Annotated in this window: 436 protein-coding genes, 4 tRNA genes, 1 other RNA gene, 4 pseudogenes and 3 riboswitches (1 of these 448 only partly in view); of the genes and pseudogenes, 325 read left to right on the plus strand and 120 right to left on the minus strand. The window is 32.5% G+C overall.

Going from position 1 to position 448758, the window contains the following annotated elements:
• From CM54_RS00865 to CM54_RS00885, 5 genes are all read left to right on the plus strand, one after another.
• A protein-coding gene (locus CM54_RS00865) for a CobW family GTP-binding protein (RefSeq protein WP_030059123.1) crosses the window boundary here: on the plus strand, positions 1-223 show its 3' portion. The gene continues 704 nt to the left of window position 1, outside the view; 223 of the gene's 927 nt are visible here — the last part of the coding sequence; the start codon falls outside the window, past its left edge; its stop codon occupies positions 221-223.
• A 17-nt stretch (positions 224-240) separates the two neighbouring features.
• Positions 241-525 (plus strand): hypothetical protein, encoded by a 285-nt coding sequence (locus tag CM54_RS00870; RefSeq protein ID WP_002433193.1) that lies wholly within the window; start codon positions 241-243, stop codon positions 523-525.
• A 142-nt stretch (positions 526-667) separates the two neighbouring features.
• Positions 668-1609 (plus strand): malate dehydrogenase, encoded by a 942-nt coding sequence (gene mdh / locus CM54_RS00875; protein ID WP_037548320.1) that lies wholly within the window; start codon positions 668-670, stop codon positions 1607-1609.
• Between the two features lie 202 nt (positions 1610-1811).
• Positions 1812-3368, plus strand: a complete 1557-nt coding sequence (locus CM54_RS00880; RefSeq protein WP_037548323.1) for an SLC13 family permease — start codon at positions 1812-1814, stop codon at positions 3366-3368.
• Between the two features lie 140 nt (positions 3369-3508).
• Entirely contained in the window at positions 3509-4882 is a 1374-nt protein-coding gene (locus CM54_RS00885; RefSeq protein ID WP_037548325.1) for a cryptochrome/photolyase family protein, read from the plus strand.
• A 90-nt stretch (positions 4883-4972) separates the two neighbouring features.
• Here CM54_RS00885 and CM54_RS00890 read toward each other — a convergent pair whose 3' ends face one another.
• On the minus strand, positions 4973-5251 hold the full coding sequence (locus tag CM54_RS00890; RefSeq protein ID WP_037548328.1) for a hypothetical protein: 279 nt from the start codon (positions 5249-5251) through the stop codon (positions 4973-4975).
• On the minus strand, positions 5248-5865 hold the full coding sequence (locus tag CM54_RS00895) for a DUF1361 domain-containing protein (protein ID WP_037548332.1): 618 nt from the start codon (positions 5863-5865) through the stop codon (positions 5248-5250). The genes CM54_RS00890 and CM54_RS00895 overlap by 4 nt, the downstream gene beginning before the upstream one ends.
• An 804-nt stretch (positions 5866-6669) precedes the next feature.
• On the opposite strand from CM54_RS00895, the gene norA reads away from it, so the two are divergent.
• The 10 genes from norA to CM54_RS00945 all read left to right on the plus strand — a co-directional run bounded on the left by norA (position 6670) and on the right by CM54_RS00945 (position 18418).
• Positions 6670-7839 carry a multidrug efflux MFS transporter NorA gene (gene norA / locus CM54_RS00900; RefSeq protein ID WP_002433129.1) on the plus strand — a complete coding sequence of 390 codons (1170 nt, stop codon included), beginning with the start codon at positions 6670-6672 and terminating at the stop codon, positions 7837-7839.
• A gap of 259 nt (positions 7840-8098) precedes the next feature.
• On the plus strand, positions 8099-8578 hold the full coding sequence (locus CM54_RS00905; RefSeq protein ID WP_002433156.1) for a hypothetical protein: 480 nt from the start codon (positions 8099-8101) through the stop codon (positions 8576-8578).
• A gap of 139 nt (positions 8579-8717) precedes the next feature.
• Entirely contained in the window at positions 8718-9200 is a 483-nt protein-coding gene (ybaK, locus tag CM54_RS00910; protein ID WP_030059113.1) for a Cys-tRNA(Pro) deacylase, read from the plus strand.
• A 219-nt stretch (positions 9201-9419) separates the two neighbouring features.
• The gene (locus CM54_RS00915) at positions 9420-10178 is read left to right on the plus strand and encodes a DeoR/GlpR family DNA-binding transcription regulator (RefSeq protein WP_002433491.1); all 759 of its coding nucleotides are present in this window, start codon (positions 9420-9422) and stop codon (positions 10176-10178) included.
• Positions 10175-11095 (plus strand): 1-phosphofructokinase, encoded by a 921-nt coding sequence (gene pfkB / locus CM54_RS00920; protein WP_030059112.1) that lies wholly within the window; start codon positions 10175-10177, stop codon positions 11093-11095. The genes CM54_RS00915 and pfkB overlap by 4 nt, the downstream gene beginning before the upstream one ends.
• A 5-nt stretch (positions 11096-11100) precedes the next feature.
• Positions 11101-13083, plus strand: coding sequence for a PTS fructose transporter subunit IIABC (locus tag CM54_RS00925; RefSeq protein WP_037548336.1), 1983 nt, complete (start codon positions 11101-11103; stop codon positions 13081-13083).
• 200 nt (positions 13084-13283) lie between these two features.
• Positions 13284-14465 carry an N-acetylglucosamine-6-phosphate deacetylase gene (gene nagA, locus CM54_RS00930; protein ID WP_037548339.1) on the plus strand — a complete coding sequence of 394 codons (1182 nt, stop codon included), beginning with the start codon at positions 13284-13286 and terminating at the stop codon, positions 14463-14465.
• A 236-nt stretch (positions 14466-14701) separates the two neighbouring features.
• A complete protein-coding gene (locus tag CM54_RS00935; protein WP_002432987.1) occupies positions 14702-16054 on the plus strand; it encodes a hemolysin family protein in 1353 nt (450 codons plus the stop codon).
• Positions 16055-16253: 199 nt separating this feature from the next.
• Positions 16254-17093, plus strand: a complete 840-nt coding sequence (locus CM54_RS00940) for an aldo/keto reductase (protein ID WP_037548342.1) — start codon at positions 16254-16256, stop codon at positions 17091-17093.
• Positions 17094-17308: 215 nt separating this feature from the next.
• Positions 17309-18418 (plus strand): glycosyltransferase family 2 protein, encoded by a 1110-nt coding sequence (locus tag CM54_RS00945; protein WP_023350684.1) that lies wholly within the window; start codon positions 17309-17311, stop codon positions 18416-18418.
• Between the two features lie 52 nt (positions 18419-18470).
• Here CM54_RS00945 and CM54_RS00950 read toward each other — a convergent pair whose 3' ends face one another.
• The 8 genes from CM54_RS00950 to queC all read right to left on the minus strand — a co-directional run bounded on the left by CM54_RS00950 (position 18471) and on the right by queC (position 23940).
• Complete coding sequence (locus CM54_RS00950; RefSeq protein WP_002433394.1) at positions 18471-19520, minus strand: sensor histidine kinase; 1050 nt, start codon at positions 19518-19520, stop codon at positions 18471-18473.
• 2 nt (positions 19521-19522) lie between these two features.
• Complete coding sequence (saeR, locus tag CM54_RS00955; RefSeq protein ID WP_037548346.1) at positions 19523-20212, minus strand: response regulator transcription factor SaeR; 690 nt, start codon at positions 20210-20212, stop codon at positions 19523-19525.
• On the minus strand, positions 20187-20660 hold the full coding sequence (locus CM54_RS00960) for a DoxX family membrane protein (protein WP_002433139.1): 474 nt from the start codon (positions 20658-20660) through the stop codon (positions 20187-20189). Before CM54_RS00960 ends, saeR begins: the two co-directional genes overlap by 26 nt.
• A gap of 53 nt (positions 20661-20713) precedes the next feature.
• Positions 20714-21151 carry a DM13 domain-containing protein gene (locus CM54_RS00965; RefSeq protein ID WP_037548348.1) on the minus strand — a complete coding sequence of 146 codons (438 nt, stop codon included), beginning with the start codon at positions 21149-21151 and terminating at the stop codon, positions 20714-20716.
• A 280-nt stretch (positions 21152-21431) separates the two neighbouring features.
• Positions 21432-22031 (minus strand): hypothetical protein, encoded by a 600-nt coding sequence (locus CM54_RS00970; RefSeq protein ID WP_002433459.1) that lies wholly within the window; start codon positions 22029-22031, stop codon positions 21432-21434.
• A gap of 99 nt (positions 22032-22130) precedes the next feature.
• Complete coding sequence (gene queE, locus CM54_RS00975) at positions 22131-22844, minus strand: 7-carboxy-7-deazaguanine synthase QueE (protein WP_030063457.1); 714 nt, start codon at positions 22842-22844, stop codon at positions 22131-22133.
• A 3-nt stretch (positions 22845-22847) separates the two neighbouring features.
• Complete coding sequence (gene queD / locus CM54_RS00980) at positions 22848-23267, minus strand: 6-carboxytetrahydropterin synthase QueD (RefSeq protein ID WP_002433142.1); 420 nt, start codon at positions 23265-23267, stop codon at positions 22848-22850.
• A 1-nt stretch (position 23268) separates the two neighbouring features.
• A complete protein-coding gene (queC, locus tag CM54_RS00985; protein WP_002433505.1) occupies positions 23269-23940 on the minus strand; it encodes a 7-cyano-7-deazaguanine synthase QueC in 672 nt (223 codons plus the stop codon).
• Positions 23941-24081: 141 nt separating this feature from the next.
• Positions 24082-24128, minus strand: a riboswitch (PreQ1 riboswitch).
• Between the two features lie 118 nt (positions 24129-24246).
• Here queC and CM54_RS00990 point away from each other — a divergent pair.
• The 7 genes from CM54_RS00990 (at position 24247) to ltaS (ending at position 31086) form a co-directional block, all read left to right on the plus strand.
• Positions 24247-24834, plus strand: a complete 588-nt coding sequence (locus tag CM54_RS00990) for an anthranilate synthase component II (protein ID WP_037548352.1) — start codon at positions 24247-24249, stop codon at positions 24832-24834.
• A complete protein-coding gene (gene pabB / locus CM54_RS00995; protein ID WP_037549783.1) occupies positions 24824-25978 on the plus strand; it encodes an aminodeoxychorismate synthase component I in 1155 nt (384 codons plus the stop codon). The genes CM54_RS00990 and pabB overlap by 11 nt, the downstream gene beginning before the upstream one ends.
• Before the next feature lies 1 nt (position 25979).
• Complete coding sequence (locus CM54_RS01000) at positions 25980-26588, plus strand: aminotransferase class IV (RefSeq protein WP_037548355.1); 609 nt, start codon at positions 25980-25982, stop codon at positions 26586-26588.
• 45 nt (positions 26589-26633) lie between these two features.
• Entirely contained in the window at positions 26634-26840 is a 207-nt protein-coding gene (locus CM54_RS12250; protein WP_049307326.1) for a hypothetical protein, read from the plus strand.
• 18 nt (positions 26841-26858) lie between these two features.
• Positions 26859-27569: an allophanate hydrolase subunit 1 gene (locus tag CM54_RS01005; protein ID WP_002433099.1), complete on the plus strand. Its 711-nt coding sequence runs from the start codon at positions 26859-26861 to the stop codon at positions 27567-27569.
• Complete coding sequence (locus CM54_RS01010; protein WP_002433206.1) at positions 27553-28557, plus strand: biotin-dependent carboxyltransferase family protein; 1005 nt, start codon at positions 27553-27555, stop codon at positions 28555-28557. The genes CM54_RS01005 and CM54_RS01010 overlap by 17 nt, the downstream gene beginning before the upstream one ends.
• 588 nt (positions 28558-29145) lie before the next feature.
• Complete coding sequence (gene ltaS / locus CM54_RS01015; protein ID WP_037548357.1) at positions 29146-31086, plus strand: polyglycerol-phosphate lipoteichoic acid synthase LtaS; 1941 nt, start codon at positions 29146-29148, stop codon at positions 31084-31086.
• Between the two features lie 178 nt (positions 31087-31264).
• Here the strand turns inward: ltaS and CM54_RS01020 are convergent, their stop codons facing one another.
• Positions 31265-32080 carry a ZIP family metal transporter gene (locus CM54_RS01020; protein ID WP_002433109.1) on the minus strand — a complete coding sequence of 272 codons (816 nt, stop codon included), beginning with the start codon at positions 32078-32080 and terminating at the stop codon, positions 31265-31267.
• A gap of 121 nt (positions 32081-32201) precedes the next feature.
• Between CM54_RS01020 and CM54_RS01025 the strand changes: the two genes are divergently transcribed.
• The 6 genes from CM54_RS01025 (at position 32202) to CM54_RS01050 (ending at position 40540) form a co-directional block, all read left to right on the plus strand.
• Complete coding sequence (locus tag CM54_RS01025; RefSeq protein WP_197018897.1) at positions 32202-34091, plus strand: ABC-F family ATP-binding cassette domain-containing protein; 1890 nt, start codon at positions 32202-32204, stop codon at positions 34089-34091.
• 10 nt (positions 34092-34101) lie between these two features.
• Positions 34102-35883 carry a DNA helicase RecQ gene (gene recQ, locus CM54_RS01030; RefSeq protein WP_171817100.1) on the plus strand — a complete coding sequence of 594 codons (1782 nt, stop codon included), beginning with the start codon at positions 34102-34104 and terminating at the stop codon, positions 35881-35883.
• Positions 35884-36175: 292 nt separating this feature from the next.
• Positions 36176-37153, plus strand: coding sequence for an ABC transporter ATP-binding protein (locus CM54_RS01035; RefSeq protein ID WP_037548362.1), 978 nt, complete (start codon positions 36176-36178; stop codon positions 37151-37153).
• Positions 37146-38660, plus strand: coding sequence for an ABC transporter permease/substrate-binding protein (locus CM54_RS01040; RefSeq protein ID WP_002433273.1), 1515 nt, complete (start codon positions 37146-37148; stop codon positions 38658-38660). The genes CM54_RS01035 and CM54_RS01040 overlap by 8 nt, the downstream gene beginning before the upstream one ends.
• A gap of 146 nt (positions 38661-38806) precedes the next feature.
• Positions 38807-39862, plus strand: a complete 1056-nt coding sequence (hisC, locus tag CM54_RS01045; RefSeq protein WP_002433127.1) for a histidinol-phosphate transaminase — start codon at positions 38807-38809, stop codon at positions 39860-39862.
• Between the two features lie 144 nt (positions 39863-40006).
• Positions 40007-40540 (plus strand): 5' nucleotidase, NT5C type, encoded by a 534-nt coding sequence (locus CM54_RS01050; protein WP_037548364.1) that lies wholly within the window; start codon positions 40007-40009, stop codon positions 40538-40540.
• 174 nt (positions 40541-40714) lie between these two features.
• Here the strand turns inward: CM54_RS01050 and CM54_RS01055 are convergent, their stop codons facing one another.
• The 4 genes from CM54_RS01055 to CM54_RS01070 all read right to left on the minus strand — a co-directional run bounded on the left by CM54_RS01055 (position 40715) and on the right by CM54_RS01070 (position 44991).
• Entirely contained in the window at positions 40715-41641 is a 927-nt protein-coding gene (locus CM54_RS01055; RefSeq protein ID WP_002433375.1) for a diacylglycerol/lipid kinase family protein, read from the minus strand.
• Between the two features lie 143 nt (positions 41642-41784).
• Positions 41785-43290, minus strand: a complete 1506-nt coding sequence (locus CM54_RS01060) for a peptide MFS transporter (RefSeq protein WP_002433276.1) — start codon at positions 43288-43290, stop codon at positions 41785-41787.
• A gap of 319 nt (positions 43291-43609) precedes the next feature.
• Positions 43610-44110 carry a preQ(1) synthase gene (queF, locus tag CM54_RS01065; RefSeq protein WP_002433157.1) on the minus strand — a complete coding sequence of 167 codons (501 nt, stop codon included), beginning with the start codon at positions 44108-44110 and terminating at the stop codon, positions 43610-43612.
• Between the two features lie 14 nt (positions 44111-44124).
• Positions 44125-44991, minus strand: coding sequence for a DMT family transporter (locus CM54_RS01070; protein WP_002433090.1), 867 nt, complete (start codon positions 44989-44991; stop codon positions 44125-44127).
• Between the two features lie 787 nt (positions 44992-45778).
• Between CM54_RS01070 and nrdI the strand changes: the two genes are divergently transcribed.
• The 3 genes from nrdI to nrdF all read left to right on the plus strand — a co-directional run bounded on the left by nrdI (position 45779) and on the right by nrdF (position 49326).
• Positions 45779-46177 carry a class Ib ribonucleoside-diphosphate reductase assembly flavoprotein NrdI gene (gene nrdI / locus CM54_RS01075; RefSeq protein ID WP_023350668.1) on the plus strand — a complete coding sequence of 133 codons (399 nt, stop codon included), beginning with the start codon at positions 45779-45781 and terminating at the stop codon, positions 46175-46177.
• Positions 46140-48245, plus strand: coding sequence for a class 1b ribonucleoside-diphosphate reductase subunit alpha (nrdE, locus tag CM54_RS01080; protein WP_037548367.1), 2106 nt, complete (start codon positions 46140-46142; stop codon positions 48243-48245). Before nrdI ends, nrdE begins: the two co-directional genes overlap by 38 nt.
• 112 nt (positions 48246-48357) lie before the next feature.
• Entirely contained in the window at positions 48358-49326 is a 969-nt protein-coding gene (gene nrdF / locus CM54_RS01085; protein ID WP_002433452.1) for a class 1b ribonucleoside-diphosphate reductase subunit beta, read from the plus strand.
• A 156-nt stretch (positions 49327-49482) separates the two neighbouring features.
• Here nrdF and CM54_RS01090 read toward each other — a convergent pair whose 3' ends face one another.
• The 3 genes from CM54_RS01090 to CM54_RS01100 all read right to left on the minus strand — a co-directional run bounded on the left by CM54_RS01090 (position 49483) and on the right by CM54_RS01100 (position 51404).
• Positions 49483-49797, minus strand: coding sequence for a CHY zinc finger protein (locus tag CM54_RS01090; protein ID WP_002433075.1), 315 nt, complete (start codon positions 49795-49797; stop codon positions 49483-49485).
• A 24-nt stretch (positions 49798-49821) separates the two neighbouring features.
• Positions 49822-50754: a UDP-N-acetylmuramate dehydrogenase gene (murB, locus tag CM54_RS01095; protein ID WP_037548369.1), complete on the minus strand. Its 933-nt coding sequence runs from the start codon at positions 50752-50754 to the stop codon at positions 49822-49824.
• 131 nt (positions 50755-50885) lie between these two features.
• On the minus strand, positions 50886-51404 hold the full coding sequence (locus tag CM54_RS01100) for a GrpB family protein (RefSeq protein ID WP_037548371.1): 519 nt from the start codon (positions 51402-51404) through the stop codon (positions 50886-50888).
• Between the two features lie 120 nt (positions 51405-51524).
• On the opposite strand from CM54_RS01100, the gene CM54_RS01105 reads away from it, so the two are divergent.
• The 3 genes from CM54_RS01105 to CM54_RS01115 all read left to right on the plus strand — a co-directional run bounded on the left by CM54_RS01105 (position 51525) and on the right by CM54_RS01115 (position 54294).
• Positions 51525-52415: an EMYY motif lipoprotein gene (locus CM54_RS01105; RefSeq protein ID WP_037548373.1), complete on the plus strand. Its 891-nt coding sequence runs from the start codon at positions 51525-51527 to the stop codon at positions 52413-52415.
• A 147-nt stretch (positions 52416-52562) separates the two neighbouring features.
• Positions 52563-52883 (plus strand): bacillithiol system redox-active protein YtxJ, encoded by a 321-nt coding sequence (gene ytxJ / locus CM54_RS01110; protein WP_002433080.1) that lies wholly within the window; start codon positions 52563-52565, stop codon positions 52881-52883.
• A gap of 292 nt (positions 52884-53175) precedes the next feature.
• Complete coding sequence (locus CM54_RS01115; RefSeq protein WP_002433418.1) at positions 53176-54294, plus strand: glycerate kinase; 1119 nt, start codon at positions 53176-53178, stop codon at positions 54292-54294.
• 101 nt (positions 54295-54395) lie between these two features.
• Here CM54_RS01115 and pepT read toward each other — a convergent pair whose 3' ends face one another.
• The 4 genes from pepT to gdpS all read right to left on the minus strand — a co-directional run bounded on the left by pepT (position 54396) and on the right by gdpS (position 58234).
• On the minus strand, positions 54396-55622 hold the full coding sequence (pepT, locus tag CM54_RS01120; RefSeq protein WP_030064719.1) for a peptidase T: 1227 nt from the start codon (positions 55620-55622) through the stop codon (positions 54396-54398).
• 19 nt (positions 55623-55641) lie between these two features.
• Positions 55642-56136 carry a threonine/serine exporter family protein gene (locus CM54_RS01125; RefSeq protein WP_002469625.1) on the minus strand — a complete coding sequence of 165 codons (495 nt, stop codon included), beginning with the start codon at positions 56134-56136 and terminating at the stop codon, positions 55642-55644.
• Between the two features lie 15 nt (positions 56137-56151).
• Positions 56152-56913: a threonine/serine exporter family protein gene (locus CM54_RS01130; protein ID WP_023350663.1), complete on the minus strand. Its 762-nt coding sequence runs from the start codon at positions 56911-56913 to the stop codon at positions 56152-56154.
• A 250-nt stretch (positions 56914-57163) separates the two neighbouring features.
• Positions 57164-58234, minus strand: a complete 1071-nt coding sequence (gdpS, locus tag CM54_RS01135; RefSeq protein WP_037548384.1) for a GGDEF domain-containing protein GdpS — start codon at positions 58232-58234, stop codon at positions 57164-57166.
• 409 nt (positions 58235-58643) lie between these two features.
• Between gdpS and CM54_RS01140 the strand changes: the two genes are divergently transcribed.
• Positions 58644-59729, plus strand: a complete 1086-nt coding sequence (locus CM54_RS01140; protein ID WP_023350662.1) for a glycosyltransferase family 4 protein — start codon at positions 58644-58646, stop codon at positions 59727-59729.
• Between the two features lie 70 nt (positions 59730-59799).
• Here the strand turns inward: CM54_RS01140 and CM54_RS01145 are convergent, their stop codons facing one another.
• Positions 59800-60441, minus strand: coding sequence for a YigZ family protein (locus CM54_RS01145; protein WP_002433300.1), 642 nt, complete (start codon positions 60439-60441; stop codon positions 59800-59802).
• A gap of 144 nt (positions 60442-60585) precedes the next feature.
• Between CM54_RS01145 and fakB1 the strand changes: the two genes are divergently transcribed.
• The 20 genes from fakB1 to whiA all read left to right on the plus strand — a co-directional run bounded on the left by fakB1 (position 60586) and on the right by whiA (position 85390).
• Positions 60586-61452: a fatty acid kinase binding subunit FakB1 gene (fakB1, locus tag CM54_RS01150; RefSeq protein ID WP_037548387.1), complete on the plus strand. Its 867-nt coding sequence runs from the start codon at positions 60586-60588 to the stop codon at positions 61450-61452.
• A 127-nt stretch (positions 61453-61579) separates the two neighbouring features.
• The gene (locus tag CM54_RS01155) at positions 61580-62872 is read left to right on the plus strand and encodes a DNA/RNA helicase (RefSeq protein ID WP_037548389.1); all 1293 of its coding nucleotides are present in this window, start codon (positions 61580-61582) and stop codon (positions 62870-62872) included.
• Positions 62865-63542, plus strand: coding sequence for a ComF family protein (locus tag CM54_RS01160; RefSeq protein WP_037548392.1), 678 nt, complete (start codon positions 62865-62867; stop codon positions 63540-63542). The genes CM54_RS01155 and CM54_RS01160 overlap by 8 nt, the downstream gene beginning before the upstream one ends.
• A gap of 61 nt (positions 63543-63603) precedes the next feature.
• Complete coding sequence (hpf, locus tag CM54_RS01165) at positions 63604-64179, plus strand: ribosome hibernation-promoting factor, HPF/YfiA family (RefSeq protein ID WP_023350658.1); 576 nt, start codon at positions 63604-63606, stop codon at positions 64177-64179.
• Between the two features lie 313 nt (positions 64180-64492).
• Positions 64493-65269, plus strand: a complete 777-nt coding sequence (locus CM54_RS01170; RefSeq protein ID WP_037548394.1) for a peptidoglycan recognition protein family protein — start codon at positions 64493-64495, stop codon at positions 65267-65269.
• 521 nt (positions 65270-65790) lie between these two features.
• Complete coding sequence (secA, locus tag CM54_RS01175; protein WP_023350656.1) at positions 65791-68325, plus strand: preprotein translocase subunit SecA; 2535 nt, start codon at positions 65791-65793, stop codon at positions 68323-68325.
• A gap of 206 nt (positions 68326-68531) precedes the next feature.
• Positions 68532-69648, plus strand: a protein-coding gene (gene prfB / locus CM54_RS01180) for a peptide chain release factor 2 (protein ID WP_098905506.1) whose coding sequence is annotated in 2 segments (ribosomal slippage) — positions 68532-68603 and positions 68605-69648 — 1116 coding nt in all. Because the reading frame shifts where the segments join, the coding sequence is not laid out codon by codon here.
• A 332-nt stretch (positions 69649-69980) separates the two neighbouring features.
• On the plus strand, positions 69981-70760 hold the full coding sequence (locus CM54_RS01185) for a COG3942 and LysM peptidoglycan-binding domain-containing protein (RefSeq protein ID WP_023350653.1): 780 nt from the start codon (positions 69981-69983) through the stop codon (positions 70758-70760).
• A 312-nt stretch (positions 70761-71072) separates the two neighbouring features.
• A complete protein-coding gene (locus CM54_RS01190) occupies positions 71073-71714 on the plus strand; it encodes a YfbR-like 5'-deoxynucleotidase (RefSeq protein ID WP_002433218.1) in 642 nt (213 codons plus the stop codon).
• Between the two features lie 5 nt (positions 71715-71719).
• Positions 71720-71956: a CsbA family protein gene (locus CM54_RS01195; protein WP_002433094.1), complete on the plus strand. Its 237-nt coding sequence runs from the start codon at positions 71720-71722 to the stop codon at positions 71954-71956.
• Positions 71957-72233: 277 nt separating this feature from the next.
• Entirely contained in the window at positions 72234-74219 is a 1986-nt protein-coding gene (gene uvrB, locus CM54_RS01200) for an excinuclease ABC subunit UvrB (protein WP_037548400.1), read from the plus strand.
• A 7-nt stretch (positions 74220-74226) separates the two neighbouring features.
• On the plus strand, positions 74227-77061 hold the full coding sequence (gene uvrA / locus CM54_RS01205) for an excinuclease ABC subunit UvrA (protein ID WP_030061168.1): 2835 nt from the start codon (positions 74227-74229) through the stop codon (positions 77059-77061).
• Positions 77062-77523: 462 nt separating this feature from the next.
• Positions 77524-78456: an HPr(Ser) kinase/phosphatase gene (hprK, locus tag CM54_RS01210; protein WP_037548404.1), complete on the plus strand. Its 933-nt coding sequence runs from the start codon at positions 77524-77526 to the stop codon at positions 78454-78456.
• A 6-nt stretch (positions 78457-78462) separates the two neighbouring features.
• Positions 78463-79299 (plus strand): prolipoprotein diacylglyceryl transferase, encoded by an 837-nt coding sequence (lgt, locus tag CM54_RS01215; protein WP_037548406.1) that lies wholly within the window; start codon positions 78463-78465, stop codon positions 79297-79299.
• A gap of 8 nt (positions 79300-79307) precedes the next feature.
• Positions 79308-79802, plus strand: coding sequence for an acyltransferase (locus CM54_RS01220; protein ID WP_030061174.1), 495 nt, complete (start codon positions 79308-79310; stop codon positions 79800-79802).
• Entirely contained in the window at positions 79802-81241 is a 1440-nt protein-coding gene (locus CM54_RS01225; RefSeq protein ID WP_037548408.1) for a tetratricopeptide repeat protein, read from the plus strand. The genes CM54_RS01220 and CM54_RS01225 overlap by 1 nt, the downstream gene beginning before the upstream one ends.
• Positions 81242-81305: 64 nt before the next feature.
• On the plus strand, positions 81306-82247 hold the full coding sequence (gene trxB, locus CM54_RS01230; protein WP_023350649.1) for a thioredoxin-disulfide reductase: 942 nt from the start codon (positions 81306-81308) through the stop codon (positions 82245-82247).
• Between the two features lie 169 nt (positions 82248-82416).
• On the plus strand, positions 82417-83328 hold the full coding sequence (gene rapZ / locus CM54_RS01235) for an RNase adapter RapZ (protein ID WP_002432991.1): 912 nt from the start codon (positions 82417-82419) through the stop codon (positions 83326-83328).
• Positions 83325-84320 carry a gluconeogenesis factor YvcK family protein gene (locus tag CM54_RS01240; protein ID WP_037548411.1) on the plus strand — a complete coding sequence of 332 codons (996 nt, stop codon included), beginning with the start codon at positions 83325-83327 and terminating at the stop codon, positions 84318-84320. Before rapZ ends, CM54_RS01240 begins: the two co-directional genes overlap by 4 nt.
• 125 nt (positions 84321-84445) lie before the next feature.
• The gene (gene whiA / locus CM54_RS01245) at positions 84446-85390 is read left to right on the plus strand and encodes a DNA-binding protein WhiA (RefSeq protein ID WP_002433095.1); all 945 of its coding nucleotides are present in this window, start codon (positions 84446-84448) and stop codon (positions 85388-85390) included.
• A gap of 178 nt (positions 85391-85568) precedes the next feature.
• Here the strand turns inward: whiA and CM54_RS01250 are convergent.
• Positions 85569-85640: transfer RNA gene (locus CM54_RS01250), tRNA-Arg, on the minus strand.
• 190 nt (positions 85641-85830) lie between these two features.
• Here CM54_RS01250 and clpP point away from each other — a divergent pair.
• The gene (clpP, locus tag CM54_RS01255; protein ID WP_002433484.1) at positions 85831-86418 is read left to right on the plus strand and encodes an ATP-dependent Clp endopeptidase proteolytic subunit ClpP; all 588 of its coding nucleotides are present in this window, start codon (positions 85831-85833) and stop codon (positions 86416-86418) included.
• Positions 86419-86697: 279 nt separating this feature from the next.
• Here clpP and CM54_RS01260 read toward each other — a convergent pair whose 3' ends face one another.
• Together CM54_RS01260 and CM54_RS01265 are read right to left on the minus strand one after the other, a co-directional pair.
• Positions 86698-86880: a hypothetical protein gene (locus tag CM54_RS01260; protein ID WP_037548413.1), complete on the minus strand. Its 183-nt coding sequence runs from the start codon at positions 86878-86880 to the stop codon at positions 86698-86700.
• Positions 86881-86911: 31 nt separating this feature from the next.
• Entirely contained in the window at positions 86912-87811 is a 900-nt protein-coding gene (locus CM54_RS01265) for a TIGR01777 family oxidoreductase (protein WP_002433368.1), read from the minus strand.
• An 895-nt stretch (positions 87812-88706) separates the two neighbouring features.
• Between CM54_RS01265 and CM54_RS01270 the strand changes: the two genes are divergently transcribed.
• The gene (locus CM54_RS01270) at positions 88707-89435 is read left to right on the plus strand and encodes a DUF4887 domain-containing protein (RefSeq protein WP_051600343.1); all 729 of its coding nucleotides are present in this window, start codon (positions 88707-88709) and stop codon (positions 89433-89435) included.
• Positions 89436-89536: 101 nt separating this feature from the next.
• Here CM54_RS01270 and CM54_RS01275 read toward each other — a convergent pair whose 3' ends face one another.
• Complete coding sequence (locus tag CM54_RS01275) at positions 89537-89791, minus strand: hypothetical protein (protein WP_030061184.1); 255 nt, start codon at positions 89789-89791, stop codon at positions 89537-89539.
• 368 nt (positions 89792-90159) lie between these two features.
• Between CM54_RS01275 and CM54_RS01280 the strand changes: the two genes are divergently transcribed.
• From CM54_RS01280 to ssrA, 12 genes are all read left to right on the plus strand, one after another.
• Positions 90160-91173, plus strand: a complete 1014-nt coding sequence (locus CM54_RS01280; RefSeq protein WP_002433152.1) for a sugar-binding transcriptional regulator — start codon at positions 90160-90162, stop codon at positions 91171-91173.
• 52 nt (positions 91174-91225) lie between these two features.
• Positions 91226-92236: a type I glyceraldehyde-3-phosphate dehydrogenase gene (gene gap / locus CM54_RS01285; protein ID WP_002432992.1), complete on the plus strand. Its 1011-nt coding sequence runs from the start codon at positions 91226-91228 to the stop codon at positions 92234-92236.
• A 200-nt stretch (positions 92237-92436) separates the two neighbouring features.
• The gene (locus CM54_RS01290; protein WP_002433372.1) at positions 92437-93627 is read left to right on the plus strand and encodes a phosphoglycerate kinase; all 1191 of its coding nucleotides are present in this window, start codon (positions 92437-92439) and stop codon (positions 93625-93627) included.
• Positions 93628-93796: 169 nt separating this feature from the next.
• Positions 93797-94558 carry a triose-phosphate isomerase gene (gene tpiA, locus CM54_RS01295; protein ID WP_023350645.1) on the plus strand — a complete coding sequence of 254 codons (762 nt, stop codon included), beginning with the start codon at positions 93797-93799 and terminating at the stop codon, positions 94556-94558.
• 2 nt (positions 94559-94560) lie between these two features.
• The gene (gene gpmI, locus CM54_RS01300) at positions 94561-96078 is read left to right on the plus strand and encodes a 2,3-bisphosphoglycerate-independent phosphoglycerate mutase (RefSeq protein ID WP_037548417.1); all 1518 of its coding nucleotides are present in this window, start codon (positions 94561-94563) and stop codon (positions 96076-96078) included.
• Positions 96079-96213: 135 nt separating this feature from the next.
• Complete coding sequence (gene eno / locus CM54_RS01305; RefSeq protein WP_002432982.1) at positions 96214-97518, plus strand: surface-displayed alpha-enolase; 1305 nt, start codon at positions 96214-96216, stop codon at positions 97516-97518.
• A 198-nt stretch (positions 97519-97716) separates the two neighbouring features.
• Positions 97717-98175 (plus strand): hypothetical protein, encoded by a 459-nt coding sequence (locus tag CM54_RS01310; RefSeq protein WP_030061190.1) that lies wholly within the window; start codon positions 97717-97719, stop codon positions 98173-98175.
• Positions 98176-98243: 68 nt separating this feature from the next.
• A complete protein-coding gene (gene secG, locus CM54_RS01315; protein ID WP_002433475.1) occupies positions 98244-98477 on the plus strand; it encodes a preprotein translocase subunit SecG in 234 nt (77 codons plus the stop codon).
• Positions 98478-98793: 316 nt separating this feature from the next.
• Complete coding sequence (locus tag CM54_RS01320; protein WP_002433145.1) at positions 98794-99534, plus strand: alpha/beta hydrolase; 741 nt, start codon at positions 98794-98796, stop codon at positions 99532-99534.
• 30 nt (positions 99535-99564) lie between these two features.
• Positions 99565-101943: a ribonuclease R gene (gene rnr / locus CM54_RS01325; protein ID WP_037548423.1), complete on the plus strand. Its 2379-nt coding sequence runs from the start codon at positions 99565-99567 to the stop codon at positions 101941-101943.
• Between the two features lie 24 nt (positions 101944-101967).
• On the plus strand, positions 101968-102438 hold the full coding sequence (smpB, locus tag CM54_RS01330) for an SsrA-binding protein SmpB (protein ID WP_002433363.1): 471 nt from the start codon (positions 101968-101970) through the stop codon (positions 102436-102438).
• Between the two features lie 119 nt (positions 102439-102557).
• Positions 102558-102919, plus strand: a transfer-messenger RNA (tmRNA) gene (gene ssrA, locus CM54_RS12255).
• Between the two features lie 119 nt (positions 102920-103038).
• Here the strand turns inward: ssrA and CM54_RS01335 are convergent.
• The 4 genes and pseudogenes from CM54_RS01335 to CM54_RS13070 form a co-directional block, all read right to left on the minus strand.
• Positions 103039-103797 (minus strand): hypothetical protein, encoded by a 759-nt coding sequence (locus CM54_RS01335; protein WP_037548426.1) that lies wholly within the window; start codon positions 103795-103797, stop codon positions 103039-103041.
• Positions 103798-103814: 17 nt separating this feature from the next.
• Positions 103815-104912, minus strand: coding sequence for a site-specific integrase (locus tag CM54_RS01340; RefSeq protein WP_231469338.1), 1098 nt, complete (start codon positions 104910-104912; stop codon positions 103815-103817).
• A 5-nt stretch (positions 104913-104917) separates the two neighbouring features.
• Positions 104918-105484, minus strand: coding sequence for an XRE family transcriptional regulator (locus tag CM54_RS01345; protein ID WP_231469341.1), 567 nt, complete (start codon positions 105482-105484; stop codon positions 104918-104920).
• 42 nt (positions 105485-105526) lie between these two features.
• Positions 105527-105646, minus strand: a pseudogene (locus CM54_RS13070) (helix-turn-helix domain-containing protein); the annotation flags it as partial.
• Positions 105647-105807: 161 nt separating this feature from the next.
• On the opposite strand from CM54_RS13070, the gene CM54_RS01350 reads away from it, so the two are divergent.
• The 15 genes from CM54_RS01350 to CM54_RS01420 all read left to right on the plus strand — a co-directional run bounded on the left by CM54_RS01350 (position 105808) and on the right by CM54_RS01420 (position 114840).
• Positions 105808-106026, plus strand: a complete 219-nt coding sequence (locus CM54_RS01350) for a helix-turn-helix transcriptional regulator (RefSeq protein WP_037548428.1) — start codon at positions 105808-105810, stop codon at positions 106024-106026.
• A gap of 12 nt (positions 106027-106038) precedes the next feature.
• Complete coding sequence (locus tag CM54_RS01355) at positions 106039-106245, plus strand: hypothetical protein (protein WP_037548431.1); 207 nt, start codon at positions 106039-106041, stop codon at positions 106243-106245.
• Positions 106246-106248: 3 nt separating this feature from the next.
• Positions 106249-106662, plus strand: coding sequence for a hypothetical protein (locus CM54_RS01360; RefSeq protein WP_037548433.1), 414 nt, complete (start codon positions 106249-106251; stop codon positions 106660-106662).
• A gap of 3 nt (positions 106663-106665) precedes the next feature.
• The gene (locus CM54_RS01365) at positions 106666-107001 is read left to right on the plus strand and encodes a hypothetical protein (protein WP_037548436.1); all 336 of its coding nucleotides are present in this window, start codon (positions 106666-106668) and stop codon (positions 106999-107001) included.
• 93 nt (positions 107002-107094) lie between these two features.
• The gene (locus CM54_RS01370) at positions 107095-107967 is read left to right on the plus strand and encodes a primase alpha helix C-terminal domain-containing protein (protein WP_037548439.1); all 873 of its coding nucleotides are present in this window, start codon (positions 107095-107097) and stop codon (positions 107965-107967) included.
• A gap of 36 nt (positions 107968-108003) precedes the next feature.
• Positions 108004-109686, plus strand: a complete 1683-nt coding sequence (locus CM54_RS01375; protein WP_155980147.1) for a DUF927 domain-containing protein — start codon at positions 108004-108006, stop codon at positions 109684-109686.
• A gap of 309 nt (positions 109687-109995) precedes the next feature.
• Entirely contained in the window at positions 109996-110517 is a 522-nt protein-coding gene (locus CM54_RS01380; RefSeq protein WP_037548445.1) for a hypothetical protein, read from the plus strand.
• A gap of 1 nt (position 110518) precedes the next feature.
• Positions 110519-111163: a pathogenicity island protein gene (locus CM54_RS01385; RefSeq protein ID WP_037548448.1), complete on the plus strand. Its 645-nt coding sequence runs from the start codon at positions 110519-110521 to the stop codon at positions 111161-111163.
• Positions 111164-111530: 367 nt separating this feature from the next.
• The gene (locus CM54_RS01390) at positions 111531-111863 is read left to right on the plus strand and encodes a hypothetical protein (protein WP_037548450.1); all 333 of its coding nucleotides are present in this window, start codon (positions 111531-111533) and stop codon (positions 111861-111863) included.
• A gap of 9 nt (positions 111864-111872) precedes the next feature.
• A complete protein-coding gene (locus CM54_RS01395; protein ID WP_037548453.1) occupies positions 111873-112625 on the plus strand; it encodes a hypothetical protein in 753 nt (250 codons plus the stop codon).
• Between the two features lie 14 nt (positions 112626-112639).
• Complete coding sequence (locus tag CM54_RS01400; protein WP_037548457.1) at positions 112640-113227, plus strand: pathogenicity island protein; 588 nt, start codon at positions 112640-112642, stop codon at positions 113225-113227.
• Positions 113227-113436: a hypothetical protein gene (locus CM54_RS01405; RefSeq protein ID WP_037548461.1), complete on the plus strand. Its 210-nt coding sequence runs from the start codon at positions 113227-113229 to the stop codon at positions 113434-113436. Before CM54_RS01400 ends, CM54_RS01405 begins: the two co-directional genes overlap by 1 nt.
• Before the next feature lie 54 nt (positions 113437-113490).
• Complete coding sequence (locus CM54_RS01410; RefSeq protein WP_037548463.1) at positions 113491-113928, plus strand: pathogenicity island protein; 438 nt, start codon at positions 113491-113493, stop codon at positions 113926-113928.
• Positions 113925-114266: a helix-turn-helix domain-containing protein gene (locus CM54_RS01415; protein ID WP_037548466.1), complete on the plus strand. Its 342-nt coding sequence runs from the start codon at positions 113925-113927 to the stop codon at positions 114264-114266. The genes CM54_RS01410 and CM54_RS01415 overlap by 4 nt, the downstream gene beginning before the upstream one ends.
• A 1-nt stretch (position 114267) precedes the next feature.
• Entirely contained in the window at positions 114268-114840 is a 573-nt protein-coding gene (locus CM54_RS01420; protein WP_037548469.1) for a terminase small subunit, read from the plus strand.
• 151 nt (positions 114841-114991) lie between these two features.
• Here the strand turns inward: CM54_RS01420 and CM54_RS12715 are convergent, their stop codons facing one another.
• A complete protein-coding gene (locus CM54_RS12715; RefSeq protein ID WP_197018891.1) occupies positions 114992-115183 on the minus strand; it encodes a hypothetical protein in 192 nt (63 codons plus the stop codon).
• A gap of 210 nt (positions 115184-115393) precedes the next feature.
• Here CM54_RS12715 and CM54_RS01430 point away from each other — a divergent pair, with 210 nt between their 5' ends.
• From CM54_RS01430 to CM54_RS01450, 5 genes are all read left to right on the plus strand, one after another.
• A complete protein-coding gene (locus CM54_RS01430; protein ID WP_002458614.1) occupies positions 115394-115954 on the plus strand; it encodes an ImmA/IrrE family metallo-endopeptidase in 561 nt (186 codons plus the stop codon).
• Positions 115951-116394 carry a hypothetical protein gene (locus tag CM54_RS01435; RefSeq protein WP_032604565.1) on the plus strand — a complete coding sequence of 148 codons (444 nt, stop codon included), beginning with the start codon at positions 115951-115953 and terminating at the stop codon, positions 116392-116394. Before CM54_RS01430 ends, CM54_RS01435 begins: the two co-directional genes overlap by 4 nt.
• A 1041-nt stretch (positions 116395-117435) precedes the next feature.
• On the plus strand, positions 117436-117780 hold the full coding sequence (locus CM54_RS01440) for a DUF4260 domain-containing protein (RefSeq protein ID WP_037548475.1): 345 nt from the start codon (positions 117436-117438) through the stop codon (positions 117778-117780).
• Between the two features lie 5 nt (positions 117781-117785).
• Positions 117786-117878, plus strand: a complete 93-nt coding sequence (locus CM54_RS13110; protein ID WP_443027714.1) for a hypothetical protein — start codon at positions 117786-117788, stop codon at positions 117876-117878.
• 1509 nt (positions 117879-119387) lie between these two features.
• Positions 119388-119819 (plus strand): GNAT family N-acetyltransferase, encoded by a 432-nt coding sequence (locus tag CM54_RS01450; protein WP_037548477.1) that lies wholly within the window; start codon positions 119388-119390, stop codon positions 119817-119819.
• A gap of 123 nt (positions 119820-119942) precedes the next feature.
• Here CM54_RS01450 and CM54_RS01455 read toward each other — a convergent pair whose 3' ends face one another.
• Together CM54_RS01455 and CM54_RS13115 are read right to left on the minus strand one after the other, a co-directional pair.
• On the minus strand, positions 119943-120515 hold the full coding sequence (locus CM54_RS01455; RefSeq protein ID WP_037548479.1) for a hypothetical protein: 573 nt from the start codon (positions 120513-120515) through the stop codon (positions 119943-119945).
• Positions 120516-120667: 152 nt separating this feature from the next.
• Positions 120668-120736, minus strand: a complete 69-nt coding sequence (locus tag CM54_RS13115; protein ID WP_095658921.1) for an epsilon family phenol-soluble modulin — start codon at positions 120734-120736, stop codon at positions 120668-120670.
• A 785-nt stretch (positions 120737-121521) separates the two neighbouring features.
• Here CM54_RS13115 and CM54_RS01460 point away from each other — a divergent pair.
• Positions 121522-121722, plus strand: a complete 201-nt coding sequence (locus CM54_RS01460) for a cold-shock protein (protein WP_002433447.1) — start codon at positions 121522-121524, stop codon at positions 121720-121722.
• Between the two features lie 122 nt (positions 121723-121844).
• The gene (locus tag CM54_RS01465) at positions 121845-122579 is read left to right on the plus strand and encodes an SGNH/GDSL hydrolase family protein (RefSeq protein WP_037548480.1); all 735 of its coding nucleotides are present in this window, start codon (positions 121845-121847) and stop codon (positions 122577-122579) included.
• Between the two features lie 308 nt (positions 122580-122887).
• On the opposite strand, the gene CM54_RS01470 is transcribed toward CM54_RS01465, so the two are convergent.
• The 3 genes from CM54_RS01470 to CM54_RS01480 form a co-directional block, all read right to left on the minus strand.
• Positions 122888-123112, minus strand: coding sequence for a hypothetical protein (locus CM54_RS01470; protein ID WP_002433282.1), 225 nt, complete (start codon positions 123110-123112; stop codon positions 122888-122890).
• Positions 123113-123135: 23 nt separating this feature from the next.
• Positions 123136-123420: a hypothetical protein gene (locus tag CM54_RS01475; protein WP_023350638.1), complete on the minus strand. Its 285-nt coding sequence runs from the start codon at positions 123418-123420 to the stop codon at positions 123136-123138.
• A gap of 119 nt (positions 123421-123539) precedes the next feature.
• Entirely contained in the window at positions 123540-124286 is a 747-nt protein-coding gene (locus tag CM54_RS01480; RefSeq protein WP_037548481.1) for a poly-gamma-glutamate hydrolase family protein, read from the minus strand.
• A 180-nt stretch (positions 124287-124466) separates the two neighbouring features.
• On the opposite strand from CM54_RS01480, the gene CM54_RS01485 reads away from it, so the two are divergent.
• Positions 124467-125072 (plus strand): GNAT family N-acetyltransferase, encoded by a 606-nt coding sequence (locus tag CM54_RS01485; RefSeq protein WP_037548487.1) that lies wholly within the window; start codon positions 124467-124469, stop codon positions 125070-125072.
• Positions 125073-125205: 133 nt separating this feature from the next.
• Positions 125206-125439 carry a hypothetical protein gene (locus CM54_RS01490; protein ID WP_002433190.1) on the plus strand — a complete coding sequence of 78 codons (234 nt, stop codon included), beginning with the start codon at positions 125206-125208 and terminating at the stop codon, positions 125437-125439.
• A gap of 61 nt (positions 125440-125500) precedes the next feature.
• Here CM54_RS01490 and lnsA read toward each other — a convergent pair whose 3' ends face one another.
• The 3 genes from lnsA to tsaA all read right to left on the minus strand — a co-directional run bounded on the left by lnsA (position 125501) and on the right by tsaA (position 126753).
• Entirely contained in the window at positions 125501-126085 is a 585-nt protein-coding gene (gene lnsA, locus CM54_RS01495; protein ID WP_037548492.1) for a lipoprotein N-acylation protein LnsA, read from the minus strand.
• A gap of 192 nt (positions 126086-126277) precedes the next feature.
• Positions 126278-126463, minus strand: a complete 186-nt coding sequence (gene tsaT, locus CM54_RS01500; protein WP_002433387.1) for a type II toxin-antitoxin system toxin TsaT — start codon at positions 126461-126463, stop codon at positions 126278-126280.
• Between the two features lie 32 nt (positions 126464-126495).
• Positions 126496-126753, minus strand: coding sequence for a type II toxin-antitoxin system antitoxin TsaA (gene tsaA, locus CM54_RS12820; RefSeq protein ID WP_023350634.1), 258 nt, complete (start codon positions 126751-126753; stop codon positions 126496-126498).
• Between the two features lie 438 nt (positions 126754-127191).
• Here tsaA and CM54_RS01510 point away from each other — a divergent pair, with 438 nt between their 5' ends.
• A complete protein-coding gene (locus tag CM54_RS01510; RefSeq protein ID WP_002432976.1) occupies positions 127192-127395 on the plus strand; it encodes a sterile alpha motif-like domain-containing protein in 204 nt (67 codons plus the stop codon).
• Here the strand turns inward: CM54_RS01510 and CM54_RS01515 are convergent.
• A complete protein-coding gene (locus CM54_RS01515; RefSeq protein ID WP_002433110.1) occupies positions 127387-127623 on the minus strand; it encodes a hypothetical protein in 237 nt (78 codons plus the stop codon). The two genes, CM54_RS01510 and CM54_RS01515, sit on opposite strands and share 9 nt — an antisense overlap.
• A gap of 211 nt (positions 127624-127834) precedes the next feature.
• On the opposite strand from CM54_RS01515, the pseudogene CM54_RS01520 reads away from it, so the two are divergent.
• Positions 127835-128419: pseudogene (locus CM54_RS01520) on the plus strand (histidine phosphatase family protein).
• A gap of 55 nt (positions 128420-128474) precedes the next feature.
• Here the strand turns inward: CM54_RS01520 and CM54_RS01525 are convergent.
• The 3 genes from CM54_RS01525 to CM54_RS01535 form a co-directional block, all read right to left on the minus strand.
• Positions 128475-129092 (minus strand): LysE/ArgO family amino acid transporter, encoded by a 618-nt coding sequence (locus tag CM54_RS01525; protein ID WP_037548498.1) that lies wholly within the window; start codon positions 129090-129092, stop codon positions 128475-128477.
• A gap of 180 nt (positions 129093-129272) precedes the next feature.
• Positions 129273-129779, minus strand: coding sequence for a GNAT family N-acetyltransferase (locus tag CM54_RS01530; protein WP_002433370.1), 507 nt, complete (start codon positions 129777-129779; stop codon positions 129273-129275).
• A gap of 408 nt (positions 129780-130187) precedes the next feature.
• Positions 130188-130610: an organic hydroperoxide resistance protein gene (locus CM54_RS01535; RefSeq protein ID WP_023350631.1), complete on the minus strand. Its 423-nt coding sequence runs from the start codon at positions 130608-130610 to the stop codon at positions 130188-130190.
• 169 nt (positions 130611-130779) lie between these two features.
• On the opposite strand from CM54_RS01535, the gene aroD reads away from it, so the two are divergent.
• Together aroD and CM54_RS01545 are read left to right on the plus strand one after the other, a co-directional pair.
• On the plus strand, positions 130780-131499 hold the full coding sequence (gene aroD / locus CM54_RS01540) for a type I 3-dehydroquinate dehydratase (RefSeq protein ID WP_037548501.1): 720 nt from the start codon (positions 130780-130782) through the stop codon (positions 131497-131499).
• Positions 131500-131580: 81 nt separating this feature from the next.
• The gene (locus CM54_RS01545; protein ID WP_002433309.1) at positions 131581-132123 is read left to right on the plus strand and encodes a nitroreductase family protein; all 543 of its coding nucleotides are present in this window, start codon (positions 131581-131583) and stop codon (positions 132121-132123) included.
• A gap of 75 nt (positions 132124-132198) precedes the next feature.
• Here CM54_RS01545 and CM54_RS01550 read toward each other — a convergent pair whose 3' ends face one another.
• Positions 132199-132522: a thioredoxin family protein gene (locus tag CM54_RS01550; RefSeq protein WP_002433224.1), complete on the minus strand. Its 324-nt coding sequence runs from the start codon at positions 132520-132522 to the stop codon at positions 132199-132201.
• Between the two features lie 142 nt (positions 132523-132664).
• Between CM54_RS01550 and CM54_RS01555 the strand changes: the two genes are divergently transcribed.
• From CM54_RS01555 to CM54_RS01585, 7 genes are all read left to right on the plus strand, one after another.
• Positions 132665-133018, plus strand: coding sequence for an arsenate reductase family protein (locus CM54_RS01555; protein WP_037548504.1), 354 nt, complete (start codon positions 132665-132667; stop codon positions 133016-133018).
• A 171-nt stretch (positions 133019-133189) separates the two neighbouring features.
• Entirely contained in the window at positions 133190-133570 is a 381-nt protein-coding gene (gene gcvH, locus CM54_RS01560) for a glycine cleavage system protein GcvH (RefSeq protein ID WP_002433083.1), read from the plus strand.
• A 228-nt stretch (positions 133571-133798) separates the two neighbouring features.
• Complete coding sequence (locus CM54_RS01565; protein ID WP_002452796.1) at positions 133799-134185, plus strand: toprim domain-containing protein; 387 nt, start codon at positions 133799-133801, stop codon at positions 134183-134185.
• Positions 134178-134474 (plus strand): thioredoxin family protein, encoded by a 297-nt coding sequence (locus CM54_RS01570; RefSeq protein ID WP_002433313.1) that lies wholly within the window; start codon positions 134178-134180, stop codon positions 134472-134474. The genes CM54_RS01565 and CM54_RS01570 overlap by 8 nt, the downstream gene beginning before the upstream one ends.
• A gap of 57 nt (positions 134475-134531) precedes the next feature.
• Positions 134532-134634, plus strand: a riboswitch (SAM riboswitch).
• Between the two features lie 89 nt (positions 134635-134723).
• Positions 134724-135749: a methionine ABC transporter ATP-binding protein gene (locus CM54_RS01575; RefSeq protein WP_002433504.1), complete on the plus strand. Its 1026-nt coding sequence runs from the start codon at positions 134724-134726 to the stop codon at positions 135747-135749.
• Positions 135742-136437 carry a methionine ABC transporter permease gene (locus CM54_RS01580; RefSeq protein WP_002433122.1) on the plus strand — a complete coding sequence of 232 codons (696 nt, stop codon included), beginning with the start codon at positions 135742-135744 and terminating at the stop codon, positions 136435-136437. The genes CM54_RS01575 and CM54_RS01580 overlap by 8 nt, the downstream gene beginning before the upstream one ends.
• A gap of 21 nt (positions 136438-136458) precedes the next feature.
• The gene (locus tag CM54_RS01585; protein ID WP_037548507.1) at positions 136459-137271 is read left to right on the plus strand and encodes a MetQ/NlpA family ABC transporter substrate-binding protein; all 813 of its coding nucleotides are present in this window, start codon (positions 136459-136461) and stop codon (positions 137269-137271) included.
• A gap of 57 nt (positions 137272-137328) precedes the next feature.
• Here CM54_RS01585 and CM54_RS12720 read toward each other — a convergent pair whose 3' ends face one another.
• Positions 137329-137484, minus strand: a complete 156-nt coding sequence (locus CM54_RS12720; protein WP_002433227.1) for a hypothetical protein — start codon at positions 137482-137484, stop codon at positions 137329-137331.
• 163 nt (positions 137485-137647) lie between these two features.
• On the opposite strand from CM54_RS12720, the gene CM54_RS01590 reads away from it, so the two are divergent.
• Positions 137648-137836, plus strand: coding sequence for a CsbD family protein (locus tag CM54_RS01590; RefSeq protein WP_002433364.1), 189 nt, complete (start codon positions 137648-137650; stop codon positions 137834-137836).
• Positions 137837-137914: 78 nt separating this feature from the next.
• Here CM54_RS01590 and CM54_RS01595 read toward each other — a convergent pair whose 3' ends face one another.
• Entirely contained in the window at positions 137915-138772 is an 858-nt protein-coding gene (locus CM54_RS01595) for a DUF368 domain-containing protein (protein ID WP_037548509.1), read from the minus strand.
• 323 nt (positions 138773-139095) lie between these two features.
• On the opposite strand from CM54_RS01595, the gene sufC reads away from it, so the two are divergent.
• The 12 genes from sufC (at position 139096) to CM54_RS01655 (ending at position 151690) form a co-directional block, all read left to right on the plus strand.
• On the plus strand, positions 139096-139857 hold the full coding sequence (gene sufC, locus CM54_RS01600) for a Fe-S cluster assembly ATPase SufC (protein WP_002433436.1): 762 nt from the start codon (positions 139096-139098) through the stop codon (positions 139855-139857).
• 99 nt (positions 139858-139956) lie between these two features.
• Positions 139957-141264, plus strand: a complete 1308-nt coding sequence (gene sufD / locus CM54_RS01605) for a Fe-S cluster assembly protein SufD (RefSeq protein ID WP_037548511.1) — start codon at positions 139957-139959, stop codon at positions 141262-141264.
• A 66-nt stretch (positions 141265-141330) separates the two neighbouring features.
• Positions 141331-142581, plus strand: coding sequence for a cysteine desulfurase (locus CM54_RS01610; RefSeq protein ID WP_176605627.1), 1251 nt, complete (start codon positions 141331-141333; stop codon positions 142579-142581).
• A complete protein-coding gene (sufU, locus tag CM54_RS01615; protein WP_023350625.1) occupies positions 142571-143035 on the plus strand; it encodes a Fe-S cluster assembly sulfur transfer protein SufU in 465 nt (154 codons plus the stop codon). Before CM54_RS01610 ends, sufU begins: the two co-directional genes overlap by 11 nt.
• A gap of 215 nt (positions 143036-143250) precedes the next feature.
• The gene (gene sufB / locus CM54_RS01620; protein WP_002433495.1) at positions 143251-144648 is read left to right on the plus strand and encodes a Fe-S cluster assembly protein SufB; all 1398 of its coding nucleotides are present in this window, start codon (positions 143251-143253) and stop codon (positions 144646-144648) included.
• A gap of 187 nt (positions 144649-144835) precedes the next feature.
• On the plus strand, positions 144836-145870 hold the full coding sequence (locus tag CM54_RS01625; protein ID WP_037548513.1) for a hemolysin family protein: 1035 nt from the start codon (positions 144836-144838) through the stop codon (positions 145868-145870).
• 15 nt (positions 145871-145885) lie between these two features.
• Entirely contained in the window at positions 145886-146953 is a 1068-nt protein-coding gene (locus CM54_RS01630) for an NAD(P)H-dependent flavin oxidoreductase (protein ID WP_037549790.1), read from the plus strand.
• A gap of 167 nt (positions 146954-147120) precedes the next feature.
• Positions 147121-147969 carry a DUF72 domain-containing protein gene (locus CM54_RS01635; RefSeq protein WP_030065006.1) on the plus strand — a complete coding sequence of 283 codons (849 nt, stop codon included), beginning with the start codon at positions 147121-147123 and terminating at the stop codon, positions 147967-147969.
• A 12-nt stretch (positions 147970-147981) separates the two neighbouring features.
• Complete coding sequence (locus CM54_RS01640) at positions 147982-148809, plus strand: sulfite exporter TauE/SafE family protein (protein WP_002433256.1); 828 nt, start codon at positions 147982-147984, stop codon at positions 148807-148809.
• Positions 148810-148902: 93 nt separating this feature from the next.
• Positions 148903-150222 (plus strand): bifunctional metallophosphatase/5'-nucleotidase, encoded by a 1320-nt coding sequence (locus tag CM54_RS01645; protein ID WP_037548516.1) that lies wholly within the window; start codon positions 148903-148905, stop codon positions 150220-150222.
• 83 nt (positions 150223-150305) lie between these two features.
• Positions 150306-151223 (plus strand): lipoyl synthase, encoded by a 918-nt coding sequence (lipA, locus tag CM54_RS01650; RefSeq protein WP_002433269.1) that lies wholly within the window; start codon positions 150306-150308, stop codon positions 151221-151223.
• Between the two features lie 77 nt (positions 151224-151300).
• A complete protein-coding gene (locus CM54_RS01655) occupies positions 151301-151690 on the plus strand; it encodes a YutD family protein (RefSeq protein WP_030065008.1) in 390 nt (129 codons plus the stop codon).
• A 120-nt stretch (positions 151691-151810) separates the two neighbouring features.
• Here the strand turns inward: CM54_RS01655 and CM54_RS01660 are convergent, their stop codons facing one another.
• Positions 151811-152077: a DUF3055 domain-containing protein gene (locus CM54_RS01660; protein ID WP_037548520.1), complete on the minus strand. Its 267-nt coding sequence runs from the start codon at positions 152075-152077 to the stop codon at positions 151811-151813.
• A gap of 118 nt (positions 152078-152195) precedes the next feature.
• Between CM54_RS01660 and CM54_RS01665 the strand changes: the two genes are divergently transcribed.
• The 8 genes from CM54_RS01665 to dltD all read left to right on the plus strand — a co-directional run bounded on the left by CM54_RS01665 (position 152196) and on the right by dltD (position 159189).
• Positions 152196-152630, plus strand: coding sequence for a DUF86 domain-containing protein (locus CM54_RS01665; RefSeq protein ID WP_002433111.1), 435 nt, complete (start codon positions 152196-152198; stop codon positions 152628-152630).
• The gene (locus CM54_RS01670; RefSeq protein WP_037548527.1) at positions 152630-153409 is read left to right on the plus strand and encodes a TIGR01457 family HAD-type hydrolase; all 780 of its coding nucleotides are present in this window, start codon (positions 152630-152632) and stop codon (positions 153407-153409) included. Before CM54_RS01665 ends, CM54_RS01670 begins: the two co-directional genes overlap by 1 nt.
• Before the next feature lie 73 nt (positions 153410-153482).
• A complete protein-coding gene (locus CM54_RS01675; protein ID WP_037548530.1) occupies positions 153483-154451 on the plus strand; it encodes a 2-hydroxyacid dehydrogenase in 969 nt (322 codons plus the stop codon).
• A gap of 412 nt (positions 154452-154863) precedes the next feature.
• Positions 154864-155013, plus strand: a complete 150-nt coding sequence (locus CM54_RS01680) for a teichoic acid D-Ala incorporation-associated protein DltX (protein WP_002433492.1) — start codon at positions 154864-154866, stop codon at positions 155011-155013.
• 15 nt (positions 155014-155028) lie between these two features.
• Positions 155029-156486 carry a D-alanine--poly(phosphoribitol) ligase subunit DltA gene (dltA, locus tag CM54_RS01685; RefSeq protein WP_037548533.1) on the plus strand — a complete coding sequence of 486 codons (1458 nt, stop codon included), beginning with the start codon at positions 155029-155031 and terminating at the stop codon, positions 156484-156486.
• Complete coding sequence (dltB, locus tag CM54_RS01690; protein ID WP_030065014.1) at positions 156483-157697, plus strand: D-alanyl-lipoteichoic acid biosynthesis protein DltB; 1215 nt, start codon at positions 156483-156485, stop codon at positions 157695-157697. Before dltA ends, dltB begins: the two co-directional genes overlap by 4 nt.
• Positions 157698-157714: 17 nt before the next feature.
• Entirely contained in the window at positions 157715-157951 is a 237-nt protein-coding gene (gene dltC / locus CM54_RS01695) for a D-alanine--poly(phosphoribitol) ligase subunit 2 (RefSeq protein ID WP_002433359.1), read from the plus strand.
• Positions 157948-159189: a D-alanyl-lipoteichoic acid biosynthesis protein DltD gene (gene dltD, locus CM54_RS01700; protein WP_030065018.1), complete on the plus strand. Its 1242-nt coding sequence runs from the start codon at positions 157948-157950 to the stop codon at positions 159187-159189. The genes dltC and dltD overlap by 4 nt, the downstream gene beginning before the upstream one ends.
• Before the next feature lie 210 nt (positions 159190-159399).
• Here dltD and CM54_RS01705 read toward each other — a convergent pair whose 3' ends face one another.
• Positions 159400-159642, minus strand: coding sequence for a NifU family protein (locus CM54_RS01705; RefSeq protein WP_002433501.1), 243 nt, complete (start codon positions 159640-159642; stop codon positions 159400-159402).
• Positions 159643-159742: 100 nt separating this feature from the next.
• On the opposite strand from CM54_RS01705, the gene CM54_RS01710 reads away from it, so the two are divergent.
• A complete protein-coding gene (locus CM54_RS01710; RefSeq protein ID WP_002433267.1) occupies positions 159743-160063 on the plus strand; it encodes a YuzD family protein in 321 nt (106 codons plus the stop codon).
• A gap of 59 nt (positions 160064-160122) precedes the next feature.
• On the opposite strand, the gene CM54_RS01715 is transcribed toward CM54_RS01710, so the two are convergent.
• Positions 160123-161187, minus strand: coding sequence for an NAD(P)/FAD-dependent oxidoreductase (locus tag CM54_RS01715; protein ID WP_030065026.1), 1065 nt, complete (start codon positions 161185-161187; stop codon positions 160123-160125).
• Between the two features lie 317 nt (positions 161188-161504).
• Between CM54_RS01715 and CM54_RS01720 the strand changes: the two genes are divergently transcribed.
• The 6 genes from CM54_RS01720 (at position 161505) to CM54_RS01745 (ending at position 167405) form a co-directional block, all read left to right on the plus strand.
• A complete protein-coding gene (locus CM54_RS01720; RefSeq protein ID WP_030065028.1) occupies positions 161505-161750 on the plus strand; it encodes a YuzB family protein in 246 nt (81 codons plus the stop codon).
• 73 nt (positions 161751-161823) lie between these two features.
• Entirely contained in the window at positions 161824-162183 is a 360-nt protein-coding gene (locus tag CM54_RS01725) for a HesB/IscA family protein (RefSeq protein WP_002433168.1), read from the plus strand.
• Between the two features lie 378 nt (positions 162184-162561).
• On the plus strand, positions 162562-163770 hold the full coding sequence (locus CM54_RS01730; protein WP_002469921.1) for an NAD(P)/FAD-dependent oxidoreductase: 1209 nt from the start codon (positions 162562-162564) through the stop codon (positions 163768-163770).
• Between the two features lie 104 nt (positions 163771-163874).
• Positions 163875-165356: a M17 family metallopeptidase gene (locus tag CM54_RS01735; protein WP_037548536.1), complete on the plus strand. Its 1482-nt coding sequence runs from the start codon at positions 163875-163877 to the stop codon at positions 165354-165356.
• 333 nt (positions 165357-165689) lie between these two features.
• Positions 165690-167006 (plus strand): Na+/H+ antiporter family protein, encoded by a 1317-nt coding sequence (locus CM54_RS01740; protein ID WP_037548539.1) that lies wholly within the window; start codon positions 165690-165692, stop codon positions 167004-167006.
• A 24-nt stretch (positions 167007-167030) separates the two neighbouring features.
• Complete coding sequence (locus CM54_RS01745) at positions 167031-167405, plus strand: PaaI family thioesterase (protein WP_002433169.1); 375 nt, start codon at positions 167031-167033, stop codon at positions 167403-167405.
• A gap of 64 nt (positions 167406-167469) precedes the next feature.
• Here CM54_RS01745 and CM54_RS01750 read toward each other — a convergent pair whose 3' ends face one another.
• The 9 genes from CM54_RS01750 to kapB form a co-directional block, all read right to left on the minus strand.
• A complete protein-coding gene (locus CM54_RS01750; protein WP_030065035.1) occupies positions 167470-168630 on the minus strand; it encodes an FAD/NAD(P)-binding protein in 1161 nt (386 codons plus the stop codon).
• A gap of 157 nt (positions 168631-168787) precedes the next feature.
• Positions 168788-169144, minus strand: a complete 357-nt coding sequence (gene mnhG1, locus CM54_RS01755) for a Na+/H+ antiporter Mnh1 subunit G (RefSeq protein WP_030065040.1) — start codon at positions 169142-169144, stop codon at positions 168788-168790.
• Positions 169122-169415 (minus strand): Na+/H+ antiporter Mnh1 subunit F, encoded by a 294-nt coding sequence (gene mnhF1, locus CM54_RS01760; protein WP_002433123.1) that lies wholly within the window; start codon positions 169413-169415, stop codon positions 169122-169124. The genes mnhG1 and mnhF1 overlap by 23 nt, the downstream gene beginning before the upstream one ends.
• Positions 169412-169894 carry a Na+/H+ antiporter Mnh1 subunit E gene (gene mnhE1 / locus CM54_RS01765; RefSeq protein ID WP_037548542.1) on the minus strand — a complete coding sequence of 161 codons (483 nt, stop codon included), beginning with the start codon at positions 169892-169894 and terminating at the stop codon, positions 169412-169414. Before mnhE1 ends, mnhF1 begins: the two co-directional genes overlap by 4 nt.
• Position 169895: 1 nt before the next feature.
• Positions 169896-171392: a Na+/H+ antiporter Mnh1 subunit D gene (gene mnhD1, locus CM54_RS01770; RefSeq protein ID WP_037548544.1), complete on the minus strand. Its 1497-nt coding sequence runs from the start codon at positions 171390-171392 to the stop codon at positions 169896-169898.
• Positions 171379-171726: a Na+/H+ antiporter Mnh1 subunit C gene (gene mnhC1 / locus CM54_RS01775; protein WP_037548547.1), complete on the minus strand. Its 348-nt coding sequence runs from the start codon at positions 171724-171726 to the stop codon at positions 171379-171381. The genes mnhD1 and mnhC1 overlap by 14 nt, the downstream gene beginning before the upstream one ends.
• The gene (gene mnhB1, locus CM54_RS01780; RefSeq protein WP_037548550.1) at positions 171726-172154 is read right to left on the minus strand and encodes a Na+/H+ antiporter Mnh1 subunit B; all 429 of its coding nucleotides are present in this window, start codon (positions 172152-172154) and stop codon (positions 171726-171728) included. The genes mnhC1 and mnhB1 overlap by 1 nt, the downstream gene beginning before the upstream one ends.
• Positions 172147-174552, minus strand: a complete 2406-nt coding sequence (locus CM54_RS01785) for a Na+/H+ antiporter subunit A (protein WP_037548552.1) — start codon at positions 174550-174552, stop codon at positions 172147-172149. Before CM54_RS01785 ends, mnhB1 begins: the two co-directional genes overlap by 8 nt.
• Before the next feature lie 183 nt (positions 174553-174735).
• Complete coding sequence (gene kapB, locus CM54_RS01790; protein ID WP_002433108.1) at positions 174736-175116, minus strand: sporulation phosphorelay system protein KapB; 381 nt, start codon at positions 175114-175116, stop codon at positions 174736-174738.
• Positions 175117-175181: 65 nt separating this feature from the next.
• On the opposite strand from kapB, the gene CM54_RS01795 reads away from it, so the two are divergent.
• The 5 genes from CM54_RS01795 to CM54_RS01815 all read left to right on the plus strand — a co-directional run bounded on the left by CM54_RS01795 (position 175182) and on the right by CM54_RS01815 (position 180716).
• Entirely contained in the window at positions 175182-175775 is a 594-nt protein-coding gene (locus tag CM54_RS01795; RefSeq protein ID WP_002433133.1) for a peptidylprolyl isomerase, read from the plus strand.
• A 228-nt stretch (positions 175776-176003) separates the two neighbouring features.
• Complete coding sequence (gene ygs, locus CM54_RS01800) at positions 176004-176384, plus strand: S1 domain-containing post-transcriptional regulator Ygs (protein ID WP_002433374.1); 381 nt, start codon at positions 176004-176006, stop codon at positions 176382-176384.
• Between the two features lie 332 nt (positions 176385-176716).
• Positions 176717-177844: an NADH-dependent flavin oxidoreductase gene (locus CM54_RS01805; protein WP_030065046.1), complete on the plus strand. Its 1128-nt coding sequence runs from the start codon at positions 176717-176719 to the stop codon at positions 177842-177844.
• Between the two features lie 328 nt (positions 177845-178172).
• A complete protein-coding gene (locus CM54_RS01810; protein WP_037548555.1) occupies positions 178173-179363 on the plus strand; it encodes an ornithine--oxo-acid transaminase in 1191 nt (396 codons plus the stop codon).
• Positions 179364-179471: 108 nt separating this feature from the next.
• Positions 179472-180716 (plus strand): Glu/Leu/Phe/Val family dehydrogenase, encoded by a 1245-nt coding sequence (locus CM54_RS01815; protein WP_023350604.1) that lies wholly within the window; start codon positions 179472-179474, stop codon positions 180714-180716.
• Between the two features lie 241 nt (positions 180717-180957).
• Here the strand turns inward: CM54_RS01815 and CM54_RS01820 are convergent, their stop codons facing one another.
• The 3 genes from CM54_RS01820 to CM54_RS01830 form a co-directional block, all read right to left on the minus strand.
• Positions 180958-181935 carry a glycerophosphodiester phosphodiesterase gene (locus CM54_RS01820; RefSeq protein ID WP_443027715.1) on the minus strand — a complete coding sequence of 326 codons (978 nt, stop codon included), beginning with the start codon at positions 181933-181935 and terminating at the stop codon, positions 180958-180960.
• Positions 181936-182153: 218 nt separating this feature from the next.
• The gene (gene argH, locus CM54_RS01825) at positions 182154-183530 is read right to left on the minus strand and encodes an argininosuccinate lyase (RefSeq protein ID WP_037548559.1); all 1377 of its coding nucleotides are present in this window, start codon (positions 183528-183530) and stop codon (positions 182154-182156) included.
• A complete protein-coding gene (locus CM54_RS01830; RefSeq protein ID WP_037548561.1) occupies positions 183520-184725 on the minus strand; it encodes an argininosuccinate synthase in 1206 nt (401 codons plus the stop codon). Before CM54_RS01830 ends, argH begins: the two co-directional genes overlap by 11 nt.
• A 350-nt stretch (positions 184726-185075) precedes the next feature.
• Here CM54_RS01830 and CM54_RS01835 point away from each other — a divergent pair, with 350 nt between their 5' ends.
• The 8 genes from CM54_RS01835 (at position 185076) to CM54_RS01870 (ending at position 197324) form a co-directional block, all read left to right on the plus strand.
• Positions 185076-186407 carry a glucose-6-phosphate isomerase gene (locus CM54_RS01835; protein ID WP_002433131.1) on the plus strand — a complete coding sequence of 444 codons (1332 nt, stop codon included), beginning with the start codon at positions 185076-185078 and terminating at the stop codon, positions 186405-186407.
• Between the two features lie 246 nt (positions 186408-186653).
• Positions 186654-187229: a TVP38/TMEM64 family protein gene (locus CM54_RS01840; protein ID WP_002433402.1), complete on the plus strand. Its 576-nt coding sequence runs from the start codon at positions 186654-186656 to the stop codon at positions 187227-187229.
• A 4-nt stretch (positions 187230-187233) separates the two neighbouring features.
• Entirely contained in the window at positions 187234-187752 is a 519-nt protein-coding gene (lepB, locus tag CM54_RS01845; RefSeq protein WP_037548563.1) for a signal peptidase I, read from the plus strand.
• Positions 187753-187773: 21 nt separating this feature from the next.
• Entirely contained in the window at positions 187774-188349 is a 576-nt protein-coding gene (gene lepB / locus CM54_RS01850; RefSeq protein ID WP_037548566.1) for a signal peptidase I, read from the plus strand.
• Positions 188350-188478: 129 nt separating this feature from the next.
• Positions 188479-191946, plus strand: coding sequence for a helicase-exonuclease AddAB subunit AddB (gene addB / locus CM54_RS01855; protein WP_037548568.1), 3468 nt, complete (start codon positions 188479-188481; stop codon positions 191944-191946).
• A complete protein-coding gene (addA, locus tag CM54_RS01860; RefSeq protein WP_037548570.1) occupies positions 191946-195602 on the plus strand; it encodes a helicase-exonuclease AddAB subunit AddA in 3657 nt (1218 codons plus the stop codon). Before addB ends, addA begins: the two co-directional genes overlap by 1 nt.
• A gap of 198 nt (positions 195603-195800) precedes the next feature.
• Positions 195801-196706 (plus strand): fumarylacetoacetate hydrolase family protein, encoded by a 906-nt coding sequence (locus CM54_RS01865; protein WP_037548580.1) that lies wholly within the window; start codon positions 195801-195803, stop codon positions 196704-196706.
• Positions 196707-196922: 216 nt separating this feature from the next.
• Complete coding sequence (locus CM54_RS01870) at positions 196923-197324, plus strand: YisL family protein (RefSeq protein WP_002433419.1); 402 nt, start codon at positions 196923-196925, stop codon at positions 197322-197324.
• Positions 197325-197458: 134 nt separating this feature from the next.
• Here CM54_RS01870 and CM54_RS01875 read toward each other — a convergent pair whose 3' ends face one another.
• The gene (locus CM54_RS01875) at positions 197459-198775 is read right to left on the minus strand and encodes a CoA-disulfide reductase (RefSeq protein WP_030065058.1); all 1317 of its coding nucleotides are present in this window, start codon (positions 198773-198775) and stop codon (positions 197459-197461) included.
• Between the two features lie 80 nt (positions 198776-198855).
• Positions 198856-199677, minus strand: a complete 822-nt coding sequence (locus CM54_RS01880; protein ID WP_023350596.1) for a Cof-type HAD-IIB family hydrolase — start codon at positions 199675-199677, stop codon at positions 198856-198858.
• A 112-nt stretch (positions 199678-199789) separates the two neighbouring features.
• Here CM54_RS01880 and CM54_RS01885 point away from each other — a divergent pair, with 112 nt between their 5' ends.
• The 4 genes from CM54_RS01885 to CM54_RS01900 all read left to right on the plus strand — a co-directional run bounded on the left by CM54_RS01885 (position 199790) and on the right by CM54_RS01900 (position 206344).
• The gene (locus tag CM54_RS01885) at positions 199790-200098 is read left to right on the plus strand and encodes a metal-sulfur cluster assembly factor (protein ID WP_002433201.1); all 309 of its coding nucleotides are present in this window, start codon (positions 199790-199792) and stop codon (positions 200096-200098) included.
• Positions 200099-200560: 462 nt separating this feature from the next.
• On the plus strand, positions 200561-202381 hold the full coding sequence (locus CM54_RS01890) for an acyltransferase family protein (protein ID WP_037548583.1): 1821 nt from the start codon (positions 200561-200563) through the stop codon (positions 202379-202381).
• Positions 202382-202613: 232 nt separating this feature from the next.
• Entirely contained in the window at positions 202614-205226 is a 2613-nt protein-coding gene (gene clpB / locus CM54_RS01895) for an ATP-dependent chaperone ClpB (protein WP_037548585.1), read from the plus strand.
• 602 nt (positions 205227-205828) lie between these two features.
• Positions 205829-206344 carry a YbhB/YbcL family Raf kinase inhibitor-like protein gene (locus CM54_RS01900; protein WP_037548586.1) on the plus strand — a complete coding sequence of 172 codons (516 nt, stop codon included), beginning with the start codon at positions 205829-205831 and terminating at the stop codon, positions 206342-206344.
• Positions 206345-206455: 111 nt separating this feature from the next.
• On the opposite strand, the gene CM54_RS01905 is transcribed toward CM54_RS01900, so the two are convergent.
• Positions 206456-206650, minus strand: coding sequence for a YjzD family protein (locus CM54_RS01905; protein ID WP_002433216.1), 195 nt, complete (start codon positions 206648-206650; stop codon positions 206456-206458).
• Positions 206651-206955: 305 nt separating this feature from the next.
• On the opposite strand from CM54_RS01905, the gene CM54_RS01910 reads away from it, so the two are divergent.
• The 7 genes from CM54_RS01910 (at position 206956) to opp4C (ending at position 215142) form a co-directional block, all read left to right on the plus strand.
• Complete coding sequence (locus tag CM54_RS01910; RefSeq protein WP_002433345.1) at positions 206956-207897, plus strand: beta-ketoacyl-ACP synthase III; 942 nt, start codon at positions 206956-206958, stop codon at positions 207895-207897.
• 11 nt (positions 207898-207908) lie between these two features.
• Positions 207909-209153, plus strand: a complete 1245-nt coding sequence (gene fabF / locus CM54_RS01915) for a beta-ketoacyl-ACP synthase II (protein WP_037548589.1) — start codon at positions 207909-207911, stop codon at positions 209151-209153.
• Between the two features lie 402 nt (positions 209154-209555).
• The gene (opp4A, locus tag CM54_RS01920) at positions 209556-211268 is read left to right on the plus strand and encodes an oligopeptide ABC transporter substrate-binding protein (protein WP_037548591.1); all 1713 of its coding nucleotides are present in this window, start codon (positions 209556-209558) and stop codon (positions 211266-211268) included.
• Between the two features lie 52 nt (positions 211269-211320).
• On the plus strand, positions 211321-212313 hold the full coding sequence (locus tag CM54_RS01925; protein ID WP_030065070.1) for an ABC transporter ATP-binding protein: 993 nt from the start codon (positions 211321-211323) through the stop codon (positions 212311-212313).
• On the plus strand, positions 212306-213289 hold the full coding sequence (locus CM54_RS01930) for an ABC transporter ATP-binding protein (protein WP_023350588.1): 984 nt from the start codon (positions 212306-212308) through the stop codon (positions 213287-213289). Before CM54_RS01925 ends, CM54_RS01930 begins: the two co-directional genes overlap by 8 nt.
• Positions 213282-214244, plus strand: coding sequence for an oligopeptide ABC transporter permease (gene opp4B / locus CM54_RS01935; protein ID WP_023350587.1), 963 nt, complete (start codon positions 213282-213284; stop codon positions 214242-214244). The genes CM54_RS01930 and opp4B overlap by 8 nt, the downstream gene beginning before the upstream one ends.
• Positions 214245-214251: 7 nt before the next feature.
• Complete coding sequence (gene opp4C / locus CM54_RS01940) at positions 214252-215142, plus strand: oligopeptide ABC transporter permease (protein WP_023350586.1); 891 nt, start codon at positions 214252-214254, stop codon at positions 215140-215142.
• Positions 215143-215198: 56 nt separating this feature from the next.
• On the opposite strand, the gene trpS is transcribed toward opp4C, so the two are convergent.
• Positions 215199-216188, minus strand: a complete 990-nt coding sequence (trpS, locus tag CM54_RS01945; protein WP_002433373.1) for a tryptophan--tRNA ligase — start codon at positions 216186-216188, stop codon at positions 215199-215201.
• Between the two features lie 291 nt (positions 216189-216479).
• Here trpS and spxA point away from each other — a divergent pair, with 291 nt between their 5' ends.
• From spxA to pepF, 4 genes are all read left to right on the plus strand, one after another.
• Complete coding sequence (gene spxA / locus CM54_RS01950; RefSeq protein ID WP_001829294.1) at positions 216480-216875, plus strand: transcriptional regulator SpxA; 396 nt, start codon at positions 216480-216482, stop codon at positions 216873-216875.
• 253 nt (positions 216876-217128) lie between these two features.
• On the plus strand, positions 217129-217851 hold the full coding sequence (gene mecA, locus CM54_RS01955; RefSeq protein WP_002433124.1) for an adaptor protein MecA: 723 nt from the start codon (positions 217129-217131) through the stop codon (positions 217849-217851).
• A 102-nt stretch (positions 217852-217953) separates the two neighbouring features.
• Positions 217954-218943: a competence protein CoiA gene (locus CM54_RS01960; RefSeq protein WP_037548595.1), complete on the plus strand. Its 990-nt coding sequence runs from the start codon at positions 217954-217956 to the stop codon at positions 218941-218943.
• Positions 218944-218987: 44 nt separating this feature from the next.
• Entirely contained in the window at positions 218988-220796 is a 1809-nt protein-coding gene (gene pepF / locus CM54_RS01965; RefSeq protein ID WP_037548597.1) for an oligoendopeptidase F, read from the plus strand.
• A 337-nt stretch (positions 220797-221133) separates the two neighbouring features.
• Here the strand turns inward: pepF and yjbH are convergent, their stop codons facing one another.
• The 3 genes from yjbH to CM54_RS01980 all read right to left on the minus strand — a co-directional run bounded on the left by yjbH (position 221134) and on the right by CM54_RS01980 (position 222985).
• A complete protein-coding gene (gene yjbH / locus CM54_RS01970; RefSeq protein ID WP_002433191.1) occupies positions 221134-221925 on the minus strand; it encodes a protease adaptor protein YjbH in 792 nt (263 codons plus the stop codon).
• A gap of 16 nt (positions 221926-221941) precedes the next feature.
• A complete protein-coding gene (locus CM54_RS01975) occupies positions 221942-222313 on the minus strand; it encodes a truncated hemoglobin YjbI (protein ID WP_155980149.1) in 372 nt (123 codons plus the stop codon).
• Between the two features lie 84 nt (positions 222314-222397).
• Positions 222398-222985, minus strand: coding sequence for a CYTH domain-containing protein (locus CM54_RS01980; RefSeq protein WP_002433319.1), 588 nt, complete (start codon positions 222983-222985; stop codon positions 222398-222400).
• Positions 222986-223275: 290 nt separating this feature from the next.
• Between CM54_RS01980 and CM54_RS01985 the strand changes: the two genes are divergently transcribed.
• The 7 genes from CM54_RS01985 to fabI all read left to right on the plus strand — a co-directional run bounded on the left by CM54_RS01985 (position 223276) and on the right by fabI (position 230339).
• A complete protein-coding gene (locus CM54_RS01985; RefSeq protein WP_002433336.1) occupies positions 223276-223623 on the plus strand; it encodes a hypothetical protein in 348 nt (115 codons plus the stop codon).
• Positions 223624-223639: 16 nt separating this feature from the next.
• A complete protein-coding gene (locus CM54_RS01990) occupies positions 223640-224275 on the plus strand; it encodes a GTP pyrophosphokinase (RefSeq protein WP_002433078.1) in 636 nt (211 codons plus the stop codon).
• A 13-nt stretch (positions 224276-224288) separates the two neighbouring features.
• On the plus strand, positions 224289-225098 hold the full coding sequence (locus CM54_RS01995) for an NAD kinase (RefSeq protein ID WP_030065108.1): 810 nt from the start codon (positions 224289-224291) through the stop codon (positions 225096-225098).
• Positions 225095-225949, plus strand: a complete 855-nt coding sequence (locus CM54_RS02000; protein WP_037548601.1) for an RluA family pseudouridine synthase — start codon at positions 225095-225097, stop codon at positions 225947-225949. The genes CM54_RS01995 and CM54_RS02000 overlap by 4 nt, the downstream gene beginning before the upstream one ends.
• 25 nt (positions 225950-225974) lie before the next feature.
• The gene (gene mgtE, locus CM54_RS02005; RefSeq protein WP_037548603.1) at positions 225975-227360 is read left to right on the plus strand and encodes a magnesium transporter; all 1386 of its coding nucleotides are present in this window, start codon (positions 225975-225977) and stop codon (positions 227358-227360) included.
• A gap of 8 nt (positions 227361-227368) precedes the next feature.
• Positions 227369-229213: a monovalent cation:proton antiporter family protein gene (locus CM54_RS02010; RefSeq protein ID WP_037548605.1), complete on the plus strand. Its 1845-nt coding sequence runs from the start codon at positions 227369-227371 to the stop codon at positions 229211-229213.
• A gap of 355 nt (positions 229214-229568) precedes the next feature.
• On the plus strand, positions 229569-230339 hold the full coding sequence (gene fabI, locus CM54_RS02015) for an enoyl-ACP reductase FabI (protein ID WP_037548607.1): 771 nt from the start codon (positions 229569-229571) through the stop codon (positions 230337-230339).
• 181 nt (positions 230340-230520) lie between these two features.
• On the opposite strand, the gene cozEa is transcribed toward fabI, so the two are convergent.
• The gene (cozEa, locus tag CM54_RS02020) at positions 230521-231612 is read right to left on the minus strand and encodes a lipoteichoic acid biosynthesis protein CozEa (RefSeq protein WP_002433349.1); all 1092 of its coding nucleotides are present in this window, start codon (positions 231610-231612) and stop codon (positions 230521-230523) included.
• A gap of 264 nt (positions 231613-231876) precedes the next feature.
• Here cozEa and CM54_RS02025 point away from each other — a divergent pair, with 264 nt between their 5' ends.
• Positions 231877-232623 (plus strand): esterase family protein, encoded by a 747-nt coding sequence (locus CM54_RS02025; protein WP_023350577.1) that lies wholly within the window; start codon positions 231877-231879, stop codon positions 232621-232623.
• 159 nt (positions 232624-232782) lie between these two features.
• The gene (locus CM54_RS02030) at positions 232783-233292 is read left to right on the plus strand and encodes a YjcG family protein (protein WP_023350576.1); all 510 of its coding nucleotides are present in this window, start codon (positions 232783-232785) and stop codon (positions 233290-233292) included.
• 151 nt (positions 233293-233443) lie between these two features.
• On the opposite strand, the gene ltaA is transcribed toward CM54_RS02030, so the two are convergent.
• Together ltaA and CM54_RS02040 are read right to left on the minus strand one after the other, a co-directional pair.
• Complete coding sequence (gene ltaA, locus CM54_RS02035) at positions 233444-234634, minus strand: lipoteichoic acid biosynthesis MFS flippase LtaA (RefSeq protein WP_023350575.1); 1191 nt, start codon at positions 234632-234634, stop codon at positions 233444-233446.
• On the minus strand, positions 234612-235787 hold the full coding sequence (locus CM54_RS02040) for a diglucosyl diacylglycerol synthase (protein WP_037548611.1): 1176 nt from the start codon (positions 235785-235787) through the stop codon (positions 234612-234614). The genes ltaA and CM54_RS02040 overlap by 23 nt, the downstream gene beginning before the upstream one ends.
• Before the next feature lie 538 nt (positions 235788-236325).
• Between CM54_RS02040 and CM54_RS02045 the strand changes: the two genes are divergently transcribed.
• The 7 genes from CM54_RS02045 to CM54_RS02075 all read left to right on the plus strand — a co-directional run bounded on the left by CM54_RS02045 (position 236326) and on the right by CM54_RS02075 (position 245947).
• A complete protein-coding gene (locus CM54_RS02045) occupies positions 236326-237810 on the plus strand; it encodes a UDP-N-acetylmuramoyl-L-alanyl-D-glutamate--L-lysine ligase (RefSeq protein ID WP_037548613.1) in 1485 nt (494 codons plus the stop codon).
• Positions 237800-238039, plus strand: a complete 240-nt coding sequence (locus tag CM54_RS02050) for a YueH family protein (RefSeq protein WP_030065122.1) — start codon at positions 237800-237802, stop codon at positions 238037-238039. Before CM54_RS02045 ends, CM54_RS02050 begins: the two co-directional genes overlap by 11 nt.
• Before the next feature lie 14 nt (positions 238040-238053).
• Positions 238054-239616, plus strand: coding sequence for a peptide chain release factor 3 (locus CM54_RS02055; RefSeq protein ID WP_037548614.1), 1563 nt, complete (start codon positions 238054-238056; stop codon positions 239614-239616).
• 317 nt (positions 239617-239933) lie between these two features.
• Positions 239934-240734, plus strand: a complete 801-nt coding sequence (locus CM54_RS02060) for a TerC family protein (protein WP_037548616.1) — start codon at positions 239934-239936, stop codon at positions 240732-240734.
• A gap of 215 nt (positions 240735-240949) precedes the next feature.
• Positions 240950-242884: a S1C family serine protease gene (locus CM54_RS02065; protein WP_037548618.1), complete on the plus strand. Its 1935-nt coding sequence runs from the start codon at positions 240950-240952 to the stop codon at positions 242882-242884.
• A 17-nt stretch (positions 242885-242901) separates the two neighbouring features.
• Positions 242902-244260: a TrkH family potassium uptake protein gene (locus tag CM54_RS02070; protein ID WP_037548620.1), complete on the plus strand. Its 1359-nt coding sequence runs from the start codon at positions 242902-242904 to the stop codon at positions 244258-244260.
• A 178-nt stretch (positions 244261-244438) separates the two neighbouring features.
• The gene (locus CM54_RS02075; protein ID WP_002433217.1) at positions 244439-245947 is read left to right on the plus strand and encodes a bifunctional metallophosphatase/5'-nucleotidase; all 1509 of its coding nucleotides are present in this window, start codon (positions 244439-244441) and stop codon (positions 245945-245947) included.
• Between the two features lie 96 nt (positions 245948-246043).
• On the opposite strand, the gene CM54_RS02080 is transcribed toward CM54_RS02075, so the two are convergent.
• The gene (locus CM54_RS02080; RefSeq protein ID WP_002433304.1) at positions 246044-246646 is read right to left on the minus strand and encodes a CPBP family glutamic-type intramembrane protease; all 603 of its coding nucleotides are present in this window, start codon (positions 246644-246646) and stop codon (positions 246044-246046) included.
• A 5-nt stretch (positions 246647-246651) separates the two neighbouring features.
• Positions 246652-246837 (minus strand): YkvS family protein, encoded by a 186-nt coding sequence (locus tag CM54_RS02085; protein ID WP_002433441.1) that lies wholly within the window; start codon positions 246835-246837, stop codon positions 246652-246654.
• Positions 246838-247041: 204 nt separating this feature from the next.
• Between CM54_RS02085 and CM54_RS02090 the strand changes: the two genes are divergently transcribed.
• Positions 247042-248028 (plus strand): lipoate--protein ligase, encoded by a 987-nt coding sequence (locus CM54_RS02090; RefSeq protein ID WP_037548622.1) that lies wholly within the window; start codon positions 247042-247044, stop codon positions 248026-248028.
• A gap of 80 nt (positions 248029-248108) precedes the next feature.
• On the opposite strand, the gene CM54_RS02095 is transcribed toward CM54_RS02090, so the two are convergent.
• Complete coding sequence (locus CM54_RS02095; protein WP_030065132.1) at positions 248109-248327, minus strand: IDEAL domain-containing protein; 219 nt, start codon at positions 248325-248327, stop codon at positions 248109-248111.
• A gap of 219 nt (positions 248328-248546) precedes the next feature.
• On the opposite strand from CM54_RS02095, the gene CM54_RS02100 reads away from it, so the two are divergent.
• From CM54_RS02100 to CM54_RS12835, 6 genes are all read left to right on the plus strand, one after another.
• On the plus strand, positions 248547-249122 hold the full coding sequence (locus tag CM54_RS02100) for a competence protein ComK (RefSeq protein ID WP_023350568.1): 576 nt from the start codon (positions 248547-248549) through the stop codon (positions 249120-249122).
• 184 nt (positions 249123-249306) lie between these two features.
• Positions 249307-249381 (plus strand) — tRNA-Asn (locus CM54_RS02105).
• Between the two features lie 3 nt (positions 249382-249384).
• Positions 249385-249473: transfer RNA gene (locus CM54_RS02110), tRNA-Ser, on the plus strand.
• A gap of 632 nt (positions 249474-250105) precedes the next feature.
• A complete protein-coding gene (locus tag CM54_RS02120) occupies positions 250106-250294 on the plus strand; it encodes a hypothetical protein (RefSeq protein ID WP_231469344.1) in 189 nt (62 codons plus the stop codon).
• A gap of 196 nt (positions 250295-250490) precedes the next feature.
• Positions 250491-250802, plus strand: coding sequence for a hypothetical protein (locus CM54_RS12830; RefSeq protein WP_231469347.1), 312 nt, complete (start codon positions 250491-250493; stop codon positions 250800-250802).
• Between the two features lie 132 nt (positions 250803-250934).
• Positions 250935-251126 (plus strand): hypothetical protein, encoded by a 192-nt coding sequence (locus CM54_RS12835; RefSeq protein WP_231469349.1) that lies wholly within the window; start codon positions 250935-250937, stop codon positions 251124-251126.
• Positions 251127-251283: 157 nt separating this feature from the next.
• Here the strand turns inward: CM54_RS12835 and CM54_RS02130 are convergent, their stop codons facing one another.
• Both CM54_RS02130 and CM54_RS02135 read right to left on the minus strand, forming a co-directional pair.
• Positions 251284-251955, minus strand: coding sequence for an Ltp family lipoprotein (locus tag CM54_RS02130; protein WP_002435314.1), 672 nt, complete (start codon positions 251953-251955; stop codon positions 251284-251286).
• Positions 251956-251967: 12 nt separating this feature from the next.
• A complete protein-coding gene (locus tag CM54_RS02135) occupies positions 251968-252324 on the minus strand; it encodes a hypothetical protein (protein WP_002435300.1) in 357 nt (118 codons plus the stop codon).
• Between the two features lie 1040 nt (positions 252325-253364).
• On the opposite strand from CM54_RS02135, the gene CM54_RS13120 reads away from it, so the two are divergent.
• The 3 genes from CM54_RS13120 (at position 253365) to CM54_RS02145 (ending at position 257844) form a co-directional block, all read left to right on the plus strand.
• A complete protein-coding gene (locus CM54_RS13120) occupies positions 253365-253529 on the plus strand; it encodes a gallidermin family lantibiotic (RefSeq protein ID WP_082243223.1) in 165 nt (54 codons plus the stop codon).
• Positions 253530-253625: 96 nt separating this feature from the next.
• The gene (locus CM54_RS02140) at positions 253626-256607 is read left to right on the plus strand and encodes a lantibiotic dehydratase (protein ID WP_037548629.1); all 2982 of its coding nucleotides are present in this window, start codon (positions 253626-253628) and stop codon (positions 256605-256607) included.
• Positions 256600-257844: a lanthionine synthetase C family protein gene (locus tag CM54_RS02145; RefSeq protein ID WP_037548632.1), complete on the plus strand. Its 1245-nt coding sequence runs from the start codon at positions 256600-256602 to the stop codon at positions 257842-257844. The genes CM54_RS02140 and CM54_RS02145 overlap by 8 nt, the downstream gene beginning before the upstream one ends.
• 136 nt (positions 257845-257980) lie before the next feature.
• On the opposite strand, the gene CM54_RS02150 is transcribed toward CM54_RS02145, so the two are convergent.
• Together CM54_RS02150 and CM54_RS13040 are read right to left on the minus strand one after the other, a co-directional pair.
• The gene (locus CM54_RS02150; RefSeq protein WP_037548634.1) at positions 257981-258595 is read right to left on the minus strand and encodes a winged helix-turn-helix domain-containing protein; all 615 of its coding nucleotides are present in this window, start codon (positions 258593-258595) and stop codon (positions 257981-257983) included.
• Between the two features lie 470 nt (positions 258596-259065).
• Positions 259066-259194, minus strand: a complete 129-nt coding sequence (locus CM54_RS13040) for an SAR1012 family small protein (RefSeq protein ID WP_002435341.1) — start codon at positions 259192-259194, stop codon at positions 259066-259068.
• Between the two features lie 197 nt (positions 259195-259391).
• Between CM54_RS13040 and CM54_RS02155 the strand changes: the two genes are divergently transcribed.
• On the plus strand, positions 259392-259943 hold the full coding sequence (locus tag CM54_RS02155) for a GNAT family N-acetyltransferase (protein WP_023350492.1): 552 nt from the start codon (positions 259392-259394) through the stop codon (positions 259941-259943).
• A 55-nt stretch (positions 259944-259998) separates the two neighbouring features.
• Here CM54_RS02155 and CM54_RS02160 read toward each other — a convergent pair whose 3' ends face one another.
• On the minus strand, positions 259999-260937 hold the full coding sequence (locus CM54_RS02160; protein WP_037548636.1) for a 1,4-dihydroxy-2-naphthoate polyprenyltransferase: 939 nt from the start codon (positions 260935-260937) through the stop codon (positions 259999-260001).
• 178 nt (positions 260938-261115) lie between these two features.
• On the opposite strand from CM54_RS02160, the gene CM54_RS02165 reads away from it, so the two are divergent.
• Genes CM54_RS02165 through menB form a run of 4 tightly spaced genes read left to right on the plus strand, consistent with a single transcriptional unit; the run spans position 261116 to position 265738 of the window.
• Positions 261116-262477, plus strand: a complete 1362-nt coding sequence (locus CM54_RS02165; protein ID WP_037549793.1) for an isochorismate synthase — start codon at positions 261116-261118, stop codon at positions 262475-262477.
• Positions 262464-264137 carry a 2-succinyl-5-enolpyruvyl-6-hydroxy-3-cyclohexene-1-carboxylic-acid synthase gene (gene menD, locus CM54_RS02170; RefSeq protein WP_037548638.1) on the plus strand — a complete coding sequence of 558 codons (1674 nt, stop codon included), beginning with the start codon at positions 262464-262466 and terminating at the stop codon, positions 264135-264137. The genes CM54_RS02165 and menD overlap by 14 nt, the downstream gene beginning before the upstream one ends.
• A complete protein-coding gene (gene menH, locus CM54_RS02175) occupies positions 264124-264927 on the plus strand; it encodes a 2-succinyl-6-hydroxy-2,4-cyclohexadiene-1-carboxylate synthase (protein WP_037548640.1) in 804 nt (267 codons plus the stop codon). Before menD ends, menH begins: the two co-directional genes overlap by 14 nt.
• On the plus strand, positions 264920-265738 hold the full coding sequence (gene menB, locus CM54_RS02180; RefSeq protein WP_002435362.1) for a 1,4-dihydroxy-2-naphthoyl-CoA synthase: 819 nt from the start codon (positions 264920-264922) through the stop codon (positions 265736-265738). Before menH ends, menB begins: the two co-directional genes overlap by 8 nt.
• 107 nt (positions 265739-265845) lie before the next feature.
• Here the strand turns inward: menB and CM54_RS02185 are convergent, their stop codons facing one another.
• Positions 265846-267018, minus strand: coding sequence for an aminotransferase class I/II-fold pyridoxal phosphate-dependent enzyme (locus CM54_RS02185; RefSeq protein WP_023350487.1), 1173 nt, complete (start codon positions 267016-267018; stop codon positions 265846-265848).
• 149 nt (positions 267019-267167) lie between these two features.
• Positions 267168-268175 carry an acyltransferase family protein gene (locus tag CM54_RS02190; RefSeq protein WP_037548642.1) on the minus strand — a complete coding sequence of 336 codons (1008 nt, stop codon included), beginning with the start codon at positions 268173-268175 and terminating at the stop codon, positions 267168-267170.
• A 155-nt stretch (positions 268176-268330) separates the two neighbouring features.
• Here CM54_RS02190 and CM54_RS02195 point away from each other — a divergent pair, with 155 nt between their 5' ends.
• Complete coding sequence (locus CM54_RS02195) at positions 268331-268750, plus strand: MarR family transcriptional regulator (RefSeq protein ID WP_002435477.1); 420 nt, start codon at positions 268331-268333, stop codon at positions 268748-268750.
• Between the two features lie 216 nt (positions 268751-268966).
• Here CM54_RS02195 and CM54_RS02200 read toward each other — a convergent pair whose 3' ends face one another.
• From CM54_RS02200 to CM54_RS02215, 4 genes are all read right to left on the minus strand, one after another.
• Positions 268967-272617, minus strand: coding sequence for a GW dipeptide domain-containing protein (locus CM54_RS02200; protein WP_443027716.1), 3651 nt, complete (start codon positions 272615-272617; stop codon positions 268967-268969).
• 989 nt (positions 272618-273606) lie between these two features.
• A complete protein-coding gene (locus tag CM54_RS02205; RefSeq protein WP_037548647.1) occupies positions 273607-274032 on the minus strand; it encodes a GNAT family N-acetyltransferase in 426 nt (141 codons plus the stop codon).
• A gap of 200 nt (positions 274033-274232) precedes the next feature.
• Complete coding sequence (locus tag CM54_RS02210; protein ID WP_002435360.1) at positions 274233-274703, minus strand: DUF2538 family protein; 471 nt, start codon at positions 274701-274703, stop codon at positions 274233-274235.
• A 56-nt stretch (positions 274704-274759) separates the two neighbouring features.
• A complete protein-coding gene (locus CM54_RS02215; RefSeq protein ID WP_037548649.1) occupies positions 274760-276025 on the minus strand; it encodes an LCP family protein in 1266 nt (421 codons plus the stop codon).
• 441 nt (positions 276026-276466) lie between these two features.
• Here CM54_RS02215 and CM54_RS02220 point away from each other — a divergent pair, with 441 nt between their 5' ends.
• Both CM54_RS02220 and CM54_RS02225 read left to right on the plus strand, forming a co-directional pair.
• Complete coding sequence (locus CM54_RS02220) at positions 276467-278119, plus strand: phospho-sugar mutase (protein ID WP_037548651.1); 1653 nt, start codon at positions 276467-276469, stop codon at positions 278117-278119.
• Positions 278120-278149: 30 nt separating this feature from the next.
• On the plus strand, positions 278150-279373 hold the full coding sequence (locus CM54_RS02225; protein ID WP_037548653.1) for a serine hydrolase domain-containing protein: 1224 nt from the start codon (positions 278150-278152) through the stop codon (positions 279371-279373).
• Positions 279374-279515: 142 nt separating this feature from the next.
• On the opposite strand, the gene rihC is transcribed toward CM54_RS02225, so the two are convergent.
• The 6 genes from rihC to CM54_RS02255 all read right to left on the minus strand — a co-directional run bounded on the left by rihC (position 279516) and on the right by CM54_RS02255 (position 285190).
• Complete coding sequence (rihC, locus tag CM54_RS02230) at positions 279516-280424, minus strand: ribonucleoside hydrolase RihC (protein WP_037548655.1); 909 nt, start codon at positions 280422-280424, stop codon at positions 279516-279518.
• A 149-nt stretch (positions 280425-280573) separates the two neighbouring features.
• A complete protein-coding gene (gene qoxD / locus CM54_RS02235; protein WP_002435478.1) occupies positions 280574-280864 on the minus strand; it encodes a cytochrome aa3 quinol oxidase subunit IV in 291 nt (96 codons plus the stop codon).
• Complete coding sequence (gene qoxC, locus CM54_RS02240) at positions 280861-281466, minus strand: cytochrome aa3 quinol oxidase subunit III (protein WP_002435471.1); 606 nt, start codon at positions 281464-281466, stop codon at positions 280861-280863. Before qoxC ends, qoxD begins: the two co-directional genes overlap by 4 nt.
• Positions 281456-283444, minus strand: coding sequence for a cytochrome aa3 quinol oxidase subunit I (gene qoxB, locus CM54_RS02245; RefSeq protein WP_002435303.1), 1989 nt, complete (start codon positions 283442-283444; stop codon positions 281456-281458). Before qoxB ends, qoxC begins: the two co-directional genes overlap by 11 nt.
• Positions 283444-284568 carry a cytochrome aa3 quinol oxidase subunit II gene (gene qoxA / locus CM54_RS02250; RefSeq protein WP_037548657.1) on the minus strand — a complete coding sequence of 375 codons (1125 nt, stop codon included), beginning with the start codon at positions 284566-284568 and terminating at the stop codon, positions 283444-283446. Before qoxA ends, qoxB begins: the two co-directional genes overlap by 1 nt.
• A 304-nt stretch (positions 284569-284872) precedes the next feature.
• Positions 284873-285190 carry a DUF5011 domain-containing protein gene (locus CM54_RS02255; RefSeq protein WP_002435347.1) on the minus strand — a complete coding sequence of 106 codons (318 nt, stop codon included), beginning with the start codon at positions 285188-285190 and terminating at the stop codon, positions 284873-284875.
• Between the two features lie 261 nt (positions 285191-285451).
• On the opposite strand from CM54_RS02255, the gene CM54_RS02260 reads away from it, so the two are divergent.
• Positions 285452-286597, plus strand: coding sequence for a globin domain-containing protein (locus tag CM54_RS02260; protein ID WP_023350481.1), 1146 nt, complete (start codon positions 285452-285454; stop codon positions 286595-286597).
• A 91-nt stretch (positions 286598-286688) separates the two neighbouring features.
• On the opposite strand, the gene folD is transcribed toward CM54_RS02260, so the two are convergent.
• The gene (gene folD / locus CM54_RS02265) at positions 286689-287546 is read right to left on the minus strand and encodes a bifunctional methylenetetrahydrofolate dehydrogenase/methenyltetrahydrofolate cyclohydrolase FolD (protein WP_002435335.1); all 858 of its coding nucleotides are present in this window, start codon (positions 287544-287546) and stop codon (positions 286689-286691) included.
• 203 nt (positions 287547-287749) lie between these two features.
• Here folD and purE point away from each other — a divergent pair, with 203 nt between their 5' ends.
• From purE to purD, 11 genes are read left to right on the plus strand one after another with little or no spacing between them, the layout of a single operon-like run.
• A complete protein-coding gene (gene purE, locus CM54_RS02270; protein WP_037548660.1) occupies positions 287750-288232 on the plus strand; it encodes a 5-(carboxyamino)imidazole ribonucleotide mutase in 483 nt (160 codons plus the stop codon).
• The gene (purK, locus tag CM54_RS02275) at positions 288219-289346 is read left to right on the plus strand and encodes a 5-(carboxyamino)imidazole ribonucleotide synthase (protein WP_037548663.1); all 1128 of its coding nucleotides are present in this window, start codon (positions 288219-288221) and stop codon (positions 289344-289346) included. The genes purE and purK overlap by 14 nt, the downstream gene beginning before the upstream one ends.
• Positions 289347-290054: a phosphoribosylaminoimidazolesuccinocarboxamide synthase gene (purC, locus tag CM54_RS02280; RefSeq protein WP_037548665.1), complete on the plus strand. Its 708-nt coding sequence runs from the start codon at positions 289347-289349 to the stop codon at positions 290052-290054.
• Positions 290051-290311: a phosphoribosylformylglycinamidine synthase subunit PurS gene (purS, locus tag CM54_RS02285; protein ID WP_030065170.1), complete on the plus strand. Its 261-nt coding sequence runs from the start codon at positions 290051-290053 to the stop codon at positions 290309-290311. The genes purC and purS overlap by 4 nt, the downstream gene beginning before the upstream one ends.
• Position 290312: 1 nt before the next feature.
• Positions 290313-290984 carry a phosphoribosylformylglycinamidine synthase subunit PurQ gene (gene purQ, locus CM54_RS02290; protein WP_037548667.1) on the plus strand — a complete coding sequence of 224 codons (672 nt, stop codon included), beginning with the start codon at positions 290313-290315 and terminating at the stop codon, positions 290982-290984.
• Entirely contained in the window at positions 290977-293166 is a 2190-nt protein-coding gene (purL, locus tag CM54_RS02295) for a phosphoribosylformylglycinamidine synthase subunit PurL (RefSeq protein ID WP_002435462.1), read from the plus strand. Before purQ ends, purL begins: the two co-directional genes overlap by 8 nt.
• On the plus strand, positions 293145-294629 hold the full coding sequence (purF, locus tag CM54_RS02300) for an amidophosphoribosyltransferase (RefSeq protein WP_002435420.1): 1485 nt from the start codon (positions 293145-293147) through the stop codon (positions 294627-294629). Before purL ends, purF begins: the two co-directional genes overlap by 22 nt.
• Positions 294622-295656: a phosphoribosylformylglycinamidine cyclo-ligase gene (gene purM, locus CM54_RS02305; RefSeq protein WP_037548668.1), complete on the plus strand. Its 1035-nt coding sequence runs from the start codon at positions 294622-294624 to the stop codon at positions 295654-295656. Before purF ends, purM begins: the two co-directional genes overlap by 8 nt.
• On the plus strand, positions 295653-296219 hold the full coding sequence (gene purN, locus CM54_RS02310) for a phosphoribosylglycinamide formyltransferase (protein WP_030065175.1): 567 nt from the start codon (positions 295653-295655) through the stop codon (positions 296217-296219). Before purM ends, purN begins: the two co-directional genes overlap by 4 nt.
• 15 nt (positions 296220-296234) lie before the next feature.
• Positions 296235-297713 carry a bifunctional phosphoribosylaminoimidazolecarboxamide formyltransferase/IMP cyclohydrolase gene (gene purH, locus CM54_RS02315; RefSeq protein WP_002435431.1) on the plus strand — a complete coding sequence of 493 codons (1479 nt, stop codon included), beginning with the start codon at positions 296235-296237 and terminating at the stop codon, positions 297711-297713.
• 27 nt (positions 297714-297740) lie between these two features.
• Entirely contained in the window at positions 297741-298979 is a 1239-nt protein-coding gene (gene purD, locus CM54_RS02320) for a phosphoribosylamine--glycine ligase (protein WP_037548671.1), read from the plus strand.
• A gap of 88 nt (positions 298980-299067) precedes the next feature.
• Here purD and CM54_RS02325 read toward each other — a convergent pair whose 3' ends face one another.
• From CM54_RS02325 to graF, 4 genes are all read right to left on the minus strand, one after another.
• Complete coding sequence (locus CM54_RS02325; RefSeq protein WP_037548673.1) at positions 299068-299874, minus strand: energy-coupling factor transporter transmembrane component T family protein; 807 nt, start codon at positions 299872-299874, stop codon at positions 299068-299070.
• Entirely contained in the window at positions 299867-301270 is a 1404-nt protein-coding gene (locus tag CM54_RS02330; RefSeq protein ID WP_030065184.1) for an ABC transporter ATP-binding protein, read from the minus strand. Before CM54_RS02330 ends, CM54_RS02325 begins: the two co-directional genes overlap by 8 nt.
• Positions 301271-301283: 13 nt before the next feature.
• On the minus strand, positions 301284-301859 hold the full coding sequence (locus CM54_RS02335; RefSeq protein WP_037548683.1) for an ECF transporter S component: 576 nt from the start codon (positions 301857-301859) through the stop codon (positions 301284-301286).
• An 87-nt stretch (positions 301860-301946) separates the two neighbouring features.
• Positions 301947-302048, minus strand: a riboswitch (TPP riboswitch).
• Between the two features lie 156 nt (positions 302049-302204).
• Positions 302205-302339 carry a glycopeptide resistance-associated protein GraF gene (graF, locus tag CM54_RS12505; protein ID WP_002435469.1) on the minus strand — a complete coding sequence of 45 codons (135 nt, stop codon included), beginning with the start codon at positions 302337-302339 and terminating at the stop codon, positions 302205-302207.
• A gap of 155 nt (positions 302340-302494) precedes the next feature.
• On the opposite strand from graF, the gene auxA reads away from it, so the two are divergent.
• The 5 genes from auxA to ptsP all read left to right on the plus strand — a co-directional run bounded on the left by auxA (position 302495) and on the right by ptsP (position 307858).
• On the plus strand, positions 302495-303790 hold the full coding sequence (gene auxA, locus CM54_RS02340; RefSeq protein WP_002435336.1) for a lipoteichoic acid stability factor AuxA: 1296 nt from the start codon (positions 302495-302497) through the stop codon (positions 303788-303790).
• A gap of 151 nt (positions 303791-303941) precedes the next feature.
• Positions 303942-305114: a class I SAM-dependent rRNA methyltransferase gene (locus CM54_RS02345; RefSeq protein WP_023350473.1), complete on the plus strand. Its 1173-nt coding sequence runs from the start codon at positions 303942-303944 to the stop codon at positions 305112-305114.
• A 59-nt stretch (positions 305115-305173) separates the two neighbouring features.
• A complete protein-coding gene (locus CM54_RS02350; protein WP_002435405.1) occupies positions 305174-305713 on the plus strand; it encodes a hypothetical protein in 540 nt (179 codons plus the stop codon).
• Positions 305714-305870: 157 nt separating this feature from the next.
• Positions 305871-306137 carry a phosphocarrier protein HPr gene (locus CM54_RS02355; RefSeq protein WP_002435387.1) on the plus strand — a complete coding sequence of 89 codons (267 nt, stop codon included), beginning with the start codon at positions 305871-305873 and terminating at the stop codon, positions 306135-306137.
• Positions 306138-306139: 2 nt separating this feature from the next.
• Positions 306140-307858 (plus strand): phosphoenolpyruvate--protein phosphotransferase, encoded by a 1719-nt coding sequence (gene ptsP / locus CM54_RS02360; protein WP_002469960.1) that lies wholly within the window; start codon positions 306140-306142, stop codon positions 307856-307858.
• Between the two features lie 142 nt (positions 307859-308000).
• Here the strand turns inward: ptsP and CM54_RS02365 are convergent, their stop codons facing one another.
• Positions 308001-308243, minus strand: a complete 243-nt coding sequence (locus CM54_RS02365) for a glutaredoxin family protein (protein WP_037548686.1) — start codon at positions 308241-308243, stop codon at positions 308001-308003.
• Between the two features lie 206 nt (positions 308244-308449).
• Here CM54_RS02365 and CM54_RS02370 point away from each other — a divergent pair, with 206 nt between their 5' ends.
• The 4 genes from CM54_RS02370 to CM54_RS02385 all read left to right on the plus strand — a co-directional run bounded on the left by CM54_RS02370 (position 308450) and on the right by CM54_RS02385 (position 312511).
• Positions 308450-309805, plus strand: coding sequence for a cytochrome ubiquinol oxidase subunit I (locus tag CM54_RS02370; RefSeq protein ID WP_037548688.1), 1356 nt, complete (start codon positions 308450-308452; stop codon positions 309803-309805).
• Positions 309802-310818 carry a cytochrome d ubiquinol oxidase subunit II gene (locus CM54_RS02375; RefSeq protein WP_002435403.1) on the plus strand — a complete coding sequence of 339 codons (1017 nt, stop codon included), beginning with the start codon at positions 309802-309804 and terminating at the stop codon, positions 310816-310818. Before CM54_RS02370 ends, CM54_RS02375 begins: the two co-directional genes overlap by 4 nt.
• Before the next feature lie 85 nt (positions 310819-310903).
• Complete coding sequence (locus CM54_RS02380; RefSeq protein WP_002435479.1) at positions 310904-311563, plus strand: potassium channel family protein; 660 nt, start codon at positions 310904-310906, stop codon at positions 311561-311563.
• Between the two features lie 336 nt (positions 311564-311899).
• Entirely contained in the window at positions 311900-312511 is a 612-nt protein-coding gene (locus tag CM54_RS02385) for a DsbA family protein (RefSeq protein WP_037548690.1), read from the plus strand.
• Positions 312512-312806: 295 nt separating this feature from the next.
• On the opposite strand, the gene rnjA is transcribed toward CM54_RS02385, so the two are convergent.
• The 3 genes from rnjA to def form a co-directional block, all read right to left on the minus strand.
• Positions 312807-314546, minus strand: a complete 1740-nt coding sequence (rnjA, locus tag CM54_RS02395) for a ribonuclease J1 (RefSeq protein ID WP_002435458.1) — start codon at positions 314544-314546, stop codon at positions 312807-312809.
• On the minus strand, positions 314546-314764 hold the full coding sequence (locus tag CM54_RS02400; protein WP_002435438.1) for a DNA-dependent RNA polymerase subunit epsilon: 219 nt from the start codon (positions 314762-314764) through the stop codon (positions 314546-314548). The genes rnjA and CM54_RS02400 overlap by 1 nt, the downstream gene beginning before the upstream one ends.
• Before the next feature lie 432 nt (positions 314765-315196).
• On the minus strand, positions 315197-315748 hold the full coding sequence (def, locus tag CM54_RS02405) for a peptide deformylase (RefSeq protein ID WP_023350468.1): 552 nt from the start codon (positions 315746-315748) through the stop codon (positions 315197-315199).
• Positions 315749-315964: 216 nt separating this feature from the next.
• Between def and CM54_RS02410 the strand changes: the two genes are divergently transcribed.
• The 13 genes from CM54_RS02410 to CM54_RS02470 all read left to right on the plus strand — a co-directional run bounded on the left by CM54_RS02410 (position 315965) and on the right by CM54_RS02470 (position 328635).
• Positions 315965-316591, plus strand: a complete 627-nt coding sequence (locus tag CM54_RS02410; protein ID WP_023350467.1) for a YkyA family protein — start codon at positions 315965-315967, stop codon at positions 316589-316591.
• A 171-nt stretch (positions 316592-316762) separates the two neighbouring features.
• Positions 316763-317875: a pyruvate dehydrogenase (acetyl-transferring) E1 component subunit alpha gene (gene pdhA, locus CM54_RS02415; RefSeq protein WP_002435429.1), complete on the plus strand. Its 1113-nt coding sequence runs from the start codon at positions 316763-316765 to the stop codon at positions 317873-317875.
• Between the two features lie 3 nt (positions 317876-317878).
• Complete coding sequence (locus tag CM54_RS02420) at positions 317879-318856, plus strand: alpha-ketoacid dehydrogenase subunit beta (RefSeq protein WP_002435445.1); 978 nt, start codon at positions 317879-317881, stop codon at positions 318854-318856.
• Between the two features lie 149 nt (positions 318857-319005).
• Entirely contained in the window at positions 319006-320331 is a 1326-nt protein-coding gene (locus CM54_RS02425) for a dihydrolipoamide acetyltransferase family protein (RefSeq protein WP_002435418.1), read from the plus strand.
• 4 nt (positions 320332-320335) lie between these two features.
• Positions 320336-321742 (plus strand): dihydrolipoyl dehydrogenase, encoded by a 1407-nt coding sequence (lpdA, locus tag CM54_RS02430; RefSeq protein WP_002435425.1) that lies wholly within the window; start codon positions 320336-320338, stop codon positions 321740-321742.
• Between the two features lie 164 nt (positions 321743-321906).
• Positions 321907-322182 (plus strand): UPF0223 family protein, encoded by a 276-nt coding sequence (locus CM54_RS02435; RefSeq protein WP_002435331.1) that lies wholly within the window; start codon positions 321907-321909, stop codon positions 322180-322182.
• Positions 322183-322348: 166 nt separating this feature from the next.
• A complete protein-coding gene (locus CM54_RS02440; RefSeq protein WP_002435290.1) occupies positions 322349-322888 on the plus strand; it encodes a helix-turn-helix domain-containing protein in 540 nt (179 codons plus the stop codon).
• A gap of 12 nt (positions 322889-322900) precedes the next feature.
• The gene (locus CM54_RS02445) at positions 322901-323995 is read left to right on the plus strand and encodes an ABC transporter ATP-binding protein (protein WP_037548702.1); all 1095 of its coding nucleotides are present in this window, start codon (positions 322901-322903) and stop codon (positions 323993-323995) included.
• A complete protein-coding gene (locus CM54_RS02450; protein WP_037548704.1) occupies positions 323988-324791 on the plus strand; it encodes an ABC transporter permease in 804 nt (267 codons plus the stop codon). Before CM54_RS02445 ends, CM54_RS02450 begins: the two co-directional genes overlap by 8 nt.
• Positions 324792-324796: 5 nt before the next feature.
• Positions 324797-325609 (plus strand): ABC transporter permease, encoded by an 813-nt coding sequence (locus tag CM54_RS02455; RefSeq protein WP_030065202.1) that lies wholly within the window; start codon positions 324797-324799, stop codon positions 325607-325609.
• A complete protein-coding gene (locus CM54_RS02460; RefSeq protein WP_037548707.1) occupies positions 325606-326679 on the plus strand; it encodes an ABC transporter substrate-binding protein in 1074 nt (357 codons plus the stop codon). The genes CM54_RS02455 and CM54_RS02460 overlap by 4 nt, the downstream gene beginning before the upstream one ends.
• A gap of 75 nt (positions 326680-326754) precedes the next feature.
• Complete coding sequence (gene auxB / locus CM54_RS02465; protein WP_037548709.1) at positions 326755-327987, plus strand: lipoteichoic acid stability factor AuxB; 1233 nt, start codon at positions 326755-326757, stop codon at positions 327985-327987.
• Positions 327988-328107: 120 nt separating this feature from the next.
• Positions 328108-328635 (plus strand): DUF4064 domain-containing protein, encoded by a 528-nt coding sequence (locus tag CM54_RS02470; protein ID WP_030065209.1) that lies wholly within the window; start codon positions 328108-328110, stop codon positions 328633-328635.
• A gap of 143 nt (positions 328636-328778) precedes the next feature.
• Here the strand turns inward: CM54_RS02470 and CM54_RS02475 are convergent, their stop codons facing one another.
• A complete protein-coding gene (locus tag CM54_RS02475; protein WP_030065211.1) occupies positions 328779-330125 on the minus strand; it encodes an Nramp family divalent metal transporter in 1347 nt (448 codons plus the stop codon).
• A gap of 136 nt (positions 330126-330261) precedes the next feature.
• Positions 330262-330873 carry a YktB family protein gene (locus CM54_RS02480; RefSeq protein WP_002435449.1) on the minus strand — a complete coding sequence of 204 codons (612 nt, stop codon included), beginning with the start codon at positions 330871-330873 and terminating at the stop codon, positions 330262-330264.
• A 175-nt stretch (positions 330874-331048) separates the two neighbouring features.
• Between CM54_RS02480 and CM54_RS02485 the strand changes: the two genes are divergently transcribed.
• Positions 331049-331879, plus strand: coding sequence for an inositol monophosphatase family protein (locus tag CM54_RS02485; RefSeq protein ID WP_037548711.1), 831 nt, complete (start codon positions 331049-331051; stop codon positions 331877-331879).
• A gap of 70 nt (positions 331880-331949) precedes the next feature.
• On the opposite strand, the gene CM54_RS02490 is transcribed toward CM54_RS02485, so the two are convergent.
• Complete coding sequence (locus tag CM54_RS02490) at positions 331950-332141, minus strand: DUF5325 family protein (protein WP_002435391.1); 192 nt, start codon at positions 332139-332141, stop codon at positions 331950-331952.
• Between the two features lie 99 nt (positions 332142-332240).
• On the opposite strand from CM54_RS02490, the gene typA reads away from it, so the two are divergent.
• Positions 332241-334088: a translational GTPase TypA gene (gene typA / locus CM54_RS02495; RefSeq protein ID WP_030065215.1), complete on the plus strand. Its 1848-nt coding sequence runs from the start codon at positions 332241-332243 to the stop codon at positions 334086-334088.
• Positions 334089-334144: 56 nt separating this feature from the next.
• On the opposite strand, the gene CM54_RS02500 is transcribed toward typA, so the two are convergent.
• Positions 334145-334351, minus strand: a complete 207-nt coding sequence (locus CM54_RS02500) for a DUF2197 domain-containing protein (RefSeq protein ID WP_037548713.1) — start codon at positions 334349-334351, stop codon at positions 334145-334147.
• 1 nt (position 334352) lies between these two features.
• Positions 334353-334835 carry a hypothetical protein gene (locus CM54_RS02505; protein ID WP_023350458.1) on the minus strand — a complete coding sequence of 161 codons (483 nt, stop codon included), beginning with the start codon at positions 334833-334835 and terminating at the stop codon, positions 334353-334355.
• Between the two features lie 144 nt (positions 334836-334979).
• Here CM54_RS02505 and CM54_RS02510 point away from each other — a divergent pair, with 144 nt between their 5' ends.
• The 3 genes from CM54_RS02510 to CM54_RS02520 all read left to right on the plus strand — a co-directional run bounded on the left by CM54_RS02510 (position 334980) and on the right by CM54_RS02520 (position 340622).
• Positions 334980-335255 carry a YlaN family protein gene (locus CM54_RS02510; RefSeq protein ID WP_002435383.1) on the plus strand — a complete coding sequence of 92 codons (276 nt, stop codon included), beginning with the start codon at positions 334980-334982 and terminating at the stop codon, positions 335253-335255.
• A 335-nt stretch (positions 335256-335590) separates the two neighbouring features.
• A complete protein-coding gene (gene ftsW, locus CM54_RS02515) occupies positions 335591-336814 on the plus strand; it encodes a cell division peptidoglycan polymerase FtsW (protein ID WP_002435326.1) in 1224 nt (407 codons plus the stop codon).
• Positions 336815-337172: 358 nt separating this feature from the next.
• Positions 337173-340622: a pyruvate carboxylase gene (locus CM54_RS02520; protein ID WP_037548716.1), complete on the plus strand. Its 3450-nt coding sequence runs from the start codon at positions 337173-337175 to the stop codon at positions 340620-340622.
• A 213-nt stretch (positions 340623-340835) separates the two neighbouring features.
• Here the strand turns inward: CM54_RS02520 and CM54_RS02525 are convergent, their stop codons facing one another.
• Positions 340836-341744, minus strand: a complete 909-nt coding sequence (locus tag CM54_RS02525; protein ID WP_037548718.1) for a COX15/CtaA family protein — start codon at positions 341742-341744, stop codon at positions 340836-340838.
• Positions 341745-342071: 327 nt separating this feature from the next.
• Here CM54_RS02525 and cyoE point away from each other — a divergent pair, with 327 nt between their 5' ends.
• The 4 genes from cyoE to CM54_RS02545 all read left to right on the plus strand — a co-directional run bounded on the left by cyoE (position 342072) and on the right by CM54_RS02545 (position 345161).
• The gene (gene cyoE, locus CM54_RS02530; protein ID WP_002435363.1) at positions 342072-342983 is read left to right on the plus strand and encodes a heme o synthase; all 912 of its coding nucleotides are present in this window, start codon (positions 342072-342074) and stop codon (positions 342981-342983) included.
• Between the two features lie 25 nt (positions 342984-343008).
• Positions 343009-343470: a DUF420 domain-containing protein gene (locus tag CM54_RS02535; RefSeq protein ID WP_002435338.1), complete on the plus strand. Its 462-nt coding sequence runs from the start codon at positions 343009-343011 to the stop codon at positions 343468-343470.
• Between the two features lie 190 nt (positions 343471-343660).
• The gene (locus CM54_RS02540) at positions 343661-344707 is read left to right on the plus strand and encodes a CAP-associated domain-containing protein (protein ID WP_023350455.1); all 1047 of its coding nucleotides are present in this window, start codon (positions 343661-343663) and stop codon (positions 344705-344707) included.
• Positions 344708-344726: 19 nt separating this feature from the next.
• A complete protein-coding gene (locus tag CM54_RS02545; protein ID WP_037548720.1) occupies positions 344727-345161 on the plus strand; it encodes a YlbF family regulator in 435 nt (144 codons plus the stop codon).
• A 228-nt stretch (positions 345162-345389) separates the two neighbouring features.
• Here the strand turns inward: CM54_RS02545 and CM54_RS02550 are convergent, their stop codons facing one another.
• A complete protein-coding gene (locus tag CM54_RS02550) occupies positions 345390-346316 on the minus strand; it encodes a glycerophosphodiester phosphodiesterase (protein WP_037548722.1) in 927 nt (308 codons plus the stop codon).
• A 231-nt stretch (positions 346317-346547) separates the two neighbouring features.
• On the opposite strand from CM54_RS02550, the gene CM54_RS02555 reads away from it, so the two are divergent.
• The gene (locus CM54_RS02555; protein ID WP_037548724.1) at positions 346548-346799 is read left to right on the plus strand and encodes a DUF2129 domain-containing protein; all 252 of its coding nucleotides are present in this window, start codon (positions 346548-346550) and stop codon (positions 346797-346799) included.
• Between the two features lie 11 nt (positions 346800-346810).
• On the opposite strand, the gene CM54_RS02560 is transcribed toward CM54_RS02555, so the two are convergent.
• Positions 346811-347200, minus strand: coding sequence for a DUF7147 family protein (locus tag CM54_RS02560; RefSeq protein ID WP_002435389.1), 390 nt, complete (start codon positions 347198-347200; stop codon positions 346811-346813).
• 67 nt (positions 347201-347267) lie between these two features.
• On the opposite strand from CM54_RS02560, the gene rsmD reads away from it, so the two are divergent.
• Positions 347268-347810 carry a 16S rRNA (guanine(966)-N(2))-methyltransferase RsmD gene (rsmD, locus tag CM54_RS02565; RefSeq protein ID WP_030065228.1) on the plus strand — a complete coding sequence of 181 codons (543 nt, stop codon included), beginning with the start codon at positions 347268-347270 and terminating at the stop codon, positions 347808-347810.
• Between the two features lies 1 nt (position 347811).
• Positions 347812-348297, plus strand: a complete 486-nt coding sequence (coaD, locus tag CM54_RS02570) for a pantetheine-phosphate adenylyltransferase (RefSeq protein ID WP_002435417.1) — start codon at positions 347812-347814, stop codon at positions 348295-348297.
• A gap of 68 nt (positions 348298-348365) precedes the next feature.
• On the opposite strand, the gene CM54_RS02575 is transcribed toward coaD, so the two are convergent.
• On the minus strand, positions 348366-349499 hold the full coding sequence (locus CM54_RS02575; RefSeq protein WP_037548726.1) for a nucleotidyltransferase: 1134 nt from the start codon (positions 349497-349499) through the stop codon (positions 348366-348368).
• Between the two features lie 126 nt (positions 349500-349625).
• Between CM54_RS02575 and CM54_RS02580 the strand changes: the two genes are divergently transcribed.
• On the plus strand, positions 349626-350180 hold the full coding sequence (locus tag CM54_RS02580; protein ID WP_002435440.1) for a YceD family protein: 555 nt from the start codon (positions 349626-349628) through the stop codon (positions 350178-350180).
• A gap of 76 nt (positions 350181-350256) precedes the next feature.
• Complete coding sequence (gene rpmF / locus CM54_RS02585) at positions 350257-350430, plus strand: 50S ribosomal protein L32 (RefSeq protein ID WP_002435373.1); 174 nt, start codon at positions 350257-350259, stop codon at positions 350428-350430.
• 144 nt (positions 350431-350574) lie between these two features.
• On the opposite strand, the gene CM54_RS02590 is transcribed toward rpmF, so the two are convergent.
• From CM54_RS02590 to CM54_RS12845, 3 genes are all read right to left on the minus strand, one after another.
• Positions 350575-353898 carry an NEAT domain-containing protein gene (locus tag CM54_RS02590; RefSeq protein ID WP_037548728.1) on the minus strand — a complete coding sequence of 1108 codons (3324 nt, stop codon included), beginning with the start codon at positions 353896-353898 and terminating at the stop codon, positions 350575-350577.
• Positions 353899-354070: 172 nt separating this feature from the next.
• The gene (locus tag CM54_RS02595; protein ID WP_037548729.1) at positions 354071-355474 is read right to left on the minus strand and encodes a YSIRK signal domain/LPXTG anchor domain surface protein; all 1404 of its coding nucleotides are present in this window, start codon (positions 355472-355474) and stop codon (positions 354071-354073) included.
• A 172-nt stretch (positions 355475-355646) separates the two neighbouring features.
• Positions 355647-358469, minus strand: coding sequence for a YSIRK-type signal peptide-containing protein (locus CM54_RS12845; protein ID WP_082243224.1), 2823 nt, complete (start codon positions 358467-358469; stop codon positions 355647-355649).
• A 250-nt stretch (positions 358470-358719) separates the two neighbouring features.
• Here CM54_RS12845 and isdC point away from each other — a divergent pair, with 250 nt between their 5' ends.
• The 11 genes from isdC to pheT all read left to right on the plus strand — a co-directional run bounded on the left by isdC (position 358720) and on the right by pheT (position 368968).
• Complete coding sequence (isdC, locus tag CM54_RS02605; RefSeq protein ID WP_037548732.1) at positions 358720-359325, plus strand: heme uptake protein IsdC; 606 nt, start codon at positions 358720-358722, stop codon at positions 359323-359325.
• 23 nt (positions 359326-359348) lie between these two features.
• Positions 359349-359864, plus strand: a complete 516-nt coding sequence (locus CM54_RS12850; RefSeq protein WP_231469356.1) for an NEAT domain-containing protein — start codon at positions 359349-359351, stop codon at positions 359862-359864.
• Positions 359861-360433: a hypothetical protein gene (locus CM54_RS12855; RefSeq protein ID WP_231469358.1), complete on the plus strand. Its 573-nt coding sequence runs from the start codon at positions 359861-359863 to the stop codon at positions 360431-360433. The genes CM54_RS12850 and CM54_RS12855 overlap by 4 nt, the downstream gene beginning before the upstream one ends.
• The gene (gene isdE, locus CM54_RS02615) at positions 360430-361311 is read left to right on the plus strand and encodes a heme ABC transporter substrate-binding protein IsdE (RefSeq protein ID WP_037548734.1); all 882 of its coding nucleotides are present in this window, start codon (positions 360430-360432) and stop codon (positions 361309-361311) included. Before CM54_RS12855 ends, isdE begins: the two co-directional genes overlap by 4 nt.
• Positions 361312-361322: 11 nt before the next feature.
• Complete coding sequence (locus CM54_RS02620) at positions 361323-362291, plus strand: FecCD family ABC transporter permease (RefSeq protein ID WP_037548736.1); 969 nt, start codon at positions 361323-361325, stop codon at positions 362289-362291.
• The gene (locus CM54_RS02625) at positions 362281-363063 is read left to right on the plus strand and encodes an ABC transporter ATP-binding protein (RefSeq protein ID WP_037548738.1); all 783 of its coding nucleotides are present in this window, start codon (positions 362281-362283) and stop codon (positions 363061-363063) included. The genes CM54_RS02620 and CM54_RS02625 overlap by 11 nt, the downstream gene beginning before the upstream one ends.
• The gene (gene srtB, locus CM54_RS02630; protein ID WP_037548741.1) at positions 363056-363784 is read left to right on the plus strand and encodes a class B sortase; all 729 of its coding nucleotides are present in this window, start codon (positions 363056-363058) and stop codon (positions 363782-363784) included. The genes CM54_RS02625 and srtB overlap by 8 nt, the downstream gene beginning before the upstream one ends.
• Before the next feature lie 19 nt (positions 363785-363803).
• Positions 363804-364127, plus strand: a complete 324-nt coding sequence (locus CM54_RS02635; protein ID WP_037548743.1) for an antibiotic biosynthesis monooxygenase — start codon at positions 363804-363806, stop codon at positions 364125-364127.
• A 246-nt stretch (positions 364128-364373) separates the two neighbouring features.
• Positions 364374-365114 (plus strand): TrmH family RNA methyltransferase, encoded by a 741-nt coding sequence (locus CM54_RS02640; protein WP_037548745.1) that lies wholly within the window; start codon positions 364374-364376, stop codon positions 365112-365114.
• 393 nt (positions 365115-365507) lie between these two features.
• Positions 365508-366566, plus strand: coding sequence for a phenylalanine--tRNA ligase subunit alpha (gene pheS, locus CM54_RS02645; RefSeq protein ID WP_037548747.1), 1059 nt, complete (start codon positions 365508-365510; stop codon positions 366564-366566).
• The gene (pheT, locus tag CM54_RS02650) at positions 366566-368968 is read left to right on the plus strand and encodes a phenylalanine--tRNA ligase subunit beta (RefSeq protein ID WP_037548749.1); all 2403 of its coding nucleotides are present in this window, start codon (positions 366566-366568) and stop codon (positions 368966-368968) included. Before pheS ends, pheT begins: the two co-directional genes overlap by 1 nt.
• 61 nt (positions 368969-369029) lie before the next feature.
• Here the strand turns inward: pheT and rnhC are convergent, their stop codons facing one another.
• Positions 369030-369962: a ribonuclease HIII gene (rnhC, locus tag CM54_RS02655; protein WP_037548751.1), complete on the minus strand. Its 933-nt coding sequence runs from the start codon at positions 369960-369962 to the stop codon at positions 369030-369032.
• 295 nt (positions 369963-370257) lie between these two features.
• Between rnhC and zapA the strand changes: the two genes are divergently transcribed.
• The 12 genes from zapA to CM54_RS02715 all read left to right on the plus strand — a co-directional run bounded on the left by zapA (position 370258) and on the right by CM54_RS02715 (position 383367).
• The gene (gene zapA / locus CM54_RS02660) at positions 370258-370524 is read left to right on the plus strand and encodes a cell division protein ZapA (protein WP_002435154.1); all 267 of its coding nucleotides are present in this window, start codon (positions 370258-370260) and stop codon (positions 370522-370524) included.
• Positions 370525-371046 (plus strand): CvpA family protein, encoded by a 522-nt coding sequence (locus tag CM54_RS02665; protein WP_037548753.1) that lies wholly within the window; start codon positions 370525-370527, stop codon positions 371044-371046.
• Between the two features lie 74 nt (positions 371047-371120).
• On the plus strand, positions 371121-372833 hold the full coding sequence (gene polX / locus CM54_RS02670; protein ID WP_037548755.1) for a DNA polymerase/3'-5' exonuclease PolX: 1713 nt from the start codon (positions 371121-371123) through the stop codon (positions 372831-372833).
• Positions 372834-372842: 9 nt separating this feature from the next.
• Positions 372843-375191: an endonuclease MutS2 gene (locus tag CM54_RS02675; RefSeq protein ID WP_037548757.1), complete on the plus strand. Its 2349-nt coding sequence runs from the start codon at positions 372843-372845 to the stop codon at positions 375189-375191.
• A gap of 198 nt (positions 375192-375389) precedes the next feature.
• Positions 375390-375704: a thioredoxin gene (trxA, locus tag CM54_RS02680; RefSeq protein ID WP_002435174.1), complete on the plus strand. Its 315-nt coding sequence runs from the start codon at positions 375390-375392 to the stop codon at positions 375702-375704.
• A 102-nt stretch (positions 375705-375806) separates the two neighbouring features.
• Positions 375807-377591 (plus strand): excinuclease ABC subunit UvrC, encoded by a 1785-nt coding sequence (uvrC, locus tag CM54_RS02685; protein WP_037548758.1) that lies wholly within the window; start codon positions 375807-375809, stop codon positions 377589-377591.
• 383 nt (positions 377592-377974) lie between these two features.
• The gene (locus tag CM54_RS02690; RefSeq protein ID WP_002435177.1) at positions 377975-378589 is read left to right on the plus strand and encodes a succinate dehydrogenase cytochrome b558 subunit; all 615 of its coding nucleotides are present in this window, start codon (positions 377975-377977) and stop codon (positions 378587-378589) included.
• Positions 378590-378645: 56 nt separating this feature from the next.
• The gene (gene sdhA, locus CM54_RS02695) at positions 378646-380412 is read left to right on the plus strand and encodes a succinate dehydrogenase flavoprotein subunit (RefSeq protein ID WP_002435075.1); all 1767 of its coding nucleotides are present in this window, start codon (positions 378646-378648) and stop codon (positions 380410-380412) included.
• Positions 380412-381248: a succinate dehydrogenase iron-sulfur subunit gene (sdhB, locus tag CM54_RS02700; protein ID WP_002435188.1), complete on the plus strand. Its 837-nt coding sequence runs from the start codon at positions 380412-380414 to the stop codon at positions 381246-381248. The genes sdhA and sdhB overlap by 1 nt, the downstream gene beginning before the upstream one ends.
• A gap of 207 nt (positions 381249-381455) precedes the next feature.
• Positions 381456-382256: a glutamate racemase gene (racE, locus tag CM54_RS02705; RefSeq protein ID WP_002435221.1), complete on the plus strand. Its 801-nt coding sequence runs from the start codon at positions 381456-381458 to the stop codon at positions 382254-382256.
• Positions 382257-382277: 21 nt separating this feature from the next.
• Entirely contained in the window at positions 382278-382865 is a 588-nt protein-coding gene (locus CM54_RS02710; protein ID WP_030065269.1) for an XTP/dITP diphosphatase, read from the plus strand.
• On the plus strand, positions 382858-383367 hold the full coding sequence (locus CM54_RS02715) for a YfcE family phosphodiesterase (protein ID WP_023350439.1): 510 nt from the start codon (positions 382858-382860) through the stop codon (positions 383365-383367). The genes CM54_RS02710 and CM54_RS02715 overlap by 8 nt, the downstream gene beginning before the upstream one ends.
• Before the next feature lie 309 nt (positions 383368-383676).
• On the opposite strand, the gene CM54_RS02720 is transcribed toward CM54_RS02715, so the two are convergent.
• Positions 383677-383750 (minus strand) — tRNA-Arg (locus tag CM54_RS02720).
• Positions 383751-384121: 371 nt separating this feature from the next.
• On the opposite strand from CM54_RS02720, the gene CM54_RS02725 reads away from it, so the two are divergent.
• The 7 genes from CM54_RS02725 to CM54_RS02755 all read left to right on the plus strand — a co-directional run bounded on the left by CM54_RS02725 (position 384122) and on the right by CM54_RS02755 (position 385991).
• A complete protein-coding gene (locus CM54_RS02725) occupies positions 384122-384256 on the plus strand; it encodes a beta-class phenol-soluble modulin (protein WP_002435197.1) in 135 nt (44 codons plus the stop codon).
• A gap of 43 nt (positions 384257-384299) precedes the next feature.
• Positions 384300-384434, plus strand: a complete 135-nt coding sequence (locus CM54_RS12280) for a beta-class phenol-soluble modulin (RefSeq protein ID WP_002435168.1) — start codon at positions 384300-384302, stop codon at positions 384432-384434.
• Positions 384435-384489: 55 nt separating this feature from the next.
• Positions 384490-384624: a beta-class phenol-soluble modulin gene (locus tag CM54_RS12285; RefSeq protein WP_002435169.1), complete on the plus strand. Its 135-nt coding sequence runs from the start codon at positions 384490-384492 to the stop codon at positions 384622-384624.
• A 50-nt stretch (positions 384625-384674) separates the two neighbouring features.
• A complete protein-coding gene (locus CM54_RS12290) occupies positions 384675-384809 on the plus strand; it encodes a beta-class phenol-soluble modulin (protein WP_002435067.1) in 135 nt (44 codons plus the stop codon).
• Between the two features lie 54 nt (positions 384810-384863).
• The gene (locus CM54_RS12295) at positions 384864-384998 is read left to right on the plus strand and encodes a beta-class phenol-soluble modulin (RefSeq protein WP_037548763.1); all 135 of its coding nucleotides are present in this window, start codon (positions 384864-384866) and stop codon (positions 384996-384998) included.
• A 56-nt stretch (positions 384999-385054) separates the two neighbouring features.
• The gene (locus tag CM54_RS12300) at positions 385055-385189 is read left to right on the plus strand and encodes a beta-class phenol-soluble modulin (RefSeq protein ID WP_002435157.1); all 135 of its coding nucleotides are present in this window, start codon (positions 385055-385057) and stop codon (positions 385187-385189) included.
• Positions 385190-385304: 115 nt separating this feature from the next.
• A complete protein-coding gene (locus CM54_RS02755) occupies positions 385305-385991 on the plus strand; it encodes a YjjG family noncanonical pyrimidine nucleotidase (protein ID WP_037548766.1) in 687 nt (228 codons plus the stop codon).
• A gap of 52 nt (positions 385992-386043) precedes the next feature.
• On the opposite strand, the gene CM54_RS02760 is transcribed toward CM54_RS02755, so the two are convergent.
• Positions 386044-386484, minus strand: a complete 441-nt coding sequence (locus tag CM54_RS02760) for an N-acetyltransferase (RefSeq protein ID WP_002435175.1) — start codon at positions 386482-386484, stop codon at positions 386044-386046.
• A gap of 187 nt (positions 386485-386671) precedes the next feature.
• Between CM54_RS02760 and bshC the strand changes: the two genes are divergently transcribed.
• From bshC to CM54_RS02910, 30 genes and pseudogenes are all read left to right on the plus strand, one after another.
• Entirely contained in the window at positions 386672-388285 is a 1614-nt protein-coding gene (bshC, locus tag CM54_RS02765; protein ID WP_037548768.1) for a bacillithiol biosynthesis cysteine-adding enzyme BshC, read from the plus strand.
• Between the two features lie 143 nt (positions 388286-388428).
• The gene (gene mraZ / locus CM54_RS02770; RefSeq protein ID WP_002435248.1) at positions 388429-388860 is read left to right on the plus strand and encodes a division/cell wall cluster transcriptional repressor MraZ; all 432 of its coding nucleotides are present in this window, start codon (positions 388429-388431) and stop codon (positions 388858-388860) included.
• A 14-nt stretch (positions 388861-388874) separates the two neighbouring features.
• A complete protein-coding gene (gene rsmH / locus CM54_RS02775; protein WP_002435203.1) occupies positions 388875-389810 on the plus strand; it encodes a 16S rRNA (cytosine(1402)-N(4))-methyltransferase RsmH in 936 nt (311 codons plus the stop codon).
• Between the two features lie 12 nt (positions 389811-389822).
• Entirely contained in the window at positions 389823-390224 is a 402-nt protein-coding gene (gene ftsL, locus CM54_RS02780) for a cell division protein FtsL (protein ID WP_023350435.1), read from the plus strand.
• The gene (locus tag CM54_RS02785) at positions 390205-392550 is read left to right on the plus strand and encodes a penicillin-binding protein (protein ID WP_023350434.1); all 2346 of its coding nucleotides are present in this window, start codon (positions 390205-390207) and stop codon (positions 392548-392550) included. Before ftsL ends, CM54_RS02785 begins: the two co-directional genes overlap by 20 nt.
• A 178-nt stretch (positions 392551-392728) precedes the next feature.
• A complete protein-coding gene (gene mraY / locus CM54_RS02790; RefSeq protein ID WP_023350433.1) occupies positions 392729-393694 on the plus strand; it encodes a phospho-N-acetylmuramoyl-pentapeptide-transferase in 966 nt (321 codons plus the stop codon).
• Between the two features lies 1 nt (position 393695).
• On the plus strand, positions 393696-395045 hold the full coding sequence (gene murD, locus CM54_RS02795; protein WP_002435137.1) for a UDP-N-acetylmuramoyl-L-alanine--D-glutamate ligase: 1350 nt from the start codon (positions 393696-393698) through the stop codon (positions 395043-395045).
• Between the two features lie 15 nt (positions 395046-395060).
• Positions 395061-396476, plus strand: coding sequence for a cell division protein FtsQ/DivIB (locus tag CM54_RS02800; RefSeq protein WP_037548770.1), 1416 nt, complete (start codon positions 395061-395063; stop codon positions 396474-396476).
• Between the two features lie 103 nt (positions 396477-396579).
• On the plus strand, positions 396580-397980 hold the full coding sequence (gene ftsA, locus CM54_RS02805; protein WP_037548772.1) for a cell division protein FtsA: 1401 nt from the start codon (positions 396580-396582) through the stop codon (positions 397978-397980).
• Positions 397981-398012: 32 nt separating this feature from the next.
• Positions 398013-399200 (plus strand): cell division protein FtsZ, encoded by a 1188-nt coding sequence (gene ftsZ / locus CM54_RS02810; protein ID WP_002435258.1) that lies wholly within the window; start codon positions 398013-398015, stop codon positions 399198-399200.
• A 253-nt stretch (positions 399201-399453) separates the two neighbouring features.
• A complete protein-coding gene (gene pgeF, locus CM54_RS02815; RefSeq protein ID WP_037548774.1) occupies positions 399454-400245 on the plus strand; it encodes a peptidoglycan editing factor PgeF in 792 nt (263 codons plus the stop codon).
• Between the two features lie 17 nt (positions 400246-400262).
• Entirely contained in the window at positions 400263-400937 is a 675-nt protein-coding gene (locus CM54_RS02820) for a YggS family pyridoxal phosphate-dependent enzyme (RefSeq protein WP_002435178.1), read from the plus strand.
• Positions 400934-401545, plus strand: a complete 612-nt coding sequence (locus CM54_RS02825) for a cell division protein SepF (protein ID WP_030065288.1) — start codon at positions 400934-400936, stop codon at positions 401543-401545. Before CM54_RS02820 ends, CM54_RS02825 begins: the two co-directional genes overlap by 4 nt.
• Before the next feature lie 11 nt (positions 401546-401556).
• The gene (locus tag CM54_RS02830; RefSeq protein ID WP_023350429.1) at positions 401557-401847 is read left to right on the plus strand and encodes a YggT family protein; all 291 of its coding nucleotides are present in this window, start codon (positions 401557-401559) and stop codon (positions 401845-401847) included.
• 120 nt (positions 401848-401967) lie between these two features.
• Positions 401968-402756, plus strand: a complete 789-nt coding sequence (locus CM54_RS02835; RefSeq protein ID WP_037548776.1) for a YlmH family RNA-binding protein — start codon at positions 401968-401970, stop codon at positions 402754-402756.
• Positions 402757-402779: 23 nt separating this feature from the next.
• Positions 402780-403433: a DivIVA domain-containing protein gene (locus CM54_RS02840; RefSeq protein ID WP_037548778.1), complete on the plus strand. Its 654-nt coding sequence runs from the start codon at positions 402780-402782 to the stop codon at positions 403431-403433.
• 325 nt (positions 403434-403758) lie between these two features.
• On the plus strand, positions 403759-406509 hold the full coding sequence (gene ileS, locus CM54_RS02845) for an isoleucine--tRNA ligase (protein WP_037548780.1): 2751 nt from the start codon (positions 403759-403761) through the stop codon (positions 406507-406509).
• Between the two features lie 292 nt (positions 406510-406801).
• A pseudogene (locus tag CM54_RS02850) lies at positions 406802-407599 on the plus strand (VOC family protein).
• A gap of 186 nt (positions 407600-407785) precedes the next feature.
• On the plus strand, positions 407786-408262 hold the full coding sequence (lspA, locus tag CM54_RS02855) for a signal peptidase II (RefSeq protein WP_023350426.1): 477 nt from the start codon (positions 407786-407788) through the stop codon (positions 408260-408262).
• Between the two features lie 12 nt (positions 408263-408274).
• Positions 408275-409192, plus strand: a complete 918-nt coding sequence (locus CM54_RS02860) for an RluA family pseudouridine synthase (protein WP_037548783.1) — start codon at positions 408275-408277, stop codon at positions 409190-409192.
• Between the two features lie 344 nt (positions 409193-409536).
• The gene (gene pyrR / locus CM54_RS02865) at positions 409537-410064 is read left to right on the plus strand and encodes a bifunctional pyr operon transcriptional regulator/uracil phosphoribosyltransferase PyrR (RefSeq protein ID WP_002435073.1); all 528 of its coding nucleotides are present in this window, start codon (positions 409537-409539) and stop codon (positions 410062-410064) included.
• A 239-nt stretch (positions 410065-410303) separates the two neighbouring features.
• Positions 410304-411611, plus strand: coding sequence for a uracil-xanthine permease family protein (locus CM54_RS02870; RefSeq protein WP_002435254.1), 1308 nt, complete (start codon positions 410304-410306; stop codon positions 411609-411611).
• Between the two features lie 26 nt (positions 411612-411637).
• Positions 411638-412519: an aspartate carbamoyltransferase catalytic subunit gene (locus tag CM54_RS02875; RefSeq protein WP_037548785.1), complete on the plus strand. Its 882-nt coding sequence runs from the start codon at positions 411638-411640 to the stop codon at positions 412517-412519.
• Positions 412520-412536: 17 nt separating this feature from the next.
• Positions 412537-413814: a dihydroorotase gene (locus tag CM54_RS02880; protein ID WP_002435237.1), complete on the plus strand. Its 1278-nt coding sequence runs from the start codon at positions 412537-412539 to the stop codon at positions 413812-413814.
• A complete protein-coding gene (locus CM54_RS02885) occupies positions 413815-414915 on the plus strand; it encodes a carbamoyl phosphate synthase small subunit (RefSeq protein WP_002435087.1) in 1101 nt (366 codons plus the stop codon). It begins immediately after the preceding gene.
• A complete protein-coding gene (gene carB / locus CM54_RS02890) occupies positions 414908-418075 on the plus strand; it encodes a carbamoyl-phosphate synthase large subunit (protein WP_037548788.1) in 3168 nt (1055 codons plus the stop codon). The genes CM54_RS02885 and carB overlap by 8 nt, the downstream gene beginning before the upstream one ends.
• Positions 418076-418107: 32 nt before the next feature.
• Positions 418108-418800, plus strand: coding sequence for an orotidine-5'-phosphate decarboxylase (gene pyrF, locus CM54_RS02895; RefSeq protein ID WP_037548790.1), 693 nt, complete (start codon positions 418108-418110; stop codon positions 418798-418800).
• Positions 418800-419411 (plus strand): orotate phosphoribosyltransferase, encoded by a 612-nt coding sequence (gene pyrE, locus CM54_RS02900; protein ID WP_030065303.1) that lies wholly within the window; start codon positions 418800-418802, stop codon positions 419409-419411. The genes pyrF and pyrE overlap by 1 nt, the downstream gene beginning before the upstream one ends.
• Before the next feature lie 26 nt (positions 419412-419437).
• Entirely contained in the window at positions 419438-419656 is a 219-nt protein-coding gene (locus CM54_RS02905) for a hypothetical protein (RefSeq protein WP_030065305.1), read from the plus strand.
• Between the two features lie 374 nt (positions 419657-420030).
• Positions 420031-420432, plus strand: coding sequence for a VOC family protein (locus CM54_RS02910; protein WP_002435165.1), 402 nt, complete (start codon positions 420031-420033; stop codon positions 420430-420432).
• 62 nt (positions 420433-420494) lie between these two features.
• On the opposite strand, the gene CM54_RS02915 is transcribed toward CM54_RS02910, so the two are convergent.
• Positions 420495-422192: an Rqc2 family fibronectin-binding protein gene (locus CM54_RS02915; protein WP_037548792.1), complete on the minus strand. Its 1698-nt coding sequence runs from the start codon at positions 422190-422192 to the stop codon at positions 420495-420497.
• A 301-nt stretch (positions 422193-422493) separates the two neighbouring features.
• Here CM54_RS02915 and gmk point away from each other — a divergent pair, with 301 nt between their 5' ends.
• The 4 genes from gmk (at position 422494) to priA (ending at position 427160) form a co-directional block, all read left to right on the plus strand.
• A complete protein-coding gene (gene gmk / locus CM54_RS02920) occupies positions 422494-423117 on the plus strand; it encodes a guanylate kinase (protein ID WP_002435146.1) in 624 nt (207 codons plus the stop codon).
• Positions 423117-423329, plus strand: a complete 213-nt coding sequence (rpoZ, locus tag CM54_RS02925) for a DNA-directed RNA polymerase subunit omega (protein ID WP_037548794.1) — start codon at positions 423117-423119, stop codon at positions 423327-423329. Before gmk ends, rpoZ begins: the two co-directional genes overlap by 1 nt.
• A 223-nt stretch (positions 423330-423552) precedes the next feature.
• Positions 423553-424752 carry a bifunctional phosphopantothenoylcysteine decarboxylase/phosphopantothenate--cysteine ligase CoaBC gene (coaBC, locus tag CM54_RS02930; RefSeq protein WP_037548796.1) on the plus strand — a complete coding sequence of 400 codons (1200 nt, stop codon included), beginning with the start codon at positions 423553-423555 and terminating at the stop codon, positions 424750-424752.
• Positions 424752-427160, plus strand: a complete 2409-nt coding sequence (gene priA, locus CM54_RS02935) for a primosomal protein N' (protein WP_037548798.1) — start codon at positions 424752-424754, stop codon at positions 427158-427160. Before coaBC ends, priA begins: the two co-directional genes overlap by 1 nt.
• Before the next feature lie 111 nt (positions 427161-427271).
• Here the strand turns inward: priA and CM54_RS02940 are convergent, their stop codons facing one another.
• Positions 427272-427475, minus strand: a complete 204-nt coding sequence (locus CM54_RS02940) for a TM2 domain-containing protein (protein WP_002435184.1) — start codon at positions 427473-427475, stop codon at positions 427272-427274.
• A gap of 221 nt (positions 427476-427696) precedes the next feature.
• Here CM54_RS02940 and CM54_RS02945 point away from each other — a divergent pair, with 221 nt between their 5' ends.
• The 6 genes from CM54_RS02945 to pknB are packed head-to-tail and all read left to right on the plus strand — an operon-like array spanning position 427697 to position 434261.
• Positions 427697-428185, plus strand: a complete 489-nt coding sequence (locus CM54_RS02945) for a peptide deformylase (RefSeq protein ID WP_002435193.1) — start codon at positions 427697-427699, stop codon at positions 428183-428185.
• Positions 428178-429110: a methionyl-tRNA formyltransferase gene (fmt, locus tag CM54_RS02950; protein WP_002435167.1), complete on the plus strand. Its 933-nt coding sequence runs from the start codon at positions 428178-428180 to the stop codon at positions 429108-429110. Before CM54_RS02945 ends, fmt begins: the two co-directional genes overlap by 8 nt.
• The gene (gene rsmB / locus CM54_RS02955) at positions 429107-430414 is read left to right on the plus strand and encodes a 16S rRNA (cytosine(967)-C(5))-methyltransferase RsmB (RefSeq protein WP_037548800.1); all 1308 of its coding nucleotides are present in this window, start codon (positions 429107-429109) and stop codon (positions 430412-430414) included. Before fmt ends, rsmB begins: the two co-directional genes overlap by 4 nt.
• Positions 430415-430416: 2 nt before the next feature.
• Positions 430417-431511 (plus strand): 23S rRNA (adenine(2503)-C(2))-methyltransferase RlmN, encoded by a 1095-nt coding sequence (gene rlmN, locus CM54_RS02960; RefSeq protein ID WP_002435140.1) that lies wholly within the window; start codon positions 430417-430419, stop codon positions 431509-431511.
• Positions 431512-431517: 6 nt separating this feature from the next.
• Complete coding sequence (locus tag CM54_RS02965) at positions 431518-432261, plus strand: Stp1/IreP family PP2C-type Ser/Thr phosphatase (protein WP_002435155.1); 744 nt, start codon at positions 431518-431520, stop codon at positions 432259-432261.
• Positions 432258-434261 carry a Stk1 family PASTA domain-containing Ser/Thr kinase gene (pknB, locus tag CM54_RS02970; RefSeq protein ID WP_037548803.1) on the plus strand — a complete coding sequence of 668 codons (2004 nt, stop codon included), beginning with the start codon at positions 432258-432260 and terminating at the stop codon, positions 434259-434261. The genes CM54_RS02965 and pknB overlap by 4 nt, the downstream gene beginning before the upstream one ends.
• Positions 434262-434325: 64 nt before the next feature.
• Here the strand turns inward: pknB and CM54_RS02975 are convergent, their stop codons facing one another.
• Complete coding sequence (locus tag CM54_RS02975; protein WP_030065324.1) at positions 434326-435513, minus strand: CynX/NimT family MFS transporter; 1188 nt, start codon at positions 435511-435513, stop codon at positions 434326-434328.
• A 176-nt stretch (positions 435514-435689) separates the two neighbouring features.
• Here CM54_RS02975 and rsgA point away from each other — a divergent pair, with 176 nt between their 5' ends.
• Genes rsgA through CM54_RS02990 form a run of 3 tightly spaced genes read left to right on the plus strand, consistent with a single transcriptional unit; the run spans position 435690 to position 437851 of the window.
• Positions 435690-436565, plus strand: a complete 876-nt coding sequence (gene rsgA, locus CM54_RS02980; RefSeq protein ID WP_030065326.1) for a ribosome small subunit-dependent GTPase A — start codon at positions 435690-435692, stop codon at positions 436563-436565.
• The gene (gene rpe / locus CM54_RS02985; RefSeq protein WP_030065328.1) at positions 436565-437209 is read left to right on the plus strand and encodes a ribulose-phosphate 3-epimerase; all 645 of its coding nucleotides are present in this window, start codon (positions 436565-436567) and stop codon (positions 437207-437209) included. Before rsgA ends, rpe begins: the two co-directional genes overlap by 1 nt.
• A 6-nt stretch (positions 437210-437215) precedes the next feature.
• On the plus strand, positions 437216-437851 hold the full coding sequence (locus tag CM54_RS02990) for a thiamine diphosphokinase (protein ID WP_030065330.1): 636 nt from the start codon (positions 437216-437218) through the stop codon (positions 437849-437851).
• Between the two features lie 98 nt (positions 437852-437949).
• On the opposite strand, the gene rpmB is transcribed toward CM54_RS02990, so the two are convergent.
• A complete protein-coding gene (gene rpmB / locus CM54_RS02995) occupies positions 437950-438138 on the minus strand; it encodes a 50S ribosomal protein L28 (RefSeq protein WP_002435210.1) in 189 nt (62 codons plus the stop codon).
• 366 nt (positions 438139-438504) lie between these two features.
• Between rpmB and CM54_RS03000 the strand changes: the two genes are divergently transcribed.
• From CM54_RS03000 to fabG, 10 genes and pseudogenes are all read left to right on the plus strand, one after another.
• Positions 438505-438879: an Asp23/Gls24 family envelope stress response protein gene (locus tag CM54_RS03000; protein WP_002435187.1), complete on the plus strand. Its 375-nt coding sequence runs from the start codon at positions 438505-438507 to the stop codon at positions 438877-438879.
• A gap of 14 nt (positions 438880-438893) precedes the next feature.
• A complete protein-coding gene (fakA, locus tag CM54_RS03005; RefSeq protein ID WP_037548805.1) occupies positions 438894-440555 on the plus strand; it encodes a fatty acid kinase catalytic subunit FakA in 1662 nt (553 codons plus the stop codon).
• A gap of 226 nt (positions 440556-440781) precedes the next feature.
• Positions 440782-441849, plus strand: coding sequence for a Leu/Phe/Val dehydrogenase (locus CM54_RS03010; RefSeq protein ID WP_030065336.1), 1068 nt, complete (start codon positions 440782-440784; stop codon positions 441847-441849).
• Positions 441850-442141: 292 nt separating this feature from the next.
• A pseudogene (locus tag CM54_RS12860) lies at positions 442142-442744 on the plus strand (thermonuclease family protein); the annotation flags it as partial.
• 3 nt (positions 442745-442747) lie between these two features.
• Entirely contained in the window at positions 442748-443002 is a 255-nt protein-coding gene (locus tag CM54_RS12865) for an excalibur calcium-binding domain-containing protein (RefSeq protein WP_231469383.1), read from the plus strand.
• A gap of 191 nt (positions 443003-443193) precedes the next feature.
• A complete protein-coding gene (gene recG / locus CM54_RS03020) occupies positions 443194-445242 on the plus strand; it encodes an ATP-dependent DNA helicase RecG (protein WP_037548809.1) in 2049 nt (682 codons plus the stop codon).
• A gap of 315 nt (positions 445243-445557) precedes the next feature.
• Entirely contained in the window at positions 445558-446127 is a 570-nt protein-coding gene (gene fapR / locus CM54_RS03025; protein ID WP_002435186.1) for a transcription factor FapR, read from the plus strand.
• Positions 446120-447106 carry a phosphate acyltransferase PlsX gene (gene plsX, locus CM54_RS03030; protein WP_002435190.1) on the plus strand — a complete coding sequence of 329 codons (987 nt, stop codon included), beginning with the start codon at positions 446120-446122 and terminating at the stop codon, positions 447104-447106. Before fapR ends, plsX begins: the two co-directional genes overlap by 8 nt.
• Positions 447099-448025, plus strand: coding sequence for an ACP S-malonyltransferase (gene fabD, locus CM54_RS03035; protein WP_037548812.1), 927 nt, complete (start codon positions 447099-447101; stop codon positions 448023-448025). The genes plsX and fabD overlap by 8 nt, the downstream gene beginning before the upstream one ends.
• A complete protein-coding gene (gene fabG, locus CM54_RS03040) occupies positions 448018-448752 on the plus strand; it encodes a 3-oxoacyl-[acyl-carrier-protein] reductase (protein ID WP_002435264.1) in 735 nt (244 codons plus the stop codon). Before fabD ends, fabG begins: the two co-directional genes overlap by 8 nt.
• Positions 448753-448758: the final 6 nt, after the last annotated feature.

Raw genomic sequence — 448758 nt, forward strand, 5'->3', positions numbered from 1 at the left:
TTTTTATCAATTTATTTTACGCTTACCTGATAACGTTTTACGTTTGAAAGGATACGTTCAATTCCGTGATACACCAAATGAAACTTATGAATTCCAGTATGCATATGGTATGCCAGATTATGGAGTTATTGATAAAGATTTGCCTCTAACCATTGTAATTATTGGAGAGCAATTAGACGTTAATAGGCTAAAAAATAAGCTCGATATGATACAATTTTCATAATTAAGGAGAGTATGGTTATGAATAATGAAGATAAACGTGAACAACAAATTAAATTTGAGAAAAACTTAATCACATTTCCTTATTTAGGATTTGCTATAGTTGTGTTGTTATTTAATATTTTTTATCCAGATATTAAAGTATCTATGGCTCTATTTGGATTATTCTTTGCATATAATTTAGGACTACTATTTATTGCTTTCATCAGACATTTCAAACGCACGTTAATTTTAACTTTAGTATTAACTGTTCTAAGTGGTGCAGCTTTCTTCACATTATTATATGTGTTTGGTTTAAGACATTAATTGTTGTTTAATCAAAAGTTTATTTAGTAAAAATGAATAATGATATTTGAGAAGTTTTGTTATTTCAATGTTATACTTTAATTGAAATAACAAAGCTTTTTATTTTTTAGATAGATAAATATAAATTAGGAGGCTATTGTTCATGAATACTAGAAGAAAAGTTTCAATCATTGGAGCAGGAAACACTGGATCAACTTTAGCTTTTGTATTGGCTCAAAAGGAATTAGCAGATATTGTAATGATTGATCGTCCGCAATCAGAGGGATTTGTTAAAGGAAAAGCATTAGATATTTTAGAAAGTGGACCTATTTTTGGATTTGATACAAACGTTCAAGGTTCTGTTGAAATTGAAGATATTCAAGATTCAGATATCGTCGTGATGACTGCAGGAATACCACGAAAACCTGGAATGACAAGAGATGATTTAGTCCAAACAAATGAAGAAATAGTTTATCAAACATCTCTTAATATAGCGAAGTACGCACCTAATGCTACGATTATTGTATTAACCAACCCAGTAGATGCTATGACTTATACTGCATTAAAAGCCTCAGGTTTTCCAAAAGAACGTGTAATTGGACAATCTGGTGTTCTTGATACAGCTCGCTATCAAAGTTTTATTGCTGACGAATTAAATGTTTCAGTAAAGGATATTAATGGTCTTGTGCTTGGAGGACATGGAGATACAATGGTGCCACTTGTAGAATCAACTCAAGTTAATGGCGTACCAGTCAAAGATTTAATTGCGGAAGATGTTTTAGATCGTATAGTAAAGCGAACAAGAAAAGGCGGAGCTGAAATTGTAGAATTATTAGGTAAAGGTTCAGCATATTATGCACCAGCTACGGCTATATATGAAATGATAGAAGCTATTTTAAAGGATCAAAAACGCTTGTTGCCAAGCATTGCATATTTAGAGGGTGAATATGGATTCTCTGATATTTGTTTAGGTGTTCCAACTATTCTTAGCAAGAAGGGTATAGAAAAAATTGTAGAAGTCAATTTAAATGTCAAAGAACTAGAACAATTAAAATATTCAGCTGAGTCAGTCGAAAATGTAAAAAATGCATTAAAAAATAAATAAGAAGTTGAATAAGCCTCTTTTGCATGGTTTTTAATCTTGCAAAAGAGGCTTATTTATCATTTTAATTTTAAAATTTGTACTAGTTATTTATCACAATTTACAAATATTTTGATGATTATGTGTATTTTATCACATCAGCAACTTATTAAAGCGCTTTCTTGATATAATCTAAGTGAAATCATAGTTTAAGGAGTCGATAGGGATGACTAAAGCGAAACCACAAACACATTCACAAAATCAGAATCAAAACACTCAAAGTAACAAGGGTTATAAACCTATATGGATTATTATAAGTTTTACTTTACTGATTGGAATCTTACTATTACCAACGCCTTCTGGTTTACCTATTATGGCGAAAGCAGCGTTAGCAATATTAGCATTTGCTGTGATTATGTGGGTGACAGAAGCGGTTTCGTATCCAGTATCTGCCACACTCATATTGGGTTTAATTATTTTATTACTGGGATTTAGCCCTGTTCAGAACTTATCTGAAAAGTTGGGGAATCCTAAAAGTGGAGATGCTATTTTAAAAGGAAGCGAATTATTAGGTACAAACAACGCGCTTACTCATGCTTTTAGTGGATTTTCAACATCTGCAGTTGCACTGGTAGCTGCTGCATTATTCCTTGCCACAGCTATGCAAGAAACCAATTTACATAAACGTTTAGCATTAATAGTTCTTTCAATAGTTGGAAATAAAACCCGGAATATTGTTATCGGTGCTATAGTAGTATCTATTGTTTTAGCTTTCTTCGTACCTTCAGCTACCGCTCGTGCTGGCGCTGTAGTACCTATTTTGTTAGGAATGATTGCAGCTTTTAAAATGAGCAAGGAGAGTAAGCTTGCTTCTCTACTAGTTATTACTGCAGTACAAGCAGTATCCATATGGAATATTGGTATAAAAACTGCCGCTGCTCAGAACATTGTAGCTATTAATTTTATCAATCAAAATTTAGGGCATGATGTTTCTTGGGGAGAGTGGTTTTTATATGCAGCACCATGGTCTATTTTAATGTCTGTAGCGTTATATTTCATTATGATTAAAGTAATGCCTCCAGAAAGAGATTCAATAGAAGGTGGAAAGGAATTAATCAAGAAAGAATTAAATGAACTAGGTCCTGTGAGTGCTAGAGAGTGGCGTTTAATCGCTATTTCAATTTTATTACTCTTCTTTTGGTCTACTGAAAAGTTATTACATCCGATTGATTCAGCATCAATTACGTTAATTGCATTAGGGATTATGTTAATGCCTAAAATCGGGGTTATTACTTGGAAAGGTGTTGAAAAGAAAATTCCTTGGGGTACCATTATAGTCTTTGGTGTAGGAATTTCTCTTGGTAATGTTTTATTAAAAACTGGTGCGGCACAATGGTTAAGTGACCAAACATTTGGGTTAATGGGGCTTAAAGGATTACCAATTATTGCAACAATTGCTTTAATCACATTATTTAACATATTAATTCACTTAGGATTTGCCAGTGCGACAAGTCTATCATCTGCTTTAATACCAGTATTCATTTCATTAACATCAACACTTCATTTAGGCGATCATGCAATTGGCTTTGTGTTAATTCAACAATTTGTAATTAGTTTTGGTTTCTTGTTACCTGTAAGTGCTCCGCAAAATATGCTTGCATACGGTACCGGAACATTTACAGTCAAAGATTTCTTGAAAACGGGGGTACCTTTAACGATTATTGGTTACATTCTAGTAATAGTGTTTAGCTTAACCTACTGGAAATGGTTGGGCTTAGTTTAAAAGATAAATTATAAAAAATAAGTAACATTTTATAGGCTGAGGCAAATGATTGTCTCAGTCAATTTTAATGAAATTCTCGTTGTGTTCAAGTCCTCTTTTCAGGGTAAATTAATAAAAAATTATGTTAGGTGGTAACAATCATGGCATTAGGAGTCATCTTAAATAGAGTCTTTAGAACGGATAACAATCCTTTATTTGAATATGTCTATCAAAATATGGAAGATATAGATCAATGCTATTACATTATTCCTAAAGAAGATTTTGGTAATGAAGCAAAAATGAAGCGTAATTATTATTATGGAACATTACAAAAATTTGTTCATGCGCTCTATGAAAACGATATTCAACCATTTTTAATGGATTATGATGAATTGGTTGATTTCTTTAAAGAAAAAGGAATCAATGAGGTGGTTATTGCTGGCGATATAATGAGTTATCACAAGGAAGAGTATGACATTTTACATCAGAGAGAAAATTTTAAAAAAGAAGATATATCGGTAACAACAATAAGAGCAAATCATTATTTTAAACCAAGTAAAACACGAAATAATAAAGGTGAACCTTATAAAGTATTTACGAGTTTTTATAAAAAATGGCGCCCTTATTTAATGAAAAGAACAGTTTATAATTATGATATTAAAGATTTAGCTAAAGTAGGGGTTAAATCAAAACAAAAATTAAAAGGGGACTATAGTCAAAGTGGTATAAGTGAGGAAACTGCCCAGTACAAATGGTCTGATTTTCTAGATAAAGACATAGAAGATTACGATTCAAATCGTGAATACTTGACTGAAGTCCTTACGAGTCAATTAAGTATATATTTAGCATATGGAGTGCTCGATATTATTCAGATATTTAATGACTTACTAGATGATTATGATAAAGATGAACAAAATTATGAAGCATTTATTCGTGAATTAATTTTTAGAGAGTTTTATTATGTCTTGATGACTCAATATCCTCAGACAGCACATATTGCATTTAAAGAAAAATATCAAAATTTGAATTGGTCTTATAATGAAGATAATTTTGATTTATGGAGAAAAGGTATGACAGGATTTCCGATTATTGATGCTGCAATGGGAGAACTTAACACTACAGGATATATGCATAACCGAATGAGAATGGTCGTGTCACAATTTCTTACAAAAGATTTATTTATTGATTGGACGTGGGGCGAAGAGTATTTTAGACTAAATCTAATCGATTATGATGCTGCTTCAAATGTGCATGGTTGGCAATGGTCTGCTTCAACAGGAACAGATGCTGTGCCATATTTTAGAATGTTCAATCCAGTGCGACAAAGCGAACGTTTTGATAAAAAGGCTTTATATATTAAAAAATTTATACCGACACTTAATGATGTTGATGCTAAATATTTACACGATACTTATAAACACGAGCGCCAAATTAAAGAACAAGGTATTGAGTTAGGAAAAGATTACCCAAAACAAATGGTAAATCACAGTGAGAGCCGAGATCATGTAATGTCGGAATTTAAAGCAATGGAATAAAAAAGTGTAAACAATTGAAAAATCACTCCATAAATGAACTTTATGGAGTGATTTTATGTAATTTCTGAGTTTTTTACACGTGCCTTTGTGTTAGCTTAATCTAAAAAGACAAATATAAACTGCTACATATTCAAAGAAAGTAATAATATACATATATTTGAGTCTAAGCTTAACTTTGAAAGGAACATCCCAATTTGGATAATGTCTTTCATAGTAAGCAATCTGCATGATAAATAGTCCTATACCTAATGGTAAAAACATGAGTTGAATACTTTTACTATAATTAAATCCAATGTCGTGCCAGAAATGACCAATAATGAGCTGTAAAATGATGAGAATGACGATTAATAATATAATACTGAATATCATTTTTGTAGTCTCACCCCTTTTACAAATAGAACAATCGTACTTTGCATAATTACCATTAAAAGTACAAACATTAACGTTTTAATATTAAACACAGAGAGTACTTGGGTAAAAATCTTTAAAGGTTCATCAATTAAATAAACCGTATGAAGTCTTAAAAATCGGCCGATATATATGCCTAATCCATTTAAGAACATAAGTACAATGATAAGTGTACGATTTAACCATAAGTGAGAAGTTAAATGTCCTATTTCCATAAAGATTAAAATCATAACATATATCGCTAAGAAAACGCCTAACATGAGGTAAGTAAAGTATACCCATTCAGTGAGATTTAACCCTACAAGAAAATTAAATTGAAATTGGTTCAAATGTATTAAATCTGTAATCATATAAAACGTATTAGGTACTAAAAGTAAAAATATCAATCCAAAGACAATAAATAATGGCCATTCGAATGCTTTCTTTGGTTTAAATAATTTTAAAAGTAAGCAAAGTTCAAAGGGCACATAGGCTAAAAATAAATTTAATGTCATGAAATTAAAAACTCTTGTTTCAGCAAGAGAAATAATAAATAAAATTATAAAGTATATCCTTGCAATGTAACGTGGTTGCATTATCATGCACTACTTTCTTAAAGATTTTAATAATTAATTGAATTGTCGAGTTTTAATGGTAACTGTAAATGCTTGTCATATCAAATAATATGAGGTTCACATAAAAATGTAGCCACAAATTCTTTCTAGGACTTGTAGTATACGAGTATTATAGATTTAATAAATTAAGTCCTATGACTAAATGATGTTTTAGATTAATAGCTATAGATGTCATTGTCATCATTCTTTATGCAGTAGTTGATATTTTAGCTATATAGAGATATACACGATGTGATTCATAGGTTTAAGGTATGAAAGTAGCTTATAAATGAGCAAATAGTTTATCATCAATAAATGAGTTATTATGTGATAAAGTAATTCATTCTAAATTTCATTGATATCTTTAGATTCTTATTTTTGAGCCTTAAAATTAAAAGTTTAAAGTCACCTTATCGTACTTGCTTCTAAATGACTCACTGCTCATAATCTTTCATTTTATTGTGCAATATCAGTGATTGAACCTACACTATTTTCATCTCTCTAATCAAAGTACATGGTACTGCTATTCATTTGATGTTCCATCATTATAGACTTTTATTTATATTTATAGCAACTTAATTATACTAAACACAATTGCAAGGCGCTTAAAACATTAGGAATATTTATTGTAAAATGTTAATGAAATATTATACAATGTAGAAACTTTAAGTTAATTAAACAAGACGCATTAATAAGTACATTTTTAATTTGATAGATAACAGATATTTTCAAACGTCGTGAATTAAAATGAGTTTTCAGTCTTACATGTAGAGAGGAGGGCATCTTATGAGAAAGCAATTATTTACATTGTACTTTAATATATTTCTAATTTTCTTAGGAATTGGCCTTGTTATCCCAGTATTACCAGTTTATTTAAAAGATTTAGGTTTAAAAGGGAGCGATTTAGGAGTATTAGTTGCCGCATTTGCACTGTCACAAATGGTTATTTCTCCATTTGGAGGTACTTTGGCGGATAAATTAGGCAAGAAACTTATCATTTGCATAGGCCTTGTTTTATTTTCAATTTCAGAATTTATGTTTGCTGCTGGACAGACTTTTACTATTCTTATGATTTCACGTGTGTTAGGTGGATTTAGTGCAGGAATGGTAATGCCAGGCGTCACAGGCATGATTGCTGATATTTCTAAAGGCGCAGATAAAGCTAAGAATTTCGGGTATATGTCAGCCATTATTAATTCTGGCTTTATATTAGGACCTGGGTTTGGTGGATTTCTAGCTGAAATCTCACATAGATTGCCGTTCTATTTTGCAGGATCTTTAGGAGCTATCGCGTTTACAATGTCTCTCGTTTTAATTCATAATCCTAAAAAAGAAACGACAGATGGCTTTCATCAATATCAACCTGAATTATTTACTAAAATCAATTGGAAAGTGTTCATTACACCCGTTATATTAACGTTAGTTTTGGCATTTGGTTTGTCAGCTTTTGAAACATTATTCTCATTATACACTTCTGAGAAAGCCAATTATTCACCTAAAGATATCTCAATTGCGATTACGGGTGGGGGCATCTTTGGTGCTGTATTCCAAGTTTTCTTCTTTGATAAATTTATGAAGTATATGACTGAACTTAATTTTATAGCAAGCTCCTTACTCTATTCAGCAATAGTTCTTGTGATGTTGATACTAGCCAATGGTTACTGGACAATTATGGTAATTAGTTTCATTGTATTTATAGGTTTTGATATGATTCGTCCAGCTTTAACGAATTATTTCTCAAATATTGCAGGTGATCGCCAAGGATTTGCTGGAGGTCTTAATTCCACTTTTACCAGTATGGGTAATTTTATTGGACCTTTAGTAGCAGGAGCCTTATTCGATGTAAACTTAGAGTTTCCATTATATATGGCTATAGCAGTTTCTTTAAGTGGTATTGTAATTATCTTTATTGAAAAGTGGCTAAGAACTAGGCGTAAGCAATCACAATCTTCATAAAAAATATAAATCATTAAACACTCTAAGATTACGAAAAACGTACAACTTAGAGTGTTTTGTTAATTTATAGACATTGAGAACCGTAAATTTTAAGTACCTAAATAAGTTTATATGCGTCTTTTATGTAACAAAAGTAACAACTTCATTAATATAAATGTTACAAACATTACAATCTATTTAAATTGTAACCTACATATCTTTTTTCAAAAATTAATATGTTAAGATAGATGAAAATCTTAAGAGAAATGTGGGTAAGGGGATGAATTTGAAAAATATATTATTGAGTGTTGTAGCCGTAATACTATCAATTTGTTTAGTAGGATTAATTTTCCTAGCTACAAACCAAAATGCTTTAGCAAAAGTACATCAAACGATATGTACATTTTCAAAAGTAAATAAAGTCTCTTATATCGAAGATACATTTAATTTACATTCAAACTATACGGCTAAAGCATCTGAAAAAGATAAGAACGATAAAGATAATGAGATAACGTATAATAAATTCAATAATAAAACTACAAACAATCAAACATCTTATAAATTCACACCACAAGAATGCAACGTGATAGCTTTAAACTACGCAGATCATCATTTGAAAACTAATTATAAAATTGACCATATGCAGAGTGAATCACCTAAAGCTAAATATTCATTCTCAGATGCTAATGGTAAACAACACACAAATATTTCAGTAGATGAAGATGGCCATGTAAATAATGAACAATCTCATTCGAGATAATAATTCACTCTTTCAATAATTCTAGAAAGAGTGAATTTTTATATATGCAGAAAATATAGCAATTCGTTTAAAGAATACGAATTGTTGTTGGACATGTTAAAATATATTGAATCAAAGCTACAATATTGAGGGTGGAAAGATGGCTAAAACTAAAAAAACAAATGCGATGCGTATGCTTGATCGCGCAAAAATTAATTATGAGATGAATACGTACGAAGTCTCGGATAAACATCAACATGGTGAACAAATTGCTAAATTGGTTGGTGCAAATGTTGAAGAAGTCTATAAAACACTTGTGCTTGAAAACGCGAATCATGACCACTACGTCTTTGTAATTCCAGTCAATGCGTCATTAGATATGAAGGAAGCGGCTCATGTAGTAAACGAGAAAAAACTTCACTTAATGCCATTAGAGCAACTAAAACAAGTTACTGGCTATGTAAGAGGTGGTTGCTCACCTATAGGTATGAAACATTTATTTCCAACTACTATTGATGTTTCTGCCAAAAATTTAGACAAACTATATGTTAGTGGTGGTCAACGTGGTATGCAAATCATCATCCAAGTAGACGATCTTATAGAGATAACTCAAGCGCAAGTGGCACATATTACACATAAATAAGAGGGGATATGTGTAATATTATGATTGGTTTTGAAAGAATAGATTATTGATACTAAACTCCCGTATTTACGCGTTCATATTGATTATTTATAAAACATCTATTAATTTAGATGTTTTTTATTTTGTCACAAAATGAATGTTTTTGATTGTTTATGATAATTTATGATTGAAAAATGTAAGCGCACTCATTATAATGATAATTGAGATGGGGTGATAAAAGTGATTTCAGAAAAACGTCACGATTTGATATTGCAAGAATTAGCTAAAAAAGACTTCTTAACACTCCAAGAATTAATAGATAGAACAGGGTGTAGTGCTTCAACGATCAGAAGAGATCTATCCAAACTACAAAAGATAGGTAAATTGCAACGTGTTCATGGCGGGGCAACCCTTAATCAAAATCGTGTAGTAGAACCTGGATTGACTGAGAAATTGACACAGAACCTACGAGAAAAGCAAGAAATTGGTAAACGTGCCGCTCAAGAAATCCAAGACAACGAATGCATTTTCTTAGATGCAGGTTCATCTACTTTGGAAATGATTCAATATATCGATGCGAGAGATATCATTGTTGTCACGAATGGGATGACACATGTGGAACAGTTATTAAAGAATGGGATAAACACTTTAATGATTGGTGGACAAGTGAAAGAAACAACAATGGCAACTGTAGGTGCAAATGCATTGGAAACGTTAAGAAGATATTGCTTTGATCGTGCATTCATCGGAATGAACGGTATGGATTCGAAGTATGGTTTTACAACACCAGATGAACAAGAAGCTTTAATTAAAGAGACGGCAATGAAATTATCTAGTGAGAAATATGTACTTGTCGATCAAACGAAATTTAACCAAGTTTATTTTGCAAGAGTACCATTACTAGATGGAACTAAAATCATTACTTCACAGAAGGCGCTAAAAAATAAAGTCACTGAAGCGTACACCAATCAATATCATTTTTTAGGAGGACAATCATGATATATACAGTTACATTTAATCCCTCAATTGATTACATCATGTTTACAGATGGTTTCGAATTAAAAGGATTAAATAGAGCAAAAGAAACGTATAAATTTGCAGGTGGTAAAGGGATAAATGTTTCAAGAGTACTAAAAACTCTAGATGTTGATTCAACTGCACTTGGTTTTGCTGGTGGTTTTCCAGGAAAATTTATATCAAAAACTTTAGAAGAAAGTAAAATTCATACAGATTTTATTGAAGTAGATGAGGATACTCGTATTAATGTAAAACTCAAATCTGGTCAAGAGACTGAAATAAATGCTCCAGGTCCTAAGGTGACACAAGAGCAATTTCAAGCTCTGATAACTCAAATCAAAAATACAACTAGTGAAGATACAGTTATTGTAGCTGGTAGTGTTCCTAATAGTATTCCAAGTGATGCTTATGCTCAAATTGCTGAGATAACTAAAAACACAGGCGCTAAGCTTGTAGTAGATGCTGAAAAAGATTTAGTTGATACTGTATTACCGTACCGACCACTATTTATTAAACCAAATAAAGATGAGCTTGAAGTAATGTTTAATACGACTGTATCAAGTGATCATGATGTTGTTAAATACGGTAAAGAAATTCTTAAAAAAGGTGCACAATCCGTGATCATTTCTCTAGGTGGCGACGGTGCGATTTATGTGGACGAACACCAAAGTATTAAAGCTGAGAATCCACAAGGTAAAGTCATTAATACTGTAGGCTCTGGAGATAGTACTGTTGCTGGAATGGTAGCAGGCTTAGAATCAGGATTGTCTATCCAAGATGCTTTTAAACAAGCAGTGGCTTCAGGAACAGCAACTGCGTTTGAAGAAGATTTAGCAACTAGGGATGCTATAGAAAAAATTAAATCTCAAGTTACGGTTTCTGTACTTGATGGGGAGTGAATTTAATGAGAATCACAGAATTATTAACTAAAGATACAATTGCAATGGATTTATCTGCATCAGATAAAAATGGGGTTATAGATGAATTAGTCAATCAATTAGATAAAGCAGGAAAACTTAGTGATGTTGCTTCATTTAAAGAGGCTATTCATAACCGTGAATCACAAAGTACAACGGGAATTGGTGAAGGTATTGCGATTCCTCACGCAAAAGTTGCAGCTGTAAAATCTCCTGCAATCGCATTTGGTAAATCTAAAGAAGGTGTAGATTATCAAAGTTTAGATATGCAACCTGCACATTTATTCTTTATGATTGCTGCTCCAGAAGGTGGCGCACAAACTCATTTAGATGCACTTGCTAAACTTTCAGGCATTTTAATGGATGAAAATGTACGTGAGAAGTTAATTAATGCTGAATCTCCTGAAAAGGTATTACAAATTATAGATGAAGCTGATGATGAAGCTACTAAAGAGGAAGAAGCAGAAGCGCAAGAAAATGAAGCAAATGCTTCAGGTGCTGTGGCAAGTACCTCAGCAAGTGAGCATGCTAATGATAGTAATGAGCCATATGTTCTAGCTGTAACTGCTTGTCCAACGGGTATTGCACATACGTATATGGCTAGAGATGCTTTGAAAAAACAAGCTGAAAAAATGAATGTTAAAATTAAAGTAGAAACTAATGGTTCAAGTGGTGTGAAAAACCATTTAACTGAACAAGATATTGAACGTGCAACTGGTATTATAGTTGCGGCAGATGTTCATGTAGAGACTGATCGCTTTAATGGTAAGAATGTTGTTGAAGTGCCAGTGGCAGATGGAATAAAACGTCCTGAGGAATTAATTAACACTGCATTAGACACTAGTCGCAAACCATTTGTTGCTCGTGGCGATAGTGCAAAAGAGAATGACGATAAAAACGAAGAGAAACTTAGCCCTGGTAAAGCATTCTATAAACACTTAATGAATGGTGTTTCTAATATGTTACCACTTGTAATTGCTGGTGGTATTTTAATGGCGATAGTATTCTTATTCGGGCCAAATTCATTTAATCCTAAAAGTTCTGAGCACAATGCGTTTGCAGAACAATTATGGAACATTGGTAAAAATAGTGCCTTCGCATTAATTATTCCAGTTTTAGCAGGTTTCATCTCTCGTAGTATTTCAGATAAACCAGGTTTTGCTGCCGGTTTAGTTGGTGGTATGCTAGCAATTTCAGGTGGTTCAGGATTTATCGGTGGTATTATTGCAGGTTTCTTAGCGGGTTACTTAACTCAAGGAATAAAATATATTACACGTAAATTACCGCAAGCAGTAGAAGGGTTAAAACCAACTTTAATCTATCCAGTGCTTTCAGTAACAATTACTGGTCTTTTAATGGTTTATGTCTTTAATCCTCCAGCTTCATGGCTTAATCATTTATTATTAAATGGTTTAAATAGTTTATCAGGTTCAAACATCATGTTATTAGGACTAGTTGTAGGTGCGATGATGGCAATTGATATGGGTGGACCATTCAATAAAGCTGCATACGTATTCGCTACTGCAGCATTAACTGAAGGAAATGCTGCGCCAATTACAGCAGCTATGATTGGTGGTATGATTCCGCCACTAGCTATTGCTACAACAATGTTAGTCTTTAGAAAGAAATTTACGAAAGAACAAAGAGGTTCAATCGTTCCGAACTATGTAATGGGATTATCATTTATAACTGAAGGTGCAATTCCGTTTGCTGCAGCTGATCCGTTACGTGTGATTCCATCAATGATGGTCGGTTCAGGAGTTGCAGGTGCAATTGCACTAGGTCTAGGCTCTCGAATTAACGCACCACATGGTGGTATTATCGTAATTCTTGCAACTGACTTCAGTCATGTCTTACAAACTATACTTGCATTAGTTGTAGGTACGTTAGTTTCAGCACTATTATACGGTTTCTTAAAACCAAAAGTTACTAAAAATGAAATCCAAGCATCTAAAGCTATGGATGAATAATATAAATTATGAAGAGCTCTTGCTAGAACATTGTTGTTTGGCAAGGGCTTTTTTAATGCATTTTTCTAAGTAGAGAAAATGCATTTAATATGAGATAGGTATCAGGTATAAATAGAAATGAATGATAAGAGGCGCTAATAAAGATATAATAAAATAGCTGAAGAACAATATGACAATATAAAGAAAAGAAGGTTTAAAGAATGTCAGAATATGTAATAACGAATGGGAAAATATACACAGAGGAACAAACGATTGACAAAGGTTTCGTTCACATTAAAGAAGGCAAAATCTTAAGCGTCGGGTCCGGGCATTTTCAAGAGGAAGAAACAGATACTAATGAATCAATTCAATATATCGATGCTAAGGGACAACATATTTTACCAGGATTTATAGATATACATATACATGGTGGATATGGCGAAGATGCAATGGATGCCTCATATGACGGACTTAAACATTTAGCAGAATCACTACTATCTGAAGGTACCACTTCCTTCTTAGCGACAACAATGACTCAATCTACAGAGAATATTAACCGAGCTTTGAAAAATATTGTGACTTATAAAGCACATCAAGACATTGCTAACGCAGCAGAAATAGCTGGAGTTCATTTAGAAGGACCATTTATTTCAGAACATAAAGTAGGAGCGCAACATCCTAAATATGTTCAGCGTCCTTCCGCCGATCAAATTTACGCTTTCCAAAAAGTGGCAGATGGTTTAATTAAAATCATTACATTTGCCCCAGAGGTTGAAGGAGCACAAGAAACGTTAAAGGCCTTAAAGGATAATATTATATTTTCTATTGGTCATACTGTAGCGACGTTCGATGAGGCTAATGAAGCTGTTATAAGTGGCGCTAAACACGTGACCCACTTATATAATGCTGCTACTGGATTTGCTCATCGTGATCCAGGTGTTTTTGGTGCTGCGTGGTTAAATAAAAATTTGAAAACTGAAATGATTGTTGATGGTGTACATTCACATCCTGCTTCTATCGCTCTTGCTTACCAACTTAAAGGTAATAAGAATTGCTATCTAATTACTGATGCGATGCGAGCAAAAGGTATGCCGGAGGGTGAATATGATTTAGGAGGTCAAAACGTTATTGTAAAAGATAAAGAAGCACGTTTAGAAAGTGGCGCACTTGCTGGCAGTATCTTAAGAATGAGTGACGGCCTACGAAATTTGATTAATTTTACTGGAGACAGTTTAGAACGTTTATGGCGCGTAACTAGTTTGAATCAAGCTATTGCTTTAGGCATAGATGATGTTAAAGGAAGCATTGAGATGGGTAAAGATGCAGATATTGTTATATTAGACGATGAGTGCAATGTAAAAACAACAATTAAAAACGGTGTGCCACATCATTTTGGAAAGTAATGTGTAACATTGATTAGGACAATTGTTTTGATTATAATATAGCATTGAGTTTATATTTAACATTCTAGAAACGATGTATGATAAAATAGAAGAAATTACATTTTTTTCGGGGGGTGTCACGATGGGAAGGTCTTAACATGTAGTCGTCACTTATTTAATAACGATGATTTTAAAAACGTGTTACCTATGCGTGACACATATAATATGGAGGTGAATCCCTAGAAATAGGGAATTAATTGGAAACTTCGACCATAATTAGTTTAATCACATTTTTTCTTTTGATTGCATTAACTACGGTATTCGTTGGATCTGAATTCGCACTTGTTAAAGTGAGATCGACGCGAATTGAACAATTAGTTGAAGAAGGAAATAGAAGCGCAAAAATAGTCAAAAAAATGATAGCTAACTTAGATTATTACCTATCTGCATGTCAGTTAGGTATCACAGTTACATCATTAGGTTTAGGTTGGTTAGGGGAACCCACTTTTGAAAAGTTATTACATCCTCTATTCGACTTATTGCATTTACCTGATGCATTAACTACGACAATTTCATTTGTTATATCATTTATTGCTGTGACTTATTTACACGTGGTATTAGGTGAATTAGCACCTAAATCATTTGCGATTCAACATACTGAACAACTCGCATTACTTTATTCAAGACCGCTTTATTACTTCGGTAATATCATGAAACCATTAATTTGGTTAATGAATGGTTCGGCACGTGTGATTGTAAGAATGTTTGGTTTCGATCCAGACGCTCAATCGGATGCGATGTCAGAGGAAGAAATTAAAATTATTATAAATAACAGTTATAACGGCGGAGAAATCAATCAAACAGAGCTTGCATATATGCAGAATATCTTTTCATTTGACGAACGCCATGCAAAAGATATCATGGTACCACGTACGCAAATGGTTACACTCAATGAACCATTTAACGTGGATGAGTTACTTGAAACGATAAAAGAACATCAATTTACCCGTTATCCTATCACTGAAGATGGGGATAAAGACCATGTAAAAGGATTTATAAACGTTAAAGAATTTTTAACAGAATATGCTTCAGGTAAACCGATTAAAATTGCAAACTACATTCATGAGTTGCCAATGATTTCAGAAACTACTCGCATAAGTGATGCACTTATAAGAATGCAAAGAGAACATGTGCATATTAGTTTAATCATTGACGAATATGGTGGCACAGCTGGTATCTTGACTATGGAAGATATTCTAGAAGAAATCGTTGGTGAAATTCGTGATGAGTTTGATGATGATGAAGTGAATGACATCGTTAAATTGGACGATTCAACATATCAGATTAATGGTCGTGTACTATTAGATGACCTTAATGAACAATATGGTATCGAATTTGAAGATTCTGAAGACATAGATACAATTGGTGGTTGGCTTCAATCACGCAATACGAATTTACAAAAAGATGATTATGTTGATACTGAGTATGATCGTTGGGTTATTACTGAAATCGACAATCATCAAATTATTTGGATCAATTTAAAATATGAATTTAATAATCATCGACCATCTGTAGATGAAGAAGATGAAAGTGAAAATTCTGATTCATAATGCTTTTAAGACGCTTAAACTTAATGTTTAAGCGTCTTTATTTGTATCTCATATAGGCGATAAGTTATGCTTAATGACACAATTTAAAAGAAATATTTCAAATCATTCATGATGGAAGAGAACTACAAAATTAATTTTAATAAATTATATTTTTGTTCCAAACCTATGAAAAGTTTGGATAAAAAGGAGAGAAATATAAATGGTAAATGATACACAAGTTTTAAATAATGGATATCCAATGCCTTCAATTGGTTTAGGTGTTTATAAAATTACTGATGAAGATATGGAAAATGTAGTGAATACTGCTATAGAAACAGGTTATCGTGCTTTTGATACTGCATATTTTTATGGAAATGAAGTAGCATTAGGTAAAGCTTTACAGAATTCAGGAGTAGATAGAGAAGATTTATTTATTACATCTAAATTATGGAACGATTATCAAGGATATGACAATACGATTGAATATTTTAATCAGTCCTTAGAAAACTTAGGTTTAGACTATATTGATCTATTTCTAATTCACTGGCCATGCGAAAAAGATGGTTTGTACATAGAATCTTATAAAGCCTTAGAAAAACTATATGAAGAAGGTAAAATTAAAGCTATTGGAGTTTGCAACTTTAAAAAGCATCATTTGGAAAAGTTAATGAAGGAAACGGAAGTAGTTCCTCAAGTTAACCAAATAGAATTACATCCTTATTTCAACCAGGAAGACGTTCAAGCATTTTGTGATGACCATGACATTAAGGTAACTGCATGGATGCCTCTAATGAGAAATAGAGGTTTATTAGATGATCCGACAATAGTAGATATAACGAAACGTTATGATAAAACGCCTGCTCAAATTGTTTTACGCTGGCATTTAGCACATAATCGAATGATTATACCTAAATCTAAGACACCAGAACGAATTGAAGAAAACTTTGATATATTGGATTTTAACTTAGAACTCACAGATGTTGCGGAAATTGATAGTTTAAATAAAGGTGCACGTCAAGGTAAAGACCCCGATGAGGTGAGTATAGGAGATTTGAAATAGTATCAAGCATAGTGATGATTGACTGCGTAAACTTTAAAAAGTTCTATTTTTTACATTATTTTTGAAGAAAATATATTTATTAATTTATAATAAAGGGTAGAAATAAGTATTGAGCTAAAGTTAAGATTATGTAAATAAATAGCTTTGGCTAGAATATACTATTAAGAAATTGATAAAATATTATTAAATCAATTTATAGAAAAGGATGTAATCAGATGAAAGTCAGAGTCATCGTTCCTTGTTATAACGAAGGCGAAGTCGTATTAAAAACTTATGACAAATTGACTGAAATTATGTCGAAGGATAGTTCAGTTAAAAACTATGAATACGATTTATTATTTATTGATGATGGTAGCAAGGACACTACGATTGACCATTTACAAAATCTTGCTGCTTACGATAGCCATGTTAAGTTTCTATCATTTAGTAGAAATTTCGGAAAAGAAGCTGCAATGATTGCTGGTTATCAAAATAGCACTGATCATGATGCTGTAGTGATGATTGATGGCGATTTACAACATCCTCCTGAATATATACCTCAAATGGTTGAAGGATATTTAGAGGGATATGATCAAGTTATTGCTAAAAGAGACCGTAAAGGTGAAAACTTCGCTCGCAAATCTATGTCTCGTTTTTATTATAAAATGATCAATACTTTTGTAGAGGATATTCAATTTGAGGATGGTGTGGGTGACTTTAGATTACTAAGCCAACGTGCGGTGCAAGCCTTAACATCACTTGATGAGTATAATCGTTTTTCGAAAGGATTATTTGAGTGGATAGGTTATAATACTAAGATATTCACTTATGAAAATGTGACACGTGAAGCAGGCGAATCGAAGTGGACATTCAGAAAACTATTAAATTATGGTATTGATGGTTTGATTTCATTTAATAATAAGCCATTGCGTATGATGATTTATTTAGGAATGTTTACTTTCTCAATTAGTATTTTATATATCGTCTATTTATTTATTAATATTTTAATTTCAGGTATTAACATACCTGGTTATTTCACAACTATTGCTGCGATCCTCCTATTAGGGGGGATACAACTTATATCTATTGGCGTGATAGGTGAATATATCGGTCGTATATACTATGAAGTTAAACATAGACCGAAATATATTGTACAAGCGACTAATCTTAAACCTATTGATAATGAATCTAGTCAGAAACAAACACATAATAAAGTTGAAACACCACAATATAAAAATAGAGATGACTATTATAAATTGAGTACTTATCGTAGGGAAAGTGCGCAAGTTAAGTCTAAAACCCAAGCTAGTCAGCAACAAGATCGTTATAAAGAACATGTTTATTAAAGGAAAGAGAGTATCAAAACAAAATTAGTTTTGATACTCTCTTTTGTAATTTTTACGAAAAGTTAAACTTTTTTAATGTAAGCATCATAGTTGTTCCCACATTAAGTTCACTTTCTACTGATATTGAGGCATCGATTTGTTGTGCAAGTTCACTGGCAATGTATAATCCTAGTCCCGAACCACCTGTTTTCGTATTTCTTGAATCTTCTACTCTAAATGTTCTTTCAAAGATGCGAGATTGAAGTTCATGCATAATACCAATGCCTTCATCTTTAATAGCTATATTAATGCTATCTTTATTAGCATTTTCAGAAATAATAATATCAATTCGACTTCCATAATTAGAAAACTTTAATGCGTTATCTAATAAATTTGTCAAAATACGCTCTAAAGGAGGACGATATTGATAAAAAGCGTCAATACGACTACAGAAATTAACTTCCAATGATCGATGTTCAAGTTTAATACGTTGTTCGTAGGTTTGTAATATATTTACAAGTAACTGATCCAATTGAATTAATTCTAATGGATAGGAACGACCTGTGTTAAGTGATATCACATGTGTCATATCATCAAATAAGGTGGATAGACGGTTGGCCTGTTTAATTAACGTCTCATAGGCTGCATGTACTTCTTGCTGTTCTTGGATGACTCCATCACGTAAACCTTCAGTATATGAAATAATTCCTGCAAGTGGTGTCTTTAAATCATGGGCAAGATTTTGAATAATTTCAGTTTTTTCCTGTTGTTCATTTTTAATCATGTCCATTTGTTTAGTGATTTCATCTGCCATTTTATTGAATGAGTCATTTAATTCTCTAATTTCTCTGGGTGATTGGAAAGTATCATCATCTATTAAATGCTCACCGTTGACGAACTGTTTCGTCTTAATGTTGAATTGTTTAATTTTCTGGATTAAAGGATTAATAAAGATACTGCATATTAATAGTGTTAAACAACTTGTAATCATTGTCGTAATGCTTAAGCTTAAGGTCATGTGACCATTGAACCACATAAGTTTATACGCAATGACCAGTATAATGGTTGTTAAGAGTACACTGGAAATAACGCCGATAGCGATTTGGCTACGAATAGAGAACATGCTTATCGGCTCCTTTCAAATTTATATCCTAACCCCCATACCGTTGTTATTGTATATGAGATGAAATGATGTTTCTCTAATTTTTCTCGTATGCGATGAATATGAACATTAACAGTATTTGCATCCTCGTAGTAATCATATCCCCAAACATTTTCTAAAAGTTCTGACTTGGAAATGACTTCATTTTCACGAGAGGCAAGGTACCATAATAATTCAAACTCTTTAATACGCATAGGAATTTCTTCACTATTTATGGTTAATGTTTTACTTTGATTTTTCAAAATGAGACCGTTAAATTCAAGTTGCTCGGTCTGATGATTAGATTGATATTTACTAATACGTGCAAGTAAATTATTTATCCGTAATACTAGTTCTCTAGGGCTGAATGGTTTCTTAACATAATCATCAGCGCCTAATGTTAAAGCGTAAATTGTGTCGTGTTCTTGTGTCTTAGCTGTTAAGTAAATAAAAGGAATATCAAGTTGCTGCGCCTTCATTTCTTTTACAATATCGTAACCTGAAACTTCAGGCATCATAATATCTAAAATCATGACATCGATTTCTGATGACAGCAATTTGATGGCTTCTTTACCATTTGTTGTCGTTGTTACGTGATAACCTTCATATTCAAAATAAGTCTGACAAATATCTACAATATCTTGCTCATCATCTACGATTAGTAAGTGGGTCATGCTTGTCTTCACCTCGGTTGTTACGTACTCTTAATTGAGTGATAACTTCTTTAAGTGAAATCTTGTTAATTAGTGAGTGACTCATTAATAAGATTATAAAGAATGCTAATTGTAAAGGGTACGTAAAAATCATATCTGCTAAGATATAATTTATCATAACAAAGGCACCAAAGAAACTTGCAGTATAAGCCAAAACGCCTAAGATTAAACCTAGACCGATTGCCATTTCTCCTAACGGGATAATGAAGTTAAATAAACCTGTGGAATGGGAGACAATATTTTCGAAAAACCATTTATACCATTGCGGAGAATCTGTATTATCGCGAATGACAGGTACTAGACCATTAAGTGTGAAATCGCCTGTAAACTTCTCCAAACCTTGCCGGAAAATGACAATTCCAGAACCTACGCGAATGATAAAAATTATTAATAAACTTAACTTGTTCATAGTTTTTCCTCTCTCTCTTTCTCTCAATACAAACATATGAATATGTGATTAAGTTATTTTAATTTTGCTCCACCGAAAATGACATGAGCCTTTTCACAATAAATTGTTACTTCGTTGTATTTATTTAAATCAATGTTCTTTAAATCAAATGTTTGTTGAGATTTGTTGTAATCCACTGTTGAAATTTTCTTTCCTGATTTAATATTGCCATCTTTCGTTAAGTATACATATAGGTCTGGTCCTTTAGATGACTTATAGTCTTTAAGCATCAATTTGCCATTTTCAATTTTTGCTGTACCTTCGACCTTTTCGCCATTTTTTGATTTAAATGTACCAGATAATTTTTTTGATTTATCAGTTTTAACTTTGCTTTCTTCTTGTTGTTTATCTTTGTCGTGAGCATGTTCATTATTTGTATTAGAATTTCCACAAGCTCCTAAAGTAAGGGATGTCACAATTGCGCTTACTGCTAATAAATATTTGGTATTCATGATGTATTCCTCTTTTCTATTTGTATTTAAGATAAGTTTAATCGGAGTAACAAATATAAACCATTAACTTTTTATTAACTACATTTAAAAAAGAATTAAATCAAAATAATTTTTATTTATAGATTTAAGTATTAATGTGATTTTAAAGATTAAAATAAAAAGCGGAGAATTAGAAGGTAAAAAAAGACTGAGATAACAATGATTATCTCAGTCCAAATATAGATGTTGGAAATAGGTGAGGAAATTAAGAGTTCTTATTACGATTAACAAAGTATAAGTATTATAAGTTTCCTTTCACAAAAAAGATACCTTGCCACAAAATATATGCTATGAATAGGAAGTAAATAATCACAAATACATACCAAAATGGTGTCAAAATCATCATTAAAGTCAATGATAAAATTATAATAATTGTACCAGTGGTGATAGGTCTTTTAACTTTTCGTAATAAAGACAGGTGTTCGATTTCAGATAACTTAAAGGTTCCTACAAATAGCAATACAGCGCCAATAATAAATATCGCTGGTGCTAAATAAGGTAAAGACATGTATACAGATTGTTCACTAGAAATATCAGTGATAAATTGAGCTAAACTGATGACTATGGCAAATATAGTAGCGATAAATTTTTGTTCTTTTATCAAAAATGGATATAATTTGTGATTTAAATATATCTGTAAAAATGTCCATACTAAAAATAAAATTGTAGTGAATAAAGTTATGAAATTAAACTTATCAATCACAAATATATCAATCACACAGTTGATTGATATTGATAATAATATGGAGCTAAACTTAAGTTGTTTGTATTGATGCCGATATAAGTCTAAACCGGTAACGAGTATGACAACGGCAATATTAATTAATATAAATATAATCATGTTGAACTCCTATCCATAATTCTTCATCTCAACATTATATCAATTAACATAAACTTAATCATTACATAACACTCAAGAAACTTTAACTTATTAATTATTTTAAACTCCTTTTTTATTACTCCACAATAATGTATGTAATTGTGGAAGTACATAAACATGGTTCATCTCATCACTTTCCATCACTCTGTCTACTAGTTCTTCATATCTTTCTAATAATTTATCAGTATGGTTTTCGACTTCATCTTCTAAATAGGGATTACCCACTTGAAGGTAAAATGGAATTGAAGGGTAACGATGGTGAATCATTGTTGCAAATTCATAATCTTCTTCATTAAATATAACAACTTTTAAATTAAGTGTGTCATGTACACATTGATCAATAACTGAATCTAATGTATTTAAATTTGGTTTCATCATTGAACTAGGTGGTTTAGGACTAATGGTTAAATCATTAATTTGAGTCATCCAGGGTTGGAATTTACTTCCTTGTGTTTCTAATGCTGTATAAATATTTTTCTCTTCAAACAAATCTACTAAATCTTGAATTCCTTTAATTAGGGCTGGATTACCTCCTGAGATAGTGACATGATTAAAATGGTTGCCACCTACTTCGAGTAATTCTTCATAGATTTCTTCAGCCGTAAGTAGACGGATATCTTCCTTAGCACTACCATCCCAGGTAAATGCTGAGTCGCACCAACTACAACGATAATCACAACCAGCTGTACGCACAAACATCGTTTTACGGCCAATTACACGACCTTCGCCTTGAATCGTAGGTCCAAATACTTCTAAAACAGGAATCTTAGCCATAAATTACTGAGCATCCTTTGGTCTATAAACTACATAGCTTGTTGGTGTTTCACGTAAGAATACTTGAACACATTTAGGCTGATTATCACGTTTACTCAAGTAGTCTTTTACCATAGTATAAATTGTTTGTGCGACAATTTCTGTAGATGGATTTTTGCCTTTAAATGGTTCTAAATCATTTAATAAATGATGATCGAATTGATTGTGGATTAACTTTTTCAAATCGGCAAAGTTTACAAGGAAACCATTATGATCTAATTCATCCCCAGCTATAGTTATGTTTACGAAATACGTATGACCATGTGTCCTCATACATTTTCCAGCATCTTCACAAGGGATATAATGTGCAGCAGAAAAATTAAAGTCTTTATTTAATTCGAATTGGTAGGGGTGTTCTACACTTGGATAGATTTGTTGTAACATATTACTCGACTCCTTTGCTTTCTAAATAATGATGTAAACCACGTGCTCTTAACTTGCAAGCAGGACACTCTCCACATCCATCTCCGATAACACCGTTATAACACGTTAGTGTATTATGGCGTACATAATCTAATACACCTAATTCATCACTTAATTCCCATGTTTGAGCTTTATCTAGCCACATTAATGGAGTATGAATGACAAAATCTTTATCCATTGAAAGGCTCAATGTCACATTCATTGATTTAATGAAACTGTCTCTGCAATCTGGGTATCCTGAAAAGTCAGTTTCGCATACGCCAGTGATGATGTGTTTAGCATTAAGTTGGTAAGCTAAGGCTCCGGCAAATGATAAAAACAATAAATTACGTGCAGGAACAAATGTATTAGGTATACCATCATCATTTTCTTCAATCTCTAAATCATGTTGTGTTAATGCATTAGGTGTGAGTTGAGATAAAAGAGACATATCTAAGATATGATGTTTTAAATTTTGTTCATTTGCAATTTTTTTAGCGACTTCAATTTCAGTATCGTGTCTTTGACCATAGTTAAATGTGACAAGTTCTACTTCTTTAAAATGTTTTTTTGCATAAAATAAACAAGTCGTACTGTCTTGACCACCACTAAATACTACGATAGCTTTGTCTTTGTCTAAGGTACTTTTAGTCATAGCAATTACTCCTCATCATTAAAATTTGACATAAAAAAAGTCTATCTCTATAAAAAAGATAGACACGAGGATGTAAGAACACATATAGTTTTAATCAAATAACCAAAAGTATATGTATACTCACATTCATTGGAGTTGAATACTCGTCTAGTTTTTTATAGAGGGTTTCGGCTAGGAACCTCTTTTTTATTAATTTTGTACGCAAAATAGAATAAACGATATACTGTATAAAATCAAGTCACGTTCTGTGATAATAGAGTGACAAATATAATAAAATAATAAAATTTAATTTTTCGGAGCAAACTTATGATTGTAATGATAGATAACCATGATTCTTTTACTTATAATTTAATAGATTATCTTAAAGTTCAAACGACTGATGAGGTTAAAGTTATATCAGTTAATGAAGTATCAATTACAAAGCTTAAAAAGTTGAGTCCTAAAGCTATTATTATTTCACCTGGGCCCGGTAAACCAAGTGATTATCCGGTACTTTCAACCATTATTTCTCATTATGACCAACTTATTCCAATTCTTGGCGTTTGTTTAGGCTTCCAACTCATTGTTGAATATTATGGTGGTCGTATTATTCATAGCCCTAAACCTATACATGGTCATACCACTACTCTACGCCATACCAATGAAGGTATTTTCAAAGGACTTCCTCAAGAGTTTAACGTGATGAGATATCACTCATTAATGGTAGATCCAGAATACATACCAAACACTTTAAAGGTCACTGCGACTAATGACGAGAATGTTATTATGGCAGTTCAACATCAATATTTATCCATTTATGGTGTGCAATACCACCCAGAATCTATTTTAAGTGAATATGGTCATGACCAACTTAAATTATTTTTAAATGAGGCAGGCGTTGAATATGCATGTTGAATTCAATTACCGATATTTTGAAGATGAAGAAAGTTGTACGGATTATCATATTCTGATGGAAGAATATCTAGATTCTAAGATTGCATACAGTGTTGAGGAAGTGGGGAATGTTATTCATTTTGCTGAAAATGAACAGCAAAAAGGTTACTATGTCGCAGTCTATATAGCGTATGAAGCGGCTCCCTATTTTAATAAGCATATGTGTGTAAATACAACAGGGGAAGCAAAGATTTTAGCAGCTGCATATTCTTTCAAGTGTGGTCGAGATGTAGAGAGAAATCGTCGTCATGATGGTGCTCATACAAATAATGCTTTATCGCATCATTTTAAATTCATAGAAAGTGATGAAGCAATGATTGACAAAATAAAGCACATTCAAAAAGCCATAGTAGATGGCCATACATATCAAGTTAACTACACTACGCGATTAATTTCAGATATTCAGTTACCTATTAAAGCACTATATGACAAACTGAATAATCAACAAAATGGTAGTTATACAGCTCTAATCGATACACCTGATATAAAAGTAGCGTCTATTTCTCCAGAGTTGTTCTTTCAAAAAGGAAAATTTGGAGGTAAGAGCAACATCATTGTTAGTAAACCTATGAAAGGAACTATGCCCAGAGGTCAAACTATAGAGGAAGACGAAACATTATATAATAAATTAAAACATTCTGATAAAGATAGAGCCGAAAATGTCATGATAGTAGATTTGTTAAGAAATGATATTTCTCGAATTTCACAAAGTGGCACAGTTAATGTATACAAACCATTTATGATTGAGCGTTATAACACAGTATTTCAAATGACGAGCATGGTTACTGGACAGCTAGAGTCAGAAATGAAGCTCATAAATATTTTAACTGCTTTATTTCCTTGTGGATCAATTACAGGCGCACCTAAATTAAGTACCATGAAATATATTGAACAATTAGAATCATCCCCTCGCTCAATATATTGTGGAACGATAGGTATGTTACTACCAGAAGGACGTATGATTTTTAATATTCCAATACGTACGATTGAATATAGAAATCAAAGTGCAATCTATGGCGTTGGCGCTGGTATTACTATTGATTCTATCCCTGAAAATGAAGTTCAAGAATTCCACGACAAAACTAAAATCTTGGAGGATTTGTAAGATGCAATTATTTGAAACAATGAAACTTGAAGATGGTTGTATATATAGAGAAGTTTATCATTTAAAAAGAATTACAGAATCAAGCAAAGAGTTAAAATTTAATTTTGATCAACAGCAATGGTATGAGTTAACTCAAATGATAAAGACGACATATCCAAATGGCAAATATCGTTTGAAGTTAACTTTAGAACAAAATGGGCAATTAAATTATGTACTCGCACCTTTAGCAAATAAGACATTTTTTACAGCAAAAATGGTTCAAAGATCTCATCTAGTAAAAGAATCGATTATCGTTAATAAAACTTCTGAACGTCATTATCTAGAACATAGTCATGAAACAGATTTAATACTTTTATATGATGAAAATGGAAAAATTTTGGAATTTGACATTGGCAACATTATGATCGAGGAAGGAAATGAATGGTACACACCATGTTATAACGATGACTTTCTACGAGGTTGTATGCGTCAATCACTTATTGATCAAGGTAAATTAAAAACGAAGAATATAGATATAGATGATTTTAGAAAGAAATTACAAAGAAAACAAATTAATGTCTATTTAATCAATAGTCTACGAGAGGTTGCCGATGTCAAAATTTATCTATAAAATTAATATGAAAGAAATTTGAATATTTAAAAGAAGAGGTAGCCTATGACAATCTTATGGTTAGTTATCTTAGTTGTGCTCGCAATTTTAAATAAATATATTGTTCAAAAATTGTTATCGCAAAATAAAATGCTTTACGCACGAATTTGTGCAACGATAACTAGCCTATGTGCATGTCTATTGGTTTATCTTTTAATAAAATCGTTGATGCCGCATGTCATTGATTTAATGAATGTGTTTTATCATTACTAATTTGTATGAGGTGGAAATATGAAAATATACAGTCAAGGCGACCAAGCTATTGTTGTATCTATAGAAAAAGATGTATCTCAAAACCTTACAGAGGATTTATTAGCATTAAGATCATATTTAATTGATAAAGCATATCCATTTATTACTGAAATTGTACCTACAGAATCTGATTTAATGATTTGCTATGATGCTAGAGACATGATTAAACATCACAATATTCAATCACCATTTTTATATATGAAAGCTTTAATTGATTCAATACAAATGGAAATTAACCACCATGAGGGTGAACAACAACTTATTGAGGTACCCATCGTATATGGTGATGAATTTGGTCCAGACCTCCCTGAATTATTAAAGCATCTTAAACTTAAATTATCGGACTTTATACAATTACATACCGGTGCGAACTACTTTGTTTCAATGATGGGATATTCTCCTGGATTTCCATATTTAACGGGTATGCATAAAAAGTTACATGTTAATCATACGAGTAAACACAAAAAATTTATCCCAGCTGGTTCAGTTATTCTTGAGGGGAAAAAATGTGGAATTGTAACTACTGATACGTATAACGATTGGTTGGTCATAGGATATACACCACTTAAATTATTCTTTCCTAATCAAGAAGATTTTACGTTATTTAAATTAGGGGACAATGTAACTTTCAAAGCGAAAGAGAAAAACGATATAGAGCTAGGAGATTTTAAACATGTCAATCATAATTGAAAATAGTGGGCTATTTAGTAGTTTTCAAGATTTTGGGCGAGATGGTTATGAACATGACGGCGTAATACCTGGTGGGGCTTTAGATGATTTAGCTCATGAAATTGCAAACCGACTTGTAGCCAATGACAAAAATGAAGCTACGCTTGAAATGACACATAAAATGGCAACGATTCGTTTTACTGAACCTGCGTTGATTGCTTTAACTGGTGGTAATTTCAAAGCCGAAACTCAAAATATAAAAGTATACCCTAATAAATTATATCTTATAGAAAAAGGGGAAGTACTTAAATTTAAAGAAACAAGTCGCACCTCACGTGTATATTTAGCAATTGGTGGAGGATTTAAGTTAGATAGATGGCTTGATTCTACGTCTACAGATTTCAATGTTAAAATAGGTGGTTTTAGAGGGAGGAAATTGGAAAACGGGGATGAAGTAGAATTAAAACGCGACTATTCTAAACGTCATATTAAATTATTTGAAAACTTAGCTAAAACACGGACAACGGATTGGGGAATAGATGGATATGCACTATCCTTTAACTACATTTCAGACGTATTTCATGTAGTTAAGAACAAAGGTACCGAGGATTTTAAGAAGGATGCTATTCAACGTTTTACGTTAACTGATTATAAAGTATCTAGTAAAACGAATAGAGTAGGAATGTTATTAGATGGTCAGAAAATCAAAGCCTATTATGATGATATGCCGGCACATCAATCAGTTAAAAAAGGAACAATACAAGTTAAAAGAGATGGTACACCTATCGTTTTATTAAATGATCACTATACATTAGGAAGTTATCCTCAAATTGGAACAATAGCAAGTTATCATTTAACAAAGTTAGCTCAAAAACCTCAAGGGTCTAAATTAAAATTCCAATTTATAGATATTGAAACAGCGGAGAAGAATTTGATTAAGTATAGTAACTGGTTAAACCAGCTGTTTCATGGTATTGAGTATCGTATGCAACTTGAAATGATGAAATAGCTAGTTGAAGAGGATAAATTAAAGTTTTTTATTAGCTAGTACTAAAGTATGATGAAATGATTGGGATAAATAATTATAATTAGATATTGTTTTATAAAATCTTTGAGTCGCACAACTATTTGATTTATTTGTATTAGTGACAACAACATACATTTATATCGTGTTTTTACTTGATATTTGTAACACATTACTATATATTTATAAATTGAACTATGTATTATTGTTACAATATGATTACAAACATCATAATTTCTTAATAAAAAGTTAACATCTTTAAAGTATGAGTTAGTACTAAACTTTATTACGAACTAGCTTACATTGAATTATTAATAATGAATTTTATAAAATGAATAAATAGTTATCAAACACTGAGCCAATGGAACATTAAAGGAAATAAAAATAACCAGTAAATATTGAATTGTCGGAAAGCGACAATATATCATTTTGATAATTAAGTATTAAATCCAAAGTACGTATTAAGTTTTATAATTAATTTCTGATTATCAACTTTGAAATTTTTTATTTGATTATTAAACATTGTGATAAATGTATAAAAATGATTTATTACTATTAACGGAGGAAACAAACATGAGTTTACCCAAAAAGAAAATTAGTCTTTTTGCGTTCTTCTTATTAACGGTATTCACGATTACCTTGAAGACGTATTTTTCATATTATGTTGATTTTTCTTTAGGTGTTAAGGGATTAGTTCAAAACTTAATATTACTTATGAATCCTTATAGTTTAATTGCACTAACTTTGAGTGTGTTCTTATTCTTTAAAGGTAAGAAAGCTTTCTGGTTCATGTTTATTGGGGGATTCCTATTAACGTTTCTACTTTATGCAAACGTTGTATACTTCCGATTCTTCTCAGACTTTTTAACATTTAGCACATTGAACCAAGCAGGTAACGTTGAATCAATGGGTGGCGCTGTCGGAGCATCATTTAAATGGTACGACTTCGTTTATTTCATTGATACGATTATTTACCTTATTATTTTAATTTTTAAACGTAATTGGTTGGATACAAGAGCATTTAGTAAGAAATTTGTTCCAGTTGTAATGGCAGCTTCAGTGGCTTTATTCTTTTTAAACTTAGCATTTGCAGAAACAGATAGACCTGAATTATTAACTAGAACATTTGACCATAAATATCTTGTTAAATACTTAGGTCCTTATAACTTTACTGTTTATGATGGCGTAAAAACAATTCAAAACAATCAACAAAAGGCACTTGCTTCTGAAGATGATTTAACTAAAGTTTTAAATTATACAAAGCAAAAGCGCACTGAACCAAATCAAGAGTATTATGGTGTAGCGAAAAAGAAAAATATTATTAAAATACACTTGGAAAGTTTCCAAACTTTCTTAATTAACAAAAAGGTAAACGGTAAAGAAGTTACCCCATTCTTGAATAAATTATCAAGTGGTAAACAAGACTTTACTTATTTCCCAAACTTCTTCCATCAAACTGGACAAGGTAAAACATCCGATGCCGAGTTTACTATGGATAATAGTTTATATGGATTACCACAAGGTTCTGCATATTCACTTAAAGGCGATAACACTTATCAATCATTACCAGCTATTTTAGACCAAAAAGAAGGTTACACTTCAAACGTTATGCACGGTGACTATAAAACATTCTGGAACCGTGACCAAGTGTACAAACATTTTGGTATTGATAAGTTCTATGATGCAACATATTTTGATATGTCTGATGATAATATTGTTAACCTTGGTCTTAAAGATAAACCGTTCTTTAAAGCATCAGCTGACTATCAATCTAAAATGAAAAAACCGTTCTACTCTCATATGATTACATTAACGAACCACTATCCATTCACATTGGATGAAAAAGATGCATCAATTGATAAACCTAACACAGGTGACACAACAGTAGACGGTTATATTCAAACAGCACATTATCTTGACCAAGCTTTAGAAGAGTACATTACTGATCTTAAGAAAAAAGGTCTTTACGATAATTCAGTTATTATGATTTACGGTGACCACTATGGTATCTCTGAAAATCATAACAACGCTATGGAAAAACTATTAGGTGAGAAAATCACTCCAGCTAAATTTACTGATTTAAACCGTACTGGTTTCTGGTTGAAAATACCTGGTAAATCAGGTGGCGTAAATAAAGAGTATGCTGGCCAAATGGACGTTATGCCAACAATTCTGCACCTAGTAGGTATCGACAGTAAGAACTACTTAATGTTTGGTACAGACATGTTCTCTAAACAACATAATGATGTTGTACCATTTAGAAACGGTGACTTTATTACTAAAGATTATAAATACGTAAATGGTAAACTTTACTCCAATAAAGATAATGAATTACTAACGAAGAAACCTAAGAACTTCGACAAGAATAAGAAACAAGTTGAGAAAGATCTTGAAATGAGTGATAGCGTTCTTAACGGTGACTTATTCAGATTTTACAAAAATCCTGACTTCAAGAAAATTAACCCATCTAAGTATGAATACAAAACAGGTCCTAAAGGTAACGAGAAAAAATAATACTACACATCAATCTGGATTGAGTAGCTTAACCAAGTTTACTCAATCCAGATTTTTCCATTTCACAAAAAAAGAGGGCTATCAGATTCTTCGCGTATCGCGAAACAATTTATCTGATAATCCTCTTTTTTATATAAGCAAAAATTAATCTAAATTAATTAATGTAACTTAAATATAACTAACCCAGAGCAACATCAAGTATCATCATAATCGTAAACCCAATCATTAAGCTCATTGTAGCTAAATCAGTATTATTACTTGATTGAGAATCTGGGATAAGTTCTTCAACGACGACAAAGATCATCGCACCAGCGGCAAAGGCTAATGCATAAGGTAAAACGGGATTTACAACTAAGATAGCAGCTGCACCAATTGTTGCAAAAATAGGCTCAACAATAGCTGAAGCTTGCCCATAATTGAAAGATTTCAATCGAGAAGCACCTGCAGCTCTGATTGGCATGGATAATGCAGCACCTTCAGGAATATTTTGAATACCAATACCTATAGCAAGACCTATTGCACCTAAGAAAGTGGCTTGTCCATTACCTGAGACAACTCCTCCAAACGCTACACCAATTGATAATCCCTCGGGAATATTGTGTAGCGTAATTGCTAATACAAGTAATGTATTTTTACCGAGTGATGTTTTCACACCTTCACGCTGTTGATTTTTATCTTGAGCATTTTGATGAATATGAGGAATAACATAATCTAATGCTCGAATAAAGAAGCCACCAAGAATAAAACCTATTGCAGCAGGAAGCCATGGAACCGAACTTCCTTTACTCGACTCAATAGCAGGTTCTAATAACGACCAAAAACTTGCCGCTATCATAATACCTGCTGCAAAACCTTGCATTGAGTTTAAAACTTTATCATTTACCTTCTTAAACACAAAAACAGCTGCCGCACCAAGCGCGGTTAATAACCACGTGATGATACCAGCTGTGAGTGCTTGAATATATGGTGGCAGATTTTCAAAGAATTGTGCCATAAGTATGTCTCCTTGTATCATTTAAGTCTAAAAAGGTGTATAATATATAGAACTGAATTAAGCTTAACAAAATTATTTTAAAAATTCGATAGTTGACAATATTCTTTATTTGAAAAGGAAGATAAGCATGGAAGCATATAAAATTGAACATTTAAATAAATCCTATGCAGATAAAGTCATATTCGACAATTTAAATTTATCTATCTCAGAACATGAAAGAATTGGTCTTGTAGGAATTAATGGTACAGGAAAGAGTACATTACTCAAGGTTATCGGTGGCATAGATGAAGATTTTACTGCAGATATTACTCACCCTAATCAATATCGAATACGTTATTCATCTCAGAAGCAAGATTTAGATGGAGATATGACAGTATTTGAAGCAGTATTAAGTTCGGACACACCTACATTAAGTATTATTAAAGCATACGAAAGTGCTGTAAATGCTTATGCAGCTGATCAAAGTGAAACAAAATTAAATACTATGATGCGTGCGCAAGAAGCAATGGATAGGAATGAAGCGTGGGACTATAATGCTGAAATTAAAACGATATTATCAAAATTAGGTATTAATGATACTAATAAATATGTTCGAGAGCTTTCAGGTGGTCAACAAAAACGTGTTGTTCTAGCTAAGACGCTTATTGAACAACCAGATTTATTGCTACTTGATGAGCCCACAAACCATTTAGATTTTGAGTCCATTAACTGGTTAATTAATTATGTAAAACAATACCCGCATACTGTTTTATTTGTAACCCACGATCGTTATTTCCTAAATGAAGTATCTACTCGTATCATTGAATTAGATAGAGGGAAGTTAAATGCATACCCAGGTAATTACGAAGATTACATAGCAATGCGTGCTGAAAATGAGATAATTGAACAAAAGCAACAGCAAAAGCAAAAAGCACTATATAAACAAGAATTAGCTTGGATGCGAGCGGGAGCTAAGGCGAGAACAACTAAACAACAAGCACGTATTAACCGATTTAATGATCTTGAATCAGAAGTAAAGAGTCACCATTCTCAAGATAAAGGAGAATTGAACCTTGCATATTCTAGGCTTGGTAAACAAGTTTATGAATTAGATCATGTAACGAAGTCGATTAAAGACAGAGTATTATTTAAAGATATTACTGAAATTATTCAAAGTGGGCAACGCATAGGCGTTGTAGGGCCTAATGGCGCAGGTAAAACAACATTACTAAATATACTAAGTAATGAGGACCATGACTTTGATGGAGAGTTAAAGATTGGGCAGACTGTTAAGGTAGCCTATTTTAAACAAACAGAGGAAACGTTAAATCGCGACATTAGAATGATTGATTATTTACGTGAAGAAAGTGAAGTGGCTAAAGAGAAAGATGGAACTTCGATTTCTGTCACTCAATTATTAGAGCGATTCCTATTTCCAAGTTCTACTCATGGCAAGAAAATTTATAAACTATCCGGTGGAGAACAAAAAAGACTTTATTTATTACGTCTATTAGTACATAAACCTAATGTACTTTTACTAGATGAGCCAACAAACGATTTAGATACTGAAACGCTCACTATTTTAGAGGATTATATCGATGATTTCGGTGGTTCTGTAATAACTGTTAGTCACGATCGATATTTTCTTAACAAAGTTGCACAAGAGTATTGGTATATTCATGATGGTTACATGGAAAAAATCAAAGGTACATTTGAAGATTATGAGGCTTATAAGAAAGAACAAGATAGGCAAACATCATTAGCTAAACAATCTGCACAACAATCTAAACAACAGGCGCAAACAAGAAAGAAATCAGGGTTATCTTATAAAGAAAAATTAGAATACGAAACAATTATGACACGTATTGAAGAGACGGAAGAAAGATTGGAAGTCATTGATGAAGAAATGGTAGCCGCCAGTGCGGATTATGGCAAAATCAAAGAACTAAATGAAGAAAAAGAACAACTTGAACAAACATATGAAGCAGACATCACAAGATGGAGTGAACTTGAGGAAATAAAAGAACAATAAGGGGAATGAAATCATGCAAGAAACTTTATCGCATTATTTTGGTTACGAAACATTTCGACCTGGACAAAAGGAGATTATAACCAAAATATTAGACCATCGCAATACGCTTGGAGTTCTTCCAACCGGTGGCGGTAAATCAATATGCTATCAAGTACCAGGACTAATGCTTGGGGGCACGACGATTGTTATAAGTCCACTTATTTCATTAATGAAAGACCAAGTTGATCAGCTCAAAGCGATGGGCATCAAAGCTGCTTATTTAAACAGTAGTCTGACTCAGAAGCAACAAAAAGAGGTTGAACAAGAACTTAAGCAGGGTGACATTCAATTCTTATATGTAGCACCTGAGAGATTTGAGAACTCTTATTTCTTAAATTTACTTCGAAAAGTTAATATTCATTTAGTTGCATTTGATGAAGCACATTGTATTTCTAAATGGGGTCATGATTTTAGACCAAGTTATCAAAGTGTTATTCACAGAGTATTTTCTTTACCTCAAGATTTCACGATTGTAGCGTTAACAGCTACCGCTACGGCTGAAGTTCAACAGGACATTATGGAAAAGTTAAACATCGGCAAAAATGACGAAATTAAGACGAGCACGAAACGTCGCAATTTAATTTTCAGAGTGAACCCAACGTACCAACGTCAAAAATTTGTAGTGGACTACGTGACTAGTCATGAAGGACAAGCAGGTATTATTTATTGTTCAACTCGTAAACAGGTTGAAGAGTTAAATGAAGCTTTAGAAAATGAAAACGTTAAAAGTACAATTTATCATGCTGGTCTCACAAATAAAGAACGTGAAGAAGCGCAAAACGATTTTCTATACGATCGTGTAGAAGTGGTTGTCGCTACAAATGCCTTTGGAATGGGAATAGACAAATCAAATGTGCGCTATGTGGTTCATTATAATATGCCTGGAGATATAGAATCTTATTATCAAGAAGCTGGACGTGCTGGTCGTGATGGTTTAAAAAGTGAATGTATCCTATTATTTAGTGAACGAGATAAGGGCTTACATGAGTATTTTATTACTGTTTCACAAGCAGATGATGATTATAAGGATAAAATGGGTGAAAAACTCACTAAAATGCTTCAATATACGAAGACTAAGAAATGTCTCGAGGCAACGATTGTGCATTACTTTGAACCAAATGAAAATTTAGAAGAATGCGATCAATGCAGTAATTGTGTACAAGAAAATAAAACATATGATATGACACGTGAAGCTAAAATGATAATAAGTTGTATAGCTAGAATGAAACAACAAGAGAGCTATAGCGTTATTATCCAAGTATTAAGAGGCGAAATTACAGACTATATAAAATACAATGATTACGATCAACTTACAACTCATGGGTTGATGAAAAACTACACTACATCTGAATTAGCGCATTTAATTGACGAGTTACGTTTTAAAGGTTATCTCAATGAAAATGATGAAATCCTCATATGTGATAATTCAGTTAAAGATTTACTTAATGATAGTACGAAAGTTTATACTACGCCGTTTAAACAAAAAAGCAAAGAAAAGGTTTATATCAATACGGTCGAAGGTGTCGATCGCGCACTTTATAGTGAACTTGTTGAAGTACGTAAACAACTTAGTGATAAATTAGATATCCCTCCAGTGAATATTTTTTCTGATTATACACTTGAAGAATTTGCGAAACGTAAACCAGAAACTAAACAAGAAATGATTTCAATAGATGGAGTAGGAAGCTATAAATTGAAGCATTACTGTCCAAAGTTTTTAGAAAAAATACAGACCTATAAAACAAGTATATAATACATTATCCTAACAACGACAAAGTCTATCTTATCTAGATTTTGTCGTTGTTTTTAAATTAACGCGTAATTTTTGAACTATTGATGATATCACTTTTGCAAAAATAAAATACTCTCTTCTAAAACGCCCATAAATATATTTGATTCATATACTATTTTTAATAAGTGTAGAAAATTTGAAAAATTCAATAATATAAAGCTTAATAAAATGTTATTTTCTCATTAAAAGTGATTTAATAGGGAATATAGATTAAAAATTGTCTACTTTTAGTAGAATGAACGAAGGTGAAATTGTGATTAAATTTAAGAATGTTACGAAACGATATGGGAATAATACAGCAGTAGATAATGTAAGTTTTAATATCAAAGAAGGGGAATTTTTCGTGTTAATTGGACCTTCAGGGTGTGGAAAAACGACAACACTTAAAATGATTAATCGCTTAATTCCATTAAGTGAAGGATATATTTATTTTAAAGATAAACCTATTAGTGATTACCCAGTATATGAAATGCGTTGGGACATTGGATACGTCTTACAACAAATTGCTTTATTTCCACATATGACTATAAAAGAGAATGTTGCACAAGTACCTCAAATGAAGAAATGGAAAGATAAAGATATCGATCAACGTGTAGACGAATTATTAAATATGGTTGGTTTAGAACCTGAAAAATTTAAAAACCGAAAACCTGATGAATTGTCAGGTGGACAGCGCCAACGAGTAGGAGTGGTAAGAGCTTTAGCAGCAGATCCTCCTGTTATTATTATGGATGAACCATTTAGTGCATTAGATCCTATAAGTAGAGAAAAATTACAAGATGATTTAATTGAGCTACAAACTAAAATTAAAAAGACTATTGTCTTTGTTACACATGATATTCAAGAAGCAATGAAATTGGGAGATAGAATTTGCCTATTAAATGAGGGTCATGTTGAACAAATTGATACACCACAAGGTTTCAAAGATCATCCTCAAACTGACTTTGTAAAACAATTTATGGGAAGTCACCTTGAACAACAATCTCAAAACAGACTGACTAATATAAAAATTAAAGAATTAAATATACATCGTCCTTTAGAAGGAATGTCAGATACATCAAGTTATCCTGAAGTGAATGAGAATCAGAAAGTAGAGGACATTTATCATCTTCTAGCACAAACAGATGCTGTTATTGTTAATGATAGTAACAATCAAAATCAGTATTTACTAAAACGTGAAGACATCTTCAACTATTTAGCTGAAAGAAAGGAGAACGTCACACATGCATGAGTTTCTAAACACGTTAAGTGATAGAAAAGGACAACTTCTTTCTACGATTATTGAACACATCCAAATTTCATTTATCGCATTATTAATTGCAACTATTATTGCAGTACCTTTAGGAATACTATTAACGAAAACTAAAAAAATATCAGAGATTGTAATGAATATCGCTGCGGTATTACAAACTATCCCTTCTCTAGCATTATTAGGTCTGATGATACCAATATTTGGGATTGGACGAGTGCCTGCAATCATTGCTTTAGTTGTATATGCATTACTGCCTATATTGCGTAATACATACACTGGTATAGAAGAAGTAGATCCATCTTTAGTTGAAGCGGCTAAAGGTATTGGCATGAAACCAATTAGAAGACTTACGAAGGTAGAGCTACCTATTGCGATGCCTGTTATTATGGCAGGTATACGTACTGCAATGGTATTAATTATCGGAACTGCTACTTTAGCAGCACTTATTGGTGCTGGTGGTTTAGGGGATCTTATTTTACTAGGTATAGATCGTAATGATAGTTCACTTATTTTAATTGGTGCGATTCCAGCAGCGTTATTAGCTATTATTTTCGATTTAATATTAAGATATATGGAGAAGCTTTCATATAAGAAAATAATAATTACTCTTGGTGCAATTGTACTAGTTATTTTATTAGCAATTGTAATTCCACTGTTTGCACAAAAGGGTGATAAGATTACACTTGCGGGTAAATTAGGTTCAGAACCTTCAGTTATTACTAACATGTATAAAATCTTAATTGAAGATGAAACAGATGACACTGTTGATGTTAAAGATGGGATGGGTAAAACATCGTTCTTATTTAATGCCTTGAAATCTGATGATATAGATGGTTATTTAGAGTTTACGGGTACTGTGTTAGGTGAGCTTACTAAAGAAGACTTAAAATCTAAAAAAGAACCAGCAGTATATCAACAGGCAAAGACAAGCTTAGAGAAGAAAGATCACATGACGATGCTTAAACCAATGAAATATAATAATACGTATGCGTTAGCAGTTAAACGAGACTTTGCAAAGAAAAATAATATTAAGACAATCGGCGATTTACAAAAGGTTGAAGATAAACTTAAACCAGGATTTACATTAGAATTTAACGATCGTCCTGATGGTTTTAAAGCCGTTAAAAAGGCTTATAATCTTAATATTTCTAATGTGAAAACAATGGAACCAAAGCTACGTTATACAGCTGTTGAAAAAGGAGACATTAATTTAATCGATGCGTATTCAACAGATGCTGAATTAAAACAATATAATATGGTTGTGTTGAAAGACGATAAACACGTATTCCCACCTTACCAAGGTGCACCAATGTTTAAAGAAAAATTCCTTAAAGAACATCCTGAAGTTAAGAAACCACTGAATAAATTAGCTGGAAAAATTACAGATGAACAAATGCAAGAAATGAACTACAAAGTTACAGTTAAAAAGCAAGATCCTTATAAAGTAGCCAAAGATTATTTGAAAAAAGAAGGGTTAATTAAATAATATTTATTGAATTCCTGACACGATGAAATGTCAGGAATTTTTATTTATCAGCCATTAAAGGTTCATTGATTTTAAAATGCATTATTGTTTATAATTAATATTAAGTTTTTGAAAATTTCAGTCAATTTAGAGGGGAATGCTCAACTATGAAAAGTCAGTTAAATCAATTATGTGCATATGAACCTGGTCTTTCTCCAGAAGCATTAAAAAAAGAGTATGGGATTGAGGGTGAATTATTCAAATTAGCATCAAATGAAAATTTATATGGGCCTACGCCAAAAGCCAAAGAAGCAATCAAGCAACATTTAGATGAGCTATATTATTATCCCGAAAGTGGCTCACCAAGTCTAAGAAAAGCTATTAGTAAACATTTAAATGTCGACGAATCACGTATTTTATTTGGGGCCGGCCTTGATGAAGTAATATTAATGATTTCAAGAGCGGTGTTAACACCTGGAGATAAAATTGTGACGAGTGAAGCTACTTTTGGACAGTACTATCATAATGCTATCGTCGAGTCAGCCGAGGTTGTTCAAGTTCCACTTAAAGAGGGTGGGTTTGATTTAGAAGGTATCCTACAAAGTATTGATGATCATACAGCTCTAGTTTGGTTATGTAATCCTAATAACCCAACTGGTACATATTTTGATCATGAAACGCTAAATGATTTCTTAGAACGTGTGCCGAGTCATATTCCGGTATTAATTGATGAAGCGTATGTTGAATTTGTAACTGCACCAGATTTTCCTAACACTTTAGAGTTACAAGAAACATTTGAGAATGCTTTTTTATTACGCACATTTTCTAAAGCTTATGGCTTAGCTGGATTAAGAGTAGGTTACGTAGTTGCTTCTTCTGATGCTATTGAAAAGTGGAACATCATTAGACCACCATTCAACGTTACTAGAATCTCAGAATATGCAGCAATTGCTGCACTAGAAGACCAAGCGTATTTGAAAGAAATTACTCATAAAAATGCTATAGAACGTGAGAAATTTTATCAAATTCCTCAAAGTAAGCACTTTTTACCAAGTCAAACTAATTTCATCTTTGTAAAAACCAACAATAGTAAAGCGTTATATGATGAGTTACTAAAGGTAGGATGTATTACTAGACCTTTTCCGGATGGTGTAAGAATTACGATTGGATTTCCTGAACAAAATAAGAAGATGTTAGAAGTATTAAAAGACTTCAATTATTAAGATGTTCTAATATTTATATATTTAAAAGTTAAAAGGGTGTAGTGCAGAATGAAGATTTTTGAATGAATACTGTGCTACACTTTAATATTTGCTATACTAAATCATGTATTTAAGTTTCAAAATCATTAGGGAGTGTACTTTAGAATGTCTCGAAAGAAAATAGCTATAGATATGGATGAAGTCTTAGCTGATACGCTAGGTGAAATTATTGATGCAGTAAATGAGAGAGCAAATCTTGGGATTTCCATCGAATCTTTAAATGGTAAAAAATTAAAACATATGATGCCTGAACATGAAGGATTAGTGACTGAAATATTAAGAGAGCCAGGTTTCTTTAGACGTTTGAAAGTGATGTCACACGCTCAAGACGTAGTTGAAAAATTAAATCATCATTATGACGTATATATAGCTACAGCAGCAATGGATGTGCCAACATCATTTCATGATAAATATGAATGGTTATTAGAATTCTTCCCATTCTTAAACCCACAACACTTTGTATTTTGTGGGAGAAAAAATATTGTGAATGCTGATTATTTAATAGATGATAATCCAAAGCAACTTGAGATTTTTGAAGGTAAATCAATTATGTTTACAGCATCTCATAATATAAATGATGATAGATTTGACCGTGTAAGTGGTTGGAAAGACGTTGAAGATTATTTCTTAGGTAACTAGAATTTCTTTATAAAACATATAAACGGCAACTTCTAATTGTTATTTCAATAGAGGTTGCCGTTCACTATTATTCAAAACTTTATGTTTTCTTATTTAAAATTGATTTATATTCATGAAGTTGCGAGTAAATAATTAACTTTATTTAAATCAAATACTTAGCCTAAATAAATCAACTTATGATTTACCAAATTCTGGAAAAGTAAGAAGTTGTATTGCTTTAGGTAAAACTTCAATTTCAATAGGTGTTTCTAAACTAATCTCACCATCTATATCGACTTTCATATTAGGTTCAGTGGATAGAGAAATATGTTGACCTGGAATATGGTCTATGCCCTCAGTAATTTCATTCCAATTCATACTATCTCTTTTCTTAAAAATATCATTTAAAATACTAAAACTTTGATCATCGAATATAAACGTATCAACTTTTCCATCTTGAGGAGAGAGGTCAGTTAAAGGAACGCGTCCGCCACCGATATTTGGGCCATTAGCTATAAGAAGCATAGAGGTATTACCAGTTTCTTCTCTTCCATCAACGTTGAGTTTAAAGTTGAATTTACTAGGATTCATTAGTGTTTTTACTGTTGATCCAATATAACTTAGCTTGCCAAAAACATCCTTAGAACCTTCTTGGACATTCTCAGCATTTTGAACTATTAGCCCTAAACCAACAAAGTTAAGGACAAATGTATCATTAACTTTCATTACATCATATGAACCAACTTGTGCTGAAAGTAATTGGGAACTTGCATTTTTAAAGTTAGAGTCTAAGTTTAATGTTTTAGTGAAGTCATTAAATGTTCCACCTGGGATAATACCCACTGGTAATTGTAAATCGTGTTGCATGACACCGTTTACCAGTTCATTAACAGTACCATCTCCACCTAAAATAAATAATATATCTATTTCTGAACCATATTTATCATTCTTAATAGATTCACAGTATTTGATAATGTCGCCTTCGTTTTCACTTAACTGAATTGATAAGTGCTTACACATTGAACTAAGTGATTTGGTTACCTCACCAAGTCCTTCATATATATCTTTTAAGCCACTATGCTCATGATAAAACAAGACACCATGGTTATATTTATTTTCCATTTTGAATGCCTACTTTCGTAAAATTCTCTTAGTTTAAGGGTTACCCTTTTTCGAGTAACAAAAGCAAATAATTAGAAATTATAACTATTATAAAATAAAAAAACCACAAGTCGAAAATAATCGACTTGTAGCTAGAGATACGATTAACGAATGCCTTTCATCGCTTTTATAATTTTAGGACTGAAAGCAAGAATAATAAATGTAATTACAGCTGTAGTAACACCTAAGAAAATGAAGTAATTCGTTTGACCCAATGGATCTATTAATTTAACTAATGTACCATTAAATGCTTGAGCAGATGCGTTTGTTAATAACCATAAACTCATCATTTGAGCATTGAATGCTTTCGGTGCTAATTTTACTGCTGCACTATTACCAGTAGGAGAAAGACACAACTCACCAACGACACATATGATGTATGAGAGAATTACCCAGTTTACTGAGAAATGCGCGTTTCCGTAAATATTACCAATAATACCCATCATAATATATGATGCGCCAGCCATTAAAGCGCCTATAACAAATTTCATTGGTAGGCTAGGTTGACGTTTACCTAATTTTTGCCAAACTGCAGATACGACTGGTGCAAATAATAAGATAAACAAAGGATTTATTGATTGGAAGATGGCTTCACCGAAGTTTGTTTTCCAACCAAATAAATTTAATTTCATATCTGAATGCTCTATACCATAAATATTTAATACGTTAGAGCCTTGTTCTTGTATTGCCCAGAAAAGCATACCTAAAATAAATAAAGGAATAAAAGCTTTTACACGTGAACGTTCAATATCAGTTACTTCTTTACTACGAATCATAGTAGTGAAATAGATTATTGGTAATGCAATACCTAAAACGAGTACTGAATTACTAACTAGATCGAATGATAGTGTATGAGTTATGTAAGAAATGATAACTACTATCGCTATAACTGCTGTAATGGTCGCTATAATTATACTGTATTTTTTCTTTTCAGTTGGTGATAGTGGATTTGTTGGTTTCATGCCTACACTACCTAAATTTTTGCGATTAAATAATACGTACCAAACTAAACCTAATGCCATACCAATAGCAGCAATTAAGAATCCGCCATGGAAGTTTCTAACATTAATGAAGTGTTGCAAAATAATAGGTGAAACAAGTGCGCCAAAGTTAACAGACATATAGAAGATAACAAATCCTGCGTCCATTCTCACGTCATTTTGTGGATACAAACGACCAACAATATTTGAAATATTTGGCTTCATTAAACCTGAACCAACAATAATAAAGAACATAGAAGCGAATAGGCCAAACATTGCAAATGGTAAACTTAAACAGATATGTCCGATAATTATTAAAACTGCACCTATTAAAGTTGCACCACGTGTCCCTGTAATTCTGTCTGCAATCCAACCTCCTGGAATAGAAGACATGTATATTAAAGCCCCGTATACAGACATGATAGACATTGCCGTAGTTTTATCGATTCCAAGTCCATGATCTTGTATCGCAAAATACATATAAAAAATAAGCATCGCTCTCATACCGTAGTAGCTAAAACGCTCCCAAAACTCTACGAAAAAGAGTACGCCTAAACCTCGAGGATGCCCAAAGAATCCATGTTGAGGTATTTCTTGAACTGCTTGCTCATGGGAATTATTCGTTGTCATAATATCATCCCATCCTTTCTTCCCCTAATACCATATTTAATTGTTTAAAAACGATTGTACTATTGTAAATAATAAGTTTCAACAATTTTCAAAAAATAAAAATAATATGAATATTCAGTCAATTTATAGATTTTACTACATTTATAAGATAATATGTGTCTTTATTTGATTAATTATAAGCATGTGTAGAAATAAATCAATATAAATAAAATACGCTTTAACGCGTCAAAGTGCAATACTTTTTTATCAAATTTGAAAATAATTTTTTATAACAAAAATCCTCCATTAAACATTTAATTTTAATGGAGGATAGTGGTATTTATCGATTATCAATCTTTTCAGGATACATATCGTGATTCATCAAACGATGTTCAGCCATCTTTTCATATTTAGAATTAGGACGGCCATAGTTTGTATATGGGTCAATTGAGATGCCACCTCTAGGTGTGAATTTACCCCAAACTTCAATATAATGAGGGTCCATAAGTTCAATCAAATCATTCATAATTATATTCATACAATCTTCGTGGAAGTCACCATGGTTTCTAAAGCTAAATAAATATAGTTTCAATGATTTAGATTCAACCATTTTGACATTAGGGATATATGAAATATAAATTGTTGCAAAATCTGGTTGGCCTGTAATAGGGCATAACGATGTAAACTCTGGACAATTAAATTTGACGAAGTAGTCTCGACCTTGATGCTTGTTATCAAAGGTTTCTAGAACATCTGGTCTGTAATTAAAATCATACGTATTGTTTTGATTTCCTAGTAAAGTAATATCTTGAAGTTCATTTTTTTGACGCCCTTGTGCCATTTAATTTAGCTCCTTTAACTTTCTTTTATATTTGATTCTCGTCGTGCCTTTTCAAACATATAGTAACTTGCGCTAATAATAACAACATAACCTAAAGTAGCTAACATATCTGGTGTTTCTCCGAATAAGATGAAACCAAATAATGCTGTGAATATTATAGAAGCATATGTGAAAATTGAAATGTCTTTAGCAGGCGCAAAGCTATATGCAAGTGTGATACCTATTTGTCCAACAGCTGCAGATAAACCTGCACCAAGCAAGTATAAAACTTGGACAGTTGTCATAGGTTCAAATGTGAAAATTGAGAATGGTATTAAGACAACAACTGAGAATAATGAGAAATAAAATACAATTGTATAAGGTTTTTCACGTGTACTAAGTGCACGAACACATGTGTAAGCTGACGCAGCAAATATACCTGAAAATAAGCCGGCTATTGATGGAATCACTGATGATGAAAATTCAGGTTTAACAATGAGTAACATACCTAATATAGCGATAATCATCGCTGATATTTGATATTTACGAACCTTCTCATGTAAAAAGATTAAACTTAGGAGAATTGTCCAGAAAGGATTCAATTTCATAAGTGTATCGGCATCACTAAGTACCATATGGTCAATAGCGTATATATTCAGTAATACTCCTATGAGACCTAGTGTAGAACGTGAAATCAATAAAGGTTGGCTACTCAGTTTACCAAATATAGGTTGCTTATATTTTATGATAAAAAATAGAGGTATAAACATAGCTACTAAATTTCTAGCTAAAGATTTTTGGAAGACAGGTAAGTCTCCAGCAAGTCTGAAGAATACAGACATAAAACTAAATCCAATAGCAGAAATTAAGATAGCAATAATACCTTTTACTTTTGGATTCAATATTATCGCCTCAATACAATAAGTTTAACGTAACTATATTAGCATAAATAAAGGAGCTATGCATGAGTACTTGCAAATTAAAAAGAGACGTTTTATAATAATTATACGAACACACGTTCTGTTAGTAAGTGCTAGACTATTAAGCAACTCAATTGTGGGTAATGAAAGTGATTAATATTCAAATTGGTATATATAGGTTGCATACTATCATATTGAGATTTTACCAGGTCACACAATGAACAGGTACGTCTAAATTTTAGTAAAATGCAAGCAAAGAAACTTGAAAAAATTTTTTTATTCAGAATATTAGTCTTTAAACACGTAGTGGTGCACTTTCTAAAAATTTTAGTTTTTTCGTCATTAAACTTTAACTTTCATTAAACATTCTACTTATGTATAATGAAACACAGAATATAGTATTAACTTTTAAAACCAAACACTATATATAGTGTTTAGAGTTTAAAAGTTAATACTGGGAAATTAATTAATTTTAATGCAAAATCACACTAATTCAAATGATAAATCATTGCAAAATTAGTAATCAGTTACAAATTAAGCAATTTATCATTTAGTATTATTTAAGTTTTAAGTACTATATGTAGTGGTTATATACTTAAAGACATACTAAAGGCATTAAAATAAATTTTCTTTTACAAGAAATAAGAATATTTAGAAATTAAAAATCATAACGGTTTACACCTCTATACTAGTGGTGCTTTTATTTTTTGAGTTTGTGAATGCTCAATATAGACACGACAACTAAAGATTGAAGAAAGAAGGTGATCCAATGAAAGTAGTATATTTCTCATTTTCTGGAAATGTTAGACGTTTTATAAAGCGAGCAGAAATTGATGACACGTTAGAAATTACTCAAGACAATTGTACGGAACCAGTAAATGAACCATATATCTTAGTTACTGGCACTATTGGATTTGGAGAAGTGCCACAACCTGTTCAATCTTTTTTAGAAGTTAATCACGCTCAATTACAAGCGGTAGCTGCAAGCGGAAATCGTAATTGGGGGCAAAATTTTGCTAAAGCAGGCCGTACAATCTCAGAGGACTATGATGTTCCTCTACTTATGAAATTTGAAGTACAAGGTACGAACAATGATGTAATTGAATTTAAGGATAAGGTGGGTAATTTCAATGAAAACCATGAACGAGAAGAAATACAATCATATTGAACTAAATAATGAAGTAACAAAGCGGAAAGATAATGGTTTCTTTGATTTAGAGAAGGATCAGGAAGCATTAAAAGTTTATCTTGAAGAAATCCACGATAAAACAATTTATTTCGATGATGAAATTGAACGTTTACATTACCTTGTGGATAATGACTTTTATTTCAATGTATTTGAGAAATACTCTGAAGAAGAATTACGAGAAATTACTGAATATGCTAAGTCAATCCATTTTCAATTCGCTAGCTACATGTCTGCAAGTAAGTTCTATAAGGACTATGCTTTAAAAACAAACGATAAAAGTCAATTTTTAGAAGACTATAATCAACATGTTGCAATTGTTGCCCTTTATTTAGCTAATGGTGATACTAAACAAGCAAAACAATTTATTTCTTCTATGGTTGAACAACGTTATCAACCAGCAACGCCTACTTTCTTAAACGCAGGTCGTGCACGTCGCGGTGAGCTCGTTTCATGTTTCTTATTAGAAGTTGATGATAGTTTAAATTCTATTAACTTTATTGATTCAACAGCGAAGCAACTAAGTAAAATTGGTGGCGGTGTCGCTATTAATTTATCAAAATTACGTGCCCGTGGAGAGGCAATCAAAGGTATTAAAGGTGTTGCTAAAGGTGTATTACCAGTAGCTAAAGCACTTGAAGGTGGATTTAGTTATGCCGATCAATTAGGTCAAAGGCCTGGTGCAGGTGCTGTATATTTAAATATTTTCCATTATGATGTGGAAGAATTTTTAGATACTAAAAAGGTCAATGCTGATGAAGATTTACGTTTATCTACAATTTCAACAGGTCTTATTGTTCCTTCTAAGTTCTTTGATTTAGCTAAAGAAGGTAAAGACTTCTATATGTTCGCCCCACATACTGTAAAACAAGAATATGGTGTGACATTAGATGATATTGATTTAGAGAAATATTATGATGATATGGTTGCTAATCCTAACATTGATAAGAAGAAAAAAGATGCACGTGAAATGTTAAATACAATTGCACAAACTCAACTACAATCTGGTTATCCGTATTTAATGTTTAAAGATAATGCAAATAAAGTACATGCCAACTCCGATATTGGTCAAATTAAAATGAGTAATTTATGTACAGAAATTTTCCAATTACAAGAGACATCTATTATCAATGACTATGGTACACAAGATGAGATTAAACGTGATATTTCTTGTAATCTTGGCTCTCTAAACATTGTTAATGTTATGGAATCAGGTAAATTCAGAGATTCTGTTCACACTGGTATGGATGCACTTACTGTAGTGAGTGATGAAGCTAATATACACAATGCTCCAGGTGTTAAAAAAGCTAATAGTGAGTTGCACTCAGTAGGTCTAGGTGTAATGAACCTTCATGGATATTTAGCAAAAAATAAAATCGGTTATGAGTCTGAAGAGGCGAAAGACTTTGCTAATATATTCTTCATGATGATGAACTATTATTCTATAGAACGTTCAATGGAAATAGCTAAAGAACGCGGAGAAAGCTATCAAGATTTTGACCAATCAGATTATGCTAATGGCAAATATTTTGAATTCTATACTTCACAAGAATTTGAGCCACAATTTGAAAAAGTTCGCCAGCTATTCGATGGTTTAGATATTCCAACTTCAGAAGATTGGAAAGCTCTACAAAAAGAAGTAGAACAATATGGTCTTTATCATGCTTACCGTTTAGCTATTGCACCTACTCAAAGTATTTCATATGTGCAAAATGCAACAAGCTCTGTAATGCCTATTGTAGATCAAATTGAGCGTCGTACTTATGGAAATGCTGAAACATTTTATCCAATGCCTTTCCTATCACCTGAAACAATGTGGTATTACAAATCAGCATTTAATACTGATCAAATGAAATTAATCGATTTAGTTTCAACAATACAAACACATGTAGACCAAGGTATTTCAACAATTCTATATGTAAATTCAGAAATTTCTACACGTGAACTTTCAAGATTATATGTTTACGCACATTATAAAGGACTAAAATCACTTTATTATACACGTAACAAATTACTTAGTGTAGAAGAATGTACAAGCTGTGCAATCTAATATTTTAAATTAAATAAAATGCTAGAAATTTCAATCACTGCTAATTATGTTTATCATATTTAGTGTGGTTGAAATTCTCTATGCAATACATAATAATGACAGGAGGATTTACATGAAAGCGGTCAACTGGAACACCCAAGAAGATATGACGAATATGTTTTGGCGTCAAAACATCTCACAAATGTGGGTCGAAACAGAGTTTAAAGTTTCAAAAGATATAGCAAGTTGGAAAACATTGACAGATTCTGAAAAAGAAACATTTAAAAAGGCTTTAGCAGGATTAACAGGGCTAGATACGCATCAAGCAGACGATGGAATGCCTTTGATTATGTTACATACGACTGATTTAAGAAAAAAAGCTGTATACTCATTTATGGCTATGATGGAACAAATTCACGCTAAAAGTTATTCTCATATCTTCACAACATTACTTCCGTCTAGTGAAACGAACTATTTGTTAGACACATGGGTAATTGAAGAACCTCATTTAAAATATAAATCAGATAAAATTATCGACAACTATCATAAGCTTTGGGGAAAAGAAGCATCAATTTTTGACCAATATATCGCAAGAGTATCAAGTGTATTCTTAGAAACGTTCTTATTTTACTCTGGTTTCTACTATCCGCTATACCTTGCTGGTCAAGGTAAAATGACGACTTCTGGTGAAATTATTCGTAAAATCTTATTAGATGAATCAATTCACGGTGTTTTCACTGGTTTAGATGCTCAAAGCTTACGCAATGAGCTGTCAGAGAGTGAAAAGCAAAAAGCAGATCAAGAAATGTATAAGTTATTAAACGAACTTTATGATAATGAAGTATCTTATACACACTTATTATATGATGATATTGGTTTAACTGAAGATGTACTTAACTATGTTCGTTATAATGGTAATAAGGCTTTATCTAACTTAGGTTTTGAACCTTATTTTGAAGAACGTGAATTTAATCCAATTATCGAGAATGCTTTAGATACATCTACTAAGAACCATGACTTCTTCTCAGTAAAAGGTGACGGCTATACGTTAGCATTAAATGTTGAAGCACTACGAGATGAAGACTTTGTATTCGATGAATAATAAATATTAACCTAATAAGAAGAAAAACCTTTAGTTTACAATACTTACCGTGTTGTATAACTAAAGGTTTTTTGATTTTTATATAATAAAAAGGTTAAACAAACTCAATTGCTTAACCTTAGTTACAAAATGACTATTAAAAACTTTTAAAGTAAGTTATATTTCAAAATACAAATGATAGTGAAATTTACATCTACTATTAAAATGTGCTTTGCATTTAGGACACACTTCAACCATCATGTAGTCGTGAATACTCATTTCATGGTTGCACACACCACACATAATAACTTTTTTATCAAATTCTTTCTCAGTCCATCTTTGTATAGAATGTGATTCATGTTCATCATGACATTTATAACAAGGATAATATTTGTCACAACATTTAAATTTAATTGCAATAACATCTAAAAAAGAGTGATAGTGAGTACATCTTGTCTCTTTATCAATGACTGAACCGTGAATATTAGGCATAGATTAGATGTACCTCCTTATAAATTAACTTTTAGGGTGTTCTCCAATAATACGTACTTCTGTATTTAATTCTACATCAAATTTATCTTTAACAGTTCTTTGTACGTGGTGAATTAAATCTTCGTAATCTGTTGCCGTACCTTTATCTACATTAACCATAAAGCCAGCATGTTTTTTAGATACTTCTACGCCACCGATGCGATGACCTTGTAAATCAGAGTCTTGAATTAATTTACCAGCGAAATGGCCAGGAGGTCTTTGGAATACACTTCCACAAGAAGGGTATTCTAATGGTTGTTTTGATTCTCTTCTTTCAGTTAAATCATCCATTTTAGCTTGAATTTCATCTAAATGACCTGGCATTAAAGTGAACGCTGCTTCAAGTACAACAAGATGTTTCTTTTGAACAATACTATTTCTGTAATCTAGCTCTAATTCTTCATTAGTTAACTTGATTAAATCACCTTTCTCATTAACGCATAGCGCATAGTCGATACAATCTTTAACTTCACCGCCATATGCACCAGCATTCATAAATACAGCACCACCGATTGAACCTGGAATACCACATGCAAACTCTAAACCAGTAAGAACATGATCTCGTGCAACTCTTGAAACATCAATGATTGCAGCGCCACTACCAGCGATAATCGCATCGTCAGAAACATCAATATGATCTAATGATAGTAGACTTAGAACGATGCTTCTTATTCCACCTTCACGTATTATAATATTTGAACCATTACCTAAATATGTAACAGGAATATTATTATTATAAGCGTAAGCTACAATTGCTTGCACTTCTTCATTTTTTGTTGGGGATAAATAGAAATCTGCCTCTCCGCCAGTTTCAGTATATGTATAACGTTTGAGAGGTTCATCAACTTTAATTATATTGTCGGGAATAATCGACTTTAAATCATTTAAGATGTCACTTTTATTCAACGGTTTGTACATCCTTTCTCATCTTCTTAATATCATTATTATTATATCAACTTTAATAGTTATTTGCGAAATTTGAATATATTATTTTACCATTAAATAGACAAAGTAAGAATTCTCGTATTGATGTGTAGTAAATGCTCTAATTAATTTAAGTCTCTACTTAAATCCTCAAAGATACTTTGTTTTTGATTTTCATACATACGAATGGCTCGCACATGTTTCAATATATTTTGTTTTTTCGTGGAAAATAATTGAGAAATTTTCTTATCTTGTGTTAATAATTGGTCAACCTTTTGATACTGTTCAAAAAGAGGGGTATCTAACTGTATAATATGTAATCTTACTTCTTGCTTAAGTTCACTAAGATTATTGAATCGAGCCATCACTACTTTTTTCTTATAGGAATGGTGAAGTCGGTAAAAACCAGCATAATTCAAACGTTTTTCATCTAGAGCAGTAATATCGTGTAAATTATTGACTCCTACAAGTACATCCAATATGGGTTCTGTAGCATAATTAAAATGACGCGTGCCACCAATATGTTGAGTGTATTTAACTGGTGAATCTAATAAATTAAACAATATATTTTTGACGTTTTGGTATTCTTTAGCGAACGATTCATTTAAGTCCTCTTTGACTAAAGGTTGAACATAAGTATACATGATTTACTCCTTGTGAATTATAATTTCTCAATTTTACAGTAAAGTCTGACATACTATAACACAATTCATTTTCATAATAAATACGTTTATGTATAATGTTTAATGATAAGGAGTGCAGATATGAAAAAATTACTATTTATTGCAACAATTGTCATATTTATAACCACCCTAACAGCCTGTGGAAATAAAACTAATAAAGATTTTAATGATTTTGACAATAAACTCAGTGATGTTAAGAAAAAGCAAAAAAACGTTGAAGAAGTTATAGATAAAATACATTTAAAAGAGTTAGATAACTTAAGTAAAACGGATACGACAGATAAAAACAAAAAAGAATTTATTGCACTTCAAAAAGATATTAATAACTATCTCATGCCGGAATTTAAGAAATATAAAAAGGTTGCTAATCAACTACCTGCAAATACAAGTGATGTTAAAAATCTACGTAACTCTTATTTAGATACTGTTAAAGAGAAAGAAACTTCAATTAATGATTTAAAATCATTTGTTGATTTATGTAATCGTTCTATCAAAGATAATGAAGATATACTAGATTATACGAAACTTTTCGAAAAAAATAGATCAGAGGTAGAATCTGATATTAATAAAGCTACTAATAAAAGTGATGCTGATCAACTAACATCTAAATTAGAAGAAAATAATAAGCAACTCAAATCTACAGCTAAGAAATATCTCAATTCTTCTACTACAAACTCAGATTCAGCTAAAAAAGCAATCAATGATCATATTTCACCATTGATTGATAAACAAATTAAAGATATTAACCAAACTAATATTTCAGACCAACACGTAGATAATGCTAGGAAAAATGCAATTGAAATGTACTACAGTTTACAAAATTACTATGACACACGAGTAGACACTATCGAAATTAGTGAAAAATTATCTAAAATTGATGTGGATAAATTACCAAAAGAGGGTAAAGATATTTCAAGCAAGGATAAAGAATTTAACAAGCAATACTATGAGTTAAAAGAAAATGTAAAATAGTTATTTTTTGAATTAAATAAAATAAAAATCGATGGTTAACATTATACAGCAGAATGTGTATAATTGTACCCACTGAGATGATTCTTGGGATATGAATATCACGCATATGCTCATAAAATGTGATAAATATTTTTAGAGGTGAATAGAATGGCTATTAAGCTGAGTTCAATTGACCAGTTTGAACAAGTCTTAGAAGAGAATAAATATGTTTTTGTATTAAAACATAGTGAAACTTGTCCAATTTCTGCAAATGCGTATGATCAATTTAATAAATTTTTATATGAAAGAGATATTGATGGTTACTATTTAATCGTTCAACAGGAGCGTAAATTATCGGACTATATTGCAGAAAAAACGAATGTGAAGCATGAATCTCCACAAGCCTTTTACTTTGTAAATGGTGAGATGAAGTGGAATGCTGATCATGATGATATTAACGTTTCTCAACTTGCACAAGCTGAGGAATAAATGAAAATAATTTAAATGTTTAAGTGGCTTGCCATAGACATCTGATAGTGAAGATGTATGGCAAGCCTTTCGTATATTATGAAAAATTCTAAGAAAATATGTATAATGTATTAGTGAATTACGTATAAGTACATCATTTTCCTCAAATTTATAAAGATAAGTGAATAATCATATCCTAATAAATATTACTTGTAAAATAAGTACGCGGATAGGTTCAAATGCGAATTATTAAACAATATTTAAGTTGAAAATCATTTTGAAAAAGAGTAAAAGATATAAGGTGGTTAAGACAATGAAGGTTTTAGTAGCCATGGATGAGTTCAATGGAATTATTTCCAGTTATCAAGCGAATAGGTACGTTGAAGAAGCGGTAGCAAGTCAAATTGAACATGCAGATATTGTACAGGTTCCATTATTTAATGGAAGACATGAATTAATGGATTCTGTATTTCTATGGCAGTCTGGAAATAAATATCGTGTTAAAGCTCATGATGCCGATATGAATGACGTAGAAGCGATGTACGGCCAAACTGATAGTGGAATGACTGTTATTGAGGGGAATTTATTCTTAAACGGTGAAAAGCCGATTGATCAGCGTTCTAGTTATGGTTTAGGTGAAGTATTAAAAGCAGCACTGGATAATCAAGCGAAACATATCGTTATATCTCTAGGAGGTATTGGTAGCTTTGATGCAGGTGCCGGTATGTTACAAGCGCTTGGTGCAAAATTCTATGATGATGAAGCAAACATTGTAGATGTGAGTGAGGGTGCATATAAAATTAAATATATTAGACGCATTGATTTATCTGATGTACATCCTCAGCTTGCTAATGCCAAATTACAATTAATGTCCGATTTTTCAAGTCGATTGTATGGTAAGCAAAGTGAGATTATGCAAACGTATCAAACGTTTCAATTAAATCAAAACGAAGCTGCTGAAATTGATAATTTAGTTTGGTATTTTAGTGAACTATTTAAAAGTGAACTCAAATTAGCAATTGGCCCTATAGAACGTGGCGGTGCTGGGGGAGGCATTGCTGCAGTGTTAAAAGGCTTATATCAAGCTGAAATATTAACAAGTCACGAACTTGTTAATCAAATTACACACTTAGAAGATTTAATTGAGCAAGCCGACTTAATTATTTTTGGGGAAGGACTCAAAGAAAAAGATCAAATTCTAGAGACAACTACTTTGCGTATTGCTGATTTAACTCAAAAATATCATAAACCTGCCATCGCAATTTGTGCCACAAGTGATAAGTTTGATTTGTTTGAATCGCAAGGTGTGACTGCAATGTTTAACACATTTATAGATATGCCTGAAACGTATACAGATTTTAGAATGGGCATTCAAATACGCCATTACACAGTTCAAGCTCTTAAATTACTTAAAACGAGTCTTAATCAATAAATCTATTTTAGATAATAAAAAAAGAAAGCGGGCTAGAAATATGATTCATAAAAAATTATATTTCTAGCCCGCTTTTAAATTAATATCAAAGTTTCGAATTCTTATTCTTTTTTAGCAACTTCTTCAGCGATACCTACGACAACTTGAACTGCTTTTTCCATAACATCTATTGATGCATATTCGAATGGACCGTGGAAGTTACCACATCCTGTGAAAATATTAGGTGTAGGTAACCCCATAAATGATAATTGTGAACCGTCTGTGCCACCACGAATAGGTTCAGTATTAGGTTCAATATCAAGTTTAGCAAATACACGTTTAGGGATATCAATAATGTGTTGTAAGGGTTTAATTTTTTCTGCCATATTATAATATTGGTCATGAACATCGACTTTTACAGGGAAATCCTCATAGTGAGTATTGATGTCATCACGAATTTCCATCATGCGTTTTTTTCGTAAGTCGAACTGCTTTTTATCATGATCACGAATGATATATTGGAGCGTTGCTTTTTCAACGTTACCCTCGAAACTCATTAAATGATAAAATCCTTCATATCCTTCAGTACGTTCAGGCACTTCGCTAGGTGGTAGAAGACTATTAAATTGTTGGCCTAAATTAATTGCATTCACCATTGCGTTTTTAGCGGAACCAGGGTGAACATTCACGCCGTGACAAGTAACTGTAGCTTCCGCCGCATTGAAACTTTCAAATTGAAGTTCACCCAATTGGCTTCCATCCATTGTGTATGCGAAGTCAGCATTAAAACGAGCAACGTCAAACTTGTGAGGTCCTCTACCAATTTCCTCATCGGGTGTGAAACCGACTCGAATACGACCGTGCTTAATTTCAGGGTGATCAATTAAGTATTTAATACCTTCCATAATTTCGACAACACCTGCTTTATCGTCAGCGCCAAGTAATGATGTACCGTCTGTAACCATTAATGTATGTCCTACAACTTGGTTTAACTCAGGGAAAACACTTGGATTTAGCACACGATGAGTATCTCCTAACTGGAGCGCTTGCCCATCGTAGTTGTCTATAATTTGTGGTTGAACATTTGTTGCGTTGAAATCTGGTGATGTATCGACATGGGCCAAGAAACCTACTGTTGGCACCTCATCATCTACATTGCTTTCTAAAGTAGCGAATAGATATCCATATTCATCAATATCAGTAGATAACCCAAATGCTTGAAGTTCATTTTCCAATAAACGTAATAAATCCCACTGTTTATCTGTGGACGGTGTTGATTGAGAGTTTGGATCTGATTGCGTATCGATTTTTACATATCTTGTTAATCGGTTAATAATTTGTTCTTTCATTATAATCATCCCCTTAAGGTTAAACTCTATTATTCATATTATACGATTTTCTATAAGTTTTACCTTTGATTTTACCATAATACTGTTTAATACGAGTGTAAATATAATAGATGATTTCAGACACAAGTATACCGAAAGCGATGGCGCCCGAAATTAAAGTGACCTCTAAAAATGTATTTACTGCATAAGTATAATTATTAGAGACTAAGTAGCGAGTCGCTTCGTATGCAGCTCCTCCTGGTACTAAAGGAATGATTCCTGGAACGATAAAGATGATAACAGGTCGTTTATATCGTCTGCTCATAGTATGACTCATTAAACCTAAAATTAAACTTCCTAGGAAAGAAGCGCCTACTTTTCCTAAGTCCATCCCAACTGTGAATTGATAAATTGTCCAAGCTACTGCACCTACGAAACCACAGGCTACAAGTAACTTTTTGGGCGCATTAAATATAATTGAAAAAAGGACTGTGGAAATGAAACTAATTGTAAAATGGAATAAATAAAATAACATTATTAACAGCCTTTCTTATAATAGTAGTAATACAATTGCGACACCCGCACCTATTGCAAAGGCGGTAAGTGCAGCTTCTACACCACGTGACATACCAGCTAATAGTTCTCCTGCTAATAAATCACGAATGGCATTGGTTATAAGGATACCAGGAACTAAGGGCATAACACTTGCAATAGTAATAATATCTTGATTTTTAGCGATTCCAATTTTGGTGAAAATTGCAGCGATACTGATAACTACTGCTGAGGCTACAAACTCTGAGAAGAATTTAATTTGAATATATTTTTGTACAAAACTAAAAGTTAAAAATGCTGCACCTCCAGCTAAACACGCAATCCAAAAGTCAGAAGCGGTACCTCCAAACATAAATAAGAAGAAGCCACAAGCTATAAATGCAGCAAGAAAATTCATAAAGAATGAATACTGTAGAGATGCACGTCTAAGGTGAATTAATTCTGTTTTAGCTTCATCAATCGTAAGTTGATTGTTAGAAATTTTACGAGATAAGCTATTGGTAAGAGCGATTTTCTCCAAATCTGTTGTACGTTCACGAATACGTATTAATCGTGTACTAGTGCGATCATTAAGTGAAAATATAATCGCAGTAGATGTAACAAAACTATATGTATCATGCAAACCATAACTATGTGCAATACGGTTCATTGTATCTTCAACACGATACGTTTCCGCGCCCGCTTCAAGTAAGATTCTACCTGCAATTAATACTACATCGATAACTTTATTTTCATCTATTATCGTAATGGAATCTGACATACATCTTCACCTCCAAGACAATTTTATTTTTTTAATGAACAATTGAAGTTTACAACTTGCGCCTTTAACTTTCAATAGACACTACACTATTAAGGGCTGAATTTTAATTTTCGTATTGTTGTAGTTGTTGTGAAGTTTATTGATAGAATATGATGTTTTTATGAGAATGAATATAAAAAAACTGCCATACATAGATTCATTTTAATCATAAGATTAAATGGTTTACATCTATGATAGCAGTATTTAAAACTTATAGTTTAACAATAGGGTTAAACATCACTTTATTACGTCCTTCACTTTTAGCAACATGAACCATATCGTCGGCATCTTTAAATACTTTACGTTGTGATTTACGATCATCTTGGGTTAAGTATCCGACCCCGATTGAAACGGAAAGTTTGATAACTTCCTTATCTGGAAGATGGAAAGAAGACTTCTCTACACCAGAACGAATATTTTCAGCTAATTTTACGCTTTGATCTAGCGAGTAATTTCTAATGACAACTGAGAATTCTTCTCCACCGTTTCTGAAGATTTTAAATTGATTTGGTACATAATTTTTTAATAGCTGTGACATTTGTTTAAGTACAGCATCACCCGATTGGTGTGAATAAATATCGTTTACATCTTTAAATCCATCAATATCGATTAAGAGTAAAGCTAGACTTTGATTTTTTTCTTCAGCAATACGTGAAACTTCATTTAAATGTCTATCAAATTCTTTAACATTTCCTAAACCTGTAAGGTAATCGTATTTGTCCTCATTTTCATAACGGTTAACTAATGAGAAGAAATGCCAAATATCTACGAATGTAATGGCAGAAGCAATAGTAATAATTAAAGAAATAGGAATAAGTACTAATATTTCTATTAAGTCATAAATTGGACTTGCAAATGCTAATATTAATAAAATGATAATACTAATGAAATTTAAAATTAGTAAAGAAAAAATATCGTTTTGTTTTAAAAATGGACCTACAGCACTTACAACACCAGCAATTACGACTAAAGTAATGCCATAAATAATTGAATTTCCAAATATTAATACATCAACTAATGCAACAATGAATGCGGAAGCCAGTGTATATATCATATTTGTATAGCGCCCTAAAAATAATAAAGGCACGAAAGTTAAATGAACGAGATATTCGCTCTTAAACGGAATAGGATATGCAGCTAAGAGTAGAGAAACGAGTGTCATTAAAACTGTCACGTATTCTTTTGAAAATACCATTTTTTTATTTTCTGAATACTGTAATCTGTGAAATAGATAAATACCTGCGACCATGACAGATATGTTGTAAATGATTGCTTCAAACATTTCTAAACCGACTCCTTTGTTGACCATTAGCTATTGTAAGTGAAAACTTACAATTTGTCATCATTTAGCCTTGGAAATTTTGTTCACAAAATGGAATTTAATGTTAAAATAGTCGCTTAAATGGTATGATAGAAAAAATATATTTGAATTGAAAAAGGTTTAAGTATGATAAATTTTTTATCAATGCTTATTAGATAAATAACACATGTCATCGGAAAGGGCATTCCGGTAACATTCGTTCTAGACTATTGAGGGAGGGGGCGTTATGTTTTATCGTAACGCATAAAATACGTCTGGATATACTATAAATTTATGTGTAGCATCCATCTTCGTCTAAAATTGATTTGATAGAGATGATTACACAAGAAATTTTAAGAAATTGATTAACTTATTTAATGAAGGTGAACTGATGTATACTTTACTACTCATAGCATTTACCATGATAGTCAGTTTAATAATTACGCCCATTATCATTGCAGTATCAAAGAAATTAGACTTGGTAGATCGTCCTAACTTTAGAAAGGTGCATACCAAACCGATTTCGGTAATGGGTGGTACAGTCATATTATTCTCTTTTTTAATAGGTATTTGGTTAGGCCATCCTATTGAGAGAGAAGTGAAGCCTCTTATTTTAGGTGCCATAATAATGTACCTTGTTGGACTTATTGATGACATATATGATTTGAAACCATACATTAAACTTACGGGGCAAATAGTAGCTGCGTTAGTTGTCACATTATATGGCATTACTATAGATTTCATTTCATTACCTATGGGGCCGACGATTCATTTTGGATTTTTAAGTATACCGATAACAGTTATTTGGATTGTTGCGATAACGAATGCCATCAATCTTATTGATGGTCTTGATGGTTTAGCATCAGGAGTCTCTGCAATTGGATTAATGACTATCGGGTTTATCGCTATTTTACAAGCGAATATCTTTATTATTATGATATGTTGCGTGCTATTAGGTTCGCTCATTGGATTTTTATTTTATAATTTCCATCCAGCTAAAATATTTTTAGGTGACAGTGGGGCGCTCATGATAGGTTTTATCATAGGATTCTTATCATTACTTGGTTTTAAAAATATTACATTTATTGCGTTATTCTTCCCAATTGTCATTCTAGCGGTGCCTTTCATTGACACATTGTTTGCGATGATTCGTCGAATGAAGAAAGGTCAACATATCATGCAAGCTGATAAATCTCATTTACACCATAAGTTATTAGCTTTGGGATATTCACATAGACAAACCGTACTACTTATTTATTCAATTGCAATCATGTTTAGTTTATCAAGTGTGATTCTTTACTTATCACAACCACTTGGTGCACTCATGATGTTTATCCTCATTATATTTACAATCGAATTAATTGTAGAATTTACTGGTTTGATTGATGATAATTATCGTCCAATTTTAAATTTAATTACTCGAAAAGGGGACCACAAGCAACATCGTTATGATGAGCAACAGCCCCCTAGACACTAATAAAACGATCACGTGTAAGGATAAAAAGGATAACTCCTCATGCGTGATCGTTTTTTATACATCATTTAAATTAAGTCGTTGAGATATCGAAAGGTAATAATTTAATATCTTCTTCTTCTAAATCATAATTACTAGCTGTAATACGGTTAAGAAATTGGATAAATTCATCGTAATCCTCTTTTACAACATCTATTTGATAGCTCACTTTGTCGGTATAAAATTGATTTCTTAGCATATAAGGTGTTGAAGCGAGCTCGTATTCAAATTTTCCAGTTAAATCATAACTTATAGTGACTGTTACAGGTACAGCTTCTCTTAGTTCTACTCGTCCAATATCGTATATCACATCTCTAACAGCACCGCTATAAGCACGGATAAGACCGCCACCACCTAATTTAATACCTCCGAAATAACGTGTGACTACTACACATGCGTCATGAATCTCTAATTTTTTTAAGATTTCTAGCATTGGTACACCAGCAGTACCACTCGGCTCACCATCGTCATTCGCTTTTTGGATGTTCATTTCAGGGCCAACAGTATAGGCTGAACAATTGTGAGTTGCATCTTTATGAGAGGATTTGATTTCATTAATAAATGCTTTTGCCTCCTCCTCGTTTTGAACGGGTCTAATATGTGCGATAAAGCGAGATTTATTAATGACATTTTCAATTTGATGCTCTTCTTTGATAGTAATTATCGGTTTTACCATATATTTTTGTCACCTACAATTTCGTACGTTTTTCAATAATATTATTATACACATATCTATGAAGAGTCTAAATCATTTAAATAAGATTTTCTTTTTCATAAAAATATTGTATTATGACAATGAGTATAATTGAGGAGGATTACTATGAAGGTTGCAGTAATGGCCGATTCAACAGGCTATTTACCACAAGAAATCATTGATAAATATAATCTACCGATTGCTCCATTAAGTGTGACATTTGATGATGGGCATACATTTACAGAGAATGACCAATTTTCAATAGATGATTTTTATAAGAAGATGGCTTCATCTAAAACTATACCTACAACAAGTCAGCCCGCTATTGGTGAATGGTTGAAAAACTATGAAAAACTTAGAGATGAAGGGTACACAGATATCATTGTAATTAACTTATCAAGTGGTATTAGTGGATGTTATCAATCTGCTACACAAGCCGGAGAAATGGTTGATGGTGTTAACGTGCACACATTTGATAGCCGTCTCGCTGCAATGATTGAAGGTAGCTTTGTGATCTACGCAATTCAACTAGTAGAAAAAGGTTACACAGCTAAAGAAATTATTAATGAACTAACTGATGTAAGAGAACATATAGGCGCATATCTTATTGTTGATGATCTTAAGAATCTACAAAAAAGTGGGCGTATTACAGGTGCTCAAGCTTGGGTAGGTACGCTATTAAAAATGAAACCTGTACTTCGCTTTGAAGAAGATGGTAAAATTCATCCACATGAAAAAGTGCGTACGAAAAAACGCGCATTTAAATCTTTAGAATCAAATGTCTTTGAATTAATTAAAGACTTGGATGAAGTAACTGTATTTGTCATCGATGGGGATAAAAAAGAAGATGGACAAGCATTTTTACAACAACTTAAAGAAGACTACCCTAATGTGAATATTCAATACTCCGAATTCGGTCCGGTTATTGCATCTCATTTAGGTTCTGGTGGTTTAGGTTTAGGTTACTTCCCTAGAAAAATTGAAATTAATTAATAATATTACTGATAAAAAGTCTGAAACATGTAAGAGGATGAGAATTTTAGTAATTACGACATGTAATTAGTAGAGAACTAAATCTTCTAAAGTGTTTTAGGCTTTTTTAGTTAGAAAGTAGGGATTTATGATCAAACATTACGGTAAACTTATCTTTCCATCAATTCAGTTAAATGATGAAAAAGTTGCTCGTATTACGAAAGGCATTATTAAAAAAGAAGGACATTATTATTGTATTCAATGTGGTAATGAGGATAATAGTTATATGTCAAAGTACTATTCTCCCTTTTTGGACAAAGAAATTATTTACTGTAGGCGATGTATTCAATTAGGAAGGATAGATAGCATCACAGACTATAGAATTACCGAAAGTACACAATTAGCTACTGAAGGAGAGTTTGAATTACCATTTACATTGTCAAAGCAACAACAATATGCATCTGACGCTATCATTAAAGCTATAAAAAATTCTGAAAATCTCTTATTATATGCAGTGACAGGTGCAGGTAAAACAGAAATGATGTTTGATGGAATTAGCTTAGCACGGCAACTTGGACACAATGTGGCAATATTATCTCCTAGAGTAGATGTAGTTATTGAAATTAGTCATCGCATCAAAGAGGCTTTTAAAAACGAAGAAATAGATATTTTGCACCAGAAACAATCTCAAAAGTATAATGGGCATTTTGTTATCGCAACAGTGCATCAATTATATAGATTCAAACAACACTTTGACACTATTTTTATTGATGAAGTCGATGCCTTTCCATTATCTATGGATCCCAACCTCTTATTAGCAATCGATACCGCTTCTAAAACAATTCATTCTCATATTTATATGACAGCAACACCACCACGTCAACTTATTAAACAAATGTCTTCTAATAAAATAATTAAACTTCCAGCACGATTTCATAGACAACCACTACCTGTACCTCGCTTTAAATATTTCAAATTAAACACAACTCGGGTGCAACCCCAATTCATTCACCTTTTGCAAACGCAAATTAAACAACAACGGTATACTTTGGTATTTTTTAATCACATTGAAACTATGAAAAATGCATATCTAAGGTATCGAGCTCATATTCCTAATCTCATCTGTGTTTATAGTGAAGACGTATATAGATTTGAAAAGGTAGAAGCACTTCGCCGTGGTGAGCACTCAATCGTTTTTACAACAACTATACTGGAAAGAGGATTTACCATGGCGAGGTTAGACGTTATTGTCATAAATGCAGAAACATTTTCTAAAGCGGCTTTAATACAAATCGCCGGACGTGTAGGGCGTAAAATAGAAGAACCAAATGGACTTGTACTATTTCTTCATGAGGGTGTCAGTCTATCAATGATGAGTGCTAAAAAAGATATTACAGAGATGAATCGTTTAGGTTATAAAAGAGGGTGGCTAGATGCGTAGATGTATACAATGTATGACACCATTGAAAGAAATTATTCATGTATATAATATTTTTAAACCGCCTACACCATTTTGTGAACGATGCGAACAATTGTGGAATAACATAAGAATAACTCATCTCGATGAAAGATGTTCTAGATGTCTTAATATAAAAACTTCTGATTCAAATGACTGTCTGGATTGTCAATTCTTGGAAAAGGAATTCAAATTGATGGATCAATTGTATTGTCAATATCGTTACCAAGGAGTAATGAAAGACGTGTTACAAAAATATAAATTCATGAGAGACTATGAACTTTCTAATGTGTTATCTGAAAAATTGCAGTTACCTCAAACAGATTATGATTATATTGTTCCGATTCCATCGCCATTTCAACGTGATGTTGAACGGACATTTAATCCTGTAGCTACAGTTTTAGATAAAATGGGAGTTGATTATGTGAATATTTTAGGAACAAATATACGCCCAAAACAGTCTGAGTTAGGTAAATTAGAACGTAGCAATGCTCCAAATCCGTTCTACGTAAAGGAAGAAGACATTGACATAAGGGATAAAGTAATACTACTCATTGATGATATTTATACAACTGGATTAACAATACATCATGCAGGGTGTAAATTATTATCGTTAAATGTCAGAAAATTCAAAGTGTTTGCGTTTGCACGATAAACCAAACGTGGTAAAATATAAGTAAGCATTACCAATATAAGAGGTTAAAGGAGAGATTACTATGATTAGATTTGAAATTCATGGAGATAACCTCACTATCACAGATGCAATTCGCAACTATATTGAGGACAAAATTGGTAAGTTGGAGCGTTATTTTAATAATGTGCCAAACGCAGTAGCACATGTTAAAGTTAAAACTTATTCTAATTCAGCTACTAAAATTGAAGTTACTATTCCGTTGAAAGATGTAACATTAAGAGCTGAAGAAAGACATGATGATTTATACGCAGGCATTGATTTAATCACTGGTAAATTAGAACGACAAGTACGAAAATATAAAACTCGTGTAAATCGTAAACATAGAGATCGTGGAGATCAAGAAGTATTTGTGGCAGAAGTACAAGAAGCATCACCTGGGGAAGTAAGTGGTGCTGAAGAATCTGTGAGCGATAGCGAAATTGAAATTATCCGTTCAAAACAATTTAGTTTAAAACCAATGGATTCAGAAGAAGCGGTTCTACAAATGAACTTATTAGGACATGATTTCTTCATCTTTACAGATAGAGAGACAGATGGGACAAGCATTGTTTACAGACGTAAAGACGGTAAATACGGATTAATCGAAACAACTGAATAAAATTTGTATAGACATATTGATTAATATGTGAAGTGATTAAAGAGGCTTTCTATGTTGTATTGATAGGAAGTCTCTTTTTAATTGGATGATTTAGAGAGTGGCCAGATAGGCTACTCTTTTTTAATTTAAGGTTTTTTAGCTAATTAATTGTATAGGAACTTATTTTTTAGAAAATTCTTAATAAGATACACAAATATTTCACTTTTAATGCAAATAAATACTTGATTTTAATTTGTTATTAGAATAATACTATAAGTGAAATTATTAAATAATAATTTTAATAATTAAAATAATATGAAAGAGGTGAGAAATTATGCCAAAAATAACAATTCTTTTTTCTACGTGTATGATGTTGATGTCAATGTCGCTCTTTTATACACCCGTTAGTCATGCCCAAAGTCTATCCTCAAAACAAACAGTGGTGAATCAGCAAAATCAAAATAATACTACTACACAATTCTCTGGAAATACTGATAATGCGAAGAAAGCTACTACAGATGATGAACCGTTGTTTGAAAACTCTAAAGTAAATCAATATATTATCCAACATCATCTTCAACATTCTCACGTTGTCAATGATCCACGTATGAACACTCTTCCAAAATTGGAATATAAGGAAGGTACTTATATTGGTGTTGTAATCCATGAGGTAGGTGAAGATCATCGCTCTTTACAAAAATGGGTTGATAACATGTATGCAACATACAATACAGCGTTTGTACACGCATTCGTTGATAATAATGAAATACATCTTACTGCACCTTCAAAATATTATGTATGGGGGGCTGGACCTAAAGCGAATCCATACTTCTATCAAATTGAACTTGTAAGAATGTATAACTTCGTAGATTTTGCGAAATCAGTGAATAACCAAGCATGGCTTGCAGCATTTATGTTAAAACAAAATGGAATTACTCCAACACTTGCTGACACAAATGAAGGTAAAGGTTCTGTTATCAGTCACTGCGCAGTAAGCAAATACTGGGGCGGAACAGATCATGTTGATCCATATGCATATTACGCAAGATGGGGTTACGATATGCAACAAATGTATGAATTAATTAAATACTACTATGATAATATGGCGTAAAATCGTATGATTGTAAAATTCGTGTATTAGACTCGGCTAGAAGCTTATATTAGGCTTCTAGCCTTGTTCATTTTGTTTGCTCCTACAGTAAGTTTTTATTTTTGAGTTGTTTATTTGCATATACTACTCCACTAATCATTTAACCGTTAATTGATGGACACATATCTTTGATTATGCTAACGTGGTTTGACGATTCTAAAATTGTATAATTTCAATTTCAGTTATTTAAACTACGGTTTTTATAATATATTCGAAAATTATTTATTTATGAGGAGAAAAAATTGTTTCTATCGTGTTAAAATAAATATGTTGTTGATTTATAGGGATAGCTACAATTAATGGTGAGATTATAGAGTCTAACTAGTCATAACTAACAAGAACTTCATTTTCAATGAGGAAAGTAACAAGGAAGATATTAGTAAGACTCAAGGTATGAGTATATAAGTATAATTTTAATGGTATTAATGATAAGATAAATTGTTGTAAGCCAAACAGTTTTAGCTAAAGGAGCGACGCATGTAATGGGATTTTTATCGAAAATTGTTGACGGCAATAAAAAAGAAACGAAACGCTTAGGTAAACTTGCAGATAAAGTACTCGCGTTAGAGGAAGATACTGCATTATTAACTGATGAAGAAATTCGTGAAAAAACTAAAGCGTTCCAAAAAGAATTATCCGAAATTGATGATGTAAAAAAACAAAATGATTATTTAGATAAAATTTTACCTGAAGCATATGCACTTGTACGTGAAGGCTCTAAGCGTGTATTTAACATGATACCTTATAGAGTACAAGTTATGGGTGGTATCGCGATTCATAAAGGTGATATCGCTGAAATGAGAACAGGTGAAGGTAAAACTTTAACAGCGACAATGCCAACTTATTTAAATGCGCTGGCCGGTCGTGGCGTTCACGTCATTACAGTGAATGAGTATTTATCAAGTTTTCAAAGTGAAGAGATGGCTCAATTATATAATTTCTTAGGTTTATCTGTTGGACTTAACTTAAATAGTAAGTCTACTGAAGAAAAGCGTGAAGCATATGCACAAGATATTACTTATAGTACTAATAATGAACTTGGCTTCGATTACTTAAGAGATAATATGGTGAATTATGCTGAAGAAAGAGTTATGCGTCCATTACATTTTGCAATTATTGATGAGGTCGACTCTATTTTAATTGATGAGGCGAGAACACCTTTAATTATTTCTGGTGAAGCTGAAAAATCTACATCATTATACACTCAAGCTAATGTATTCGCTAAGATGCTCAAAGCAGAGGATGACTATAATTATGATGAAAAAACAAAAGCCGTTCATCTAACTGAACAAGGTGCTGACAAAGCTGAGCGTATGTTTAAAGTAGACAATTTATACGACGTTCAAAACGTTGAAATCATAAGCCATATTAATACTGCATTAAGAGCTCATGTAACGTTACAACGCGATGTGGATTATATGGTTGTTGATGGCGAAGTACTTATTGTGGACCAATTTACAGGACGTACGATGCCTGGTCGTCGTTTTTCTGAAGGATTGCACCAAGCTATCGAAGCTAAAGAAGGTGTTACGATTCAAAATGAATCTAAGACTATGGCATCTATTACATTCCAAAATTACTTCAGAATGTATAACAAATTAGCTGGAATGACTGGTACTGCAAAAACTGAAGAAGAAGAATTCCGCAACATATATAATATGACAGTAACTCAAATTCCTACGAATAAACCTGTCCAACGTGTTGATAAGGCAGATTTAATTTATATTAGTCAAAAGGGTAAATTTGACGCAGTAGTCGAAGATGTAGTTGAGAAGCATAAAAAAGGACAACCTATCTTATTAGGTACCGTGGCAGTAGAAACATCAGAATACATTTCTAATTTACTTAAAAAACGTGGTATCCGACATGATGTATTAAATGCGAAAAACCATGAACGCGAAGCGGACATCATTGCAAACGCTGGTCAAAAAGGTGCTGTAACTATTGCGACAAACATGGCTGGTCGTGGTACAGACATCAAACTTGGCGATGGTGTTGAAGAACTTGGTGGACTTGCTGTTATAGGTACTGAACGTCATGAATCACGTCGTATTGATGACCAGTTACGTGGTCGTTCAGGACGTCAAGGTGATAGAGGTGACAGTCGTTTCTATCTATCACTTCAAGACGAATTAATGGTTCGTTTTGGTTCAGAACGTTTACAAAAAATGATGAATAGACTTGGTATGGACGATTCAACTCCGATAGAGTCTAAAATGGTTTCAAGAGCTGTTGAATCTGCTCAAAAACGTGTAGAAGGTAACAACTTTGATGCGCGTAAACGTATCCTTGAATACGATGAGGTGTTACGTAAACAACGTGAAATTATTTATAATGAACGTAACGAAATTATAGATAATGAAGATAGCTCTCAAGTAGTCAATGCTATGTTACGTTCAACATTACAACGTTCAATTAACTATTATGTTAATGAAGATGATGATAATCCTGATTATGCACCGTTTATAAACTATGTGAATGATGTCTTTTTACAAGAAGGAGACTTAGCGGAGTCTGAAATCAATGGTAAGGATTCTGAAGACATCTTTGAAGTTGTTTGGGCGAAAATAGAAAAAGCTTATGAGCGTCAGAAAGAAAAATTAGGCGATCAAATGAGTGAATTTGAACGAATGATTTTATTACGTTCTATCGATAGTCATTGGACAGATCATATCGATACAATGGATCAATTACGTCAAGGTATTCACTTGCGTTCATATGCACAACAAAACCCTCTTCGCGATTATCAAAACGAAGGCCATGAACTGTTTGATATTATGATGCAAAATATTGAAGAAGATACTTGTAAATATATCTTAAAATCTGTAGTTCAATTCGAAGATGATATTGAACGTGAAAAAACAAAAGACTTAGGTGAGGGTAAACACCTAACTGCTGAAGATGGTAAAGAAAAAGTAAAATCTCAACCCATTGTAAAAGGTGATCAAGTAGGGCGAAACGACCCATGTCCATGTGGCAGTGGTAAAAAGTACAAAAATTGCCACGGACAAGCATAAATCAACACTAAATGTTGCAATGTTCAATAATAAAGACTGAGGCATATTCTAATGGCTCGGTCTTTATTATTATTTTCTTGATACTAATGTCGTGACTTCGAACTTTTTAAGTTTGAACGTTAATTTTCATAAAGACGAATTTCATGTAAGATATAGTATGATAAATGCTAAAAGCGCTAAACATTCAGTAATAGGAGAGAAAATCAATGGAATTATCTGAAATTAAACGTAATATAGACGAATATCAAAATAATTTAAATCAAATTAGGGGGTCTCTTTGACTTAGAGAATAAAGAGACTAATATCCAAGAATACGAAGAGATGATGGCAGACCCAAACTTCTGGAATGACCAAAATAAAGCTCAAGAAATTATAGATAAAAATAACGCTTTAAAGTCGATAGTGAATGGGTATCACGATTTAGCCAATGAAGTTGATGATATGAGTGCAACCAGAGAATTGTTACAAGAAGAATATGATGAAGATATGAAAGAAGAACTTGAGAATACTGTCATTCAATTTAAAGATAAAATGGATCAATTTGAATTGCAATTACTTCTGGATGGGCCACATGATGCAAATAATGCCATACTTGAACTTCATCCAGGTGCCGGAGGAACTGAATCACAAGATTGGGCGAGTATGTTACTAAGAATGTATCAACGTTATTGTGAACAAAATGGCTTCAATGTTGAGACGGTGGACTATTTACCTGGTGACGAAGCAGGCGTAAAAAGCGTAACGCTATTGATTAAAGGTCATAATGCTTATGGTTACTTAAAAGCAGAAAAAGGCGTGCACCGATTAGTCAGAATCTCACCATTTGATTCCTCGGGTAGACGACATACGTCGTTTGCCTCTTGTGACGTGATTCCAGATTTTAATAATGATGAAATCGAAATAGAAATTAATCCGGATGATATAACGGTTGATACCTTTAGAGCCTCAGGAGCCGGTGGTCAGCATATTAACAAAACAGAATCAGCGATCAGAATTACTCACCATCCTACAGGTATTGTAGTCAATAACCAAAATGAACGTTCGCAAATTAAGAACCGAGAAGCAGCAATGAAAATGTTAAAATCTAAGTTATACCAACTAAAATTAGATGAACAAGAACGTGAAATGGCTGAAATTCGTGGTGAACAAAAAGAAATTGGGTGGGGAAGTCAAATACGATCTTATGTTTTCCATCCTTATTCAATGGTTAAAGACCATCGAACAAATGAAGAAACTGGTAAGGTTGATGCAGTCATGGATGGCGATATTGGGCCATTTATAGAAGCTTATTTAAGAAAAGAAATGGACAATGAAGAAGTTTAATAATTTAAGTTCCTCATTTATTAGTGTTAGTGACTAGTAAATGAGGTTTTTAATTTAATAAACATTAAGTAGGTAATGTTTTGTGTAATAAAATATCTAATAATAATATGTAATATGCAATTTATAATATTACCACATAGAGTTTCAGACTTAGAAAAGTAACCCTTTACACCGTTATTGTAAAGATAGTTAGCGTTTTATGTCGTGTTTTTGTAATCATTCTCTTTTTACTGTTATATTACATCGCTATAACATTAAACATCTCAAGCTTGGGGTGTGCTATATTTGAACTTGTAAATTTAAGAACAAACTAGCAAAGGAATGACAACTAGATGAAAAAAACGCTAACTGTAACTTTAAGTTCGATTGCAGCATTTTTTGCAATCAACACTGCAGCTAACGCTCAAGAATCAGAGGCGTCTCAACAGGACGTAAATTCACCAGACGTTGTTACAACGAATCAATCTAATTTAGGAACATATATAGTTAAAGCAGGAGATTGTTTATATAATATCGCAGTAGAACACGGCATCACTTTAGAACAATTATATACATTAAACCCAGGAATCCAACCGCTTATTTTCCCTGGTGATAAAATAGTTGTTTCAGAGAGTGGCGTTAATCCATCACAATTTGAAAGTGAAGAAATCTCTATTCCGCAAACTACATTTGAGTCAACTTCAACTGATGAATCAGGTGTTACTTATGAAAATTATGAAACACCAATCAATTTTTCTCAAACTTCTTATGATGGTTTAAGAAGTATTTCGAATGCAGGTAACCTATATACTGATGGACAATGCACTTACTATGCATTTAATCGTCGTGCTGAATTAGGAAAACCAATTGGTAGTTTATGGGGCAATGCTAGCAACTGGGCAGCATCTGCTAGCCAAGCTGGATTCAATGTAAATAACACACCTGAAGTAGGAGCTATATTCCAAAGCGCTCCTGGACAAAATGGTGCTGGTGCGTATGGACATGTAGGCGTTGTTGAGTCAGTAAATCCTAATGGTACATTAACTGTTTCTGAAATGAACTGGAACGGTGGCGTAAACGTTAAATCATATAGAACAATTTATAATCCAGGTTCTTACAATTATATTCACTAAAAGACTAAATTATAAAAGTGAAAAAGAAAAAATTAATATATGTATTTTAAACAAGGCTGTAACAGTGTTTATTGTTACAGCTTTTTTATTCGAGTTGCACTATGTGTCATCAACTTAATAAGTAAGCGATTTAAACTCTTATTGAAATTTAATTATCAAACAAGGATATTCTAAGATATATGCAAACTAGAATCTCTTACCTTTATAAAAAATTAATATATAAAAATATGAATTTACTTTCAATAATAAAATGGATTGATATAATAACTATAAGTAATTAGACAAATTTCGTTTACAGGGAGGTATCGTGATATGGGTGTACATCAATATTTTAAAAGACTTTCTGATTTAGAAAAATTAATAAGACTACCGGGTAAGTTTAAATATTTCGAACATAATGTCGCTGCCCACTCATTTAAAGTGACTAAAATTGCCCAGTATTTAGCAACTGTTGAAGAATATTATGGAAATGAAATCAATTGGAAAAGTCTATATGAGAAGGCGTTAAATCACGATTTCGCGGAAGTTTTTACCGGTGACATCAAAACCCCTGTTAAATATGCAAGCAGAGAATTAAAGAAACTATTTTCCCAAGTAGAGGAAGAAATGGTAGATACATTCATAAAAGAGGAGATTCCTGAACAATATCAAAAAGTATACAGAGAACGCCTGCAAGAAGGTAAAGATGATTCTTTAGAAGGCCAAATTCTCTCAGTGGCAGATAAAATTGATTTATTATATGAAACTTTTGGAGAAATTCAAAAACGTAACCCAGAACCTTTATTCTTTGAAATTTATGAAATGAGTCTAGAGACAATTATTCAATTTGATCATTTAAATTCAGTAAAAGACTTCATAGATAATGTTATTCCTGAAATGCTTACAGAAAACTTCATTCCAAGAACTGAGTTACGTGAAACGACTATGACAATCTTAAATAGAAGAAATGGGTGACGATAATGATTTGGTATGCATGTGCCGCCTTTTTTCCTTGTATATTAGTGGTATTATTTAGTGTTGTCACTAGAAGTAAATGGATAGGTACATTATTAACGCTAATATTAATAGGTACTTCGATTTATAAAGGTTTTTTTCATAACGAATGGATTATATTTATAGATGTAGTGAGTCTTCTAGCAGGTTATTTAATCATTGATAAATTGAAACTTCATAAGAATCAAGATGATTCTCGTTAGGAAATATCAATATATAGAAAGCGTAAACAAATCTTTTGAAGGTTACAGAAGATTGTTTTATAGTATCTTTAAACGAGAAAGACTTAAATTAAATAACTTTTTAAACAAGCATGGTGTTTCACTATGTTTGTTTTTATTTTCAAAAAATCCTGAGCGAACAAACGTTTGCTTTAGTCGTTATAAATTTGTTAGAATAGTACATAATGAAACTTAAGACTATAAACGTGAGTGTTAAATTTTAAATGAGTGAGAAATTAAGTAGGAGGCGTATGTCAGAATGGTTGAACATGTTCCATTTAAGTTGAATTCTGAATTTGAACCACAGGGGGATCAACCTCAAGCGATACAAAAAATTGTTGATGGTGTGAATAATGGAAAACGTCATCAAACTTTACTTGGTGCGACAGGAACAGGTAAAACATTCACTATGAGTAACGTCATCAAAGAAGTCGGTAAACCTACATTGATTATTGCACACAATAAGACATTAGCTGGGCAACTTTATAGTGAGTTTAAAGAATTCTTCCCTGAAAATAGAGTAGAATATTTTGTAAGTTATTACGATTATTATCAACCAGAAGCTTATGTTCCATCGACTGATACTTTCATAGAAAAGGACGCCTCCATCAATGATGAAATTGACCAATTACGTCATTCGGCTACAAGTGCGTTATTTGAACGCGATGATGTAATAATTATTGCTAGTGTGAGTTGTATTTATGGTTTAGGTAATCCGGAAGAATATAAAGACTTAGTAGTTAGCGTTAGAGTTGGAATGGAAATGGATCGCAGTGAATTGCTACGAAAATTAGTAGATGTTCAATATACACGTAATGATATTGATTTCCAACGTGGTACTTTTAGAGTGCGTGGAGATGTTGTAGAGATTTTCCCTGCATCTAGAGAAGAAATGTGTATTAGAGTAGAGTTCTTTGGAGATGAAATTGATCGCATCAGAGAGGTCAATTATTTAACTGGTGAAGTGATACGTGAACGTGAACATTTTGCTATTTTCCCAGCCTCTCACTTCGTAACTCGTGAAGAAAAAATGAAAGTTGCAATTGAACGAATTGAGAAAGAATTAGAAGAACGACTTAAAGAATTACGTGATGAAAATAAATTATTAGAAGCTCAGCGACTTGAACAGCGTACGAACTATGATCTCGAAATGATGCGTGAAATGGGCTTCTGTTCAGGTATCGAGAATTATTCTGTTCATCTTACATTAAGACCTTTAGGCTCTACACCTTTTACATTGCTTGACTATTTTGGAGATGATTGGCTTGTAATGATTGATGAATCACACGTTACTTTACCACAAATTCGTGGTATGTATAACGGTGACAGAGCTCGTAAACAGGTGCTTGTAGATCATGGGTTCCGTTTACCAAGTGCACTTGATAATAGACCTCTAAAATTTGAAGAGTTCGAAGATAAAACTAAACAACTTGTATATGTTTCTGCTACCCCAGGACCTTATGAATTAGAATATACTGATGAAATGGTTGAACAGATTATTCGTCCAACTGGCTTACTCGATCCTAAAATCGACGTTAGACCAACTGAAAATCAAATTGATGATTTACTCAGTGAGATTCAAGAACGGATAGATAGAGATGAACGTGTGTTAGTAACAACATTAACTAAAAAAATGAGTGAAGATTTAACCACATATATGAAAGAAGCGGGTATTAAAGTTAACTATTTACATTCTGAGATTAAAACATTAGAACGTATTGAAATTATTCGGGATTTGCGTATGGGAACTTATGACGCTATTGTAGGGATTAACCTGTTGAGAGAGGGTATTGATATACCTGAAGTGTCTCTAGTAGTTATACTCGATGCTGATAAAGAAGGATTTCTACGATCAGATCGTTCTTTAATTCAAACAATAGGTCGTGCTGCACGTAATGATAAAGGTGAAGTTATTATGTATGCAGATAAAATTACTGATTCAATGCAATATGCAATTGATGAAACGCAAAGACGTCGAGATATTCAAACGGCGCATAATAAGGAACACGGTATAACTCCTAAAACGATTAATAAGAAAATACATGATGTTATTAGTGCTACAGTAGAAAGTGATGAAACTAATGATCAGAAACAAACAGAACTACCTAAGAAAATGACTAAAAAAGAAAGACAAAAAACTATTGAAAATATAGAAAAAGAAATGAAAAAAGCAGCTAAAGATTTAGACTTCGAGAAAGCAACAGAATTAAGAGATATGTTATTTGAATTAAAAGCAGAAGGGTGACGTTTAAATGAAAGGACCGTCAATAGTCGTTAAAGGCGCACGTGCACATAATTTAAAAGGAGTAGATATTGAGCTACCCAAAAATAAACTTATTGTCATGACTGGACTTTCAGGCTCTGGTAAGTCTTCTTTGGCATTTGATACGATTTATGCAGAAGGACAAAGACGATATGTTGAGTCTCTAAGTGCATATGCACGTCAGTTTTTAGGACAAATGGATAAGCCAGATGTTGATACAATCGAAGGTTTATCACCTGCCATTTCTATAGATCAAAAGACAACTAGTAAAAATCCACGATCAACTGTTGCAACTGTAACTGAAATCTATGACTATATACGTCTACTTTATGCACGCGTAGGTAAACCTTATTGTCCGCACCATGGAATAGAAATAGAATCTCAAACTGTTCAACAAATGGTGGATAGAATTCTAGAACTTGAAGAACGTACAAAAATCCAACTACTTGCACCTGTAGTATCTCATAGAAAAGGAACACACGAAAAATTAATTGAAGATATAGGTAAAAAGGGTTATGTACGCTTACGTGTCGATGGAGAGATTGTAGATGTTAATGAAGTGCCCGAACTTGATAAGAATAAAAATCATACTATTGAAGTAGTTGTCGACCGCTTAGTCGTAAAAGATGGAATTGAGACGCGTTTAGCAGATTCAATTGAAACGTCTTTAGAACTAGCGGAAGGTAACTTGACTGTTGATGTCATTGATGGTGATGAACTAAAATTTTCTGAAAATCATGCATGTCCTATTTGTGGATTCTCAATTGGTGAGTTAGAGCCAAGAATGTTCAGTTTCAATAGTCCATTTGGTGCATGCCCAACATGTGATGGTCTTGGTCAAAAACTAACAGTAGACATGGATTTAGTTGTTCCTGATAAAGATAAATCATTAAATGAAGGTGCAATTGAACCATGGGAGCCTACAAGTTCGGACTTCTATCCAACATTGTTAAAACGCGTATGTGAAGTCTATAAGATTAACATGGATAAACCATATAAAAAACTGACAGATAGACAAAAGAATATCTTGATGCACGGTTCTGGAGATAAAGAAATTGAGTTTACTTTCACTCAACGTAATGGGGGCACACGTAAACGCAAAATGGTATTCGAAGGGGTCATTCCTAATATCAATCGACGCTACCATGAGTCTCCTTCTGAGTATACCCGTGAAATGATGAGCAAGTACATGACAGAACTTCCATGTGAAACGTGTCATGGTAAACGTTTGAGCCAAGAAGCTTTATCTGTATATGTTGGCGGTTTTAATATTGGTGAAGTCGTGCAATACTCCATTAAAAATGCTTTGAATTATTATGAAAAGATTGAATTAAGTGAGCAAGACAGAGCGATAGCAAACCAAATCCTTAAGGAAATTATTTCAAGATTATCTTTCTTAAATAACGTAGGTTTGGAATATCTTACTTTAAATCGTTCATCTGGTACTTTATCAGGTGGGGAAGCACAACGTATTCGTCTTGCTACTCAAATAGGTTCAAGACTAACAGGCGTATTGTATGTATTAGATGAACCTTCAATTGGGCTACATCAAAGAGATAATGATCGCCTAATTAGTACATTAAAAGAAATGAGAGATTTAGGAAATACGTTAATTGTTGTTGAACACGATGATGATACGATGAGGGCAGCAGATTATTTAGTAGATGTAGGTCCAGGTGCAGGGAATCATGGTGGAGAAATTGTTTCAAGTGGTACACCTGCTAAAGTAATGAAAGATAAAAAATCATTAACTGGACAATATCTTAGTGGCAAAAAACGTATTGATGTACCCGAACATAGACGAGAAGTAACTAATAAGAAAATTAGCATAAAAGGTGCTAGAAGCAATAATCTTAAAAACGTCGATGTTGAATTTCCTTTATCAGTAATGACTGTTGTTACTGGAGTGTCTGGTTCTGGTAAAAGTTCATTAGTTAATGAAATTTTATATAAATCACTTGCCCAAAAAATTAATAAATCTAAAATAAAACCTGGAGATTTTGACACAATTGATGGTATTGATCACCTCGATAAGATTATTGATATTGATCAATCTCCAATTGGTAGAACTCCACGTTCAAATCCAGCCACTTATACAGGCGTTTTCGATGATATTAGAGATGTCTTTGCTCAAACGAATGAAGCTAAAATACGTGGTTATCAAAAAGGTAGATTTAGTTTCAATGTTAAAGGTGGACGTTGTGAAGCTTGTAAAGGTGACGGTATCATTAAAATAGAAATGCATTTTTTACCAGACGTTTATGTACCATGTGAAGTGTGTGATGGTAAACGTTATAATCGAGAAACCTTGGAAGTAACTTACAAAGGTAAAAATATTGCCGATGTATTAGAAATGACTGTTGAAGAAGCAACACATTTCTTCGAAAATATTCCAAAAATTAATCGAAAGCTTCAAACACTTGTTGATGTCGGCTTAGGTTATATTACTTTAGGACAACAGGCGACAACTCTTTCAGGTGGTGAAGCTCAACGTGTAAAATTAGCTTCTGAATTGCATAAGCGTTCCACAGGACGTTCTATTTATATCCTTGATGAACCTACAACGGGGCTGCACGTTGATGATATTAGCCGTTTGTTAAAAGTTTTAAATCGATTAGTAGAAAACGGTGATACAGTTGTGATTATTGAACACAACTTAGATGTAATTAAAACTGCAGATCACATTATTGATCTTGGACCTGAAGGTGGCGAAGGCGGGGGTACTATAGTTGGGACTGGTACTCCGGAAGAAATTGCTGAAAATAATGACTCTTATACTGGAACATATTTAAAACCTGTTTTAGAAAGAGACAGTATAGAATAAATAGCCAATTAGTAAAGATAACGCTTCAAAGTTTTAGTTAACCTTTACTAATGCTAACCAACTTTGATAGGCTAGGACATTAATATTGTCCTAGCCTTAATTCTTTATCATGATGATAGCTTTTAAAATTAAGATATATTCATTGTAAGTTTTTAATTCTTATTAACCATTGCAACAAGTCCATAGCTAATAAAGTTTTTTCTAAAGTATTTATTGAGATATGCAAGTTAAAGTGAGTGTTTTCTAACTTTAATACAAGAATTCAAACCTATAATTTATGAATGGTTAAAATACTCACCTCAGATGTTAAAAGAATTTGACTTTCATATATTTAAGTTAATGGTTATTTAAGAATATTTTAAAAGTTAAATCGTCATTTTAATATAGATTGTGAGTTCATTTTTGATATGATAATAGAATAGAGAATAGATACGAAGGGATATTATAATTTGAGGTGAACCCATGTTAACAACAGAAAGACTGGTTAATACACTTAATCTAGATTTAATCGCCGGGGAAAAAGGCTTAAATAGACCAATAAAAAATACGGATATATCACGTCCTGGTCTAGAAATGGCAGGCTATTTCTCTCATTATGCTTCAGATAGAATTCAATTGTTAGGAACTACTGAACTATCTTTCTATAATCTACTTCCAGATGATGAGAAAGAAGGAAGAATGAGAAAATTATGTCGACCTGAAACTCCAGCAATTATTGTGACGCGAGGATTGGAGCCCCCTGAAGAATTAATTTCTGCAGCAAAAGAACTGAATACACCTATTATTATTGCTAAAGATGCTACGACAAGTTTGATGAGTCGTTTGACTACATTTTTAGAGCATGAATTAGCTAAAACCACATCTTTACATGGAGTACTCGTCGATGTTTATGGAGTAGGTGTATTAATTACAGGTGATTCAGGTATAGGTAAAAGTGAGACTGCATTAGAATTAGTTAAACGTGGTCACAGACTTGTCGCTGATGATAATGTTGAAATTAAAGAAATCACTAAAGACGAATTAATAGGCAAACCACCTAAATTGATTGAGCATTTACTTGAGATTCGAGGACTGGGAATTATTAATGTTATGACTCTATTTGGTGCAGGGTCTATTTTGACTGAGAAACAAATTCGTTTAAATATTAATTTAGAGAATTGGAATAAAGATAAATTATATGATCGAGTTGGACTTAATGAGGAAACTTTGAAAATCCTCGATACTGAAATTACTAAAAAAACAATTCCTGTCAGACCTGGACGAAATGTTGCCGTAATTATTGAAGTTGCAGCGATGAATTATCGATTAAATATAATGGGAATTAATACAGCTGAAGAGTTTAGTGAGCGTTTAAATGAAGAAATCGTTCGCAATAGTCATAAAAGTGAGGAGTAGTACGAAATGGGTTTAACTCTAGGATACATTGATCCAATTGCTTTTAGTATTGGACCTATACATGTTCGTTGGTATGGAATTATTATCGCATGTGGTATATTACTGGGTTATTTTATTGCACAAGCTGCACTAAAAAATGTTGGCTTACATAAAGATACATTAATAGATATTATATTCTATAGTGCTATATTTGGTTTTATTGTGGCACGTTTATACTTCGTGATTTTCCAATGGCCATATTACATGCAAAATCCAGGTGAAATACCGAAGATATGGCATGGAGGTATAGCAATCCACGGTGGTTTAATTGGTGGATTTATTACAGGTGTTATCGTATGTAGGTCTAAAAATCTACACCCGTTACAAATCGGTGATATTGTAGCGCCAGGTATTATATTAGCTCAAGGTATAGGTAGATGGGGTAATTTTATGAATCATGAAGCCCATGGTGGACCTGTATCGAAGGCGTTTTTAGAACACTTACATTTACCGGATTTTATCATTAGAAATATGTATATCGAAGGTCAGTATTATCATCCTACATTTTTATATGAATCTGCGTGGGATGTTCTCGGTTTTATAATTCTAATTAATTTGAGGAAACATCTAAAAATAGGGGAAACGTTCTTTATTTATCTTATTTGGTATTCAATTGGCCGATTCTTCGTTGAAGGACTGCGAACTGATAGTTTAATGCTTACAAGTCATATTAGAGTTGCACAACTCGTATCAGTCATTCTTATCGTTGTTAGCATTATTCTTATTATATATAGAAGAGTTAAGTATCATCCTTCAACTTTTAAAAATTCTGGACCACTTCAATGGCCAGGTAAAAGGGCGTAGTGTGTATGGTGAGACGATTAAACAAACAAAAACGTTTCTCCATAAACCCTCTGTGGCAAGTTTATAAAATAGTGAGATTTCCTAAGGTTTTTAAACAAACTATTATTATTGAAATTTCTCGTTTTATACCAAGCATGCGTCTAAAACGCTCTATTTATCGCAAGTTTTTAAAAATGGCTATAGGTCAGAATACAGCATTTGCATATAAAGTTTTACCTGACTTGTTTTATCCAGAGTTAATTTCTGTTGGCAACAATAGTGTTATTGGTTATAATACAACAATATTAACGCATGAAGTACTTATTGATGAATGGCGACAAGGTAGAGTCACCATTGGGCATTATACATTGATTGGTGCGAATGTAACGATTTTACCAGGAGTTAGAATAGGAAACCATGTAAAAGTCGGAGCTGGTACGGTCATCACTAAAGATATACCTGATTATAGCTTTGTATTTGGTAATCCTATGCATATAAAAGTTGATAGAGGAGGTGACAATTAATGGCACGTGAAGACAATAAGATAATACCAATGATTTTCGACGAAACTTTTTACCGCAAAATGGCTATACAAAAATGGCAACAACAAGATTATAATAAAGCAGCAAATTACTATAGCAAAGTGCTCGAATTGTCACCTGAAGATTATGATATTCAATTACATTATGCACAATGTTTAACGAAAATAAATTTAGGTAGAAAAGCAGAGCAAATATTTTACGAAAATATTGTAAATGATTTTCATGTTGCAGATAGTTTCTATGAGTTAAGTCAATTAAATATAGAGTTGAATGAACCAAACAAGGCATTCTTGTTTGGTATTAATTATGTACTTTTAACAGATGATCAGGACTTTAGAGAAGTACTAGAAAAGACATTCGAAGTGACCTATACAAGTGAACATAAAATTGAATTAGAAGCACAATTATTTGCTACACAATTATTATTCCAATTTTTATTTTCACAAGGACGACTGAATGACGCGCGAGCATATATTCTAAGTCAAGATGAGCATATTCAATCCCATCGTGTTATACGTAATCTGCTTGCGATGTGCTATCTTTATTTAAGTGAATATGAAACAGCTAAAGAGATGTTTGAAGCGTTATTGAGTGAAGATAATTCAGATGTTCATGCCTTATGTCATTATACACTTTTACTTTATAACACAAATGAAATGGAGAAATATAAGAGGTATCTTAAAATATTAAACAAAGTTGTACCTATGAATGATGATGAAAGTTTTAAACTAGGAATTGTATTAAGTTATTTAAAACAGTATCAAGCATCTCAAAATATACTTTATCCTCTATATAAAAAGGGTAAGTTTTTATCCATTCAAATGTATAATGTATTGAGCTTTAATTTTTATTACCTCGGAAATAAAGATGAAAGTGTAGAATTATGGAATAAATTACTACAGATATCTAAAGTAGATGTTGGTTATGCGCCATGGGTGCTTGAGGAAAGTAAATCTGTTTTTAACCAACGCATTCTTCCACTATTATTGGATGACGATAGTCATTATAGACTATATGGAATCTTTTTATTAAATCAACTCAATGGTAAAGAAATTCTTATGACAGAAGAAATTTGGTCAATCTTAGAATCAATGAATGATTATGAAAAATTATATCTAACGTATCTGGTACAAGGATTAACATTAAATAAATTAGATTTTATTCACAGAGGTATGTTGAAATTATATGAAATGGATTATTTTAAAAACGATACCTCACTATTTATTGACTGGATTGATCAAGCTGAAGCGATTATCTCTGAAAAAGTTGATTTAGCAGAGGTAGACAGATATTTAGCTGCATTTGTATATATGCACTATAAATATACCAATCACGCTATGACTAAAAAACAAATTATTGATTCTTTTGAAGTCACACGATATAAATTAGATAAAACCATTGCTTTTATTTTGAGCATATAAATTTAAGAAATAAATGGTATAGTATATAATGCGATAATGATTAATAACTAGGAGGCATTAAAAAATGACTGAAGTAGATTTTGACGTAGCCATTATCGGCGCAGGTCCTGCCGGTATGACAGCAGCAGTTTATGCATCTCGTGCAAATTTAAAAACAGTTATGATTGAACGTGGTATGCCAGGTGGTCAAATGGCCAACACTGAAGAGGTAGAGAACTTTCCAGGATTTGAAATGATTACGGGTCCAGATTTATCTACGAAAATGTTTGAACACGCGAAAAAATTTGGAGCAGAGTATCAATATGGAGATATTAAATCTGTAGAAGATAAAGGTGACTACAAAGTAATTAACTTAGGTAATAAAGAAATTACGGCTCATGCAGTGATTATCTCAACTGGTGCAGAATATAAAAAAATTGGTGTGCCTGGGGAACAAGAACTTGGTGGACGTGGTGTAAGTTACTGTGCTGTGTGTGATGGTGCCTTCTTTAAAAATAAACGATTATTTGTTATTGGTGGTGGCGACTCAGCAGTTGAAGAAGGAACATTCTTAACTAAATTCGCTGATAAAGTAACAATCGTTCATAGAAGAGATGAATTACGTGCGCAGAATATTTTACAAGAACGTGCTTTCAAAAATGAAAAAGTTGATTTCATTTGGAGTCATACTTTAAAAACAATCAACGAAAAAGATGGCAAAGTAGGATCAGTAACTTTAGAATCTACTAAAGATGGTTCGGAAGAAACGTACGATGCTGATGGAGTTTTCATTTACATTGGAATGAAACCTTTAACAGCACCATTTACTAATTTAGGAATCACAAATGAAACAGGATATATTGTCACTAAAGCTGATATGAGTACGAATGTCCCTGGAATCTTTGCAGCTGGTGATGTTCGTGATAAAGGATTACGTCAAATTGTAACTGCAACGGGAGACGGTAGTATTGCAGCTCAAAGTGCAGCAGATTATATCACAGAGCTTAAAGATAAATTAGAAGCTTAATCTACACAATCACATGTAGCTAGGACATTGATGTCGACAAGTAGTCGCTATCAATCGTTCTAGCTTTTTTGATTAATAAAGAAGATTCCTTTAGATATACTAGTATGATAAGATTAATTTAATTATATGAAGTAAGAGCGAAGAACTTAAATGGTGGTGACTTTAAAAAGTGAAAAATAGCGAAAATGAAATTGTTAAAAGTGAATTATTAGTTGTTACAGGCATGTCAGGAGCGGGTAAATCACTAGTGATACAAAGTCTTGAAGATATGGGGTTCTTCTGCGTAGATAATTTACCACCAGTTTTATTACCCAAATTTGTAGAACTCATGGAACAAGGAAATCCTTCTTTACAAAAGGTGGCAATTGCCATTGATTTAAGAGGGAAGGAGTTATTTAAATCTTTAATTAAAGAAATTGATATCATTAAAAGTCGTAATGATGTTATCGTAGACGTCATGTTTTTAGAGGCTAAAACAGAAAAACTTATTTCTCGTTATAAAGAATCAAGAAGAGCACATCCATTGAATGAAAATGGACAACGTTCTCTTATTGAAGCAATTAATGAGGAGAGAGAACATCTTTCTGAAATTAGAAGCATTGCAAACTTTGTTATCGATACGACGCTATTAAAACCTAAGGAATTAAAGCATCGGATCGCTAAATTTTATTTAGATGATAATTTTGAAACGTTTACGATTAATGTTACCAGTTTTGGTTTCAAACATGGGATTCAAATGGATGCTGATTTAGTATTCGATGTAAGATTTTTACCAAATCCATACTATGTAGAAGAACTACGCCCGCTGACTGGTCTTGATGATCTGGTTTATAACTATGTAATGAAATGGAAAGAAACTGAGATTTTCTTTGATAAATTAACAGACCTCTTAAAGTATATGATTCCAGGTTATAAAAAAGAAGGAAAGTCACAGCTTGTTATTGCTATAGGATGTACAGGCGGTCAACACCGATCAGTTGCTTTAGCAAAACGTTTAGGCGAATATCTTGATGAGGTTTTTGATTACAATGTCTATGTGCATCACAGAGATGCTCATATTGAAAGTGGAGAGAAAAAATGAAACAAATGAAAGTAGTACTTATCGGAGGAGGAACAGGCTTATCTGTTCTAGCAAGAGGATTAAGAGAATTCCCTATAGATATTACTGCTATTGTTACTGTCGCTGATAACGGCGGAAGCACAGGGAAGATTAGAGATGTTATGGATATACCTGCTCCAGGTGATATACGTAATGTTATCGCAGCGCTTAGTGATTCAGAATCAACGTTAACTCAACTTTTTCAATACCGTTTTGATGAAAATAAAGTCGACGGCCACTCAATAGGGAATTTGGTTATTGCAGGGATGACAAGTATAACTAATGATTTCGGTCATGCGATAAAAGAACTTAGTAAAGTTCTCAATATCAAAGGGCAAGTTATACCATCAACAAACACAAGTGTTCAATTGAATGCGGTCATGGAAGACGGAGAAATTGTTCGTGGAGAAACCAACATACCTAAAACAAATAAAAAAATAGATCGCGTCTTTTTAGAACCCGGGGATGTTGAACCTATGGAAGAAGCGGTTGAGGCTCTAGAACATGCAGATTTAATCGTTCTTGGGCCTGGTTCGTTATATACAAGTGTTATCTCTAATTTATGTGTTAAAGGGATTTCTGAAGCATTACTTCGCTCTAATGCACCAAAACTTTATGTTTCTAACGTAATGACTCAACCAGGAGAAACAGATAATTACGGTGTTAAAGAACATATAGATGCAATTTGCCAACAAGTCGGTGAAGATTTTATCGACTTTGTGATATGCAGTAATGAAAATTATAGCAAAGACGTTTTACGTAAATATGAAGAAAAAAATTCAAAACCAGTAGAAGTTCATAAAGAAGAGCTAAAAAACAAAGGTATAAGAGTTTTAACAGCTTCAAATTTAATTGAAATTTCTGACGAACACTTCGTACGCCATAATACTAAAATTTTATCAGGTATGATTTATGAGCTTGCACTAGAATTAACAAGCACAATTCAGTTTAACCCTAATGATAAACATAAATAGTGTTAGTGCAATATTTGTTATGATATGATAGCTTACGTGTGTTTTATCAAAGTAGTGTAATGTAATCTCTATGTCGACCATACATAGATCAAAATAGAGTTGATTTAGGAAGGAATGAGTATTCTATGAGCTTTGCATCAGACATGAAAAATGAATTAACACGTATTGAAGTTGATGAAGCAAATGCTAAAGCAGAGCTCAGTGCATTAATTCGTATGAATGGCGCACTTAGTTTATCTAATCAACAATTTGTAATTAACGTACAGACTGAAAATGCAACGACAGCACGACGAATATACTCTCTTATTAAACGAATTTTTAATGTAGAAGTTGAAATATTGGTTCGAAAAAAGATGAAACTAAAAAAGAACAACATCTATATTTGTCGTACAAAAATGTTAGCGAAAGAAATCTTAAATGATCTTGGAATACTTAAAGAGGGCATCTTTACCCATGAAATTGATCCTGACATGATTAAAGATGACGAAATGAGACGAAGTTATTTAAGAGGAGCCTTTCTTGCTGGTGGCTCAGTAAATAATCCTGAAACATCTTCTTATCATCTCGAAATCTTCTCGCAATATGAAAGTCACTCAGAAGGTTTGACTAAATTAATGAATAGTTATGAATTAAATGCAAAGCATCTTGAACGTAAAAAAGGTAGTATTGCTTATCTAAAAGAGGCTGAAAAAATTTCGGATTTTCTTAGTTTAATAGGTGGTTATCAAGCGTTACTGAAATTTGAAGATGTGCGCATTGTTAGAGATATGAGGAATTCTGTGAATCGGTTAGTAAACTGTGAAACAGCGAATCTAAATAAAACAGTGAGCGCAGCCATGAGACAAGTTGAGAGCATACAACTTATTGATCAAGAAATTGGTTTGGATAACTTACCAGACCGATTGAGAGAGGTAGCTAAATTACGAGTTGAACATCAAGAGATATCATTGAAAGAATTAGGTGAAATGATTTCAACTGGGCCAATATCTAAGTCGGGTATGAACCATCGACTAAGAAAACTTAATGAACTTGCAGATAAAATACGTAATGGAGAACAAATCGAAATGTAAGCATAGGTATTTTTGAAATAAATTCAAAAATACCTCATTTATGTTTAGAAGAGCAGGGTCATGTAAAATTTCATGAAACTACGTTTTATATCGTGTTTTATTAATTGACAAGACAAAAAAGAACGCCGTCATTACAGCGTTTTAAATAAAAAAATTGTGTGTAATTTAAAGTTAAAAGCCCCCTCGAGAGGAATTGAACCTCTATTATAAGAACCGGAATCTCATGTGTTATCCATTACACTACGAGGGGTAAATGAGGATAGAAACATTTTTCTGTACTAATAATAGTGATAACAGTACAATGAAAACGATAATTCTAGTTTACAAATCTTATAGTTAAGCGTCAAACTGAATTTTTAAATAGTAAGTTCAAAATTTTGACCATTTTTGACTTTTAAGGTAAAATAAAATTCAACAGTTATTAAAAGGAGGAAAAATAGATGAATTTAATTCCTACAGTTATTGAAACAACAAATCGTGGTGAACGCGCATATGATATCTATTCCCGTTTATTAAAAGACCGTATTATCATGTTAGGTTCTCAAATTGATGATAATGTAGCTAATTCAATTGTATCTCAATTATTATTCTTACAAGCTCAAGACTCTGAAAAAGACATCTACTTATATATCAATTCACCAGGTGGTAGTGTTACAGCAGGTTTTGCTATTTACGATACAATTCAACATATTAAACCAGATGTTCAAACAATTTGTATTGGTATGGCAGCATCTATGGGATCATTCTTATTAGCAGCAGGAGCTAAAGGTAAACGTTTTGCATTACCAAATGCTGAAGTTATGATTCACCAACCTTTAGGTGGTGCACAAGGTCAAGCGACTGAAATCGAAATTGCTGCAAACCATATCTTAAAAACTCGTGAAAAATTAAATCGTATTTTAGCTGAGCGTACAGGTCAATCAATTGAGAAAATTCAACAAGATACTGATCGTGATAACTTCTTAACTGCTGAAGAAGCAAAAGAATATGGTTTAATCGATGAAGTCATGGAGCCAGAAAGTAAATAATTAAAAGCTAGAATATCTTTTAGTTAATTTTCTGTCACACTGTCTACAAAGTTACTAACTTTGTGGGCAGTTTTTTTATGTAGTTTTAGCTCAAGGCGTATTCTCGTTATAGGTTCCTTAAAAAATATTTCAATTAAAAAATTGCTTAGAGTGGGTGGAAAAAATCAACATTCAATACTTATAAAAAAAGAGACAACGATATTGTGAAAATTAAAAGTTGAGTTAACATGTTCAACTTGTTTTTAAATCACAAATCATGTCTCTTAATCATTTTATTGCTTAGTGCTTCTTTTCTTTTATAAGTAATCGCAAAACTACAATGAATAATGTTAAACCTACAATTGTAAAGAGTAATGACATTAATATCATTGCAATTGTGTGATCAAATGCAAATATTCCATTCAATATTAATAAAATACTAGCAATAATTAACAAAATAAAAGTTAATTGATTGTCTTTCATTTTATAAACCTTCTTCGTACGTTGTAATTTCTTAGGCTTTAACTAAATCATCTAACGCATTCTTTAAATTGTTAAACTTAAACTCAAAGCCAAGTGCGTGTAACTTATTTGGTAAAACCTTTTGAGTGTCTAAAACAACTGTTGACATTTCTCCAAGAACTAAACGCATTGCTAATTTTGGCGCCCAAGTTTCATGAGGTTTATGCATTGCTCTAGCTAAAGTATATCCAAATAAGTTTTGTCTTTCAGGGATTGGTGCTGTTAAATTGAAAGGACCGTGTGCATCTTTATTATCTATAGTAAATATAATACCTCTGATTAAATCATCTATGTGAATCCAAGAATACCATTGTTGACCTGAACCTAATTTACCACCGACATAAAAACGGTACGGTAATTCCATAGTTTGTAACGCTCCACCAGTATCAGAGAGAATAAGTCCAAATCTTCCTAAGACTACTCGTGTTCCGAAATCTTTAAATTTATTAGCGAAACGTTCCCATTGGTAAACAATATCTGATAGAAAATCAAAAGGTAAAGTTTGATATAATTCTGTATAACTATAATATAAATCAGGAGGATAATATCCCATAGCACTCGCGTTAAATAAAACTTTTGGTTTTTGAGTACGGCTTTCAAATAACTCATATAAAGCTTGTGTAGACTGAATACGACTAACCATCATGACTTGTTTATGTGATTTAGTCCAGCGTTTATTGAGCGTTGCACCTGCTAAATTGATAACTACATCTATATCAGGAACGTCATTTTGCCAGCCTTCTTTTGACCAATTGACGTAAGTAATTTTAGATTCATTAGATGTTTTATCTTGTCGGGTTAAAATAGTAATATGTGCATCCGTTTTTTTAATTTCCTTTACTAAATGTGAACCTACCATTCCAGTTCCACCAGTAATTAAGTATTGTTTCATCATTTCACCTCATTTTAAAAATAAAAGCGCTTACCTTATTGATAGTGATTATTAATATTCAAAAATTATACATTTTTTAGCCAATAAGATGTCAAATACTTTTATGAATTTGCATTTAAAATTAAAACATTTCAGTTATAATGAAATTGTACCTTCGATAATTAATTAAACATCTCTTAATTAGTATGAGTATACCCCATAATATACTAACGAAGGTAAATTTTGACTCCCTTTAGTAGTGGATCCATGCGAGCAACGTATGGGTCCTTTTTTATATTTTAAAATACATAAATCACTTTTTACAGAAAATGATTTCAATAGATTTTAAAGTCTCTTTAATTGTTTGATTAGTCTAATTTAAGGTTATTATCTATTAGATTGATGTAATATATTATTACCCAAGTAACCATTTAATTATTACAATGAGGGCTATAATTAATAATGTGATTATAAATCCAGCAATATGATTTGACTTACTGTCTTCATAATTATCATTTTTAATCATCATGTATTTCAAATTATTGTGAGATTTTTTATTTTGTGAATTCTCATTATTAAAGTCATACATTTAATCACGTACCATTCATGTTAAGTTTAGATTAAGAAATTAAAAATATAGTGTTTACTTATGAGTATGATGTTATCATATAAAAAATAGGCAAATGAAAACATACAGTTTTTAGTAAATTATAATTAATTGCTTTTAACTAGTAGTTAGTTCATTATATAAAGTTGAATTATAACTATATATTTCATTCAACTATAGTTATAAGGAAGGTTTTTTATTTTCAAAATGAATTATTGAACAATAAATATCGTAAAAATGAGCATAAAAAACAAACTTAAATTTTATTATATATGAATTCCTAATAATTGAAAGAGAGGTAAGTAAGGAATGAGTGGTTTGGCAAAAATAATTAGTACCATCATAGTATTACTTTTATTAATTGGCTTAGCATTTGGAATATTCTCTTTTGTAGACAGTTCTAAAAAAGCTAATGAGCGTCTTAACAGTGATAAAACTGAACAAAATGATAAGAAGAAAGATGACAAGAAAGATAAAGATCAAGATAAAGACAAAGATAAAAATAAGGATAATGACAAAGACAAATCTAAAGATACTAAAGTAAACAAAACACAACAAGCTCCGCAACAAACACAACAGACTCAACAAACGCGTCAAACACAACAAACACAAGAGACACAACAAACAAAGCAGTCAACACAACAAGCTCCAAGCACATCTGAGAAGACACAACAGACACCAACTCAACAAAGAAACACTCAAGAAAAGCAAAAAACTAAACAACAAAAGGCAGAACCACGCTCATCACAACAAACTCAAGAAGCACAAACAGATGAGAAGACAACTGAGCAGTCTAAGTCAGAAAGTAAAAATGATAATAAAACTCAAGAACAACCTAGTTCAGAAGAGAAATCATCATCTCAACAGCCTAGTTCACAACAATCAAGTTCACAACAACCAAGTTCTCAACAGGATAATAGAAAACAACAATCGCAATCAAATAGTAATACTAGCAATAGTAGTAATCAATCTGTTCAAAAAAACACGAGTCAAACTCAACAATCTAGTAATCAAAGCAGTAGCACTCAGGAACGTTAAAGTAATCAAAGCTCATCTAATAATAGCTCACAAAATTCAAAAGAAGATTAAAAAATTAAGCCAACGTCCTTTAATAAGGATGTTGGCTTTTAATATATTATTTAGAATAACCAATATACTAACCAAGATAATAAAAAGGAGATGAACATGATTGAAAAACACCCTATAGTACATCCACAACCTGTATGCGTACATCCATAAGAATATGTTTTCTTAATCATTCTTTCATCCTCAAATTGATAATCTTCATTGGTATGTTGATTTGATTTAAAATATTCATCATCTTTATAGCGCATATCGCTTGGGTCTATCACTTCTACTTTTTCGTTTGAATCTTTATTATTCTCATTTGTCATTTTGTATCCCTCTTCATGAAAAATCTTTGTCAACAATTTTAATTATAATTGAATTAATCAAGGATTTAAAACAGATGATTATATTTAATATAGCTTGGGTAAAATTATCTCGTAAAGGTAATAAAACAATAATTTAAACCTTTTGGAGCTCATAATGAACACTTCAAGGATGTAAACGTTTTATTATCAACTTTAATAATTATTAATAAAAATATGAGTTAATTTGCTTGCAATTTATTATACGCAATAGTACTATTGCAAGTGTAAAGAGGTTAATTTTTGTCCCAGGTGGGACTTAAAAAGTCAACCCATGGTTGTGAGTAGCCCCTCGATTACCTTTTTATAAAGATATAAGGAGGAAGGTAGTAGTGAAAGACTTAATAAAAGTTCAGCAAAAGCTCATACCTGACCTTGTTGACAAGATGTATCGACGTTTTTCGATTTTAACTACTATCTCTCAAAACCAACCAGTGGGTAGAAGAAGTTTAAGTGAACACATGGACATGACTGAAAGGGTCTTAAGATCTGAAACAGACATGTTGAAAAAGCAAGAATTAATTAAAGTTAAATCAACCGGTATGGAAATCACTCATGAAGGTACTGAAGTGTTATCGCAACTCAGTGATTACTTCAATGTTTATAGTGATGACCACAGAATGGCTAGAGCGATTAAAGAAAAGTTCAACATTAAAGATGTTCATGTCATTCCAGGTGATTCAGATTCGAATCAAACAGTTAAAAGAGAAATAGGAAGACAGGCTGGTCAGTTACTAGAAAGTATTTTATATGAAGATGCAATTGTTTCTGTAACTGGAGGATCCACGATGGCATACGTAAGTGAATCTATTCATTTACTACCATTTAATGTTTTCTTTGTTCCAGCTCGAGGTGGACTAGGTGAAAATATGGTCTACCAAGCAAATACTATTTCTTCTAGTATGGCTCAACAAGCTGGTGGATACTACACAACATTGTATGTACCAGATAATGTGAGTGAATCTACATATGACACTTTGATGTTAGAGCCATCAGTGATTCATACGTTAGATAAAATTAAACAAGCAAATGTTACAATTCACGGTATTGGTGATGCGCTGAAGATGGCGCATCGACGTCAATCACCAAAAGAAGTGATTGATAAACTTCAACATCATCAAGCCGTTGGAGAAGCTTTTGGATATTATTTTGATGCTCAAGGCAATGTGGTTCATAAAGTTAAAACGATTGGGCTACAATTAGAAGACCTTGAGAGTAAAGATTTTATCTTTGCTGTAGCAGGTGGACAATCTAAAGGAGAAGCAATTAAAGCTTATCTCTCTATTGCTCCAGACAATACTGTATTAATCACAGACGAAGCTGCAGCGAAAGTTATTTTACAATAGTAATAAAAAGTTTAATACTTTTTAAATATCATTTTTAAAGGAGGCCATTATAATGGCAATTAAAGTAGCAATTAATGGTTTTGGTAGAATTGGTCGTTTAGCATTCAGAAGAATCCAAGATGTAGAAGGTCTTGAAGTAGTAGCAGTTAACGACTTAACAGATGACGAAATGTTAGCTCACTTATTAAAATACGACACTATGCAAGGTCGCTTCACTGGAGAAGTTGAAGTTATCGATGGTGGATTCCGTGTTAACGGTAAAGAAATTAAATCATTCGATGAACCAGATGCAAGCAAATTACCTTGGGGAGACCTAGACATCGACGTAGTATTAGAATGTACTGGTTTCTACACTGATAAAGATAAAGCACAAGCTCACATCGATGCAGGTGCTAAAAAAGTATTAATCTCTGCTCCAGCTACTGGTGATTTAAAAACAATCGTATTCAACACTAACCATGATGAATTAGATGGTTCTGAAACAGTTGTATCAGGTGCTTCATGTACTACTAACTCATTAGCACCAGTTGCAAAAGTTTTAAATGATGAGTTTGGTTTAGTTGAAGGTTTAATGACTACTATCCATGCTTATACTGGTGACCAAAATACTCAAGATGCTCCTCACAGAAAAGGCGACAAACGTCGTGCTCGTGCAGCAGCAGAAAACATTATCCCTAACTCTACAGGTGCTGCTAAAGCAATTGGTAAAGTTATTCCAGAAATCGACGGTAAATTAGACGGTGGAGCTCAACGTGTTCCAGTTGCTACAGGTTCATTAACTGAATTAACTGTAGTATTAGATAAACAAGATGTAACAGCTGATCAAGTAAATGAAGCAATGAAACAAGCTTCTGACGAATCATTTGGTTACACTGAAGATGAAATCGTATCTTCTGACGTTGTAGGTATGACTTACGGTTCATTATTCGATGCTACTCAAACTCGTGTAATGACTGTTGGTGACCGCCAATTAGTTAAAGTTGCAGCTTGGTACGACAATGAAATGTCTTATACTTCTCAATTAGTTCGTACATTAGCTCACTTAGCTGAACTTTCTAAATAATTGAAGCATAGTGTATAAGCACGTAATTCAAGTTATTTAAAGTACACATGTCGAGAGAGTAACTCTCTCAAACGTTCATAATTTGATTAGTGCTCTGTACTGTTTAATTAGATATATAAGCTTATGAGTAAGCGGGGAGCACAAACGCTTCTCCGCTTATTTTTATATAAAGTTTTCCTATTTAAAGGAGGAAATTAATAATGGCTAAAAAAATCGTTTCAGATTTAGATTTAAAAGGTAAAGTAGTTCTCGAACGTGCAGACTTTAATGTTCCGTTGAAAGATGGAGAAATCACTAATGATAACCGCATTGTTCAAGCGTTGCCAACTATTAAATACATTATTGAACAAGGTGGTAAATTAGTATTATTCTCTCACTTAGGTAAAGTGAAAGAAGAAAGTGATAAAGAAGGTTTATCTTTAAAACCTGTAGCAGATGATTTATCTAAAAAATTAGGTAAGGAAGTTACTTTCGTACCTGAAACACGTGGAGAAAAACTTGAAACTGCTATCAAAAATTTAAATGAAGGCGATGTATTATTAGTTGAGAATACTCGTTTTGAAGATATTGATGGTAAGAAAGAATCTAAAAATGATCCTGAATTAGGCAAATATTGGGCATCATTAGGTGATGTATTCGTTAACGATGCATTTGGTACAGCTCACCGTGAACACGCATCTAACGTAGGTATTTCTACTCATTTAGAAACAGCAGCTGGTTATTTAATGGAAAAAGAAATTAAATTTATTGGTGGAGTTGTTAACGACCCACACAAACCAGTTGTAGCTATCCTAGGTGGTGCCAAAGTTTCAGATAAAATTAATGTCATCAAAAACTTAGTTAATATCGCTGATAAAATTTTAATTGGTGGCGGTATGGCTTATACATTTATGAAAGCGCAAGGTAAAGAAATTGGTCTTTCGTTATTAGAAGAAGACAAAATTGACTTCGCTAAAGATTTATTAGAAAACAATGGCGATCAAATTGTCTTACCAGTAGATTGTAAGGTAGCTAAAGAATTCTCTAATGACGCGAAAATCACTGAAGTTTCAATTGATGATATCCCAGCTGATCAAGAAGCAATGGATATAGGTCCTAAAACTGTTGAACTATTTAATAAAGAATTACAAGGTGCACATACAGTAGTATGGAATGGACCTATGGGTGTATTTGAATTTAGTAACTTTGCAAAAGGTACTATCGGTGTATGTGAATCAATCGCTAACTTAAAAGATGCTACTACTATTATCGGTGGCGGTGATTCTGCAGCAGCAGCTATCTCACTAGGTTTCGAAGATGACTTTACTCATATTTCTACTGGTGGCGGTGCATCATTAGAATATTTAGAAGGAAAAGAATTACCAGGTATTAAAGCAATTAACGATAAATAATTGAATGAACCTCGCTTGGTTAAGGCGTAAGTTTTTAAATTTAATGATATGGGAAAAGGATGAATGAAAGCTTATATATGCTTTCTTTATCTGACTCATATGTCATCATTAAAATTTATTATCTTACAAATTTTTAAATTTAACACTAAATTATTAAGGAGTGTAATGAATGAGAACACCAATTATAGCCGGAAACTGGAAAATGAATAAAACAGTTCAAGAAGCTAAAGATTTCATAAATGAATTACCAACATTACCTGATCCTAAAGAAGTAGAATCAGTAATTTGTGCACCAACAATCCAATTAGATGCTTTAGTAACTGCTGTTAAAGAAGGTAAAGCACAAGGATTAAAAATCGGTGCTCAAAACGCATACTTCGAAGACAGTGGCGCATACACTGGTGAAACATCACCTGTAGCTTTAGCTGACTTAGGTGTTAAATATGTCGTGATTGGTCACTCAGAACGTCGTGATTATTTCCACGAAACTGATGAAGAAGTAAATAAAAAGGCTCACGCAATCTTTAATCATGGTATGACACCAATTATTTGTGTTGGTGAATCAGATGAAGAACGTGAAGCAGGTAAAGCAAATGAAGTAGTAGGTAATCAAGTTAAAAAAGCTGTTGAAGGCTTATCTGAAGATCAACTTAAAGAAGTAGTTATTGCTTATGAACCAATTTGGGCAATCGGCACTGGTAAATCTTCTACTTCAGAAGATGCTAATGAAATGTGCGCGCACGTACGTAAAACATTAGCTGACTTATCAAGCCAAGATGTTGCTGAAGCAACACGTATTCAATATGGTGGTAGTGTTAAACCAAATAATATTAAAGAATATATGGCTCAATCAGATATTGATGGTGCATTAGTAGGTGGCGCATCATTAAAAGTTGAAGATTTCGTACAATTATTGGAAGGTGCAAAATAATTATGGCTAAAAAACCAACTGCCTTAATCATTTTAGATGGTTTTGCAAATCGTGAAAGTGAACATGGTAACGCTGTAAAATTAGCAAACAAGCCTAATTTTGATCGCTATTATGATAAATACCCAACTACACAAATTGAAGCGAGTGGTTTGGATGTAGGTCTTCCAGAAGGACAAATGGGTAACTCGGAAGTAGGTCACATGAATATTGGTGCAGGTCGCATTGTTTATCAAAGTTTAACTCGTATTAATAAATCTATCGAAGATGGGGATTTCTTTGAAAACGATGTATTAAATAACGCAGTTAAACATGTAAAAGATAATAATTCAGCACTACATGTATTTGGTCTATTATCTGATGGCGGTGTTCACAGTCACTATAAACATTTATTTGCAATCTTAGAATTAGCTAAAAAACAAGGTGTAGATAAAGTTTATGTTCATGCTTTCTTAGATGGACGTGATGTAGATCAAAAATCTGCACTAAAATATATTGAAGAAACTGAAGCTAAATTCAAAGAATTAGGCGTTGGCCAATTCGCTTCAGTATCAGGACGTTATTATGCGATGGATCGCGATAAACGTTGGGATCGTGAACAAAAAGCTTATAATGCTATCCGTAACTTCGAAGGTCCAACTTATGCTTCAGCCAAAGAAGGTGTGGAAGCTAATTACAACAATGATGTTACTGACGAATTCGTTGAACCATTTATCATTGATAAGCAAAATAATGGTGTCAATGATGGTGACGCAGTTGTATTCTATAACTTCCGTCCTGATAGAGCAGCTCAACTTTCAGAAATTTTCACTAATCAAGCATTTGATGGTTTCGAAGTTGAACAAGTTAAAGATTTATTCTATGCAACATTCACTAAATATAACGATGATGTAGACGCTGAAATCGTTTTTGAAAAAGTTGATTTACACAATACAATCGGGGAAGTTGCTCAAAATAATAACTTAAAACAACTACGTATTGCTGAAACTGAAAAGTATCCACATGTAACTTACTTTATGAGCGGTGGTCGTAACGATGAATTCGAAGGAGAGCGTCGTAGATTAATCGATTCTCCTAAAGTTGCGACATATGATTTAAAACCAGAAATGAGTGCTTATGAAGTTAAAGATGCTCTTTTAGAGGAATTAGATAAAGGCGATTTAGATTTAATTCTATTAAACTTTGCTAATCCTGACATGGTAGGACATAGTGGTATGCTTGAACCTACAATTAAGGCAATTGAAGCTGTAGATGAATGTCTAGACGAAGTTGTTGATAAGATCCTTGAAATGGACGGTCATGCTATCATCACTGCTGATCATGGTAACTCTGATCAAGTGTTAACAGATGATGATGAACCAATGACTACGCACACTACAAATCCAGTTCCAGTAATTGTAACTAAAGAAGGCGTAACTTTACGTGAAACAGGACGTTTAGGAGATTTAGCTCCTACACTATTAGACTTGTTAAATGTAGAACAACCTTCTGATATGACTGGTGAATCATTAATTAATCACTAATACAGAATTTAGATGTTAAATTAAGGGAGGAAATTTAGTACTCCCGCATTTTACAACCTTGCTAATAAATTATTTTAATAAAATTATAAATAGGGCTATAATAGTTTTATAATATATTTAAAGGAGATATTAAACATGCCAATTATTACAGATGTTTACGCTCGCGAAGTCTTAGACTCACGTGGTAATCCAACAGTTGAAGTTGAAGTACTTACTGAAAGTGGTGCTTTCGGTCGTGCATTAGTACCATCAGGTGCTTCTACTGGTGAACACGAAGCAGTTGAATTACGTGATGGAGACAAATCACGTTATTTAGGAAAAGGTGTTACTAAAGCAGTAGAAAACGTTAATGAAATCATCGCACCAGAAATTGTTGAAGGTGAATTTTCAGTGTTAGATCAAGTATCTATCGACAAAATGATGATTCAATTAGACGGTACAAATAATAAAGGTAAATTAGGCGCTAATGCTATTTTAGGTGTTTCAATCGCAGTAGCACGTGCAGCAGCTGACTTATTAGGTCAACCTTTATATAAATATTTAGGTGGATTCAATGGTAAACAATTACCAGTTCCAATGATGAACATCGTTAACGGTGGTTCACACTCTGATGCACCAATCGCTTTCCAAGAGTTTATGATTTTACCAGTTGGTGCTGAATCATTTAAAGAATCATTACGTTGGGGTGCTGAAATCTTCCACAACTTAAAATCTATCCTTAGTGAACGCGGTTTAGAAACTGCAGTTGGTGACGAAGGTGGATTCGCTCCTAAATTTGAAGGTACTGAAGATGCTGTTGAAACAATCATCAAAGCTATCGAAAAAGCTGGTTATAAACCAGGTGAAGATGTATTCTTAGGATTTGACTGTGCTTCTTCTGAATTCTATGAAAATGGTGTATATGATTACACTAAATTTGAAGGTGAACACGGTGCTAAACGTAGCGCAGCAGAACAAGTTGACTACTTAGAAGAATTAATTGGTAAATATCCAATCATCACTATCGAAGATGGTATGGATGAAAACGATTGGGAAGGTTGGAAGCAATTAACTGATCGTATCGGTGATAAAGTACAATTAGTAGGTGACGATTTATTCGTTACAAATACAGAAATCTTATCAAGAGGTATTGACCAAGGTATTGGTAACTCTATCTTAATTAAAGTTAACCAAATCGGTACTTTAACTGAAACATTTGAAGCAATTGAAATGGCTCAAAAAGCTGGTTACACAGCTGTAGTTTCACACCGTTCAGGTGAAACTGAAGATACTACTATTGCTGACATTGCAGTTGCTACTAACGCAGGTCAAATTAAAACTGGTTCATTATCAAGAACTGACCGTATTGCTAAGTATAATCAATTATTACGTATTGAAGATGAATTATACGAAACAGCTAAATTTGATGGAATTAAATCTTTCTACAATTTAGACAAATAATATCTCTAATATTAAATAAATGAGTTCACGCTTTAATCTTTAGGTTTCACGCCCTAAAGAACTTATAGACCCGTTACAGAGTTGAGGCTGTAATGGGTCTTTTTAATACTTTTATTACATCGTATCTCGTTTAATTTAACCCATTAAACTGATATAATAGTTAAAGTAATTTTAAAAAGGAGTACCATTATGGAAGATATAACAGATTCAAATGTTAGAGAAAAAAGATCTGGCCGCTTAATAGCAATGAGTTCTTTATTATTTTGTATTTTATTAATCATTCATCATTTTGTAGTTTTAGATGTAACAACCGCTAAATCATTGCTATCTTTAGCTGGTCAAAAGACTTCTGACACTGCAGTACATAATATTCTAAATAGTGATAGATATACAGGCGTAATGTACATTCTTGCATACTTAGCAGGAGTCGTGGCACTTTGGAATCGCCATCCATATTTATGGTGGTTTATGTTTGCTGTATATGTTTCTAATGCATTATTCACACTTGTTAATTTATACATGTTTGTTCAAGCCATTTTGGATGTTAAAAATGTTGTCGCAGTTTTACCTATACTCATTGTTGTAATTGGCTCTATTATTTTAGCGATTTATATGTTAGTTGTTTCGATAGCTAGAAAAAGTACTTTTAATAGATAGAAGTTTGATAACTCTATTAGAGATGTGTTATAATTCGTCTCGTATATAATGAACGGAGGACAATTTTTATGCATACATTAATCATCGTTTTATTAATTATAGATTGTATTGCATTAGTGACTGTTGTATTACTCCAAGAAGGTAAAAGTAATGGACTTTCAGGTGCTATTAGTGGTGGCGCGGAACAGTTATTTGGTAAACAAAAACAACGTGGCGTCGATTTATTCTTGCATAGATTAACAATTATTTTAGCTATTATTTTCTTCGTACTTATGTTCTGTATCAGTTACTTAGGTATGTAAGCCATAAGATAATGTATTAATGAAGTTAATGAATCTTAACCAAGTCTGAATAGAAGATGTGATTAACAAGAACTATAATAACTCACATATACTATCAGCCTGAGTCCGACGATATACTTGTCGGGCTTTTTTATTTTATAATGTATTATAATGATGTTTTTAATACCTATATATAAGGGAATAGTTCAAAGACGCTTAATAAGCATTATTGAAGTTCTTTTTATAATGAAAAATTATGCTAATAACAACCTGAAAGCAGACAAGATTAAATATAAAGAAATGAGTTCTCAATAAAAAAGGGAGAGGGATTCTAACCATGCAAATTAAACTACCAAGACCATTCTTTTTTGAAGAAGGAAAACGAGCTGTGTTATTATTACACGGCTTCACTGGCAACTCAGCTGATGTGAGACAATTAGGTCGTTATCTTCAGAAAAAGGGTTATACATCTTATGCACCTCAATATGAAGGGCATGCAGCACCGCCGGAGGAAATTTTAAAATCTAGCCCATATGTATGGTTTAAGGATGTTTTAGATGGTTATGACTACCTGGTTGAGCAAGGCTATGATGAAATAGCAGTAGCAGGTTTATCACTAGGTGGGGTCTTCGCATTGAAATTAAGCTTAAATCGTGATGTGAAGGGTATTATAACGATGTGTGCTCCTATGGATGGCAAGACGGAAGACACTATTTATGATGGATTCCTTGATTATGCTCGTAATTTTAAAAAATATGAAGGCAAAGATCAGGAAACGATTGATAAAGAAATGAAAGACTTCCATCCTACTGAGACGCTTAAAGAACTTAGTGAAACTTTACTTCGTGGTAAAGAACAAGTAGACGAGGTTATTGAGCCTATTCTTGTTATACAAGCAGAACAAGATAAAATGATTGATCCTCAATCAGCGAATTATATATATGAACATGTTGATTCCGATGAAAAGGATATTAAATGGTATCATGAATCAGGACATGTAATTACAATTGATAAAGAAAAAGAACAAGTTTTTGAAGATGTATATCAATTTTTAGAATCATTAGATTGGACAGAATAAATAATTTAAAAGTAAGAAAGGAGGGGCATAATGAATTTAAAGCAATCCATCGAAGAAATAATTAAACAACCTGACTATGAACCCATGTCAGTGTCAGATTTTCAAGATGCGTTAGGTTTAAATAGTGCCGACTCATTTAGAGATTTAATTAAGGTGCTCGTTGAACTAGAACAAACGGGTTTAATCGAACGAACTAAGACAGATAGATATCAAAGAAAAGAATCAAGTAAGTCCAATTCTAAATTAATCAAAGGAACTTTAAGTCAGAATAAAAAAGGATTCGCTTTTCTTCGACCAGAAGATGATGAAATGGAAGATGTTTTCATTCCTCCAACTAAAATTAATCGAGCGCTAGATGGCGATACAGTAATTGTAGAACTTCAAAAATCTAGAGGAGAACATAAAGGTAAAGTTGAAGGTGAAGTTAAATCAATTGAGAAACATTCTGTAACTCAAGTGGTAGGAACATATAGTGAAGCAAAACATTTCGGTTTTGTTATTCCAGATGATAAACGAATTATGCAAGATATCTTCATTCCTAAAGGTCAAAGTTTAGGTGCTGTAGATGGACATAAAGTACTCGTTCAGATTACTAAATATGCTGATGGTACAGACAACCCAGAAGGTCATATTTCAGCAATACTAGGTCATAAAAATGATCCAGGTGTAGATATTTTATCTATCATTTACCAACATGGGATAGAAATTGAGTTTCCAGATAACGTACTTAAAGAAGCGGAAGATGTTCCTGAAGAAATTGAACCATCTGAAATTGAAGGTCGTCGTGATTTAAGAAGTGATTTAACAATAACTATAGATGGCGCAGATGCTAAAGACTTGGATGACGCCATAGCAGTTAAGAAATTAAAGAATGGTAATACTGAATTGACTGTAAGTATCGCAGATGTAAGTTACTATGTGAAGGAAGATTCAGCTTTAGATAAGGAAGCATATGATAGAGCGACAAGCGTTTATTTAGTAGACCGAGTGATTCCAATGATTCCTCATCGTTTAAGTAATGGTATATGTTCATTGAATCCGGAAGTCGACCGCTTAACGTTAAGTTGTCGTATGGAAATTAATGCACGTGGCGAAGTCGTTAATCATGAAATATTTGATAGCGTGATTCACTCTAATTATCGTATGACTTATGATGCTGTAAATAAAATTATTACAGATCAAGATCCTCAAGTGCGTGCACAATATAAAGATTTGACGCCGATGCTTGATTTAGCGCAAGATTTATCTAATCGTTTAATCCAAATGCGACGTCGTCGTGGTGAAATTGACTTTGATATTAATGAAGCTAAAGTGCTAGTAAATGAAGAAGGTATTCCTACAGATGTTCAAATGCGTGAACGTGGTGAAGGTGAACGTTTAATCGAATCATTCATGCTAGCCGCTAATGAAACAGTGGCAGAGCATTTCAATAAAATGGAAGTACCATTTATCTATCGAGTACATGAGCAACCTAAGTCAGATCGCTTAAGACAATTCTTCGACTTTATTACTAATTTCGGTATTATGATTAAAGGTACTGGTGAAGATATTCATCCTACAACTTTACAAAACATTCAAGAAGAAGTTGAAGGTCGACCAGAGCAAATGGTTATTTCAACAATGATGTTGCGTTCAATGCAACAAGCGCATTATGACGATGTAAACCTTGGACATTTCGGCTTATCTGCCGAGTATTATACGCACTTTACATCTCCAATTCGTCGTTATCCTGATTTAACGGTGCATAGATTAATTCGTAAATATTTAATAGAGAACTCTATGGATAAAAAGGAATTACGACATTGGGAAGATACGTTGCCAGAACTTGCTGAACACACGTCTCAACGCGAGCGTCGTGCTATAGAGGCAGAACGTGATACAGATGAATTGAAGAAAGCTGAATATATGATTCAACATATTGGCGATGAATTTGAAGGTATCATTAGTTCAGTTGCTAACTTTGGTATGTTTATTGAATTGCCTAATACAATTGAAGGTATGGTTCATATTGCTAATATGACTGATGATTACTATAATTTTGATGAACGCCAAATGGCTCTTATAGGTGAACGCCAAGCGAAGGTGTTCCGCATTGGTGATGAAGTGAAAGTCAAAGTCACTCATGTTGATGTAGACGAACTCATGATTGATTTTCAAATTGTGGGTATGCCTTTACCTAAAAATGATAAATCCCAACGTCCAGCACGTGGTAAAACAATTCAAGCAAAAACACGTGGTAAGTCATTAGATAAGTCCAAAGATGACAATAATGGCAAAGGCAATAAAAAGAAACGCAAGCAACGTAAAGGTAAGAATGCACGTAAAAAAGATAAACAAGGTAAAACAAATCATAAACCATTCTATAAAGATAAAAGCGTGAAAAAGAAATCACGCCGTAAGAAAAAATAGTCATCAAAGATGAGGTGAGTATGAATGGCTAAGAAAAAAACTAAATCACCAGGTACTTTAGCGGAGAATCGTAAAGCAAGACATGATTATAACATTGAAGATACGGTTGAAGCGGGTATTGCACTGCAAGGTACCGAAATCAAGTCTATACGACGTGGAAGTGCGAACTTGAAAGATAGTTATGCTCAAGTTAAACGTGGTGAAATGTATTTAAATAATATGCATATTGCTCCATATGAAGAAGGTAATAGATTTAATCATGATCCTTTACGTTCTCGTAAATTATTATTGCATAAGCGTGAAATTATTAAATTAGGAGAACGTACACGAGAAATTGGCTATTCTCTAATCCCATTAAAACTTTATTTAAAGCATGGACAATGTAAAGTTTTATTAGGCGTTGCACGAGGTAAGAAAATTCACGATAAACGTCAAGCTTTAAAAGATAAAGCGATGAAACGTGATGTCGATCGTGCGATAAAAGCCCGTTATTAAACATGCGTATTGCTTAAACGGGTGCCATTTGGTATGATTAATGATGTTGTTATTTAAATGAATGACGCATATTGTCATACCAAATTGTTTGTATTATTATTTGTCATTAATATTATTTCGGGGGCGTTTTTGGATTCGACAGGGGTCCCTCGAGCACACTAAGCGTGTCGGAGGGTTGTCTCCGACATCAACACATTTCAGTAAATATAACTGACAAATCAAACAATAATTTCGCAGTAGCTGCGTAATAGCACACTGCATCGCCTAACAGCATCTCCTACGTGCTGTTAACGCGATTCAACCCTAGTAGGATATGCTAAACACTGCCGTTTGAAGTCTGTTTAGAAGAATACTAATCAAACTAGCATAATACTGGTTGTCTGTTGCTTACTATTATGCGAAATGAATCAATAGACTACACACGTAGAAAGGTGTGTATCAGGACCTCTGGACGCGGGTTCGAATCCCGCCGTCTCCACTATATAGTCTATAACCTTTGTGGTTGTAGGCTTTTTATTTTTGTTGCCACAGTATTGCCACAGATATGCCACAACATAAAAAAGACACTACCATTTATTGGTAGTGTAATAATAAAAATTTTCACTTGTAAAATTTCTTTTTTTTAAAGTTCCTAATAAATATAACTAGATAAGCGACTAAAGTAGCTAATATTATTAATATAGAAATTGTTAACAGAATTGATGAACCAAAATCTACAATAACGTTTAGAATAAAAATAATAAAATTGAATAATAGAATTAATATGAATAAAAAAATCAGTATAAATACGAAAAGGAATGAGCCTAATTTTTTGTTTTTTATATTTAAAAGATTAGTGAAATCAAAATACATTAAACTGTCTTCATAGGATACATGTAACTCAACGTTTTCTATTTTAGATGTATCAATAATTATTCTGTTAGCATTTTCTATTTCATCGAAAGTACAAATATATTTATTTTGATGTTTTTGAAGAATATAAAGATCTCTTCCTGTGTGATCATAATTTTTTATATAATAATTAGTCCTACTCTTTAACCCACTTGTAGATATTCCTAAATAGAGCATAGAAATCATAAATACTATAGTCAAATTAAGGCTGATGTAATAAAATCTTTCATTTGGATTTGACAATATTTTAACTACATCCATGTTATAATGTTCTGCGAGTTGTAAAGATATTACTAACACGCACATTAATGTTATTATAAAAAATAAGAGGAATTTTAAAATTTTTCTTATTGCGAATAATTGATTAATTTCAATTTGTGCTAGAAACTTATCTTTGTTAGTTGCAATAATTATAAATGTTAATGTCACTACTAATGTTGTTATGGTTGGTAAAATATACGCTATCAATATATCATGCCTCTTTCTTACAAATATTTAACTATTTCTTTTTGCGTACTAGGGTACAAATGTCCGTACCGTGTGCTTACTTCTTCTATTGAAGAATGGCCTAACCTTTGAGCGATAACCATTAAACTAGCACCGTGATTAATTAAAAGTGACGCATGGCTATGACGTATTTCATGAATTACAATTTTAGGGAAGTCAGTAGGAAGTAACTTATAAGCGTTAGTAAACCAACGATCTATTTTTGACTCGCTAAATGCTTTGAAAAATGTACCGAATAGCACATATTCACTTTTATATATGTTATTATTTTGATACCAGATTAAATATTCTTTTAAGTCGTCCATCATGTGAGTAGGCAAGTAAATGTCACGTATGGTTGCTTTTGTTTTAGGGACTGTCACATCGCCGTGATAGTCCGTTTTGTTTATGTGGATATAATTATCGTCAAAGTTTATATCTTGCCACGTCAATGCTCGTATTTCGCCTTTTCTAGCGCCACTATAAAACAGTAATTTGAAAAATAACTTTTGTTCAATAGTAGGTAGCACTTCATAGAATTGGTTGAATTGATCTAGCGTCCAATAATTAAGGCGTTTGTTTGATTCAATTTCAAAGTTACCAACTAATGAGGCAACGTTTGATTTTAAATCATGGTACTTCATAGCGTGGTTAAGTAAGGATACTAAAAACACATGCATTTTTTTAAGATATTCCCCTGAATGACCTTCTTTCAATTTCTTATTTTGAAATTTCATAACATCTTGTGTCGTAAGATTAAAAACATCAATAGAATTAAAATGAGGTATTAGATGATTATTTAAATGTGTCTTTAAGGATTTAACACTTGAAGCTTTCCGACGTGCAGAATACCAATCTAAATATTCCTGAGCTAACCTATCAAAAGGCAATTTATTAATTTGTCCTATACCTTCCAACTCGTCCATAATCTCATTACACTTTTTCACAGCTTCTTTACGCTGCTTAAAGCCAGAGCGTTTAATCTCTTTTCTTTTATTGGTTCTATCATAATAGGTAATTCTAAAATAATATGTACCACGTTTAGCATCTTTGTGAATATTGTGGGATAGGTTTAAGTTATGTTCTATGGAAATCACCTACTTTATTTCTTTCTTTTATGGGCGATGGTTATTTGTTCATCGTATGTGTAATTATAATTTGTATTTAAACTTAACTCGTTAATAATTTCTTTTAATCTAGTATCTTCAAGGATGCCTTTATTATCACATAAAGGTACGTGCATAAGTATTCCTGGTGATGAAGAACTAATAAAAATTTTTTCGTCAGAAATATTGTAGAACGATTTAATTTCTTTAATACGTTCAAATTCTAGGTAATATATTTTTTGACTTAAATAATGAACTAATAGTAATTTAAAATTACTATTTTCTGATATAAAGTTTACAAGGTAATTAAACAAATTACTATAAGAGAAGTCTATTCGTATTTCAATTTCAGGATAAGGTTTTAATTCTATAGATATTTCATAAGGTATAAACCCTTTTTTTAAGTCATTATCTTCAATTAAATCACAAGTTATTGCATATTTTTTAACAATCAAATTATCCTTTTTCTTAAAATTACTACTACGTCTATACGTTTCCACTTTACTAATATCATTTAACTTAATAATCAATTCATTAAAAACATTTTTAAATAAATCTGCCACATCAACATTTAATGCTATAGTAATTTTTTCTAAAGTATCAAATTGAATACCTCTAGTTTTTCCATTTAATAAAGAGCTTATGGAATTTCTAGAGATTCCAGTTTGCTCGTTTAAATCACTTATCTTTAAATTTTTTCTTCCATGATTTCTTTTAATCGAAATACTATCATATAATCCCTCCTAACAAATAGATTTTAACACATATACGTGTTATTTATAACCATTAAATAACAAGTTTAGTTGACAAAATCACAATAACAATTATATAATGCATTTGTAACAAAAAATAACAACTTAACTTGTTATAATAGGAGGTTTTATAAATGACTAATTTAACTTACCCGATGTTATACATCGCAAGAAAAGAAAAGGGAGATACTCAAAGGAAAGTAGCCCAGAAATTAGGAATAAGCCCACAACGTTATCAGTTGAAAGAAAGTGGCAAAGCGTATTTCACATTACCAGAGGCTAAAATCTTGAGTGAAATGTATGGAATGTCAATTGATGATTTGTTTAGTAAGAATATTAAAGTAGGTTCATAGGAGGATAAAGATATGAAACAACAAGTAGTAATTACAAAAAGCGTCGTTGGTTGGTTTAATGTGAAAGATGTTGATGGGAATTTACTTTTAAATATTGCACCTAATGCATTTAAGAAGCACTTTCCTGAAGTTAGTCCTAATATCTCAATTGCATGTATGCAGTTTGATATTAATAGAATCGTCGAACTTAAAGATAAGAAAAAGAAAGTGAGTGTATAGTAAATGGAACAAGAACAAGAATTAAACAAACAAATTAAATTCGGAGAGGAAAATAAGAAAATGAAAAACTTAACTAATCAAGATTTTAAAACTATCAAAGGAAAGATGAAATATGAGCATATGATGAACGATAAAAAACATACTAGTAAAATGATTAAACTATTACAAAAACGCCATGCTAAAAATGTATCAGTTATTAAAAGTGAATATCCATATTTAAGTGATAATGAAATTTCAGAAATTCTTTCAGACTATCGAGAATACGAAGATTTAATGTCAGCAGTCGGAACTTTTACTGACTTTCCTGTTATTTACGAAGATTCTAATATTAGTAAATTCCTAACTAAAGACGATATTGCAGAATTAAAAATAGCTATTGAAGAAATGACAATTTTTGTTGAAAGTTTGGAGGAGTAGTCGTTGAAAAATTTAAAATATCAAATTCACGAAATTAAAGATGAAGTAGTAAGTGCAGATTTAACTTCTAAACTCAATGCACTCAGAAACTTAGTAGCAGATGAAATGGAACGTGCTGAGGACTACAAAAAAACATTAATTGCATCTAACAATCAGGTTGCAGCATATACTGCAAATGAAAATATTCAAAATCATTTTGTATATCTTGCAGTAATTAATTCAATCTTTACTGATGTTACTTCAATGATTGAACAAGTAGAAGATCATTACAATAACGTAATTGAGGAATTAAAAAATGCGTCTAGTGAGAACTTTGGCGAGGACACACTAAACGCATAATATAAATAATTTAATTAATACAAGAGCAATTAAGAAATTGCACATATGTATTATATCATCTTTGCTCTTGTTTTAATACTAGGAGTGAGGAAAATGGAATTTCAAAAAGTTAAATTGAACAACGATTTTAAAATTCATATAGTTCAATATAAAAATTTATATTCAAATTCTTTTAATAGTTCGGATTTTTATAGTTGGTCAGATTGGTTGAATAAACTTCAGATTCCAATGATTAACGATGATAAATATAAACGTGGTTTGTGCGTATATGGTGATTTTGAAGATATTGAGAAAGATAATCAAATTATTAGCAAATATCGTAGTGATGACACTTTATTAAACCGAAGTGCTATTACATTAGATTATGATGAAATAAAAGATTTTAGAAGTTTATTCGAATCGTTTAAAGACAAATTAGAACATGTAGCATGGGCATTTCATACAACACATTCATATACTGCTGATAAGCCACGCATACGTCTTATAGTACCTTTAAATGCGCCAGTGAGTGCGACTGATTATCGCAAGTATTCAAAAGAATTAGCAAAGTATATAAACTATCCGGTAGATGAAGCCAGTTTTGTACCGTCTCAAGCTATGGCTTTGCCAGTAAAGAAGTCAAAAGATTCAATTTACATTTTTAAATATATTGATGCACCAGCAATTACAATTGAAGAATTAAACAAAATGGTTGTCAACGATGAACCAATAACCGTTGATTACTCAAGTAAATTTCAAAAGCGTGACAGTGCGTATTGGCGTGAAATTGCATTCGGTGTAGGCGAAGGTGAACGCAATAAAACCCTTGCGTCATTAACAGGGTACTTATTACGTCGATATGTGGACGCTAACCTAGTTTATGGACTAGTAAGTGCATGGGCGATGACCTGCACTCCACCTATTGATCAAAAAGAAGTCAATAGAACATTCAAAAGTATTTTGAAAAAAGATAGTAAAAACAAATAAGGAGGTCATTATTTGGAAGATGTAAGCAACGAAGATGTGTTTGAACTTATCGAGGAAACTAGTGCGAATAAACCATTTAAACAAGAAGTTATCCCTAAAGGGTATGAAATTGAACATCATCAGTATGGTGTAGCGCTTTTTCAAGTCATTCCGAGTAAAAAAGACGGGGAGCCAGATAAACGAGTATTTATCACCAATACGATACCTCATATTACTGAACGATTTGAGGATATAGAAAGTAATAAAGTATATTTTAATATGTTTTTTTATGATAATAAAGCACCAGTGAATTTGGGTGTAAGTGCTGAAGAAATAGCTGACAGTCGCCAATTGTTAAAGTTGGTTAATCATAAAGTTGATGTGACTTCAACCACTGCGACAAGATTAGTTAATTACATTAATGCGTCAAAACGATATAATCCACCGTTGAACGTTAGAGTAGCAACTCGATTAGGACATGTAAAAGATCATTTTATTTATCCTTATCAAGAACAGACGAAAAACAGTGATATTAAGTTATTTAACAATGATAAAGGTTTTCAAAAGCTAATCAATTCTTTTAAAGCTAAAGGAACAATTGAAGATTATTCAAAAAAAGTATTTGTAAAAATTAAAGATTTGCCAATGGTAATGGTGATGTTATACGCCTCACTCGGTTCAGTCTTACTTTATGAGTTTGATATTAAGCCATTCATTGTTGAATTAGCTGGAAGTACTTCAACAGGTAAAACATTTACATTGAACTTAGTGGCTAGTGTGTGGGGAACTACTGACCTTACAACTACATGGAGTTCTACTAGGAATAGTATTGAGGCTATGGCTGCATTTTTGAACTCTTTTCCGATATTTAAAGATGACACACGTAATACATCGCCTGGTTTTGTATCTCGTGCAGTCTATAACTATTCAAGTGGCGAAAGTAAAGGTCGAAGTAATAAGAATTTAACTGTTGATGAAAAGAAAGAATGGAAAAATATCTTACTTTCTACTGGAGAAGCCTCAATTACAAACATGGAAGATGATAAGGCTGGAGTATCGGCTCGTGTTATTACTTTAGAAGAACAACCTTATCCAGATAAATTCGATTTTATTTCATTAGATCGTGAATTTAGAGAGAATTACGGAACTCTAGGAATTGAATTTATTAAACAATTTCACTCAAAAAAAGAGGAATATAAAAACAGTTTTGAAAGTTATTTAAGATACTTTAACAAAAAAGGTATCAATGAAGTAATGGAACGTATTGGGAAATGTTTTGCCTTATTACAGCATACTGGTGAAATCCTTAATGATATAGATGGTTTTGAACATGATTACTATAAAATCATTAACCAAGCATATGAAAATATGTTAAAGAATAACAAAACAATAGATAAACCTAAACAAGCACTTGAGGGATTACTGGAGTATTTAGACGCTAACCGAAACAGCATTATTGGTGATGGATATGGTCCAGTGAAAAATGGAGAGATTAAAGCAGTATATAAGCATGATTATTTATGCATTAAAAACGAAACAGTTAAAACTAAGTTAGGATATGAAACTCAAACCATTACATCTCAATGGGAGAAAAAAGGATATTTAATTACTGATAAGAAAAGACTTCAAAAACAAGTGAAACATAATTCTGAAAGACACTTAGGATATGCAATTAAAAAAAGCATTGTAGAAGAATTAGGTTTTGATTTTTCAGTTTCACATAATCCATATACTAGTTGAATTTAGTACACATAAGTACACACTCTACTATTAAGAGTGTGTACTCTATAAACGCGATAATATCAATGGTTAAAGATGAATAGTACACATCGTACACAAAGTACACAGTAATAAATAAGTATATTAATATTTGTAAAACATAAACGTTATTTAATATATATGTATATACGTTTCTTTCAAATAAGTGTGTACTCTGTGTACTAATCTTTTAACCCTAGATGTATCAACGTTTTGACTGGTACACACTAGAAAAATATATAGTGTACTTTGTTGTGTACCGTACACATTTAATAAATATGGAGGTAAAAAATGCCTACAATTACAGAAATAGGACACCAACAATTTAAGTTGTTTATAAATAACAATAAATTTCAGCAGCATGTGAAGAAAGAACAAGAAAACATGGCTAAAGGTTTGATTATAAGTCTTTTAACAAACCCAACTGGAATACATCAAACTTTTATACAGGAAGTCATTCAACTAACCAAGAAATACTATCTCTATTGTGATGGCAGGGATATATTATTGATTACTAAAGATTTCAAAGCAATTATAAAATTTAACATTAGAAAGCCGAACCCGTTATTTAAACAACATTTTAATACTAGTTGGATCATTGAAATAGATAATTTAAATTCACTCAAAAAAGGACATGGCAAAATGCTATTAAAAGATATATTGGCAATTTCTACAAAACTCAATATTGAGGCTTGCTTATGGACTGAGAGCGATGATAATACTAAGTATTTTGAAAGATATAAATTTGAAAGTATTGGTAAGATTGGAAAAGATAACGAAAACTTGATGATTAGAAGAAAGGAACGTGTATAGTATGAACATCGAAATTATAGCAAATCAATTTGAAACAAGAGCAGGGACACTATTAAGGGCTTTCAATGGTTTAAGCGAGAGCAGTTACAAAGCACCTTATGCATTTAAGATATACAATGATCCATTTAATACTGTGTATCTAATAAGCAAAGGTAAGATGTACGCTCATGTATTGATAAAAGATTGTAAAGTGAGAAAAACTTTTGAAATCGCCTCAGTAAAGCATACTGAGAAACTTATAGAGAGCATTGAGGGGCATTATGCTGGTTATGATTTACATGATGGCACACATGCTAATATAAGCGGTATGATGGCCGAACTTATGTTTGATAATGAATATTTTATGTATGGACTAGAAACCTTTGCAGAAAGTAATAACAGCGACATGTTCGATTATATGAGTAGAGATTTCAATATAGATGAACTTGAGAGTGTTCAATCTAGTAATGCAGATGTTATAGGTAACATGGAGATGTTGTATCAGTTAGCTACTGGAATTAATGAACCTGCACCAGAATTAGTTGAGGGCTTGAAAATCATTACTGAGTTTATCCAGAATGAGAAGGCTAATAGAAAAGACTACTTAGCATTAGAACGTAAATTAAGCGGGTTGAAAAACTCATATTATAATAAAGTGAAAGCATAAATTATAGGTCATGCACTTTAATAGGTGCATGGCTTTTTTTATGTAAATCGTAATTGTTAAGATTTGTTAGTTGTAGAAAGATTAAATAAGGTCAAAAATAAGAACGCTTGTTCTATAATGAAAAGTCTGTGAAATAGTGTGAAAACCTATGAAAGTACTTATATAAAAACACTTTATAGATTGTTAAGTAGTTATTAGAATTCTATAAAAATAGGAACATTTGTTTGTTATTTTGGTGTAAATTTAGTATAATAGTGTTATAGGAGTTATATACTTCTATATCTAATAAAAATCTGGATTAAATATTTGTTGTTTACTTATTGCCTAAATATTGCCTCCTCATTAAAGATGAAATGAGGATAAAACAATGACAATAACAATTGAAAAAGAATTAACTAACGATCATATTAAAGTATTAAATGTATTACGAAACACTAAGCACGAGATTATTACTAAGCAAAATATATTTAATCAATTGAATATGGAATTTAACCGAAACAACGACAGATGGTTAAGAAATACGATTAATAGTTTAGTAGTTGATTATGGTTATCCAATCGGATACAGCTATAAAAAAGATGCAAGAGGTTATTTCATGGTTAAATCTGAGGAACAGAAAGAATTAGCCTTAAGAAGTATCAAGCGTCATATCGAAGGTAGCATGAAACGATATGAGGCATTAAAGAAAACTGAGATTTAAGGTGATGTAGTGAGTGCTGCAACTGAAATCATTAAAGAACGTGTTAGCGATTATGAATTATGCACTAGATTTAATACTTACTACATTCAAACAAGAATAGCACTCATAGAAAGTGATATTGAGGATATGTATGACAGAACCACACCTAGTTTATGTAGTGATACAGTATCGGAAAGTATTTACTATGAGAGTTATTCCGTTGAAAATCTAGCAATCGCTATATTAGAAGAACGTCAGAAGTTGGAACGGTATAAACGTAAAAGTCAAAGAGATTTGAACGCTTTTTATACTGTTCTAGGGCGTTTCTCAACTCAAGAACAAAAGTATATTAGAAACTATATTAAGACACGCTCAGAGGCTTATATGGACGTGATAGAGCGTTTTAAAATCGAATTACATGATTATATTCAAACTAACAGAAATACGCGTAATAAGGGCATAGAACACGATTATTCATATATCAGTGATAAACGTCAGAAGGTGCAGGTGTACCCTCATAAGTTGACGCTGAACCAAGAGAAAGCACTCAGAGAAAAAGAAGATGGTATTACTGAAAAGAATATGAATATTGATGAATTTGTAGCCAAGTTGAATGAACTTGATGAAAAAGCATTTAAGGAATTTATCTATAACCGAAATGAAAATAATATTAACTTTGAGAAAGTCATAATCTTGCTGCAAACTATCCCGAAACGTTTACCCGAAAAAGAAATAGCTAAGCCATACAACTACATAAAAGCAGTAGGCTTAAAAACAAATTGAAACGAGGTATATCATTGAAAACAGCTAAATACTTTGATGAATACAATGAATATGTGACAGGTCAAAAAGAGAATATCAATAAACTTGAAAAGGAACGCCAAGAACTCACACAACGAATTAAAGAGGATAAAGTTAAATATAAAGAACTAATTGCAAACTCACAAGATGATGAGGCTGATAAACTTTATACCACATTTGATAGTAATGAGAAGAAACTGAAAGCATTAGAGAAACGCTTATCAACTAAAAAAGAAGTGTTTGATGAGGCTAGACGTAAAAAGGCTATTGAACTAATTAAACATCAAGCAGATTTACTTCATTTGTATCAAGAGGATAAAGAACGCATACTAGAAAAATTCAAGCCAATCATTGAAGAGTATAACAAAATAATAAATGAAATAGCAGCATTAAATGATGAATATGAAATAGAATTTGATAGATTTGTTCGAGTTTATGACAAAGAAAACTTTGAGAAGGATAAAGAAGTGAGGGCAGAAATTAGAAATCATTTCAGTCCTAATAAATATTCAAACTATGTAGGTGGAGATGAGCTACCATTCATTGATATAAGAAATAAAATGAAATTAAGAGGTGCTAAATAATGGCTAGAAAATACAATTTAGATAAAGTTAAGAATTACATTTTGACTGAAACAACACTTTCTGGAGAAGAATGCAGTGATTTACTGGATGTAGTAGAAGAACAATTCTCCCAAAATATTCGACAACAGAAAAAAGATGAGCTAGCTCAAAAGTCACAAAGAGACAGACGAGTCAAGAAAATGTTCGAAGAAAATCGCATAGTTAAATAATAAATATCTTGCCTATCCTCAGAGATAGGCTCATTTTATTTGTGAGGTGCATACATGAACCTTAAAAGAGTGAAATATCCTCTAATCTATCATGAAAATAAAATATCTGAGTACACATTGCTAACAGAATATAATCCTAAGTTTATCAATACTAAAGTTAAGGCTATCACTATGCAAATAGAGATGATGTATCACTTAAACATCTCCCACATGACTACTAGTGAAGTTCATGGCGTTATAACTATCTCATATCCCTTAGAGAAGTTAGCAATTACTATTATAGAAGAAAAGGAAAAATTAAAGTATTTCAAAACGAAATCTAATAGCAATATGCAGCAATTAAAACAAGTTATTAAGCGGTATACACCAGGTGAACAAAAGGAAATCATGTATTATATGCAGTCCAATGGTTCGACAATAGATTATGACCTCATAGAACGCCTACAACGTGATTTATACAAGCTAAGACAGAAAGTAAGTGTAAAGGCATGAGTTACGACAGAGAGGCTATTAAACAGTTTATACGTGACTACTCAAAAGAGCACCATGATACTACATATAATGATGAAAATATCAATATAGATGATTTCTTTACATTAAATGAAGATGCTGAAAGTATGAATATTGTAGACGTAGGACAGCAGGCGTTCTTTAATGAGTTAGATCAATATATATACGCCACATGCACCAGTAGGGAACATCTGTTATTTATTATGTTATGTGAAGGACAATCACTAAAACGAATAGCAGATATATTAATGATTACGAAAAGTAGTGTGTATCAAATATACTCAGATTTATTAGACAAATTAGAAAATAAGGAGGGATAACTTGAGTACATTAAATCCTAGACAAGAGAAGTTTGTCGCTGAATACCTAAAAACGTTAAATGTAACACAAAGTGCAATTAAAGCTGGATATAGTCCTCATACTGCAAGTGAACAGGGGAGTAGATTGCTTAAAAATAAGAAGGTAGCAAAATATATTGATGAGCAACGTAAGAGGGTAATTGATGAGGGTGTACTATCTGCTAACGAATTACTTCATATCTTAAGTAATGCAGCAGTAGGTGATGAGATTGAAGTGAGAGAGGTTGTCGTTAAACGTGGTGAGTTTCAACGCAATCCCGATACTGACAGAATGAACCTAGTTTATAACGAACATGTAGAAATGGTAGAAGTACCTATTAAGCCTAGTGACCGTTTACGTGCTAGAGATATGTTAGGTAAGTATCATAAGCTATTTATTGATAAGAAAGAGTTATCTACGGACACACCGATTTTTATTAATATAGGTGAGTGGCCGGAAGATGAGGAAGAAGAAAAACGGAAAGCATTAGATGAACTACATGAGCAACACCCTAACAGAACAATGATTATTAATGATTTACCATTAGAGGACTGAGAACCATGTGTGATACTGCCGATAAATTAAATATGATAAGTATTGAGGATATGTATAACAGAGCGATGTCGATAAAGAAATGTTCCGTCATCTATTACGATGATCTGATGAATGATAAAGAGCGTGCAGTGTGGCATACGCTGAGTAAAATTCAAAAAGGATTAGGAGTAATACTACCATTTAACTTAATGATTGCCAGAAATGGTGTAGATAGGCGCATAGTACCATCTATAAAATTGAATGATAACAGAATATTTATATATCCGAATAGATAATCACCAAAGTTATTTACTGATAAAGTAGATTTAAATTTAGCGACACCAATATTTATTGTACCGGTCAAGATGATGAAAAGAATAAGAAAGATTTAGAGAAGTTAAGTAAACAATATCCTAATACTGATTTTCATATTGATGATATAGGGTGTTTTGAGGACTAATAACTATGTGTTTTGGTATAGAGTAGATTAATATAAATTATAATTTTTAGGTGGAAATTATTTACAAAAAGCATAAAAAGTATTATATAATAAGAATAAAAGGAGGGATAATCAGTGGAAAATATCAGAAAAAAAACAAATGATTTTCGTAATGAAAATACTGGATTTAATTTCAAAAACATATTGAATGATTTAGAAAATGCTATTGAGTCGTATGGTATTAAAGTATTATATAGTGATATGAGTACGTTTGATTTTCCTGATTCTATAAGTGGGTACAGTCGTATAAATGAAATTGGCACACCTGAAATCGTTGTAAATGTTAATCATTCAAAAGGCAGAAGAAGATTCACTATGGCTCATGAATTAGGTCATATAATACTTCATTGGGGATGGCCGACTTTTCAACCAACCAATGAATATAGTATCTTATACAGAAATGAATATGATAATTCTAATACTCAGTTAGAAAACGAAGCTAATGAATTTGCAGCACAGTTATTAGCACCTATAGATCTTATAGAAAAGATTTTACCTAAAGATATTTCGCTTTATTCTGATTCTGAAATCAACGAATTATCTTATAAAATAGCAAATGCTTTTAAAATTTCTAAACCATTTGCATGGAAACAGTTAAATAAACTTAAACAAATTAAAAATGGGATCAATTCATGAATAAAACAGATGTAGATACAAAAACTATTGAATATTTAAAAAGTCAATTGAATAAAAACGAAATTAATAAAATAGATTCAGATGCACAAACTGCACATGATGATATCAAAGACTTTTACAAATATAAAAAGTATTTAAGAGATAGTGCTAAAAAACAAATTGACTTTAAAGATAAAATTAGATGGATTTCATTAATCATTTTTGGTCTTATATCTTTAATATTATTTACTAATATGTTTGTGATGTTATACTTACAAGGTCTGAAATTTAATGTAGGTATAATGCATATAAAAATCCCTCATTATGATGTAAAGTTAATAATTTTCTTTGCATCTGCAACATTTGTAAATATATTTGGAATAATTGGTTTTTTATTAAGATATATATTCAGTCCTACAAAAGATATTTTAAAACACAATGAAGATTTATCTAAAAGATAATCGTATCTTAATTGGTACGGTTTTTTATCCTAATGATAAGAACGCAAGCTATTTTAATTGAATAGATAATAAAATTTGGTATAATGATTACTAGGTTGTTATAACCTTTTTCAGTGTGATTGTTGAATTTTATATAATTTAACTTGCGCTACGGTTTACTTTGAAACCGTAGCGTTTTTTATTTGAAAAACTAAAGTATTGTGTTATTATGTTAATCACGAACCACATGATTCGTACCTATTACTCCTTAAAAATTTTATATTTATTTGTTCAAGTTTAATTCCCTTATGGTAAAAATGTTGATCCCAATAAAGTATATTTTTATATTAAGCTTGATTCAATAAATAAGACTGCCGTACAAGGTGGTCTTATTTTTATTAGAAAATCACTTTAATAATATTAGCTACAAAATGAAATAAAATGCGTAATAATTATGGTATAATATACCTAGTATTAAAATAATCGTTATGATTAGTGACATTTATTTTCTAATAAATTATATTTCCCAACCACGTCAATATAAGGCGTGGTTATTTTATTCACGTGTCAATTACGTGTCAAAATAGTTATGTTTACTTAGGTTTATTTATAAAACAAAACGCTAAAAACAGCGTAGTTAAGTCATCCTCTTATATATCACGATATTAAAGTTTCTCAGTAAGGCTATGAGCATTAAAGAGAACATTGTTATTACTTAAACCGATCTAATGATTGATGAAGAGGTAGTAATATGGAATGGACTTCATGCAGCAGAGAGAGTAGGCATAATATCACCTTTTGATTTAATGTTGGTTAAGAACGGTGTAGATAGGCGCATAGTACCATCTATAAAATTGAATGATGATAGGATATTTATTTATCCGAATAGATAGCGTTGAGATTAATGGAGATACGGTAGATGTGAATATGGTTACACCTGTTTTTGTAGATGATATAGGTAGGTTCGATGAATAGTTAAAGGTATCTAATCTTATATTTTATATTATAAACACTTCAATAATGGTATTATTTAAATGAATAATACGAAAAAAAGGGAATTACATGAGTAATCTAATAAGATTAGAAAATATTTGTGTGTTCATTTCGGTAGTTAGTGTTTATTTTATCTTTGGTTTTTCACTATGGATATTTTTACTATTTTTATTAGTCCCAGACGTTTCTATGGTTGGATATGCTATTAACAAAGATATTGGTAGTAAGGTATATAATTTAGGTCATACTTATGTCATACCTATCATTATCACTTTGTTGTATTTAGTTACAAATGAAGAAGTGCTATTACAAATATCTTTAATATGGTTGGCTCATATTAGTATGGATAGAAGTATAGGATATGGTCTTAAATACCCATCAGCTTTTGATAAAACTACAATTCAAAAAGTTTAAAAAGTATAGTTTACTTCTACTGTACTTTGTATGAGATTACAGATAAACAGGAACGTATTAAGAAAGAAGAGTATTTCGGTAAGATTGATTGGAAGTAATCTCATATAATTTAGTCACACGACATTACAGAGGGTGAGCATAACGGTGCTTGTCCCTGTTTTTTTATGCCTAAAAATAATTATGACAAATGTCATAAAAAGTTTTGAATTATGCCATAAGTCATAGTGTAATATATGTAAGGAGGTTAGGAAATGAGGATAAAAATAAAAGCACCCAAAAGCTTTAAATGTTCAATCAAAGTAAACTTGGTCGTTGTATAGTTTGAACTAGCTTTTGAGTACTAAATGATTGAGGGGGTTCGCCCCTCTTCAATATAAAATATAACACAATCCTCATTTTAAATATATGAAAATAAATATTAGAAAATCTACAAAAAAAGAATTTATAACTGGTTTAATAGCGTGGACATTAATAGCTACAATACTATGGGTGATGTTTAGATGAGAAAAGTAATACAAAATTTGTTAGATAGTGATTTAAGTAGTTTGCAGATTTGAATAAATCAAAACCGGGATAAATTCCCGGTTATTTATTATATAAAATTAGTATCGGGTATTAAAAATAGGACGCTGAGAGAAGCTCTGTGTTGCAGTGGGGAATGAGTTTGTGTAATTAAGGGCTTAAAATAAAGTTATTAATGATACAATAAACGCTCTAAAATTTAGATAAATGAATTATTCAACTACCTTAGAGCGTTTAGTGAGCTATTAAATATAAAATAATTCTTAATAATTTTTAATAAACTTAGATAATATTAGATCAATAAGCACATCTAAAATAATTACAGTTGCAAAAACGTTGTTAATATCCTCCATTTTGTGTGTGTAATAAACAATAATGCTAAAGGATAAAGATAAAGTATAAATGAATATACGAATATTTGTATTTCTGTTTTTGAGTTTTTCTATATTATCAATACTTGATAAATTATGTATTGTTTGTTTCAAGTTATTTAAGTATCCATAAAAATTGAGGAGATTTATACTAATATTCATAATTAGGTATATACTTGCAAATATTAAAAAAGCTCTATAGTGAGAAGTACTTGGAGTTAAGCCTCCAGCATAAAATAAAATTATGATGAAGTGTGATAGGCCAGTAAAAAACTTTTTACATTTAAACTCTAAATTACTTATTATACAAACAACCAGAATTGATATACTTGCTACTATAAGTTCACTACACATTAAAATGTATCCTTCTTTCTATAAAAGATAATTAAACTTTATCACAATAATGAATTTTAATCATAAGAATGGTATATGAATATAAATTTAATTATCGTTTATCTATAATTATTAATAAAAAATAAGGTGCCACAAATCTTTCTTGTTTTTGCAATTTTAACATTTTACACTCAACGTCTAAGGCAGTCAAAACGTTGATATGACAACCTTCATAAAGGTTTTTAAATTTATTAATAATGCTATTTATCAACTCCCGCCGTCTCCATATAATTGAAATCCGCAGCCTATATGGTTGTGGGTTTTATTTTTATACGTATTATTTTAATTAACTGTATTTTTTAAAATATTAGGGGAATTCATATGTCATTAACTAGAAGAAAAATTGAGAAAAAAGATTATCATAAGGTATTAGATATTTGGGAGAAGTCTGTAATTAGCACTCATGATTTTTTAAAAGAAAAAGATAGATTAGAGTTAAAAACTGAAATACCGAATTATTTAAATCATGTTGAAGCTTATTTTTGGTGTGATGACGATGAAATTATTGGGTTTTCAGGTACAAACGACCAAAATTTAGAAATGTTGTTCATAGATCCTAAGTATTTTAGAAAGGGCTATGGAACTCAAATACTTCAAACTCTAATTCGTGAAGACCAAGTAAGATATGTAGAAGTTAATAAAGATAATTATAACGCGGTTAAGTTCTATCAAAAGAATGGTTTTGAAAAATATAAAGAATCTCTAAAAGATCAACAAGGAAGAGATTATCCTATATATTATCTTAAGTTATAATTAAGTGATGCTTAAGTTCAATATAAATATTGAATGTGAATATTAAACGGAAAGTTTGATTTATTTGTAAAAAAAAGTCATGGATGCTAAGTAAAGGTATAGCATTCATGACTTTTTGTGATTCTAAAATCCTCTTTGGGTATTAGTATTTGTTTGTCCTTGTGAGTTATTCATGCTTTGGCTATTATTTGCAGATTGGTTGTTGCCAGTTGAATATTGTTGTTGATTATTCTGTGATGGTTGTTGTCTTTGGGAATTATTTTGTTGTGTATTGTTAGTTTGATTTTGTTGTTGGTTTTGTTGTTGGTTTTGTGAATTAGCTTGATTGTTATAAGAATTTTGGTTATTGCCGTTAGTATTGTTAGCGTTATTAGCATTATTATTTTGAGGTTGATTTGAAGTATTGTTTGCTTGTGATGCGCTATTAGATGATTGTTGATTAGTTTGTTTATTTTTAGGTTTTGAATCCTTACTTTTTGAACTTTTATCTTTGCTTTTCTTACCTAATTTACTGTCTTTAATGTTATCTTTAGCGTTATTAACTTTTTTATCACCTTTTGAATCTTTTTTATCCGACTTTTTAGATTCCGTTTTTGAACTGTTTTTATCTGAATCTTTTTTATCTGAATGATCACTATGACTACATGCACTTAGCACTAAAAAGCTTGATAATAATACGGCAAAAAATTTCTTCATTAAATTTCACTCCTAAAATAATGATTTTATTGTGATAATTTTTCTTTACCCAAAATCGTTAAATCTAATTTAAAATTAATGTAAAATTTTAAAAGAGTTATTTGTATATGAAATAAAAAAGCCCCTCTATTGAAAGAGGGGAAGATAATTAATTATTTTTTGTTACCAAATAAACCTTTGAAGAATTCGATTGCTTTTTTGATTAAGTTAACGATGAACATTTGACTCACCTCCTATGTATTTGTTAGCTGTAGTATATTATTATTAGAGTAATTTTTGTTAATTATTTCAAAAGTAGTAAAAAATTATTCATAAATGTAGTTTTTTAGTATATATTTAATAACTTTGAATTCTTTTCTGTTAATTCTAAAAATTAATAACAAATTTATTCAATATTTATTATAAGGATACTAGGGATTTATTATATAAAAAAAGTACCCTTCAATAATGAAGGGCACCACTACTACTCAAAAATATTATTTACCAAATACGTCTTTAAAGAATTGAATTCCTTTTTTTAATAAATCAAAGATGAACATTTATAAGCACCTCCAATTAATTGATTATGTGTATATCATATAGCAAGTATTGGAGATTTTGGTGGTTAATGCGCAAATAATTATATATGGTTCTTTTGTGTGAAAAAATTAAAAATTGAGATAATTTTGAATTCCTAACTGTATAATTTTATTTAATTTCTACTTTAGCTACTTATTTTTGTGCAATTTAAAAAGTCACATTAACTATAACTTTATCTTTGTGATAATCATTTTATTTAATAGTTATGGTATATGTGATGATAAATAGTTATCTTTAAAAATTTGAAATATAAATTAATTTAAGAAATTCCTGGAAAAGACTTTACTTATTTCAAAATAAGCGTATAGTGAATGTTAAGTAATAAAGAACGTGAAGTTGATTGTGGAATTATTTTTATAGAATATTCTCTTTTAATTAATGGATTTGTTACAAATATTTAGTGCAACAGCACATGGAGGTATTCTATATGAATAACGGTACAGTTAAATGGTTTAATTCAGAAAAAGGCTTTGGATTCATCGAAAGAGAAAATGGCGGGGACGTATTCGTTCATTTCTCAGCAATCGTAGAAGACGGTTATAAGTCTTTAGAAGAAGGTCAAAACGTTGAATTCGACATTGTTGAAGGCGAACGTGGTGAACAAGCAGCGAACGTTGTTAAAATGTAATTAAAAGTTTTAAAGCCCTCTTAGGAGGGCTTTTTTTTGTAAGATGGTATCCTTAATCTAATAAAATGCTAAAATATATAAACCAGTAAATTTTCAATATAAATAAGTATAAGGAGAAATACATGCATAAAGCAAAAATGATATTGAATGAAGTACCAACGATGTTGAAGTCATTGAAGAACATTTTCAATATTATCAATGGGAATAAAGATTACTATAATCCAAAAATTGATATGAAAAAAGAAGATGATAATCTTAATGGGAAAAAAATTATCTTTTTAGGGTCTTCTATAACTTATGGTGCGGCTTCGAAAGGAATCTCTTTTGTTGAATATCTCACAACAGAATATGAAGTAAAAGGAATCAAAGAGGCTAAATCAGGCACAACATTAGCTGGGAAAAATGTAAATAGTTATTTAAATCGACTCAGAAAGTTAAATTTTGTGAATACTAAAATTGATGCTGTTGTAATACAGTTATCTACGAATGATGCAAGATTTGGTTATGAAATTGGTGAAATGAGTCAGTCTTTTGACCTTGAAACTTTTGATACTGAGACGACATTAGGTGCGATTGAATATATTATTAAGTATGTTCATACTAAATGGCATTGTCCAATCATCTTTTATACCTGTATTAGAGAAAATGATCTAACTTATAAGCAGTTAGTTAATCATCTTTATCCACTTAAAACAAAATGGGATATATATATTATTGATATTTTTAATAATGATGAAATTAATAAATTAGCTAAAAGTGATAAAGAAATGATGGCAGATGATTCACATCCAACCAAAAAAGGTTACCGTTATTTATATACACCTATCTTAGTAAAACAATTAGATGAGATATTATAAAAAAAGCTGCATATCGCAGCTTTTTTAATTTCTTATTTATATAGGCCCAAAGTGATATCCTTTTTGAATTATTTTGTCTTCATTATAAAAAATCGCCTGTACAGCGCTTTAATAATGACGAAAATTAAAGTCTGTACGGCGACAACAAGAAGTAATGTTAAACACTCACAGAGTGCAACACATATAGAGTACCATAAAACTATATTTATGGCTATTTTATTAGTTTGACAATAATAAAATAATTATTAAAGTTCTGTTAACATAAATTGATAATTCATTAAATATAGAATTATCGCAATTTTTAAAGATTACGTATTGTTGTTATCAAATATACAAATTTCTTCTTGTTCTAGGCTTACTGAAACATATAAATGACTGTCATAAATATTTACATCATTTTCATTAGATAAGTTAATTTCAGCAAGTATTTTAAATGCACCATTATCTAATGGTTCTACAATTGATAATTCACCCTCATTTTTTTGAATTAAAAATTTGCGATTTGAATGATTATCAATTTTCCAATTATCCATTAAAAATCACCTTACTAAAAATACTAACCAAAGCTTTTTTCAATTTCTGTAAAAGCTTTGGTAGTTAATTTAATATTATAAATCGTTTGATCTTTAATATCACCTTCAAGATAGCCCTCTTCTATAAGTACTTTACAGTTATGAATAAAATCTTCATATTCACGGTCACAGAAATAATCATCTTGAGTAGTTATAGAATCTTTGAAGTCGTTAGATTGTTCTTCAGATAATCCTTCATTTGAACGTTCCATATATAATTTATAAAACTTTGCGACTGTATATTTTTGTTCTTTAGTTAATTCGTCCATAAATTAATCCCTCCACACAAAATACATATCACTTTATACCCTAGATACGTACTTGTAGAAACGCTGAAAAGAATGATTTTTAATAAAAATTTTATGTGTAGGTAGAAGGTCATTTGAGTTTATTTTGCTTTTTTTATACCTTTTTCTACAGCGTTCGCAAACTTATAAAAATCTCTTGTATATTTTTTAGGATTACCTCGCGTTGTTTTGTCTAATTTATGATGTTTGAAAAATTCCTCGCGCTGTGCAGTGGTCAATTCGAGTTGTACTCCTGAATCTGTATCATTTTTATTTACAAAATTATCATCAGATTGCGCATTAATTTCTTTCGGACTCTCTTTAACGGTAAAATCTTTCTTACGTAATGCCTTCGCAATCGCTTTTGCCATTTTATTATCTTTTCCACCTATATACACGATAGGGTCATCTCCAGAAGAACCATGAATTGAAATTGTTTCATTAGATTTTTCTAACATATTAATTAATTTCGGTTCATCGTAATTTGTTGATGTCACGTGAAGTTGATCATTATTATGTTTACGTAAACCTTCAAAAGAATAAAAGTTATATTTACCTACGTTCGATACACGTCTTGCAAGTTCTGTTGTACCTGGTTCTATTCCACCACCGTGAATGGCTGTAAGTAAAATATTATTATCCTTTCTATGTTTCGTAACAATTCTCCAATCCTTGTTTTTAGTGGTATTCTTTTTTAATTCTTCAAAATCACTATAGCGATCGCTTGAAGGTTTAGAAGCTGATTTTCTAGTGTTATAGAAAATCAAAACTACTACTATGATAGTGATGACAATTAACGCTATAGCTAAATAATAAAGTATGGAATATAGACTGCCTTTATTGCTCATTATATCTCCTTTGTTTTCAATAATTTAACTCATAAATGATAACAATGATTTTATTAAATAAACAAGTATTTCATCTTTTATTTTCTATATAAAAATAATTGAACTTACTTTAATAGGGTAAGCAATTATTGTTAATTCAATGTATTTTTTATTTTAAAAATAATTTACGAAGGTGATAAAGTGGAGGACATTCAGATTAAAAGTGCTCAATCAAGTGACAAGGAAGGAGGAAGATTAACTCATTTAGCTATTGATAAAATGGCACAAGTTATTTTAGGAGAGACATCGAATGAACGATTAAATAAACAGTTACAGCAATTATGGCAAAAGAAGGGTAACCGATTTAGTCATGATATTTCTTATGTAGCAAAAGAAGAGGGACAAGTTTTAGGTGCCATAACTTGTACCTCATTAGTCAAATTAGAAAAATCAATGTTTCAAACTGTGCTTGAAATCATCAAAATGAAAAAATTGAAATCATTAAAAATTATTTTATCCAATTTCAAAAAGATATATTCTCTAATTACAATGGATGAAGGAGAGAAAGATGAATTTCATGTGAGTATGCTTGCAACTCTCCCGAAAGCTAGAGGTAAGGGCGTTGGTACGAAATTATTAAAATTTGCTGAACGTCTTGCTATCAATGATGGTTTTGACAAAATTTCATTAACAGTAGTTCAAGATAATAAGAAAGCTCTAAGCGTCTATAAAAAATTCGGTTTTTCGATTGTAGGAGAAATCAATCAATCGCCATTTTATTTATTTAAGATGAGAAAGCATCTTTAGTGAAAGTTCTAAGTGATATCCAAACTAAAGCGATATTTTCTAAAAATATTATGAATTAATTAAATAATTAGATTGTTTTCACACTCCCTTAACAATAATGTGCTATTTTATAATAAAGGGATGTGATGTTGTTATGGATAAAGAATTATTAAGAAGATATTTGAATGATGATAGTTTTAAAGCAGTAGCCGTGGTCGTTGGAAATAAGAAAATCGTATTGGAGAATGATATTCACGTCGATTATGAAAATGAGATTATCATCTATCCGCTTAAGAATTGCACACGAATTATCCCATTTAGCTCTATTTCTTATTTAGACCTTTTAGATAGAAATGAGCAATTCGTTAACTATTTTAAAGAAGTTTAATTTGAGAAAACCCTCCTTAAACAATAGGTTATTCATTTACCTTAACTATTGTCTGGAGGGTTTAATTTTTAATATTTTTAACTAACTTTAAACGATAGTCATGTGTAAAATTATCTTTTAATGCATATGGTGAAATGATGTATAATCCATGATCACTTACAGCATTTTTATCTACACCGTATTTGTAAGCTTGATAAATTATTTTAGTGCAATAAGTGAATTTTTGACTTTTCAAATTTAGCGTAACGAGATATTGGCTATCACTATTTTCGTAATTACTTTTTACCCAATTTGCTGCTTTTTGACCAGCATCTGGTTTTACACTACGATACACTTTTATCCAATCGTCTTTTCCAGTACCGAAACGCCGTTGATATGATTCAAATGATTCGGTTATAGGTTGATCACCAGGGCCTTCAATTTGAAGCACAGTATCTTCATCTATGGCTATACTTGAATGGCCGAAGAACCCGAATAATACAGGACCTTTAGTAATGATAATGTCGCCCGGTTTAAGTTTAAAATCTTTAGTGTCTATGGTTTCATAAGATTCTTTATCTTTATTGAAGACGTTTATTGAAAATAAAATTAAAAGTACTATAACCAAAGTAATAAATAGAATGGTAAGTTTATATTTAGTTTTCATTTATAGTGAAAACTCCTTCATTAAATATACTAAATTAATTATTATATTAAATGACTCTATATGTAAAATAAACTTCATTTTCAAAAATAAAAAAGCTAAGTCAAAAATAATGACTTAGCTAAAATCAATATTAGCGTGAGCTAACTGAATTCAAAGGCGAATTGCAATTAATATCCGCTCTACTAAAAAAGGTTACAATCCGAAAATGAGTGTGTATATAAGCATAGCAAATCCAAAAATCAAGAATATTACAGTAAATCCTAAATAAGATTCTTTTCTTTCTTCTTTCTTAGTCTTAAGCATAATTGTTAAAATAATAGCTCCAGCGACAATAAATATAATTGCTAGCCATAACAATATTTGAAAATGCAAACTCACAATGATTCCCTCCTTATCTCAGTGTTACTTAATTACAAGAAGTCGTAAAAAATAGGATAAATATAGTAAAGTGCTAATACTATATTTATGAAAAATATAATTTCGCTTAGCAAATCAGTGTAAATAATAGCTATTATTAGACTAGTGAATAAAGCGACGCCACAAATACATAATCCTGGTATCAACCATAATTGATTATCAACATTTGCGTTATAAGTTATAAGCACATTAAAGGCTATAAATAATATGGTCAATAAAATATTAATCACATTTATACTAAATATTTTCATAGGTGGCCACCTCATTAGACACGTATAGCATAAAGTCTTTTACATACTATAATATCATTAATTACTCACAGGTAAATCAATTACTTTTAATTATATACAATTTACATTTTAATTTACTCATACTCATAAGATATTGTAAAACAAATGAATTAGAAAGTTTACTAAATTTGTAAATGATGAAGTATTTTGTGAGAGTTTTGGACTCATTTAGATCATGAAAAGTTAATTGTATTTAACAGTAAATGATTACTAAATAAGAAACCAATAAAGATTATGAAATATTTTAAATGTAATTATATGTGAAGAATTTTAAAAGAGCATATTAGAAAAAGTGCAAAAGTAAAATTTTGCACATAGACAATCTCGAGTAATTTGGTATGATAAAGAGTAATACTATATAACTTAGCTATTAATAAGTGGAAAAGGGGTTGAGGTGGAATGACTTTTTATGATTTTATTTTAGGTTTTATAAATGATGATACACCTTTAGGTAGTTTAGCAAATTATATTTTAGATGATATTCATTTTCCCCGTGAAGAAAAAAACAATAAAGCCATTCGTGCATATGTGCTTGATCACTATAGAGACCATCAGTTAATTGAAAGTACGAATAGAGCAATTAGTTTATATAAATTAATTTGAGTAATACCAATTATGAGTATTAAGCGCTTCCCATACATCTTTAGTCTTGAAATTAACTTCGTTATTTCTTATAGAAAAAGGTTCAATAAGATCTTTGTCTAACCATGCATTAATCAATTCTTTTGGAACGCCATCTAATAACATATCAGTTTTACTAATAATAAAACATTCCCAGTCTAACGAAACTGAATTAGGATTTACATAATTGCATTGATTATGACTATCCATAATAGACACTCCTTTAGTAAATGTAAATCTGATGTTAAGTTATACCCATACTCACAAATTTAAAACAATTTAATATGCAGATAAGCAAATATGTATATTATTAGAAGTCGTTTACATCTCATTTTCATAATGATTAAATGAATATTGAAATAGAAATTGTATAGAATGCTAAATAGTAAAAGTAAGTCATTGTAGTGAAGAGGTGTTTATTATGACTAAAACATTATATTTAATGAGACATGGTCAAACAGTTTTTAATTTAAAAGGAAGAATTCAAGGTGCGAGTGATTCGCCATTAACAACATTAGGGGTTAGGCAAGCTCGGTCTGCTAAAGGTTATTTTGAAAAGCATCATATTACATTTGATACATTAGTTTAGTCATCACAAGAGCGTGCCTGTGAAACTCTTGAAAATGCAGTGCCTAACCAAAATTATAAAAGATTAAAAGGTATTAAAGAATGGGGTTTTGGTTTATTTGAAGGAGAGAGTATTGAGTTATTAAAGGCAATTAAAAAGCCTGAGAATTTATATGGTGATTATGTAGTACCCTTTGGTGGTGAATCAAAATCTGAGGTTGAATCCAGAGTTTATGAAACACTTGAGGATGTCGTCGCTAATCAAACTAATCAAACAGCTTTGGCAGTAAGCCATGGTAGTACGATCGGTTTATTTATTAGAAAGGTGTTAGGTAATCAAGAGGGTAGTACTTATGACATCGGTAATTGTCATATCTTAAAATTTGAATATGATGATAATCAATTTAAATTCATAGAAATCATTGATCCTACAAACTAAAAATAATAAGCTCAAGTCCTTAAATAGCTATATTATGGGCTTGAGCTTATTTGTACTAAAAAAGAAGTTGACACAATTTTTTAATGATTAAAATTGCAACAGCTATAATGATAATGCTAGATAACTTGTTTATCACAACTAATAATTTACCTGATTTATCGATTGTTCCAACCGATTTACCTACTAAAGCTAAGAAGATAAACCAAATCCATGAAACAAATATACATGTTAAAGTAAAAGCGAATTTGTTATTTCCTTCGTAAGCTGACGCACTTGTACCTATAACGCCAATAGTATCCATAATTGCATGTGGATTTAATAAAGAGACAGATAAAGCAAAACTTATTTGTTTTGTTGTAGATAGTCCACCTTCTTGTTTAATAGGATCAGGCGTTTCATTCCAAAGTGTCCATGCCATATAAAGCAGAAAAATAAGTCCAATAATGTAGATCACGATTTGTAAAAGGGGTAGTGACATTAATACTAAAGAAACACCGATAACTGCTAAGCTAATTAGTATAGAATCACATACTCCTGCTGTAATAACTGCTGGGAAGGCTTTAATTAGCTTAGATTGATTTGCTCCTTGATTAAAAACGAAAACATTTTGTGCGCCTAAGGGTAAGATTAACCCTATAGCTAAGAGAAAACCGTGTATTACTGCTTCGCTCATAAAAGGGATCACCAGCCTTTAAAGATTGAAAATTCTGATAATTTAAGCTAATTATAACTTTTAAAAATAATAATGTCTAACACTTATGTATATTTATAAAAACTAAATCATAGCGGAAACATACGCCCGCAGATAGGGTATCTTCCATACCCCATTTACGCATGTTATAAATAAACTTTCTTAAGAATTTGATGGGATGTCAGAAGTATAGTAAATGAGCCAATTCTCATCTAAATATTCATCCCCAATTTTACTAGCATTTTTTTCAAAGGCTAAATTTTCAAACCCGAGAGAACTGAAAAATATTTTAGCGCTTATGTTATTTGAAGCGATTGTGGTCATCAACATTTCAATACCTTGCGTTTTAGCGAATTCAATTATGTGATTAATGAGCTCTCTATTAATAATTTCATCATTATCTTTAACAAAATTATTCTCTAAAACGGCTTTATGACGCTTTCCAACAAATTTTATTTGCTTTAACGTACATGTTGCAACAAGATGATTGTTATCAAATGCGCCGAAAACGTTTAAATACTTTGTTTCTTCCGAGAGAATAGAGTTTAGACATTCTTCAGTAACATGTTCTAAATAATATTGATCCCAAGCATAATTATGATAGCCGTTTGACATTAATTCTTTATAAGATTCTAAATCATCAGTATTTAATACACGGATATTTTTCATGTTGACCTCCAGGTTCAAAGAAAATAAAAACTTATTTAATATCTTTAGACTAAGATACTTATCAAATACATAATAAAAGAATTATTAAAAATACGCAATAATCGTTTTATATTAACAAAAAGCATTTATGATAATTTAATTATGTGGCAATTCAAATTATAAAAATATTATTTTGAAATTTCATCTATATCCATATCTTAAAAGGGTTTAACTACATACTATTTTATCAGATATTGTAATCATACAATTATGTTTACTAAATCTTAATAAAAAATTTTAATAAACTTAAGTTTGAAAATTTTTGTTAGAAATGTACTGTTTAGAAAGAAAAAAGCTACCAACACTTCTTTTACAAAGGTTGGTAGCTATAAGTAACACTTAGATATTTAATTGAAATGACTAAAATGATTAATCAATAACTTCTACGTTTAGATTTACATCAATGTTACCGCGAGTTGCTTTTGAATATGGACAGAATTCATGTGCATCTTGTAAATATTTTTCAGCATCTTCTTGAGATAAAACATTTTTAACTTTTGCATCAATATCTACACTCAATTTAGGACTCTCAGCGTTTGGATCGTCCTCTAAACGTACTGTTAGAGTAACTTCTGGTTCAGCATCACGTACTTTGTTTTGTTTTAAAATAAGATCAAAAGCACCATTAAAGCATGAAGCGTAACCTGCTGCAAATAATTGTTCAGGATTTGTAGCATTTCCATCAGCTTGTTGTGGTGGTAATACATCAACATTTATTGCGTTATCGTCAGTGTGTACATGTCCTTTACGTCCACCAACGTTTGTAGCTTTAGTTTCATATTGAACTGCCATTATTATTACCTCCTAAATCTTTATATATTTTTAACATACCCAGTGCTAGATTTTTTAAATCATGATTAAATTCTTTAAATAAAAATCAATCTCCCAATCATCATTTGTAAGTTGTGAATAAATTAATATAAAATAATCTTAATATTATTCTTATGAATAGGGGGATATCATGACGCAAGTAGATGTTGCAGTAACTATTTCGCCAGAAGAAACAATAACGCAATTGTGCTTAGATGAATTAATAAAATATAAAGACTATATAGATATCGTAGAACTACGAATAGATCAGTGGGAGAACTTTGTTATTAAAAATGTTGATACTGTGATTCAACAGTTAAGAGGATTGAATTTAGATTTTAAGATTTTAGTGACTTATCGTACCTCTAATCAAGGAGGTAAAGGAAATGTTGAAGAAACAACTTATATAGATATTCTTAAGCTATTGATTGAATATGCCCAATTTGAATTACTTGATATTGAATGGAGTGGATCTATAAATACAGATCAATATGCTCAATTAATCACTGATGCTCAAGAAAAGAATTTAAACGTAGTGTTATCGCATCATAATTTTGAAGAAACACCATCATTAGAAGAGATTAAATTTATATATTACAAAATGCAAAAATTAGCACCACAATATTTAAAACTTGCAGTAATGCCAAACAATAAAGAAGATGTACTACATTTATTAGAGGCAATGAGTGTGACTTCTGATAATACACCTTATAAAGTTATCGGAATATCTATGTCTCATCTAGGATTAGTAAGTCGTGTTGCACAAGGGGTGTTTGGGGGATCAATTTCATACGGTTGCTTAGGTGAGCCACAAGCTCCTGGTCAAATTCATGTTAAAGCTCTGAAACAACAGCTTGAATTCTATCAATGATAAACGAATAAGTTGAATTTAACGGTTTTGTGACTTATAATTGATAATTGTTATCAACGAACGTAGAAGGAGCGAATTAAAGTGGAATTACAAGAAGCTATATCTAATAGAAGAAGTATTAAGAAATTTAAACATGATATGGTGATTGACGATAAGGCATTATATGATGCTATCGAAAAAGCTACCGACGCTCCAAATCATGGAATGCGTGAACCTTGGAGAGTCGTTCATGTTTCAAAAGACAAATTAGGTGATTTTAGTCATGACATTACTCGATTTGCATTTCCAGATCATCCCGAAAAAAGAGAAGATCATTATAATGCTGTAACAAATTTAGGTGGTTTATTATTACTCATTTTGAAAAATGATCCTAGACAAAGACAAAACAGAGAAAATTACTTTGCATTTGGAGCATTTGCTCAAAATTTAATGTTATTACTTTACGAAGCGGGAATTGGCACATGTTGGAAAACACCTCACTATATTTTTGAACCTAAAGTACGTAGAGCTTTAGATATTCAAGATGATGAAATTTTAGCTGGTTTCATGTATCTAACGGATTTAGAAGTTGAGCCAACTAAAGCTAAACGTAAAAATAAAAATTTAATCACTAAGTTTGAGTAATTATTTTAATTTTCAAAGTACCTAAAAAAGAGCTTTCTCTACTTTAAATTTGTAGAGAAAGCTCTAATTTTATTTTTATTGATTTAAGTTTTCATCTAGGAAAGATTCGACTTGTTCTGGTGATTTCGCATTAGCCGAATGTAAATGCGCTAATTTTTCGCCATTTTGGAAAATTAAGATGCTTGGTATACCCATAACATCATTTTCAGTAGTAACATCTTCTAACTCATCACGATCTACTACATACCAATGATAGTTATTATATTTTTCTGTAATAGGGTCAATCCACATATCCATTGCTTTACAATCTGGACACCAATCTGCTTCGAATTTGATAATAACTGGTTCTTTACTATTGATTGTAGAATTAAAGTCTTCTGTTTTATGAATACCTTGCATAGTTATATGCTCCTTTTCACTATTAGTAAATTTATTATAACCAATGATATCTTTTTTATAAAAATATTAGCTTAAAAAGTAGAGCGTTTTCCTAAAGAAAATGATATATTTGTCTTAATAAAGAGAAGGAGGTAACAAACGAATGATTAAATTTTATCAATATTCAAATTGTACGACTTGTAAGAAAGCCGCTAAATTTTTAAATGAATATGGTGTGAGCTATGAACCTATTGATATCGTACAACACACACCTACTAAGAAAGAATTTGAAGATATCATTGAAAAAACAGGTGTTGAAGTAAATAAATTATTTAACACTCATGGCGCTAAATATCGTGAACTTAATTTGAAAGATAAACTTAAAGACATGTCAGATGATGAAAAATTAGATTTATTAGCATCTGATGGAATGTTGGTAAAACGTCCATTAGCTATCTCTGGAGAAAAAATCACTTTAGGATTTAAAGAAAATCAGTATAAAGATACTTGGTTATAGTATTTAAATATTTATTTTAAAAGTGAACATTAAAAACTGAAATGATGCGAATATGATATTTTACATAAATAAACACGAATTTTATCATATTAAATCTTTTAGATATTAGTTGATTGAACAATATCAGTGTGGCATCATTAAAATGTAATTAATAATTAGGAGGGGATTCTCGTGGCAGTACCGAGCGAATTTAAGTATTCTAAAGAACATGAATGGGTTAAAGTAGAAGATAATGTAGCTACTATTGGTATCACAGAATATGCTCAAAATGAATTAGGTGATATCGTATTTGTTGAATTACCTGAAACAGATGAAGATTTAAATGAGGGCGATACTTTTGGTAGTGTTGAATCAGTTAAAACTGTATCAGAATTATACGCACCTATCTCAGGTAAAATCGTCGAAGTTAACGACGAATTAGAAGATAGTCCAGAATTTGTTAACGAATCACCATATGAAAAAGCATGGATGGTAAAAGTAGAGATTAGTGATCAAAGTCAATTAGATCAATTATTATCAGCAGAGCAATATTCTGAGATGATTGGTGAATAGTATGTTTAAACTCCTCGATTAATATAATCAAGGAGTTTTTTTAGATTACCTTAGAAACACTTAGCATTAAAAATGCTAAGTGGAAAAGAGGAACGTCTGAACTGACGCTCATGCATAAGAAACACTAAGCACTAAAGTGCTAAGTGTTTCTAAAAATGTTTAGTTTTTGTGGATTCTGTGAATGATGTAAGTGACAGTTAACTATCGACTCTTAGAAGGTGGATTGACATGACTATTGTGAATAAAGTTATCATTGTTGAAGGTAAGTCGGATAAAAAACGCGTGCAACAAGTTATTGCAGAACCAGTAAGTATTATTTGTACCCATGGGACCATGAGTATAGATAAAATCGATGATATGATAGAATCACTTTATGGCAAACAAGTTTATGTTCTTGCAGATTCTGATGATGAAGGAGAAAAAATTAGAAAATGGTTTAAGCGATATTTAAGCGAAAGTGAACATATATATGTTGATAAAACATATTGTGAAGTAGCTAAATGTCCTAAAAACTATTTAGCTAATGTTTTAAATAGATACGGATTCGCAGTGCGAAAAGAGAAGAATCTAATGCCTAATTTAAACACTGAAAGGTTAGTTTTAGTTAATGAGTAGTACAATCGATCTCGAAGATATAACAGAAAACTATAATGAAGATAAACATCTTATATTTGGATATACACCTATGTGTGGGACATGTAAAGTCTCAGAAAGAATGTTAGATATTGCTAATGATATATTACAGCTCCCTATTAAGAAGGTAGATTTAAATTTTCATCCGGATTTTAGTAAAGAAAAAGAAATAATGTCAGTTCCTGTTCTATTGGTAATGAATAAGGACAAAGAAGAAAATAGAATCTATGCATTTCAATCAGTTCCTTATTTGTTAGAAAATTTAAAATAATTATTGACGAAATTCTAGTACGATGGTAGGATTAATACAAATTAAATGATGCGACAACTCTTATCGAGAGAGGTGGAGGGATGTGCCCTATGAAGCCCGGCAACCGTCTGATATAGAAATGGTGCCAATTCACATAAAGTTCAACTTTAGAAGATGAGAGAAAGAAGATTTTTAGAATGCTTTCTCAACTCTCTATAAGTTGAGAAAGCATTTTTTAATTTATATATGCAATTTAAGGAGGCTATTAACGTGATTGAGTTAAATCAAATAGTTAAACGATATCATACTAAGAACAAAGATGTTCTTGCAGTTGATCACGTTGATTTAAATATTGAATCAGGCTCAATTTTTGGCGTTATTGGTTTCTCTGGTGCTGGTAAAAGTACACTAATTAGAATGTTCAACAACTTGGAATCTCCAACTTCAGGAGATGTAATAATTGACGGGGACAATATTAGTAAATTATCTAAATCAGAGCTACGAAAAAAACGACAAAAAGTAAGTATGATTTTCCAACATTTCAACTTATTATGGTCAAGAACCGTTTTAAAAAATATCACATTTCCGCTTGAAATCGCAGGAGTCCCAAGTGGTAAAGCGAAGCAAAAAGCACTTGAATTAGTAGAATTGGTAGGTTTGAAAGGACGAGAAAGTGCTTATCCATCAGAGTTATCTGGAGGACAAAAACAAAGAGTAGGTATTGCTAGAGCATTAGCAAATGATCCTGATGTTTTACTTTGTGATGAAGCTACGAGTGCTTTAGACCCTCAAACAACTGACGAAATTTTGGACCTATTACTTAAAGTAAGAGAACAGCAAAATCTTACTATCGTTTTAATTACTCATGAAATGCACGTAATTAGACGTATATGTGATGAAGTTGCTGTAATGGAAAGCGGTAAAGTAATAGAGCAAGGTAAAGTAAGTGAAGTGTTTGAGAATCCTCAACACGCGGTTACAAAACGCTTTGTTAAAGACGATTTAAATGATGATTTTGAAGATTCTTTAGATGAATTAGAACCATTAGCGAGTGACTCTTACATAGTGAGATTGAACTTTACTGGTGATAATGCAACTGAACCTATTGTTTCGTATATCACGAAAACACATAATATTGACGTTAATATTCTGGAAGCTGACATCAAGAATACTAGAAATGGTTCTATAGGATTCTTAGTGATTCATATTCCACACATTAATAATGATAGCTTTGAACATTTTAAAAATGATCTTCATGAGCAACATGTGAATGTGGAGGTGTTGAGACATGGGTAAGTCTTATGGCGAAATTTTTCATGAAATGTTTACAATGCCTAATGTTCAATGGCCAGATGTATGGCAAGCTATTTTAGAAACGCTGTATATGACAATTGTTTCTACTATTTTTGCCTTTATATTTGGTTTGATTTTAGGTGTGTTACTTTTCCTATCTGCGAAGAGTCATTCACCAGCAGCTCGAATTTTCTATACAATTGTCTCATTTATAGTGAACTTATTTAGAGCCATTCCGTTCATTATTTTAATTTTATTACTCATACCATTTACGAGTGTCATCTTAGGTACTATTAGTGGACCGACAGGAGCATTACCTGCACTTATAATTGGTGCAGCTCCATTCTATGCTCGTTTAGTAGAAATTGCATTTAAAGAAATTGATAAAGGTGTAATTGAAGCGGCTTGGTCAATGGGAGCTAACACATGGACTGTTGTACGCAAAGTACTACTTCCTGAAGCGATGCCAGCTTTAGTCTCAGGTATTACTGTAACCGCTATTGCTTTAGTTGGTTCAACTGCCATAGCAGGTGTAATCGGGGCAGGTGGTTTAGGTAACTTAGCATACTTAACAGGATTTACTAGGAATCAAAATGATGTCATATTAGTTTCAACTGTATTCATTTTAATTATTGTATTTATAATTCAATTCCTTGGGGATTGGCTTACAAATAAAATTGATAAACGCTAAAGAAAAGGGGAAAAACGTTCAATGAAAAAAATTTTAGGTATTATTTTAGTTTTGGCATTAACAGTTGCTTTAGCTGCTTGTGGTAGCGGTGGTGACAAAGAGAAAACAATCACAGTAGGTGCTTCTCCAGCCCCTCACGCTGAAATTTTAGAAAAAGCTAAACCATTACTTGAGAAAAAAGGTTATGACTTAAAGATTAAAACAATTAACGATTACACTACACCTAATAAATTATTAGATAAAGGTGAAATCGACGCAAACTTCTTCCAACATACACCATACTTGAAAACTGAAAGTAAAGAAAAAGGATACAAAATTGAATCTGCTGGAGATGTAGAATTAGAACCTATGGCAGTTTACTCTAAAAAATATAAAAGTTTGAAAGATTTACCTAAAGGTGCAACGGTCTACGTTCCAAATAATCCTGCTGAACAAGGACGTTTCTTAAAATTCTTTGTGGATGAAGGCTTAATTAAACTTAAAAAAGGCGTTAAGATTGAAGACGCTAAATTTAGTGATATCGAAGAGAATAAAAAAGATATCAAATTTAATAACAAACAATCAGCCGAATACTTACCAAAAATTTACCAAAATCAAAAAGCTGATGCAGTCATCATCAATTCTAACTACGCAATTGACCAAAAATTAAGTCCTAAAAAAGACTCAATTGCCTTAGAGAAAGCCAAAGATAATCCTTATGCTAACTTAATTGCAGTTAAAAAAGGACATAAAGATGATAAGAAAATTAAAGCTTTAATGGAAGTTCTTCAATCTAAAGAAATCAGAGATTATATCGATAAAAAATATGATGGTGCAGTCGTACCAGCTAAGTAACACAAAAGATCACTTTCTTAACGCATATGTTAAGAGAGTGATCTTTTTATTTAAATTTTATACTACTCTATAAAGAATACCTACACCGAGACCACCGTATCCCATTTGATAATCAAATTTTAAGACTTCTATATTTGGATTTTGTTCTAAAAAACGATTAACTTTCTTATTAAGTCCACCTTCAGTCATAGATGTAATATTGACAAATTTCATAACTACACTCCTTAAAAAGCTTTTGGTAATTTTAGTATATGAAAATCACTGTATAAAGCAATCCTTTAAAATAAAAAATTAAGCTATTATCATTACATTGATGTTTATTCTAGATTTTAGAGGGTATAAATTATAAAGATAAAGTCATAAGGAGGAAATTACAATGGCTGAAGATAATAAATTTGAACAAGCTAAAGGTAATATTAAAGAAACAGTAGGTAACGCTACAGATAATAAAAATTTAGAACAAGAAGGCAAAGAAGATAAAACTTCAGGTAAAGCTAAAGAAGTTGTTGATAACGCTAAAGAAAAAGCTAACGATGTAATTGATAAATTTAAAGGCGACAAATAAATTTGTCTCGTTACTTTTAAAAAGCCCTCAGGTACAGAATCGTACGTGAGGGCTTTATTGTGTTAAAAATATTAAAATTTATTGATTATCTGATTTTGCTGTAATTAGTCCTAAGGTAAAACTAACAATAAAGCCTATAATTATTGTTAAAAATGAGATTATCCAAACTAGGCCATTTTCAGGGAAGCCTGGGAAAACGGCATAAATTGAACCAATTACAAATCCTATAATCAATGCGAACGTCATCGTTGTGTGATGGTGCAGGAAGTACTGAATCATACGGCTAGACAGCATAAATCCTGTCAAAATACCTAATCCAACGATGATTAAAATAGGTAATGCTGTGAAATTTAAGTTCACTAGCTCAGAGATTGAAAACATTACCGTCCCATAGGCACCAAATACTAATAACATAAAAGATCCAGAGATTCCGGGTAATAACATTGCACTTGAGGCGAACATACCAGCTATAAAATATTTAATAATAAGACCTAAAGATAAAGTTAATGTTTCGCCAGAATGTTTATCAGCATTATTAAGAAGTGTAATGATGACCAAAATAATAATTCCAATTAAAATCATTAGATAGTGCTTGGTTTTAAAGGTTTGTTTAAAGTTAGAAGTTTTTAGTAAATATGGAATGATTCCAATAATCAATCCTGTGAAAAAGAACATAGTTGGAATTTCGTGATAGCTTAATAAATAGTTGAATAAGTTGCTTAATAAAGCGATGGCTAAACCCATTCCTAATAAAATAGGAAGTAAAAATTTAAAACTCGGCCAAAAACGTTTCGAGAACAGTCCGCTTACAGAACTAATAAAATCATCATAGATACCTAGCAGTAAAGCTATTGTTCCACCACTTACACCAGGAATTAAATCACTTGTACCCATGCCAAAACCTTTAAGAATATTCGTCCATTTGAAGTTGTTCATGAATGGCTCCTTTCATTTAAGATTTAAAGGTTAAACTGCATAATATCACAAAATTCAAATTTTAGGGAAACAAACCCTTTATTTTGTCTAAAAATTGGCTATTGAGAAATTGAGCTTATCTTTATCATTTAATGAAATTTTACGAGTTAAATAAAAATAATTTTATTTAAAGAATTAATCTAAATAAAAGGTTTAAAAAGTTTATATTAGTGCTTAAGTGCGTTATAATAAAGAGAATTGAAATTCACTAAGTCTTTTTGACTACAGATTAAAATTATTATAAACTAGTTAAGAAAACTTTATATTTTACGGAGGGAATATAAATGTCATCAACATTAGAAATCAAAGACCTACATGTGTCTATTGAGGATAAAGAAATTTTAAAAGGTGTAAACTTAACTGTTAATACAGGAGAAATACACGCAATTATGGGCCCTAACGGCACTGGTAAATCAACATTATCATCTGCAATCATGGGACACCCTAGTTATGAAGTGACACAAGGGGAAGTATTATTAGACGGCGTTAATATTTTAGAATTAGAAGTTGATGAAAGAGCTAAAGCAGGTTTATTCCTAGCAATGCAATATCCTTCAGAAATCACTGGTGTTACAAATGCTGATTTCATGCGTTCTGCTATTAATGCTAAACGTGAAGAAGGACAAGAAATTAATTTAATGCAATTTATCAAGAAATTGGATAAAGAGATGGATTTCTTAGATATTGATCAAGATATGGCTCAACGTTACTTAAACGAAGGTTTCTCTGGTGGGGAGAAAAAACGTAACGAAATTCTACAATTAATGATGTTAGAACCGAAATTCGCTATTCTAGATGAAATTGATTCTGGTTTAGATATTGATGCTTTAAAAGTTGTATCTAAAGGAATTAATCAAATGCGTGGTGAAGACTTTGGTGCATTAATGATTACGCACTATCAACGTTTATTAAACTATATCACACCTGATAAAGTGCATGTTATGTATGGTGGTAAAGTAGTTAAATCTGGTGGCCCAGAGCTAGCTAAACGCCTTGAAGAAGAAGGTTATGAATGGGTTAAAGAAGAATTTGGTGCAGCTGAATAGTCGTCAATAGGACTTTTTACAATGAGATGTTCACTTTTAAAGATGAAAATGAACATACTAAGCAAATTATATTTCATCAAGTAGGAGGCAAAGAAAGTTATGACAACTGAAACTTTGAACATTTCTGAAGAACAACTTGTTGATTATTCAAAAGCGCACAATGAACCTTCTTGGATGACAGAATTACGTAAAAAAGCGTTGAAATTAACAGAAACTTTAGAAATGCCAAAACCTGATAAAACAAAATTACGAAAATGGAATTTTGATACATTTAAACAACATGAAACAAAAGGCAGTGCATATGAAAACCTTAGCGAATTACCAGAATCAGTAAAACAAATTATCGATGTTGAAAACTCTGAAAATTTAGTGATTCAACACAATAACGATTTAGCTTATAGTCAAGTGTCAGACCAAGCTAAAAAAGATGGTGTCATTATTGAAGGTTTATCAAAAGCATTGGTGAATCACAGTGAATTAGTTCAAAAATACTTCATGACTAAAGCTGTAGATATTGATGAACATCGTTTAACAGCGCTACACACTGCATTAATGAATGGTGGTATATTTGTATATGTACCTAAGAATGTTGTAGTTGAACATCCAATTCAATACGTTGTACTTCATGACGACGATAATGCAAGTTTCTATAATCACGTTATTCTTGTTACTGAAGAAAGTGCAGAAGTAACTTATGTAGAGAATTATTTATCTAATGCAAATGGTGAAGATAATCAAATTAATATTGTTTCAGAAGTGATTGCAGGAGCTAATTCTAATGTCACTTATGGCTCTGTAGATTACTTAGATAAAGGTTTTACCGGTCACATTATTCGTCGCGGTACAACTGAAGCAGATGCCTCTATTAATTGGGCATTAGGGTTAATGAATGAAGGTAGTCAAATTATTGATAATACTACTAACTTAATTGGTGATCGTTCAACAAGTGAATTGAAATCAGTTGTAGTTGGTACAGGTGACCAAAAAATTAATTTAACATCTAAAATTGTTCAGTATGGTAAAGAAACTGACGGTTATATCTTAAAACATGGCGTAATGACAGAAAATGCATCTTCAGTATTTAATGGTATTGGTTATATTAAACACGGCGGTACTAAATCTATCGCTAATCAAGAATCTCGTGTACTAATGCTATCTGAAAATGCACGTGGTGACGCTAACCCTATCTTATTAATTGATGAAGACGATGTTGAAGCAGGTCACGCTGCGTCAGTAGGTCGAGTTGACCCTGAGCAACTTTATTACTTAATGAGCCGCGGTATTTCAAGAACTGAAGCTGAACGTTTAGTTATACATGGTTTCTTAGACCCAGTAGTTCGTGAATTACCAATTGAAGACGTTAAACGTCAATTAAGAGAAGTTATTGAACGTAAAGTTTCTAAATAAATCTTTAATTTAAATTTTCAAAAATTATTAACCCAATAAAACGAGATTTTTAATTATAGAAAGGTCGTGAATATAGTGGCCGAAAAAGCTTTTAATGTAAACAATGTCATTAAAGATTTCCCGATTCTTGAACAACAAGTTAACGGAAAGCGCTTAGCGTATCTTGATTCAACTGCTACAAGTCAAACGCCTGTTCAAGTGTTAAATGTATTAGATGATTATTATAGACGTTATAACTCTAACGTCCACCGTGGTGTTCACACTTTAGGATCACTAGCAACAGATGGTTATGAAAGTGCTCGTGAAACTGTTCGTCGATTTATTAATGCTAAATATTTTGAAGAAATTATTTTCACTAGAGGGACAACTGCATCAATCAATATTGTTGCACGTAGTTATGGTGACGCTAACGTCGAAGAAGGCGATGAAATAGTTGTGACTGAGATGGAACATCACGCGAATATTGTTCCATGGCAGCAATTAGCTAAGCGTAAAAATGCATCACTAAAATTTATCCCAATGACTGATGAAGGCGAACTTAGAGTAGATGACATTAAAGAAACAATAAATGAAAAAACTAAGATTGTAGCTATTGCACATGTATCAAACGTCTTAGGTACAATTAATGATGTTAAAACGATTGCAGACATCGCACATGAACATGGTGCTATTATTAGTGTTGATGGCGCTCAAGCTGCACCACATATGGCCTTGGATATGCAAGATATTGATGCTGATTTTTATAGTTTTAGTGGACATAAGATGTTAGGACCTACAGGTATTGGTGTTTTATATGGTAAACGTCAATTACTTAAAGATATGGAACCTGTAGAATTCGGTGGAGATATGATTGATTTTGTTAGTAAATACGATGCTACTTGGGCCGATTTACCAACGAAATTTGAAGCTGGAACACCTCTTATTGCACAAGCAATTGGTTTAGGTGAAGCGATTCGTTACATTGAAGACCTTGGCTTTGATGCTATACACAAGCATGAGAAAGAGCTGACTGAGTATGCATACGATCAAATGTCTGCAATTGAAGGTTTAGAAATATATGGACCACCTAAAGATCGTCGAGCAGGTGTGATTACTTTCAATCTTTCAGATATTCACCCTCATGATGTTGCGACAGCAGTTGATACTGAAGGTGTGGCTGTCCGAGCTGGACATCACTGTGCACAACCACTAATGAAATGGCTTAATGTATCCTCAACTGCACGAGCAAGTTTCTATGTTTACAACACTAAAGAGGATATTGATCAGTTAGTTCAAGCATTGAAACAAACGAAGGAGTTTTTCTCTTATGAATTTTAATAATTTAGATCAACTATATCGATCTGTAATTATGGATCATTATAAGAACCCTAGAAATAAAGGTGTTTTAGATAACGGCTCAATGACAGTGGATATGAATAACCCTACATGTGGTGACCGTATTCGTCTAACATTCGATATTCATGACGGTATAATTAATGATGCAAAGTTCGAAGGAGAAGGTTGCTCAATTTCTATGTCAAGTGCATCAATGATGACAGAAGCGGTAAAAGGTCATTCTCTTGCTGAAGCTATGCAAATGAGCCAAGAATTCACTAAGATGATGCTCGGTGAAGACTATGAAATTACGGAAGAGATGGGTGACATTGAAGCATTACAAGGTGTATCTCAATTCCCAGCACGTATCAAATGTGCAACTCTTGCTTGGAAAGCTTTAGAAAAAGGTACAGTTGAAAAAGAAGGTAAAGCAGAAGGTACAACTGAAGAAGAATAATTAATTATTAATATCTTCTTCAGTGTGTTTTAAAATGAATCGGGTAAACTTAAATTATAGCAACTATGTAGTCTTTAGATGACTACAGTATGTTGTTATAATATATATTACAACTTTAAAGAATAGTCATTTTTAAGTATTACACTTTTAACTATATAAATTAAAAATCTCATGCGCACGTTGTTTATTAATTATCAATTCAAGGAGTGATTAAAATGGCTAAAAAAGCACCTGATGTTGGAGATTATAAATATGGTTTCCACGATGAGGATGTGTCCATTTTCAGATCAGAGCGAGGTTTAACAGAAAATATCGTTACTGAAATTTCTAAGATGAAAGAAGAACCGCAATGGATGTTAGATTTCCGTCTTAAAGCATTGAAATTATTCTATAAAATGCCTATGCCACAATGGGGCGGAGACTTATCAGAATTAGACTTTGATGATATTACTTATTATGTTAAACCATCAGAGCATACAGAACGTTCTTGGGATGAAGTCCCTGAAGAAATTAAACGTACGTTTGATAAATTAGGTATTCCTGAAGCTGAACAAAAATATTTAGCTGGTGTATCTGCACAATATGAATCAGAAGTTGTTTATCACAACATGGAGAAAGAATTAGAAGAAAAAGGAATTATCTTCAAAGATACTGATAGTGCATTACGCGAAAATGAAGATTTATTCAGAGAATACTTTGCATCTGTTGTACCTGCTGCAGATAATAAATTCGCGGCATTAAATTCAGCAGTATGGTCAGGTGGATCATTTATCTATGTACCGAAAAACGTTAAATTAGATACACCTTTACAAGCATACTTCCGTATTAACTCTGAAAATATGGGTCAATTTGAGCGTACTTTAATTATTGCGGATGAAGGTGCATCAGTAAACTATGTTGAAGGTTGTACTGCACCAGTTTATTCAACAAGCTCATTACATTCGGCTGTTGTTGAGATTATAGTGCATAAAGATGCGCATGTTCGTTACACAACTATTCAAAACTGGGCAAACAATGTCTATAACTTAGTTACTAAACGTACTTTTGTTCATGAAAATGGTAACATGGAATGGGTAGACGGTAACTTAGGTTCTAAGTTAACAATGAAATACCCTAACTGTGTATTACTAGGTGAAGGTGCTAAAGGTAGTACATTATCAATTGCTTTCGCTGGTAAAGGTCAAGTTCAAGATGCCGGTGCTAAAATGATTCATAAAGCTCCTAATACATCTTCAACTATCGTTTCTAAATCCATCTCTAAAAATGGTGGTAAAGTTATTTATCGTGGTATCGTTCACTTCGGACGCAAAGCTAAAGGTGCACGTTCAAATATTGAATGTGATACGTTAATCTTAGATAATGAATCTACGTCTGATACAATTCCATATAATGAAGTATTTAATGACAATATTTCATTAGAACACGAAGCTAAAGTGTCTAAAGTGTCAGAAGAACAATTATTCTATCTTATGAGTCGTGGTATTTCTGAAGAAGAAGCCACTGAAATGATTGTTATGGGCTTCATTGAACCATTCACTAAAGAATTACCAATGGAATATGCAGTAGAAATGAACCGATTAATCAAATTCGAAATGGAAGGTTCAATCGGCTAATTATACACTAAAGTTACGAATTTAATAATTTAGAATATTAAACCTGTCATCAACCTTATATCAGAGTTGTTGGCAGGTTATTTATTTGATTCATTTATTGTCATAGTGGTTTATCGTTTCGAATGTTTATTTCTTGGGAAATAGTGTATAAAAGTTCACAATGATTATTTTATAAGGAGAATACATCATGATTGTCTCGATTATCATTTTATTTTTAGTTTCGTTTTTCTTCTCTGGAAGTGAAACGGCATTAACTGCTGCTAATCGTACTAAGTTTCAAACTGCTGCGAAGAATGGTGACAGAAAAGCTAAAGGACTTTCAAAATTATTAGATAAACCCAATGAATTTATTACGACTATTCTTATAGTTAATAACGTAGCAAATATTATTTTACCCATTCTAGTAGCTATTTTAGCTATTCGAAAGGGAGTCAATATTGTCGTTGCTTCTGTAATTATAATCATATTAATTATTTTAATTTCAGAGGTTATTCCGAAATCAATTGCTGCGACATTTCCAGATCAAATTTCACGTTTGGTTTATCCAATTATCAATATTTTAGTAATTATTTTAAAGCCTATCACATTCGTATTGAATAAAATGACAGACGGTATTAATCATTTGTTTTCTCGAGGAAAACCTGTGGAAAAGCGTTTTTCAAAAGAAGAAATACGTACATTATTAAATATTGCAGGACGAGAAGGTGCATTTAATGAAGTTGAAAATGCACGTTTACAAAATGTGATGGACTTTGAAAAATTAAAGATAACTGATGTAGATACAACACCACGCGTGAAGGTAGTGGCATTTTCAAAAGAAGTCACTTATGATGAAGCATATGAAACAGTTATGAATGAACCTTATACAAGGTATCCGGTGTATGATGAAGATATTGATGATATTATCGGTGTATTTCATTCAAAATATTTATTAGCATGGAGTAAGCATAAAGACGATAAAATTAAGAATTATGCATCGAGTCCACTATTTGTAAACGAGCACAATCGAGCGGAATGGGTGCTTCGTAAAATGACTGTGACGCGTAAGCATTTAGCGATTGTGTTGGATGAATATGGTGGTACCGATGCGATCGTGTCACATGAAGACTTAATTGAAGAATTACTGGGCATGGAAATTGAGGATGAAATGGATCAAGAAGAAGAAGAAAAATTAAAAAATCAAAGACTTCCTCAAAGTATGAAAGGCCGACAACTTTATTAAGAAGGGTGAAACATGATGTGGAATGAAAATGGAATGACGAAAGTATTGGGCATACAATATCCTATCATTCAAGCAGGAATGGCTGGTAGTACGACGCCTCACCTAGTCTCTACTATAAGTGAACGTGGTGGTTTAGGCACAATTGGTGCAGGTTATTTTAATGCTGAAAAGTTGGAAAATGAAATTTTAGAAGTGCAACGATTGACTGATAAACCTTTTGGCGTGAATCTCTTTGTTCCTAGTAAAAATCGTTATCTACCAGACCAAATTAATCATATGAATGCTTGGTTGAAACCATATAGGCGTGCATTTAATTTAGAGGAACCTGTTGTCAACGTCACAGAGGATATACAGTTTAAACAAGCGATTGATTTAATTATTAAGTATCGTGTGCCTGTATGTTGTTTCACATTCGGTATTCCTGATGAAGAAACAATTCAAAAACTTAAAGAAGCAAATGTCACTTTAGTCGGTACAGCTACAAGTGTTGATGAAGCAATTGAAAATGAGCGTTCAGGAATGGATATCATTGTCGCACAAGGCAGTGAAGCAGGTGGACACAGGGGTTCATTTCTCAATCATGGCGATGATGAACCTATGATAGGAACAATGTCGCTTGTACCTCAAGTGGTAGATAATGTGACGGTACCGGTTGTTGCTGCAGGCGGAATTATGGACGGTAGAGGTTTGCTTGCGAGCATGATGCTTGGCGCACAAGGTGTGCAAATGGGTACAGCATTCCTGATTTCTGATGAAAGTGCTGCGAGTGATTTATTAAAAAATGCTATTCTAGGAAGCAAGGAAACAGACACTGTAGTTACTAAAGTATTTAGTGGTAAATATGCACGAGGGATTCATAATGAGTTTATTGATGAAATGAATCAGTTTGATGGCGAAATTCCTGATTATCCAATTCAAAATCAACTGACTAATAGTATCAGAAAAGCTGCAGCTCAAGATGGTAATAGAGAACTTACACATATGTGGAGTGGACAATCTCCACGTCTTGCTAAGAAAATGCATGCTGCAATGATAATGGATAGAGTCATATCGCAAGTGAATAAGAAATTACAACTTATATAGATATAGTTCAATTAAGAGAGGGAAAGCATCCGTTGATAATAACGGAGTATCCTTCTCTTTTTTATATGAAAATCATCGATTTTTATAATAATAAAGAATATGTAAATTTTAGCTTGTTCGAGTGAACCACTCTATTATAGTGTGGTATCATGTTGGTGGTGATAAAAATGATAGAAATAGGTCTTACTGGTTGGGGAGACCATGATACATTATATGAGGATTTAGACCGCAAAAGTGACAAGTTAAAGACTTACGCTAGTCATTTTCCCATAGTGGAATTAGATGCCTCATATTATGCAATTCAACCAGAACGAAACATAATGAAATGGATAAATGAAACGCCTAAACGTTTTCAATTTATTGTAAAAATACACCAAGCATTAACCCTTCATGCAGATTATAAAGAATATGCGGAAACACGTAGTGAATTATTTGAACAATTTAAAGAGATGCTTGAGCCTCTTAAAGAGCATAATAAACTTGCGATGGTCCTAGTTCAATTTCCACCATGGTTTGATTGCAACGCTCAAAATATTAACTACATTTTATATGTAAGAAAGCAATTAGAGGAAGTTCCTATGTGCGTAGAGTTCCGACACCAATCTTGGTTCGATGATCGTTTTAAAGAGCAAACTTTATCATTTTTAACAGATCATCAAATTATACATTCTGTTGTTGATGAACCTCAAGTAAAAGAAGGTAGTATTCCTCTCGTTAACAGAATTACAAACCAAGTAGCTTTTGTACGTTATCATGGCCGTAATCGTCATGGATGGACGAAAAAAGATATGACAGATCAAGAATGGCGAGATGTTAGATATTTGTATGATTATAATGAAGAAGAACTTGAAGATTTAGCACAAAAGGTTAAAATCCTAAATCAAAAAGCTAAAAAAGTTTATGTAATTTTTAATAATAATTCTGGTGGACATGCAGCTCAAAATGCTAAAACATATCAAGACATACTAGGTATTGATTATGAAGGTTTAGCTCCACAACAATTAAAATTATTTTAAGAGGCGAATATCATGTTATTAACTATTATTTTACTTGTTTTAATAGGTGGACTCTCAGCAATCTTAGGGTCAATTGTAGGTATAGGAGGCGGCATAATTATTGTGCCGACGCTTGTATATTTAGGAGTGAATCATCATATACTTCATGGCATCACTCCACAGATTGCTATTGGTACATCTTCAGTTATCCTTATCGTTACAGGATTATCATCTTCATTAGGTTATTTAAAAACGAAACAAGTTGATATAAAAAACGGTTCTATTTTTCTTTTTGGCTTATTACCAGGATCGCTCATAGGTTCATTTTTAAGTCAATTTTTAACTTTAGATTCATTTAACTTATACTTTGGTATTTTTATGATTTGTGTAGCAATATTGCTTATGGTGCGTCATAAAATTAAACCTTTCAAAATATTTGATAAACCACAATATGAACGTACATATGTTGATGCAGAGGGTAAAACCTATCATTACAGTGTGCCGCCATTTTTTGCATTTGTCGCAACTTTATTTATAGGTATACTTACCGGTTTATTTGGTATAGGTGGAGGAGCTCTAATGACTCCATTAATGCTCATTGTATTTAGATTTCCACCACATGTTGCTGTAGGAACAAGTATGATGATGATTTTCTTTTCAAGTGTAATGAGTTCTATTGGACACATTGTACAAGGTCATGTTGCTTGGGGTTATTCAGTGGCATTGATTATTTCTAGTATTATTGGAGCGCAAATTGGAGTTAAAGTGAATCGTTCACTTAAATCAGATACTGTAGTCATGCTACTAAGAACAGTCATGTTATTATTAGGCGCATATTTAATAATTAAATCTCTCTTGTAATACTCTAAGCACTTCTACTTTTAGATAGAGATGTTAAATGCTAAAGTAACTAATAAGTATAATTGATTGATTAATTTGAGAGGGGGACGTGTCATGGAATTAACAATTTATCATACAAACGATATTCACAGTCACTTAAACGAATATGCCCGTATTCAATCTTATATGGCTAGCCATCGACCACAACTTCAACATCCCTCCCTTTATTTAGATATTGGTGATCATGTCGATTTATCAGCCCCTGTCACAGAAGCAACGATTGGTAAAAAGAATATTGAATTACTTAATCAAGCACATTGTGATATTGCGACGATTGGTAATAACGAAGGTATGACGATTTCTCATGAAGCACTACAAAATTTATACACTGACGCGAATTTTAAAGTCATATGTGCAAATGTGTTTGATGAGAAAGGATATTTACCTAATCATATAACGTCTTCATATGTTAAAGAAATTGAAGGTAGTCGTATATTATTTGTGGCTGCAACAGCACCATTCACTCCTTTTTACAGAGCACTGGATTGGATTGTGACTGATCCATTAGCGGCAATTAAAGATGAAATTGAAGCTCATAAGGGTCAATTTGATATTTTAATTGTTATGAGCCATGTGGGTGTTTTCTTTGATGAGAAATTATGCCAAGAAATTCCTGAAATTGATGTCATTTTCGGGAGTCATACACACCATTACTTTGAAAATGGTGAATTTAACAATGGCGTACTTATGGCCGCAGCTGGGAAATATGGTCATTTCTTAGGAGAAGTCAACCTAACCATCGAACATGGTAAAGTCTCTGATAAAAAAGCGAAATTACATCCTCTCGATGCGTTACCACAAGTTGAAACGCACTTTGAAGAAGAAGGTAAAGCTTTATTAAGTGAGCCTGTCATTGACCATCATGTTAAATTACTGAAAAAAACGGATGTCATTACCGAAACTTCTTACTTATTAGCAGAGAGTGTTTATGAATTTACGCATGCAGATTGTGCATTAGTGAATGCTGGGTTAATTGTGAATAGTATAGAGGCTGATAAAGTCACGGAATATGATATTCATCGTATGTTACCGCATCCGATTAACTTAGTGAGGGTTCGTTTAACCGGTGACGAATTAATTAAAGTCATTCAAAAGAGCCAAAAACAGGAATACATGCATGAACATGCTCAAGGCTTAGGTTTTAGAGGTGACATTTTCGGTGGTTATATTCTTTATAATTTAGGATTCATAGAATCTGAAAATAGATACTTTATAAATGGTGAAGAAATTCAAACAGATCACCAATACACGTTAGGTACTGTCGATATGTATACATTTGGTAGATATTTCCCAATTTTAAAAGGCTTGCCAACAGATTATATCATGCCAGAATTTTTAAGAGATATTTTCAAGGAAAAGTTGCTTAGATTTTAAATTTAACGTATATTAGATTTTAATTTATTGTTAATTTCGTTATAATAAACGAAGAGATATTAAACAGGAGGGTATGCGTTGTTATGGCGACTAAAAATGAAGAAATTTTGCGTAAACCAGATTGGTTGAAGATTAAGCTTAACACGAACGAAAACTATACTGGTCTCAAAAAGATGATGCGTGAGAAAAATTTGCACACAGTTTGTGAAGAAGCAAAGTGTCCAAACATACACGAATGTTGGGGAGCTAGACGTACAGCTACGTTTATGATTCTAGGGGCTGTTTGTACAAGAGCTTGTCGATTCTGTGCGGTTAAAACTGGTTTGCCGAATGAATTAGATTTAAATGAACCAGAACGTGTCGCTGAATCAGTAGAGTTAATGAACTTAAAACATGTGGTTATTACTGCAGTTGCTCGTGACGATTTAAGAGACCAAGGCTCAAATGTCTATGCTGAAACAGTGCGTAAAGTTAGAGAAAGAAACCCATTTACAACGATTGAGATTTTACCATCGGATATGGGTGGAGATTATGAAGCGCTTGAAACTTTAATGGCTTCAAGACCAGACATTTTAAATCATAATATTGAAACAGTTCGTCGCTTAACGCCTAGAGTACGTGCTCGTGCTACGTACGATCGTACGTTAGAATTTCTACGTCGTTCTAAAGAACTACAACCTGATATTCCAACGAAATCTAGTCTTATGGTCGGCTTAGGGGAAACAATGGAAGAAATTTATGAAACAATGGATGATTTACGTGCAAATGATGTAGACATCCTTACAATAGGACAATACTTACAACCTTCTCGTAAACATCTTAAAGTTGAGAAATATTATACACCATTAGAATTTGGTAAAATGAGAAAAGTTGCTATGGATAAAGGCTTTAAACATTGCCAAGCAGGTCCACTTGTACGTAGTTCATATCACGCAGATGAACAAGTTAACGAAGCAGCTAAAGAAAGACAACGCCAAGGTGAAGAACAATTAAGTAAATAAGATGTAATATATATTCTGAAACTTAGGTTGGTTCGTCATCAACCTAAGTTTTTATATTAATTAGATTAGGTGAAACGATGATTAAAGTAGAAGAACAATACTTTGAATTAATTGAAGAATATAGAGATTGTTTCAATGAGGAAACATTTGCAGCGAGATACTCAGATATTTTAAATAAGTATGATTATGTAGTTGGTGATTTTGGTTATGATCAATTACGTTTAAAAGGTTTTTATAAAGATAGCAATAAGAAAGCTGAGATAAGTAAACGGTTTTCAAGTATTCAAGATTACATACTAGAATACTGTAATTTTGGTTGCCCATATTTTGTAGTACGACATATACCCGAAAATGAACTAGTAGACGAAGTAGAGGATGAAGCGGATCTTATAGATAAACTTCATGATGTTAAAATACAACCTACCATTCAAGATACTGAGAAAACACAAGATACTGAAGATAAATAAAGGCCCATTAAGTCGAGCACTATATCTCGATTTAATGGGCCTTTATGATTTATAAGTAGATATATATCATTTTTTCTCATTGTTGTAGTGGTATGATTACGTTCTTGTTAACAGATATATTTAATGAATCACTTCGTTCAAGTATTCAATAATTTCATCGCCTTCTTCTTCTGTGACACCAAGTATATGAGGAATATAGCCTTCTTCTTCAATATCATCTGTTCCTATAATTCCGAATTTATTAGTTTGCATATTTAATACGAGTGTTTTCCCATAGTGTCTGTCAGTTTGAACGAGCATTAAATCATAACGACTGTGTTCTCCAACAAACCCTACGAACTGAACTTGGCTTTGTTCTTCGTCATCATATAAGTACATATCAATCATGCGTTATGCGCTCCTTTATTTTCCAAAAAGTGTTACGTCTAAGTATAACGACAAATGAAGACGACTGCAAAATTATGATATGATAAGCATGATAGATGTATGAAGAGGTGACGAACGAATGTATTTCGTAGATAAAGAAAAATTGACACAGAAATTGACCTATTTACAAGGTTTGACAGAGGATTATGATAAAAATAAAGAAAATCATTATGCGTATGAACGTATTGCTCAAATGTTAATCGAATCATCAGTAGATATTGGAAATATGATTATAGATGGGTTTATTTTAAGAGATCCAGGTAACTATAAAGACGTGATCGATATTCTAGAATTAGAAAATGTAATTTCTAAGGAAACTCAAACCCATATTAATGACACTGTAGATGTCAGAAAACAATTTGCACACAATTATACAGAATTAAATGTAAAAGAAATCATGCCTTTATTTGATAAATCATTGCCATATTATAAGGAATTTATCAAAGAGGTTGCACAATTTCTTGAAAGTGAGAACGTTCCAATTACTGCATTTGGAAAAGGGGAGAACCAATAGTGAAGAATTATAAAGCCTATTTAATCGATTTAGATGGTACGATGTACAAAGGTACAGATGAAATCGATGGAGCGGCACAATTTATAGATTATTTGAATCGCAATGAAATACCACATTTATATGTTACAAACAACTCAACGAAGACGCCGGACCAAGTTGTTGACAAACTTCGTGAAATGAAAATTGATGCGAAACCTGAGGAAATTGTGACTTCAGCACTTGCTACTGCTGACTTTATTTCAGAAGAACACCCAAATGCATCAGTTTACATGCTTGGTGGTAATGGCTTGAAAACAGCTTTAACTGAAGCAGGATTAACTGTAAAAGCTAATGAACATGTAGATTATGTGGTGATTGGTTTAGATGAAGAAGTTACATATGAGAAACTTGCAGTAGCCACATTAGGAGTTAGGAATGGTGCTAAATTCCTCTCTACTAATCCTGACGTCTCCATTCCTAAGGAAAGAGGGTTCTTACCTGGAAATGGCGCTATTACAAGTGTTGTTAGTGTTTCTACTGGGGTACAACCACAATTTATTGGTAAACCTGAAACGATAATTATGGATAAAGCTCTAGAAATACTAGGTTTAAATAAAGAGGATGTAGCCATGGTAGGAGACTTGTATGATACAGATATTATGTCAGGTATTAATGTAGGCATTGATACGATTCACGTTCAAACAGGCGTAACTACTTACGAAGAAATTCAAACTAAAGAAGTACCACCCACACATTCTTTTACAGATTTAAATGTTGCTATCACTGAACTTGAAAAGTAACCCATAGTACTGTGTAATAATTTTCTAAGGTAAACATTAAATAATAGATGTATAAATAAACTGGGGTGAGTGGATGAACAAAATACTAATTACTCGAAAGATTCCTCAAAAATTTATTGAACAATTAGAACAAATCGGCGATGTCGTCATGTGGGATAAAGAATTAACACCAATGCCTAGAGAAACATTTTTAAGTGAAGTTAAAGACGCTACTGCCTGTTTTATTACTTTAAGTGAAAGCGTAGACGAAGAAGTATTGACAGAAGCGTCTGACCTTAAAATTATTGCAAATATTGCTGTAGGTTATGACAACATAGATGTCGTCAGAGCGAATGATCATGACATTACTGTAACTAACACACCTGATGTATTAACTGAAACGACTGCTGAATTAGGTTTTACACTTATGTTAACAGTTGCTAGACGCATTATTGAAGCGGAAAGATATGTGCAAGAGGGTCAATGGCAAAGCTGGGGGCCTTATTTACTTTCCGGAAAAGATGTTCACGGTTCGACAGTAGGTATATATGGTATGGGCGGTATTGGTAGAGCGTTTGCACGTCGTTTAAAAGGTTTTAATACTCGTATTTTATATCACAACCGTACTCAGAATCCAGAAGCTGAAAAAGAGTTAGATGCGACGTACGTTTCGTTTGAAACTTTATTAAAAGAAAGTGACTTTGTCATTTGTACAGCACCGTTAACACCACAAACTGAGAATCAATTTGATTCAAAAGCATTCAATTTGATGAAGAATGATGCCATTTTCATTAATATCGGACGAGGTGCCATTGTTGATGAAACTGCATTGGTTGAAGCGCTACGAAATCATACTATTTTAGGTTGTGGACTTGATGTATTGCGTCAAGAACCTATTGATGTGAATCATCCTCTATTGAAACTTGATAACGCGGTGATTGTACCTCATATTGGAAGCGCATCACGTCTCACAAGAGATCGAATGGTACAACTTTGTGTTAATAATATTTTAGCTGTTTTAAATCATCAACTACCTATCACTCCGGTAAAAGTTAATAACTAAAAAGGTTTTTTAAACTCACGCAATCTAGGGATAATTATCCTTTTGAGGTTGCGTGAGTTTTTAGTGATTTAATCTAACAATTTTGTTAGTCGGTATGTAATTGTTTATTAGATGTTTTAGTCTTAAAATAATGATGTTCTAATAAAAAGAGGAACTTAAGTCTTTCCCAATGCGTGACGAAAAAATGTTTTACAAAGTCTTGATATCAAAGTGAAACATGCAATAATTATAAAAATAGAATTGAATTATAATTCAATTGTGACTATAATGAATTGTAAAACAAAAATATAGAAGTAGCATTGTATTTTTATGTTAACGATTCGAGAAAGCTTTAAATTTTGACGAATATATTTTTTTATGTAAGATGATTGTTTATATACATATCAAACAATCTAAGTTTAAGAGGTGCTATATGAAAACTAAAAGTAAAGAACCTAATAAGTATTATGAAAAAATGAAGCCTTACTTACTTACATTATTATATTTAGCTATATTTATAGCTTTATACTTAATATATGGTAGTGGCGATACACATAATAACTTCATTTATAATGAATTTTAATGAGGGAGAGTAATGATGGCAGAAATTATTAATACGTTAAATCATTTCGCTAAAGAACAGTCAGATAAGATAGCTGTTAGACATATAGAAGATGTCTTGACTTATAAAGAATTAGATGAAGCTTCAAGTAAGTTAGCACATCAATTACAAGATGGTAAAAAACCAATGGTATTATATGGACACATGTCTCCGTATATGATTGTCGGGATGTTAGGAGCAATTAAAGCGGGTTGTGGTTATGTACCTATCGATACATCAGTACCAGAAGAACGTGTAAAAATGATTATCGAAAAAGTTCAACCAGAATTTATTTTTAACACTTCAAATGAAACTTTAGAGCAATCTATCGGAAAAGAAATTTCTATTAAAGATATTCAAGACTCAAAAGATCCTGTTATTTTTGATAGTCAAATGAAATATAACGATGTTGTGTATACTATCTTTACATCTGGTTCGACAGGAGAACCTAAAGGGGTTCAAATCGAATATGCAAGTCTCGTTGAATTTGCCGAGTGGATGGTATCACTGAATGGAGCTGGACAAGGTCAAGAATGGCTAAACCAAGCACCATTCTCATTTGATTTATCGGTCATGGCGATATATCCATGCTTAACGTCCGGTGGTACTCTTAATTTAGTGGATAAAGATATGATTAAAAAACCTAAACTGTTAAATGAGATGTTAATGAACACACCAATTAATGTTTGGGTATCTACTCCTTCATTTATCGAAATGTGTTTATTATTACCAAATCTTAATGAGAAGCAATATAATAGTTTAAATCATTTCTTCTTCTGCGGGGAAATTCTACCTCATAGAACAGCTAAAGCTTTAGTAAGTAGATATCCAAGTGCCACAATTTACAACACGTATGGACCTACAGAAGCTACAGTGGCTGTAACAAGTATTCAAATCACTCAAGAGGTATTAGAGCAATATAATCCTCTACCAGTAGGCGTATCACGACCAGGTACAACATTATCAACTACTGATGAAGGTGAGCTTGTTATTGAAGGACAAAGTGTGAGTTTAGGTTATCTTAAGAATGAGGAGAAGACTACAGCGGTTTTCAACTTTGAAGATGGTACCAGAACTTATCACACTGGAGATAAGGCTAAAGAAGAAGATGGATTATGGTTTATTCAAGGACGTATCGATTTCCAAATTAAGTTAAACGGTTATCGAATGGAATTAGAAGAAATTGAAACGCAATTACGTCAATCACAATATGTAAGAGAAGCAATTGTCGTACCAGTTTATAAAAATGGTAAAGTTGTACATCTTATCGGTGCTGTTGTACCTTATGATAGAGTTGAAGACAACTTAGAAATGACAACGAATATCAAACATGAACTTAAATCACGCTTACCAGAGTATATGATTCCGAGAAAGTTCGAATGGATGGAACAATTACCACTTACTTCAAATGGTAAATTAGATCGTAAGAAGATTGCAGAGGTAGTTAACGGATGATTCCATATGGAACGTTTACCTTCTTCTTAATTGCTTTTATTGTGCTTATACCAGTTATAATACTCGGATTTTTAGGTAAGCGTAGTTATATTTATAACGGTATAAGTACCGCCATTATGATTGTACTTATCTTTTCTTCAGATAAACACAATCTTCTTGGTCAAAAGTATTTAAGTGTGCAATTGTTAAGTTTTATTATTTATGTAATTTGGCAAGTCGCATTAATCATGTTCTATTATAAGTCTCGTCAAAAGAATAATACATTTGCTAAATTTACTACTGTCATGGTGTTATCTATCCTACCATTAGCGATTGTGAAGATTCTTCAAAGTTCATGGTTAGGCGGACATCAGATTCATTTTCATGAAAGTAAATTAATCGAATTTGTCGGATTCTTAGGTATATCCTACGTAACATTTAAAAGTGTTCAACTTATTATGGAAATTAGAGATGGTTCAATTAAAGAGATCAAAGTTTGGAAGTTAATTCAATTTATTTCATTCTTCCCAACAATTTCTTCTGGACCAATTGATCGTTATAAACGTTTTGTTAAAGACGATAAGAAGGTGCCTACAGGTGGAGAGTATAGAGAGCTTGTTCTTAAAGCCATCCACATGATTATGTTAGGGTTCTTGTATAAATATATTATTGCGTACTTTATTCAAGTGTATGCAGTTAACCCATTACAAATGAACTTACACGGTTTCACACATATGTGGCTTTATATGTATGCATACAGCTTATACTTATTCTTTGACTTTGCAGGATATAGCTTGTTTGCGATTGCAGTAAGTTATTTATATGGAATTAAAACACCACCGAACTTTAATCAACCATTTAAAGCTAAAAATATTAAAGATTTCTGGAACAGATGGCATATGACTTTATCGTTCTGGTTTAGAGATTGCATTTACATGAGATCATTATTCTATATGTCTCGTAAGAAGTTATTAAAAAGTCAATTTGCAATGTCTAATATGGCATTCTTCTTAAACTTCTTTATTATGGGCATATGGCATGGTCTTGAAGTATATTACATTGTTTATGGTTTATACCATGCGGCATTGTTCATAGGGTATGGTTATTATGAACGCTGGCGTAAAAAACATCCACCACGTTGGCAAAATGGATTTACTACAGCATTGAGTATTATCATTACTTTCCATTTTGTAACATTTGGATTCTTAATTTTCTCAGGTAAATTTATTTAATAAAGGAGTAATTAATTATGGAATTTAGAGATCAAGTTTTAGACTTATTAGCAGAAGTAGCTGAAAATGATATTGTAAAAGAAAACCCAGATGTAGAAATTTTTGAAGAAGGTATTATTGATTCTTTCCAAACTGTAGGTTTACTTTTAGAAATTCAAAATAAATTAGATATTGAAGTATCTATTATGGATTTTGATAGAGATGAGTGGGCAACTCCTAATAAAATTGTAGAAGCTTTAGAAGAGTTACGATGAAATTTAAACCTTTCTTACCTATCTTAATTAGTGGTGTGATATTCGTTATCTTCGTCCTATTGCCAGCAAGCTGGTTTACGGGCTTAGTAACGGATAAAACGCTAGCTGATAATAGAATTTCTTTAACAGATCAAGTATTAAAAGGCACGCTCATTCAAAATAAACTATTTGAGTCAGATAAGTATTATCCAATATATGGTTCAAGTGAACTTGGTAAAGATGATCCTTTTAATCCAGGTATTGCATTGAATAAACATAATTCAAGCAAACAAACGTTTTTACTCGGGACTGGAGGATCAACGGATTTGATTAATGCAGTTGAATTGGCATCACAATACGATAATCTCAAAGGGAAGAAATTAACATTTATTATTTCTCCTCAATGGTTTACCAATCACGGTTTAACAAATCAAAACTTTGATGCTCGTATGTCACAAACTCAGATCAACCAGATGTTCAATCAAAAAAATATGCCTGCTGACTTAAAGAAACTTTATGCTCAACGATTATTACAATTTCCGCATGCTCACAATAAATCATATTTAAGAGAGCAAGCGAAACATCCAGGGGAAGTTTCAGGTAACTATATTTCTGCATTTAAAGAAAACCAACTTATAAAAATTGAAGCAATTAAATCTCTATTCTCATTTAAAAAGCCTCCATTAGCACATGTTAAACCTGCTACTGAAGAAGATGCATCTTGGAATGAGATGAAAGATAAGGCTATAGATATTGGGAAGGCTAATACTAAAACTAACAAATTTGATATTAGAGACCCATACTGGAAGTTAATTAAAGAGAATAAACGTAAAATAAAACGTGATTATGAATTTAATATTGATTCTCCAGAATTCCAAGACTTACAATTATTAGTGCAAACTCTGCATGAAGCAGGTGCAGATGTACAGTACGTAAGTATTCCATCAAATGGTAGATGGTATGATCATATCGGTATAGATAAAGATAGACGTGAGTCTATTTATAAAAAAATCCATTCTACTGTAGTAGATAATGGTGGTAAAATTTATGATATGACAAATAAAGATTATGAGAAATATGTAATTAGTGATGCTGTTCATATTGGATGGAAAGGTTGGGTGTATGTAGACCAACAAATTGCTAAACATATGGATGGTAAAGATCCTAAAAATCATAAAGTTGATTACTCCAAGAATCAGCCACCAAAAAAAGACCACAAAGCCCATGACCATCACGAAAAGAAGCATCATGATGAATAATTTATAATAATCAAGCCAGAGACTACAAATAAGTAGTTTCTGGCTTTTTAAATATAAACGTTGTCAAATTTTCAAAAGTAAATCAAAACTATATGTTAATGAAGAGTATAAAATATAAAAGAAGCAGTAAGATAATTTCTAATAAAAATTATCTTACTGCTGTTAATTTGAGAATAACATCCCAGACTCAATCTATACTCATATATTCGATTAGAATACTTGTTCTACCTCGATAACACCAGGAACTTCTTCATGTAGTGCACGTTCAATTCCGGCCTTTAAAGTGATTGTAGAACTTGGGCATGTACCACAAGCACCGTGTAATTGTAATTTAACAATACCATCTTCGACGTCAACAAGTGTACAGTCACCGCCGTCGCGTAATAAAAATGGACGTAAGCGTTCAATGACTTCAGCTACTTGATCGAACATCGTTGCGTTTTCAGTAGGCATGTGACATGTCTCCTTTCAAGTCATTTATTTCATAATCATTATTAATTCATTATAATAGATTCAGTAGTAAAAATCTATAAAACAAGATGGGGGATTTTTAATGACTAAAATAAGTGTTGTGGTTTATGGAGCTGATGTAATTTGTGCAAGTTGTGTTAACGCACCAACATCGAAAGATACATATGAATGGCTTCAACCTTTGCTAAAACGGAAGTTTCCAGAACATCATTTTGAATTTACATATATTGACATTAATCGAGATACAGAGAATTTAACAGATCATGACGAACAGTTTATTGAAAGAATTCAAGAAGACGAATTGTTTTATCCATTAGTAACGATGAACGATGAGTATGTTGCTGACGGTTACATTCAAATGAAACCAGTTGTACGCTTTATAGAAACGCATTTTGAAGCGTAGTTTAATACAGAAATAAAGGCAAGTTCTTAAATGAGTAGAACTTGCCTTTAATAAGTGATTTAACCATTATGATATTTATAAAGCCAAAGCACACCAGATTTTAAAATTGAAGCTAAACGACCAGTGACTGTACGATCCATTATATATGCGAAACCTTGTTTATCTCCAAGAGAACCTAAGAAGCCTTGGATTTTAATTTCAGGCATCTTATCTGGTAGTGATTCATTATTCCATTGTTTTTTGAGTACATCGGCAATTTGATCACCTTGTAGCTCGGCTAATTGTGCACTAGGTGCATGAGGAAGATCTGCACAATCTCCTACTACATACACATTTTTATAAGTTGGAACTTGATGGTATTGATTAAGAATGACACGTCCTGTATTGCTTAAATCGATTGGTAAGTTACGTACAACTTCAACAGGTTGTATTCCTGCTGTCCAAACTACTAAATCAATATCTTCAGGTTGACCGTTATTATATATCTTACCGGGTTCAACGCGATCAATAACTGAATTTGGTACTACAGTAACGTCGTGTTTAGAAAACCACTTTGATATGTATTTACTTAGCTTTTCAGGGAAATTTCTTAAAATACGAGGGCCTCTATCGTATAGAAGAATCTCTAAATCTGAACGACTTTCACGTAATTCACTTGCTAATTCGATACCACTAAGTCCAGCTCCTACAATTCCTACACGCGCACCGGTAGGTAATTCACTGATACTATGAAAGGTTTCACGTGATTTAGATAATGTTTGAATGCTATGTGTATATTCTTCAGCGCCAGGAACATTATGGTATTTATCTTCACAACCAAGTCCTATAATGAGTTCGTCGTAGTCGATTTTAGAATTGCCTACAGAAATGATTTGTTCCTCTAAATTAATATCATTGATTTCACCATATACTGTATTAATTTGTTTATTATCTGGAAATTGCATACGTACGTCTTTGTCTGATTTTGTACCTGCTGCTAGTGCATAGAATTCAGGTTTTAATCCATGGAAAGGCATTCGATCGACTAACGTCACTTGATACCCCTCGGGAATTGAATTTGGTAAGATACGTGACATAATTCGCATATTACCATAACCCCCGCCTAGTAAAACTAAGTTTTTCATTTTTTATACCCCTTTATTCAATTTGTTTAATTTTTGAAAAATTATTGAGATCCTTTGAGACTATCTTTTAAAATGTGCCCGTTTACACTATAGATAGTTAACGATTTACTTTCTTAACCCCTGAATTGAAAGTAAATATATATATGTCTTCATTATATCTGTTTTTCAAAATGACTACAAACAAATGTAGAATACAATTTAATTTTTAGAAATAAGGGTATACCATACATGATGGAAATCATCAAGCTGACCGATAGGCATATGATTAGTAACTTTGTTATAATGTTAAGACTAATAAAATAGTAAGAAGGTGTCTTATGTTTCCGTTAGTAGAATTTTGTGTGTCGAACATGGCAAAGGGCGGAGATATCGTCTATGAAAAATTGGAAAATGATCCAGACGTAGATGTATTAGAATACGGATGCTTGCAAAATTGTGGCATGTGCTCTAGTGGGTTGTATGTACTTGTCGATGGTGATATTGTTGAAGGTGATTCGCCAGAGGATTTATTAAACAATATTTATAAACACATTGAAGAAAACGATATTACAAATATGTTTTAATATATAACATAAATTAGCAATAAAATGATGTAGAAATTATAAAATTTCTTTGAGAAATTGGGAGGTAAATTGTATGCCAACAGTAATCTTAACTGAAGCAGCTGCATATGAAGTAAAAGATATGTTAGAAAGTAATGATATGGCAGATGGCTATTTAAAAATTAAAGTGAATGGTGGCGGTTGTACAGGGCTCACATATGGAATGTCTGCCGAAGAAGCCCCTGGTGAGAACGATGAAGTATTAGAATACTTTGGACTTAAAGTACTTGTTGATAAATATGATGCACCAGTTTTAAATGGTACAACAATTGATTTCAAACAATCACTTATGGGCGGTGGCTTCCAAATAGATAACCCAAATGCAATAGCATCCTGTGGTTGTGGAAGCTCATTCAAAACGGCTAAAGTATCAGGTAACCCTGAACAATGCTAAATAAGTCAAACCAAAGAATAGTATTAAATGATGTAAAAAGATTTTAGGCAATCCTGGAAACAGGTTGCCTATTTTTTTTATATTATTTGGATGTTTTACAACGTTTCTATGGCATTTGTGAGAACTACGTTAGTTAAATTAAAATCTTCACAATCTAACTCTGTTGTAGCTTGAAAATGTAGCGTAAAAGCTATAAAATTAGAATTGGATTAAAAATTGTCTTTTGTGTGAACAACTAAAGATTTAACCTTGATAAAAGACGTAATAATTTAAGATGTCGACGAAGTCTATAACGATAGGGCAATTTACCTTGTCATAAGTTTATAGCCTTTATCTTCATTTTGGTTAAAATATTATGAAAGCTTAGGTGAATTAGAGATGGCTCAAGATCGTAAGAAAGTGCTAGTTTTAGGTGCCGGTTATGCTGGTTTACAAACAGTTACTAAATTACAAAAAGAAATTTCTGCAGACGAAGCAGAAATTACTTTAATTAATAAGAATGAATATCACTATGAATCAACTTGGTTACATGAAGCTTCTGCTGGTACAATCAATTATGAAGATTTATTATATCCAGTTGAAAGTGCTGTAAAACAAGATAAAGTTAACTTCGTAGTTGCTGAAGTAACAAAAATTGACCGCAATGCTAAACGCGTCGAAACTGACAAGGGAGTATATGACTACGATATCTTAGTAGTAGCTTTAGGTTTCGTAAGTGAAACATTTGGCATTGAAGGTATGAAAGACTATGCTTTTCAAATCGAGAACGTATTAACTTCTCGTAAATTATCTCGTCACATTGAAGATAAATTTGCTAATTACGCAGCTTCTAAAGAAAAAGATGATAAAGATTTATCAATCTTAGTAGGTGGGGCTGGCTTCACTGGAATTGAATTCTTAGGTGAATTAACAGATAGAATTCCAGAATTATGCAGTAAATATGGTATCGATCAAAGTAAAGTTAAATTAACTTGCGTTGAAGCGGCACCAAAAATGTTACCAATGTTCTCTGATGAACTTGTAAACTACGCGGTTAATTACTTAGAAGACCGTGGTGTAGAATTCAAAATTGCCACTCCAATTGTTGCTTGTAACGAAAAAGGTTTCGTTGTAGAAGTAGATGGAGAAAAACAACAATTAGAAGCTGGTACTTCAGTATGGACTGCTGGTGTACGCGGTAGTAAGTTAATGGAAGAATCATTTGAAGGTGTTAAACGTGGTCGTATCATTAATAAGCAAGATTTAACTATCGAAGGTCACGATGATATTTTTGTTATTGGTGATTGTTCAGCATTCATTCCAGCTGGTGAAGAACGTCCATTACCAACAACTGCACAAATTGCTATGCAACAAGGTGAACATGTTGCCAAAAATATCAAACATATCTTAAATGGTGAATCTAAAGAAGACTTCCAATACGTAAATCGTGGTACAGTATGCTCATTAGGTGCTCATGATGGTGTAGGTATCGTTTACGGTAGAGATATTACTGGTAAAAAAGCTGCATTAATGAAAAAAGTTATTGATACACGTGCCGTATTCAAACTCGGTGGTATCGGCTTAGCATTCAAAAAAGGTAAATTCTAAACTAAGCTAATTATATATAAATGTATTTCACCCTTCTGTTTATTAAGCAGGAGGGTTTTTTAATAGGAAACCTATAATACGATATACATAAATGGAGGTATTTTATGAACATTTACATCAATGAAAAATCTAACACATATATTGAAACGCTCATCGTGGGATTACCAGAACACATTAATCAATTAAGAGACATTAAATATAAGAATCAATCAATTATTGAACAACTTGAGACGTTGAAGCAACATCATATTATTGGAAGCTCGGTTGGAAAGATATCTTCCACTTTGCTTTACATAAATGATCAGCCAAAGCGCTTGTTAACAGTGGGATTAGGTAATCTTAAAGAGCTTTCTTATCAGCGATTATTAAAAGTTTGGGGATATACGTTTCAGTATTTAAAACAAGAACATATTAATGAAGCTGAAGTTCTTATAGATACATTTATGTCTAAACATAATGATGTAGTAGAGGTGGCTAAAACTCTCGGATTGCAGAGTGAACAATCCATTTATCAATTTGATAATTATAAATCAGATAAAAAAGCGCCTTATCAACCATCTATTTATATACAAACTGAACATGATGAGATTGCTTCTGATATTAATGAAGGTCAACAACTAGGGATGTCTATTAATTTAGCACGTGAGCTAAGTCAAATGCCTCCTAACATATTAACACCACAATATTTTGCTGAAGAAATTGAGGGTCATTTTAAAGATAAAAAGGTATCAGTAGATATTAAAGATGCGGAAACAATTGTATCAGAGGGCTTTGGGCTTTTACATGCAGTCGGAAAAGGTTCGGTGAATGGTCCTCGTTTAATAACAATAACTTACAATGGCGGAAAGTCGAATGATGCACCCATTGCTTTAGTAGGTAAAGGTATTACATATGACTCAGGTGGATATAGCATTAAATCTAAAATCGGTATGCAGACGATGAAATTCGATATGTGTGGGGCCGCAAACGTTGTTGGAATGATAGATATTATCGAGAGATTAAAATTGCCAGTTAATGTAGTGGGAGTTATTGCTTCAGCTGAGAATATGATTAATGAAAAGTCTATGAAACCAGATGATGTTTTTACCTCACTCAGCGGCGAAACTGTTGAAATGTTAAATAGTGATGCTGAAGGACGTATGGTGCTAGGTGATGCCGTTACATATGCTACGCAATTTCAACCACAACTTATTATGGATTTCGCCACTTTAACTGGTGCAGCAATTGTGGCACTTGGAGAGGATAAAGCAGCTGCTTTTCACTCTCACGCTAAAAATGAAATCAACAGTCTGTTAGATATAGCTAAATCAGTAGATGAAAAAGTGTTTGAATTACCTATCACAGATACTGAAAAGCAGTTAATTAGAAATTCAGACATAGCAGACTTAGTCAATCATACGAATGGACAAGGTAAAGCATTATTTGCAGCAGCATTTATTACGCATTTTAGTGGTCAGACACCCCATATCCATTTTGATATTGCAGGACCAGCTACGATTAATAAATCAACTTTTAAAGGTCCAAAAGGGCCAACAGGTTATATGATTCCTACAGTAGTAGAATGGTTGAAACAACAATACCAGTAACATCCTTATAATTGTAAAGATGATGTTCATTATGTGTGAAAGCATAATAGTATGTAATTAGTAGTTCTGAGGTTTTCCACAATTGACTTTAATTGAAGAATGTTTTTAACAAATATTTCATCACTTACCATCTCGTGACATAAATGACTTGGTTTAAAAGAAGCTTGAATCTAGCACACTTTTAATCCAGTCATTGATTACGAGTAGGATAATTAAGACTACAACAATAAAATATTTTGCATCATATTTTATATTGACATTAAATTTGTGTCTTGGTACTATTTAAAACATAAATACTTTAGTTCGATAGAGTGGTAAAGGATGGGGAGCGACATGATCAATGCAGTTGTTATAGCAGTTATATTAATGATCGTCTTATGTTTATGTAGACTCAATGTAGTCATTAGTTTATTTATAAGTGCACTCATAGGTGGTTTAATTTCTGGTATGAGTGTAGAGAAAGTCATCAGTGTTTTTGGGAAGAATATTACCGATGGAGCAGAGGTTGCTTTAAGCTACGCTTTACTAGGTGGTTTTGCAGCACTCATCTCTTATAGTGGGATTACTGATTATCTCGTTGGAAAAATTATTGAAGGCATCCATTCAGAAAATAGCAGACTTTCACGTATAAAAGTAAAAGTTATTATTATTCTTGCTTTATTAGCAATGAGTATTATGAGCCAAAATCTTATTCCAGTACATATAGCTTTTATTCCAATAGTTATTCCTCCATTAATTAGTTTATTCAATGATTTAAAAATTGATAGACGACTCATTGGTTTAGTAATCGGATTTGGTTTATGCTGGCCTTACGTTTTACTTCCATATGGCTTTGGTCAAATCTTCCATCAAATCATTCAAAGTGGTTTCCAAAAAGCGCATCACCCAATTGAATTCAGTATGATTTGGAAGGCGATGTTAATTCCTTCAATGGGATATATTGTAGGACTTATATTAGGGTTTATCGTGTATCGTAAACCAAGAAACTACGTACAACGTAATGTTGATGAACGTGAAACAGTCACTGAATTAAAGCCTTATGTTTTAATCGTGACAATCATTGCGATTTTAGCGACATTTATTGTCCAAACTTTTACAGATTCAATGATTTTTGGTGCGCTTGCAGGTGTGCTCGTCTTCTTTATTTCTAGAGTTTATAAGTGGTACGAACTAGATGAACAGTTTGTTGATGGTATTAAAATTATGGCGTATATTGGGGTAGTAATACTGACAGCTAACGGCTTTGCAGGGGTTATGAATGCAACGGGTGATATTGATACATTGGTTAAAGATTTAACAAGTATCACTGGTGATCATAAATTAATTAGTATTATTGTCATGTATATTATTGGTCTTATTGTTACTTTGGGTATCGGTTCTTCATTTGCAACGATACCAATTATCGCATCATTATTTATACCATTCGGCGCATCTATTGGTCTTGATACTATGGCGCTTATCGCCTTAATTGGTACGGCAAGTGCTCTTGGTGATTCAGGTTCACCAGCGAGTGATTCTACTTTAGGCCCAACGGCAGGACTCAATATCGATGGACAGCACGATCATATACGAGATACGTGTATTCCGAACTTCTTGTTTTATAATATACCTCTAATTATTTTTGGTACGATTGCAGCTATGGTACTATAAAACTTGAAATGAGGTGTGTAAAGCGTGACCAATCTTTTGGAGACATTTGAAATGCATGTTGAAGAAGAGGATGAAGGTGTTGTAATAATTTCAATGCCTGTTACAGACAAGGTTAAACAACCATTCGGATATTTACATGGGGGTGCAAGTCTCGCCTTAGGTGAAACAGCATGTTCTTTGGGTGCTGCTAATTTAATAGATACAACTCAATATATTCCTCTTGGCTTAGAAATGAATGCTAACCACATACATTCAACAAAAGAGGGACGTGTCACAGCAATTGCTAAGATCATACATCAAGGTCGTACAACACAAGTATGGAATGTTGAAATCAAAAATGACTCGAATCAATTAATTAGTATTATGCGTGGCACTATTGCTATCAAATCAATCAAATAAAAAAATGCTCCTTTTAATGGTTTAAAGACGATTTAGTCTACATTAGAGGGAGCACTTTTTTAGTTTATGATATCTTTTTATTTAAACGATGTAATGCTTTACTAATTCTCTCAGCACCTTCTTTTCCACCCATGATATTTCTCGCAAAGGGTCCCAATTCTAAATCAGCAAGTCCCCCCACAACAAACAATTGAGGTAGCCATTCAAGTTCATCACTTAATGAAGGATAGCCACACGAATTTAATGGGGCTTGTTCATCATAGATAAGATGTTGAATCAAAGGTTGATTACAGATTTTATTAACAAAGCCAGTGGCAAGTAAAATATGATGATATTTATAATGACAACCATTGGAAGTGATAGTCTTATCATTGATTTCATCTATAGGTGAATGATGAATCATTAACCGACCCGCTTGTTCTTGTTTCTTCAATCGTAAAAATAACTCCATAGGCATTGAGCCCTTATGACGTTCTTCATTAATGACGTTTAAACGCGCTTCTGGTGAAGATATTGCTAGCAAGTGATTCATGCGTTTTGGGCCCAACCACCCAGGATCTGCATCAAAATCATGTATTTCAATGTTTTTATTAAGCCATAAATGTAATTTATTATTATTTTCTTGACGATTAATTAATTTTAACGTTAAATGTGCTGCTGAAATCCCTGAACCAACAATATGATTAGCTTTTTCTTCAATTGTTTGATCATAATTCTTATCAAATATATGAGTCACTTTAGGTTTACTAATAAATTGCGAAGGTATAAATGGTTGATGATTACATCCATTTGCAATAACTACGCAATCGGTAAGGATTGACTCCCCGTTATGTAATTCAATTTGCCATTTACCTTGTTGATTACTCATAATTTTAGAAGCAATGCTTTGAATATGACTTTTATTTAAATCGTATTGATGTACTAAATCATGAATATGATGCATAAACATATCTCTTTGAGGACGTTTATATGGGCCGTAATATGCCGAAGTATATTGATTTAATTTAGCATATTGTTTTAAATGAAAAGGTTGGGGATGTATATGATGCACAAATGGCGATCTTAAGAAAGGCATACTTATACGTTTGGTATACTCGTTGAATTGTTCACATAGGGAAGGATAAGGATCAATAATAGTTAGTTGATTGCTACTTATTCCTTCATTTCTTAGTTTAATTGCTACAGTTGTACCTTGAATTCCGCCACCAATAATAGTCCAATGCATGTAAAGCACTCCCTTAACTTTCTTAATTTTAAATCGAAATAATTACGATTTAAATCATATCACATTTTATGCATATAGACAAAAGACTATTGATGTATTATGTCGTATAAAAAAACTCTAAGGAAATATGTTTTATTATTTCCTTAGAGTTTTAGAACTATAATTTTGTATCATTCATATCTTCTTTAATTTCATCAACTTTTGTATCTTTACTGTAAGGTGTTTGAATATTGTAGGCTGCTTTCATAATCATGTGACTAGAAAGTGGACCAGTTATGAAAACGAAGATAATGCCGATGATTAATTGCATATTGACGTAGCCTTCAGTGCCGATGAAATACAGGAAGGCACCAAAGAGTAGAAACATCGCCCCAAGTGTTGCTGCTTTACCAGCAGCATGGGCACGTGAGTAAACATCTTTTAGTCTGATTAAGCCTATCGCTGCAAAGGCACTAATCAAAGCACCTAACATGACAAAGATTACGGCAATACTAATGATGATCGTTGTTATCATGTTTAATCACCTTACCTTCATCCATAAATTTAGAAAAAACTGCAGTACCTAAGAAAGCTAGTATACCTACCATTAAAATAACTACAAGCATGTATTTAATATTTAATAAAATACTAAATAGGGCAATCACAGCCATCAACTGTAGTCCAATAGCATCAAGTGCAACAACACGATCGGCTAAAGAAGGGCCCAGAATGACACGTACTAACATGGCTAACATTGAAGCTACAACAATAATTAATGCAATAATAATGAAAATATTATGTGTCATTCGTTTTCACCCACCTTTCTTATTACCTTTTCTAATGAAGTTTTTATACTTTCAACTTCTTCCTCTTTAGTACTAAAGTCAATCGCATGAATGTATATTTTCCTACGATCATCACTAATGCCTAATACCACAGTTCCTGGGGTTAACGTAATAAGATTTGAAAGTAAGACAATTTGCCAGTCTGTCTTAAGATCTGTTTCATACACGAAAAAGCCTGGTTTATTCGTGATATTTGGTTTGAGGATGATTTTCAGAACATCGAAATTCGCTTTAATCAGTTCACTTAAAAATGTAAGAATTAATACAATAATGCGATAAATCCTTACTAAATAAAAGCGACCTGGCATTACCCGATGTAGGAGGTAAACAAGTATAAGACCAAATAGAAATCCTAGAACAAAGTTATTTAACGTGTAACTATCAGTTACAAATAACCAAATGATAGCGACCAATAAATTGACGATAAATTGTGCGGCCATATTACTTACCTCCTAAAACGCTGTGAATATAGATATTTGGATCAGTGAAAGTTTCAGAACCTTCTTTAACTATAGGGAACAGTAAGTCAGCGGACAAGCCGAATAATACTGTAATAATAGTTGAAATAACGGCGATAGTTGTTAAGTAATTGACGTTCACTTTGCGTGTCATATCATAACCTTTTGCTTCACCGAAGAAACCTTTGAGAAAGATACGTATGACTGAATATAGAACGATTAAGCTTGATAATAAGACAATGATACCGCTTAGGTAGAATCCCTTTTCAAAAGTGGCCTGTACAATATAAAACTTCCCATAGAAACCACTCAATGGTGGTATGCCTGCTAGACTGAGTGCAGCAATAAAGAATGTCCATCCTAATACAGGATAGCTCTTGATTAGACCACCGAAATGTCGCAAGTCTGTTGACTTAGTTATCTTATACATAACGCCTATAAGTAAGAATAGTGAAGCTTTCACTAGCATATCGTGAATAGTGTAGTAAATAGCACCCATCATGCCACTTTCATTCATCATTGATACACCGACTAAGATGACACCAACTGCAATCATAATGTTATATAGAATGATTTTTTTAGTATCATAATAAGCTATGGCACCTACACATCCGAAGATGATTGTAAGTAAAGCTAAGAATAGAATGACGTAGTGTGAAAAGCTAACCGTACTATTAAAGAATAAGCTGAGCGTTCTAGCTATAGCGTAGACGCCCACTTTAGTAAGCAGGGCTCCAAAGAATGTGATAATGGCTACAGGTGGTGCGTAATATGCGCCTGGCAACCATACGTACATAGGGAAGACGCCAGCTTTAGTTGCAAAGACAAAGATAAATAAGATGAATACGATATTGACTAAGCCACTATAATGAACTGATAAACTAGATAATCTTTCACTAATATGCGCCAAGTTAAGTGTTCCAACTACTGAATAAAGTATCGCTACACCCATAACAAAGAATGAAGAAGAAACAACATTAACTAGAACGTATTTAATCGTTTCTTGAAGTTGAATTTTTGTCGTTCCAACGACTAGTAAACAATAAGAAGACATTAGGAAGACTTCAAAGAACACGAACATATTAAAGATATCACCAGTAGTGAAAGCGCCGATAATACCGATTAACATAAACATAATTGAAAAGTAGTAATAATATCGTTCTCTTTCAATGCCTATAGAACGATAGGAATATAAAATTACTATAACCGTTATAATAATACTTGTGATAATAAGTAAAGCACTAAAAACATCTAATACAAAGACAATGCTGTATGGCGCTTTCCATGAACCTAATTCTGCTTTTAAAGGTCCTGAATGTAATACATTTTTTAAATTAAAAAGAGCTACAATCAATGTCAATATTGATCCAGCAAGTGCCACGTAACGTTTAATTAGCGGACGCTTTCCGATAAAGATAAGCAAGATTGCAGTCAAAATAGGTATCACAAGTGTTAAAACGAGCAAGTTACTTTCCGTCATCTTCAGGTGCTCCTTTCATACGCTCAACATTATCTGTTCCAAGTTCCTTATAAGTTCTAAATGCAAGTACTAGGAAGAATGCTGTTGTAGCAAATGCGATAACTATTGCAGTAAGGATTAGTGCTTGAGGTATAGGATCAACATAGCTGGCTGTTCCTTTTTCATAGATAGGAACAGTACCATGTTTCAATCTACCCATAGTAATTAAAAATAAATTTGCTGCGTGTGTTAGTAAAGTAGTCCCCATAATAATTCGTATCAAACTTTTAGACAAAACGAGATAGACACTTATTGCTGTGAGAATACCACTAACAAATATCATGATAATTTCCACTATTCGTTCTCTCCAATCGAAATAATAATAGTCATTACAGTTCCTACTACTGCACAAAGTACCCCAAAATCAAAGAACATTGCCGTTGTCATATGCATGGGTTCTAGTAGGGGAAGCGGTATATCAAAAGTGACATGTGTGAAAAAGTTTTTAGACATAAACCAGCTTGCAATGGGTGTACCTACGCAAAACAGTAGGCCTATGCCAATTAAAACTTTGAAGTCCAGAGGAAAAATTTTACGCATTGTTTTTACATCGAATGCGATTGTAATGACTAATAGCGCACTCGCAAACAATAAACCTCCAACGAAGCCACCCCCGGGTGTATAGTGACCTGCTAGAAATAATGAGAAACCGAAGACGATGACCATGAAGAAAATGACAACAGCGGCGTATTGAAACATTAAGTTATTCTTTTGTCTATTCATGGTCATTCACCTCGCTTGATTGATTTCTTTGTTTAAGTCGAAGTTTAATCATCGTATAAACACCTAAACCAGCTATACCTAGTACGGATGACTCAAATAAAGTATCCATGCCACGGAAGTCGACAAGTATAACGTTTACCATATTTTTACCATGAGCTAAATCATATACATGGTCTTGGTAGTATTTTGTAATTGAAGAAAAATGTCTGTTTCCATATCCGATTAAACCTAGAATAATGACTACTAAACCAACACCAGCAGAAATCATTGCATTGTTAATTTTGAACGCTGGCGACTCATTATAACGATTTAAATTTGGCAAATGATAGAAACATAATAAGAATAAAGCCGTAGAAATAGATTCAACTACAAACTGAGTTAAAGCTAGGTCAGGTGCTTTAAAGAATATAAATAATACTGAAATTGCATAACCTACAGCACTTAGCATAATAATGCTAAAGAGTCGTGATTTAGCAAATATAATTAAAAGTGAGGCAACGAGTAAGAATAGTACAATGCCACCTTCAAAAATTCTGAACTGACTTACATTTTTAAAATTAATACTAAATGGAACGCTGATTAAAGTCACTACTGTAAGTAGTATTAAAATACCGAATATAATGACTAAGTTATTTCTAGAGAAACCAGTAACATAGCTATTGGTCATATTTTCAGAATAACCTGGAATCTTGCGTCCCATAGTATCGTACCAATGATTAAATTTAAGTTGATTAGGTTGAGCTTCTAATAATCGCACCCAATAGCTAAATGTAATGATAAGTAATATACCTATAATATATATAGCTATTGTTGAAATAAATGCTGGTGTAATTCCATGGAAAAGATGGAACTCTGCAGTTATTCCTGTAGATTGACTCACTGATTGAGTTGCAGGCTCGATAATAGATTGCGTTAAAATGCTTGGGAAAAGTCCAAATACAATAACTAAAAGAGTTAAAATAATTGGAGATAAAAGCATTAAAATTGATGATTCATGTGCAGATTGTGGTAAACTTTCACGCTTATATTTACCAAAGAATATATGCATAATAAATTTAATTGAATACACGAAAGTGAAAATACTACCTACAATCGCTATGATTGGGAATATAAAGCCTAAAGTACTGAGGCTCATTAAATTCGCATGTGTCACATCAATCATTGCTTCTAAAAATTTTTCTTTTGATAAGAAGCCGTTAAATGGTGGAACTCCAGCCATACTTAATGCAGTAATAACTGTGATAGTAAATGATATAGGCATGATTGTAAGTAATCCACCTAATTTTCTTACATCTCGAGTACCTGTAGAGTGATCAACACCACCAGTAATCATGAATAATGCACCTTTAAATGTTGCATGGTTGATTAAATGGAAAATGGCAGCAATGAAACCTGCAACATAAACTTGGCTATCAGCACCATTGTAGTGATAGCTCACTGCACCTATACCTAACATGGACATAATCATTCCAAGTTGAGATACAGTTGAAAATGCCAAAATGCCTTTTAAATCTTGTTGTTTTGTGGCATTTAATGAAGCCCAAAAAAGTGTGACTAATCCTACTAAAGTGATTGTCCATACCCAACCTTCAGATATAGCAAAGATGGGCGTCATTCTTGCTATTAAATACAGTCCAGCTTTAACCATTGTAGCTGAATGAAGGTAAGCACTTACTGGTGTAGGTGCTTCCATTGCATCAGGTAGCCAAATGTAAAATGGTACTTGAGCTGATTTAGTAAACGCGCCAATCATGACTAATACCATTGCCAAGATAAAGAAAGGACTATTTTGTATGTCACTTACTTTTTCAATCATCGTTTGAATGCTGAATGTATGGGCGGCTAACGATAATAGGATAATTCCTCCTAATAAGCTTAATCCGCCTAAAACGGTAATAATTAGTGATTTTTGCGCACCATAAATTGATGCTTTTTTCTCTCTCCAAAATGAGATAAGTAAAAAACTTGAAAATGAAGTTAACTCCCAAAATAAATATAAAATAATTAAATTATCTGAAAGTACAACTCCTAGCATTGCACCCATAAATAGTAATAAATAACAATAAAAATTCCCAAGTTGCTCAGATTTACTTAAGTAGCCAATGGAATATAAAACAACCAAGCTACCTATGCCTGTTATAAGGAGGCTAAAGAGTAATCCAAGGCCATCCACAAATAGATTAAAATTCATTCCAAAATGTGGCATCCAATTTAAGGTTTTCATTACTGTATTACCTGACTTCGTAATAGAAATCATAGATAAGAAATAGATAAATAAGAGTATTGGAACAGGTAATACAAACCATCCTAAGTGTATACGTTTAACGAACCGATACAGGATAGGAATAATGAGTGCGAATATTAACGGTAATAGTACCGCAATATGTAACAAACTCATTATGTTGTCCTCCTTTAAAAAATATTTATGACTTACATTATACATGAATGCTCTTAGTCTGAAAAACCTCTTAATCGCTTGAAGGCATTGATTTTGAGGGACTGTTAAATAAGAAGAAACACGTTAAATTTCACAGAAAAAAATTTAAGTTTTGTAAACGTTCACGACATTTTTAAAAGAATTTTAGACAAATTCTCTTTTATATTGAATTGAATAATCCTCTTTAAGTTCATTTAAATTTTTAAGTGAGAGACGTGCATGTTCAGAATCATCATCCTTTAATTGATGTTCTAAATCTGTAATAGCTTGTTGAAGTGAATCCTCGTAATTCATTTCTTCTACATTGAATTCTCGTAGCTGTGAACGTTTTGCATATCGTTTTTCAAAGTGGCTTAAAGCCTTACGCTCATGAAAGAAGACACCTTTAGTTTCGTTAGGATTATGTAAATCACCTTGTTTAGGGTGTTTAATGACTTGTTCAACTTGTACTAAAACTTGATCGTCATTCTCTTCTCTAATAGTTACACCATAACTACCAGTCTTGTGAGAAAATCGATATAACATGCTATATTCCTTCCTTTCAAATGTGTTAAGATATGCTTATATCATAACATGAATGGAGAATTTAAATGGCGAACTATCCTCAGTTAAATACAGAGATTCAAGATAACGAAATTAAAGTCGTTATGCATACAAATAAGGGAGATATGACTTTTAAACTTTTCCCAAACATTGCCCCTAAAACAGTTGAAAATTTTGTGACACATTCTAAGAACGGATATTATGATGGCGTGACATTCCATAGAGTAATCAATGATTTTATGGTTCAAGGTGGCGACCCAACTGCTACTGGTATGGGCGGTGAAAGTATCTATGGTGGAGCATTCGAAGATGAATTCTCTTTAGAAGCTTTCAATTTATACGGTGCACTTTCAATGGCAAACGCTGGACCAAATACTAATGGTTCTCAATTCTTTGTAGTCCAAATGAAAGAAGTTCCTGAAAATATGCTAAATCAATTACTTGATGGTGGCTGGCCTCAACCTATAGTTGAAGCTTATGGTGAAAAGGGTGGTACACCTTGGTTAGACCAAAAACACACAGTATTTGGTCAATTGATTGATGGGGAATCTACTTTAGAAGATATCGCTAATACTAAAGTAGGCGCTCAAGATAAACCAGTTTATGACGTGGTTATCGAATCTATCGACGTTGAAGAATAAGATTAAACGTTAAAATGTTTTAAATGAATTAAAGCTTTAAGTCATTATATGTCTGGTTGATGTATATGACTTAAAGCTTTTTTTGTAGCTTTAAAATAGATTAAAAAGGTACGCGTTACACAACAATTTTTAGAATAATTGAAATTTATTATCGTTTTAGTTAGTCCATAAAAATGATTTATGCTATGATATGTGTGTTAAGAAAAATCGAAATAAGGGGTTATCACGTTGAATAATCACTATAAAGTAGGTCAACATATCAAGGTACGTGTGACTGGTATTCAACCGTATGGCGCATTTGTTGAGACCCCTGACCATACTGAAGGACTAATCCATATCTCTGAAATCATGGATGACTATGTCCATAACTTGAAGAAATTTCTATCTGAGGGACAAATTGTAAAAGCTAAAATTTTATCCATCGATGATGAAGGAAAATTAAACTTGTCTTTAAAAGATAATGATTACTTTAAAAATTATGAACGTAAAAAAGAAAAACAGTCAGTCTTAGATGAAATAAGAGAGACGGAAAAGTATGGGTTTCAAACACTTGAAGAACGCTTACCGGTCTGGATCAAACAGTCTAAACGTGCCATTCGTAACGACTGAATGACTGTACATTCGTGCCAATATGTGATGAACTCACTAAGAGTAATTCATCGCATCATAACGATAATCTTTACGATATATAGTCGTAGGATTATCGTTTTCTTTTTGTCTTAAAAGCAATTTTTAATTTATAAATTTAAATACGTTCTATCTTTGAAAAAATAAAAAGTGATACTAAGGAAAACAGATTTAAGAAATCTGCGTAATCTCAACTAATTACCTTTCTAAAGGTAAAGTTTCGATAAAAATGCACGTGCAAGCAAAAAATTAGAGATATTTAAAACTTGCATGATATAGTCGTGACAACATAAAAACAAGGAGAGTATTAACACATGAATAATAAATATAAATCTTTATTCGAACCACTCGTGTTACCTAATGGTGTAGAATTGAGAAATCGTTTTGTTTTAGCTCCATTAACTCATATTTCATCGAATGATGATGGAACGATTTCTGATGTAGAAATTCCATATATTGAAAAACGTTCTAAAGATGTAGGACTTGCTATTAATGCTGCAAGTAATGTTAATGATGTTGGGAAAGCTTTCCCAGGACAGCCCTCAGTAGCTCATGATTCTGACATTGAAGGCCTAAAAGAACTTGCAAAAGCAATGAAGAAAAATGGTGCGAAAGCAATAGTACAAATTCACCATGGTGGTGCTCAAGCTTTACCTAATCTAACACCACAAGGTGATGTTGTCGCACCTAGTCCTATTACACTCAAGAGTTTTGGTCAGCAAGAACCTCACGAAGCGCGTGAGATGACTTCTGACGAAATAGAACAAACGATTAAAGATTTTGGAGAAGCAACAAGAAGAGTGATTGAGGCAGGTTTTGATGGTGTAGAAATCCATGGCGCGAATCATTACCTTATCCACCAATTTGTGTCACCTTATTATAATAGAAGAAACGATGTTTGGGCAGATAATCTTAAATTCCCAATGTCAGTTATAGAAGAAGTTGTTAAAGCTAAAAAAGAATATGCTAATGATGACTTCATAGTGGGTTATAGATTGTCACCTGAAGAAGCAGAATCTCCAGGTATATCAATGGAAATTACTGAACAACTTATTAATCAAATTGCGAATCAACCGTTAGATTATATTCATATTTCTCTCATGGACGTTAATTCTGAAACACGAGATGGTAAATACAAAGGTGAAAATCGTCTTAAACTGATTCATCATTGGATTAATGGTCGTATGCCTCTTATTGGTATTGGCTCAATATTTACACCTGAAGATGCGTTGAATGCCATTGACAATGTCGGTGTAGAACTTGTTGCGTTAGGTCGTGAAATTCTTCTTGATTATGACTTTGTCGGCAAAATTAAAAATGGACAAGAAGATGAAATTATTAGTGAATATGATCCGAATAGAGAAGATCGTCATGAGTTACCACCAAATTTATGGAAACAATTTGATGAAGGATTCTATCCATTGCCTCGTAAAGATAAATAAACATTTCAATACTAAACCAAGTTCCAACTTAATAGAGGGACTTGGTTTATTTTTTTATTCTAAAAGGTTGTAAGTTATAAATTAAAAGTTGTGGAAATATTGTAAATTTTGCTTGTAAATTGTAGCAATATTGTGTCATTATATTTGTAAGGGCTTTCAAAGATGTTGGTGTTCACTTTTGATGTGTTTAATTATTGATTTAAAATAGCCGACGCAAAAATTTTTAGAGGGTATTTCATTTTCAATAAAATAAAGCTTGAGAGCCGTTAGAAATCAGTTATGATATTGTTAATAAGTTTCATAATTTTGATAACAAAGGGGAGATATTATGACTAAATCTGAACAAATTATTGAATTGACTAACCACTATGGTGCACATAACTATGTACCACTTCCAATCGTTATTTCGGAAGCGGAAGGTGTATGGGTTAAAGATCCAGAAGGAAATCAATATATGGACATGCTTTCAGCTTATTCTGCGGTAAATCAGGGACACCGTCATCCTAAAATTATTCAAGCTTTGAAAGAACAAGCAGATAAAGTGACTTTAGTTTCTCGCGCATTTCATAGTGATAACTTAGGGGAATGGTATGAGAAAATTTGCAAATTGGCTGGTAAAGATAAAGCATTACCTATGAATACTGGTGCTGAAGCAGTCGAAACTGCATTAAAAGCAGCTCGACGTTGGGCTTATGATGTTAAAGGGATTGAACCTAACCAAGCCGAAATTATAGCGTTTAATGGTAACTTCCATGGTCGTACAATGGCTCCAGTATCACTTTCATCAGAAGCTGAATATCAACGCGGTTATGGTCCTTTACTAGATGGTTTCCATAAAGTTGATTTTGGTGATGTTGATAAGTTGAAAGAGGCAATTAATGAGAACACTGCAGCGATTTTAGTTGAGCCTATTCAAGGGGAAGCTGGTATTAATGTACCATCAGAAGGTTATCTTAGAGAGATTAGAGAATTATGTGATGAACACAATATTTTATTTATTGCAGATGAAATCCAAGCTGGTCTAGGTCGTTCTGGTAAACTATTTGCTACAGATTGGGATAATGTTAAACCAGATGTCTACATTTTAGGAAAGGCTTTAGGCGGAGGCGTATTACCAATTTCTGTAGTTTTGGCAGATAATGAGGTGCTAGATGTATTTACACCAGGTTCACACGGTTCAACATTTGGAGGTAATCCGCTTGCTTGTGCAGTTTCTATTGCAGCATTAGATGTAATTATAGATGAAGACTTGCCGGGCCGTTCATTAGAACTAGGTGAATACTTCAAGGGTGAGCTTCAAAAAATTGAACATCCTTCAATTAAGGAAGTTCGTGGAAGAGGTTTATTCATTGGTATAGAGCTTAATGAAAGTGCTAGACCATATTGTGAAGCCTTAAAAGAAAAAGGTTTATTATGTAAAGAAACGCATGATACAGTAATTAGATTTGCACCGCCATTAGTTATCACTAAAGAGGAATTAGACCTAGCATTAGATAAAATTAGAAGTGTATTTGAGTAAGTTCAAAAACTTGTAACATTCGCTTTGTAAACCCTTTAAAAAGCGTATACTTGTGTTACAATAAAATTTGAAAGCGAAATCATTAGTTAAAAAGAGGCGAATAGGATCATGACTGAGAATAATAATTTAGTGACTTCCACTCAAGGGATTATTAAAGAAGCATTACACAAATTGGGATTTGACGATGGAATGTACGATCTTATTAAAGAACCATTAAGATTTTTACAAGTTCGCATTCCAGTTCGCATGGATGATGGTACAGTTAAAACTTTTACTGGATATCGTGCACAGCATAATGACGCCGTTGGACCTACTAAAGGTGGGGTACGTTTCCACCCAGAAGTTGATGAAGAAGAAGTTAAAGCGTTATCAATGTGGATGACGTTAAAATGCGGTATCGTTAACTTACCGTATGGTGGTGGTAAAGGTGGTATCGTTTGTGACCCACGTCAAATGAGTATTCATGAGGTTGAACGATTATCTCGTGGGTATGTAAGAGCTATTTCTCAATTCGTTGGACCAAATAAGGATATTCCAGCACCAGACGTATTTACTAACTCACAGATCATGGCATGGATGATGGATGAGTATAGTGCACTAGATAAATTTAACTCACCAGGTTTCATCACTGGTAAACCTATCGTTTTAGGTGGTTCAGAAGGTCGAGACCGTTCAACAGCTTTAGGTGTTGTTATTGCAATTGAACAAGCAGCCAAACGTAGAGGTATGAATGTTAAAGACGCTAGAGTAGTTATTCAAGGTTTTGGTAATGCTGGTAGTTTCTTAGCTAAATTTTTATATGACTTAGGTGCCAAAGTAGTTGGTATTAGTGATGCTTATGGTGCATTACATGACCCTAATGGTTTAGATATAGATTATCTATTAGATCGTCGTGATAGTTTCGGTACAGTGACTAACTTATTTGAAGAAACAATCTCTAACCAAGAATTATTTGAATTAGATTGTGATATTTTAGTACCTGCTGCAATCTCTAATCAAATTACAGAAGATAATGCGCATGATATTAAAGCTGACATTGTTGTTGAGGCGGCTAATGGTCCAACAACTCCAGAAGCTACACGTATTTTAACTGAGAGAGGTATTTTACTTGTTCCAGACGTATTAGCAAGTGCTGGGGGAGTGACAGTATCTTATTTCGAGTGGGTTCAAAATAACCAAGGTTACTACTGGACAGAAGAAGAAGTTAATGAAAAATTACGTGAAAAATTAGTCACTGCATTTGATACAATTTATGAATTAGCTCAAAACAGAAAAATTGATATGAGACTTGCTGCGTATATTGTAGGTATTAAACGTACAGCAGAAGCTGCTCGTTATCGTGGTTGGGCTTAATATTTACAACTATATAAAGAAAGTGATAGGCAAACCTGCAACTTGTAATGAGTTGTAGGTTTTTTAAAGTTAAGAACCAGTTGAGAACTTCCGAAAAATATAAATAAATCTAGAAATTTCAGTTTAAACAAGAAGCACTGATTAAACTGATGATAAATCTTAGTGAGGGATTTAACTACATATTAAAAGACCTTGTGACATAGTTTAACTATCTCACAAAGTCTTTTTTAATAAGAGGTTATTATTGTTGTTTTGAAACTGCTTTATATAAATCAGCATAGTTAGTGAAGACGCCATCTACACCATACTGATTTAAACGTCTCATATCATTAACTTTATTTACTGTATACGGGTGTACTAGGAAACCTAAATCTTTTAAGTGTCTAGTATTTTTTATATTCAAGTCCGTGTATTCTGGACCGACACCCACTGCATATGATTTAATCGCTTTTAAATCTTGTTCTGAAGCGTTTGTTAATTCGAATTTATTCATTAGTTTAATTAAAGGTACATTCGGATTCATTTGATGTAATTTTTGTAAGCTATCTCCGGAAAATGATTGCAACATCACATGTCCATTTTTTAATGAACTATTTGTTAACATACCATGTTGATTTAGAGTATTAAGTAATTGTTTTTCCATGCCTGGATAAACATTCGGTGATTTTGTTTCAATATAATAGTTGGCATTTTTGCCATATCTATCTAAAATTTCATCTAACGTAGGTACTTTTGCATTTTTATAGTTCTTGTTGGCATATTTAGGATTTGCTTTGTTAAACCAACTTCCAGCATCAAGCTGTTTTAATTGTTTTAAAGTATAATGATCTACGCGTCCATGGCCATTTGTAGTACGATTTACCGTTTCATCATGCATGGCAACTAAATGACCATCTTTTGTACGTTGTAAATCAATTTCTATGTAAGAAGCGCCTAATTCATTATGACTTTTATCATAAGATTGAAATGTATGTTCAGGTGCATAACCACTTGCACCTCTATGAGCTATAGTTGTATATTTTTCTCCTGTAGGATTAGTAGACCAGTGAGGATGTGAATCGTTTGTTTTTCCACTTACTGAATCAGATTCAGGTTGACGTTTAAAATGGTTATCTTGAGTTGTATTAGTTGTTTGTTGTGTTTGACTTTGATTGGCTTTAACTCCTCTAGTATTAAGGAAGTTAGAGGTAGTAATACAAAGGATACCTATAAATAGCACGACCAAACTCGTCAAAACTATTCTTTTAGATTTGAACATAAAAACATCCTTTCAAATTGATGTGATAAATATAAATTACACCATTTTAAAAGGATGAAAAAGAGAATGTGAGAAATTTTATATATAATTTACTAACTTCAAATATTATTAAAAAACTTAATTAATATTTAACAAATTTCGAAGGTGTCATAACATCATTCAATCATATTTCAAAGATATTAAGCTAATAATGATTTTGCTACATTCAATTGATGTTTAACGGAATCTTGTCCTGTTGAGCCGTAACTTTTACGACGTTTTAAACAATTTTCAGGATTTAAATAGTCATAAATATCTTCATTAATGCTAGAATGCTGTGCTTGATACTCTGATAACGGTACATCAAGAAGATAAATACCTTTTTGAATACAATTTAGCACGATTTTACCAACAATTTCATGTGCAGTTCTAAAAGGAACCCCTTTACTTACTAAGTAATCTGCAAGCTCGGTGGCATTTGAAAAATCTTTTTTTACAGTTTCACTTAATCGATCAGTATTAACAGTCATTGAAGCTATCATACCTTCAAAGATACGTAGAGAACCTTTGACCGTATGAATTGCATCGAATAAACCTTCTTTATCTTCTTGCAAATCTTTGTTGTAAGCTAGAGGCAAACCTTTAAGCGTAACTAGCATACTCATTAAGTGACCTGTCGTTCGTCCAACTTTCCCTCTAATTAATTCTGCCATGTCTGGGTTCTTCTTTTGAGGCATAATAGATGATCCAGTTGAAAAAGCATCTGATAGTGTTATAAATTTAGCTTCATCCGTAGACCAGAAAATAATTTCTTCAGCAAATCGAGATAGATGAACCATAGTTAATGAAATATTATGCAACGTTTCGATAATGTAATCACGGTCGCTCACTGCATCGAGACTATTTTCATAAATATTAGCAAAATCTAAAAGGGCTTGTGTTTCATGTCTATCTATTGGGTGAGTTGTACCACTTAAAGCAGCAGCGCCTAGTGGTGATATATCGATACGTTTCAGACTATCTTTAAAACGTCCTTTATCACGCTCTAGCATCCAGAAGTAAGTCATTACATGATGTGCAAAAGAAATAGGTTGTGCACGTTGGAGATGCGTATATCCTGGCATTATCGTATCTACATGTTCTTCAGCAAGTTTAATTATTTCATGTTGAAATGATTTGATTAATTCGATAATATTTTGAACTTCTTCTTTTGTATATAAATGCATATCTGTAGCAACCTGATCATTTCTACTACGTCCTGTATGCAATTTACCACCAGTTTCCCCAATACGTTGAATCAACTCATGCTCAATATTTAGATGTATATCTTCTAATGATGCTTTGAATTCAATATTGCCTTCATTAAAATCTTTTTGAATATTTTTTAGTCCTTGAATGATAGACTGAGCTTCATCCTGTGTAATGATATGTTGATTCGCAAGCATTGTGGCATGTGCAATACTACCTTGAATATCTTGATTAATTAAATTTTTATCAAATTCGATTGAAGCATTAAAGTCATCAACCCAATCTTCTGGTTGAGCTTCAAATCTACCTCCCCAAGCTTTACTGGTCATCACTATAACCTCCATGTAACATTGCATTTACTTGTGTTGGTAATCCATAGATGTCAATAAATCCTACAGCCGCTTCTTGATTGAATGCATCTTCTTTAGTGTAAGTAGCAAGTTTCTCATCATATAAAGTAAATGGTGATTTTCTACCGTTCACTATTGAGTTGCCTTTAAATAATTTAACTCTTACGTCACCTTCTACATATTGTTGCGTACTATCAATAAAGAGTTTCAAACTATCTGTAAGAGGTGAGAACCATAGTCCATTATAGATTTGTTCTGAAAATTGCTTTTCAATAACTGGTTTAAAGTGAGCAACATCTTTTGTTAAAGTAATTGTTTCTAGCGCCTTGTGAGCTTTGAGTAATACTTCAGCACCAGGAGTCTCATAAATCTCTCTAGATTTAATACCCACCATTCTATTTTCAACGTGGTCAATTCTTCCAATACCATGTTTACCAGCTAATTCATTTAAGTAAAGAATAAGGTCATCGAGTTGATAATCTTTACCGTCAATTTGAACTGGAAGTCCTTTTTTAAATGAAATAATAATCTCATCTGCTTTATCAGGTGTCTGTTCTAGAGGTGTAGTTAAGTCAAATGCATCCTCAGGTGGAGCAGCATAAGGATCTTCTAAAATACCACATTCATTTGCTCTTCCCCATAGATTTTGGTCGATAGAGTAGGGAGAATCGTGATTGATTGAAACTGGAATGTTATGTTTGATTGCGTAATCAATTTCTTCTTCTCTACTCCAAGCCCACTCACGTACAGGTGCAAATGCTTTTAAATTAGGGTTTAATGCTTTAATAGCCACTTCAAAACGTACTTGATCATTTCCTTTACCAGTACATCCATGTGCAATTCCAATAGAATTAGTTTTCTCAGCGATTTCCACTAGCTTTTTAGCAATTAATGGACGAGAAAGTGCAGAAACTAGGGGATATGCATTTTCATACATTAAATTTCCTTTAATTGCATAACTTACATAATCTTCACTAAATTCTTTTGTTGCATCTATAATGTGACATTCAATAGCTCCCATATCTAATGCTTTTTGATATACAACATCAAGATCTTTACCTTCTCCTACGTCTAAGCAACATGCTACGACGTCGTATCCTTTATCAATTAACCATTGCACTGCAACGCTTGTATCTAAACCGCCAGAATAGGCTAAAACAATTTTTTCTTTCATAAGTTTACACCTCTAATAAATTTTCAGAATTTTAATATGGATACATCATAGCAGATTGCAGATGAAAATAAAACCATTTTATTACATAAATATTCAAAATGCGATAATGATGTAATGGGTATATCAATTATTAAACTTTGTAATAATGGTATTTTTAATATATTTAAAAATTCTGTAAAATGAATATAAGATTAATAAAGAAAATACTGATAAAAACTATAAATAACTTGTAATTTAACTTAAAAATTCACAGAACAATCATTTTTCAGTCATTGAGATAGTCTTTGGAATTGAATAGCTCATTTAAACTTAGTAGAATTAAAATAGTACACATCATAGGAGGCAATAAGATGACTCATATTCAATTAGATTATGGTAAAACCTTAGAATTTTTCGACAAACATGAATTAGAACAACAAAAAGAAATCGTTAAAACGATTCATCATACAATTCATAAAGGTACTGGTGCAGGTAATGACTTTTTAGGTTGGTTAGACTTACCAGTAGATTATGACAAAGAAGAATTTTCAAGAATAGTGGAAGCATCAAAACGTATTAAGTCTAATTCTGATGTACTTGTTGTAATTGGAATCGGTGGTTCATACCTAGGTGCGAGAGCAGCTATTGAAATGCTAACTTCATCATTCAGAACAAGTAATGAATATCCAGAGATTGTATTTGTAGGTAATCATTTATCATCAAGTTATACTCAAGAATTAGTAAATTATTTAGCTGATAAAGACTTTTCAGTAAATGTAATCTCTAAATCAGGAACAACTACTGAACCAGCAGTTGCATTTAGATTATTTAAACAATTAGTCGAAGATAAATATGGAAAAGATGAAGCGAAAAAACGAATTTTTGCGACTACAGATAAATCAAAAGGTGCTTTAAAACAATTAGCAGATAATGAAGGATACGAAACTTTTGTAGTACCTGACGATGTAGGTGGAAGATATTCAGTTTTAACTGCAGTAGGTTTATTACCAATCGCAACAGCTGGTATTAATATCGAATCAATTATGATTGGTGCAGCTAAAGCACGTGAAGAATTATCATCTGAAGATTTAGAACAAAATATTGCATATCAATACGCAACTATTCGCAATATTTTATATAGCAAAGGTTATACAACAGAAATGTTGATAAACTATGAGCCTTCTATGCAATATTTTAATGAATGGTGGAAACAATTATATGGTGAATCTGAAGGTAAAGATTTCAAAGGTATCTATCCTTCAAGTGCCAATTACACAACAGACTTGCACTCTTTAGGACAATACGTACAAGAGGGTCGTCGTTTCTTATTTGAAACAGTTGTGAAAGTTAATCATCCTAAACATGATATTACTATTGAACAAGATAGTGAAGATTTAGATGGATTAAATTATTTAGCTGGTAAAACAATTGATGAAGTTAATACGAAAGCTTTTGAAGGAACACTATTAGCGCACACTGATGGTGGTGTTCCTAATATCGTAGTTAACATACCTCAACTAGACGAAGAAACATTCGGCTATGTCGTGTATTTCTTTGAACTTGCGTGTGCAATGAGTGGTTATCAATTAGGAGTTAATCCATTCAACCAACCTGGTGTAGAAGCTTATAAACAAAATATGTTTGCATTACTAGGTAAACCAGGATATGAAGATAAGAAAAAAGAATTAGAAGATCGCTTATAATTTTTCGATTGTAAGTTATCATTCAAATATAGTAATTTTATAGCCAAGGCTTGAGAATATTTCTTAAGTTCTTGGCTTTTTTCATACTCTGTTTGAGATTTTATAATTAATTTTCATATAAATATCAAAAAGAGTATTTATCACTAAAATTTGATTTATGTTGTGAACAAAATTTAGTTGTTTCAAAAAGCGTAAAATACCACTATAATAATAAAGTAATATTAACCCTAGAAAGGATTTGATGTTTTGTCGTTTCATCAATTAGAAGAATGGTTTGACATATTTCGGCAATTCGGATACATTCCTGGGTTCATTATGCTCTATTTAAGAGCAATTGTACCTGTGTTACCTTTGACACTCTATGTTGTGTTATTAATGCACGCTTATGGGTCAATTCCGGGAATTATCATCAGTTGGTTAGGCATCGTAACTGGTACATTTACTGTATTTTTAGTGTGTAAGAAATTAATTAATACTGAAAAAATGAAAAATGTGAAGAAAAGAAAATCTGTACAAAGACTTATAAGTTTTATAGATAGACAAGGTTTAATACCTTTATTTATTTTACTATGTTTTCCATTTACACCTAATACATTGATTAATTTAGTAGCAAGTTTATCTCATATTAAGGTAAAGTATTATTTTATTGTTTTAACTATTTCAAAACTTATTTCAATTACTATTTTAGGAGTAATGGGAAGAGAAGTAACTACTATTTTTACTAATCCTATTCGCGCATTAATAATGTTATTATTACTCGTTGCACTTTGGTTTATTAGTAAAAAAGTGGAAAAATATTTTATGGGTTCTACTAAGGAGTGACAATGTGCAACGCACGATTAAATATTTGATTTCCTTAATTTTTGCAATTATTATTGTACTATTCATTCAAACATTTATTGTTGTTGGGGCGGTTATACCAAATCATGATATGTCTCCAACTTTGAAGAAGGATGATAGAGTGATTGTTAATAAAATAAAGGTGACTTTCGATTTACTTAAAGATGGGGATGTTATCATGTATAGTCGTGACAATAAAATCCATTTCAGTAGAATTGTTGGTAAACCTGGAGAATCAATTGAAATTAAAAATCATAACTTATTTAGAGATGATAGACGCGTCAATCAACAATATGGTAAAAATAGACAAATAAATAATATTGCATTACGAGATATTAAAGATTCAGATGGAGATACTGTACCACCTGGTTCATATTTTGTATTAAATGATAATGATGATAAAAAATCAGACTCAAGACGCTATGGTTTAATTGATAAAAAAGATATCATTGGCGATGTGAGTTTAAAATATTACCCTTTTAAAGAATTTGCCTATGATTTTTAGAAATTAGAAGAGGTGTGAAAATTGAAAAAAGAAATAGTAGAATGGATTGTCGCCATTGCCGTAGCGCTAGCACTTATATTTGTAATTGGGAAATTTATTGCTAAGCCGTACACTATTAAAGGTGATTCAATGGATCCTACACTTAAAGATAGTCAACGTGTAATGGTAAATATTATTGGTTATAAAATTGGTGGCGTGAAAAAAGGTAACGTCATTGTTTTCCACGCTAATAAAAAGGATGACTATGTAAAACGTGTTATTGGAACGCCAGGCGATAGTGTTCAGTATAAAAATGACACTTTATACATCAATGGAAAGAAACAAAAAGAACCATATTTAAATTATAATGAAAAGAGAAAACAAACCGAATATATTACAGGAACATTTAAAGTTAAAGACTTACCAAATGTTAATCCTAAAACAAATGTAATACCTAAAGACAAATACTTAGTTTTAGGTGATAATCGTGAAGTAAGTAAGGATAGTCGCTCATTTGGTTTAATTGATAAAGATCAAATTGTTGGTAAAGTATCATTTAGATTCTGGCCGTTTAACGAATTTAAATCAAATTTTAATCCGGAAAATACTAAAAATTAAAAAGTATACAAAATGATTTTAATAATGGGGATGTCTATAATAAAAAATTATAGACGTCTCCATTTTTTATTAATATTAGAACCTAACTTTGATGTGATAATATAAAGGATAAAGGAGTGAGGGAATGTTATGGAATTAAATACATATATCGGTAGAGCTGGTACGGGCAAATCAGCTTCGATGTTAAATTATATAAAGAACGAAATGAAACATGATCCTTTAGGCGATCCCATCGTATTAATCGCTCCAACTCAGAGTACGTTTCAATTAGAACAAGCTTTTGTAAATGCTTCAGAACTTAATGGAAGTTTGAGAACAGAAGTCCTTCACTTTGAAAGATTAAGTCATCGTATTTTTCAAGAAGTAGGGGGATATACAGAACAAAAATTATCTAAAGCTGCTATGCAAATGATGATTTATCATATCGTTCAACAATATGATTCAGAACTTAAATTATACCGTTCTCAATCTAAATATTATGGCTTTAGTGAAAAACTTGCTGAACAGATTCAAGATTTTAAAAAATATAGTGTTACACCGGACCATTTAGATCAATTTATTACAGAACATCAATTACAAACAAGAACGCAACATAAACTAGAAGATATTACTCTAATTTATAAAGAATTAGAATCTCGCATGAGCGGTGAATTTATAACTACTGAGGATAGTTTAGAGCGTTTTATTGACCAAATGTCTAAATCTGAGTGGCTCAAACGGGCAGAAATATTTATCGATGGTTTCTACAACTTCTCAACACTTGAATATAGGATTATTGAAGCTTTAGTACAACATGCTAAGAGTGTCACAGTTCTACTAACAACAGATGGTAATCAAGACCCATTCAGTCTATTTAGAAAGCCATCAGAAGTTTTAACACATCTTGAAGACATTGCGAATCAATTAAATATTCACTTAAATAAAACCTTATTTAAACAAAAGTTTCGATTTGAAAATGATGATCTCAAACATTTAGAAAGTGATTTTGATGCTTTGCAAATGACACCTCAATCTCATTCAAATTATGTGGAAATACTTGAATCTTCAAATATGCGTGAAGAAGTAAATGAATTAGCAAGACGAATTATTAGAGATGTTCGTGATCATCATTTGAGATTTCAAGACATTGCTATCTTATATCGTGACGAATCATATGCATATTTATTCGAATCTATTTTTTCTTTATACGACATTCCCTTTAATATCGATACAAAAAGGTCAATGTCACACCATCCAATTATGGAAATGATTCGTTCTTTAATAGAGGTCATACAGTCAAATTGGAATATTAACGCAATGTTGCGTTTATTTAAAACAAATGTACTAACTTCACAATTTAAGAATAGTAGCTACTTAATAGATTTATTGGAGAATTTCGCATTAGAGCGCGGTGTATATGGTAAACGTTGGTTGGATGAGGAAGTATTTCATGTTGACCAATTTAATAAAATGGGACGTAAATCTCATGCTCTAACCCCTCAAGAAAAAGAAACTTACGAAGAGGTAGTTCGTTTAAAGAATAACGTCATTGATAAAGTTCTTTACTTTGAAAAAGCGATGAGTGACGCTACCACTGTGAGAGATTTCGCGACTGCTTTTTACGAAAGTATGGAATATTTTGAGCTGCCAAACCAACTCATGACTGAGAGAGATGAGTTAGATGTAGAAGGTAAGCATCAACAAGCGGAGGAAATCGATCAAATTTGGAACGGATTTATTCAAATTTTAGATGATTTGGTAACAGTTTTTGATACTCAAGAGATGACTTTGAAACAATTTCTTGAAGTGTTTGATATAGGATTAGAGCAACTAGAATTTGTAATGATACCACAGACCTTAGATCAGGTAAGTATCGGTACAATGGATTTGGCTAAGGTCGATAATAAACGACATATATACATGGTAGGTATGAATGATGGTTCATTACCTCAACCGGTATCTTCATCTAGCTTGATTACAGATGAAGAAAAGAAATATCTTGAACAAAATGCACAAATTGAACTAAGTCCGACATCAGATATTTTACAAATGGATGAAGCATTTGTTTGTTATATTGCTATGACACGCGCACGAGAAAAAGTAACTTTTTCATATAGTTTGATGGGAAATTCAGGCGATGAAAAAGAAATAAGTCCATTTTTATCACAAATTAAAGATTTATATCATCATTTAGATATAGTTAATATTCAACAAGAACATGAAGAACAACCAATAAGTCTTATGCAACATGTGCATCAAACTGAAATTGAATTATTTGATGCATTGCGTACATGGTTAGACCATGAGGACGTGGATATAAGATGGCTAGATGCATACCAAGTGATTCGAGATGATGAGCAATTAAATGATGGATTGGATTATCTTATCACTTCTCTTACTTATGATAATGAAACAGTACAATTAAATGAGACACTCACAAAGCAATTGTATGGAACGACTATTAATGCAAGTGTGTCACGTTTTGAAGGCTATCAACAATGTCCATTTAAGCATTATGCCTCCCATGGTTTAAGGTTAAATGAACGTTCGAAATATGAATTACAAAACTTTGATTTAGGAGATATATTCCATTCAGTGCTCAAACATATTTCTGACCGTGTAGAAGGTGACTTTAAAAACTTAGATCGTAAGAAGATTAGAGCGCTAACTGAAGAAGCATTAGAGTTGATACTGCCTAAAGTTCAATTCAACTTATTGAATTCAACAGCCTACTATAAGTATTTATCTAGAAGAATAGGTTCTATAGTAGAAACAACTTTAAATGCATTAAAGTATCAAACAGGCTTTTCAAAATTTATACCGCAAAGGTTTGAGACAGGATTCCGAAAATCACCTAGAAATAAAGATGAATTAGTTGCGCAACCTCTACATACTAAACAGGGAATCCCAATTAACATAAGAGGTCAAATCGATCGGATTGATACGTATACTAAAGGCGATCACAGTTATGTAAATATCATTGATTATAAATCTTCAACTGGTAGTGCGACTTTAGATTTAACGAAGGTGTACTATGGTTTGCAAATGCAAATGATGACTTACATGGACATCGTCTTACAAAATAAAGATAGATTAGAACTTACTGATATCGTTAAACCTGGTGGATTACTTTATTTCCATGTTCATGAACCACGTATTAAATTTGATAACTGGTCTAAAATTGATGAAGATAAATTAAATAAAGAACTAATTAAAAGTTTCAAAATGAGTGGTCTTGTAAATAGTGATGAGGAAGTAATAGATGCTTTAGATAAGCGTTTGGAACCAAGCTTTAATTCAGATATCGCCCCAATTGGTTTAACTACTAAAGGTGCCATAAGTAAGAATACGAGTCGTGTAGCGAATGAAAACGTTATTCGTCAATTTATTCAGCACAACAAAAATAACTTTATCGATACGGCTACTCACATTATGGATGGCCATACAGAGGTAGCCCCTTTAAAATATAAAAATACTTTACCATGTCAATTCTGTAGTTATCAGTCAGTATGCCATGTGGATAGTATGATAGATAGTAAACGCTATAGAACTGTAGACGAGTCTATTAAACCTATAGAATTAATCCAAAATATGATTGACGAAGGTGGTGACCAGTGATGATACCAACTAAACCTAATGACGTAATTTGGACTGACGCACAGTGGCGTAGTATATACGCTAAAGGTCAAGATGTACTCGTCGCTGCTGCCGCTGGTTCAGGTAAAACTGCCGTATTAGTTGAACGTATTATTCAACGTATTCTCCGAGATAATATGGACGTTGATCGTTTACTAGTTGTAACATTTACAAATTTAAGTGCGCGTGAAATGAAGCATCGCGTAGATCAACGTATTCAAGAAGCTTCTCTTGCAGAACCTGAAAATGAACATTTAAAAAATCAACGTGTTAAAATTCATCAGGCTCAAATTTCTACATTACACAGTTTTTGTTTAAAATTAATTCAACAACATTACGATGTTTTAGATATTGATCCTAATTTTAGAACAAGTAGTGAAGCTGAGAATGTCTTATTATTAGATCAAACAATTGACGATGTTCTTGAACGTCATTATGACATTTTAGACTCAGATTTTATCGAGTTAACTGAGCAATTATCCTCAGATAGAAATGATGACCAATTTAGAAATATTATTAAACGTTTGTACTTCTTTAGTATTGCGAATCCTAATCCATTCGAATGGTTAGATCAGTTATCTCAACCTTATAAAAATGAAGGCCAACAAGATCAATTGCTGAATTTACTTAATGATTTGGCAATGATATTTCTTAAAGCTGCTTATGAAGAGATTATAAAAAGTTTTAATTTGTTCTCAATGCTCGACAATGTGGAAAAGCAATTAGAGGTAGTGGAAGATGAACACCGCTTTGTTTCTAAAGTGATCGAAGGTGACATGATTAATTCTGAATTATTGGTCTCACATGAATTTGTGAGCCGTTTCCCTTCAATTACCAAAAAGATTAAAGAAGCAAATGAAGGTATGGAAGAAGCGTTAGATGACGCTAAGAAACATTACGATAAATACAAAAGTCTAGTTAGTGACGTAAAAAATGATTATTTTTCAAGAAGTGCTGAAGATTTGAAGTTAGATATGCAGAAATTGGCTCCCAGAGTAGCCTATTTAGCTCAAATCGTAAAAGATGTGATAGAGGAATTTAGCAAGCAAAAACGAAGTCGTAATTTATTGGACTTTGCAGATTATGAGCATTTTGCCTTGCAAATACTCACTAATGATGATGGTACGCCTTCACATATCGCAAAAACGTATCAAGAACATTTTGAAGAAATCCTAGTGGATGAGTATCAAGATACAAACCGTGTTCAAGAAAAGATTTTATCTTGTATTAAAACAGGTGAAGAGTACAACGGAAACCTATTTATGGTAGGTGATGTTAAGCAATCAATCTATAAATTTAGACAAGCTGATCCAAGTCTATTTATTGAAAAATATAATCGGTTCACTAGTGAAGGGGAAGGTACAGGTATGGTCATCGACCTATCTCAAAACTTCCGTTCTAGACAAGAGGTACTGTCTACCACAAATTATTTATTCAAACATATGATGGACGATAACGTAGGAGAAATAATATATGATGATGCGGCTCAATTATATTATGGAGCACCATACGATCAAACTGATAAACCTGTACAACTTCGTGCATTAATTGAAGCGGATAAAGAAACGAGTGAATTGACTGGAAGTGAGCAAGAAGCCAACTACATCGTAGAACAAGTAAAAGATATAATTGCAAATGAACAAGTATTTGATATGAAGACTGGAACATATAGAAGTGCAACATTCAAAGATATTGTAATACTTGAGAGAAATACTGATAATGCGCGTAATTTGCAACAAGCTTTTAAAAATAGTGATATTCCCTTCCATGTTAAAAGTAAAAAAGGATATTTTGAACAAACTGAAGTACAACTTGTTTTATCATTTTTAAAAACTGTTGATAATCCTTTACAAGATATTTATTTAGTAGGGCTCATGCGTTCAGTTATTTATCAATTTACTGAAGATGAATTAGCAGAAATTAGAGTAGTTAGTCCTAACGATATTTATTTTTATCAATCGATTCAAAATTATATTGAGGATGATAATTCTAAAACTCATTTAGTTCATAAACTACAAAGATTTATAAAAGATATAAAAAATTATCAAGATTATAGTCAAAATCAACCTGTTTATCAGCTAATAGATAAATTTTATAACGACCATTTCGTAATACAGTACTTTAGTGGTCTTATTGGTGGTAAAGGTCGACGTGCAAACCTTTATGGCTTAATTAATAAGGCTATCGAGTTTGAGAACTCTAGCTTTAGAGGTTTATTCCAATTTATTCGATTTATTGATGAATTGATTGATAGAGGAAGAGATTTCGGTGAAGAAAATATAGTTGGACCAAATGATAATGTTGTTAGAATGATGACCATTCATAGTAGTAAAGGATTAGAGTTTCCGTTCGTTATTTATTCAGGACTTTCTAAAAAATACAATGAAAAAGACCTGACTCAGCCTGTAATTCTAAACCAACAATACGGATTGGGAATGGATTATTATGATACTGATAAAGAAATGGTTTATCCATCATTATCCTCAGCAGCCTATCGCGCTATTAATAGAAAAGAGCATATTTCTGAAGAAATGCGTCTTATTTATGTAGCATTAACTCGCGCTAAAGAACAATTAATTTTAATAGGTAGAGTCAAAAAAGAACAAGAATTGACAGAACTTGAACAATTACCTATATCTGCAGATCTTATTGCAGTGAATGAGCGCTTGACGGCTAAAAATTCATTTAAATTTATTTACAGTATTTTATCCAAACATCAATCAGCATCTTTAGCTAATGATCAGAAATTCGAACGAGATATTGAAACACTTAATTCTGAAGTGAAACCACGCGTAACGATTACAATTGATCACTACGAAGATGTATCTACAGAAGAGGTCACGCCTGAAAATGAAGGTCGAACAGTTAACGATATTGACGACATTAACAGTGGAAATGATGACATAAAAGCTAAGATTCACCATCAATTAGCATATAGATACCCTTATCAAGAAGATACTTTAAAACCTTCAAAGCAGTCTGTATCTGAACTTAAACGTCAACTTGAAACTGAGGAAAGTAACACAAATTATGATAGAGTTAGACAATACCGTATCGGCGTAGCAACATATGAACGACCTAGATTTTTGAGTGAAAATAAGAAACGTAAAGCCAACGAAATTGGTACGTTAATGCACACAGTCATGCAACATCTCCCTTTTAATGAATCAGGATTAACAAGAGAAGAGCTAGATTCATATGTTGATAAGCTGATTCAACTTAATATCATTGAAGAGGATGCCAAAGCTGATATTAAATATGATGATATTATGAGATTTATTGAAAGTTCCTTGTATTTGCAAATTGCACAAGCAGACAAAGTATATACTGAATTGCCGTTTGTAGTTAATCAAGCTATGGTCGATCAATTACCTGAAGATAATCAAGACGTTTCAATTATCCAAGGTATGATTGATTTAATTTTCCAAAAGGATGGGAAATACTATTTCGTTGATTATAAAACAGATGCATTTAATCGACGAAAAGGGATGACTGATGATGAGATTGGTCAACAACTCAAACAGAAATATCAAATCCAAATGGAGTATTACCGTAATACGTTAGAAACTATACTCAAACAGCCGGTTCAAGGTTATCTATATTTCTTTAAATTTGGTATGTTAAAGATAGATGAATAAAAATGTGTTTCAATTAGTTAGAATAAATATTCGCTATGTCAGTCATAAGTGTAAGGCTTATGATGACGTAGCGTTTTTATTTATTGATATCAAATATCCTATTAAGAAATTTCTTAATTTTCTTACTTATATGTTTGTTATTTGAACTTAGATATAGTTATAATATGTAATAAGATATAGATGAGGAGTTGATTATGAATGAAATTTTTATCATTCAAACACAATGAGAGAACTTCATACGGGGTAAAAGTTAAACGTGAAGATGCTGTTTGGGATTTACCAATGGTTTTTGCTGAATTTGGTGAAGAAGATTTTCATCCCAAAACATTACTACAAGGATTACAACAAAACCAGACTTTAGATTTTCAAGAACAAGTACGTAAAGCAGTTGTGGCTGCTGAAGATAGCGGTAGAGAAACAGAGTTTAAAATTTCGTTTAATGATGTAGAGTTTTTACCTCCAGTTACACCTCCAAATAATGTTATTGCATTTGGGCGTAATTACCAAGATCATGCGAGCGAATTAAATCATGAAGTTGAATGTTTATATGTATTTACTAAAGCTGCTTCATCTTTAACTGGTGATGAATCAACAATTCCTAATCATAAAGATATTACAGACCAATTAGATTACGAAGGTGAACTTGGTATTGTCATTGGTAAATCAGGTGAGAAGATTCCTAAAGGTTTAGCTTTAGATTATATCTATGGTTATACAATTATTAATGATATAACTGACCGCACAGCTCAAAATGCGCATGACCAAGCATTCTTATCTAAAAGTTTAACTGGTGGCTGTCCAATGGGACCTTATATCGTCACTAAAGATGAATTACCAACCCCTGAAAATGTTAACATCGTAACTAAAGTGAACAACGATATCCGTCAAGATGGTAACACTGGACAAATGATTCTTAAAATTGATGAGTTAATTGAAGAAATTTCTAAATATGTAGCACTACATCCAGGTGATATTATCGCGACAGGTACACCAGCAGGCGTAGGAGCAGGTATGGAACCGCCACAATTCTTGCAACCTGGTGATGAAGTTAAAGTTACAATTGATAACATTGGTACGTTAACGACTTACATTTCAGAAAAATAATTAATTACTACTAAATTTTAAAAGCTTGTTGTATATAGATAGGCTGTCGATAAAATTACTTTTATCGACAGCTTTTTAGATTTGAGTTAACTCATCATTTATATTTCTAACTACATACAAAATGATAGAGTTATAAAATTTAAAAGTGCTGCTACATTTATAATTTCTAAATATGTTATGATAGTTGAGAAAATAAATATATGGGGGGACACAAGCATGTTACATGTCCATATCTTAAGTTGGGTATTAGCAATAGTATTATTTATCGCAACTTATTTAAACTTTTCAAAAATACAAGGTCCTTCACCTTACTTTAAACCATTACATATGGCATTAAGACTATTTATGTTACTCACATTATTTACTGGTTTCTGGGAATTAATTAAAGAATTTATCGCAGCAGCTCATGGCGATGGTGGAAACCATATGTTACTTACTTTGAAAATGCTATGTGGTTTAGCGGTTATTGCTTTAATGGAAGTAACCATAGCTAAAAGAAAGAAAAAAGAAGAAGGACATAAATTCTTTTGGATTACAATCGCGCTAATTATTATAACAATGGCTATTGGCATCATCTTGCCATGGGGCCCATTAACTAAAATGTTTGGTTTAGGTTAAAGTAATTAAAACAAGAAACTGCGTCTATACGTCATTGTATAGTACGCAGTTTTTTTATGTTCTTTTGGTTACATTATAGATTTTAAATATTACTTTATTAGATAGAGCAAGGTTATGAGCGATGTAAATGTGCTTTATCTAGCTTTGTAACCAATCATATTAATTAAATCTTTTGGGTGACTATATGGTGGAGCATAAGCAACTTCAAATTCTGTTAATTCATCAACTGTCATATGGTTCATCATTGCTATAGACAAGACATCAATTCTTTTATCTACGCCTTCTTGTCCAACTGCAGCGGCGCGTAAAAGTTTACGTGAAGTTTTGTCATAATATACTCTTAAATGTAGGGGAGTATTTCCTGGGTAATAACCAGCATGAGCTCCTTGTTTAACTTCTACCATTTCATAATCAAAATGAGAAAGTTCATTTGGTTTAACACCCACACTTGCGAATGTATAATCAAAGAATTTAACAATATTAGATCCTAAATACCCTTTAAATATAATTGATTTATCTCCAGCTAATTGTTCTGCAATAATGCTAGCCCCTCTGTGTGCTCCCCATGCCAATGGTACTTGAGCTTGTAAATCAACATGTCGATAAAATGAAGTTATAACATCACCTAAAGCGTAAATATTGGGTATATTTGTTTGAAATTTATCATTTACTGGTATGAAGCCGTGATCATCTAAGTGAATATTAGAAGATTTAATAAAGTTCGAATGCGGATGTGTTCCTACGCCTTCAATAATAAGGTCGTATTTTTCAGTTATCCCAGATGTAAAAGTAACTTCATTACCTTTAATTTGATGGATTTCTTCGTCAAATCTGTAAGAGATATATCTTTTTTCTAATTCATCGATAATAGGGTGATTCATATCTTGATCCATTAGTTTATTAATTTGCTCTGAACGATGAATTAATGTGACGTCGAGCCCACGGGTATATAAGTTCTCTAATACTTCTAGTGATATATAACCAGCACCGACTACCAACGCGTTTTTAGCATGGTTATTAGAGATAAACTGATCAATTGCATCAGTATCTTCTAAATTTCTTAAATTAAATGAAATATTGCTATCAAATCCTAGATTATTAGCCCCAGCACCAGGACTTAAAATAAGCGTGTCATATGATTCTTCAAATGTTTCTCCGGTTTGTCTATTCACAACAGTGACTGTTTGATGCTTATCATTAATTTCAGTTACTTCATGATAGGTTTTAACTTTAATTTGCTTTTTATCATAAAATGATTCTGGTGTATAAGCTAATACTTTTTCCCTTTCAGTAACAAGCTGACCAATATAATAAGGTAGGGCACAGTTAGCAAAGCTCATATCTCTATCTTTCTCAAATACAATAATCTCGCTTTCTTTATCTAAACGACGAATCTGACTAGCGCAAGTTGCACCGCCTGCAACAGCACCAATAATGATTATTTTATTCAAATTGTGAACTCCTTTTATAAAAAATTAAAAAATAAAAAGGGATACATCATCCATGTCATCCCCTTTAATACTTATCTTTATTAATAATAACGAATATTCAAATCAAAGAACTCATTTAAATAGCGACCTATACCATCTTCGTTATTACTATATGTCGTATCATTTGCGACATCTTTTAATTCCTGTAAACCGTTATTCATTGCAATACCATGTGATGCATATTTAATCATTTCTATATCATTATCTTCATCACCGAAAGCAATCACTCGTTCATCTGCGACATTAAGATACTGTTTAACGCATTTGATGCCTCGTGCTTTATTAATACCACGTTTAACGATTTCTATAACAGGAAATGGTGCACCCCAACGACGATGTTCAATATTCTCAGCGTAAAAATGAGTTAACATATCCTTTATTTTAGGAATATTATCTTCTTCTGCTTCAACAAGTAAAGAAGTTGGAGGTTCTGTTAGTTGCTCTAATAAATTACCTGTTTGTATTTTAGGATTCCCCATTGAAAATCCTTCAAATAGGCGTGGATCATGATTATTAATGAATACATAATCTTTTACTTCAGCTATGATATTTGTAACATGAGATTGTTGAAGGGCAGTTATTATATTTTTTGAAATTTCTACATCTAAAACTTCATGTATTGTAGTAAAATCGTTAGCTTTAGGATGATGGACGTAAGCGCCATTGAAATTGACAACCGGTGTATTCATATTTAATTCATGATAATAGATTTGACTTGCTCTATATGGACGACCAGTAGCAATCATAATATGATGGCCACGTTGTTGTAGTTCAGTTAAAACTTGTTTTGTATAGGATGAGATTTCTTTGTTGTCATTTAATAATGTTCCATCTAAATCTAGACAAATTAAATAAGGTTGCATATAAGACTCCTTGTGTATCAATTGTTCATGTAACAGTATCATAGCATTTTATTGGCGTTTTGTCGGATATTTGATATATTAGTATAAAGATAATTTTAAAGAGGTGATACTAATGGAGGAAGCATTAAAAGATAGTATCCTAGGGGCTCTTGAAATGGTAATCGACCCTGAATTAGGCATTGATATTGTCAATTTAGGTTTAGTATATAAAGTTGATGTAGACGATGAAGGTCTATGCACAGTTGAAATGACTTTAACTTCTATGGGCTGTCCTTTAGGACCACAAATTATTGAACAAATTAAAGGTGTATTAGCAGAAATTCCTGAGATTTCTGATACAGAAGTAAACATTGTTTGGAATCCGCCTTGGAATAAAGACATGATGTCTCGTTATGCTAAGATTGCTCTCGGTGTTGGATAACTAATAAATGACTAGGAATAGTTACACATTTTTACTTTTAAAATATGTGTAGCTATTCTTTTTTGTTTAAACATATAAAATTTTTTATTATAGCGCTATTTAAGATTAAAGTGAGTTAAGAAATTTTTAATAAATTGACATTACTATTTAAATTGAATTAATGTTACAAATATATTACAATACATAAGACTTACTACATTTCGGGAAATGAAAATTCTTGCATAAAAGTGTTTAGATTTGCGCGTTATATAGTGCATGTTTAATGAAAATGTGAGGTATTTGACATAAATTTATTAAGTTAATAAGAATGAAACAGTAATTTTCAATATTTAATATGTATGGAAAATTGAATAAGAAGTGTATTAGATGAACTGAAAAGCATTTGTTTTATCATGGGAAATTATAAAAAACTCAATTTAACTGTCTAACGAATTAACTACTTATAGGGAATGAATGTTAACAATGGAAAAAGAATTAAAGAAAGGTCATCAACGCGGTAAAAAAATGCGTTATATGCCTGGACTTGATGGTTTGCGAGCAATTGCTGTTATTGGAATTATAATATATCACTTAAATAAAAAATGGCTTACTGGCGGTTTTTTAGGAGTGGATACATTCTTCGTAATTTCTGGTTATTTAATTACTAGTTTATTATTAAAAGAATACGAAGAAACTGGAATAATTAATCTCAAAAATTTCTGGATTAGACGTATAAAGAGATTGTTACCCGCAGTTTTAGCATTGCTAATTGTTGTTGGACTTTCAACACTGATACTTGAACCGGATAATATTGTAAGAGTTAAACATGATATTGTTGCAGCGATATTCTATGTTTCAAACTGGTGGTATATTGCTAAAGATGTTAATTACTTTGAACAATTTTCATTTATGCCATTAAAACATCTGTGGTCACTGGCTATTGAAGAACAATTCTATTTGTTCTTTCCTGCGATATTGATATTATTATTGCTTACGATTAAGAAATATAGAAATGTGGCAGTAATATTTTGGATTATATCATTAGTATCACTTTTATTGATGGTAATTATCTCACAGCCACATATGAATCACTCACGTGTCTATTTTGGTACAGATACCAGATTACAAACGCTTTTATTAGGTGTACTTCTTGCATTTATGTGGCCACCATTTAAACTCAAGACTCAACCACCTAAAGCATTAAGAGCAACAATTGATACTGCTGGAATAGTCGGGTTAATATTTTTATTCATTCTATTCCTTACCGTTAAAGATGATAGTGATTGGATTTATAACGGTGGATTTTATATTATTTCAACGATGACCTTGCTTATTATAGCAAGTGTAGTCCATCCTGCAACTTTAGTTTCTAAAGTATTAGGTAATCCAGTTTTTGTTTATATAGGCAAACGTTCATATAGCTTGTATTTATGGCATTTTGCAGTGATTAGTTTTATCCATAGTCACTATATAGATGGTCAAATACCAATATATGTCTATCTACTTGATATCATTTTAACGATAGCGTTAGCTGAGTTATCTTATCGATACGTCGAAACACCATTTAGAAAGCAAGGTTTCAAAGCATTTGCTATAAACAAACGTTTCAAGCCTCAGTTTATTAGAACAATTATTACTATTGTATTAGCTTTGCCACTTATTTTAATACTTGCAGGTGCGTTTGATAAATTAGGTAAAGATAACATTAATGATAAAGCGCAAACATTTAACACTAGCGAAAATGATAAATATCTTATCCGTATGTTACCTATCGATGACATTAAACTTACTGCTGACGGAAGAACTGAAGAGGGTAAAGAGGATGAAGTATATTCTAATATTAAACCATTGCTAATTGGTGACTCGGTCATGGTAGATATAGGTGAGCAATTTAAATCTAGAGTTCCTAAAGCAAATATTGACGGTAGAGTAGGAAGAAATTTATATCAAGCATTACCTTTAGTAGATAGTAATTATAAACATTATAATCAGCCTTCAGATCAAGTTGTCCTTGAATTAGGTACAAATGGTGATTTTACTGAAGATCAACTTGATAATTTAATCGAAAAATTTGGTAAAGCTCAAGTGTATCTCGTGAATACTAGAGTACCTCGTTCATATGAAGGCCATGTAAATGAATTAATGGCTAATGCTGCTAAAAAACATAAAAATGTAAAACTTGTTGATTGGTATCAACGGTCAGAGGGGCATACAGAGTATTTTGCTCCTGATGGTATTCACCTTGAAAATAGTGGTGTTGAAGCACTCACTGATGAAATTCTAAAAAATATGAAAAAGAAATAGCTTAAAATAAGGAACTAGTTTGACGTATAAATTACGTTAGGCTAGTTTCTTTTTGTGGTAAAAATGAGAGTGATAGATATAAATATCTACTTCAAGAAAAAATAAAAAGGTCAAAAAGTAAGTGTAAATCATTGAATTAAAAGTGAAGAAGGTCTATAATGTAATTAAGGTCAAAGAAAGTCAAAGTCAAAAATTAATTTTGACCTACTCTAAATAATAGAGGTGATAACAATTGGATATTAATCAAATGACGTATGCTGTTCAAGGAGCTTTACAAAAAGCCGTTGAAGCAAGCAAAGAATATGAATTACAAAATATTGAAATCGAAGCTTTATTAAAAGCTGCTTTAGAAGAAAATGAAAGTTTGTTTAAAAGTGTATTAGAAAGAGCGAATATTGATGTTGATCAATTAACGAAAGCGTATGAAAATAAATTAAAAAATTATCCAACAGTACAAGGCGATAATGTTCAATATGGTCAGTATATAAGTCAGAGATCGAATGATTTACTAAATAAAGCTGAAACTTATATGAAAGAATATGATGATGAATTTATTTCTATGGAACATTTATTGCGTGCTGCAATGGATATTGATGAAACGACTCAACAATATGTCGGAAATAAAACTGAAGTTATTAAAGAAATCATTACTAAAATTAGAGGAGGAAATCATGTGACATCTCAAAATCCTGAAGTAAATTACGAAGCTTTAGAAAAATATGGTCGCGACTTAGTAGAAGAAGTTCGCCAAGGAAAAATGGATCCTGTTATTGGTAGAGATGAAGAAATACGTAACTCTATCCGTATTTTAAGTCGTAAAACTAAAAACAATCCCGTACTTATTGGTGAGCCCGGTGTAGGTAAAACAGCTATAGTTGAAGGTCTAGCACAACGTATAGTTAAAAAAGACGTTCCTGAATCATTGTTAGATAAAACCATTTTCGAATTAGATTTAAGTGCCTTAGTAGCTGGAGCGAAATATAGAGGGGAATTCGAAGAACGACTTAAAGCTGTGCTTAAAGAAGTAAAAGAATCAGAAGGTCGAATTATTCTCTTTATTGACGAAATTCACATGTTAGTAGGCGCTGGTAAAACTGATGGCGCAATGGACGCTGGAAATATGCTTAAACCAATGTTAGCACGTGGTGAATTGCATTGTATTGGAGCAACTACACTTAATGAGTATCGAGAATATATTGAGAAAGATTCCGCTTTAGAACGTCGATTCCAAAAAGTTGGTGTGAGTGAACCTGATGTAGAAGATACTATATCCATTTTACGTGGTTTGAAAGAACGCTATGAAGTTTATCATGGTGTGCGTATTCAAGACCGCGCTTTAGTTGCAGCTGCAGAATTATCCGATAGATATATAACTGATAGATTCTTACCTGATAAAGCAATTGACTTAGTCGATCAAGCTTGCGCTACAATTCGTACTGAAATGGGATCTAACCCAACTGAATTAGACCAAGTCAACCGTCGTGTAATGCAATTAGAAATTGAAGAAAGTGCTTTAAAAAACGAATCAGACAATGCAAGTAAACATCGTTTAGAGGAATTGCAAGAAGAGTTATCTAATGAAAAAGAAAAACAAGCATCTTTACAATCTCGAGTAGAACAAGAAAAAGAAAAAATTGCTAAAGTACAAGAAAAACGTGCTGAATTAGACCGTAGCCGACAAGCTTTAGAAGATGCTCAAACTAAAGGTGATCTTGAAAAAGCTGCCGAACTACAATATGGTACAATTCCTCAATTAGAAAAAGAATTAAAAGAATTCGAAGAGGCTTACCAAGACGAGACAGGTGAGGATAGCGAAAGAATGATTCGTGAAGTTGTATCAGATGAAGAAATTGGAGATATTGTAAGCCAATGGACAGGTATTCCAGTATCTAAACTTGTAGAAACTGAACGTGAAAAACTTCTTAGCTTAAGTGACATCTTGCACGAACGTGTCGTTGGCCAAGACAAAGCAGTAGACTTGGTTTCTGATGCAGTAGTTAGAGCACGTGCAGGTATCAAAGATCCAAATAGACCTATTGGTAGCTTCTTATTCTTAGGACCAACAGGTGTAGGTAAAACTGAATTAGCTAAATCACTTGCTGCTTCACTATTTGATTCTGAAAAACACATGATTCGAATTGATATAAGTGAATATATGGAAAAACATGCAGTCTCTCGTTTGATTGGTGCCCCTCCAGGCTATGTTGGTCATGATGAAGGCGGACAATTAACTGAAGCAGTTAGACGAAATCCTTATTCAGTTATTTTATTAGATGAAGTAGAAAAAGCGCACAGCGATGTCTTCAATGTGCTACTTCAAATATTAGATGAAGGTCGACTTACTGACTCTAAAGGACGCAGTGTTGATTTCAAAAATACAATTATCATCATGACAAGTAATATTGGATCACAAGTTTTACTTGAAAACGTTAAAGACGCTGGAGAAATTAGCGAAAGTACTGAGAAAGCGGTAATGGATAGTTTACATGCTTATTTCAAACCTGAAATCTTAAACCGTATGGATGATATTGTATTATTTAAACCATTATCAGTTAGTGATATGAGTATGATTGTCGATAAAATCTTAACTCAATTAAATATTCGTTTAATGGACCAACGTATTACAATTAAAGTATCTGATGAAGCAAAAAAATGGTTAGGTGAAGAAGCTTATGAACCACAATTCGGTGCAAGACCATTAAAACGTTTCGTTCAAAGACAAATTGAAACACCACTTGCCCGCATGATGATTAAAGAAAGCCTACTTGAAGGTACAACAATTAAAGTAGATTTAAATTCTGACAATGAATTACAATTTGACATTGAAAAACCAGAAAGAATTTAATTAAATAGAATGAATCAAACAAAGATCCAAGAAAGTGTGTGCAAGTCACTTTCTTGGATTTATTTTTTAAAGTTGCTCTTTCTTTATAAATGATTTAAATGTATCAATATAATTCTCCAAATATTTGGTTTTCTTTCTATAATAAATATAAGTATATGAGTCAGGAGGAACAATATGTTCTGATTTATTAATTAATAAGTTGAAATCGTTTATATATTATCTTGCTATACTATATCTGGGTACTTAGCTTCTAAATATTTAATAGAATATTTAAACTTTAAATATCTTTCGGAGATATCTTTATTAGCGTTTTTAGTGTTATTTTTTTACTGGTCAAATAAAATTAATTTTAATAAGTATGGTATTTTTAGGTATATCTTCAGGATTAACCCGACCTCAAACTATAAAAGGAATATCAAATACTTCTTATTTAAAGCAAGTTTTAAATAATGCTGAAAACTTATACTTCATTATAAATACATCTTTTTTTATATTAGGTGGTTATTTATATTCTCTCGGATCCATTCAATAAGTTCTGTTGTATATATTGATGCTTTATATCATTTATATAATAATAATTTTATTACTAAGGAGAAAACAACATGAAAATCAACACTAATTTTAACAACAACATTATACCTTATGACTATGCTGCAGGTGCACAACATACTCAACTAATACATAATAACCCAATTAAATCTTTTCCATTTACTGTAGAAGATTTACCATTCGGTACAAAATATCTTGCTTGGACATTAATAGATTATGACGCTATTCCAGTATGTGGCTTCCCATGGATTCATTGGGCAGTTGCTAACGTGAGTGTAAATAGCGATACAATAGATATTGTTGAAGACCTTTCTAGAATTAAAGGTGACTTTGTACAAGGTAAGAACAGCTTTGCAACAGGTTTATTAGCTGAAGACTTTTCAGATATTGAAAATCATTATGTAGGGCCTACGCCTCCAGACAAAGATCATTACTATGAACTTGTAGTTTATGCTTTAAGTGAAAAGCTTAATTTAAAAAATACTTTCTATTTAAATGAATTATTACATCAAGTTGATTCTAAATTATTAGATAAAGCAAAAATTAATTTAGTAGGTAGAAAAGTTTAAGGGATAGGGCATCTTCCTCATAAACAATAATAAAACTTCATTTTGGTAAAAAAAAGACGAGAATACGTATGAACAATTAAGTCATCGTATCTCGTCTTTTTATAAATATTACTATGAATCGTATTGATCTGAACCTTTGCTTGGTTTCATAACCGCACCTAAAATAGCGATAAAAATTGTGAATACAACAGCCATAATGATTGGATTAATTACATTAAGCGCTGGACCACTGTTAAGGCTATTCAATACGAAGTTAACCATTTCAAGCAATAATACTGCCCAAATAAATGTCATGAGGTATTTCATTGCCTATAACCTCCGCTTATAAAATCGATAACTCTATTTTAAGTGAAATATTTAAGTTTGTATAGTAGTAATCAAGGATTAAGTCCTATAATTTTAACCTTTTTAGGATTAAGGATATCATACAATTATTATGAGCAAATTGTTGTTATTAATCACTTAAGCTATTTAAAGGTTTTGAGGTCATAGATATGCCTGAAATGCTACTTTTGAAAAGAGGTATAAAAATGAATCTACTTGAGTTTGAAAACAAAAATGTGTTAAATTAATACCTGGTATTAAAAATTTATTTAAGAAGGTGTACGACCATGAACGTGGGTATTAAAGGTTTCGGTGCTTATGCTCCGGAAAACATTGTAGACAATGCCTATTTTGAACAATTTTTAGAAACTTCAGATGAATGGATTTCTAAAATGACTGGTATTAAAGAAAGACACTGGGCAGATGAAGATCAAGACACATCTGACTTAGCGTACAATGCGAGTGTAAAAGCAATTGAAGATGCTGGTATTCAACCAGAAGATATAGACATGATTATTGTAGCAACTGCAACAGGCGATATGCCGTTTCCAAGCGTAGCTAATATACTACAAGAACGTTTAGGAACTGGCAAAGTAGCAACTATGGATCAACTTGCTGCTTGTTCTGGATTTATGTATTCAATGATTACTGCTAAACAATATATTCAATCTGGTGATTATAAAAATATATTAGTTGTAGGTGCTGACAAACTATCCAAAATAACGGATTTAACTGACCGTTCAACTGCTGTCTTATTTGGTGATGGTGCTGGTGCAGTAGTGATGGGTGAAGTTTCTGAAGGCCGTGGAATCATCAGTTATGAAATGGGTTCTGATGGTAGCGGTGGAAAATATTTATATTTAGACAAAGAAACTGGTAAATTAAAAATGAATGGCAGAGAAGTATTTAAATTTGCTGTAAGAATCATGGGTGATGCATCAACACGTGTAGTAGATAAAGCAGGTTTAACGTCAGATGACATTGATTTATTTATCCCTCATCAAGCAAATATTCGCATTATGGAATCTGCGAGAGAAAGATTGGGTATAGAAAAAGAGAAAATGAGTGTTTCGGTGAATAAATATGGTAATACATCAGCTGCTTCTATACCTTTAAGTATCAATCAAGAGTTACAAAACGGAAAAATTAAAGATGACGATACTTTAGTCTTAGTTGGCTTCGGCGGAGGCTTAACATGGGGCGCAATCGTTATCAAATGGGGAAAATAGGAGGATAACGTATGAGTAAAAATAATAGAGTTGTTATAACGGGTATCGGAGCCTTATCTCCAATCGGTAACGATGCTAAAACAACATGGGCAAACGCATTAAAAGGAGTAAATGGTATCGATAAAATTACACGTTTAGATACCGAAAAATATAATGTTCATCTTGCAGGTGAGCTAAAGGACTTTAATATTGAAGATCATATTGATAAAAAAGAAGCACGTCGTATGGATCGTTTCACGCAATATGCCGTTGTTGCTGCGAGAGAAGCGGTACAAGATGCGAAGTTAGATATCATTGATCAAACAGCTAATAGAATTGGTGTTTGGATTGGTTCAGGTATTGGTGGCATGGAAACATTTGAAACTGCGCATACTACACTCGTTGAAAAAGGACCACGTCGCGTAAGCCCGTTCTTTGTACCAATGTTAATTCCTGACATGGCTACTGGACAAGTTTCAATAGACTTAGGTGCTAAAGGTCCGAATGGTGCTACGGTTACAGCTTGTGCAACTGGTACAAATTCAATTGGTGAAGCATTTAAAATCATCCAACGTGGTGACGCTGATGCGATGATTACAGGTGGTACTGAAGCTCCAATTACTCACATGGCAATTGCTGGGTTTAGCGCAAGTCGAGCTTTATCTACAAATGATGATAAAGAAACAGCTTGTCGCCCATTCCAAGAAGGCCGTGATGGTTTTGTCATGGGTGAAGGTGCAGGTATCGTGGTTATAGAATCATTAGATTCTGCTAAAGCGCGTGGAGCTGAAATTTATGCTGAAATCGTTGGTTATGGTTCTACTGGAGATGCATATCATATCACAGCACCAGCTCCAGAAGGTGAAGGCGGTTCAAGAGCTATGCAAGCTGCCTTAGACGATGCAGGTATTGAAGCAAAAGACGTTCAATACTTAAACGCGCATGGTACGAGTACGCCTGTAGGCGATTTATATGAAGTTAAAGCTATCCAAAATACATTTGGAGAAGCTGCAAAATCTCTAAAAGTAAGTTCAACAAAATCAATGACCGGTCACTTATTAGGTGCAACAGGTGGTATTGAAGCCATCTTCTCAGCACTATCAATTAGAGACTCTAAAGTCGCACCTACCATTCACGCGATCACACCAGATGAAGAATGCGATTTAGATTTCGTTCCTAATAAAGCTGAAGACTTAGATATTACTTACGCTATGAGTAATAGTTTAGGCTTCGGTGGACATAACGCTGTATTAGTATTTAAGAAATTTCAAGACTAATTGAACATAAATAAAAATCTTCAAGTGAGTTTATAGATGGCTCACTTGAAGATTTTTTATATGGAAAAAGAAATAACAATTTTAATTACCAAGGACATATATTTTATAATTTAATAGGTTTCTCTTTATACTACAGTCTTATAATAAATCTTTCTACGAGTTTTGAATCTTTACATCTCACAAAATTATCAATCCTACAGGTTTCCTAAATATTAATGGAAACTAAGGAGAAATAAGGAGACTTATATTTAAACTATTCATATAAATTCAATGATTTTAATTTTAAAATTAGTGAAGATACTTAGTAAATAAATTAACAGAATATTCTAAAAATACACTTGTAATATAATTTATTAATAGTAAACTGTAAAAAGCAACTAAGAATCAACAGGAGGGAATTGGATGAAAAAATGCTTTAAGTATTTAAGTTTATTTTTAGTGATTATACTAGTGCTTAGTGGCTGTGGTAAAGGTAAACAAGAAGATGCATCTAGTGATGAGAGTAAGACAGCTTCGTCCGAGCATAAAGGCGGAGTCTTGAAAGTTGGAATGCCAGCCGCGCCAACTGGAGTTTATTCTTCTGTACTAAGTTCTGATCACACAGATTTTACAGTTGAAAGTTATTTCAATGAAGCTTTAATGAAAATTGATAAAAAAATTAAACCAAAACCATATATCGCATCATGGAAAGATATAGATCCTGGTAAAAAGATTGAGTTTAAGATTAAAAAAGGAATCAAATGGCATGATGGTAATGAATTTACTATAGATGATTGGATTTATACTTTAGATGTATTAGCTAATAAAGATTATGATGGTCAATACTATCCTTCTGTGGAAAATATTAAAGGAGCAAAAGAAGTACATGAAGGAAAAGCAGATCATATTAGTGGTTTAAAAAAATTAGACAACTATACTATGGAAGTTACATTTGATAAGAAAAAACTTAACTATCTTACAGGATTTGTTGGCGGACCGTTACTAAGTAAAAAATATCTTAGTGATATACCAGTAAAAGATTTGTCTAAATCTGACAAAATACGTAAGCATCCTATTGGAATTGGTCCTTACAAAGTTAAAAAAATAGTGGCTGGAGAAGCTATTCAGTTAGAAAGATTTGATGATTATTGGCAAGGAAAACCAGCTCTAGATAAGATTGAATTAAAAGTAGTAGATCAACCGCAAATGATTAAAGCTTTAGAAAAAGGAGATATTGATTTAGTTGATGACGCCACTGGACCCATGGCTAAAGAAGCTAAAAAATCTAAAAACAATTTAAAAGTTTTATCTACTCCAAGTCTAGATTATGCAATTATTGGCTTTGTTTCTCATGATTATGATAAAGCTAAAAACAAAACTGGAAAAGTTAGACCAAAATACGAGAATAAAGAGCTAAGACAGGCTTTATTATATGCGATAGACAGAGAAAAGTGGGTTAAAGCATTCTTTAATGGTTATGGTTCAGTAATTAACTCATTTGTTCCAAGTACGGAATGGATTGCAGCTGATCCTAAAGATTTAAAAGATTACAAATATGATCCTGAAAAATCTAAAAAAATCTTAGATAAGTTAGGTTATAAAGATAGAGATGGGGGTGGTTTCAGAGAAGATCCAAATGGAAAACCTTTTGTAATTAACCTCAAACATTACGCTGGAACAAATCCTACTTTTGAACCTAGAACAGCAGCTATTAAAGATTTTTGGGAAAAAGTTGGTTTAAAAACTAAAGTAAAATTAGTTGAATTTGGTAAATATAATGATGACTTAGCCGATGTCTCTAAAAATATGGAAGTTTATTTCAGAAGTTGGGCGGGTGGAACTGATCCAGATCCTTCAGACTTATATCATACTGATAGACCTCAAAATGAAATGAGAACCGTTCTACCAAAATCAGATAAGCTTTTAGATGATGCTTTAGATTTCGATAAAGTTGGCACAGATGAAAAGAAACGTAAAGAACTTTATGTTAAATGGCAACAATATATGAATGAGGAACTACCAGCTCTGCCTATGCTACAGATGAAATCAATCGCTATAACTAATAATAAAGTACGCAATTATGATATTCAATTAGGTACTGAAGCACAATTCTATAAAGTGACAAAAGATAATTAATTTAAGTAAACCTCGACCAAATGTCGGGGTTTATTTTTAAGGGGGGATAAGAATGGAGCATCTTTTAGAAGTTAAGGAACTTGAAACATCACTTCTAATTAATAAGCAATGGTTTCCAACTATCGATAAAGTAAGCTTTAAATTAGATAAAGGAGAAGTTTTGGGTATCGTTGGTGAATCTGGATGTGGGAAATCTATACTAAATAAATCAATTATCAAATTATTACCTGAAAAGATTTCAAAAATTACTAATGGTGAAGTTCTTTTTGAAGGAAAAAGAATAGATAAATATAGCGAGAAGGAATTCTTAAATATTAGAGGTAACGATATTGGAATGATATTTCAAGAACCAATGACAGCATTAAACCCAGTTTTTAAAATAAAGAATCAAATAATTGAGAGTATATTAGTGCATCAGAAGAAATCTAAAAAAGAAGCCTATAAAGAAGCTAAAGAATTACTTTTGAAAGTTGGAATTTCTAGACAGGATGAGGTGCTTAATAGTTATCCTCATCAACTTTCAGGTGGTATGAGACAAAGGGTTATGATAGCTATGGCCATTTGTTGTTCACCTAAATTATTAATTGCAGATGAACCAACTACTGCATTAGATGTAACTATACAAGCTCAAATATTAGATTTATTAAAAAATATACAAAATGATACTCAAATGTCTATTATTTTAATTACTCATGATTTAAGTGTAGTTTCGGAATTTTGCGATAAAGTAATGGTAATGTACGCAGGTCAAATTGTAGAATATGGAGATTTAAAATCTATACTAAACAAGCCTAAACATCCTTATACAAAAAAATTATTAAAAACAATTCCTACTTTAGAAGATGAACGGGATAGATTAGAAACTATTGAAGGAATCGTACCATCTATCACTGATTTTCAGTTAGATAAGTGCAGATTTGCTAATAGATGTGATGAAAAGATTGAAGTATGTGACTCTCAATGTCCAAAAATTACTCATGTTGATAGTTCTCTAGTTCGTTGCCATTTATATCAAAATCAAAGTGAGGAAGAACATCATGAATAACATATTAGATGTGCAAAATGTAAAAAAATACTATGAATTAAAAACTGGTTTATTTCAAAAAAATCAATATGTTAAAGCTGTAGATGACATTTCATTTTCTATCAAAGAAGGACAAACATTTGGCTTAGTGGGAGAGTCAGGATGTGGGAAATCAACTATTGGTAAGACAATTGTGAGGTTAGAAAATGTTACGAGTGGAGACATTAAGTTATGTGGGGAAAATATTACTCATTTGAAAGGAAAGAATTTAAGAGAAGCTCGTCAAAATTTTCAAATGATATTTCAAGATCCCTATGCATCATTAAATCCTATGCAAATGGTTGGAAACATTATTGCTGAACCACTACTTAATTATAAAAAAGTCTCTAAAGCAGAAGTAAAGAAAGAAGTTGTGCATTTATTAAAATGTGTAGGTCTTAGTGAAGAAGCATACTTTAAGTATGCTCATGAATTTTCAGGAGGACAGCGACAACGTATTGGAATAGCAAGAGCTATTGCTCTAAGACCGAAGCTAATAGTTGCCGACGAACCGGTAAGTGCATTAGATGTGTCGGTTCAATCTCAAGTATTAAATATTTTAAAAGATTTACAAGATGAATTTAAATTAAGTTATCTTTTTATTGCACATGATTTAAGTGTAGTTAAACACATTAGTGACATCATAGGTGTCATGTATTTAGGTAATATGGTTGAAATAGCTTCTCATGAAGAAATTTATACAAAACCTTTACATCCTTATACACAAGCACTCATTTCTTCTATACCTCAATTTAATCAAGAAAAAAAGAACAGAGTAATCTTGAAGGGAGAGTTACCTTCACCAAGTAATCCACCAAGTGGATGTCCTTTCCAAACTAGATGCCCTTTGGTTCAAGATAAATGTAGGAGAGAGAAACCTAAACTGAAAGAAATAATTAAAGATCATCAAGTAGCTTGTTTTTATCCAAACCATGTAGGGAGTGTAGCTAATGTTTAAGTTAATAATAAAAAGACTAGGTCTAATGATTCCATTGCTCATTATAATTTCGATGGTAGTTTTTGCATTAGCAATTATACAACCGGGTGATCCTTTTTCAGGACAACATGGTACGAATATTAAACAAGAAGCATTAGATGCTCAACGAGAAAAATTAGGTCTTAATGACTCAATACCACAACAATATATTAGATGGGCAAATAATATTATTCATGGAGATTTTGGTGAATCAATCAAGTATAAAAGACCAGTAATGGATCTCATTAAAGAGAGACTACCCAATACCATTCTTTTAGGTAGTGTATCTCTCATTATTACCTATATTATTTCTTTTACTTTAGGAATAGTATCTGGAAGATATGCATATACGATTAGTGATTACTCAATACAAGTATTTAACTACATAATGCTAGCTATTCCTTCTTTTATAGCAGGTGTATTTGCAATATTTTTCTTTGCCTTTCAATTAAATTTATTTCCTTTCCAAGGTTCTGTTGATATTAATGTTCAAGAAGGTACGTTCTCATACTATATAAACAAGCTTTATCATACGATTTTACCAGCGGTTACATTGGGATTGTTATCTACTGCAGGTTATATACAATATTTACGTAATGATATTATTGAAAATTCGCAAAAAGATTATGTATTAACTGCTCGATCTAAAGGACTTTCTACAAATCGAATTTATATGAAGCATATTTTGAGAAATTCTTTAATTCCAATAATTACTTTTCTAGGGGCTGACATAGTTAGTATATTGGGTGGAGCTGTAATTACAGAAACTATTTTCTCTTATAACGGTATTGGAAAATTGTTTTTAGAGTCAGTAACAGGACAAGATTACCCAGTTATGATGGCAATGACATTATTTTTCTCATTTTTAGGTTTGCTAGGAAACTTAATTTCAGATATTACGTATGGCTTTGTTGATCCACGAATACGAAGTAATTAATGAGAGGATGATTATCTTGAAGAAAAAACCAAATTCACCTTTTAAAATTTCTATGAAGAAATTTTATCATAACAAACTTGCGATGATTTCTTTATCATTTTTAATAATTGTTGCAATCATATCTATTATTGCTCCTTTAATAGCTCCTTTACCAATTAATAAACAAGATTTATTAAATATAAAAGGTGATATGTCTATTGAAAATTTGCTTGGTACTGATGCTGGTGGCAGAGATAACTTCAGTAGATTGTTATATGCGGGTAGGATTTCTCTTACTATAGGGTTTACGTCTACGGTAGGAATGCTTTTAATTGGAATATCAATTGGCGTTATTTCTGGGTATTTTGGTGGAGTATTAGATACTGTTCTAATGAGAATTACAGAGTTTGTTATGTTATTTCCATTTCTAATTTTTGCAATAGTACTCAATGCAGCATTAGGAGATAAAATAAAAAATCCCTATGGTTCAGCAATTATTTTAGTATTTGTAATCATAATACTGAGTTGGGGTGGTATTGCTAGACTTGTTAGGGGAAAAGTTTTGCAAGAAAAAGAGAATGAATACTTTTTAGCTGCACAATCAATTGGAACACCTACCTATAAAATTATACTAAAGCATTTATTACCTAATATTTTAAGTGTCGTAATTGTACAAGCAACATTAACTTTTGCAGGTATGATAGTTGTAGAATCAGGGCTTAGCTTTCTAGGATTTGGTATAAGTAAGTCTATTCCTTCTTGGGGAAATATGTTGAGTGATGCACAAGAGGGAGATGTATTAAGTGGTAAACCATGGATATGGATGCCTCCTGCTTTAATGATAACTTTGACTATTTTGAGTATCAATTTTGTCGGAGAGGGACTCAAAGATGCATTTAATCCTAAAGGAAGAAAATAAAAGTTTATAAAAAAAGTTACTGGAACTTTCCTTTCCAGTAACTTTTTTATTTTATATTATCTTTTACGTCCTAATCCCATAGCTTTTTCCATTTTTTTCAATGTTTTAAATGAAGCTTTATGAGCTTTGTCTCGCCCTTTATCCAAGATGTCATCTAAATCATCAGAATTGTAAAAGTTCTCATATTTCTCTTGGAAATTAATCAAGAAGTCTTTAACGATCTCTGCTAAGTCACCTTTAAATTTGCCATAACCTTCACCTTCGTATCTAACTTCAATATCTTTAATAGGTTCATCAGTTAGACCTGAATATATAGATAAAAGATTTGAAACACCTGGTTTATTTTCACGATCGAATTTAATAATGCCATCAGAATCCGTTACGGCACTTTTAATTTTTTTTGCTGCCACATTTGGCTCATCGAGTAGTGAAATAAAGTTTTTCTGATTATCATCACTTTTACTCATTTTCTTAGTTGGGTCTTGTAAACTCATCACACGTCCTCCAACTTTAGGCATGCGAATTTCTGGTTTTACTAAGACATCATTATAACGACTATTAAAACGATCTACTAAATTACGGGTAAGTTCCATATGTTGCTTTTGATCATCGCCAACTGGAACAATGTTAGTGTTATAAATTACTATATCTGCAGCCATAAGAGGTGGATATGTTAATAATCCTGCTGGTACACCATCAACCCGTTTTTGTGCTTTATCTTTAAATTGTGTCATACGTTCAAGTTCACCAATAGAAGCAATTGTTGTAAGCATCCAACCAGCTTGTACGTGTGCAGGGACTTCAGATTGAATAAATAAAGTAGATTTATCTGAGTCAATTCCTGTAGCTAAATATATTGCTGCTAATTGACGAATTTGTTTACGTAATTTCAAACGATCTTGTGGTACCGTTATGGCATGTTGGTCAACAATACAGAAAAAACAATCATAGTCATCTTGTACATCTACAAATTGTTTTAACGCACCTATGTAGTTGCCGATAGTAGGAATACCACTCGGTTGAATTCCTGAAAATAAAGTTTCCATATTAGATGCCTACTTTCTAATTAATATTGTTTAGATAACATTATAACAGTATTTCGTTAAAATGTAAGTTGTGTTAAAATATTAATATAACTGGGTATATACTAAAAGCGAATTAAAAAATTTGATGAATTTCAAGATTTCTCAGAAAAATTAGGATTTTCTCATTTAATTTTAATCTTAGATAGTTATACTATTAAGTGTAAGATTAAGAAAGCTTAAAAATTCAATTTCTTAAATCGATAATAATATTAAAATAATGAATTTAATTCATTCTATAGGAGAGTGAGATGTATGGTAACATTATTTACTTCACCAAGTTGCACATCTTGCCGTAAAGCGAAAGCATGGTTACAAGAACATGACATTCCATATACGGAGCGTAACATTTTTTCTGAACATTTAACAATTGATGAAATTAAACAAATTTTAAAAATGACTGAAGACGGAACAGATGAAATTATTTCAACTCGTTCTAAAACATATCAAAAATTGAATGTAGATATTGATTCTTTACCTTTACAAGATTTATATTCTATTATTCAAGATAACCCAGGATTATTACGTCGTCCTATTATCTTAGACGACAAACGCTTGCAAGTTGGATATAACGAAGATGAAATTAGACGTTTCTTACCAAGAAAAGTTCGTACGTTCCAATTACAAGAAGCACAACGTTTAGTTGATTAATAACTAACATAACTATGTGATATTATCACTTTACTTAAAGATTAAGAACAACACTATTCATTGTTAATAGTGTTGTTTTTTGCATGTTATAGTACCTTCTAAAGTAGTAGTTTTTTGTTAAATAAATAGGGAATATGTTAATATAGATTACCGATTAAAATTAGTTAAATTTAATCAAACAAATAGATTGTAATTTACGTTCCGTTCTAATACAATATGGTTACTATTCATCGACTGTAAGGAGTGAGATGATATGAGAATAGAACGCGTTGATGACACAACAGTTAAATTGTTTATAACATATAGCGACATTGAAGCACGAGGATTTAATCGTGAAGACTTATGGACTAACCGTAAACGCGGTGAAGAATTCTTCTGGTCAATGATGGATGAAATTAATGAAGAAGAAGATTTCGTGGTAGAAGGTCCATTATGGATTCAAGTACATGCTTTTGAAAAAGGCGTGGAAGTGACCATCTCTAAATCTAAAAATGAAGACGCAATGAACATGTCAGATGAAGATACAAATGATCAATTTGATGATCAAGTGAATGAATTATTAGCACAAACCTTAGATGGTGAAGATAATTTAGAAGAATTATTTGAGCAACGTCAACAACAGAAAAAAGCTGAACAACAGGCAAATAATCAACGAACTCATAAACGTGCTAACGTAAGAACTGTAATTGTTAAATTTGATGATTTAGAACATGTTATTAATTATGCATATCATAATAACCAAAATACTACTGAATATGAAGATTTATTATATATGATTGATAATCACTACTATTATTCAGTTCATTTTGATGACTCTGTAAGCCAAGAAACTATTAATGATAGCTATAGTCAATTATTAGAGTTTGCTTATCCAACAGATAAAACGGAAGTATACTTAAATGACTATGCCAAAATTATCATGAGTCATAATGTTACTTCTCAAGTTCGTAGATATTTTACAGACTCAGAAGAATAACACGATTTATCTCACAAGGTACCAAATTAAGGTGCCTTGTTTTTTTATAAATTTTTAAAGTAAAAATTTTGTTCTCCTCGTTGTTATATATGAGGTGATGAAATGTTAATAGCAATGAATAGAATGAATGAGCGAGTTTTAGCGAAAAATGCGAAGAGAAATCAAATATATCGGTGTCCTTATTGTCTAGGGGAAGTTATATTACGACATGGAGTTAAAGTTATACCTCACTTTGCACATAAAGTTAAAAGTACTAGACCTTGTTATAAAGCTGAAACGTATAATCATTACCAATTAAAAATGCTATTAGCACAAAAATTTGAAGCAATAAATTATGATGTTGATATTGAACCCTTTTTTAAATGTATCAAGCAATATCCTGATTTAGTGATTAACCAAAGACACGCCATCGAAATTCAGTGTTCCACAATTAGTACGACTGAAATTATTGAAAGAACCCTTAGTTTAAAAAGTATAGGCTTAAAGGTTTATTGGATAATCAATGATGTGAAAAAAAGAGGGGATTTTATTGAACTTACACAATTTCAAACTACTTTTATTAATCCTATTCATCGTACCCTAATAACCTGGGACTTCACAAAATCAAGACTCATAGTTTACACGCACCTTCAAAATATCGCTGGAAAAAAATTTATTTGCAAAAAACATACCATACAACTTAAACAACTTTTCAATACATATCAATTAGAACAAGCACAAATCTATAAATTATCTAAAAGAACAATCAATAATTATATTCTACAGTGTAGAAAGAAAAATTCGGTTCTTGAACCAACTCTAAGTGCAATATATCAGTTACAAATGAATGATAATGAAGTATGTATAAATACGGGTTTTATATTTCCAAATCAAATATATATTGAAACACACCCAGTTGAATGGCAACTCAATTATCTATTATTAAGACGTAAATATGACAGACATCAAAGTTGTGACTTATTAATGTCTATCATTAAATTCAGATATTTCGCATACTATAAGTATCATAAGTTGACTATATTAAAAGATTTGTTAAATGACTTCGAGAAAATGTATTATAACAGATGTTTAAGCGTGCAAAACCAATCTTAAAATGAGAAAATTATATTATTGATATAATCAAGGAGGTTTACTTTATGAGTCAACAATTAACAAGAGAAGAGCAGGAACGTAAATATCCTGAGTATACATGGGACTTAACGACGATTTTCGAAAACGACGAGGCTTTTGAGGAGGCGTTCAAGGAAGTAGAGAATGAGTTAGGTAAGGAAGAACAATTCAAAGGACATTTAGGTGATAGTGCTGAAACTTTATATAATGCCTTAGCACTTGAAGATGAATTAGGAACTAAACTTGAAAAAGTCTATGTCTATGCTCATTTGAAGCAAGACCAAGATACTGCTAATGATAAATATACTGGTCTAGAGGCGCGTGCACATCAATTAGTAATTAAATACAGTTCTGCATGGAGCTTTTTAGTGCCTGAAATTTTACAGTTAGATCAATCTACTATTGAACAATTTGTTTCCTCATTTGATAAATTAAAACAATATGAGTTCGACTTAAAATTAATTAACGAGAAACGTCCACACATTTTAGATGCAGACACAGAGAAACTATTAACTGAAGCACAAGATGCTTTATCTACACCTTCAAATGTTTATGGAATGTTTAGTAACGCAGACTTAGAATTTGAGGACGCCATTGATAAAAATGGGGAAGCACATCCGTTAACGCAAGGTACTTTTATAAAATATTTAGAGTCTGATGATCGTAAATTAAGAGAATCAGCATTTAGAAATGTATATAAAGCTTACGGTTCACATAACAATACACTAGGTGCAACGCTAGCAGGAGAAGTGAAGAAAAATGTATTTAATGCTCGAACTCATCATTATAATTCAGCTCGTGAGCGTGCTTTAAGTAACAATCATATCCCAGAGGCTGTGTATGATAATTTAGTCAAAACAGTGCATAAGTATCTTCCATTACTTCACAGATACACTAAATTAAGAAAAGAGTTATTAGGTATTGAAGATTTAAAAATGTATGATCTCTACACACCTCTAGTTAAAGATGTGAAATTTGATATGCCATACGAAGAAGCTAAATCGTGGATGTTAAAAGCACTAGAACCAATGGGCGAAGAATATTTAAACGTTGTTAAAGAAGGTTTAGACAATCGATGGGTTGACGTCTATGAAAATAAAGGTAAACGCTCTGGAGGTTATTCTTCAGGAGCGCATCTTACAAATCCTTTCATTTTATTAAATTGGTCAGATACTGTTTCTGATTTATACACTTTAGTACATGAATTTGGTCATTCAGCTCATAGTTATTTCAGTCGTCAAAATCAACCTTCAAACTTAAGTGATTATACGATATTCGTTGCAGAAGTCGCATCTACATGTAACGAAGCGCTTTTAAGTGACTATATGGATAAACATTTAGACGACCAGCGTCGATTGTTATTGTTAAATCAAGAATTAGAACGCTTTAGAGCTACTTTATTCCGTCAAACTATGTTCGCTGAATTTGAACATAAAATTCACCAAATCGAAGAGGCGGGCGAACCATTAACACCTAACCGAATGAATGAAGAGTATGCGAAGCTTAATAAGCAATACTTCGGAGATGCTGTTGAAACAGATGAAGATATTAGCAAAGAATGGTCACGTATACCACACTTCTATATGAATTATTATGTATATCAATACGCTACAGGTTATAGTGCAGCTCAAAGTTTAAGTCATCAAATTTTATCAGAAGGTAAACCAGCTGTAGAAAGATATATTAATGAATTCTTGAAAAAAGGTAGCTCAAACTATCCAATAGAAATTCTAAAAAATGCAGGCGTAGATATGACTACACCTAAACCTATTGAAGAAGCGTGTGAAGTATTTGAACAAAAATTAGATGCATTTGAAAAACTTATGAAAGCTTAGTACGAGTGTATTCGCTTTCAATTTGAACAGATTGTGACAATTTATGTATATAATTAAACAAAGGTTGAAAAGGGGTATGCACCGTGTTATATTATGAACATGAAATTAATCACATAACAAACATACCCCTTTGTTTGAAGTGAAAAATTTCTCCCATCCCCTTTGTTTAGCGTCGTGTAATCAGACACGGCGTTTTTTTATATTTAATTTTAAAATACTATTTTCTGATGTGTAAATTATGCAGTTCCTATACATAAAAGAGTATAAGATGATTTTCAATATAAATACTAAAAGACGGCTAGTTTTATTTTACTAGCCGTCTTTTTGCATTAAATTATTAAGGCATTTTTGATTTCCAAAAATCGCCTTCTGGATATTGTAATTTCTCAACTTTTTGTTGTAAGGAAAGTTTTTTTAATTCTTTATTAAGTAACTTTTCTGGCCACTCGTAAATAGTTAAAAGTTCTTCCATCGTTACTAATTGTTTCTTTTGAATGTACACTTCTAATTTAGGTGGGAGATTCTTCTCAATAGGTTTTCCCATTAATTCGTTAATGATGTAAGTATAGATATGATATGGGTATAAACCTTCAACTTTTAAACCTTCTTCTTGGACGTCTTCACTAAAGAAAACAAGAGAGGGCGCTTGCTCAATGTCCATTTCTCTAGCAATATGGAGATCTACCTTTAGGCTGTCAGTAAGCTTGCTCTTCTGTAAATCTTCCTTAAATACTTGATAATCAATACCTGCATTATTAATACAATCGCAAATCATATCTTCGGTAATGATATCGCGTTTAGGTATGATTTCATTTTGCATTAAATGAATAAATCTTTCAGCCCTCAAACGTCCTTGTAATTCAGCTGCTTTATATGCCAGAGCAATGTTATCGAAATCCGATGTACTTTGAGCCTGACACTTAGTTAAAACTTTCAAGGAAGGGTTTAAAATGTGTCTTACTCGGATATATTGATTATATTCAATTCTTAATTTTGATAATATAGCTGATAGCTTAAAACATTCTTTGCTAAAAGGATCAAAAAAAGAATAAATTTCTATTTTACTTACAGGTGATAGATTAGCATCTTCACGACTCTTGTTATCCAATATTCTTAATTCTTCAGCCATGTATTTTCACCTACAATTATTTTTCGGAATTTACCATGTGGTTTGCAGTTAAGCGTAATCTTTCAAATAAATACTCACCAAAACCTGCAGGGAAATTTGCATATTGAATCGCAGTATACATATTTTCTAACCATGCATCTCGCTCATATTCAGTAATTGTAAATTCCATATGTCTTTTTTTTAACATGGGGTGTCCATGTTCTTGAGTATATAAGTCAGGGCCACCAAGAAATTGAGTTAAAAACTGTTTCTGCTTTCGGCTTGTTTCATTAAAGTCCCCTGGAAATAAATAATTAATACGATTGTCTCTTTCGACTAGATAATAGAAATAGTCAATCATTTGATACAGAGCGTCTTGACCTACTAACTCATAAGGTGTTTTAGACATAATATCACCGTGTTCCATTAATATATATCTAATATAACATGAATTTTTACATTTGAAAGTAATTTGCCTTTTCTGAACATATTGCTATTTATCACTTGCTTTTTTCTTTTCTTCAAAGAATCTTTGTACTTTGTTTAAAGGTTTTTTATGTTTTATATCGAATTCCTGAAGTAATTGTTTAAACTTTTCATAACCTTCATCGTACGAACCAACTTCATATTCTAGTTCGTAGTCAACTTTATTTAGGTATTCACTTTTATCTAATACAAGTAATTCGTTTTGATATTGAGTTTCTATTCTATATGTTGTTAAATCCCCTAAAATAACTAATTCTTCGTCTAAAACATTAAATTGTTCTTCAATAATATTTCTTATATCATCTGGTAGTTTGGAGTTTGATATTGAATCATTCATCTTTGGTTTAATATCAGTTGTGTGGTTATACTCCATTAATCCAACTTCAGCAGGTACCTTCAAAGTCATTTCATATGTATTATCTTTAACTCTGATACGTAATGCTGAACGATGATCTTTAAGTTTAAAATCTATAGTATCAATATAATAATTAGTTTGGCTAAATGGTTTTTCATTTTTAAAATAAGTGTTAAAAATTTTATCGTACAAATCTTTGGTTAAGATTTGTTTGAACTCAATTTCATTATTTGTTGCCATTGTAAACACCTCAATCATTTACTTTTGTTCATATTTAAAGCATTTACAATTATGACGAATTTCTTCTATAAATTAAAGTAATTTAATAGCAAATTTAAGTTTGTGAAAAATTTTGTGAAGTCGTTTTAACTCTGAAAATTAACTTATAACGTATGTAGACTTCGGAATATATAAATTACTTGAAAGAAAATGAAAATCTGTAATTTAATCTAAGATTTCAATGCAAGTTGTGGCGTGTTTTGTAAGCGTATATTATGTTAAACTAGTATGGAATAAGGAGGAAGACAGGCATGCGTATTTATATAAATGAAATTAAAGTTAAAGATGATGGCATTTATTGCTTCTCAGAGGACCCAACAGATGGTCTAGAGGAAGTTGGACAAATGCTTGTTGATAGTGATAATTATGGATTCGCATATCTATTAGATGACGGTGAATCGTATTCTTATCTAATCTTTGTGCAAGAGACATGGTCACTGTTACATGAAAATAGAGATAAGAAGATTATCATCAATAACGATTTAGAATTGAAACATTTCCAAGAAGAACTAGATTACATATTAGAAAATATTGAAGGAAATAATAACTATGGTAAGGAGTTTGTTTCAGCTGTTGAAAAAACTTTCGAACTAGAGTGAAGCGGAGTGAAACAAAATGAACCAGTGGGATCAATTTTTAACACCTTATAAACAAGCGGTAGATGAATTAAAGGTAAAACTTAAAGGTTTGCGTAAGCAATATGAAGTAGGTGAACACACGTCACCTATCGAGTTTGTTACAGGAAGAGTTAAACCTATATCAAGTGTTATCGATAAGGCAAATAAAAGAGGTATTCCGTTCGACCGCTTACATGAAGAAATGTATGACATTGCTGGATTAAGAATGATGTGCCAGTTCGTGGATGATATTGATATTGTTGTTAATATATTAAGGCAACGAAGAGACTTCAAAGTCGTAGAAGAACGAGATTATATCCGTAATACTAAAGAAAGTGGCTATCGTTCCTATCATGTAATTATTAAATATCCTATTGAAACATTAAACGGACAAAAACATATTCTAGCTGAGATTCAAATAAGAACATTAGCTATGAATTTCTGGGCTACAATAGAACATACTCTTCGTTATAAATACGATGGAGACTATCCTGATGAAATACAACATCGTTTGGAAAGAGCAGCAGAAGCAGCATATTTATTAGATGAAGAAATGTCTGAAATAAAAGATGAAATTCAAGAGGCACAGAAGTATTATACTCAGAAACGTGCGAAGAAACATGAAAATGACTAATGAGGTGTAGATGATGCGTTATACAATCCTAACTAAAGGTGATTCGAAATCGAATGCATTAAAGCATAAAATGATTAATCATATGAAGGATTTTCAAATGGTAGAGGATAGTGAAAATCCTGAAATTGTCATATCTGTTGGTGGTGATGGAACGTTACTACAGGCATTTCATCAATATAGTCATATGTTATCAAAAGTCGCCTTTGTAGGGATTCACACCGGTCATTTAGGTTTTTATGCAGACTGGTTACCTCATGAAGTTGAGAAGTTGATTATTGAAATAAATAATACTGAATTTCAAGTGATAGAATATCCATTATTAGAACTAATTGTGAGGTATAACGACAATGGATATGAAACACGATATCTTGCTTTAAATGAAGCTACAATGAAAACAGAAAATGGTTCAACATTAGTTGTGGACGTTAATATACGTGGAAAACATTTTGAGCGATTTAGGGGAGATGGATTATGTATATCAACACCGTCCGGTTCAACTGCTTACAATAAAGCCTTAGGTGGAGCGCTTATACATCCATCATTAGAAGCGATGCAAATTGCTGAAATAGCTTCTATTAATAATAGGGTGTTTAGAACAGTAGGATCTCCTTTAGTTCTACCTAAACATCATACTTGTTTAATTACGCCTGTTAATCATGACACGATTAGGACAACTATTGATCACGTAAGTATTAAACATAAAAATGTAAATGCCATTCAATTTAGAGTAGCAAATGAAAAAGTAAGGTTTGCTAGATTTCGACCATTTCCTTTTTGGAAAAGAGTTCATGATTCATTCATATCAAGTGATGATGAAAGATGATTTTCAAATATGTTATCGAGAAATCAGAAACTGTTAAATCTTTCTTACAAAGAAATGATTACTCTAAAAAGACGATTAGCGCCATTAAACAAAATGGCGCTTTATCTGTAAATGGACGTTCTGTAACAGTTAGAAAAGAGATGGCTATCGGAGATTACTTTGAAGTTCATATGCCAATTGAAACACCGAGTTCAAATTTGTTACCTTATCCAAAACCTTTAGATATCGTATACGAAGATGAATTTATACTTATAGTTAATAAACCTCAATTACAAAACTGTGCACCTTCAAGGGAACATCCTCATGAGAGTTTAGTAGAGCAAGTATTAGCTTATTTGATGAATAAAGATGAGCAGACAAATCCGCACATTGTTACTAGATTAGATCGTAATACATCAGGGCTCGTCTTATTTGCCAAGTTTGGACACATTCAGCATTTATTTTCAAAGGTGAAATTTGAAAAAGAATATATATGTTTAGCTTATGGTCGTACTCAATCTGAAGGTGTTATAGAAGCACCAATTGCTAGAGACAACGAAAGTATTATTACAAGAAAAGTCTCTGACAAAGGAAAATATGCTAAGACTAGTTATTACACTATCGCTCAAAATAATAACTTGAGTTTATGTAAAGTGAAACTTCATACAGGACGAACCCATCAAATCAGAGTTCATTTCCAATTTATGGGTCACCCAATAGTAGGAGATGATTTATATGGTGGCATACATCGTCTAGTTGAGGGGCAAAGTTTACAATGTTGTTCACTTAAGTTCGTTCATCCCATAAAACATAATAAAATCACAATAAATGTTGATTACAAACAATTAATTCAATTATTTAACGTGCTATAATAAATATGCTTTGGAGGTGTGAATATTGTCTAACGACACAGAGATTAAAGATAAAGTGCGCGAAGACGTATATGATGAAGAATTATTAAATAGATTATTAGATGGAAATGACATCGACCAATTTAGAGATGAATTTTTAGCAATGCATAATTACGATCAAAGTGAATACTTTGAAGACACGGATGATAATAATAGACAAAAAATATTTGAATTCTTATCACCTAAAGAAGTTGCTAATTTCTTTGATCAATTAGATATTGATGATGAAGATTACGAAGAACTTTTCGATAAAATTAATGCCAATTATGCAAGTCATGTATTAGAGGAAATGTCTTATGATAACTCAGTTGATATTTTAAATAAATTATCAAAATCTAAAGTCGCTAGCTTACTAACATTAATGGATAAAGATGAAGCTAATGAAATAAAAGCTTTATTACATTACGAAGAAGATACAGCTGGCGGTATCATGACAACGGAATATATCTCATTAAAATCCACAACACCAGTGAAAGAAGCATTAATGCATGTAAAAGAACAAGCACCTGATGCTGAAACGATTTATGTTATTTTCGCTGTTAATGAAGCGGGACAACTGGTAGGAGTTTTCTCTTTAAGAGATTTGATAACTGCTGAAAGTGATTCTTATATCGAAGATGTGATGAGCGAACGTGTCATTAGTGTGAATGTGGCTGATGACCAAGAAGATGTTGCTCAGGTCATAAGAGATTATGATTTTATTGCAGTACCAGTTGTTGATTATCAGAACCACCTATTAGGTATCATTACTATTGATGATATTTTAGACGTAATGGATGAAGAGGCAAGTGAAGACTACTCTCGTTTAGCCGGTGTATCTGATATTGACTCTACAAGTGATTCAGTTATCAAAACAGCCAGTAAACGACTTCCTTGGCTAATTGTCTTAACTTTCTTAGGAATGATTACTGCTACTATTTTAGGAAGTTTTGAAGATACATTATCTCAAGTCGCTTTATTAGCTGCGTTTATTCCAATTATTAGTGGTATGTCTGGTAATTCAGGTACTCAATCCTTAGCCGTTTCTGTACGTAATATTTCTACTGGTGAAATTAATGAACAAAGTAAATTTAAAATAGCTTTAAGAGAAGCTGGAAGTGGATTTTTATCTGGTTTAGTTTGTTCAGTGGTACTATTCTTAATTATTGTAGTTATATATAGACAACCTTTATTAGCACTAATAGTTGGAGGCAGCCTTACATGTGCAATGACTGTCGGAACATTAGTTGGCTCTATGATTCCATTAATCATGAATAAATTTAAAATTGACCCAGCAGTTGCAAGTGGTCCTTTCATTACTACTATAAATGATATTGTAAGTATGTTAATTTACTTCGGTTTAGCAACATCATTTATGTCATATTTAACTTAGGAGGTCGCATGGAGTTTTTATCATTAGTTATCGTAGTTGTTGCTGCATTTTTAACTCCTATTATCGTTAACCGACTTAACATTAATTTTCTGCCTGTTGTAGTGGCAGAAATCTTAATGGGTATTATCATAGGTCATTCTTTCCTTAATATTGTGGAAAGAGATTCTGTATTAAACATATTATCTACTTTAGGCTTTATATTTTTAATGTTTTTAAGTGGATTGGAAATTGATTTTAAAGCATTTAAAAAAGATTCACGTTCTAGACAAGGAAAGAATAAACAAGAAAAGAATTTACCAAGTCATTTAAATTTAGCTTTGACTGTATTTGGTTTTATCATGTTGATTTCTATCATCTTGGCTTACGCTTTTAAATGGTTAGGTTTAGTAGATGATGTATTATTAATGGTCATCATTATATCAACTATTTCTTTAGGCGTTGTCGTACCAACACTTAAAGAAATGAATATCATGCGTACAACAATAGGTCAATTTATACTTTTAGTTGCAGTTTTAGCTGATCTTGTAACGATGCTTTTATTAACTGTTTATGGCGCTATTAATGGCCATGGAGGCAGTACGATATGGTTAACTGGCATACTCATAGTATTTACAATTATTTTCTACATACTCGGTGGCGTATTTAAACGCATGTCATTTTTACAAAAGTTAATGGATGGCACAACTCAAATTGGGATTCGTGCAGTTTTTGCATTAATAATTTTATTAGTAGCACTTGCTGAAGGTGTAGGTGCAGAGTATATTCTAGGTGCATTCCTAGCCGGTGTTGTTGTCTCATTATTAAATCCCGATGAAGAAATGGTGGAAAAATTAGATTCATTTGGATATGGATTCTTTATTCCAATATTCTTTATTATGGTGGGTGTAGATCTCAATATACCATCTTTAATTAAAGAACCATCTCTGCTCTTAATTATTCCAGTGCTCATCATAGCTTTTGTAGTGTCAAAGCTTATCCCAGTTTTATTTATAAAACGTTGGTTTGATACTAAAACGACGATTGCTTCAGCATTTTTATTAACTTCAACTTTATCTTTAGTCATAGCGGCTGCGAAAATCGCAGAACAACTTAAAACGATTTCAGCTGAGACCTCAGGTATATTAATTTTAAGTGCGGTCATTACTTGTGTATTTGTGCCTATCGTTTTTAAAAAGTTGTTCCCAATACCCAATGAGGTTAATCGTCGAATTGAAGTGAGTTTAATTGGTAAGAATCAGTTAACTATTCCGATTGCTCAAAATTTAACATCACAGTTGTATAATATTTCGTTATATTACCGTAAGGATTTAAGTGATAGCAGAAAATTATCTGACGAAATTACAATGGTAGAAATTGCCGATTATGAAGAGAATTTATTAGCTCGTTTAGGTTTATTCGAAAAAGACATCGTAGTATGCGCAACTAATGATGATGAAATTAATAGGAATGTAGCATTAATGGCAAAGAAATACGGTGTCGACCGTGTGATTTGTAGATTAGAAAGCTCTAATGAAGACGCGGAAATTAAAGCGCAAGGCATTGAGGTGTTTAGTAACTATCTAAGTAATAAAATTTTACTAAAAGGTTTGATCGAAACTCCAAATATGCTAAACCTTTTAAGCAATGTAGAAACATCTCTTTACGAAATTCAAATGTTAAATCATCATTATGAAAATATACAACTGCGTAATTTCCCGTTTGGAGGCGACATCATATTCGTACGAATAGTACGTAATAATGAATCATTAGTACCTCATGGTGATACACAACTACGTTATAAAGATCGTCTTATTGTGACTGGTTCGAAAGAATACGTTGATGAACTTAAACAAGAATTAGAATTCTATTATTAAAACTACAGCTTTAAATATCTTTAAGGTGGAAGTTAGAAAACAAACATTAGTATTAACGCCTATAATTGGATTTTAAACCAATCCAATTGTAGGCTTAATTATTATTAATACAGTTTCGATAATTTATTGCGTTATTAGGAGTGTAGAACTTGAGTTACAAACTTCTCGATTTTCTATATTCTTATGTTTGTTTATCATAGAATAAACCACATTGTCTGAACATTAATCAAGGTCTAAAATACTTTATTATCAGGTACTAAAAGTGTTAAACTAATTATGGTAGAAGGGTTATTTAAGAAACAATTTTATAACCGTTGAAAAAAGAATTGATTTTTTATTAAGGAGTTATACTGTAATGTTAAATTTAGAGAACAAAACATATGTCATCATGGGTATTGCAAACAAACGTAGTATCGGATTTGGTGTAGCTAAGGTATTAGACAAATTAGGTGCAAAGTTAGTATTTACATATCGTAAAGATCGCAGCCGTAAAGAATTAGAAAAATTATTAGAACAATTAAATCAATCTGAACATTATTTATATCAAATTGACGTACAAAGTGATGAAGATGTTATTAACGGTTTCGCTAAAATAGGCGAAGAAGTAGGAAATATTGACGGCGTTTATCATTCAATTGCGTTTGCTAATATGGAAGACTTAAGAGGACGCTTCAATGAAACTTCACGTGACGGCTTCTTACTTGCACAAGATATTAGTTCTTATTCTTTAACAATCGTTGCGCATGAAGCTAAAAAGCTTATGCCAGAAGGTGGAAGTATCGTTGCAACAACTTATCTTGGTGGTGAGTTTGCTGTTCAAAACTACAACGTCATGGGTGTTGCTAAAGCAAGCTTAGAAGCAAATGTTAAATATTTAGCACTTGATTTAGGTGAAGATAATATTCGTGTGAATGCTATTTCTGCAGGACCAATTCGTACTCTAAGCGCGAAGGGTGTAGGTGGCTTCAATACAATCTTTAAAGAGATTGAAGAACGTGCGCCATTAAAACGAAACGTTGATCAAGAAGAAGTAGGTAAAACAGCAGCTTACTTATTAAGTGATTTATCAAGCGGTGTAACTGGTGAAAATATCCATGTTGACAGTGGATTCCACGCAATTAAATAACAATGCATAATATTTGAAGCGGTTGAGTAATTGACTCAATCGCTTTTTAATATTGCTTATTAACGATACATCAAGTATGTCGTTGTTAAATTGAAGTGTTAGTGATATAGCATTAGTAGGTTTAGACGTTTTCAATAAAAAACATCACTTACTCGAAATAAGTAAGCGATGTTGAAACTGTTTATTTAATATCTTTAACGTCACTGTTAGCTTTATCAATAATTCTTTGACGATATTTAAAGATGTTGCTAACTAATGTTTTAATTACTGCATATAATGGAACAGCTATTAGAATTAATGTAAATCCACCTAAATCTCCTGCAGCTAAGATAACAACAATAATTGTAAGTGGGTGAATACTTAATGATTTACCCATAACATTAGGAGTAATTACGTTTCCTTCAAGTTGTTGTGCTATTAATGTTACAACACAAACCCATATAAATGTTGTTGGGCCTTCAATGATGCCAAGAATAGCCGCGGGTGTAAATGAGAGCCATGGACCTAGGAAAGGAATTAAATTTGCCACACCTGCAAATAATACAAGTAATGGTGTGTATGGTAATCCAATGATTGTATAACCGATGTAAAGAATAATACCTAGAATCACACTGACTGTTACTTGACCTTGAATATATGATTTTAAAGTGAAGTTTAAATCTTTTAATAAATCTACGATGAATACTTTTCGTTCACCTTTAAAAAATTTCCCTATAGCTGGAATAAATTTCTCATGATCTTTCAACATATAAATTAAGAAGAAAGGTACCATGATTAATAAGAAAACTGTTGAAATGAATGATGTAATGTAAGTGACTGAGTTAGATAAAACTGATGTTGCGCCATCACCTACAGATCTAACAGCCTTATTAATACGATGAGTCACATCATCAGGTAATTTGTCCATTTGTTTTAAAGAGAAATTAATAATATGTTCAGCTTCTTTTTGTAACGCTGGTGTCTGTTTAATTAAATTATTAATATTCGAAATAATAATCGGTGCGATAAATGATACCACAATTGCTATAATTGCAATTAACCCGATAAATATCGTTAAAATACTAGCCCAACGTGGAAATCCCCATCTTTCCAAAATATTTTGAAAAGGTAAACATATGTAAAATAGAAAACCACTGATTAGGAATGGAAGGAATACAGAGCCGATAATCGTCGCAATAGGTGTAAATACTTCATGTACTTCCATAAATAGTTTGATGAGTATGAACAGCATGATAATAAATATGCCGGTTCTAAACCAAACTTTATTTAACATAAACCTCTTTCCTCCTATAGTAATACTTTTATTTATTCTTAATAAGTATATCTTAAAACCATATCTTAAAAAAGGGAAAATACTTTATAAATCATAGTTAAAGGCGGTATGAAACAGCTTTCGCTTAATTTTTTTAAAAGGTTCTCCATATCTTGAAAATTAGTAATAAGATACTGAGGATTCTGCTTAAAATCATTTTAGAGAATTTAAATGTGTTGCAAGTCTTGGTACAATGATAATACTACTACGAGGGGGCATACGCATATGACAGAGTTTAACGCTGGAAAAATAAATAAAAAAGTAATACACAGTGACATTCTAGATAGAGATGTGACACTCTCCATTTATTTACCTGAAGAATATACTGAGTTGTTTAAGTATCAAGTTATTATATGCTTTGATGGATTAGATTTCTTAAGATTCGGTAGAATTCAACGTACATACGAACAGTTGAGAAAGGATAATTCTATTCAAAGAGCAATTATCGTCGGCTTCCATTATGAAGATGTTGATAAACGACGAGAAGAGTTTCATCCATCAGGCAGTCGCTCACATTTGACAGTTCAAGCAATTGGTAAAGAAATATTACCTTTTATTGATTCTACTTTTCCAACTTATAAAGTAGGTAATGCTCGATTGTTAATTGGAGATAGTTTGGCTGGTAGTATCGCTTTAATGACTGCTCTAACATATCCAACTATATTTAGTCAGGCAGCAATGCTAAGCCCAATGTATGATGATAATGTAAAACAAAAAGTAGTTAATTGTGATAATAGAAATCAACTTACACTATGGCACGCAATTGGCTTAGAAGAGGAAGACTTCACATTACCTACAAATGGTAAACGTGCTAATTTTCTTACGCCTAACCGTGAATTAGCTGACCTTATTAAAGATTATGATGTTGATTATTACTATACTGAGTTCGAGGGTGGGCATAGTTGGAAATCATGGAAACCATTATTAGGAGATATTCTTGAATATTTCTTAAGTGATGTCATTCCAGATTAAGCGTTCTCCCTAATATTTATACTCTATGAGTGAAGGGCTATAAATATAAATCTTACTAAATATAGATATTTCAGAAATGTAATTGTTTTCACTTTAAAAGTAACGGTTTTCAAAAAATTTTGATATAATGGAAATATGTTAAACAAAGGAGGAATTTAAATGATTCTAGGATTAGCATTAGTTCCGTCTAAGTCATTCCAAGAAGAGGTGAATGCTTATCGTAAACGCTATGATACGCATTATGCACAAATCATGCCTCATATAACAATTAAATCTCAATTTGAAATTGATGATAATGAATTAGATTCTATTAAAGAAGAAGTAAAAAAACGTATTAGTGACATTCAACCAGTTGATGTTCATGCAACGAAAGCTTCAAGTTTTGCACCAACAACTAATGTTATTTACTTCAAAGTAGCTAAAACTGATTCTTTAGAAAAACTTTTTGATCAATTCAATACTGACGAGTTTTATGGTAAGGCTGAACATCCATTTGTTCCGCACTTTACAATTGCACAAGGCTTATCAAGTCAAGAATTTGAAGATATCTATGGTCAAGTAAAATTAGCAGGGGTAGACCATAAAGAGACAATTAACGAACTTTCTTTATTACAATATAGTGAAGAAGACGATAAATGGACAGTAGTAGAAACATTTGAGTTAGGATAATTAATATAAATGATTGGATGAATTGTACAGGGGTGTCGATTCATCCTTTTTTGTAGCAGATTTTTATGTTTTATCTCAAATGAAAAAAAGAAGTATATTAAGCCAAAGAAAAGCCTATCAATGAAAATTCATCAATAGGCTTCGAAATACTTTATTTCCTTTTTTGTCTACTACTTATAAAGTAATAACCATAGAATACAGCTAAAGATAGGAAAATCATAGCTGAGAAGTAAAATGTATTATTTAAATTATTTGTAAATTGAGTGATTAATCCACCAACTAATGGTCCAATCATAGATCCAAATCCTTGAACACTATTAAATACGCCCCAAGTTTCTTCTTGTTCTTCGGGATTAATATGACCAGCCATAAAAGTATTCCACGCTGGTAAAAGTATTCCATACATTAATCCAATAAAGAGACCTATTACCCAAACTAAGTAGATATTAGTTAACAATGATAAAGCAAATATTAATAACGTATATAATATGAAACCACCAAAGATAATGGTATACATAAATCCACGGCTATTATTATCAATAATCTTTGATAAGAACAACATTGAAAATGCACAACCAATACCACCTATAATGATTGCAATAGTGTATTCAACGGTAGAAACTTTGATTACTTTTGTAGCGTATTTAGGAAGTATAGGCACTAATGCTGAAATTGCTGCACCTTGTAGTAATATCCCAGGAAATAATACGAGATGTCGTTTTGTAACATCAACGATTTGTTTAAGCTGTTCTGAGACAGGTTTCGTATTATAATTCGTTAATTGTATATTAACAAAGTAATATAATACCCATGCGATAAGAACTACGAGAGACATCATGAAAGCAAAGTGAGTAGGGTGTACTTTGATTAACAAGTTCATTACGACCATGCCGACTAATAAACCTAGTAACCATGAGAAGTATACATACCCCATTTGCTTACCACGATTATTCTCTTCAACACTTGATAACATGATGACCCATATCGGACTAACGGCTATTCCTAGCATAATAGAACTAAATATGATTACGAATGGTGATGCTGGGAACCAGATGACTAGAAACAAACTTACAAATGCGAGTAAAAAGCCTGCAGTTAAAACAATCTTTGCACCAAATTTCTTAAGTAAAAATCCGATAACAAAATTTGTTGCTGCATCAGCTATAAAATGTATAGAAAATGCAAATGAAGTAATTGCGATTGCAATCGACGTCACTGTTGGCAAGAAGTTAATATAGCTAAGTATGTACATGCCTCGTGCAAATTCCATTAAGAATAAAATTACTAACATAATAACAAAATTTTTGTTATTGGAGTAATTATTTAACGAAGAATCTTGCATATAAAGGAACCTTTCCGTAGATTTCTTCTGGTTGAGATGAGTGACCAATTAAATCTAATAAATCTCTACATAGCTTCTGAGTAGAATAACTTACTTTTGATAATCGCATTTGATTTGTCATAGCTTCTAGTCTGTCTTCATGGTTTGTTAAATGAGATACGATATCGATGGCTTCATTTGGTGTGTCAGCAATTTTACCGAACCCTTTATCTTCGAAATAATGAGCATTTTCAAGTTCTTGACCAGGTGCTGGATTTAAGAAAATCATTGGAATGCAACGTGTGAGTCCTTCAGAAATTGTAATCCCACCTGGTTTAGTAATCATTAATTGACTTGAAGCCATCCATTCATTCATATAGTTGGTATAACCCAAAATTAAAACGTTTGGATTATGTTTGAATTTTGCTTTTAAAGAGCGTTTCAGTTCTTTACTACGTCCGCATATCATCACTATTTGAGAGTGAGGACTTTTTTCTAAGATTTCATTAATCATATAATCGAAACCTTTAGAAACTCCAAATGCACCTGCTGACATTAAGATAGTTGGTTTGTTTGGATCTAAATGATGCTTAGACAACCAAGCTTCTTTATCAATGGAGTCTTCAAACTTATCAGCAATAGGGATTCCAGTTACTTTTATATGAGAAGCTGGCACGCCTGCTTCAACGAAATCATCTTTAGTATCCTCTGTAGCAACGTAATATCTTTGAGAATCTGGGGTAATCCAATTTTTATGCATGCGATAATCTGTCATAACAGTTGCAATTGGAATATTAATATTAAATTGCTCAGTAAGTACTGACATGACAGGTGTAGGGAATGTTAAAAGTATTAAATCTGGTTTCTCTTTTATGAGTAAGTTGATTAATTTATTTAATCCATAATATTTATAAAAACATTTATCAAGCTCGTTAGGGCGGCTATAATAAAAACGTTTATACATATTTCTAAAATATTTAAAGCTATTGATATACCATTTTTTACAAATAGAAGTCATAATTGGGTGAGCTTCCATAAATAAATCATGTTGTATTACTGATAAATGATCTAAATTCATTTCATTCAATTGGCTGACAATACTTTGTGTGACTTGCATATGACCGTTACCAAATGATCCAGTAATAATCAATATCTTTTTATTTTGAGTAACCATTTATAGCCACCCTCCATTAATTTTTAAAATTTATAATAAGTGTAACGTATTTTCATACATTATAAAAGGAATTAAGCGACATGAAGTTGTCGCTTCTTAGCATGATAAATACAGTGCGCAACACATTTCAAATTCGTGAATTAACTATGTAAACTAAGTAATTTAAATTTTTATTTATGCATTATACCACACTCATCTTCAAAATAAATTTTTAATTACTCAATCTAAACTTCGTACTAACGCAAAATAAACTTATTAAAAACTTTATATTTTCTTAATCTACTTTCATACTAGCATTAATTAAGGGAAATGTATTGGGATGATTGGGGCTATAGAAATATTTTTAAGATATTTTTACTTAAGCTTAATAAAAATTGACTTAATTTTACATTGAAGAATATTTTTAATTAAATTTTTACCTCCTATTAAATATAGAAGGACTTTATTTTAATAACGAACCTCAATAAATAAGAATAAATTTATCAACACTAGTAAAATGTGTATAATAGAATTATTGTAAAAAAAGGAGCGATACATTTTGAATGCGAGTGCGTTGTTCGAGAAAATAAGAGTAAAAAATGTAATTGGAACACTAGATAAAAATGTAGATGATATTACTACTGATTCACGTACAGCTAAAGAAGGAAGTATTTTCGTAGCATCTAAAGGATATACGGTAGATAGTCATAAATTTTGTCAAAATGTAATTGAACAAGGTTGTAGTATTGTAGTGGTAAACAGGGAACTTGAACTTAATGGGGAAGTGACTCAAGTTGTTGTTCCAGATACATTAAGAGTAGCTAGTTTACTAGCACATACGTTATTTGATTTTCCAAGTCATCAGTTGACTACATATGGTGTCACGGGGACTAACGGAAAAACATCAATTGCAACAATGATTCATCTCATTTATAGAAAATTAAATAAAAATAGTGCCTATTTAGGTACCAATGGATTCCAAATCAATGAAACAAAGACTAAAGGTGCCAACACAACGCCTGAAACAGTTTCATTAACTAAAAAGATTAAAGAAGCAGTTGATGCTGATGCCGAAGCTATGACAATGGAAGTATCGAGTCATGGTTTATCACTTGGTCGGTTAAGAGGTGTAGAATTTGATGTTGCGATTTTCTCAAATCTAACACAAGATCACTTAGATTTTCACGGCACTATGGAAGCATACGGCCACGCAAAATCATTATTATTTAGCCAACTTGGTGAAGATTTAGCTAAAGAAAAATACGTCGTACTTAATAATGACGATGATTTCTCTCATTATTTAGCAAGTGTGACACCTTATGAAGTGTTTACATATGGCATAGATAACGAAGCTCAATTTATGGCTAAGAATATTGATGAATCGTTACAGGGTGTGGAGTTTGATTTCAGCACACCATTTGGAGATTATCGAGTTAAATCACCCTATGTAGGTCGATTCAATATCTCTAATATTATGGCTGCTATCATTGCAGTTTGGAGTAAAGGCGCTTCTATGGAAGAAATTATTAATGCGGTAACTTCTCTTGAACCCGTAGAAGGACGATTAGAGGTACTCGATCCTTCATTACCAATTGATTTAATTATTGATTACGCTCATACAGCAGATGGTATGAATAAATTGATTGACGCAGTGAAACCTTTCGTTAAACAGAAATTGATTTTCTTAGTTGGTATGGCTGGAGAAAGAGACATGACTAAAACACCTGAGATGGGTAGCGTAGCATGTCGTGCAGATTATGTTATCTTTACTCCTGATAATCCTGCAAATGACGATCCTAAAATGCTTACAGCTGAGTTAGCTAAAGGTGCAACTCATGATAATTATGTCGAATTTGATGATCGCGCTGAAGGCATTAAACATGCAATAGATGTTGCTGAACCTGGAGATACAGTAGTATTAGCATCTAAAGGAAGAGAACCTTATCAAATTATGCCTGGCCATGTGAAAGTTCCTCATAGAGATGATTTAATTGGATTAGAAGCTGCTTATAAGAAATTCGGCGGTGGACCTGTTGAAGATTAAGCAACTTCAGTATAATGAACTAATAATAAATATTTATTTCTATCAAAATAGCGATAGAGGCGTTATGTTGATAGCGATTCCTGACTTATTTTGGTCTGTAGAACTGCCCCTCGACTTAACTGTTAATGATTTACATGATGAATTATTAATGCAATTTTTTAATTTTTATACTGAAAATGAAGCCGATGCACTTGCACGTGACATTTGTGATTGGATAGCAACAAACTAAAAGGAGAATGATGAATGAATTTAAAGGAAGAAGTAGAGTCAAGAAAAACATTTGCCATCATCTCGCATCCGGATGCTGGTAAAACTACCTTAACTGAAAAATTATTATACTTCAGTGGAGCGATTAGAGAAGCTGGTACTGTTAAAGGTAAGAAAACAGGGAAATTCGCTACAAGTGACTGGATGAAAGTAGAACAAGAACGTGGTATTTCTGTAACTAGTTCAGTTATGCAATTTGATTATGATGATTATAAAATTAACATTTTAGATACACCAGGACACGAAGACTTCTCTGAAGATACGTACCGTACTCTTATGGCAGTAGATAGTGCTGTCATGGTCATTGACTGCGCAAAAGGTATTGAACCTCAAACTTTAAAACTTTTCAAAGTATGTAAAATGAGAGGTATTCCTATATTTACGTTCATCAATAAACTTGACCGAGTTGGTAAAGAACCATTTGAATTGTTAGATGAAATTGAAGAAACATTAAATATTGAAACGTATCCAATGAACTGGCCTGTGGGTATGGGTCAAAATTTCTTCGGTATTATAGATAGAGCGACTAAAACTATTGAGCCATTTAGAGATGAAGAAAATCTATTACATCTCAATGATGATTACGAATTAGAAGAAGATCATGATATTAAAAATGATAGTGCCTTTGAACAAGCTATTGAAGAAATGATGCTTGTGGAAGAAGCGGGCGAAGAATTTGATAATGATGCGTTACTAAACGGTGAGCTCACACCAGTTTTCTTTGGTTCAGCTTTAGCTAACTTTGGTGTTCAAAACTTCTTAAACGCTTATGTTGACCACGCACCGATGCCTAACGCTCGTCAAACAAATGAAGATGTTGAAGTAAGTCCATTTGATACAGACTTCTCAGGATTTATTTTCAAAATACAAGCGAATATGGATCCTAAACACAGAGACCGAATTGCGTTTATGCGTGTTGTAAGTGGTGCCTTTGAACGTGGTATGGATGTAACATTACAGAGAACAAGTAAGAAACAAAAAATAACACGTTCTACTTCATTCATGGCGGATGATAAAGAAACTGTTAACCACGCTGTAGCTGGTGATATTATTGGTTTATACGATACAGGTAATTATCAAATAGGGGACACACTTGTCGGTGCTAAGCAAAAATATAGTTTCCAAGATTTACCTCAATTTACGCCTGAAATCTTTATGAAAGTTTCAGCTAAAAACGTGATGAAACAAAAACATTTCCATAAAGGTATTGAACAACTTGTACAAGAAGGTGCAATCCAATATTATAAAACGCTACACACCAATCAAATTATTCTTGGTGCTGTAGGTCAATTACAATTTGAAGTGTTCGAGCACCGTATGAAGAATGAATACAATGTTGATGTAGTAATGGAACCAGTTGGAAGAAAAATCGCGCGTTGGATAGAAAATGAAGAAGATATTAAAGATAGTATGAACACTTCACGTTCTATATTAGTGAAAGACCGCTATGACAACTTTGTCTTCTTATTTGAAAATGAATTTGCTACTCGTTGGTTTGAAGAGAAATTCCCTGATATTAAGTTATATAGTTTATTATAAGTTTTGAGTTTAACTTTATTGACAACGGGGTATTCTTTAAGAACATATTAAACGAAGTAGATACGATTTAGATTGTGTTACTTGTACAATCTATGTATACTATTATTAACAAATGAATACCTATGACGACTTTGTCAGAGGGGAGTAACTAGAGGATAGTAGAACTTTAATTATTAGCAACTACTATTTAACACTTTATCGTCATTACGAAGGTAAGTCTTCCGGTAAAGTGGGCAATACAATTGCTTAGTGAGACCTTTGCTATTATTTAGCATAGGTCTCTTTATTTGTATTTTTTAATAAAGGAGTTGTCCACTATGGATCCAAGTTTGATTTTACCTTATTTATGGGTACTCTTAGTGCTTGTGTTCTTAGAAGGTTTATTAGCAGCTGATAACGCAATAGTTATGGCTGTAATGGTAAAACACTTACCACCAGAACAACGTAAGAAGGCATTGTTTTATGGTTTATTAGGAGCATTTATATTTAGATTTATAGCCTTATTCTTAATTAGTATTATTGCGAACTTCTGGTGGATTCAAGCTGCAGGTGCAATCTATTTAATCTATATGTCTATCAAGAATTTGTGGGATTTCTTCCATAAATCAGAAGAAGAGCATCATAAAGACTCAGGTGATGATCATCACTATGGTGATTCAGGAAATGAAAAGAAAGTTGGGCCTAAAGCATTTTGGGGCACAGTTTTCAAAGTAGAATTTGCAGATATTGCTTTTGCTATTGATTCAATGTTAGCTGCTTTAGCTATAGCAGTGACATTACCTAAGATGGGGATTCACTTCGGTGGAATGGACTTAGGTCAATTTATAGTAATGTTCTTAGGTGGCATGATTGGTGTCATTCTTATGAGATTTGCTGCAAATTGGTTCGTTGAATTATTAAATAAATATCCAGGTTTAGAGGGAGCAGCCTTTGCCATCGTTGGTTGGGTTGGTATTAAATTAGTTGTAATGGTTCTTGCGCATCCAGATATTGGCGTTTTACCAGAAGAATTCCCTCATGGTGCTTTATGGCAATCCATTTTCTGGGCAGTGCTTATTTTACTAGTGATTATAGGATGGTTTACTTCCGTCATTAAAAACAAAAAGAAGAATAAATAGTTTATTATTTAAACATTGCTCCACTCATCTAACCTTTTGAGTGGAGTTTATTTTTAACTTTGTTATATTGAACATTGCAGTTTTATAGTTAAAATATTAAAATTTAAACTATAATCAAACTCGATAATACTGTATTGAAAACCTTAGAAATAACTAAAATTTAATAATTTTTACATATTTAACTAATATAAGTGAATATAGGAGTGGGTCATCAATTGGATAATGATAAAAAACAAGTCATACCCCGTAGTCAGTATCGTCGAAAGCGACGTGAATATTTTCATAATGAAGAAAGAGAAGAACGTATTAAACGTGAACGAGAAGCTCTAAAACAGCAAGTTGCTAAAGAAAAACAACAATCCAAGGTTAATGAAGAACGCGTTAAAGATAATTTACGTAAAGCAAGAATTGAGAAATTAACTCAAGAAGAAATTCAACAACAACACGAAATAGCAAATCAAAGGCAAAAAAATAGACATGAAGAGACCAATCAAACAGATGCATTAAAACCTTCTTCAATGAGCAAAAAATCTTCTAATTCTAAAGAATTAAGTGATCACACTCAAACACATTTAACTTCAGAGGATAGACCACGAAGTGAAGTTGAAGATGAACAAGTAAATCATAATCATAAAGAAACAAGAGTGCCATATTCTATCACTAACCAACCGAAGGACTTAGAGGGTGAAGACAAAACCGCTAAAATCGCTAAAGAAAATGATGACATCATTCAACCAGAAGAGTCTAGTATAAATGAAACATCCGATAAAAAAGAGGTTAACACTGAAGATAATGATTATGAGAACAATAATCAGATAGAAACTTCTAATAATATAACAGATAAGAGAAAAAATAATGATAAGTGTCATTTAGATTCTGAACAAAACAAAGAAAAGCCATATTCATCTATAAATCAACATTCAGATGATAAGGAAAATGATGATGACAAAGGTAATGATAAATATTCAAAGAAAGATTCTGTAAAAACAAGTAATAAAAATGATAATTTTGAATACATCAAGAATGCAATAATTGCTTTCTTTAAAGAACACTGGCCAAAACTTTTAATTATCATAGGTATTATCTTATTATTACTTATATTAAATGCTATATTTACAACAGTTAATAAAAATGATCATACTAATGATAGTGCTTTTAATGGAAATGACAAGAATTATACAACTACAATGAAAAACGCTAATAACTCTGTCAAATCAGTAGTAACTGTTCAAAACAATGTATCTAATAATACTACTATTCCTAAAAGTAAATCAGGTTCAGATAATGAAATTGGTTCGGGTGTCGTCTACAAAAAAGTAGGCGACTCTATTTATATTTTAACGAATGCTCACGTAGTCGGAGATAAAGATAAACAGAAAGTTACATATAATAATAATAAGTCTGTTGAAGGAAAAGTGGTTGGCAAAGACAAATGGTCTGATATTGCTGTTGTAAAAGCTAAGTTATCAGATGAAAGTATGAAACCAATAACTTTAGGTGATTCAAATAACTTAGTATTAGGAGAATCAATATTAGTAGTTGGTAATCCTTTAGGAGTAGATTTCAAAGGTAGTGTTTCTAAAGGGATTATCTCAGGTTTAGATCGTCATGTACCTGTGGATATAGACAAAGACAACAGTTATGATGTGTTGATGAAAGCATTTCAAGTTGATGCCCCAGTTAATCCAGGTAACTCTGGAGGAGCTGTAGTTGATAAAGATGGTAGACTTATAGGTATTATTTCGTTGAAGATAGATATGGAAAATGTAGAGGGTATGGCCTTTGCAATTCCGATTAATGATGTACGTAAAATAGCACAACAATTAGAAGACAATGGAAAAGTGCAATATCCTAACACTGGTATAAAAATAAAAAATGTAGCAGATATTTCAAGTGAAGAACGAGAGGAAGCCAACCTTCCATCAAGTGTTAACAATGGTGTGCTTGTTAATGATGTTAAAGAAAATAGCTTAGGTGAAAAATCAGGGTTGAAAAAAGATGATGTAATAGTAGAATTAGATGGTAAAACCGTTGAAGATAATTTACGCTATAGACAAATTATTTTTAGCCATAGAGATGATTTAAAAAATTTAACAGCTAAAATCTATAGAAATGGTACAGAAAAAACTATTCAAATTAAACTGAAATAAACGTTGAGGTGAAATTTATGTCTATATTAAGTCAATTACTTAAGAAATCAAGTCCTCAACAAGGGATTGTTCTTTATTATCTCTTTGCCATTGTGGTTGCATTTCTATTATTAAATTTACCTTTTGTACATAAACATGGAGTTGATGTTAATCCTATAGATACATTATTTGTTGCGGTTTCTGGAATTAGTGTGACAGGATTAACACCAGTAAATATAGTTGATACTTATTCTACCTTTGGACAAATAATCATTTTGATTATTTTAAATATCGGTGGAATAGGTGTCATGGCTATCGGTACATTACTCTGGGTAGTGTTGGGTAAGCACATTGGTATAAGAGAACGACAACTTATCATGTTAGATAATAATAAAGACACGATGAGTGGTACTGTAAAATTGATTTTAGAGATTGTAAGAACAATATTTGTAATTGAACTTGTAGGCGCATTATTATTAGCATTTTACTTTTATCGAGATAATCCTGATTTAAAACACGCTTTTATGCAAGGTGTGTTTGTATCGGTTTCTGCTACAACAAATGGTGGTTTAGATATAACGGGAGAATCTCTTGTGCCATATACAAAAGATTATTTTGTTCAAACAATAGTTATGTTTCTAATTGTTTTAGGTTCGATTGGATTTCCGGTTCTTCTCGAACTTAAAGCATACATAAAAAATAGAGTAACTAATTTTAGATTCTCATTATTCACTAAAATAACAACGTCTACATATCTATTTTTATTTGTATTCGGTGTACTATCTATATTGTTATTAGAACATAACCATGCCTTCAAGGGGTTGAGTTGGCATCAAGCTCTATTTGATTCATTATTCCAGTCTGCGACTACACGTAGTGCTGGTTTACAAACAATTGATGTGTCACATTTCAGTGATGCCACAAATATTATAATGAGCATATTAATGTTTATTGGGTCCTCTCCAAGTTCGGTTGGTGGAGGTATCCGTACAACGACTTTTGCTATTCTTATTCTTTTTATTATTAATTTTAATAATACTGCTGATAAAACAGGTATCAAAGCCTTTAATAGAGAAATTCATATTATGGATATTCAACGTTCCTTTGCGGTATTTACAATGGCATCAATTCTAACTTTTGTAAGTATGATTATTATTGCTGCTACTGAACAAGGTAAATTGACATTTATTCAAATCTTTTTTGAGGTAATGTCAGCATTCGGTACGTGTGGCTTAAGTTTAGGTGCAACTGATAATATTAGTAATTTAACTAAAATTGTACTAATGATTCTGATGTTTATCGGACGAGTCGGCTTGATATCATTTATTATTATTTTAGCTGGACGTAAAGAACCTGATAAATTTAGCTATCCTAAAGAACGGATTCAAATAGGATAATTTTTATAAAATACTTCTGGTAAATGAATACTATTTATCAGAAGTGTTTTTATGTTTAGATAAGTTTTTATTATTTATTGTGATTTGTTTTCCAAAGGCATGATTTGAATTACTTTTATATTAATTACACTACAAGATATTTACATGTTAAACTTACTTTAATGAGAGGAGTGGCTAGATGGAAAAAAATGAAAATATTACTGTAGATGTGATTGCAACCTCAGATATGCATAGTCACTTCTTAAACGGGGACTATGGATCAAATATCTACAGAGCAGGCACATATGTCAAAGATGCTCGTAAACAAAATAAGCATGTTATTTTACTTGATAGTGGAGGTAGCTTAGCAGGTTCGTTAGCGGCATTTTATTATGCGGTAGTAGCTCCTTATAAGCGTCACCCTATGATTAAATTAATGAATGCTATGCAATACGATGCTAGTGGGATAAGCCCTAATGAATTTAAATTTGGTTTGTCATTCTTAACGCGTTCAGTTGCGTTAGCCCGTTTTCCTTGGTTATCAGCAAATATAGAGTACACAGTGACGCGTGAGCCATATTTTTCAACACCATATACAATTAAAAATTATGATGATTTAAAGATAGCTATTGTCGGATTAACAGCTGATGGTTTAATGAAAAATGAATATGCTGAAATGGAAGATGATGTCAGTATTGAAAAGACGCTTCTCTCAGCTAAGCGTTGGATTAGATATATTCATGAAGTTGAGGAGCCAGATTTTCTTATAGTTATTTATCATGGTGGTCTTAATAAAATTAGTAATAAGAGTAAACGAAACGAAAGAAATGCGAATGAAGCTGAAAAAATTATGGAAGAATTAGGTGTCATCGACTTAATTATTACAGCTCATCAACATCAAACTATTGTTGGTAAAGATCATGAAACAGTTTATGTACAAGCAGGTCAAAATGCTGAAGAGTTAGTACATTTATCAATTCATTTTAAAAAGCGAACGAGTTCATATGAAATAGAGAATATTAAATCAAAAGTGATAGATTTAAATGACTATAATGAAGATCAAGATTTACTAAATGAGACGCATTATGATCGTAAAGCTGTCGAGTACTGGGCAGATGAAATTATATCTAATAACAAATTTAATCTAACTATTGATAGTATTGAAGACATTATTTGTCAGCCACATCCATTTGCTCAATTACTTCATGATGGTATCAAAGCTGCGTATGATTATAAAATCTCATGTGTGCACCTACCTATAAACGGAGAGGAAGGACTAGGTGGAGTTATTCGCAATAGGGATTTATATGAGGCATATCCACATCCAGACAAACCTGTTGATCTAACGGTAAGAGGGAAAAACATAAAAGATATTCTAGAGTATGGCTATTCCCATATAGAATTCGAACAAGGAAAATTAAGTTTAACAATTATTGATGAAACGTTGTTTACATTCTGGCAAGGTATTAATTATACAGTCGATATGAAACAACAGCCATACCACAGAGTTAAAATAGATAATATAGATGAGAATCAAATGTATCGAATCACCATGACAGATTATTGTTATAGAAATTACAAAGATTACTTGAAAGATGCGATTGTTCATGAAACTCATGATGAAACAATGGGGGGACTGATTAGAAATAATCTGAAAAATGCAGATTACAATGTTAAAGTAATGAATAATTTTAAAGTTAATCTCTAATTTGTCTCTCAATATATAACAACGTTATGATTAATAAAATTACTTCAACAAAAAAAGCATTTCTTAACCCGCAAGAGAAGGGTTAAGAAATGCTTTTTATCCATGAAATATTAATAACAATATTATAGCAACAATTTGTGCTATTGAAGTAGTTGCTATTCGTCTAGTATATTCATAACTTAATGATAAAATGATTTGAGTTACAAAGATAAAGAATACAATCCACCAATTATCAAGGTAGATAAATAGTGAACTTGAACAGATTGCAACTATTAATATGCTTACCCATTTAGGTAAGTTGAAACGAATTAATTCTTTTTGTAAAACAGTTCTCATATATAACTCATGACACGGAATTACGAATATTAACGTAATGAGCATTTGCCATTTGAAATAAACACCTGTTCTTGATAATTCTTTGATTAATGATGCGTACGATAATTCTGATGAAATAAGTGAAAAAATGAGTTGTACGATTATAAGTACAATACTAGTGATTATACCAATTCCAATTGAAGTTAATAATCGTTTAGATGCAATGTCTCTTTGATAAAAAACATAACTTATTCCTGCTATTAGCATAATGCCAGTGTATAAGTACCAGTACTCTTGGTGTTCACCCCACATCACAAATAAAATTGCGTGAAAGACGATGAAGCTTATAATAAACCAAATTAAAGCTTTAGAAACATTTTTCATTATAATTAACCTTCTTGTTCAACGATTTTATATCGCTTATGATTAATGACAGTTTTCTCAGGTAAATCTAATTCATTAAAGTTTTCCATAATTGTTAAGTCTACAATAACAGAATTGTCATTAATTTTCTCTACACGGCCTCTTAAACCGTCATAAAATTCTACAATATTACCTACTTCTGCAACAGTCATAATGACTCCTCCCTTAAATCATAGCTAGATAATATTGTACTAAAATTTACATAACAAATAAACTAATATCCTTAAAAAACTAAGATTGTTATATATAAATATGAAAAGTAAGACGTAAATGAGTAAATAATTGGAATTTTTAATATAAATCATTCATAACTAGGGTAAGGGCATATAGAAAGATACTTTAAGGAGAGGAATGTTATGAAGTTTATTAGTAATAATAATATTACTGATCCCACGCTCAATCTAGCAATGGAGGAGTACGTTCTTAAAAATCTTCCAGCTGAAGAAAGTTATTTTTTATTTTATATTAACAGACCTTCAATCATTGTAGGCAAGAATCAGAATACAATTGAGGAAGTTAATAAAGAATATATCGATAAGAATAACATTGATGTTGTGCGTCGTATATCTGGAGGTGGTGCGGTATATCACGATACAGGTAATTTGAACTTTAGCTTTATTACTGATGATGATGGCAATAGTTTTCACAACTTTAAAAAGTTTACAATGCCGATTGTGCAAGCTTTACAATCTTTAGGAGTTAATGCTGAAATGACGGGCCGTAATGATATCCAAGTTGGTGAAGCTAAAATTTCAGGGAATGCAATGGTAAAGGTTAAAAATAGAATGTTTAGTCACGGCACTCTGATGTTAAATTGTGAACTTGATGAAGTTCAAAATGCGTTAAAAGTTAATCCTGCTAAAATTAAATCTAAAGGCGTTAAATCTGTAAGAAAACGTGTGGCTAACATTGATGAATTTTTAGAAGAACCACTAAATATTAATGAATTTAAGCAAATTATTCTAAAGACTATTTTTGGGGAAAATGAAGTAGAAGAATATGTATTAACTGATGACGATTGGACTAAAATCAAACATTTAAGCAACGAAAAATACCGTACTTGGGAATGGAATTATGGTAAAAATCCTAAATATAATTTTGAGCGTGAAGAAAAATTTGAAAAGGGATTTATACAAATTAAATTTGATGTTAAAAAAGGACGTATTGAACATGCGAAAATATTTGGAGACTTCTTTGGAGAAGGCGATGTAACCGAACTTGAATATGCACTTGAAGGTTGTTTACATGACTTCGAGCATATTGAGGAAGCATTATCCAATTATGATCTATACCATTATTTTGGTGATATTGATAAATATGAAATTATAAGATTAATGTCTTAAATAAAATAAAAAAGGTCTATTCTCTAAACTTAAATTAAAGTAGGGAATAGACCTTTTATAATGAGTGACTCGAATCTAATTTATTCACTGAGAAAAGCCTCCAATTTTTTATATTCATCTGTGTACTGTTTGAAATCTTTCTCATTCTTATTAACAAGTGCTTCGTCGATAAGAGTCTCAAGTTTTTTCTTCCTAGCTTCTCTTAATGCTTCATCAATTACAAGTTCTACACCTAAATCATTAACTGTTGTTACAAAGTCTTCAAGTGTAGTGTATTTTACATTTGTATTATGATTCATGAAAATCACTACCTTTCCTATTTATTGATATATGAGTATTATACAGTTTTTAATTTTTGAAATCAATGAATATTCTGACATTTTAAAAGAAATATGTGTAAAAAGAAAATAAAAGTAGAACTTGACTTAATTTAAGGCTCGTATTAAATAAAATTAAGTTATTATTATTAAAAGAAAATAGTAACAATAATTTATTTTTTTGTGAAGTGAGGTAATCGAATGACTAATTTTAGTGAATCAATCTATGTTATTAGAAAAGGTGACATGTTAATTCGACCAAGGTATGATGAATATCAGCAAACTTCAGGTGCAGAAATTATAAGATTTGATAAATCACGAAAGGAAAGTCCATTTAAAGTTCAAAGAATTATCGAGAGGTCCTGCAAATTCTATGGTAATAGCTACCTAAGCAAAAAATCTGAAACTAATAGAATTACAGGTATCTCTAGTAAACCACCTATTTTACTTACCCCTTTATTTCCAACTTATTTTTTCCCAACACATTCTGATCGACAAGACGAAAACATCTGGATAAACATGCATTATATCGACAACATCAAAGAACTTAAAAATCGTAAAAGTAAAGTGATATTTGCTAATGGTGAATCATTTATATTAAACGTTTCATATCATAGCTTATGGCATCAATATACAAATGCGATTATTTATTATTATATGGTAGATAAACATGCACGTATGAAATCAAATAATCCAGAACAACCCATTGATTATAATCAATCATCGTTAAATATATTTGAAGCTCTCTCAAGGTATTCTCTTTTAGATGATAAGTAGACACCATTTTAATATTTTTAACTACACAAATTAAGATTAAAATTGTTTGTTTAATTTTAAAATATGCGGGGCGTTAATATTAAATTAGTGTAAATGTTCCGTATATTTTTTTAAGATTTCTCTTGAAAAACTGAACAGGATTGATATAATAATATTTGTGCTTGATAGAGATAAATTAAATTAATCCGCAGTAGCTCAGTGGTAGAGCTATCGGCTGTTAACCGATCGGTCGTAGGTTCGAATCCTACCTGCGGAGCCATATGGAAACGTACTCAAGTTGGCTGAAGAGGCGCCCCTGCTAAGGGTGTAGGTCGCGAGAGCGGCGCGAGGGTTCGAATCCCTCCGTTTCCGTACAGACGCTTATAATGGTATAAATCCATTATAAGCGTTATTTTTTTGCCTTCTTATAAATCCTTTTGTATCAACGCTTTGAATGTGTTTTTTTAAATTTTACTTCTTAATAGTTTTTATCCGTTTAAAAATTTTTAGTCAAATTGTGACTATGAGTATGATAATTAAGCTTTATTTTAGTCACAACATTTCTTGATTTAGGCACAAGAAAATTTCATTTAAATATTTAACTACTTCTTTATCTTCTTTGTTCTCAAATTCTTTAATTAAATGTGAATATATCTTGAGTGTTGTATGTATATTAGCATGACCAAATCTTTTTGAAATATATTGGATTGAAACGCCTTTAGTTAATAGGTAACCACAATGTGTAATCTCATTAAAGATAAATTATTAAAAAGGCTTTAGTGGAGGATGAGTAATACTGAAAGTGAAAATTTGTCCAAGGTTAGACAATTAATCTTGAATCAAAATGATCTAACCACTGAAGAAAAAGAAACATTATTAAACGAATTAGAAAACATGTATGAACTAAAAAAAATGTCAAATTATGAGTTGATGCAGAGTAATGTAAATTTGTTAAAAATTTCCAAGGATTAATTTCAAATCGCTCAGGTAAAGAAATTAATATTGTGTCTGAACAACCCCAAAGTGAAGATTGTAAAGATTGTAACGATGTATTAGTGGAGAACCATTTTAATAATAAAGAAAGTCAACAAACTAAAGACTATTCAAATGTAATTGTTTCTGAGAAAAATGAATATACAGAATCATCTAAGCCTAAAAAGAATAAAAAAGATTTACAAACAATGGAATTATAAATTGATTTATAATATAAAAATGTTATAATATTTTTATAGGTCAACGACAATGCGTGGAACTTATAAAACAAAATACATTGAATACAGTAGCCAGCCTACTATGAGGCTAGGCGATAATTGAATATCATAGTATAAGGAGCCATGCCATAAAAGGTCACGGCTCTTTTAATTTTTTTGAACAAAATCGAGGCACACCATGAAGTTTTACATCCTAGACAATAATTTTTATAATAAAAAATTTAAAGAAATTTTGAAGTTAAAAGATTACGAAATTATTAGAAAAAATGAAGGTTCAAGACCTTATTTTTATTCAATTGATATTAATAATAAAATCATTTTACTCCCTTTAAGGTCTAATTCTTCTAAAATTTCTCGAGCAAATAAATTTAGCACTAAGAAAGTGGATAAGTCAAGAACTAGCCCAGCAATAGATTTTACAAGCCTGTTAGTAATTAACAGGAATGAAAATTCATTTTTAAAAGAAATCATTCTTTATAGAGAAGTATAAAAATTTATTAAGAAAAATGAAAAACATTTACAAAAAAATTTAATAACTATATTGATATATATATAAGATAAGGCGTTATTGATAGATACCAAAACCACAGATAGAAGTTCTCTTAAATACTTTCATAAAGAATTGAATCTTGATGAAAAAATTATGAATAAAAGAAAATCTATTTTAATAAATGAACTAGAAAAAAATGGGGAGAGTAAGTTTTTTAAAAAACTAGCTAATACTGTTGAAAACACTGAGAAAATCACAAAACTATATAACTATAAATCTCTTTTGGAAATTGATGGTCGTTTAGACCCGAAAAGCAATTTTTAGTTTTGAAACCTCTTTTACGGTATCTCTTATTTTGACATCTAAAATCATAAGACCATAATCCGTTAACTTTTTATATAATCATTTTTAATTGTTCCTCTCTCGTTGTTTATTTTTCATGTTGTTAAAAATAGGGCGGATATTTAACCGCCCTCAAGACTTAATTATCTAAATGGTCTACAGCATATTTTGCTTCAGAGTCGGTAAACTTCTCACCATATTCGGATACTAATATATCGTAAATTGCATCATCAGACATGTGCATATCTTTAGCATAAGATTTTGCTTTTTCTAGTGCGTTTTTTTCATAATTGGCATCAAGATGATCTATAGCAAATTGTGCATCTTCTTTATTAAACTTTTCTCCATATTCCGATGTTAATTGATCATATATTCCTTGTTTTGACATATGCAAATCTTTAGAATATGTTTTTGCTTTTTCTAGTGCAGCTTTTTCTAAACGTGTACCTTCAACAGATGTGGCATCGTTTTCTTTATTTGTTGTATTGTCATCCTTTTGATACTTATCGTTTATTTCTTTATCTGTACTACTATCATCATAATTTATGTTTTCTGTATTATTGGCTGTATCTTCTGTTTCATTATCTATCTTTACGGTAGGTTGTGTTTCATGATTATTTGTTTTGAGGTTACCAACATAAGTTGTACCAGATAACGCTATAACAACTATTGCCACTGTTACGATTGTCTTTGCAATGGATGGCCATTTACTATATCGCCACATTACAAATAAACCTAGTGGGAAAATAAATATTAAAGTTAAAACAATAAACCATTCTTGTTTATACCATGATGTTGATTCTTGTTGCATAAAAATATCCTCCTATGTATCTATTTGATTAAAATTCAATTTTTTGATTTGAAATATATTGAGAAAAGGTAAATTAGAATATTTAATAGAGTAGAAATAAAGGTTTAGAAAAATAAAAGTAGTAGGAAGTTTAAGAAGGGTAGTGCAGTTGTGTGTAGTAACTGCATGTTCTATTTGATTTAAAGGGATTAATGAAGTTAATTCATTGTTTTTTAAATAATAAGAATCAGATGTTTCTCTAATGTAAGCAGATGATGATAAGCGTTCATTAATGTATAAATCATTACCCGAGATTAAACATTCTAATTTATTAGGCATCTCTATATATTTAACATTAATATCATCAATCAGCTCCTTATATTGATGCATAATTCTCACTCCTTATTTAGTTTTAGAAATTGTATATCTGTTATTTGTTTTTAAACATCAACTCCTATTAAAAGTTTAAATTATGCATAATTTTTATATAAAAAAGAGAACGCACTTATACTAATGGTTAATTTATTAGTAAGTTAGCGTTCTCTTTATTTATCGCTATTTCATTTGCTTTTTAATCTATGAAATTTTATCGCTTTAAAAACATCGTATAGTCAATTATATATGTAGCAATAAATTCATGAGTAGCATTTTAAGTTGATCACTAATGTTAATTCTTATTTTAAAACCTACTTAAAGCCTATAAGCATATTATATATAATATTAAAAAAAATTTCGATAATAAAATTCTAAAATATTGAATTAAAGTATTGCGTAAAATTTGTTTGATAGTGAATTGAAATATAATTCAAAGTGTACGAATAATACTTAAAATAAAGTAGATTTAAACAAGTTTTGGTTTTGAGTTTTAGTATAGAGGGGTAGAGTTGCTAATAGTAATTAAGAATATATAATAGTAAACAATTCAAACTAGTTAAGCTTGCTAATTAATTCAATCTGTTAGCAGGATTGTTTACAAGGCATAAAAATGTTTTTATTTTTGTATATAAAGAAGATAAAGCTAATTTGTATAATAAATTTATTCTTATTAAGAAGTCATCATTATTTATTAATTATATTTGATTTTGTTAAATGTCACTGTTTTATTAGTGACTACTATGAGGTTAAAGAATATGGTATTTCCTAAAAAAGTGTGTATTTTTTATAAAAATTATAGTATTCGTTTACTATAAGACTAGGAAGCATAATTGAATAACTTAGATTTAAGTGGAGCTATGACTATACAGTCATGGCTTTTTAATATGTAAATTTTACTTTAGAGTGTAAGTATATGTGATAACACTGTATTCTCATTATTTAATAAAGTTAGTACTAATTTAAACTATTATATTATTACACATATGTAATAATAATGATAAAATATAGAAATATTTTTAAACTCGTATTAATATGTAACTGAAAAGAATTTAAATATTCTTTTAAAAAAATTAAGGAGTGGTTCAACGAAAGCTGTTAAAGAAAAGAAAGAACTTTTTGATCTTGACGTGAAGGTAAACGCGATAGAAATCAGTAATTCAGAATCAGATCCACCAAACACAAGTTTAATTTGGTGTACGCCAGGATGCGCTAACCGGTAAAAACTTGTAATTCTCTAGTAAAAAGTGTTGATTTAAGTGCAATGTTTGAGCAGAGTTCCTTATAAAGGGCTCTGCTTTATTTTTAGAGGTGAATAAATGAAAAGTATTTTTAATACGTCTAGCTATTACATTATTAGAGCTCCTTTACTTCCTGTTTCCATTTATAATACTTATTTAAAAAATGATGAAATAGATTATTCCTCTTTTTTTCAAAACAAAATTATTGAAGAAACCATTTTGACTACGACATATCATTTATATCAAAGCTTAACTAATATCTCATTTGATAGTGAGAAGAAGAAAGCGCGTAATGCTAAAGAGAGCTTTTTAAAATATCTTATTAGAATGAGTACGAGGGGCACGCCATATGGATTGTTAAGTGGCGTATCATTGGGACAACTTGCTGAAAAAACAAATATACAAATACAAGAAGATGTTAATTACTATTATAAAAGCGTAAAAATAGATGGGTCTTGGTTAAGCAAATTAATTCATTTTTTAGAAAGTAATTATGATTATTATCAAGATAGTTACGTTATTTGGAATGAAAGAAATTACATTACCGACCAGCGTATATATTTGGATAATCAAACATGTCTCATTCAGGAAAATAATAAAGAACTAGTCTCGATCAAAAATAATGATTTGCTTAAATTCATTAAACAAAGCTTGCAAGAGGATTTAACATTTAAAGATCTAATAAAATTAATTTCAGAAAAATTTTTAATTAATGACGAGCAGGAAATAAAAAGTTTTATACAAAATCTATTAGACAAAGAAATAATATTTACAAGCTTAAGAACTGCTTTAAAAAAAGAAAACCCGTTAGATTATTTATTATGCTTTTATAGAGACTTTGATAATGATTTTATTAGATCACTTCAACTTATACATTTTGAAATGATGAAGTACCAAATTATGGAAATTGGGAAAGGTAAGAAAACCTTTTTAAGAATTCGAGAGTTGATGAGTCATTTATTTAAAGCTAAAGAGTATATTCAAATTGATACTAAAATTCAAACTAAAAATAATTATTTAAGTAAGAAAATTGCTAGAAATATTAGTGAAGCTGCATATCTACTATGGTTACTTTCTCCAGATGATTTGGGTATTAGCACTAATCATGATTTTCATTATAGTTTTTTAGAAAAATATGGTTTAGAACAAATTGTAAATTTAAAGGAATTACTTTCTGATATCAATGGTATGGGTTATTGCACTAAAGAAGATAAATCTATAAAAAATAATCGTCCTTTTTTGAAAGAAAAATATTATTACGCACTTTCTCATAATGAAGAGATAGAAATCACTGAAAATGAATTCTTAGACTTAGAAAAGAAAGACACTATTCCTATAGAGAGAGCGCCTTTATCTTCAGAAATATATAGTGAGTTTTATTATGGTAATAATATAAAAGGATATGATGAATTTTTGGTGATTAGTCCTATTGTATCTTCTTTCATTGCTGGTGCGACGATGGGGCGCTTTTCTCAGGAAATTGATAGGGACATACGTAAGCAATTAGATAACGAAATATATGAACAATATATTGAATATAGTAATGAAAATAACACTGAAGTTATTCATATAAATGAAATTCCTAAATATGCCAGAAATTTAAATATTAATCATTCTGGTACTACAAAATTTAAAGAACTTGACCTAGATATGCCATGTAGTTCAATTACATTAGACGATTTATATGTTGGAAGTACTTTTGATAAATTATATTTATTTTCTAAAACTTTAAATTCAAGAATCTTATTTATTACTCATTCTATGTTGAATTATGTTTTATGTTCTAATTTATATAGGTTTCTCAGAGAGGTGTCCTTAGGTAATACAAAATTTATCCAACCTATTAAAGACGATGGAATTGAGGGATTTAATTATTGTCCTAGAATTAGATATAAAAATGTAATTTTAAAGCTCGCAACATGGAAATTAAATAAAGATATGTTTTCAAGTAGTGAAAAAGAAAATTGGATTGAACAATTTCATAAGATCCAACAATTTTATAATATCCCTAATGATGTCAATATGGCTTTTGGCGATAATAGGTTAACGATTAATTTGTCTAATGATGCGCATATATCTATATTAAAAAAAGAAATTGAAAAGCAAGGTAGAGTTTGTCTTTTAGAGGAATTTATATCTAAGTCTAACAATGATAGAGTGATAGAAATTGTGACGCCAATATATAGAAAAGCTAAATCTAATGAAAAAAGTTTAATGATTCCTAAAAATATATATAAGCGATTGGAAACTAAAAGGGAATGGCTTTCAATACATTTGTATATTGATGAAAGCTATCAAAATGAATTTTTAATTCAATATATATTACCGTGTTTAAGAGAACTTTTTGATAATAATCACTTAGAAAGTTTCTTTTTCATTAAATATAGAGAAAATGATCATTTCATTAAGCTTCGTTTATTAAGTAAATCAAATGATTCAATACATTTATATCATGAGATAATGCAACTTAAACAAAAGTGGCTTAAAGAATCTGAATTATCTACTTATGCTATTGTAGATTATCAACCCGAAATCAACAGATATGGTGGTATTGAAACAATTGAGATCATTGAGGATTATTTTATGTATGATAGTTGGTTGGCAATTCATATCATTGATCAAACATTTAATTATCCTAAGGAATTTATTGTAGCAATAACTATTATTTTTTTAATAAATGAATTAGATATAAGCCAAGAAGAAATTGATGAAATTAGACATAACAATGTTGAAAATTTATATCGTAATAATGAGATAAGAGAATATAAAAATGAGATGGTTAAACTTACTAACCCTAGAGATAATTATTGCTATTTACATGAAAAGCTACCCAAACTTCATCAAATTTTATATAACAATTATAAAGAAATTGAAAAATTAAAAGTCGCTTTAAGTAGAGGTTTATCTACTCCTAGAGCACATATTATTGGCAGTTTGATTCATATGAGATGTAATAGAGTATTTGGCGTTAATCGAGATAAAGAGAAATTTGTACTTTCTATTTTTAATGAAATAGAGAAGACAAAGAAATACTGGTGTGGTGATATTATCAATGAATAAAGTCGAAGCCATGATGAAAAAAGAAGTTGAATTTTTATCACACTATGAAAATGCTACAGCACTAATTGAGAATAAGAGTGATTGTTGGAGTTCTTATACATTGTCCCATGGTTATCCTGGAGTGATATTGTTTTTAAATGAATTTCAAAATTTATACCACGTTAACTTTGATGAATTAATACATAAATATGTGTTGAGGATAGGCAAAGAATTAGAAAGAGGAATAGAAGGTTATTCTTTGTTTAGTGGTATATCAGGTATAGCATTTTCAATTGATGTGGTATCTGATGGTCATTTACATTATCGAAATATTTTGCAGACACTCGATGATTATTTAATCAAGTTTATCAACAGAAAAATGACATATATAACTACAGAAGCTAATCCTAGAGAATATGATGTGGTAAGAGGTTTAGCGGGTATTGGTAGGTATTTGTTAAACAGAGTAGATGCAAATCCGAAGGTTATTTCTAGTTTGATAGAAATAATGAATCACTTTAGAGATATACATTATTCAAAAAGACACTGGATTGTTTCCAAGGATAATCAATTTTTAAATATAGATAAAGAAAGGTTTTCTTTAGGAAATATAAATTTAGGTTTAGCACATGGCATATTAGGTCCATTCTCGTTGTTGGCGCTTAGTAAAATAAAAGGAGTGGAAATTGATAATCATTCAAGTTTACTTTCTGATATTACGGAATATTTATTTAAGACTGAATTTCAATATAATCAAAGTTGGCTTGATCGCTATGATATAGCAGAAAAGTATTATCCTTCATACTCTATCAGAAATGGCTGGTGTTACGGGGATACTGGGATAATGAATACAATTTGGCTATTAGGTTTAGCTTTAAATAATGTAAATCTCATTGAGAAAGCTAAAAATTTAATAATTAAAATAATTAGATTGAATAATGATAATTTATTGAGTCCAACGTTTTGTCATGGTCTATCGTCTCATTTAACTATTCTAAATAATGTAAATAGATACTTTAATATACAAGAAGTTAATAGTTATCTAGAATTAATCCAGGAAAAGATATTGTCACATTATTCTTCTGAAAATCAGTTTATGTTTTATGATATCGAATTAGAAAATAATCAAACACGTTATAAAAATAAGGTGGGGTTATTAGAAGGACAGATAGGTATTCTTTTATCATTATTAGATTATCAAGCCACTCATAGTAATTATTTAGAAAAAAGTTGGAAAAATATGTTTTTAATTAGCTAATAATTTCGTCTCGTTAAAGCGTTAACCAATAGTAAACATTTAAGATTTTAATCGTAGTATAATATTAAATCCTCAAAGTAATAGAATTTATAATACTTTGAGGATTGTTTCGTGTTTGTACTGATTATGAATTTAATTATCTATCTTTGATAACTAATTTGTAGCCTGTAGATCTTTTATTTATAATTTCCAAATTATCGCAATTTTGAAGATGGTATCTTAATCTGTGAATGTAAACATTTATAGTATTAGAATCTACATATTCTAAGGTATCCCAAACTTGAATTTTTAGATCTTTGCTGGAGACGTATTGGTTCACATTTTGGTATAGATAATTTAGAATTTGCAATTCAATGTGGGAGAGTGCATATTTTTTGTCCTTAAAAATAAATAATTGCTTTTCAAAATCGATGAGCAGCTTAGGTCGAAGGTAGTGTAAGTGCTTCTTTATTTCGTTAATAATGAGACACTCTATAAAATAATGGTCTTCGTCATTAAGGATGACATACAAAGCTACACCTTTTTCATAAAAGTAATACTTTCGGTCTTTGTTATTATTTTTAGTTATTACTATGATAGGTATTGAACTCACTTTATTTTCTATCATCTGATTATATTCGTTACTAGTTTCCCGAATGATAAGCAAATCGGGTTTGGACTTCTTTGAATTAATAACAATGCAGTCATTAATGTCGAGTATTTTTTCTTTTTCTATTTCATTTATAGAAGGTAAAATTTGGATATTAAACACTTATAACTACTCACTCCTTTAATATATTGTAAAATATTTAATATGACTCTATAGAACTTACTTTCTCTATCTTTTTCTTTTAGCATATATTTCACCTCAATCATTTAAAGTAATTTTAATCATTCTTGCTATAAAAAGGAGATAAAACATTATATTTAGAAAATTCTGATTATTAATCATAATGACTACTTTTTAGAATTATTAATTTGATTTTTATGGATTATTTTACTTTAGTTTTTATCTGAATTTCACATTATATATTGTAAGGGTTTTCACTATAATATTCCATAAAATTTTAAATAAAGATTTCGACATTTTTATTACATTACTATAATGAATATCTTTTAATTATTAATAGAAGTTTTTATTTAATAAAAAGTCGAACTAACCGTACGTGATTAGTTCGACATATTTAAAATATAGTGCTTCTCAAACAAATGTAATGTTCCCATTAATAAACTTCTTAGTATTTATTTTTCTTTATTCTCATTGTCATTGCCATTGTTAGATTTTCCTGATTTACCAGATATGAGGTTTCTAATGGCTTTAACAATATAGCCTGTGATTAAAATTCTAAAAACTCTTCTAATGATATCCATAATTATTCTCCCTTTATGATTGATTTATTATACATATTTACCCTTGATTGTAGCTTATTAAAAGTAATTTTAAGAATTTTTAAACATTCAACATTGAATTTACTCATCAACTTGATGCCCAGTTAGTAATAATTTTATTAAATCACAGAGATTATATATAATAACAGTGCAACCTATTTAAAAAAGGGGAATGAATGATGATTAGAAGAGCGCGTCCAAGTGATAATAGGCAAATTGCTAAATTATGCTATATCATATGGAAAGATATGGAGTTAGAACTGACTCAAACGTTTACTAAAAAACGTGTGATTGAGGCGATAGAATTAAGCATTGTAAATGTTAAATATCGTACGTATTATGAGCATATTTGGGTATATGAAAAAGAAGGTGTCGTGGCTGGTTGTATTATAGCTTATCCAGGTGAAAAGGAGCTAGATTTAGAGAGACAATGGTTGAATTTACCGCTTGAAGAGGATATTCGTGAACTAGGTACACCATTACCTCAACAAGAAGCTTACAATGATGAATTCTATATTGAAGCGGTGGCTACTTTTCCTGAATACAGAGGTCAAGGCATCGCTACGCAATTGTTAAAACATTTAATTGAGACTGATAAAAATGCGAAATGGAGTTTGAATTGTGATTATGAGAATGAGGGCGCTTTAAAACTCTATACTAAATTAGGATTTAAACAAAATGGAGATATTGATTTGTATGGGCATCAGTATCATCACATGACATTAAATTAAAAACTCGACATTGAAATGTTATTTCATTGCCGAGTTCATTTTCAAAAGTATTAAATTAAAGCCCACCTAAAAGTGCGCTAATATATATTCCTAATGCATATAAAAGACCAAATATTGTGTTGGTCTTACCTGTAGCTGCCATAGCTGGCATCATAGTAGCTGGTGTATCGTTCTTATTAAAACGTCTTACAGCTTTAATTGGCATAGGGAATGATAATAACACTAATAAGTAAAATAGTGATCCTGGTGCTTTGAATAATGCTGTGAAAATAACGAATACATAAGCAACTATATACATGGCTGCCATGAAAATCACAGAGGCACGTTTACCTAATAAAATAGGTAAAGTTTTTCTGCCACTTTCTTTATCTTTAACACGGTCACGGATATTGTTTGCCATATTAATAAGTCCAATTGTAATAACGATTGGAATACTAATCCAGAAAGCATAACCTTGAACATTTCCTGTTTGAATAAAGAATGATAACACTATAATAATCATTCCCATGAATAAGCCGGAAAATAGTTCGCCAAATGGTGTCCATGAGATTGGAATAGGTCCACCAGTGTAAAGATAACCAATTGCCATACAAACGATGCCGACTGGAATAATCCAGAATGAACTTTGTATAGCTAAAAAGATACCTAATAATGCTGCGATAATATAAAATGCAATCGCTATGTTCATGACAAGTTTTGGACTCATACCATTACGCACGATAGCGCCACCAATACCTACAGAGTTATGGTCATCAAGACCTTTTTTGAAATCATAATATTCATTAAACATGTTTGTTGCAGCTTGTATTAATAAACATGCAAGAAGCATGGCTAGGCATAAACTGAATTTCAAATGGTCTTCACTACCTAGTAGATAAAGCTTTGCAGTAGCTGTTCCGACTAAAACTGGGATGACTGCTGCAGTTAAAGTATGAGGTCTCATCAATTGCCAGTATTTCTTAACAGTTGAATATTGTTGATATTGATCTGCCATAATATGCATAACCTCTTATTTATATAGTTTTAACATAAACATTTTAAAGGAATAGTAGATAAAGGTCAATTGACGTGAAAAATTGCATGTTTAGTTTAAGCAAGAATGATAACACATGAATTCAAAAATGATACAATATACTAATGAGTAAAATTCGAAGGAGAAAGAAGTGAAAAGAATGGCTGTGAATGTTAAAGAAGAAGACATTGTCGATAAATTGTATGCGAGCACTAAGGACTGGGTGTCTGTTGAAACTGAATTAAATAGAACAATTGATCCAAGTACTTTATTTTATTTAACAGAACAGGATGCTGGCGATCGCTTTTATATGCGCTTAAATGACAATCATTCTTCATATTTTGGATATCATGCAGTTCAAAGGTTTAAAAATAACTTTGAAAATAAGCAGTCTATCTTTAAGGAATGGGAAAATTTAAAAAATGAGATCGAATTAATACATCCTAATACCAGTCAACATCACCTAAGATTATGTGGTGGATTTCAATTTTCAAGTCATAAATCAGACGATGAGTGGCGAGAGTATGGGTTAAATCACTTTGTATTACCTAAAGTATTGATATCTATTGAAGGGGACCGCACATTCATCACTTATACTACTGAACGCCAAGATTTTAATATTGAGACTTTTAAAGAGGTAGTTTCATATTTTGAAAATACAGAAGTTAATGAAACAGAAGATAGTCTTGGAGATGTTACACGTGTGGAAGACATCTACAAAGACGATTGGCGAGAACTCGTTGAAGAAGCGATAGAAACAATTGATGAGACTAAAAAAATTGTACTCGCGCGTAGACGTTTAATAAAATTTAATAAAGATATTAATATTCCTTACGTTTTAAATCAAGCTTTAAAAAATGAAAAGAATAGCTATATGTTCTTATTAGAATCTAATCAATCTATATTCTTTTCACAAACGCCTGAACAACTCATTAAAGTTCAGGATGGTGTACTTTCGACAAAGGCTGTCGCGGGAACAATTAAACGTTCTCACAACGAAGTAGAAGACGAAGCGAATATTAAAGCTTTCTTAAAAGATAAGAAAAACTTAGGTGAACATCAATTTGTAGTGGAAAGTATCTTGAATGATATTAAGCCTTTCGTACAAGATGTAGAGTACAATGAAACACCTAATATTTTAAAAAACGATCATTTATATCATTTATATACAGAGATCAAAGGACATTTAAACGAAAAATCATACATTGGTTTAATTGATTGCTTACATCCTACACCAGCTCTAGGTGGTTATCCAAAGTATGAGGCATTAGAATTTATTGAGAATAAAGAATTTGGAACTCGAGGACTTTATGGTTCTCCAGTAGGTTTCATTGACGTTTATGATGATTGCGAATTTATTGTTGCGATTCGTTCGATGTTAATCAAAGGAGACCAAGCTACATTATTCGCAGGTTGCGGTATAGTTAAGAATTCTGATCCTGATAGCGAAGTCGCTGAAACAGCAGTCAAATTTTCACCAATGATGAATGCATTAGGAGTAGATAATTATGACAAATCATAGCGACGCATTGACGCAACAAGTTTTCACGTTCGCATCTGAATTATATGCATATGGCGTACGTGAAGTGGTAATTAGTCCAGGATCACGATCAACGCCGCTAGCCCTTGCATTAGAGTCACATCCGCAAATTAAAACCTGGATACATCCTGATGAACGAAGCGCAGCATTCTTCGCATTAGGACTTATTAAAGGAAGTAAAAAACCAGTTGCGATATTGTGTACGTCAGGTACAGCAGCAGCGAACTATACACCAGCAATCGCTGAAAGCCAAATTAGTAGATTGCCTTTAATCGTATTGACGAGCGATAGACCACATGAATTACGTAGTGTAGGCGCACCTCAAGCGATTAATCAAGTGAATATGTTTAGTAATTATGTCAATTTCCAATTTGATTTACCTATCGCAGATGGTAGTGAGCAATTGCTAGATACGATACATTATCAGATGCAAATTGCGAGCCAATATCTATATGGGCCGCATCGTGGTCCGATTCATTTCAACATGCCATTTAGAGAGCCATTGACACCTGATATGGATCGTGTTGATTTACTCACATCTGAGAATAAAACATTACCACATTACCAGAAGAGTATTGCTGTTCATGATATTAGCGCAACATTACAGAAGAAAAAAGGCCTTATTATCGTAGGTGACTTGCAACATCAAGAGGTTGATCAAATTCTGACGTATTCTACAATTTATGACTTGCCTATTTTGGCTGATCCACTAAGCCAATTACGTAAAAATAATCATCCTAATGTGATTACCACGTATGATTTACTTTATCGTGCAGGTTTAGATTTAGATGTAGATTTTGTTATTCGAGTGGGCAAACCCGTCATTTCTAAAAAGTTAAATCAATGGCTTAAACGCACATCAGCTTATCAAATATTAGTACAAAATAACGACAAAATTGATGTCTTTCCAACACCACCGGATATTTCTTATGAAATTTCAGCGAATGATTTCTTTAGATCTTTAATAGAGGAAGAGAATGTTCAACGTAAAGATTGGCTAGAATTGTGGCAATCATTAGAAAGACAATCCCGCATTGAAATTAAAGATTACTTGAACCATGCATCTGACGAAGCAGCTTATGTGGGCGAACTTATTCATAAATTATCAAATGAAGATGCGCTTTTCGTTGGAAATAGCATGCCTATTCGAGATGTTGATAATTTAATGTTTGAAACCGAAGCGGAAGTTTATGCTAATCGTGGTGCAAACGGTATAGATGGAGTGGTATCAACTGCGATAGGTATGGCGGTTCATAAGAATGTGACACTTTTAATTGGAGATTTATCTTTTTATCATGATATGAATGGTTTATTAATGGCGAAGTTAAATGATATTCATATTAATATTGTGCTTGTGAATAACGATGGTGGTGGCATCTTTTCTTATTTACCTCAAAAAGATTCAGCTAGTGAATATTTCGAAAGACTATTCGGTACACCAACAGGTTTAGATTTCGAGCACACTGCATTATTATATGATTTTACTTTTGAACGCTTTGAAAACTTAACAGACTTTAAATATATGGAATTATCAGCGATGGGTTCTCATATATATGAAGTTTTAACGAGTCGAGAGGATAATTTGCAACAACATCAAATTTTATATAAGAAGTTGAGTGATATCGTTAATGTTACATTATAATTTTTTTAAATCTCAAAATGATAGCAAACAATTGCTTGTGATGTTGCATGGCTTTATTAGTGATTCGACAACGTATGACAGTCATATTGAGCAACTTCGTCAACATGTAAATGTATTAACCATTGATTTACCCGGACATGGTCAGGATACTTCAGACATGAGTGATACTTGGGATTTCCCGTATATTGCTCATGCGCTTGATGAGGTACTGAGTCAATATCACATGTATAACGTGTACCTTCTTGGTTATTCTATGGGCGGCCGCGTAGCGCTATACTATGCTTTAAATGGCAGTGTAGCGCTGCGTGGGTTGCTCTTAGAAAGTACTTCAGCGGGGATTCAATCGGAAGCGGATAAAGTGGAACGTGTTCAAGTGGATGCGGCTCGTGCGAAGGTACTTGAAATTGCTGGATTAGAAATCTTCGTGAATGATTGGGAGAAGTTGCCGCTTTTCCGGTCGCAGTATGAATTGGATGCTGAGGTACGGAAGGCTATTAGGGCGAATCGAATGAGCCAGAATCCTGTGAGGTTGGCTAAAGCGCTTCGGGATTATGGTACGGGCAATATGCCGAATCTTTGGCCACAAGTGTCTTCGCTTCGTGTTCGTACGTTAATTTTGACAGGTGAAAAAGATGAAAAGTTTGTTCAAATAGGACAGAAATTAAAAGAAGAGATACCTAATAGTCGAACTGTACAAGTTTCAGATGTTGGGCATACAATTCATGTGGAAGATAGTACGGAATTTGATACAATAATATTAGGTTTTTTAAAGGAGGAGCAAAATGACTAGACAGTGGGAAACACTTAGAGAATATGATGAAATAAAATATGAATTTTTCGAAGGGATTGCTAAGGTAACGATTAATCGTCCTGAAGTACGTAATGCGTTTACACCTAAAACAGTAGCTGAAATGATTGATGCATTTTCACGTGCGCGTGATGATCAAAATATTTCAGTTATTATCTTAACTGGTGAAGGCGACAAAGCGTTCTGTTCAGGCGGAGATCAAAAGAAACGTGGTCACGGTGGTTACGTAGGTGACGATGAGATTCCTCGTTTAAATGTGCTAGATTTACAACGTTTAATTCGCGTTATTCCAAAACCTGTTATCGCAATGGTTAGAGGCTATGCCATTGGTGGCGGTAACGTATTAAATGTAGTTTGTGATTTAACAATCGCTGCAGACAATGCAATCTTTGGTCAAACTGGACCTAAAGTAGGTTCATTCGATGCTGGTTATGGTTCTGGTTACTTAGCACGTATCGTTGGTCATAAAAAAGCGAGAGAAATTTGGTACTTATGCCGTCAATACAATGCTCAAGAAGCTCTAGATATGGGCTTAGTTAATACGGTAGTACCTTTAGATAAAGTTGAAGACGAAACAGTTCAATGGTGTAAAGACATGATGAAACATTCTCCAACTGCTTTACGTTTCTTAAAAGCAGCAATGAATGCCGATACAGATGGCTTAGCTGGTTTACAACAAATGGCTGGAGACGCAACACTACTTTACTACACAACTGATGAAGCGAAAGAGGGACGCGATGCTTTTAAAGAAAAACGTGATCCTGACTTCGACCAATTCCCTAAATTCCCATAAGCGTTTAGTGAGAATATAGATAAATCCACTTGATTGATGTCGATCAAGTGGATTTTTATATTCATAGGTATCTTTTTTAGTTGAGAAATGCTTACCCTACAAGTATTTTATTTCATCTTATCAGGATAATTTTGGTTTAAATAGTTCTCTAGACGACGCATTCCTTCTTTGAGCATATCCATCTCATAAGCATATGAAATTCTAATATATCCTTTACCCATATCTGTGAACGATGAGCCAGGAACCATTGCGACATGTGCTTGTTCAAGTACATCTACACAAAAATCGAAATCATTTTCAGTGAATTTCTTTATACTTGGAAAAATATAAAATGCGCCTTCCGGTTGAGCTGTTAATTCAAAACCAAGTGATTCAAGTTTATTTTTTAAATAATCACGACGTTTAATGTAAGCATCGTTCATATATTGTGGTGCCTCTAATCCTTCATTTAAAGCAGCGATACAAGCAATTTGAGCGGGAACATTGGCACAAATACAATTATACGCGTGCATAAACGTTAACTTTTCAATTAAGTATTCCGGACCAATGAGGAAACCTATACGAATACCTGTAGCTGAATGCGATTTACTTAAGCCTCCAATGAGTAACAATTGATCTCGAATTTCTTCGAATTCCGCGAAGGATGTATGAGCGCCTTTAAATGTATTTTCAGCGTAGATTTCATCGCTAATAATAAAAAGGTTTTTATCTACAAGTGTATCTACTATGGCTTTTACCTCTGAGCGTTCAAGTATAACGCCTGTAGGGTTAGTAGGGTAGTTAAGTAGAATAGCTTTGGTTTTCTCTGTAATATGTTTATTAATGAGTTCCGGTGTCACTTTAAATTCTGATTGTGTGGTATCCATGTAAATAGGAATGCCACCTAATGTTTCAATAAGTGGTATATATCCTGCGTATACTGGCCCTGGAATTAAAATTTCATCGCCGGGTTCAATAATACTTCTCAAAGATGTATCTAGCGCTTCACTAGCTCCATTAGTAATAATAATTTCTTCTTCACTATATTCGAACCCATATTTATTCTTGAAATAGTTACTAATTGCTTGTCGTGTTTCAGAGAGGCCTTTATTGTGCGAATAACTTGTCTTATCTTCTCTAATTGCACTGATGTAAGCTTCTTTAACAACGTCAGGCATTGGAAAATCTGGTTGTCCAATAGTTAAGTTCACACAATCATCAATGTGTTTCATTCTGTTTGAAAATTGACGTATACTTGGCGCTCTTAAAAATTTTGAATTTGTATTTAATGATAACTTCATTTTCGAAAAACACCTCTAAAAAAAATACCAAAATGTAGTATTTGAATTGTTAAAATAGTCTCATAATTCTTTCAAATTATTACTATCATAACATATTTTAAGTACTACATTTCGGTATAAAAATACATCTATGAATTATAATGAAATTGTTAGTCTTTGAAATCCGCTGGTTTGCGCAAGTTGATGACTGGATTAGTCCATTTACACACAAATCTTGATGATAATACGAACACGATAATCAGTGAAGTAACGATTAAGAATAAATATGTGAATATCGAAACTGTATCTTTAAATGGATAAATAGCAAAGCCTCTTAATATACCAATGACAATGCCATGTAACAAATATACAAACATCGTTCTACGTCCAATATATGTGTAGAAACGCTTCTTCTGTGATGTCAGATTTAAGAATGCACTCATAGTTATTAGAATAATGATGTAGTGTATTAATCGTTTAAATGGACTATACATATCGCCACCATGGTTTTCAAGTGATATATAAGGTGAACTGCCAAGTAACCAATCGCCATTAATAGGGTGCAGAACATACCCTATAAAGAAACCAATAAGTATTATTATTGATAAGGGTATCCATTTTTTATTTCTTAATTTCATTGTTTGTTCTTTAGTGACTAAATGTCCTATATAGAAGATAGGAAAGAAGACGATTGTTCTAGAAATACTCATATAACTATCTATATTACCTGAAAATCCTGCAAGCACAGAAACTAATATAGCAACAGATAAAACAATATATGGATTGTATCTACGCACGATAACTAATACAACATGGAAGAAGAATAGCGTGAGTAAGAACCATAGGGCAAAGACCGGGTTAAATGGATCTAACTGTATAGCGTCTTCCTTGCCAGTTAAGTAATAATATATTGAAAAGAATGCGAAAAAAATGATATAAGGTACTAGTAATTTTTTAGCGATCTTCTCTAGGTAGTGTGGTTTATCTAGATTTTTCGCAAAATATCCCGAAATAAATAAGAATGTAGGCATATGAAAACTATAAATGAGTAGGTATAATGCTGATAAAAATTTATCTTCGGAAGTATAAGGTTGTAAAAGATGTCCAAAGACAACTAGAAATATTAAAAATGCACGGGCATTATCGAAAAAATAATCCCTATCTTTGATAGCTGTCATAAAGCGTCTCCTTTTTCTCTCTGAATAGACTTATTATAATTTAGTATACTTTTAGGTAGATATGCAACGAATTTGTGCAAAGTGTATAATAGTATTGTATATTTTATAAATAAAGCATATAATATTAACAACCTTAAATAGTGGAGTAGAACAACATGTATAAACAACTTGAAAAACTTATCACACTCACAAATAATGATTTAAATTTAGTAAACAGACGTTTCGGTCAACGTACAGATATAACCGCTGAACAGTTAGAATTATTACGTATTTTATATAATTATGATCGCTTATCACAATATGATTTAACTATGAAGATTAGCCGAGAGCAATCTATCGTTTCAAGATGGATTAAAAAGCTAGTACTTAAAGGTTATATTACAAGTCAACAATCTCATGAAGACTTACGTTGTAAAGAGTTAATATTAACTGATGAGGCTCGCGCACTTATTCAACAAATTAATACAGCAAGATGTGAATTAATCGAAGCGAGATGCCAGTGTTTAACACCTAAAGAAATAGAAAGTCTTAATCAATTATTAGATAAACTGAACAGTAGACATATTTATATTTAGTTTAGTAATTATTTTAATTTTTGCTTTAAAGTGCAATATACATCTAAACAAATATTTGACTAAAAAGGTAAGTAACTTATAAGTAATATTTTATTACTGATATAAGTTGCTTATTTTTTTATTCATAATGAGACGTAAGTTCAAAATGAGTTAAAAATGGAAAAAGGGCACCTCTAAGTTATTTTACTTAAGAGATGCCCTAATTTGAATTACTGATTATTTATTGTATTGTGGGATTTCAAAGTATTTACCAACTTCACCCATTTTATCGTAGAAACCTTTAATAACTTGAGAGTTTAAATTAGCCCAGTTAATATCTGTAGCGTATTGATGTGTACCTGGATGTGCAGGGTTCCAACGCATTTTATAAAGCGTATTTTGTCCTGCTTTGACATAAGATTGGCCGATAAATTTAGCTCCGCCAACAATAGCTTTGGATACTGAATCCCAACCAGCTTCTTTTGCATATTTAATGCCATCTATTAAAGGATTATCATCATATGCACCTATACCAAATACATTGTGATATTTTTTAGCTGATTTATTAGTGAATTTACCGTTAACAATGTCTCCACCTTTAGCTAAATCAGAAGTACCATTACCAGTTTCAATTAAAGCGTGAGAGATTAAATAAATCTCATTAATACCATACTTTTTAGCAGCTTGGCTAAATGACGCGCCTTGTCCTTCTAAAACACCTTTACCTTCTAGCAATTTATTAAGTGCTGAAACTGGTAAATATTGTGGTTGGTCTAAAAGTAAGAATTGATATTTATACTCATCGTCTTTAGCTAATCTAATGGGATCCATAGCGTTTTTAATTTCATCATAATTAGCATCTTCCCATTTTCCTGCTGTTCTTTGAACTTGAGGGTTATAGTATGAATTATTTTGAATATTTGCTGCTTTTGTTAAAGTCATACCAGTTTTAACGTATCTGATTGACTCTTTAGACAAGTCAGTTGATTTAATCCATACATATTTACCATTTGTTAATTGACCATAATACCAAGTTACACCGTCGACTTTCATTTGTTTCGATACAAAGAATGGTTGATTGTAATAAGGGTTGAGTGAATAATGGGCGTTATTTGCAACATCATTATAGTAGTAACCCTTATTATTATTTACAACAAACGTGTAATGATATGGAGTAGATTGAGCATCAGTACTATTTTGAGTTAAGTCTTTAGCTGCTATCCAACCCGTTCTGTTATCAACCGTTCCATATAAGAATAATTCTTTTCCAACATATACCGATCTAGAAGCTTTAAACGCTTTATTAGAAATCATTTTTGATGAAAGAAGTTGTTGGTTCTTCGTGCCCCAAGCAATAGAATATAATCCGTTGTTTTCTGAATTAACTTTATATTTACCAGTAGATTTTGTTTGTTTACCTAAGTTTTGGCTTGTAACATCTTTAATGTTTACCCAACCTAATGGTGTATTTTGAGTACTGTCTTGAAGTAAAACATAAGTGTTGTTACCTTCAGTACGTTGTTTGCTAATAACAAAGGTACGGTTAGCATATTTAGCGCCGCTTTTAGCTGTTTTATCATAAACAGATGTTCTGATACCTGAATTATTAGCTTTAACCTGTGCTACTTTATTTATAGTTTGAGTTGTTGCACTTTGAGTTGCTTTAGATGTTGATTGAGTTGAAGCAGCTCTATTCGCAGTTGTGACTTTACTGCTCGTTGCAACTTTAGATTGAGTTGGTGCAGTTAAATAATATTTACTTACCCAACCAGATTTACCATTGACCGTTCCATATAAATAAGTAGCTTTGTCGATTTGTTGTTGTTTCGTAGCTTTGAATGTTTGGTTGCCAGAACCTGAAACTTTACTAGCTTCTTGATTAAATGTACCCCAAGGTACCGTATATAATTTAACGCCAGGTTTAATAGTATAAGTTGCGTTCACTTTAAAAGGTGATTTCGCTGTGTTATACACTACATCACTTTGTTTAACCCAACCATATTTTTTACCAGTGTTATAGTCTTCAACTAGGTAGAATTTATCATTACCTAAAGTAGCTGATTTTGTAACAGCTAAAGTACGTTGTACTTGGTCTGTTTTTTTACCTTTACTGTCATAAACAGTTGTATAAACGCCATTATTTTTAGATTTAATTTGAGCAACACCGCTATTTGCAGATACAGTTAATTTATTATTACTAGTTGATGAAGAACTTGAACCACTTGATGGTTTAGTTGAATTGCTACTTGATGATGGAGTAGTTAAATAATACTTACTAATCCAACCAGATTTACCATTTACTGTACCGTATAAATAAATAGCTTTATCAATTTGTTGTTGTTTTGTAGCTTTAAATGTTTGGTTACCAGAACCTGAAACTTTACTAGCTACTTGGCTTGGTGTACCCCATGGTACAGTGTAAAGTGTTGAACCTGCTTTCACATTGAAAGTTTGGTTTACTTTAACAGGTGATTTCGCTGTGTTGTAAACGACATCGCTTTGTTTAACCCAACCATACTTTTTACCGCTATTATAATCTTCAACAAGATAAAATTTATTATTACCTAAAGTTGCAGATTTAGTTACAGATAAAGTTTTTTGAGCTTGATCAGTAGAATGTCCTTTAGAATCGTAGACTGTAGTATATAATCCACTGTTGCTAGGTTTGATTTGAGCGACACCACTATTAGCTTTTACAGTTAATTTATCGCTACTTGATGAACTTGAACCACCTGATGGTTTAGTTGAACTTGAAGAAGTAGTACCCCAAGGTGCAACTTGTCCAGTTTTAATTAAGTATTTTTCATTAATTAGATCATAAAGTTCAGCATAACTGTAATTATGATTACTGAAATATTGATGAGGGTCTGCATGGTCTGTACCACCTAACCATCGGCTAATTGCATAGTGAGTCCATACTGTACCTTGACCATCATTCTCAGCGCTATCTGGTTTTAAACCATAATAAACAAGTTGAGTTGCAGCATAGTCTGCGTAGTTATTCATAGAGCGCGCAAATGAAGCGTAATCATGTGTATGAACAATTTCAACATTAATAAAACGCTCGTTACCAGCTGGACCTGCGCCCCAAGATAAATAATCAGTTGGCGCAGTTTCAACAATTCTATTGCCGTCAACAAATGCATGTACAAATGCTGATTCATAATTATTCTTCATAAAATTAATTTCGCCATCAATTGTAGAGTTCTCATTTGCAGTGTCATGTACTACGATTCCCTCAGGACGACCTACACCATATCTATAACCATATTTAGGGAAATATGAAGTATAGTTTTCTTCAATTTGAGGTGCTTTGAAATTGTTTTTACGAATATAATTATTGATTGACGAATTAACTTGAGGTGTGTATTTAGGTAAAGAAGAAGTGGCTTTAGATGTCGTTTTCTTATTTACTGAATACATCATTCTAGGTTTAGCTACTGAACTAAATGTAGTCACTTTTTTTTCATTATTAGAAGTAGCTTTTTCATTAGTTGATTTGTTTGAACTAGTAGTAACGGTACTGTTAGTTGATTTCACACTAGTTGTTGTAGATTTATTAGTTGATTCATTATTTTTAGATTTATTAGATTCAGCTTTAGGCTCTGAACTATTGTCCTCTTTAGCTTGAGCAGTTAATGACGCGATTTGAGGCTGCTTATCATTATTAGTTCGAGTTGTATGAGAATCTGCTTCATTAGATGTTGAAGCTTGAACATTAGATGCATCTGTATCTTCAGTCTCATCATCTTCGTCATAGTCAAAATTATACCCTGATTGATTAGTGCTACTTACTTTAGCGCTTGATTGATTAGTTTCTTCATCAGTTGGTTGTTGACTATTAGAATTTTTAGTTGTTTGATGATTAGAATGACTTGAATTAGAAATAGAAGTCTCACTATTTTCCTTTTCATTAGTTTTGTTTAATGATGATTGAGTAGTATCTAACTCTTTATTGTCATTACTTTGTGTTTGAGATGCATATTGCTCGTTTGTAGATGGGTTGTCTACTTGTTGACTCTCATTTGATTTTGAATCTTCAGTATTTGATAGGTGAGCTACTTCTTCAGATTGTGAAGTAACTTCATTTTTGTCCAAGCTAGATTCATGATTTTGTTGTTCAGGTTGTGAAACATCTTCATTATTATCTGATTTTAAGTCTTCTTTAGTAGAAGGACTAGTTGCATCTTGTTCATGTTGTTCAGATTGTGAAGCTTCCTTATGATCATCTTGTGTGCTAGCATCTTCTTTATTTGAAATTGTTACGTTAGCATCTTGAGTTTGTTGGTCAGTTTGAGCTGAATTGTTCGATTGATCTTGAGAAGTTTTACTTGAAGAACCGTTTAATTCATCTAGTGAGGCATCGTATGTATTTGAAGTGGTATCATCATTTGATTGAACTTTCGTAGGATCTTGATAAGTTTGAGTTCCTGAAACATTTTGTGCTGGTTGAGAGACTTTCTCTTTAACTTGTTCAGCTTGTTTAAGAGTAGCTTGGTCATCCAATACGTTTTTATTGTTTGTTTGATCTTGAGTGTTTTCTGCGGCGTGTGCGTGGTGAGCAGTGAAGGCAGTTCCAAATAACGTTAATGCAACCATTGACGGTAATTTGTAATTGAATTTCTTCGTCATATTTTTATTTACTCCTCATAATATATTTTATTTTGTACCAATTATAATATTAGTTGTAATATCTGTATTACTTTTAACAGTTTTGTAATCAAACTTTAACCTATGACTAACTGATAATTATTTTAGTATTCATACAGTTAAAGCATTAATTACGCGTTTTCTATTCATTTTCATTAGTGTAAAATGCATATTAAATATTACATTTTTAAGTTTGTGCAAAGTTGAAAATTGAATATAAAAAGTTGTTATATTGCATTATTCATTCTGATGTGTTCGATATTTTCTTCAATGAAAGTATTCCCGAATGCTTTATAACCGATTTTTTCGTAAAAAGTTTGCGCATGTGTTTGTGCATGCATAGTTAATTCGTCAAAGTTTAAATCATTAGCTAATTCTTCAATAGAGTTCATTAATAGTTTACCGTAACCCAATCCTCTATGTTCTTTAATGATAGCTACACGTTCCACTTTTCCTAACTTTTCTTTAATAGGTCTAATTCTAGCGGTAGCAAACGGATCGCCATCTTTTGTATAACCAATTATGTGATATGATATTTCTTCATAATTATCTATTTCATTCTCCTCAGGGACGTGTTGTTCTTTGACGAAAACTTTTTTTCTTATCATAAAACAATCATTCAACATGTCTTCATTAATAACTTTCTTAAACATTTAAAACCTCCAGTATCTCTAATAATTCCCAAAATCATGTAATTAAATCACAAATTGAACAGATTTTTAATAAAATTTTCATTCTAGAAGAGATGGTACATCTATGAATCGAAAAATTATTTATAAAAAAACCGCTAACATAGTTAAAAGCAATGTTAGCGGAAAGTTAGAGGTATATTAAAACACTCTGAATGTGTCATTTATAGAGCTTCTTTTCGTACAATGGCGCAATATTGCCAAAAAATTCTTAATTGCGCTATATTCCAGTTATTCATGCCCATCGTAAAGCCAGATGGTTTAAACAAGTTAACGTCTGTCACTTCAAGCGCAGCGGCGATTAGGTACTGTAAAGGCACGCTAATACTTTTCATAGTTTCAGTTATACCATTTTCATCATAAACCCATGTGAAAGGTAAGTCAGATTCGAATACATCTACTTTATTGAAAATCTCAGGAAGGGCGACAATATAACAAGCGCCGTCGACGACTGGATTATCGAAACTGTTTTTATAGTAAACAAGTAATGCTTCGTAGTTTTCTCTATGCTCATGATTGACATAGAAGAATTCATTACGAAATAGGGCCATGTCTTTACTATGAACAATTTGTTGTTCCAACATATTAAACATGCCATTAATATTAGCGACCTTTTCATATGTTTTGCGACTCATTGTATAAGCTCCTCTCCTAATTAAATAACTGCGATGTAAACATGATTAATAAATAGTTATTGAACATTCATATTAGCATCATCATTTAATGTGTTATTTTGCTCATTATTTTGTTGATATTGATTTTGGTAATTGTTGTCATCAGTTGTTTGATTATTATTACCTGTATCTTCTTGACCATCATTTTGATCGTTATTGTTGAATGTTGCTTCGTTATTTGAGTTATCATTCATTGTATCGCTGTTATTATTGTCATCATCGCTTGTTGTGTCTTTTTGATTTTGACGTAATAAACTATCACTTAACTCTGTTAATGGGACGAGTGAACCATAATGTTTGATAACTCTATGGTCTAAAAAGTCGTCTTTATCTGTTATTTTAGATAAGCCTAAATCAGAGCGCAAGATATTTGAATATTTCATTATACTTTTAACACTTGGATTATAGTAATAAATACCATCTAAATAATCGTCTTTACCTTCAAGTTGAGATGTTTTTATATCTGTGTTGCCTGTAAGATACATCTTAGCTAATGATTGAATTTCCTTTTTAGTGAGATTATGTTTAGCATTTTTACCAACGATTTCAACTACATTATCTAATTTATCTATTGAATCTAAACTTTGGGCTTTTTGGAAAAGAATTTTTATTAAGTCCATTTGTCTTTGACCACGTTTTAAATCTGAATCATGATGTCTTGTTCGAGCTACAGCTAAAGCTTGGTCACCATTTAATTTTTGATAGCCTTTTTTAATTTTTATTCTGCCGGTATCGTCACTATTTGGTTCATTTAAATTATAAGGCACATCATAATAAATACCGCCTAATTCATCAACAGCTTCAACAAATGCTTTCATATTAATTCGAACATAGTAATCTACTGGTACATTCATTGTCGCTTCAACAGAGTCCATAGCAGCTATAGGACCACCGTATGCATGAGCGTGAGTGATTTTATCATAATAGCCTACTTTTGGTATATAACTAATTGTATCGCGTGGAATACTTAACATTCTAATTTGATGTTTCTTTTGATTAAATGTTGATAAAATCATTGCATCTGATCTAGAGTGTTCAATACTTTGTCCGTTCTTTTCTCTGCCTTCATTATCATCTATTCCTAAAAATAAAATAGAAATAGGTTGCTTTTCAGGATTTACTTTTGAATCTCTTAAAGTGGATTGACGTTGCGCATTATGCTGATCTTGAGACTTTTCAAAAGCAGATTCTGAACTTTTATATAATTGAGTAGCAAATATGATTGGAACGACGACAAGAACGAATGTTAATAATATTAAAAAATACTTTAAAAATTTGTTCATCGTAAGTGCTCCTATTTTATTATTAAAATTTATATTTATGTGCTGAAATTTGTATATAGTTATGAGATACGTTTTTACTTTTGTATTTATGCACTATAGCCTTAAATTGTATTACTTTATAAGCAAAATTACAACTCATAGCTTCACATTAATTTTACAATCTTAAAACTAAGTTTACATTATTTTTTTCTATAAGTTTGGAAATAAATTTCTGTAAAACCCTTTATGGTACTAAAGTACTATAGAATTATTTTTAAATAAGCGTATTATCTAATTAAAGTGATTTATCTATGTCATTAAGTTATAATAATGCATAGCTAATCAAATATATAAAATTTGTAAAAACAATTATCAAATACAATTTCAATTATCAAATTTTCACCATAGATTCGACGTGCTACTTTCCTTTACATTGATTGTTTATAAGAAAGGAGATTACTAATGAAACAAGAATGGATAAAGCGTTTGGATGAAAGTTTAATTCAATCGTTTTATGAGCAACAGAACGAAAGAGAAATAGAAGAAGGGTTAACAACACAGTTATCTTTTGGGACTGCTGGAATTAGGGGGAAGTTTGGCATTGGTCCTGGTAGAATGAACGCTTTCACGGTAAGAAAAGTAGCTTTAGGCTTAGCAAAATTTATAAAAGCAAATTCTAATGAAGCAACTATTGTTGTCTTTTACGATTCTAGATTACTTTCAGAAGCTTTTTCTAAAGAATTATCTACAATATTAGCTGATAACGGAGTTAAAGTTATTACTGCAGAAAGCTATAAATCTACACCTGAACTCTCTCATGCTATAAGATATTACGGGGCAGATGGTGGGGTAATGATAACAGCAAGCCACAATCCCAAAAATTATAATGGTATTAAAGTTTATAATGAATATGGTGGGCAACTATTACCTAAAGACTCTGAAATTTTAAGTAGTTATATAGACGAAATTGAAAATCCATTAGATATAGAAATCGGTAGCTTTGATAAGTTAGTAACTAAAGATCAAATTAATTTTGCAAGCAAAGATGTTAGAAATAATTACATAAATGAAGTTATTAGGGCTACGGGAAACATTGAAAAAAAGAATGCTAAAACAGTACTAACTAGTCTACATGGAACAAGTTTGCCTATAGTTTCTGACATTTTGGACAAACTCAATTATGATAATTATGTTATTGCTCAATCACAATCTATTCCAGACGGAACATTTCCTACACTAAATAGTCCTAACCCTGAGGACGAATCCGCATTTGAAGTAGGGAAGAAGCTAGCTGAAGAAAGTGATGCACAACTCATTATTGCTACTGATCCTGACGCAGATAGATTAGGGATAGTAGAACGTTTAGATAATGGAGAATATAAATTTTTCAATGGTAATGAATTAGGACTTATATTAATGAAATTAAGGTATCAAGACCTAATTGATGCTTCATATGAAGATTTATATATTGTTAAGTCCATAGTAACTAGTGAACTAAGTGAAAAATTGGCGGATGTTTTAAATGTTAAAGTTTATAATGTGCTTACAGGATTTAAGTATATTTCGGAAATTTTAAATGATAAGAGCCATACTAATGAAAAACTATTGTTAGCATTTGAAGAAAGTAATGGCTATATGGTTGAACCATTTGTAAGAGATAAGGATGCTCTTCAAATCGTACCTTTAATCATCAAATTTAAAAATCTACTTTACGAAAATAATATTACTTTAAAAGATACACTTGATGATATATATCGTACAGTCGGTCATTATCAAAATGTTAATTTAAGTCCTGTATTTGAAGGTGCGGATGGGCAGCGTAAAATAGAAACAATTATAAATTCATTTAGAAATAAAGAAATACATCAAGTGTGTGGGTTAGATGTAAAAGCAATTGAGGATTATCAATTAGGAACAATTAAGTATATAGAAAGTGGGAAAGAAAAAGCCACTTACTTACCTAATGCAAACTTAATACGTCTAATATTTGATGAAGGTTTTATAGCTATTAGGCCATCAGGTACAGAGCCTAAAATTAAGATATATTTTTCACTAAACGTAAATAACATTGATAGTTTAATTAAAGAATTCCAAGAGACTTATATTGAATATTAAAGACATGAATGTGTGAGGCTAACAAGAAAAATGAAACTTAATAAATTTAAAATAATCTTTTTTATAATCGTACTAGTTACACTGATTGTATTAGTTGGAATGTTAGGATTTAAATGGAGTAAACATCATGAAGTAGAAACGCAAGTATTAAAGAATCAAAGCGATAACACTAATTATATTGAAAAAAGAGATAAGTCAGTTAAAGCGCCCGAGAAGTTAAAAACAATAGTTGATAAAAAAGAACCAATGTATGGCCAAATTGATAAGTATTTAAAAGAAACGCATTTCAATGGTACAGTAGCTATATTTGATAATGGTAAATTGAAAATGAATAAAGGATATGGTTATAAAGACATTGAAAAAGGTAAGAAAAATACTGCTAATACAATGTATCTTATTGGTTCTTCTCAAAAATTCACAACGGGATTAATGCTTAAACAATTAGAGCTAGAACATAAGGTGGATTTAAATGAACCTGTAACGAAATATTTACCTTGGTTTAAAACAGATAAAGAAATAACAATTAAAGATTTAATGTTACATAAAAGTGGATTATACAAATACGAAGCTTCAACAAACATTAAAAACTTAGATCAAGCAGTATTATCTATTCAGAAACGTGGAATTGATGATAAAGTTTATCATAAACATAGTTATAATGATGCAAACTATTTAGTCCTAGCTAAAGTGATTGAGAAGGTAACAGGGAAACCATACGTACAAAATTATTACGAACGTCTTGGTAATAAATTTCATCTAAAGCATTCTGCTTTTTACGATGAGAAGCCATTACAAAATGAAATGGCTAAAGGTTATAAATTTAAGAATGATTCATTTTCGTTCTTACGTCCTAATGTACTAGATCAATATTTTGGTGCAGGGAACCTATATATGGCACCTTACGATATGGGTAAACTTATTAATAAGTTACAACAAGATAAATTATTTAGCTCTAATGTGACAAATCCAATGCTACATGAATTTGGTACTGAAGAGTATCCTGAAGAATATCGATATGGCTTCTATGTTACGCCATATCTTAATAGAGTGAATGGCGTGTTCTTTGGCCAAACATTTACTGTATACTTTAATGACCGTTATGTTGCTATATTAGGTACTAATATTAAAAATACTAACGGCTTCGTGCCTAATGAAGATAAAATGAGACATATTTTCTATAATATTCTTAATCAAAAGAAACCTTATAATACACCAGGTGTTAAAGTTCACGATAAACAGCATACAAATCATTAGATATTCACCTAAAAAGAAGATTAGAATAAAAACCACGCATATTCAATAAAGATATTTTTAGCCAATATATTAAATCAGACTGAGAAATTAAATATTATCTCAGTCTGATTTTTTTAATATATAGTTCAATATAAATACCTTACTATTTACAATAGCTCAGTGCGTTAAGGAATAAATCTTCGTAATCTTTATCTACAGGTGAGAGTACAACTGTACAATTAGGATATTGAGATTCGAAATCTACAACAGTTGCTCCTTTAGTGTAATGACCAGCTAATTCTATTTGAACATCTGCTTCTTTGACATTAAATGCTTGAGGTTGCAGTAAATATAAAATAGTAAACACATCATAAATTTTAACGCCATATTCGAAGTCTTCGCTTCGATAGTGTTGAAATAAATCATGTAACATTTGTCCTGTTTCATTTTGATTTTTAAAGCTTTTAACGTAATCATGCGTAAATATGGCTTCTCTAGCTAAGTCTAATCCTATCATTGTCAGAGGCAATCCAGAGTTAAATACCACTTGCGCAGCTTCAGGATCACAATAAATATTAAATTCTGCTAAAGGCGTGACGTTTCCTCTTCCTGTACTACCACCCATAAGAACAATTTCTTTAATGTAATCAGTTACTTCAGGATATGTAGAAAGGAGTATTGCTATATTAGTCAATGGACCAATTGCAATGATAGTCATAGGATTCTCGTTCTTTAAAATTGTTTCTTTCATAGCTTCAACAGCGTGGGTAGATGCCAAATCCTTTTGCGCAATAGGGGGAAAGTCATAGCCATCCATACCAGATTCTCCATGAACTGGTGCAGCGTCGACAATTTCGTTTAATAAGGGTTTTGATGCACCTCTATGAACAGGCACATCACTATTAAAGAAATGTTTAAGCTTTAAAGCATTTGCGGTAGTCTTCTCAATACCTACATTCCCATTCACAGTAGTAATCATTTTTACATCAAATTCTGGATGACATAAACCCAAACTGATTGCTGCAGCATCATCTATACCAGGATCAGTATCAATAATAATTGGGGTTACCATTATATTAATTCGCCTCCTAAAAATGAACTTCCCATTAAGCGTATCATTGTATCATCATAATTTCGACAATAAAAAAGCAAGCTAACATATATATGCTAGCTTGCGCGTTGATTAACTAAGCCATGAGCTTGATAATCTTTACCTCAGTTTTATAAGTGGTGAGAGTGACCACCTTGCATTACCCAATACGTACCAATAACGATAGCTAGGGTAATGATGATTGCGAAGATAACTTTGAATGATTGAACTCGACCATCTTTACCTTCAGTTAAGTGCATGAACATTAATAATTGAACTGCAGCTTGAATAAAAGCAAAACCAAAGATAATTGTTACCTTAGCATGGAATGTCATTGATGTGTATAGTGTTACGAAAACTGCTAAAAGCGTTAAAACGATTGAAGCAATGAAACCGACAGTATGTTTTACGATTGTATTCATCCGCTATACACCATCCCTATCATATATACGGCAGTGAAGATGAAGATCCAAACAACATCTAAGAAGTGCCAGTATAAACTTACTATAAATAATTTAGGAGCATTGTATGAATCTAAACCGCGAGTTCCGATTTGGATTAATAAACAAATGATCCAAACAATACCTACTGATACGTGACATCCGTGCGTACCTAATAGGATGAAGAAACTAGACCAGAAGGAACCGATAGTAGGATTTACTCCTTCTTGTGCATAGTGTGCGAATTCGTAAATTTCAAAACCTACGAATACAAGCCCTAATAATACAGTGATAATCATCCAAATCATCATTAAGTTCTGTTTCTCTTTTCGCATGTAGTAAATTGCAATACCACAAGTGTAAGAACTTAATAATAATGAGAATGTCATAATTAGTACAAGAGGCAATTCAAATAACTCTGTAGTCATTTTGTGAGCGTAATCGCCACCGTGTTGCAAAGTTAATAACGTTGCGAATAGGGTACCGAATAACGCGAATTCAGCTGTAAGGAAAATCCAGAAGCCAAGTTTATTTAATTCGCCTTCATGACTACGTGAATCGATTGTATTAGTATCATGACTCATGACTTACAGCCTCCCTTTCTTTAATACGAGCTTCTCTTAAACGTTTTTCAGTTTCTGCAACTTCAGAAGCATGGATGTGGTAACCATGATCAATTTGGAAACTTCTCCAAATCATAGTTCCAAAGATACCTGCTAAGCAGATAATTGCAGGAACGAGTGTTTCAAAGATTAAGAAGAAACCACCGATTGTAAAGAAGATACCCATCCAGAAACCTACTGGAGTATCGTTAGGCATATGAATATCTTTGTAATTATGGTTGTCTAAGTAATGACGACCATGTTCTTTCATATCAACAAAAGTATCGTAGTCATTCCAATCTGGAGTGATTGCAAAGTTGTATTTAGGTGGAATAGCTGAAGCTGTTGACCACTCTAAAGTACGACCAAGTCCATCCCAGTTATCACCAGTTGCTTCACGTGGTGCTTTGATATGAGCATAGACGATACTTGCAACTAAGAATAGGAAACCAATTCCCATTAATAATGCACCGATAGTTGAGATGAAGTTTAATAACCACCAACCATCAGAAGGCATGTAAGTGTATAAACGACGTGGCATACCATCTAATCCGAGTACGAATTGAGGTAAGAAACAAACGTTAAATCCGATCATGAATAACCAGAAGCACCATTTGTTTAATGTTTCGTTTAATTTGTAACCCATCATTTTTGGATACCAGAAGATTAAACCAGCTAAGCAGGCAAATACTACACCAGTAACCAATGTATAGTGGAAGTGGGCTACTAAGAAATAAGTGTTGTGATATTGATAGTCAGCAGATGCCATCGCTAACATTACACCTGTAACCCCACCTAATAGGAAGTTAGGGATGAATGCTAGTGAGAATAACATAGGTGACTCGAATGTAATTCTACCTTTATACAATGTTAGTAACCAGTTAAATAATTTAACTCCGGTAGGAACACCGATTAACATTGTTGAAATTGAGAAGAATGAGTTGATTAACGCACCATTACCCATTGTGAAGAAATGGTGAACCCAAACTAAGAAACTTAAGAACGCGATACCTGCAGTCGCCCAAACCATGCTTTGGTGACCGAATAGGCGTTTACGTGCGAAAGTTGGGATAATTTCTGAATAAATACCGAATGCTGGCAAGATAACGATGTATACCTCAGGGTGCCCCCATACCCAGAAGAAGTTTGCCCATAACATCGGCATACCGCCATCTGCTACTGTAAAGAAGTGTGTACCGAACACTCTATCTGTAGTCATTAATGCTAACGCAACTGTTAAAACAGGGAAAGCTAAAATGACGATAAGCGTAGTAATAAATGTTGTTACAGTAAACATTGGCATTTGCATGAACTTCATTGTAGGAGTTTTACATCTAAGTATTGTTACAAAGAAGTTAATACCAGTCATTAATGTACCAAGACCAGAAATTTGTATTGCAACTAAATAGTAGTTGACTCCTGGTCCAGGACTAAATTCACCAGCAAGTGGTGCATAGTTAGTCCAACCTGCAGCTGGAGATCCACCTACGATAAATGATAGGTTGAATAAAATCATACCAGCAAAGAATAGCCAGAAACTAACGTTGTTCATTACAGGGAAGGCAACATCACGTGCACCGATTTGTAATGGAACGACGATATTCCATAAACCAAAGATGAAAGGCATCGCCATGAAGATAATCATGATTACACCGTGCGTACTGAAAATTTCATCATAGTGGTTTGCTTCCAAGAATTTATTATCTGGAATAGTTAATTGAGTACGAATTAATAACGCGTCAATACCACCACGTACGAACATTAATACGGCACAGATTAAATACATTACACCGATTTTTTTATGGTCTACGGATGTGAACCATTCTTTGTATAGATATTTCCATAATTTAAAATAGCTAATTACTGCGATAAGTCCGATAACTAAGAATGGGGCAGCAATTTGCGCCATGATAATCATCCAGTTACCTTTAACGAGTAATTCATCCCATGGAAAATTCATTAATGTCCACCTCCATGATCATCATGTTCTTTTTTTTGAAGTTTAGACGCATTTTCGTCTTTTGCTCCTTTAGAAATTTTTTCCATTTCTTTAGAGTTATGGTCCTCTTCTTTTTTGAACTCACTGTCATATTTTTCATTGTTGCCGAGAATAATAGGTTTCATACCATGACGTTCATAGTTCGCGTTTGTCACTTTGACCTTACGAGCTGGTTTAACAGGTTTATCTTTTACATCTTTATAAAGATCTTTTTCTTCAGTGAAGTTAGGATCTTTCTGAACGAAATTATAACGTTTATAAGCGTAGAAGATATATTCTGGATCAGCTGCTGGGTCAACAAACGCCATATGAGTACCATTGAATGTTAATTCTTTATTAGGTGTGCTTGGTAAGAGTTGTTTATCAAATGTATCTTGATTTAATGTTTTCTTACCTTTAGCTTCTTTAACCCATTTATCGAAATCATTTTGGCTTACAGAGTGAACTTTAAATGTTTGACGAGCAAATCCGTCACCATTGAAGTTAGAGTTACGACCTCTGAAGGTACCTAATTGATCTGCTGTTAAAGTCCAATTCATTGTCATACCAGTCATAGCATATTTCTGACCACCTAATTGTGGAATCCAGAAACTTGTCATAGTATCCATAGCTTGAAGCTTGAATACGACTGGACGATCTTTAGGAATTGTTAATGTATTAACAGTCTCGATGTGTTGATCTGGGTAAGCAAAGAACCATTTGTAACCAGCGCTTACTGCGTAAACCACAAGTGGGTCTTTGTCTTTTTGAGGTGGTTTCTCATAATCATATAATGTTTTAACTGTTGGTACAGCTAAAGCAATAACGATTAGGATAGGTACCACAAACCAAATTGTTTCTATTAAAGAATTGTGGTGCATCTTGCCTGATACTTCATTCTTATTATAACTGTACTTATAAATAAAGAATGCAAACATGGCAAGCACAACGACAACAATAACAAGCATGAAGATGATTGAGTAGATGATCAAGAACTTCTGACTACTTGCTACTGGCCCTTTTGCATTAAAAACTTCTATATTTGAACAGCCACTAAGTAAAATTAGTGTGCCAAATAATAGAAGCAAAGACTTAAATTTTGACACTTTTTTTGACCTCCTAATACTACAAATGTAGGGCTTACCACTAATTTTAGTTTATTACACAATATTTACAAGTACCTGTAAAAAAAAATTTGTTGTTATATGTAAAGAATAAGCATTGATATAAGGTATGACGGGGATTTTAAGATTTGTTAAAATTATGTGTACATTTTGTGAAATTAGACAAATTTAACAAAATTGCATGTAATACAACTTATGTATTGAGAAGTGTTATCAATTGAAGGGTTGAGGGGGATTTTGCAAATAAAAAAGTTGAGAAAATTCTCAACTTTAAATAGGAAAGATTCTATTTTACTTCAATATATCTTGTAGATGTTTTTTCTGCTCCATCAGAGTCAGTTACTATATATTTAACTTCATATTTTCCAACTTTAGATGTATCTACCTGACCGTCGACTTTGATTTTATGAGTTAAGTCACCATCTTCTTTATCATATGCGCTTATACCATTTAATAAATTATAATCTTGGCCTTTTTCAATTACAATATCATTGACCCCGCGTAGTTGAGGTTCGGTATTAGTAGTCGCTTCTGCATTTAAATTAGGCGTTACTAAGGTAGCTGAAACACCAAGCGCTGATAATGACTGTAGTAATTTATTCATAACTTAACCTCCGTCTGATAGTCATCTATGATTTAAATCTAATATACTTTATATTTAAGATTTATACATCATACTATGGTCTTAATATACCCCAGTTTTAATAAAAATTAAATATATTTTAAGTAAATTTCATTAAAGATTATGTAAATTGAAAGTTTTGTGAAGGTTTTAGCATTTTATTTATTTTTTAGAAAAATAGGAATAGAATTAACTTGCAATAAATTAATAGGCCTTTTGAGACCTTATGTGGGAGTGGAAATAATGTTAACGGAAAAAGAAAAAAGTATCATTAAAGAAACTGTTCCTGTATTACAGGATAAAGGTGAAATAATTACATCACATTTCTATAAAAGAATGTTTAAACAACATCCTGAATTAAAAAATATGTTTAATCAAACGAACCAACAAAAGGGTCTTCAATCAACTGCACTTGCACAAAGTGTTTTAGCTGCGGCAGTTAACATTGAGCATTTGGAAAATATTATGCCAGTAGTTAAAGAAATCGCTTATAAACACTGTGCATTACAAGTACCACCTGCTGGATATGATATTGTTGGTGAAAATCTGATTGCAGCTATAAAAGAAGTAGTGGGATTAGATGATGATCATGAAATTATTAAAACATGGAAGAAAGCCTATCAAGATATCGCTGATGTATTTATTTCAGTTGAAAAGGATATTTATAGTCAAATGGCTTGGGACGGTTTCCAACCATTTAAAATAGAAGAAATTAAACATATTTCTTCAGATATTAAGTCTTTCACAGTTGTTTCAGATAAACATGATTTAAGTCAATTTGTTCCAGGTCAATACATTACCGTAGATGTAAGTAGCGAAAAGATGCCGTATCGTGCAAAACGTCATTATTCAATAGTAAAAGGTGACAAACAACATTTAACATTTGCAGTTAAACGAGATGTGACAACTGAGCATGAAGGAGAGGTATCTACTATATTACATGATGAGTTAGTAGAAGGTGATTCAATTAATTTATCTGCACCAGTAGGTCCATTTAAAGTAGAAAACTTGAATAACGAACAATTATTCTTAGGATCTGGTATAGGAGTTACCCCTTTAGTACCAATGTTTAATGAAGCAGTTACAAATGGGTCTAAAGCTCAATTTATTCAGGTTACTAATGATGTTAACGATGCACCGTTTGAATCATTAATTAATGAAATTGCAACTACTAAAGAATCTGTTGATTATCACCTACATGATAAAAACTCAGAAGGCTATCTAGATGAAGAAAAACTTAAAGACTATATTAATGAAGAAACAGAAATTTATATTTGTGGAGGTACTCACTTCTTACAATCAATTATAAAAGCATTAAAAGAAATGAATGTAGATACAAATAAAATTCATTACGAAACATTCATTCCTAAATTAAGTGTAACTGTATAATATAATGAAGAAACCATCTCAGTATTTAAATGATTACTGAGATGGTTAATTTTTTTTATTTAAAGAATGGAAAGTTATAGAGCGTAGAGATTTATTCAATTCCTCTGCGCATTTTTTCTGCTATAAGTGTATTATTTAGTACCATAGTAATTGTTAATGGTCCTACACCACCTGGAACAGGTGTAATTGCTCCGGCGATTTCTTTCACTTCTTCATATTCTACATCGCCTTTTAATTTGCCATTTTCATCAGGTGTATTACCAACATCAATAATTACTGCACCTTCTTTAACCACGTCTTTAGTTACAAGGCCAGGTTTACCTACTGCACTGACGATAACGTCTGCATCTTTTAAGTGTTTACTCATATCTTTTGATCGTGAATGTAAAATAGTTACAGTTGCATTCTTTTGTAGTAATAGTTTTGAAACAGGTTGACCAACAATATGACTTCTGCCTATTACAACAGCATGTTTACCTTCTAGATTAATATCCGCATGTTTTAAAATTTCCATAATTCCTAATGGTGTACAAGGTACAAAAGTTTGCTCATCAATATAGAGTTTACCAATATTTGAAGGATGGAAACCATCTACGTCTTTATCAGGATTAATAGATTCTAAAACTTTTTGTTCACTCACTTGTTCCGGTAGAGGAACTTGAACAAGAATTCCACTCACAGAATCATCGTTGTTAAGTCTGTCTAACTCTTTTAGAACGTCTTCTTCTGATGTTGATTCATCTAAATGTACAATTTCGGAAATCATTCCTATTTTTTCAGCAGCTTTCTTTTTAGATTTTACATAACTTTGACTTGCGCCATCATTACCAACTAGAATAACTGATAATTTTGGAGTGAAACCACGTTCTTTTAAAGATTCAACTTGTTCTTGTAATCCTTGACGATATTCCTTAGCTATTTGTTTTCCATCTAATACTTTAGCAACCACTTAAAACTCCTCCTTTAATTTCTTTAATATCTTAACTTTAACATTAATTATAAAGTAATTGATAGTCAAAAGACGTAAATTAAATTTAAAAATATAATTAAAGTTCGATTTTTGATTGAAAAACTATCCTATGATTGTTATGCTATATCTGTAATATACAACTAATTCTTATCACAATCCAAACTTTTGAAAGGGTGTAAAACGTGAGAGTAGCAGTCATTATGGGTAGTTCTTCAGACTGGGAGATTATGAAAGAGAGTTGCTTGATGTTAGATGAATTTAATATTCCGTACGATAAAAAAGTGGTTTCTGCTCATCGTACGCCACAACTTATGTTTGAATTCGCTAGTCAAGCAAAGCAAAACGGCTATGACATTATTATTGCTGGAGCCGGTGGAGCAGCACATTTACCTGGTATGGTAGCGTCAATGACTACTTTACCTGTCATAGGTGTGCCAATAGAGTCAAAAAGTTTAAAAGGGTTAGATTCTTTATTATCTATAGTACAAATGCCTGGTGGAATACCGGTAGCAACTACGGCTATAGGTAAATCAGGTGCAAAAAATGCTGGAATATTAGCAGCTAGAATGATTGGTATGACTGATAACACAGTTCATAAGAATTTGGAAAATTATGAAAAAACATTAGTGAATAAAGTGGAGGCAATGCAAAATGAGCTTCAATAAACTGAAATTCGGTTCAACAATCGGAATTATTGGTGGAGGACAATTAGGGAAAATGATGGCACAGTCCGCACAAAAAATGGGCTTTAAGGTTATTGTCCTTGATCCAAACGAAGACAGTCCATGTCGCTATGTTGCACATCAATTTATTCATGCTAATTATGACGACGAACAAGCATTAAAAGAACTAGGTGAAAGTTCAGACGTCATCACTTATGAATTTGAAAATATTTCTTCACAACAACTTAAACAACTTACAGAAAACTACAATATACCTCAAGGCTATCAAGCAATTCAGTTACTTCAAGATCGTCTTACTGAAAAGCAAACATTAAAAGATGCTGGAACACAAATCGTTCCTTTTCTACAAATAAAAAATAAACAAGATTTATATCAAGCTTCTAAGGAACTAGGGTATCCATTCATCGTTAAAACTCGCTTTGGTGGATATGATGGGAAAGGACAAATCCTAGTTAAAAATGAGTCAAATTTAGATGAAGCGATTGATTTAATTTCTAATCAAGAGTGTGTAGCGGAACAATACCTTGATATTGATAAGGAAGTTTCTCTTACAGTAACTATCGGAAATGAGCAACAAACAACTTATTTTCCATTACAAGAAAATGAACATAGAAATCAAATCTTATTTAAAACAGTCGTACCTGCTAGATCCGATAAAGAAAATGAAGCGCGTAAAGAAGTGGATAAGATAACCAATGCAATTCATTTTGTAGGTACATTTACTGTTGAATTTTTTATAGATAAAGAAAATAATCTTTACGTTAATGAGATAGCACCACGCCCTCATAATTCTGGACACTATTCAATAGAAGCATGTGACTTTTCTCAATTTGATACCCATATTTTAGCAGTAACAGGACAGAGACTCCCACAACAAATTGAAGTCTTGAAACCAGCAGTGATGATGAATTTACTCGGACGCGACTTAGATTTACTTGAAAATGAATTTGCAAATCATCCTGAATGGCACGTTCATATCTATGGTAAATCACAACGCAAACCAGATAGAAAAATGGGGCATATGACATTACTTACTGATGATGTGAATCAAACTGAACAATACATGTTAATGAAGTTCGAAGGGAGAGACAAATAAGTGTCATTATTATATGAAGGAAAAGCAAAACGCGTTTATACTACCGATACAGAATATCAATTGCGAGTAGAATACAAAGATGAAGTAACCGCAGGCAACGGAGCCAAAAAAGACACAATGGTCGGCAAAGGAAAGTTAAATAATCAAATCACATCAATTATATTTGATTATTTAACTCGTAACGACATCAATAACCACTTCATTAAGCAACTTTCAGAGACAGAACAAATAGTACAACAAGTAGACATTATCCCATTAGAAGTCGTAGTGAGAAATATCGCCACTGGTTCTATTACTAAGCGATTAGGATTTGAAAAAGGGCACGTGTTTGAAGAACCATTAGTCGAATTTTTCTATAAGAATGATGACCTTAACGATCCTTTAATTACTGATGATCATGTAAAACTACTTCATATTGCTAAAGATGATGAAATAGAAAAGTTAAAACATATGGCAAAAGAAATTAATAAAGTATTGGTTCAACTTATGGAAGAAATGGAGCTAAGACTTGTCGATTTTAAAGTTGAATTTGGTAAAACACATGATGGCGAAATTTTACTAGCTGATGAAATTTCTCCTGATACATGTCGTATATGGGACAAATTTTCAGATACAAACTTTGATAAAGACGTTTATAGAAATGATACTGGCTCACTCATTGAAACGTATCAAACATTCTTGAATAAATTGGAGGATCTTAAACAATGAAAACAATCGAATTGCACATCACTTTACAACCACAAGTATTAGATACTCAAGGACAAGCTCTAAACAGAGCTGTACATGATTTAGGTTATACACAAGTGAATGACATACGCGTAGGTAAAGTTCTATACATGACGGTTGATGAAGCAACAGATGAAGCGGTTGATAATATCATTACGACATTAAGTGAAAAGTTATTCGCTAACACAGTGATAGAAGAATATAACTATAAAGTGATTGAAGAAAAGGAGAATGCATAAGATGAAATTCGCAGTTCTCGTATTCCCTTGCTCTAACTGTGATAGAGACATGTTTAATGCCGCAATTAAATCTGGCGTTGACGCAGCTTACGTCGATTATCGTGAAACGAGCCTCGAAGGATTTGATGGGGTTCTGATCCCTGGTGGCTTTTCATTTGGTGATTATTTAAGATCTGGAGCAATGGCAAGTGTGGCTCCTATTATTAATGAGGTTAAACGTCTTGCAAAAGAAGGAAAACCAGTGCTTGGAGTATGTAATGGTTTCCAAATATTGACAGAAATTGGATTACTTCCTGGTGCGTTGCTTCATAATGATTCTCATCTTTTCATAAGTAGAAATGAAACTTTAAAAATTGTTAATAATCAAACTCCATTTACTCATTTATATGAAGCTAATCAAGAAGTCGTTTATCCTGTTGCTCATGGTGAGGGGCATTACTATTGTACAGAAGAGATCTTTAATGAACTTGAACAAAATAATCAAATTATCCTTAAGTATATTGATAATCCTAATGGTTCTTATGAAGATATCGCAGGCATTGTTAATAAAGAAGGAAATGTTTGTGGAATGATGCCTCATCCTGAACGCGCATTAGAAACACTACTAGGCACTGACAGTGGAGTGAAATTGTTTGAATCAATGGTTAAAAGTTGGAGGGAACAACATGTCTAAATTTATCGAACCAAGTGTTGAAGAAATTAAACTTGAAAAGCTTTATCAAGATATGGGACTTAGTGATAAAGAATACGATAAAGTAGTTGAAATTCTTGGTAGAGAACCCAACTTTACTGAGGTAGGAATCTTTTCAGTAATGTGGAGTGAACATTGTTCATATAAACATTCTAAACCATTCTTGAAACAGTTTCCGACTACTGGTGAGCATGTCTTAATGGGCCCTGGTGAAGGGGCAGGTGTAGTGGATATTGGAGATAATCAAGCAGTCGTATTTAAGGTGGAATCACACAATCATCCATCAGCTATAGAACCTTATCAAGGCGCTGCAACAGGTGTAGGTGGAATTATTAGAGATATCGTCTCAATAGGAGCGAGACCTATTAACTTGTTAAATAGTCTACGTTTCGGTGAACTATCAGTCAAACAAAATCAACGACTTTTAAAAGGAGTTGTGAGCGGGATTGGTGGTTACGGAAATTGTATCGGTATTCCGACTACAGCTGGTGAAATTGAATTTGATGATCGATATGATGGCAATCCACTTGTAAATGCAATGTGTGTAGGTGTCATCGACCATGACATGGTCCAAAAAGGTACTGCTAAAGGCGTTGGTAACTCAGTTATTTATGTTGGTCTGAAAACTGGTCGCGATGGTATTCACGGTGCCACATTCGCTTCTGAAGAACTAACTGAAGAAAGTGAAAGTAAACGACCTTCAGTTCAAATCGGTGATCCATTTGTAGGTAAGAAGCTCATGGAAGCAACACTTGAAGCTATTACGTTCGATGAACTGGTAGGAATTCAAGATATGGGGGCAGCAGGTTTAACATCTTCTTCATCTGAAATGGCTGCTAAAGGTGGAAGTGGTCTTCATTTAAAACTTGACCAAGTTCCTACTCGAGAACCTAATATTTCACCATATGAAATGATGCTTTCTGAAACACAAGAAAGAATGCTACTTGTAGTTGAGAAAGGTACTGAACAAAAATTCTTAGACTTATTTGATAAACATGAACTTGATAGTGCAGTGATTGGTGAAGTTACTGATACAGATCGATTCGTATTAACTTATGAAGATGAGGTATTTGCAGATATCCCAGTTCAACCACTTTCTGACGAAGCACCAGTTTATATACTTGAAGGTGAAGACAAAGAATACAATACGTCTAAAAATGATTATAGCAATATTGATGTAGAAGATGTATTTTCAAAATTATTAAAGCATCCAACGATTGCTTCAAAACGTTATTTATATGAGCAATACGATCAACAAGTTGGAGCAAACACGATAGTGAAGCCGGGTCTTCAATCTTCAGTTGTACGAGTAGAAGGAACTAATAAGGCAATCGCTTCAACAATTGATGGTGAAGCACGTTATGTTTTTAATCAACCATATGAGGGTGGAAAGATGGTTGTTGCAGAGGCATATCGTAATTTAATTGCGGTTGGTGCGACGCCACTTGCAATGACAGATTGCTTAAATTATGGTTCACCGGAAAAGAAAGAAATTTACCAACAATTAATTGATTCAACTAAAGGCATGTCTGAAGCGTGTGAAGTTTTAAATACACCTGTTGTATCAGGTAACGTTTCGCTTTATAACGAAACGCGTGGTACGTCTATTTTCCCAACGCCAGTTGTAGGAATGGTCGGTCTTATTGAAGATATTAATTATTTAAACGATTTCCATCCCAAAGCTGGAGAAAAACTTTATTTAGTTGGCGATACGCGTAATGATTTCGGTGGAAGTCAAATCGAAAAGTTATTATATGGTTCTGTGAACCATGAATTTGAAGAGATTGATTTAAGCGATGAAGTTGAGAAGGGTGAATCCATTAAACAGGCAATTCGTAACGGCGTGGCTTCTCATGTTCAAACAGTAGGTAAAGGTGGTTTACTTCTTACCCTAGCTAAAATAAGTGCATACTATAATCTTGGACTTCATGCACAACTTGATATGACTAATGCACAATTATTTAGTGAAACTCAAGGTCGTTATATTATCTCAGTTAAAGACGGTCAGACTTTAGATATGAATCAAGCTATAGAGATTGGTCAATTAACAAGTGATGACACATTTAAGGTCTCTAATTCAGAAGTTACAATTTCGGAAAAGGTTTCAGACATTAAACATACATGGGAAGGAGCAATCGCTCAATGTTTAACAACTCAGGATTAAATGAGGAATGTGGCGTATTTGGAATCTGGAATCATCCTGAAGCAGCACAATTAACTTACATGGGTCTTCATAGTTTACAACATCGTGGTCAAGAAGGTGCAGGGATTGTAGTTTCGGATGATCAAACACTTAAAGGGGAAAGAGGACTAGGTTTACTGACTGAAGCAATTAAAGATACTAATATGGAAAATTTAAAAGGGTATCCACATGCAATTGGTCATGTACGATATGCAACATCTGGTAATAAAGGGATTGAAAATATACAACCCTTTTTATATCACTTTTATGACATGAGTGTCGGTATTTGTCATAACGGTAATTTAATTAATGCTGAATCTTTACGTCAAAATTTAGAAAAGCATGGTGCAATATTCCATTCATCATCTGATACTGAAGTCATCATGCACTTAATTCGTCGCAGTAAAGCACCAACCTTTGAAGAAGCACTTAAAGAAAGCTTACGCCAAATTAAAGGTGGTTTCACATTTGCGATACTTACTGAAGATGCACTCTATGGCGCAGTTGACCCTAATGCGATTCGTCCACTTGTAGTCGGTAGAATGGAAAATGGTGCATATATCTTAGCTAGCGAAACTTGCGCTATTGATGTTCTGGGTGCAGAGTTTGTACAAGATATCCATGCTGGAGAGTATGTCATTATCAACGATGATGGAATCGTTGTCAAAAATTATACACGTCATGTAAATACAGCTATTTCGGCTATGGAATATATTTATTTTGCAAGACCAGATTCTACAATAGCTGGAAAAAATGTTCATGCTGTGAGAAAAGCATCTGGTAAAAGACTCGCTGAAGAAAGCCCTGCAAAAGCTGATATGGTTATTGGAGTACCTAATTCTTCACTGTCTGCAGCGAGTGGTTATGCTGAACAAATTGGGCTTCCTTATGAGATGGGTCTCGTTAAAAACCAATATGTTGCACGTACATTTATTCAACCGACACAAGAATTACGTGAACAGGGCGTACGTGTTAAATTATCGGCAGTTAAAGATATTGTCGAAGGTAAAAAAATTATTCTTGTAGATGATTCAATCGTGCGTGGTACTACGTGTAAAAGAATTGTGAAAATGCTTAAAGATTCAGGAGCTGATGAAGTGCATGTGAGAATCGCTTCTCCAGAGTTCATGTTCCCTAGTTTCTATGGTATTGATGTGTCGACTACTGCAGAGTTAATTTCAGCAAGTAAATCACCAGAAGAAATTAAAGATTACATTGGTGCTGATTCACTAGCATATCTAAGTGTTGATGGGCTCATTGACTCAATTGGTTTGAATTATGATGCACCGTATCGTGGATTATGTGTTGAAAGTTTCACAGGAGATTATCCAGCAGGTCTTTACGATTATGAAAAGAATTACAAATCACATTTAAGCGATCGTCAGAAAGCTTATATAGCTAATAATAAACATTATTTTGATAGTGAGGGAAACTTACATGTCTAAAGCGTATGAACAATCAGGTGTAAATATTCATGCAGGTTATGAAGCGGTAGAGAGAATATCAAGTCATGTTGAACGTACAATGCGTAAAGAAGTCTTAGGTGGACTTGGAGGTTTTGGTGCTACTTTTGATTTATCTCAACTTAATATGAAAGCACCCGTACTCGTTTCTGGTACAGATGGTGTAGGTACGAAATTAAAACTTGCTATTGATCATGGCAAGCACGATACGATTGGTATTGATGCTGTAGCGATGTGTGTGAATGATATTTTAACGACTGGAGCAGAACCTCTATATTTCTTAGACTACATTGCTACAAATAAGGTAGTTCCATCAATTATTGAACAAATCGTCAAAGGTGTGAGTGATGGGTGTGAACAAACGAATACCGCATTAATTGGTGGAGAAACTGCTGAGATGGGTGAAATGTATCACGAAGGTGAGTACGATATTGCAGGTTTTGCAGTGGGCGCTGTTGAAAAAGATGAGTACATAGATGGTTCTAAAGTAGAAGCAGGACAAGCAATTATAGGTTTAGCATCGAATGGTATTCATTCTAATGGCTATAGTTTAGTTAGAAAGCTTATTAAAGAATCTGGCATCAATTTACATGATAACTTTAATGGAAAGACTTACTTAGAAACGTTTTTAGCACCCACTGAATTATATGTAAAACCAATTCTAGAATTGAAAAAACATGTGGATATTAAAGCAATGAATCATATTACTGGTGGCGGATTCTATGAAAATATACCAAGAGCTTTACCTAAAGGGTTGTCGGCTAGAATAGATACAACTTCGTTCCCAACATTAGACGTTTTTAATTGGTTACAGCAACAAGGGAACATTAGTACAGATGAAATGTATAATATCTTCAATATGGGTATAGGCTATACCGTTATAGTAGATAAAAAAGATGTATCAACAGCTTTAGCGGCTTTACAAGAGCTTGATGTGAAAGCTTATGAAATTGGTGAAGTGATTGAAGACGCTGATACGCCACTTCATTTAATGGGGGTAGAATCGTGATTAAAATAGCGATTTTCGCCTCAGGTTCAGGTAGTAACTTTGAAAATATCGTTAAACATGTTAAAGAGGGCGATTTGCAGAACATAGAAGTGACTGCACTATATACTGATAAAGCTAATGCTCAGTGTATAGAACGAGCTAGAAAATTAAATATACCTGTTCATATTAACCAACCTAAAGACTTTGCTTCAAAGTCATCTTATGAACAACAGTTGCTTAAACATTTATCCGATGAAGGGGTTCAATGGATAGTTTTAGCAGGTTACATGAGATTGGTTGGTCAAGATTTACTTCAAGCCTTTGAAGGACGAATGTTAAATATACATCCTTCACTATTGCCTAAATATAAGGGGTTAGATGCAATAGGCCAAGCATTTGATAGTGGAGATACAGTGACAGGTTCAACCGTGCATTATGTAGATAGTGGCATGGATACGGGAGAAATTATTGAACAACAACAATGTGATATTAGAACGGACGACACGAAAGAAGATTTAGAAGAGAGAGTCAAAAATTTAGAATATGAACTTTATCCTAGAGTTATCGCTAAAATCATTAAATAGAGGAGTATCTAAGCAATGAAAAAAGCAATTTTAAGTGTTTCAAATAAAAGTGGAATTGTAGAATTCGCTAAATCATTAACTTCATTAGATTATGAATTATATTCTACAGGTGGCACTAAACGTGCGCTAGAAGATGCGGGTATCGCTGTAAAGTCAGTATCTGAATTAACTCAATTTCCTGAAATAATGGATGGTCGAGTAAAAACATTACATCCAGCTGTTCATGGGGGTATCCTAGCAGATCGTGATAAACAAGAACATCTCGATCAATTGAATGAACAACATATCGACCTTATCGATATGGTTGTCGTCAACTTATATCCTTTCCAAAAAACAGTAGAAAATCCAGATGTTACTGAAGCAGATGCTATTGAAAATATTGATATTGGCGGACCAACGATGTTGCGTGCTGCAGCTAAAAACTTTAAACATGTAACAACAATAGTACATCCTTCAGATTACAATGAAGTCATTGATAGAATTAAAAATAATCAATTAGATGAAGATTATAAAAAATCCTTAATGATTAAAGTATTTGAACATACAAATCAATATGATCATGCCATTGTAAGTTTCTTTAAAGGTGATAAAGAAACACTTAGATATGGTGAGAACCCTCAACAATCTGCATACTTTGTAAGAACATCAGATAGTAAACACACAATTGCTGGTGCGAAACAATTACATGGTAAACAGTTAAGCTTTAATAACATTAAAGATGCGGATGCGGCTTTAAGTTTGGTTAAAAAATTTGAAGAACCTACAGCAGTAGCAGTTAAACATATGAATCCTTGTGGCGTAGGTGTTGGAGAAACGATTGAAGATGCATTTAAAAATGCATATGATGCTGATAATCAATCCATTTTCGGTGGAATTATTGCATTGAACCGTACTGTAGATGCTAAATTAGCAGAAACATTACATTCAATCTTTTTAGAAGTAGTTATTGCTCCTAAATTTACTGAAGAAGCACTTGAAATTTTAACTCAAAAGAAAAATATACGTTTACTTGAAATAGATATGACCATTGATAACGCTGAACAAGAATTTGTTTCTGTTTCTGGTGGTTATTTAGTGCAAGATAAAGATAATAAGGATGTCACTCGTGAAGACATGACTGTTGCTACTGAAGTACGTCCAACTGAATCACAGTGGGAAGCAATGTTATTAGGATGGAAAGTTGTAAGTTCTGTAAAAAGTAACGCTGTGATTCTAAGTAATGATAAACAAACTGTTGGTATAGGTGCAGGGCAAATGAATCGCGTAGGTTCAGCTAAAATTGCTATCGAGAGAGCAATTGAAATTAATGATAATGTTGCGCTAATTTCTGATGGTTTCTTCCCAATGGGGGATACAGTAGAATATGCGGCAGAACATGGTATTAAAGCCATTATTCAACCTGGTGGCTCTATTAAAGATCAAGAATCTATTGATATGGCTAATAAATATGGTATCACAATGGTTATGACTGGAATGCGTCACTTTAAGCACTAAGTTTTACTTAAAGAAAGGAGTAAACTTATGAAAGTTTTAGTTATCGGAGCAGGTGGACGTGAACACGCATTAGCTTCTAAAATTAATCAATCCTCACTCGTTGAAAAGGTCTATGCTATACCAGGTAATGAAGCAATGGTTAACGTTGCTGAAATTCATAATGAAATAGCCGAGTCAAGTCATCAAGAGATAATAGATTTCGCTATAAATAATAACATTGACTGGGTGGTCATAGGACCTGAACAACCATTAATTGATGGCCTAGGAGATTTACTTAGACAACAAGGAATAAAAGTGTTTGGCCCAGGGCAAGCTGCTGCTCAAATTGAGGGTTCGAAGCTCTTTGCGAAACAACTTATGGAGAAGTATGACATTCCTACTGCAGATTATAAAGAAGTAACGAATCGATCTGACGCGCTAACGTATGTTAAAACGTGTGAATTGCCGGTAGTTATTAAGAAGGATGGTTTAGCAGCTGGGAAAGGAGTAATAATTGCCAAAACCCGAGATGAAGCTATCGAAGGTGTAGAAACGCTTTACACTAAAGAGCAAGGGCAAGTGGTTTTTGAGAGCTTTTTAGAGGGTGAAGAGTTTTCATTAATGACATTTGTTAATGGTGATTATGCAGTTCCTTTTGATTGTATCGCTCAGGATCATAAACGTGCTTATGATAATGATGAAGGTCCTAATACTGGAGGCATGGGGGCATATTGTCCTGTTCCGCATATTAGTGAGGATGTACTTCATCAAACCAATGAGCGCATTGCTCAACCTATTGCTCAAGCGATGAGTAAAGAAGGGTATCATTTCTTTGGCTTGCTCTATATTGGTGCTATTTTAACAAAAGAGGGTCCTAAAGTGATAGAGTTCAATGCAAGATTTGGTGATCCAGAAGCGCAAGTGTTACTCACGCGTTTAGAAAGTGATTTAATGCAACATATTATTGATTTAGAACAACGTCAACCAATTCATCTTAAATGGAAAGATGAAGCAGTTGTAGGAGTCATGTTAGCATCTAAAGGGTATCCAGGATCATATGATAAAGGATATAAAGTTAGTGGTTTCGACCCAGATTCTCATTATTTTGTTAGTGGTTTAAAGAAAGAGAGAGACCATTTTGTTAATGCTGGTGGTCGTGTGATCCTAGCCATTGGTGAAGGAGCTACGGTTAAGGATGCACAAGCTGCTGCATATAACAACGCTGAAAAAATTAAAAGCGATAATCTTTTCTATCGTAATGATATAGGCAATAAAGCAATAAAATAGTAAAAAAGGAGATGCACAATAAATGTTGCATCTCCTTTTTAATGTCTATCATTTAATTGATTAAACTTTATTGAATATAGTGAAATTTTTATCCTAATTTTCCAAAACGTACATCATGAATGCCAGTTAATGGTAAATAGCCTGATAGTATGAAAGATAGACCAATAATCATTAACACACAAACAATAAATACTACATCTTTATATGAGAAAGGTGTCTCGTAGTAATACGTTCTAGGGCCATCTTTAAAACCTTTAGATTCCATAGCAACTGAGAGTTGATGTGCAAGTCGTATGTTTTGACTCAATAATGGAATAACTAAATGATTTAATCTTTTTAGTCCTTTATAATTTGAGGCATCAATCATTTGGTATCTCATTTTTAATGAGCGTCTCAATTGGATTAATGAACTTATAATTAAAGGAACCATTCGTATTGCTGCCATGAAGGCATAGGCAATTTTGGGTTTGATTTTTAGATGTTGCATTAAACTATAAAAAATCATAACTATTTGAGATGTTAATGCTATAAGAATCCCGAACATTGATACTGTGATTGTTCTTAAAGAGAGATGTAAGCCTCGTACTATACTTTCTTCACTAATTTGAACGATTCCAAATTTAACTAACATATGCTCACCATCACCATAAAGTATCATAAATAATGAGGATAGTAAGGCGAATAGGGTGGTAACTAGTATGAATATACCTGTAATTTTAAATTCTGTACCATTAAATAATAGTAAGAAAATAAACATGAGTAACACGATATAAATCATAAAATCGAAATTATGAATGAAGATAATAAAGAAAAAAAGTGCGATTCCTAGTATTAATTTCGTTATAATATTTACATCATCAACAAAGGTGTGACGTTTCTTCCATCTTTCAAACAACGTGCTCACCTTCAATCTCTTTAAGTATTCCATCTTCAACATGTAAACGACGTGTTGGATATCGACGAATGATTTCCGAATCATGTGTGACCATAACTATTGTTTGCCCTTGTTTAACGCGTTCTTGAAAAAGTTTAATAAGTTGGAACGTATTATGACTATCTAAACCAAATGTAGGTTCATCTAACAATACAATTTCTGCCTTTGAACTAAGGGCAGTTGCTACGCTTAATCGGCGTTTTTGTCCCGTTGATATTTCAAAGGGATGATGATTTTTAACCTGATCTAGATGAAGTAATTTAAGCAATTGAATAGTTTCTTGTTCAGCATTTTCAGGGTCTAAATGGTTATAATGAATGTAAACTTCATCATAAACTGAATTCGTAATAAATTGTAATTCTGGATTTTGATACACGAGATACATGTGTTTTGCTGCTTGTTTAATCTTTTTCAGTTCTTCATTATTATAAGTCATTCGACCTTTATATTTTATTAATTGAAGTATTGATTCGAGCAAAGATGTTTTACCAGCACCATTTTCTCCTGTTATAGTTAGCCATTCTCCTTTATGTAATTCAAAGTCATCAACAGAGAAGAGCGTTTGTTTACCACGTACGATTTGGCCTTGTTGAAATTCAAATAAACTATTGGAAGGTTGAATATCTAGTTTAATAGGACGTGGCGCATAATTCCAGGCTTTAGGATGCCACACGCCATACTCAGTTAATAAATGTTCGTAGTCATTAAGAATGTGTTGAGGAGTATCATCAGCTATGATTTTTCCTTCATAATTCATTAATAGTACGCGATCCACATGTTGCCAAATATGTTCAACCTTATGTTCGACGATTAATACTGTTTGTTCATCCCACAATTCTATTAATTTCTTCCATAAATCCTCAGTTGCTTGAACATCTAACATAGCAGTTGGTTCATCTAAGAATAAGGTTTCCGCTCTTTGTAAAATGGTTTCTACGATAGCTAACTTCTGCTTCATACCTCCGCTTAGTTGATTTACATAAGTTTGGTCAGAGACTTTAAGATTTACAGATTCAAGTGCTTTTTTAATTTCATTATCCATTTCACTACGAGGGATTTTGCGGTTCTCTAACACAAAAGCTAACTCTTCATATACTTTAGGCATACAGAATTGTGTATCAGGATTTTGGAAAATGACACCACTTTGATGATCGACATGTAATTCATCATATTTCATTGGTAGTTCAATTAAATTAGGAACAATACCACTTAGTACATTAAGTAATGTGCTTTTACCCGACCCTGATGGGCCGAGTAAAAGCACTTTTTCCTTATCATTAATCTCTATATTTAAGTTATCAAAAATTTTTCTATCCCCGTTAGGGTATTTCAAACGTAAATTTTTTACTTTTAACAATTAAAAAATCCCCTTATAGGTTATCGTAGTCATGTTTAGAAGCTGGTCTAAAGAGTTTAGTAACTCCCGTTTTATCAAGTGCTTTAACAAGCCAATAGGACACTAATCCTGTGATAACAATTCCGCTAATTGATCGGAATAGAATGAATAAGAATAAGTTCCATCCCGCGACTTCATTTAAGTAACCGTAAAAATAATCTACTGGGAAAGTGGCCAGTGCAGTGACCAAACCAGCAAGCATTGCTACTGCTGCAGAACGAGATTGATATTTAAAAATTGCGAAGATAATTTCGCATGCTACACCTTGTAATAAAGCATAGATAATTGTAGGTATATCAAATTTACCCATGACTATTGTTTCGCCAGCCCCTGCAGCTAGTTCAGCTAAGATTGCGATACCTGGTTTTGGAATAATTAAGTAGCAAACTACTGCTGCCATAAACCAAACACCATATGTAAGCTGCTCTAGGTGAATACCTGCAACTTGTGTAATATTGTAGAAGAACCACCATAAGTTATAGATGATTGCGAAGACTACAGATATTAATACAGTTACAAGTATTTCTGATAGTTTTAAACCTTTTGACATTGTGTCTCCTCCTAAAAAAACGCACAACCCTCCCTAGGAAAGTTGTGCGTCAGAAGATATATCTTAATGAAGTAAGTTCATCAGATTCTATAGTTAACTACACTTTCCTACGCTAGTATCTAGCTAGATCAGGTTCGAAGGGTTTGAGGATTTCCTCATCTCAGTAAATATACACCCCTAGTGCGTCGATATTTTAATTTAAATTAAATGTATGATTTTTCTATTGTATTGTCAAGGTAGTTTGAGGAAATTGAGGATATGGATAAATAAGTTAATAAAGTTTTTTATAAAAAGCTCTCAAAGTATAAACTTTGAGAGCTTTTCAATGGCAAATATTTATAGTAATTAATCTAACGTATCTTGTACATCTTTTTTCGTTTGTTCAATATCATCAGTTTTTTCTTCATTTTGTTCTTTTAGTTTTTCTTCTGCTTCTTTAGCTTTTTCAGCAGATTTCTTTTCGAATTCTTCTTTTCCCATAGTATTTCCACCCCTTAAATAGGAATAATTGTTTACACAACAACTATACCCCGTTATTCTATAGATAAACCCTAATAGGTCTATAGACGTATTTCATGGTTAATTTAAAGACAATTAGAAAATCTTCATATATAATAACGTTTGAGGTGAACAGTATGTCTTTTCTTAGGAAACACACCGAGATCATATTTAGCTACATTATCGGTATCGTTTCACTTTTCACAGGTCTCATCATTCTAATTAACTTACCATTGATTAAACAATTTAATGGTGATAAAAAAGTTAATACTCATGTACATAATGTATGGGAATTTCTTAATGCATTCTTCGCTGAAATTATAAAAGTGATGAGTAGGTTTATAGGTAGTTTCCCAGTTATAAGTGCCATTATTATTATTTTGTTTGGTATCTTAGTTATGCTTTTAGGTCATACTTTATTCAGAACTATTAAATATGACTATGACATATCCATTTTCTTCTTAGTTATTGGTATTATGTATTTTATTATTACACTAATATTAATGACTCAAGTTTATGGTTTCTTCGCAATTGTGTTTATTATACCGTTCATCGTTCACATCGGATACATTGTTTATAAAGATGAATTAAATAAAAATAATCGTAAAAGTCATTATATGTGGATTATCGTGACATATGGTATTAGTTATTTAATTACACAAATTTCTTTATACGGACGTATAGATGCGAATGAAATTGAATCTATAGATATTTTAAGTGTGAACACATTCTTCATTATTATGTGGTTATTAGGACAGATGTCTATATGGAATTTCTTATTCTTAAGACGATCATTACCATTAACTAAAGAAGAATTAGGCGAGGAAGAACCTGAACTTTCTAGAACAAATAAAGGAAACGTATCTAATCAAACTAAAGTTCACTTAAAACAACTACAAGATAAAACAACAGAATATGCACGTAAGACTAGAAGAAGTGTAGATTTAGATAAAATAAGAGCTAAAAGAGATAAATTTAAGGAAAAAGTTAAAAATATTGTAGATATTCAAGAAGATGATATTCCTAATTGGATGAGAAAGCCAAAATGGATTAAACCAATGTATGTTGAGTTGTTCTGTGGAGCTGTTATTTTATTCTTTACATTTCTTGAATTTAATAACCGCAACGCCCTATTCTTATCAGGAGAATGGGAACTTTCTCAAACGCAATATGTAGTAGAGTGGGTCACACTCATATTATTACTATTCATAATCATCATCTTTATTGCTACAACTTTAACTTATTATTTAAGAAATAAATTTTATTACTTACAGCTCTTCATGGGTAGTATTTTATTCTTTAAATTCTTAACTGAATTTATCAATATTATGATTCACGGTCTATTGTTATCAATTTTCATCACACCAATTTTACTGTTAATGTTAATTGCAATGATTGTTGCTTATTCATTACAGTTAAGAGAGAAACCATAATTGATTACTAAAAGTCATTGTTATTGTTTATTCAATAACAGTGGCTTTTTTACATATAATTAAAGACTGATATTTGTTAAAATGATTTTGAAATTGTGCTTACGTATTAATTTTTGAAAAAAGAGAATAGAAAGTGAGGTAAAAGTAAAAAATGAAAATAGCAACATTGAATAGAGGTAAAGAAACTAAATATCTTAATCAATATCCTTTAATTGATGAGGAAGATATTTACCAACATGACCACCTTAAAGAAGGGGATTTAGTTAAAATTGTGACTGATCAACAACAGTATATCGCAACTGGCTATGTTGGCCGTCAACATAAAGGATTAGGTTGGGTATTAAGTTATGATGAAAATGAGGACATTAACACTCAATTCTTCGTAAAATTATTTGAAAGTGCATTAGAGGAAAGAGAATATTATTTCAACATTGATGGTACAAATGCTTTTAGACTTTTTAATGCTGAGGGTGACGGCGTAGGAGGCCTCACAATTGATAATTATGATAGTCATTTATTAATTCAATGGTATTCCAAAGGCATTTATAAATTTAGATATCTTATCATAGAAGCAATTAAAACAGTATTTGGTTATACGTCATTATATGAAAAAATGAGATTTAAGGATACAACATACACAGGTGGATTTGTTGATGGTGAAGCCCCTGAGTTTCCAATTACTATTGAAGAAAATTTCACATTTTATAATGTAGATTTAGAAGATGGTTTAATGACTGGTATCTTTTTAGATCAAAAGGAAGTACGTAAAAAATTAAGAGACCAATTTTCCGAAGATAGAGATGTATTAAATTTATTTAGTTATACAGGAGCGTTTTCAGTTATAGCAGCTCAGAATGCACGTTCAACTACAAGTGTTGACTTAGCAAATCGTTCAAGAGGCTTAACGGAAGAAAACTTTGGTTTAAATGGTATTGATCCTAAATCTCAATACATTTATGTGATGGATACGTTTGACTATTATAATTACGCGGCACGTCATGGTCTTCAGTATGAAACGGTAGTCATTGATCCGCCAAGTTTTGCACGCAATAAGAAAAAGACATTCTCAGTTCAGAAAGACTATGGTTCACTCGTTAAAGGCGCCTTAAGTGTATTAGCTCCAGAGGGTTCACTGCTATTATGTACAAATTCAAGTGCATTTTCTTTAAAAGCGTTCAAAAATGTGATTAAAAAGACATTAGATGAAGAGGGGGTAGAGTTTGAAATAAGAGAGGTCATGGGACTTCCTAAAGATTTCAAGACTCATCCACATTACAAACCTTCAAAATATTTAAAAGCTGTATTTATAGATATTAAGCATTAAATTTTTAAATATTGGGTATAAGATTTTATTGAAACAATACTAAGAAAGGATGTATGAATTTGGGTATTAGAAGTAAATTCACAAATGATATCACTAATAAAGTGGGCAATGAACTTTTAAATATAGAAGAAATTAAAGAAAAAAATAATTTACCTAAGACTAAAGAAGAATTAGCGCGTCGCCGAGAACAGGCGTTAACGTTAGTTAAAAAGAAATCAATACTTTCATCAGGCGCAAGTATTGTACCTATCCCAGGATTAGACTTCGGTGTAGATATTAAATTAATGAGAGACATTATTGAGGATGTTAACAAAATTTATGGTTTAGATCATAAAGAAGTGAATTCGTTAGGGGATGATGTAAGAGAGAGAGTGATGTCTGCTGCAGCGATTCAAGGGAGTCAATTTGTAGGAAGAAAAGTTTCAGAAGCACTCTTAAAAGTTGTTATTAAAGATGTAGCGAAACGAGCAGCTGCTAAACAAACAAAATGGTTCCCAGTGATCGGTCAAGCTGTTTCAGCTTCAATTAGTTACTACTTTATGAATAAACTTGGTAAAGATCACGTTGAAAAATGTGAAAAAGTTATCAATAACCTATAGTAAGTGATATAATTTCTAATGTAACGTAAATAATGATATTGAAACCGGTTTTAAACGAATTGAATTTAACAATCGGTTTTGGTAAAGTTATTGTATAAAATATATGTTAGATTGTAATAATATTGAAGATTCTAACTATACGAAGGAGAATATAACTATGGAACAAAAATCATATGTAATTATCGACGAAACAGGGATTCACGCTCGCCCTGCTACAATGCTAGTTCAAACTGCATCAAAATTTGATTCAGATATTCAATTAGAATATAACGGTAAAAAAGTTAACTTAAAATCAATCATGGGTGTTATGAGTTTAGGTGTAGGTAAAGATGCTGAAATCACTATTTATGCTGACGGTAGCGATGAAACTGATGCTATTGAATCTATCAGTGATGTCTTATCAAAAGAAGGATTAACTAAATAATTATGTCTAACTTAATTAAAGGGATTGCTGCCTCTGATGGTGTAGCAATCGCAAAAGCTTACTTATTAGTAGAGCCAGATTTATCTTTTGACAGTAACGAACAGGTCACTGATGTAGAAGGCGAAGTTAATAAATTCAATAAAGCTATCGAAGCATCTAAAGTTGAATTAACTAAGATTAGAAATAATGCAGAAGTTCAATTAGGCGCTGATAAAGCAGCTATTTTTGATGCTCATTTATTAGTTCTAGATGATCCAGAATTAATTCAACCTATCCAAGATAAAATTAGAAATGATAAAGTTAATGCGGCTACAGCATTAAACGATGTGACAACTCAATTTGTTACTATTTTCGAATCTATGGATAATGAATACATGAAAGAACGTGCAGCAGATATTAGAGACGTTTCTAAACGTGTTTTAGCGCACATTCTAGGTGTAGAATTACCAAACCCAAGTATGATTGATGAAAGCGTTGTTATAATTGGTAACGATTTAACACCTTCAGATACTGCACAATTAAACAAGGAATTCGTCCAAGGCTTTGTAACTAACATCGGTGGTAGAACGAGCCACTCTGCAATAATGAGTCGTTCACTTGAAATTGCAGCAGTTGTAGGTACGCAAACTATCACTCAGCAAGTCAAACAAGGTGATATGATTGTTGTAGATGGAATTACAGGTGATGTAATTATCGATCCAACTGAAGACGAATTAATTGCTTATCAAAACAAACGTGAACGTTTCTTTGAAGATAAGAAGGAACTACAAAAATTACGTGACGCGGATACGGTAACTGTTGATGGTGTGCATGCTGAATTAGCAGCGAATATTGGTACGCCAAATGATTTACCAGGAGTTATTGAAAACGGTGCTCAAGGTATAGGTTTATACCGTACAGAATTCCTTTATATGGGAAGAGACCAAATGCCAACTGAGGAAGAACAATTTGAAGCCTACAAACAAGTACTAGAAACAATGGATGGTAAACGTGTTGTTGTACGTACTTTAGATATCGGTGGAGATAAAGAGCTTCCTTACTTAAATTTACCTGAAGAAATGAATCCATTCTTAGGTTATAGAGCAATTCGTTTATGTTTAGCTCAACAAGATATTTTCAGACCGCAATTACGTGCATTATTACGTGCATCTGCTTACGGTAAATTAAATATCATGTTCCCAATGGTTGCTACTATCAAAGAATTCCGTGATGCTAAAGCGATTCTTTTAGAAGAAAAGAAAAACCTTGAAAATGAAGGTTATGACATTTCTGACGATATCGAATTAGGTATCATGGTTGAAATTCCAGCAACTGCTGCATTAGCAGATGTCTTTGCGAAGGAAGTAGACTTCTTTAGTATCGGTACTAATGACTTAATTCAATACACACTAGCTGCTGATCGTATGTCAGAACGTGTATCTTATTTATATCAACCATATAATCCTTCTATTTTACGTCTTGTTAAGCAAGTAATAGAGGCTTCTCATAAAGAAGGTAAATGGACTGGTATGTGTGGTGAAATGGCCGGAGATGAAACAGCTATTCCATTATTACTAGGTTTAGGATTAGATGAGTTCTCAATGAGTGCAACTTCTATTCTTAAAGCTAGAAGACAAATTAATGGTTTAAGTAAAAATGAAATGGCTGAATTAGCTAATCGCGCTATTGAATGTGCTACACAAGAAGAAGTTATGGAATTAGTTAACAATAAGGCAAAATAATATAGCTTAATAATACAGCATGAGAGAGTGAATGCAACATTGCATTTACTCTCTTTTTAATCTGTAATTGAAATAAGCTGGCCTCAATTATTAAAAAATCACTCAACATCCTAGAAAAGATAATGTTGAGTGATTTTTATGACTAATTTTTACTATCTAAATTCAATGTAGAATTTATTTTGTCCATGTCTACACTATACATTGGTTCATTATTTAATAAAATAAAAGGCGTTGCAAATGCATCATAATCAATCATTTCATTACGATATTGATTATTTTTAATATTCTTTTCAATAAAATCAACGCCTTGCTCTGATAAATAATTTTTCACGTAAGTGCATGGTGGACAATCATCTTGGGTATAAATGACAATGTTCGAAGTCATATAGGTCGTCCTTTCATAAGTAATTCTCAAAATACTATATAGAAAAATGTTGAGAATTTCAAACATGTGAACATTATGTGTCTTGTCAAAAAATGTACATATAAATTTAAAGCAATTTAATTTTGTTCAAAGTCATGAGGTTTTATAATTTTAGACACTTGTGACTCCAATTATTAATAAAAATAGATAAAAAAGGTGATTTATATATGGATTCAGTTGAAATTAGCCGATTTCTCACTGGTATGACATTAGCAGTGCATATTATATTTGCCACAATCGGCGTGGGTATGCCTTTAATGTTTGCGATTGCAGAATTTATCGGTATTAGAAAGAATGATGCAAACTACATTGCATTAGCGAAAAGATGGTCAAAAGGGTACACAATTACAGTAGCCGTTGGAGTCGTGACAGGTACTATTATAGGCTTACAACTTTCGCTTGTGTGGCCAACATTTATGAAAATGGGTGGGCATGTTATTGCTTTACCTTTATTTATGGAAACTTTCGCTTTCTTCTTTGAAGCAATCTTCTTAAGTATTTATCTGTATACTTGGGATAGATTTAAAAATAAATGGACGCATTTTATTATTTCATTACCTGTAATTATTGGTGGTTCATTCTCGGCGTTTTTTATTACATCAGTTAACTCATTTATGAATACACCAGCAGGTTTTGAAATGAAAAGTGGACGCATGGTTAATGTACAACCATTAGAGGCAATGTTTAACTCCTCATTTATTGTCAGAGCATTCCATGTAGTAGCTACTGCTGGTATGACGATGGCATTTATATTGGCTGCAATAGCGGCGTTTAAATTATTACGTAATAAACATTCTGAAGATAAAACTTATCATAAAAAAGCATTGAAAATGACAATGATAGTTGGTTTCTTATCAACGATATTATCAATGGTAGCTGGAGATCTTTCCGCTAAATTCTTGCACAAAGTGCAACCAGAAAAACTAGCTGCTTACGAGTGGCATTATGATACTCAATCACATGCTAACTTAGTATTCTTTGGTGTGCTCAATGAGAAGACACATGAAGTAACTGGTGCTATTGAGATTCCGGGATTACTTAGTTTCTTAGCAGATGACAGTTTCAAAACAAAAGTTAAAGGATTAACTGATTTTCCTAAAAATGATTTACCACCTATGATTGTTCATTATTTCTTTGATTTAATGGTTTCTATGGGTGTGTTCTGTTTCATTATTTCAGGACTATATATGTTAATTTTATTCTTCAAGAAATTACGTAAATTTAAAGTTAATAAAGCTATGCTATATGCAATACTTTTAACTGGCCCAGCCTCATTACTTGCAATAGAATTTGGTTGGTTCTTAACTGAAATGGGTCGTCAACCTTGGATCATTAGAGGTTATATGCGTGTGTCTCAAGCTGCTACACAAGCAGGTGGTATCACGTTAGTTACGATTCTCTTCGGTATATTGTATCTCGTGCTTATGGTAACAGCAGCTTATGTACTTATTCGTATGTATCGAAATAAACCTGCTTATCAAGATGTAGACAAAGTGATTGAAGAAAGAGGTGGAACAAAATGATTTACGCATATATTGGGATAACAGTATTATGGATATTTTTATTTTGTTACATCATCGTAGCATCAATTGACTTTGGTGCTGGATTTTTCGCTTTACATTCTAGAATTACTGGTGAAGAGAAGAAGATCAATCACTTAATTCATCGTTATCTTAATCCAGTGTGGGAAGTTACAAATGTTTTCTTCGTCTTTTTCTTCGTTGGATTTATTGGGTTCTTCCCTGATTCTGCAAAGTATTTGGGAACCGTTTTATTAGTTCCAGGTTCAATAGCATTAATTCTTATCTCCATTAGAAGTAGTTTTTATGCTTTTGAAAATTACGGACAAGATACGAAGTTACCATGGATAGTGCTCTATGGTTTTACAGGATTACTTATTCCAGCATCATTAGCTACTGCACTAACTATCTCGGAAGGTGGATATATTAGGGAACATGGGTCTCATATAGATTTGAACTGGGTACAGTTACTATTAAGTCCATTTGCCTGGTCTGTGGTATTCTTGGCTATCATTTCGGTTCTATATATTTCTTCAGGTTTCTTAACATTTTATGCTAGTAAAGCGAAAGATAAACCTGCATACCACTTAACAAGACAATGGCATATTTTCTGGGGCCCGCCTATGATTGTTATTTCATTGTTTGTATTTTTATCTTTAAGAATACAAAATGCAGATCATTTCAATAATGCTGTATTTAACTATTGGTGGATGTTTGTAATCAGTTTTATCTTCTTTTTAATTGCAGGTGTATTAACGATTCTTAAGAAAAATCATGGATTAGCGTTTATCATGGTCATATTACAGATGTTCTTTGCATTCTTTGGCTATGGTATGAGTAAATTGCCATTTTTATTACATCCATTTGTGAAAATCACAAGTTCTCATGTTAACCCAGAAATGGGATTAGCATTAGTTATAGCCTTTATTTTAGGTTTACTTTTATTAATTCCATCGTTAATATTATTATTAAGATTATTTGTATTCGATAAAGAGTACGTAGAAGGAAAGAAATAATATAACCTTTGAGTATAAGGGGAGATATGTTGATATATTTTATCATCAAACTCTCTTTTTCTCTTTTATTTAATGGAGGACGCATATGGATAAAGAATACGTCGTTATTGGACTAGGTCGTTTTGGTGGCAGTATTGTTAGAGAACTTAACGCTTTAGATATGGATGTCATGGCAATTGATAATGATGAAAATCGTGTTAATGAATATAGTGATATCGCAACACATGCAGTTGTAGCTGATACGACTGATGAAGCGGTCATGAAAAGTTTAGGTATACGTAACTTTGATCATGTCATTGTGGCCATTGGTGAAAACATTCAATCAAGTACGTTAACTACTTTAATTTTAAAAGAGTTAGGTGTTAAAAAGGTAACTGCAAAAGCACAAAACGACTACCATGCTAAAATATTAAATAAAATAGGTGCAGACACTGTCGTTCACCCAGAACGTGATATGGGTAGACGTATAGCGCATAATGTAGCAAGTGCGAGTGTATTAGATTATTTAGAACTTGCTGATGAGCATTCAATTGTAGAGCTTAAAGCGACTGAAAAAATGGCTGGACAGACTATAATTAATTTAGACATCCGAGCACAATATGGCATAAATATCATTGCAATTAAACGAGCGAAAGAATTTATCGTTTCCCCAGATCCGAATCTTAGTATAGAGATTGGTGATATTTTAATCATGATTGGTCATGATAATGATTTAGGTCGTTTCGAGAAAAATATAGCTAAATAATTGGTGATGATAAATTAAGATATACGTTTTTTCTTTTAGCTTATAAATGAATTGAGTTAAAATTCATTTATAAGCTTTTTCTGTATAGAATTATTTAATTGAGTCGGTTATACCCATCATACAATTTAATGTTAATCTATACATAAAAAAATAATAAAGCTTCAATCAATTTAAAAACAAAATAAAATATGAAATATTGTGATTGATTAAATCTATAATTTATTAAGTTTTGCGTAAACACTTGAGAAATAGAATATATCAATTAGGGAAGATAACAAAAATTTTAAAACAATGATGTTAACATTAAATTTGAAAAAATTAATAAGGAGAGTGGATATGTGTAAATTTGTTTTAAAATGCACATCATTGTTAGTAATTGTTTTGTTATTATGTAGTTGTTCGAACATAAAAAATGGCTCATTTAATAATCATTCAAACCGCACTAAATGCATAACAATTTATGGTGATTACAAATGTGCCTATTGTAAAAAAATTGAAAATACTATCGTTCCTAAATTGAAAAAAGATTATATAAAAAAAGACAAAGCGGAAGTTAATTTTGTTAATCTCGGTTTCTTAGGTAAAGACTCTATAAAAGCTGGACGAGCAGCATTAGCAGTCAAACTCATATCTGATAAAGAGTATTTAAAATTTAATCACTTAATTTTTAACGAACAACCTAAAAATAGCCATAAAACTTGGATTACTAATAGATTATTAGATAAGCAAATAGATAAACTTAACTTGAATGATGAAGAAATAAAAAAAGTTAAGAAAATGTATAAAGAAAAAGATAGTAAAGCATGGGAAATGGCTAATGATGATAAAAAAGTTGCTAAAAAGAAAAAAGTTAAGAAAGTTCCTTTAGTATACATAAATGGTGAAAAAGTAAAAAACCCATATAAATATAAAGAATATCAACGCATATTAGATAAAAAGACATCGTAAAAATATATACTCATGCAACAACTAGAGTGAAAACTAAAGGAGTAAAAAAATGTTAATTAAAAACAAGCTATATATACTTAGTATTATCACACTCATGATTATAGACATTATCTTAATTAATAATGATAATGTCATCAAAAGCCCAATTGGTTACAGACTTATTTATTTAATTATGTTTATTTCATTTCTAATGATTGTAATAGGAACTACTGTTAGAAAGAGAAATAAATAAAAGGCAAGGACATGTGTCCTTGCCTTAAATATTTAAACAGATAAATTTTATAAGTTAAAAATGTTATTTAGACTCATTTTTATCTTGTTTGTTATTTTTCTTATTAGAAGGTTTATTGTTACCTTTATCTTCATTCACTTTCATAATTACTGGTAAAATCATCGGTCTACGAGCTGTCTTTTCATATAGATAAGGTTGAAGTGTTTCAATAATTGATGATTTAATCTGATGCCATTGAATATCTTTGTTACCATTTAATTTAGATATCACGTCTGTTTTAATTTTACGTTGTGCGTCATAAATAAGTTGACCGGATTCGCGCATATAAACAAAGCCACGTGAAATGATATCAGGTCCTGATAATAACTTATTAGTATTAAAATCGATACTTACAACAACAATGACTAAACCTTCTTCAGAAAGTAGTTTACGATCTCTAATAACTACATTTCCGATATCTCCAATACCGCTACCGTCTACTAACACATTACCTGATGGGATTCTTCCAGCTTTACGAGCTGAATCATGTGTTAAAGCTAAGACATCACCGATATCGAAAATGAATACATTATCCTCATCTACACCGCATTCAACACCCGTTTGACCATGTGCTTTCAACATACGATATTCACCATGAATAGGTAAGAAATACTTAGGTTGAATTAAACGTAGCATCAATTGTTGGTCACCTTGTGAACCATGACCTGACGTGTGAATATTTGAAATCTTACTGTGAATGACATCCGCACCAGCTTTATATAAAGCATTTATAGTGCGATTGATACTTTTAGTGTTACCTGGAATAGGAGATGAACTGAATACAACAGTATCTTCAGGTATAATTTTGATTTGTTTATGTGTACCATTTGCAATTCTTGATAATGCAGCCATTGGTTCACCTTGTGAACCAGTACAAAGAATTAACAATTCGTGTTTAGGTATATTGTTAATTTTATTAGGTTCAACAAATGTTTCAGGTGGTGCTTTAATATATCCAAGCTCCATACCAATTTTTATGTTATTTTCCATTGAACGACCAAAAGTAACGATTTTACGATTATATTTTATCGCTGCTTCAACTGCTTGTTGTACACGATAAATATTAGATGCGAAGGTCGCAAAAATGATACGGCCTTTGCAATTTCTAAAAATCTTATCAACGTTTTGTCCAACTTCACGTTCGCTAAGTGTAAAATCAGGTACTAGTGAATTTGTTGAGTCAGATAATAAACATAGTACGCCTTCTTCTCCCAGTTTAGCCATTTTAGCTATATTAGCTGGCTCTCCAACTGGAGTGAAATCAAACTTAAAGTCACCAGTATGAACAATTTTACCTTCTGGTGTATCAACGATAACTCCGTATGCTTCAGGAATACTATGAGTAGTTAAATAGAATGATATTTCAAAATGCTTAGATTTTATAACACTACTCTCATCAATTTCATGTAACTCAGTAGTTCTAAGTAAATGATGTTCTTCTAATTTATTGCGTATGAGACCTAATGCTAATGGACCACCGTAAATAGGTACATTAATTTGTTTTAATAGGAAGGGCACACCACCTATATGGTCTTCGTGTCCATGAGTAATAAACAGACCTACAATTTTGTCTTGGTTCTGTTCTAAGTAAGTGTAGTCAGGAATAACATAATCTATTCCTAGTAAGTTATCATCTGGGAATTTAATACCTGCATCAATGATAACAATTTCATTCTTGTACTCGATGGCGTAGGTATTTTTACCAACTTCACCTAAACCACCAAGTGCATACACACCTACTTCATTAGAATGTAATTGCTTCATTATTCAGCATTCTCCACATTGAAGTGAGTTGAGTGTTCTTTCTCATAGTCTAAATGTGCGCCCTCTAATTTAGTAATAAACTCAATATTATAATTACGATCTTTCAAATAACGTCGAACCTGTTCTTCAGTTTGTCCTTCAACATAAATTGTTTGAGTGTTCTCACGAACGATGACTTCGTCTTTATTATGTTGATAAAATACTTTAAATACTGCCATTTTATATATTTCCTCCTAGAATAATTTCCATAATTTATTTACGACCCTAGTCATTAATACTCGGGTTATTAAAGAATATTCATGCATACAATTAAGTCTTCAATAATCTAGTGTTCTAATATTTTATTTAGAAACATACCAGCTCAATCTAAACTTTAATATATATGTTCGTTTAATTTCACTGCCCAGTATGTTTTCTAGGGTAATAGTGTCGTTCCTAATTAGAAATTAGTATTGATATACTAAGATTTCAGTTAAGTTATATTTTACATGATGTATTTGAATAAATAAAGCAGTTTTATCTTACTAATTATTGAGTCATACGTATTATTATATATAGTAATATTTTTATTTTGAAAAATAAAAAATACACTTCATCAAGCGTGATAAGTTATCAACTTGATAAAGTGTATATAAGTTTAATAATTTTACTTAAACTTCGACTGCATCGTCGTGAGGTTTAAGTGGTTCATTAGCGTCAATATAATCATAAAACATAACGCCATTTAAATGATCAATTTCGTGTTGAAACACAATTGCTGGATAGCCTTTTAATCTTAGTTTAACTTCATTACCGTCTATATCTTGAGCTTTAATTGTCACTCTATTATGACGGTGTACTAATCCTGGAATGTTTTCGTCAACACTCAAACAACCTTCGCCAGTTGGTAGATAAGCTTCCTGCACACTGTAGCTCATAACTTTAGGATTGACGAGCATATAATCATAAGATTTTCCATTACCATCGTCTGGTAAATAAACTGCTATCATTCTTTTAGCCACATCAATTTGTGGAGCTGCCAAACCAACGCCAGAACGTAATCCATAACGTTTTGCAGTTTCTTCATCTTGACTATTAATTAAAAACTCTCGCATAGAGCGTAAAGTTTCTTTATCTTCTTCAGAAAGAGGGAAACTTAATTCTTTAGCCTTCTCACGAAGCGTTGGATGACCGTCTCTAATAATATCTTTCATAGTTAACATGTCATACACCTTCCTTAAGTAATAATATATCAGATACTATAGAGATTAGTACATTAATAGGTATTTGATTTTGAATGAAGGTTTTATATTATATGTGGAACAGACACTTTAGACTATTCCATTTAGCTTCAATGAATCGTTTTATTAGTGTATATTGATTTATGAACAATAATTATTTAATATTACAAGCGAACAACTATGAGGAGGTAACAGTTAATGAAGTTCGGTAAAACTGTCGCAATTGTCCTAACGTCAACAGTGTTATTAGCTGGATGTACAACTGACAAAAAAGAAATTAAAAAATATGACAACCAAGTTCAAAAAGCTTTTGACCAAGAAAAATCAGTAAATAGTACTAGTAAAAAAATAAATGATTTAGAAGAAAAGAAACAAAAATTATTTAAAAAAGTAAATGGTAAAGATCAGAATACAAGAAAACAAGCTGCAGAAGATATCGTAAAAAATGTAGAGAAGCGTCAAAAAGAATTTAAAAACGAAGAACAAGCATTGAATAATTCTGAAAAAGAATTTAAAAAAGCTAAACAGTATATGAATCATATTGATAACTCGGCTAAGAAAAAAGAAGTAACTCAACTTAATGATGCACTCAAAGAAAAATACGAAGCACATGATGCATATGCAAAGGCTTACAAAAAAGCTTTAAACAAAGAAAAAGAACTGTTTACATTCTTGAACCAAGATGGTGCTACACAATCAGAAGTAGACAGTAAATCTAAAGATTTATCAAAAGCATATAAAGATATGAATAAAAAATTCAATACCTACTCAAAAGCGATGAGAAAGGTTACTCAAGAGAAACAAGACGTAGATCAATTAAAATAAATTATCAGACTGATACAGTTGTGCGGAAAGTACTATAACAGACCGTGCAACTGTATCTTTTTCTATTGAAACAGAACTTTATGAAATCGTTTAACAGGAAAAATCATTTGTGATACAATTAGGGAGGATAAAATGAATTTCTATTTACATGGGAAAGGTATGGTGAATTGAATGGCTCCTAAGTTACAAGCCCAATTCGATGCAGTTAAAGTATTAAATGAAACTCAATCGAAATTTGAAATGGTTCAAATTTTGGATGAGGATGGTAATGTCGTAAATGAAGACTTAGTACCTGATTTAACAGATGAACAATTAGTAGAATTAATGGAAAGAATGGTATGGACGCGTATTCTTGACCAACGTTCTATCTCATTAAACAGACAAGGACGTTTAGGTTTCTATGCACCTACAGCAGGTCAAGAAGCATCTCAACTTGCTTCACAATATGCTTTAGAAAAAGAAGACTTCATCCTACCTGGTTATCGTGATGTTCCTCAAATTATTTGGCATGGTTTACCACTTACAGAAGCTTTCTTATTCTCTAGAGGACACTTCAAAGGTAACCAATTCCCTGAAGGCGTTAATGCACTAAGTCCACAAATTATTATCGGTGCTCAATATGTACAAACAGCTGGAGTAGCATTCGGTCTTAAAAAACGTGGTAAAAACGCAGTAGCAATTACTTATACTGGTGATGGTGGTTCTTCACAAGGTGACTTCTATGAAGGTATCAACTTTGCATCAGCGTATAAAGCGCCTGCTATTTTTGTAATTCAAAATAATAATTACGCTATTTCAACACCACGTAGTAAACAAACTGCTGCAACAACATTAGCTCAAAAAGCTATCGCAGTTGGTGTACCAGGTATTCAAGTAGATGGTATGGATGCTTTAGCTGTATATCAAGCTACATTAGAAGCGCGTGAAAGAGCTGTTGCAGGTGAAGGTCCAACAGTAATTGAAACATTAACTTATCGTTATGGACCACATACAATGGCTGGTGATGATCCAACTCGTTACAGAACCTCAGATGAAGACGCAGAGTGGGAGAAAAAAGACCCATTAGTACGTTTTAGAAAATATTTAGAAGCAAAAGGTCTTTGGAATGAAGATAAAGAAAATGAAGTCATTGAACGTGCTAAATCTGAAATTAAAACAGCTATTAAAGAGGCTGACAATACAGACAAACAAACTGTTACTTCTCTAATGGATATTATGTATGAAGATATGCCTCAAAATTTATCAGAACAATATGAAATTTACAAAGAGAAGGAGTCGAAGTAAGCCATGGCACAAATGACAATGGTTCAAGCGATTAACGACGCGCTTAAAAGTGAACTTAAAAGAGACGAAGACGTTTTAGTTTTCGGTGAAGACGTTGGTGTTAACGGCGGTGTATTCCGTGTTACTGAAGGTTTACAAAAAGAATTTGGTGAAGATCGAGTATTTGACACACCATTAGCGGAATCTGGTATTGGTGGTTTAGCGTTAGGATTAGCTGTAACAGGTTATCGCCCAGTTATGGAAATCCAATTCTTAGGATTCGTATTTGAAGTATTTGACGAAGTTGCAGGTCAAATTGCTCGTACACGTTTCCGTTCAGGCGGGTCTAAACCAGCACCAGTTACTATTCGTGCACCATTTGGTGGTGGAGTACACACTCCAGAATTACACGCCGATAATTTAGAAGGTATCTTAGCACAATCACCTGGTTTAAAAGTGATTATTCCATCTGGGCCATATGATGCGAAAGGCTTATTAATTTCAGCAATTCAAAGTAATGACCCTGTTGTCTACTTAGAACATATGAAATTGTATCGTTCTTTCCGTGAAGAGGTACCGGAAGAAGAATATACAATTGACATTGGTAAAGCTAATGTTAAAAAAGAAGGTAATGATATATCTCTAATTGCGTACGGTGCTATGGTTCAAGAATCTATCAAAGCAGCTGAAGAGCTTGAAAAAGATGGATACTCTGTCGAAGTCATCGACTTACGTACAGTTCAACCAATTGACATTGATACATTAGTTGCATCAGTAGAAAAAACTGGTCGTGCAGTAGTTGTTCAAGAAGCACAACGCCAAGCTGGTGTAGGTGCACAGGTTGCTGCAGAATTAGCTGAGCGTGCAATTCTTTCATTAGAAGCACCTATCGCTCGTGTAGCTGCAGCTGATACTGTATATCCATTCACTCAAGCTGAGAATGTTTGGTTACCAAACAAAAATGACATCGTTGAACAAGCTAAAGCTACATTAGAGTTCTAATTTAAACTCATTAATAAATTAAGTAGCTAACTTTAGCAATGAGTAATGAATAAGTGTAAACTAGGTTGTAAGGGCTTCCTTAACTTGCAACTTTAGTATATAAGTATTTGAAATGATTTGATTAAGTAAAATCTTAGGAGGACAAGAACGTGGCATTTGAATTTAGATTACCCGATATCGGGGAAGGTATCCACGAAGGTGAAATTGTAAAATGGTTTGTTAAAGCTGGAGATACCATCGAAGAAGATGATGTCTTAGCAGAAGTGCAAAACGACAAATCTGTAGTAGAAATCCCATCGCCTGTTAGCGGAACTGTTGAAGAAGTTTTAGTAGATGAAGGAACTGTTGCAGTAGTAGGTGACGTTATTGTAAAAATTGATGCTCCTGATGCTGAAGAAATGCAATTTAAAGGTAGCCATAGTGATGACTCTTCTAAACAAGAAGAGAAACAAGAAGAAGCACCAGCTGAAAAAGAATCAACTTCATCATCACAATCTCAGGAAGCTTCAACAGCTTCTACTCAAGAAGCAGAAGTTGATGAGAATAAAACAGTTAAGGCTATGCCTTCTGTACGTAAATACGCTCGTGAGAATGGTGTAAACATTAAAGCTGTTACAGGCTCTGGTAAAAACGGACGTATTACAAAAGAAGACGTAGACGCATACTTAAATGGTGGAAGCACTGATTCAGCTTCTAACGAAAGTGCAGCTGCATCATCTACAGGTAGTGAAGAAACTAGTGCTTCAGCTAGTCAATCAGTACCAGAAGGTGACTTCCCAGAAACAACTGAGAAAATCCCTGCTATGCGTAAAGCAATTGCTAAAGCAATGGTTAACTCAAAACATACAGCACCTCATGTTACATTAATGGATGAAATTGATGTACAAGAATTATGGGATCACCGTAAAAAATTCAAAGAAATTGCAGCTGAACAAGGTACTAAACTAACGTTCTTACCATATGTTGTTAAGGCTTTAGTTTCTGCACTTAAAAAATATCCAGCACTTAACACTTCATTTAATGAAGAAGCTGGCGAAGTTGTACACAAACATTATTGGAATATCGGTATCGCAGCTGACACAGATAAAGGTTTATTAGTTCCTGTTGTTAAACATGCGGATCGTAAATCAATCTTCGAAATTTCAGATGAAATCAATGAACTTGCAGTTAAAGCTCGTGACGGTAAATTGACTTCAGATGAAATGAAAGGTGCAACTTGTACAATCAGTAATATCGGTTCAGCTGGTGGACAATGGTTCACTCCAGTTATCAATCACCCAGAAGTAGCCATCTTAGGAATTGGCCGTATTGCTCAAAAACCTATTGTTAAGGATGGAGAAATTATAGCAGCTCCAGTATTAGCGTTATCACTAAGCTTTGACCACAGACAAATTGATGGCGCAACTGGTCAAAATGCTATGAATCACATTAAACGTTTATTAAATAATCCAGAACTATTATTAATGGAGGGGTAAAAACATGGTAGTTGGAGATTTCCCAATTGAAACAGATACTATTGTAATCGGAGCAGGTCCTGGCGGATACGTTGCAGCAATTCGTGCAGCGCAATTAGGACAAAAAGTAACAATCGTTGAGAAAGGTAATTTAGGTGGTGTGTGCTTAAACGTTGGTTGTATTCCATCTAAAGCATTATTACACGCGTCTCATCGTTTTGTTGAAGCGCAACATTCAGAAAACTTAGGGGTTATTGCTGAAAGCGTGTCTTTAAACTACGAGAAAGTTCAAGAATTCAAATCATCAGTAGTAAATAAATTAACTGGTGGTGTTGAAGGATTATTAAAAGGTAACAAAGTTGAAATCGTTAAAGGTGAAGCATACTTTGTTGATAATAATAGCCTTCGCGTTATGGACGAAAAAAGTGCTCAAACTTACAATTTCAAACATGCTATTATCGCAACTGGTTCTAGACCAATTGAAATTCCTAATTTTGAATTTGGTGAGCGTGTTATCGATTCAACTGGCGCTTTAAATTTACAAGAAGTTCCAGGTAAACTTGTTGTTGTTGGTGGCGGTTATATCGGCTCTGAATTAGGTACAGCATTTGCTAACTTCGGTTCAGAAGTAACAATCCTTGAAGGTGCTAAAGACATCTTAGGTGGATTCGAAAAACAAATGACTCAACCAGTTAAAAAAGGCATGAAAGAAAAAGGTATCGAAATTGTCACTGAAGCTATGGCTAAATCTGCTGAAGAAACTGACAATGGCGTTAAAGTTACGTATGAAGCAAATGGTGAAGAACAAACTATTGAAGCTGACTACGTATTAGTTACTGTAGGACGTCGTCCAAACACTGATGAATTAGGCTTAGAGGAATTAGGTCTTAAATTCGCAGATCGTGGTTTATTAGAAGTAGATAAACAAAGCCGTACTTCTATTGAGAATATCTTTGCAATTGGTGATATCGTTCCTGGTTTACCACTTGCACATAAAGCAAGTTACGAAGCTAAAGTAGCTGCTGAAGCAATTGATGGTCAAGCTGCTGAAGTTGATTACATTGGTATGCCTGCAGTATGCTTCACTGAACCAGAATTAGCTCAAGTAGGTTACACTGAGGCTCAAGCGAAAGAAGAAGGTTTATCAATTAAAGCTTCTAAATTCCCATATGCAGCTAATGGACGTGCGTTATCATTAGATGATACTAATGGTTTTGTTAAATTAATTACACTTAAAGAAGATGATACTTTAATTGGTGCTCAAGTTGTTGGTACTGGCGCATCTGATATCATCTCTGAATTAGGTTTAGCAATTGAATCAGGTATGAATGCAGAAGATATCGCATTAACTGTTCATGCTCACCCAACTTTAGGTGAAATGTCAATGGAAGCTGCTGAAAAAGCAATTGGTTATCCAATCCATACTATGTAATTATTAAACCTTAATCACAATAGTTAAAGATTAATCATTATATACTGCTGAGACTCGTCATGTGCGGGTCTCAGCTTTTTTAATTATTTTTTGTATCGGTTGTTTTATAAAAATGGCTCCGATACACTGTACTTACATAATTATTACAGGAGGTTATTAAGACAATGGAATATCAATATCCTTTAGATTTAGATTGGACGAATGAAGAAATGATGCAAGTCATTCATTTTTTTAATAAAATTGAAAATTACTATGAATCTTCTGTTAAAGGTGAAGATGTAAAAAAAGCTTATAAAAAATTTAAAGACATTGTACCTGGCAAAGCTGAAGAAAAACAAATCTTTAAAGAATTTGAAAATAAAAGCGGATATAATAGTTATAAAGTTGTTCAAGAGGTAAATAAATATCCTGAACAGCAGAGATTTGGTAAAGAATCTTAATTGATTTTAGATACACTTATTATCTAAAAATTTATACTTACTTGTTTTCTAAAACAATTGAATAAAACTATTGCTTACAAAGCTATATTCTGTTACTTTTATAAAGCACTAAACAAAATGTTTGATATTAGTAAACTTAATGTAGCTTTTTTAGGTGGTTAAAAATATGGATATAGGATATAAATTAAGAAATTTAAGACGTATTAAAAATTTTACTCAGGAAGAACTTGCTGAACGTACGGATTTGTCAAAAGGGTATATCTCTCAGATTGAGAGTCAACATGCGTCTCCAAGTATAGAGACGTTTTTAAACATTTTAGAAGTTCTTGGGACATCAGCTAGTGACTTTTTTCAAGAGCGCCCAAGTGAGAAAGTGTTATATAAAAAGAAAGATCAAATTACATATGATGAATACGATCGGGGTTATATTCTAAATTGGCTAGTTACAGATTCAAATGAATTTGAAATGGAACCATTGATCCTTACATTGAAACCTGGAGCATCCTATAAAAATTTTAAACCATCTGAGTCAGACACGTTTATATACTGCTTAGAAGGTGAAGTGTCATTGCTACTTGGTAATCAAACTTATAAAGCGAGTACTGAAGATGTACTTTATTTTAAGGCGAGAGATAAACATCGCTTATACAATGAAACTCATGAAGAAGTGAAAATATTAATTGTTGCCACAGCTTCATATTTATAGGGAGGAATGTTTATGAATCCGTTACTTTCATTCAAATCTGTAAGTAAAGGCTTTGATGATGTACAAATTTTAGATGAAATTGATTTAGATATTGAATCAGGTTATTTTTATACATTATTAGGACCTTCTGGCTGTGGAAAAACAACAATATTAAAGTTGATTGCTGGGTTCGAGTATCCTGACAGTGGAGAAGTGATATACCAAAATAAACCTATCGGAAAGTTACCCCCAAATAAACGTAAAGTAAATACAGTATTCCAAGATTATGCGCTCTTTCCACATCTTAACGTTTATGACAATATTGCCTATGGCTTAAAATTAAAAAAATTAAGCAAGTCTGAGATAGATGAAAAGGTCATAGAAGCTTTAAAACTAGTGAAGTTACAAGGTTATGAACAACGACAAATTGAAGGCATGAGTGGGGGACAAAAACAACGTGTAGCGATTGCTCGAGCGATAGTAAACGAACCTGAAATACTTTTACTTGATGAATCATTATCTGCATTAGATTTAAAATTGCGTACGGAAATGCAATATGAGTTACGTGAACTTCAATCTCGTTTAGGAATCACTTTCATATTTGTGACCCATGATCAAGAAGAGGCTTTAGCATTAAGTGATTATATCTTTGTTATGAAAGATGGGAAAATTCAACAGTTTGGTACGCCTATTGATATATATGATGAACCAGTTAATCGTTATGTCGCTGATTTTATTGGTGAATCAAATATCGTTGAAGGAAGAATGGTTAAAGATTTCGTGGTGAATATTTATGGTCAAAACTTTGAATGTGTAGATATGGGGATACCTGAAAATAAAAAAGTAGAAGTTGTAATTAGACCAGAAGACATATCACTCATTGATAAAGAACAAGGACTTTTTAAAGCAACTGTAGATTCAATGCTATTTAGAGGTGTACATTACGAAATTTGTTGTATTGATAGAAAAGGCTACGAATGGGTTATTCAATCTACTAAGAAAGCTGAAGTTGGAAGTGAAGTAGGTCTATTCTTTGAACCAGAAGCAATTCATATTATGGTACCTGGTGAAACTGAGGAAGAATTTGATAAGCGTATAGAGAGTTATGAGGATGTAGACCATGCGTAATATCAATAAATTACTACTTGTTCCATATTTATTATGGATGGTTATTTTTATTATTATACCTGTAATTTTACTTGTTTATTTCTCATTCACAGACGTGCATGGTCATTTTAGTTTTACAAATTATGAACAAATTTTTTCGTTGCGCTATTTTAAAATGTTTGCGGATTCCATATGGTATGCATTTCTAATCACTCTCATTACTTTATTGATCAGTTATCCAGCAGCATACTTTATTGCTCAATCTAGATTTCAGAATATATTACTAATGGTAATGATTATTCCAACGTGGATTAATTTACTTCTGAAGACCTATGCTTTTATAGGGTTATTAAGTCATGATGGTATTATAAATCAAGCACTTCATGTCTTTCACTTACCAGTATTTAATATGCTTTTCACAAGTGGAGCGTTTTTATTAGTTGCAAGTTATATTTATATCCCATTTATGATTTTGCCTATATTCAATAGTATGAAAGCAATACCTAATAACTTATTACAAGCCTCTAGTGATTTAGGTGCTAGTCCGTTAATTACTTTCAGAAAGGTCATCATTCCTTTAACTAAAGAGGGAGTAATGACGGGGATTCAAGTGACTTTTATACCTGCGTTATCACTATTCATGATTACGCGATTGATTGCAGGTAATAAAGTTATTAATATAGGTACATCGATTGAAGAGCAATTTCTAACAATTCAAAATTACGGTATGGGCTCTACCATTGCGTTATTCCTAATTATGTTTATGGCCTTTATCTTAATCTTAACTAAATCTAAGTCATCTAATGGGAAGGGGTGAACGACGTGAAATGGTATGGAAAGATGTACATAGGAATTTTAATAGCAATACTTTATATACCGATATTTTTCTTGATGATATATTCATTTAACTCAGCTGGAAATATGATTCATTTTGAGCATTTCACGTTAGAACATTATCGTACTCTCTTCCAAGATGATCGATTAATATCTGTAATATTTAACACGGTTGCGGTCGCCCTATTAGCTGCATCAGTGTCTACGGTAATTGGTACGTTTGGCGCGATTGCTTTATATTATTTACGCAATAAAAAATTCAAAGTAACACTATTGACTTTGAATAATGTACTCATGGTCTCATCGGATGTAGTTATTGGTGCATCATTTTTAATTATGTTTACCGCAATTGGACATTTTACTGGTTTAGGTTTAGGGTTCTTTACTGTATTAGCATCACATATCGCATTTTGTATACCTATCGTAGTGATTATTGTGTTACCACAACTTTATGAAATGAACGATAACATGTTGAACGCAGCTAGAGATTTAGGAGCTAATGAATCGCAATTATTGAGTAGCGTCATTATACCTAATATCATGCCTTCAATTATTGGAGGATTTTTCATGGCTTTAACATATTCTTTAGATGACTTTACAGTTAGCTTTTTCGTAACAGGAAACGGATTTAGTGTCTTATCTGTGGAAGTTTATGCAATGGCTAGAAAAGGTATAAGTATGGAAATTAATGCTATATCGACTATATTATTTATAGTTATTTTATTAGGTATCATAGGATATTATTTAATACAACACTTTGTTAAACGTCAAAAGACGGTGAAACGGGGTGTAAGTGAATGAAACGATTTCTACAACTTATCTTTTCTGCAGTAATTATTGGTATTTTATGTTTAGTTATGAGTCATTGGTTTAAATCTAAAGAGAACACCCAAACGCAAGAAAAGATTTATGTTTATAACTGGGGAGAATACATTGATCCTAGTTTGATTAAAAAGTTCGAAAAACAAACAGGCATACAAGTTGTATATGAAACGTTTGATTCAAATGAAGCCATGGAGGCCAAAATTCGTAATGGGGGTACACATTATGATGTGGCATTTCCAAGTGAGTACACCGTGCAAAAGCTTAAGCGTTCCAATTTGTTAGTTCCTTTAGATCATACTAAAATACCCAACATCAAAAATCTTGATTCTGATTATATGAATATGTCTTATGATCCTCATAATAAATATTCATTACCTTATTTCTTTGGTACAGTGGGTATTTTATATAATAAAGATAAATATCCTCATGAAAATTTCAATAGTTGGAGTGATTTGTATCAATCTAAGTATAAAAATGATATTTTATTAGTAGACGGTGCTCGAGAAATGATGGGAATGGGATTAAACAAATTAGGTTATAGTTTGAATGATAACAATCCTTCTCATATTCAAAGAGCTGAAGTGGATTTAAAAAAATTAGTTCCACAAGTAAGAGGTGTCGTTGGAGACGAGATAACAATGATGCTTCAACAACATGAAGGTAACATCGCTGTAGTTTGGAGTGGTGTGGCAGCACCTTTAGTTCAAGGTAGTAATAAGTATAACTATGTCATTCCCAAAGAGGGATCTAATCTTTGGTTTGATAACATGGTTATTCCTAAAACTGCTCAGAATAAAGAAGGCGCATATAAATTTATGAACTTCTTATTAGATGAGAAAAATAATAAACAGAATACAGAGTGGGTAGGCTATGCAACGCCTAATAAAGCAGCTAGAGATAAGCTACCTAAAGAAGTTAGAGAAGACCATAGATTTTACCCAACAAAAAAAGAACAAAATCGTTTGGAAGTTTATAAGGATTTAGGCCAGAAAACACTTAGCGAATATAACGAAAGCTTTTTAAATTTTAAAATGAACTTAAAATAGATTGATGATAAATAGTAGTTATTTACTCATATTTCTTATATAATGATTTGATAGTAAAGTAAGGAGTTGTAGCGGATGTCAGGAGAGCAATACACACAAATTAAGCGTCCAGTCGGTCGGCTAACTGAAAAAGTACTAGGTTGGTTTAGTTGGGTATTTTTACTCATATTGACGATTGTAACGATGTTTATTGCACTTGTATCATTTAGTAATGATACATCGATTGCTAATTTAGAAAATTCATTAAATAATAATGAGTTGGTTCAACAAATTTTAGGTAACAATGATTTAAGTACAACTCAATTTGTTATTTGGTTACAAAATGGTGTTTGGGCTATCATTGTTTACTTCATCATTTGTTTATTGATTTCATTCTTAGCTTTAATTTCAATGAATATTAGAATACTTTCAGGTTTCTTATTTCTATTAGCAGCTGTAGTTACGATTCCATTGGTATTATTAGTTGTCACATTAATTATTCCAATTTTATTCTTTATCGTCGCTATCATGATGTTTGCTAGAAAAAATCGGGTAGAAACCGTACCAGCACACTATAATGATGATTATGGACAACCATACTATGATAATTATGAATACTATGATAAACGTAGACCACAGTCTACCTCTCATAATGACTATTACGAAGATGGGTACAATCACGGTTATTACGATGATTACGAACAACCACGTGATAATAAAGAATATAGAAACACACGTCGTAAACGCAGAAAAGAACGTCAACAAAGAGAAGCCTATGAAGCAGAGCACCAATATGAACCTCAACAACATGACGCTTATATGAATGATGAGTCAGAGAGTCATAATTATGATGAGACAGATGATAAATATGCTCAATTTCCAAAACGTGCTTTAGAAAGTGAATACAAGTCCACTCAGCAGGAAGAAGAAGAACCGGCGATTATGTCTAGACAGGCGAAATACAATAAGAAATCTAAAAAAGCTAAGCGTGATGAACAATTCCAAGAAGATTATTATCAAAATGAAGATGATAGTTACGGTTATGAGGATGGTTATGCTTACAACCAAGAGCCACAAGAACCTCAAGTTGATCCTAGAGAACTTAAGGCTCAACGCAAGAAAGAAAAAGCTGAAATTCGTGCGAAGAAAAGAGAAAAGAAAAAAGCTTATAATAAACGCATGAAAGAAAGAAGAAAGAATCAACCTAGTGCAGTCAATCAACGGAGAATGAATTACGAGGAACGTCGTCAAATGTTCCAAGGTGAACAACCTCAAGAAGATAATCAAGAGAACCAAGTTGAACACAAAGACGACACGGAAAATAAATAACACTATATAAGTGATTGACTTAGAATGAAAAGTCAATCACTTTTTTTTATGTGTTCGCTATAAGTTCTAATTTTTAGTATTATTGTTTTTAGAATGTAACTAAGAGGAGTGTAGCCTAATATGAATAGAAAAACAGAAACTATCTTAGCATGGATAGCTAATGGTTTAAGTATTATATATTTATTATTAACTTGTTTATCACTTTTAGTAATGAAAAGTGGTCAAAATCAACAACAATATAAAGATATAATGAAACAAATGTATGGCAATAATCAAAATGTATCCTCTGATATTTTGTTAGCCTCAATGATGATTTCAATTGGATTTTTAGCATTCTCTACAATATTAGGGATATTTGGAGCCTTAACAATCAAAGGGCGTAAAAATTTAGCAGGGGCCTTACTTATAGCTGCTGCAGTAACAGGTTTAATAACTATGAATTTCATTGCAATGATTTTATGGATTATTGCTGCTATTATGTTGTTTAGTAAAAAGAAAGACCGCAACAATCATACACACTATAATCAATCTCATAATAGAGAACAATTTAACGATAATTATCATGAAAACAAACAATCACATAATGAAGAATGGGATCCAGACAAAGAACTAAAAAATCACAAGAAAGATGATCCATACATTTATTAGGATTAAAAAGGGTAGAAATTTTAAAGTAATTTATTTAAAGATGTAAATTATTCGACATACTTAATCTACTAAAAAAGCACAAAGATGATTTTTAATTGATTCATCTTTGTGCTTCTTTTTATGAGTATATTGTATAAATTTTTTTATAATTCTTGGAACGTTTGAATGATTAAGTAAACATTTAATCCACTTAGAATGACAATTAGCATCCATGAAATAATATTAACCCACGTTTTATTAATAAAAGGTCCCATTAATTTTTTATTACTTGTAGCAAGTTGAAGCGGTATTAATGAGAAAGGTAATGCGATACTTAGAAATACTTGTGAAAATACAAGAAGTTGTTCAATTTTTTCAGAGTTGCCTTTAAAGATAATTAAACAAATGATAACTGGGATGACTGCAAGCGCTCGAGTAATCAAACGACGTAACCAGTTAGGAATTGATAATCGTAAAAATCCTTCCATCACAATTTGACCAGCCAAAGTACCTGTAATAGTAGAATTTTGTCCAGAAGCTAATAAAGCTACTGCAAATAGTGTACTCATCACGCCGCCTAAAGTTGCGCCTAATACGGGTTCAGTTTTTAAGGCATGATATAAATCGTAGAAACCACCTAAATCATTTGTTTTAGTTCCAAAAAATAGAGCTGCACCTAAAGTTAATAATAAACAATTAACTACAAAAGCTATAGATAATTGAAGGTTTGAATCAATTGTAGCGTACTTAATTGCTTGAGCTTTCTCTTCATTGTCATGTCGATCATATTTACGTGATTGAACAATTGAAGAATGTAGATATAAATTGTGAGGCATGATTGTCGCTCCAATAATACCTAAAGCAATATATAAAATGCCTTGATTAGTAACAATTTCTTTATGTGGTACAAAGCCATTCAATATATCAGTTAATTGTGGAGAAGATATAAAAACTTCAAATACAAATATCGCTAATACAGTAAATATCAATGTTCCAACGATGGCTTCAATTTTTCTGAAACCGAAGCGCATAATGAATAACAATAAGAAAACGTCGAATACGGTAATTAAGGCGCCGACAATTAATGGAATACCAAAAATTAAGTCTAACGCGATAGCACTACCAATAACTTCTGCGATGTCAGTAGCTATGATGGCTAATTCAGCGATAATCCAAAATATGATAGCTACAGGTTTACTTAAAAAATGACGTGTCATTTGCGCAAGATCTTTACCGGTTGCTATTCCTAATCTAACCGTCATACTTTGTAATAACATTGCTGCTAAACTTGAGATTAAAATCACGAATAGCAAGGTATAGCCATATTGTGCGCCACCCTGCATGGATGTAATCCAGTTGCCGGGGTCCATATAACCTACTGCCACGAGTAAACCAGGACCTAAAAATGCTAAAAACTTCTGACTTGCACTACTTTTATGGTCAAAATGAATAGTATTATTTATTTCGTCTAAACTTTGTTGTTGTTCATAGTTGTCGTCTTTTAACTTCAATCATATCACTCCTAAAATCTTATGAAAATATATTAACCTAAACAAAAAGTTAGGTCAACCTAAAAATATTGTGCGACTATAAAAAAGCTTGAATAGAATTGTAATCATTCCATTCAAGCTTAAAAATGAAGATGTATTATTGGTAAAATCTTAAAAACGCATCAAATGTTTCTTCAATAAACTGTAGAAAGGCTTTATCACTTTTTAATCTTTGATCAGAAGGCTGAATTTCTCGTGCTATGAAAAATTCACCTTTCTTAACATTAATTGCGCGATCAATAGCTTTGTGAAGATCGTCATCGTTCATATCTTTAATAAGTGTCTTTTCAGGTTTCATATGATCTAAGCAAACACTATAGTCTTCAGGTAAGTCTTTAATTTTATCGAAATGCTTTTTAAAGACTTTCATCTGATTGGCTTTATTTTTAGCCTCATGCATTACGCCGAACATTACAAATAATTGGTCTCTAAATAATCCAATTTGAAAATGTGGTAACATCTTATATCCACGTTTATTAGGAGCAAATGCTACCCACGTATCTTTAGGTGGATTAACACTACGACGCGCATGTTTAGCTACATGAGGGTAGAACTCTTCGCCAGTTTGAGTACTAAAATAATCTGCAAAGTATGTTCCTAAATTATTTAATTGAGGTCTAACATATTCATTGAGTGCTTCCATACGATTGTCTAGACCTTCGACATCGAAAGCTTTAAAATCTTTTGGAGCAAATGTATATTGAGTCATTTTATGCCTCCTAATAATTGATTACATATATTGTAGCATAGTTAAGGATTTCTAACCTAAAGTATAAGCTTGTTAATTAGGCGTTTGAATTCTTTAAAATAAGGTAAATCTATGTGTATTAATATAATTTTGAAGATGACATCATGTATAATGGTAAGTAATAGGAGATGATACGATGGCATTATATGATTTTGCAAAGGGAATAATACTAGAGGCTGGTAATAAAGTTCGTCATATGATGAAAGATGATCTGGATATAGAAATGAAATCTAATCCGAATGATTTAGTCACGAATGTTGATAAGGCTACTGAAAATTATCTTTATGAAACGATTCATCACAATTATCCTGAACACCGAGTTATAGGTGAAGAAGGGCACGGACATAATTTAAAAGATACACAAGGCATCATTTGGGTCATAGATCCCATAGACGGTACGCTAAACTTCGTTCATCAAAAAGAAAATTTTGCGATATCAATTGGTATTTACCATGATGGTAAACCGTACGCTGGGTTCGTATATGATGTAATGAGAGACGTTCTATACCACACTAAAGTTGGTGAAGGTGCCTTTGAAAATAGCCATCAGTTAAAGCCTCTTGAAGATTCCGAACTTAAATCAAGTATCATTGGTATAAATCCTAACTGGTTAACTAAACCAATAATGGGAAAAGTGTTCGCACCAATAGTAGAGGACGCTAGAAGTGCAAGAGCTTATGGTAGTGCTGCATTAGAAATTATAAGTGTGGCTAAAGGTCAACTTGCTGCGTACCTTACACCAAGATTACAACCATGGGATTTTGCTGGAGGCTTAATGATATTGAATGAAGTGGGAGGCGTAGGTAGTAACTTATTAGGGGACAGACTTGAAATGAACCACCCTAATTCTATTTTAATGGCTAACGCAAAACTTCATCGAGAGATCCTTAATAACTATTTAAGTGAATTTGAAGAGACGATTGCTAAACATCATGAACAGCGATTTGGTAGAAAACGAGAAAAATAAAAGCAGAGACGACATTGAATCGTCTCTGCTTTAACTTGTTGATCTAACATTATAATGTTAGATGTCTATGTTACAGCCAGTTGTTTTCTCTGTATTTCTTTTTAACAGTGAAACCAACGCCAAATGTTGCAATGAGTAATATAAATGTTAAAATCATCCATGGAACATTAGCAGCACCTAATGCAAAACTAAAAGATACTAAGAAAATGACTGCTAAAATAGAGAATATCCAGAAGATGCCTTTTGATTTTTTTTGTTGCATCCCATACCCCACCTTTTACTTATCTTTTCACTAATATATGATATAATAAAACAGTTGTAATTAAAAGTGGGAGTTTACTCAAGAAAGGAAATTTATAAAATGACTAATTTAAGAGAAGATGTTCGTAATATAGCGATTATTGCGCACGTTGACCATGGTAAAACAACTTTAGTAGATGAGTTGCTTAAACAGTCTGGTATTTTCAGAGAAAATGAACATGTAGACGAACGTGCAATGGATTCAAACGATTTAGAAAGAGAACGTGGTATTACGATTCTTGCTAAAAATACAGCAATTGATTATAAAGGCACACGTATTAATATCTTAGACACACCTGGCCATGCCGATTTCGGTGGGGAAGTTGAACGTATTATGAAAATGGTTGATGGTGTTGTTCTTGTAGTTGATGCATATGAAGGTACAATGCCACAAACTCGTTTTGTTCTTAAAAAAGCATTAGAACAAAATTTAAAACCAGTAGTAGTTGTAAATAAAATTGATAAACCAGCTGCACGTCCTGAAGGCGTAGTAGATGAAGTATTAGACTTATTTATCGAATTAGAAGCAAATGATGAACAGTTAGATTTCCCAGTTGTTTATGCTTCAGCAGTAAACGGTACAGCAAGCCTTGAATCAGATAAGCAAGATGAAAACATGCAATCATTATTTGAAACAATAATTGATTATGTTCCCGCTCCAATTGATAATCAAGATGAACCGTTACAATTCCAAGTCGCATTATTAGATTATAACGACTATGTTGGACGTATTGGAGTTGGGCGCGTATTTAGAGGTAAAATGCGTGTTGGAGATAACGTATCATTAATCAAGTTAGATGGCTCAATCAAGAATTTCCGAGTAACTAAAATATTTGGTTACTTTGGTTTAAAACGTGAAGAAATTGAAGAAGCACAAGCTGGAGACTTAATCGCTGTGTCAGGAATGGAAGATATCAATGTTGGTGAAACTGTGACACCTCATGATCATCAAGAAGCGTTACCTGTGTTACGTATTGACGAACCAACACTTGAAATGACTTTCCGAGTAAATAATTCACCATTTGCTGGTCGAGAAGGTGACTATGTCACTGCACGTCAAATTCAAGAAAGATTAGAGCAACAACTTGAAACAGACGTTTCATTAAAAGTTACTCCAACAGACCAACCAGATGCTTGGATTGTAGCTGGACGCGGTGAGTTACACCTTTCAATCTTAATTGAAAATATGAGACGTGAAGGTTTTGAATTACAAGTTTCTAAACCTCAAGTTATTTTAAGAGAAATCGACGGCGTGTTAAGCGAACCATTTGAACGTGTACAATGTGAGGTACCTTCTGAAAACGCTGGTGCAGTAATTGAATCTCTAGGTGCACGTAAAGGTGAAATGTTAGATATGATGACTACTGATAATGGTCTTACGCGTCTTATCTTTATGGTACCAGCACGTGGTATGATTGGTTATACTACAGAATTTATGTCTATGACACGTGGTTATGGTATTATTAACCATACTTTCGAAGAATTTAGACCTCGTGTTAAAGCTCAAATAGGTGGGCGTCGTAACGGTGCTTTAATCTCAATGGACCAAGGTCAAGCTACATCATATGCAATTATTAACTTAGAAGACCGTGGTGTAAACTTCATGGAACCAGGTACAGAAGTTTATGAAGGTATGATAGTTGGTGAACATAACCGTGAAAATGATTTAACAGTTAATATTACGAAAGCGAAGCATCAAACTAACGTACGCTCTGCTACGAAAGATCAAACTCAAACGATGAATCGTCCTAGAATTTTAACTTTAGAAGAAGCATTACAATTTATCAATGACGATGAATTAGTTGAAGTTACACCAGAAAATATTAGATTAAGAAAGAAAATCTTAAACAAATCAGCACGTGAAAAAGAAGCAAAACGCGTTAAACAAATGATGCAAGAAGATCAATAATATAGATAAAAGGTGCGGCTTAAGTTATGGATAACTTAAGTCGCACCTTTTTTTTATCATTCATCTTTATCGATTGAATGATTTACTGTTTTAGAAATGTCTTCCATCACTTGTGGTTTGCGTTGTTTAGGTGTATCTAAACGACTTTTACAATCATCGCACATAAAGGTGCGAATAGGATTGTTTCTTAAGCGTTTAGCCTCAACTGTTTGTTCATCAATAAACACTTTTGTATCACAAATGATACATTGAACTTCTAGCACATTAAATCACCTCTATATGAGTTACATATTTGAATTCATATGTATACCCATCCTCTGGCACATAAACAAAGCTATCAACGGCATTGTCGCTATATAATCGTTTGCCATCTTTCGCGAATTGGAAGAATAAGTAAGGTAATAATTCAATTGGTATTTCGATAGCATCATTATCATTATAAAGTTTTATTGCTGTTGCTTTATCGTGTGGTTCAGCATTTTTGAAAAATGGTGTCATATTAATGACGAAAGATCCTTCTAAAACTGAACGCTTTTTATATTTAATTTCTGAATCAAGTGTAGGTGGATTAGTTTGTCCTTCTAAAATAGCTCGATTCCATTCAGTGTTATCTTCGAAGTTAACAGGTCTAGTACCGTCGAAAACCCCACGCTCTAAATCATCGATACTCACTTTTCTGTCATCGAAAATCCAAGTTGTACTATCCAAAGAGATAGGAAACTTAACTGCACCCTTAATTTGGATCATATATGCCCACTCCCTCATTTTTTATCTTTAATTATTTTAACATAAAATCATAGTGACTTAATTTAAATTCACTTGCTTTTTAATACCTATTAAGATAAACTTCTAATGTGAAGATATTAATTGAAATGATAGGGGGAGTATGTCATGGCTAACCAATCGAAATTAAATAATGCGGCATATGACCAGTTGAATAAAGATGCTGATAGAATCTTACATCTTATTAAAGTTCAGATGGATAACTTAACTTTACCTTCTTGTCCGCTTTATGAAGAAGTGTTAGATACTCAAATGTTTGGCCTTCAAAAAGAGGTTGATTTCGCTGTTCAACTTGGTTTAGTTGATAAAGAAGATGGTAAGCAATTAATGTTAAGATTAGAAAAAGAACTTTCTAAATTACATGAAGCTTTCACAAATGTTTAATGTTTTACTTCCAATAGATTTAGCATAACGCACGTATTTAAAGTGTCAATATGAATGCGTTAATAACATATATATTTACGACAACGTATAGACTTAATCGTACATATACGTCATCGTATGAGTGACTGAGATGATATCTGAAGGTGATATCTTTCTCAGTCATTTTTGTTTCAGGCTTATCCTATAAAATAAGTTGATGCTTAACCTAATAATATTTGTTTAATTGAAGGGTTCAAGTATATAATAGGTAAGACAGCTTTTTAAAAAGTGAAGATAAATGAACTAAGTCAACGAAGTGATTAACTTTAAAAATTTAGAATTGGATGATCTAGTATATGAATAATTTTAAAAATATAATGCGGTATATTGGAAAAACTTCTAAATTTATCGATTATCCATTATTAATTACATACGTACTCCTGTGTTTGATTGGATTAGTAATGGTATACAGCGCAAGTATGGTAGCTGCAACTAAAGGTACTTTAACTGGTGGTGTAGCCGTTGCAGGAACTTACTTTTATAATAGACAACTTTTATACGTTATTATGAGTTTCGCTATAGTCTTTTTTATGGCATTTATTATGAATGTAAAAGTCCTAAAGAAGCCTAATGTTCAAAAAGGAATGATGATTGGTATTTTCGTACTACTATTACTGACTTTAGTTATTGGTAAAAATATCAATGGTTCCAAGAGTTGGATTAATTTAGGTTTTATGAATCTACAAGCATCAGAGTTACTAAAAATTGCCATCATTCTTTACATACCATTTATGATTGAAAAGAAAATGCCTGCAGTAAGACAGAACATCAAGTTAATCTTAGGTCCAATTCTATTCGTAGTAACGTGTCTGGTTCTTGTTCTTTTCCAAAAGGACGTTGGGCAAACGATGTTAATACTAATCATCTTCTTCTCAATTATTTTCTATTCTGGTATTGGTGTTCAGAATATGTTGAAGTGGGGATTATTAGTAGCTTTAGGATTTGTTATTATTGCATCGTTTATGTTGATACTACATATGGTTCCTAGTTATTTAGAAGCACGTTTTAGTACGTTAACAAATCCATTTGGACAAGAATCAGGAACAGGGTATCATATTTCTAATTCCTTAATGGCGATAGGTAATGGTGGGCTATTTGGACGTGGATTAGGTAACAGTATAATGAAATTGGGTTACTTGCCAGAACCTCATACTGATTTTATCTTTGCGGTGATATGCGAAGAGTTAGGTTTAGTGGGTGGCTTATTAGTAATTATTTTAGAATATTTCATTGTTTATCGAGCATTCCAATTAGCTAATAAAACAAATTCTTATTTTTACAAATTAGTTTGCGTCGGTATCGCAAGTTATATAGGAAGCCAAACATTTGTTAATATCGGTGGTATTTCAGCTACAATCCCATTAACAGGTGTACCGTTACCATTTATTAGTTTTGGTGGTTCAGCAATGATTAGTTTAAGTATTGCAATGGGTCTTTTATTAATTACTGCTAAACAAATCAAACAAGATGATAAACGCCAAAAGCAACGTAAAATCGATATGAAACGCCGTTATAATTAAATAAGTTATTTAAGACAATCTATAGTTAAATGATTTTCAAGAAGTTGAGATCAAGCTATTATAGATTGTCTTTTTTATTATTTTAAAAATTAAAATAATGTAAAGCATTTATTCTAAACTAGCACATATGTACTATTAATGATAAAATTAAGTTATCAACAATAATAAGATTATCTGAAGTTATAGATTTGATAGTGTAGAGAAATTTCATGATCATTTTGTTGCATTGTAAAGTGTTACAAAAAATTAAATTATCTTTAACTTTGTAAATTACTATAGAATTATTCAATCATTTAAGATAAAATCTTATTATCTAATTAGTTAGAAAATTCAAAAAATACGAGGGGTGTCTTCGCTTTTGAAACATATAAAGAAGTTACTTGTTGCTAACCGTGGTGAAATTGCCATCAGGATTTTTAGAGCAGCAGCAGAGTTAAATATCAATACAGTAGCAATATATTCTAATGAAGATAAAAGTTCATTACATAGATATAAGGCAGACGAATCTTACTTAGTTGGTAGTGATTTGGGACCTGCTGAAAGTTATTTAAACATTGAACGCATCATCGAGGTAGCGAAACGTGCAGGTGTAGATGCGATTCACCCTGGATATGGTTTTCTAAGTGAAAATGAACAGTTCGCACGTCGTTGTGCGGAAGAAAATATTAAATTTATAGGTCCCCATCTTGAACATTTAGATATGTTTGGAGATAAGGTCAAAGCGAGAACAACTGCTATTAAAGCCGATTTGCCTGTTATTCCAGGTACAGATGGGCCAATTGAAAGTTTTGAAGCAGCCAAACAATTCGCAGAAGAAGCTGGCTTTCCACTAATGATTAAAGCGACTAGTGGTGGAGGCGGTAAAGGTATGCGTATTGTACGGGAAGAAAGTGAACTTGAAGATGCTTTCCACCGTGCTAAATCAGAAGCTGAAAAGTCTTTTGGCAATAGCGAAGTTTATATTGAAAGATATATTGATAATCCTAAACATATTGAAGTACAAGTTATTGGTGATGAACTAGGCAATATTATACATTTGTATGAAAGAGATTGTTCGGTACAACGACGCCATCAGAAAGTTGTTGAAGTTGCACCTTCAGTAGGATTATCAAACAGTTTAAGAGAACGTATTTGTGAAGCAGCTATTCAGTTGATGGAGAATATTAAATATGTAAATGCCGGAACAGTTGAATTTTTAGTCTCAGGTGATGAATTCTTCTTTATTGAAGTCAATCCACGTGTACAAGTTGAACATACAATTACTGAGATGATCACAGGTATAGATATTGTTAAAACTCAAATTTTAGTGGCTGATGGCGAGTCACTTTTTGGTGATAGAATTGCTATGCCAAAACAACAAGATATTCAAACTCTTGGATACGCGATTCAATGTCGTATTACTACTGAAGACCCATTGAATGATTTTATGCCAGATTCAGGAACAATCATCGCATACCGTTCGAGCGGTGGATTTGGAGTTAGATTGGATGCTGGCGATGGTTTCCAAGGAGCTGAAATCTCACCATACTATGATTCTCTCTTGGTTAAATTATCTACACATGCGTTTTCTTATAAACAAGCTGAAGAAAAAATGGAACGTTCACTACGAGAAATGCGTATACGTGGAGTTAAAACCAACATTCCGTTTTTAATCAACGTGATGCGAAATGATAAATTTAGAAGTGGAGATTATACAACTAAATTTATAGAAGAAACACCAGAATTATTCGATATTGCACCTACACTTGATAGAGGTACTAAGACACTGGAATATATTGGGAATGTAACTATAAATGGCTTCCCTAATGTGGAACAACGTCCTAAACCAGATTACGAATCAACATCAATCCCGAGAGTATCTCAAGATCGTATTAATCAATTATCTGGAACGAAACAAATTTTAGATGACCAAGGACCTAGGGGTCTTGCTGATTGGGTACGAGCACAGGAAGACGTACTCATTACAGATACCACATTCAGAGATGCACATCAGTCATTATTAGCTACTCGTGTAAGAACGAAAGACATGATGAATATTGCGTCTAAAACTGCTGAAGTATTTAAAGATAGCTTTTCATTAGAAATGTGGGGTGGCGCAACCTTTGATGTGGCATATAATTTCTTAAAAGAGAATCCTTGGGAACGTTTAGAAAGATTGCGTAAAGCAATACCTAATGTCTTGTTCCAAATGTTATTACGTGCATCTAACGCCGTTGGTTACAAAAACTATCCTGATAATGTAATTAAGAAATTTGTACATGAAAGTGCTAACGCAGGTGTAGATATCTTCCGTATCTTCGACTCATTAAACTGGGTCGATCAAATGAAAATTGCTAATGAAGCCGTGCAAGAAGCAGGTAAAATATCTGAAGGTGCAATTTGTTACACAGGCGATATTTTAAATGTCGAACGTTCTAATATCTATACATTAGATTACTACGTGAAAATGGCTAAAGAATTAGAAAGAGAAGGATTCCATATTTTAGCAATTAAAGACATGGCTGGATTGCTGAAACCAAAAGCAGCTAATGAATTAATCGGTGAATTACGTGCAGCAGTTAATTTACCAATTCATCTCCATACACATGATACAAGTGGAAATGGTTTGCTAACTTATAAACAAGCTATTGACGCAGGTGTAGATATCATAGATACAGCTGTTGCTTCAATGAGTGGATTGACAAGTCAGCCTAGTGCGAATTCTTTATATTATGCACTTAATGGTTTCCCACGCAACTTAAGAACTGATATTGAAGGTTTAGAAGAATTAAGTCATTACTGGGCTACTGTTCGTCCTTACTATGCTGACTTTGAAAGTGATATTAAATCACCTAACACTGAAATATATCAACACGAAATGCCTGGAGGTCAGTACTCTAATTTAAGTCAACAAGCTAAAAGTTTAGGATTAGGCGGGCGCTTTGACGAAGTAAAAGATATGTATCGTAGAGTGAATTTCTTATTTGGTGATATAGTTAAGGTAACACCATCTTCTAAAGTAGTGGGAGATATGGCACTCTACATGGTGCAGAATGATTTAGATGAATCATCAGTACTTAGTGATGGGTATAAACTTGATTTTCCTGAATCAGTGGTTTCATTCTTTAAAGGTGAAATTGGTCAGCCAGTAAATGGGTTTAATCGAAAATTACAAGAAGTTATTCTCAAAGGCCAACAACCACTTACTGAGAGACCTGGAGAATATTTAGAGCCAGTTGACTTTGACGAGATTCGTGAAGAGTTAGCTGAAAAGCAACAGGGTAAAGTGACTGAACAAGATGTTATAAGCTATGTCCTATATCCGAAAGTGTATAACCAATATATTCAAACAAAAGAGCAATATGGTGATCTATCATTACTTGATACACCGACATTCTTGTTTGGTATGCGTAATGGTGAAACCGTTGAAATAGAAATTGATACGGGTAAACGATTAATAATTAAACTCGAAACAATTAGTGAACCTGATGAAAATGGTAATCGTACAATTTATTATGCTATGAATGGTCAAGCACGTCGAATTTATATTAAAGATGAAAATGTGAAGACAAATGCTAATGTGAAACCTAAAGCTGATAAAACTAATCCTAGCCATATAGGAGCTCAAATGCCTGGATCTGTCACTGAGGTTAAAGTTGCTGTAGGTGATGAAGTTAAAGCAAATCAACCATTGTTGATTACTGAAGCTATGAAGATGGAAACTACTATACAAGCACCATTTGATGGTGTAATTAAACAAGTTACTGTAGTGAGTGGTGATGCCATTGCAACCGGCGATCTACTTATTGAAATAGAAAAGCTATCATAATATGCGAAACCCGCCCGATTGTGTGATGATTGAAAGTTTACACAATCGGGCGGGCTTTTATATACGCTGGCAATAATGTATGACGTATGTGTGGGTATATAGAACGCGCCCTTCAAGGTAAACTTATACTCATTATCCTTGAAGGGCGCGGGTAGCAAATGAAGTTGTATTTTCCATTTAACCTAGAAATGAAGGTTAAAATTTATAGTAATACTATTTCATACTACGTGTTGTTCTTAACATCAATAAGATGAAGTAGGCAATCATTCCGAATAAATATGTGATAAATAATGCATGGAATAATGCAATAATTAAATTTACATTTGTTATAACAGATAGCGCACCTGTAATAACTTGTAAAATAACTAAAATAAATGCAGCAGTATAACCATAACGTACTGTGCGATTGTCAGAATAATTTTTAATAGCATGAATAAATGTGAACATAATCCACATAAATGTGATAAATGCCATACCTCTATGGGCGAATTGTACCCAATCATGCGCATTATGTGGCACAATATCATTAAATGGCACTGGCCATGCACCATAAGCAAGACTCGACTTAGTATGTCTTACTAATGCACCAGTATAAATTGTAAGGTACACAATAATTGCCATCAGCCATGTTAATGTACGAAGTGGCTTCTTAATAAATAATTCATCAGCTTCATATTTTTGGTCAACAGAAAATATGATTAGAGTCATTACGAATACTGATGAAAAACTAATTAAAGAAATACCAAAATGTAATGCAAGAACATAAGCATTCTGTTGCCATATTACGGCTGCGGCTCCTATTAGTGCTTGGACAAGTAAGAAAGTAACACTAATGATTGAAAGTGGTTTGATTTCTTTAATATATCCAATATTCTTCCATGCTGTAATGACTAACCAAAGCACGACGATAAGAGATAGACCTGATACAGCTCTGTGACTTAATTCAATAATCGTCTGAATTGGTAAATTTTGAGGAAGAAGTGCACCATTACATAATGGCCATGATGATCCACAACCATCTTCTGATCCTGTTTTAGTTACGAGGGCGCCACCCAATTGAACAAAGGTCATAATAATCGTAGCTAAAACACCTAACCATTTAAGGTTCTGCTTTCTAAACAATGATAAACACCCCATCATTAATTAAAGTACGCATTTTTTTGCCATCTTTTGTCATAAATTTTAACGTTATTTATTGCATCACATATTGTGGTTATAAGACAAAAAAGACAATATAAATTGTTTTGACACTTGTTATTTTAGTACTTTAAATTAATGTACATATTTTTACTTTTAACTCATTATAACAAGAATACCATTTTTAATTGTGTCACAAAATCGACGATTTATAATGTCGCTAAAGTGTCACAATTTAATTTTATAAAACCTAGTCTTTTAATAAAATATACTATATCATTGTACTATATGAAAAATTCAAGGAGGGGAACTATGAGCAAAGAACACACTTTGTCACAGGATACGGGCCGAGTAACCTTCAAAGAATTACAACAAATCATAAAAATGGGCCTCGTTCAAGGTAACTTGATACCTGCATTTGCAGGCGCATGGCTTGCAGTTGTAATGACAAACCATTCCTTCCTATCGTCTATACCTCAAATATTATTGATGATTGTTGGCTCTACTTTAATCATGGGGGGCGCATGTGCTTTAAATAATTATTATGATCAAGATATTGATAGCATCATGCCTAGTAAACAAAGTAGACCGACTGTAAACGATAGAATCTCAGATAGAAACTTATTAATATTAAGCTTTGGTATGATGTTAATTGGTGAAGCTAGTCTTTTCCTATTGAACGTACCTTCAGGCGTTTTAGGTTTAATAGGTATTGTAGGATATGTTTCTTATTATTCAATTTGGTCTAAACGACATACAACTTGGAATACAGTTGTTGGAAGTTTTCCTGGTGCTGTACCACCTTTAATTGGCTGGGTAGCTATCGATGGCAATATTAGTTTAGCAGCCATTGCACTATTTTTAGTTGTCTTTTGTTGGCAACCCGTTCACTTTTATGCACTTGCTATTAAAAGAAGTGACGAATATTCATTAGCTAATATTCCGATGTTACCATCAGTTAAAGGTTTTAAACGCACTAGAATTAGCATGTTCATTTGGTTAGTATTCTTATTACCTTTACCATTCTTATTGTCTGGCTTAGGTGTAACATTTGTAGTCATCGCTACATTACTTAATCTAGGATGGTTAGCATTAGGATTGACTACCTTTAAGAAAGATTCTGACCAAACAAAATGGGCGACAAAAATGTTCATTTATTCATTGAACTACTTAGTTGTATTTTTCGTACTTGTTGTTGTCGTTTCATTAATTAAAATGATCTAAATTTACTTAAGTAAGGATGAAACTTATGAGCGTACCCATTTTACCCACGATAAGTACTTCATGTATCGTCATTAGTGCAATCTTAGTGGCTATCGGATGGAGATTAATTTGGAAACGTCAAATTGATAAACATAAAAAAGTCATGTTATGGGCAGCAGTTTTTGCATTAACTTTCTTTATTATTTATGCTAGTAGAACAATTTTCATAGGGAATACTGCCTTTGGTGGTCCAGATTCAGTGAAAATCTACTACACCATCTTTTTAGTTTTCCATATCAACTTAGCTACTATTGGCGGTGTATTAGGATTAGTACAAATTATTTTAGCTTTTAATGATAAATTTAATATTCATAGAAAGATTGGACCGGTTGCATCGATTATTTGGTTCTTCACAGCAATTACTGGCGTGGCGGTGTACATTCTATTGTATGTACTTTACCCAGGCGGAGAAACAACCTCATTAATTAAAGCAACTCTAGGACTATAATTTATTTATTCGTTCTTTCTATTCAACTATACTGATAAAACTTCATTGTAGGTTTTGTCAGTTTTTTTAATTTTAGCTACAATACTAAACTAGTAAACTATAAATTAGCGTTGAAGGTTTAATCGCTTGTCTTGATAAATAATAGACTATTTTTGTACAATAAACTTAATTCTGTAGAGGTGGGTGAGTAATGAAAAAGTTAGTTATCAAAGTAGTAGGTGTTATTTTTTTAATTACTTTTTTAATTTATTTATTTTACTCACCACGTCTTAAATTTGATGTATTAGAGAATCCAAATAAAAGTAATAAAAGTAATCATTCAGAACAATTCCAAAAGTCTAATAAGAATGTTGAAAATCCTAAACCTAAACATGGCATTGGTACTTGGATTGGTAAGGATATTAAATTTATGACTAAACACTATGGTCAAGCTGATCGTACATATCCATTTAAATATGGTTATAAAAATTACATATTCAAAAAAGATAATGAATATTATATCGTAAGTACTAAGAAAGATATTATTACTTCAGTTTATGCAACCGGAAAAGACGTCAAAGTTGATCCGTTAACTATCGGTGAGAGTGCCTCACATCTATTTGAAAATACAAGCATTAACCCGGAACCAACGATACAATCTAATGGTAAGACGTATCGATTTGAAATGTCGGATGAAGACATGAAAACTCAAACATTAATTAAATATGGTAATGTCTACGCGCAAGTTTATTCTGACCAAGAATCAAACAAAATCTTAGCAGTTCGATTCTTAGATTCAGATACATTAGCGGCACTACAACCATATAAATTAAATACCGATGAAGGTGACACTTCAGATTCTAAAGATAAAGCAACACCGTTTGAACAGAACCCGAATCAACTCATTACACTTTATGAAGTAACTAATCAAATGAGAGAGTTAAAGGGGTTAAAACCTCTAAAAATTAATGACGATATTGCACATATAGCTTCAATTAACTTGTATGAAGCAACTGAAAAGGGTACTGATAGTGCCGAATTCACTGAGAATGCATTGACACAACAACTCGATGAAAACAATGTGTCCTACACATCAACGAGTCAGAACGTAGGGTATGATTTTGATGATGTACCAACTTTAATTCATAGTTGGATGAACTCAGATATCCACCGCTCTCGTATGTTAAATAATAAGTATGACGAAATGGGCGGAGAGGTTATGAAAGATTATTATTCATTAATTTTCTTGGAAAAGTAAAATACGAAAGGGTGAGAATATGATTACTGAAGAAACATTATCCATTTTAGATGAGATAGAAAATTTATCTGATATGATTGTTCAATCAGACGTATATCAAACTTATCAATATGCTAAAGATAATTTAGAAAATGATGACGAAGCACATCTACTTTATCAAGCATTTTTAAAGTCAAAAGATCAATACGATGATGTCATGAGATTTGGTAAATATCACCCTGACTATAAAAGAATTATGATGGAAACACGTCAACGTAAGCGTGCATACGAAATGTTACCTGTTGTCATGGAATATAAGACAAAGGAAGTCGCATTACAGAATTTAATTGATGAAGTATTGACAAAAATTGCATTCGCAGTTTCGGAAAATGTGAAAATTGAAGCGGGGAATCCATTCTTCCAAACAGGTCATAATGGGTGTGCAACTGGTGGATCTTGCAATTGTTCATTATAAATATAGATAAAAAGAAGATGCGAAGAGAGTATTTAATCTAGCAATAAAAACACTTTCGATGAATAAAAAAATGTCATCGAAAGTGTTTTTTAATTATGATTTGATTTGTGATGATGCGTCTATTTGAAATGAAATGCTTTTATACAATGAGTTGAAAATCTAACTTTAGGATGCATATCATTTTATATAAAGTCTCTACTGTATCGATAAGCTTAAAGCAACAGTATTTTACTTATTAAGTAAGGTTTCTTTAAATTGTTTAGCTAAGTCAGGGCGGTCTGTAACTAAGGTGTGAACGCCTTTATTATAAAGGTCTGTCATTAAATCAATGCTGTTCACACCATAGAAACCTGGAACAATATTATTTAAATTTAGCCAGTCGATAAAGCGTTTAGACGTTAACGGCACACCTTTAAACTCAGTTGGCATTTGAAATGTATCAGCTTGAGGCGTGAATGTATTTCCAAGAATACTATTAAATTTCAAGAAACCTTCAGCTACTTCAGCTTGGCTAGCACCGACGGCTATTTCATCATTGCTATACTCAACAAAGCGTCGAATTTGAGTTTTATGAAAACTTGTTACGAGCACACGATCTTGCGCTTGATGTTTAACAATAGTATTGTACATCACCTCAGGAGCAAGTCGACCTTCATATGTATTAGGTGCATCTTTTAAATCAACATTGATATACATGTTTGGATACATCTCTAATAATTCCTCAAATGAAAGTATTTTGGCATGAGGATCATTGCGATAAGGCGTAGCGCCATTAATATCTGTAAAATGATAGCCTGCGTCTAGACGTTTCAATTCTTCTAAAGTATGTTCGCTGACTTTACCTGAACCATTAGTAGTACGGTCGACAAGCGCATCATGAAAGACAATTAATTTACCATCTTGAGTTAAACGTACATCTGTTTCAAAACCGTCTAGTCCATATTCTACTGCATTGTCGAATGCTAATTGAGTTTGTTCAGGACGAACTGCCATCCCGCCTCTATGGGCAAATAAATAGGGTGCTTGTCCTGAAAAGAATGCTGGAATAGACTTAACTTGTTTAGGTGCTTTATTTTTATTAAAGTAAAACAAACTTCCTAAGATACCAGCGGTTGCTAAAGAACCTTTGACTAACCATCTTTTATTATTACTCATCTATGAGCCTCCTCTTTATTATTAGACATAGCTTAACAAATATTATCTTATTATTAAAAGTATAGTATCTTCATCTCGTATTATCATAATAGTATTCATTTTCATAAATAGTGGGCGTAAGGATAAACTTACATAGAGTGGTTAGGGTGTTTCAAGAACAATCATAGTCATTTCAATACAAACATAGACGTGATATGATTACTTATGTATAAACAATGGAGTGAGCAAGATATGAATTTAATTCCTAGAGTAAGTTTAATTATTTATTTAAAACATATTAAGCACGAACGACAAATAAGAAAATATGGACATATTGTTCATTCAAATAGACAAAGAAAATATGTGGTGATGTACGTCAATGAAGCAGATGCTGATTATGTAGTAAATAAACTCATGCAGCTTAAATATGTGAGAGATATTGATGGGTCACCATATAAGTTATTAAAGAAAACTTATGAGAAGGAAAAACATGAAGTGCTATAAACACTCATGTTTTATTGTAATGGTGGAATCCAGCGTTGTAGACGTAATACGCTGATAAGATAGTTAAAATATAAATCTATATCAGGGTAAGTTTCTGGTGGTTGAACATCAATGCCTACAATTGGAATATTATACTTTTCAGCTTCAGTATTAATGATTTCAAATTTCTTATTTCCATCTGGATATGGATAGTTTAAAGCATTAACCATGATATACATAGCTTGAAAGTGGTTGCCAGATGTCGGATTCATAATCATTGCTACTGAAGATAGTTGTTTCTCAGATTGTGGCGAATGAAAGTAAATGATGCGATTGATACGAGGGTGATTGAACTCGATAAGGGTAGTGAATTCAAATAAATCTGTTAAACCTTCACCGATTTTGATAAACGATTGTTTCATAAATTAATCAGTCTCCTTTAATACAACAAATTATATTAAATAACTTATTGAAATGGAAGTGTGAGCGATGCGCGTAATTGCAGGTAAACATAAAAGTAAAGCGTTAGAAAGTCTTGAAGGACGAAATACAAGACCTACTATGGATAAAGTAAAAGAAGGCATTTTTAACAGTTTGCATGAAGTTTCAGGTTTAGGATTAGATTTATTCGCAGGAAGCGGAGCATTAGGCATAGAAGCTTTATCACGTGGTATGGAAAAAGTTATTTTTGTAGATCAAAACTTTAAGGCTGTTAAAGTCATTAAAGCTAATCTAAATCAATTGGATTTAATGCCTCAAGCTGAAGTATATAAAAATAATGCCGATAGAGCGTTAAAAGCACTTGCTAAACGTGATATTCAATTTGATGTCATTTTCTTAGATCCTCCTTACAAAAAGGGGTTAATTGATGAAGCAATTGAGCGAATTTCGGAGTTTAATTTATTAAAAGAAAATGGTATTATCGTTTGTGAGTTTAGTAATCATGAGGATATTAAATATGAGCCGTTCCAAGTGATTAAGCGTTATCATTACGGTTTGACAGATACTTTGTTACTTGAAAAAGGAGAATAAAATGAGTAAGACGAGAGCAGTTATTCCCGGTAGTTTCGATCCTATTACATATGGACACTTAGACATTATAGAGCGAAGCGCCGATCGCTTTGATGAAATTCATGTATGTGTGTTAAAAAATAGCAGCAAAGGAGGAACATTTGATTTAGAAGAACGAATTGATTTAATAAGAGATTCTGTTCAACATTTATCAAATGTAGAAGTTCATCACTTTAATGGATTGTTAGTCGACTTCTGTGATCAAGTAGGAGCAAGAACGATTATCAGAGGTCTACGTGCAGTCAGTGACTTTGAATATGAATTACGTTTAACCTCCATGAATAAGAAGTTAAATAATAATATTGAAACAATGTACATGATGACAAGCACAAATTATTCATTTATTAGTTCAAGCATTGTAAAAGAGGTAGCAGCCTATAAAGCAGATATTTCAGCATTTGTACCACCAAATGTTGAGAAAGCATTAAAAGATAAATTTGATGTTTAAAAAATAACCATTTCAACAATTTTTACTGAACGAAATTCAATCAGTAAGGGTATGTGTTGAAATGGTTTTTATTTGCGTATGATAGGTGTGTTGAAATCTGTTTGAGATTGTTTGCTGATAAGATTATACACTTGTGTAGCTTTAATTTCATTTTGGAAATAATGTGCATTTTTTTTATTTATGTTAGTGATAAAATGACGCTCAGGAAATTTATTTTTTAAATATTTTAAGTAATTTCTACCAGTATCGTTCATTCCTAAAATTCTAACAGCGTCGATGTCTTTTTTTACATTATGAGCACGTACATTGATTAATACATTCATAAGCACACGTTGTATATGAGTATAAGTGTAACGTTTCGTTTTAAGCTTCTCCATTAGTTCTTTGAACGAGTAACTTTCTTGAACTATAGATTTTAAACGATTCTCAAAGCCTTCATTTACAGTGTATATTGATGCTAAAGCCTCAGTATCTTGCACCATAAGTTGATACTTAATGAAAGGGAATGTATCTTCGATTGAAGCATGAGGTTTATGATACAAAGCGTGTACTGATTCAGGAACCACACGTTTCCACTCATTATCGTTCTTTATTAAAGACTGACGAATAGATGTTCCACTTGCAAAGGTAGGATGCTGTATTTCAGAGTGGTGATGATGTGAACCTTCACGTTTAATTGTCATTGCTTTTATAAGTGGTGCAAATCGTTTGATTGCCTTAAGATAACTTATACCTAACATGTTGTTCGGCGATTGAATAAGTTCATGATGATCAGTGAGTTCACTCAATATACGAGGGTAACTCTTTCCTTCTTTAAGTTTACTTTTAAAATCGGGGTGGCTTTCTAAAGTTGAAATAGTAGACGCAAGTTGTTGTAATTCTTCTATATTTGCACTTTCACTACCAAAAGAAACTTCATCAATATCTAAATAATGAGCTACTTTAATAGCCATTTCAGCAAATGTATCTCCTGAAGAGAGACTAGCTATTAACGGTAATTCCACGACTAAATCAACGCCAATGAGGGCCATTTCAGCACGAGTAAATTTATTATAAATTGCAGGTTCTCCACGCATAACAAAGTTGCCACTCATCAACGCAATTGTTACATTTGAATTGGAGTGAAGTTGAGTTTGTTGTGAGTGATATAAATGTCCGTTATGAAATGGATTATATTCAGTTATGAGCCCAACACTTTTCATTTGCATTTCGTCCTTTCAATATTCATCATTAGTATTGTAACAGAACAATATATGTTAAGAAAAAATCTTGACAACTTTTGTTGGGAAAGTTAAAATAAATTTTGTGCTTGTTAGAGGTGAAGCCATATGAAATGGTCAATAACACAATTGAGAAAGTATCAAGGTAAGCCGTTTGAGTTTAACCAAAAGGCTCATTTTGATCACTTGAAAGAGTCATTAGATTTAATTGATCTATCAGAAATAAATGTTGAAGGCCTATTAACAGTGAAATCTAATGAAGTGATTGCAGATATGCATGTTACTGGTACATATACTATGCCATGTGCACGTACGCTAGAGCCAGTAGATGTGCCCCTAGATGTAACTACTTCAGAAGTATTTGACTTAGAAGGCTACGATGATTATACCGATGATGACGATCAAGAAGATGAACATTATCATCTTGTCACTGATGGTATGATTAATATCAAAGACATTGCTGAAGAACTTGTAATTATTGAAAAGCCTATGCGCGCCTTTTCTGAAAATAGTGATCAAATGCTAACAGAAGGTAATGGCTGGGAAGTCATTGATGAAGATCAATTAATTGAAGTTCAAAAAGAACAAGAAGATGATTCTGAAACTAAGCAAGTTGATCCAAGGCTTCAGAAATTACAACAATTATATGATAAAGAGCAATAGCAGTTTAATTAATGGTATAATAGTATTAATTGAACTGACATTTTAATTAAGTGTCTATTCTTAAGGAGGATTAATCATGGCAGTACCAAAAAGAAGAACGTCTAAAACAAGAAAAAATAAACGCCGTACGCATTTCAAAATTTCAGTACCTGGTATGACTGAATGCCCAAGCTGTGGCGAATACAAATTATCTCACCGCGTATGTAAAAACTGTGGTTCTTACAACGGTGAAGAAGTCGTTTCTAAATAATAAATTTATATATTTATTTTTATCCAGTAATCTGTCTAAGGTTACTGGATTTTTTATTTATTATAAACATCGACCTACAGCATTGTAGGGGATTGCTGTAGGCCGACGATAAATTATTGATTAATATTTTGTAAGATAGTGCTATTAATGTTTTTCACTTTTATGGTTCTTTCTATTTATAAGTAACGTACTACCTAAGAATGCTAATAAGCTTGCCCATATTGTTGTTTGAGAAGAATCTAAACCAGTATTAGGTAAAGTTTTAGATTTGTCAGTTGATTGAGATTTGTTTGACTTACTATCTTTAGTAACTGTTAAAGTTTTAGTTTTTAAAGAAGTCTTTGTAAGTTTTGTTGGACGCTTAGGATTTGGTTTTTCCTTTTTAGGAATTGGAATAGGTTCGAATTCTTTATTAGGTTCATCATTAATTATTCTAATATCATAATTTCCTTTATAGCCGATTTTAGGAACTTCAATACTTACAAATGCGTTATAAACCTTTTGACCCTCTACATAAGGGAACGCAACAGTACGCGTATCATGTTCTTTATCTCTTGCTATTGTTGTTACACGTTGGCCCTCAACTTTAAATTCTTTCCAATAAGAATCATTTTTAATTGTAAGAACTACAAGTTTGTTGCCTTTTTCATCTATAGCTACTTTAAAAGGTTTTTGAACGTAATTTTCTATTGCAGATGGTTGATCTTTTAATTTTTTCAGTATAGAAAAATCAACGGCTTTTTCATCTTTCAATACTGTAGGTGTAGTAATAGCACTTTCAAACTCTGTTGTAATTGGTTTTACTGATGGTGTCGTGTTTTGAGTTTCCGTAGGTTTAGTAGTTGGTGTTTCATTAGGTTTAGTAGTTGGTGTTTCTACAGGGTTAGTAGTTGGTGTTTCTACAGGGTTAGTCGTTGCATTATTATTGTTTGGATTATTATTTGTAGGATTGTTCGTTTGGTTAGAATCAGCTTTTGGTTTCTCTATAACAGGGAAATCAAGCACTAATGTTGTTGCTACGTCATTTCCTACTTTATCAAGTTTAGATACCACTTTAGTTACGAGTTGGATTTTATCTAGTAATTTATCAGTAGTTAAAACTGCTTCTTTAACTTTATTACCTTGATCAGTTAATATTACGTTTTCACCATTATGGGTAATTTTAGAGAATTGATATTTAGTTCTCTTAGTGATAAGTGAATTACCATTTGCTTCTTTGACTTTAAAAGTATATTGATATTTGTCTCCAACTTTTTCTACTTTTACATCCTTTTCAAATAAATTAGCGTATGTTGAATCTTGGGCATTGTCTTTTTGATATTTCAAATCTCCTTTGATAGTTACAGGGAAAGCAGTTGGAACTTTAGCTGTTTCAACTTCATGATCTGGAACTGATGATTGGTCATTATTGTTTGTTTGAGTAGTAGTTTGTTGATTCTGTGATGATGGTGCCGGTTTAGTTGTTTTAGCTGGTTTAGATGGACGCTCTTTAGGGTCATTCCATAAGTCATTATTAAATTGACGCGCACTATCATAGTATAATTGAAGTGTTACGTCATGAGCTTGATCTCTACTTTTATTAGGATTATTAATATTTTCAGGATATTTAGTTGTTCCTGTGAGTTGAATTTTCTCTAATAAATCTTTAGAGGTTACGGTGAATTCCTTAATTTTATTCTTTTCATTAATTGTTTTAAGTTCTAATGGTTGGTCTTTATATTCTACTCTGAAAAGTTCAAAATCATAGAATTCTCCGCCGACATCAGCAATTCCAGGATGTAAGTGAACAGTATATTTATATAAATCATTTAATTTTTCAATTTTTACATTAGGATTTAAAGCACCTTCGTATAAAGATGATTCCTCATTATTAATTGCATTTCTAAAATGTCCACTTACAAAAATTGGTAATTCTTTATGTAATTTATTTTTATCATACACAACATCTTTATAAATATTTTTATACGTTGTTGCTTGATAATCTTTAGCAGTTACTTTTTTAGATGAATCACTGTTTTGTGATGCATTTGAAGTACTCGTGTCTGTAGAAGTTGATTTATTTTCCGTTGAATCACTTGAAACACGTTTCTTCGCAAATTCATTATTTTGAATTCTTACATGATATTGACCATCATAACCAATATTTTTAACTACAACTTTTACAATCGCATTGTATACATCTTTACCATCTTCATAAGGGAAAATGATTGTACGTGTATCATTCGTTTTATCACGAGAAATAGTCACCACACGTTTACCTTCAACTTTTAAATCTTTCCAATATGAGTCAGTTTTAGTTTGCATTACAACGTATTTTTTACCATCAATAGTCGCTGTTTTAAAAGGATGTTGAACAAAGCCGTCCATAACTGAAGGATTATCTTCAGTACTTTCAAGTACTACGAAATCAGCATTTTTTTCGTCAGTTAAAGTTTTGGGAGTAGGTTTTACATTTTCAAACTCAGGTTTAGCGGACGTTACTTCTTGTTCTAAATCACTTTTAGCTTTGGCAAGTTTTTCCTTGTATTCTTGTTTTAAATTATCAGGTAGTTTATCTTGAATCTTTTCTAATTCATAAACTTGTCTTTCCAATGTTTTAGCTTTTCTATAAGGTTCTAATAACTTCTCAGTATCATATTCCTGTTGAGTTTGGAATTGGGATGTATCATTCTGAATTGGCTTTTTAAATACTAATCTTGCGTCATAATCATCTTTGTTTGTACCACCACCCCATACTACTGTAGCAAGAACTCTGACTTCTTTAGTTCCATCTGTAACTGGAAATCTTACATATGCATAATCTTTTTCTAAATCAAATGAAACAAGGTTAACGGGTAATTTAGTATCGCCATTATATACTTCAAATTTTTCAAATGAATCTGCGGTCTGAACTTCAAATTCAACTTTTGCGCCATCCCTTGTAAATATGACATCAGCCGGGTTTTTTGTGCTCGCTTCTATATAGAAAGTTTTTTCACTACTACCTTCTAAACTAAATTCTATAGGGCGTCTGGGCCCCTCATCATGTGGTTGATTTGCGACTGCTGGATCTTTAATTGCTTCTTTTAAATTATCAGCAGAGTGAAATTTAGTTTGTGCATTTTGACTAGTGTTTGAAGCGGATTGAGTTGTATTACTAGCATTATTATTTGAATTATTTTGAGATGTTGATGTGCTCTGTGAGTCAGATGAAGCTTGAGTAGTATTTTTCGGTTGAGCTTGATCACTTTGATTAGTTGAACTTGAGGTAGAAGCCCCAGTTGGGTGAGCTGTATTAGTGTTTTGTCCAGAAGAAGCAGCCGAATTAGTAATAGCTTGGGAATTAGTATCTTCAGCAGCTTGAGCTTCATGATTGGTACCTAAGAAGATGGCAGTTCCTAACGTGATTGAAGCTACTCCTACGGTTAATTTACGTATTGAAAAGTAATTGGCATACCTCAATGAATGATTCTTATGTTGTTTGTTCATGGTGTTAACCACTCCTGAAAATAAATTTCTAATTGATAAACCTTATCAATTAGCTTAGGGTTATTATACACTATTTATTTTTAATTTGAATACTATTTTAAAAATATTTTATTGATTTAATTTTATAATAAAAAACAAGTGCATCGTATAATGATGTACTTGTAGTAAGTCATTAGATATTTTTATTGTTTTTTCTTTTAAGAAGTAATAATGAAGATAATAGGGCGATAAGACTAAATACTAGACTGTTACTATTTGATTCTTGTTTTGAACCTGTTTCTGGTAATTCTTTTGAAGTTTTAGATTTACTATTGTCTTTAACTACAGAATCTTTTCCTTTGGCTTCTTTAGAATCTTTATCATGCTTTTGGTCTTTCTTAGGTTTAGGGCCGTTGGAGTCTTTATGTATTTTATCGAGTTTTTCAGAATGTTTAGCAGCATCAAGTTGTTTATCTTTAGAAGTATCATCTTTTTTATTAGTTTTTACATCTTGCTTTTTAGTAGTATCGCTTACTTGAGCTTCCGGTGTTTTAGTATCTTGTTTTTTGTCAGTAGCTGTTTGTTGATTTTTAGAAGTGTCATCTTTTTTAGCTTGATTATCAGTTTTATCATTTTGATTGTTAGTAACAGTATCGCTTACAGGCGCTGAAGGCTTTTGAGTCGTGTCTTGTTTTTTATTAGCATCAGGTTGTTGATCTGTAGAAGCGTTATCTTTTTTGTCCTGACTATCAATTTTAGTGTTTTGATTATTAGTATCAGTATGGTTTACCGGAGCTGATGGTTTTTCATTTTTAGCTTGATTATTACCAGCATCAGGTTGTTCTACATTCATATTATCATTTTGTTTAGCTTGGTTTTGAGTAGCCGTTGGTTCTGGGTCCTCAATAGTAGGGATGACACTTTCTAATTCAATATGTGTTGTATATTCATGATCATATTTTAAATCAGGTATTACAATATGAACTTTACTAATAATATTATTCATACCTGGTGTTACTTCCATATTTACTGTTTTAGTATCTTTCTCAGTATTATCATCTACAACTGTAGTGGGTAATTCAGTTTCATTTTCATCGAAAAATCGAAAACTCTTCCACCATGAGGCGTTGTCTAAAGTGATTTGGAAGTAGTACTTATCATCTTTTTTTATTACTTTACCAGGATGCTGCACATATTGATCCATGTGAGAAACGTCGTTTGTTTTATCTTTTTGAACTTGGAAATTTAAAGTTTGAGAAAGTTCATTCGACTTTGAATTACTATTGTTTGTATTAGTAGTTGGCGCATTTTGCGTAGTAGCTTGGTTATTTTGAGTATTTGAATTTTGAGTAGCAACCGTATCGGCTGGTTTGGACTGCGCTTGTTGCGCTGATTGATTCGTATTTTTGTTAGTTTGGTCAATAGTTGTAGAGTTTTGAGTACCTTGACTATTATTGCTTTCAGCGGCTTGAGCTTCATGGTGTGCACCAATAATAAGTGCTGAACCTAATGTGATTGAAGCTACTCCAAATTTAAGCTTTCTAATTGAAAAGAAATTATTTAAAATGAGTGTGTTTTTCTTATGTTGATGTTTCATGTTGTGAACAACTCCTATGTAATTTTTATTGATATTATTTATCAATTAACACAAGGATATTATACACTAATATAAAATTAAGTGAATGATTTTTTAATAATTTCATTATTATATTTTAAAACATAAAAAACGAGCTAATCTTGATTAGATTAGCTCGCCATGAAATTTATAACTATTTAGATTCTTTTCTTTGTCTTCTTAATAGTAATAATGATGCAGCTAAAGTTATTGTGCCGAATACAGTAGTAGCGTAGTCTGATTCATCGCTTAATCCAGTTTCCGGTAATTCAGATTTATCTTTTGAACCATTTGAAGTTTTAACCTCATCGTTAACAACAGTTTGTTTGTTATCACTATCAGTGTTGCCAGTGTCTCCACCAGTTTGACCACCTTTGTCTTCACCAGTATTTCGTCCAGTGTCTCCACCAGTTTGAGTATCTTTGTTTGAACCAGTATTTCCGCTAGTGTCTCCACCAGTTTGGCCATTTCCAGGTTTTTGATCAGTACCAGGTTTAGGATTACCGTTTTCATTAGGTGTTGTTACTTCAGTATTTTGATCTGGATTAGCTGTACCAGGTTTAACACCAGCACCTAATTGGCCATTTTGTTCCGGAGTAGTAGGTTTAGCTTGTCCATTATTATTAGTATCTGGTTTTTCTTGATTATCTTGACCACTTGGTGTTGTTTGACCAGGAGTACCAGTTGAACCGTTATTAGTATCAGGAGCAGGAGTTCCTGTAGTACCAGTAGTACCTTGTCCAGATTGGTTGTTTTGATCAGGAGTAACTGTACCAGGTTTAGGATTACCGTTTTCATTAGGTTTAACTTCAGTATTTTGATCAGGATTAGCTGTACCAGGTTTAACACCAGCACCTAATTGGCCATTTTGTTCCGGAGTAGTAGGTTTAGCTTGTTCAGCATTATTAGTATCTGGTTTTTCTTGATTTTCATTGCCAGGAGTACTTGGTTTTTCATGATTATCTTGACCACTTGGTGTTGTTTGACCAGGAGTACCAGTTGCACCGATATTAGTATCAGGAGCAGGAGTTCCTGTAGCACCAGTAGTGCCTTGTCCAGCTTGGTTGTTTTGATCTGGAGTATCTGTACCAGGTTTTTGATCAGTGTCAGTACCTTGGTTAGGAGTAGTAGCACCAGCATTATTGTTAGTATCAGGTTTAGCGACACCATTGTCATTAGGTTTTACTTCAGTATTTTGATCAGGAGAAGGCGTTACAGTAGTGCCTGCACCATTTTCACCCGTTTGAGTACCTTGACCAGGAGTACCTGTTTGAGGTGTGTTTTGGCCTTGTTGATCATTACCAGGAGTACTTGGTTTTTCTTGATTATCTTGACCACTTGGTGTTGTTTGACCAGGAGTACCAGTCGCACCGTTATTAGTATCAGGAGCAGGAGTACCTGTAGTACCAGTAGTGCCTTGTCCAGCTTGGTTGTTTATATCTGGAGTATCTGTTCCAGGATTTTGATCAGTGCCAGGTTTAGGTGCAGTACCTTGGTCAGGAGTAGTAACCCCAGCGTTGTTATCAGTACCTGGTTTAGTTTGGTTTTCATTACCAGCTTGGTTTTGATTAGGAGAAGGCGTTACAGTAGTGCCTGTACCATTTTCACCCGTTTGAGTATCTTGACCAGGAGTACCTGTTTGAGGTGTGTCTTGGCCTTGTTGATCAGTACCAGGAGCGCTTGGTTTTTCTTGACCATTTGGCGTTGTTTGACCAGGAGTACCAGTTGCACCGTTATTAGTATCAGGAGCAGGAGTTCCTGCAGTGCCTGCAGTACCTTGTCCAGCTTGGTTGTTATTTTCAGGTGCAGTAGTTCCAGGAGTACCAGTCGCACCGTTATTAGTTTCAGGTGCAGGAGTACCTGTAGTGCCTGCAGTACCTTGTCCAGTTTGATTATCTTTATCAGCAGGTGGAGTCACAGTAGTTCCTGCATTTTGATTGCCAGCCTCAGGTTTAGCTTGTGTATCTGTAGTCCCTGTATTTTGAGCTGTCCCTGTTTCAGTTGTACCAGGTTTAGATTGAGTACCTTGAGTATCTTGTCCTGTAGTTCCAGGTTGTGGAGTTGTGGCAGCATCATTATTAGTATTACCTGGTTGAGTATCTTGATTGTTTGGAGCAGGTGTAGCTTGATTAGGTTTAGTTTCGCCAGGAGTACCTGCAGCATTTTGAGCATTACCAGCTGAAGTACCTGTTTGTTCTCCATGATCTTCTGTATTAGGTTTCTCTTGATCAGTAGTACTAGTACTTGGTTTAGCTGAACCTGTAGTGTCTGTATTAGGTTGTGTTTCAGGTTGAGATGGAGTAGGTGTTCCAGCACCTACAGTACCAGCTTGAGCACCTTGACCTGTACTATTGTTTTCAGTAGTACCTGGTTTAGATGTAGCATCTTGACCAGTCGTTGCCTCTGGTTTTGTTGAAGCTGCTGGGGAAGTTGCATCATTTTGAGGACTAGGAGTCACAGTAGCTCCATTACCTTGATCTGCTGTTTCAGCATGAGGTTTAGCTTGAGTATATCCAGTAGCTGTAGTTGGCGCAGTTTGACCTGTGCCAGCAGTTTGAGTTCCTTGTGGAGTACTAGTAGCTTGGTTATCTTGTCCGGTAGTATTTGGACTAGGGTTTGTTTGTGTAGCATCGGCTTGATTAGTTTGAGTTCCTGTAGCTTCTGCAGTGCCTTGACCTTGGTGGTCGGCAGTGTTTGTTTTAGCTCCATCTTGACCTGTTTGTGTAGCAGCAGGAGTACCTGTACCAGCTTGATTATTTTGGTCTTGACTTGTAGTGCTCGGTTGACCAGCTGTGTTAACGGTACCTACAGCTTCTCTTTGCCAAGTATTACCTTCCGTGCCTTCTTCAGCATGTGCCTGTCCGAAGAAAAGGAATGAACCTACAATAATAGAAGCAGTACCAACCGTGAATTTTCTAATTGAATAGTGATTTTTCTGAGTGGGTTTGTCATTTGAAAAATTGTTAGGTTTGTTCATAACTTATTCTCTCCTTTGATAAGTAGTTGTCTCAGTTGTCTTTTGAGAAGTTATAGAATTAGAGTGAAATAAAACATTATCCAATGATAATGGTCAAACAATATATTAGCATATTTTTATAACTTTAAACAACTAATTAAAAATATTATCAATTTTATATTGACGTTGATAACTATTTTCATTTATTATTTTTACAAGAATTAGGGTGAGTAATTTATCAAGTTTTATCACTCTTATGGAGGTTGTATAAATGAAAGTGACTTATAAAACGTTAAGTTTTGTTTTAGTTTTAATAATATTTTTAGTGAATTGGGGACCTAATGTAAGTTACGCAGCCGAAGGTAAGTCTATTAATTTTGAAGTTTTAAAATATAATACAAATGATACTTCGATGGCAAATGACTATTTTGAGAAGCCTGCAAAATTAATTGAAAAAGATGGGAAGAAAGTACTTCAAATCACAGTTAATCATAGTCATTGGATTACTGGAATGACTATTGAGGGTAGCAAAGAGAAAATTATTAGCAAAGATGCTAGTAAAGACATGAGAACATCTGAATTTGTGGTAAACAAAGCTTCTGGTAAAGTAAACGGAACAATTGCAGTTTACATCAATGAGCCAGTAAATGGTAAGCCATTTAAATATGATCATCATTACAATATTACTTTTAAATTTGATGGTAAAGATGGTGGAGCGACTGGATCACCAAATATTGTCCAAGATAAATCAACTGCTGAAAATCCTCAAACTAGTGGTGGAATCCCTACATATACATATTTAATTCCTATAGCTTCTCTATTTGTATTAATTACAATTTCAGTTTTGACATTCAAATTAAAAAAAGGTAATGAATAATGAAATATTGTAGTCGCTTAATGATGAAATTATTCGTTATAGCGTTTACTTTAGGAATATCTTTATCTTTAAATAATGATACTTATCAAGTAAAGGCTGATGATAAAAATCTATCATCAGCCGATTATTATATTAAAGAAAGCTTTGAAAAAGATAAAAATCATGCGAAACGCCATAGTGATCATCAACAAATTAGAAATAAGATAGAACAAACGATAGAATTTTACGTTCGTAAACAGAATAATAGGGATGTTTCACATATGGATGAGTATGTAAAACATCCTGGTTATATTGTTAATGACGGTAATCAAACATATTTTGTAATGACTTTATTAAACAGAGAATGGTGGGAAAGTTATAAATTCTACCAACATGATAAAGAATTAAAAGTGAAGATTGTAAATGAGGATAAAGAACAAGATACGGTAACCATTCGAATACCCCTTATTAACATAAAAGAAGAAATAAAAAATCTCGTATCCACATTAAAATACCATCGATACATTACGACCATACGTATACCACTTATATCGTTATGAAACATAGCGAAAAGAATGATGAAAAGGTTAACCACAAAGACGCTCAGAATAACAAGTCTAATCAGTTTGATGATAAAGAGAGCCTAAGAAAAAATTTAAAAACAGAAGAAGGACAATTTAATGAAATAAAAAATGAGAATAGTCATCTAAAAGAGTCAAAACAATCAACTCAACAAGATATGTCGTCAAATCAGATTATCAATAGAGAAGAACAAAATAAATTTTCTAATTCAAATAGCAATCTATCAATTAAACCAAGTACAGATAAACCGAGCTCAGATTCATTAAATCGGACTAATTCAAATACTCCAGCTAGTTTAAATACAAATACTAATTCTAGGTATAGCCAATTGCCTCAACTTAATCCTTTTAAAAAGGAAAAAGATAAACCTAATCCAAGCTTCAATAGAGATGCTGATAAGAAGAAAGTTGCAAAAAAAGACCATAATGAGGATGTACTCCCTAATCATAGAAATACATACTATCTTCTTGGCTCTGTTATTTTATTGGCAATTTTAGCTTTAATCGCAACATATTTTGTTAAAAGAAAGAGTGAGTCGAGAAAATGAGAAAAACCCGAATAATTTTTACTATCATATTATTTATCGTTTTACTCAGTGGTTGCGAGGCGGATGATAGCAATAAAAAGAAAGATAAAGCTGAATCGAAGGATATTCGTATCGTACCTACTACCGTCGCTTTAACGATGACATTAGATAAGTTAGATTTACCTATTGTAGGTAAGCCCACATCTTATAAAAAGTTACCAGATCGATATAAAAATGTTCCGGAAGTCGGCCAACCGATGGAACCAAGTGTAGAGGCAGTTAAAAAAGTGAATCCTACACATGTTTTGAGTGTATCTACTATTAAAGATGAAATGAAGCCCTTTTATAAACAGTTAAACATGAAAGGTTACTTCTATGATTATGATAGTTTAGATGGCATGGAGAAATCTATTACTGAACTTGGTAAACAGTTTAATAGGGAGAAGAAGGCTAAAGAACTAAATCATCACCTTAATTCCGTGAAAGCGAATATTGAAAGTAAAGTTGCAAAACAAAAGAAACATCCTAAGGTACTGATACTTATGGGGATACCTGGCAGTTATTTAGTTGCCACTGATAAATCATATATTGGAGATCTCGTAAAAATCGCTGGTGGAGAGAATGTCATACAAGACCATTCTAAACAGTATATTTCTTCTAACACGGAACATTTAGTTAATGTTAATCCCGATATTATATTAAGACTTCCTCACGGGATGCCAGATGAAGTTAAGAAAATGTTCCAAAAAGAATTTAAACAAAATGATATTTGGAAGCATTTCAAAGCAGTTAAAACGAATCAAGTTTATGATTTAGAGGAAGTACCATTTGGTATCACTGCAAACGTAGACGCTGATGATGCTATGACACAGTTATACAATCTATTTTATAAAAAGTGATGGGGGAAATAATGTTACAACACTACTCTAAATTACTCTTTCTAATTTCAATTATTCTCCTATGTGTGACAGTATATGTGTCATTTATTGTTGGTACGATACCTATTTCTCTTAAAGATATATTAACCCAATTTACTACTGGTCATGTTTCTAATGTAGACACAATCATTGATTTAAGATTACCTAGAATCATTATCGCTTTATGTGTTGGTGCAATGCTTTCGGTATCTGGAGCATTATTGCAAGCAGTTTTGCAAAACCCTTTAGCTGACGCGCAACTACTCGGTGTTTCATCAGGAGCACTTGTCATGCGTATGATTCTATTATTGGTGACACCCCAATTATTTTTTGTCGTACCTTTACTTAGTTTTCTAGGAGGAATGATACCTTTTCTATTATTATTTCTCTTAAGTGTGAAATTCAAATTTCAACCTACACGTATGATATTAATCGGTGTAGCAATGTATGCAATGCTAACCGGAGTACTTGATTTATTTGCACAGAATCCATTTCTGAAAATACCTCAAGGACTAACTATGAAAACATGGAATGATGTTAAGATTGTCGGAATATCAGCGAGTATAGGTTTATTAATCACAATGCTTTTAACATCTAAAGTGAATTTATTAGCTTTAGAGGATAAACAAGCTAATAATTTAGGCTTTCACATTACTAAATATAGATTAATCATTGGGGGCGTAGCTGTATTTCTAGCGAGTGCTTCTTCTGCAATTGTAGGTCCACTAGCTTTTGTAGGCTTAATTATTCCACATATTGTACGTAAGTTAATTGGTAGTAATTATAAAGAAGTGATACCACTATCTATGATTTTAGGAGGATGGTTTGTTGTTACAACTGATTTGTTAGGTAGAACGTTACATTCACCACTCGAAATACCAGCGAATGTCATTATGATGCTTATAGGTGGCCCAATTTTAATCTATCTTATTTGTAAGGGAGCTGTTAATGATGCGAGTTAAGGGGCTTCATTTTCAATATAAGAATGATTCTGAAATTATAAAAAATCTGTCATTAACATTTAGCTCTAATGCAATTACTTCTATTATCGGACCGAATGGATGTGGAAAATCCACTCTGTTAAAGTTACTTTCTCGAAATTTGAAGCCTTCAAAAGGTGTTATATATTTAGATGATTTAGATTTGAAGACATTTAGTAAGAGAGCATTTGCACGTAAACTTGCTACGGTACATCAAAAGATGAATGTTCCGGAAGGATTCACTGTAAGACAATACATAGAACTTGGACGATATAGTCATGAAAGTTGGTTGAAAATAGATGTTAAAAAAGAAACAATTGTTCAAAACATTCTTCAACAACTTAATTTAGTAAATCTTCAGAATAAAAAATTGGCGTCATTATCTGGAGGTGAAGCACAAAGAGTATTTTTAGCAACTGCATTAGTGCAAGAACCTCGTTACATCTTATTGGATGAGCCAACCACTTATTTAGATATTCATTACCAATATCAAGTTTTAGATACTATTCGTACTTTAAAAGATCATTATCATATTACTTTTATAATGGTACTTCATGATATTAATCAAGCAATAGAATATAGTGATGAAGTGATTTGCCTAAATGACAAAGGAGTTATTGCGCAAGGTGCGCCTCAAGAAGTGATTAATGAAACAATTTTAAAAGAAATGTATCAAATTGACGCTAAAATTATAAATGACAGTGAATGTGGCATGATTGTTTGTAGAAAAAGGGTGAGGGATTCAAATGATTAAATTCGTTAGACTTATTCAAATTGTATTAATAGCAGTCATCCTTATCTTTAGTTATCAGTTGTTTAAAACTTATCTTGAAGACAAAGCGTCAGCTAAAAGGTATAAAAATTTACAACAACAATTTAAGTCAGAGTCCCTGTCTAACGAAAATGAGGTACGTCCACAATTTTCTAAATTAGAATCTATTAATAAAGATATTGTTGGGTGGATACAACTTAAAGGGACATCATTAAATTATCCAGTATTACAAGGTAAAACCAATCATGACTATTTAAGAGAAGATTTTGATCATGAAAAGACACGTAAGGGAAGTATTTTTATGGATTATCGAAATTCTGTAAAAACTCCTAATTCAAATACTATTATTTATGGTCACCACATGGGTGATAATACAATTTTTGATGTACTAGAAAAGTATTTAAAGCAAAGTTACTTTGATCAGCATCAAAATATTCAATACGACACGAAATATGGTAAATATCAATTGCAAGTCTTTAGTGCATATCGCACTACTACGAAAGATAACTATATACAAACAGATTTTAAAACACCATCTGAATTTCAACATTTTATAGATAATACAAAGAAAAAATCGGAGATACAAACAAAAGTTCAAATTACTAATCAAGACAAGATAGTTACTTTGTCTACTTGCGAGGACGCTTATAACCAAACTTCAGGAAGAATTGTTGTCGTGGCGAAGCTAGTCAAAATAAATTAACAGAAAAGAGGAAAACATCATGAGATTTATGGCTGAAAATAAATTAAAATTAGATAAAGGAACAGCTCAAGATATAATAGAAAGGTTCTACACAAGACATGGTATTGAAACACTTGAAGGCTTTAAAGGGATGTTTGTAACAAATACTAAAGAACAACCAGATTATGATGAAGTAAAAATTTTAACATTATGGGAATCTGAACAAGCTTTTATTGATTGGTTACAATCAGATGTGTTTAAAAAAGCACATAAAAATGTTCGTCACCAATCAGCAGATGCATCAAGCCCAATTCTTGAAAATGTAGTTAAGAAATATGATATTGGATACCAATACTTTAAATAATGTGTACTGTAATTAAAAGAAGTAAGTGTGATTAATTGAAATTAAAAACACTTGATTTCGATACAAACTAAAGCAAATCGAGAGTTTGTTGTCTAAACATAATTGAAACAAATTATGTCAATTTCAAACCTTCGCTTGCTTCTTTTTTATAGTAGTAATTAAATTTAAAAATTATAGTGGACTTTGAAATCAATTGATATTAGATTACAATATGAATACATTAACTTAAAAGTTGGAGAAATGATCATGGAACAAATTACGTCTGCTCAAAATAATAAAATAAAAAATGGAAACAAGTTAAAAAAGAAACGTGATCGTGATAAGACAGGCCTAGCTTTAATAGAAGGAATACATCTTATCGAAGAAGCGTATCAAAGTGGTATTATAATAAGGCAATTATTTGTAATAGAGCCTGACAGAACTGATGAGGCATTAATTGATTACGCGAATGAAACATATGAAATTAATATGAAAGTGGCTGAAGCTCTTTCTGGTACTGTAACTCCACAAGGTTTCTTTGCGGTGATTGAAAAGCCACAATATAATAATACGGAAGCGCAACAAGTATTATTAATTGATCGAATTCAAGATCCAGGTAATTTAGGTACATTAATTCGCACTGCAGATGCTGCTGGCATAGATTTAATTGTAATGGAAAAGGGTACTGCAGACCCATATCAAGATAAGGTAATGAGAGCGAGTCAGGGTAGTATATTCCATATTCCTATTGTTATTAAGGATTTAACAACTTACATTAATGTATTTGATGGCCCAGTGTATGGAACAGCACTCGAAAATGCAGTAAGCTTTAAAGAGATAGAGGCTCAATCACGATTTGCTTTATTATTAGGCAACGAAGGTGAAGGTGTGAATCAAGAATTATTACAACAAACAACACAAAATCTTATCATACCCATTTATGGTAAAGCTGAGAGTTTAAATGTTGCTATTGCAGGTAGTATATTACTCTACCAGTTGAAAGGTTGACCCCTTGTTCAAATTTCGGCTATAATAGTTGATGAATTTATTAAAAAATGAAGTATTCATTAGCGTTTAAACATCACTGAAACAATTAAATGATCAACCGATAAAAAGACGTAAATTATTTAGAAAGTTGAAAAGGGAGAATAACCGTGACTGAAAGTTATTCCAACTTGAAATAATTTTGTTCATCTTTTTGGTTACTTAAAGAAATTTAAGTCGGAATTGTCATTCCGTTATCAATAGATATACAAGTGTATGCTTAGGCATAAATTTGGGTGGTACCACGGAAAGCTTTCGTCCCAGTTCGATATGGGGTGAAAGCTTTTTTGATGTTGAAGTATTTGAGTTTTCATTTTCAAAAAATAAAATAGTGGCATTAAAAGGAGGAGTTCGGTCATGACTCAAAATGATACGATGGCGGAATTAAAACAACAAGCTCTCGTTGATATTAATGAAGCAGATAGTGAACGTGCATTGCAAGATGTAAAGGTTAAGTATTTAGGTAAAAAAGGTTCAGTAAGTGGTTTAATGAAAAATATGAAAGATTTACCTAATGAAGAGAAACCTGCATATGGTCAAAAAGTAAATGAATTGCGTCAAACAATTCAGAATGAATTAGATGAAAGACAAAAGTTATTAAAAGAAGAGAAATTAAACCAACAGCTCGCTGAGGAAACGATTGATGTGACATTACCTAGTCGCCATATTGAGATGGGTTCAAAGCATCCTCTTACTCGCACAGTTGAAGAGATTGAGGATTTGTTTCTCGGTTTAGGTTATGAGATTGTAGATGGGTATGAAGTTGAACAAGATTATTATAATTTTGAAGCTTTAAATTTACCTAAGTCTCACCCTGCACGAGATATGCAGGATAGTTTCTATATTACTGAAGAAATATTAATGCGTACGCACACGTCACCAGTTCAAGCACGAACAATGGAGAAACGTGGTGGACAGGGTCCAGTTAAAATTATTTGTCCAGGTAAGGTGTACCGTCGTGACTCGGATGATGCGACACATAGTCATCAATTTACACAAATTGAAGGATTAGTCGTTGATAAAAATATTAAAATGAGTGATTTGAAAGGTACTTTAGAGTTATTAGCCAAGAAATTATTCGGTGCTGAACGAGAAATTCGTCTACGTCCAAGTTATTTCCCTTTTACAGAACCATCAGTCGAAGTTGATGTCTCTTGTTTCAAATGTAAAGGAGAAGGTTGCAATGTCTGCAAACATACAGGTTGGATTGAAATTTTAGGCGCTGGAATGGTACATCCAAACGTTCTTGAAATGGCGGGCTTTGATTCTAATGAATATTCAGGATTCGCATTTGGAATGGGGCCAGATCGAATCGCAATGTTGAAATATGGTATTGAAGATATTCGTCATTTCTATACAAATGATGTTAGATTCTTAGATCAATTTAAAGCAGTAGAAGATAGAGGTGACCAATAATGTTGATTTCAAATGAGTGGTTAAAAGATTATGTCAATGTTGATCAACCTGTTCAAGATTTAGCTGAAAGAATTACACGCACAGGTATTGAGGTTGATGACATTATCGATTATACGAAAGATATAAAAAATTTAGTGGTTGGTCATGTTGTGTCAAAAGCACCCCATCCAGACGCCGATAAATTGAATATTTGTCAAGTTGATTTAGGCGAGGATGAGCCGGTTCAAATCGTATGTGGTGCTCCAAATGTTGATGAAGGTCAGCATGTCATTGTTGCGAAAGTTGGAGGTCGTCTACCTGGTGGCGTTAAAATTAAGCGTGCGAAGCTACGTGGTGAACGTTCAGAAGGTATGATTTGTTCGTTACAAGAAATAGGTATTTCAAGTCACGTTACGCCTAAAGCGTTCGAATCAGGTATTTATGTATTTCCAACAGAAGTGACTCCAGGTACAGATGCACTTGAAGCATTATATCTTAATGATCAGGTGATGGAATTCGACTTAACTCCTAACCGTGCAGACGCATTAAGTATGGTGGGCACAGCTTATGAAGTAGCTGCTTTATACCAAACTGAAATGACAAAACCTCAAACTTCAAGTCAAGAAAGTGATAAATCAGCCAGTGATGAATTATCTGTTACAGTTCAAAATAAAGATAAAGTACCTTATTACAGTGCAAGAATCGTTCATGATGTAACGATTGCGCCATCACCAGTATGGATGCAAGCACGCTTGATGAAGGCGGGAATTCGCCCTATTAATAATGTGGTAGATATTTCTAACTATGTTCTATTAGAGTATGGTCAGCCACTTCACATGTTTGACCAAAATCAAATTGGTTCACAAAAGATTGAAGTAAGACAAGCAAATTCAAATGAAAAAATGACGACTTTAGATAACGCCGAGCGCGACCTATTAGATTCAGATATCGTTATTACAAACGGCAATGAGCCGATAGCTCTAGGTGGCGTTATGGGTGGAGACTTCTCAGAAGTTACTGATCAAACACGCAATGTTGTTATCGAAGGTGCGATCTTTGATCCAGTATCTATTCGTCATACTTCTCGTCGTTTAAACCTAAGAAGTGAATCTTCAAGCCGTTTTGAAAAAGGTATTGCAACTGAATTTGTTGATGAAGCAGTAGATAGAGCTTGTTATTTACTAGAAAGATATGCTTCAGGTACAGTGTTAAAAGATAGAATAGCAGCAGGTGATTTAGGAGCAATGGTTACTCCAATCAATATTACTGCTGAAAAGGTAAACCAAACAATTGGATTTAACTTAAGTGACGATGATATCGTTAACATCTTTGAACAACTCGGGTTTGAAACCCAAAATCAAAATGGACTACTAACAGTTAATGTGCCATCTCGTCGTAAAGATATTTCAATTAAAGAAGATTTAATTGAAGAGGTTGCACGTATATATGGTTATGACGAAATTCCTTCAACGCTTCCTGTATTTGAAGATGTAACAAGTGGAGCACTAACAGATCGTCAATATAAAACACGTACTGTAAAAGAAACTCTTGAAGGTGCTGGGCTTGATCAAGCTATCACTTATTCATTAATATCTAAAGATCACGCTAAGGACTTTGCTTTACAAGATCGTCCTACTATCGAATTATTGATGCCAATGAGTGAAGCGCATTCTACGTTAAGACAAAGTCTTATACCGCATCTTATTGAAGCTGTGGCATACAATGTTGCGCGTAAAAACTCAGATGTTAAATTGTATGAAATTGGTCGTGTCTTCTTCGGTAATGTGGAAGGAGAGTTACCAGATGAAGTCGAATATTTAAGCGGTATTTTAACGGGACAATATGTTAATCATGCTTGGCAAAGTAAAAAAGAGTCAGTAGATTTCTATTTAGCTAAGGGTGTTGTTGATCGCGTAGCTGAAAAACTAAATATTAAATTTGATTATAGAGCAGGTAAAATCCAAGGTTTACACCCAGGTAGAACAGCTATAGTTTCGTTAAATGGAGAAGATATTGGTTTTATTGGTGAGTTACATCCAACACTTGCTGCAGAAAATGATTTAAAACGCACATATGTATTTGAATTAAATTATGACGCTATTATGAGAGTATCTGTTGGTTATATTAATTATGAACCAATACCTAGATTCCCAGGTGTATCAAGAGATATAGCGTTAGAAGTGAATCATGAAGTTCCTGCCTCAGATTTAATATCTACTATTCATAATAATGGGGAAGACATTTTAAATGATACGTTAGTATTTGATGTATACGAAGGTGAACACTTAGAAGAAGGTAAAAAATCAGTAGCTATTAGATTGAATTATTTAGATACTGAAAATACTCTTACAGACGAACGTGTAACAGCAGTACACGACAAAATTTTAGAAGCCTTACAACAGCAAGGTGCTACAATAAGATAATTAACTAAAAAAAGACCTATCCTTAAAATGAAATTTTTAATGAGGATAGGTCTTTGTATATTTAAGTGTATTTTTTCTCGATTAAAGCTAGTGCTTTATCTCGATTTTTAAAATGTTTTTTAGATATAGCATCAAGTTGGCTTAAGCCAAATTTTTGAATGATTTTAGCCGCGAATAAATCAACTTTATTACTTGCACCTTTTGGAACTTCCATTTTAATTTGTTGTGTTATTTGGTTCATATGTTTTACGAAAGCATATCGCGAGATAATACTAGCTGCTGCAATAGCTAGTGATTTTGATTCACCCTTAGTTTCAAATTGAGTTTTTTTAGGAAATGGTAGTTCGGAAAGTGCATAATGCTGGTATACTTCCCGTTTAGCAAATTGGTCAATCACGATATAATCTAAGTAATCCACGTCAATTTTTTGAACAACATTTTTGATTGCTTCATTATGTAAAACGGCTTTCATTTTTACTTGTGACCAGCCCATCTTCTGACGCTCATTATACTTCACATTATTTAAAGTTAGTAGTGAGTGAGGGATAAAAGTAATGAGCTGTTCAGCTAGTTCAACAATTTTGTCATCTGTTAATTTTTTTGAATCATCCACGCCTAAGGTTTTTAAAACTTGTGCATTTTTCTCTGAGACGTATGCTGCACAGACGGTTAAAGGACCAAAGTAATCACCGCTACCTGCTTCATCACTACCTATGCAATTATATTTATTATATTGAATTGACGACTGTTTAGAGGTAGATGTTTTTGATTGAGAAGATGAAGATACAGCTTGATTAGGTAACATGCGTTGAGCTACTAATTCTGCATTCTTTCCTTGGAACATGACCTTTCCTGAATGATATATGTTAATTGTAGTGTTTTGGTATTTAGTTCGTGCTCTCATGCCTTGTGGCAATTGAGTTGTTTCAAATTGAATTTGTGATAATAATTGATCTATTTCGCTTTGAGTTAATTTATGAACGACATTTCCCATAATAAGTAACCTCACTTTTAATTTCGTACTCATATATTCTATCAAATTTCATTTTCTATCTCATTGATGAATATAACAATATAACTATTAAATGATTTAACATGTTATGATGTCTTAAATTGTTTGATAATAGCTACTTACATAATTTTTTACTCTCATGTATAATGTGTGTTGATAAGTAAAAATTGAAGTTAAATCATATAGCTATTTATTTTCAAGATTAAGAAAAAAATCTTGAAGTCTTAAATTATAGAAAGTTAAAATCATTTAAATATTAGGTCAGGAGCAATTAAACATGAGTGAATTTAAAAATAGAATAAATGTTACGATCAACGATCAACATTTCACAATCATTGGCGATGACAGTCCTGAGCATATTCGTTATGTTGCACATCTTGTAGATGAGAAAATGCAAGAATTAGGTCAAAAATCCGCAGGCTTAGATACTACTCGTAAATCGATTTTAACAGCGGTAAATATTATGCATGAGAAAGTTTTACTAGAAGAAGAAAATCGTCGATTACAACAAGAAATCAATCAATTTAAACAAAGTGAAGATTAGATGGTTGTTGATTTAGTTGTCATTATATTGATTTTCTACTTTATGATGATTGGTTTCCGTAGGGGGACGTGGTTGTCGACACTACATTTTATTTCTTCAATCGTATCATTATGGATTGCATCTCAGTTTTATAAGCCTATAGCGCAAAGGCTGATTGTGTTTGTACCATTTCCTAAAACGGTAGCATATGACACATCTTATGCAATTCATTTTAATCAATTGCAACAACGATTTGAAAATATTGTTGCATTCATTATTTTAGCTACGCTAGCTAAGCTTATTTTGTATCTAATTATTGTTACATTTGATAATATAGTAGCGTATCAGAAACATCAATTAGTTAGTCGAATTATAGGAATTATTCTAGGTTTAATAATGAGCTTAATTGTGATTCAAATTGGACTATATTTTATTTCATTATATCCCGAGCCATTAATTCAAAATCAAATAGCACAATCGTTAATATGTAAAAGGATAATTTTAAATTTACCATACGTATCACAGGTTATTTTAAATTTATAAACTAATTATATAAGGTCAGGACTAGAGCTAACTTTAATGTTGTGTCCTGGTCTTCTTTTTATGGAGAGATGTATATGACTAAAAAAGATGTAATTCAATTGTTAGAAAAAATAGCAACATATATGGAGTTAAAAGGGGAAAACACGTTTAAAGTATCTGCCTATCGAAAAGCAGCTCAAAGTTTGGAAATAGATGAGCGTCCTTTAGATGAAATTGAGGATGTTACCGAGCTTAAGGGTATCGGTAAAGGTGTGGGCGAAGTTATCAACGAATTTAGAAATCAAGGTGAGTCTAGCACCTTACAAGCCCTCCAAGAGGAAGTACCTGAAGGATTAGTCCCTTTATTAAAAATTCAAGGACTAGGTAGTAAGAAAATCGCTAAACTTTATAAAGAACTTCATATTATTGATAAAAAAAGTTTACAGAAAGCTTGTGAAGAAGGTGAAGTCAGTAAACTAAGTGGCTTCGCAAAGAAGACTGAACAGAATATTTTAGAAGCAGTTAAAGCACTAGGAGCCAAAAAAGACAGTTATCCGATTGATCAAATGAGAGGTCTGAATAATGAAATTATTGATTTCATTAAAAAGCTTAAACATGTAGATAATTATTCTTCTGCTGGAAGTTTTAGACGTTATAAAGAAATGAGTAAAGATTTAGACTTCATTATTAGTACGCAACAACCTCTAGAAGTTCAACAGCAATTGCTTGATATTCCTAACAAAGTAAAAGAAGTAGCAGTTGGGGATACTAAAGTATCTTTAGAGTTATCTTATGATGATGAGACGATAGGTGTAGACTTTAGATTAATTGAGCCTAAAGCCTTCTACCATACGCTTCAACACTTTACCGGTTCTAAAGACCATAACATCCGTATTCGACAATTAGCTAAAGAACGTAACGAAAAAGTAAGTGAATATGGTATAGAAAAAGCTGATGGTACATTACTGCAATTTCAAAGTGAAGAAGAGATTTATCACCATTTTGACGTAAATTGGATTGCACCTGCAATGCGAGAAGATGGCAGTGAATTTGATAAAGATTTAAGTGATATCATTTCTTTAGAGGATATTAATGGTGATATTCATATGCATACAACGTATAGTGATGGTGCTTTTTCAATTAGAGAAATGGTAGAAGCAAATATTGCTAAAGGTTATCAATTCATGGTAATCACAGACCACTCACAAAGTTTGAAAGTTGCAAATGGTTTACAGGTAGAGCGTCTCTTAAGACAAAATAAAGAAATCAAAAAGTTAAATGAAGAATATGATGAAATTGATATTTATTCTGGTACAGAAATGGATATATTACCAGATGGTTCACTTGATTATGATGACGAAGTCTTAGCACAACTTGATTATGTGATAGCTGCTATCCATCAAAGTTTCAATCAATCTGAAGATGAGATTATGAAACGTTTAGAAGTAGCTTGTAAAAATCCTTATGTGCGTCATATTGCGCATCCGACGGGTCGAATCATTGGACGACGTCCTGGTTATAAACCTAATATAGAAAAATTAATGAAATTAGCTGAAGAAACAAATACGATATTAGAAATTAACGCGAATCCTAAACGTTTAGATTTAAATGCTGAGACTGTACGTAAATATCCTAACGTTAAGTTAACAATTAATACAGATGCACACCATACGAATCATTTAGAGTTTATGAAGTACGGTGTGGCTACGGCTCAAAAAGGTTTTGTAACAAAAGATAGAGTGATCAATGCGTTATCACGAGAAGAGTTTAAATCACTCGTTGAAAATAATATTAAATTAAAGAAATAGAGGGATTGCATGAGACAAAAGACATTAGATGTTTTGGAATTCGACAAGATTAAATCCTTTGTTGCGGATGAAACAATAAGTGATTTAGGTCGTGAAAAAGTAGATGCAATGACACCAGCAACTGAATTTGAAACTGTTGAATTTCAAATCAATGAAACTGATGAAATTTCTCAAATATACAATAAACATCGATTACCAAGTTTAAGTGGTTTAGCTAAGGTATCACCACTTATTCATAGAGCGAATATAGGTGGCGTTCTGAATGTGACTGAATTGAATGTAATTAAACGACTCATTCAAGTTCAAAATCAATTTAAGACGTTTTACAACCAACTCTTAGAAGAAGATGAAGAAGTAAAGTACCCGATATTAGATGAAAAGATGAGTCAGCTTCCGGTACTAACTGATTTATTTCAAGAAATCAAAGATAAATGTGATACTTATGATTTATATGACCATGCAAGTTATGCACTACAAGGTATTAGAAGCAAAATTTCTAGTACTAATCAACGAATACGTCAGAATTTAGATCGTATTGTTAAAAGTCAGAGCAATCAAAAGAAGTTATCTGATGCCATTGTCACAGTTAGAAATGACCGTAACGTAATTCCAGTTAAAGCGGAATATCGTCAAGATTTTAATGGTATTGTGCATGATCAATCAGCCTCTGGACAAACTCTTTATATTGAACCCAGTTCAGTTGTAGAGATGAATAATCAAATCAGTCGTTTGCGTAACGATGAGGCTGTGGAACGCGAACGTATTCTTACTGAGTTGACCGGTCAAGTAGCTGTAGAAGCCGATTCCATACTTATAGCTGAATCAGTGATGGGGCAAATTGATTTCTTAATTGCTAAAGCACGTTATGCACGTTCGATTAAGGGAACGAAACCTACTTTTAAGAAAGAGAGAACGGTTTATCTTCCCAACGCGTTTCATCCATTATTAGATAAAGAAACTGTCGTTTCAAATACGATTGAATTTATCGATGATGTTGAAACGGTGATTATTACAGGGCCAAATACAGGCGGTAAGACTGTTACTTTAAAGACACTTGGACTTATTATTGTCATGGCACAATCTGGTTTATTAATACCAACGCTTGATGGCAGTCAATTAAGTATTTTCGAAAATGTATACTGCGATATAGGTGATGAACAATCAATTGAACAGTCTTTATCAACTTTCTCATCTCATATGAAGAATATTGTTGAGATCTTACATGAAGCAGATAAAAATAGCTTAATATTATTTGATGAATTGGGCGCAGGGACTGATCCTAGTGAAGGTGCAGCGTTAGCAATGAGTATCCTAGATTACGTTCGCAACCTAGGATCACTTGTTATGGCAACAACACATTACCCAGAGTTAAAAGCATATAGTTATAATCGCGAAGGTGTCATGAATGCTAGTGTGGAGTTCAATGTTGATACGTTAAGCCCAACCTATAAATTGCTCATGGGCGTACCTGGGCGTTCAAACGCATTCGATATTTCTAAAAAGTTGGGACTTAGCCTCAATATCATTAATAAAGCTAAAACAATGATTGGTACAGATGAACAAGAAATTAACTCAATGATAGAATCTTTAGAAAGAAATTCTAAGCGTGTAGATGAACAACGTATTGAACTAGATCGACTTGTTCGTGAAGCTCAAGAAACTCACGATGCCCTTGCGAAGCAATATCAACAATATCAAAACTATGAACAATCATTGATGAATGAAGCGAAAGAAAAAGCGAATCAACGTGTTAAATCTGCGACTAAAGAAGCGGATACAATTCTTAAAGAATTAAGAGATTTACGTGACAACAAAGGTGCAGAAGTTAAAGAACATGAATTAATTGATAAGAAAAAACAACTAGATGACCAATATGAAGCGAAGTCAATTAAACAAAGTGTTCAGAAGAAAAAATACGATAAAATTAACGCTGGTGATGAAGTGAAAGTGCTCTCATATGGTCAAAAAGGTGAGGTGCTTGAATTTGTTGGTGAAGATGAAGCAGTTGTGCAAATGGGTATCATTAAAATGAAATTACCTATTGAAGATTTAGAGAAAACGAAGAAGAAAAAAGAAAAACCAGCTAAAATGGTTACACGTCAAAATAGACAAACGATTAAGACTGAACTTGATTTAAGAGGATATCGTTATGAGGAAGCACTAATAGAATTAGATCAATATCTAGATCAAGCAGTTTTAAGTAATTATGAGCAAGTTTACATTATTCATGGTAAAGGCACAGGCGCGCTTCAAAAAGGTGTTCAACAGCATTTAAAAAAACATAAAAGTGTCAGCAAATTTAGAGGTGGTATGCCTAGTGAAGGTGGATTTGGCGTAACGGTTGCAGAACTCAAATGATTAATGATTGATTAATTCAAGCACTGCATTTGATTTTTTGAGAAAATAACGTACAATAAACCCAGTATTATTAGTTAATAAAATGATGTGATGAAGCAAATGAGATAATCATACTTTAATTGAGCAATAGCAATGCAGTTGTTATTAAAGTCTGTTATAATTTGCTCATCATTTAAAAATTAAGGAGGATTGGCATTTATGGCAATCGTAAAAGTAACTGACTCTGATTTCGATACTAAAATTGAATCTGGCGTTAAATTAGTAGACTTCTGGGCTACTTGGTGCGGACCTTGTAAAATGATCGCTCCAGTACTAGAGGAGTTAGCCGGAGATTATGACGGTAAAGCTGATATTTTAAAATTAGATGTTGATGAAAACCCATCAACTGCTGCAAAATACGAAGTAATGAGTATTCCAACTTTAATCGTGTTTAAAGATGGTCAACCAGTTGATAAAGTTGTAGGTTTCCAACCAAAAGAAAACTTAGCAGAAGTATTAGATAAACATCTATAAGAATTATATGACTTAAGACTGGGGCATTTCATTATGTAAATGCTCCAGCTTTATTTTGTTTATAAATAGTAATTATAAAAATTAAAAGAAAGGAGGAAAAAATTGGAGGACTATCAAAAGAAAATTAAGGAAAAATTGAATGTAGTGCCGTTAGAACCTGGTTGCTATTTAATGAAAGATAGAAATGACCAAGTGATTTATGTAGGTAAAGCAAAAAAATTAAGAAATCGTCTACGTTCTTACTTTACTGGTGCACATGATGCTAAGACGACCCGCCTTGTTAGTGAGATACGAAACTTTGAATTTATTGTGACTTCAAGTGAGACTGAATCTTTATTACTAGAATTAAATTTAATTAAACAATATCAACCGCGTTACAATATTTTACTTAAAGACGACAAAAGTTATCCTTTTATTAAAATCACAAAAGAAAAGCATCCAAGACTGATTGTTACACGCACTGTGAAAAAAGGAACTGGAAAATACTTCGGTCCTTATCCTAATGCGTATTCTGCTCAAGAAACAAAGAAATTGTTAGATCGTATTTATCCTTTTAGAAAATGTGATAATATGCCTGATAAACTGTGCTTATACTATCATATAGGCCAATGTATGGGGCCGTGTGTTTATGATGTTGATTTAGATAAATATGCACAAATGACTAAAGAAATTACAGATTTTCTAAATGGTGAAGATAAAACGATTATTCATAATTTAGAGAGCAGAATGGCAAAAGCTAGTGAAGATTTAGACTTTGAACAAGCGAAAGAGTATCGTGATATGATTCAACATATTCACAACTTAACGAAAAAACAAAAAATTATGTCTACTGATAATACAATTAGAGATGTCTTTGGATATAACGTTTCTAAGGGGTGGATGTGTGTACAAGTTTTCTTCATTAGACAAGGAAATATGATAAAACGAGATGCAACAATGATACCGATACAACAATCAGAGGAAGAAGAGTTTTATACTTTCATAGGACAATTCTATAGCTTAAATCAACATATCTTACCTAAGGAAGTTCATGTTCCAAAGAACCTTGATAAAGATATGATTCATTCAGTTGTAGATACAAAGATTGTTCAACCTTCTCGTGGGGCTAAGAAAGAAATGGTTGATTTAGCTAATCACAATGCTGAAGTGCAACTTGAAAATAAATTCGAGTTAATTGCAAGAGATGAATCTAGAACTATTAAAGCTATAGAAGAGTTAGGAGAACGCATGGGAATTCTAACTCCTATTAGAATAGAAGCTTTTGATAATTCCAATATTCAAGGTGTGGATCCTGTTTCTGCAATGGTGACCTTTGTAGATGGTAAACCAGATAAAAAAGGATACCGTAAATATAAAATTAAAACCGTAGAAGGGCCTGATGATTATAAATCGATGAGAGAAGTAGTACGTCGGCGTTATACGCGCGTTTTAAATGAGGGCTTACCCTTACCAGATTTAATTATTGTTGATGGTGGTAAAGGTCATATGAACGGTGTGATGGATGTCCTTGAAAATGAATTAGGCTTAGACATTCCAGTTGCAGGACTTCAAAAGAACGACAAACACCAAACATCTGAATTACTCTATGGAGCAAGTGCTGAAATTGTACCGTTGAAGAAAAACAGCCAAGCCTTTTACTTACTCCATAGAATTCAAGATGAGGTACATCGTTTTGCGATAACGTTCCATAGACAAACTCGACAAAAAACAGGACTTAAATCAGTCTTAGACGATATAGATGGTATTGGCGCCAAGAGAAAAACTACACTTTTAAGAACTTTTGGGTCAATTAAGAAAATGAAGGAAGCCAATTTAGATGATTTAAAAGGTGCAGGCCTACCTGAAAAAGTTGCTAAAAACCTACAAAAAGCACTACAAAATAAATAAATTTCAAAAAAATGGGCATGAGAATTATTCTCATGCCCAAAAGTAGTATAAAAAATGTTACAATATGGTTAACAAAAGCTAATTTTTTTAAGGTTGTGTGGAAGCGTTTTCTAAATGAGAAATGTTATCAATTAAGTGTTGGTAACTTCAACTATGAGTCGTCACATCTTTATTAAAGAATTCTTTATAATCACTAGCCTTTTACTTTTTTAAGCCATACTTGTGTGGATTTATTTCTCATTTAATTAAAGTGTTTACACGTACAAGTACCAAATAAAGAAGTAAATGTAAGCTAGTCTTTTATATGGAATTTCAGGGCATATTGCATACAATTTTCTGGGAATTAGCAAATTTAAATATTTGTTTCACAGGGGGGACTCCTTTTGGCTCAATCAAAAAACGAATTTTACCTTAGACGACTACATTCGTTATTAGGTATTATCCCAATTGGTGCATTCTTAATTGTTCACTTATTGGTAAACCATCAAGCAACACAAGGCGCAGAGGCTTTCAATAAAGCATCTGGTTTCATGGAATCATTACCATTCTTAATTGTGGTAGAATTTTTACTTATTTATATTCCATTGCTATACCATGGACTTTTTGGACTACATATCGCATTTACTGCAAAAGAAAACATCGGTCATTATTCTTTATTTAGAAACTGGATGTTTTTCTTCCAACGTGTAAGTGGTATTTTAGCTTTCATTTTCATTGCGATGCACTTATGGCAAACACGCTTACAGAAAGCATTTTTCGGTAAAGCAGTAGATTACGACATGATGCATGAAACGTTAAAAAATCCATTATGGGCAATTTTCTATATCATTTGTATCATTGCGGTAGTATTCCACTTTGCAAATGGTTTATGGTCATTCTGTGTTACGTGGGGCTTTTTACAATCTAAAAAATCTCAACGCGTATTCACTTGGATTTCTTTAATTGTATTCTTAGTGGTTTCTTATATCGGTGTATCAGCTATTATCGCATTTATGTAACAACGATGATTTCAACTTAAGTCTTAGATTTTTAATATCAGGGGAGTGACATTTCTATGGCAGAGAAAAAAGTTATTGTTGTCGGTGGAGGACTTGCCGGTCTGATGTCAACAATTAAAGCGGCAGAACAAGGTGCACATGTAGATTTATTCTCATTAGTACCTGTAAAACGTTCGCACTCTGTTTGTGCCCAGGGGGGCATTAATGGTGCGGTTAATACTAAAGGTGAAGGAGATTCTCCGTGGATTCACTTTGACGACACAGTATATGGGGGAGACTTCTTAGCTAACCAACCACCAGTAAAAGCGATGGCTGAAGCAGCACCAAAAATTATACACTTATTAGACCGTATGGGCGTAATGTTTAGTAGAACAAATGAAGGTTTATTAGATTTCAGACGTTTTGGTGGTACGTTATATCACAGAACTGCATTTGCCGGTGCTACAACAGGACAACAATTATTATACGCTTTAGATGAACAAGTTCGTTCTTATGAAGTAGATGGATTAGTAACTAAATACGAAGGCTGGGAATTCCTAGGTATCGTTAAAGATGATGAAGATGCAGCAAGAGGTATCGTTGCTCAGAATATGACAACATCAGAAATTCAATCATTTGGATCAGATGCAGTTATCATGGCTACAGGTGGTCCTGGTATCATCTTCGGTAAAACAACAAACTCAATGATTAATACAGGATCTGCAGCATCAATTGTTTATCAAGAAGGTGCAATTTATGCTAATGGTGAGTTTATTCAAATCCATCCAACAGCTATTCCTGGAGATGACAAATTACGTCTTATGAGTGAATCAGCTCGTGGGGAAGGTGGACGTATTTGGACATATAAAGATGGTAAACCTTGGTACTTCTTAGAAGAGAAATACCCAGATTATGGTAACTTAGTACCACGTGATATCGCAACGCGTGAAATTTTTGATGTATGTATTAACCAAAAATTAGGTATCAACGGCGAGAACATGGTATACCTCGATTTATCTCATAAAGATCCACATGAATTAGACGTTAAATTAGGTGGTATCATTGAGATCTATGAAAAATTCACAGGTGATGATCCTCGTAAAGTACCAATGAAAATCTTCCCAGCTGTACACTACTCAATGGGTGGACTATATGTAGACTATGATCAAATGACAAATATCAAAGGTCTATTCGCTGCTGGTGAGTGTGATTTCTCTCAACATGGCGGTAACCGTTTAGGAGCTAATTCTCTATTATCTGCAATTTATGGTGGTACTGTTGCAGGTCCTAACGCAGTTAAATATGTTCAAAACATCGAAACTTCTTATTCAGAGTTAGACGACAGTATTTATGAAAAACGCGTTAAAGAAGAACAAGAACGTTTTGACAAGCTGTTAAATATGCGTGGTACTGAAAATGCTTATAAACTTCACCGTGAGTTAGGTGAAATTATGACAGCTAACGTAACAGTTGTACGTGAAAATGATAAATTATTAGAAACAGATAAGAAAATCCAAGAATTGATGAAACGTTATGAAGATATCGATATGGAAGATACACAAACTTGGAGTAACCAAGCCGTATTCTTCACTCGTCAATTATGGAATATGCTAGTATTAGCACGTGTTATTACTATTGGGGCTTACAACCGTAATGAATCTCGTGGTGCACACTACAAACCTGAATTCCCAGATCGTAATGATGATGAATGGTTAAAAACTACAATGGCTCATTATAGAGGTAGAACTGAAAAACCAGAATTTACTTACGAGCCAGTTGATGTAAGTTTAATTCCACCACGTAAACGTGATTACACTAGTAAGTCTAAGGGAGGTAAAAAATAATGGCTGAACAATCAGTAAAAGAAACTCCAGAAACTCAAGGTAATCAACAAACAAAAGAACAGAATCAACAATCTAATCAAAAAACAGTTAAATTAATCATTAAAAGACAGGACAATAACGAATCTAAACCATATGAAGAAACTTTTGAAATTCCTTACAAAGAGAATTTAAATGTTATCGCATGTTTAATGGAGATTAGACGTAACCCTGTTAATGCTAAAGGTGAGAAGACGACTCCAGTCACTTGGGATATGAACTGTCTTGAAGAAGTATGCGGAGCTTGTTCAATGGTTATCAATGGTCGCGCAAGACAATCTTGTTCAGCAATCGTTGACCAATTAGAACAACCTATCCGTTTAGAACCTATGAGTACGTTCCCAGTTATTCGTGACTTACAAGTTGACCGTTCAAGAATGTTCGACAACTTAAAACGAATGAAAGCTTGGATTCCAATTGATGGTACGTACGATTTAGGTCCTGGACCACGTATGCCAGAGAAAAAACGTCAAACAGCTTACGAATTATCTAAATGTATGACATGTGGTGTTTGCTTGGAAGTATGTCCAAATGTAACGCCTAATAACAAATTCGTTGGGGCTCAAGCGATTTCTCAAGTGCGTTTATTCGACTTACATCCAACTGGTTCAATGACTAAAGATGAACGTTTAGATGCTTTAATGAGCACTGGTGGTTTACAAGAATGTGGTAACTCTCAAAACTGCGTGAATGCTTGTCCTAAAGGTATTCCATTGACAACTTCTATCGCAGCTTTAAACAGAGAAACATCATTCCATATGTTTAAATCATTCTTCGGTTCTGACCATAAAGTAGATTAATTTCGATTATATTACGACTAAGACGTTAAAGTCTTAGTCGTTTTTTGTTTTAAAAAAATTTCCCATCAATATGAGTGTCTTTTTAAATTAGTATGCTTCTTAGAAATCATTTCCAAAATAGAAAGTAAAACTAGATTCGTAATAATAAACAGTATAAGTCCATTGTGATAAAATAAAGGTTAACTGAAAAAATAAGGATGAAGATATATGAATAAACCTATAGGTGTTATCGACTCAGGTGTGGGAGGTTTAACGGTAGCCAAAGAAATCATGAGACAATTACCAAATGAGACGATATATTATCTTGGTGATATTGGACGATGCCCTTATGGACCTAGACCTGGGGATGAAGTTAAACAGTTTACTACAGAAATTGCTCAAAAATTAATGGAATTTGATATAAAAATGTTAGTCATTGCTTGTAATACAGCAACAGCTGTTGCATTAGAGCATTTACAAACATTGTTGCCTATTCCTGTTATTGGAGTTATTGAACCAGGTGCACGAACTGCGATTATGACGACTAAAAATCAAAATGTTTTAGTATTAGGAACTGAAGGTACAATTAAATCAGAAGCTTATCGTACTCATATTAAAAAGATTAATCCTAACGTCAATGTTTATGGTGTGGCATGTCCAGGTTTTGTACCGTTAGTTGAACAAATGAGATATAATGACCCAACTATCACAAGTATTGTTATTCATCAGACATTAAAACAATGGAGAAACAGTGATGCTGATACTGTAATTTTAGGTTGTACGCATTATCCTCTATTATACAAACCTATTTATGATTATTTTGATGGTGAAAAAACTGTAATTTCTTCAGGATTAGAAACTGCACGTGAAGTAAGTGCGTTATTAACGTTTAGTAATGAACATGCGAGTTATACAGAACATCCAAAACATCGATTCTTTGCGACTGGTGATACCACACATATCAAAAATATTATTGCCGAATGGCTTAAAATGAATGTACAAGTTGAACAAATTACAGTAGGTGAGTAAGAGAAGGGAGTAAGTATAGTTATGTCAGATATTGTCATTGCATCGAATAACAAAGGTAAAATTAATGACTTTAAAGTTATTTTCAAAGAAGATAATGTCATAGGTATTTCTGAACTTTTACCAAATTTCGATGTTGAGGAAACAGGTACTACATTTGAAGAGAATGCTAAATTAAAATCAGAAGCTGCAGCCAAGGTGTTAAATAAGCGTGTGATTGCTGATGATAGTGGGCTTGAAGTGTTCGCACTTAAAGGTGAACCAGGTGTCTATTCAGCAAGATATGCAGGACTAGATAAAAGTGATGATGCTAATATTGATAAGCTATTGGCTAATTTAGAGAATGAATCTGATCGACGAGCACAATTTGTTTGTGTGATTAGTATGAGTGCACCAGGTGAAGAAACTAAAACATTTAAAGGCACAGTTTCTGGTGAAATTACTCATGCAAGACAAGGGACTCATGGATTTGGTTATGATCCAATCTTCTTTGTGCCTGATAAAAAGAGAACAATGGCAGAACTTACTGACGAAGAGAAAAGTGAGATAAGTCACAGAGGAAATGCGATTCAATTGTTGAAAGCGTATCTAGAAGGTGGTCAAAATGAGTAAGTGGATTATTATTAGTGATAATCATAATGAATCAGGGATTTTGTATCACGTGTTTGAAAAGCATCAAGATGCTGATGCCTTTCTACATCTAGGTGATTCGGAGTTTCAATATAATGATACGGAATTAAGTCTATATCATCGTGTTAAAGGCAATTGTGATTTTTATCCTGAATTTCCTGAAGAAGAGATAATTGAAGAAGAGGGTATGAAAGCTTTTTACACACATGGACATTTTTACGATGTCAATCGTACGCGTATGAAACTTGCTGAAAAAGCAAAATCTCTATCTTGCCAATTTGCATTTTATGGACATACTCATGTTGCTAAATATGAGAATATTGCTGGAGTACATGTTATTAATCCAGGTAGCATCTCACAATCACGCAGTAATATAGAAGAAACATTTGCTGAACTTATTATTAATGATACCGGCTCACAGGCTGAACTAAATTTTAGAAATAGAGAAAATAAAATAATAGATACAGTTTTGATAAATATTTAAACAGATAAGCATTAGAAAATGATACCTGCCCGTAAAAGGGCAGGTATTTTTTTAGATTACGACACTTTAGCATTGTTTAAATACAGTTAGGCACAAGTAATGGAAAATTTTAGCGGATTTAATGATTGTTATGCATTTTCTTTTTAGAAGAGCGATATTTAAGTAATTAAAAGATAGCGAAATTAAACTACGCATCTTTTGTAATCAATCTAATTAAATTATCCGATTTACGTTAAGGATCTTTATTAACGAAAAATGAGGGATACTACATTTGTAGTATCCCTCATCGTCTTGAAAGTATATTATTAGCGTCCTGGGAGGGATTCGAACCCCCGACCGATGGCTTAGAAGGCCATTGCTCTATCCAGCTGAGCTACCAGGACATTTTTTAACACAAGAATTATTATATCTAAATGGGGGAGTTTTAGCAATAGTTCTCTTATAAAAAATGTTTATATTTTTCACTATAGTAGTGCTTTTTATACTAGAATGTTAATTTATTGTAAAGATGCAAGGAATTTTTAACAATTGAATTGTAAACAATACACTAAGGAATTCCAAACTGTTGTGTAAACGTTTTCATTTCACAGTTTAGACCTTTAAATACCGACTTAAGAAAATATAAACAAATTGTGCTAAATCCGCTTTATAGTATAAGTAACAAAACGATAGATAAACAAACAACACAAGTTCATTCATCGTTTTAAATTAGTTAACTCACGCATTATCACATTTTACTGAAGGAGTGTTTGTAATGGAAAAATTATTCGACGCAATTAGAAACACAGTCGATGCTGGAATCAACCAAGATTGGACAAAATTAGGAACTAGCATTGTTGACATCGTTGACAATGGTGTAAAAGTTATTTCTAAATTTATTGGTGCATAATTCAGATTATTAATATCGTTTTAATAATAAAGGAGAGATTATAATGCAAAAATTAGCAGAAGCAATCGCAAACACAGTAAAAGCAGGACAAGATCATGATTGGACAAAATTAGGTACAAGCATCGTTGATATCGTAGAAAACGGTGTAAGTGCATTAACTAAAGTATTCGGTGGTTAATTTTCGATAAATAAGAACTTAATTATAAATAAAATAAACTAAAGGAGAGACTATAATGACTAAATTAGCAGAAGCAATCGCAAACGCAGTAAAAGCAGGACAAGACCAAGATTGGGCAAAATTAGGTACAAGCATCGTAGGTATCGCTGAAAATGGAATCAGCTTATTAGGTAAAGTATTCGGATTCTAATTTAATCAACTTACTCATTTTTTAATAAACTACTAAAAGGAGAGATTATAATGCAAAAATTAGCAGAAGCAATCGCAAACACTGTAAAAGCAGGTCAAGATCACGATTGGGCAAAATTAGGTACAAGCATTGTTGGTATCGCTGAAAATGGTATTAACGCTATCACTAAAATCTTTGGTGGTTAATTATCACATTAATGAAATTCTAAATCTAAAATATAAATAAAGGGAGAGATTATAATGCAAAAATTAGCAGAAGCAATTGCAAACACAGTAAAAGCAGGACAAGACCACGACTGGGCAAAATTAGGTACAAGCATCGTAGGAATCGCTGAAAATGGTATCGGTGCATTAAGTAAAATCTTCGGTGGTTAATTAGCGAATTTAATAATATTTAAATCTAAAATATATAAATAAAGGGAGAGATTTTAATGACTAAATTAGCAGAAGCAATCGCAAACACAGTAAAAGCAGGACAAGACCATGACTGGGCAAAATTAGGTACAAGCATCGTGGGTATCGCAGAAAACGGAATCGGTTTATTAGGTAAAGTATTCGGATTCTAATATATGATTAGATGGACCAGGGCAAGCGCTCTGGTCTTTTTTTATTTGCAGATTATTTGTTATTATTAAAAAGAATAAGAAGTTTGTTTATTAAAATTTGAAACGGGGATAAATTGTGACATATAAACATATCTTATTAGATTTCGATGATACAATAGTTGATTTTTACGATGCAGAGGAAAAGGCATTTTATAATATGGCAAAACATTACCTTCATTTTCCGACTAAACAAGATTTCCAACATTTTAGAAAGGTCAATCAAACACACTGGGAAGCTTTTCAACAAAATGAATTGACGAAAGAACAAGTTTTATCTCATCGATTTATTAATTATTTTAATGATTATTACATAGAAGTAGATGGTAAAGAAGCGGATGAGATATTTAGAGATGAATTAGCTAAAGCGCCGCTTAAATTTTTCGATCAAACGATTGAAACTATTAACCAGTTGAAAGATAAACATTCATTATATATTGTTACGAATGGTGTGACAATCACGCAACAGCGTCGCATTGCTCAGACAAATTTTAATGATATATTTAATGGAATATTTATTTCAGAGCAGACTGGTTACCAGAAACCTATGCGAGAATTCTTTGATTACATCTTTAATGAGATTGGAAACATTAATAGAGAGGAAACAATTATAGTTGGAGATTCGTTGACCTCTGATGTTATGGGTGGCCTCAATGCTAATATTCAAACATGTTGGTTTAATTACCGTGGAAAAGAAAATAACTCTAACATACAACCTCATTACGAGATTAGTAATTTGTCAGAACTAATTAATATTGTTGAATAGAAAAAAGCCATTAAATGTATGCTAAATACATTTAATGGCTTTTTATATAATGTTAAGGCTTCCAAATTAATACATCGTGACCTTCAGGGTTTTTAGCTTCTACATCTTCAAAACCATGTTTTAAGAAATAGTCTTTTGAGTTGTTTCTAGCGATGGCTTTGATAGGTTTATTATTTTCTTTAGCAAAATCGATAAGCTTTTTAGCATAGCCACGACCTTGATATTTTTCGAGAACTTCTAATTTCCATAATAAAATGTAATCATCACAATCTGGGAAATAAGTTTCTTCAACTTCGCCTTTGTCGAGTAAAGCCATTCTTGCCGCTAATTTATCTCCTACAAAAATGCCATAAAAAGGTGAATCTGAACTTGCATCTATCATTTGACCTTTTAATTCTTCAACCATATAGAGATCTTTATTGCCGAACTCTCTAAAATCTTCAAAGAGCTCATCAGTTTTATAATTTATCTCTAGATGTTTTACCTCGCTCATATTTTCTCTCCCCTTTAATTTCTTTTCTCTATTATACCTTATTTTAATGTTAACTTTCATTTATTTAAAATTATAGAAAATTCCAGTTTTAAAATGAATATATAAATAAATTTAAGCCGTAAAATTGTCATAAATGAGTATAGTCTTTATACTATATGAGTAATAGTGATACTGAAGGAGTTAAAACATGAAGTGCAATGTAATAAAGTTAAATGAAGATGATCAGTTTATCTCTAAAATAAAAAATGGCGATTCTCAAATTGCGAGGTTTTATGAATATGATGCAAGTTTAAGCGATAGTTTCTCTAAAAGACTTAATACTCCAAATAATGGTAGAGAAGAGCAACTTTCTTCTGTTATAAAATCTTATATGAGTGATTTAGATTTGTCAGAATCACAAATTATGAATATTAAAGATTTAGCTGAGGGAGCTAAAGTAGTAATTGGAGGACAGCAAGCGGGATTGTTTGGAGGACCTCTCTACACTTTTCATAAAATTTTTTCAATTATTACTCTAAGTAATCAACTGACAAATCAATATAATGAAAAAATTATTCCCGTTTTTTGGATTGCTGGAGAAGACCATGATTTTGATGAAGTTAATCATACTTTTGTATTTAATCATAAGAAGGCAACGCTCGATAAGATTAAATATCATACGATGACTCCACCTGAAACTAGTGTTACTCGTTTTACTCCTGATAAAGAAGCTTTATTGGAGTCGCTTAATCAGTTTTTTAAAGAATTAACAGAGACTTCCCATAGCAATGAAGTGTATCAGTTATGTCGTAACATCATCTTACGCTACGAAAATTGGACTGATATCTTCAAAGGACTTCTACATGAAATTTTCAAAGAATATGGGGTATTATTCCTAGATGCTCAATTCACAGAGTTAAGGAAAATGGAAAAGCCTATTTTCAAAGATATACTAGATAAAAGTGAAAAATTGGATCAAGCTTTTCGAGACACACAATCCAAAATTGAAGCACAAGGATTAAATCCAATGATTCAGACAGACACTAATACTCATTTATTTATTCATGATGAAAATATGAGACAGTTATTAAAATATAAAGATGGCAGATTTATTACTAGTAAATCGGAGAAGTCATATTCAAAAGAAGATTTATTTAACATTATTGAAAATGAGCCCGAGAGAATATCAAATAATGTTGTTACTCGTCCAGTTATGGAAGAGTGGTTATTTAATACTGTTGCATTTATTGGTGGACCAAGCGAAATAAAGTACTGGGCAGAATTAAAAGAAGTGTTTAATTTACTTAATGTTGAAATGCCCATTGTTTTACCTAGACTTAGAATAAGCTATATGTATGATAGAACTAAAAAATTATTGAAACAATATAATCTGAAAACTGAAACTATCATTTCGTATGGAGTAGAACAAGATAGACAGAAATTTGTACGTGAAAAAGCCTCTCAAGAATTAATAGATGAAGTAGAGCAAATGAAAGTAAAACAGCAACAACTAACCGAAAGATTGAAATCTCAAGTTGCAGGAAATCATGATAATGAATTATTGATAGAGAAGAATAATGAAATTCACCAAGAACAATATCATTACTTGTTAAAACGCTACTTATTAAATGTAGAAAGGGAAAATGATATTAGTATGCGCCAATTTAGAGAAATTAATGAAGTGCTCCATCCAATGGGTGGATTACAAGAAAGAATTTGGAATCCATTACAAATAATGAATGATTTTGGGAAAAATGTGTTCCATCCCTCCACCTACCCACCACTTCATTACACTTTTGATCATATAATTATAAAACCTTGATATAAAGGCGTTTGAACCCGTTTTATCTTTTTGATAAAACGGGTTTTTTTGTGTTTGAGCAAATAAATTGAACTAATTTTGCATAATTAGTGGAGGATAGTGGGGAGATGTGGTAAATTATAAATAAGGTGAGGTGATAAAAAATGTTCATGGGAGAATACGATCATCAATTAGATACAAAAGGACGTATGATAGTACCGTCCAAGTTTCGTTATGACTTAAATGAACGTTTTATTATCACTAGAGGCCTTGATAAATGCTTATTTGGTTACACACTTGAAGAATGGCAACAAATTGAAGAGAAGATGAAAACCTTACCTATGACTAAAAAAGACGCACGTAAATTTATGCGTATGTTCTTCTCTGGTGCTGTAGAAGTAGAATTAGATAAGCAAGGGCGTATTAACATACCTCAGAATTTGAGGAAATACGCTAATTTAACCAAAGAATGTACAGTAATAGGTGTGTCTAATCGTATTGAGATTTGGGACAGAGAAACTTGGAATGACTTCTATGAAGAATCAGAAGATAGTTTCGAAGATATTGCTGAAGATTTAATAGATTTTGATTTTTAAATGGAGGTATTCAAGTGTTTCATCACGTCAGCGTCATGTTAAACGAAACCATTGATTATTTAAATATTAAAGAAGATGGTGTGTATGTTGACTGTACGCTTGGTGGTGCAGGTCACGCCCTTTATTTACTTAATCAATTAAATGATGAAGGTAGACTTATTGCGATTGATCAAGATTTAACAGCCTTAGAAAATGCAAAAGTTGTTTTGAAAGAACACTTACATAAAGTCACTTTTGTTCATAACAACTTTCGAGAATTAACGAATATTTTAAAAGATTTAAACATTGAAAAAGTAGACGGCATCTATTACGACCTCGGTGTTTCGAGTCCGCAATTGGATGTCCCTGAAAGAGGATTTAGTTATCATCACGATGCGAAATTAGACATGCGGATGGATCAAACTCAATCATTATCTGCTTATGAGGTAGTGAATGAATGGTCTTATGAAGCATTGGTAAAGATTTTTTATCGTTACGGTGAAGAAAAGTTTTCAAAACAAATTGCAAGAAGAATAGAAGCTAATCGAGAACAACATCCAATAGAAACGACTTTACAACTCGTTGACATCATCAAAGAAGGTATACCTGCCAAGGCGAGACGTAAAGGGGGACATCCTGCTAAAAGAGTTTTTCAAGCAATTCGAATAGCTGTAAACGATGAATTATCCGCGTTTGAAGATTCAATTGAACAAGCAATTGAGAGTGTAAATGTTAATGGAAGGATTTCGGTCATCACGTTCCATTCTTTGGAGGACCGCTTATGTAAGCAAATTTTCCAAGAATATGAGAAAGGACCAGAAGTTCCGAGAGGGATACCAATTATTCCTGAAGGTTACTCGCCGAAATTAAAACGTGTAAATCGCAAACCGATAACTGCTACTGAAGAAGATTTAGACGAAAACAATCGTGCGCGTAGTGCAAAACTACGTGTTGCAGAAATTTTAAAATAAGGAGTAATTGAAATGGCTGTAGAAAAAATTTATCAACCTTATGATGAAGCAACTCAAACCAGTATTCCACAAAGACAACCGCAATCTCGTCCAGAAAAACAGACTGTTAAAAGAAAAGTAGTCGTACAATTAACTAGATTTGAAAAAGTTTTATACATAACGCTTATTACAGTAATTGCCATGATTAGTATTTATATGCTATCTTTAAAAATGGATGCGTATGATACGCGGGGGAAAATTGCAGATTTAGATCAAAAAATAGAAAAACAATCTAGTGAAAACAGCGCATTAAAGTCTGAAATCAAGAAAAATTCTTCATATGAACGCATTTACGATAAGGCTAAAAAACAAGGTATGAGCCTACAGAACGATAATGTAAAGGTAGTGCGTAGTAATGGCGAAGCGAAAAATTAAAATTAAAAAAAATAAAATAGGGGCAGTCCTTCTAGTTGGTTTATTCGGACTGCTCTTTTTTATATTGGTTTTAAGGTTCTCATATATTATGGTAACTGGTCATTCAAATGGTCAGAATCTTGTGATGAAGGCAAATGAAAAATACTTAGTAAAAAATTCTGAGCAACCAGAGCGTGGTAAAATTTATGATCGCAATGGGAAGGTTCTTGCAGAAGATGTTGAAAGGTATAAAGTTGTTGCAGTTGTCGATAAAAAGGCAAGTCAAAACAGTAAAAAGCCACGTCACGTAGTAGATAAGAAGAAAACAGCTAAACAATTATCTAAAGTTATAGATATGAAAGCTTCTGATATTGAAAAACGACTCAATCAAAAGAAAGCTTTCCAAGTTGAGTTTGGTCAAAAAGGAACTAACTTAACTTATCAAGATAAAGAAAAAATTGAAAAAATGAATTTACCTGGGGTTTCATTATATCCTGAGACAGAACGTTTCTATCCTAATGGAAACTTTGCCTCTCATTTAATTGGTATGGCTCAAAAAGACCCTGACACAGGACAACTTAATGGTGCTTTAGGTGTTGAAAAAATCTTTAATAGCTACTTAAATGGAACCCAAGGTACGCTTAAATATATCCAGGATATTTGGGGTTATATTGCTCCTAATACTAAAAAAGAACAAACTCCTAAACGAGGAGACGATGTTCATTTAACGCTTGATTCTAATATTCAAGTCTTTGTTGAAGAAGCATTAGATGGCATGGTAGAGAAATATGCGCCTAAAGATTTATTTGCTGTTGTAATGGACGCTAAAACAGGTGAAATACTCGCTTATAGTCAACGACCTACCTTTAACCCTGAAACAGGTAAGGATTTTGGTAAAAAGTGGGCTAACGATTTATACCAAAATACGTATGAACCAGGTTCTACATTCAAGTCTTACGGATTAGCTGCTGCTATCCAAGAAGGTAAATTTAAACCTAATGAAAAATATAAATCTGGACACAGAGACATTATGGGTTCTGAGATCTCAGATTGGAATAAAGAAGGTTGGGGCAATATACCTATGACTCTAGGCTTCACCTATTCATCTAACACATTAATGATGCATTTACAAGATTTAGTTGGTGCAGATAAGATGAAGTCATGGTATGAACGTTTTGGCTTTGGTAAGAAAACAGATGGAATGTTTGATGGAGAAGCATCAGGCCACGTAGCTTGGGCTAATGAGTTACAACAAAAAACATCTGCGTTTGGACAATCTACGACTGTTACACCTGTACAGATGATTCAAGCACAATCAGCATTTTTTAATAAAGGTAATATGTTAAAACCTTGGTTTGTAAATAGTATTGATAATCCTGTCACTAAGAAAAACTTCTATAGTGGTAAAAAAGAGTACGCAGGAAAACCAATTTCAAAAGATACTGCTGATAAAGTTGAAAAAGAGTTAGACAAAGTTGTTAATAGTAAACAAAGTCATGCGATGAATTATCGCGTTAAAGGTTACGACATCGAAGGTAAAACTGGTACCGCTCAAGTAGCAGATTCAAATGGTGGCGGATATGTTAAAGGTGAAAATCCTTACTTTGTAAGCTTTATAGGTGACGCGCCGAAGAAAAATCCTAAAGTCATCGTTTACGCGGGTATGAGTTTAGCTCAGAAAAATGATGAAGAAGCTTACGAGATGGGTGTAAGTAAAGCATTTAAACCTATTATGGAAAACACACTCAAGTATCTCAATGTAGGTAAATCAAGTGATTCTGCATCTAAAGCTGATTACAGTAAGGTACCTAACGTTGAAGGTCAAGAAACACAAAAAGCAGAAGATAGTATGAATGCTCAGTCGCTCAAACCAGTTACTATAGGTAGTGGTAAGCAAATTAAATCTCAATCTGTCAAAGCAGGGACTAAGATTTTACCTCATAGTAAAGTAATGTTACTTACAGATGGTGATATCACTATGCCGGATATGACAGGTTGGACAAAAGAAGATGTACTCGCATTTGAAGACTTAACACATATTAAAGTTTCCACTAAAGGTAATGGTTTTGTAACTAACCAAAGTATTACTAAAGGCCAAGCGTTGAAAAACAAAGATAAAGTAGAAGTGACACTATCTGCTGATAAAACTGATGATAGTGAAGATGATTCAAATGCAACAGAAGCTAGTAAAAATTCGAAAGATGAAAGTAAGTCTAAAGATAAAAACTCTAAACAAGATTCAAGCTCATCTTCTAAATCAGAATCAAAGGATAGTTCAAGTTCTGACTCTAAAAAAGACTCCAATAGCAATTCAAAAAATAATTCAAGTTCCAGCGATGACAGCTGATTGAACTAAGCAGACAACAGAGGTTGGGATGATCATTTTAGGGATTAACTAAGAGATGGTCCCAACCTCATTTGTTTATGTTTAAAGATTTATATGAAAATAAACCGAAAACTGATAAACTATTAAAGGTTATTTACAATTAACGAATATATTAGAAAGTGAAGAAAAGGAGATTCATATGTTATTTATATATGCGATCATCGCACTACTCATAACATTTATATTAGTACCAGTGCTCATTCCTACGTTAAAAAGAATGAAATTTGGCCAAAGCATTAGAGAAGAAGGGCCTCAAAGCCACATGAAAAAAACAGGAACACCAACTATGGGTGGACTCACGTTTTTAATAAGTATTATTATTACATCTATTATTGCAATCATATTTGTCGATAAATCAAATCCTATTATTTTATTATTATTAGTCACTATTGGATTCGGACTAATTGGATTTATTGATGATTATATTATAGTAGTTAAGAAAAACAACCAAGGTTTAACGAGTAAACAAAAATTCTTAGCTCAAATTTTAATTGCAGTTATATTCTTTGTGCTAGGTGATGTTTTTCATTTAGTTAATTTCACTACAAATTTACATATTCCGTTTACTCATTTTGATTTACCACTCTCCTTCGCGTATGTAATATTTATAATCTTTTGGCAGGTTGGTTTCTCAAATGCGGTAAACTTAACTGATGGACTGGATGGCTTAGCTACAGGGTTATCTATCATTGGATTTGCTATCTATGCAATAATGAGCTTTATATTAGATTCCCCAGCAATCGGTACGTTCTGTGTCATTATGGTGTTTGCATTAATAGGCTTTTTACCTTATAACCTAAACCCAGCAAAAGTATTTATGGGTGACACAGGTAGTCTTGCATTAGGAGGAATATTCGCTACAATCTCAATTATGTTAAATCAGGAATTGTCGCTTTTCTTTGTAGGATTAGTTTTCGTTATTGAAACATTATCAGTTATGATGCAAGTAGCATCTTATAAATTAACTAAGAAACGTATATTTAAAATGAGTCCTATTCACCATCATTTTGAATTAAGTGGATGGGGAGAATGGAAAGTAGTAACTGTATTCTGGACAGTAGGTTTAATTTCAGGATTAATAGGTTTATGGATTGGAGTGCATTAGAGTGCTGAATTACACAGGATTAGAAAATAAAAATGTTCTAGTAGTTGGCTTAGCTAAAAGTGGTTATGAAGCTGCAAAATTATTAGCTAAATTGGGTGCAAACGTCAAAGTGAATGATGGAAAGGACCTTTCCCAAGACGCACATGCAAAAGATCTTGAATCAATGGGGATAGAGGTAATAAGTGGTGAACATCCTCTTTCGCTACTTGATAATAATCCTATTATTGTCAAAAATCCGGGTATCCCTTATACTGTTTCAATTATTGATGAGGCAGTTCGCAGAGGTTTAAAAATCTTAACCGAGGTCGAATTAAGTTACCTTATTTCTGAGGCACCTATTATAGGTGTGACTGGCACAAATGGTAAGACGACTGTGACATCTCTAATAGGGGATATGTTTAAAAAAAGTGTCTTAACAGGTCGTCTATCAGGAAACATAGGTTATGTTGCTTCTAAGGTAGCTCAAGAAGTTAAAGCTGATGAATATTTGATTACAGAACTTTCATCTTTCCAATTATTAGGTATTGATGAATACAAACCTCACATAGCAATCATTACAAACATATATTCAGCACATCTAGATTATCATGAGTCTTTAGAAAATTATCAAAATGCGAAAAAACAAATTTATAAAAATCAAACTGAAGATGATTATCTCATTTGTAACTATCATCAAAGACATTTAATTGAAACAGAGAATTTAAAATCAAAAACACTTTATTTTTCAACACAGCAAGAAGTTAATGGAATATATATTAAAGACGGATTTATCGTATTTAATGGCGTTCGTATCATAAATGTTAAAGATTTAGTTTTACCAGGCGAACACAACTTAGAAAACATTTTGGCTGCAGTATTAGCTGCTATTTTGGCAGGCGTACCAGTTAAAGCCATCGTAGATAGTCTGACAACTTTCTCTGGAATTGATCATAGACTGCAATACATTGGTACTCACCGTACGAATAAATATTATAATGATTCCAAAGCAACTAATACTTTAGCTACACAATTCGCTTTAAATTCATTCACACAACCTATTATTTGGTTATGTGGCGGTTTAGATAGAGGCAATGACTTTGATGAACTTATACCATATATGAATAATGTCCGTGTAATGATTGTTTTTGGAGAAACACAAGAAAAATTTGCTAAACTAGGTAATAGCCAAGGTAAATATGTAATTAAAGCAACGAACGTTGAAGATGCAGTTGATAAAATTCAAGACATTATCGAACCTAATGATGTGGTGTTACTTTCACCAGCTTGTGCAAGTTGGGATCAATATAAAACATTTGAAGAACGTGGTGAGAAATTTATCGAGAGATTCCGAGCACACTTGCCATCTTATTAAGGAGTGTGAATGCTCATGGATGAAAATAATAAAAACAAAAATGATAAAGTTTCGCGCATTGAAGATTTTACTACATCTAAGAAAGACAATAATGATAAAGATGATGTGAGTCTTTTTAGAAGAAATAAAGATTTTCGTAATAGAAAAAGAAAACGTTTCGGTGACAGAGTTAATAACGATGAATATTCGAATGAGGAAACACAAGAAAATGATGTTCCCTATAATGATTCTCCAGAGATGGAAAGTACTAATGAAGATAAAAAGACTCAATCCGAAAATGAACATGATAAAGATAGTCTAAATCACGGTGATGAAGCAATACAACATCATAAAGACTCTCAAACAGAGATTAATGAAGACAATACAAATGAAGACATCGAAGATATAGAAGAACAATCTCAATCGGATAGTAAAAGTGATGCTTCTGAATCTGGTAAAGATGAGAGTGGTAAGGCGAATAAAGACGTTCATGAAGAGAAGAGTTATAAAAAAGGTTTTATAAATAAGATCCCTTTTATTAATAATAATAGTGATCACAACACAGAAAAAGATAAAAATGAACAACATAAACCTTTAACATTAGAAGAAAAAAGAGCGTTACGCCGAAAAAGACAAAAAAGAATACAGTATATCATTATTACTGTATTAGTATTATTGATTGTTATATTCTTACTTTATATGTTCACTCCTTTAAGCAAGATTTCTAATGTGAATATTAAAGGTAATAATAATGTTAGTAAAAGTAAAATCAATAAAGAGTTAAATGTTACATCTCATTCAAGAATGTACACATTTAGTAAGAGGAAAGCAATTAACAATTTGAAGAAGAATCCTTTGATCAAGGATGTTGAAATTCATAAACAATTGCCTAACACCATAAATGTAAAAGTAACTGAGTACCAAGTTGTTGGTTTAGAAAAAAATAAAGACAGTTACGTTCCAATTATAGAAGATGGCAAAGAATTAAAAGATTACAGTGATGATGTTTCACATGACGGACCAATTATCGATGGTTTTAAAGGAAATAAAAAAACACGAATCATTCAAGCTTTATCTGAAATGTCACCTGAAGTAAGAAGTTTAATTGCTGAAGTTAGTTATGCTCCAGAGAAGAACAAACAAAATAGAATTGAAATCTTCACTAAAGATGACATGCAAGTTGTCGGAGATATTACTACAATAGCCGATAAAATGAAATATTACCCGCAGATGTCACAATCATTAAGTAGAGATGATTCAGGTAATCTTAAGACTGATGGGTATATTGATTTATCAGTGGGTGCTTCATTCATACCTTATAGTGGAGCAACAGGTGCTGAGTCTGAATCCGACCAGAATGTAACAAAATCTACACAACAAGAAAGTGAAGCTAAAGAAGAACTTCAAAGTGTTTTAAATAAAATTAATAATCAATCAAAAGATAATAATTAAAAAATTTCGTTAATACTATGTGTTTATAGTTCACAAGCTATTCAACGTATTGTAAACTAAACATAGTGTATTTTAATAGTAATTTGTCAGGAGGTGCCTATCTATGGAGGAACATTACTATGTAAGTATAGATATAGGTTCATCAAGTGTAAAAACGATAGTAGGCGAAAAATTTCACAATGGAATAAATGTGATAGGTACAGGACAAACCTACACTAGCGGTATCAAGAATGGTCTTATTGATGATTTTGATATTGCGAGACAAGCAATCAAAGATACAATTAAGAAGGCTTCAATTGCCTCTGGTGTAGATATAAAAGAAGTATTCTTAAAGTTACCTATCATTGGTACCGAAGTATACGATGAATCAAATGAAATTGAATTTTATGAAGATACTGAAATTAATGGAACACACATTGAATCAGTTTTAGACGGAATTCGTGATAAGAATGATGTAACAGAAACAGAAGTGATTAATGTCTTTCCTATTCGATTCGTAGTTGATAAAGACAATGAAGTTTCTGACCCTAAAGAATTAATTGCTAGACATTCATTGAAAGTTGATGCAGGCGTTATAGCTATACAGAAATCTATTTTAATTAATATGATTAAATGTGTTGAAGCATGTGGCGTAGATGTATTAGATGTTTACTCTGATGCATACAATTATGGTTCAATTTTAACCGCTACAGAAAAAGAATTAGGCGCTTGTGTCATTGATATTGGCGAAGATTTAACTCAAATTGCTTTTTATGAGCGTGGTGAGTTAGTAGATGCTGATTCAATTGAAATGGCTGGTCGTGATATTACAGATGATATTGCGCAAGGCTTAAATACTACATATGATACTGCTGAGAAGATTAAGCATCAATATGGACATGCTTTCTATGATTCAGCTTCAGAGCAAGATGTATTCTCAGTAGATCAAATTGATAGTGAAGAACATGTTCAATATACTCAAAAAGATTTAAGCGATTTTATCGAACAACGTGTAGAGGATATATTCTTTGAAGTGTTCGATGTGTTACAAGAACTTGGACTTACTAAAGTAAATGGCGGATTTATTGTAACAGGTGGTTCTGCTAACTTACTTGGTGTAAAAGAATTACTGCAAGACATGGTAAGTGAGAAAGTAAGAATTCATACTCCATCTCAAATGGGTATTAGAAAACCTGAGTTCTCTTCTGCTATTTCGACAATTTCTAGTAGTATCGCTTTTGACGAGTTATTAGATTATGTTACAATTAGTTATCAAGATAATGAAGGATTTGAAGAGGAAGTTATCGAATCTGAAGATAAAGATAACGAATCTAAATCGAGCGGTTTTGATTGGTTTAAACGTAAATCAAACAAAAAAGAGAGTCATGAGGAAGAACCTGAATCACCTCGTGAGGAAACATATGAAGACCGCAGAGAACATCACGAAGATGATTATCATCAATCAGAAGGTAAGGACAAAGAAGAAGGTAAATTTAAAAAACTAATGAAATCTCTATTTGAATGATTATTGGCCATTAAGACTAGGAGGAAATTTAAATGTTAGAATTTGAACAAGGATTTAATCATTTAGCTACATTGAAAGTCATCGGTGTAGGTGGCGGCGGTAACAACGCTGTTAATCGTATGATTGACCACGGCATGAATAACGTTGAGTTTATCGCTATCAATACAGATGGACAAGCGCTTAACTTATCTAAAGCGGAATCAAAAATCCAAATTGGTGAAAAGTTAACGCGAGGTCTTGGTGCAGGTGCAAATCCTGAAATTGGTAAAAAAGCTGCTGAAGAATCTCGTGAACAAATCGAAGATGCTATCCAAGGTGCAGATATGGTATTCGTTACTGCTGGTATGGGTGGCGGTACTGGTACAGGAGCTGCTCCAGTAGTTGCTAAAATCGCTAAAGAAATGGGCGCTTTAACAGTAGGCGTTGTAACTCGCCCATTCGGTTTTGAGGGACGTAAACGTCAAACTCAAGCTGCCGCTGGCGTTGAAGCAATGAAAGCTGCAGTAGATACATTGATTGTTATTCCTAATGATCGTTTATTAGATATCGTAGACAAATCTACACCTATGATGGAAGCATTCAAAGAAGCAGATAATGTGTTACGTCAAGGTGTACAAGGTATCTCAGATTTAATCGCTGTATCAGGTGAGGTAAACTTAGACTTTGCCGACGTTAAAACTATTATGTCTAACCAAGGTTCAGCATTAATGGGTATCGGTGTATCTTCTGGTGAAAATAGAGCGGTTGAAGCTGCTAAAAAAGCTATTTCATCACCATTATTAGAAACTTCAATTGTTGGTGCTCAAGGCGTACTTATGAACATTACTGGTGGAGAATCACTCTCACTATTTGAAGCTCAAGAAGCTGCTGATATTGTTCAAGATGCGGCTGACGAAGATGTAAACATGATCTTCGGTACAGTAATTAATCCTGAACTTCAAGACGAAATTGTTGTTACAGTGATTGCTACAGGTTTCGAAGATAAACCGTCATCTCAAGGTCGTAAAGCTACAAGTACTGGTTTCGGTTCAAGTGTTAATAGTAGTTCTTCTAACCAAAGTCATGCTACTCCTAAAGAAGACTCATTTGCTACAAACACTTCAACTAGCTCTCAATCTTCAGAAGGCGTAAGCGAAAGAAGTCACTCTACAAAAGATGACGACATTCCTAGCTTTATTAGAAATAGAGAAGAAAGACGTTCTAGAAGAACAAGACGCTAATTATATAAGATAATTTAGATAAAAAGCCATCAGAGTTTTTACTGATGGCTTTTTAAATTACAGTTTATGAATTACATAATATTACTTATTAATTTTCATGACACCAATATTAAGTATATATTTAAATTATTTATTCTTGTAACTTGTAGTTTAAATGGTAGAAAGTATGATATATAATAGTTTTATAATATACTTAATTGTCATGAATTATAATAATTGCTTTATTAACATTCTCAAATGGTGGTGAAACATAATGACTGAAAAGTTTATAAAGAAAGAACATTATTTAGATTATGATGTAAAACCTACTCATAGTATTAAGCTTGGTTTCACAACTAGAGAGAATGGACTGAGTCATTATCCAGAACACGCTTTTAACATGGCTAGATACGTGGATGATAATCAAGCTAATATTACTCAACATCAGGAAATTCTTGCAAATGAAATAGGCTTCGATAGAAATAATTGGGTTTTCCCAATTCAGACACATGGAAATAAAGTCACAGAAATTACTAAAGAACATCGAGGTATGAATATTGAAGAATTAACTGATGACTTATATGGGTTAGATGGCATTTTTACTTATGATTCCAATATATTATTAACCATGTGTTATGCTGATTGTGTTCCTGTTTACTTTTATAGTGAGAAGCATGGTTATGTGGGCCTTGCCCATGCTGGATGGCGTGGTACTTATGGTGAGATCGTAAAAGAGATGGTTAGAAAAATTGACTTTGATTTAAATGATTTACAAGTGGTTATTGGACCAGCAACATCTAATTCCTATGAAATCAATGATGATATCAAAGATAAATTTGAAACATTAACAATTGACTCATCTAAATATATTGACTCGCGTGCAGCAGACAAACATGGTATTGATTTAAAAAAAGCCAATGCTTTATTACTTGAAGAAGTAGGCGTTCCATCAGATAATATCTATATTACTGAGTATGCTACTTCTGAAAATTTAGACTTATTTTTCTCTTATAGAATTGAAAAAGGTCAGACTGGGCGTATGTTAGCATTTATAGGACGCAAGTAAAGTGAGGAGGTACGATAGTGAGTGTTAAACAAAATTTAAAACAAATTGAACAAGAAATAAGTGAACATTTAGAAAAAAGTTCTAATTCAGCACACCCTCACGTGATTGCAGTGACAAAGTATGTTACAATAGAGCGAGCTAAAGAAGCTTATGAAGCAGGTATTAGGCACTTTGGCGAAAATAGATTAGAAGGCTTCAAAGAGAAAAAAGCAGCATTACCTGATGATGTTGTATTTCACTTTATTGGTTCTTTGCAATCTAGAAAAGTTAAAGAAGTAATTAACGAAGTTGACTATTTTCACGCTTTAGATCGCCTGAGTTTAGCTAAGGAGATTAATAAGAGAGCAGACCATGTTGTATCTTGTTTTTTACAAGTTAATGTTTCTGGGGAAGAATCTAAACATGGTATAGCATTAGACGAAGTTAATGAATTTTTAAAAGAACTGAAAGCTTATGAAAACATCAAAGTAATTGGTTTAATGACAATGGCACCTCTAACTGATGATAGTGTGTACATAAAATCAATTTTCAATGATTTAAGACATAAAAAAGAAGAAATTCAACAATTCAATTTAGAACATGCACCTTGCACAGAATTATCTATGGGAATGAGTAATGACTATCAGATAGCAGTTGAAGAAGGTGCAACCTTTGTCAGAATTGGGACTAAACTTGTAGGAGAAGAGGAGTGAGCCCCTTGGCTTTAAAGGATTTATTTAATGGATTTTTTGTAGTAGAAGATGAAGAAGAAGTTGAAGCACCAGAAGAACGTGAAACATCTCAGACACGTGAGCGTGCACAAGAACGTGATGTTGAATCACGAAATGAAAACAATGTACCATCAACGCAATCACAAAACAATGTAAACAAACAAAATGCAATCAAATCTGTGCCTCAAAAGAGCACAACAAGAAAAGGTGCAACTTCTGAAGAAAGGAATTATCGTATGAATAATAATTCAAAGAGTAATTCTCGTAATGTTGTAACTATGAACCAATCATCTCAAAATTATGCGACACAAGAAAGCTCTAAAATGTGCTTATTTGAACCACGTGTGTTTTCTGATACACAAGATATTGCGGATGAATTGAAAAATAGACGTGCTACTTTAGTAAACTTACAACGCATTGATAAAGTATCTGCTAAACGTATTATTGACTTCTTAAGTGGAACAGTTTATGCGATTGGTGGAGATATTCAGCGTGTAGGAACTGATATATTCTTATGTACACCTGATAACGTAGAAGTTGCTGGAAGCATAACTGATCATATCGAAAACATGGAGCAACATTACGAATAAGGAGTCTAATTATGGATATCGGTCTACTTAGTACTATATTCCGATTTATATTATTTTTGGTTCAAATTTATTATATAGGAATGATAATTTATTTCTTCACGTCTTGGGTTCCAAGTATTAGAGAATCTAAAGTGGGGGAATTTCTTGGTAAAATATACGAACCTTTTTTAGAACCATTCAGGAAAATCATTCCTCCCATTGGCATCATAGATATTTCTTCTATAGCAGCTATTATAGTATTAGTATTATTTCAAAGAGGTTTAGTTTCAATTTTTAATATCATACTTACACATTTATCGTAAAAATGAACTAGTTTGAATTTTATATGAGTATTTTAAGCGAGGCAAAGTATTAATTGAACTTTGACCTCGTTTTTGTCATGTGAAATTGAAGTTATCTTAATTGAATGTTGTGAAAATAAAATGTTAGGAGTGTCTCACATCGATATATATCAACATTTTAGAAGAGAAGAACAAGAATTGATAGATCAATTAATAGATAAGTGTAATCAAGCTGAAAATCACTATGCGCCTGTGCTCACTGCATTTTTAGATCCAAGAGGCCAATACATTTTAGAAGTCATCGTGGGGAGTTATGAAATGTTAAAAGTCAACTTTTATGGTGGTCCCTACGCTGAGAGAAAACGTGCTATCATAGCTCCATCATATTATGAAGCACAAGTGGAAGATTTTGAACTGTCACTATTACGAATCGATTATCCTGAGAAATTCGTTTCAATTCAACATCAACATGTGTTAGGCACCTTAATGTCTTTAGGTATTGAGAGAGAACAATTGGGGGATATTATAGTAGCAGATGATATACAATTTGTTTTGACAGAGCGTTTGGAATCTTATATTATGCTTGAATTAAATAGGATTAAAGGTGCCACAGTTAAACTTAATTCTATTCCTATAAAAGATATGATACAATCAAAAGAGAATTGGAAAATTCAAAGCACGACTGTTAGTGCAATGAGATTGGACGTTGTATTAAAAGATATGATCCATAAATCTCGTAATATAGCAAAGCAATTAATAGAAAAGAAAAGAGTCAAAGTGAATCATACTATAATTGATACACCTGACTTTCAATTAGAACAAAATGACCTACTTTCTATCCAAGGATTTGGCAGAGCTCAAATCACTCAAATTGGAGGAAGAACTAAAAAAGATAAACTACACATTACCTATCAGACATTATTTAAATAGTGATGAATTAAGGAGGATATATCATGCCTTTCACACCAAGTGAGATTAAAAATAAAGAGTTTAGTCGAGTGAAGAATGGTTTAGAACCCACTGAGGTTGCTAATTATTTAGATCAATTAAGCACTGAGATTGAACGACTTAAAGAAGATAAAAAGCAACTTGAAAAAGTAGTTGAAGATAGAGACACTAATATCAAATCTTATCAAGACGTGCATCAGTCTGTAAGTGATGCTTTAATTCAAGCTCAAAAAGTTGGAGAAGAAACAAAATTAGCTGCTAATAAAGATGCCGAAGCTACACTTGCTAAAGCTCAAGTTCAAGCTGATAAAATTGTAAATGATGCGATTGAAAAAGCACGTCGTTTATCATTCCAAACTGAAGATATGAAACGTCAATCTAAAGTGTTTAGATCTCGTTTCCGTATGTTGGTAGAAGCTCAATTAGATTTACTTAAAAGTGAAGATTGGGATTACTTATTAAATTATGATTTAGATGCTGAACAAGTGACTTTAGAAGATATTCATCACTTAAATGATAATGATCTTACACCAGAAGAACGCGCTATGAAGAAAAGCCAATCTCAAGCAGAGAATAATAGTGGAACAACTTCTACTTCTGAATCTTCACGTACGTCTAATAATCAATCAGAGACTTCTACAACTCATAGTAATTTATAAGCATTCTATTGATAAATGATTAATAGATGGAGACGCAATTGAAGAATTTTAAACTTGTAAATGTATTTATGTTAAAAATACATTTTCTTAATGACAATTTATTGATATGATATAAAAAGACAGACGCGTAAGAAACACTAAACATATTCCAGCGAGTTAGGAATGGTGAGAGCCTAACATATCGTTTGTTTCTTATATCACTGGCTTTTATTTTAATATGTTTATGAGAGAACTCTAAGTTGAGTTAAATAGGGTGGTACCGCGGTTTAGCCGTCCCTTTTAATTGAACTTAGAGTTCTTTTTATCATTATAAGGAGTGAACAGTATGAATTTTAAAGATACTTTATTAATGCCCAAAACTGACTTTCCTATGAGAGGTGGTTTACCTAATAAAGAGCCTCAAATTCAAGAAAAATGGGATGCAGAAGATCAATATAAAAAAGCATTAGAAAAAAATAAAGGTAATCAATCTTATATCTTGCATGATGGTCCACCATATGCAAATGGTAGTTTACATATGGGACATGCACTTAATAAAATTATTAAGGATTTTATCGTCCGTTATAAAACAATGCAAGGATTCTATGCACCATATGTTCCAGGCTGGGATACGCATGGTTTACCAATTGAACAGGCTTTAACTAAAAAAGGCGTAGACCGTAAAAAAATGTCAATTGCTGAATTTAGAGAAAAGTGTAAAGAATTTGCACTTAAGCAAGTAGATATTCAGAAGAAGGATTTCAAACGTCTAGGTGTTCGTGGTGACTTTGATAATCCTTATATTACACTTACTCCTGAATATGAAGCAGCACAAATTCGTTTATTTGGTGAAATGGCAGACAAAGGTTTAATTTATAAAGGTAAGAAACCAGTTTATTGGTCACCTTCAAGTGAATCTTCATTAGCTGAAGCGGAAATTGAATATCATGATAAACGTTCTGCCTCTATTTATGTAGCATTTAACGTTAAAGACGATAAAGGAGTCGTTGATTCAGATGCTAAGTTTATTATCTGGACTACAACACCTTGGACAATTCCTTCAAACGTAGCTATCACTGTTCATCCAGAACTTAAGTATGGCCAATACAATGTAGAAGGACAGAAATTTATTGTTGCTCAAGCCTTATCTGAGACTGTAGCTGATGCTTTAGGTTGGGATAAAGATACAATTCAACTTGAAAAAGAATTTACAGGTAAAGAGTTAGAATATGTTGAAGCGCAACATCCATTCTTAGATCGTACGTCACTAGTGATTAATGGAGATCACGTCACAACAGATGCAGGTACTGGATGTGTTCATACTGCTCCTGGACATGGGGAAGATGACTACATCGTTGGACAAAAATATGACTTACCTGTCATCAGTCCTCTAAATGACAAGGGTGTATTTACTGAAGAGGGCGGCCAATTTGAAGGTATGTTCTATGACAAAGCAAATAAAGCTGTCACTGACTTATTAACTGAAAAGGACGCACTTCTTAAATTAGACTTTATTACACATAGCTACCCACATGATTGGCGTACAAAAAAACCAGTTATCTTTAGAGCGACACCTCAATGGTTTGCTTCAATTAACAAAGTAAGACAAGATATCTTAGATGCGATTGAAGAGACTAACTTTAAAGTAGATTGGGGTAAAACACGTATCTACAATATGATTCGTGATCGTGGCGAATGGGTTATTTCTCGTCAACGTGTATGGGGTGTTCCATTACCAGTATTTTATGCTGAAAATGGTGACATCATCATGACGAAAGAAACAGTTAATCATATCGCTGATTTATTCGCAGAACATGGATCAAATGTGTGGTTTGAACGTGAAGCGAAAGATTTATTACCAGAAGGATTTACACATCCTAGAAGTCCTAATGGTGAATTTACTAAAGAAACAGACATCATGGATGTATGGTTCGATTCAGGTTCATCTCACCGTGGTGTATTAGAAACAAGACCAGAGTTAAGTTTCCCTGCAGATCTTTACTTTGAAGGAAGTGACCAGTATCGTGGTTGGTTTAACTCTTCAATAACTACTGCTGTAGCAACTCGTGGACAAGCACCTTATAAATTCCTACTTTCACACGGTTTCGTTATGGATGGTGAAGGTAAAAAAATGAGTAAATCGCTTGGTAACGTCATCGTTCCGGACCAAGTTGTTAAGCAAAAAGGTGCAGATATCGCACGTCTATGGGTAAGTAGTACTGATTATTTAGCAGACGTCCGTATTTCAGATGAAATTTTAAAACAAACTTCTGATGTTTATCGTAAAATAAGAAATACACTCAGATTCATGTTAGGTAATATTAATGATTATAACCCTGAGACAGATCGTATCCCTGAAAATGAATTACTCGACGTAGATCGTTATTTACTTAATCGTTTACGTGAATTCACAGCTAGTACTATCAACAACTATGAGAATTTTGATTACCTTAACATCTATCAAGAAGTTCAAAACTTTATCAATGTAGAATTAAGTAACTTCTATTTAGACTATGGTAAAGATATTCTTTACATTGAGAAGAAAGACTCTCATAAACGTCGCAGCATGCAAACAGTGCTTTATCAAATCTTAGTAGATATGACAAAATTATTAGCACCAATTCTAGTGCATACTGCAGAAGAAGTATGGTCACATACACCTCACGTTAAAGAGGAAAGTGTTCATTTAGCAGATATGCCAGAAGTTGTTGAAGTAGATAGAGAATTATTAGATAAATGGAATACTCTTATGGATCTACGCGACGACGTAAACCGTGCTTTAGAACAAGCTCGTAATGAAAAAGTTATTGGTAAATCATTAGAAGCTAAAGTGGTTATTGGCAATAATGAATCATTTAAAGCTGCTGAATTCTTACAAGAGTTTAATGATTTACAACAATTATTCATCGTTTCTCAAGTTGAAGTTGTTGATTCAGTTGAAAATGGTGAAACATACAAATATGGTGATATTCGCATCGAACACGCAGAAGGCGAAAAGTGTGAAAGATGTTGGAACTATAGCGATGAATTAGGTTCTGTTGGAGAACTTGATCATCTATGTCCACGTTGCCAAGAAGTAGTGAAAACATTAGTTTAATTTCTAAATGATTGGTAACCATTAATCATAGACCTGAGGAGATTTTATTATAAAGAAGTCTTCTTAGGTCTTTTATACTTTAAGAAACAAATTGATTAGAAAAATTAAAGTAAGATTTATAAGATTTAAATGAGAAAATGTTGATATATTTAAAAAATCTCTTTAAATTCGCATCATAAATTAGAAATTTGAATTCTTAGATATATTTAGTCATAATGTTAAAATTATAGTAATGAAATCTTATATACAGACAACCATTCAGAGTACAAGTCACTGTTGAGAGGGTAGAATGATGTTTCATAGTAAAGATGCACATTTCGTTAATGGAATAATAATAAATGTACGCGATATAGAAGTTATAAGAGCCTTTTATGAAGAAGTTTTAGGATTTAATTTTGTTAATGAATCTATGAAGGTTGTTCAATATAAGGTTGGAGCTAACAATCAATATATAACTTTTAATGAAATTCAAAATGGTAGAGAGCCACTCATGTCTGAAGCTGGCTTATTTCATATAGGAATTAAGTTGCCAGAATTATCCTCTCTAGCCGATTTATTAGTACAATTAAGTGATTTTGAGATACCGGTTAATGGAGGAGAACAAAGTGTTGGAACATCACTCTTTGTTGAAGATCCTGAAGGTAATGCGCTTAAATTTTAAGTCGATTATGACTTTGAAATGTGGAAATACGATGAAGATAATAGAGTGAAATTGGATATTAGACCAATTAACGTACCTCGATTGTTAAAAGAAGTTTCTAATGAAAAATGGCAAGGTGTACCTGATGAAGCGAAATTAGGTCATTTGCATCTTAAAACTATTAGAATCTCAGAAATTAAATCATATTATCTTAATTATTTCGGTTTAGAAGAGTCAGCTTATATAGACGATTTCTCATTATTTTTGTCCTCAAATCATTATTACAATCATTTAGCAATGAATCAGTGGTTATCAGGGACCAAGCGTGTTGATAATGAAAACACATATGGTTTAGCGTTAATAGATTTTCACTATCCTGAATCTACGCATTTAAATTTAAAAGGACCAGATGGCTTGTACTTCAGGTTTAATCGAATAAAAGATGAATAATTGAGTAAGCTAAATATTTATTAAAATTAAGTTGAGACACGATTAAGTCTCAACTTTTTGTATGATATTATTGCCCAAAATCTCTAATAATTAGATTTATACTCAGTAATCTTTTTTTATGTCTTGGAGTAGGATATAATGTTAAGTGTTGTCAAAAGTGACGTTGAACTGAATGGAGGCACATGAATGAAAAAGAAATATTATATTGGAATCTCACTTCTTTTAGCATTTTTAATTATAATTTTTGACCAAATTTCAAAGTGGATAATAGCTTCATCCATGAAAATTGGCGATTCCTATGAAGTAATTCCTCATTTTCTTAATATTACTTCACATAGAAATAATGGAGCTGCTTGGGGAATTTTAAGTGGTAAAATGGGATTTTTCTATATTATCACATTAGTTATTTTAGTAGTTCTCGTGCTGTTTTATATTAAAGAAGCTAAATATAATTTATTTATGCAAGTTGCAATTACCTTACTCTTTGCTGGCGCGTTAGGTAACTTTATTGATCGCGTATTTAATGGTGAAGTTGTCGATTTTATAGATACAAACATCTTTGGTTATGATTTCCCAATCTTTAACATTGCAGATTCAAGTTTAACTATAGGCGTTATCTTCGTAATTATCGCATTATTAAAGGATACAACTAAAAAGAACTAAGGAGGTATACTTTTGGAAACACATGAATTTAAGATCACAGATGAAACACAAGTTGGTCAAAGAATAGATAAATTTCTATCTGAGTCGAATGGTGCTTGGTCTCGTAGCCAACTTCAAGATTGGATTAAAGAAGATTTAGTTAAAGTTAATGATAAAGTGATTAAATCAAATTATAAAGTTAAATTAAATGATCATATCATTGTCACTGAAAAGGAAGTAGTAGAAGCAGACATTCAACCAGAAGATTTAGATTTAGATATCTATTATGAGGATGATGATGTGGCGATTGTTTATAAACCTAAAGGTATGGTAGTACATCCATCTCCAGGTCATTACACGGGCACACTTGTGAACGGCTTAATGTATCAAATTAAAAATTTATCTGGTATTAACGGTGAAATACGCCCTGGTATTGTTCATCGTATTGATAAAGATACTTCAGGTTTATTGATGGTTGCTAAAAATGACATCGCTCATCGAGGTCTTGTCGAACAACTTATGGCTAAAAGTGTTAAGCGTAAATACACTGCGTTAGTTCACGGTAATATTCCGCATGATTATGGTACGGTAGATGCTCCAATTGGTCGTAATAAGAATGACCGTCAAGCAATGGCTGTAGTTGATGATGGTAAAGAAGCTGTAACGCATTTCAATGTAATAGAGCATTTTAAAGACTATACTTTGATAGAATGTGAATTGGAAACTGGACGAACTCACCAAATTCGTGTGCATATGAAATATATTGGCTACCCGCTTGTGGGTGACCCTAAATATGGACCTAAGAGAACATTAGATATTGGTGGTCAAGCATTGCATGCGGGTGTGATTGGTTTTGAACATCCAGTAACACATGAGTATATTGAAAGAAGTACTGATTTACCTAATGATTTTAAAGATTTATTAGAAGATATTCGACGTAGAGATGCTTAAAAAACCACATTACAAAGTTAAACATTACGAGCGATTTTGTTAACTTTTAGTTTAAAGAAATCATTGACTTATTTATTAAAAAGTTTTAGACTAATAACAGTTTAAATATAAAAAACTTCGTCTTTAATTGCGAGTCCAGAGAGGCTTCGAAGACATGAATAATAGGAATAATCATGCATATAAATGTGTTTCGCTTAAGAAAGTATGCGCGTTCTTAATGATGAAATACTGTAAATATATACCTGAAAGTTAATTAACTGAGTATAATTAATTTTCTTGAAGTGTGCCTTAACCTCATGTCTTTATTAAAGATATGAGGTTTTTCTATTATAAGAGGTGAAACGATGTCTGAACGAATCATTTTAGATGAAGCCGCGATACAGCGTACAATCACTCGAATTGCACATGAGATTTTGGAATATAACAAAGGCACTGACAATTTAGTACTTTTAGGAATTAAGACACGAGGTGCATTTTTAGCGAATCGTATACAAGAAAAGATTCATTCTATTGAGCAGTGCAATGTACCAACCGGCACAATTGATATTACACATTTCCGTGATGATATTGATAATGTCACCCAGCAATCAGACATCAAAGCATTTGATATCGATGTTGACATTACTGATAAAGTGGTGATTATCGTTGACGATGTTTTATATACTGGTCGTACAGTAAGAGCTTCATTAGACGCTATATTGCTACACTCACGACCTGTTAAAATTGGACTTGCAACACTTGTTGATAGAGGCCATCGTGAACTTCCTATCCGAGCAGACTTTGTAGGAAAAAACATACCAACTGCGCGTGATGAATCCGTTTCAGTTTATTTAAATGAAATTGATCATCAGAACGCAGTCATAATAAAATAATTTCCCTTTTAAAGCAGTACGAGAGACTGAAAAAGGTGGAGTAAACAAATTAAGCCATAGTTAAACGATAAAGCGATGATGTAAATCTTTAAAATTTATCATACCTTTACCATTGCTTAATGTAATACTTCGTTAGAAATGTAATCTTTGAGGTGTAAAACCTTATTCGACTACATTTCAATTAGTCTCTTTGCATTCACTGATGTAAAGAGATTTTTTTATGAAAGGAAATGAATGACATGGAAAATGAACAAATGTTTGAGCGCACTGTGAAGCCAGTGCTTGATGTTAGAGACAAACCTAAACCAGCACAATGGGCATTCTTAAGTTTGCAACATTTATTTGCAATGTTTGGCTCAACCGTCCTTGTACCATTTTTAACACATTTACCAATATCAGCAGCATTACTTGCTTCAGGTATTGGAACACTTATTTACATATTAATCACAAAGGCTAAAATACCTGCTTATTTAGGTTCAAGTTTTGCCTTTATCACACCGATTATTACTGGTCTAAGTACCCATAGCTTAGGAGACATGTTAGTGGCTCTGTTTATGAGTGGGTTGATGTACGTCATTATAGGTTTACTTATTAGATTAAGTGGAACTGGTTGGCTAATGCATTTACTACCACCAGTTGTAGTAGGACCAGTTATTATGGTTATCGGATTAAGTTTGGCACCTACAGCCGTTAATATGGCCATGTATGAGAATTCTTCAGATATGAAAGGTTATAACTTAAGTTATTTACTCGTAGCTCTAATTACACTCATAGTCACAATCGTAGTACAAGGTTTCTTTAAAGGATTTTTATCACTGATACCTGTATTAATTGGTATTGTAGTTGGTTATATTGTTTCTATTTTCATGGGCTTAGTAAAATTTGGACCTATTGCCCACGCCAAATGGTTAGATTTTCCACACATATATTTACCATTTAAAGATTACACACCATCATTCCATTTAGGATTGGTATTAGTCATGATACCCGTTGTATTCGTCACAGTAAGTGAACACATCGGCCATCAAATGGTTATCAATAAAATAGTAGGCCGTAATTTCTTTAAAGATCCAGGATTGGATAAATCAATTATTGGAGATGGGGTATCTACAATGTTTGCGAGTATTATCGGTGGGCCTCCAAGTACAACCTATGGTGAAAATATAGGCGTACTAGCGATTACTAAAATATATAGTATTTACGTCATTGGTGGAGCAGCAGTTATCGCTATCATTCTAGCTTTCATAGGTAAATTTACTGCGTTAATTTCATCGATACCTACTCCTGTCATGGGCGGTGTTTCGATACTATTATTTGGTATTATTGCTGCTAGTGGATTGCGTATGATAGTTGAAAGCAATGTAGATTTTTCAAGTAACCGTAACTTAGTCATTGCATCAGTAATACTTGTAGTAGGTATTGGTAATTTACTTATCAATTTAAAAGGTATTGGAATTAATTTACAAATTGAAGGTATGGCATTATCCGCACTTTCTGGAATTATTTTAAATTTAATTTTGCCAAAAGATAAAAAAGAAGAAAATTAAGATTTAATCCATTAGGAGGGCGCTATATGAAAAATTTATTATCTATGGAACATCTATCAACGGATGAAATATATGATTTAGTTACAACTGCAAGCCAGTATAAATCAGGTGAAAGAGCTTTACCGCAGTTTAATGATACGTATGTAACGAACTTATTCTTTGAAAATTCAACAAGAACAAAGTGTAGTTTTGAAGTAGCTGAACTCAAATTAGGATTAAAACAAGTGAGTTTTGAAACGAGTACCTCTTCAGTTAAAAAAGGCGAGTCGTTATATGATACTTGTAAAACATTAGAAAGTATTGGAGTTAATTTATTAGTCATTCGTCACTCTCAAAATGCTTATTACGAGGAATTAGAAAACATTAATATACCTATAGCAAACGCAGGAGATGGAAGTGGTCAACATCCTACGCAAAGTTTGCTAGATATAATGACTATTTACGAAGAGTATGGGTCATTTGATGGGTTGAATGAGTTAATTTGCGGTGATATTAAAAACTCTCGAGTAGCCAGAAGTAATTATCATAGTTTAAGAGCATTAGGTGCAAATGTCATGTTCTCTAGTCCTGAAGAATGGGTAGATGAGACATTAGAGGCGCCATACGTTAATATAGATGATGTGATTGATCAAGTCGATATTGTGATGTTGTTAAGAGTTCAACACGAAAGACACGGCATTGCTGGTGAAGCTAATTTTGCGGCAGAGGAATATCATCAACAATATGGGTTAACTCAGTCAAGATATGATAAATTAAAAGATGAAGCCATTGTCATGCATCCTGCTCCAGTCAATCGAGGAGTCGAAATTAAAAGTGATTTAGTAGAAGCACCCAAATCACGTATTTTCAAACAAATGGAAAATGGGATGTATTTAAGAATGGCAGTTATAAGCGCGCTTTTAAAATAGGAAGGGGTTATTTTAAAATGAAATTAATCAAAAATGGAAAAATCTTAAGAAACGGAATTTTAAAAGATACTGAGATTTTAATTGATGGTAAACGTATTAAAACAATTAGTAGTAAAATCAATTCTTCATCTCCTAATATTGAAGTTATCGATGCTAAAGGAAATTTAATCGCACCAGGATTTGTTGACGTTCACGTGCATTTACGTGAGCCAGGTGGGGAACATAAAGAAACAATTGAAACTGGTACAAAAGCAGCTGCAAGAGGGGGATTCACTACTGTATGCCCAATGCCTAATACAAGACCAGTTCCAGATTCAGTTGAACATGTTAGAGAATTAAGACAAAGAATTTCAGAAACAGCTAAAGTACGTGTGTTACCTTATGCATCTATTACTAAAAGACAAGCTGGAAAAGAACTTGTTGATTTCAAAGAGTTAGCACTAGAAGGGGTATTCGCATTTACAGATGACGGTGTAGGTGTTCAACAAGCTAGTATGATGTATGCGGCTATGAAACAAGCAGCACGCGTTAAGAAACCAATCGTAGCACATTGCGAAGATAATAGCTTGATTTATGGTGGCGCAATGCATAAAGGTAAACGTAGTGAAGAACTTGGTATTCCAGGTATACCAAACATTGCTGAATCAGTGCAGATCGCTAGAGATGTCTTATTAGCTGAAGCTACTGGTTGCCATTATCATGTATGTCACGTTTCTACTAAAGAAAGTGTACGTGTGATTAGAGATGCTAAGAAAGCTGGCATTCACGTCACTGCAGAAGTAACTCCACATCACTTACTTTTAACTGAAAATGATGTACCAGGCGATGATGCAAACTATAAAATGAACCCACCATTAAGAAGTAAAGAAGATCGAGAAGCATTATTAGAAGGTTTATTAGATGGAACGATTGATTGTATAGCAACTGACCATGCGCCACATGCAAAAGAAGAAAAAGATCAACCAATGACTCAAGCACCGTTTGGTATCGTGGGTAGTGAGACAGCTTTCCCATTATTATACACTCACTTTGTAAGAAGAGGTAATTGGTCACTTCAACAGTTAGTGGATTATTTCACTATTAAACCTGCAACAATCTTTAATTTAAACTATGGTAAATTGCATAAAGATAGTTATGCTGATTTAACAATTATAGATTTAAATAATGATAAAGAAATCAGAAGTGAAGACTTCTTATCTAAAGCGGACAATACACCATTTATCGGTGAAAAAGTTTATGGTAATCCGATTTTAACAATGGTTAAAGGCGAAGTAGTATTTGAGGAGGAAAAATAGATGCTTGAAAAACGTTATCTTGTACTGGAAGATGGCTCTTATTATGAAGGATATCGCTTAGGTTCAGATGATCTTTCAATAGGCGAAATCGTATTTAATACTGCAATGACGGGGTATCAGGAAACTATTTCTGACCCCTCATATACAGGTCAAATCATTACATTTACTTACCCATTAATTGGGAATTATGGTATTAACCGTGATGACTTTGAATCATTGACACCGACATTGAATGGTGTAGTAGTGAAAGAGGCAAGCACACATCCTAGTAACTTTAGACACCAAAAAACATTACACGAAGTACTTGTTCAATATCATATTCCAGGTATTTCTGGCGTGGATACAAGAAGTATCACACGTAAGATTCGCCAACACGGTGTATTGAGAGCTGGATTTACAGATAATAAAGATGACATTCAAGCGCTTGTAGAACATTTAAAAACTGCTGAATTACCAAGAGATGAAGTTCAAACAGTCTCTACTAAAACACCATACGTATCAACAGGTTCAGATTTAAGTGTGGTTTTACTCGACTTTGGTAAGAAACAAAACATTGTTCGTGAACTAAATACACGTGGTTGTAATGTAACAGTTGTACCATACAATACAACAGCAGAAGAAATTTTAGGCATGTCACCAGATGGAGTGATGTTATCTAACGGTCCTGGAGACCCAGATGAAGTTGAAGTTGCTATCGAAATGATCAAAGGTATCTTAGGTAAAATACCATTCTTCGGAATATGCTTAGGACATCAACTTTTTGCTTTATCACAAGGTGCCACTTCTTTCAAAATGAAGTTCGGTCATCGTGGTGCTAATCATCCTGTTAAGGATTTAAGAACAGGTAAAGTAGACATCACCAGTCAAAATCATGGCTATGCTATTGATCGTGATTCACTTGAAAATACTGATTTAGAGGTGACACATATTGCGCTTAATGATGGGACAGTTGAAGGTTTGAGACATAAACAATTACCTGCTTTCTCAGTACAATATCATCCTGAAGCAAGACCGGGCCCAAGCGATTCAAACTATTTATTCGATGAGTTTATAACGATGATGAATGAGTTCAAAGAAAAGGAGCGTCATTTTAATGCCTAAACGCGACGATATTCAAACAATTTTAGTAGTAGGTTCAGGACCAATTATTATAGGTCAGGCTGCAGAATTTGATTATGCAGGTACGCAAGCATGTCTTGCTCTTAAAGAAGAGGGATATAGAGTCATCTTAGTTAACTCTAACCCTGCGACAATAATGACTGATAAAGAAATTGCTGATAAAGTCTATATTGAGCCGCTAACTCATGATTTTATTGCTCGTATTATTCGTAAAGAGCAACCAGATGCATTGTTACCTACTCTAGGTGGACAAACTGGTTTAAATATGGCAATTCAACTCCACGATAGTGGCGTACTTGCTGCGAATAATGTGAAACTTTTAGGAACTGAGCTTGAATCTATTCAACAAGCTGAAGACCGAGAAATGTTTAGAACATTAATGAATGATTTAAATGTCCCTGTACCTGAAAGTGACATTGTTAATACTGTAGAACAAGCCTTTGAATTTAAAGAACAAGTGGGTTATCCACTCATCGTTCGACCAGCCTTCACTATGGGCGGTACTGGTGGTGGAATCTGCTACAACGATGACGATTTAAAAGAAGTTGTAAGTAATGGATTACATTATAGTCCAGCTACACAGTGTTTAATCGAAAAATCAATAGCAGGTTATAAAGAAATTGAATACGAAGTCATGCGTGATAAAAATGATAATGCCATTGTTGTTTGTAACATGGAAAATATCGATCCAGTTGGTATACATACAGGGGATTCCATTGTCGTAGCTCCAAGTCAAACGTTGTCAGATGTTGAATACCAAATGTTACGTGATGTGTCATTAAAAGTAATTAGAGCATTAGGTATTGAAGGTGGCTGTAATGTACAACTAGCTCTAGATCCACATTCTCTCAATTATTACATTATTGAAGTGAATCCTCGAGTGTCTCGTTCATCAGCTTTAGCTTCTAAAGCTACAGGTTATCCAATTGCTAAATTAGCAGCGAAAATTGCAGTAGGTTTAACTTTAGATGAAATGTTAAATCCTATTACTGGAACATCTTATGCAGCTTTTGAGCCGACATTGGACTATGTTATTTCTAAAATTCCTCGTTTCCCATTTGATAAATTTGAAAAAGGTGAACGTGAACTAGGTACACAAATGAAAGCAACTGGAGAAGTCATGGCAATTGGACGTACTTACGAAGAATCATTACTTAAAGCGATTCGTTCACTTGAGTATGGTGTGCATCACTTAGGTTTACCAAATGGTGAGAGCTTTGATTTAGACTACATTAAAGAACGTATTGGTCACCAAGATGATGAACGACTATTCTTTATTGGAGAAGCTATTCGCCAAGGTACAACTTTAGAAGAAATCCATAAAATGACGAAAATTGATTATTTCTTCCTAAATAAATTCCAAAACATCATCAACATTGAACACGAATTAAAAGAACATCAAGGTGATTTGGAATATCTTAAATATGCTAAAGATTATGGCTTTAGCGATAAAGTAATCGCTCATCGTTGGGATATGAATGAAGACGATGTTTACCAATTACGAGTGAAAAATGATATTAAACCTGTATATAAAATGGTTGATACATGTGCAGCAGAATTTGAATCGACAACGCCTTATTATTATGGAACGTATGAATCTGAAAATGAATCTGTTGTAACGGATAAAGAGAAAATTCTCGTATTAGGTTCAGGTCCTATTCGCATTGGTCAAGGTGTAGAATTCGATTATGCTACTGTACATGCTGTATGGGCAATTCAAGATGCAGGCTACGAAGCTATTATTGTAAACAATAATCCTGAAACTGTATCTACTGACTTCTCAATATCAGATAAATTATACTTTGAACCATTAACTGAAGAAGATGTAATGAATATCATCAATTTAGAACAACCTAAAGGTGTTGTTGTTCAATTTGGTGGACAAACTGCCATCAATTTAGCTGACAAACTTGCTAAACATGGTGTTCAAATCATGGGAACTTCTTTAGAAGATCTAAATCGCGCTGAAGATAGAAAAGAATTTGAGGCGTTACTACGTCAGATTGAAGTGCCACAACCTCAAGGTAAAACATCTACATCTCCTAAAGAGGCACTCGATAATGCGCGTGAAATTGGTTATCCAGTTGTTGTTCGACCATCTTACGTATTAGGTGGCCGTGCTATGGAAATTGTAGATAATGACCAAGAATTAGAAAACTATATGACACAAGCAGTTAAAGCAAGTCCAGAACATCCAGTACTTGTTGACCGTTATTTAACAGGTAAAGAAATCGAAGTAGATGCTATCTGTGACGGAGATACAGTGATTATTCCTGGTATTATGGAACATATTGAACGTGCTGGTGTGCATAGTGGTGACTCAATTGCAGTATATCCACCACAAACGTTAACTAAAGAAGAGATTGATACGCTCGAAGATTATACAATTAAATTAGCTAAAGGATTAAATATTATTGGCTTAATCAACATACAATTTGTCATCGCTCATGATGGTGTTTATGTGTTAGAAGTTAATCCACGTTCAAGTCGAACGGTTCCATTCTTGAGTAAAATTACTGACATTCAAATGGCACAACTTGCTATGCGTTCTATTATGGGACATAAATTAGCTGATTTAGGTTATCATCAAGGAATTCAACCATACTCTGAGGGCGTCTTCGTTAAAGCTCCTGTATTTAGCTTTAATAAATTGAAGAACGTAGACATTACGCTTGGACCTGAAATGAAGTCAACTGGAGAAGTTATGGGTAAAGATCTTACTCTTGAAAAGGCGCTTTACAAAGGACTTACAGGTAGCGGTGTAGAAGTAAAAGATCACGGAACAGTATTAATGACAGTAAGTGATAAAGATGAAATCGTGAAAATAGCACATCGCTTAAATGAAGTTGGATATAAAATTTTAGCAACAAAAGGTACAGCTGAAAAACTTGAAGACAATCAAATACCTGTTGAAGTTGTAGGTAAAATCGGTGGCGAAGATGATTTACTTACTCGTATTCAAAATGGTGAAGTACAAATCGTTATTAATACGATGACGAAAGGTAAAGAGGTTGAACGTGATGGATTCCAAATCCGCCGTACAACTGTTGAAAATGGTGTACCATGTCTGACATCACTTGATACTGCAAGTGCATTGACTAACGTAATTGAAAGTATGACTTTCACGATGAGAAATATGTAATACAAAGAATGAATGATTGAAGGAGTATTTAAATGAGAAATTTACCAATCATTGCATTAGATTTTAAATCTGCAGAAGAAGTGAATACCTTCTTAGACCAATTTAATGAACCATTGTGTGTCAAGGTTGGTATGGAATTGTTTTACCAAACAGGTCCTGGACTTATTCAATCTCTAAAAAAGAGAGGCCATGATATCTTTTTAGATTTAAAATTGCATGATATCCCTAATACTGTAAGTAAAGCTATGGAAGGATTAGCGCGATTAGATGTAGATTTAGTTAATGTTCACGCAGCTGGCGGTGTGAAAATGATGGAAGAGGCTAAAAAAGGTTTAAGTAAAATTAATCCAAATACTAAAATTATTGCAGTAACGCAACTTACCTCTACTACTGAACAACAGTTGCATGAAGAGCAAAATATTCATACGACTATTGATGAAGCGGTACTGAATTATGCTCGCCTTGCTCATAAAGCTGGTTTAGACGGAGTGGTGTGCTCACCACTTGAAGCTGAGTTAATTTCTCGAGAATTAGGTCCTGAATTTATGAAAGTCACTCCCGGAATTAGACCTAAGGGCGTGGCTCAAAATGATCAACAGCGTATTACTACTCCCGAAGAAGCGCAAACTTTAGGATCTACACATATAGTAGTCGGGAGACCTATAACACAAAGTGATCGTCCTGTAGAGAGCTATCAAAATATCAAAGAAAGTTGGTTAGGTTAATGGCTAAAGAAATTGCAAAAGCTTTATTAGATATTGAGGCAGTCTCCTTGTCTCCGAATGATTTATATACTTGGAGTTCTGGGATTAAATCTCCAATCTATTGTGATAATCGTGTCACTCTAGGTTATCCGTTAGTGCGTAATGCTATTAGAGATGGTTTAGCACGCTTAATAGATGAACATTTTTCAGAGGTAGAAATTGTGTCTGGTACTGCAACTGCAGGTATTCCTCATGCTGCTTATATTTCTGAAAAGATGGAACTACCAATGAATTATGTTCGTTCTAAAAGTAAAAGCCATGGTAAACAGAATCAAATTGAAGGCGCTAAAAGCGAAGGTAAAAAAGTTGTAGTTGTTGAAGATTTGATCTCTACTGGTGGTTCTTCAGTAACAGCTGTAGAAGCTTTAAAAGAGGCTGGTGCTGATGTACTTGGTGTGGTAGCAATTTTCACGTATGGTCTGAAAAAAGCAGATGATACATTCCACAAAGCAGGAATTCCGTTTTATACTTTAAGTAATTATAATGAATTAATTGAAGTTGCGAGGGAAGAAGGAAAAATTTCTGAAGATGATATTCAGACTTTAGTTGATTGGAGAGACAACTTGTCATAAGATAAGTTTATAAAGGGGGAAAGTGAATGACTCAAAGAGATGAAAATAATCATCTTTATATTACGATGAAGCATTGTAATGATTTTCTAAAAAGACAAGATGATTATAGAACCCCAAAAAACTTAAAAAGTATTGACGAAAGTGTTCGAGATTTCTCAGAATCAGTAAATGATAATGCGTTTACACATTCTGGTGATATATTTAAAAGAGCTAAAGAAAGTTTACGTCATAAAGGTCAATTATAGGCGAAAATTAAATATGAAAATCTAAAGAGCCAAAGTACTTGGAATTTCAAGACTTTGGCTCTTTCTCATTAGCGTATAAATACTTTAGTGAGCAACCAACCGATTAGTAAAACAATTAATAATATTAAAATGGGTAAACCGTAGTGAATTAACATCTTCCGTAAACCTCCCTATATATAAAATATTATATTCATATTGTTATGTGAGAATAAGATTAGGGTAAGCGATCTTATAAATCATCAAATAAACGAAGACATAGTTTTTTTTATCTGTATCACGATATTCTACATTATAAGAGTTATCATGTTAAAATAATATACGAGATACTTAAATTGGTAAAGTAATTAAATTTTTAAAACTAGGGGAGATATAAAGTGGAAATACCTAAAATAACAACATTTCTTATGTTTAACGACCAAGCTGAAGAAGCAATTAAGTTATATACAAGTTTATTCGAGGATAGTGAAATATTGACGATGGTTAAATATGATGAAGACGGCCCTGGTACTCCAGGATCAGTACAACACTCTATCTTTACTTTAAATGGTCAAGTATTTATGGCAATTGATGCTAATAATGGTGAAGAATTACCTATGAACCCTGCCATGTCATTATATGTCACTGTTAAGGATGCTATGGAAATGGAACGTTTATTTAGTGGTTTGAAAAAAGAAGGCGCTATTCTAATGCCTAAAACTGAAATGCCACCTTTTAGAGAATTTGCATGGGTGCAAGACAAGTTTGGCGTGAGTTTCCAACTCGCTTTACCAGAATAAGAATAAAATATATTAAAAACTCCGTACGGTAACTTATCAAGGTTATCGTACGGAGTTTTTTATTAAGATTCTTTCATTTGTTGAATTTTATCATAGTCAGGTGTTGCATATAATGTTTTTTGATTATCATATGTCACAAAGCCAGGTTTTGCACCTGAAGGTTTGTGAACATTTCTAATTTCTGTATAATCTACTGGAATTTGACCAGAATTTCCTGCTTTAGAGAAGTAACCAGCTAACATTGCAGCCTCTTTAATTGTTTCATCACTAGGACTATCATTTAAGATAACGACATGAGAACCTGGTATATCTTTAGTATGGAACCAAATATGAGATTTTTGTGCTTTTTTATTTGTTAAGTAGTCATTCTGCTTATTATTTTTACCGACTAAGATCGTATCTCCGTCACTTGAGCGATACGTTTGTAGTTGAATTTGCGCATTCTTTTTCTTTTTAGTATTTTTACGCTGTTTCATGAAACCTTGGTCAGCTAATTCGTCACGAATATCATCTATATCGTCAACAGTAATATGTTCTAATTGTTGTTCAATATTTGAAAAGTAATCAATGTTTTCTTTCGTTAAATGTATTTGATGATCTAATTCATGTTCTCGTGTTTTTAGACGATTATACTGCTTATAGTAGTATTGAGCATTTACTGAAGGTGATTTGGTTGGATTGAGCGGAATGGTTACCTCTTCGCCAGTATAATAATTTAGTGCTGTTACCGATTCATCACCTTGTTTAATTCTGTAAATGTTTGCAGTGATTAATTCACCATAAAGTTGTTGAGTTTCTTTATCCTTAGCACTCTCATATTCATCAATTAACTTACTTAATTTATTTTGTTGTTTTTGCAACTGTTGTTGTACAAATCTTACTAAATCATTTGCACGTTGTTTAACACGTTCTCGCTCTCCTCGAGCATCATAATAACGATCGAGTAAATCGTTAAGTGAATCATATTCTACTACATCATCATAAAACTGATTTAATTTCATAAAATAAAAATCTTCCTTGCCTGTCTCATGATTTTTATGAAAAACAGGGGTCGGAGATAATTGAGTTTCAGCCATAACTTCATCATATGCTTCAGGTAGCGTATCTTGCGTCATAAATTGTCGGCGACTAACTATTTCATTTGTAATAAGTGGGCTAAACCCTTCAAATGAATTTAATAATTGTTTAGAAATTTTACCTGAATTAAAATCAATATATTTTAGAGCCTCTTGTCCAGAAATTTCGTAAGGATTTAACTTATTTTGGCTTGGAGGAGCTTCATATTCAAACCCAGGCATTACCGTACGATATTGGTTAGTATTTGGTGTTAAATGCTTAAATCCTTCAATAATTTTACGATTTTCATCTACAAGAATAAGGTTACTGTGTTTACCCATAATTTCTAATATAATTGTACGATGCATTGTGTCGCCGATTTCATCTTTACTTTTTATATCAATTTCAACGCGACGGTCATTGCCAATTTGTCGTATATTTTCTATAAAGCCACCTTCTAAATGCTTACGAAAGACACGTGCGAACATAGGTGGATTAAATGGGTTATCATATTTTTTATCAGTAATTTGTAACCTTGAAAAGCTAGGGTGAATTGATAATAGTAATTGATGATTTTTGCGATTTTGTCGTACTACCATAATAATAGTATCGTTTTCCGGTTGATTGATTTTATGAATACGGCCTGAAACTAAACTTTGAAGTGATTCAACCATCTTTTTAGTGAATAAGCCATCATATGCCATATTTATCTGCCACCTTAAAAATTTTCATTCATCACATTTTAACATGCGTTGTTTATACGGTCATTGTTTTAGTTTTATAAAATATAAAATGGTGAATAATAGAAGTAAAATAATTTAATTGATATGAAGGCATTAAGGCGTACTATTTATCAATATGAGAATTAATGGATTACATTAACTAAAGTTAATGCATTAAGAGTCACTAAATAGTTTTTAACTATTAAGTGACTCTATACATTCTTTAGTTTGGTATGATATTATATTTAAATAATAGAAGAATAGCTTAGAGAGGTCGTAAGGCATGGATAATGAAAAAGGATTGCTAATTGTTCTTTCAGGTCCTTCTGGTGTTGGCAAAGGAACTGTTAGAAAACAGATTTTTGATGATCCCACTACTTCATATAAGTACTCTATATCAATGACTACTCGTAACATGCGCGAAGGTGAAGTAGATGGTGTAGATTACTTTTTCAAAACGAAAGAGCAGTTTGAAGAGTTAATTAAGGACGATCAATTTATTGAATATGCGGAATATGTAGGCAATTATTATGGTACGCCAGTTCAATATGTTAAAGATACTATGGATCAAGGTTACGATGTTTTCTTGGAAATAGAAGTTGAAGGCGCAAAACAAGTAAGAAAAAAATTTCCTGATGCATTGTTTATCTTCCTTGCGCCACCAAGTCTTGACGACTTAAGAGAGCGCTTAGTTGGCAGAGGCACTGAATCAGATGAGAAAATTCAAAGTCGTGTTAACGAAGCACGTAAAGAAGTTGAAATGATGAATCTATATGACTATGTAGTCGTAAATGATGAAGTTGAACTTGCTAAAAATCGAATTCAGTCTATAGTAGAAGCTGAACATTTAAAAAGAGAGCGCATCGAAGCTAAATATAGAAAAATGTTATTGGAGGCAAAAAAATAATGTTAAATCCACCGTTAAACCAACTTACTGCAAAAATTAATTCTAAATATCTTATCGCAACTACTGCCGCGAAAAGAGCGCGCGAGTTAGACGAAAAACATGAAACAGCACTTATTGAAAATTATCATTCAGCTAAACCAGTTGGTAGAGCTTTAGAAGAAATTGCTGATGATAAAATTGAACCAGTCATTCCTGAAGAATACTTAGGTTAATATTTTTACTTTAATCTATAATTTTGACACACCTTATTAAGGACACATATTAGAGACGTGTGATCCGTAATGAATTAAGGTGTGTTTTTTTAATTATTAAACTTATTTGTGTATAATAAAATTAAATTTGAAGAACAGGTATCATGCTCTAATTAAGCATAGAACTTAAACATTTAAACCTTTTAAATGAATATTTTAAGTAAAGTATCAAGGAGATTATATAATGAAACACATTTTATTAGCTGTAACTGGTGGCATTGCAGCATATAAAGCGATAGATTTAACGAGTAAGCTAACACAAGCGGGTTATGAAGTGAGGGTAATGCTTTCTAACCATGCACAAGAGTTTGTCACACCACTTTCATTTCAAGCAATTAGCAGAAATCCAGTTTATACCAATATTTTTAAAGAAGAAACACCAGAAGAAATTCAACACGTGTCATTAGGTGACTGGGCAGATGCAATTATTATAGCGCCAGCTACAGCTAATACAATTGCGAAGTTAAGTGTTGGCATCGCTGACGACATTATTACATCAACATTACTTGCTACTGAAACACCGAAGTTTGTTGCACCAGCAATGAATGTGCACATGTATGAGAATCCTCGTACTCAACATAATATTGAAGTTCTCAGAGGAGATGGCTATCAATTCATTGAACCAGGAGATGGCTATTTAGCTTGTGGTTATGTAGCAAAAGGCCGAATGGAAGAACCATTGCAAATTGTGTCCGTGATTAACCAATTTTTCAACAATGATAAAGTTTCGTCTGATAGTTCATTTTCAGGAAAGAGAGCTTTAGTTACTGCAGGTCCTACGGTTGAAGTGATTGATCCGGTGAGATATGTTACAAATCGTTCTTCAGGTAAAATGGGTTTTGCAATAGCTGAGGCTCTTAGAGATAAAGGAGCTGAAGTAACACTCATAACTGGTCCTACGCAGTTAACTGATCCTACGGGTATAAACGTGATACATGTTCAAAGTGCAGAGGATATGTTTAATGCCGTAAAAGAAAGATATGATGCACAAGATATTGTTTTTAAAGCGGCGGCTGTTTCAGACTATACACCCTCAGAAGTGCTTGAACATAAGATGAAAAAACGTGAAGGGGATTTATCTGTTACCTTCAAGCGTACTACTGATATCTTAAAGTATTTAGGTGATAACCAAAAGCATCAATACTTAGTAGGCTTCGCTGCAGAAACTCAAAATATTGAAGCATATGCGCAAGATAAATTAGCGCGTAAGAATGCTGATGTCATTATCTCGAATAATGTAGGTGACCAATCTATAGGATTTAGTTCTGATGATAATGAATTGATGATGCATTTTAAGAATAAAGATGTGGTTAGTATAAAGAAGGGTAAAAAAGTAGAATTAGCTAAACAAATTTTAGATGAATTAGAAACTAGGTGGCAATGATGATTGCAAAAGTAATTGTTGATATACCATCCAAGAGTGTTGATTTTAAATTTGATTATATTGTGCCAACTCATTTAGAAAGTGTAGTTCAGGTTGGTGTGCGTGTAATTGTTCCATTCGGGCCTCGTACTATTCAAGGTTACGTGATGGATATTCAAGATAAGCCAGATGAAGATGTTAACATCTCCAAGCTTAAAGCTATTAAAGAAGTTCAAGATATTCAACCAGAGCTAACTACAGAGCTTGTTCAATTAAGCGAATGGATGAGTCATTATCATGTCACCAAACGTATATCTGTACTTGAAGCAATGTTGCCAAGTGCAATAAAAGCGAAATACAATAAAGCTTTTGAAATAATTAAGGGAAATGATTTATCTGAAACAATTTTGAAGAAATTTAATAAAGATGGTCATTATTTATACAAAGACGCGCAACATAATAATGATTTAGACGACATGCTTTCACTAATGAAAGAGGGATTGGTACAAGAAGTCACTTTATTGTCTCAAAATATTAAGAAGAAAACACAAAGAGCAATTGCTATAAAAGAAGAATTCAATGGTGATGATGTTCTAGCTCGACTTGAAAAGTATGCGAAACAATATGATTTATACGCTTTCTTATTAGAAGAATCACATCGTACCATATTTTTAAAAGAGATTGAAGATATTGGGTTCTCTAAGTCTAGCTTAGATTCTCTAATTAAAAAGGGCTACGTTGAAAAATATGATGCTGAGGTTAACCGTGATCCATTTGCGAATCGTATATTTGAACAAGAAGATAAACGTCAACTTACCACTGATCAACAACAAGCTTATGAAGCTGTTAAAAATAAAATTGACCATGATGAATCTAGAACATTTTTACTACATGGTGTAACAGGTTCAGGTAAAACTGAAGTTTACCTACAAACCATAGAAGCAGTTTTAAACAAAGGTAAAGAGGCGATGATGCTTGTACCAGAAATTGCACTTACACCTCAAATGGTTTTACGATTTAAACGTCGTTTTGGAGATGATGTTGCTGTACTTCACTCAGGATTATCTAATGGTGAACGTTATGATGAATGGCAAAAAATCCGTGACGGGCGTGCACGTGTAAGTGTTGGTGCACGTTCGAGTGTGTTTGCACCTTTTAAAAATTTAGGAATTATTATTATTGATGAAGAACATGAATCTACATATAAACAAGAAGATTATCCAAGATATCATGCGAGAGATATTGCACAGTGGCGTAGTCAATATCATCATTGCCCTGTCATACTCGGAAGTGCGACACCAAGTTTAGAAACATATGCAAGAGCGGAGAAAGATGTTTACGAATTATTATCATTACCAAATAGAGTGAATCAACAAGCACTACCTCATATTGATATTGTAGACATGCGTGAAGAATTAAGCGAAGGGAATCGTTCTATGTTCTCCAATGCGCTTAAAGAAGCTATACAACAACGCTTAAATAAAAAAGAACAAATCGTACTTTTCTTAAATAGAAGAGGATATGCTTCATTTATGTTATGTAGAGATTGTGGGTATGTTCCGCAATGCCCTAACTGTGATATTTCATTGACATATCACAAAACGAGTGATCAACTAAAATGTCATTATTGTGGTTATCAAGAAACACCACCTAATTTATGCCCAAATTGTGAAAGTGACCATATTAGACAAGTAGGTACAGGAACACAACGTGTAGAGGAATTATTATATCAAGAATTTCCAGAATCAAGAATTATACGAATGGATGTAGATACAACTTCTAAGAAAGGTGCACATGAAAGATTATTAAATGACTTTGAAGCGGGTAAAGGGGATATCCTCTTAGGTACACAAATGATTGCAAAAGGTTTAGATTACCCTAATATCACATTAGTCGGAGTGTTGAATGCAGACACCATGCTTAATTTGCCTGATTTTCGGGCAAGTGAACGAACGTATCAATTATTGACTCAAGTTTCCGGTCGTGCTGGGCGCCATGAAAAAGAGGGTCAGGTCATCATACAAACATATAATCCGGAACATTATGCTATTGAAGATGTGAAACTTAACGATTACCTCACGTTTTATCAAAAAGAAATGAACTTTCGTAAACTAGGTAAATACCCACCTTATTATTTCTTAATCAATTTTACAATTTCTCATAGAGATATGAAAAAAGTGATGGAAGCGTCAAAACACATTCACCAAATATTATTGCAACATTTAAGTGAGAAAGCTTTAGTATTAGGCCCATCTCCTGCAGCATTATCTAGAATAAATAATGAATACCGTTTTCAAATATTAGTAAAGTATAAAAGTGAACCACAATTACATCAGGCACTTCAATATTTAGACGATTACTATCATGACCAGTATGTAAAAGAAAAATTAGCACTTAAAATTGATATTAACCCACAAATGATGATGTGATATTAAAAAAGTGTATTAACATGATAAATATAAAAAGGCAATTTCTGTATTAATTTTACAGAAATTGCCTTTTTTAAAATATATATTAGAAACAGCTTTAAACTTCTAAATTTACATTGTAACATTACCATTTTCATCAGCTGGTCTGAATAGAGTTAAAATGGCACTGATAATAGCTAAAATATGAGGAATGGCTGTCCAACAGAATAAAAGATGCATAATACCCTGGAACGACTTACCAGCGTAAAATTTGTGGATGCCGAAGCTTCCTAGAAAAACAGCTAATAAAATATATATCACTTTATTTACTTCCATGATGGTCACCTCCGGTCAGAAATTTAAGTTATTATTAAACTTACCTTACTTAGTATTTTATTAGGTCACAATATAAAATCAATTATTTTACTTTCTCTTTAATCAAATTCAGACTAAAGTTGCAAGAAATTTAAATAATTAATCACACTTTCAAGAAAGGTCGCAATTTCAATTTAAGTAAGTTATAATGATATGATGAATTTTAATGAGGAGCCGTTAGCATGACAGTAAAGAAATTGGTTAAGTCTACACATCCGTTACTAAAAAAAGAAAGCAAGACCGTGAATCAATATGATGACCAGTTAAAATCATTGTTAAAGGATTTGGAAGATACTCTATATGAAGAAGAGGCTGCTGCAATTAGTGCACCACAAATTGGTGTGAATCAACGTGTTGCATTAATCGATATGGAACTTGAAGGGCTTCTTCAATTAATCAACCCAGTCATAAAAAGTTATTCTGATGAGGAAATTACAGACCTTGAAGGTTCAGTTTCTTTACCTAATGTTTTTGGTGAAGTAACTAGAAGTAAAATGATTGTTTTACAATGCAATGATGTAAATGGAAATCAAGTTGAATTGACTGCTTATGATGATGTAGCTCGAATGATATTACATATGGTAGATCATTTAAATGGTATCCTTTTTACAGATAAAGCGAATCGTATTTTAAATGAAGATGAAGTGGAGGCATATTTTGAAAATGAGTAAAATTATATTTATGGGAACACCTGACTTTTCAACTAAAGTACTAGAAATGTTAATTGCAGAACATGACGTGATTGCAGTAGTGACACAACCCGATCGTCCAGTTGGTCGTAAAAAAGTCATGACACCACCACCAGTTAAAAAAGTAGCGCTTGAACATAACATTGATATTTATCAGCCTGAAAAACTTAAAGATTCAGAAGAACTTGAAGAATTATTAACGTTAGATGCTGATTTAATTGTTACCGCTGCATTTGGCCAGTTACTACCTGAGTCTCTACTTAACGCACCACGTTTAGGAGCGATTAATGTACATGCTTCATTACTACCTAAATATCGTGGTGGAGCACCCATTCACCAAGCAATTATAGATGGTGAAGAAAAGACAGGTATAACGATAATGTATATGGTGAAAAAATTAGACGCTGGTAATATCATTTCTCAGAAAGCAATTAATATTGAGGAAGATGATAATGTAGGTACAATGCATGATAAATTAAGTTTCCTTGGTGCGGATTTACTCAAAGATACACTTCCTTCTATTATTAATGAAACGAATGACAGCATCCCTCAAGATGACTCAGAAGCGACATTTGCTTCTAACATTAGTAGAGAAGATGAACGAATTAATTGGAATCAAAGCGCTCAAGATATTCATAATCACATACGTGGCTTATCTCCATGGCCAGTAGCATATACCACTATGGATGACAAAAATCTTAAATTATATTCATCTCACATTATCTCAGGTAAGAATGGTGATCCTGGTAAAATCATTGAAACGACTAAAAAAGCTATCATTATTGGAACAGGTTCTAATGATGCTATTGCATTAACGGAAATGCAACTTGCTGGAAAAAAACGTATGTTAGTAGCTAATTATCTTAGTGGCGTTCAAGAGTCACTAGTAGGGAAGCAATTGATATGATGAATTCTGTAAGAGCCCATGCATTCGAAACTATCCAACATATATTAATTGAAGGCGCATATAGTAATTTAAAAATTAATGAAGTTTTATCTTCCAATATCATCGCTGATGTTGATCGGAATTTATTTACTGAGCTTGTTTATGGAACAATTAAACGAAAATATACATTGGATTATATTCTAAAACCTTTTGTTAAAACTAAAATAAAAGGGTGGGTACGCCAGCTTTTATGGATGAGTATTTATCAATATGTTTATCTCGACAAAGTTCCCGATCATGCGATTATTAATGAAGCAGTTGATATTGCTAAGCAAAGAGGTGGCCATCATAATGGTAATATCGTCAACGGTATTTTACGTTCAATGATGAGAAGTGAATTGCCTCATTTTCAAGAAATAAAAGATGATAAGAAACGAATTGCTTTAGAGTATAGTTTACCTAAATGGTTAGTTAATCACTGGGTAACGCATTATGGTCTTGTGACGACGGAAGAAATTGCTCAGTCATTATTAGCTCCTGTCAAGACAACAGTTAGAGCGAATATTTCACGTGGTTCTGTAGATGACATCATTAATAAATTGGAAAATGAAGGATTCAATGTTGAAAAAGATGATATTTTACCTTTTTGTTTGCATGTAAGCGGGCAAACTATTGTAAATTCAAGAGCGTTTAAAGATGGTTATGTCTCCATTCAAGATAAGAGTTCGATGATGGTAGCTCATATCATGAAGTTAGGTAGAGATGATAAAGTATTAGATGCTTGTAGTGCTCCTGGAGGAAAGGCTTGTCATATGGCGGAAATATTATCTCCAGAAGGGCAAATTGATGCTACAGATATACATTCCCATAAAATTGATCTTATTGAGTATAATATTAAAAAATTAAAGCTAGATAATATGCATGCGTTCCAACATGATGCAACTGAACCTTATGATGGGCTGTACGATAAAATTTTAGTCGATGCACCTTGTAGTGGTTTAGGTGTGTTAAGACATAAACCTGAAATAAAATATACTCAGTCTCAAGATAGTATTCAATCACTTGTTGATTTACAACTACAAATATTAGAGAATATTAAACATAATATTAAACCTGGTGGTACAATTACGTATTCAACATGTACAATAGAACAGATGGAAAATGAGAATGTAATTTATACATTTTTAAAACAAAACGAAGAGTTTGAATTTGAGCCTTTCCAACACCCTGTTACTGGAAAGCAAGTTAAGACATTACAGATATTACCACAAGATTTTGACTCTGATGGATTCTTTATAACTCAAATTAAAAGAAAGGAAAGTTAAGAATGATTACTGCAGAAAAAAAGAAAAAGAATAAGTTCTTACCTAATTTTGATAAACAATCGATTTATTCTTTGCGTTACGATGAAATGCAGCAGTGGTTGATTGATCATGGGCAACAAAAATTTAGAGCTAAACAAATTTTTGAATGGTTATATCAAAAAAGAGTGGATAGTATTGATGAAATGACGAATCTCTCTAAAGATTTACGTCAAGTTTTAAAAGATAATTTTGCGATGACTACGTTGACGACAGTAGTTAAACAAGAAAGTAAAGACGGAACGATTAAATTTTTATTTGAATTACAAGATGGTTATACAATTGAAACTGTATTGATGAGACATGAATACGGTAATTCAGTTTGTGTCACAACACAAGTGGGTTGTCGTATCGGTTGTACATTCTGCGCTTCAACTTTAGGTGGCTTAAAGCGAAACTTAGAAGCGGGCGAAATAGTATCTCAAGTACTGACAGTTCAAAAAGCTTTAGATGAAACAGATGAACGCGTCTCTCAAATCGTAATCATGGGTATTGGTGAACCTTTTGAAAATTATGATGAGATGATGGATTTCTTAAGAATCGTTAACGATGATAACAGCTTAAATATTGGGGCACGTCATATTACAGTGTCCACTTCTGGTATTATTCCTAGAATTTATGATTTCGCTGAAGAAGACATCCAAATCAATTTTGCAGTTAGTCTACATGGTGCTAAAGACGAAATTCGTTCTCGTTTAATGCCGATTAACCGAGCTTATAATGTTGAGAAATTAATGGAAGCAATTAAATATTATCAGGAACAAACTAATCGACGTGTTACATTTGAATATGGTTTATTCGGTGGAGTGAATGACCAACTAGAACATGCAAGAGATTTAGCACATCTAATTAAAAATTTAAATTGCCATGTTAATCTAATTCCAGTCAACCATGTACCTGAACGTAATTATGTGAAAACTCCAAAGGATGATATTTTTAAATTTGAAAAAGAATTAAAGAGATTAGGAATCAATGCTACAATAAGACGTGAACAAGGATCAGACATTGATGCAGCGTGTGGTCAATTAAGAGCAAAGGAACGACAAGTAGAAACGAGGTAAAGACATATGTTAAACGCACAATTTTTCACGGATACTGGTCAACACAGAGAAAAGAATGAAGACGCTGGCGGTATTTTTTATAACCAAACTCAGCAACAATTGTTAGTTTTATGCGATGGCATGGGTGGTCATAAAGCCGGTGAAGTAGCTAGTCAATTCGTTACGTATGAACTTCAAAAACGTTTTGAAGATGAAAACCTCATTGAAATCCATCAGGCTGAATCATGGTTGCGTTCAAACATTAAAGATATCAACTTTCATTTGTATAACTATGCTCAAGAAAATCCAGATTATCATGGTATGGGTACAACACTCGTGTGCGCTATTGTTTATGACAAGCAAGTTGTGGTAGCTAATGTTGGAGATTCTCGCGCTTATGTTATTAATCAAAGACAAATAGAGCAAATTACAAGTGATCATTCCTTTGTTAATCATCTCGTTGTCACTGGTCAAATTTCTAAAGAAGAAGCTTTTAATCATCCACAAAGAAATATCATCACTAAAGTTATGGGGACTGACAAACGCGTGTCACCTGATTTATTTGTTAAAAGAACTAACTTTTATGACTTCTTGTTATTAAATACAGATGGATTAACAGATTATGTTAGAGATTACGAAATCCAGGAGGAGCTTAATCAAGATGACACAATTGAATCACATTGTGAACGTCTAATGCGTTTAGCGATGTCCCATGACTCCAAAGATAATGTAAGTTTCATACTGTCATCGATAGAAGGTGACAAAGTATGATAGGAAAGATGGTTAATGAACGCTACAAAGTAATTGATAAACTTGGTGGCGGAGGAATGAGTATTGTATATTTAGCAGAAGATACAATACTTAATCGTAAAGTCGCAATAAAAGCTATTTCTATTCCACCTCGTGAAAAGGAAGAAACCTTAAAACGCTTTGAACGAGAGGTACATAATTCTTCTCAGCTATCACATGAAAATATAGTGAGTATGATTGATGTAGATGAAGAAGACGAATGTTTCTACCTAGTAATGGAATATATTGAAGGCCCTACATTAGCTGAATATATACATAGTCATGGTCCTCTAAGTGTAGAAACAGCAATAAAATTTACCGAGCAAATTTTAAGTGGTATCAAACACGCACATGATATGAGAATTGTGCATCGTGACATTAAACCACAAAATGTATTAATAGATAAAAACAAAACATTGAAAATCTTTGATTTTGGTATAGCAAAAGCGCTAAGTGAAACATCCTTAACACAGACGAATCACGTGCTCGGAACAGTACAATATCTTTCACCAGAACAGGCAAAAGGTGAATCAACTGATGAAGGTACAGATATTTACTCTATTGGTATAGTGCTATATGAAATGTTAGTAGGTGAACCTCCTTTTAATGGAGAAACTGCTGTTAGTATTGCCATTAAGCATATTCAAGATTCAATACCAAATATTACTACTGATAAACGCGAAGAAGTACCACAAGCGTTAAGTAATGTTGTGCTACGCGCTACTGAAAAAGATAAACATAATCGTTATCATACCGTTCAAGAAATGTGTGATGACTTAACGAGTGCTTTACATGAGAACCGTGCGAACGAGGAAAAATATGAACTAGATAAAACTAAAACAGTTCCGCTCACTAAAGATGAACTCAATAAAAAGATAAATGATACTCATAACGATGATGATTTAAATAAAACAATGCAAATCCCTATTGTTAACGAACCTGTACGTCAGCAAGAATTTCAATCGTTAGAAGGTCGCTATTCACCACCACCTAAGAAGAAACACTCTAAGATGAAAATCACTGTCCTATCTTTAATATTTGCGTTATTGTTAGCGGGATTAGTTGGTTTTATAGGTATGGGTGTTTTTGGTAGTAAGTATGAGGAAATGCCAGATTTATCAGGAAAAACTGAAAAAGAAGCAGAGCAAATATTAAAGGATCATCATTTGACCATGGGTGACATATCTAGGAAATATAGTGATAAATATCCTGAAAACCAAATCATCAAATCTGAACCCAATAGCGGTGAACGGGTAGAAGAAGGAGAAGCGATTGATATTATTCTTTCTAAAGGTCCTCAAAAAGTAAAAATGCCAAATCTTGTAGGACTGCCTAAAGATGAAGCAGTTAAAAAGCTGAAAAATTTAGGTTTAAAAGATATTGATGTTGAACAAGCTTATAGTCACTCAGTAGACAAAGGTTTAATTTCAGAACAAAGTGTTGAAGCAAATAGTGAAGTTGCTCTAAATGATCATCACATTAAAATCTATGAGTCACTAGGTGTGCGTCAAGTTTATGTGAGTGATTTTGAAAATAAATCTTATTCATCAGCCAAAAAAGAGTTGGAATCTAAAGGATTTAAAGTACAAGCTACTCAAGAAAATGATGATAAAGTTAAAAAAGGAAATATTATATCTCAATCACCTAAAAATAAATCTGTAGATGAAGGTTCTATAATTAATTTAACAGTTTCAAAAGGCAAGTCAGGTGAGGACGATGATGACAGTGATGATAGCGATGTGAAATCAACGTCTGAAACAGTTAAAGTGCCCTACTCAGGTAGTAAAGGTAAAAGCCAAACAGTAGAAGTCTTTATAAGAGACAAAGATAACTCTGGAAATTCCGCATCTCAAACTTTTAAAATTACTAAGGATAAAACAATAAGCATACCTTTAAAAATAGAAAAAGGTAAAACTGCGGGATACACTGTACGTGTTGATAATAAAATTGTTGCCGATAAAGATGTTGGCTACGATGACTAATAATAAAATACAAAATGAGCCCCTTTCAACTTTTGAAAGGGGCTCATTTTGTAATATTCTGTATTTATTTCGCTTTCGTTTGTTCAATAGTTGTTTGACTACCTGCTTTCGTTCCGAATAGAAGAATGAGTAGTGAAGTAACTAATAGCACACTTAGTGAAAGTGTCCAGTTATGCGTGATATCGTGGAAAATTCCAAATAAGAATGGGCCAATAGCAGCTAATAAGTAACCAATAGACTGTGCCATCCCAGACAATTTCGCTGCTGTTTGTCCACTTTCGGTACGTACAACAAATAATGTGTTAGCTAATCCAAATGCTAGACCACTTGCTACACCTATGAGTATGATGCCTAACCATACATATTTGTAATCAACGAATATTAAACAAAGTACACCTATCATGAATAGAACGCTCGTTAATAATGTTAGGGGTACTTGTGATTTCATTTTTGTAGCAACAATAGGTGTGATGAAAGTTAAAGGTATAATAGCGATTTGTAATATTGATACGTAAATACCTGAAGTTTGTATAGATATGCCATGATCCGTGAGTAATTCTGGTAACCAATTAATAATTGTATAAAAGATCAGAGATTGTGCCCCCATAAAAATGGTTACTCTCCAAGCCAATAGAGACTTCCAAATGTTGATTTGACTATGAACAGAGTTGGTAGCTTTAGGTGGTTGTTGCTTCAGTTGAAAAGTCCAAATTATAATTGTGAATAATGTAATAATAGACATTAGTCCTAATGCAATTGCATAGTTATAACGAGAGGTTAACGGACTTATGACTGAAGAACTTAAACTTCCAACTACATTCATTACTACGGTATATAGCCCTGTCATGATACCAATATGAAAGGGAAATCGTGTTTTGACTATGGCTGGTGCTAATACATTGCCAAACGCAATACCTATACCAATCAGTGTTGTGCCAATATAAAGCCAACTCAATCCAATTATTGAACGTAATAAAATACCTATAAATATAAAGATTAAAGCTACAAATATTGTTCGTTCTAATCCAAATGTATTGCCTATTTTTGACGCAAAAAATGATACAACTCCAAATGCTATTAAAGGTACTACAGTCATTAAACTAAGTGCACTATTAGTTGTATGTAATGTATCTTTAATTGAAGGTAACGCCACGCCAACAGAGGTAATGGGTGCTCGTAAATTTGCTGCTACCAACATGATTCCAATTAATAATAAAAAATTAATGTGCCTGTCTAAATTTTGCTTAGGCATGACTATCCCTCCTTTTTCACAGATGTAAAAATCGTATCACTTGCTTAGAAAAGTGACAAGATAGTTTTATCGATTTTTAATCAAAATATATACTATTGAGAAACGAAGTTATACGTATTATATTTATAACGATTTTGATATACTATGAATAGAAAAAAATCTAGAGAGGTGTCGATTTGAAGACTGGACGTATCGTCAAATTAATTAGTGGTGTCTACCAAGTAGATGTTGATGGTGTTCGATTTGACACTAAGCCACGAGGATTGTTTAGAAAGAAAAAATTTTCTCCAGTAGTAGGAGATATCGTCGATTTTGAAGTTCAAAATGAACAAGAAGGCTATATTCATCATGTTCATGACAGAGACAATGAACTCAAACGACCACCTGTCAGTAACATTGATGAGCTTGTTATTGTAATGAGTGCTGTTGAGCCTCAATTTTCAACTCAATTACTTGATCGTTTCTTAGTCGTAGCACATTCTTATGATTTAGAACCTCGTATATTAATTACTAAGAAAGATTTAACGACACAGGATGATCAAGAATATATTCAAGCTATGCTAGACCTATATCAAGATATAGGATATCCTACACAGTTTATTAGTAAAAATGATGATAGGGTCTCTATTGTAGATGAGTGGAATCATGGTTTAATTGTTTTAAGTGGACAATCAGGTGTAGGTAAAACTACTTTTCTTAATCATTATCGCCCAGAGTTAAACCTTGAAACAAATGATATCTCTAAATCATTGAATAGAGGTAAGCATACGACGAGACATGTTGAATTATATGAGAGAAATCATGGATTTATTGCTGATACGCCAGGATTTAGTGCGCTTGATTTTGATCATATTGAAAAGGATGAACTTAAAAATTACTTCGTTGATATTAAGGACGCGGGACAAGATTGTAAATTTAGAAATTGTAATCATATCAAAGAACCTAAATGTAATGTTAAACATTTAGTTGATGAGGGGAAAATTGCTCAATTTAGATATGAGCATTATTTACAGTTATTTAATGAAATCTCTAATAGAAAGGTACGATATTGATGGTTAAGGTTTTACCTTCACTTTTATCCGTTGATTTTTTAAATTTAAAAGAGGAATTAGATCATTTAGAAAAAGCGAATGTTGATGGCTTACACTTCGATGTGATGGATGGGAAATTTGTACCTAATATTTCGATAGGTATACCACTTTTAGATGCAATACGCAGTTATTCTAACCTACCAATTGACGTACATTTGATGATCGAACAGCCTGAAAACTATATTCAATTATTTGCAGATCATGGCGCAGATATGATTTCAGTGCATGTTGAAGCTACACCTCATATACACCGTGCAATTGAAGAAATTAAATTACTTAACAAGAAAGCTGGAGTTGTAATCAATCCAGGCACACCTGTAGAGTCCATTTTACCTGTGTTAAGTATTGTAGATTATGTTTTGGTTATGACAGTTAATCCTGGATTTGGTGGGCAATCATTTATTGAACAATGTATTAATAAAATCGAACAACTTAACCAAATAAAACATGAGAATAATCTTACATTTGATATTGAAGTTGATGGTGGCATTAATGATTCAACAAGTAAATATTGTGTAGAGCAGGGAGCAACAATGCTTGTTACAGGTTCATACTTTTTTAAACAAAATGATTATGCAAAGGTCACTAATGCATTGAAAGGCTAATTTATTATGAAAATTAATTTGTTATGTTCGGATCGATTATTGCCCACTCAATTATTTAAGTTAGAACAACAATCACAATGGGCCGGTATTGATAGAGGTGCATTGATACTAGTTGAAAATGGTATAGAGCCTGTATTTTCAGTAGGAGATTTCGACTCGGTTAATGAAGAGGAACGTCATATATTAAAAGATCAATTAAATATTCATCCAGTAAAAGCTGAAAAAGATGATACTGATCTCGCTCTAGGCGTGCAAAAAGCCGTTCAACAAGGATATTCTACAATAACTATTTACGGAGCAACTGGCGGGAGATTAGACCATTTTATGGGTGTACTTCAAATTTTACAAAAGCCTGAATATTTAGAGCGTCATATTCATCTTCGAGTTATAGATGTTCAAAATGAAATTACATTACTCAACGAAGGTGAACATCAAGTTAAACAAGATAGCACCTATCCATACATTTCATTTATTCCATTAAATGATGAAGTAAGTTTGTCTTTAGAAGGGTTTAAATATAATTTGAGCAATGAATATTTAGAATTGGGGTCAACATTAACTATTTCTAATGAAATTACAACAAAGGTTGCAAAAGTCAATGTGGAAAAGGGCACTGTCTTACAAATGAGAAGTACTGATTAAAATTTTTATAATAATAAAAAAGACCTTAGAGGCAAATTGCCTTTAAGGTCTAAAAATGTGCTCCTCCACATAAGGACATTTTTTGTGCATTATATTTATTAAACTCTAGTAACTTTACCAGATTTTAAAGCACGTGCAGAAACCCAAACTTTTTTTGGTTTTCCGTCTACAAGAATTCTAACTTTTTGAAGGTTAGCGTTCCATCTGCGTTTGTTCGCATTTAAAGCGTGTGAACGATTATTACCAGTCGAAGCTTTACGACCTGTTACGTAACATTGTTTACCCATGAAAGTACCTCCTTTAATAAATATAAATACACATTACTACTTACATACTTTATTAAGATAACACATAAAGGGTAATTGAGCAATAAATATTTAAGCTAATTAAAATCTAATACGCTATATCTGTCATTATTATGGTATAATTGTAAGCTGTGGAGTTATATAGTATGATACTGTAAAGCAATAGTTGAAATTATACAATTAAATTATAATTTAGGTAAAATGATAACGAAATTGAAACGTTTAGTAATTGTTAATTTTTTACAATTGCTCTATTTTTTAGAAATTTTGAATTAAAGAATTTAAAATATTAAGATAAAGCTTAAACACCTTTAACATAAACCATGAGAATTCCAGGAGGAAACAAAAATGACATTAGAAATTTCAAATGATTATGGCAAAATTGATATTTCAAATGAAGTGATTGCATCTGTAGTAGGTGGTAAAGCCGTTGAAAGTTATGGCATAGTTGGTATGGCATCTAGACAACAAGTAAGGGACGGTATTGCTGAAATTCTAGGACATGATAACTATGCTAAAGGCATTAAAGTAAGAGAAGAAAATGGCACGATAGATGTAGATATGTATATTATTGTGAGTTACGGAGTGAAAATTTCTGAAGTAGCAAGTAATCTTCAATCAACAGTTAAATATACACTTGAAAAAACACTTAATGTAAAAGTCAATTCTATTAATATTTTCGTACAAGGTGTACGTGTAAACGATACAGGCAAAAAGGTTTAGGAGGACATCGTGAAATGATTAGCAAAATAAATGGTAAATTATTTGCCGATATGATTATACAAGGGGCTCAAAATTTATCAAATAATGCAGATTTAGTAGATTCATTAAATGTATATCCTGTACCAGATGGAGATACTGGGACGAACATGAATCTAACAATTACTTCTGGTCGTGAGGAAGTAGAAAATAATTTATCTCAAAATATTGGTGAATTAGGAAAGACGTTCTCTAAAGGATTACTTATGGGGGCACGTGGTAATTCGGGCGTAATTCTTTCTCAATTATTTAGAGGTTTTTGTAAAAACATTGAAAATAATGATGAAATCAACGCACAGCAATTAGCTGAGAGTTTTCAAGCAGGAGTAGAAACTGCATATAGAGCTGTAATGAAACCAGTTGAAGGAACAATTTTAACTGTAGCTAAAGATGCAGCAGCTGCATCAGTTGATAAAGCTCAAGATACAGAAGATTGTATTGAACTTATGGAACATACTATACAAGCTGCCAAGGAATCATTAGACAATACACCTAATTTATTGCCAGTGCTTAAAGAAGTAGGAGTCGTTGACAGTGGTGGTAAGGGATTATTATGCGTTTATGAAGGATTTCTTAAAGGTCTAAAAGGAGAAAAAGTAGAAGCGCAAGCTCCTAAATTAGATACCGAATCACTTGTCAATGATGATCATGATTTCCACGGTGTTATCAATACAGAAGATATTGTCTATGGTTATTGTACAGAAATGATGGTTCGTTTTGGTAAAAATAAAAAACCATTTGAAGAACAAGAATTTAGAAATGATATGAGTGAATTTGGTGATTCATTACTTGTAATCAATGATGATGAAATTGTAAAAGTTCATGTTCACACTGAACATCCTGGCGATGTATTTAATTATGGTCAACAGTATGGCGAATTAATTAAACTCAAAGTTGAAAATATGAGAGAGCAACACAGAGAGGTTATCCGCAAAGAACAAAGCGGACAAGAACAAAAGGATAATGCAGATGAACCTAATACAGTAGAAACAGCTGTGATTACAATTTCTATGGGTGAAGGTATTTCTGAATTGTTTAAATCTATGGGGGCTACACACATTATTAGTGGCGGACAGACAATGAATCCTTCAACAGAGGACATTGTTAAAGTTATTGAGCAATCACAATGTAAACGTGCAATTATCTTACCTAATAACAAAAATATTTTAATGGCAAGTGAACAAGCAGCAAATATCGTTGATGTTGATACTGTAGTGATTCCAACTAAATCAATACCTCAAGGTATTACTGCTTTATTCCAATATGACGAAGAATCATCTCTTGAAGATAATAAGAATCATATGGCAACAGCACTTGAGGCAGTTCAATCAGGTTCAGTGACTTATGCAGTACGTGATACTAAAATCGATGGTATTGAAATTAAAAAAGATGAATTTATGGGTCTAGCAGAAGACAAAATTGTAACAAGCGATGCTGATCAATTAACAGCAGTAAAAGGTTTATTAGACAAATTACTTACGGACGATAGTGAAATCTTAACTATGATATGTGGGGAAGAATCTGATCAAGAAGTCACAGAACAATTAAGTAAATGGATTGAAGAAACTTATCCAGATGTAGAAGTTGAACAACATGAAGGCGGTCAACCAATTTATCAGTATTTCTTTGCAGTTGAATAGCAATTTCATACTTTTTATATAACAGTAATTTCTATTTTAAAGAGATAGGAATTACTGTTTTTTTATATTGAATTTTGTTTTGGAAAACTAAGTTAAAAAAGTATAATAAGAATTTTCATATAATTCCCAATTTAGCTAATATTGTGCGTGTTTAATATTGAGATTAATAGCTATAAGTCAGGGTATGCGAATAGTGGATAAAAATTTAAGTAAAGGGGTATTCTTAATGATTTTTGAAACTATGGAGCAAAAAGACTATGAACAACTTGTCTTCTGTCAAGATGAAGTAACAGGATTAAAGGCTATCATTTGTATCCATGATACTACATTGGGACCAGCTTTAGGTGGATGTCGTGTTAGAAATGATTATGAATCCGAAGAAGAGGCCATTGAAGATGCTATGAACTTAGCACGCGGTATGACATATAAAAATGCAGCTGCTGGATTAAATCTTGGTGGTGGAAAGACTGTAGTTATGGGCGCACCTGATAAACAGAATGAAGAGGCGTTCTATAGAGCATTAGGTCGCTATGTTAATACATTAAATGGACGTTATTATACTGCAGAAGATGTTGGTACTTCTGAACATGAAATGAATTTAATATATAAAGAAACTCCATATGTATGTGGAACTAGTAAGTCATTTGGTTCAGCAGGTAATCCAAGTCCAATGACTGCCTATGGTATTTATATTGCATTGAAACGCACTGTAGCAGAAAAATTTGATGGAGATAAACTTGAAGGTAAGACAGTGGCTGTTCAAGGTGTGGGCCATGTATCATATGAGTTATGTCGTTTATTAAATGAAGATGGTGTGAAATTAATTGTCACTGATATTAATAAAGACAATGCACAACGAGCTGTTGATGATTTCGGTGCGGAATTTGTAGAACCTGATGATATATTCTCAGTAGATGCTGATATCTTTGCACCTTGCGCATTAGGTGGCGTCTTAAATGATGATACAATTCCACAATTAAAAGTAAAAGCTGTGTGTGGTTCTGCTAACAATCAATTAAAAGATGAAGATAAACACAGTAAAATGCTAGAAGAAAAAGGTATTCTATATGCACCAGATTATATTGTTAATAGTGGTGGAGTTATTAATACTGCAGATGAATTGAATGGCTACAATGAAGAGAGAGCTAAAGAAAGTATTGAAAATATAGATCAAATTTTAAAACATATCTTCGACATTTCAAGTGAACACAATGAAACACCACTTGAAGCCTCTCAACATTTTGCTGAAACTAGAATGAAGCAAATTTCTCATATTAAAGATATTAGAAAATAAGAGAATAAACTTTAAATAATTTTTAGCACGACAATGATTGAATGTGAAACAATCATTGTCGTATTTTTTATAAATATATAATTAAATATTATAGGTATGGATAAGAGAGTTTTACAGAATCTAATATAATGAAGCGCAACGATACACAATATTATTTTATTTTAAGTGTTCTATTTAACTTAAAAAGTTATGACAAAAATTAATAATATAAACACTATTTACAAAAAATATACACTACTCTAAATAAAAATGTTATAGAATAAATGTATATTACAAATAAAAGAGGTGTGAAATGGAACCAATGATTCTCTTATCGATTCTAGTTATTTTTTGTTCAAGTTTTATATTTGTTCGAAAATATATGTCACAAACATCTAGTTTAAAATTCAAACGTGTCTTCTCACTAATAGCTATATTGGCTATTGTATTTTCAACATTAGGGCAAACGCTTAATGCACAACAGGCACATGCAGCTAATGGATTACATAAAGAGAAAGCAACTTTAGTTAAAGTGATTGATGGCGACACAGTGAAATTAAATTATAAAGGTAAAGTTTCAACGTTTAGACTATTACTTATTGATACACCAGAAACGAAAGATCCTAGAAAACCAGTTCAAAAATATGGTCCAGAAGCAAGTGCATTTACTACAAACATGATGACTAAAGCTAAAAAAATTGAAGTAGCGTTTGATAAAGGACAAAGAACTGACAAATACGGAAGATTATTAGCTTACGTGTATGCTGATGGGAAAATGGTTAACAATGCGGTTGTAAGACAAGGTCTTGCAAGAGTAAAATATGTTTATCCGCCAAACAATACGTATGAACAATTAATCAGAGCAAGTGAAGCTCAGGCTAAAGCTGAAAAGCTCAATATTTGGAGTGTATCCAATACTGTGAAAACTTCTCTAACTTCAACTAAGAAAAAACACACAGCAGTTAAACCGACTTCAACTAAACCGGCAACGATACATCATTATTCAAAAAAATCTAAGACACCTTCTAAAGCTAAAAGTACCTCTAAGAAAGAATATTTTAAAAACTGTACAGCTTTAAGAAAGAAATATTCTCACGGCGTTAAAAAGGGACATCCTGCTTATCGGGCTAAACTTGATCGAGATAAAGATAACTATGCTTGTGAAGTTAGATAATTAAAAAGAAAAATAGTTCAAAGCTATTAGCATTTTTCAAAAATGTTAGTAGCTTTTTTGAATGATGAAACAATAACGTGAGGTTAATTTTCCAAATTATTAACGCATGTGAATCAAATAATTAAGATGAACATGATAGAATATACAATGACTATTGAAGAAAAACATTATTAAGTTTTAGGTGATGGATCATGACAAAAGTACATTTAATCGAAAGCCCCTACACTTTAGACAAAATTAAAGGAATTGGTCCGAAACGATTAACTATATTAGAAGAATTAAATATAAATACTGTAGAAGATCTTGTACTCTATTTACCTACGCGTTATGAAGATAATACTGTGATTGACCTAAACCAAGCAGAAGATCAATCTACAGTTACTGTTCAAGGAGAAGTATATTCAACACCAGCGGTAGCCTTTTTTGGTAGAAATAAATCTAAACTCACTGTTCATATAATGGTGAACAACATTGCGGTTAAGTGTGTCTTTTTCAATCAACCTTATTTAAAAAAGAAAATTGAATTACACGGTACCGTGACAGTAAAAGGTAAGTGGAATCGCGCTAAGCAAGAAATTAATGGCAATCGCATGTTCTTTAATGAACAAACACCACAAGATGATGTTCAGTTAGAGCCTGTGTATCGCATTAAAGAAGGTATTAAACAGAAACAAATTCGAGATAACATTAGACAGGCGTTAGAGGATGTCACGATACATGAGTGGTTATCAGACGATTTAAGAGAAAAGTATAAATTAGAAACATTAGAATATACACTACGCACTTTACATCACCCTAAGGATAAACAAAGTCTTTTAAAAGCACGTCGTACATATGCCTTTACAGAACTTTTTATGTTTGAATTACGCATGCAGTGGTTGAATCGTTTAGAGAAGTCATCAGATGAAGCGATTGAGATTGATTATGATATATCTAAAGTTAAACAATTTATCAATCACTTGCCTTTTGAACTCACAGATGCACAAAAAACAAGTGTTAATGAAATATTTAGAGATTTAAAGGCGCCCATTCGAATGCATCGTTTACTTCAAGGAGATGTAGGTTCTGGTAAAACAGTAGTCGCGGCAATTTGTATGTACGCATTGAAAACAGCAGGTTTCCAATCTGCTTTAATGGTACCTACAGAGATATTGGCTGAGCAACATGCTGAAAGTTTAATTGAATTATTTGGAGATACGATGAATGTCGCACTTTTAACTGGCTCGGTTAAAGGTAAGAAACGACGTATTCTGTTAGAGCAGTTGGAGAATGGCTCAATTGATTGTTTAATAGGTACACATGCACTTATTCAAGATGATGTAGTTTTTGAAAATGTTGGTTTAGTGATTACAGATGAACAACATCGTTTTGGTGTTAGTCAGCGTCAAATGTTGAGAGAAAAAGGTGCTATGACGAATGTTTTATTTATGACAGCAACACCAATTCCTCGAACGTTAGCGATTTCAGTGTTTGGAGAAATGGATGTTTCTTCTATTAAGCAATTACCTAAAGGTAGAAAGCCTATCATCACAAGTTGGGCTAAACATGAACAGTATGAGCAAGTCTTAGCACAAATGACGAGTGAATTACGTAAAGGTAGACAAGCATATGTCATCTGTCCATTGATAGAGAGTTCAGAGCACTTAGAAGATGTTCAAAATGTGGTTGCGCTATACGAATCGTTACAAGAATATTATGGCGCTGAAAAAGTTGGATTATTACATGGTAAACTAACCTCTGATGAAAAAGATGAAGTGATGCAAAGATTCAGTGATAAAGACATTGATATACTTGTTTCAACTACTGTAGTTGAAGTCGGCGTTAATGTTCCTAATGCTACATTTATGATGATTTATGATGCAGATCGTTTTGGTTTATCTACGCTACATCAATTACGTGGACGTGTGGGAAGAAGTGAACATCAAAGTTATTGTGTACTTATTGCTTCTCCTAAAACAGAAACAGGTATAGAGCGTATGACAATTATGACTCAAACTACAGATGGATTTGAACTAAGTGAGCGAGATTTAGAAATGCGAGGTCCAGGAGATTTCTTTGGAGTCAAACAAAGTGGACTACCAGACTTCCTCGTGGCAAACGTAGTAGAAGACTACCGCATGTTAGAAGTAGCAAGAGACGAAGCAGCCGAACTCATACAATCAGGACAATTCTTCCAACAACACTACACACAACTCAGAAACTTCATCCAAAACAACCTCCTACACACCAGTTTTGATTAGGGGGCCCCAGCACAGAGACTTTCGAGAGCGAAAGTCAACAGACAGTGCAGGCTGGGGCTTTGCCCTACACAGAGCATTTCGTAAAGAAATGCAACCGGCCATGGAAGTAGGGATTATATATTTAAACTAAATTCCATCATTGTTACCACTGATGTTGTATTACATTAGTTAATAAATTTATTTCTAGAAATCGGTGATAGATATTCTTAATGAATTAAAAGCCACGTTGCAGTTATTTGTTGAGGAATTGAATCAGAAAGTGTTATGATATGTTAGGAATATTTAAGACTTGGTACTAAAATGAGGGGTGAAAGTTTGAAACTAAAGAAAGACGAACGCAGAATAGCTATTCAAAATGCAATTGATGCTAACCCCTTTATTACTGATAATGAACTTTGCGAAAAGTTTGGAGTGAGTATTCAAACAATTCGCTTAGACCGTACGCATTTAAATATTCCTGAGTTACGTAAAAGAATTAAGTTAGTGGCAGAACAAAATTATGGCCAAATTAGATCGATTGAAGCTAATGAAATTATTGGAGATTTAATACAAGTTGAGCCTGATATTGAAGCACAGTCTTTAATAGAAATTACTGAAGATACTGTCTTTGCTAAAACTCAAATTGCTAGAGGACATATTCTCTTTGCCCAGGCTAATTCTTTGTGCGTGGCATTAATACATAATCCAACAGTTCTGACACAAGAAAGTCAGGTTGAATTTATCGAAAAAGTGAAATTAAATGATACGGTAAGAGCAAAGGCTCAAGTTATAGATAAAACATGTAAGCACTATATTATAGAAGTTAATTCATATGTGAAAGATAAATTAGTTTTTAAAGGGAAATTTAAAATGTTTTATATAAGTGAGGATGAATTCAATGGTTAAAATTGCAGTTGATATGATGGGTGGAGATGATGCACCAGGTATCGTACTCGATGCAGTTAAAAAGGCTGTAGAAGATTTTAAAGATTTAGAGATAATTCTTTTTGGAGATAAAGAACAATACAACTTAAATCATGATCGTATTGATTTTAGACATTGTTCTGAAAAAATTGAAATGGAAGATGAACCTGTTCGTGCAATTAAACGTAAGAAAGATAGCTCAATGGTGAAGATGGCAGAAGCTGTTAAATCTGGAGAGGCTCATGGATGTGTTTCGGCCGGAAACACTGGAGCATTAATGTCAGCAGGATTATTTATTGTTGGTCGTATTAAAGGTGTTTCAAGACCTGCATTAGTAGTAACTTTACCAACAATGGATGGAAAGGGCTTTGTCTTTTTAGATGTAGGAGCTAATGCGGATGCTAAGGCAGAACATCTATTACAATACGCACAATTAGGTAATATCTATGCTCAAAAGATTCGTGGTATAAAGAATCCTTCAGTGTCACTTTTAAACATTGGCACTGAAGCAGCTAAAGGTAATTCTTTAACTAAAAAAGCTTATGAATTATTTGAAAAGGATCATTCATTTAATTTCCAAGGTAACATTGAAGCTAAAACGTTAATGGATGGTAATACAGATGTAGTTGTTACCGATGGTTATACTGGAAATATGGTATTAAAGAATCTAGAAGGTACAGCAAAATCAATTGGTAAAATGTTAAAAGAAACTATTTTAGGTAGTTTTAAAAATAAAATTGCGGGTGCTATTCTTAAGAAAGACCTAGACGCATTCTCTAAGAAAATGGACTACTCCGAATATGGTGGTTCAGTACTTTTAGGCTTAGATGGAACTGTTGTAAAGGCACATGGTAGTTCAAATGCTAAAGCATTTTACTCAGCCATTAGACAAGCTAAAATCGCTGGAGAAGAAAATATAGTTCAAACAATGAGAGAAACGGTAGGTGGTAAAAATGAGTAAAACGGCAATTATTTTTCCTGGTCAAGGAGCTCAAAAAGTTGGAATGGCAAGTGACTTATATAATGAAGAAACACGTTCAACTGAAATCTTAAATCAAGCACAAGAAGCACTTTATTTCGATTTATTAGAAACAATGTTTACTGATGAAGAAGGTAAACTAGGTGAAACTGAGAATACTCAGCCAGCTTTATTAACTCATAGTGTTGCACTGTTAGAGGCGTTACAAAATTTAAATGCTGATTACACAATGGGACATAGTTTAGGTGAATATTCAAGTTTAGTAGCTAGTGTTGTACTCTCATTTGAAGATGCAGTTAAGATTGTTCGTAAACGTGGACAACTTATGGCTCAAGCATTTCCTAATGGTGTAGGTAGTATGGCTGCTGTACTTGGATTGGACTACGAAGAAGTTGATAAAATTTGTAAAGATTTATCTAATGAAGAAGAAATAATTGAACCTGCCAACATTAATTCACCAGGACAAATTGTTGTTTCAGGTCATAAAACTTTAATTGATAAATTGGTTGAAGAAGGAAAAACTTTAGGCGCTAAACGTGTACTTCCTCTAGCAGTTTCAGGACCATTCCATTCATCTATGATGAGCGTGATTGAGGAAGATTTCGCTTCTTACATTAATGAATTTGAATGGCATGATGCCAAATTCCCTGTTGTCCAAAACTTTAACGCACAAGGTGAAACGGACGCGGAAGTGATTAAACATAATATGGTTAAACAATTATATTCACCTGTACAGTTTATAAAATCAACAGAGTGGTTGATTGAACAAGGTGTAGATCACTTTATTGAAATTGGTCCAGGTAAAGTATTATCAGGATTAATTAAGAAAATTAATAGAGACGTTAAAATTACTTCAATTCAAACACTTGAAGATGTGAAAGGATGGAATGAAAATGAGTAAAAGTGCTTTAGTTACAGGTGCTTCACGTGGTATTGGACGTAGCATCGCATTACAATTAGCTGAAGAGGGCTATAATGTAGCTGTCAATTATGCAGGTAGTAAAGATAAAGCAGAAGCTGTTGTTGAAGAAATCAAAGCTAAAGGTGTAGATAGCTTTGCTATTCAAGCTAATGTGGCGAATGGCGACGAAGTGAAGGCTATGATTAAAGAAGTTGTAAGTCAATTTGGTTCTGTTGATGTATTAGTAAACAACGCGGGTATTACTAGAGACAATTTATTAATGCGTATGAAAGAACAAGAATGGGACGATGTGATTGACACAAATTTAAAAGGTGTATTTAATTGCATTCAAAAAGTGACGCCTCAAATGTTACGTCAACGTGGAGGCGCGATTATTAATTTATCAAGTGTTGTTGGTGCAGTGGGTAATCCTGGCCAAGCAAACTATGTAGCAACTAAAGCAGGAGTGGTTGGTTTAACTAAATCATCTGCTCGCGAGTTAGCTTCACGTGGTATTACTGTTAATGCAGTGGCTCCAGGCTTTATTGTTTCTGATATGACTGATGCTTTAAGTGATGAACTTAAAGATCAAATGTTAGAGCAAATTCCGTTAGCACGCTTTGGTGAAGATACTGATATTGCTAATACAGTTGCATTCTTAGCTTCAGATAAAGCTAAATATATCACTGGTCAAACAATTCATGTTAATGGTGGTATGTATATGTAAAGTAAC

It is taken from the genome of Staphylococcus sp. TE8 (assembly GCF_000692055.1).
Lineage (GTDB): Bacteria > Bacillota > Bacilli > Staphylococcales > Staphylococcaceae > Staphylococcus > Staphylococcus capitis.

Coding starts and splice junctions, on each gene's coding strand:
- CM54_RS00870 (WP_002433193.1), top strand. CDS start 241: ATGAATAATGAAGATAAACGTGAACAACAAATTAAATTTGAGAAAAAC.
- mdh (WP_037548320.1), top strand. CDS start 668: ATGAATACTAGAAGAAAAGTTTCAATCATTGGAGCAGGAAACACTGGA.
- CM54_RS00880 (WP_037548323.1), top strand. CDS start 1,812: ATGACTAAAGCGAAACCACAAACACATTCACAAAATCAGAATCAAAAC.
- CM54_RS00885 (WP_037548325.1), top strand. CDS start 3,509: ATGGCATTAGGAGTCATCTTAAATAGAGTCTTTAGAACGGATAACAAT.
- CM54_RS00890 (WP_037548328.1), bottom strand. CDS start 5,251: ATGATATTCAGTATTATATTATTAATCGTCATTCTCATCATTTTACAG.
- CM54_RS00895 (WP_037548332.1), bottom strand. CDS start 5,865: ATGCAACCACGTTACATTGCAAGGATATACTTTATAATTTTATTTATT.
- norA (WP_002433129.1), top strand. CDS start 6,670: ATGAGAAAGCAATTATTTACATTGTACTTTAATATATTTCTAATTTTC.
- CM54_RS00905 (WP_002433156.1), top strand. CDS start 8,099: ATGAATTTGAAAAATATATTATTGAGTGTTGTAGCCGTAATACTATCA.
- ybaK (WP_030059113.1), top strand. CDS start 8,718: ATGGCTAAAACTAAAAAAACAAATGCGATGCGTATGCTTGATCGCGCA.
- pfkB (WP_030059112.1), top strand. CDS start 10,175: ATGATATATACAGTTACATTTAATCCCTCAATTGATTACATCATGTTT.
- CM54_RS00925 (WP_037548336.1), top strand. CDS start 11,101: ATGAGAATCACAGAATTATTAACTAAAGATACAATTGCAATGGATTTA.
- nagA (WP_037548339.1), top strand. CDS start 13,284: ATGTCAGAATATGTAATAACGAATGGGAAAATATACACAGAGGAACAA.
- CM54_RS00940 (WP_037548342.1), top strand. CDS start 16,254: ATGGTAAATGATACACAAGTTTTAAATAATGGATATCCAATGCCTTCA.
- CM54_RS00945 (WP_023350684.1), top strand. CDS start 17,309: ATGAAAGTCAGAGTCATCGTTCCTTGTTATAACGAAGGCGAAGTCGTA.
- CM54_RS00950 (WP_002433394.1), bottom strand. CDS start 19,520: ATGTTCTCTATTCGTAGCCAAATCGCTATCGGCGTTATTTCCAGTGTA.
- saeR (WP_037548346.1), bottom strand. CDS start 20,212: ATGACCCACTTACTAATCGTAGATGATGAGCAAGATATTGTAGATATT.
- CM54_RS00960 (WP_002433139.1), bottom strand. CDS start 20,660: ATGAACAAGTTAAGTTTATTAATAATTTTTATCATTCGCGTAGGTTCT.
- CM54_RS00965 (WP_037548348.1), bottom strand. CDS start 21,151: ATGAATACCAAATATTTATTAGCAGTAAGCGCAATTGTGACATCCCTT.
- CM54_RS00970 (WP_002433459.1), bottom strand. CDS start 22,031: ATGATTATATTTATATTAATTAATATTGCCGTTGTCATACTCGTTACC.
- queE (WP_030063457.1), bottom strand. CDS start 22,844: ATGGCTAAGATTCCTGTTTTAGAAGTATTTGGACCTACGATTCAAGGC.
- queD (WP_002433142.1), bottom strand. CDS start 23,267: ATGTTACAACAAATCTATCCAAGTGTAGAACACCCCTACCAATTCGAA.
- queC (WP_002433505.1), bottom strand. CDS start 23,940: ATGACTAAAAGTACCTTAGACAAAGACAAAGCTATCGTAGTATTTAGT.
- CM54_RS00990 (WP_037548352.1), top strand. CDS start 24,247: ATGATTGTAATGATAGATAACCATGATTCTTTTACTTATAATTTAATA.
- pabB (WP_037549783.1), top strand. CDS start 24,824: ATGCATGTTGAATTCAATTACCGATATTTTGAAGATGAAGAAAGTTGT.
- CM54_RS01000 (WP_037548355.1), top strand. CDS start 25,980: ATGCAATTATTTGAAACAATGAAACTTGAAGATGGTTGTATATATAGA.
- CM54_RS12250 (WP_049307326.1), top strand. CDS start 26,634: ATGACAATCTTATGGTTAGTTATCTTAGTTGTGCTCGCAATTTTAAAT.
- CM54_RS01005 (WP_002433099.1), top strand. CDS start 26,859: ATGAAAATATACAGTCAAGGCGACCAAGCTATTGTTGTATCTATAGAA.
- CM54_RS01010 (WP_002433206.1), top strand. CDS start 27,553: ATGTCAATCATAATTGAAAATAGTGGGCTATTTAGTAGTTTTCAAGAT.
- ltaS (WP_037548357.1), top strand. CDS start 29,146: ATGAGTTTACCCAAAAAGAAAATTAGTCTTTTTGCGTTCTTCTTATTA.
- CM54_RS01020 (WP_002433109.1), bottom strand. CDS start 32,080: ATGGCACAATTCTTTGAAAATCTGCCACCATATATTCAAGCACTCACA.
- CM54_RS01040 (WP_002433273.1), top strand. CDS start 37,146: ATGCATGAGTTTCTAAACACGTTAAGTGATAGAAAAGGACAACTTCTT.
- hisC (WP_002433127.1), top strand. CDS start 38,807: ATGAAAAGTCAGTTAAATCAATTATGTGCATATGAACCTGGTCTTTCT.
- CM54_RS01050 (WP_037548364.1), top strand. CDS start 40,007: ATGTCTCGAAAGAAAATAGCTATAGATATGGATGAAGTCTTAGCTGAT.
- CM54_RS01055 (WP_002433375.1), bottom strand. CDS start 41,641: ATGGAAAATAAATATAACCATGGTGTCTTGTTTTATCATGAGCATAGT.
- CM54_RS01060 (WP_002433276.1), bottom strand. CDS start 43,290: ATGACAACGAATAATTCCCATGAGCAAGCAGTTCAAGAAATACCTCAA.
- queF (WP_002433157.1), bottom strand. CDS start 44,110: ATGGCACAAGGGCGTCAAAAAAATGAACTTCAAGATATTACTTTACTA.
- nrdI (WP_023350668.1), top strand. CDS start 45,779: ATGAAAGTAGTATATTTCTCATTTTCTGGAAATGTTAGACGTTTTATA.
- nrdE (WP_037548367.1), top strand. CDS start 46,140: ATGAAAACCATGAACGAGAAGAAATACAATCATATTGAACTAAATAAT.
- nrdF (WP_002433452.1), top strand. CDS start 48,358: ATGAAAGCGGTCAACTGGAACACCCAAGAAGATATGACGAATATGTTT.
- CM54_RS01090 (WP_002433075.1), bottom strand. CDS start 49,797: ATGCCTAATATTCACGGTTCAGTCATTGATAAAGAGACAAGATGTACT.
- murB (WP_037548369.1), bottom strand. CDS start 50,754: ATGTACAAACCGTTGAATAAAAGTGACATCTTAAATGATTTAAAGTCG.
- CM54_RS01100 (WP_037548371.1), bottom strand. CDS start 51,404: ATGTATACTTATGTTCAACCTTTAGTCAAAGAGGACTTAAATGAATCG.
- CM54_RS01105 (WP_037548373.1), top strand. CDS start 51,525: ATGAAAAAATTACTATTTATTGCAACAATTGTCATATTTATAACCACC.
- ytxJ (WP_002433080.1), top strand. CDS start 52,563: ATGGCTATTAAGCTGAGTTCAATTGACCAGTTTGAACAAGTCTTAGAA.
- CM54_RS01115 (WP_002433418.1), top strand. CDS start 53,176: ATGAAGGTTTTAGTAGCCATGGATGAGTTCAATGGAATTATTTCCAGT.
- pepT (WP_030064719.1), bottom strand. CDS start 55,622: ATGAAAGAACAAATTATTAACCGATTAACAAGATATGTAAAAATCGAT.
- CM54_RS01125 (WP_002469625.1), bottom strand. CDS start 56,136: ATGTTATTTTATTTATTCCATTTTACAATTAGTTTCATTTCCACAGTC.
- CM54_RS01130 (WP_023350663.1), bottom strand. CDS start 56,913: ATGTCAGATTCCATTACGATAATAGATGAAAATAAAGTTATCGATGTA.
- gdpS (WP_037548384.1), bottom strand. CDS start 58,234: ATGTTTGAAGCAATCATTTACAACATATCTGTCATGGTCGCAGGTATT.
- CM54_RS01140 (WP_023350662.1), top strand. CDS start 58,644: ATGTATACTTTACTACTCATAGCATTTACCATGATAGTCAGTTTAATA.
- CM54_RS01145 (WP_002433300.1), bottom strand. CDS start 60,441: ATGGTAAAACCGATAATTACTATCAAAGAAGAGCATCAAATTGAAAAT.
- fakB1 (WP_037548387.1), top strand. CDS start 60,586: ATGAAGGTTGCAGTAATGGCCGATTCAACAGGCTATTTACCACAAGAA.
- CM54_RS01155 (WP_037548389.1), top strand. CDS start 61,580: ATGATCAAACATTACGGTAAACTTATCTTTCCATCAATTCAGTTAAAT.
- CM54_RS01160 (WP_037548392.1), top strand. CDS start 62,865: ATGCGTAGATGTATACAATGTATGACACCATTGAAAGAAATTATTCAT.
- hpf (WP_023350658.1), top strand. CDS start 63,604: ATGATTAGATTTGAAATTCATGGAGATAACCTCACTATCACAGATGCA.
- CM54_RS01170 (WP_037548394.1), top strand. CDS start 64,493: ATGCCAAAAATAACAATTCTTTTTTCTACGTGTATGATGTTGATGTCA.
- secA (WP_023350656.1), top strand. CDS start 65,791: ATGGGATTTTTATCGAAAATTGTTGACGGCAATAAAAAAGAAACGAAA.
- CM54_RS01185 (WP_023350653.1), top strand. CDS start 69,981: ATGAAAAAAACGCTAACTGTAACTTTAAGTTCGATTGCAGCATTTTTT.
- CM54_RS01190 (WP_002433218.1), top strand. CDS start 71,073: ATGGGTGTACATCAATATTTTAAAAGACTTTCTGATTTAGAAAAATTA.
- CM54_RS01195 (WP_002433094.1), top strand. CDS start 71,720: ATGATTTGGTATGCATGTGCCGCCTTTTTTCCTTGTATATTAGTGGTA.
- uvrB (WP_037548400.1), top strand. CDS start 72,234: ATGGTTGAACATGTTCCATTTAAGTTGAATTCTGAATTTGAACCACAG.
- uvrA (WP_030061168.1), top strand. CDS start 74,227: ATGAAAGGACCGTCAATAGTCGTTAAAGGCGCACGTGCACATAATTTA.
- hprK (WP_037548404.1), top strand. CDS start 77,524: ATGTTAACAACAGAAAGACTGGTTAATACACTTAATCTAGATTTAATC.
- lgt (WP_037548406.1), top strand. CDS start 78,463: ATGGGTTTAACTCTAGGATACATTGATCCAATTGCTTTTAGTATTGGA.
- CM54_RS01225 (WP_037548408.1), top strand. CDS start 79,802: ATGGCACGTGAAGACAATAAGATAATACCAATGATTTTCGACGAAACT.
- trxB (WP_023350649.1), top strand. CDS start 81,306: ATGACTGAAGTAGATTTTGACGTAGCCATTATCGGCGCAGGTCCTGCC.
- CM54_RS01240 (WP_037548411.1), top strand. CDS start 83,325: ATGAAACAAATGAAAGTAGTACTTATCGGAGGAGGAACAGGCTTATCT.
- whiA (WP_002433095.1), top strand. CDS start 84,446: ATGAGCTTTGCATCAGACATGAAAAATGAATTAACACGTATTGAAGTT.
- clpP (WP_002433484.1), top strand. CDS start 85,831: ATGAATTTAATTCCTACAGTTATTGAAACAACAAATCGTGGTGAACGC.
- CM54_RS01260 (WP_037548413.1), bottom strand. CDS start 86,880: ATGAAAGACAATCAATTAACTTTTATTTTGTTAATTATTGCTAGTATT.
- CM54_RS01265 (WP_002433368.1), bottom strand. CDS start 87,811: ATGAAACAATACTTAATTACTGGTGGAACTGGAATGGTAGGTTCACAT.
- CM54_RS01270 (WP_051600343.1), top strand. CDS start 88,707: ATGAGTGGTTTGGCAAAAATAATTAGTACCATCATAGTATTACTTTTA.
- CM54_RS01275 (WP_030061184.1), bottom strand. CDS start 89,791: ATGACAAATGAGAATAATAAAGATTCAAACGAAAAAGTAGAAGTGATA.
- gap (WP_002432992.1), top strand. CDS start 91,226: ATGGCAATTAAAGTAGCAATTAATGGTTTTGGTAGAATTGGTCGTTTA.
- CM54_RS01290 (WP_002433372.1), top strand. CDS start 92,437: ATGGCTAAAAAAATCGTTTCAGATTTAGATTTAAAAGGTAAAGTAGTT.
- tpiA (WP_023350645.1), top strand. CDS start 93,797: ATGAGAACACCAATTATAGCCGGAAACTGGAAAATGAATAAAACAGTT.
- gpmI (WP_037548417.1), top strand. CDS start 94,561: ATGGCTAAAAAACCAACTGCCTTAATCATTTTAGATGGTTTTGCAAAT.
- eno (WP_002432982.1), top strand. CDS start 96,214: ATGCCAATTATTACAGATGTTTACGCTCGCGAAGTCTTAGACTCACGT.
- secG (WP_002433475.1), top strand. CDS start 98,244: ATGCATACATTAATCATCGTTTTATTAATTATAGATTGTATTGCATTA.
- CM54_RS01320 (WP_002433145.1), top strand. CDS start 98,794: ATGCAAATTAAACTACCAAGACCATTCTTTTTTGAAGAAGGAAAACGA.
- rnr (WP_037548423.1), top strand. CDS start 99,565: ATGAATTTAAAGCAATCCATCGAAGAAATAATTAAACAACCTGACTAT.
- smpB (WP_002433363.1), top strand. CDS start 101,968: ATGGCTAAGAAAAAAACTAAATCACCAGGTACTTTAGCGGAGAATCGT.
- CM54_RS01350 (WP_037548428.1), top strand. CDS start 105,808: ATGACTAATTTAACTTACCCGATGTTATACATCGCAAGAAAAGAAAAG.
- CM54_RS01355 (WP_037548431.1), top strand. CDS start 106,039: ATGAAACAACAAGTAGTAATTACAAAAAGCGTCGTTGGTTGGTTTAAT.
- CM54_RS01360 (WP_037548433.1), top strand. CDS start 106,249: ATGGAACAAGAACAAGAATTAAACAAACAAATTAAATTCGGAGAGGAA.
- CM54_RS01370 (WP_037548439.1), top strand. CDS start 107,095: ATGGAATTTCAAAAAGTTAAATTGAACAACGATTTTAAAATTCATATA.
- CM54_RS01380 (WP_037548445.1), top strand. CDS start 109,996: ATGCCTACAATTACAGAAATAGGACACCAACAATTTAAGTTGTTTATA.
- CM54_RS01385 (WP_037548448.1), top strand. CDS start 110,519: ATGAACATCGAAATTATAGCAAATCAATTTGAAACAAGAGCAGGGACA.
- CM54_RS01390 (WP_037548450.1), top strand. CDS start 111,531: ATGACAATAACAATTGAAAAAGAATTAACTAACGATCATATTAAAGTA.
- CM54_RS01405 (WP_037548461.1), top strand. CDS start 113,227: ATGGCTAGAAAATACAATTTAGATAAAGTTAAGAATTACATTTTGACT.
- CM54_RS01410 (WP_037548463.1), top strand. CDS start 113,491: ATGAACCTTAAAAGAGTGAAATATCCTCTAATCTATCATGAAAATAAA.
- CM54_RS01415 (WP_037548466.1), top strand. CDS start 113,925: ATGAGTTACGACAGAGAGGCTATTAAACAGTTTATACGTGACTACTCA.
- CM54_RS01435 (WP_032604565.1), top strand. CDS start 115,951: ATGAATAAAACAGATGTAGATACAAAAACTATTGAATATTTAAAAAGT.
- CM54_RS01440 (WP_037548475.1), top strand. CDS start 117,436: ATGAGTAATCTAATAAGATTAGAAAATATTTGTGTGTTCATTTCGGTA.
- CM54_RS01450 (WP_037548477.1), top strand. CDS start 119,388: ATGTCATTAACTAGAAGAAAAATTGAGAAAAAAGATTATCATAAGGTA.
- CM54_RS01455 (WP_037548479.1), bottom strand. CDS start 120,515: ATGAAGAAATTTTTTGCCGTATTATTATCAAGCTTTTTAGTGCTAAGT.
- CM54_RS01460 (WP_002433447.1), top strand. CDS start 121,522: ATGAATAACGGTACAGTTAAATGGTTTAATTCAGAAAAAGGCTTTGGA.
- CM54_RS01465 (WP_037548480.1), top strand. CDS start 121,845: ATGCATAAAGCAAAAATGATATTGAATGAAGTACCAACGATGTTGAAG.
- CM54_RS01470 (WP_002433282.1), bottom strand. CDS start 123,112: ATGGATAATTGGAAAATTGATAATCATTCAAATCGCAAATTTTTAATT.
- CM54_RS01475 (WP_023350638.1), bottom strand. CDS start 123,420: ATGGACGAATTAACTAAAGAACAAAAATATACAGTCGCAAAGTTTTAT.
- CM54_RS01480 (WP_037548481.1), bottom strand. CDS start 124,286: ATGAGCAATAAAGGCAGTCTATATTCCATACTTTATTATTTAGCTATA.
- CM54_RS01490 (WP_002433190.1), top strand. CDS start 125,206: ATGGATAAAGAATTATTAAGAAGATATTTGAATGATGATAGTTTTAAA.
- lnsA (WP_037548492.1), bottom strand. CDS start 126,085: ATGAAAACTAAATATAAACTTACCATTCTATTTATTACTTTGGTTATA.
- tsaA (WP_023350634.1), bottom strand. CDS start 126,753: ATGAAAATATTTAGTATAAATGTGATTAATATTTTATTGACCATATTA.
- CM54_RS01510 (WP_002432976.1), top strand. CDS start 127,192: ATGACTTTTTATGATTTTATTTTAGGTTTTATAAATGATGATACACCT.
- CM54_RS01515 (WP_002433110.1), bottom strand. CDS start 127,623: ATGGATAGTCATAATCAATGCAATTATGTAAATCCTAATTCAGTTTCG.
- CM54_RS01525 (WP_037548498.1), bottom strand. CDS start 129,092: ATGAGCGAAGCAGTAATACACGGTTTTCTCTTAGCTATAGGGTTAATC.
- CM54_RS01530 (WP_002433370.1), bottom strand. CDS start 129,779: ATGAAAAATATCCGTGTATTAAATACTGATGATTTAGAATCTTATAAA.
- CM54_RS01535 (WP_023350631.1), bottom strand. CDS start 130,610: ATGGCAGTTCAATATGAAACTAAAGCTACAAACGTTGGTGGACGTAAA.
- aroD (WP_037548501.1), top strand. CDS start 130,780: ATGACGCAAGTAGATGTTGCAGTAACTATTTCGCCAGAAGAAACAATA.
- CM54_RS01550 (WP_002433224.1), bottom strand. CDS start 132,522: ATGCAAGGTATTCATAAAACAGAAGACTTTAATTCTACAATCAATAGT.
- CM54_RS01555 (WP_037548504.1), top strand. CDS start 132,665: ATGATTAAATTTTATCAATATTCAAATTGTACGACTTGTAAGAAAGCC.
- CM54_RS01565 (WP_002452796.1), top strand. CDS start 133,799: ATGACTATTGTGAATAAAGTTATCATTGTTGAAGGTAAGTCGGATAAA.
- CM54_RS01570 (WP_002433313.1), top strand. CDS start 134,178: ATGAGTAGTACAATCGATCTCGAAGATATAACAGAAAACTATAATGAA.
- CM54_RS01580 (WP_002433122.1), top strand. CDS start 135,742: ATGGGTAAGTCTTATGGCGAAATTTTTCATGAAATGTTTACAATGCCT.
- CM54_RS01585 (WP_037548507.1), top strand. CDS start 136,459: ATGAAAAAAATTTTAGGTATTATTTTAGTTTTGGCATTAACAGTTGCT.
- CM54_RS12720 (WP_002433227.1), bottom strand. CDS start 137,484: ATGAAATTTGTCAATATTACATCTATGACTGAAGGTGGACTTAATAAG.
- CM54_RS01590 (WP_002433364.1), top strand. CDS start 137,648: ATGGCTGAAGATAATAAATTTGAACAAGCTAAAGGTAATATTAAAGAA.
- CM54_RS01595 (WP_037548509.1), bottom strand. CDS start 138,772: ATGAACAACTTCAAATGGACGAATATTCTTAAAGGTTTTGGCATGGGT.
- sufC (WP_002433436.1), top strand. CDS start 139,096: ATGTCATCAACATTAGAAATCAAAGACCTACATGTGTCTATTGAGGAT.
- sufD (WP_037548511.1), top strand. CDS start 139,957: ATGACAACTGAAACTTTGAACATTTCTGAAGAACAACTTGTTGATTAT.
- sufU (WP_023350625.1), top strand. CDS start 142,571: ATGAATTTTAATAATTTAGATCAACTATATCGATCTGTAATTATGGAT.
- sufB (WP_002433495.1), top strand. CDS start 143,251: ATGGCTAAAAAAGCACCTGATGTTGGAGATTATAAATATGGTTTCCAC.
- CM54_RS01625 (WP_037548513.1), top strand. CDS start 144,836: ATGATTGTCTCGATTATCATTTTATTTTTAGTTTCGTTTTTCTTCTCT.
- CM54_RS01630 (WP_037549790.1), top strand. CDS start 145,886: ATGTGGAATGAAAATGGAATGACGAAAGTATTGGGCATACAATATCCT.
- CM54_RS01635 (WP_030065006.1), top strand. CDS start 147,121: ATGATAGAAATAGGTCTTACTGGTTGGGGAGACCATGATACATTATAT.
- CM54_RS01640 (WP_002433256.1), top strand. CDS start 147,982: ATGTTATTAACTATTATTTTACTTGTTTTAATAGGTGGACTCTCAGCA.
- CM54_RS01645 (WP_037548516.1), top strand. CDS start 148,903: ATGGAATTAACAATTTATCATACAAACGATATTCACAGTCACTTAAAC.
- lipA (WP_002433269.1), top strand. CDS start 150,306: ATGGCGACTAAAAATGAAGAAATTTTGCGTAAACCAGATTGGTTGAAG.
- CM54_RS01655 (WP_030065008.1), top strand. CDS start 151,301: ATGATTAAAGTAGAAGAACAATACTTTGAATTAATTGAAGAATATAGA.
- CM54_RS01660 (WP_037548520.1), bottom strand. CDS start 152,077: ATGATTGATATGTACTTATATGATGACGAAGAACAAAGCCAAGTTCAG.
- CM54_RS01665 (WP_002433111.1), top strand. CDS start 152,196: ATGTATTTCGTAGATAAAGAAAAATTGACACAGAAATTGACCTATTTA.
- CM54_RS01675 (WP_037548530.1), top strand. CDS start 153,483: ATGAACAAAATACTAATTACTCGAAAGATTCCTCAAAAATTTATTGAA.
- CM54_RS01680 (WP_002433492.1), top strand. CDS start 154,864: ATGAAAACTAAAAGTAAAGAACCTAATAAGTATTATGAAAAAATGAAG.
- dltA (WP_037548533.1), top strand. CDS start 155,029: ATGGCAGAAATTATTAATACGTTAAATCATTTCGCTAAAGAACAGTCA.
- dltB (WP_030065014.1), top strand. CDS start 156,483: ATGATTCCATATGGAACGTTTACCTTCTTCTTAATTGCTTTTATTGTG.
- dltC (WP_002433359.1), top strand. CDS start 157,715: ATGGAATTTAGAGATCAAGTTTTAGACTTATTAGCAGAAGTAGCTGAA.
- dltD (WP_030065018.1), top strand. CDS start 157,948: ATGAAATTTAAACCTTTCTTACCTATCTTAATTAGTGGTGTGATATTC.
- CM54_RS01705 (WP_002433501.1), bottom strand. CDS start 159,642: ATGCCTACTGAAAACGCAACGATGTTCGATCAAGTAGCTGAAGTCATT.
- CM54_RS01710 (WP_002433267.1), top strand. CDS start 159,743: ATGACTAAAATAAGTGTTGTGGTTTATGGAGCTGATGTAATTTGTGCA.
- CM54_RS01715 (WP_030065026.1), bottom strand. CDS start 161,187: ATGAAAAACTTAGTTTTACTAGGCGGGGGTTATGGTAATATGCGAATT.
- CM54_RS01720 (WP_030065028.1), top strand. CDS start 161,505: ATGTTTCCGTTAGTAGAATTTTGTGTGTCGAACATGGCAAAGGGCGGA.
- CM54_RS01725 (WP_002433168.1), top strand. CDS start 161,824: ATGCCAACAGTAATCTTAACTGAAGCAGCTGCATATGAAGTAAAAGAT.
- CM54_RS01730 (WP_002469921.1), top strand. CDS start 162,562: ATGGCTCAAGATCGTAAGAAAGTGCTAGTTTTAGGTGCCGGTTATGCT.
- CM54_RS01735 (WP_037548536.1), top strand. CDS start 163,875: ATGAACATTTACATCAATGAAAAATCTAACACATATATTGAAACGCTC.
- CM54_RS01740 (WP_037548539.1), top strand. CDS start 165,690: ATGATCAATGCAGTTGTTATAGCAGTTATATTAATGATCGTCTTATGT.
- CM54_RS01750 (WP_030065035.1), bottom strand. CDS start 168,630: ATGCATTGGACTATTATTGGTGGCGGAATTCAAGGTACAACTGTAGCA.
- mnhG1 (WP_030065040.1), bottom strand. CDS start 169,144: ATGATAACAACGATCATCATTAGTATTGCCGTAATCTTTGTCATGTTA.
- mnhF1 (WP_002433123.1), bottom strand. CDS start 169,415: ATGACACATAATATTTTCATTATTATTGCATTAATTATTGTTGTAGCT.
- mnhE1 (WP_037548542.1), bottom strand. CDS start 169,894: ATGGCCGCACAATTTATCGTCAATTTATTGGTCGCTATCATTTGGTTA.
- mnhD1 (WP_037548544.1), bottom strand. CDS start 171,392: ATGACGGAAAGTAACTTGCTCGTTTTAACACTTGTGATACCTATTTTG.
- mnhB1 (WP_037548550.1), bottom strand. CDS start 172,154: ATGAATAGACAAAAGAATAACTTAATGTTTCAATACGCCGCTGTTGTC.
- CM54_RS01785 (WP_037548552.1), bottom strand. CDS start 174,552: ATGAGTTTGTTACATATTGCGGTACTATTACCGTTAATATTCGCACTC.
- kapB (WP_002433108.1), bottom strand. CDS start 175,116: ATGTTATATCGATTTTCTCACAAGACTGGTAGTTATGGTGTAACTATT.
- CM54_RS01795 (WP_002433133.1), top strand. CDS start 175,182: ATGGCGAACTATCCTCAGTTAAATACAGAGATTCAAGATAACGAAATT.
- CM54_RS01805 (WP_030065046.1), top strand. CDS start 176,717: ATGAATAATAAATATAAATCTTTATTCGAACCACTCGTGTTACCTAAT.
- CM54_RS01810 (WP_037548555.1), top strand. CDS start 178,173: ATGACTAAATCTGAACAAATTATTGAATTGACTAACCACTATGGTGCA.
- CM54_RS01815 (WP_023350604.1), top strand. CDS start 179,472: ATGACTGAGAATAATAATTTAGTGACTTCCACTCAAGGGATTATTAAA.
- argH (WP_037548559.1), bottom strand. CDS start 183,530: ATGACCAGTAAAGCTTGGGGAGGTAGATTTGAAGCTCAACCAGAAGAT.
- CM54_RS01830 (WP_037548561.1), bottom strand. CDS start 184,725: ATGAAAGAAAAAATTGTTTTAGCCTATTCTGGCGGTTTAGATACAAGC.
- CM54_RS01835 (WP_002433131.1), top strand. CDS start 185,076: ATGACTCATATTCAATTAGATTATGGTAAAACCTTAGAATTTTTCGAC.
- addB (WP_037548568.1), top strand. CDS start 188,479: ATGGAATTAAATACATATATCGGTAGAGCTGGTACGGGCAAATCAGCT.
- addA (WP_037548570.1), top strand. CDS start 191,946: ATGATACCAACTAAACCTAATGACGTAATTTGGACTGACGCACAGTGG.
- CM54_RS01865 (WP_037548580.1), top strand. CDS start 195,801: ATGAAATTTTTATCATTCAAACACAATGAGAGAACTTCATACGGGGTA.
- CM54_RS01870 (WP_002433419.1), top strand. CDS start 196,923: ATGTTACATGTCCATATCTTAAGTTGGGTATTAGCAATAGTATTATTT.
- CM54_RS01880 (WP_023350596.1), bottom strand. CDS start 199,677: ATGCAACCTTATTTAATTTGTCTAGATTTAGATGGAACATTATTAAAT.
- CM54_RS01885 (WP_002433201.1), top strand. CDS start 199,790: ATGGAGGAAGCATTAAAAGATAGTATCCTAGGGGCTCTTGAAATGGTA.
- CM54_RS01890 (WP_037548583.1), top strand. CDS start 200,561: ATGGAAAAAGAATTAAAGAAAGGTCATCAACGCGGTAAAAAAATGCGT.
- CM54_RS01900 (WP_037548586.1), top strand. CDS start 205,829: ATGAAAATCAACACTAATTTTAACAACAACATTATACCTTATGACTAT.
- CM54_RS01905 (WP_002433216.1), bottom strand. CDS start 206,650: ATGAAATACCTCATGACATTTATTTGGGCAGTATTATTGCTTGAAATG.
- CM54_RS01910 (WP_002433345.1), top strand. CDS start 206,956: ATGAACGTGGGTATTAAAGGTTTCGGTGCTTATGCTCCGGAAAACATT.
- fabF (WP_037548589.1), top strand. CDS start 207,909: ATGAGTAAAAATAATAGAGTTGTTATAACGGGTATCGGAGCCTTATCT.
- opp4A (WP_037548591.1), top strand. CDS start 209,556: ATGAAAAAATGCTTTAAGTATTTAAGTTTATTTTTAGTGATTATACTA.
- CM54_RS01925 (WP_030065070.1), top strand. CDS start 211,321: ATGGAGCATCTTTTAGAAGTTAAGGAACTTGAAACATCACTTCTAATT.
- CM54_RS01930 (WP_023350588.1), top strand. CDS start 212,306: ATGAATAACATATTAGATGTGCAAAATGTAAAAAAATACTATGAATTA.
- opp4B (WP_023350587.1), top strand. CDS start 213,282: ATGTTTAAGTTAATAATAAAAAGACTAGGTCTAATGATTCCATTGCTC.
- opp4C (WP_023350586.1), top strand. CDS start 214,252: ATGATTATCTTGAAGAAAAAACCAAATTCACCTTTTAAAATTTCTATG.
- trpS (WP_002433373.1), bottom strand. CDS start 216,188: ATGGAAACTTTATTTTCAGGAATTCAACCGAGTGGTATTCCTACTATC.
- spxA (WP_001829294.1), top strand. CDS start 216,480: ATGGTAACATTATTTACTTCACCAAGTTGCACATCTTGCCGTAAAGCG.
- mecA (WP_002433124.1), top strand. CDS start 217,129: ATGAGAATAGAACGCGTTGATGACACAACAGTTAAATTGTTTATAACA.
- CM54_RS01960 (WP_037548595.1), top strand. CDS start 217,954: ATGTTAATAGCAATGAATAGAATGAATGAGCGAGTTTTAGCGAAAAAT.
- pepF (WP_037548597.1), top strand. CDS start 218,988: ATGAGTCAACAATTAACAAGAGAAGAGCAGGAACGTAAATATCCTGAG.
- yjbH (WP_002433191.1), bottom strand. CDS start 221,925: ATGGCTGAAGAATTAAGAATATTGGATAACAAGAGTCGTGAAGATGCT.
- CM54_RS01975 (WP_155980149.1), bottom strand. CDS start 222,313: ATGTCTAAAACACCTTATGAGTTAGTAGGTCAAGACGCTCTGTATCAA.
- CM54_RS01980 (WP_002433319.1), bottom strand. CDS start 222,985: ATGGCAACAAATAATGAAATTGAGTTCAAACAAATCTTAACCAAAGAT.
- CM54_RS01985 (WP_002433336.1), top strand. CDS start 223,276: ATGCGTATTTATATAAATGAAATTAAAGTTAAAGATGATGGCATTTAT.
- CM54_RS01990 (WP_002433078.1), top strand. CDS start 223,640: ATGAACCAGTGGGATCAATTTTTAACACCTTATAAACAAGCGGTAGAT.
- CM54_RS01995 (WP_030065108.1), top strand. CDS start 224,289: ATGCGTTATACAATCCTAACTAAAGGTGATTCGAAATCGAATGCATTA.
- CM54_RS02000 (WP_037548601.1), top strand. CDS start 225,095: ATGATTTTCAAATATGTTATCGAGAAATCAGAAACTGTTAAATCTTTC.
- CM54_RS02010 (WP_037548605.1), top strand. CDS start 227,369: ATGGAGTTTTTATCATTAGTTATCGTAGTTGTTGCTGCATTTTTAACT.
- fabI (WP_037548607.1), top strand. CDS start 229,569: ATGTTAAATTTAGAGAACAAAACATATGTCATCATGGGTATTGCAAAC.
- cozEa (WP_002433349.1), bottom strand. CDS start 231,612: ATGTTAAATAAAGTTTGGTTTAGAACCGGCATATTTATTATCATGCTG.
- CM54_RS02025 (WP_023350577.1), top strand. CDS start 231,877: ATGACAGAGTTTAACGCTGGAAAAATAAATAAAAAAGTAATACACAGT.
- CM54_RS02030 (WP_023350576.1), top strand. CDS start 232,783: ATGATTCTAGGATTAGCATTAGTTCCGTCTAAGTCATTCCAAGAAGAG.
- ltaA (WP_023350575.1), bottom strand. CDS start 234,634: ATGCAAGATTCTTCGTTAAATAATTACTCCAATAACAAAAATTTTGTT.
- CM54_RS02040 (WP_037548611.1), bottom strand. CDS start 235,787: ATGGTTACTCAAAATAAAAAGATATTGATTATTACTGGATCATTTGGT.
- CM54_RS02055 (WP_037548614.1), top strand. CDS start 238,054: ATGAATTTAAAGGAAGAAGTAGAGTCAAGAAAAACATTTGCCATCATC.
- CM54_RS02060 (WP_037548616.1), top strand. CDS start 239,934: ATGGATCCAAGTTTGATTTTACCTTATTTATGGGTACTCTTAGTGCTT.
- CM54_RS02070 (WP_037548620.1), top strand. CDS start 242,902: ATGTCTATATTAAGTCAATTACTTAAGAAATCAAGTCCTCAACAAGGG.
- CM54_RS02075 (WP_002433217.1), top strand. CDS start 244,439: ATGGAAAAAAATGAAAATATTACTGTAGATGTGATTGCAACCTCAGAT.
- CM54_RS02080 (WP_002433304.1), bottom strand. CDS start 246,646: ATGAAAAATGTTTCTAAAGCTTTAATTTGGTTTATTATAAGCTTCATC.
- CM54_RS02085 (WP_002433441.1), bottom strand. CDS start 246,837: ATGACTGTTGCAGAAGTAGGTAATATTGTAGAATTTTATGACGGTTTA.
- CM54_RS02090 (WP_037548622.1), top strand. CDS start 247,042: ATGAAGTTTATTAGTAATAATAATATTACTGATCCCACGCTCAATCTA.
- CM54_RS02095 (WP_030065132.1), bottom strand. CDS start 248,327: ATGAATCATAATACAAATGTAAAATACACTACACTTGAAGACTTTGTA.
- CM54_RS02100 (WP_023350568.1), top strand. CDS start 248,547: ATGACTAATTTTAGTGAATCAATCTATGTTATTAGAAAAGGTGACATG.
- CM54_RS12830 (WP_231469347.1), top strand. CDS start 250,491: ATGAAGTTTTACATCCTAGACAATAATTTTTATAATAAAAAATTTAAA.
- CM54_RS02130 (WP_002435314.1), bottom strand. CDS start 251,955: ATGCAACAAGAATCAACATCATGGTATAAACAAGAATGGTTTATTGTT.
- CM54_RS02135 (WP_002435300.1), bottom strand. CDS start 252,324: ATGCATCAATATAAGGAGCTGATTGATGATATTAATGTTAAATATATA.
- CM54_RS02140 (WP_037548629.1), top strand. CDS start 253,626: ATGAAAAGTATTTTTAATACGTCTAGCTATTACATTATTAGAGCTCCT.
- CM54_RS02145 (WP_037548632.1), top strand. CDS start 256,600: ATGAATAAAGTCGAAGCCATGATGAAAAAAGAAGTTGAATTTTTATCA.
- CM54_RS13040 (WP_002435341.1), bottom strand. CDS start 259,194: ATGGATATCATTAGAAGAGTTTTTAGAATTTTAATCACAGGCTATATT.
- CM54_RS02155 (WP_023350492.1), top strand. CDS start 259,392: ATGATTAGAAGAGCGCGTCCAAGTGATAATAGGCAAATTGCTAAATTA.
- CM54_RS02160 (WP_037548636.1), bottom strand. CDS start 260,937: ATGGCAGATCAATATCAACAATATTCAACTGTTAAGAAATACTGGCAA.
- CM54_RS02165 (WP_037549793.1), top strand. CDS start 261,116: ATGGCTGTGAATGTTAAAGAAGAAGACATTGTCGATAAATTGTATGCG.
- menD (WP_037548638.1), top strand. CDS start 262,464: ATGACAAATCATAGCGACGCATTGACGCAACAAGTTTTCACGTTCGCA.
- menH (WP_037548640.1), top strand. CDS start 264,124: ATGTTACATTATAATTTTTTTAAATCTCAAAATGATAGCAAACAATTG.
- menB (WP_002435362.1), top strand. CDS start 264,920: ATGACTAGACAGTGGGAAACACTTAGAGAATATGATGAAATAAAATAT.
- CM54_RS02185 (WP_023350487.1), bottom strand. CDS start 267,018: ATGAAGTTATCATTAAATACAAATTCAAAATTTTTAAGAGCGCCAAGT.
- CM54_RS02190 (WP_037548642.1), bottom strand. CDS start 268,175: ATGACAGCTATCAAAGATAGGGATTATTTTTTCGATAATGCCCGTGCA.
- CM54_RS02195 (WP_002435477.1), top strand. CDS start 268,331: ATGTATAAACAACTTGAAAAACTTATCACACTCACAAATAATGATTTA.
- CM54_RS02205 (WP_037548647.1), bottom strand. CDS start 274,032: ATGTTTAAGAAAGTTATTAATGAAGACATGTTGAATGATTGTTTTATG.
- CM54_RS02210 (WP_002435360.1), bottom strand. CDS start 274,703: ATGAGTCGCAAAACATATGAAAAGGTCGCTAATATTAATGGCATGTTT.
- CM54_RS02215 (WP_037548649.1), bottom strand. CDS start 276,025: ATGAACAAATTTTTAAAGTATTTTTTAATATTATTAACATTCGTTCTT.
- CM54_RS02220 (WP_037548651.1), top strand. CDS start 276,467: ATGAAACAAGAATGGATAAAGCGTTTGGATGAAAGTTTAATTCAATCG.
- CM54_RS02225 (WP_037548653.1), top strand. CDS start 278,150: ATGAAACTTAATAAATTTAAAATAATCTTTTTTATAATCGTACTAGTT.
- rihC (WP_037548655.1), bottom strand. CDS start 280,424: ATGGTAACCCCAATTATTATTGATACTGATCCTGGTATAGATGATGCT.
- qoxD (WP_002435478.1), bottom strand. CDS start 280,864: ATGAATACAATCGTAAAACATACTGTCGGTTTCATTGCTTCAATCGTT.
- qoxC (WP_002435471.1), bottom strand. CDS start 281,466: ATGAGTCATGATACTAATACAATCGATTCACGTAGTCATGAAGGCGAA.
- qoxB (WP_002435303.1), bottom strand. CDS start 283,444: ATGAATTTTCCATGGGATGAATTACTCGTTAAAGGTAACTGGATGATT.
- CM54_RS02255 (WP_002435347.1), bottom strand. CDS start 285,190: ATGAATAAATTACTACAGTCATTATCAGCGCTTGGTGTTTCAGCTACC.
- CM54_RS02260 (WP_023350481.1), top strand. CDS start 285,452: ATGTTAACGGAAAAAGAAAAAAGTATCATTAAAGAAACTGTTCCTGTA.
- purK (WP_037548663.1), top strand. CDS start 288,219: ATGAGCTTCAATAAACTGAAATTCGGTTCAACAATCGGAATTATTGGT.
- purS (WP_030065170.1), top strand. CDS start 290,051: ATGAAAACAATCGAATTGCACATCACTTTACAACCACAAGTATTAGAT.
- purQ (WP_037548667.1), top strand. CDS start 290,313: ATGAAATTCGCAGTTCTCGTATTCCCTTGCTCTAACTGTGATAGAGAC.
- purL (WP_002435462.1), top strand. CDS start 290,977: ATGTCTAAATTTATCGAACCAAGTGTTGAAGAAATTAAACTTGAAAAG.
- purF (WP_002435420.1), top strand. CDS start 293,145: ATGTTTAACAACTCAGGATTAAATGAGGAATGTGGCGTATTTGGAATC.
- purM (WP_037548668.1), top strand. CDS start 294,622: ATGTCTAAAGCGTATGAACAATCAGGTGTAAATATTCATGCAGGTTAT.
- purH (WP_002435431.1), top strand. CDS start 296,235: ATGAAAAAAGCAATTTTAAGTGTTTCAAATAAAAGTGGAATTGTAGAA.
- purD (WP_037548671.1), top strand. CDS start 297,741: ATGAAAGTTTTAGTTATCGGAGCAGGTGGACGTGAACACGCATTAGCT.
- CM54_RS02335 (WP_037548683.1), bottom strand. CDS start 301,859: ATGTCAAAAGGTTTAAAACTATCAGAAATACTTGTAACTGTATTAATA.
- graF (WP_002435469.1), bottom strand. CDS start 302,339: ATGGGAAAAGAAGAATTCGAAAAGAAATCTGCTGAAAAAGCTAAAGAA.
- auxA (WP_002435336.1), top strand. CDS start 302,495: ATGTCTTTTCTTAGGAAACACACCGAGATCATATTTAGCTACATTATC.
- CM54_RS02345 (WP_023350473.1), top strand. CDS start 303,942: ATGAAAATAGCAACATTGAATAGAGGTAAAGAAACTAAATATCTTAAT.
- CM54_RS02355 (WP_002435387.1), top strand. CDS start 305,871: ATGGAACAAAAATCATATGTAATTATCGACGAAACAGGGATTCACGCT.
- ptsP (WP_002469960.1), top strand. CDS start 306,140: ATGTCTAACTTAATTAAAGGGATTGCTGCCTCTGATGGTGTAGCAATC.
- CM54_RS02365 (WP_037548686.1), bottom strand. CDS start 308,243: ATGACTTCGAACATTGTCATTTATACCCAAGATGATTGTCCACCATGC.
- CM54_RS02370 (WP_037548688.1), top strand. CDS start 308,450: ATGGATTCAGTTGAAATTAGCCGATTTCTCACTGGTATGACATTAGCA.
- CM54_RS02375 (WP_002435403.1), top strand. CDS start 309,802: ATGATTTACGCATATATTGGGATAACAGTATTATGGATATTTTTATTT.
- CM54_RS02380 (WP_002435479.1), top strand. CDS start 310,904: ATGGATAAAGAATACGTCGTTATTGGACTAGGTCGTTTTGGTGGCAGT.
- CM54_RS02385 (WP_037548690.1), top strand. CDS start 311,900: ATGTGTAAATTTGTTTTAAAATGCACATCATTGTTAGTAATTGTTTTG.
- rnjA (WP_002435458.1), bottom strand. CDS start 314,546: ATGAAGCAATTACATTCTAATGAAGTAGGTGTGTATGCACTTGGTGGT.
- CM54_RS02400 (WP_002435438.1), bottom strand. CDS start 314,764: ATGGCAGTATTTAAAGTATTTTATCAACATAATAAAGACGAAGTCATC.
- def (WP_023350468.1), bottom strand. CDS start 315,748: ATGTTAACTATGAAAGATATTATTAGAGACGGTCATCCAACGCTTCGT.
- CM54_RS02410 (WP_023350467.1), top strand. CDS start 315,965: ATGAAGTTCGGTAAAACTGTCGCAATTGTCCTAACGTCAACAGTGTTA.
- pdhA (WP_002435429.1), top strand. CDS start 316,763: ATGGCTCCTAAGTTACAAGCCCAATTCGATGCAGTTAAAGTATTAAAT.
- CM54_RS02420 (WP_002435445.1), top strand. CDS start 317,879: ATGGCACAAATGACAATGGTTCAAGCGATTAACGACGCGCTTAAAAGT.
- lpdA (WP_002435425.1), top strand. CDS start 320,336: ATGGTAGTTGGAGATTTCCCAATTGAAACAGATACTATTGTAATCGGA.
- CM54_RS02435 (WP_002435331.1), top strand. CDS start 321,907: ATGGAATATCAATATCCTTTAGATTTAGATTGGACGAATGAAGAAATG.
- CM54_RS02440 (WP_002435290.1), top strand. CDS start 322,349: ATGGATATAGGATATAAATTAAGAAATTTAAGACGTATTAAAAATTTT.
- CM54_RS02445 (WP_037548702.1), top strand. CDS start 322,901: ATGAATCCGTTACTTTCATTCAAATCTGTAAGTAAAGGCTTTGATGAT.
- CM54_RS02450 (WP_037548704.1), top strand. CDS start 323,988: ATGCGTAATATCAATAAATTACTACTTGTTCCATATTTATTATGGATG.
- CM54_RS02460 (WP_037548707.1), top strand. CDS start 325,606: ATGAAACGATTTCTACAACTTATCTTTTCTGCAGTAATTATTGGTATT.
- auxB (WP_037548709.1), top strand. CDS start 326,755: ATGTCAGGAGAGCAATACACACAAATTAAGCGTCCAGTCGGTCGGCTA.
- CM54_RS02470 (WP_030065209.1), top strand. CDS start 328,108: ATGAATAGAAAAACAGAAACTATCTTAGCATGGATAGCTAATGGTTTA.
- CM54_RS02480 (WP_002435449.1), bottom strand. CDS start 330,873: ATGACTCAATATACATTTGCTCCAAAAGATTTTAAAGCTTTCGATGTC.
- CM54_RS02485 (WP_037548711.1), top strand. CDS start 331,049: ATGGCATTATATGATTTTGCAAAGGGAATAATACTAGAGGCTGGTAAT.
- CM54_RS02490 (WP_002435391.1), bottom strand. CDS start 332,141: ATGCAACAAAAAAAATCAAAAGGCATCTTCTGGATATTCTCTATTTTA.
- typA (WP_030065215.1), top strand. CDS start 332,241: ATGACTAATTTAAGAGAAGATGTTCGTAATATAGCGATTATTGCGCAC.
- CM54_RS02505 (WP_023350458.1), bottom strand. CDS start 334,835: ATGATCCAAATTAAGGGTGCAGTTAAGTTTCCTATCTCTTTGGATAGT.
- CM54_RS02510 (WP_002435383.1), top strand. CDS start 334,980: ATGGCTAACCAATCGAAATTAAATAATGCGGCATATGACCAGTTGAAT.
- ftsW (WP_002435326.1), top strand. CDS start 335,591: ATGAATAATTTTAAAAATATAATGCGGTATATTGGAAAAACTTCTAAA.
- cyoE (WP_002435363.1), top strand. CDS start 342,072: ATGAGCAAAGAACACACTTTGTCACAGGATACGGGCCGAGTAACCTTC.
- CM54_RS02535 (WP_002435338.1), top strand. CDS start 343,009: ATGAGCGTACCCATTTTACCCACGATAAGTACTTCATGTATCGTCATT.
- CM54_RS02540 (WP_023350455.1), top strand. CDS start 343,661: ATGAAAAAGTTAGTTATCAAAGTAGTAGGTGTTATTTTTTTAATTACT.
- CM54_RS02545 (WP_037548720.1), top strand. CDS start 344,727: ATGATTACTGAAGAAACATTATCCATTTTAGATGAGATAGAAAATTTA.
- CM54_RS02550 (WP_037548722.1), bottom strand. CDS start 346,316: ATGAGTAATAATAAAAGATGGTTAGTCAAAGGTTCTTTAGCAACCGCT.
- CM54_RS02555 (WP_037548724.1), top strand. CDS start 346,548: ATGAATTTAATTCCTAGAGTAAGTTTAATTATTTATTTAAAACATATT.
- CM54_RS02560 (WP_002435389.1), bottom strand. CDS start 347,200: ATGAAACAATCGTTTATCAAAATCGGTGAAGGTTTAACAGATTTATTT.
- rsmD (WP_030065228.1), top strand. CDS start 347,268: ATGCGCGTAATTGCAGGTAAACATAAAAGTAAAGCGTTAGAAAGTCTT.
- coaD (WP_002435417.1), top strand. CDS start 347,812: ATGAGTAAGACGAGAGCAGTTATTCCCGGTAGTTTCGATCCTATTACA.
- CM54_RS02575 (WP_037548726.1), bottom strand. CDS start 349,499: ATGAAAAGTGTTGGGCTCATAACTGAATATAATCCATTTCATAACGGA.
- CM54_RS02580 (WP_002435440.1), top strand. CDS start 349,626: ATGAAATGGTCAATAACACAATTGAGAAAGTATCAAGGTAAGCCGTTT.
- rpmF (WP_002435373.1), top strand. CDS start 350,257: ATGGCAGTACCAAAAAGAAGAACGTCTAAAACAAGAAAAAATAAACGC.
- CM54_RS02590 (WP_037548728.1), bottom strand. CDS start 353,898: ATGAACAAACAACATAAGAATCATTCATTGAGGTATGCCAATTACTTT.
- CM54_RS02595 (WP_037548729.1), bottom strand. CDS start 355,474: ATGAAACATCAACATAAGAAAAACACACTCATTTTAAATAATTTCTTT.
- CM54_RS12845 (WP_082243224.1), bottom strand. CDS start 358,469: ATGAACAAACCTAACAATTTTTCAAATGACAAACCCACTCAGAAAAAT.
- isdC (WP_037548732.1), top strand. CDS start 358,720: ATGAAAGTGACTTATAAAACGTTAAGTTTTGTTTTAGTTTTAATAATA.
- CM54_RS12850 (WP_231469356.1), top strand. CDS start 359,349: ATGAAATTATTCGTTATAGCGTTTACTTTAGGAATATCTTTATCTTTA.
- CM54_RS12855 (WP_231469358.1), top strand. CDS start 359,861: ATGAAACATAGCGAAAAGAATGATGAAAAGGTTAACCACAAAGACGCT.
- isdE (WP_037548734.1), top strand. CDS start 360,430: ATGAGAAAAACCCGAATAATTTTTACTATCATATTATTTATCGTTTTA.
- CM54_RS02620 (WP_037548736.1), top strand. CDS start 361,323: ATGTTACAACACTACTCTAAATTACTCTTTCTAATTTCAATTATTCTC.
- CM54_RS02625 (WP_037548738.1), top strand. CDS start 362,281: ATGCGAGTTAAGGGGCTTCATTTTCAATATAAGAATGATTCTGAAATT.
- srtB (WP_037548741.1), top strand. CDS start 363,056: ATGATTAAATTCGTTAGACTTATTCAAATTGTATTAATAGCAGTCATC.
- CM54_RS02635 (WP_037548743.1), top strand. CDS start 363,804: ATGAGATTTATGGCTGAAAATAAATTAAAATTAGATAAAGGAACAGCT.
- CM54_RS02640 (WP_037548745.1), top strand. CDS start 364,374: ATGGAACAAATTACGTCTGCTCAAAATAATAAAATAAAAAATGGAAAC.
- pheS (WP_037548747.1), top strand. CDS start 365,508: ATGACTCAAAATGATACGATGGCGGAATTAAAACAACAAGCTCTCGTT.
- pheT (WP_037548749.1), top strand. CDS start 366,566: ATGTTGATTTCAAATGAGTGGTTAAAAGATTATGTCAATGTTGATCAA.
- rnhC (WP_037548751.1), bottom strand. CDS start 369,962: ATGGGAAATGTCGTTCATAAATTAACTCAAAGCGAAATAGATCAATTA.
- zapA (WP_002435154.1), top strand. CDS start 370,258: ATGAGTGAATTTAAAAATAGAATAAATGTTACGATCAACGATCAACAT.
- CM54_RS02665 (WP_037548753.1), top strand. CDS start 370,525: ATGGTTGTTGATTTAGTTGTCATTATATTGATTTTCTACTTTATGATG.
- polX (WP_037548755.1), top strand. CDS start 371,121: ATGACTAAAAAAGATGTAATTCAATTGTTAGAAAAAATAGCAACATAT.
- CM54_RS02675 (WP_037548757.1), top strand. CDS start 372,843: ATGAGACAAAAGACATTAGATGTTTTGGAATTCGACAAGATTAAATCC.
- trxA (WP_002435174.1), top strand. CDS start 375,390: ATGGCAATCGTAAAAGTAACTGACTCTGATTTCGATACTAAAATTGAA.
- sdhA (WP_002435075.1), top strand. CDS start 378,646: ATGGCAGAGAAAAAAGTTATTGTTGTCGGTGGAGGACTTGCCGGTCTG.
- sdhB (WP_002435188.1), top strand. CDS start 380,412: ATGGCTGAACAATCAGTAAAAGAAACTCCAGAAACTCAAGGTAATCAA.
- racE (WP_002435221.1), top strand. CDS start 381,456: ATGAATAAACCTATAGGTGTTATCGACTCAGGTGTGGGAGGTTTAACG.
- CM54_RS02710 (WP_030065269.1), top strand. CDS start 382,278: ATGTCAGATATTGTCATTGCATCGAATAACAAAGGTAAAATTAATGAC.
- CM54_RS02715 (WP_023350439.1), top strand. CDS start 382,858: ATGAGTAAGTGGATTATTATTAGTGATAATCATAATGAATCAGGGATT.
- CM54_RS02725 (WP_002435197.1), top strand. CDS start 384,122: ATGGAAAAATTATTCGACGCAATTAGAAACACAGTCGATGCTGGAATC.
- CM54_RS12280 (WP_002435168.1), top strand. CDS start 384,300: ATGCAAAAATTAGCAGAAGCAATCGCAAACACAGTAAAAGCAGGACAA.
- CM54_RS12285 (WP_002435169.1), top strand. CDS start 384,490: ATGACTAAATTAGCAGAAGCAATCGCAAACGCAGTAAAAGCAGGACAA.
- CM54_RS12290 (WP_002435067.1), top strand. CDS start 384,675: ATGCAAAAATTAGCAGAAGCAATCGCAAACACTGTAAAAGCAGGTCAA.
- CM54_RS12295 (WP_037548763.1), top strand. CDS start 384,864: ATGCAAAAATTAGCAGAAGCAATTGCAAACACAGTAAAAGCAGGACAA.
- CM54_RS12300 (WP_002435157.1), top strand. CDS start 385,055: ATGACTAAATTAGCAGAAGCAATCGCAAACACAGTAAAAGCAGGACAA.
- CM54_RS02760 (WP_002435175.1), bottom strand. CDS start 386,484: ATGAGCGAGGTAAAACATCTAGAGATAAATTATAAAACTGATGAGCTC.
- bshC (WP_037548768.1), top strand. CDS start 386,672: ATGAAGTGCAATGTAATAAAGTTAAATGAAGATGATCAGTTTATCTCT.
- mraZ (WP_002435248.1), top strand. CDS start 388,429: ATGTTCATGGGAGAATACGATCATCAATTAGATACAAAAGGACGTATG.
- ftsL (WP_023350435.1), top strand. CDS start 389,823: ATGGCTGTAGAAAAAATTTATCAACCTTATGATGAAGCAACTCAAACC.
- CM54_RS02785 (WP_023350434.1), top strand. CDS start 390,205: ATGGCGAAGCGAAAAATTAAAATTAAAAAAAATAAAATAGGGGCAGTC.
- mraY (WP_023350433.1), top strand. CDS start 392,729: ATGTTATTTATATATGCGATCATCGCACTACTCATAACATTTATATTA.
- CM54_RS02800 (WP_037548770.1), top strand. CDS start 395,061: ATGGATGAAAATAATAAAAACAAAAATGATAAAGTTTCGCGCATTGAA.
- ftsA (WP_037548772.1), top strand. CDS start 396,580: ATGGAGGAACATTACTATGTAAGTATAGATATAGGTTCATCAAGTGTA.
- ftsZ (WP_002435258.1), top strand. CDS start 398,013: ATGTTAGAATTTGAACAAGGATTTAATCATTTAGCTACATTGAAAGTC.
- pgeF (WP_037548774.1), top strand. CDS start 399,454: ATGACTGAAAAGTTTATAAAGAAAGAACATTATTTAGATTATGATGTA.
- CM54_RS02830 (WP_023350429.1), top strand. CDS start 401,557: ATGGATATCGGTCTACTTAGTACTATATTCCGATTTATATTATTTTTG.
- CM54_RS02835 (WP_037548776.1), top strand. CDS start 401,968: ATGTTAGGAGTGTCTCACATCGATATATATCAACATTTTAGAAGAGAA.
- CM54_RS02840 (WP_037548778.1), top strand. CDS start 402,780: ATGCCTTTCACACCAAGTGAGATTAAAAATAAAGAGTTTAGTCGAGTG.
- ileS (WP_037548780.1), top strand. CDS start 403,759: ATGAATTTTAAAGATACTTTATTAATGCCCAAAACTGACTTTCCTATG.
- lspA (WP_023350426.1), top strand. CDS start 407,786: ATGAAAAAGAAATATTATATTGGAATCTCACTTCTTTTAGCATTTTTA.
- pyrR (WP_002435073.1), top strand. CDS start 409,537: ATGTCTGAACGAATCATTTTAGATGAAGCCGCGATACAGCGTACAATC.
- CM54_RS02870 (WP_002435254.1), top strand. CDS start 410,304: ATGGAAAATGAACAAATGTTTGAGCGCACTGTGAAGCCAGTGCTTGAT.
- CM54_RS02875 (WP_037548785.1), top strand. CDS start 411,638: ATGAAAAATTTATTATCTATGGAACATCTATCAACGGATGAAATATAT.
- CM54_RS02880 (WP_002435237.1), top strand. CDS start 412,537: ATGAAATTAATCAAAAATGGAAAAATCTTAAGAAACGGAATTTTAAAA.
- CM54_RS02885 (WP_002435087.1), top strand. CDS start 413,815: ATGCTTGAAAAACGTTATCTTGTACTGGAAGATGGCTCTTATTATGAA.
- carB (WP_037548788.1), top strand. CDS start 414,908: ATGCCTAAACGCGACGATATTCAAACAATTTTAGTAGTAGGTTCAGGA.
- pyrF (WP_037548790.1), top strand. CDS start 418,108: ATGAGAAATTTACCAATCATTGCATTAGATTTTAAATCTGCAGAAGAA.
- pyrE (WP_030065303.1), top strand. CDS start 418,800: ATGGCTAAAGAAATTGCAAAAGCTTTATTAGATATTGAGGCAGTCTCC.
- CM54_RS02905 (WP_030065305.1), top strand. CDS start 419,438: ATGACTCAAAGAGATGAAAATAATCATCTTTATATTACGATGAAGCAT.
- CM54_RS02915 (WP_037548792.1), bottom strand. CDS start 422,192: ATGGCATATGATGGCTTATTCACTAAAAAGATGGTTGAATCACTTCAA.
- gmk (WP_002435146.1), top strand. CDS start 422,494: ATGGATAATGAAAAAGGATTGCTAATTGTTCTTTCAGGTCCTTCTGGT.
- rpoZ (WP_037548794.1), top strand. CDS start 423,117: ATGTTAAATCCACCGTTAAACCAACTTACTGCAAAAATTAATTCTAAA.
- coaBC (WP_037548796.1), top strand. CDS start 423,553: ATGAAACACATTTTATTAGCTGTAACTGGTGGCATTGCAGCATATAAA.
- priA (WP_037548798.1), top strand. CDS start 424,752: ATGATTGCAAAAGTAATTGTTGATATACCATCCAAGAGTGTTGATTTT.
- CM54_RS02940 (WP_002435184.1), bottom strand. CDS start 427,475: ATGGAAGTAAATAAAGTGATATATATTTTATTAGCTGTTTTTCTAGGA.
- CM54_RS02945 (WP_002435193.1), top strand. CDS start 427,697: ATGACAGTAAAGAAATTGGTTAAGTCTACACATCCGTTACTAAAAAAA.
- fmt (WP_002435167.1), top strand. CDS start 428,178: ATGAGTAAAATTATATTTATGGGAACACCTGACTTTTCAACTAAAGTA.
- rsmB (WP_037548800.1), top strand. CDS start 429,107: ATGATGAATTCTGTAAGAGCCCATGCATTCGAAACTATCCAACATATA.
- rlmN (WP_002435140.1), top strand. CDS start 430,417: ATGATTACTGCAGAAAAAAAGAAAAAGAATAAGTTCTTACCTAATTTT.
- CM54_RS02965 (WP_002435155.1), top strand. CDS start 431,518: ATGTTAAACGCACAATTTTTCACGGATACTGGTCAACACAGAGAAAAG.
- pknB (WP_037548803.1), top strand. CDS start 432,258: ATGATAGGAAAGATGGTTAATGAACGCTACAAAGTAATTGATAAACTT.
- CM54_RS02975 (WP_030065324.1), bottom strand. CDS start 435,513: ATGCCTAAGCAAAATTTAGACAGGCACATTAATTTTTTATTATTAATT.
- rpe (WP_030065328.1), top strand. CDS start 436,565: ATGGTTAAGGTTTTACCTTCACTTTTATCCGTTGATTTTTTAAATTTA.
- CM54_RS02990 (WP_030065330.1), top strand. CDS start 437,216: ATGAAAATTAATTTGTTATGTTCGGATCGATTATTGCCCACTCAATTA.
- rpmB (WP_002435210.1), bottom strand. CDS start 438,138: ATGGGTAAACAATGTTACGTAACAGGTCGTAAAGCTTCGACTGGTAAT.
- CM54_RS03000 (WP_002435187.1), top strand. CDS start 438,505: ATGACATTAGAAATTTCAAATGATTATGGCAAAATTGATATTTCAAAT.
- fakA (WP_037548805.1), top strand. CDS start 438,894: ATGATTAGCAAAATAAATGGTAAATTATTTGCCGATATGATTATACAA.
- CM54_RS03010 (WP_030065336.1), top strand. CDS start 440,782: ATGATTTTTGAAACTATGGAGCAAAAAGACTATGAACAACTTGTCTTC.
- recG (WP_037548809.1), top strand. CDS start 443,194: ATGACAAAAGTACATTTAATCGAAAGCCCCTACACTTTAGACAAAATT.
- plsX (WP_002435190.1), top strand. CDS start 446,120: ATGGTTAAAATTGCAGTTGATATGATGGGTGGAGATGATGCACCAGGT.
- fabD (WP_037548812.1), top strand. CDS start 447,099: ATGAGTAAAACGGCAATTATTTTTCCTGGTCAAGGAGCTCAAAAAGTT.
- fabG (WP_002435264.1), top strand. CDS start 448,018: ATGAGTAAAAGTGCTTTAGTTACAGGTGCTTCACGTGGTATTGGACGT.